The 453345-nt window shown below is 72.0% G+C and carries 416 protein-coding genes, 4 tRNA genes and 2 pseudogenes (2 of these 422 only partly in view); 143 read left to right on the top strand and 279 right to left on the bottom strand.

Annotation, left to right across the window (positions count from 1 at the left end):
- From ACYVNR_RS08550 to ACYVNR_RS08540, 3 genes are all read left to right on the top strand, one after another.
- Nucleotides 1-959 carry the end of a DUF6541 family protein gene (locus ACYVNR_RS08550; protein WP_461047752.1) on the top strand. Its footprint begins 970 nt before the window's first position, so the window shows 959 of its 1929 coding nt (coding positions 971-1929); its start codon lies beyond the left edge, outside the window; it ends in the stop codon at nt 957-959.
- 291 nt (nt 960-1250) lie between these two features.
- Complete coding sequence (locus tag ACYVNR_RS08545) at nt 1251-2414, top strand: pyridoxal phosphate-dependent aminotransferase (RefSeq protein ID WP_461047751.1); 1164 nt, start codon at nt 1251-1253, stop codon at nt 2412-2414.
- Between the two features lie 120 nt (nt 2415-2534).
- Nucleotides 2535-3170 carry a murein hydrolase activator EnvC family protein gene (locus ACYVNR_RS08540; RefSeq protein WP_461047750.1) on the top strand — a complete coding sequence of 212 codons (636 nt, stop codon included), beginning with the start codon at nt 2535-2537 and terminating at the stop codon, nt 3168-3170.
- A 104-nt stretch (nt 3171-3274) separates the two neighbouring features.
- On the opposite strand, the gene ACYVNR_RS08535 is transcribed toward ACYVNR_RS08540, so the two are convergent.
- The 9 genes from ACYVNR_RS08535 to rplS form a co-directional block, all read right to left on the bottom strand.
- A complete protein-coding gene (locus ACYVNR_RS08535) occupies nt 3275-4216 on the bottom strand; it encodes a tyrosine recombinase XerC (protein ID WP_461048297.1) in 942 nt (313 codons plus the stop codon).
- Between the two features lie 249 nt (nt 4217-4465).
- Nucleotides 4466-5569 carry a DNA-processing protein DprA gene (gene dprA, locus ACYVNR_RS08530; protein ID WP_461047749.1) on the bottom strand — a complete coding sequence of 368 codons (1104 nt, stop codon included), beginning with the start codon at nt 5567-5569 and terminating at the stop codon, nt 4466-4468.
- Between the two features lie 26 nt (nt 5570-5595).
- Complete coding sequence (locus ACYVNR_RS08525; protein WP_461047748.1) at nt 5596-7158, bottom strand: YifB family Mg chelatase-like AAA ATPase; 1563 nt, start codon at nt 7156-7158, stop codon at nt 5596-5598.
- Nucleotides 7158-7523 carry a YraN family protein gene (locus ACYVNR_RS08520; RefSeq protein WP_458800785.1) on the bottom strand — a complete coding sequence of 122 codons (366 nt, stop codon included), beginning with the start codon at nt 7521-7523 and terminating at the stop codon, nt 7158-7160. The genes ACYVNR_RS08525 and ACYVNR_RS08520 overlap by 1 nt, the downstream gene beginning before the upstream one ends.
- A 113-nt stretch (nt 7524-7636) precedes the next feature.
- Nucleotides 7637-7957, bottom strand: coding sequence for a DUF2469 domain-containing protein (locus tag ACYVNR_RS08515; RefSeq protein ID WP_045191677.1), 321 nt, complete (start codon nt 7955-7957; stop codon nt 7637-7639).
- Complete coding sequence (locus tag ACYVNR_RS08510; protein ID WP_045191676.1) at nt 7954-8724, bottom strand: ribonuclease HII; 771 nt, start codon at nt 8722-8724, stop codon at nt 7954-7956. The genes ACYVNR_RS08515 and ACYVNR_RS08510 overlap by 4 nt, the downstream gene beginning before the upstream one ends.
- 17 nt (nt 8725-8741) lie before the next feature.
- A complete protein-coding gene (gene lepB, locus ACYVNR_RS08505) occupies nt 8742-9653 on the bottom strand; it encodes a signal peptidase I (protein WP_045191675.1) in 912 nt (303 codons plus the stop codon).
- Complete coding sequence (gene lepB / locus ACYVNR_RS08500) at nt 9653-10414, bottom strand: signal peptidase I (protein ID WP_461047747.1); 762 nt, start codon at nt 10412-10414, stop codon at nt 9653-9655. Before lepB (ACYVNR_RS08500) ends, lepB (ACYVNR_RS08505) begins: the two co-directional genes overlap by 1 nt.
- A 42-nt stretch (nt 10415-10456) precedes the next feature.
- Nucleotides 10457-10831, bottom strand: a complete 375-nt coding sequence (rplS, locus tag ACYVNR_RS08495) for a 50S ribosomal protein L19 (RefSeq protein WP_045191672.1) — start codon at nt 10829-10831, stop codon at nt 10457-10459.
- Nucleotides 10832-11061: 230 nt separating this feature from the next.
- On the opposite strand from rplS, the gene ACYVNR_RS08490 reads away from it, so the two are divergent.
- A complete protein-coding gene (locus tag ACYVNR_RS08490; protein WP_461047746.1) occupies nt 11062-11820 on the top strand; it encodes an ABC transporter permease in 759 nt (252 codons plus the stop codon).
- Between the two features lie 19 nt (nt 11821-11839).
- On the opposite strand, the gene trmD is transcribed toward ACYVNR_RS08490, so the two are convergent.
- The 11 genes from trmD to ffh form a co-directional block, all read right to left on the bottom strand.
- The gene (trmD, locus tag ACYVNR_RS08485; RefSeq protein WP_461047745.1) at nt 11840-13009 is read right to left on the bottom strand and encodes a tRNA (guanosine(37)-N1)-methyltransferase TrmD; all 1170 of its coding nucleotides are present in this window, start codon (nt 13007-13009) and stop codon (nt 11840-11842) included.
- Between the two features lie 50 nt (nt 13010-13059).
- Nucleotides 13060-13590, bottom strand: a complete 531-nt coding sequence (gene rimM, locus ACYVNR_RS08480; protein WP_458800798.1) for a ribosome maturation factor RimM — start codon at nt 13588-13590, stop codon at nt 13060-13062.
- A gap of 152 nt (nt 13591-13742) precedes the next feature.
- The gene (locus ACYVNR_RS08475; protein ID WP_045191668.1) at nt 13743-13985 is read right to left on the bottom strand and encodes an RNA-binding protein; all 243 of its coding nucleotides are present in this window, start codon (nt 13983-13985) and stop codon (nt 13743-13745) included.
- A 2-nt stretch (nt 13986-13987) separates the two neighbouring features.
- Entirely contained in the window at nt 13988-14455 is a 468-nt protein-coding gene (gene rpsP / locus ACYVNR_RS08470; RefSeq protein WP_458800801.1) for a 30S ribosomal protein S16, read from the bottom strand.
- A 172-nt stretch (nt 14456-14627) separates the two neighbouring features.
- Nucleotides 14628-15557 carry a GNAT family N-acetyltransferase gene (locus tag ACYVNR_RS08465; protein ID WP_461047744.1) on the bottom strand — a complete coding sequence of 310 codons (930 nt, stop codon included), beginning with the start codon at nt 15555-15557 and terminating at the stop codon, nt 14628-14630.
- Nucleotides 15547-16635, bottom strand: a complete 1089-nt coding sequence (locus ACYVNR_RS08460) for an amidohydrolase family protein (protein ID WP_461047743.1) — start codon at nt 16633-16635, stop codon at nt 15547-15549. Before ACYVNR_RS08460 ends, ACYVNR_RS08465 begins: the two co-directional genes overlap by 11 nt.
- 10 nt (nt 16636-16645) lie before the next feature.
- Nucleotides 16646-17503 carry an alpha/beta fold hydrolase gene (locus tag ACYVNR_RS08455; RefSeq protein ID WP_461047742.1) on the bottom strand — a complete coding sequence of 286 codons (858 nt, stop codon included), beginning with the start codon at nt 17501-17503 and terminating at the stop codon, nt 16646-16648.
- A 94-nt stretch (nt 17504-17597) separates the two neighbouring features.
- Nucleotides 17598-18572, bottom strand: a complete 975-nt coding sequence (locus ACYVNR_RS08450; protein WP_461047741.1) for a S1C family serine protease — start codon at nt 18570-18572, stop codon at nt 17598-17600.
- A 158-nt stretch (nt 18573-18730) separates the two neighbouring features.
- Entirely contained in the window at nt 18731-20236 is a 1506-nt protein-coding gene (wsfD, locus tag ACYVNR_RS08445) for a glycan biosynthesis hexose transferase WsfD (protein WP_461047740.1), read from the bottom strand.
- A gap of 81 nt (nt 20237-20317) precedes the next feature.
- Nucleotides 20318-22000, bottom strand: coding sequence for an FkbM family methyltransferase (locus ACYVNR_RS08440; protein WP_461047739.1), 1683 nt, complete (start codon nt 21998-22000; stop codon nt 20318-20320).
- 30 nt (nt 22001-22030) lie between these two features.
- Complete coding sequence (ffh, locus tag ACYVNR_RS08435) at nt 22031-23656, bottom strand: signal recognition particle protein (RefSeq protein WP_461047738.1); 1626 nt, start codon at nt 23654-23656, stop codon at nt 22031-22033.
- Between the two features lie 106 nt (nt 23657-23762).
- Between ffh and ACYVNR_RS08430 the strand changes: the two genes are divergently transcribed.
- Nucleotides 23763-24164, top strand: coding sequence for an NUDIX hydrolase (locus ACYVNR_RS08430; RefSeq protein WP_045191663.1), 402 nt, complete (start codon nt 23763-23765; stop codon nt 24162-24164).
- An 82-nt stretch (nt 24165-24246) separates the two neighbouring features.
- Here the strand turns inward: ACYVNR_RS08430 and ACYVNR_RS08425 are convergent, their stop codons facing one another.
- The 6 genes from ACYVNR_RS08425 to smc form a co-directional block, all read right to left on the bottom strand.
- Nucleotides 24247-26610, bottom strand: a complete 2364-nt coding sequence (locus ACYVNR_RS08425; protein WP_045191662.1) for a [protein-PII] uridylyltransferase — start codon at nt 26608-26610, stop codon at nt 24247-24249.
- A gap of 98 nt (nt 26611-26708) precedes the next feature.
- Entirely contained in the window at nt 26709-27047 is a 339-nt protein-coding gene (locus ACYVNR_RS08420) for a P-II family nitrogen regulator (protein WP_030146673.1), read from the bottom strand.
- The gene (locus ACYVNR_RS08415; protein ID WP_045191661.1) at nt 27044-28456 is read right to left on the bottom strand and encodes an ammonium transporter; all 1413 of its coding nucleotides are present in this window, start codon (nt 28454-28456) and stop codon (nt 27044-27046) included. The genes ACYVNR_RS08420 and ACYVNR_RS08415 overlap by 4 nt, the downstream gene beginning before the upstream one ends.
- Before the next feature lie 198 nt (nt 28457-28654).
- Entirely contained in the window at nt 28655-29878 is a 1224-nt protein-coding gene (ftsY, locus tag ACYVNR_RS08410) for a signal recognition particle-docking protein FtsY (protein WP_461047737.1), read from the bottom strand.
- A 156-nt stretch (nt 29879-30034) separates the two neighbouring features.
- A complete protein-coding gene (locus ACYVNR_RS08405; protein WP_458798272.1) occupies nt 30035-30220 on the bottom strand; it encodes a hypothetical protein in 186 nt (61 codons plus the stop codon).
- 138 nt (nt 30221-30358) lie between these two features.
- A complete protein-coding gene (smc, locus tag ACYVNR_RS08400; protein WP_461047736.1) occupies nt 30359-33937 on the bottom strand; it encodes a chromosome segregation protein SMC in 3579 nt (1192 codons plus the stop codon).
- A 118-nt stretch (nt 33938-34055) separates the two neighbouring features.
- Between smc and ACYVNR_RS08395 the strand changes: the two genes are divergently transcribed.
- Nucleotides 34056-34703 carry an MSMEG_1061 family FMN-dependent PPOX-type flavoprotein gene (locus tag ACYVNR_RS08395; protein ID WP_461047735.1) on the top strand — a complete coding sequence of 216 codons (648 nt, stop codon included), beginning with the start codon at nt 34056-34058 and terminating at the stop codon, nt 34701-34703.
- Between the two features lie 18 nt (nt 34704-34721).
- Here ACYVNR_RS08395 and ACYVNR_RS08390 read toward each other — a convergent pair whose 3' ends face one another.
- Together ACYVNR_RS08390 and ACYVNR_RS08385 are read right to left on the bottom strand one after the other, a co-directional pair.
- Entirely contained in the window at nt 34722-35024 is a 303-nt protein-coding gene (locus ACYVNR_RS08390; RefSeq protein ID WP_045191656.1) for a chorismate mutase, read from the bottom strand.
- 19 nt (nt 35025-35043) lie between these two features.
- Nucleotides 35044-35310, bottom strand: a complete 267-nt coding sequence (locus ACYVNR_RS08385; protein WP_045191769.1) for an acylphosphatase — start codon at nt 35308-35310, stop codon at nt 35044-35046.
- Between the two features lie 124 nt (nt 35311-35434).
- On the opposite strand from ACYVNR_RS08385, the gene ACYVNR_RS08380 reads away from it, so the two are divergent.
- On the top strand, nt 35435-37507 hold the full coding sequence (locus ACYVNR_RS08380) for an acyltransferase family protein (RefSeq protein WP_461047734.1): 2073 nt from the start codon (nt 35435-35437) through the stop codon (nt 37505-37507).
- 36 nt (nt 37508-37543) lie between these two features.
- On the opposite strand, the gene ACYVNR_RS08375 is transcribed toward ACYVNR_RS08380, so the two are convergent.
- The 5 genes from ACYVNR_RS08375 to ACYVNR_RS08355 form a co-directional block, all read right to left on the bottom strand.
- Nucleotides 37544-39253 (bottom strand): DUF5671 domain-containing protein, encoded by a 1710-nt coding sequence (locus ACYVNR_RS08375; RefSeq protein WP_461047733.1) that lies wholly within the window; start codon nt 39251-39253, stop codon nt 37544-37546.
- Between the two features lies 1 nt (nt 39254).
- Entirely contained in the window at nt 39255-39710 is a 456-nt protein-coding gene (locus ACYVNR_RS08370) for a hypothetical protein (protein WP_461047732.1), read from the bottom strand.
- 67 nt (nt 39711-39777) lie between these two features.
- Nucleotides 39778-40665, bottom strand: coding sequence for an MOSC domain-containing protein (locus ACYVNR_RS08365; RefSeq protein ID WP_461047731.1), 888 nt, complete (start codon nt 40663-40665; stop codon nt 39778-39780).
- Complete coding sequence (locus ACYVNR_RS08360) at nt 40643-42568, bottom strand: M3 family metallopeptidase (RefSeq protein ID WP_045191652.1); 1926 nt, start codon at nt 42566-42568, stop codon at nt 40643-40645. Before ACYVNR_RS08360 ends, ACYVNR_RS08365 begins: the two co-directional genes overlap by 23 nt.
- 42 nt (nt 42569-42610) lie before the next feature.
- Complete coding sequence (locus ACYVNR_RS08355) at nt 42611-43912, bottom strand: hydroxyacid-oxoacid transhydrogenase (RefSeq protein ID WP_461047730.1); 1302 nt, start codon at nt 43910-43912, stop codon at nt 42611-42613.
- Nucleotides 43913-43936: 24 nt separating this feature from the next.
- On the opposite strand from ACYVNR_RS08355, the gene ACYVNR_RS08350 reads away from it, so the two are divergent.
- Genes ACYVNR_RS08350 through ACYVNR_RS08340 form a run of 3 tightly spaced genes read left to right on the top strand, consistent with a single transcriptional unit; the run spans nt 43937 to nt 47372 of the window.
- Nucleotides 43937-45208 (top strand): NAD(P)/FAD-dependent oxidoreductase, encoded by a 1272-nt coding sequence (locus ACYVNR_RS08350; RefSeq protein ID WP_461047729.1) that lies wholly within the window; start codon nt 43937-43939, stop codon nt 45206-45208.
- A gap of 60 nt (nt 45209-45268) precedes the next feature.
- On the top strand, nt 45269-47029 hold the full coding sequence (locus ACYVNR_RS08345) for a sodium:solute symporter family protein (RefSeq protein ID WP_461047728.1): 1761 nt from the start codon (nt 45269-45271) through the stop codon (nt 47027-47029).
- A 13-nt stretch (nt 47030-47042) separates the two neighbouring features.
- Nucleotides 47043-47372 (top strand): hypothetical protein, encoded by a 330-nt coding sequence (locus tag ACYVNR_RS08340; RefSeq protein WP_461047727.1) that lies wholly within the window; start codon nt 47043-47045, stop codon nt 47370-47372.
- A 53-nt stretch (nt 47373-47425) separates the two neighbouring features.
- Here the strand turns inward: ACYVNR_RS08340 and mutM are convergent, their stop codons facing one another.
- The 8 genes from mutM to ACYVNR_RS08300 form a co-directional block, all read right to left on the bottom strand.
- A complete protein-coding gene (mutM, locus tag ACYVNR_RS08335) occupies nt 47426-48286 on the bottom strand; it encodes a bifunctional DNA-formamidopyrimidine glycosylase/DNA-(apurinic or apyrimidinic site) lyase (protein WP_461047726.1) in 861 nt (286 codons plus the stop codon).
- Between the two features lie 7 nt (nt 48287-48293).
- Entirely contained in the window at nt 48294-49103 is an 810-nt protein-coding gene (gene rnc / locus ACYVNR_RS08330) for a ribonuclease III (RefSeq protein WP_461047725.1), read from the bottom strand.
- 49 nt (nt 49104-49152) lie between these two features.
- Nucleotides 49153-49347, bottom strand: coding sequence for a 50S ribosomal protein L32 (gene rpmF, locus ACYVNR_RS08325; RefSeq protein WP_045191645.1), 195 nt, complete (start codon nt 49345-49347; stop codon nt 49153-49155).
- Between the two features lies 1 nt (nt 49348).
- Nucleotides 49349-49924, bottom strand: a complete 576-nt coding sequence (locus ACYVNR_RS08320; RefSeq protein ID WP_461047724.1) for a YceD family protein — start codon at nt 49922-49924, stop codon at nt 49349-49351.
- Between the two features lie 89 nt (nt 49925-50013).
- Nucleotides 50014-50502: a pantetheine-phosphate adenylyltransferase gene (gene coaD, locus ACYVNR_RS08315; protein WP_461047723.1), complete on the bottom strand. Its 489-nt coding sequence runs from the start codon at nt 50500-50502 to the stop codon at nt 50014-50016.
- Between the two features lie 37 nt (nt 50503-50539).
- Nucleotides 50540-51121 (bottom strand): 16S rRNA (guanine(966)-N(2))-methyltransferase RsmD, encoded by a 582-nt coding sequence (gene rsmD / locus ACYVNR_RS08310; protein WP_461047722.1) that lies wholly within the window; start codon nt 51119-51121, stop codon nt 50540-50542.
- A gap of 1 nt (nt 51122) precedes the next feature.
- On the bottom strand, nt 51123-53369 hold the full coding sequence (locus tag ACYVNR_RS08305; protein ID WP_461047721.1) for an ATP-dependent DNA helicase RecG: 2247 nt from the start codon (nt 53367-53369) through the stop codon (nt 51123-51125).
- Between the two features lie 4 nt (nt 53370-53373).
- A complete protein-coding gene (locus tag ACYVNR_RS08300; RefSeq protein WP_461047720.1) occupies nt 53374-55143 on the bottom strand; it encodes a DAK2 domain-containing protein in 1770 nt (589 codons plus the stop codon).
- An 84-nt stretch (nt 55144-55227) separates the two neighbouring features.
- Here ACYVNR_RS08300 and ACYVNR_RS08295 point away from each other — a divergent pair, with 84 nt between their 5' ends.
- Together ACYVNR_RS08295 and rpmB are read left to right on the top strand one after the other, a co-directional pair.
- Nucleotides 55228-56013 (top strand): fructosamine kinase family protein, encoded by a 786-nt coding sequence (locus ACYVNR_RS08295; RefSeq protein WP_461047719.1) that lies wholly within the window; start codon nt 55228-55230, stop codon nt 56011-56013.
- Nucleotides 56014-56168: 155 nt separating this feature from the next.
- On the top strand, nt 56169-56357 hold the full coding sequence (gene rpmB / locus ACYVNR_RS08290; protein ID WP_020142801.1) for a 50S ribosomal protein L28: 189 nt from the start codon (nt 56169-56171) through the stop codon (nt 56355-56357).
- 181 nt (nt 56358-56538) lie between these two features.
- On the opposite strand, the gene thiL is transcribed toward rpmB, so the two are convergent.
- Nucleotides 56539-57507, bottom strand: a complete 969-nt coding sequence (gene thiL / locus ACYVNR_RS08285) for a thiamine-phosphate kinase (RefSeq protein WP_461048296.1) — start codon at nt 57505-57507, stop codon at nt 56539-56541.
- Nucleotides 57508-57722: 215 nt separating this feature from the next.
- On the opposite strand from thiL, the gene ACYVNR_RS08280 reads away from it, so the two are divergent.
- Nucleotides 57723-57956 (top strand): Lrp/AsnC family transcriptional regulator, encoded by a 234-nt coding sequence (locus ACYVNR_RS08280; protein WP_030146698.1) that lies wholly within the window; start codon nt 57723-57725, stop codon nt 57954-57956.
- Between the two features lie 58 nt (nt 57957-58014).
- Nucleotides 58015-58410 (top strand): DUF3515 family protein, encoded by a 396-nt coding sequence (locus ACYVNR_RS08275; RefSeq protein WP_461047718.1) that lies wholly within the window; start codon nt 58015-58017, stop codon nt 58408-58410.
- Nucleotides 58411-58550: 140 nt separating this feature from the next.
- On the opposite strand, the gene ACYVNR_RS08270 is transcribed toward ACYVNR_RS08275, so the two are convergent.
- Complete coding sequence (locus ACYVNR_RS08270) at nt 58551-59687, bottom strand: D-alanine--D-alanine ligase family protein (RefSeq protein ID WP_461047717.1); 1137 nt, start codon at nt 59685-59687, stop codon at nt 58551-58553.
- Nucleotides 59688-59736: 49 nt separating this feature from the next.
- Here ACYVNR_RS08270 and ACYVNR_RS08265 point away from each other — a divergent pair, with 49 nt between their 5' ends.
- Nucleotides 59737-60822: a trans-sulfuration enzyme family protein gene (locus tag ACYVNR_RS08265; RefSeq protein ID WP_461047716.1), complete on the top strand. Its 1086-nt coding sequence runs from the start codon at nt 59737-59739 to the stop codon at nt 60820-60822.
- A 94-nt stretch (nt 60823-60916) separates the two neighbouring features.
- Complete coding sequence (locus ACYVNR_RS08260) at nt 60917-61204, top strand: VOC family protein (RefSeq protein ID WP_461047715.1); 288 nt, start codon at nt 60917-60919, stop codon at nt 61202-61204.
- A 41-nt stretch (nt 61205-61245) separates the two neighbouring features.
- Here the strand turns inward: ACYVNR_RS08260 and ACYVNR_RS08255 are convergent, their stop codons facing one another.
- Nucleotides 61246-62244 (bottom strand): NAD(P)H-dependent glycerol-3-phosphate dehydrogenase, encoded by a 999-nt coding sequence (locus ACYVNR_RS08255; protein WP_461047714.1) that lies wholly within the window; start codon nt 62242-62244, stop codon nt 61246-61248.
- Nucleotides 62241-63047 (bottom strand): lysophospholipid acyltransferase family protein, encoded by an 807-nt coding sequence (locus ACYVNR_RS08250; RefSeq protein ID WP_461047713.1) that lies wholly within the window; start codon nt 63045-63047, stop codon nt 62241-62243. The genes ACYVNR_RS08255 and ACYVNR_RS08250 overlap by 4 nt, the downstream gene beginning before the upstream one ends.
- Nucleotides 63048-63161: 114 nt before the next feature.
- Between ACYVNR_RS08250 and cofC the strand changes: the two genes are divergently transcribed.
- Nucleotides 63162-64052: a 2-phospho-L-lactate guanylyltransferase gene (gene cofC / locus ACYVNR_RS08245; RefSeq protein ID WP_461047712.1), complete on the top strand. Its 891-nt coding sequence runs from the start codon at nt 63162-63164 to the stop codon at nt 64050-64052.
- A 7-nt stretch (nt 64053-64059) separates the two neighbouring features.
- Here cofC and ACYVNR_RS08240 read toward each other — a convergent pair whose 3' ends face one another.
- From ACYVNR_RS08240 to leuC, 5 genes are all read right to left on the bottom strand, one after another.
- A complete protein-coding gene (locus ACYVNR_RS08240) occupies nt 64060-64464 on the bottom strand; it encodes a DUF4082 domain-containing protein (RefSeq protein ID WP_461047711.1) in 405 nt (134 codons plus the stop codon).
- A gap of 70 nt (nt 64465-64534) precedes the next feature.
- Nucleotides 64535-64849 carry a N,N-dimethylformamidase beta subunit family domain-containing protein gene (locus tag ACYVNR_RS08235; protein WP_461047710.1) on the bottom strand — a complete coding sequence of 105 codons (315 nt, stop codon included), beginning with the start codon at nt 64847-64849 and terminating at the stop codon, nt 64535-64537.
- Between the two features lie 212 nt (nt 64850-65061).
- Nucleotides 65062-65850, bottom strand: coding sequence for an HU family DNA-binding protein (locus ACYVNR_RS08230; RefSeq protein ID WP_461047709.1), 789 nt, complete (start codon nt 65848-65850; stop codon nt 65062-65064).
- Between the two features lie 287 nt (nt 65851-66137).
- Complete coding sequence (gene leuD / locus ACYVNR_RS08225; protein WP_045191630.1) at nt 66138-66731, bottom strand: 3-isopropylmalate dehydratase small subunit; 594 nt, start codon at nt 66729-66731, stop codon at nt 66138-66140.
- A 3-nt stretch (nt 66732-66734) separates the two neighbouring features.
- Nucleotides 66735-68177 carry a 3-isopropylmalate dehydratase large subunit gene (leuC, locus tag ACYVNR_RS08220; RefSeq protein ID WP_461047708.1) on the bottom strand — a complete coding sequence of 481 codons (1443 nt, stop codon included), beginning with the start codon at nt 68175-68177 and terminating at the stop codon, nt 66735-66737.
- Nucleotides 68178-68331: 154 nt separating this feature from the next.
- On the opposite strand from leuC, the gene ACYVNR_RS08215 reads away from it, so the two are divergent.
- From ACYVNR_RS08215 to fgd, 3 genes are all read left to right on the top strand, one after another.
- Entirely contained in the window at nt 68332-69084 is a 753-nt protein-coding gene (locus ACYVNR_RS08215) for an IclR family transcriptional regulator (RefSeq protein WP_045191628.1), read from the top strand.
- A 222-nt stretch (nt 69085-69306) separates the two neighbouring features.
- Nucleotides 69307-70308 (top strand): L,D-transpeptidase family protein, encoded by a 1002-nt coding sequence (locus tag ACYVNR_RS08210; RefSeq protein WP_082080980.1) that lies wholly within the window; start codon nt 69307-69309, stop codon nt 70306-70308.
- Between the two features lie 102 nt (nt 70309-70410).
- Entirely contained in the window at nt 70411-71418 is a 1008-nt protein-coding gene (fgd, locus tag ACYVNR_RS08205) for a glucose-6-phosphate dehydrogenase (coenzyme-F420) (protein ID WP_045191627.1), read from the top strand.
- Between the two features lie 4 nt (nt 71419-71422).
- Here fgd and ACYVNR_RS08200 read toward each other — a convergent pair whose 3' ends face one another.
- Entirely contained in the window at nt 71423-71929 is a 507-nt protein-coding gene (locus ACYVNR_RS08200) for a DUF4188 domain-containing protein (RefSeq protein WP_045191626.1), read from the bottom strand.
- 72 nt (nt 71930-72001) lie between these two features.
- On the opposite strand from ACYVNR_RS08200, the gene ACYVNR_RS08195 reads away from it, so the two are divergent.
- Nucleotides 72002-72631 (top strand): MerR family transcriptional regulator, encoded by a 630-nt coding sequence (locus ACYVNR_RS08195; protein WP_045191625.1) that lies wholly within the window; start codon nt 72002-72004, stop codon nt 72629-72631.
- 71 nt (nt 72632-72702) lie between these two features.
- On the opposite strand, the gene ACYVNR_RS08190 is transcribed toward ACYVNR_RS08195, so the two are convergent.
- The 9 genes and pseudogenes from ACYVNR_RS08190 to ACYVNR_RS08150 all read right to left on the bottom strand — a co-directional run bounded on the left by ACYVNR_RS08190 (nt 72703) and on the right by ACYVNR_RS08150 (nt 80000).
- Nucleotides 72703-72775: transfer RNA gene (locus tag ACYVNR_RS08190), tRNA-Glu, on the bottom strand.
- Nucleotides 72776-72866: 91 nt separating this feature from the next.
- Nucleotides 72867-72938 (bottom strand) — tRNA-Gln (locus ACYVNR_RS08185).
- 57 nt (nt 72939-72995) lie between these two features.
- Nucleotides 72996-73748: an HAD family hydrolase gene (locus ACYVNR_RS08180; RefSeq protein WP_461047707.1), complete on the bottom strand. Its 753-nt coding sequence runs from the start codon at nt 73746-73748 to the stop codon at nt 72996-72998.
- A complete protein-coding gene (locus ACYVNR_RS08175; protein WP_461047706.1) occupies nt 73745-74422 on the bottom strand; it encodes a GNAT family N-acetyltransferase in 678 nt (225 codons plus the stop codon). The genes ACYVNR_RS08180 and ACYVNR_RS08175 overlap by 4 nt, the downstream gene beginning before the upstream one ends.
- A gap of 2 nt (nt 74423-74424) precedes the next feature.
- The gene (gene gltX / locus ACYVNR_RS08170) at nt 74425-75864 is read right to left on the bottom strand and encodes a glutamate--tRNA ligase (protein WP_461048295.1); all 1440 of its coding nucleotides are present in this window, start codon (nt 75862-75864) and stop codon (nt 74425-74427) included.
- A gap of 235 nt (nt 75865-76099) precedes the next feature.
- Complete coding sequence (locus ACYVNR_RS08165; protein ID WP_461047705.1) at nt 76100-76879, bottom strand: fumarylacetoacetate hydrolase family protein; 780 nt, start codon at nt 76877-76879, stop codon at nt 76100-76102.
- 66 nt (nt 76880-76945) lie between these two features.
- Complete coding sequence (locus tag ACYVNR_RS08160) at nt 76946-77245, bottom strand: hypothetical protein (protein WP_461048307.1); 300 nt, start codon at nt 77243-77245, stop codon at nt 76946-76948.
- 21 nt (nt 77246-77266) lie between these two features.
- Nucleotides 77267-77533: pseudogene (locus ACYVNR_RS08155) on the bottom strand (phospholipase D-like domain-containing protein); the annotation flags it as partial.
- A 991-nt stretch (nt 77534-78524) separates the two neighbouring features.
- On the bottom strand, nt 78525-80000 hold the full coding sequence (locus ACYVNR_RS08150) for a SagB/ThcOx family dehydrogenase (RefSeq protein ID WP_461047704.1): 1476 nt from the start codon (nt 79998-80000) through the stop codon (nt 78525-78527).
- Between the two features lie 67 nt (nt 80001-80067).
- Between ACYVNR_RS08150 and ACYVNR_RS08145 the strand changes: the two genes are divergently transcribed.
- Nucleotides 80068-80952 carry a 3-methyladenine DNA glycosylase gene (locus ACYVNR_RS08145; protein ID WP_461047703.1) on the top strand — a complete coding sequence of 295 codons (885 nt, stop codon included), beginning with the start codon at nt 80068-80070 and terminating at the stop codon, nt 80950-80952.
- Between the two features lie 237 nt (nt 80953-81189).
- Here ACYVNR_RS08145 and ACYVNR_RS08140 read toward each other — a convergent pair whose 3' ends face one another.
- Nucleotides 81190-81741 carry a TetR family transcriptional regulator gene (locus tag ACYVNR_RS08140; protein ID WP_461047702.1) on the bottom strand — a complete coding sequence of 184 codons (552 nt, stop codon included), beginning with the start codon at nt 81739-81741 and terminating at the stop codon, nt 81190-81192.
- A gap of 123 nt (nt 81742-81864) precedes the next feature.
- Here ACYVNR_RS08140 and bioB point away from each other — a divergent pair, with 123 nt between their 5' ends.
- The 4 genes and pseudogenes from bioB to bioD all read left to right on the top strand — a co-directional run bounded on the left by bioB (nt 81865) and on the right by bioD (nt 86278).
- Nucleotides 81865-82932, top strand: a complete 1068-nt coding sequence (gene bioB / locus ACYVNR_RS08135) for a biotin synthase BioB (protein WP_461047701.1) — start codon at nt 81865-81867, stop codon at nt 82930-82932.
- Nucleotides 82925-84262, top strand: a pseudogene (gene bioA, locus ACYVNR_RS08130) (adenosylmethionine--8-amino-7-oxononanoate transaminase); the annotation flags it as partial. The gene bioB and the pseudogene bioA, both read left to right, overlap by 8 nt.
- Nucleotides 84262-85563, top strand: a complete 1302-nt coding sequence (locus tag ACYVNR_RS08125; RefSeq protein WP_461047700.1) for an 8-amino-7-oxononanoate synthase — start codon at nt 84262-84264, stop codon at nt 85561-85563. The pseudogene bioA and the gene ACYVNR_RS08125, both read left to right, overlap by 1 nt.
- Entirely contained in the window at nt 85556-86278 is a 723-nt protein-coding gene (gene bioD, locus ACYVNR_RS08120; protein WP_045191616.1) for a dethiobiotin synthase, read from the top strand. The genes ACYVNR_RS08125 and bioD overlap by 8 nt, the downstream gene beginning before the upstream one ends.
- Here bioD and cimA read toward each other — a convergent pair.
- The 11 genes from cimA to ACYVNR_RS08065 form a co-directional block, all read right to left on the bottom strand.
- Nucleotides 86257-87837 carry a citramalate synthase gene (gene cimA, locus ACYVNR_RS08115; protein WP_045191759.1) on the bottom strand — a complete coding sequence of 527 codons (1581 nt, stop codon included), beginning with the start codon at nt 87835-87837 and terminating at the stop codon, nt 86257-86259. The two genes, bioD and cimA, sit on opposite strands and share 22 nt — an antisense overlap.
- A gap of 322 nt (nt 87838-88159) precedes the next feature.
- A complete protein-coding gene (locus ACYVNR_RS08110) occupies nt 88160-88900 on the bottom strand; it encodes a gamma-glutamyl-gamma-aminobutyrate hydrolase family protein (RefSeq protein WP_461047699.1) in 741 nt (246 codons plus the stop codon).
- A 10-nt stretch (nt 88901-88910) separates the two neighbouring features.
- The gene (locus tag ACYVNR_RS08105; RefSeq protein ID WP_045191614.1) at nt 88911-89678 is read right to left on the bottom strand and encodes a 3-oxoacyl-ACP reductase; all 768 of its coding nucleotides are present in this window, start codon (nt 89676-89678) and stop codon (nt 88911-88913) included.
- A 49-nt stretch (nt 89679-89727) separates the two neighbouring features.
- Complete coding sequence (locus ACYVNR_RS08100; RefSeq protein ID WP_461047698.1) at nt 89728-91101, bottom strand: aldehyde dehydrogenase family protein; 1374 nt, start codon at nt 91099-91101, stop codon at nt 89728-89730.
- Complete coding sequence (locus tag ACYVNR_RS08095) at nt 91098-92465, bottom strand: glutamine synthetase family protein (protein ID WP_461047697.1); 1368 nt, start codon at nt 92463-92465, stop codon at nt 91098-91100. Before ACYVNR_RS08095 ends, ACYVNR_RS08100 begins: the two co-directional genes overlap by 4 nt.
- 67 nt (nt 92466-92532) lie before the next feature.
- Nucleotides 92533-93276, bottom strand: a complete 744-nt coding sequence (locus tag ACYVNR_RS08090; RefSeq protein WP_045191611.1) for a FadR/GntR family transcriptional regulator — start codon at nt 93274-93276, stop codon at nt 92533-92535.
- A 1-nt stretch (nt 93277) separates the two neighbouring features.
- Nucleotides 93278-94792, bottom strand: coding sequence for an amino acid permease (locus ACYVNR_RS08085; RefSeq protein ID WP_045191610.1), 1515 nt, complete (start codon nt 94790-94792; stop codon nt 93278-93280).
- 138 nt (nt 94793-94930) lie between these two features.
- Nucleotides 94931-95761 (bottom strand): HAD hydrolase family protein, encoded by an 831-nt coding sequence (locus ACYVNR_RS08080; RefSeq protein ID WP_461047696.1) that lies wholly within the window; start codon nt 95759-95761, stop codon nt 94931-94933.
- Between the two features lie 4 nt (nt 95762-95765).
- Complete coding sequence (locus tag ACYVNR_RS08075; protein WP_045191608.1) at nt 95766-96863, bottom strand: branched-chain amino acid aminotransferase; 1098 nt, start codon at nt 96861-96863, stop codon at nt 95766-95768.
- Between the two features lie 287 nt (nt 96864-97150).
- Complete coding sequence (locus ACYVNR_RS08070) at nt 97151-98215, bottom strand: 3-isopropylmalate dehydrogenase (protein WP_045191607.1); 1065 nt, start codon at nt 98213-98215, stop codon at nt 97151-97153.
- A 118-nt stretch (nt 98216-98333) separates the two neighbouring features.
- Nucleotides 98334-98414 carry a 3-isopropylmalate dehydrogenase gene (locus ACYVNR_RS08065; protein WP_081633825.1) on the bottom strand — a complete coding sequence of 27 codons (81 nt, stop codon included), beginning with the start codon at nt 98412-98414 and terminating at the stop codon, nt 98334-98336.
- A 334-nt stretch (nt 98415-98748) separates the two neighbouring features.
- Here ACYVNR_RS08065 and ACYVNR_RS08060 point away from each other — a divergent pair, with 334 nt between their 5' ends.
- Nucleotides 98749-100068: an AI-2E family transporter gene (locus ACYVNR_RS08060; RefSeq protein WP_461047695.1), complete on the top strand. Its 1320-nt coding sequence runs from the start codon at nt 98749-98751 to the stop codon at nt 100066-100068.
- 13 nt (nt 100069-100081) lie between these two features.
- Here the strand turns inward: ACYVNR_RS08060 and ACYVNR_RS08055 are convergent, their stop codons facing one another.
- The 3 genes from ACYVNR_RS08055 to serA form a co-directional block, all read right to left on the bottom strand.
- Nucleotides 100082-100882: an ABC transporter permease subunit gene (locus tag ACYVNR_RS08055; protein ID WP_045191606.1), complete on the bottom strand. Its 801-nt coding sequence runs from the start codon at nt 100880-100882 to the stop codon at nt 100082-100084.
- Nucleotides 100872-101783: an ABC transporter ATP-binding protein gene (locus ACYVNR_RS08050; protein ID WP_461047694.1), complete on the bottom strand. Its 912-nt coding sequence runs from the start codon at nt 101781-101783 to the stop codon at nt 100872-100874. The genes ACYVNR_RS08055 and ACYVNR_RS08050 overlap by 11 nt, the downstream gene beginning before the upstream one ends.
- A gap of 87 nt (nt 101784-101870) precedes the next feature.
- Nucleotides 101871-103454, bottom strand: coding sequence for a phosphoglycerate dehydrogenase (gene serA / locus ACYVNR_RS08045; RefSeq protein ID WP_461047693.1), 1584 nt, complete (start codon nt 103452-103454; stop codon nt 101871-101873).
- A 258-nt stretch (nt 103455-103712) separates the two neighbouring features.
- On the opposite strand from serA, the gene ACYVNR_RS08040 reads away from it, so the two are divergent.
- Nucleotides 103713-104477 carry an SDR family oxidoreductase gene (locus tag ACYVNR_RS08040; protein WP_461047692.1) on the top strand — a complete coding sequence of 255 codons (765 nt, stop codon included), beginning with the start codon at nt 103713-103715 and terminating at the stop codon, nt 104475-104477.
- 81 nt (nt 104478-104558) lie between these two features.
- On the opposite strand, the gene ilvC is transcribed toward ACYVNR_RS08040, so the two are convergent.
- The 3 genes from ilvC to ACYVNR_RS08025 are packed head-to-tail and all read right to left on the bottom strand — an operon-like array spanning nt 104559 to nt 108021.
- Nucleotides 104559-105587 (bottom strand): ketol-acid reductoisomerase, encoded by a 1029-nt coding sequence (ilvC, locus tag ACYVNR_RS08035; protein ID WP_045191602.1) that lies wholly within the window; start codon nt 105585-105587, stop codon nt 104559-104561.
- A gap of 56 nt (nt 105588-105643) precedes the next feature.
- Nucleotides 105644-106156, bottom strand: coding sequence for an acetolactate synthase small subunit (gene ilvN / locus ACYVNR_RS08030; RefSeq protein ID WP_458798321.1), 513 nt, complete (start codon nt 106154-106156; stop codon nt 105644-105646).
- Between the two features lie 2 nt (nt 106157-106158).
- Nucleotides 106159-108021, bottom strand: a complete 1863-nt coding sequence (locus ACYVNR_RS08025) for an acetolactate synthase large subunit (protein WP_458798322.1) — start codon at nt 108019-108021, stop codon at nt 106159-106161.
- A gap of 345 nt (nt 108022-108366) precedes the next feature.
- Here ACYVNR_RS08025 and ACYVNR_RS08020 point away from each other — a divergent pair, with 345 nt between their 5' ends.
- Genes ACYVNR_RS08020 through ACYVNR_RS08010 form a run of 3 tightly spaced genes read left to right on the top strand, consistent with a single transcriptional unit; the run spans nt 108367 to nt 110468 of the window.
- The gene (locus tag ACYVNR_RS08020; RefSeq protein WP_461047691.1) at nt 108367-109041 is read left to right on the top strand and encodes a GNAT family N-acetyltransferase; all 675 of its coding nucleotides are present in this window, start codon (nt 108367-108369) and stop codon (nt 109039-109041) included.
- Complete coding sequence (locus tag ACYVNR_RS08015) at nt 109038-110015, top strand: GNAT family N-acetyltransferase (protein ID WP_461047690.1); 978 nt, start codon at nt 109038-109040, stop codon at nt 110013-110015. Before ACYVNR_RS08020 ends, ACYVNR_RS08015 begins: the two co-directional genes overlap by 4 nt.
- 12 nt (nt 110016-110027) lie before the next feature.
- Complete coding sequence (locus tag ACYVNR_RS08010; RefSeq protein ID WP_461047689.1) at nt 110028-110468, top strand: SRPBCC family protein; 441 nt, start codon at nt 110028-110030, stop codon at nt 110466-110468.
- Here ACYVNR_RS08010 and ACYVNR_RS08005 read toward each other — a convergent pair.
- Nucleotides 110465-111289, bottom strand: coding sequence for a phytanoyl-CoA dioxygenase family protein (locus ACYVNR_RS08005; protein ID WP_461047687.1), 825 nt, complete (start codon nt 111287-111289; stop codon nt 110465-110467). The two genes, ACYVNR_RS08010 and ACYVNR_RS08005, sit on opposite strands and share 4 nt — an antisense overlap.
- A gap of 126 nt (nt 111290-111415) precedes the next feature.
- On the opposite strand from ACYVNR_RS08005, the gene ACYVNR_RS08000 reads away from it, so the two are divergent.
- Nucleotides 111416-112324, top strand: coding sequence for a helix-turn-helix transcriptional regulator (locus ACYVNR_RS08000; RefSeq protein WP_461047685.1), 909 nt, complete (start codon nt 111416-111418; stop codon nt 112322-112324).
- An 85-nt stretch (nt 112325-112409) separates the two neighbouring features.
- Here the strand turns inward: ACYVNR_RS08000 and ilvD are convergent, their stop codons facing one another.
- The 4 genes from ilvD to ACYVNR_RS07980 form a co-directional block, all read right to left on the bottom strand.
- Nucleotides 112410-114110 carry a dihydroxy-acid dehydratase gene (gene ilvD, locus ACYVNR_RS07995; protein ID WP_461047683.1) on the bottom strand — a complete coding sequence of 567 codons (1701 nt, stop codon included), beginning with the start codon at nt 114108-114110 and terminating at the stop codon, nt 112410-112412.
- Nucleotides 114111-114180: 70 nt separating this feature from the next.
- Nucleotides 114181-114714 (bottom strand): SixA phosphatase family protein, encoded by a 534-nt coding sequence (locus tag ACYVNR_RS07990; RefSeq protein ID WP_045191594.1) that lies wholly within the window; start codon nt 114712-114714, stop codon nt 114181-114183.
- A 96-nt stretch (nt 114715-114810) separates the two neighbouring features.
- Entirely contained in the window at nt 114811-116874 is a 2064-nt protein-coding gene (locus tag ACYVNR_RS07985; protein ID WP_045191593.1) for a YhgE/Pip domain-containing protein, read from the bottom strand.
- Nucleotides 116871-117596 (bottom strand): hypothetical protein, encoded by a 726-nt coding sequence (locus ACYVNR_RS07980; RefSeq protein WP_461047680.1) that lies wholly within the window; start codon nt 117594-117596, stop codon nt 116871-116873. Before ACYVNR_RS07980 ends, ACYVNR_RS07985 begins: the two co-directional genes overlap by 4 nt.
- Before the next feature lie 92 nt (nt 117597-117688).
- Here ACYVNR_RS07980 and ACYVNR_RS07975 point away from each other — a divergent pair, with 92 nt between their 5' ends.
- From ACYVNR_RS07975 to lepB (ACYVNR_RS07960), 4 genes are all read left to right on the top strand, one after another.
- On the top strand, nt 117689-118318 hold the full coding sequence (locus tag ACYVNR_RS07975) for a TetR/AcrR family transcriptional regulator (RefSeq protein ID WP_461047679.1): 630 nt from the start codon (nt 117689-117691) through the stop codon (nt 118316-118318).
- A gap of 357 nt (nt 118319-118675) precedes the next feature.
- Complete coding sequence (locus ACYVNR_RS07970) at nt 118676-120250, top strand: multicopper oxidase family protein (RefSeq protein ID WP_461047677.1); 1575 nt, start codon at nt 118676-118678, stop codon at nt 120248-120250.
- A gap of 11 nt (nt 120251-120261) precedes the next feature.
- A complete protein-coding gene (locus tag ACYVNR_RS07965) occupies nt 120262-120879 on the top strand; it encodes a hypothetical protein (RefSeq protein ID WP_461047675.1) in 618 nt (205 codons plus the stop codon).
- A complete protein-coding gene (lepB, locus tag ACYVNR_RS07960; RefSeq protein WP_461047674.1) occupies nt 120876-121538 on the top strand; it encodes a signal peptidase I in 663 nt (220 codons plus the stop codon). The genes ACYVNR_RS07965 and lepB (ACYVNR_RS07960) overlap by 4 nt, the downstream gene beginning before the upstream one ends.
- A gap of 54 nt (nt 121539-121592) precedes the next feature.
- Here lepB (ACYVNR_RS07960) and ACYVNR_RS07955 read toward each other — a convergent pair whose 3' ends face one another.
- A complete protein-coding gene (locus ACYVNR_RS07955; protein WP_461047673.1) occupies nt 121593-122705 on the bottom strand; it encodes an AfsR/SARP family transcriptional regulator in 1113 nt (370 codons plus the stop codon).
- Nucleotides 122706-122909: 204 nt separating this feature from the next.
- Here ACYVNR_RS07955 and ACYVNR_RS07950 point away from each other — a divergent pair, with 204 nt between their 5' ends.
- Complete coding sequence (locus tag ACYVNR_RS07950) at nt 122910-123563, top strand: response regulator (RefSeq protein ID WP_045188537.1); 654 nt, start codon at nt 122910-122912, stop codon at nt 123561-123563.
- 3 nt (nt 123564-123566) lie between these two features.
- Nucleotides 123567-125015 (top strand): sensor histidine kinase, encoded by a 1449-nt coding sequence (locus ACYVNR_RS07945; protein WP_458798333.1) that lies wholly within the window; start codon nt 123567-123569, stop codon nt 125013-125015.
- Between the two features lie 12 nt (nt 125016-125027).
- Here ACYVNR_RS07945 and ACYVNR_RS07940 read toward each other — a convergent pair whose 3' ends face one another.
- The 3 genes from ACYVNR_RS07940 to ACYVNR_RS07930 all read right to left on the bottom strand — a co-directional run bounded on the left by ACYVNR_RS07940 (nt 125028) and on the right by ACYVNR_RS07930 (nt 127445).
- Entirely contained in the window at nt 125028-125324 is a 297-nt protein-coding gene (locus tag ACYVNR_RS07940) for a MoaD/ThiS family protein (RefSeq protein ID WP_045188536.1), read from the bottom strand.
- 17 nt (nt 125325-125341) lie between these two features.
- Complete coding sequence (locus tag ACYVNR_RS07935) at nt 125342-126424, bottom strand: WD40/YVTN/BNR-like repeat-containing protein (RefSeq protein ID WP_461047672.1); 1083 nt, start codon at nt 126422-126424, stop codon at nt 125342-125344.
- Between the two features lie 67 nt (nt 126425-126491).
- The gene (locus ACYVNR_RS07930) at nt 126492-127445 is read right to left on the bottom strand and encodes a 2-hydroxyacid dehydrogenase (protein ID WP_461047671.1); all 954 of its coding nucleotides are present in this window, start codon (nt 127443-127445) and stop codon (nt 126492-126494) included.
- 112 nt (nt 127446-127557) lie between these two features.
- Between ACYVNR_RS07930 and ACYVNR_RS07925 the strand changes: the two genes are divergently transcribed.
- The 3 genes from ACYVNR_RS07925 to ACYVNR_RS07915 all read left to right on the top strand — a co-directional run bounded on the left by ACYVNR_RS07925 (nt 127558) and on the right by ACYVNR_RS07915 (nt 130300).
- Nucleotides 127558-128217 (top strand): MOSC domain-containing protein, encoded by a 660-nt coding sequence (locus ACYVNR_RS07925; RefSeq protein ID WP_461047670.1) that lies wholly within the window; start codon nt 127558-127560, stop codon nt 128215-128217.
- A 39-nt stretch (nt 128218-128256) separates the two neighbouring features.
- Entirely contained in the window at nt 128257-129489 is a 1233-nt protein-coding gene (locus ACYVNR_RS07920) for a PQQ-dependent sugar dehydrogenase (protein ID WP_461047669.1), read from the top strand.
- A gap of 106 nt (nt 129490-129595) precedes the next feature.
- The gene (locus ACYVNR_RS07915) at nt 129596-130300 is read left to right on the top strand and encodes a DUF937 domain-containing protein (protein WP_461047668.1); all 705 of its coding nucleotides are present in this window, start codon (nt 129596-129598) and stop codon (nt 130298-130300) included.
- 62 nt (nt 130301-130362) lie between these two features.
- Here the strand turns inward: ACYVNR_RS07915 and gatB are convergent, their stop codons facing one another.
- From gatB to gatC, 3 genes are all read right to left on the bottom strand, one after another.
- Entirely contained in the window at nt 130363-131910 is a 1548-nt protein-coding gene (gene gatB / locus ACYVNR_RS07910; protein WP_461047667.1) for an Asp-tRNA(Asn)/Glu-tRNA(Gln) amidotransferase subunit GatB, read from the bottom strand.
- A 1-nt stretch (nt 131911) separates the two neighbouring features.
- Nucleotides 131912-133441, bottom strand: a complete 1530-nt coding sequence (gene gatA, locus ACYVNR_RS07905) for an Asp-tRNA(Asn)/Glu-tRNA(Gln) amidotransferase subunit GatA (protein ID WP_461048294.1) — start codon at nt 133439-133441, stop codon at nt 131912-131914.
- A 127-nt stretch (nt 133442-133568) separates the two neighbouring features.
- Nucleotides 133569-133865, bottom strand: a complete 297-nt coding sequence (gene gatC / locus ACYVNR_RS07900; protein WP_045188526.1) for an Asp-tRNA(Asn)/Glu-tRNA(Gln) amidotransferase subunit GatC — start codon at nt 133863-133865, stop codon at nt 133569-133571.
- Between the two features lie 155 nt (nt 133866-134020).
- On the opposite strand from gatC, the gene ACYVNR_RS07895 reads away from it, so the two are divergent.
- Nucleotides 134021-134629 carry a hypothetical protein gene (locus tag ACYVNR_RS07895; protein WP_461047666.1) on the top strand — a complete coding sequence of 203 codons (609 nt, stop codon included), beginning with the start codon at nt 134021-134023 and terminating at the stop codon, nt 134627-134629.
- Between the two features lie 58 nt (nt 134630-134687).
- Here the strand turns inward: ACYVNR_RS07895 and ACYVNR_RS07890 are convergent, their stop codons facing one another.
- The 6 genes from ACYVNR_RS07890 to ligA form a co-directional block, all read right to left on the bottom strand.
- Complete coding sequence (locus ACYVNR_RS07890) at nt 134688-135707, bottom strand: branched-chain amino acid ABC transporter permease (protein WP_458798341.1); 1020 nt, start codon at nt 135705-135707, stop codon at nt 134688-134690.
- Nucleotides 135704-136573, bottom strand: a complete 870-nt coding sequence (locus tag ACYVNR_RS07885; protein WP_458798342.1) for a branched-chain amino acid ABC transporter permease — start codon at nt 136571-136573, stop codon at nt 135704-135706. The genes ACYVNR_RS07890 and ACYVNR_RS07885 overlap by 4 nt, the downstream gene beginning before the upstream one ends.
- Before the next feature lie 100 nt (nt 136574-136673).
- Entirely contained in the window at nt 136674-137921 is a 1248-nt protein-coding gene (locus tag ACYVNR_RS07880) for an ABC transporter substrate-binding protein (protein WP_045188521.1), read from the bottom strand.
- A gap of 104 nt (nt 137922-138025) precedes the next feature.
- On the bottom strand, nt 138026-138793 hold the full coding sequence (locus ACYVNR_RS07875) for an ABC transporter ATP-binding protein (RefSeq protein ID WP_461047665.1): 768 nt from the start codon (nt 138791-138793) through the stop codon (nt 138026-138028).
- A complete protein-coding gene (locus tag ACYVNR_RS07870; protein WP_461047664.1) occupies nt 138786-139550 on the bottom strand; it encodes an ABC transporter ATP-binding protein in 765 nt (254 codons plus the stop codon). Before ACYVNR_RS07870 ends, ACYVNR_RS07875 begins: the two co-directional genes overlap by 8 nt.
- Nucleotides 139551-139832: 282 nt before the next feature.
- Nucleotides 139833-141980, bottom strand: a complete 2148-nt coding sequence (gene ligA / locus ACYVNR_RS07865; RefSeq protein WP_461047663.1) for an NAD-dependent DNA ligase LigA — start codon at nt 141978-141980, stop codon at nt 139833-139835.
- A gap of 137 nt (nt 141981-142117) precedes the next feature.
- On the opposite strand from ligA, the gene ACYVNR_RS07860 reads away from it, so the two are divergent.
- Together ACYVNR_RS07860 and ACYVNR_RS07855 are read left to right on the top strand one after the other, a co-directional pair.
- A complete protein-coding gene (locus tag ACYVNR_RS07860) occupies nt 142118-143629 on the top strand; it encodes a long-chain-fatty-acid--CoA ligase (RefSeq protein ID WP_461047662.1) in 1512 nt (503 codons plus the stop codon).
- Between the two features lie 293 nt (nt 143630-143922).
- Entirely contained in the window at nt 143923-145122 is a 1200-nt protein-coding gene (locus ACYVNR_RS07855; RefSeq protein WP_461047661.1) for a L,D-transpeptidase, read from the top strand.
- A gap of 76 nt (nt 145123-145198) precedes the next feature.
- Here ACYVNR_RS07855 and ACYVNR_RS07850 read toward each other — a convergent pair whose 3' ends face one another.
- Nucleotides 145199-146179, bottom strand: coding sequence for a uroporphyrinogen decarboxylase/cobalamine-independent methonine synthase family protein (locus ACYVNR_RS07850; protein ID WP_461047660.1), 981 nt, complete (start codon nt 146177-146179; stop codon nt 145199-145201).
- Nucleotides 146180-146294: 115 nt separating this feature from the next.
- Between ACYVNR_RS07850 and ACYVNR_RS07845 the strand changes: the two genes are divergently transcribed.
- Nucleotides 146295-147188 (top strand): GNAT family N-acetyltransferase, encoded by an 894-nt coding sequence (locus tag ACYVNR_RS07845; RefSeq protein ID WP_461047659.1) that lies wholly within the window; start codon nt 146295-146297, stop codon nt 147186-147188.
- A gap of 57 nt (nt 147189-147245) precedes the next feature.
- Here ACYVNR_RS07845 and mnmA read toward each other — a convergent pair whose 3' ends face one another.
- Together mnmA and ACYVNR_RS07835 are read right to left on the bottom strand one after the other, a co-directional pair.
- The gene (gene mnmA, locus ACYVNR_RS07840) at nt 147246-148352 is read right to left on the bottom strand and encodes a tRNA 2-thiouridine(34) synthase MnmA (RefSeq protein WP_461047658.1); all 1107 of its coding nucleotides are present in this window, start codon (nt 148350-148352) and stop codon (nt 147246-147248) included.
- A 7-nt stretch (nt 148353-148359) separates the two neighbouring features.
- Nucleotides 148360-149550 carry a cysteine desulfurase family protein gene (locus ACYVNR_RS07835; RefSeq protein ID WP_082080723.1) on the bottom strand — a complete coding sequence of 397 codons (1191 nt, stop codon included), beginning with the start codon at nt 149548-149550 and terminating at the stop codon, nt 148360-148362.
- A gap of 144 nt (nt 149551-149694) precedes the next feature.
- On the opposite strand from ACYVNR_RS07835, the gene ACYVNR_RS07830 reads away from it, so the two are divergent.
- Both ACYVNR_RS07830 and ACYVNR_RS07825 read left to right on the top strand, forming a co-directional pair.
- The gene (locus ACYVNR_RS07830; protein ID WP_461047657.1) at nt 149695-151200 is read left to right on the top strand and encodes a S8 family peptidase; all 1506 of its coding nucleotides are present in this window, start codon (nt 149695-149697) and stop codon (nt 151198-151200) included.
- A 93-nt stretch (nt 151201-151293) separates the two neighbouring features.
- Nucleotides 151294-151773: a hypothetical protein gene (locus ACYVNR_RS07825; protein ID WP_461047656.1), complete on the top strand. Its 480-nt coding sequence runs from the start codon at nt 151294-151296 to the stop codon at nt 151771-151773.
- 110 nt (nt 151774-151883) lie between these two features.
- Here ACYVNR_RS07825 and ACYVNR_RS07820 read toward each other — a convergent pair whose 3' ends face one another.
- The 5 genes from ACYVNR_RS07820 to ACYVNR_RS07800 all read right to left on the bottom strand — a co-directional run bounded on the left by ACYVNR_RS07820 (nt 151884) and on the right by ACYVNR_RS07800 (nt 155489).
- Nucleotides 151884-152840, bottom strand: coding sequence for an electron transfer flavoprotein subunit alpha/FixB family protein (locus ACYVNR_RS07820; protein ID WP_045188501.1), 957 nt, complete (start codon nt 152838-152840; stop codon nt 151884-151886).
- 47 nt (nt 152841-152887) lie between these two features.
- Nucleotides 152888-153679, bottom strand: coding sequence for an electron transfer flavoprotein subunit beta/FixA family protein (locus tag ACYVNR_RS07815; protein ID WP_045188499.1), 792 nt, complete (start codon nt 153677-153679; stop codon nt 152888-152890).
- A gap of 186 nt (nt 153680-153865) precedes the next feature.
- Nucleotides 153866-154201 (bottom strand): hypothetical protein, encoded by a 336-nt coding sequence (locus ACYVNR_RS07810; protein ID WP_461047653.1) that lies wholly within the window; start codon nt 154199-154201, stop codon nt 153866-153868.
- The gene (locus ACYVNR_RS07805) at nt 154198-154977 is read right to left on the bottom strand and encodes an enoyl-CoA hydratase/isomerase family protein (protein WP_461047651.1); all 780 of its coding nucleotides are present in this window, start codon (nt 154975-154977) and stop codon (nt 154198-154200) included. Before ACYVNR_RS07805 ends, ACYVNR_RS07810 begins: the two co-directional genes overlap by 4 nt.
- Nucleotides 154977-155489, bottom strand: a complete 513-nt coding sequence (locus tag ACYVNR_RS07800) for a type III secretion system chaperone family protein (RefSeq protein ID WP_045188494.1) — start codon at nt 155487-155489, stop codon at nt 154977-154979. The genes ACYVNR_RS07805 and ACYVNR_RS07800 overlap by 1 nt, the downstream gene beginning before the upstream one ends.
- Before the next feature lie 133 nt (nt 155490-155622).
- Here ACYVNR_RS07800 and glgX point away from each other — a divergent pair, with 133 nt between their 5' ends.
- Complete coding sequence (gene glgX, locus ACYVNR_RS07795; protein WP_461047649.1) at nt 155623-157767, top strand: glycogen debranching protein GlgX; 2145 nt, start codon at nt 155623-155625, stop codon at nt 157765-157767.
- An 85-nt stretch (nt 157768-157852) separates the two neighbouring features.
- Here glgX and glgP read toward each other — a convergent pair whose 3' ends face one another.
- Entirely contained in the window at nt 157853-160441 is a 2589-nt protein-coding gene (gene glgP / locus ACYVNR_RS07790) for an alpha-glucan family phosphorylase (RefSeq protein WP_045188490.1), read from the bottom strand.
- A gap of 323 nt (nt 160442-160764) precedes the next feature.
- Here glgP and ACYVNR_RS07785 point away from each other — a divergent pair, with 323 nt between their 5' ends.
- Genes ACYVNR_RS07785 through ACYVNR_RS07760 form a run of 6 tightly spaced genes read left to right on the top strand, consistent with a single transcriptional unit; the run spans nt 160765 to nt 170370 of the window.
- Nucleotides 160765-162783, top strand: coding sequence for an alpha-1,4-glucan--maltose-1-phosphate maltosyltransferase (locus tag ACYVNR_RS07785; RefSeq protein WP_461048293.1), 2019 nt, complete (start codon nt 160765-160767; stop codon nt 162781-162783).
- A 4-nt stretch (nt 162784-162787) separates the two neighbouring features.
- Entirely contained in the window at nt 162788-164494 is a 1707-nt protein-coding gene (gene treS, locus ACYVNR_RS07780; protein ID WP_045188488.1) for a maltose alpha-D-glucosyltransferase, read from the top strand.
- Entirely contained in the window at nt 164494-165921 is a 1428-nt protein-coding gene (locus tag ACYVNR_RS07775; protein WP_461047646.1) for a maltokinase N-terminal cap-like domain-containing protein, read from the top strand. The genes treS and ACYVNR_RS07775 overlap by 1 nt, the downstream gene beginning before the upstream one ends.
- Nucleotides 165918-168215: a 1,4-alpha-glucan branching protein GlgB gene (gene glgB / locus ACYVNR_RS07770; RefSeq protein WP_461047644.1), complete on the top strand. Its 2298-nt coding sequence runs from the start codon at nt 165918-165920 to the stop codon at nt 168213-168215. The genes ACYVNR_RS07775 and glgB overlap by 4 nt, the downstream gene beginning before the upstream one ends.
- The gene (gene pgm / locus ACYVNR_RS07765; RefSeq protein ID WP_045188483.1) at nt 168212-169858 is read left to right on the top strand and encodes a phosphoglucomutase (alpha-D-glucose-1,6-bisphosphate-dependent); all 1647 of its coding nucleotides are present in this window, start codon (nt 168212-168214) and stop codon (nt 169856-169858) included. The genes glgB and pgm overlap by 4 nt, the downstream gene beginning before the upstream one ends.
- Complete coding sequence (locus tag ACYVNR_RS07760; protein WP_045188481.1) at nt 169855-170370, top strand: hypothetical protein; 516 nt, start codon at nt 169855-169857, stop codon at nt 170368-170370. The genes pgm and ACYVNR_RS07760 overlap by 4 nt, the downstream gene beginning before the upstream one ends.
- A gap of 109 nt (nt 170371-170479) precedes the next feature.
- On the opposite strand, the gene ACYVNR_RS07755 is transcribed toward ACYVNR_RS07760, so the two are convergent.
- From ACYVNR_RS07755 to ACYVNR_RS07725, 7 genes are all read right to left on the bottom strand, one after another.
- Nucleotides 170480-171430, bottom strand: coding sequence for a tetratricopeptide repeat protein (locus ACYVNR_RS07755; protein WP_045188479.1), 951 nt, complete (start codon nt 171428-171430; stop codon nt 170480-170482).
- Between the two features lie 14 nt (nt 171431-171444).
- Complete coding sequence (locus tag ACYVNR_RS07750) at nt 171445-172431, bottom strand: hypothetical protein (protein WP_045188477.1); 987 nt, start codon at nt 172429-172431, stop codon at nt 171445-171447.
- A gap of 239 nt (nt 172432-172670) precedes the next feature.
- On the bottom strand, nt 172671-173195 hold the full coding sequence (locus ACYVNR_RS07745; RefSeq protein ID WP_461047640.1) for a GNAT family N-acetyltransferase: 525 nt from the start codon (nt 173193-173195) through the stop codon (nt 172671-172673).
- Complete coding sequence (locus ACYVNR_RS07740) at nt 173188-173502, bottom strand: thiamine-binding protein (protein ID WP_461047638.1); 315 nt, start codon at nt 173500-173502, stop codon at nt 173188-173190. The genes ACYVNR_RS07745 and ACYVNR_RS07740 overlap by 8 nt, the downstream gene beginning before the upstream one ends.
- A 100-nt stretch (nt 173503-173602) precedes the next feature.
- Nucleotides 173603-174610 carry a GNAT family N-acetyltransferase gene (locus ACYVNR_RS07735; protein WP_461047636.1) on the bottom strand — a complete coding sequence of 336 codons (1008 nt, stop codon included), beginning with the start codon at nt 174608-174610 and terminating at the stop codon, nt 173603-173605.
- A 153-nt stretch (nt 174611-174763) separates the two neighbouring features.
- Nucleotides 174764-175729, bottom strand: coding sequence for a methylmalonyl Co-A mutase-associated GTPase MeaB (gene meaB, locus ACYVNR_RS07730; RefSeq protein WP_045188467.1), 966 nt, complete (start codon nt 175727-175729; stop codon nt 174764-174766).
- A 21-nt stretch (nt 175730-175750) separates the two neighbouring features.
- Entirely contained in the window at nt 175751-176956 is a 1206-nt protein-coding gene (locus ACYVNR_RS07725) for an acetyl-CoA C-acetyltransferase (protein WP_045188465.1), read from the bottom strand.
- A 136-nt stretch (nt 176957-177092) separates the two neighbouring features.
- On the opposite strand from ACYVNR_RS07725, the gene mce reads away from it, so the two are divergent.
- Nucleotides 177093-177533 (top strand): methylmalonyl-CoA epimerase, encoded by a 441-nt coding sequence (gene mce / locus ACYVNR_RS07720; protein ID WP_045188463.1) that lies wholly within the window; start codon nt 177093-177095, stop codon nt 177531-177533.
- Between the two features lie 10 nt (nt 177534-177543).
- On the opposite strand, the gene ACYVNR_RS07715 is transcribed toward mce, so the two are convergent.
- Nucleotides 177544-178383 carry a polysaccharide deacetylase family protein gene (locus ACYVNR_RS07715; protein ID WP_461047633.1) on the bottom strand — a complete coding sequence of 280 codons (840 nt, stop codon included), beginning with the start codon at nt 178381-178383 and terminating at the stop codon, nt 177544-177546.
- Between the two features lie 185 nt (nt 178384-178568).
- On the opposite strand from ACYVNR_RS07715, the gene ccrA reads away from it, so the two are divergent.
- A complete protein-coding gene (gene ccrA / locus ACYVNR_RS07710; protein ID WP_461047631.1) occupies nt 178569-179909 on the top strand; it encodes a crotonyl-CoA carboxylase/reductase in 1341 nt (446 codons plus the stop codon).
- Nucleotides 179910-180001: 92 nt separating this feature from the next.
- Here the strand turns inward: ccrA and ACYVNR_RS07705 are convergent, their stop codons facing one another.
- On the bottom strand, nt 180002-180433 hold the full coding sequence (locus ACYVNR_RS07705) for an SRPBCC family protein (RefSeq protein ID WP_461047629.1): 432 nt from the start codon (nt 180431-180433) through the stop codon (nt 180002-180004).
- Between the two features lie 137 nt (nt 180434-180570).
- On the opposite strand from ACYVNR_RS07705, the gene ACYVNR_RS07700 reads away from it, so the two are divergent.
- From ACYVNR_RS07700 to ACYVNR_RS07690, 3 genes are read left to right on the top strand one after another with little or no spacing between them, the layout of a single operon-like run.
- Complete coding sequence (locus ACYVNR_RS07700) at nt 180571-181938, top strand: AI-2E family transporter (RefSeq protein WP_461047627.1); 1368 nt, start codon at nt 180571-180573, stop codon at nt 181936-181938.
- 58 nt (nt 181939-181996) lie between these two features.
- Nucleotides 181997-182656, top strand: coding sequence for an SAM-dependent methyltransferase (locus tag ACYVNR_RS07695; RefSeq protein ID WP_461047625.1), 660 nt, complete (start codon nt 181997-181999; stop codon nt 182654-182656).
- Nucleotides 182657-182709: 53 nt separating this feature from the next.
- Nucleotides 182710-183210, top strand: coding sequence for a DinB family protein (locus ACYVNR_RS07690; protein WP_461047623.1), 501 nt, complete (start codon nt 182710-182712; stop codon nt 183208-183210).
- A 6-nt stretch (nt 183211-183216) separates the two neighbouring features.
- Here the strand turns inward: ACYVNR_RS07690 and ACYVNR_RS07685 are convergent, their stop codons facing one another.
- Nucleotides 183217-183525, bottom strand: a complete 309-nt coding sequence (locus tag ACYVNR_RS07685; protein WP_461047621.1) for a hypothetical protein — start codon at nt 183523-183525, stop codon at nt 183217-183219.
- A 16-nt stretch (nt 183526-183541) separates the two neighbouring features.
- Nucleotides 183542-185320, bottom strand: coding sequence for a 3-hydroxyacyl-CoA dehydrogenase family protein (locus ACYVNR_RS07680; protein WP_458798371.1), 1779 nt, complete (start codon nt 185318-185320; stop codon nt 183542-183544).
- 106 nt (nt 185321-185426) lie between these two features.
- On the opposite strand from ACYVNR_RS07680, the gene nucS reads away from it, so the two are divergent.
- On the top strand, nt 185427-186122 hold the full coding sequence (gene nucS / locus ACYVNR_RS07675) for an endonuclease NucS (protein WP_461047619.1): 696 nt from the start codon (nt 185427-185429) through the stop codon (nt 186120-186122).
- A 36-nt stretch (nt 186123-186158) separates the two neighbouring features.
- On the opposite strand, the gene ACYVNR_RS07670 is transcribed toward nucS, so the two are convergent.
- From ACYVNR_RS07670 to murA, 5 genes are all read right to left on the bottom strand, one after another.
- Entirely contained in the window at nt 186159-186854 is a 696-nt protein-coding gene (locus tag ACYVNR_RS07670; protein WP_461047617.1) for a DNA alkylation repair protein, read from the bottom strand.
- Complete coding sequence (locus tag ACYVNR_RS07665; RefSeq protein WP_458798373.1) at nt 186854-187201, bottom strand: hypothetical protein; 348 nt, start codon at nt 187199-187201, stop codon at nt 186854-186856. The genes ACYVNR_RS07670 and ACYVNR_RS07665 overlap by 1 nt, the downstream gene beginning before the upstream one ends.
- 18 nt (nt 187202-187219) lie before the next feature.
- Nucleotides 187220-189238, bottom strand: a complete 2019-nt coding sequence (locus tag ACYVNR_RS07660; RefSeq protein ID WP_461048292.1) for a protein meaA — start codon at nt 189236-189238, stop codon at nt 187220-187222.
- Nucleotides 189239-189341: 103 nt separating this feature from the next.
- Complete coding sequence (locus tag ACYVNR_RS07655) at nt 189342-189701, bottom strand: STAS domain-containing protein (RefSeq protein ID WP_045188441.1); 360 nt, start codon at nt 189699-189701, stop codon at nt 189342-189344.
- A 219-nt stretch (nt 189702-189920) separates the two neighbouring features.
- On the bottom strand, nt 189921-191204 hold the full coding sequence (murA, locus tag ACYVNR_RS07650) for a UDP-N-acetylglucosamine 1-carboxyvinyltransferase (protein ID WP_045188438.1): 1284 nt from the start codon (nt 191202-191204) through the stop codon (nt 189921-189923).
- A gap of 65 nt (nt 191205-191269) precedes the next feature.
- Between murA and ACYVNR_RS07645 the strand changes: the two genes are divergently transcribed.
- The gene (locus ACYVNR_RS07645; RefSeq protein ID WP_045188435.1) at nt 191270-191914 is read left to right on the top strand and encodes a cob(I)yrinic acid a,c-diamide adenosyltransferase; all 645 of its coding nucleotides are present in this window, start codon (nt 191270-191272) and stop codon (nt 191912-191914) included.
- A 139-nt stretch (nt 191915-192053) separates the two neighbouring features.
- Here ACYVNR_RS07645 and ACYVNR_RS07640 read toward each other — a convergent pair whose 3' ends face one another.
- Nucleotides 192054-192491 carry a DUF2550 domain-containing protein gene (locus ACYVNR_RS07640; RefSeq protein WP_461047614.1) on the bottom strand — a complete coding sequence of 146 codons (438 nt, stop codon included), beginning with the start codon at nt 192489-192491 and terminating at the stop codon, nt 192054-192056.
- Nucleotides 192492-192500: 9 nt separating this feature from the next.
- Nucleotides 192501-192776 (bottom strand): F0F1 ATP synthase subunit epsilon, encoded by a 276-nt coding sequence (locus ACYVNR_RS07635; RefSeq protein WP_045188430.1) that lies wholly within the window; start codon nt 192774-192776, stop codon nt 192501-192503.
- A gap of 118 nt (nt 192777-192894) precedes the next feature.
- Here ACYVNR_RS07635 and ACYVNR_RS07630 point away from each other — a divergent pair, with 118 nt between their 5' ends.
- Nucleotides 192895-193332: a DUF6918 family protein gene (locus ACYVNR_RS07630; RefSeq protein ID WP_045188428.1), complete on the top strand. Its 438-nt coding sequence runs from the start codon at nt 192895-192897 to the stop codon at nt 193330-193332.
- A 110-nt stretch (nt 193333-193442) separates the two neighbouring features.
- Here ACYVNR_RS07630 and ACYVNR_RS07625 read toward each other — a convergent pair whose 3' ends face one another.
- From ACYVNR_RS07625 to ACYVNR_RS07555, 15 genes are all read right to left on the bottom strand, one after another.
- Entirely contained in the window at nt 193443-194840 is a 1398-nt protein-coding gene (locus ACYVNR_RS07625; RefSeq protein ID WP_461047611.1) for an NAD(P)/FAD-dependent oxidoreductase, read from the bottom strand.
- A 128-nt stretch (nt 194841-194968) separates the two neighbouring features.
- Nucleotides 194969-196429 (bottom strand): F0F1 ATP synthase subunit beta, encoded by a 1461-nt coding sequence (gene atpD / locus ACYVNR_RS07620; RefSeq protein WP_045188425.1) that lies wholly within the window; start codon nt 196427-196429, stop codon nt 194969-194971.
- A gap of 27 nt (nt 196430-196456) precedes the next feature.
- The gene (locus tag ACYVNR_RS07615) at nt 196457-197395 is read right to left on the bottom strand and encodes a F0F1 ATP synthase subunit gamma (RefSeq protein WP_458798375.1); all 939 of its coding nucleotides are present in this window, start codon (nt 197393-197395) and stop codon (nt 196457-196459) included.
- Nucleotides 197396-197499: 104 nt separating this feature from the next.
- A complete protein-coding gene (gene atpA / locus ACYVNR_RS07610; protein ID WP_461047609.1) occupies nt 197500-199131 on the bottom strand; it encodes a F0F1 ATP synthase subunit alpha in 1632 nt (543 codons plus the stop codon).
- A gap of 91 nt (nt 199132-199222) precedes the next feature.
- The gene (locus ACYVNR_RS07605) at nt 199223-200035 is read right to left on the bottom strand and encodes a F0F1 ATP synthase subunit delta (RefSeq protein WP_458798377.1); all 813 of its coding nucleotides are present in this window, start codon (nt 200033-200035) and stop codon (nt 199223-199225) included.
- Nucleotides 200035-200637 carry a F0F1 ATP synthase subunit B gene (locus tag ACYVNR_RS07600; RefSeq protein WP_045188417.1) on the bottom strand — a complete coding sequence of 201 codons (603 nt, stop codon included), beginning with the start codon at nt 200635-200637 and terminating at the stop codon, nt 200035-200037. Before ACYVNR_RS07600 ends, ACYVNR_RS07605 begins: the two co-directional genes overlap by 1 nt.
- A 54-nt stretch (nt 200638-200691) precedes the next feature.
- Complete coding sequence (gene atpE, locus ACYVNR_RS07595; protein ID WP_020142944.1) at nt 200692-200901, bottom strand: ATP synthase F0 subunit C; 210 nt, start codon at nt 200899-200901, stop codon at nt 200692-200694.
- 102 nt (nt 200902-201003) lie between these two features.
- On the bottom strand, nt 201004-201783 hold the full coding sequence (gene atpB, locus ACYVNR_RS07590) for a F0F1 ATP synthase subunit A (protein ID WP_045188412.1): 780 nt from the start codon (nt 201781-201783) through the stop codon (nt 201004-201006).
- 148 nt (nt 201784-201931) lie between these two features.
- Entirely contained in the window at nt 201932-202219 is a 288-nt protein-coding gene (locus ACYVNR_RS07585) for a hypothetical protein (RefSeq protein ID WP_461047606.1), read from the bottom strand.
- 14 nt (nt 202220-202233) lie between these two features.
- Nucleotides 202234-202707 (bottom strand): hypothetical protein, encoded by a 474-nt coding sequence (locus ACYVNR_RS07580; RefSeq protein WP_458798379.1) that lies wholly within the window; start codon nt 202705-202707, stop codon nt 202234-202236.
- A 145-nt stretch (nt 202708-202852) separates the two neighbouring features.
- Nucleotides 202853-203950: a glycosyltransferase family 4 protein gene (locus ACYVNR_RS07575; protein WP_045188408.1), complete on the bottom strand. Its 1098-nt coding sequence runs from the start codon at nt 203948-203950 to the stop codon at nt 202853-202855.
- A gap of 45 nt (nt 203951-203995) precedes the next feature.
- Nucleotides 203996-205273 (bottom strand): serine hydroxymethyltransferase, encoded by a 1278-nt coding sequence (locus tag ACYVNR_RS07570; RefSeq protein ID WP_458798380.1) that lies wholly within the window; start codon nt 205271-205273, stop codon nt 203996-203998.
- Nucleotides 205274-205321: 48 nt separating this feature from the next.
- Nucleotides 205322-206194: an L-threonylcarbamoyladenylate synthase gene (locus tag ACYVNR_RS07565; protein WP_461047603.1), complete on the bottom strand. Its 873-nt coding sequence runs from the start codon at nt 206192-206194 to the stop codon at nt 205322-205324.
- A 102-nt stretch (nt 206195-206296) separates the two neighbouring features.
- A complete protein-coding gene (locus ACYVNR_RS07560; RefSeq protein WP_461047601.1) occupies nt 206297-207322 on the bottom strand; it encodes a TAXI family TRAP transporter solute-binding subunit in 1026 nt (341 codons plus the stop codon).
- Nucleotides 207319-209481 (bottom strand): TRAP transporter permease, encoded by a 2163-nt coding sequence (locus ACYVNR_RS07555; protein WP_461047599.1) that lies wholly within the window; start codon nt 209479-209481, stop codon nt 207319-207321. Before ACYVNR_RS07555 ends, ACYVNR_RS07560 begins: the two co-directional genes overlap by 4 nt.
- A 92-nt stretch (nt 209482-209573) precedes the next feature.
- On the opposite strand from ACYVNR_RS07555, the gene ACYVNR_RS07550 reads away from it, so the two are divergent.
- From ACYVNR_RS07550 to ACYVNR_RS07540, 3 genes are read left to right on the top strand one after another with little or no spacing between them, the layout of a single operon-like run.
- The gene (locus tag ACYVNR_RS07550) at nt 209574-210233 is read left to right on the top strand and encodes a response regulator transcription factor (protein WP_461047597.1); all 660 of its coding nucleotides are present in this window, start codon (nt 209574-209576) and stop codon (nt 210231-210233) included.
- Between the two features lie 2 nt (nt 210234-210235).
- Nucleotides 210236-211648, top strand: a complete 1413-nt coding sequence (locus ACYVNR_RS07545) for a HAMP domain-containing sensor histidine kinase (protein ID WP_461047595.1) — start codon at nt 210236-210238, stop codon at nt 211646-211648.
- On the top strand, nt 211645-212616 hold the full coding sequence (locus ACYVNR_RS07540) for a TAXI family TRAP transporter solute-binding subunit (protein WP_461047593.1): 972 nt from the start codon (nt 211645-211647) through the stop codon (nt 212614-212616). Before ACYVNR_RS07545 ends, ACYVNR_RS07540 begins: the two co-directional genes overlap by 4 nt.
- 13 nt (nt 212617-212629) lie before the next feature.
- Here ACYVNR_RS07540 and prmC read toward each other — a convergent pair whose 3' ends face one another.
- The 13 genes from prmC to ACYVNR_RS07475 form a co-directional block, all read right to left on the bottom strand.
- Nucleotides 212630-213496, bottom strand: a complete 867-nt coding sequence (prmC, locus tag ACYVNR_RS07535) for a peptide chain release factor N(5)-glutamine methyltransferase (RefSeq protein ID WP_461047591.1) — start codon at nt 213494-213496, stop codon at nt 212630-212632.
- Nucleotides 213493-214584, bottom strand: coding sequence for a peptide chain release factor 1 (gene prfA, locus ACYVNR_RS07530; protein WP_461047589.1), 1092 nt, complete (start codon nt 214582-214584; stop codon nt 213493-213495). Before prfA ends, prmC begins: the two co-directional genes overlap by 4 nt.
- Nucleotides 214585-214695: 111 nt before the next feature.
- Nucleotides 214696-214911, bottom strand: coding sequence for a 50S ribosomal protein L31 (gene rpmE / locus ACYVNR_RS07525; protein ID WP_045188565.1), 216 nt, complete (start codon nt 214909-214911; stop codon nt 214696-214698).
- Nucleotides 214912-215062: 151 nt separating this feature from the next.
- Nucleotides 215063-217156, bottom strand: coding sequence for a HAMP domain-containing sensor histidine kinase (locus tag ACYVNR_RS07520; protein WP_461047587.1), 2094 nt, complete (start codon nt 217154-217156; stop codon nt 215063-215065).
- Entirely contained in the window at nt 217153-218601 is a 1449-nt protein-coding gene (locus ACYVNR_RS07515; RefSeq protein WP_461047585.1) for a glycosyltransferase family 2 protein, read from the bottom strand. Before ACYVNR_RS07515 ends, ACYVNR_RS07520 begins: the two co-directional genes overlap by 4 nt.
- Nucleotides 218598-219656, bottom strand: coding sequence for a HEAT repeat domain-containing protein (locus ACYVNR_RS07510; protein WP_461047583.1), 1059 nt, complete (start codon nt 219654-219656; stop codon nt 218598-218600). Before ACYVNR_RS07510 ends, ACYVNR_RS07515 begins: the two co-directional genes overlap by 4 nt.
- A 49-nt stretch (nt 219657-219705) precedes the next feature.
- Nucleotides 219706-220107 (bottom strand): response regulator transcription factor, encoded by a 402-nt coding sequence (locus ACYVNR_RS07505; protein WP_045188385.1) that lies wholly within the window; start codon nt 220105-220107, stop codon nt 219706-219708.
- 147 nt (nt 220108-220254) lie between these two features.
- The gene (rho, locus tag ACYVNR_RS07500; protein WP_461048291.1) at nt 220255-222318 is read right to left on the bottom strand and encodes a transcription termination factor Rho; all 2064 of its coding nucleotides are present in this window, start codon (nt 222316-222318) and stop codon (nt 220255-220257) included.
- 280 nt (nt 222319-222598) lie between these two features.
- Nucleotides 222599-223600, bottom strand: a complete 1002-nt coding sequence (locus ACYVNR_RS07495; protein ID WP_461047581.1) for a homoserine kinase — start codon at nt 223598-223600, stop codon at nt 222599-222601.
- A 4-nt stretch (nt 223601-223604) separates the two neighbouring features.
- Nucleotides 223605-224699 (bottom strand): threonine synthase, encoded by a 1095-nt coding sequence (thrC, locus tag ACYVNR_RS07490; protein ID WP_461047579.1) that lies wholly within the window; start codon nt 224697-224699, stop codon nt 223605-223607.
- Nucleotides 224699-226015 carry a homoserine dehydrogenase gene (locus ACYVNR_RS07485; protein ID WP_461047577.1) on the bottom strand — a complete coding sequence of 439 codons (1317 nt, stop codon included), beginning with the start codon at nt 226013-226015 and terminating at the stop codon, nt 224699-224701. The genes thrC and ACYVNR_RS07485 overlap by 1 nt, the downstream gene beginning before the upstream one ends.
- Nucleotides 226016-226099: 84 nt before the next feature.
- Complete coding sequence (gene lysA, locus ACYVNR_RS07480; protein ID WP_045188376.1) at nt 226100-227518, bottom strand: diaminopimelate decarboxylase; 1419 nt, start codon at nt 227516-227518, stop codon at nt 226100-226102.
- A 2-nt stretch (nt 227519-227520) separates the two neighbouring features.
- Complete coding sequence (locus ACYVNR_RS07475; protein WP_045188374.1) at nt 227521-228312, bottom strand: DALR anticodon-binding domain-containing protein; 792 nt, start codon at nt 228310-228312, stop codon at nt 227521-227523.
- Nucleotides 228313-228448: 136 nt separating this feature from the next.
- Here ACYVNR_RS07475 and ACYVNR_RS07470 point away from each other — a divergent pair.
- Both ACYVNR_RS07470 and ACYVNR_RS07465 read left to right on the top strand, forming a co-directional pair.
- A tRNA-Arg gene (locus ACYVNR_RS07470) sits at nt 228449-228523 on the top strand.
- Nucleotides 228524-228684: 161 nt separating this feature from the next.
- A complete protein-coding gene (locus tag ACYVNR_RS07465) occupies nt 228685-229302 on the top strand; it encodes a hypothetical protein (RefSeq protein WP_045188373.1) in 618 nt (205 codons plus the stop codon).
- On the opposite strand, the gene ACYVNR_RS07460 is transcribed toward ACYVNR_RS07465, so the two are convergent.
- The 4 genes from ACYVNR_RS07460 to ACYVNR_RS07445 form a co-directional block, all read right to left on the bottom strand.
- Nucleotides 229226-230677 carry a sensor histidine kinase gene (locus ACYVNR_RS07460; RefSeq protein ID WP_461047573.1) on the bottom strand — a complete coding sequence of 484 codons (1452 nt, stop codon included), beginning with the start codon at nt 230675-230677 and terminating at the stop codon, nt 229226-229228. The genes ACYVNR_RS07465 and ACYVNR_RS07460 overlap by 77 nt on opposite strands.
- 1 nt (nt 230678) lies before the next feature.
- On the bottom strand, nt 230679-231386 hold the full coding sequence (locus tag ACYVNR_RS07455; protein WP_461047571.1) for a response regulator: 708 nt from the start codon (nt 231384-231386) through the stop codon (nt 230679-230681).
- A gap of 278 nt (nt 231387-231664) precedes the next feature.
- Nucleotides 231665-232702 (bottom strand): hemolysin family protein, encoded by a 1038-nt coding sequence (locus tag ACYVNR_RS07450; RefSeq protein WP_458798397.1) that lies wholly within the window; start codon nt 232700-232702, stop codon nt 231665-231667.
- Nucleotides 232699-234141: a hemolysin family protein gene (locus ACYVNR_RS07445; protein WP_461047569.1), complete on the bottom strand. Its 1443-nt coding sequence runs from the start codon at nt 234139-234141 to the stop codon at nt 232699-232701. The genes ACYVNR_RS07450 and ACYVNR_RS07445 overlap by 4 nt, the downstream gene beginning before the upstream one ends.
- Nucleotides 234142-234385: 244 nt before the next feature.
- Here ACYVNR_RS07445 and ACYVNR_RS07440 point away from each other — a divergent pair, with 244 nt between their 5' ends.
- The 5 genes from ACYVNR_RS07440 (at nt 234386) to ACYVNR_RS07420 (ending at nt 241613) form a co-directional block, all read left to right on the top strand.
- Nucleotides 234386-235474: an ABC transporter ATP-binding protein gene (locus ACYVNR_RS07440; protein WP_461047567.1), complete on the top strand. Its 1089-nt coding sequence runs from the start codon at nt 234386-234388 to the stop codon at nt 235472-235474.
- Nucleotides 235471-236271, top strand: a complete 801-nt coding sequence (locus ACYVNR_RS07435; protein ID WP_461047566.1) for an ABC transporter permease subunit — start codon at nt 235471-235473, stop codon at nt 236269-236271. The genes ACYVNR_RS07440 and ACYVNR_RS07435 overlap by 4 nt, the downstream gene beginning before the upstream one ends.
- Nucleotides 236272-236463: 192 nt before the next feature.
- Nucleotides 236464-240414: a multifunctional oxoglutarate decarboxylase/oxoglutarate dehydrogenase thiamine pyrophosphate-binding subunit/dihydrolipoyllysine-residue succinyltransferase subunit gene (locus ACYVNR_RS07430; RefSeq protein ID WP_461047564.1), complete on the top strand. Its 3951-nt coding sequence runs from the start codon at nt 236464-236466 to the stop codon at nt 240412-240414.
- A gap of 163 nt (nt 240415-240577) precedes the next feature.
- Nucleotides 240578-240754 carry a DUF6104 family protein gene (locus ACYVNR_RS07425; RefSeq protein WP_458798401.1) on the top strand — a complete coding sequence of 59 codons (177 nt, stop codon included), beginning with the start codon at nt 240578-240580 and terminating at the stop codon, nt 240752-240754.
- Nucleotides 240755-240758: 4 nt separating this feature from the next.
- Entirely contained in the window at nt 240759-241613 is an 855-nt protein-coding gene (locus ACYVNR_RS07420; RefSeq protein ID WP_045188357.1) for a GDSL-type esterase/lipase family protein, read from the top strand.
- On the opposite strand, the gene ACYVNR_RS07415 is transcribed toward ACYVNR_RS07420, so the two are convergent.
- A complete protein-coding gene (locus ACYVNR_RS07415) occupies nt 241606-242031 on the bottom strand; it encodes a hypothetical protein (protein WP_458798403.1) in 426 nt (141 codons plus the stop codon). The two genes, ACYVNR_RS07420 and ACYVNR_RS07415, sit on opposite strands and share 8 nt — an antisense overlap.
- A 355-nt stretch (nt 242032-242386) precedes the next feature.
- Between ACYVNR_RS07415 and ACYVNR_RS07410 the strand changes: the two genes are divergently transcribed.
- Nucleotides 242387-242635, top strand: a complete 249-nt coding sequence (locus ACYVNR_RS07410; protein ID WP_045188353.1) for a WhiB family transcriptional regulator — start codon at nt 242387-242389, stop codon at nt 242633-242635.
- A gap of 96 nt (nt 242636-242731) precedes the next feature.
- Here ACYVNR_RS07410 and ACYVNR_RS07405 read toward each other — a convergent pair whose 3' ends face one another.
- Complete coding sequence (locus tag ACYVNR_RS07405) at nt 242732-244219, bottom strand: sensor histidine kinase (protein WP_045188350.1); 1488 nt, start codon at nt 244217-244219, stop codon at nt 242732-242734.
- Nucleotides 244220-244415: 196 nt separating this feature from the next.
- Nucleotides 244416-249632: an NAD-glutamate dehydrogenase gene (locus tag ACYVNR_RS07400; RefSeq protein ID WP_045188348.1), complete on the bottom strand. Its 5217-nt coding sequence runs from the start codon at nt 249630-249632 to the stop codon at nt 244416-244418.
- Nucleotides 249633-249788: 156 nt separating this feature from the next.
- On the opposite strand from ACYVNR_RS07400, the gene ACYVNR_RS07395 reads away from it, so the two are divergent.
- The 3 genes from ACYVNR_RS07395 to ACYVNR_RS07385 all read left to right on the top strand — a co-directional run bounded on the left by ACYVNR_RS07395 (nt 249789) and on the right by ACYVNR_RS07385 (nt 251167).
- Complete coding sequence (locus ACYVNR_RS07395) at nt 249789-250112, top strand: hypothetical protein (protein ID WP_045188346.1); 324 nt, start codon at nt 249789-249791, stop codon at nt 250110-250112.
- Nucleotides 250109-250600, top strand: coding sequence for a hypothetical protein (locus ACYVNR_RS07390; protein ID WP_045188344.1), 492 nt, complete (start codon nt 250109-250111; stop codon nt 250598-250600). Before ACYVNR_RS07395 ends, ACYVNR_RS07390 begins: the two co-directional genes overlap by 4 nt.
- 69 nt (nt 250601-250669) lie before the next feature.
- Nucleotides 250670-251167, top strand: a complete 498-nt coding sequence (locus ACYVNR_RS07385) for a DUF2505 domain-containing protein (RefSeq protein WP_045188341.1) — start codon at nt 250670-250672, stop codon at nt 251165-251167.
- 94 nt (nt 251168-251261) lie between these two features.
- Here the strand turns inward: ACYVNR_RS07385 and pruA are convergent, their stop codons facing one another.
- The 8 genes from pruA to ACYVNR_RS07345 form a co-directional block, all read right to left on the bottom strand.
- Nucleotides 251262-252890, bottom strand: coding sequence for an L-glutamate gamma-semialdehyde dehydrogenase (pruA, locus tag ACYVNR_RS07380; RefSeq protein WP_461047560.1), 1629 nt, complete (start codon nt 252888-252890; stop codon nt 251262-251264).
- Between the two features lie 111 nt (nt 252891-253001).
- Nucleotides 253002-253403, bottom strand: coding sequence for a DUF4870 domain-containing protein (locus tag ACYVNR_RS07375; protein WP_045188337.1), 402 nt, complete (start codon nt 253401-253403; stop codon nt 253002-253004).
- A 123-nt stretch (nt 253404-253526) separates the two neighbouring features.
- Nucleotides 253527-254240, bottom strand: coding sequence for an SGNH/GDSL hydrolase family protein (locus ACYVNR_RS07370; protein ID WP_045188335.1), 714 nt, complete (start codon nt 254238-254240; stop codon nt 253527-253529).
- A 59-nt stretch (nt 254241-254299) separates the two neighbouring features.
- Nucleotides 254300-255289, bottom strand: coding sequence for an alpha/beta hydrolase (locus tag ACYVNR_RS07365; RefSeq protein WP_461047557.1), 990 nt, complete (start codon nt 255287-255289; stop codon nt 254300-254302).
- 65 nt (nt 255290-255354) lie between these two features.
- Complete coding sequence (locus ACYVNR_RS07360; RefSeq protein ID WP_045188334.1) at nt 255355-255966, bottom strand: TetR/AcrR family transcriptional regulator; 612 nt, start codon at nt 255964-255966, stop codon at nt 255355-255357.
- A gap of 49 nt (nt 255967-256015) precedes the next feature.
- Entirely contained in the window at nt 256016-256528 is a 513-nt protein-coding gene (locus tag ACYVNR_RS07355) for an NUDIX hydrolase (protein WP_461047554.1), read from the bottom strand.
- Between the two features lie 9 nt (nt 256529-256537).
- Nucleotides 256538-256978 (bottom strand): DUF6912 family protein, encoded by a 441-nt coding sequence (locus ACYVNR_RS07350; RefSeq protein WP_458798410.1) that lies wholly within the window; start codon nt 256976-256978, stop codon nt 256538-256540.
- Nucleotides 256978-258399, bottom strand: coding sequence for a WS/DGAT/MGAT family O-acyltransferase (locus ACYVNR_RS07345; protein ID WP_045188330.1), 1422 nt, complete (start codon nt 258397-258399; stop codon nt 256978-256980). Before ACYVNR_RS07345 ends, ACYVNR_RS07350 begins: the two co-directional genes overlap by 1 nt.
- Nucleotides 258400-258439: 40 nt before the next feature.
- Here ACYVNR_RS07345 and ACYVNR_RS07340 point away from each other — a divergent pair, with 40 nt between their 5' ends.
- Both ACYVNR_RS07340 and ACYVNR_RS07335 read left to right on the top strand, forming a co-directional pair.
- On the top strand, nt 258440-258826 hold the full coding sequence (locus tag ACYVNR_RS07340; RefSeq protein ID WP_045188328.1) for a cupredoxin domain-containing protein: 387 nt from the start codon (nt 258440-258442) through the stop codon (nt 258824-258826).
- Nucleotides 258827-258854: 28 nt separating this feature from the next.
- Entirely contained in the window at nt 258855-260246 is a 1392-nt protein-coding gene (locus ACYVNR_RS07335; RefSeq protein WP_461047551.1) for a hypothetical protein, read from the top strand.
- 31 nt (nt 260247-260277) lie between these two features.
- Here ACYVNR_RS07335 and ACYVNR_RS07330 read toward each other — a convergent pair whose 3' ends face one another.
- Both ACYVNR_RS07330 and ACYVNR_RS07325 read right to left on the bottom strand, forming a co-directional pair.
- Nucleotides 260278-261771, bottom strand: coding sequence for an AAA family ATPase (locus ACYVNR_RS07330; RefSeq protein WP_461047549.1), 1494 nt, complete (start codon nt 261769-261771; stop codon nt 260278-260280).
- The gene (locus ACYVNR_RS07325; protein ID WP_458798414.1) at nt 261768-262430 is read right to left on the bottom strand and encodes a CpaB family protein; all 663 of its coding nucleotides are present in this window, start codon (nt 262428-262430) and stop codon (nt 261768-261770) included. The genes ACYVNR_RS07330 and ACYVNR_RS07325 overlap by 4 nt, the downstream gene beginning before the upstream one ends.
- A gap of 198 nt (nt 262431-262628) precedes the next feature.
- Here ACYVNR_RS07325 and ACYVNR_RS07320 point away from each other — a divergent pair, with 198 nt between their 5' ends.
- The gene (locus ACYVNR_RS07320; protein WP_045188324.1) at nt 262629-262856 is read left to right on the top strand and encodes a helix-turn-helix domain-containing protein; all 228 of its coding nucleotides are present in this window, start codon (nt 262629-262631) and stop codon (nt 262854-262856) included.
- 52 nt (nt 262857-262908) lie between these two features.
- Here the strand turns inward: ACYVNR_RS07320 and ACYVNR_RS07315 are convergent, their stop codons facing one another.
- Nucleotides 262909-263457 (bottom strand): hypothetical protein, encoded by a 549-nt coding sequence (locus ACYVNR_RS07315; protein WP_461047547.1) that lies wholly within the window; start codon nt 263455-263457, stop codon nt 262909-262911.
- A gap of 99 nt (nt 263458-263556) precedes the next feature.
- Between ACYVNR_RS07315 and ACYVNR_RS07310 the strand changes: the two genes are divergently transcribed.
- Together ACYVNR_RS07310 and ACYVNR_RS07305 are read left to right on the top strand one after the other, a co-directional pair.
- Nucleotides 263557-264546: a LysM peptidoglycan-binding domain-containing protein gene (locus ACYVNR_RS07310; protein WP_461047545.1), complete on the top strand. Its 990-nt coding sequence runs from the start codon at nt 263557-263559 to the stop codon at nt 264544-264546.
- A complete protein-coding gene (locus ACYVNR_RS07305) occupies nt 264543-265115 on the top strand; it encodes an Rv3235 family protein (RefSeq protein ID WP_461047544.1) in 573 nt (190 codons plus the stop codon). The genes ACYVNR_RS07310 and ACYVNR_RS07305 overlap by 4 nt, the downstream gene beginning before the upstream one ends.
- 123 nt (nt 265116-265238) lie before the next feature.
- Here the strand turns inward: ACYVNR_RS07305 and secA are convergent, their stop codons facing one another.
- The 9 genes from secA to ACYVNR_RS07260 form a co-directional block, all read right to left on the bottom strand.
- Nucleotides 265239-268061 carry a preprotein translocase subunit SecA gene (gene secA, locus ACYVNR_RS07300; RefSeq protein ID WP_461047542.1) on the bottom strand — a complete coding sequence of 941 codons (2823 nt, stop codon included), beginning with the start codon at nt 268059-268061 and terminating at the stop codon, nt 265239-265241.
- Between the two features lie 166 nt (nt 268062-268227).
- Complete coding sequence (locus ACYVNR_RS07295) at nt 268228-269439, bottom strand: winged helix-turn-helix domain-containing protein (RefSeq protein ID WP_461047540.1); 1212 nt, start codon at nt 269437-269439, stop codon at nt 268228-268230.
- A gap of 15 nt (nt 269440-269454) precedes the next feature.
- A complete protein-coding gene (locus ACYVNR_RS07290) occupies nt 269455-270141 on the bottom strand; it encodes a response regulator (protein ID WP_045188317.1) in 687 nt (228 codons plus the stop codon).
- Nucleotides 270142-270288: 147 nt separating this feature from the next.
- On the bottom strand, nt 270289-270933 hold the full coding sequence (gene hpf / locus ACYVNR_RS07285; RefSeq protein ID WP_045188315.1) for a ribosome hibernation-promoting factor, HPF/YfiA family: 645 nt from the start codon (nt 270931-270933) through the stop codon (nt 270289-270291).
- Nucleotides 270934-271216: 283 nt separating this feature from the next.
- Nucleotides 271217-272158, bottom strand: a complete 942-nt coding sequence (locus tag ACYVNR_RS07280) for a ComF family protein (protein WP_461047538.1) — start codon at nt 272156-272158, stop codon at nt 271217-271219.
- A 156-nt stretch (nt 272159-272314) separates the two neighbouring features.
- Entirely contained in the window at nt 272315-274105 is a 1791-nt protein-coding gene (locus ACYVNR_RS07275) for a GerMN domain-containing protein (RefSeq protein ID WP_461047536.1), read from the bottom strand.
- A complete protein-coding gene (mtrB, locus tag ACYVNR_RS07270; protein ID WP_458798418.1) occupies nt 274102-275814 on the bottom strand; it encodes an MtrAB system histidine kinase MtrB in 1713 nt (570 codons plus the stop codon). The genes ACYVNR_RS07275 and mtrB overlap by 4 nt, the downstream gene beginning before the upstream one ends.
- A 1-nt stretch (nt 275815) precedes the next feature.
- Entirely contained in the window at nt 275816-276493 is a 678-nt protein-coding gene (mtrA, locus tag ACYVNR_RS07265; RefSeq protein WP_045188310.1) for an MtrAB system response regulator MtrA, read from the bottom strand.
- A 151-nt stretch (nt 276494-276644) separates the two neighbouring features.
- Nucleotides 276645-277184, bottom strand: coding sequence for a hypothetical protein (locus tag ACYVNR_RS07260; protein ID WP_461047533.1), 540 nt, complete (start codon nt 277182-277184; stop codon nt 276645-276647).
- A 146-nt stretch (nt 277185-277330) separates the two neighbouring features.
- Here ACYVNR_RS07260 and ACYVNR_RS07255 point away from each other — a divergent pair, with 146 nt between their 5' ends.
- Nucleotides 277331-278848, top strand: coding sequence for a hypothetical protein (locus ACYVNR_RS07255; protein ID WP_461047531.1), 1518 nt, complete (start codon nt 277331-277333; stop codon nt 278846-278848).
- 103 nt (nt 278849-278951) lie between these two features.
- On the opposite strand, the gene ahcY is transcribed toward ACYVNR_RS07255, so the two are convergent.
- The 7 genes from ahcY to ACYVNR_RS07220 form a co-directional block, all read right to left on the bottom strand.
- The gene (gene ahcY, locus ACYVNR_RS07250) at nt 278952-280388 is read right to left on the bottom strand and encodes an adenosylhomocysteinase (protein ID WP_461047530.1); all 1437 of its coding nucleotides are present in this window, start codon (nt 280386-280388) and stop codon (nt 278952-278954) included.
- 227 nt (nt 280389-280615) lie between these two features.
- On the bottom strand, nt 280616-281560 hold the full coding sequence (locus ACYVNR_RS07245; protein ID WP_461047528.1) for a DUF808 domain-containing protein: 945 nt from the start codon (nt 281558-281560) through the stop codon (nt 280616-280618).
- Nucleotides 281561-281602: 42 nt separating this feature from the next.
- Nucleotides 281603-283006, bottom strand: coding sequence for a mycothione reductase (locus ACYVNR_RS07240; protein WP_461047526.1), 1404 nt, complete (start codon nt 283004-283006; stop codon nt 281603-281605).
- A 46-nt stretch (nt 283007-283052) separates the two neighbouring features.
- The gene (locus ACYVNR_RS07235) at nt 283053-284192 is read right to left on the bottom strand and encodes an SIS domain-containing protein (protein ID WP_458798424.1); all 1140 of its coding nucleotides are present in this window, start codon (nt 284190-284192) and stop codon (nt 283053-283055) included.
- Between the two features lie 14 nt (nt 284193-284206).
- On the bottom strand, nt 284207-284413 hold the full coding sequence (locus tag ACYVNR_RS07230; protein WP_458798425.1) for a Trm112 family protein: 207 nt from the start codon (nt 284411-284413) through the stop codon (nt 284207-284209).
- Complete coding sequence (locus tag ACYVNR_RS07225) at nt 284410-285939, bottom strand: phosphomannomutase/phosphoglucomutase (protein WP_458798426.1); 1530 nt, start codon at nt 285937-285939, stop codon at nt 284410-284412. The genes ACYVNR_RS07230 and ACYVNR_RS07225 overlap by 4 nt, the downstream gene beginning before the upstream one ends.
- Before the next feature lie 8 nt (nt 285940-285947).
- Entirely contained in the window at nt 285948-286340 is a 393-nt protein-coding gene (locus tag ACYVNR_RS07220; RefSeq protein WP_045193302.1) for a DUF3499 domain-containing protein, read from the bottom strand.
- 295 nt (nt 286341-286635) lie between these two features.
- Here ACYVNR_RS07220 and ACYVNR_RS07215 point away from each other — a divergent pair, with 295 nt between their 5' ends.
- Nucleotides 286636-286971 carry a metallopeptidase family protein gene (locus ACYVNR_RS07215; RefSeq protein ID WP_045193300.1) on the top strand — a complete coding sequence of 112 codons (336 nt, stop codon included), beginning with the start codon at nt 286636-286638 and terminating at the stop codon, nt 286969-286971.
- A gap of 52 nt (nt 286972-287023) precedes the next feature.
- On the opposite strand, the gene ACYVNR_RS07210 is transcribed toward ACYVNR_RS07215, so the two are convergent.
- The 3 genes from ACYVNR_RS07210 to ACYVNR_RS07200 all read right to left on the bottom strand — a co-directional run bounded on the left by ACYVNR_RS07210 (nt 287024) and on the right by ACYVNR_RS07200 (nt 292075).
- Nucleotides 287024-288496: a DUF5719 family protein gene (locus ACYVNR_RS07210; protein ID WP_461047522.1), complete on the bottom strand. Its 1473-nt coding sequence runs from the start codon at nt 288494-288496 to the stop codon at nt 287024-287026.
- On the bottom strand, nt 288493-291687 hold the full coding sequence (locus tag ACYVNR_RS07205; protein WP_461047520.1) for a glycosyltransferase family 2 protein: 3195 nt from the start codon (nt 291685-291687) through the stop codon (nt 288493-288495). The genes ACYVNR_RS07210 and ACYVNR_RS07205 overlap by 4 nt, the downstream gene beginning before the upstream one ends.
- A gap of 121 nt (nt 291688-291808) precedes the next feature.
- Entirely contained in the window at nt 291809-292075 is a 267-nt protein-coding gene (locus ACYVNR_RS07200; RefSeq protein WP_020143018.1) for a WhiB family transcriptional regulator, read from the bottom strand.
- Between the two features lie 244 nt (nt 292076-292319).
- Here ACYVNR_RS07200 and cofD point away from each other — a divergent pair, with 244 nt between their 5' ends.
- Both cofD and ACYVNR_RS07190 read left to right on the top strand, forming a co-directional pair.
- Nucleotides 292320-293345: a 2-phospho-L-lactate transferase gene (gene cofD, locus ACYVNR_RS07195; protein WP_461047518.1), complete on the top strand. Its 1026-nt coding sequence runs from the start codon at nt 292320-292322 to the stop codon at nt 293343-293345.
- On the top strand, nt 293342-294400 hold the full coding sequence (locus tag ACYVNR_RS07190; RefSeq protein WP_458798430.1) for a coenzyme F420-0:L-glutamate ligase: 1059 nt from the start codon (nt 293342-293344) through the stop codon (nt 294398-294400). Before cofD ends, ACYVNR_RS07190 begins: the two co-directional genes overlap by 4 nt.
- A 23-nt stretch (nt 294401-294423) precedes the next feature.
- Here ACYVNR_RS07190 and ACYVNR_RS07185 read toward each other — a convergent pair whose 3' ends face one another.
- On the bottom strand, nt 294424-295395 hold the full coding sequence (locus tag ACYVNR_RS07185; RefSeq protein WP_461047515.1) for a zinc-binding dehydrogenase: 972 nt from the start codon (nt 295393-295395) through the stop codon (nt 294424-294426).
- 51 nt (nt 295396-295446) lie between these two features.
- Here ACYVNR_RS07185 and ACYVNR_RS07180 point away from each other — a divergent pair, with 51 nt between their 5' ends.
- Genes ACYVNR_RS07180 through ACYVNR_RS07170 form a run of 3 tightly spaced genes read left to right on the top strand, consistent with a single transcriptional unit; the run spans nt 295447 to nt 297625 of the window.
- On the top strand, nt 295447-296196 hold the full coding sequence (locus ACYVNR_RS07180; RefSeq protein WP_461047513.1) for a biotin transporter BioY: 750 nt from the start codon (nt 295447-295449) through the stop codon (nt 296194-296196).
- Between the two features lie 44 nt (nt 296197-296240).
- Nucleotides 296241-296951, top strand: a complete 711-nt coding sequence (locus ACYVNR_RS07175) for an energy-coupling factor ABC transporter ATP-binding protein (RefSeq protein ID WP_458798433.1) — start codon at nt 296241-296243, stop codon at nt 296949-296951.
- Entirely contained in the window at nt 296948-297625 is a 678-nt protein-coding gene (locus ACYVNR_RS07170) for an energy-coupling factor transporter transmembrane component T family protein (protein WP_458798434.1), read from the top strand. The genes ACYVNR_RS07175 and ACYVNR_RS07170 overlap by 4 nt, the downstream gene beginning before the upstream one ends.
- Before the next feature lie 125 nt (nt 297626-297750).
- Here ACYVNR_RS07170 and ACYVNR_RS07165 read toward each other — a convergent pair whose 3' ends face one another.
- The 3 genes from ACYVNR_RS07165 to ACYVNR_RS07155 all read right to left on the bottom strand — a co-directional run bounded on the left by ACYVNR_RS07165 (nt 297751) and on the right by ACYVNR_RS07155 (nt 301717).
- Nucleotides 297751-298935 carry an NAD(P)-dependent malic enzyme gene (locus ACYVNR_RS07165; RefSeq protein WP_458798435.1) on the bottom strand — a complete coding sequence of 395 codons (1185 nt, stop codon included), beginning with the start codon at nt 298933-298935 and terminating at the stop codon, nt 297751-297753.
- 173 nt (nt 298936-299108) lie between these two features.
- Entirely contained in the window at nt 299109-300404 is a 1296-nt protein-coding gene (locus ACYVNR_RS07160; RefSeq protein ID WP_458798436.1) for an HD-GYP domain-containing protein, read from the bottom strand.
- Nucleotides 300401-301717, bottom strand: a complete 1317-nt coding sequence (locus tag ACYVNR_RS07155) for an HD-GYP domain-containing protein (RefSeq protein ID WP_461047510.1) — start codon at nt 301715-301717, stop codon at nt 300401-300403. Before ACYVNR_RS07155 ends, ACYVNR_RS07160 begins: the two co-directional genes overlap by 4 nt.
- A 457-nt stretch (nt 301718-302174) precedes the next feature.
- On the opposite strand from ACYVNR_RS07155, the gene ACYVNR_RS07150 reads away from it, so the two are divergent.
- A complete protein-coding gene (locus ACYVNR_RS07150) occupies nt 302175-302249 on the top strand; it encodes a 50S ribosomal protein bL37 (protein ID WP_369791897.1) in 75 nt (24 codons plus the stop codon).
- Between the two features lie 78 nt (nt 302250-302327).
- On the opposite strand, the gene rsrA is transcribed toward ACYVNR_RS07150, so the two are convergent.
- The 4 genes from rsrA to ACYVNR_RS07130 form a co-directional block, all read right to left on the bottom strand.
- A complete protein-coding gene (gene rsrA / locus ACYVNR_RS07145) occupies nt 302328-302615 on the bottom strand; it encodes a mycothiol system anti-sigma-R factor (protein ID WP_045191324.1) in 288 nt (95 codons plus the stop codon).
- Nucleotides 302612-303364, bottom strand: coding sequence for a sigma-70 family RNA polymerase sigma factor (locus tag ACYVNR_RS07140; protein WP_082080949.1), 753 nt, complete (start codon nt 303362-303364; stop codon nt 302612-302614). Before ACYVNR_RS07140 ends, rsrA begins: the two co-directional genes overlap by 4 nt.
- 128 nt (nt 303365-303492) lie before the next feature.
- Complete coding sequence (locus tag ACYVNR_RS07135; RefSeq protein WP_461047508.1) at nt 303493-304134, bottom strand: alpha/beta hydrolase family protein; 642 nt, start codon at nt 304132-304134, stop codon at nt 303493-303495.
- Nucleotides 304131-304976 carry an SOS response-associated peptidase gene (locus ACYVNR_RS07130; RefSeq protein ID WP_458798824.1) on the bottom strand — a complete coding sequence of 282 codons (846 nt, stop codon included), beginning with the start codon at nt 304974-304976 and terminating at the stop codon, nt 304131-304133. The genes ACYVNR_RS07135 and ACYVNR_RS07130 overlap by 4 nt, the downstream gene beginning before the upstream one ends.
- A gap of 149 nt (nt 304977-305125) precedes the next feature.
- On the opposite strand from ACYVNR_RS07130, the gene ACYVNR_RS07125 reads away from it, so the two are divergent.
- The 5 genes from ACYVNR_RS07125 to ACYVNR_RS07105 all read left to right on the top strand — a co-directional run bounded on the left by ACYVNR_RS07125 (nt 305126) and on the right by ACYVNR_RS07105 (nt 309612).
- A complete protein-coding gene (locus tag ACYVNR_RS07125; protein ID WP_458798439.1) occupies nt 305126-305656 on the top strand; it encodes a DoxX family membrane protein in 531 nt (176 codons plus the stop codon).
- Nucleotide 305657: 1 nt separating this feature from the next.
- Complete coding sequence (gene aroA, locus ACYVNR_RS07120) at nt 305658-307058, top strand: 3-phosphoshikimate 1-carboxyvinyltransferase (protein ID WP_461047506.1); 1401 nt, start codon at nt 305658-305660, stop codon at nt 307056-307058.
- Nucleotides 307055-308098, top strand: coding sequence for a ribosome small subunit-dependent GTPase A (rsgA, locus tag ACYVNR_RS07115; RefSeq protein ID WP_458798441.1), 1044 nt, complete (start codon nt 307055-307057; stop codon nt 308096-308098). Before aroA ends, rsgA begins: the two co-directional genes overlap by 4 nt.
- 112 nt (nt 308099-308210) lie before the next feature.
- On the top strand, nt 308211-309002 hold the full coding sequence (gene hisN, locus ACYVNR_RS07110) for a histidinol-phosphatase (RefSeq protein WP_458798442.1): 792 nt from the start codon (nt 308211-308213) through the stop codon (nt 309000-309002).
- A gap of 43 nt (nt 309003-309045) precedes the next feature.
- Nucleotides 309046-309612 (top strand): GNAT family N-acetyltransferase, encoded by a 567-nt coding sequence (locus tag ACYVNR_RS07105; protein ID WP_461047503.1) that lies wholly within the window; start codon nt 309046-309048, stop codon nt 309610-309612.
- A gap of 82 nt (nt 309613-309694) precedes the next feature.
- Here ACYVNR_RS07105 and ACYVNR_RS07100 read toward each other — a convergent pair whose 3' ends face one another.
- Together ACYVNR_RS07100 and ACYVNR_RS07095 are read right to left on the bottom strand one after the other, a co-directional pair.
- Nucleotides 309695-311083 (bottom strand): M16 family metallopeptidase, encoded by a 1389-nt coding sequence (locus tag ACYVNR_RS07100; RefSeq protein ID WP_461047502.1) that lies wholly within the window; start codon nt 311081-311083, stop codon nt 309695-309697.
- The gene (locus tag ACYVNR_RS07095; protein WP_461047500.1) at nt 311080-312471 is read right to left on the bottom strand and encodes a M16 family metallopeptidase; all 1392 of its coding nucleotides are present in this window, start codon (nt 312469-312471) and stop codon (nt 311080-311082) included. Before ACYVNR_RS07095 ends, ACYVNR_RS07100 begins: the two co-directional genes overlap by 4 nt.
- A 124-nt stretch (nt 312472-312595) precedes the next feature.
- Here ACYVNR_RS07095 and ACYVNR_RS07090 point away from each other — a divergent pair, with 124 nt between their 5' ends.
- Nucleotides 312596-313045 carry a hypothetical protein gene (locus ACYVNR_RS07090; protein WP_461047498.1) on the top strand — a complete coding sequence of 150 codons (450 nt, stop codon included), beginning with the start codon at nt 312596-312598 and terminating at the stop codon, nt 313043-313045.
- Nucleotides 313046-313179: 134 nt separating this feature from the next.
- Nucleotides 313180-314883, top strand: a complete 1704-nt coding sequence (locus ACYVNR_RS07085; protein ID WP_461047496.1) for an aminotransferase class V-fold PLP-dependent enzyme — start codon at nt 313180-313182, stop codon at nt 314881-314883.
- Nucleotides 314884-314967: 84 nt separating this feature from the next.
- On the opposite strand, the gene ACYVNR_RS07080 is transcribed toward ACYVNR_RS07085, so the two are convergent.
- The gene (locus ACYVNR_RS07080; RefSeq protein WP_461047494.1) at nt 314968-315876 is read right to left on the bottom strand and encodes an alpha/beta fold hydrolase; all 909 of its coding nucleotides are present in this window, start codon (nt 315874-315876) and stop codon (nt 314968-314970) included.
- A gap of 69 nt (nt 315877-315945) precedes the next feature.
- Complete coding sequence (locus tag ACYVNR_RS07075) at nt 315946-316569, bottom strand: Crp/Fnr family transcriptional regulator (RefSeq protein WP_461047492.1); 624 nt, start codon at nt 316567-316569, stop codon at nt 315946-315948.
- 210 nt (nt 316570-316779) lie between these two features.
- Here ACYVNR_RS07075 and ACYVNR_RS07070 point away from each other — a divergent pair, with 210 nt between their 5' ends.
- Nucleotides 316780-316977 carry a hypothetical protein gene (locus ACYVNR_RS07070; RefSeq protein WP_461047490.1) on the top strand — a complete coding sequence of 66 codons (198 nt, stop codon included), beginning with the start codon at nt 316780-316782 and terminating at the stop codon, nt 316975-316977.
- Between the two features lie 3 nt (nt 316978-316980).
- On the opposite strand, the gene ACYVNR_RS07065 is transcribed toward ACYVNR_RS07070, so the two are convergent.
- The 6 genes from ACYVNR_RS07065 to ACYVNR_RS07040 form a co-directional block, all read right to left on the bottom strand.
- Nucleotides 316981-318615, bottom strand: coding sequence for a peptide ligase PGM1-related protein (locus tag ACYVNR_RS07065; protein WP_461047488.1), 1635 nt, complete (start codon nt 318613-318615; stop codon nt 316981-316983).
- Nucleotides 318615-319784 (bottom strand): response regulator, encoded by a 1170-nt coding sequence (locus tag ACYVNR_RS07060; RefSeq protein ID WP_461047487.1) that lies wholly within the window; start codon nt 319782-319784, stop codon nt 318615-318617. Before ACYVNR_RS07060 ends, ACYVNR_RS07065 begins: the two co-directional genes overlap by 1 nt.
- Nucleotides 319781-320176: a response regulator gene (locus ACYVNR_RS07055; RefSeq protein WP_461047485.1), complete on the bottom strand. Its 396-nt coding sequence runs from the start codon at nt 320174-320176 to the stop codon at nt 319781-319783. Before ACYVNR_RS07055 ends, ACYVNR_RS07060 begins: the two co-directional genes overlap by 4 nt.
- A complete protein-coding gene (locus ACYVNR_RS07050) occupies nt 320173-322869 on the bottom strand; it encodes a GAF domain-containing protein (protein WP_461047483.1) in 2697 nt (898 codons plus the stop codon). Before ACYVNR_RS07050 ends, ACYVNR_RS07055 begins: the two co-directional genes overlap by 4 nt.
- 204 nt (nt 322870-323073) lie before the next feature.
- Nucleotides 323074-323147 (bottom strand) — tRNA-Met (locus ACYVNR_RS07045).
- A gap of 144 nt (nt 323148-323291) precedes the next feature.
- Nucleotides 323292-326294: a UPF0182 family membrane protein gene (locus ACYVNR_RS07040; protein ID WP_461047481.1), complete on the bottom strand. Its 3003-nt coding sequence runs from the start codon at nt 326292-326294 to the stop codon at nt 323292-323294.
- Nucleotides 326295-326415: 121 nt separating this feature from the next.
- Here ACYVNR_RS07040 and ACYVNR_RS07035 point away from each other — a divergent pair, with 121 nt between their 5' ends.
- Complete coding sequence (locus ACYVNR_RS07035) at nt 326416-326616, top strand: hypothetical protein (RefSeq protein ID WP_461047479.1); 201 nt, start codon at nt 326416-326418, stop codon at nt 326614-326616.
- A complete protein-coding gene (locus tag ACYVNR_RS07030) occupies nt 326613-327143 on the top strand; it encodes a PPA1309 family protein (RefSeq protein WP_461047477.1) in 531 nt (176 codons plus the stop codon). Before ACYVNR_RS07035 ends, ACYVNR_RS07030 begins: the two co-directional genes overlap by 4 nt.
- A gap of 54 nt (nt 327144-327197) precedes the next feature.
- Here the strand turns inward: ACYVNR_RS07030 and ACYVNR_RS07025 are convergent, their stop codons facing one another.
- Nucleotides 327198-328337, bottom strand: coding sequence for a YlbL family protein (locus tag ACYVNR_RS07025; RefSeq protein WP_461047475.1), 1140 nt, complete (start codon nt 328335-328337; stop codon nt 327198-327200).
- Nucleotides 328334-328810, bottom strand: a complete 477-nt coding sequence (locus ACYVNR_RS07020; RefSeq protein WP_045193055.1) for a molybdenum cofactor biosynthesis protein MoaE — start codon at nt 328808-328810, stop codon at nt 328334-328336. Before ACYVNR_RS07020 ends, ACYVNR_RS07025 begins: the two co-directional genes overlap by 4 nt.
- A gap of 152 nt (nt 328811-328962) precedes the next feature.
- Between ACYVNR_RS07020 and ACYVNR_RS07015 the strand changes: the two genes are divergently transcribed.
- Nucleotides 328963-330735 carry a zinc-dependent metalloprotease gene (locus ACYVNR_RS07015; protein WP_461047473.1) on the top strand — a complete coding sequence of 591 codons (1773 nt, stop codon included), beginning with the start codon at nt 328963-328965 and terminating at the stop codon, nt 330733-330735.
- Nucleotides 330732-331310 (top strand): NUDIX hydrolase, encoded by a 579-nt coding sequence (locus tag ACYVNR_RS07010; protein ID WP_461047472.1) that lies wholly within the window; start codon nt 330732-330734, stop codon nt 331308-331310. Before ACYVNR_RS07015 ends, ACYVNR_RS07010 begins: the two co-directional genes overlap by 4 nt.
- Nucleotides 331311-331679: 369 nt before the next feature.
- On the opposite strand, the gene ACYVNR_RS07005 is transcribed toward ACYVNR_RS07010, so the two are convergent.
- Nucleotides 331680-332231 (bottom strand): YgjP-like metallopeptidase domain-containing protein, encoded by a 552-nt coding sequence (locus ACYVNR_RS07005; protein ID WP_461047470.1) that lies wholly within the window; start codon nt 332229-332231, stop codon nt 331680-331682.
- A 189-nt stretch (nt 332232-332420) separates the two neighbouring features.
- Between ACYVNR_RS07005 and ACYVNR_RS07000 the strand changes: the two genes are divergently transcribed.
- The 3 genes from ACYVNR_RS07000 (at nt 332421) to ACYVNR_RS06990 (ending at nt 335275) form a co-directional block, all read left to right on the top strand.
- Complete coding sequence (locus ACYVNR_RS07000; RefSeq protein WP_020143053.1) at nt 332421-332582, top strand: DUF5679 domain-containing protein; 162 nt, start codon at nt 332421-332423, stop codon at nt 332580-332582.
- Nucleotides 332583-332768: 186 nt separating this feature from the next.
- Nucleotides 332769-333740, top strand: a complete 972-nt coding sequence (locus tag ACYVNR_RS06995) for a hypothetical protein (RefSeq protein ID WP_461047468.1) — start codon at nt 332769-332771, stop codon at nt 333738-333740.
- 203 nt (nt 333741-333943) lie between these two features.
- Nucleotides 333944-335275, top strand: a complete 1332-nt coding sequence (locus tag ACYVNR_RS06990; RefSeq protein ID WP_461047466.1) for an ABC1 kinase family protein — start codon at nt 333944-333946, stop codon at nt 335273-335275.
- 7 nt (nt 335276-335282) lie between these two features.
- Here ACYVNR_RS06990 and ACYVNR_RS06985 read toward each other — a convergent pair whose 3' ends face one another.
- The 6 genes from ACYVNR_RS06985 to ppk2 form a co-directional block, all read right to left on the bottom strand.
- Complete coding sequence (locus tag ACYVNR_RS06985) at nt 335283-335477, bottom strand: hypothetical protein (RefSeq protein WP_458798456.1); 195 nt, start codon at nt 335475-335477, stop codon at nt 335283-335285.
- A gap of 215 nt (nt 335478-335692) precedes the next feature.
- Nucleotides 335693-335827 carry a hypothetical protein gene (locus tag ACYVNR_RS06980; protein WP_458798457.1) on the bottom strand — a complete coding sequence of 45 codons (135 nt, stop codon included), beginning with the start codon at nt 335825-335827 and terminating at the stop codon, nt 335693-335695.
- Nucleotides 335828-335901: 74 nt separating this feature from the next.
- Nucleotides 335902-336189 (bottom strand): WhiB family transcriptional regulator, encoded by a 288-nt coding sequence (locus ACYVNR_RS06975; RefSeq protein WP_458798458.1) that lies wholly within the window; start codon nt 336187-336189, stop codon nt 335902-335904.
- A gap of 312 nt (nt 336190-336501) precedes the next feature.
- A complete protein-coding gene (locus tag ACYVNR_RS06970) occupies nt 336502-336762 on the bottom strand; it encodes a hypothetical protein (protein ID WP_458798459.1) in 261 nt (86 codons plus the stop codon).
- 144 nt (nt 336763-336906) lie between these two features.
- Nucleotides 336907-339045 (bottom strand): ATP-dependent DNA helicase UvrD2, encoded by a 2139-nt coding sequence (locus ACYVNR_RS06965; RefSeq protein ID WP_461048290.1) that lies wholly within the window; start codon nt 339043-339045, stop codon nt 336907-336909.
- Nucleotides 339042-339881, bottom strand: a complete 840-nt coding sequence (gene ppk2, locus ACYVNR_RS06960; protein WP_045193244.1) for a polyphosphate kinase 2 — start codon at nt 339879-339881, stop codon at nt 339042-339044. Before ppk2 ends, ACYVNR_RS06965 begins: the two co-directional genes overlap by 4 nt.
- 112 nt (nt 339882-339993) lie before the next feature.
- On the opposite strand from ppk2, the gene ACYVNR_RS06955 reads away from it, so the two are divergent.
- Nucleotides 339994-340263 carry a mycoredoxin gene (locus ACYVNR_RS06955; protein WP_045193243.1) on the top strand — a complete coding sequence of 90 codons (270 nt, stop codon included), beginning with the start codon at nt 339994-339996 and terminating at the stop codon, nt 340261-340263.
- A 9-nt stretch (nt 340264-340272) separates the two neighbouring features.
- Here the strand turns inward: ACYVNR_RS06955 and nudC are convergent, their stop codons facing one another.
- Nucleotides 340273-341253 carry an NAD(+) diphosphatase gene (gene nudC / locus ACYVNR_RS06950; protein ID WP_458798461.1) on the bottom strand — a complete coding sequence of 327 codons (981 nt, stop codon included), beginning with the start codon at nt 341251-341253 and terminating at the stop codon, nt 340273-340275.
- A 97-nt stretch (nt 341254-341350) separates the two neighbouring features.
- Here nudC and ACYVNR_RS06945 point away from each other — a divergent pair, with 97 nt between their 5' ends.
- Nucleotides 341351-342874 carry a phosphotransferase gene (locus ACYVNR_RS06945; RefSeq protein ID WP_461047462.1) on the top strand — a complete coding sequence of 508 codons (1524 nt, stop codon included), beginning with the start codon at nt 341351-341353 and terminating at the stop codon, nt 342872-342874.
- Nucleotides 342875-342963: 89 nt separating this feature from the next.
- Here the strand turns inward: ACYVNR_RS06945 and ACYVNR_RS06940 are convergent, their stop codons facing one another.
- The 4 genes from ACYVNR_RS06940 to ACYVNR_RS06925 form a co-directional block, all read right to left on the bottom strand.
- A complete protein-coding gene (locus ACYVNR_RS06940) occupies nt 342964-346404 on the bottom strand; it encodes an ATP-dependent helicase (RefSeq protein WP_461047460.1) in 3441 nt (1146 codons plus the stop codon).
- Nucleotides 346401-349661, bottom strand: coding sequence for an ATP-dependent helicase (locus tag ACYVNR_RS06935; protein ID WP_461047458.1), 3261 nt, complete (start codon nt 349659-349661; stop codon nt 346401-346403). Before ACYVNR_RS06935 ends, ACYVNR_RS06940 begins: the two co-directional genes overlap by 4 nt.
- Nucleotides 349662-349856: 195 nt before the next feature.
- Complete coding sequence (gene katG / locus ACYVNR_RS06930; RefSeq protein WP_461047456.1) at nt 349857-352133, bottom strand: catalase/peroxidase HPI; 2277 nt, start codon at nt 352131-352133, stop codon at nt 349857-349859.
- 30 nt (nt 352134-352163) lie between these two features.
- Nucleotides 352164-352592, bottom strand: a complete 429-nt coding sequence (locus ACYVNR_RS06925; RefSeq protein ID WP_461047455.1) for a Fur family transcriptional regulator — start codon at nt 352590-352592, stop codon at nt 352164-352166.
- A gap of 164 nt (nt 352593-352756) precedes the next feature.
- Between ACYVNR_RS06925 and ACYVNR_RS06920 the strand changes: the two genes are divergently transcribed.
- Entirely contained in the window at nt 352757-354061 is a 1305-nt protein-coding gene (locus ACYVNR_RS06920; RefSeq protein WP_461047453.1) for an FUSC family protein, read from the top strand.
- A 17-nt stretch (nt 354062-354078) separates the two neighbouring features.
- Here the strand turns inward: ACYVNR_RS06920 and ACYVNR_RS06915 are convergent, their stop codons facing one another.
- Both ACYVNR_RS06915 and moeB read right to left on the bottom strand, forming a co-directional pair.
- Entirely contained in the window at nt 354079-354810 is a 732-nt protein-coding gene (locus tag ACYVNR_RS06915) for an MGMT family protein (protein ID WP_458798468.1), read from the bottom strand.
- 43 nt (nt 354811-354853) lie between these two features.
- A complete protein-coding gene (gene moeB, locus ACYVNR_RS06910) occupies nt 354854-356032 on the bottom strand; it encodes a molybdopterin-synthase adenylyltransferase MoeB (protein ID WP_461047451.1) in 1179 nt (392 codons plus the stop codon).
- 102 nt (nt 356033-356134) lie between these two features.
- On the opposite strand from moeB, the gene ACYVNR_RS06905 reads away from it, so the two are divergent.
- The 4 genes from ACYVNR_RS06905 to ACYVNR_RS06890 all read left to right on the top strand — a co-directional run bounded on the left by ACYVNR_RS06905 (nt 356135) and on the right by ACYVNR_RS06890 (nt 357993).
- Entirely contained in the window at nt 356135-356812 is a 678-nt protein-coding gene (locus ACYVNR_RS06905; protein WP_458798470.1) for a TetR/AcrR family transcriptional regulator, read from the top strand.
- A 56-nt stretch (nt 356813-356868) separates the two neighbouring features.
- The gene (locus tag ACYVNR_RS06900; protein WP_045193239.1) at nt 356869-357090 is read left to right on the top strand and encodes a DUF3107 domain-containing protein; all 222 of its coding nucleotides are present in this window, start codon (nt 356869-356871) and stop codon (nt 357088-357090) included.
- Between the two features lie 238 nt (nt 357091-357328).
- Complete coding sequence (locus tag ACYVNR_RS06895) at nt 357329-357601, top strand: GlsB/YeaQ/YmgE family stress response membrane protein (protein WP_458798471.1); 273 nt, start codon at nt 357329-357331, stop codon at nt 357599-357601.
- A 128-nt stretch (nt 357602-357729) separates the two neighbouring features.
- Nucleotides 357730-357993, top strand: a complete 264-nt coding sequence (locus ACYVNR_RS06890; protein WP_461047448.1) for a GlsB/YeaQ/YmgE family stress response membrane protein — start codon at nt 357730-357732, stop codon at nt 357991-357993.
- Between the two features lie 92 nt (nt 357994-358085).
- On the opposite strand, the gene ACYVNR_RS06885 is transcribed toward ACYVNR_RS06890, so the two are convergent.
- Nucleotides 358086-358778, bottom strand: a complete 693-nt coding sequence (locus tag ACYVNR_RS06885) for a ferritin-like fold-containing protein (protein ID WP_045191792.1) — start codon at nt 358776-358778, stop codon at nt 358086-358088.
- A gap of 240 nt (nt 358779-359018) precedes the next feature.
- On the opposite strand from ACYVNR_RS06885, the gene ACYVNR_RS06880 reads away from it, so the two are divergent.
- The 4 genes from ACYVNR_RS06880 to ACYVNR_RS06865 all read left to right on the top strand — a co-directional run bounded on the left by ACYVNR_RS06880 (nt 359019) and on the right by ACYVNR_RS06865 (nt 363816).
- Nucleotides 359019-360830 carry a DEAD/DEAH box helicase gene (locus ACYVNR_RS06880; protein WP_045191793.1) on the top strand — a complete coding sequence of 604 codons (1812 nt, stop codon included), beginning with the start codon at nt 359019-359021 and terminating at the stop codon, nt 360828-360830.
- Between the two features lie 255 nt (nt 360831-361085).
- Complete coding sequence (locus ACYVNR_RS06875; RefSeq protein WP_461047446.1) at nt 361086-361346, top strand: hypothetical protein; 261 nt, start codon at nt 361086-361088, stop codon at nt 361344-361346.
- 76 nt (nt 361347-361422) lie between these two features.
- Entirely contained in the window at nt 361423-363243 is a 1821-nt protein-coding gene (gene glmS / locus ACYVNR_RS06870; protein WP_461047444.1) for a glutamine--fructose-6-phosphate transaminase (isomerizing), read from the top strand.
- A gap of 24 nt (nt 363244-363267) precedes the next feature.
- Entirely contained in the window at nt 363268-363816 is a 549-nt protein-coding gene (locus ACYVNR_RS06865; RefSeq protein ID WP_045191796.1) for a pyridoxamine 5'-phosphate oxidase family protein, read from the top strand.
- Nucleotides 363817-363979: 163 nt separating this feature from the next.
- Here the strand turns inward: ACYVNR_RS06865 and ACYVNR_RS06860 are convergent, their stop codons facing one another.
- From ACYVNR_RS06860 to ACYVNR_RS06820, 9 genes are all read right to left on the bottom strand, one after another.
- Nucleotides 363980-365026 (bottom strand): NAD(P)-dependent alcohol dehydrogenase, encoded by a 1047-nt coding sequence (locus tag ACYVNR_RS06860; protein ID WP_045191798.1) that lies wholly within the window; start codon nt 365024-365026, stop codon nt 363980-363982.
- Between the two features lie 83 nt (nt 365027-365109).
- Nucleotides 365110-365982 carry a ParA family protein gene (locus ACYVNR_RS06855; RefSeq protein ID WP_461047442.1) on the bottom strand — a complete coding sequence of 291 codons (873 nt, stop codon included), beginning with the start codon at nt 365980-365982 and terminating at the stop codon, nt 365110-365112.
- Between the two features lie 26 nt (nt 365983-366008).
- A complete protein-coding gene (locus ACYVNR_RS06850) occupies nt 366009-366689 on the bottom strand; it encodes a maleylpyruvate isomerase N-terminal domain-containing protein (protein ID WP_461047440.1) in 681 nt (226 codons plus the stop codon).
- The gene (locus ACYVNR_RS06845; protein ID WP_461047438.1) at nt 366682-367566 is read right to left on the bottom strand and encodes a RecB family exonuclease; all 885 of its coding nucleotides are present in this window, start codon (nt 367564-367566) and stop codon (nt 366682-366684) included. The genes ACYVNR_RS06850 and ACYVNR_RS06845 overlap by 8 nt, the downstream gene beginning before the upstream one ends.
- An 89-nt stretch (nt 367567-367655) precedes the next feature.
- Nucleotides 367656-368270: a MarC family protein gene (locus tag ACYVNR_RS06840; protein WP_461047436.1), complete on the bottom strand. Its 615-nt coding sequence runs from the start codon at nt 368268-368270 to the stop codon at nt 367656-367658.
- Nucleotides 368267-369145, bottom strand: a complete 879-nt coding sequence (locus tag ACYVNR_RS06835; protein WP_458798483.1) for a PHP domain-containing protein — start codon at nt 369143-369145, stop codon at nt 368267-368269. Before ACYVNR_RS06835 ends, ACYVNR_RS06840 begins: the two co-directional genes overlap by 4 nt.
- A 62-nt stretch (nt 369146-369207) precedes the next feature.
- Nucleotides 369208-370260: a hypothetical protein gene (locus ACYVNR_RS06830; RefSeq protein WP_461047434.1), complete on the bottom strand. Its 1053-nt coding sequence runs from the start codon at nt 370258-370260 to the stop codon at nt 369208-369210.
- A gap of 204 nt (nt 370261-370464) precedes the next feature.
- Nucleotides 370465-371007, bottom strand: coding sequence for a MaoC family dehydratase (locus ACYVNR_RS06825; protein WP_461047432.1), 543 nt, complete (start codon nt 371005-371007; stop codon nt 370465-370467).
- Nucleotides 371008-371102: 95 nt separating this feature from the next.
- The gene (locus ACYVNR_RS06820; protein WP_461047430.1) at nt 371103-372683 is read right to left on the bottom strand and encodes a threonine/serine exporter family protein; all 1581 of its coding nucleotides are present in this window, start codon (nt 372681-372683) and stop codon (nt 371103-371105) included.
- A 153-nt stretch (nt 372684-372836) separates the two neighbouring features.
- Between ACYVNR_RS06820 and ACYVNR_RS06815 the strand changes: the two genes are divergently transcribed.
- On the top strand, nt 372837-374384 hold the full coding sequence (locus ACYVNR_RS06815) for an aminopeptidase P family protein (RefSeq protein WP_461047428.1): 1548 nt from the start codon (nt 372837-372839) through the stop codon (nt 374382-374384).
- On the opposite strand, the gene ACYVNR_RS06810 is transcribed toward ACYVNR_RS06815, so the two are convergent.
- The 5 genes from ACYVNR_RS06810 to ACYVNR_RS06790 all read right to left on the bottom strand — a co-directional run bounded on the left by ACYVNR_RS06810 (nt 374381) and on the right by ACYVNR_RS06790 (nt 381963).
- Entirely contained in the window at nt 374381-375127 is a 747-nt protein-coding gene (locus tag ACYVNR_RS06810; protein WP_461047426.1) for a hypothetical protein, read from the bottom strand. The genes ACYVNR_RS06815 and ACYVNR_RS06810 overlap by 4 nt on opposite strands.
- A 548-nt stretch (nt 375128-375675) precedes the next feature.
- Nucleotides 375676-376311, bottom strand: a complete 636-nt coding sequence (locus tag ACYVNR_RS06805; protein WP_458798489.1) for a YflT domain-containing protein — start codon at nt 376309-376311, stop codon at nt 375676-375678.
- A gap of 41 nt (nt 376312-376352) precedes the next feature.
- Nucleotides 376353-377552: an acyl-CoA dehydrogenase family protein gene (locus ACYVNR_RS06800; protein ID WP_461047424.1), complete on the bottom strand. Its 1200-nt coding sequence runs from the start codon at nt 377550-377552 to the stop codon at nt 376353-376355.
- Between the two features lie 144 nt (nt 377553-377696).
- On the bottom strand, nt 377697-378572 hold the full coding sequence (locus ACYVNR_RS06795) for a caspase family protein (RefSeq protein WP_045191808.1): 876 nt from the start codon (nt 378570-378572) through the stop codon (nt 377697-377699).
- Between the two features lie 61 nt (nt 378573-378633).
- Nucleotides 378634-381963 carry a DUF7379 domain-containing protein gene (locus ACYVNR_RS06790; protein WP_461047421.1) on the bottom strand — a complete coding sequence of 1110 codons (3330 nt, stop codon included), beginning with the start codon at nt 381961-381963 and terminating at the stop codon, nt 378634-378636.
- A 236-nt stretch (nt 381964-382199) separates the two neighbouring features.
- On the opposite strand from ACYVNR_RS06790, the gene ACYVNR_RS06785 reads away from it, so the two are divergent.
- Nucleotides 382200-383108 carry a serine protein kinase RIO gene (locus ACYVNR_RS06785; protein WP_461047419.1) on the top strand — a complete coding sequence of 303 codons (909 nt, stop codon included), beginning with the start codon at nt 382200-382202 and terminating at the stop codon, nt 383106-383108.
- 106 nt (nt 383109-383214) lie between these two features.
- Here ACYVNR_RS06785 and ACYVNR_RS06780 read toward each other — a convergent pair whose 3' ends face one another.
- The 3 genes from ACYVNR_RS06780 to ACYVNR_RS06770 form a co-directional block, all read right to left on the bottom strand.
- Complete coding sequence (locus ACYVNR_RS06780) at nt 383215-383871, bottom strand: nitroreductase family protein (RefSeq protein WP_458798493.1); 657 nt, start codon at nt 383869-383871, stop codon at nt 383215-383217.
- 94 nt (nt 383872-383965) lie between these two features.
- Entirely contained in the window at nt 383966-385375 is a 1410-nt protein-coding gene (proS, locus tag ACYVNR_RS06775) for a proline--tRNA ligase (protein ID WP_461047417.1), read from the bottom strand.
- A 60-nt stretch (nt 385376-385435) separates the two neighbouring features.
- Nucleotides 385436-386332 (bottom strand): extensin family protein, encoded by an 897-nt coding sequence (locus tag ACYVNR_RS06770; protein ID WP_461047415.1) that lies wholly within the window; start codon nt 386330-386332, stop codon nt 385436-385438.
- 94 nt (nt 386333-386426) lie between these two features.
- Between ACYVNR_RS06770 and ACYVNR_RS06765 the strand changes: the two genes are divergently transcribed.
- On the top strand, nt 386427-387221 hold the full coding sequence (locus ACYVNR_RS06765) for an alpha/beta hydrolase (protein ID WP_045191811.1): 795 nt from the start codon (nt 386427-386429) through the stop codon (nt 387219-387221).
- A 111-nt stretch (nt 387222-387332) separates the two neighbouring features.
- Here ACYVNR_RS06765 and ACYVNR_RS06760 read toward each other — a convergent pair whose 3' ends face one another.
- Both ACYVNR_RS06760 and ACYVNR_RS06755 read right to left on the bottom strand, forming a co-directional pair.
- On the bottom strand, nt 387333-388232 hold the full coding sequence (locus tag ACYVNR_RS06760; RefSeq protein ID WP_461047413.1) for an HpcH/HpaI aldolase/citrate lyase family protein: 900 nt from the start codon (nt 388230-388232) through the stop codon (nt 387333-387335).
- A 4-nt stretch (nt 388233-388236) separates the two neighbouring features.
- Nucleotides 388237-389310 (bottom strand): HpcH/HpaI aldolase/citrate lyase family protein, encoded by a 1074-nt coding sequence (locus ACYVNR_RS06755; protein WP_045191812.1) that lies wholly within the window; start codon nt 389308-389310, stop codon nt 388237-388239.
- Nucleotides 389311-389399: 89 nt separating this feature from the next.
- On the opposite strand from ACYVNR_RS06755, the gene ACYVNR_RS06750 reads away from it, so the two are divergent.
- The 4 genes from ACYVNR_RS06750 to ACYVNR_RS06735 all read left to right on the top strand — a co-directional run bounded on the left by ACYVNR_RS06750 (nt 389400) and on the right by ACYVNR_RS06735 (nt 393242).
- A complete protein-coding gene (locus ACYVNR_RS06750) occupies nt 389400-390113 on the top strand; it encodes a hypothetical protein (protein WP_458798499.1) in 714 nt (237 codons plus the stop codon).
- A gap of 17 nt (nt 390114-390130) precedes the next feature.
- Nucleotides 390131-391438 carry a magnesium transporter MgtE N-terminal domain-containing protein gene (locus ACYVNR_RS06745; protein ID WP_045191813.1) on the top strand — a complete coding sequence of 436 codons (1308 nt, stop codon included), beginning with the start codon at nt 390131-390133 and terminating at the stop codon, nt 391436-391438.
- Complete coding sequence (locus ACYVNR_RS06740; protein ID WP_045191814.1) at nt 391435-391992, top strand: DUF1003 domain-containing protein; 558 nt, start codon at nt 391435-391437, stop codon at nt 391990-391992. Before ACYVNR_RS06745 ends, ACYVNR_RS06740 begins: the two co-directional genes overlap by 4 nt.
- Nucleotides 391993-392099: 107 nt before the next feature.
- Entirely contained in the window at nt 392100-393242 is a 1143-nt protein-coding gene (locus ACYVNR_RS06735; RefSeq protein WP_461047410.1) for an Mrp/NBP35 family ATP-binding protein, read from the top strand.
- Nucleotides 393243-393460: 218 nt separating this feature from the next.
- Here the strand turns inward: ACYVNR_RS06735 and ACYVNR_RS06730 are convergent, their stop codons facing one another.
- From ACYVNR_RS06730 to ACYVNR_RS06710, 5 genes are all read right to left on the bottom strand, one after another.
- Nucleotides 393461-393814: a twin-arginine translocase TatA/TatE family subunit gene (locus tag ACYVNR_RS06730; RefSeq protein ID WP_045191816.1), complete on the bottom strand. Its 354-nt coding sequence runs from the start codon at nt 393812-393814 to the stop codon at nt 393461-393463.
- Nucleotides 393815-393884: 70 nt separating this feature from the next.
- Nucleotides 393885-395597: a S1C family serine protease gene (locus ACYVNR_RS06725; RefSeq protein ID WP_461047407.1), complete on the bottom strand. Its 1713-nt coding sequence runs from the start codon at nt 395595-395597 to the stop codon at nt 393885-393887.
- A complete protein-coding gene (locus ACYVNR_RS06720) occupies nt 395594-396271 on the bottom strand; it encodes an anti-sigma factor (RefSeq protein WP_458798501.1) in 678 nt (225 codons plus the stop codon). Before ACYVNR_RS06720 ends, ACYVNR_RS06725 begins: the two co-directional genes overlap by 4 nt.
- Nucleotides 396272-396289: 18 nt before the next feature.
- A complete protein-coding gene (sigE, locus tag ACYVNR_RS06715) occupies nt 396290-396937 on the bottom strand; it encodes an RNA polymerase sigma factor SigE (RefSeq protein ID WP_458798502.1) in 648 nt (215 codons plus the stop codon).
- Nucleotides 396938-397102: 165 nt separating this feature from the next.
- On the bottom strand, nt 397103-397561 hold the full coding sequence (locus ACYVNR_RS06710; RefSeq protein WP_045191820.1) for a hypothetical protein: 459 nt from the start codon (nt 397559-397561) through the stop codon (nt 397103-397105).
- A 72-nt stretch (nt 397562-397633) separates the two neighbouring features.
- Here ACYVNR_RS06710 and ACYVNR_RS06705 point away from each other — a divergent pair, with 72 nt between their 5' ends.
- On the top strand, nt 397634-398257 hold the full coding sequence (locus tag ACYVNR_RS06705) for an O-methyltransferase (protein ID WP_045192006.1): 624 nt from the start codon (nt 397634-397636) through the stop codon (nt 398255-398257).
- Between the two features lie 131 nt (nt 398258-398388).
- Here the strand turns inward: ACYVNR_RS06705 and ACYVNR_RS06700 are convergent, their stop codons facing one another.
- On the bottom strand, nt 398389-398562 hold the full coding sequence (locus ACYVNR_RS06700; RefSeq protein ID WP_076262632.1) for a DUF3117 domain-containing protein: 174 nt from the start codon (nt 398560-398562) through the stop codon (nt 398389-398391).
- Nucleotides 398563-398714: 152 nt separating this feature from the next.
- Here ACYVNR_RS06700 and ACYVNR_RS06695 point away from each other — a divergent pair, with 152 nt between their 5' ends.
- Nucleotides 398715-399548, top strand: coding sequence for an enoyl-CoA hydratase/isomerase family protein (locus ACYVNR_RS06695; protein WP_461047404.1), 834 nt, complete (start codon nt 398715-398717; stop codon nt 399546-399548).
- A gap of 29 nt (nt 399549-399577) precedes the next feature.
- Here ACYVNR_RS06695 and ACYVNR_RS06690 read toward each other — a convergent pair whose 3' ends face one another.
- The 5 genes from ACYVNR_RS06690 to dapE all read right to left on the bottom strand — a co-directional run bounded on the left by ACYVNR_RS06690 (nt 399578) and on the right by dapE (nt 404381).
- Nucleotides 399578-400552, bottom strand: coding sequence for a hypothetical protein (locus ACYVNR_RS06690; protein WP_461047402.1), 975 nt, complete (start codon nt 400550-400552; stop codon nt 399578-399580).
- Between the two features lie 184 nt (nt 400553-400736).
- Entirely contained in the window at nt 400737-401954 is a 1218-nt protein-coding gene (locus ACYVNR_RS06685) for a hypothetical protein (protein WP_461047400.1), read from the bottom strand.
- Nucleotides 401951-402481: a cell division protein DivIVA gene (locus tag ACYVNR_RS06680; RefSeq protein ID WP_461047398.1), complete on the bottom strand. Its 531-nt coding sequence runs from the start codon at nt 402479-402481 to the stop codon at nt 401951-401953. The genes ACYVNR_RS06685 and ACYVNR_RS06680 overlap by 4 nt, the downstream gene beginning before the upstream one ends.
- A complete protein-coding gene (locus tag ACYVNR_RS06675) occupies nt 402478-403251 on the bottom strand; it encodes an LOG family protein (protein WP_045191823.1) in 774 nt (257 codons plus the stop codon). Before ACYVNR_RS06675 ends, ACYVNR_RS06680 begins: the two co-directional genes overlap by 4 nt.
- 23 nt (nt 403252-403274) lie before the next feature.
- Nucleotides 403275-404381: a succinyl-diaminopimelate desuccinylase gene (gene dapE, locus ACYVNR_RS06670; protein WP_045191824.1), complete on the bottom strand. Its 1107-nt coding sequence runs from the start codon at nt 404379-404381 to the stop codon at nt 403275-403277.
- A gap of 98 nt (nt 404382-404479) precedes the next feature.
- Here dapE and dapD point away from each other — a divergent pair, with 98 nt between their 5' ends.
- On the top strand, nt 404480-405412 hold the full coding sequence (dapD, locus tag ACYVNR_RS06665; protein WP_045191826.1) for a 2,3,4,5-tetrahydropyridine-2,6-dicarboxylate N-succinyltransferase: 933 nt from the start codon (nt 404480-404482) through the stop codon (nt 405410-405412).
- A gap of 58 nt (nt 405413-405470) precedes the next feature.
- Nucleotides 405471-406361, top strand: a complete 891-nt coding sequence (locus ACYVNR_RS06660; protein ID WP_461047395.1) for a hypothetical protein — start codon at nt 405471-405473, stop codon at nt 406359-406361.
- Between the two features lie 34 nt (nt 406362-406395).
- Here ACYVNR_RS06660 and ACYVNR_RS06655 read toward each other — a convergent pair whose 3' ends face one another.
- The 4 genes from ACYVNR_RS06655 to fdxA all read right to left on the bottom strand — a co-directional run bounded on the left by ACYVNR_RS06655 (nt 406396) and on the right by fdxA (nt 409698).
- Nucleotides 406396-406746: a hypothetical protein gene (locus tag ACYVNR_RS06655; RefSeq protein ID WP_045191827.1), complete on the bottom strand. Its 351-nt coding sequence runs from the start codon at nt 406744-406746 to the stop codon at nt 406396-406398.
- Nucleotides 406747-406816: 70 nt separating this feature from the next.
- Entirely contained in the window at nt 406817-408097 is a 1281-nt protein-coding gene (locus tag ACYVNR_RS06650; RefSeq protein ID WP_461047392.1) for a citrate synthase, read from the bottom strand.
- A gap of 144 nt (nt 408098-408241) precedes the next feature.
- The gene (dapC, locus tag ACYVNR_RS06645; protein ID WP_461047390.1) at nt 408242-409375 is read right to left on the bottom strand and encodes a succinyldiaminopimelate transaminase; all 1134 of its coding nucleotides are present in this window, start codon (nt 409373-409375) and stop codon (nt 408242-408244) included.
- A complete protein-coding gene (gene fdxA / locus ACYVNR_RS06640) occupies nt 409372-409698 on the bottom strand; it encodes a ferredoxin (protein WP_020143133.1) in 327 nt (108 codons plus the stop codon). Before fdxA ends, dapC begins: the two co-directional genes overlap by 4 nt.
- A gap of 62 nt (nt 409699-409760) precedes the next feature.
- Between fdxA and ACYVNR_RS06635 the strand changes: the two genes are divergently transcribed.
- A complete protein-coding gene (locus tag ACYVNR_RS06635; RefSeq protein WP_461047388.1) occupies nt 409761-410906 on the top strand; it encodes a GNAT family N-acetyltransferase in 1146 nt (381 codons plus the stop codon).
- 25 nt (nt 410907-410931) lie between these two features.
- On the opposite strand, the gene ACYVNR_RS06630 is transcribed toward ACYVNR_RS06635, so the two are convergent.
- The 5 genes from ACYVNR_RS06630 to ACYVNR_RS06610 form a co-directional block, all read right to left on the bottom strand.
- Nucleotides 410932-412668, bottom strand: a complete 1737-nt coding sequence (locus tag ACYVNR_RS06630) for a VanW family protein (protein ID WP_461047386.1) — start codon at nt 412666-412668, stop codon at nt 410932-410934.
- 229 nt (nt 412669-412897) lie between these two features.
- Nucleotides 412898-413863: an N-acetyl-1-D-myo-inositol-2-amino-2-deoxy-alpha-D-glucopyranoside deacetylase gene (gene mshB / locus ACYVNR_RS06625; protein ID WP_461047384.1), complete on the bottom strand. Its 966-nt coding sequence runs from the start codon at nt 413861-413863 to the stop codon at nt 412898-412900.
- Between the two features lie 40 nt (nt 413864-413903).
- Nucleotides 413904-415679, bottom strand: coding sequence for an ABC transporter substrate-binding protein (locus ACYVNR_RS06620; RefSeq protein WP_461047382.1), 1776 nt, complete (start codon nt 415677-415679; stop codon nt 413904-413906).
- A 16-nt stretch (nt 415680-415695) separates the two neighbouring features.
- Nucleotides 415696-417594, bottom strand: a complete 1899-nt coding sequence (gene typA, locus ACYVNR_RS06615) for a translational GTPase TypA (protein ID WP_045191833.1) — start codon at nt 417592-417594, stop codon at nt 415696-415698.
- 74 nt (nt 417595-417668) lie between these two features.
- Nucleotides 417669-418118, bottom strand: a complete 450-nt coding sequence (locus tag ACYVNR_RS06610; protein WP_045192012.1) for a (deoxy)nucleoside triphosphate pyrophosphohydrolase — start codon at nt 418116-418118, stop codon at nt 417669-417671.
- 91 nt (nt 418119-418209) lie between these two features.
- Here ACYVNR_RS06610 and ACYVNR_RS06605 point away from each other — a divergent pair, with 91 nt between their 5' ends.
- The 4 genes from ACYVNR_RS06605 to ACYVNR_RS06590 all read left to right on the top strand — a co-directional run bounded on the left by ACYVNR_RS06605 (nt 418210) and on the right by ACYVNR_RS06590 (nt 422212).
- The gene (locus ACYVNR_RS06605; RefSeq protein ID WP_461047380.1) at nt 418210-419088 is read left to right on the top strand and encodes an aminoglycoside phosphotransferase family protein; all 879 of its coding nucleotides are present in this window, start codon (nt 418210-418212) and stop codon (nt 419086-419088) included.
- A gap of 70 nt (nt 419089-419158) precedes the next feature.
- Nucleotides 419159-419464: a 4a-hydroxytetrahydrobiopterin dehydratase gene (locus ACYVNR_RS06600; RefSeq protein WP_045191834.1), complete on the top strand. Its 306-nt coding sequence runs from the start codon at nt 419159-419161 to the stop codon at nt 419462-419464.
- 130 nt (nt 419465-419594) lie between these two features.
- Nucleotides 419595-421202, top strand: a complete 1608-nt coding sequence (locus ACYVNR_RS06595; protein WP_461047377.1) for a hemolysin family protein — start codon at nt 419595-419597, stop codon at nt 421200-421202.
- Nucleotides 421199-422212, top strand: coding sequence for a hemolysin family protein (locus ACYVNR_RS06590; RefSeq protein WP_461047375.1), 1014 nt, complete (start codon nt 421199-421201; stop codon nt 422210-422212). Before ACYVNR_RS06595 ends, ACYVNR_RS06590 begins: the two co-directional genes overlap by 4 nt.
- Before the next feature lie 87 nt (nt 422213-422299).
- On the opposite strand, the gene ACYVNR_RS06585 is transcribed toward ACYVNR_RS06590, so the two are convergent.
- From ACYVNR_RS06585 to ACYVNR_RS06565, 5 genes are all read right to left on the bottom strand, one after another.
- A complete protein-coding gene (locus tag ACYVNR_RS06585) occupies nt 422300-423502 on the bottom strand; it encodes an ABC transporter ATP-binding protein (RefSeq protein ID WP_461047373.1) in 1203 nt (400 codons plus the stop codon).
- Entirely contained in the window at nt 423502-424554 is a 1053-nt protein-coding gene (locus tag ACYVNR_RS06580; protein ID WP_045191837.1) for an ABC transporter ATP-binding protein, read from the bottom strand. Before ACYVNR_RS06580 ends, ACYVNR_RS06585 begins: the two co-directional genes overlap by 1 nt.
- A gap of 28 nt (nt 424555-424582) precedes the next feature.
- Nucleotides 424583-425599 (bottom strand): ABC transporter permease, encoded by a 1017-nt coding sequence (locus ACYVNR_RS06575; RefSeq protein WP_461047371.1) that lies wholly within the window; start codon nt 425597-425599, stop codon nt 424583-424585.
- Between the two features lie 117 nt (nt 425600-425716).
- Nucleotides 425717-427480, bottom strand: a complete 1764-nt coding sequence (locus tag ACYVNR_RS06570) for an ABC transporter substrate-binding protein (RefSeq protein ID WP_461047369.1) — start codon at nt 427478-427480, stop codon at nt 425717-425719.
- 103 nt (nt 427481-427583) lie between these two features.
- Complete coding sequence (locus tag ACYVNR_RS06565; RefSeq protein ID WP_461047367.1) at nt 427584-428606, bottom strand: ABC transporter permease; 1023 nt, start codon at nt 428604-428606, stop codon at nt 427584-427586.
- Nucleotides 428607-428869: 263 nt separating this feature from the next.
- Between ACYVNR_RS06565 and ACYVNR_RS06560 the strand changes: the two genes are divergently transcribed.
- A complete protein-coding gene (locus ACYVNR_RS06560) occupies nt 428870-429589 on the top strand; it encodes a DsbA family oxidoreductase (protein ID WP_461047366.1) in 720 nt (239 codons plus the stop codon).
- Between the two features lie 165 nt (nt 429590-429754).
- Here the strand turns inward: ACYVNR_RS06560 and ACYVNR_RS06555 are convergent, their stop codons facing one another.
- From ACYVNR_RS06555 to ACYVNR_RS06540, 4 genes are read right to left on the bottom strand one after another with little or no spacing between them, the layout of a single operon-like run.
- Nucleotides 429755-430573, bottom strand: a complete 819-nt coding sequence (locus tag ACYVNR_RS06555) for an ABC transporter permease (RefSeq protein WP_045191842.1) — start codon at nt 430571-430573, stop codon at nt 429755-429757.
- A 40-nt stretch (nt 430574-430613) separates the two neighbouring features.
- Nucleotides 430614-431426 (bottom strand): ABC transporter permease, encoded by an 813-nt coding sequence (locus ACYVNR_RS06550; protein WP_461047363.1) that lies wholly within the window; start codon nt 431424-431426, stop codon nt 430614-430616.
- A gap of 27 nt (nt 431427-431453) precedes the next feature.
- On the bottom strand, nt 431454-432671 hold the full coding sequence (locus tag ACYVNR_RS06545; protein ID WP_461047361.1) for an ABC transporter substrate-binding protein: 1218 nt from the start codon (nt 432669-432671) through the stop codon (nt 431454-431456).
- An 11-nt stretch (nt 432672-432682) separates the two neighbouring features.
- Nucleotides 432683-433798: an ABC transporter ATP-binding protein gene (locus ACYVNR_RS06540; RefSeq protein ID WP_461047359.1), complete on the bottom strand. Its 1116-nt coding sequence runs from the start codon at nt 433796-433798 to the stop codon at nt 432683-432685.
- 119 nt (nt 433799-433917) lie between these two features.
- Here ACYVNR_RS06540 and ACYVNR_RS06535 point away from each other — a divergent pair, with 119 nt between their 5' ends.
- From ACYVNR_RS06535 to ACYVNR_RS06525, 3 genes are all read left to right on the top strand, one after another.
- Complete coding sequence (locus tag ACYVNR_RS06535) at nt 433918-434670, top strand: FadR/GntR family transcriptional regulator (RefSeq protein WP_461047357.1); 753 nt, start codon at nt 433918-433920, stop codon at nt 434668-434670.
- A gap of 5 nt (nt 434671-434675) precedes the next feature.
- Entirely contained in the window at nt 434676-435407 is a 732-nt protein-coding gene (locus ACYVNR_RS06530; protein ID WP_461047355.1) for a cache domain-containing protein, read from the top strand.
- Nucleotides 435408-435612: 205 nt separating this feature from the next.
- Nucleotides 435613-436485 carry an alpha/beta fold hydrolase gene (locus ACYVNR_RS06525; protein ID WP_045191846.1) on the top strand — a complete coding sequence of 291 codons (873 nt, stop codon included), beginning with the start codon at nt 435613-435615 and terminating at the stop codon, nt 436483-436485.
- 20 nt (nt 436486-436505) lie between these two features.
- On the opposite strand, the gene ACYVNR_RS06520 is transcribed toward ACYVNR_RS06525, so the two are convergent.
- Nucleotides 436506-437678 (bottom strand): ROK family protein, encoded by a 1173-nt coding sequence (locus ACYVNR_RS06520; RefSeq protein ID WP_461047352.1) that lies wholly within the window; start codon nt 437676-437678, stop codon nt 436506-436508.
- A gap of 88 nt (nt 437679-437766) precedes the next feature.
- On the opposite strand from ACYVNR_RS06520, the gene ACYVNR_RS06515 reads away from it, so the two are divergent.
- Nucleotides 437767-439059 carry a DUF1479 domain-containing protein gene (locus ACYVNR_RS06515; RefSeq protein ID WP_461047350.1) on the top strand — a complete coding sequence of 431 codons (1293 nt, stop codon included), beginning with the start codon at nt 437767-437769 and terminating at the stop codon, nt 439057-439059.
- Between the two features lie 57 nt (nt 439060-439116).
- Here the strand turns inward: ACYVNR_RS06515 and ACYVNR_RS06510 are convergent, their stop codons facing one another.
- The 5 genes from ACYVNR_RS06510 to ACYVNR_RS06490 form a co-directional block, all read right to left on the bottom strand.
- The gene (locus ACYVNR_RS06510) at nt 439117-439476 is read right to left on the bottom strand and encodes an ArsC/Spx/MgsR family protein (protein ID WP_461047348.1); all 360 of its coding nucleotides are present in this window, start codon (nt 439474-439476) and stop codon (nt 439117-439119) included.
- A gap of 9 nt (nt 439477-439485) precedes the next feature.
- The gene (locus ACYVNR_RS06505; protein WP_461047346.1) at nt 439486-440295 is read right to left on the bottom strand and encodes a DinB family protein; all 810 of its coding nucleotides are present in this window, start codon (nt 440293-440295) and stop codon (nt 439486-439488) included.
- A 78-nt stretch (nt 440296-440373) separates the two neighbouring features.
- Nucleotides 440374-441459, bottom strand: coding sequence for a redox-regulated ATPase YchF (ychF, locus tag ACYVNR_RS06500; RefSeq protein WP_461047344.1), 1086 nt, complete (start codon nt 441457-441459; stop codon nt 440374-440376).
- A 64-nt stretch (nt 441460-441523) separates the two neighbouring features.
- The gene (locus ACYVNR_RS06495) at nt 441524-442063 is read right to left on the bottom strand and encodes a histidine phosphatase family protein (RefSeq protein ID WP_461047342.1); all 540 of its coding nucleotides are present in this window, start codon (nt 442061-442063) and stop codon (nt 441524-441526) included.
- A gap of 13 nt (nt 442064-442076) precedes the next feature.
- On the bottom strand, nt 442077-442916 hold the full coding sequence (locus ACYVNR_RS06490; protein WP_045191854.1) for a thioesterase family protein: 840 nt from the start codon (nt 442914-442916) through the stop codon (nt 442077-442079).
- An 85-nt stretch (nt 442917-443001) separates the two neighbouring features.
- On the opposite strand from ACYVNR_RS06490, the gene ACYVNR_RS06485 reads away from it, so the two are divergent.
- Nucleotides 443002-444192 (top strand): DNA recombination protein RmuC, encoded by a 1191-nt coding sequence (locus ACYVNR_RS06485; RefSeq protein ID WP_461047340.1) that lies wholly within the window; start codon nt 443002-443004, stop codon nt 444190-444192.
- Between the two features lie 87 nt (nt 444193-444279).
- Nucleotides 444280-445983, top strand: coding sequence for a substrate-binding domain-containing protein (locus tag ACYVNR_RS06480; protein ID WP_461047338.1), 1704 nt, complete (start codon nt 444280-444282; stop codon nt 445981-445983).
- Nucleotides 445984-446038: 55 nt separating this feature from the next.
- Here the strand turns inward: ACYVNR_RS06480 and ACYVNR_RS06475 are convergent, their stop codons facing one another.
- A complete protein-coding gene (locus ACYVNR_RS06475; RefSeq protein WP_458798535.1) occupies nt 446039-447073 on the bottom strand; it encodes a 4-hydroxy-3-methylbut-2-enyl diphosphate reductase in 1035 nt (344 codons plus the stop codon).
- A 150-nt stretch (nt 447074-447223) separates the two neighbouring features.
- Here ACYVNR_RS06475 and xseA point away from each other — a divergent pair, with 150 nt between their 5' ends.
- A complete protein-coding gene (gene xseA, locus ACYVNR_RS06470) occupies nt 447224-448771 on the top strand; it encodes an exodeoxyribonuclease VII large subunit (protein WP_461048289.1) in 1548 nt (515 codons plus the stop codon).
- Nucleotides 448772-448781: 10 nt separating this feature from the next.
- Entirely contained in the window at nt 448782-449129 is a 348-nt protein-coding gene (locus ACYVNR_RS06465; RefSeq protein ID WP_082081025.1) for an exodeoxyribonuclease VII small subunit, read from the top strand.
- A 12-nt stretch (nt 449130-449141) separates the two neighbouring features.
- Here ACYVNR_RS06465 and ACYVNR_RS06460 read toward each other — a convergent pair whose 3' ends face one another.
- The gene (locus ACYVNR_RS06460; protein ID WP_461047335.1) at nt 449142-449681 is read right to left on the bottom strand and encodes a DUF4245 domain-containing protein; all 540 of its coding nucleotides are present in this window, start codon (nt 449679-449681) and stop codon (nt 449142-449144) included.
- 345 nt (nt 449682-450026) lie between these two features.
- Between ACYVNR_RS06460 and glpX the strand changes: the two genes are divergently transcribed.
- From glpX to ACYVNR_RS06445, 3 genes are all read left to right on the top strand, one after another.
- On the top strand, nt 450027-451019 hold the full coding sequence (gene glpX / locus ACYVNR_RS06455) for a class II fructose-bisphosphatase (protein WP_045191858.1): 993 nt from the start codon (nt 450027-450029) through the stop codon (nt 451017-451019).
- 8 nt (nt 451020-451027) lie between these two features.
- Nucleotides 451028-451963 (top strand): carbohydrate kinase family protein, encoded by a 936-nt coding sequence (locus tag ACYVNR_RS06450; protein WP_461047333.1) that lies wholly within the window; start codon nt 451028-451030, stop codon nt 451961-451963.
- Between the two features lie 241 nt (nt 451964-452204).
- Nucleotides 452205-453345 carry the 5' portion of a substrate-binding and VWA domain-containing protein gene (locus tag ACYVNR_RS06445; protein WP_461047331.1) on the top strand. Its footprint extends 584 nt past the window's final position, so only the first 1141 of its 1725 coding nucleotides appear in the window; it begins with the start codon at nt 452205-452207; its stop codon lies off the right edge, out of view.

The following is a 453345-nucleotide window of genomic DNA, read 5'->3' as shown; positions in this document are numbered from 1 at the left end:
TCGGCGTCGCGGGGCTGGTCGCCGCGCCGGTGGTGTCGGCGCGGCTCGCCTCGACCCAGTCCTACGAGTGGAACGACCGCGTCTCCGTCTGGACCGCCCTCGTCGAGGTCGTCGGCGGACGGCTGCAGATCTCCAGCGTGCTCTGGGGCCTTGTCGTCCTCGTCGCGCTCGGCATCGGCTGGATCGCCGTGCGGGCCCGTGCGGCGGTCCCCGTCGTCGCGATGTGGCTGGCGTGCGTGGCCCTCTACGTCATGGCCGCGTCGTCGAGCGCCTCCTGGACGGCGCTCGTCACGGGCTACTGGTACAACGACAAGGTGCGCCTGGCCGCGCTGGCAGCGGTCCCGGGTGTCGTGCTGGTCGCAGCCGCGGCGCCGGCCCTGCGCGAGGTGCTGCGCCGTGCACCGCGCGTCGGGGCCCGACTCGAGGCCCGGCCCGTCGCCACGGCGCTCGTGGCCCTGCTCGTCCTGCCGGTGCTCACGCTCGGTCTCAACGCGGCCACCCGCCACCGCATGCTCAACGGCTTCTTCCAGCCCGGCTCACCCGACCGCGTCATCCTCGGCTACGACGGACAGGACTCGCTGCGTCGCCTCAACGCGCTCATCCCCGCGGGGCAGGGTGTCGTCGGACGGCCCGAGAACGGCACGCCGCTCATGTGGGCCCTCTTCGGCACCAACACCCTCTACCGCTCGATCCCCATCCCGACGACGGGCGACGAGATCCTCATCGGCACCGGCTTCGACAACCTCTCCGGACGCCCCGAGGTGTGCGAGGCCCTGGCGCGCCACGACATCCGCTGGGCGATCGGCTCGAAGCACGTCTACTGGCTCGACCGTCCCGAGCGCAGCTCCGGCCTCGACGACCTCGACGCCAACGACGGCGTCGAGAAGGTGCGGACCGACGGCGACTACACCCTCTACCGCATCACCGCGTGCGGTCTGGGCGACCGCGCGCCGGCCTGAGCGCGGGCAGCCGAGCCCGCCGGACGGCATACGCAAGCAGGGCCCAGTGGGGGCGGGGACGAGCTCGCCTACCCAATTGCGGACAAGCTGTAACACTTCGGCGGCGCCCACGATGGTGGGGGTGCAGCCCCCACCGAGACCCCTGACCGGGTGGGTGCTGCTGGTTCGCGGCACGGCCCCCTCCACAGCACCCCGCGAACCCACGAGAGCCCCCGCCCCTTCCGGGCGGGGGCTCTCGTGTCGCGCCACCACCCGCCGACGCGCTCCCCCGCACGTGGCTACTCTCGGGCCATGGCCTCGCCGCTCATCCAACGCATGCAGCCCTTCGGGACGACGATCTTCGCCGAGATGTCGGCGCTCGCGGCGCAGACGGGCAGCATCAACCTCGGGCAGGGCTTCCCCGACACCGACGGGCCGGCCGAGATGCTCGCGGCCGCGAAGGCCGCGATCGACGGTGGGCGCAACCAGTACCCGCCCGGCCCCGGCGTCCCCGAGCTGCTCGCCGCGATCGCCGCCCACCAGCAGCGCTTCTACGGCCTCGCGCTCGACCCGACGTCGCAGGTGCTCGTGACCGCCGGAGCCACCGAGGCGATCGCCGCGGTCGTGCTGGCGCTGTGCGAGCCGGGCGACGAGGTGGTCACCTTCGAGCCCTACTACGACTCGTATGCCGCGACGATCGCCCTGGCCGGCGCCACCCGCCGTACGTCCGTGCTCCGGTTCCCCGACTTCTCCGTCGACGAGGCGTCGCTGCGGGCAGCCTTCTCGTCGCGCACGCGGCTCGTGCTGCTCAACACGCCGCACAACCCGACCGGCAAGGTCTTCACGCGCGACGAGCTCGAGCTCGTCGCGGCGCTGGCGCGACAGCACGACGCCTGGGTGGTCACCGACGAGGTCTACGAGCACCTCGTCTTCGACGACGCGGAGCACGTGCCGGTCGCCACGCTGCCCGGCATGTTCGACCGCACCATCACCGTCTCCTCGGCGGGCAAGACCTTCTCGGCGACCGGCTGGAAGGTCGGCTGGCTCTCGGGCCCGGCCGAAGCCGTCGCTGCTGCACGCACCGTCAAGCAGTTCCTCACCTACGTCGCGTCCGGGCCGTTCCAGCCTGCCGTGGCGTTGGCCCTCGGACTCGGCGACACCGTGTATGCCGGCCTGCGCGACTCGCTCCAGGCCAAGCGCGACCTGCTGTGCTCGGCGCTGGAGGCATCCGGACTCGAGGTCTCCCGCCCGGCCGGCACCTACTTCGTCATCGCGGACGCCGCGCCCCTGGGCGCCGTCGACGGGCTCGAGTTCGCGCGGCGCCTGCCCGAGATCGCCGGCGTGGTCGGTGTCCCGGTGTCGGTCTTCCACGACGACCAGGACGCGGCTCGCACGCTCATCAGGTTCGCCTTCTGCAAGAAGGACGACGTGCTGCTCGAGGCGAGTCGCCGGCTGGCCGCTGCCGGGAGGTCCTGAGCGGACGCCTGGCAGCTGCTCGGGCACCGATGTCCACAGCCCCTCGCCGAATGGGGGGCTCGTCCACAACGGTGGGGTGCCACGGCAGCGGTGACGCCTGCGGACCGCAGCATGGGTTTCATGACGATCGGCTCGCTCCTGCTCACGGCGGTGGTCGCTGCGGCCTCGGTGACGGCCACCACGACCGTCACCGCTTCCAGCACGGCTGAGGTGACGGCGGCGACGCCTCGAGCGGCGGCAGCGACCACGGTCATCACGGCGAGGGCAACAGCGGTGCCGGCCCTGGTGGTCGGGCAGCTCGCGCGTTCGGCTGCGACCGCTGCGTCGCCGACCGCTCCCCTGGCTGCCTCGCGCTGGGCCTGGCCGCTCGAGCCGACGCCGTCGGTGGAGCGCCGGTTCGACCCGCCCGACCAGCCGTGGTTGCCGGGCCATCGAGGAGTCGACGTGGCAGCGGTGTCGGGGCAGTCGGTCCACGCGCCTGCCGCCGGCACCGTGACCTTCGCCGGGTCGCTCGCGGGTCGCGGCGTGCTCGTCGTCGCGCATGACGGAGGACTGCGGAGCACGTTCGAGCCGGTGGACGGCGCCGTCGCCGTCGGCGCGCGCGTGGCACGCGGCCAGGTCGTCGGCGTCCTCACCTCGACGCCGGGCCACTGCGCACCTGACGTGTGCCTGCACTGGGGCGTCCGCCGTGGCGAGACCTACCTCGACCCGCTCGCCTTCGTGGGGCGGGCGCGGGTCGTCCTCCTGCCGCTCTGACACCTCCCGCGACGGCGCGGCGCGCGCGTCCGCCTACTCGCGGACGACCGTCGGTCCGCGTGCCGGCACCGTCGCACCGACCACCAGGCCGCCGGCGCGACGGCTCAGGCGCGCGGGTGGGCCTGCTCGTAGCTGCGCCGCAGCCGGTCGACCGAGACGTGGGTGTAGATCTGGGTCGTGGCGAGGCTCGCGTGGCCGAGAATCTCCTGGACCATGCGCAGGTCGGCCCCGCCCTCGAGGAGGTGGGTCGCGGCGCTGTGGCGCAGGCCGTGAGGCCCGAGATCGGGCGCGTCGGGCAGGTGCGATAGCAGCTCGTGCACCGCGGCACGCACCTGACGAGCGTCGACGCGACGACCCCGCCGACCCAGGAAGAGCGCCGGGCCAGAATGCTCGCCGACCAGCTTCGAGCGGACCGCGAGCCACGCCTCGATCGCACGGCCGGCCGGCGCGCCGAAGGGGACGATGCGCTCCTTCGCGCCCTTGCCCATCACGCGCACGACACCCTGCGACAGGTCGAGGTCGTCGATGTCGAGCGCTGCGAGCTCGCCGACCCGGATGCCGCTGGCGTAGAGCAGCTCGAGCACGGCACGGTCACGCACGTGAATGGGGTCGTCGTCGTCGGCTCGGGTCGCGGCGAGGTCGAGCAGCTCGGTGGCCTCGGTCTGCCGGAGCACGCCGGGCAGCGAGGCGCGCCGCTTCGGAGCGACGAGCCGCAGGGACGGGTCGCTCGGGATGCGGCCGGTGTGCTCCGCCCACCTGAGGAAGGTGCGAGCCGAGGCCGCGCGCCGGGCGATGGTGGCCCGGGCTGCTCCCGCGTCGGCCTGCACTCCCAGCCAGGAACGCAGGTCGCCGATGCGCAGGTCCGCGACCTCGTCGATGCCCCGCTCGGCCGCGAAGGTGAGCAGGTGGCGCACGTCGCCGAGGTAGGCGCGGCGCGTGTGGACGGAGCGACCGCGTTCGGCGCCGAGGTGTCGCGAGTAGGCGTGCAACAGCTCCGAATGGCGCTCGAGCACGTCAGGCCCGGCGCCGGTCTCGCTGTCCGCCACATCCGTCACTCCCGCACCATGACAAAAGCCAGCGCCCAAGGCAAGCGACGAGATCCCGACAGGCCCATGCCACCCGCGGCAGCCCCCTCCCGGCGGGCCCTCTCGATCTCTGCGAACGCCTCGTCGAGAAGGCGATCCGTCCGGATCCGCCGATCGGACGGATCGCTTTCTCGATCATGGAGTCCGTCGATCGAGAGAACACTCCGTCCCCACCTGGGGCCGGAGTGTTCTTTCGATCGAGGGTGGGCGTCAGCCGGCTCGGGGTGTGCGTTGCGGGCGCTTGCGCCAGGTGCCCGCTGACTCGGTGACCAGCCCGAGCTGCTCGAGGCGGCCGAGTGCCGCACGCACCGTGAGGGTCGCATGGGCGGCCGACCGCACGATGTCGTCGAGCGGGACGGCCGAGCGGAACGGCACCGCCTCGAGCACCGCCGCGTCGACCGGTGGGAGGTCGTCGCCGGGGCGGACCGGGCCGCGGCCCGGCTCGACCGCATCGTCACCCAGGTCACCGACGAGGTCGATCACCTCGTCGACCGACGTGACGAGGACCGCCCGGCCGTTGCGCAGCTCCTCGTGGCAGCCCGCCGACATCATCGAGGTGACCGGGCCCGGGACGGCCCCCACGGGCCGGCAGGCCGCGACGGCGTGGGTGACCGTGTTGCGCGACCCGGACCGGAGGTCGGCCTCGACGACGATGGTGCCGCGGGTCAGCCCGGCGATCAGCCGGTTGCGGGCCAGGAACCTCGACTTCATCGGAGCCGAGCCGGGGGCCACCTCCGCGATGACGAGGCCGTCGGCGGCGATCCGCGAGATGAGAGCGGCGTGGCCGGAAGGGTAGGGCCGTTCAACCCCGCCGGCGAGCACCGCGACAGTTGCGCCGTCGACGGCGAGCGCCCCGCGGTGGGCGGCTCCGTCGATGCCGAAGGCTGCGCCGCTGACGACGGTCCAGCCCCGGCGGGCGAGCCCCGCGGACAGCTCGGTGGCGAGCTGCTCGCCGTACGTCGTGGCCGTGCGCGACCCCACGACCGCCACGGACCGCTCGACCGTCTCGGCGAGGTCGAGCCGGCCCCGGACCCACAGGCACCACGGCGGCACCGGGATCGTGTCGAGACGCTCGGGCCACTCCGGGTCACCCGGCACCACGAGACGCGCCCCCACCTTCGCGGCGATGTCGAGGTCTCGCTCGGTGTCGAGCACCGCGAGCCTCGCGCGGAATCTCGCGAGCGTGCCCACGCCTGAGCGCACCTGCTCGAACGCCTCGACGGCGCCGTGCTCGGTGACGAGCTTGTGGACCTCGCCGTCGGCGGGCTCGACGACCCGCGACAGCGCCGCACGGGCGCGCCGGTCAGGCTCCATGCACACCTCGCTCGCTCGACGCGCCCTCATGCTGCGGCCTCCGAACGGTGTCGCAGCGACAGCGCGACGTCGACCTCTTCGCGGCCGGGGCGCTGCCGGCCCATGAGGTCGCCGATCGTCCAGGCGCACCGGAGGGTGCGGTCGTAGCCGCGCAGGCTGAGCGCTCCGGTGTCGAGCAGCCGGTCGAGCGTCACCGTGGCCGCTGCGGGGAGGAGCCACGGTCGCGACCGGAGCTCGGAGCCGGGAACGTCGGCGTTGACACCGCGGCTGCGCTCGAGCACGGTGCGCCATCGCTCACCCTGCGCGGCGCGAGCCGCGGCGACCCGCGCGGCGACCACCGCGGACGGCTCGCCCGGCGTGCCACCTGCCATCGAGAGCCCCGGTGGCTGGACGTGCACCTGCAGGTCGACGCGGTCGAGGAGGGGTCCGCTGAGCTTGCCGAAGTACGCGCGCCGCATCAGCGGGGTGCAGGTGCAGTCGAGTCCCTTGCCCCACGCCTTGCCGCAGGGGCACGGGTTGGCGGCGAGCACGAGCTGGAACCGCGCCGGGAAGACGACCGAGTCGTGGGCTCTCGCGATCGACACGAGGCCTCGCTCGAGCGGCGTGCGCAGCGACTGGAGCACGCTCTTGTCGAACTCGGGCGTCTCGTCGAGGAAGAGGACTCCCCGGTGCGCCTGCGTGATGGCTCCCGGTCGGATGCGGCCGCTGCCGCCGCCGATGACGGCGGCCTGGGAGGCGCCGTGGTGCGGTGCCACGAAGGGCGGGTGGGTGATGAGGCGGGCATCGTGGCCGGAACCGAGAGCCCCGAGCACGGAGTGGATCGCGGTGACCTCCATCGACTCACTCTCGTCGAGCGACGGCAGCAGCCCGGGCAGCCGCTCGGCCAGCATCGTCTTGCCGGCCCCCGGTGGACCGGCGAGGAGCAGGTGGTGGCCGCCGGCAGCGGCGATCTCGAGGGCCAGCTTGGCCTCGGCCTGGCCGACGACCTCGATGAGGTCGCGCACCGGCTCAGGCTCCGGCGCCGCGACCGAAGGCACCGGGACCTCTTGCACCGCAACACCCTTCGCGAGGCAGCCGTAGCGCCGCACCAGCTCGGTGACCTCGGCCACGGGATGCACCCGCACGCCTGACACGAGCCGCGCCTCGCCCGCGTTGGCGACCGGGACGACGACGTGCCGCACGCCGGCGAGCGCGGCAGCATGGACGAGCGGCAGCACGCCGGGGACCGGGCGGACCGTGCCGTCGAGCCCCACCTCCCCGATGTGGACGACGTCGCGCACCACCCGGGCGGGCAGCAGGTCCATCGCGGCCGCCACGGCCACGAAGATGCCGAGGTCGAAGCCGGTGCCGACCTTGCGCTCCCCCGCCGGCGACAGGTTGACGGTGACGCGGCGCTGGCTCACGGCCATCTTCTCGATCAGCGCAGCGGCCGCCTTGATGCGGTCGGAGGACTGCTTGACCGCCGAGTCGCCGAGGCCGCTGATCGCGAAGCCGGGCAGGCCGGTGGTGACGTGCGCCTCGACGTCGACGACGAACCCGGTGACGCCCCGCAGCCCGACGGATCGGGTGCGCCCCAGACCCACGCCCATCAGCACACCCCGCGCAGGTGCTGCAGCTGCGCCGCACCCGCGGGCGGCCGCAGGATCGAGATGACGTCGATGCGCAGGTCGAGCCCGCGCACGGTCTCGGCGTGCTCGTCGCGCCAGAGACCGGCAAGGCGGCGCAGCCGTCGTTGCTTGCGCCAGGTCACGGCCTCGAACGGCGCGCCGAACGCCTCGGTCGTGCGCGTCTTCACCTCACACACGACGAGGTCGCGGCCCTCGCGGGCGACGACGTCGATCTCGCCCCGGACGCACCGCCAGTTGCGGTCGAGGACGGTCAGGCCGTGGGCGAGCAGGTAGCGGCAGGCGAGGCGTTCGCCGTAGTCGCCGAGGGCGCGGGTGGAGAGGTCCATACCGGCCACCCTCCCGGCACCCCGTCGGGCACGACAGGGGTCAGCGAGAGGCTGTGGACGGCATACGTGGTCGGCGAGGGGGTGTGGACGAAGTCGCGCCGATCAGCGCAGGTTCAGGTGAAGTCGCCGTTCTCGGGCAGCTTGATGTCCGGCTTGGGCAGCTCCTCGACGTTGACGTCCTTGAACGTCACGACGCGCACGTTCTTGACGAAACGCGCCGGCCGGTAGATGTCCCAGACCCAGGCGTCGGCCATCGTGACGTCGAAGAAGACCTCGCCGCCGTCGCTGCGCACCTTCACGTCGACGGAGTTCGCGAGGTAGAACCGGCGCTCGGTCTCGACGACGTGGGTGAAGAGGCCGACGACGTCGCGGTACTCCTTGTAGAGCTGGAGCTCCATCTCGGTCTCGTACTTCTCGAGATCTTCCGAACTCACCTGATCGCCGTCCCTGTCTGCTCTGCCGTGATGGCCACCGGAGCGAACGTCTCCGTGACCTCATTCAACACCTCGACCGGCGTCTCGGCGTAGACGCCGGGCAGGCGCCACGACCGCCGGTGCAGATCGCAGGGCCCGAGACGCGCGAGGGCCTCGAGGTGCTCGGGGGCGGAGTAGCCCTTGTTGAGCCCCCAGCCGTATGCCGCGTGCTGCTCGCCCAGCGCGACCATGAGGGTGTCGCGCTCCACCTTCGCGAGCACGCTCGCGGCCGCGACCGACGAGCACTTCATGTCGGCCTTGACCATCGTGGTGACGGGTGGCGTGGCCGGGCCGGCGTCGTCGGCGAAGGCGAGCAGGCCGACCTCGGTGGGCGCCGTGAGCCAGTCGTGGTTGCCGTCGAGGATGACGAGGTCGGGAACGACGCCGAGCCCGTCGAGGGCGCGCAGCCCGGCGAGCCGGAGTGCGGCCATGATGCCGATCTCGTCGATCTCGTCGTTGCTCGCGTGCCCGACGCCGTGGGCCACCGCCCAGCGCCGGATGCGCGGCACCAGACCGTGCCGCGCCTTCTCGGTGAGCAGCTTCGAGTCCTTGACGCCCACGGGGGCCGACCGCACCGTCTCGTCGATGACGACGACGCCGACGCTGACGGGACCGGCCAGCGCGCCGCGGCCCACCTCGTCCATGCCGGCGAGGAGCCGGTGGCCGGAACGCTGCAGGGCGCGCTCGACCCGCAGGGACGGCTTCTTGGAGGGTGCGGGGGGTGCCATGGTGCTGTTCGCGTCCGTCAGCCGGCCGCGACCTTCGTCGCCGACGCGGTCGGCTTGCCGCTCGGCTTCGGCTTGACCGTCGCCTTGGTGGTGGGCTTGTTCAGGGGGGCGTTGCCCACGGCCTTGGGGGCCGGCACCGAGGCGAAGGTGCGCTCGGGAACACCGAGCCACGTGACGTGGTCGATGGGCCACACGACGAACAGCGCCCGCCCGACGAGCTTGTCCATCGGCACGGAGCCCTGGGCACCGGTGCCGTCGTCGTGCCAGCGGCTGTCGGACGAGTCGGAGCGGTGGTCGCCCATGACCCAGATGCGCCCGGCCGGCACGGTGATGTCGAACTTCTTGCCCTCGCTGGGGAAGTCGCCCGGCTTGATGTAGGGCTCGGTGATCTCGACGCCGTTGACCTTGAGCTTGCCGGTGTCGCCGTCGGCCTGCACACGGTCGCCCGGCAGGCCGATGACGCGCTTGATGAGGTGGTTCTCCGCGTCCTCCGGCAGCAGGCCGACGAAGACGAGGGCGTCGTGGAACGGGCCGCCGACGTCGCTGCGCTGCTCGCCTAGGCTGCCGAGCCACGGGGTCGGGGCGCCCGGGTCCTCGAACACGACCACGTCGCCACGCTTGAGGTCGAAGGGGCCGGGCGTCAGCTTGCTGACGATGACACGGTCGTCCTTGACGAGGGTGTTCTCCATCGACCCGGACGGGATGTAGAACGCCTGGAAGAGCCACGTCTTGACGACGAAGGAGAGCGCCATCGCGAGGACGACGACGATGAGCAGCTCCTTGACCCCGGCCAGGACGGTGCCGAGGAAGCCGCGGGGCTCGTCGTCGTCGTAGTCCTCATCGGGGTCGTCGACGTCGTCCCTCTCGTCGATGCCGTCGACAGGTCGCCCGCGCGTGGGGTCCTCGGGGCGTCCGGTGTACTGCGACATCACTCACCATTTCGTGGGACGGAGGCAATTTGTCCTTGGTCGACCGACCCGAGCCGATCGAGCGGCCAGTATCGCACCCAAACCTTGCCGATGATGTCGGTGCCGGGCACCATGCCGCCACCCGGCTCACCGAGGTGCGCGCGCGAGTCGGCGGAGGCCCCGCGGTTGTCGCCCATCATCCAGAAACGGTCGGGCGGGACGGTGACGTCGAAGGGGATGGCACTCGGTCGCGCACCGGGCGCGAGGTACGGCTCGGTGACGGCGACGCCGTTGATCTCGAGGCGGCCGTCGGGCGCACAGCAGCGCACGTGGTCGCCCGGCAGGCCGATGACCCGCTTGACGTAGTCGGTCGGCTGTCCCTTGCCGGCCAGGCTCTCGACGGCCTCGACGAGCCGTTGGAGCACGCCGCGCTGGGGCACCCGCAGGTTGAACGCCTCGGACGCGTCGAAGACGACGATGTCGCCCCGCTGGAGCTGGTCGGAGGGCGTCGTGCGGGACACGAGGAGGCGGTCGCCGACGAGCAGGGTGTCCTGCATCGACTCGCTCGGGATGCCGAAGGGCGTCACGAAGAACGCCCGGAGGACCACGACGGCGAGCAGCAGGACCGCGGGGCCAAGCAGCCAGCGGTGCCGTCGGGCTGCGGCATACGCCCCGGCATACGCCCCGGCACGGTCCCTTCCGGGACGCGACGAAGGCGCGGCGGATCCCGTGCCGGGGATCGCCTCGGAGCTCGTGTCCGGGACGGCCCGCTCGGGGTCCACCGCGCCTCGCGTGGTCAGACGGACGTCTGCGTCAGCAGGTCGTCAGCTCTTCGCGCCGGCCTTGGCCGGGATGCTGTCGCGCTTCTCGCGGATCTTGGCAGCCTTGCCGCGCAGACCACGCAGGTAGTAGAGCTTCGCGCGACGCACGTCACCGCGGGTCACGACCTCGATCTTGTCGATGACCGGGGTGTGGAGCGGGAAGGTGCGCTCGACGCCGACGCCGAAGGAGATCTTGCGGACCGTGAAGGTCTCGCCGATGCCGCCGCCGTGGCGACGGATGACGATGCCCTGGAACACCTGGACACGCGAGCGCGTGCCCTCGATGACCTTGACGTGGACCTTGAGGGTGTCGCCGGCGCGGAACTCGGGAACGTCCGAGCGCAGCGATGCGGCGTTGATCTCGTCAAACGTGTGCATGATGCTTCGCTTTCTCAGGTGCCACAGGCCACCTCGTCACAATGTGGGTGTTGCGTCCGTCGGGCCGCGTGGCCACCCGGGTGGTGCTGGTGGCCGACTCCCCCTGTGGCAGGGGCCGTCGTGTGCCGGACGCAAGGAGCAAGTCTGCCAGAGCACGCCGCATACCTGAAATCGAGCCGGCGACCCGCTCACGCCCGACGTCCCGCTCCCTCAGCACCTAGCGTGGGCCCGTGGACGTCTCCCCCGGCTGGCCCGTGGTCATCTGCCTCGTCATCCTCCTGGCGGTGACCGTCGTGGCCGACCGGCTCGGTCGGATCGACCTGGACCGCCAGGCCGTGCTGGCCGGTGGTCGCGCCGTCGTGCAGCTGACCCTCGTCGCGCTCGTCATCACCGCCGTCGTGGGGTCGCTGTGGCTCTCCTTCCTCGCCGTGGCCGTCATGTTCGCCATGGCTGTGGTCACGACGACGCGGCGCGTCGGGGCTCCCGGCGCCTGGCCGTGGGCCGCGGCCGCCATGGCGTGCGGGGTCGTGCCCGTCGTCGGCATCGTCCTCGCGACGGGCGCGGTGCCCCTCGCGGGCATCGCCCTCATCCCCGTCGCAGGGATCGTCATCGGCAACACGATGACGGTGCACACGCTGGTCGGCCGGCGCACGTTCGCGGCCCTGCGGGACGAGCGGGGCCAGTACGAGGCGGCACTCTCGCTCGGCCTCACGTCGGGACAGGCCATCGACGAGGTCATCGCACGTCGGGTCCCCGAGGGCATCCTGCCGAGCCTGGACCAGGTGCGCACGTCAGGGGTGGTGACGCTGCCGGGCGCGTTCATCGGCGTCATGCTCGGCGGCGGGAGCGCGGTCCAGGCGGCCACCGCGCAGGTGCTCGTGCTCTTCGCGATCATGGCGACGCAAGCGGTCACGGCGGGCGTCCAGGCGGCCCTCATCCGGCGTCGGCTGCTGCTGCCCGACGACCTGCGCGAGGGCCTCGCGGCCTGAGCGGCACGCGCGTCCGACCTCAGCGGCGCCGCTTGACCAGGGTGACGGCGCCGGGGATCGGCGCGGCAGCGTCGGTGACGCGGTAGCCGGCCTTCTTGTAGAAGCGCAGGTTGTCGGTGCTCTTCGCGCCCGTGTGGAGCGAGAACGTGCGTGTGCCGTCGGGCGCGGTGGACTCGGCGTGCTCGAGGAGGCGTCGGCCGAGCCCACGTCCCTGGAGGTCGGGCACGACGCAGAGACGGCCGATGTGCCAGTCGTCGCCGTGCTGCGAGGTCCGCACGGCGCCGACGAGGCGGCCCGCCCGGCGCGCGACCCACGTACGCGTCGTGTCGAGGCTGGCGCGGACGTCGTCGACGCTCTCGTGCAGGGCGGGGATGTCGAGGGTGTCGTTGGCGATCGCCTCCTGCACCCAGCAGGCGCGCATCAGCACGGCCAGCTCGGGCACGTCGCCGGGTGTGGCGGCAGCGATCTCGATGTCGCCGTCCCCGTGCGAGGCGTGCAGCAGGTCGGGGCGGCGCGCTGCCGTGCGGGCCAGGCGCTGCTCGTGCCGCCAGGCCGCGATGGCGCCGTGGTTGCCCGACAGCAGCACCTCGGGCACCTCACGCCCGTTCCACGTGCGCGGCTTCGTGTAGATGGGGTACTCGAGCAGCCCGTCCTCGTGGGACTCCTCGACGAGGGACTCGGCGTTGCCGATGACACCCGGGACGAGGCGGCCGACGGCCTCGACGATGGCGAGCACCGCGACCTCTCCGCCGTTGAGCACGTAGTCGCCGAGGCTGACGACCGAGACCTCGAGGCCGAGGTCCTCGCGGGCGTGCTCGTAGACGCGCTCGTCGATGCCTTCGTAGCGGCCGCAGGCGAAGACGAGCCACGGTTCCTGCGCCAGCTCCCGGGCGAGAGCCTGCGTGAAGGGCTGCCCCCCGGGCCCGGGGACGACGAGCCGCGGCTTCGCCTTCGGATCTCCCTGTGCGACGACGTCGTCGAGAGCCTCGGCCCACGGCTGCGCCTTCATGACCATGCCGGCTCCCCCGCCGTACGGGGTGTCGTCGACGGTGCGGTGCCTGTCGTGGGTGTGGTCGCGCAGGTCGTGCACGCGCACGTCGAGCAGGCCGTCCTGACGGGCCTTGCCGATGAGCGACAGGTCCAGCGCGGCGAGGTAGTCGGGAAAGATCGAGACGACGTCGATGCGCATCGCGGGCCGCGAAGCCGCTCGGGGCTCAGTCGTGCCGGGTGACGAGCCGGTCACTCGGCACCTTCGCGGTAGAGGTCGAAGAGGCCGGGCGGGGCGTCGACGACGACGTGGTCGTCGGCCACCGTCGGCACGATGCGCTTCACGAACGGGACGTAGGCCGTCACGCCGTCGGTGAGGGTGACGACGAGGCGGTCCTGGGCCGCGCCGAGCTCGAGGCCGCTGACCGTGCCGACCTGCTCGCCCGACGGGTCACGCACCTCCAGTCCGACGAGGTCCTCCTCGTAGTAGCCCTCGTCGTCGTCGGCCTTGGTCGCCGACTCCGGCATCACGAGCCTCGTGCCCCGCAGCCCCTCGGCGCCGGTGCGGTCGGGGATCTCCTCGAAGGTGAGCAGCCAGATGCCGCGGTGCACACGGGTCGACGCGACGGTCAGGGCCGTCGGCACTCCCGAGCCCGGCTCGGCCTCGGTCGCGACGACGGTGCCCGGTGCGAAACGCGACTCGGGGTCGTCGGTGTGCAGCTGCACGGTGACCTCGCCCCGGAGTCCGTGCGGCTTGCCGATGCGGGCGAGGACGACGTTCATGGCCCGAATCCTCTCAGGTTTGGCGGCGGCCCGGGCGCGCGCCCGCGGAGTGCGGCGGAGCAGGCGCGACGGCATACGTGGTCGGTGGGAAACGGCAGTGGGGCACCCCGGTCACCCGGGATGCCCCACTGCGCTGGCGTTCTGGCGGTGGCTCAGCGCACGCGGTCGGTGTCGACGATGTCGACCCTGACGTTGCTGTTGCCCGCGAGGGCGCCCACGACGGTGCGCAGCGCGCTCGCCGTGCGGCCGGAGCGGCCGATGACGCGGCCGAGGTCGTCGGGGTGCACCCGGACCTCGAGCAGCTCACCGCGACGCAGCTCCTTGCGGCGCACGACGACGTCCTCGTCGTGGTCGACGATGCCCTTGACGAGGTGCTCGAGCGCCTCCTCGAGCATGCTCAGGACTCGCTCTTCTCGGCGTCGGTCGCCTCGGCGGCAGGCGCCTCGGCGGTCTCGGCAGCCTTCTCGTCGGCCTTCTCGTCAGCCTTGGGCTCGGCCTTCTTGGCAGCCTTCTTCTTCGGGGTGGTCGCACCCTCGGAGCCCGCGTCGGACTTGCCACCGGCGGCGGCGACGGCAGCCTCGTAGAGGTCCTTCTTCGAGGTCTTGGCCTCCTTGGTCTCGACCTTGCCCTCGTCGACGAGCTTGATCAGGGCGGCGACGGCCTCGGTGGGCTGGGCGCCCTGGCTCAGCCAGTAGTGCGCGCGCTCGATGTCGATGTCGATGAGCGACGGCTGCTCGGTGGGGTGGTACTTGCCGATCTCCTCGATGGCCCGGCCATCGCGCTTGGTGCGCGAGTCCATGACGACGACGCGGTAGAACGGTGCACGGATCTTGCCCATGCGCTTCAGACGGATCTTGACGGCCACTGTGGCGGTCTCCTCAACCAGTAGTGAGCGCGGCGAGACCGGCTGGGATCAGCCGGGGTGCCGACGCTCGGTGTGTAGGCGTCCGGTCCAGCCGAGAGGGGGCCGGACGGGTACAGCCCTCCATTCTGCCAGACGTGGAGGGGTGGTCCGGACACGGCCACGGGCGTCCCGCTCAGGCGTACGCGGCCCGCACGGCCAGCGCGTGCCGCACGACCTCGCTCCGCGGCAGGTCGAACGCCGCGTCGAGGTGCGGCACGGCGGAGGGGTCGAAACCGGCCCTCGCGAGGCCCATCCGCAGCTCCGGCGCGCTCGCGCGCACCTCGACGACCCCGCCGATCGGCGAGGAGCGGAGCAGCTCGAAGAGCGCGGCCGGGCGCTCGACCACGGCCGAGGAGAAGAGCGGGATGCCGAGCTCGGCGGCCACGGCAGCGCCGACGCTCGTGCCGCGCGACCCGGCGTCGTAGCCCGGTGCGCCGGTGACGACGCACGCGATGCGCCGGTGGCCCTGGGCGCGGTAGGGCACGGCCGGCCAGTCCGTGGAGAGCATCGTGAAGCGCTCGTGGTCGCGCCAGTCGCGGCGGCCGTCGGGGCCCGGCAGGTGCAGGAAGTCCCGCGAGAAGCCCTCGTGGACGAAGCCGAGCGACCGCACGAGCCCCGCCGAGCGGTGGTTGGCCGGCTGGATGTTGGCCTCGATGCGGTGCAGGCCCATGCCGTGCGGCTCGTCGTCGAATGCGAGCTCGACGGTCAGGCGCAGGCCCTCGGCGAAGAGGCCGCGGCCGGCATACGGGTCGTAGGAGTCGTAGCCGATGGTCGCGCTGCGGAACGACCCGCCGACCACGTTGGCGATGTTGATGCGCCCGACGAGCCCGTGCGAGCCCTCGGGGTCGAGGGCGTGGACCATGAACGTGCGGTAGGTCCGCGACTGGTTCTCGAGGACGACGGGCAGGTTGTGCGGGTTGGGGATCGCGAAGTCGGCGAGGCGGCGCTCCGACCGCGTCACGGCGTCCGCGTATGCCGTCGCGTCGGCCGGTGTGGGCGGGCGCACCTCGACCCGCTCCCCCATCGCGGTGAAGGGCTCCGGGGCGTCGTGGTCAGCGGACAACGCGACCTCGCAGGACGACACCGAGGGGGTCGGCGACGGTGGTGACGTCGGCGCGCGGGTCGGACGCGTAGACGACGAGGTCGGCGTCCTCCCCCTCGGCGAGGCCCGGGCGCCCGAGCCAGTCGCGGGCACCCCACGTCGCCGCGGAGACGACCTCGACGTTGCTGAGACCGGCCTTCGTCAGCTCGAGCATCTCCCGGGCGACGAGCCCGTGCGGCAGGCTGCCCCCGGCGTCGGTGCCGACGTAGATGGGGACGCGGGCCTCGTGGGCCGCCCCTACGGTCGCGTAGCGCCGCTCGTGGAGGTCGAGCATGTGGCGGTGGTAGTCGGGGAACTTCTCCTGGGCCGGGGCGGCGAGGTCGGGGAACTGGGCGATGTTGACGAGGGTCGGCACGATGGCGATGCCCTGGGCCGCGAAGGTGTCGATGGAGTCCTCGCGCAGGCCGGTCGCGTGCTCGATGCAGTCGATGCCCGCCGCGGCGAGGTCGCGGAGGGACTCCTCGCCGAAGCAGTGCGCGGTGACGCGCACACCCTCCTCGTGCGCGGCGGCGATGGCGTCCGCGACCGCCTGCCGCGACCAGCTGGGCGCCAGGTCGCCCACGTCGCGGTCGATCCAGTCGCCGACGAGCTTGACCCAGCCGTCGCCGCGGTGCGCCTCGAGCCGGACGTGTCGGACGAGCTCGTCCTCCTCGACCTCGTGGGCGTAGTTGCGGATGTAGCGGCGGGTGCGCGCGATGTGCCGGCCCGCGCGGATGATCTTCGGCAGGTCGTCGCGCTCGTCGACCCAGCGGGTGTCACCCGGTTGCCCCGCGTCGCGGATGAGCAGCGTGCCGTGGTCACGGTCGGTGACCGCCTGCCGTTCCGCCTCGTCGCGCGGCACCTCACCGTGCGGTCCGAGACCGACGTGGCAGTGCGCGTCGACGAGGCCCGGCAGCACCCAGCCCTCGAGCGTCTGCTCGTCGGACCGGTCGGTCGGCGGTGTGAACGTCACCCGCCCGCCCACGACCCACAGCTCGTCGACCACGTCGTCGGGCCCGACCAGCACGCGGCCACGGACGCGGAGCACCGGTGCACTCATGGCCCCGACCCTAGCCGGAGGCGCCCGCGAGGTCGGTGAGGACGTCGGCCCAGTGCGCCATGAGCGTCGCGTGGTGTCCGGCTCCCTCGTGCACCACGAGCCGCGAGGTCGGCAGGTGGGCGTGCAGCCACCGGGCGTGCTCGAGTCCGACGACGCGGTCGTGGTCGCCGTACCAGAGCGTGACCGGGGCCCGGACGGCTGCGGGCTCGAGGTCCCAGCCGGCGCTGAACGCGAGGGCATCGCGCGAGGCGCCGCGGTAGGACGGTGTGCCGGGTCGCCCGGTGGCCGTCCACGGCTCAAGCACCTCGGGCGAGACGAACGCGCCGACCCTGAGTCGGGGTCGGTGCGCGGAGGTCGGGCTCCCGGGCGGTTCGGCTCGGGTGGCGGCCGCGTCCTGCAGCCCCACCGCGAGCTCCGCGTCGCCGGCGAGCGCCGCCTGCACGGCGGGCTCGGCGGCCGCGTCGGGATCGAGCTCGAGCACCGGGCCGATGCCGGCGACGACTCCGACGCCGGTCACCCGGTCGGCGTGCCTCGCTGCCGTCGCCAGCGCGTACGGCCCTCCCCCGGAGACGCCGAGCACGGCATACCGCCTGACACCGAGGTCGCCCATGAAGTGCGAGGCGTCGTCGGCGACGGTGCCGAGGGTCGTCGGCGCGTCGGTGGACCCGCCGTAGCCCGGGCGTGAGAAGGCGACGAGCCGCACCCCCGCCCGCCGGGCCGCGCCGTCACCGAGCGCGGCCTGCAGGCGCCCGCCAGGGGTGCCGTGGAAGAAGAGGACCGGGCAGCCGCCGGGGTCGCCGCCCTGCCACACGTCGAGCCGGCGGCCGCCGGGCAGCCGCACCCGCGACCGGCCGTCGGTGGTGACCACGCCCCGAGCGTATGCCGTCGTGCGCGTCCGGACAGCGCCTCAGTGCGCACCGCCGCGCCGCATCGATGTCGTGTCGCGGGTGGTCGCCGCTGCTTCAGCCGCGCAGCAGGCGGGGAACGGCCACGACATCCACGAGGGCAGCTCCCCTGAGCACGGTGATCTCCATCGAGCGGTCGATCGCCTCGTCGAGCAGGATGCGCTGCAGCGACTGCGCGTCGAAGAGGGGCCGGCCGTCCGCGGCCACGACGACGTCGCCTCGCATGAGACCGGCCCGGTCCGCGGGGCTGCCGGGCACGACCTGGGCGATCCGCAGCGCCGTGCGCCGACCCAGCCGCGCGGCGAGCTCGTCGGACACGGGGACGGGGGCCGTGACGAGACCGAGGTAGGCACGTCGCACGTGGCCGTCCTCGACGAGGGTCTCGATGATCCTCCGGGTCGTGGCGTTGATCGGCACCGCGAGGCCGAGCCCGACGCCGGCGACAGCCGTGTTGACCCCGACGACACGGGCGCGTGAGTCGGCCAGGGCACCTCCGGAGTTGCCGGGGTTGAGCGCCGCGTCCGTCTGGATGACGTCCTCGACGAGGCGCGACGCCGCGCCCGACCTCGTCGGCAGCGACCGCCCGAGGGCGCTGACGACCCCGGCCGTCACGCTGCCCTCCAGCCCGAGGGGGCTGCCGATGGCGACGACGACGTGCCCGACCGCCAGCCGGTCCGCGTCCCCGTACTCCGGCGGGGGCGGGAGCGGGCTCTCGGCGCGGACGACGGCGAGGTCCGACAGGTGGTCCGCACCGACGACGTGGACACGCACCGAGGTGCCGTCGCCGAAGTGCGCGGTGCCGCGGTCGACGCCGTCGACGACGTGGGCGTTGGTCACGAGCAGACCGTCCTCGGTGAGCACGACGGCCGAGCCGCCGCCCTCGACGGTGCCGCCGCGCACGGGCCTGCGGACGCGCAGGCTGGCGACGACCGGGGCCAGTCGCCGCGTCACGGTGCTCACAGCGTGCGAGTAGGCGTCGAGCACCTCGTCGTCGCTCGGCTCGGGAGCGGGCGGCATCTCGAACGGAGGCATAACTACTCCTGGAAGACGTTCGCCGCTGGGTCACGTATGTTCGCAGATGAAGTGAACCGCTGAGGTAGGCGGCCTCGGCGACGGTCCGCTGTGGGCGGACAGTCCGCAGCTGCGGGTCCCCTGAGGCGCGTCATTGTCGCGTCCGGTCCCTCACCGTGTCATCCCCGGTGCGAGCGCGCTCGAAGACCGAACACTCCTAGGGCGACAAGCGGAATGGTCATCCATGTGTCCACAACCGCGGGAAACACGTGCTTACCCAACTCCGCGTAGCCGTCGCCCAGTATCGCTGTCGCCGTGTGAAAGATCGCGAATGCCACGGTGGTCACCAGGAGCATGCCGAGTGCACGCCACTCGAGATCGTGCCAACGCCGTCGCGTCAACAGTGCCCCCACAGCCAAGATCGTGAATTCCCATGCGGGCCACAGCACCACGGCGAGAGGAGTCATAGCGGAGCCAATCGTCGGGATCACACAGATACGGCAAACCACCTCCGGCCGTGCTGTGTCGCCTCGTGTGGTGTTGGGCAAGGGGTGCCGCGCCTTCACGACGAACTCGATCGCCGCCCGGCTGACGGAACCGAGGCGGTCCGGATGCCCGGCGTAGAAGCGCGCGATGTCGGCAAACGAGATGTGCTCGACGAACGTGCGATAGCTCGGGTCAGTCGCGGTCTCCGACCTCACCTCGAAGTAGGTCCTGCCCGCATAGCGGGCCAACTCCTGTGGCAGTCCGAGTTCCTCGAGGTCAGCGGGGACATTGGTGCTGTCCTTGAGGATGGTGTAGAAGACGTCGGTGTAAAGCAGTTGCTCGTTGTAGAGCCTCGGCTGGAGGCTCAGGACCGTCCCGGCGCCCGCCAGCACGCACAGGGCCGCAACACCCGGAAGAAGCCGGTCGAGGCACGTCCCCTTCCAGCGCCCCAGCGGGCAGCGGACCGCGAGCAGCACCCCCGCCAGCACGGTCCCGAGCGGGATCTCCTGAGCCTTCGAGCCGATCAGGTTCAGAAACACCATCGCAGATCCGACAACGAGGCCTTTGCGCACGACGCGGCGGCGCCAGAGCGCCAGCATCGTCGCAAATGTCGCCAAGAGGGCCACGTACTCCATCGGTTCGCTGAACGGAGAGATGAAGTACGGCACGAATGTCGCGTCCGCCCCCAGCAGGCCGACTGCGCCGGCCGTCAGAACTCGTGCCCATCGCGGTCCGGGAAGGACAAGTACAAGCGCTCCGACAACCAAACCATAGAGGACGAGGTATATGAAGCCGGTGAACCGCATGTCCAACGCGTAGGACCGTCCTGTCATCTCGGTCAACTGCTGAGCGCCAGCGAGCACCAGGAGTGCCGAACTCGGGTAGCGCTCGGTCACGCGGAAGTCCCCGCAGGCCGTGGGGTTGGGCGGGATGTGCTGGTACTTGATGGTCACAAACCGCTCCGCGGAGGTGCGCGCCTCGTAGAAGCGGGGGTCCCCCGCCTGGATCTGGCACAGCAGTCGGAGACCATCGCCGGTATCCGCCGTCCCGATGACGGTGGGGAAGAACAGGTGCACGGTTACGACAGCTGCCGCGAAGAGTCCCACGACAAGGGCGGACCAGCGATCGGTCGCAGTACGCAGACCGGAGGCAGATCCGGCGAGGAAGTTTCCCTTGGGTGGGTGGCCAGCGCCGACCATAACTGCAATATAGGGGCGGGGTCCGATGCGGGGCCCGGTTCGGGGCCCGATGCGGGGCACCGGCCCCGAGAGCGGCCACCGCTAGGGCGTCAAGGGCCCGCACGTCGCGAGTTCGGCCCGCCAAGCTCGAACGCGAGCCAGCAAATCTTCGTCGAGCTCGGCCGGCGCCAACAAGTACATGAAGTACGTGAAAGTCGGGTCGCCGGCTATCTCAGCCGGTTCCGGGGGCGGGACCTGGTCGGTCAGGTGGAACCATCGGTAACCCCAGTCACGGGCCATCTGAGCAAGCGGCTCCTCGACCCCGCAGTTGGCGAGAACCTCCACCAGAATCCATGGCCGATGGGCCCGTACCAAGGTTTCAGCACCACGTAGGACGGCCGGTTCGGTCGTCTCGGTGTCGATCTTTAGCACGGACGGGAACCGACCCGTGCGCCCGGCATACCCGTCCAGCCGCTCGGTGATGACGTCGATCCGGTGGCTGGACTGACGAAACCCCTCGGCAAGTGAACTCGAGGAGTCGGTGGAGTCGGACAGGAAGAATGTCGCCGTGCCATCTGTGTCGGAGGCCGCGATCTGCTCGGTGACAAAGTTCAGGCCGTTGTCGCGGGCGGAGCGCCGCGCCCACCACGCAAGCTCCGGCGTGGGTTCGAAAGCGACGACGTCCCTAGTTCCCGTGGCCGCGGCCAACGTGGCGAAGAGGCCGGTGTTGGCTCCGACGTCCCACGCGTCCCCGCGCGGGGCGACGTCACACAGCGCCAACCACCAGGCGAGGGTCTCGGGCTCATATCCTGCCAGCCCGTCGCGCTCAAGCCGCAGGGGGATGAAGAAGGAGTAAGGGACGTTGAAGTGCAGGCGTCGCGGCGCATTCGGCCTACGCGTCGGCGCGTCTGGTACTCGGGTCAGGTCGGGCAGTGCTAAATCGAACTGACGACGCCGACCCGCGGGCTCGGGCCTCGCCGTAACCGGCGCCTCACCTCCGGCCGCAGTCGAACGATCGAGCCCGGGATCGTGCGGCGGACGGAGCCTGCGGCGACGACGGTCGAGGAGCGCTCGGAGGAGGTCCACCGGTAGAGCAGGGAGACCGCGGCGGGGTTCACGCACCGCGCGCGAGATCGCCCGGCCGAACTGTAGTGCTGTGGATTCTCGGACCCGGCGCAAGTCGGCCTCGGTGCGCGCCAGCCGTGCCTCCAGAGCCTCTGCCCGCGACCTGGCATTCTTGCCCGCCCGGCGCTCATCCTTCAGCGCGGCGGACAGCCGAAGTAGCTCTGCGTGGTCCGGGTCTGGGCGCTGCATCTCGGACAAGGGCGACGCGGCGAGTCTGGTCGCGTTGATCGCGCGCAAGGTCTGGCCTTCGCCGCCTTCGCCGCCTGTCTCTACCGACAGGGCTGCCTCCAACGCGCCGCTGGACGACGGATTCAGGCGCGCCACGTGCACGACCCGTTGCCGGGCGCTTGCCAAGGCATCGCCTAGAGCGGCGGGGTCCCGTATTCCGGAGTGGGTCACGAGGACGGTTCGAGCGCCCGGAGGTCGACCACTCAGAAGGGTCTGCACGCTCGGTGGTATGCCGTCGCTGGCGTCGACCTCGAGCAGTAGAACCGCTAGGACATCCTTGCCGAAGTCTGCGGCCGACGCCGCATCCACCTCAACGACGCTCACCCCATCGGGTACGAGCGGCGGATCGAGCAGGGCGTCCGGGCTCGAGTCGACCCATACGATCGAGCTCGCGGTTGACAGCTCGGCACCGAGGAACTCAGTCAGTCTCACGCAAGCACCTTTCCAAGTTGGTTGTCCCGCCTAACCCCTGCCGAGGAACTTCTCGAAGCCCTTGGGCAGGTTCGACGGGTCGAACCCGGCCATCGGGTCGGCGTCGGCGCCCTGCCCGTTGGAGCCGGGAGCACCGAAGGCGCTCGCCGCGGACGCGGCGCGGCCGGCGGCAGCCTTCTCGGCAGCGGCCCGCTCCTCGGCGGCGCGCTTGGCGGGGTTGCCGCTCTTGCTCTTCTTGCGCTGCGGCTGCTGCTTGCCGCGCTTGCCCGAGCCCGGGATGCCGGGCATGCCCGGCAGGCCACCGCCGCCACCGCGGGCCATCGACTTCATCATCTTCTGGGCCTGCCCGAAGCGCTCGAGCAGCTGGTTGACGTCGGTGACGGTCACGCCGGAGCCCTTGGCGATGCGGGCGCGGCGCGAGCCGTTGATCTGCTTGGGGTGGGTGCGCTCGAAGGGCGTCATCGAGCGGACCATCGCCTCGACGCGGTCGAACTCGCGGTCGTCGAAGGCGTCGAGCTGGTCACGCATCCCCTGCATGCCCGGCATCATCTTGAGCATCGACTTGAGCGAGCCCATCTTCTTGATGGCGTTCATCTGCTGGAGGAAGTCCTCGAAGGTGAAGTCCTCCTCGGCGAGGAACTTGCGCGCCATCTCGTCGGCCTGGCGCTTGTCGAACGCCTTCTCGGCCTGCTCGATGAGGGTGAGCACGTCACCCATGTCGAGGATGCGGCTGGCCATGCGGTCGGGGTGGAACACCTCGAAGTCGGTGACCTTCTCACCGACCGACGCGAACATGATCGGCTCGCCGGTGATCTCGGCGACCGAGAGGGCGGCACCACCGCGGGCGTCACCGTCGAGCTTGGAGAGCACGACACCGGTGAAGGCGACGCCGTCGTGGAACGCCTGGGCCGTCTCGACGGCGGCCTGGCCGATCATCGCGTCGATGACGAAGAGGACCTCGTCGGGCTGGATGGCCGTGCGGATGTCGGACGCCTGCTGCATGAGGTTGGCGTCGACGGCGAGGCGTCCGGCGGTGTCGACGATGACGACGTCGTACTGCTTGGCGCGGGCCTGCTCGATGCCCATCCGCGAGACCGACACCGGGTCGCCGAACGAGCGGGTGCCCTCGCCCGACTCGAGCACGGCGTCGTGGCCGCCCATGTTCCCGCGCTCGGGCGCGAAGACGGGGATGCCGGCGCGCTCGCCGACGACCTCGAGCTGCGTGACGGCGTTGGGGCGCTGCAGGTCGGCCGCGACGAGGAGGGGCGTGTGGCCCTGGTCCTTGAGCCACTTGCCGAGCTTGCCGGCGAAGGTCGTCTTTCCGGAGCCCTGGAGGCCGGCGAGCATGATGACGGTCGGCGGCTGCTTCGCGAAGCGGATCGTGCGCGTCTGCCCGCCGAGGATCCCGACGAGCTCCTCCTGGACGATCTTGACGACCTGCTGGGCGGGGTTGAGCGCCTGGCTGACCTCGGCGCCGAGCGCGCGCTCGCGCACGCTGGCGGTGAACCGCTTGACGACGGGCAGCGCCACGTCGGCGTCGAGCAGGGCGAGGCGGATGTCGCGGATCGTCGCGTTGACGTCGGACTCCGAGAGCCGGCCCTTGCCGCGAAGGTTCTTGAACGTCGCGGTCAGCCGGTCAGACAGGGATGCAAACACCCGGCAAGGTTATCCGCTCCGGCGCACAGGTCCGACCCGACGCCCACCGGGCACCCGAGGGGGTGTGCCGCCCACCGCGGCCGCGACGCCACGTTACGTTGGGCAGGTGGCTGACCTCATCGACAAGATCGCGTGGATCCACGTGGAGCAGCGCCGCCTGCTCGTGGCCCGGAACGCCGGCCGCGAACGGTTCTACCTTCCCGGCGGCAAGCGCGAGCCCGGCGAGAGCGACCTCCAGACGCTGGTCCGCGAGCTCGAGGAGGAGCTCACGGTGCTCGTCGACCCTGGCACGGCGGCCTACGTCGGCACGTTCGAGGCGCTCGCCGACGCTCGCACCGACGGCCTCGTCGTGCGGCTGACCTGCTACACGGCATCGCACACCGGGCCGTTCGCCCCGTCACGCGAGATCGACGAGATCACCTGGGTCACCTCGGCCCACGGCGACCAAGTGTCGGCCGTGGACCGGCTCGTCCTTGTCCACCTGCGCGACGCGGACCTCATCGACTGACCCCGCACCCTCCCCCGGTTCGATGTATCTCGCGGTCATGGGTGACCGCGAGATACATCGACCGGGCGGCTGGTGGGGCCGGTCAGGCGCCGTCGCAGGTGTCGATGATCATCGCGACCGCCTGCGCGGCCCGGGCCGGGGCGAGCTGCCCGCCACCGAACTCGGTGACGTAGAAGGTGTCGAGCGTCTGGCCGGCATACGTCGCGATGTGCGCCGACCGCACCGACAGGGAGGCCCTGGCGAGCGTGATGCCGATGTCCTGCAGCAGGCCCGTCCGGTCGGTGGCTCGCACCTCGATGACGGTGGCGGTGTCGGACGCGCTGCTGATCACCATCGCCCGTGTCGAGTCGACCGACCCCGACCCGGGGCTGCGGACCCCGGCAGACCGGCGCCGCTGCAGCTTGCCGAGCGGCGAGCGGTCACCGCTCGCGACGCGGGTCAGGTCGCGTGAGATGACGGTCGGCAGCGGCGTCTCGCCACCCGGCGAGTCGACCCACCACTCGTTGACGGCGAGACCGTCGACGGTTCGGACGATGGCCGAGCGCACGACGAAGCCGTGCGCGGCGAGCAGGCCCGCGGTGTCGGCGAACAGGCCGGCGCGGTCGCGGTCGATGATGTCGATGCGGTGGGCCCCGCCGAGCGAGGTCACCGTCACGTAGGGCTCTCCCGACGCGACCCGGTCGAGCGCGTCGTCGGAGAGCTGCAAGGTCTCGATCGGTTCCACGACGAGGGGTCCCTCCGTCTCTGCCTGGGCGGTGAGCGCCGTCCGGCAGGCCTCGTAGAGACGCTGGACGAGCCCGGCCCGCCAGTCGCTCCAGGCCTTCGGGCCGGCTGCTGACGCGTCCGCCTCGGTGAGGGCGCGAAGGAGGTCGAGCGTCGTCGCCGACCCGTCGACGGCGGCCGAGAGGGCGGCGATGGTCGCCGGGTCCTCGGGGTCGCGGCGGGTGGCCAGCTCGACGAGGGTCAGGTGCTCGCGCACGAGCCGGACCACGGTGCGGCGGTCGGCCTCGGCGACGCCGATGCGCTGCAGCACATCGTCGGCCAGGTCGGCACCGGTGGCGGAGTGGTCCTGCGCGCCGGGCACCTTGCCGATGTCGTGGAGCACCGCGGCGAGCATGAGCAGGTCGGGCCTCGAGACGTCGCGCACCATGCCGCTCGCGGCGACGACGGTCTCGATGAGGTGGCGGTCGACCGTGTGCCGGTGGACGGCGTTGCGCTGAGGGCGGCTGCGCACCGCCTTCCACTCGGGGATCCACCGCTCGACGACGCCCGCGAGGTCGAGCCCCTCCCAGACGGTGACGAGGCCGGGGCCGGCGGCGAGGAGGTCGGCGAAGAGGTTGCGCGCGACCTCGGGCCACGGCTCGGGCATCGGGGGCGCCTGTGCCGCCAGGTTCTTCAGCGTGGTCGGCGACAGCGGTATGCCGCCCCGGGCCGCGACGACGGCGGCGCGCAGCGGGATGATCGGGTCCGACGCGAGGTCGGCCGACGGCCCGAGCACCGCCTCGCCGTCGTGCCGGTAGAGGCCGTAGCCGAGCGGGGCCAGCTGCGGGCGCCGGGGACCGACCCGCAGCGTCCTGGCGCGCTGGGACTGCATGGCCCGGCGGAGGGTGCCGTCGACGGCATACGCAATGGTGCGGGCGGACGTCGAGAGATCGGTGAGCAGGTCGTCGGCGTCGGTGTAGCCGAGCAGGGCGGCACACGCGTCCTGGTCGTCGCGGGTCAGCCGGTCGCGGCCGCGGCCCGTGACGACGTGGATCGCGTCGCGCACGTCGAGGATGCGTTCGTACGCCTCGTCGACCTCGCCGTGCGGACGATCGGTCAGCCACGCCGCGGTCAGCGCGCGGAGCACCGACATGTCGCGCAGGCCGCCGTGCGCCTCCTTGAGGTCGGGCTCGATGAGGTGGGCGAGGTCGCCCTGGCGCGCGTGCCGCTGGATGACCGACTCCTGCATCTCACCGAGCCGGGTGCGGGCGTTGGCCCGCCAGTCGTGCGCGACGGTGGAGCGGGCGGCGTTCACGACGTCGGCGTCACCCGCGACGTGCGTGAGGTCGAGCAGACCGACCGCGGCGGAGAGGTCGTCGGAGGCGACGGCGCGGCAGTCGGCCACGGTGCGGACGCTGTGGTCCAGCCGGACCCCGGCGTCCCAGATCGGGTACCAGAGCTTGTCGGCGAAGGCACCGACCTCCTTGCCCGACAGGCCCCGCGGGTGGTGCACGAGGACGAGGTCGTAGTCGCTGAGCGGCCCCCCGTCGCCGCGCGCGAGCGAGCCGACGGCAGCGAGGGCCACGCCCTCGTGCCGTCGGCCGGCGCACGCCTCGCGCCACAGCTCCTGGAGCCAGCCGAAGCCGAACTCGGCGAGCGCCCGGCGCCGGGTCTGGCCGGCGCCGGGCGTCGCGAAGGTGCGGGTGCCGGCGAGGTCCAGACGTCGGGTGGTCACATCCGTCATGTCAGGTCTCGCCGTCCCCTCGAGTTGCGTGTGTACGTGTCGTGCTGGTCGTGCAGGTGGTGCGCGGTGGTGCAGGTGGTGCGCGGTGGCCCGACGCCTCAGAGGGCGTCGACACCACGCTCGCCGGTGCGGACGCGCACCACCTCGTCGACCGGGACGGCCCAGATCTTGCCGTCGCCGATGCGGCCGGTCTGGGCCGCCTTGAGGATGACTTCCAGGACGTCGGACGAGTCGACGTCGTCGACCAGGACCTCGAGGCGCACCTTCGGCACGAAGTCGACGGTGTACTCGGCGCCGCGGTAGACCTCGCTGTGGCCGCGCTGGCGGCCGTAGCCGCTGGCCTCGCTGATGGTCATGCCGGCCACCCCGAAGGCCTCGAGGGCCTCCTTCACCTCGTCGAGCTGGTGGGGCTTGATGATGGCGGTGATGAGCTTCATGCGTTGGCTCCTTCGACCTGCGAAGCGGTGCTGATGGCGGGACGGGTGGTGCGGCCCCCGGAGGCGGGGAAGCCACCGATCTCGTACCCGGACTCGGCGTGGACGGCCTGGTCGATGCCCTCGGACTCGGCGTCGTCGGAGATCCTCCAGCCGAGCGTGGCCTTCAGGGCCACCGCGATGACGTAGGTCAGCACGAACGAGAGGACGAGCGAGATGACGGCGATGAGGACCTGCAGCACGGTCTGCTGCCAGCCGCCGCCGTAGAAGAGGCCGGTCTTCGTGGCGAGCAGGCCGGCACCGACGGTGCCCCAGAGGCCGGCGACGAGGTGGACGCCGACGACGTCGAGCGAGTCGTCGTAGCCGAACTTGTACTTGAGGCCGACGGCCAGGGCCGAGAGGCCACCGGCGACCACACCGAGGATGATCGAGCCGACGGGCGACAGGGCGCCACAGGCCGGGGTGATGGCGACGAGACCGGCGACGACACCGGACGCCGCGCCCAGCGAGGTCGCGTGGCCGTCACGGATCTTCTCCACGACGAGCCAGCCGATGGCCGCGGCGCAGGTGGCGACGGTCGTGTTGAGCCACACGGACGAGGCGACGCCGTCGGCCGCGAGCTCCGAGCCGGCGTTGAAGCCGAACCAGCCGAACCACAGCAGGCCGGCACCGATCATGACGAGCGGCAGGTTGTGCGGACGCATCGCGACCTTGCCGAAGCCGAGGCGCTTGCCGACGACGAGCGCGAGGGCCAGACCCGCCGCACCGGCGTTGATGTGCACGACCGTGCCACCGGCGAAGTCGATCGGCAGGACGCTCGCGAGACCGTCGGTGACGCCGAAGAGCTTGGCCGACAGGCCACCCTCGGCACCCGAGAGCAGGCCACCGCCCCACACCATGTGGGCGATCGGGAAGTAGACGACGGTGACCCAGATGACTGCGAAGGTGATCCAGGTGCCGAACTTGACGCGGTCGGCGATGGCGCCGCTGATGAGGGCGACGGTGATGACCGCGAACGTGAGCTGGAAGCCCGCGTAGATGTACTCGGGGATGAAGACTCCGACTCCGAACGGGTCGATGAGCCTCGCGCCGTCCTCACCGGCCAGCTGGCTGAGCCCGAAGAGGTGGAACGGGTTCGCGAAGATGCCCGCGATGTCGCTGCCGCCGTCCTGCAGGTTGCCGAACGACATCGAGTAGCCCCACAGCACGTAGACGATGCCGACGACGGCCATGGCGCCGAAGCTCATCATCATCATGTTGAGGACGGACTTGCTCCGGGTCATGCCGCCGTAGAAGAGGGCGAGTCCGGGCGTCATCAGGAGGACCATCGAGGACGCGATGAGCATGAATGCGGTCGCGGCCTCGTTGATCACTGGTGGTTCTGCCGCGAAGGGCATCAGTGCTGTTGTCATGCGAGGAGTCTGGAGACGGGCCGTTTCACGGGCGCGCTCCGTTTGTTACAGCCGTGTCAACAACACCCGAGCGGTGTTAGCGGATGGTTTCCCGCCACACGGGCGTCCACATCGTGGATGGCATGACCGACCAGCGGACATGCCAAGAGCACGTATGCCGCCGGGTCGGCCTACGTGCTCTGGCTGGGCGTGCTCCCGCTACATGACGATGGCGTCGACGAAGGCCTCAGGGTCGAAGGGGGCGAGGTCGTCGGGGCCCTCCCCCAGGCCGACCAGCTTGACCGGCACGCCGAGCTGGCGCTGGACCGCGATGACGATGCCGCCCTTCGCGGTGCCGTCGAGCTTGGTGAGCACGATGCCCGTGACGTCGACGGCCTCGGAGAAGACCTTGGCCTGCTGCAGGCCGTTCTGGCCGGTCGTCGCGTCGAGGACGAGCAGCACCTCGTCGATCTCGCTCTGTTTCTCGATGACGCGCTTGACCTTGCCGAGCTCGTCCATCAGGCCGACCTTGTTGTGGAGGCGACCGGCCGTGTCGATGATGACGACGTCGACCTCCTCCTCGATGCCGGCCTTGACGGCGTCGAAGGCGACGGCGGCGGGGTCGGCGCCGTCCTTGTCGGACCGGACGGTGGGCACGCCCACCCGGGCGCCCCAGGTCTCGAGCTGGTCGGCGGCCGCGGCCCGGAAGGTGTCGGCCGCGCCGAGGATCACCTCGCGGTCCTCCGCCACGAGCACGCGCGCGAGCTTGCCCACCGTCGTCGTCTTGCCGGTGCCGTTGACACCGACGACGAGGATCACGGCCGGCCGGTCGCCGACCCGGCTGCTGGCGATGCGGCGGTCCATGTCGGGCTGGACGAGGGCGAGGAGCTCGTCGCGCAGCCAGCCGCGGACCGTGGCCTCCTCGGTGGTGCCGTCGACCTTGACCTTGGTGCGCAGGGAGTCGACGAGCTGGGTCGTGGCCTCGACCCCGAGGTCCGAGCCGATGAGGGTGTCCTCGACCTCTTCCCACGTCTCCTCGTCGAGGCGGCCGCGCGAGAGCAGGGCGAGCAGTCCCTGCCCGATCGAGGAGTTGGAGCGGGCGAGGCGAGCCCGGAGCCGCTGCAACCGGCCGCGCGCGGACTCGGGCCGCTCGACGGCCGGCTCGGGCGGCGCCGGGGGCGCGGTCGGCGCCTCCGCAGCCACCGTCTCGGGAGCCGGGGCCGGGGCGCCTGCCCCCGCAGGTGGCGCGACGGTGTCGGTCGAGTCGGTGGGTGGTCTGCGGTCGAGGTCCTCGGCAGGCAGGCCCGGCGCAGCGGGTGGCGCCTCCCGCTCGACGGTGCGGCCGGCGCGACCCCGCACGAGGTTGACGCCGTAGGCGACCGCTCCCGCGAGGATGACGACGCCGATGATGACGAAGATCAAGACTGTGTCCACGTCAGCCATCCAACCATCAGGGACGAGCGGGCTGCTCCGGCGAGCGCGGGCGCGCGGCCTGTCGGACGCGCCCCGCCGGACGGAGGCTGTGCGTCACCGCTGACCGGACGCCGACCGCGGCGAGCCGAGCGAGCGGGCGCGGGGCCCTCCCTCGAGGGTCCGTCGCTACGGCATACGGGCGTCGGTGCGGCGGACCACGCCGCCTGCGCGCCGGCGGGCGTCCTCGGCGATGGCCTCTCCCTTGGCGGTGAGGACGTCGCGACCGCCCCGATGGGCCGGCACCGCGACGACGCCGACGACGGCCACGGCCAGCACGGTGACGACGAGCATCGAGATGACCAAGAAGACCATGTGACAAGAGTGACGCATGAGGCCTGTGTGATGCAAATAGCACAGTGTGACGATTTGGCAACCCGAAACGCGCTGGGTCGGGGCGCGCGCGATGGCCGACCCGCCCCGTTGCGGTCGGCCCTGCCGTATGCCGCCGGGTCAGGCCGGCCGGTCGGCCACGTCGCGCAGGCGCTGCGAGACGACCGTCGTGACGCCGTCGCCGCGCATGCTGACGCCGTAGAGGGCGTCGGCGATCTCCATCGTCTTCTTCTGGTGCGTGATGACGATGAGCTGGGAGCTGTCGCGCAGCTCCTCGAAGAGCGTGATGAGGCGGCCCAGGTTGGCGTCGTCGAGGGCGGCCTCGACCTCGTCCATGATGTAGAAGGGCGAGGGGCGCGCCTTGAAGATCGACACGAGCAGGGCCACCGCGACGAGCGAGCGCTCTCCACCCGAGAGCAGCGAGAGCCGCTTGATCTTCTTGCCCGGCGGGCGGGCCTCGACCTCGAGACCGGTGGTCAGCATGTTCGACGGGTCGGTGAGGACGAGACGCCCCTCACCGCCGGGGAAGAGCCGCTGGAAGACGCGCTCGAACTGCACCGCGGTGTCCTCGAACGCCTCGGCGAAGACGCGCTCGACGCGCTCGTCGACCTCCTTGACGATGTCGAGCAGGTCGCGCTTGGAGTTCTTGAGGTCCTCGAGCTGCTCGGTGAGGAACTTGTGTCGCTCCTCGAGGGCCGAGAACTCCTCCAGCGCAAGGGGGTTGATCCGGCCCAGGGCATTGAGCTTGCGCTCGGCCTGCCGCAGCCGCTTCTCCTGCGCATCGCGCACGAACGGGACGGGGTCGGGCTGCGGCGCGTCGGGGTCGGCATCGGGATCGGGCACGATCGGCACGAGCTGGTGCGGCCCGAACTCCTCGACGAGGTCGGACGGTGCGATGCCGAGCTCCTCGACCGCCTTGGTCTGCAGCTGCTCGATGCGCAGGCGCTGCTGCGTGCGGGCGACCTCGTCGCGGTGCACGGTGTCGGTCAGCTCGCGCAGCTCGGCCTGCAGCACGCCGATGTCGCGGCGGACCACGGCGAGCTCGGCGTCGCGCTCGGTGCGCTCGGCCTCGCCTGCGGCGCGGGCGCGGCCGGCCTCGTCGGCCGACTCGGCGAGGAGCCCGTGGGCCCACTCGGCGGCGCTGCGCACGGCTCCGGCGACGGCCGCCTCGCGCTGGCGCCGGGCGCGCTTCTCGGCGAGGCGCTCCCGGGCCTGCTCCTCGTGCAGGGCGCCGCGCTCGAGCGCGTCGGCGCGGTCCTTGAGCGCGCGAGCACGCTCCTCGCGGGTGCGCAGCGCGAGCCGCAGCTCGGTCTCGGCGGCCCGGGACTCGCGCGCGACGGCCTCGAGCCGGTCGCGCTCGGCGGTGGACGGCTCGTCGACGAAGTCGCCCTCGCCGCTTGCCGCCTCGAGGCGCTCGGTCAGCTCTGCGTGCTCGGCCTGGTCGGCCTCGAGCGCCGCGGTCGCGTCGGCGATGGCCTTCTCGGTGCGCTCGACCTCGGCTCGCGCTGCCCGCAGGGTCTGCCCCAGCGAGCCGAGCTTCTCGGCGATGGCCGCCATGCGGGCGTCGCTCTCGTTGAGCCGCTCCAGCGCGGCCTCCACGGCATCGGCCAGCTCGGCACGGGTCGACTCGGCGCCGGCGACCCGGAACCGGGCCTCCTCGCCCTCGCGCGTGGCGCGGGCCATGGCGTCCTTGGCCTCGTCGAGCGCGGCCTGCAGCTCGATGAGGCTCGGCGCGGCGTTACTGCCACCGCGCACGGCCCCGGGGGCATAGACGTCGCCGACGCGGGTGACAGCGGTGACGCCGCCGTGGGTGCGCACGACCTCGCGGGCGGTGGCGCCGTCGGGCACGAGGGCGACGCGCTCGAGCACCTGGTCGAGGGCGGGACGAACGGAGGCGGGGCACTCGACGACGTCGCGAGCCCACCGGGAGCCGCCGGGGAGCGTCGGCCAGCCGGAGTGGTCGACTGCACCGGCCGACTCGGCGACGAGCAGGCTCGCCCGGCCGTGGTCGCCCTCGCGCAGCGACTCGAGCGCAGCGGCGGCCGCGTCGAGGGAGCCGACGGCGAGCGCCTCGGCGGCCGAGCCGAGGGCAGCGGCGACGGCGTTCTCGAGGCCGGCCTCGACGGTGACGAGCGAGGCGACGGAGCCGAGGATCTCGTGGCCGTCGTCGGCAGCGGCGAGCAGGGCGGCCGCGCCGTCCTTGCGGCTGAGGCTGAGGCCCAGGGCCTCGACCCGCGCGGCAGCGGTGGTGCGGGCCCGCTCGGCGGTGGCCTCGGCCTCCTTCCAGCGGGCCAGCTCGGCCTCGGCCGCATCGAGGCGCGCGGCGGCCTGCTCGTAGGCGGTGTCGAGACCCTCCTCGCCCTCCTCGTCCCGGGCGACACCGGCCTCGAGGCGCGAGAACTCGCGCTCGGCCTCGGCGGCCCGGGCCTGGGCCGCCTCGATGGTGCTGCGCAGGCGACCGACCTCGGCCTCGCGGGCCTCGATGCGGGACGCCTTGGCGCCCACCTGACCGCCCAGCTTGGCGAGTCCCTCGCGGCGGTCGGCCGCGGCCCGGGCCTCACGCTGCAGTCGCGTGGTCTCCTCGGCGTAGCCGCGCTCGGCGTCCGCCCGACTGGCGACGGCGTCCTCGAGTGCGGCCTGGGCCTCGGCGATCTCCTCGAGCAGGAACGCCTCCTGCTCGCGCACCTCGGCGGCCTGGGCTCGCAGCTGCTCCGGGTCGCGGCTCTGGCCGGACTCCTCGGGCTCGTCGTCCTCGCTGAGCAGGCGTACGCGTTCGGCCGCGAGCGAGCGCGTCGAGGCCATCCGCTCCACCAGGCGCCCGAGGGCGACGTACTCGTCCTGCGCCCGGGTGAGCGCGGGACGGGCCGCCTCGGCGGCCTCCTCGAGCGAGCCGAGGCGCGTGGCGAGCTCTGCGATCGACTCCTCGACCTCGGCACGCCGCTCGATGAGGGCGGACTCGTCGGCGACCTCCTGCTCGAGGGTCGAGGTGAGCTGGACGAGGTCGTCGGCGAGCAGGCGCAGGCGGGCGTCGCGGGCGTCGGTCTGGATGACGGCGGCCTTGCGGGCCGTCTCGGCCTGGCGGCCGAGCGGACCGAGCTGGCGCCGGATCTCACCCGTGAGGTCGTGCACGCGGGTGAGGTTGGCCTCCATCGTCTCGAGCTTGCGGAGGGCGCGCTCCTTGCGCTTGCGGTGCTTGAGCACACCGGCGGCCTCCTCGATGAAGCCGCGGCGCTCCTCGGGGGTGGCCCGCAGCACCGTGTCGAGCTGGCCCTGGCCGACGATGACGTGCATCTCGCGGCCGATGCCGCTGTCGGAGAGCAGCTCCTGCACGTCGAGCAGGCGGCAGGGGGTGCCGTTGATGGCGTACTCGGACCCGCCGTTGCGGAACATCGTGCGGGCGATCGTCACCTCGGTGTAGTCGATCGGCAGCGCACCGTCGGTGTTGTCGATGGTGAGCGCGACCTCGGCGCGGCCGAGCGGGGCCCGGCCCGACGTGCCGGCGAAGATGACGTCCTCCATCTTGCCGCCGCGCAGCGACTTGGCGCCCTGCTCCCCCATCACCCACGCGAGCGCGTCGACGACGTTGCTCTTGCCGGAGCCGTTCGGGCCGACGATGCACGTGATGCCGGGCTCGAGGCGCAGGTGGGTCGCCGATGCGAAGGACTTGAAGCCCTTCAGGGTGAGGCTCTTGACGTACACGAACGTGGGGTTCCTTCGGTGTCCTGCGGCGACGATCCCGGTCAGCGTACTAGCCGGGACGCCCGACCCCCGGGAGGCGAGCGGCGTGAGGAGGGGTCGGGCGGCATACCGTGGGCGGGTGAACGAGCACCAGGCCCCTGCCGACCCGCACACCGTGACCACGGCCGAGCGGCTGCTCGAGCTCTACCCGACTCCCCCTGCGCCGAACTCGCTCGCCAAGGAGTCCCCGGTGCTCACGCCCAGCCACGCCCGGATCATCGCGGCCTCGCCGTTCGTCGTCGTCTCGACGGTGGGCGACGGTGGCCTGGACCAGTCGCCACGCGGCGACCAGCCCGGGTTCGTCGTCGTGCGCGACGAGCACACCATCGTCATCCCCGACCGACGCGGCAACAACCGGCTCGACACCCTGCGCAACGTCGTCGTCGACCCTCGCGTGGGACTGCTGTTCCTCGTCCCGGGGCTGGGCGAGGAGCTGCGCGTCCGCGGCACCGCTGTGATCTCGACCGACCCCGTCGAGCTGGCCCGCCACGAGGTGAGGGGCCGACTCCCGGCGTCGGTCCTCGTCGTCACCGTGGAGCGCGTCTACTTCCAGTGCGCCCGGGCGGTCAAGCGAAGCCGTTTGTGGGACAGCGACTCCCGCGTCGACCCGAAGACGTTGCCCACGGCGGGCGACATGACCCGCGAGGCGGGCGGCTTCGCCTCCGACGAGGAGGCGGCGGCGTACGACAGAGCCCTCGACGCGCGGCAGGACGCGACGCTCTACTAGGTCGGCCCGCGCCCGGGATCACTCGTCGCCGTTGGCGATGCGCTCGTGGTGGTGGATGACCTCGGCGATGATGAAGTTCAGGAACGACTCGGCGAAGACCGGGTCGAGCCCGGCGTCCTTGGCGAGGGCCCGGAGCCGAGCGATCTGCCGCTCCTCGCGGGCCGGGTCGGCCGCGGGCAGGTGGTGCTCCGCCTTGAGCTGGCCGACCTGCTGCGTGCACTTGAAGCGCTCGGCGAGCAGGTGGACGAGCGCAGCGTCGATGTTGTCGATGCTGCTGCGCAGCCGGGCGAGCTCGGCTGGGACCTCTGGCACGTCGCTCACGCCGGCCAGCCTAGGCGGGTCAACGCTCGACGAACCCGGAGGTTCCGTCCCTCGGAACGCCCTGCTGCACGACGACGGAGTCGACCCGGCCCGGGCGGCGTGTCGTCGAGGGGTCCTCGCGCAGCAGCGCCTCCAGTCGCTCGACCGCGGCGACGCTGCCCTGTGCGACCACCTCCACCCGCCCGTCGGCGGTGTTGCGGGCGTGACCGACGAGCCCGAGCTCGAGCGCGCGGGCGCGGGTCCACCATCGGAAGCCCACCCCCTGGACGCTCCCCCGCACGAACATCGTCACCCGCACCGTCTCGCTGCCCACGCAGACACGGTATGCCGCCTGCAGCGCGCTCGTGGACGTGCCGCGTGGCGCCGCACCGTCAGCCCCGTGCGTCACTATGCTCACGGCAGGCACGAAGGTGAGTCAGCTCACCGGGGCCCACGGAAGGAGCGACGTGACGGCGTCGGCGATTTCTCGGGCGGCTGGCACGAGTCAGACCGCCGACACGGCCAAGGGGGCGACCCCTTCCTCCGGGCGTGCCCGTCCCGCTCGTATCGAGGGCCTCGACGGCCTCCGCGCGCTCGCGATCGCAGGGGTGCTCGTCTACCACCTCAACGCCTCGTGGCTGCCGGGCGGCTTCCTCGGCGTCGACGTCTTCTTCGTCGTGTCGGGCTTCCTCATCACCACGCTCCTCGTGCGCGAGCACCACCGCACCGGCCGCATAGCGCTGGGGCAGTTCTGGGTGCGTCGCGCCCGGCGGCTGCTGCCGGCCCTGCTCCTCTGCGTCCTGACGAGCGTGCTCATCGCTCGGCTCGTCAGCCAGGACCTCCTCGTCGACGTCGGGCGGCAGATGGTCGGGGCGCTCACCTTCTCGACGAACTGGCTGGAGGTCACCGCAGGCACCAGCTACTTCGACCAGACCGCCCCGCAGCTGTTCATGAACTTCTGGTCCCTCGCCGTCGAGGAGCAGTTCTACCTCGCCTGGCCGCTGCTGACGCTGGGCCTGCTGGCGGTGTCGAGCCGCATCCGGGTGGGCGTGGCCCTCACCATCGGCGCGGCCTCGACCGTGCTCATGGCGTTGCTCTTCACGCCGGGCACCGACGCGACCCGCGTCTACTACGGCACCGACACGCACGTCATGGGCCTCATGGCCGGGGCCGCGCTCGCCTTCGCGTGGGCGAGCCCGCAGCTGGCGATGTGGGTGGCACCGTCGCGCTGGGGCCGCCCGGGCCGGTATGCCGTCCCGCTGGCCGGCGTCGTGCTGCTCGCGGAGATGGCCCTGCTCGACGAGCAGTCGTCGCTCGCCTTCCGCGGTGGCATCGCCGTCGCGACGGTGGCCACGGCCGTGGTCATGATGGGCGTCCTCGAGCGTCGGCCCGAAGGGGTCACCGCGCTCCAGCGGGTGGTGCGCCACCCGGTGGCGGGCTGGGTCGGGGCGCGGTCCTACTCCATCTACCTCTGGCACTGGCCGGTCATCCTCCTCGTCGCGCTCGACAACCCCTCGGCGCCCGGCACGATGTCGCACCTGCTGACGCGCGTCTGGTGCGTGCTCGTCACCCTGGCCCTCGCCGACCTCACCTACCGCTTCGTCGAGGCGCCCTTCCGAACGCTCGGCTTCCGCGGCGTCGCCTCCAGCCTGCGCGCGAGCGCGACCTCGCTGACGCGGCGCGGCAAGCAGGTCGTCGCCGGCGTCGCGGCAGGCGTGGCCGTGGTCACCGCCGTCGTCGTCATCACCGCTCCCGACATGAGCGAGACGGCACGGATGCTCGCGGCCAACGAGGCAGCCGCCGAGTCGGACGCCCAGTCGGACGCCCAGTCGGATGCCCGCTCGGGCACGCCGTCAGGTGCTCCCACCGGCTCCGACGGCGCGAAGGGTGTCGCTGCGAACCCGTCGGGCGCCGCCTCGGCCCCGGCACCGACGACGACCGGGTCGGCAGGTGCGGCGGGCGCCGTCACGGCGTCGTTCACGATGCCCACCGGACCCGAGATCGACGCGTACGGCGACTCCATCATGGTCGGCAGCCTGCAGGCGCTGCGCTACTACTTCCCGGGCATCCGCATCGACGCGAAGTCCAACCGCCGCTGGTCCGACGGCCTCACCGAGGTCACGGCCCGGGGGGACGGCAACCGTCGGGCCGTCATCCTCGCCTTCGGCACCAACGCCGGCGTCGACGCCGACGCCGTGAACAAGGTGCTCGACGCGCTGGGGCCCCGTCGGATGGTCGTCCTCGTCAACGTCATGGGGCCCTTCGCCCGCATCGACTCCGACAACGCCACTCTCGAGCTCGTCGCCCGCGGCCGCCCCAACGTCGTCGTCGCCGACTGGGCCGACGCGATCCGGGCGCATCCGGAGCAGGTCCAGTCCGACCGGGTGCACCCCACCATCAAGGGAGCCCACCTGTTCTCGAAGACGGTGCGGCAGGCGCTGGCCGACCTCTCGCAGCGCAGCACGGGCAAGAAGGTCGTGCTCCAGGAGCTCCCGATCCCCTGACGCGCACGAGCACCCGTCCGCCGGTGCCGTTGCGCGTCAGGGCAGCGAGACCGGGATTGTGTGCAGGTCACCGCGCTCGTCCGCGACGACGACCACGGCGGCATCCGGCAGGTCGTGCAGCGCCGCGTCCAGGGCCTCGACGGACCACGGCGCCGCCGCCATGTCGGTGCGCGCCATGAGGGTCGCAGTGCCGCCCGTGCGCTCGCGCAGGGCTCGCACCACGTCGGGATCGGCCGGCCCCACGAGCACGACCCGCCGAGGACCGTGCCGGCGCTCGGCGCGCACCACGCGGTCGTCGCGGTAGACCGTCCAGTGGTAGGCCGCCAGCAGCCCTGCCGTCACGAGCAGGGCGATCGGGTAGCGCACCGCCTGGAGGGTCTGCGGGCCGAGGGTGCCGGCGAACCCGTCCTGCAGGGCGCCGGCGACGCCGGCGAGCAGCGCACCGACCGCCACCACGCCGGCGACGCCGAAGAGCAGCAGGACGTAGACGCGACGGCTGCTCGACCGCCGCTCCCCCACCGGGTCGGTCACCACCGCGCGCTGCACACGGTGCCAGAACACCCACCAGACCGGGCCGCCCACCGCGAGAAGGGTGGCGGCCGCGATGACGGTGTCGAGCGGCCTGCCGCCGCCCACGAGCGGCACGTCGGCGCCGGCGAGGCCCTCGATGCCGGCGACGACCATCACCACGAGCCCGACGGAGGCGGCGAGGAGCCCCACTCCGGCGAGCAGGTAGTCATAGGCACGGCGCACCTCGGTGCGTCCCGTCTGGCCGCTGACGCGTACGACGCCGCGGTGGTGGACCCAGACCAGCCCGCCGACGACGACGGCCCCGAGCCCGACGGGCAGCGCAGCGAGCTCACCCGGCGCCGACGCCGCGTCCGCTCCCCGGACCAGCCACACGACGATCCGGTCGAGAGCCACGCTCGCGCCGACGACTGCCGTGAGCAGGCCGCCCGCGACACCGACGAGCAGCACGTAGGCGTGCCACAGGGTCAGCCGCTGGAGGCCACGCACCCGCAGCACCCAGCACACGAGCCACACGGGCAGGCCTGCCACCAGCGTCGCGGCACCGGCCTGCAGCAGCGACGGCTGCCCGGGGTCGGCCACCTCGGAGATCTGGAGGGCCCGGGCGAGGAGGCCGCCGAGGAGCATGACCGCCCCGGCCGCCGAGACCGCGAGCCCGATGGTCGCGCCGAGGAACCCGGCCCGTGTGAGCACACCCGCCCCGACGAGGCGGCGTTCGACCCACTGGTGGGTGAGCCACACGGTGCCCCAGACGAGGATCTCCGCGAAGTGCGAGCCGCTGTCGAACGGGACGTCCAACGCCCACGCGACCGTGGACTGCAGCGCCGTCACCGTCAGCACGAGGGGCACGACCGAGGCAGCGGTCAGGTACAGGGCGAGCCCCCGCGACGTGGCCTCGGCGTCGTCACCTCTGACGCGGCTCCTCGTCCACGCGGCCAGCACCACGAACAGCGGCACACCGACGACGGCGAACGCCGTCTGCTGCGCCAACAGGTCGTCGAGGAAGTCCGTCTCCGTCCTGACGTCGACGACGCGGGAGAGCAGCCCCGCGACGCCGTCCCCCGCCACCATGAGCAGCCCGAAGAGCACCATGTAGGTGAAGAAGCGGCGGATCGACGAGCCTTCCGTGATGCGGGGTGCGTCGTGGGACAGCGCCCGTCGACCGCCCAGCACAGCGACGACGAGGACGATGATCGCGATGGCGAGCGGGACGAGCATGTCAGCCTCCTGAGGTGCAGTTGACGAGCGGCCACGGCATGCCGGTGAGACGCCAGACACCGCCCACGGTGCGAAGCTCGAAGAGCCGACGGCCGCCGTCAGGCGACCCGAAGGGGTAGAGCGCGCCTCCCCCGAACGAGAGGTCGACCTCCACGGTCGCCGTGGAGCCGGCGGTGCTGGCGCTGACGAGGTCGGCCCGGACGTCGACGTCGCCACCGCCGAAGCCGAGGTTCTCCGGCACGAGGTCCGACGGCGCGCACTCTCCGTCCGGGTCGATCCAGCGCCCCGCCTCCGCGAGGCGACCGTCCACGACGGCCCGCAGGTACGTCTGCTCAGCGGCGACCGGTCCACCGGCGGTCACGGACGAGGCCTCCCGACGCGACGCGACGACTCCCGAGGTCGTCGCCAGGGCCACGATCAGGACGACGGCACCACCAAGGACTCGGTCAGTCCTCATACCTCCAGTCTCAGGGGGTGCGGGGCGGCGCGCCGGCCGTTGGGGTGTGAGTTGCGACTCCCCCTCATCAGCCCGGGACGACCTCGTCGCCGACGCTGATCGTCGCGTCGCGCGCCAGCGGCAGCACGGGCGCGAGTCGGATGCCGAACCACGTCGCGCCCTCCCACCTGCGGTGCCGGGCGAGGGTCCGGATCGGCTCCTTGGAGGTGCGCAGGTCAGCGCGGTCGATCGTCGTCATGACGCACCGGTCGCACACCATCGTCGCCCGGAACGGCACGTCACCGATGCGCACCGAGCGCCAGCCGTCCTCGGCGAACGGCTCGCCGCCCGCGACGACGACGTTGGGCCGCCACCGGTCCTGACCGAGCGCCGCGGCCGGCTCCTCGCCACGTTCCAGCGCGGTCTCGAGCAGCCAGTCGTTGAGACGCGCCAGGGACGGCTCGGTGGTCACGTGCAGCGGCGCCGCGTCCGAGAGCGAGTTGCGGTCGCCGACCTGGCCGCCCATGTCGGGCCGGACCGGCCGGTGAGTCCCGTCGTCCTGCCAGACGAGGCGCAGCGGCCGGCCGACGCGCTCGGACAGCCACGCGTCCGCCTCGGCGCCGGCCGGGCGTGCCCGGTCCTGCCCCGTGAAGGACACCGCCACCGGCGTGGCGTCACGGGGCGGCTCGACGTCGAGCGTCGCAGCGCCCGCAGCGTCCCCGGTGCGCCCGGCGCCCGGGTCCAGCAGCCGTATGCCGCCGCCGTCCCTCGGCTCCGCGCGCAGCCCGAGCAGGGCGTGCTCCTCCCGGGCCGTCACCTTCGTCCCGGCCGGGTCGACGACGGCCCAGCGCCGGTCTCCGCGCAGCCCGACCTCCTCCACGCGCGCCTCGGCGACGTCGACGCCGGCCAGCGACTTGACGGGGTAGGTCGTCAGGGCCGCGACGGTCAGGCGGTCACTCGGCGAGCCAGGCGGCATACGCGTCGAAGGTGTAGGGCCGGCCGAGGAAGTCCTCGACGAGGTCGGCGGCGTCACGCCGGCCGCCCTGCGCGAGCACCTTGTCGCGGTAGGCGCCGGCGACCTCGGGGTCGAAGAGGTCACCCCGGTCGAAGGCCGAGAACATGTCCTTGGCGATGACGAGCGACCACATGTACGTGTAGTACGCGGAGCTGTAGCCGTCGAGGTGCCCGAAGTGGCACTGCATGTGCGTGCCCGGCAGGTACGGGAAGACGGAGTAGCGGGCCATCAGCTCGCGCAGCCGCGCCGTGAGGTCGTCGGTCTGGTGGACGTGGAAGTCGTAGGACAGGGCGGCGTAGAACATCTGGGTGCGCGCGTCGTAGCCCTTGCCGAAGTCGTCGGCCCGGCGCATCGCCGCGACGAGGTCGGCGGGGATGGTCTCGCCCTCGGCGTTGCGCGCGAAGGTCGCGAGCACGTCGGCGTCCCAGGCCCACTCCTCGAGCATCTGGCTCGGGGCCTCGACGAAGTCCCACTCCGTGGCCACCCCGGAGAAGCGCACCCAGTCCGTGCGCCCCGCCAGCACGTGGTGGACGAGGTGGCCGAACTCGTGGAAGAGGGTGACGACCTCGTCGTGCTCCATCAGGCCGCGATTGAAGTTGCAGACGAGCACGCCCTCGGCCAGCTGGGTTCCGTTGACGCCGCGAGCGAGGTCGAACTGCGCCGCGTGCTTGTACTTGCCGTCGCGAGGGTGCAGGTCGAGGTGGATGCGCCCGATGCGCTCGCCCCGGAAGGAGACGTCGTAGGTCGCGACCTCCTCGTGCCAGGTGCGGGCGTCCTCGCGGGACACGGGGGTCCAGTCGAGGCCGAAGAGGCGACCGGTGACGTCGAGCAGGCCCTGGCGCACGGCCTCGAAGGAGAAGTACGTGCGCACCCGCTGCGCGTCGACGGCCAACTGCTCCTTGCGCACGAGCTCGGCGTAGTAGGCGGTGTCGGCGCCGTCGATGTCGGTGGCCCCGGGCCGGTCCTGCCGCAGGCGCTCGAGGAGCACGGCCTTGTCGCGCTCGGCGCTGGCCGTCGACAGCTCGGTGATGCGGTCGATGAACTCGCCGATCGCCTTGCCGTTGCCGATCATCTTGACCTCGGCGTCGTAGTCGGCCCACGACTCGTAGCCGAGCAGCCCGGCGTGCTCGCGACGCACCGCGAAGAGGTCCTGGAGCACGCGGTCGTTGTCGGGCCACGCGATCGTCAGGAACTCGGTGACGAGCTCGCGGCGTGCGTCGGCGTCGTGCGCGAAGGTGCGGAACGGCACGACGTCGGGGTAGTCGGTGGTGACGGTGACGAGGCCGTCCTCGCCCGCCGGGTGCGCCTCGACCCAGTCGGCCGGCATGCCGGCGAGGCGGTCGGGCGTCACGGTGATGCTGCGGACGTTCTCGCGGATGTTCTTGCTGAACTCCTGGCTCAGCAGGATGGCGCGCTCGCTCAGCTCGCGCAGGCGGTCACGCGTCGCCTCGTCGCGATCGACGCCCGAGCGGCGGAAGTCGCGCAGGGTGCGCTCGAGCACCCGCGAGGCGTCGGCGTCGAGGCCGCTGCCGTCGAGCCCGGCGAAGACCGCATACAGCTCGGTGTCGAGGCCGAGGTCGGTGTCGAGCTTCTGCACCTGCTGCGCCACGGACTCGGCACGGTCGCGCACCTGCTTGTCGGGGTGCACCTCGGAGAAGAGCGAACCCACCGAGCCGGCGTTGGAGAGGGCCGTCTGTGCGTCGTTCCAGACCCGGAGCACCTCGAGCGGCTCCTTCGGCGGCGCGGTGCGCAGCCCGTCCACCAGGGATCGGGCCAGCGCGAGCTGTTGCTCGCCGCGGGCGCCGACCCAGTCCAGCCAGTCGGACTCGAGGGGCAGTGGCAGGTGCGTGGGCTCGGTCGTCACAGACGGCACTGTATGCCGCCGTCACCTGCTCGCGCCGGAAGCTCAGTCCCAGAGCTGCAGCGACCTGCCGATGATGCCGCCGAGCGCGTCCGCGTCGACGTCGCGAGGGGCGGTCGCGAGCAGGCGCTGCTGACGCAGGGCCCCCTCGACGAGGTCCGGGACGTCCGCCTCGCGGTAGCCCACGGCCGACAGCCCGTTGGGCATGCCGATGTCGCGCATGAGGGCGGCCAGCACGGCCGGCAGCACGTCACGGGACTCCGTCATACGACGACTCGTCGTCGCGCCGTCCGGGTCGAGCAGCCGCGCCGCAGCGAGGTGCCGCTCGGGGTCGGCCTCGAACGTCCAGCGGAACGCCTCCGGCGCGGTGAGCGCGACGGCCATGCCGTGGGGCACCATCGGCTCGTCGGCCGGGTAGCCGTCAGGGCGGAAGTCGCGCACGCGACCGGCCACGGGGTACGCGTTGGCGTGCGGCACGTGCACGCCGGCGTTGCCGAAGCCGAGCCCGGCGAACGTCGCTGCGAGCGCCATGTCGCCACGGGCAGCCTCGTCGGATCCGTCCCGCACCGCCCGACGGAACGCCTTGGCCAGCAGCGACATCGAGCGTTCGGCCCAGAGGTCCGAGATGGGGTTGCTGCCGCAGTAGGGCACCCGATCCGCCGGCTGCTTGCGCTCGTAGCTGGTGTAGGGCCTCGCCGTCCAGCTCTCGAGGGCGTGGCAGAGGATGTCCATCCCCGCGCTGGCGGTGACTCCAGCCGGTTGGCTCGCCGTGAGCCGCGGGTCGACGACTGCGAGCACGGGGCGCAGCCGCACGTGGCTGATGCCCGTCTTCACCTTGAGGTCGAGCACGTCGAGGACGCAGATCGTGGTGCTCTCGGCGCCGGTCCCGGTCGTGGTCGGCACGGCGACCAGCGGTGCGAGGGGGCGGCGCGGCGCCCGACCGGCCCCGACCGGCACGTTGACGTAGTCCATGAGGTCGCCACCGTTGGTCAGCAGCAGGTCGACGGCCTTGGCCGTGTCGATCGACGACCCGCCGCCGACGGCGACGAACCCGTCGAACGGTCCGTCGGCCCGGGCCCGCTCGATCGCGGACGCCAGGCTGGCGTCGGTCGGCTCGACGTGCGCGGAGTCGTGCACCACCGCCTCGAGGCCGCTCGCGCGGATGCCGTCGGCGACGCGGTCGGGCCAGCCCGTGGCGAGCACCCCGGCATCGGTGACGACGAGCACGCGGGTGGCCCCCAGCAGGCCCAGGTCGTGACCGATCTCGTCGGCGGCGCCCGGGCCGAACTTCAGCTGCGGGGCGCCGTACGTGAAGACGGTCTCGGGCTGCAGGGGCGACCAGGTCATGCGTGCCACCCTAGGCTGGAGCCCATGGCAGCCGGTCCCGTCCTCGTCGTCGGCGCGGGCCAGGCCGGCATCTCGCTCGTCATCGCGCTGCGCGAGCTGGGCGACTCATCCCCCGTCGTGCTCGTCGGGGACGAGGCGGAGACTCCCTACGAGCGGCCCCCGCTGTCGAAGGGCTACCTGCGCGGCGAGCACGACCGTGCCTCGCTGCACTTCCGCGACCCGGCCTGGTTCGCCGAGCAGGGCATCGACCTCGTGACGGGAGATGCGGTCGCCACCATCGAGCGGGACGCCTCCGGAGGTCGCGCCGTCACGGCCTCCGGCCGACGCCTGGACTTCACCCGGCTGGCGCTGACGACCGGAGCCACGAACCGCCGCCTGCCCGTCGAGGGGGCCGACCTGGCCGGGGTGCACTCGGTGCGCACGCTCGCCGACGCCGACCGCCTCGCGCCCGAGCTGCGCGGCGCCGAGCGCATCGTCGTCGTGGGCGGCGGCTTCATCGGCCTCGAGGTCGCAGCCGGCGCACGCGCCCGCGGCGCAACCGTCACCGTCGTCGAGGCCACCGACCGGCTGCTCGGCCGCGCCGCGACGACGGTCCTCTCGGACTTCGTGCGGGGGGCCCATGAGCGGCGCGGCACGCGAATCCTCCTCGACGCCAACGTGACCCGACTGACCGGACCAGACGGCGTCGACCGTGTCGCCGGCGTGGAGCTGGCCGACGGCTCGACGATCCCGGCCGACGTCGTCGTGGTCGGCATCGGCGCCCTGCCGCGCACCGACCTGGCCGAACAGCTCGGCCTGGACGTCGGGCCGCTCGGCATCGTCGTCGACGAGAACGCACGCACCTCCGACGGGGTCACCGTGGCCGCCGGCGACTGTGCCGTGGGCCCGAACCCTTACGGCAGAGGAATCCTCGGGCCGACGCGGCTCGAGAGCGTGCCCCACGCGACGGACCAGGCGCGCGCCGCCGCTGCGACGCTGGCAGGCCACCCGGCGGCATACGCCACCGTGCCGTGGTTCTGGAGCGACCAGGCGGACCTGCGGCTGCAGATGGCCGGGCTGCCCCACGGCGCCGACCACGTCGTCGTGCGCGGCGACGTTGTGGCAGAACGATTCTCGGTGCTCAGCTATCGCAACGGGCTGCTGCTCGCGGTCGAGTCGGTCGGCAGCAGCGCCGACTACCTCGCCGTGAAGCGGGCGCTCGAGAAGGGTATGACCATCGAGGCAGCCGCGGCTGCGGATCTCGCTGTGCCGCTCAAACGGCTGATCACGCCTGCGCAGGACACCCCACCGTCGTGACACGCGAGGGCCGACGGCCTGCGATAGCGTGAAATGTCGCCCAACGAAGGGACTGATCGCATGCAAGCTCTGGCAGGTGTGCCCGCCGCGGACACCCTCATCAGCGCGAACGCCGTCGACTACCTGATCATCGCGCTCTACTTCGTCTTCGTCCTGGGCATCGGGGTGATGGCCAGGCGGGCGGTGTCCGACTCGATCGACTTCTTCCTCTCCGGGCGCTCGCTCCCGGCCTGGGTCACCGGTCTCGCGTTCATCTCGGCGAACCTCGGCGCGGTCGAGATCATGGGCATGTCGGCCAACGGCGCCGAGCTCGGCATCTCCACCGTGCACTACTTCTGGGTCGGCGCCATCCCCGCCATGCTCTTCCTCGGTGTGGTGATGATGCCCTTCTACTACGGCTCGAAGGTGCGCTCGGTCCCCGAGTTCATGTTCCGGCGCTTCGGCACCGGTGCCCACCTCGTCAACGCGCTGAGCTTCGCGCTCGCGCAGCTGCTCATCGCGGGCGTCAACCTCTACCTGCTCGGCTCGATCGTGCACGCGCTGCTCGGCTGGCCGCTCTGGGTGGCGCTGCTCGTCGCCGCCGCGATCGTCCTGTCGTACATCACGCTCGGCGGGCTCTCGGCCGCGATCTACAACGAGGTGCTGCAGTTCTTCGTCATCGTCGCCGCGCTGCTGCCCCTCACCCTCATCGGCCTCCACCGCGTCGGTGGCTACCAGGGCCTCAAGGACAAGATCACCGAGTTCGCCTCCAGTCCCGCTGCGGCGGCGGCCAAGGTCCCCTCGGCCGACCAGCAGCTGCACTCCTGGCCCGGCGAGGCACTCTCGGGCTTCACCTCGCCGTTCTGGTCGGTCGTCGGCATCGTCTTCGGCCTCGGCTTCGTGCTCTCCTTCGGCTACTGGACGACGAACTTCGTCGAGGTGCAGCGCGCCATGGCCTCGAACTCCATCTCTGCGGCCCGCAAGACGCCAATCATCGGCTCGTTCCCGAAGATGTTCGTGCCCTTCATCGTCATCCTCCCCGGCATGATCGCGGCCGTGCTCGTCAAGGAGATCGGCGAGCTCAAGGCCGGCGGCACACCACCGGGAGGGGCGTCCGGCGAGGGCGTCAAGTACAACGACTCGCTGCTGCTGCTGATGCGCGACGTGCTGCCGAACGGCCTGCTCGGCGTGGCGATCGCCGGCCTCCTCGCGGCGTTCATGGCCGGCATGGCCGCAAACATCTCGGCCTTCAACACCGTCTTCAGCTACGACCTGTGGCAGCGCTACATCCGCAAGGACCACAGCGACGACTACTACCTGCGCATCGGCCGTCTGGCGACCGTCGGCGCCACGGTCATCGCGATCTTCACCGCCATCGTGGCGAGCTCGTTCAGCAACGTCATGGACTACCTCCAGACGCTCTTCGGCTTCTTCAACGCGCCGCTCTTCGCCACGTTCATCCTCGGCATGTTCTGGAAGCGCATGACGCCGACCGCCGGGTGGGTGGGCCTCTCGGCGGGCACGCTCTCCGCGGTGGTCGTCGCGTTCCTCAGCAAGGACGCGTTCGGCAGCGTCAGCCGCGGCGTCATCCCGCTCGAGGGCCAGGGGGCCGCGTTCGTGGCGGCCTCCGCGGCCTTCGTCGTCGACATCGTGCTGAGTGTGATCGTGTCCCTGGTGACCCAGCCCAAGCCGGTGTCGGAGCTGCGCGGCCTCGTCTACTCCGAGACGCCCAAGAAGGACCTCGTCGACCCGATGGAGCACCGTCTGCCGTGGTTCCGGCGCACGCTGCCCCTGGCCGGCATCTCGCTGGTCCTCGTCACCATCCTCAACTTCTTGTTCTGACAGGAGCAGCGACATGAGCCAGCACGAGATCGACGCGCCTGCCCCCGACGCCGCACGGAGCGGGCGGCACACCGCCGGAGCCTTCGACATCCGCAACTTCATCGGCGCCCTGCTCGGCCTCTACGGGGTGATCCTCACCCTGATGGGCCTGCTCGGCGACAAGGCCCTGGACAAGACGGGTGGCGTCAACGCCAACCTGTATGCCGGCCTCGCCCTGCTCGTCGTCAGCGCCGCGTTCGTCGTGTGGGCGCGCCTCAAGCCCATCGTCGTCCCCGACGACGTCGAGCCGGCGCAGGACGACCCCACGCGGCCCGCACCCAAGCGCCGTGCCGGCGGCCGCTGAGCCCACCGACTGCCAGCCGAGACCCGTCCGGAGCCGGTCCGCCGCACCTGCGGTCAGGACGGGCTTCGACGTCTCGGGCGTGGCTGGCAGAGGGGGCAGGAGAACGACGAGCGGTTCATGAACTGCTCGCGCCGCATGATCGTGCCGCACCGGTCGCAGGGCGTGCCTGCCCGGCCGTACGCGTGCAGCGACCGGTCGAAGTAGCCGCTCGCCCCGTTGACGTTGACGTAGAGCGAGTCGAAGCTCGTGCCGCCCTGGCCGAGCGCCTCGGACATGACCTCGCGGGCGTGGTCGAGCACGCGCGAGAGGGTCGGCTTCGTGAGTGCGGAGCAGAGGCGCTCGCCGTGCACCTTCGCCCGCCACAGCGCCTCGTCGGCGTAGATGTTGCCGATGCCGGAGACGAGGGACTGGTCGAGCAGCGCCCGCTTGACGGCGCTGTCGCGCTGCTTCATGCGACGCACGACGGCGGCCTGGTCGTAGGCGGCCTCGAAGGGGTCGGGCGCGATGTGCGCCACCGACTCGGGGATGCCGTCGGGCCGCAGCGGCGAGAGGGCGAGCCCGCCGAAGGTGCGCTGGTCGACGAAGCGCAGCTGCGGCCCGTCGTCGGCGAAGTCGAACCGGGCGTGGCAGTGCTTCTCGAGCGGGGCCTCGGCCGGCTCGACGAGCATCTGGCCGCTCATGCCGAGGTGCACGATGAGCGCGTCCTCGCCGTCGAGGGCGAGCCAGAGGTACTTGCCGCGGCGCGAGGCCGCCGTGACCGTGACGTCGTGGAGGCGAGCAGCGAGGTCGTCGGGCCCGGCGTCGTGGCGCCGCGCCACGCGGACCCCGGTGATGCGGGCACGCGTGACGTGGCGTCCGACGACGTGGTCCTCGAGGCCGCGCCGGACGACCTCGACCTCGGGGAGCTCGGGCACGCGCGGCTCAGGACGCGGTCGGGCGCGTGGCCTGCGACGCTGTCGGGGCGGCTGTCGGCGCGGCTGTCGGCCCGGCTGTCGGCGCGGAAGCCTGAGCGCCGCCGTCGAGGGCGGTGCGCCGGCCGTCGAGCGTGTGCCAGGCCTGCTTGGCGGCCTTCTGCTCGGCCTCCTTCTTCGAGCGGCCGCGGCCCTCACCGAGGACCTCCTCGCCGACGACGACGCGGGCGTGGAACTCCTTCTCGTGGTCGGGTCCCTGCTCGCCGACGCGGTACTCGGGCGACCCGAGCGCGGCGCCGGCCGCCATCTCCTGCAGGCTCGTCTTCCAGTCGAGGCCGGCCCCGAGGGTCGCGGCCTCCTCGATGAGCGGGTCGAAGTGGTGGTGCACGAAGCGGGCCGCGTCGTCGATGTCGGTCGAGAGGAAGACCGTGCCGATGAGGGCCTCGAGGGTGTCGGCGAGGATCGAGGCCTTGTCGCGGCCGCCGGTCGCCTCCTCACCCTTGCCGAGCATGACGTACTCGCCGAGGCGGAAGGTGCGCGCGACGTCCGCGAGGGCGCGCATGTTGACGACCGCCGCCCGCAGCTTGGCCAGCTGGCCCTCGGCGAGGTCGGGGTGCTCGCGGTAGAGGGTCTCGGTGACGACGACGCCGAGCACCGAGTCGCCGAGGAACTCGAGGCGCTCGTTGTTCGGCAGACCGCCGTTCTCGTACGCGTACGAGCGGTGCGTCAGGGCACGCAGCAGCAGCGGCTCGTCGATGTCCTGTCCGACCACCTCTCGGAGGTGGGCGATCAGAGCATCGACGGGCCGCTGCGGCACCATCGGAACATCCCCAGACCCAAGGCCGTTCACGGGGCTGCTCACGGGGTGCTCAGGCCTGGTGCTCGGTGCGCTCGGCGACGGCGTAGTGACGGCCCTTGTAGGTGCCACACGAGGGGCACGCGATGTGCGGCTGGGCAGCCGCACCGCACTGGGGGCACGTGGTCAGCGTGGTCGGCGTTGCCTTCCAGTTCGCGCGACGCGAACGGGTGTTGGAGCGCGACATCTTCCGCTTCGGGACAGCCACGTCAGTTCCTCTTCTCTTGCGGGTCGTCCGCCAGCAGTCCGCTGAGGGACGACCACCTCGGGTCGATCACTTCATGATGATGGTCCGGGTCCTCCGCGAGGTGCATCCCACACTCGGAACACAACCCCGGGCAGTCCTGCCGGCACACCGGTTGGAACGGCAGCGTCGGCACGACAGCGTCCCGGAGCACGGGCTCGAGGTCGATGAGGTCACCGACCAGCTCGTGCACCTCGTCCTCGTCCGAGTCGGCTCCCACCTCGTGGTGGTGCGCCGCCCGGTCGGCGTAGGCGAACAGCTCCTGGAAGGTCCCGTCGACATCGAGCTCGACAGGATCCAGGCACCGCACGCAGGCGCCGGTCGCCGTGGCGTCGACCGAACCCGTGACGAGGACTCCTTCGACGACGGACTCCAGCCGCACCTCGACCCGGACCGGCTCGCCGGCCTTGATCGAGATGACGTCGGTGCCGAGGTCTTCGGGCAACGTCACCGTGCGCGAGAGCTCCTGCATCGTTCCCGGTCGCCTGTTGAGCTCCCTGGTGTCGAGCACCAGAGGAGAACGAGGATCGGGACGAGTCATGGCTCCTGCGCACAGTAGAGGGTTCGGCCCGCGCCAAGACGGACGTGGACCGACCTCCAAGGCTACTAGAGGGGCGGCGTGCACCCAAATCAGCCCAGACGCTCCCGCAGGGCGACCAGCACGGGGTCGGGCACCATGCCCGTCACGTCGCCGCCGTAGCGCACGACCTCCTTGATGAGCGAGCTGGAGACGTGCTGGAGCGTCGGGTCGGCGGCGATGAAGAGGGTCTCGACACCCGTCAGGTGGTGGTTCATGTGGGCCATCGGCAGCTCGTAGGCGAAGTCGGTGCCGCCACGGAGGCCCTTGACCATGCTGGCGGCGCCCACCTCGCGACACACGTCGACGACGAGGGTGCCTGCCCACGCCCCCACCCGCACGTTGGGCAGGTGGCCGAGGGACTGCTCGATGAGGCCAGTGCGCTCCTCGACGCTGAAGGTACCCAGCTTGCTCGGGTTGTGCAGGATCGCGACGACGACCTCGTCGAAGAGCCGGCTCGCTCGCGTCACCACGTCGACGTGGCCGTTGGTGATGGGGTCGTAGGACCCGGGGCAGACACAGCGGCGCGCTTCGCTCGTCACGCGCCCAACCTACCGTCGCCGTACGCCGTGGGTGGGGTCACGCCACGACATCGGCCGGCGGCGGCTCGGCGAACCACACGGCCGTCTCGCCGTAGCGCTTCTCGCCGGAGAGCTCGAGACCCTCGGGCCAGCTGGGCTGCGGCGACCGCGACGACCGCTCGACGACGACGAAGGCGTCGGGCGCCAGCCACCCCCGATCGACGAGGGCCTCGAGCACGGCTGCGAGGGCCTCCTCCGTCACGTCGTAGGGCGGGTCGAGCAGGACGAGATCCATGCGCACGCCGCTCGGCGGGCCGGCGGCGAGGGCGCGCTCGACGGTGTCGGCGAGCAGCCGCACCCCGTCGTGGCCGACGACGCCGATGTTGGCGCGAATGACCTTGGCGGCCGCCTTGTGCGACTCGACGAGCAGCACCAGACGCGCCCCACGGCTCGCAGCCTCGAGCCCGAGCGCACCCGAGCCGGCGTAGAGGTCGAGCACGTTGGTGCCCTCGAGCAGCCCCCGGTGCTCGAGGCGGCTGAAGAGCGCCTCGCGCACGCGGTCGGAGGTGGGCCGGGTCGAGGAGCCGGGAGGAGTCTGGAGGCGCCGGCCACCGGCCGCGCCGCTGATGATGCGCGTCACGTCAGCCCCGCTCGAGCCATGCGGCCTGCTCCTCGTCGAGGCGCACGGCGACGGCAGCCGCGAGCGCCGGGTGGGCCCGCAGGCCGGGATCGTCGGCGACGAGGGCGAAGGCGTCCTCGCGGGCGTCGGCGATGATCTGCTCGTCCTCCAGCCGGCCGAGGCGCAGGTGGCGCACCGAGCTGCCGCGGCCACTCTGCCGGGCACCGAGCACGTCGCCCTCGCGGCGCAGCAGCAGGTCGGCACGGGCGAGCTCGAAGCCGTCGGTGGTCGCGGCCACCTGGTCGAGGCGTTCGACGGCGCGCTCCCCCGGGTCGCGGGTCATCAGCAGGCACAGCCCGGGGACGGCGCCTCGGCCGACGCGACCACGCAGCTGGTGCAGCTGGGAGATGCCGAACCGGTCGGCGTCGACGACGACCATGACCGACGCGTTGGGCACGTCGACACCGACCTCGATGACGGTCGTCGCGACGAGCACGTCGATCTCGCCCGCCCCGAAGGCGCGCATCGTCGCGTCCTTCTCGTCGGGGTCGAGCCGCCCGTGCAGCACCCCGAGCCGCACGCCCGCGAGCGCCGGGGTGGCCTGCAGGGTGCTGAGCATCGCGTAGACGCCGGTGAGCTCGCGCTCGGGCGCTCCGCCCTCGTCGTCGCCGCTCTCGTCGGTGTCCCAGTCGTCCCAGCCGGCGTCCTCGTCGGAGGTGTCGGTGCCACCCGTCGTGCCGGCCTCGTCGTCGACGTCGCCGATGCGCGGGCAGACGACGTACGCCTGGTGTCCCTGCGCGACCTCCTCGGCCACTCGCTGCCACGTGCGGTCGACCCAGCCCGGCTTGTCGGCGTCGACGACGTGCGTCGTGATCGGCGACCTGCCCTTCGGCAGCTCGCGCAGCGTCGAGGTCTCCATGTCGCCGAAGACGGTCATCGCGACGGTGCGCGGGATCGGGGTCGCCGTCATGACGAGCACGTGCGGGGGTCGCAGGCCCTTCTCGCGCAGGGCGTCGCGCTGCTCGACGCCGAAGCGGTGCTGCTCGTCGACGACGACCAGCGCGAGGTCGGCGAACTGGACGTGCTTCTGGATGAGCGCGTGGGTGCCGACGACGATGCCGGCCTCGCCGGACGCGGCGGCCAACAGGGCCTTGCGGCGGGCTGCAGCGCCCTGGCTGCCCGTGAGCAGGGCGACGGTCGTGCCGTGCTCCGCACCGCCGAGCATCCCGCCGAGGGCGAGCTCGCCCAGCATCGACGTGATGGACCGGTGGTGCTGGGCGGCGAGCACCTCGGTGGGCGCGAGCAGGGCAGCCTGGCCGCCCGCGTCGATCGCCGCCAGCATCGCCCGCAGCGCCACGATCGTCTTGCCCGACCCGACCTCGCCCTGCAGCAGGCGGTGCATCGGCCGCTCGGACGCCAGCTCGGACGCCAGCACCTCGCCGACCTCGCGCTGGCCGGCGGTCAGCTCGAACGGCAGCCGGTCGTCGAAGGCGGCGAGCAGGCCGCCGGGCCGCGGCAGGCGGGGCGTGGCCAGCTCGGTCTCCGCCGCCTTGCGCCGCTGGGCGAGGATGGTCTGGAGCACGAACGCCTCGTCGTACTTGAGGCGGTCGAGGCCACGCGAAGGCTTGTCGTCGAGCGAGGGCCGGTGGACGAGCTCGAGCGCGACGGCGCGGTCCAGCAGGCCGCGCGCCACGCGTACGCCCTCGGGAACGGGCTCGCGCACGCGGTCGACGGAGTCGAGTGCCTGGGCGACGAGGCGGCGCAGCTTGAGGGAGTTGAGCTTGCCGGTCGTGGAGTAGACGGGCACGCGGTGTGTGGCGTACCACTCGACGGTCGCCTCGCCCTGCTCGTCGTCGTCGAAGAGCTCGTACTCCGGGTGGGTCAGCTGCAGCCGCCTGCCGTACGCCCCGATCTGCCCCACGAAGAGCCCGCGCACACCGGGCAGCAGCTTCTTGTCGTGTCCGTAGGCGCTGAAGAAGGTCACGTCGAGCTCGTTGCCGTGGTCGTCACCGATGACGACGGTCAGCATCTTGCCCCGGCGGTTGCGCATGGGCCGCGTCGTGGCCTTGCGCACCTCGGCGACGACGAGGACGTCCTCGCCGACGTGCAGGGACGAGAGGTCGGTGAGCTGGCCGGGGCGCACGTAGCGGCGGGGCACGAACTCGAACAGGTCGCCGACGCTCTGCAGGCCCTTGGTCCTGGCGAGCTGGGCGGCGTCGGGCTTGGAGAGCAGCTTGGTGAGCGGGGAGTCCTCGGTGAGCGCGGGCACGGCGTCACTCCACCCCGAGCAGCACGGAGTAGACCGCCTGCCCGCCGTCGATGAGCGAAACCTCGATGCCGTGGTGCGCCGTCCGGGCCTCGGCGGTGACCGCCTCGAGCAGGCCGTCCGGCGCGTCGGCGCCGGCCACGACGGTGACGAGCTCGCCGCCGCTGGCTAGCAGCCGGTGCACGACCTCGCGGGCCACGACGAGCTCGTCGGCGCCCACGATGACGACGTCGCCGTCGACGACCCCGAGCACGTCGCCCGCCTCGCACGGGCCGCCGCTCGTGAGGGCGGCACGGTTGGCGAGGGTGACGGCCCCGTGCCGGGTCGCCGACGCGGCGGCCTGCATCGCGAGAACGTTGGCGCCGGCGGCGGCGGACGGCTCGAAGACCGCGAGGGCGGCGATGCCCTGGACGGCGGTGCGGACGTGCACGAGGTGGGCCTCGATGCCCTCGTCGGCGACCGCCCGCACGGCGGCTGCGGCCGCCAGCAGCGTGTCGCCGTCGTTCGGCAGCACGACGACCCCGGAGGCCCCGCGCTCGTGCTGCTCGCGGATGGCATCGATGAGTCCGCCGGTCGAGGCCCGGCGGCCGGGACCCGAGCGCACGACGACGGCCCCTGCCTCTTCGAAGAGCGCCTCGAGCCCGTCGCCCGCCGCGCAGGCCACGATGGCTGTTCCGACGCGCGGTCGAACCCCGGACGGCTCGGTGCGACTCTGGCGGCCGGCATGGGCTGCGAGCGCGTGGTCGCCGGTCAGGCTCGTGATGCGCACACGGTGCGGGCGACCGGCCTCGATGCCGGCCTCGACCGCGGCGCCCGCGTCGTCGACGTGGGCGTGCACGTTCCATTCCCCGTCGCCGCCCACGACGAGAACGGAGTCGCCGAGCTCGACGAGCCGGGTCCGCAGGACGTCGACGGCGGCGTCGTCGGAGTCGCGCAGGAGGTACATGACCTCGAAGGCGGGGACGGCCTCGCTGTCGTCGTGCGCGGGCGGCCGGGCGGCACTCAGGGCGGCACTCGGCGCGTCGGGCCGCAGCCTCGACCGGCGCTCCGCACCGTCGTGGTCGGTGTGGGCGCGCTGGCCGGCGCAGACCCGCTCGAGGCACTCGAGCAGCACGACGAGCCCGGCTCCGCCGGCGTCGACGACACCCGCGCGGGCCAGCACCTCGAGCTGCTCGGGCGTGTGGTCGAGGGCCTCTTGCGCGGCTTCGAGGGCCGCCTTCGCGACGGCGTGGACACCGACGGCGTGGACACCGACGGCCTCGCCACCGAGCCCCACTCCGCCTCCGTCGGGTGCCGGCCCCGAGACCGTCGACGTGGCCGCCTCGGCCATGGCACCGGCCACCGTCAGGATGGTGCCCTCCTTGGGGTCGGTGACGGCCTGCCGGGCGCGCGCCTCGGCGTGCCGCAGACCCTCGGCGAGCGACGCGGCGTCGATCTCGGGCGACCCGGCGCAACCCTCGGCCAGCCCTCGCGCGAGCTGGCTGAGGATGACCCCGGAGTTGCCCCGGGCCGTCCACAGCAGGTGCTTGGCGAACACGGCGAGCAGCTCGTCGGCCGCCGACACCTCGGCGGTGGCGAGCGTGCGCTCAACGGCTCCGTCGAAGGTGAGGTAGAGGTTCGTGCCGGTGTCGCCGTCGGGCACCGGGAACACGTTGAGGGCGTCGATCTCGGCACGCCGGGCGGCGAAGAGGGAGCGGGTCAGGACGGCCCACCGACGGACGGCCACGAGGTCGAGCACGGTGAGCGGGCCGTCAGGCGGCGGCGCGTCGCCGGGCATCGGACCTCCTGCTCGTGCTGCGAATCGGCTCGTCGATGCTCGGCAGGCTAGCGCCTCCCCCGGACGGTCGCATGCACGGCTACGTTGGGCGCTGTGTCGAGCGCCTCCCACGCCCACCACCGCAAGTCGTGGCCCGCTGCCCCGCCCGGCTTCTACGAGGTCGAGGCGGCCGGGCTGCGCTGGCTGGCGGAGGCCGAGCCCCTCGGCGGCGCGCGGGTGGTCCACGTCCGCGACGTCGCCGCCGACCACATCGACCTCGCCCGGCTGCACCCGGCCGGTCCGAGCGCCGAGGTCGCCGAGGCGCTCGGGCGCGGCCTGGCCGTGACCCACGCGACGGGCGCGCCGGCCTTCGGGTCGCCACCTCGCGGGTGGAGCGGCGACGCCTGGATCGGCCGCCAGGTGCAGTCGAACGAGCCGACGCCCACGTGGGGCCTGTTCTACGCGGAGCAGCGGGTGCGTCCGTACGTCCGGCGCGCTGTGGACCGGGGCCACCTCGACCCGCCCGGGGCGCGCGTGGTCGACCGGGTCTGCGACCGGCTGGCGGCCGGCGACTACGACGACGACCGCCCCCCGGCCCGGATCCACGGCGACCTGTGGTCGGGCAACGTCGTGTTCACCGCCGAGGCGGCCGTCCTCATCGACCCGGCCGCGCACGGCGGGCACGGCCTGACCGACCTGGCCATGCTTGCGCTCTTCGGCTGCCCCGGGCTCGACCGCATCGGGTCCGCCTACGAGGAGGTCGCCGGCCTCGATCCCGGCTGGCGCGAGCTGATCGAGCTGCACCAGCTCCACCCGCTGGCGACGCACGCGTCGTCGCACGGCTCCGCGTATGCCGCCCAGCTCGTCGACACGGCACGGCTCTTCGCGTGAGGCGGGTCGGCCGTTTTGTCGTCCGAGCGAGTCGTCGGCTACTCTTTACCGGTTCCCCCCGTGCACTTCGGGGTGACGCGCGCCCTCGCGTGCGTCGGCCCCTCACCGGTGGTGGAGCTCAGCACTTCGTCAACATCGAATTTCAGGAGATACCCGTGGCTGCCAACTGCGACGTCTGCGGCAAGGGACCGAGCTTCGGTCACAACATCTCGCACTCGCACCGCCGCACCAAGCGCCGCTGGAACCCCAACATCCAGCGCGTTCGGACGCTGGTGGACGGTGTGACGCCGAAGCGACTCAACGTCTGCACCTCCTGCCTCAAGGCGGGCAAGGTCGTTCGCTGAACGTCCCTCACCAAACGCTGAAGGCCGGTCCCCCCGGGGGCCGGCCTTTTTCGTGCCCTCTCCCGCCACCGGGCGCCGCTGGGTCGAGCTGATGGTCGAGGTGATGGTCGAGGTGATTCCTCACGACCCGGCGCGACGGCATACCTCGACGGGTGTGACCGAGCGGGGTGGCGCAGGTGGCTCAGGCGTCGCGGAAGTGGTCCCAGCCGGTGTGACCCACCGTGCGGCCGTCGACGAGGATTCCGGCGCGCTCCCCCTCGCGGGGCGCCCTGACACCGCCGATGGCGCGCCACCCGTCGGGCAGTGCACCGGTGGGGAACGTGGCGAGGAGCGAGTGCTCCTCGCCGCCCGCGAGCACGCAGTCGAGCGCGGCCTCGGCACCGAGGGCGGCGGTGAGGGCTGCGACGTCGGGTGCGAGCGCCGCGCCGGAGACCTCGATGACGACGCCGCTGGCTCGCGCGATGCGGCCACCGTCGCGCAGGAGGCCGTCGCTGACGTCGAGCATCGAGCTCGCGCCCGCGGCGGCGGCTCGGGGACCCGCCTCGAGGGGCGGCTGGGGCCGGCGCTGGTGGGCCACCGCCTCGGGCAGGCGGTCGGCGGCGTCGGCGCGCAGCAGCCGGAGGCCGGCGTCGGCGAGCCCCAGGGAGCCGCAGACGGCGAGCACGTCGCCGCCACGAGCCCCGGACCGCAGCACCGGCTCTCCGTCGAGCCGTCCGAGGGCCGTGACCGAGACCATGACGACGCCGGCCGGGGCCGACGACAGGTCGCCCCCGAGCACGGCGACGCCGGCCTCCGCGCACGCGTCGGCGAGACCCGAGACGTGGTCGAGCACCCACTCGAGCGACAGCTCGGGGTCGGCGACGAGCGTCACGAGCACGCCGGTGGGGTGGCCGCCCATCGCGGCGATGTCGGCGAGGTTCTGGGCGATGACCTTGTGGCCGACGTCGGCGCCCGACGACCACGCGTCGAGCCAGTCGCGGCCCAGCACGACGGTGTCGGTGGTGGCGATCGTGCGCTCGGACGTGCGCAGCACGGCGGCGTCGTCGCCCGGCGCGACGAGCAGCTCGTCGGTTGCTCGGAAGGTCGGCAGGATCCGCCCCAGCAGCTCGTCCTCGTCGAGGGAGCGCAGCGGCGTACCGCCCGTCATCATCGGCCCGCGCTCTGACCGCTGCCCGTTCGGCACGGATCACACAACCTTTCGGTGGGACGGCCGTTCGAGGGCCCGGTTTCCATGGGACGCGAGGCCCCATGGCAAGGTAGCGTCAGGGCACGGTCGCAGTCACACTGAGGCCTGCCGTTCAGCTCGGCCGTGCCGGCGTCATGCCGTTGCGGCCGTCCAACGATCGACACACAGTGAGGTGACACGTGGTCCAGGCGTACATCCTGATTCAGACCGAGGTCGGCAAGGCCGCGAGCGTGGCGGAGCAGATCGCCGGCATCTCGGGCGTGACCCTCGCCGAGGACGTCACCGGCCCCTACGACGTCATCGCCCGCGTCGAGGCGTCCAACGTCGACGACCTCGGGCGGCTCGTCATCGCCAAGCTCCAGGACGTCCCCGGCATCACGCGCACGCTCACCTGCACGGTCGTGCACGTCTGAGGCCGGTCCTCTGACCAGACGTCTGTCCACGACGGCGGCGCTCATCGGCGCCGCCGTCGTGCTGTCCGCCTGCAACCGGGCGCCCGAGGTCGCCCTCGCTGCGCAGGCGTCCGCGCCGGTGTGCGCGTCGGCGAGGTGGCCCTCCGACATCAGCGGCCACGGGCGGGTGGCGACGCAGCCCGACGACGGCTCGGTCGCTGCCTGGGGCGACCCTGCGATCATCGCCCGCTGCGGGCTCGACCCGCTCTCTCCCACGACCGAGGACTGCGTGACCGTCGACGGCGTCGACTGGGTGGTGCGACCGCTCAGCGACGGGTCGGCGGCCACGACCTACGGGCGCGACCCGGCGATCGAGGTGCTCGCGCCGGGGACGTACGGCGCGGTGCCGCTCCTGCTGCCCGCCTTCACGGCCGTCGCCAGGTCCCTCCCCGAGACCGGCCGCCACTGCACCTGACGGCGTATTCCGTCGGAAAGTGGGCACTCGACGCCGACCTGCCCCCCTCCCCGTCGAGTGCTCAGTTCCTGACGTCTCCTGACGTCGGAAGTGGGCACTCGACTGGACCTGCCGGTCGAGTGCTCAGTTTTAGAGGGGTCTCAGCGCAGACCGGTGCGCCGCTCCAGCGCGAGCGACAGGAGCTCGTCGATGAGGTCGGGGTAGTCGAGGCCCGAGGCCGCCCACATCCGCGGGTACATCGACGTCGGCGTGAAGCCGGGCATCGTGTTGATCTCGTTGATGATGACGCGGCCGTCGTCGGTGTAGAAGCAGTCGACGCGTGCCAGGCCCTCGCAGCCGAGCGCCTCGAAGGCCTCGGCCGCCAGCCGCTGCACCTCCTTGGCGACCTCCTCCGGCACGTCGGCCGGGCAGCTGAGGTCGACGTCGGCCTCGGCGAGGTACTTGGCTTCGAAGTCGTAGAAGGCATGGTTGTCGTGGACCTGGATCTCGCCGACGTCCGACGTGCGGGGCCCCGAGGTGCCGTGCCCCTCGAGGACCGCGCACTCGATCTCGCGGCCCTTGATACCGGCTTCGACGATGACCTTGGGGTCGTGCTCGCGGGCCACCTCGATGGCCGCCTCGAGGGCCGCGGGATCGTCGACGCGGGTGATGCCCATCGACGAGCCGGCCCGGGCGGGCTTGACGAAGAGCGGGTAGGCCAGGCCGGCGCAGGCGTCCATGGCGGCCGCCTTGTCGGAGCGCCAGGCACGGTCGGTGACGACGGCATACGGCCCGACCGGGAGGCCGTGACCCGCGAAGACCACCTTCATGTAGTGCTTGTCCATGCCGGCGGCGGACGCGAAGACGCCCGAACCGACGTAGCGCACGTCGGAGAGGTCGAGGAAGCCCTGGAGCGTGCCGTCCTCGCCGAACGGGCCGTGCAGCAGCGGGAAGACGACGTCGACCTGACCGAGCTCGCGCGGCGGCTGGCCCGACTCGAGCACCGTGAGCGACGTCTCGCGTGTCGACAGCGGCAGCACGACGTGGGCAGGGCTCGCCTCGACCTCGGGCGTGCGGCCGGCGGTCAGCTCGAAGCGGGCCGGGTCGTCGGCGGCCAGGACCCACTGGCCGTCGCGCGAGATGCCGATCGGCACGACGTCGTACTTGCTGCGGTCGATGGCGCGCAGCACGCCGGCTGCGGTCGCGCAGGAGACGGCGTGCTCGGAGGAGCGACCTCCGAAGACGATGGCGACGCGGGGGCGGCTCGGCTGCTCGGGCTGGGGCTGGTCCGTGGTCATCAGACGAGACTCTATCCCGACGCCCGGGGGCCGCTCGTACGCTGAACGGGTGGCCAGCCAAGCGGATCCGCAGCACCTGCACGTCGAGACCTTCGTCGTCGCCTCGGGGCGGCCCGAGCGCTCCCCCGGCTCGTCGGCGAACGTGCCGGTCGAGCTGACGTCGACGTATGCCGCCGACGGTGAGGTCAACTACGCCCGCTCCGGCAACCCGACGTGGAACGCCTTCGAAGTGGCCCTCGGCGGTCTCGAGGGGGGCCACGCGCTCGTGCACGCGTCGGGCATGGGCGCCATCTCCGCCGCCCTCTCGCTGCTGCCTGCCGGTGGCACCGTCGTGGCCCCCGACACCACCTACAACGGCACCGGCGACCTGCTCGTCGCGCACGAGAAGGCCGGTGGGTCCGTCGTCCGCGTGCACGCCACCGACACCGCCGGTTTCCTCGCCGCGCTCGAGTCGGCCGACCTGCTGTGGCTCGAGTCGCCCACCAACCCGCTCATGGACGTCACCGAGCTCGACGTCGTGCTCGGTCGGGCGCGAGAGCTCGGCGTGACGAGCGTCGTCGACAACACCCTCTCGACCCCGCTGCTGTGCCGGCCCCTCTCGCTCGGCGCCGACGTCGTCGTGCACTCGGTGACGAAGTACCTCTCGGGACACAGCGACGTCGTGCTCGGGGCGACCGTCGTCGCCGACACGGAGCGGGGCCGTGCCATCGGCGAGCGCCTCTTCCGGCACCGCACGCTGCACGGCGCGATCGCCGGCCCGATGGAGGTCTTCCTCGCCCTCCGCGGCCTGCGCACCCTCTCGGTCCGGTTCGAGCGGGCGAGCGCCAGCGCGGCCGAGCTCGCCCGACGCCTCGCCGACCACCCGGGCGTCGAGCGCGTGCGCTACCCCGGGGTCGGGGCGATCCTGTCGGTCGACGTCGCGGGCGACGCCGACGCCGCCGAGCGCGTGTGCAGCGCGACGCGGCTGTGGCTGCACTCGACGAGCCTCGGCGGCGTCGAGTCGCAGGTCGAGCGACGCCGCCGCCACCCCTCGGAGTCCGAGCAGGTGCCGGCCAACCTGCTGCGCCTCTCGGTCGGCATCGAACACGTCGACGACCTGTGGGCCGACCTCGACCAGGCGCTGCGCGCCGTCTGACGCCCTCGCGCCCTGCGAGGATGGAGGGCATGGAACGTGTGCTGGGCATCGGCGGCTGGTTCGTGCGGGCGAAGGACCCGGCGGCCCTGGGCGAGTGGTACCGCGACTGCATCGGGCTCGACCTGGACCAGCACGGGCTCTGGCAGCAGCAGGCCGGCCCGACCGTCTTCGCCGCCTCGAGTCCGACACCGACTACTTCGGCTCGCGCGGGCAGCAGACCATGCTCAACTTCCGGGTGCGCGACCTCGACGCGATGCTCGCCCAGCTGCGGGCGCGGGGCGCCGCCGTCGAGGAAGAGACCCAGGACATGGACGGGGTGGGCCGCTTCGGCTGGGTCACCGACCCCGAGGGCAACCGCATCGAGCTCTGGCAACCGAGCTGAGGGTCGCCGAGCCGACGACGGTGGAGGCCGACACAGGATCGTCAGTGCTTCTCGGCCTTGAGGTCGCGGGACATGAGGCGCGGCCCGACCTCGCTCGCCGAGTGGCCGTCACGGATCACCGCGACCACCTGCTCGCAGATGGGCATGACGACGTCGTGCTGCTCGGCGAGCGTGAGGATCGACTGGCAGGACTTGACGCCCTCGGTCGTCGTGCGCAGCTCGGCGGTGGCCTCGTCGACGGTCATGCCGCGCCCGAGCCGCACGCCGAAGGAGTGGTTGCGTGACAGCGGTGACATACACGTGGCGATGAGGTCGCCGACGCCGGCGAGTCCCATGAAGGTCTGCGGGTGCGCGCCCAGCGCGAGACCCAGGCGGGTCGTCTCGGCCAGGCCTCGCGTGATGATCGTCGCCTTGGTGTTGTCGCCGAAGCCCATCCCCTCGGCCATGCCCGACGCGAGGGCGACGACGTTCTTCGTGGCGCCGCACACCTCGGCGCCGATGACGTCGGTGTCGGTGTAGGGCCGGAAGTACGGCGTGACGCAGGCGCTCGCCACCCGCTCTGCGGTCTCCATGTCGGTGCAGGCCACGACGCCGGCGGCGGGCTGGCGGCGGGCGATCTCGGGCGCGAGGTTGGGGCCTGACACGACCACGACCCGGCGCGCCTCGACGTCGGCCGCCTCCGCGATGACCTCGCTCATGCGCAGCGTCGTGCCGAGCTCGACTCCCTTCATGAGCGAGACCACGGGCGCGCCGGACGGGATGGACGCGCCCCAGTCCGACAGGTTCGCGCGCAGGGTCTGCGAGGGGACGGCCAGCACGACGACGTCGCCCCGCTCGAGCGCCTCGCCCGGGTCGGTGGTGGCGCGCACGGTCTTCGGCAGCGCGAGCTCGGGCAGGTAGGCCTCGTTGCGCCCGCGGTTGATGGCGTCGGCCACCTCGGCGCGCCGGGCCCACATCGTCACCTCGCAGCCCGCATCCGCGAGGATCGCCCCGAAGGCGGTGCCCCAGTTGCCGCTGCCCATGACGGCGACGCGCGTCACTGCGCAACCCCGTCGCCGTGGTGGCGCCCGTGCTTCTTGTGCCGCCCGATCTCGTGGTGCTTCATGGGGTCGCCGATCTCGGGCACCCCGTGCTGGCGCGGGTCGAAACGCTCCGTCGGCCGCTTCTCGCCACGGATCTCCTCGAGCAGCTCGGTGATGCGGTCCATGAGCCGGTCGGTCGCCTCGCGCAGCACCTTGGTGTCGATGGGCCGGTCGTAGAGGTCCGACAGGTCGACGGGGGGTCCGGCATACATGTGCATGGTCTTCCGGGGGAAGAGCGACGGGCGGTGGCTGTAGGGCGAAAGGATCTCCTGGGCGCCCCACTGCGCCACGGGGATCAGCGGGCAGCGCGTCTCGAGGGCGACCCGGGCAGCGCCGGTCTTGCCCCGCATCGGCCACAGGTCGGGGTCGCGGGTGATGGTGCCCTCGGGGAAGATGCCGAGCGGCTTGCCCGCCCGCACGCCCTCGACGGCGGCCCGGTAGGCGCCCGCGGCGGCGGCGGAGTTGCGGTAGACGGGAATCTGGCCGCTCTTCTTCAGCAGCCACCCCACGACGGGGATGGTGAAGAGGCTGTCCTTGCCGAGGAAGTACGCCTCGCGCCCGCTGTCGAACATGAAGTGGGCGAAGACGAGCGGGTCGGCGTACGAGATGTGGTTGGGCGAGACGACGAACCCTCCCTCGGCGGGTAGGTTCTCGAGCCCCTTCCAGTCGCGCTTCGTGAGGCCCATGAGGAGTGGCCGGAGCAGGAGCGCCGCGAGCCGGTAGGCCCAGGGCAGCCGCCGCTTGCGTGGGCCGGCAGTCACGATGTCACGTCCTCCTCGTCGTGCGCACGCCGGTCGACGTGGCAGGGCTTCATCTTGTCCACCTCGCGGCGCGGTGTCGAGCAGCGCGACGGCGAGTGGGACGATATCGCCAGCATGACGACCTCCCCGAACGCGCTCCCCGAGTCCGGACCGTCCCGGCGACGGCCGGTGGCCTCAGGCGACTGGGTCGTCGTCGTGCCCGTCAAGGACACCCGCCACGGGAAGTCCCGCCTGGCCCGCGCCGTGGGTTCCGACCGGGCAGCGCTCAGCGGCGCCATCGCCCACGACACCCTCACCGCCGTCGTCGAGGCGGTCGGTCCCCGCTGCGTGGTGCTCGTGACCGGCGATGAGGCCCTGTCCCTCGCGTGGGCCGCGCGGGGCGTCTCCGTCGTCGGCGACCCCGGCAGCGGCCTCAACGACGCGGTCTCCGCGGGTATGCGGCACGCCGGGTCGGGCGCGCGGGTGGCGGCCCTCCTCGGCGACCTCCCGGCCCTCGACGCGCGGTCGCTGCGGACGGCGCTCGAGCGGGCGTCCACGGTGGGCGAGTCCTTCGTGCCCGACGGCGACGGCACCGGCACGGTGCTGCGCTGCGGTCGTGGCTTCACGCCGCGGTTCGGGCCCGACAGCGCGTCCCGTCATGCCGCCGACGGTGCCGTGCGCCTCGACCTGGCGCTCCCCCGCCTGCGCACCGACGTCGACGACGCACGCAGCCTGGCCCGCGCGCGCCGCCTGGGGCTGGGGCCGGCGACACGGTCGGTCCTCGAGGACCGGGCGTCTGGTTGGATCAGGAGCATGCAGGCCACCGTCCACCGCTTCGACCCCGACACGCACACCGGCAGCGTCCTGCGTGACGACGGCGTGGAGCTGTCGTTCGAGGCGCCCGCCTTCGAGTCGAGCGGGCTGCGGCTGCTGCGCACCGGCCAGCGGCTCACCGTCGACGTCGTCGACGACGCCGTCGTCTCGCTGCGCATCGTCGGCGTCGGAGCCGGGCAGCCCATCCGCTGAGGCGGCCTCACTCGAACATGACGTCCACGTAGTAGTTGGAAGCGTTGCTGCTCTGGGTCGGCATGTCCGGCTGGCTGCCGTAGAGGTAGAGGCCGTTCCGCGCGCTCGTCGTGCTGGCCGGGGCCGTGACCGGACCACGGGTGAACGACGACGTGAAGAACGAGGTCGTGACGGAGTACCTGCCCCGCGGTGCGTGGTAGGAGACGACGTATGCCGTGCCAGCACTGACGGGCACGGGCTCGGCCAGGGTGACGCTCTGCCAGCCCGACGCCGACTCGTTGACGGCGACCCCCGCACCGATCCGCTCGCCGTTGGCGTTCCACACGCTGACCTCAGGGCCCCCGGTGTTGAGCGACCCCTTGTAGAGCTTCACCCCGACCACCTTGCCGTCGCGGCTGGGACGGAACCGCATCCACGTCGGAGAACTGTCTGGCGTCGGGTGTCTCCTCATAGCAGGTCATGGTGCGTCCGGGGTCCCGCTCTCATCGACGCTCTCCTCCCGGCGGTGCCGCCAGAAGATCTCGTTGCCGCTGAAAGGCGAGGTTCACACCGCCGTCGCGGGCGGGCTCGACGTTGCCCCGCTGCGCCTTCGTCCAGTACTCGTCGTGCCCCACGGTGACGAAGGCGGAGTGCCGCTCGAGCACGTCGGGCCGCAGGGCCGCGGCCGGCGGTGCGAGCACGAGGACCATGGTGCGCAGGGGCGAGCCGGTCGTCCCGGACCCAGCGCCGGTGCCGGTCTGCAGGGGCGCGGGCGGGGTCGTCTGTCCGCAGGCACAGAGGAGCAACAGCGCCCCCACCGTCCCGAGCCTTCGTGTCGCCCCATGGCCCCTCGAGCCTCCTTCACCTCCAGTACACGCCCTTGGGCGGGCCGCGCCCGGGCACTCGGGCAGGGTGTGCCCAAGGTCACCCGGGCGCGAACGCGAGAGGGCCCGACCGGTGTCCGGTCGGGCCCTCTCGCGCTGCCTCGTGCTGGCGCGTGGCCGTCAGGGCGTGTCGACGGCCACGGCGGTCAGCGTGAGGCGGTCTTGCGCGCCGTGGTCTTGCGGGCGGTCGCGGCCTTGGTCGTCGTCTTCTTCGCGGCGGTCCTGGCGGGAGCGGCCTTGGTCGCGGTCTTCGTGGCCGCGGCCTTGGTGGTGGCCTTGGTGGTGGCCTTCGTGGCGGTGGCCTTGGTCGCGGTGGCGCGCTTCGCCGGGGCGGCCTTGGTGGCAGCGGCCTTCGTCGTGGTCTTCTTGGCGGCCGCCTTGGCCGGCGCGGCCTTGGTGGTCGTCTTGCGAGCCGTCGTCGTCTTCGCCGTGGTGGCCCTGGATGCCGTGGCGGCCTTGGTCGCGGTGGCGCGCTTCGCCGGGGCGGCCTTGGTGGCAGCGGCCTTCGTCGTGGTCTTCTTGGCGGCCGCCTTGGCGGGGGCGGCCTTGGTGGCAGCCTTCTTCGTGGTCGTCTTCTTGGCGGCCGTCCGGCCGGTCGCGGCCGCAGCGGAGGACCCGGCCGAGGCGCGCGTGGCGGCCGACTCGGTCTTGGAGAGCTTCTTGGCGCCGGACACGACCTCCTTGAAGTTCGTGCCCGACCGGAACTTCGGAACGCGGGTCTTCTTGATCTTCACCGTCGCCCCCGTCTTGGGGTTGCGGCCGGTGCGCGCGGCGCGGTCGGCCCGCTCGAAGGTGCCGAAGCCGGTGATGCCGACCTTGCCGCCCTTGGCCACCTCGCGGATGACGACGTCGAGGAAGGCCTCCAGCGCATCGGAGGCGACCTTCTTGCTGCCGAGCTTCGTCTCGAGCGCGTCGATCAGTTCTGCCTTGTTCACGTCTTCCCCTCCAGAGGACTGTCGGTGTCAGGCGACCCGACGATGTGCGTCCGGAACCGGTCCGGCTACCTCCTGACGTTAGGACGACTCGGCAGGCCGCGTCCATCACCAAATGGTGGGTTTTTCGTTGTGTCGCAAGGAGTTTGACGCCTTTTTCGGCTCTCGGCGGGGCCGCCGACGCATTTTCGCTCCTCGACCCCCTGGGGACATGAGAAAGCGGATCCCGCTGTGTTGCAACGGAATCCGCATCCTCTACTGCCCTCGGCGGCAGCCCCGCAGGGGGCGACTCAGACCGGGGTGGTCACCGGCTTGTGGCCGGGCCGTCGTGACTCGAAATCGGTGACGAGATCCTCGTGTCGGAGGGTCAGCCCGATGTCGTCGAGCCCCTCGAGGAGCCGCCAACGCGTGTAGTCGTCGATCTCGAAGGGTGCGACGATCTCACCGGCGCTCACGGTGCGCCCGACCAGGTCGACGGTGATCTCGGCGCCGGGGTTGTTCTCGAGATGCTTCCAGATGAGCTCGACGTCGTCCTGCGCGACGATCGCCGTGAGCAGACCCTGCTTGCCGCTGTTGCCGCGGAAGATGTCGGCGAAGCGCGAGCTGATGACGACCCGGAAGCCGTAGTTCATCAGCGCCCAGACGGCGTGCTCGCGGCTCGAACCCGTGCCGAAGTCGGGGCCGGCCACGAGCACCGAGCCACCGGCGTACACCGGGTTGTTGAGGACGAACGACTCGTCCTTGCGCCAGGCGGCGAAGAGGCCGTCCTCGAAGCCGGTGCGCGTGACGCGCTTGAGGTACTCGGCCGGGATGATCTGGTCGGTGTCGACGTTGCTGCGGCGCAGCGGCACGCCGATGCCCGTGTGGGTCTCGAACTTCTCCATGGCTCAGGCCTCTCCGGTCGTCGCGGATGCCAGCGGGGCACGGCCCCCCGCGGTCTGCAGGTCGGCGGGGCTCGAGAGCGTGCCCAGCACGGCGGTGGCCGCCGCGACCAAAGGGCTCACGAGGTGGGTGCGGCCGCCCTTGCCCTGCCGGCCCTCGAAGTTGCGGTTGGAGGTGGACGCGCTGCGCTCGCCCGGGGCCAGGGTGTCGGGGTTCATGCCGAGGCACATCGAGCACCCGGGGAGGCGCCACTCGGCGCCGGCGTCGGTGAAGACCTTGTCGAGGCCCTCGGACTCGGCCTGCAGGCGCACCTTGGCGGAGCCTGGCACGACGAGCATGCGGACGCCGTCGGCGACCCGGTGGCCCTGGACGACGGCCGCGGCGGCGCGGAGGTCCTCGATGCGACCGTTGGTGCACGAGCCGACGAAGACCGTGTCGACCTTGATGTCGCGCAGCGGTGTGCCGGGCTCGAGACCCATGTAGGTGAGCGCGTTGGCCGCGGCGACGCGGTCGCTCTCGTCGGCGAACGACTCGGGGTCGGGAACCGACTCGGACAGGGGCAGGCCCTGACCGGGGTTGGTGCCCCACGTGACGAACGGCGTGAGCCGCGCCGCGTCGAGCTCGACCTCGGCGTCGAAGACGGCGTCGTCGTCACTGCGCAGCGCCGTCCAGTCGGCGACCGCGGCGTCCCAGTCGGCGCCCGTCGGAGCGTGCGGACGGCCCTTCAGGTAGTCGAAGGTCGTCTGGTCGGGGGCGATCATGCCGGCACGCGCGCCGGCCTCGATCGACATGTTGCACACCGTCATCCGGGCCTCCATCGACAGGGCCTCGATGGCCTCGCCGCGATACTCGATGACGTAGCCCTGGCCGCCGCCCGTGCCGATCTTCGCGATGACGGCGAGCACGACGTCCTTGGCGGTGACGCCCTCGGGCAGGGCGCCCCGCACGTTGACGGCGAGGGTCTTGAACGGCTTGAGCGGCAGCGTCTGCGTGGCGAGCACGTGCTCGACCTCGGAGGTGCCGATGCCGAAGGCGAGCGCCCCGAACGCGCCGTGGGTGGAGGTGTGGCTGTCGCCGCAGACGACGGTCATCCCCGGCTGGGTCAGCCCGAGCTGGGGGCCGACGACGTGCACGATGCCCTGGTCGGCGTCGCCCATCGGGTAGAGCCGCACGCCGAACTCGTCGCAGTTGCGGCGGAGGGTCTCGACCTGGACCTTCGAGACGGGGTCGGTGATCGGGCCCGGCGTCGTCGGGACGTTGTGGTCCTCGGTGGCGAGCGTCAGGTCGGGCCGGCGCACCGGGCGACCGGCCAGCCGGAGGCCGTCGAAGGCCTGCGGGCTGGTGACCTCGTGGAGGAGGTGGAGGTCGATGTAGAGGAGGTCGGGCTCCCCCTCGGCGCGACGGACGACGTGTGCGTCCCAGACCTTCTCGGCCAGTGTGCCTGCCATGACTGCCTCTGACTTCCCTCCGCGACGACGACTTGCTGGTGCCGAGCGCGTGCGCCATCGAGGACCTGGTCGCGACATCGCTCTTCGGCAAGACTGATCCTTTTCTGGGTCCAACGGATTGACGTCTCAGTGCCTGAGACGTCAATATCAGTGCATGGACAACTCTTCAGGGGTCGGTGTTCTCGACAAGGCCGCCACGGTGCTCGGCGCCCTCGAGGCGGGCCCTGCCACCCTCGCCCAGCTCGTCGGAGCCACCGGACTCGCGCGTCCCACGGCCCACCGTCTGGCCGTGGCGCTCGAGCACCACCGTCTCGTCTCGCGCGACATGCAGGGGCGCTTCGTGCTCGGCCCGCGACTGGGCGAGCTCGCCTCGGCGGCCGGCGAGGACCGCCTGCTCGCCGCGGCCGGGCCCGTGCTCGGCGCGCTGCGCGACCACACCAACGAGAGCGCGCAGCTCTTCCGCCGCCAGGGCGACCAGCGAATCTGCGTCGCGGCCGCCGAGCGACCCGTGGGCCTGCGCGACTCGATTCCCGTCGGCGCGACCCTCTCGATGCTCGCCGGCTCCGCCGCGCAGGTGCTGCTCGCGTGGGAGGAGCCCGACCGGCTCCACCGCGGGCTGCAGGGCGCGGCCTTCACGGCCACCGCGCTCTCGGGCGTCCGCCGCCGCGGGTGGGCCCAGAGCGTCGCCGAGCGTGAGGCCGGCGTCGCCTCGGTGTCGGCCCCCGTACGCGGCCCCTCGGGTCGCGTGGTCGCGGCCGTGTCGATCTCGGGGCCCATCGAGCGCCTGTCGCGCCAGCCCGGTCGCCTGCACGCCGCGACGGTGGTCGCCGGCGCCAACAAGCTCACCGAGGTGCTGCGCCGCCACCACGCGATGCAGCAGCAGCAACAGCAGCAGCAGAACGCCTGACCCCCTGGTCCGGGTGCGGCCCGGGTCCGCGCCTGCACCGTTCCACCACGCCGCCCGGCGCATCGGCAGCCGGTGGAGGCGGGCATTGCGCAACAGATCGGTCACGATCCGTATCACAGCCTCCTGTCGGACAACCTTTCGGGGGGTGCTCGCGTCACCCTCTGTGCAGTGCAACGACGCACGGCACGTCGCATGACGAACCATGCTGAACAAGGGGTCACGATGCAGGCAGCCAGCTCACCAGTCCGTTCCAGAGGCGGACTGCGCCACGTCCTCGCGCTGACGGGCGCCCTCGCGCTCCTCGCCGGGTCGGCCGCGTGCACACCGGGCGCGACGCCCGACGCGGCTGCGACCCACGTCGGCCAGACCGTCAGCCCGACGACCGAGACCCCGTCCCAGACACCGTCCGAGACCCCCTCAGAGACCCCCTCAGAGACCCCATCGGAGACACCGTCGCAGTCGCCGAGCCCCACCCCGTCGGCCGTCCCCACCACCGGGGCCCCCACACCGGCGTCCAAGCCGACGCCGAAGCCCACACCGAAGCCCACACCGAAGCCGGAGCCCGCCCCGGTCGTGATGCTGCGTGTCGGCGACACCGGTCCGAAGGTGCGCTCGCTCCAGGCGCGACTGCGCCAGATCGGCTGGTTCGCGGGCGACGTCAACGACCGCTACGGCTCGAAGACGACGGAGGCCGTCCGCGGCTTCCAGGCCAAGCGTGGGTTCGACCCGACGGGCGAGCTCGACGAGCGCACCTGGGACAAGCTCGTCTCGATGAGCCGACGCCCGACGGCCGACGAGCTGGCGAACGTGAAGCCCACGCCGGCGGAGCCCAAGCCCGGCAGCATCTCCTGGGACGTCGACGAGCGCTGCATGACCGGCCGTGTCATGTGCGTCAGCAAGTCGACGCGACGCCTGACGTGGGTCGTCGACGGGGTGCCGCAGTACGGGTTCGACGTGCGTTTCGGCAGCGACGAGCTGCCCACCCGCGAAGGCGTCTTCTCCGTCTACAAGAAGAAGGTCGACGTCATCTCGAACCTCTACCACACGCCGATGCCCTACTCGATGTTCTTCTCCGGGGGCCAGGCGGTGCACTACTCGTCGAACTTCGCACGCCTCGGCTACTCCGGTGCCTCGCACGGCTGCGTCAACGTGCGCAACAAGCCGCGGCTGGTCCAGCTGTACAACGAGGTGCGCATCGGCGACAAGGTCGTCGTCCACTGGTGACGGCGCTGGTGACGGCACCGGTGCCGGCACTGGTCGCCGGTGCCTGAGCAGGCCGCCGTAGGCTGGCGAGGTCCACTCCCCCAGGGCCCCAGAGGAGTCAGCGTGCTCAAGGTCGGTTGGAAGGCGTCAGCGGAGCAGTTCGGTCCCCGTGACCTCGTCACGTATGCCGCACGGGCCGAGGAGGTCGGCCTCGACTCGGTCTTCATCTCCGACCACTTCCAGCCGTGGCGTCACCAGGACGGTCACGCGCCGTTCGCGATGTCGTGGCTGGCTGCCGCGGGTGAGCGCACCGAGCGCATCCAGCTCGGCACGTCGGTGATGACCCCGACGTTCCGCTACAACCCGGCCGTCGTCGCCCAGGCGTTCGGCACGCTGGGCGCGCTCAACCCCGGCCGCATCGTGCTCGGCATCGGCACCGGCGAGGCGCTCAACGAGGTGGCGGTCGGCGCTGCCGGCTCGCCGTGGCCCGAGTTCAAGGAGCGCTTCGCCCGGCTGCGCGAGGCCGTGACCCTCATGCGCCGGCTCTGGACCGAGGAGCGCGTCGAGTTCGAGGGCGAGTACTACCGCACGCACGCCGCCACCGTCTACGACCGCCCCGAGCAGCCGATCCCCGTCTACGTCGCCGCGGGCGGCCCGCTCGTCGCCCGGTATGCCGGCCGGTCGGGTGACGGGTTCATCTGCACTTCCGGCAAGGGCCGCGAGCTCTACGAGGACAAGCTGCTCCCCGCCGTCGACGAGGGCCTCGCGAAGTCGGGGCGCACCCGCGACGACATCGACAAGATGATCGAGATCAAGCTCTCCTACGACCGCGATGCCGACCAGGCACTGCACAACGTGCGGTTCTGGGCGCCGCTGTCGCTCAGCGCCGAGCAGAAGCACGGCGTCGACGACCCGGTCGAGATGGAGCGTCTCGCCGACGAGCTCTCGGACGAGGAGATCGCCAAGCGCTGGATCGTCACGAGCGACCCGCAGGAGGCCGTCGACGCCGTGCGGCAGTACGTCGACTGGGGTTTCGACCACGTCGTCTTCCACGCGCCGGGCCACGACCAGGGCCGCTTCCTCGAGCAGTTCTCGGCCGACGTGCTGCCGGGGCTGCGCGAGCTCGGCTGAGCGGTCAGCTCGCAGCCGCGCGGCGCGTCAGCCGGGCGTGGCTGCGGCGTGCCCGCTGGTCGGTCGTGCCGAAGGCCTTGCCCAGGCCTGTGGGCGGCATCGCGACGTAGAGGCTCTCGTGCGCCCCGGCAGGGACGGCATACGTCTCGTGCCAGATGCCGACCGCGCCCGTGGCCGTGCGGCTGCGCCGGTAGAAGGCGGTCCAGGCGGGGCGGTGCAGTCGCTCGGGGTCGTTGGCGTAGGCGTAGATCGACTCTGCGTCGCGCCAGTACTGCACGACCGTGGGACCGCCGGAGCCGATGAGGGTGCGCGCCTCGAGGAAGCCGAGGTCGGGCCCGTCTCCGCGCGCCGCCGCGGCCTTGGCCCGGTAGAGCTCGGCGATCATGCCGGGCATGGCTCCGAGGACCGGCAGCCACAGGTCCGGACGCCAGGGCTGGTTGACCCGCATGCCGATGAGGAAGACGGCCAGGTCGCCGTCGTGGGTGTGGGTGGAGTGCGCGAAGCCGGTCATGACACGCCTTTCGGATAGTGGGACTATCCAAGTTTGGAGAGTCATACTATCCAATGTCAAGGAGGTTGTTCAGTGCGCATCTCAGAACTGTCCGAACGCAGCGGGGTCACCATCCCCACCCTCAAGTACTACCTGCGCGAAGGCCTGCTGCACCCAGGGGAGCTGCAGGGCGCCACCCGGGCGACCTACGACGACTCCCACCTCGAGCGCCTGCGCCTCGTGCGCACGCTCGTCGACGTGGGCCGACTCTCCATCGAACGCGTGCGCGAGGTGGTGCGCGCCATCGACGCCCCGCCGGCAGGCCGGCACGAGCTGCTGGGCGCCGCCCACGAGGCGCTGCGCCCGCACCCTGCGAGCGGCGCGCCGGCGCCGGAGGCACTGGAGCGGCTGGCGGCCCTCGACCTACCCGAGTGCGCGCACTCCCCCGCCAGCCTGCAGCTCGCCGAGGCGCTGACCGCGGCAGCGGCCGCGGGCTGGAGCGTCGAGCCCGAGACGCTCGCTCGGTGGCTGGAGGCGATGCGTGCGGTGGCGGAGACCGACGTCGTCGCGGAGCTCGGCGAGGTGTCGCCCGGCGAGGCACTGCGCTACGCCATCGTCGGCAACGTGCTGACCGACCCCGTGCTGCTGGCGCTGCGTCGCGTGGCGCAGGAGGCCGTGAGCGCCGAGCGCTTCGGCACCGGCCCGACCCGCTCGCCCGGGTGACGGGCCCCGCAACGCAGAAGACCCCGGTCCGTGTGGACCGGGGTCTTCCTCTTGCTCTCTCGAGCATCACGTAGCCCCGACGGGATTCGAACCCGCGCTACCGCCTTGAGAGGGCGGCGTGCTAGGCCGCTACACAACGGGGCCGTGAGCGGTGCCGAGCGGACTCGGCACGAGAAGAAACCTTACCGCGTGGTTTGGATTTCTCCGAATCGGCTCTCCCGGGGGAGAACCAGAGCTGGGGTACCAGGACTCGAACCTAGAATGACGGAACCAGAAACCGTAGTGTTGCCAATTACACCATACCCCAAGGGGTTTCGCTCCGTGCCTGCCTTTCGGCCGGTACGGGGTGAACCGAATGGGAATACTACCGGTCCGTGAGCGGTGGCCCAAATCGGCGGTCGATCGCTGCTGCGAGCTCGTCCAGACGACGCACGGACGTCACCTCCTCGGTGGTGCCGCGACCGGCCCAGTCGAGCCAGACGGCGCGCAGCCCGGCCGCCTCGGCACCCAGGACGTCCCACTCGAGGCTGTCGCCCACGCACACGACGCGAGCCGGCTCGACACCCACGAGACGGCACGCCTCGACGTAGACGCGGGGGTCGGGCTTGCCGAAGCCCAGGGTGTCGGTCGTGACGACCACGTCGAACCGCTCCACGAGGTCGAGGGCCTCGAGCTTGACCCGGGTCGGGGACAGCGCGGAGTTGGTGAGCAGCGCCACGGGCAGGCCGACGCGGTCGACAGCGTCGAGGAGCGCGGGCACGTCGGGGAAGAGGCGCTGGGCGCTGCGGAAGGCCGGGGCGTACGCGTCCTCGAACGAGCGGTGAGCGTCGGACGGGACGTCGAGGCCGAACGCCGTCGCCACCTCGGCCAGACGGCCGGCTCTCATGTCGTCGAACGCCACGTCGCCGGAGGCGTAGCGCGGGAACCACCGCTCGGGGTCGTCGTAGTAGCGCTGGGCCATCGCCCGGTGGTCGTCGGCACGGTGCGGCCAGATCGCGGCCGCCGCCTCGGTGCCCGCGACGACCATCGCCTCCCTGGTGTCGACGATCGTGTCGTCGACGTCGAGCAGGACCGCCTCGACGCCTTCGAGGACGGCCCCGAGACGGGTCCGGCTCACGAGGGCTCCTCCGTCAGTCCGAACAGCGGGAGCGCGGGCGTCACGCCGTCGACGACGACGTCGTGGGACAGACCGGAGGCCGTCCACGCCGCGGCCTCCAGGCGGACGTGCTGCAGGGTCTCCCCCGAATGCTCGAGCACCGACCGGTGCGTGTCGCGGTAGCCGAGCGCCCGCGAGACACCGAGCGAACCGCCGTTTCCGACGACGGCGGAGCTGATGGCCGCGACGGCGCCCAGGTGCCCGAAGGCGAGCGCCAGCACCGCTGCCCGCATCTGCTTGCCGAGCCCCCTGCCGCGCGCGGGCGCGACCAGCCAGCTGGCCGAGTCCACCGTGCGCTCGGACGTCCAGTCGGGACCCTCGAGCCACTGCGCCCCGACCACCTCCCCACCTGAGCGGGCGACGAACGGCAGCGCCCAGTCGTCCGGCGACCACATGCCGAGCGCGCGCCAGTAGCCCTGGGCGAGGACGGCACGGCGGTTCGCGGGCTCGTCGAGACCGGCATACCTCGTCGCGTGCGGGTTGAGCTCGAGGTCGGCCGGCATGACCCGGGCCAGCACGGGCAGGTCGGCCTCGGTCATGACCCGGAGGTCGAGGTCGGCCGTGCGCAGCCGTATGCCGTGCAGGGCCCAGACGCCCGCGATGCCGTTGTCGTCCACGTCGGGTCCCGGCTGCACCCTCAGAGCGAGTCGCGCAGCGACCGCAGACGGCTGAGCGTCGACGTCTTGCCGAGGATCTCCATGGACTCGAAGAGCGGCGGCGAGATGCGCTGACCCGACACGGCCGTGCGCAGGGGGCCGAAGGCGAAGCGCGGCTTGATGCCGAGACCGTCGACGATCGCGGTGCGCAGCGACTCCTCGATGGTCGCGGCGTTCCAGGCGCTGCCGGTGCCGAGGACGCCGGGACCGTGGTCGTCGATGTCGCCGAGCACGCGCAGGGCCGCGTCGAGCACGTCGCCCGCGTCGTCCTTGAGCTGCGCGCGAGCGTCGTCGTGGATCTCGAGCTGGTCGTCGCCCACGAAGAACGGGCCGACCAGAGCCGGCGCCTCGGTGAGGAGGGCCATGCGGGTCTGGATCAGCTCGGCGACGGCTTTGAGTCGCGCGAGCTCGCCGAGCGACTGCGTCTCGCCGAGGATGCCGGCATCGACGAGGTAGGGCAGCAGCCGGCTGGCGAACTCGCCGGTCTCGAGCTGGCGGATGTAGACGCCGTTGAGCCACTCGAGCTTCTTGAGGTCGAAGATCGGGCCGATCGGGTTGACCTTCGCCCAGTCGAACGTGCGGCTGAACTCCTCGAACGTGAAGACCTCGACGTCCTTGCCCTCGGCGTCCTGCTGCGGCGGGTAGGCAAGCAGGGCAAGGAAGTTCACGAGCGCCTCGGGGAGGTAGCCCTGCTCGCGGAACCATGTCAGGCGGGCAGCCGGGTTCTTGCGCTTGGAGATCTTGGACTTGTCGGTGTTGCGCAGCAGCGGCATGTGCGCGAACTTCGGCGGCTCGAGCCCGAGCCAGCGGTAGAGCAGGATGTGCTTCGGCGTCGAGCTGATCCACTCCTCGCCGCGCACGACGTGGGTGATGCCCATCTCGTGGTCGTCGACGACGACGGCCATGTGGTACGTGGGGAACCCGTCGGCCTTGAGGATGACCTGGTCGTCGGGCCGCGGCGCCGACACCTTGCCGCGGATGACGTCGTCGAAGACGAGTGGCACGTCGTCGGGCACGAGCATGCGCACGACGGGGGTCTCGGTGAAGCCGGGCAGCGCGGCACGCTCCTCGCGGGTCTTGCCGACGCAGAGGCGGTCGTAGCCGGTGGGCTGCTTCGTCTTCTGCTGGATCTCGCGCATCTGGTCGAGGCGCTCCTTGGAGCACCAGCAGTGGTAGGCGTGCCCGTCCGCGATGAGCCGGTCGACGTACGGGCGGTACGTGTCGAGTCGCTCGCTCTGGCGGTACGGCGCGAAGGGGCCGCCGATGTCGGGGCCCTCGTCCCAGTGCAGCTCGAGCCAGGCGAGGGTGTCGTAGAGCTGCGCCTCGGAGTCCTCGCGGAAGCGGGCCCGGTCGGTGTCCTCGACCCGCAGCACGAACTGGCCACCCTGCTGGCGCGTGTACGCGAGGTTGAAGAGCGACATGTACGCCGTGCCGACGTGGGGGTCGCCGGTCGGGCTCGGCGCCACGCGGGTGCGCACCGGGCCGCTGCCGTCGGAGGTGCTGCGGCGGGACTGCTCTCCCCCGCGCACCTCGACCTGCGCGTCACCCGAGGCGGTCCCGGGGAGTGGAGTGGACGGCATACCTGCTGTGTTGTCGCTCATGGTGCGAACAGCCTAGTGGCCGTCGCGAGCGCAGCCGTGCCGGTGCGCCCCGCGGTCAGCGCCTCACGAAGGTGTTGGTCAGCGAGCCGATGCCGCCGATCTCGACCGTCACCTGCTGGCCGGCCTCGACGAGGCCCACACCGGCCGGGGTCCCGGTCAGGATGACGTCACCCGGCAGCAGCGTGAAGGCCGCGGAGGCGTACTCGATGATCGTGGCGATGCCGTGGATCATGTCGGCAGTCGTGCCGTCCTGCTTCACCTCGCCGTCGAGCGTCGTGCGGATCGAGAGGTCGGCCGCGTCGAGCTCGGTCTCGACCCACGGACCGAGCGGGCAGCTCGTGTCGAAGCCCTTGGCACGCGCCCACTGGCCGTCGGTGCGCTGCCAGTCGCGCGCCGTGACGTCGTTGGCGATGGTGTAGCCGTAGATGCACTCCGCGGCGTTCTCGGCCTTGACACCCTTGGTGATCGTCTTGATGACGACAGCGAGCTCGCCCTCGTAGGAGACCTCGTCGCTGCCCGCAGGCAGGACCACGGGGTCGAAGGGACCCACGACCGCGGTGTTCGGCTTGAAGAACATCATCGGCTCGGCCGGGGCCTCGCCGCCCATCTCCTTGGCGTGGTCGGCGTAGTTCTTGCCGATGGCCACGACCTTGGAGCGCGGGATCACGGGGGCGAGCAGCCGCACGTCGGCGAGCATGACCGGGCCCTGCCCGCTCGGCTGCAGCCCGACATAGAGGGGGTCACCGGCGAGCGGGGTGATCACCTCGCTGCCGGGGTCGCCCTGGACGATGCCGTATGCCGGGTCGTCCCCGGTCGTGTACCTCGCGATGCGCACGGGACCCACCCTAGCCACAGGGCGGTCCGGGCCCGGCCCGTCGTCCGTGGGCGCACGGCGCGCGGGTCAGAAGGTGCGCCGCAGCCGCAGGCCGAGCGGTCGTCCGTCGGGGTCGTAGACGAGCCGGTAGAGCGGGTCGGCCCACACCCGGGTGAGCCGGCTCTGCTCGGGGTCGTCGAGCGGGCGCAGCCGACCGGGCGGGCGGTCGTCCGCCGTCGCGTGCCCCGCGCCCTTGCGCCAGGACGCCAGCGCGTCGGCGCTCGCGGCGTACGCGTCGAAGTGGTCCTCGAGGGACAGCTCGCCGTCGGTGTCGAGGTGCTCACGGGCGAGCGCCTGCCGCAGCCCGCGGGCGAAGCCCTGGTGCACGACGGCGGCCGACAGCTCGGAGTCGTGCGTCCACGAGCGCCGGTTGAAGTTGTCGGACCCCACCGTGACCCACTCGTCGTCCACGACGCAGACCTTCGCGTGGACGTAGACCGGGGTGCCGGCCCGGTTCTCGATGCCGTAGACGCCGACCCGACCGGGAGCCGCGGCGTGCAGCTCGTCGAGCAGCCTGGCCCGGCTGACGAGGTTCGGCGCTCGGCTCACCGCGCCGTCCTGGTCGGGCTGGTGCGGGAGCACGGCGACCAGGCGCAGGTCGGGGGCGCGCCGCATCGTGGCGACGAGGAGCGCACACCTCGGCGGACCACAGGTACTGGTCCTCGATGTAGATGAGGCGCCGGGCGTTGGCGAACGCCTTGGTGTAGCCCCGGGCGACGCTCCTCTCCCCCAGGGGCGCGAACGGGTAGCCGCCGAGCCGCCGACCGTAGGTGCGCAACAGCTGCACCGGGTGGTCGCCCGTCGGGGCGGGGTCGGGCAGCTGCGGGGGCAGGGCGCGGCGACGCGGACGGTCACCACGCACGGCGTCGAGGGCCTTGCGGATCGGCGAGCGGGTCAGGGCCTGCGGGTCCTCCCACCGTTCGCGGAAGACCGTCTCGACGTCGCCGACCACCGGCCCCGTCAGCTCCAGCTGCACGTCGTGCCAGGGGGGTCGGGCCCCGTAGACCGCCGCCATCGGCTGCGGCTGCGGGTCGCCCGCGTGCTCGGCGTCGTCGCGCCGGCTGTGGCACAGGTCGATGCCGCCGAGGAAGGCGATGTCGAGCCCGGGCCGGCCCGGGTGGCGCAGCACGACGAACTTCTGGTGGTGCGAGCCGCCGGTGCGCACCCGCATGTCGAGGTAGCACTCGCCGCCGGCCGCGTCGATGTCCTCGCCCAGGTGGCGGTTCTCGTCTGCCGAGAAGGCGAGCCGGTCCCAGTGGGAGCGCCAGACGAGCCCGCGCACGTCCACCCCGCGGCGGGCGGCGTCGGCGAAGAGACGGGCGACCTCGCTGCCGGGGTCTCCGGTCAGCCGCTCGTCGGGGTCGCCGCGCCAGTCGACGAAGAGGAGCAGGTCGCCCGCGCGCATCGCCGACACCCGTTCGGTGAGCGCCGCGAAGTACGTCGTGCCGTGCACGAGCGGCGTCACCGAGTTGCCCTCGCTCCAGGCGCGTCCGTCGGCATGGCGGGCGTCGAGGCGCGTCCAGGGGTTGCCGCGCTCCGCGGCGGAGAGGTACCAGTCGTCGGCGACCACGGACCGAGCGTATGCCGGAGCGTCGCGCCGGACGGGTCAGCGGGGCCAGACGATCGTGACGTCCGCGGGCGAGCCGGGTGCGCCGCTGCGTCGCGTGCGGTACTCCGGCACCCCGACGCACGTCCACAGCAGGCCGGCAACGTCCTCGCCGAGCAGGCCCTGGAGGTCGGAGTCGCGGAAGGTCATCCCCGACGCGGCCGCACCCAACGCGTACGCCATGAGGTGCAGCCGACCCTCCACGAGCCCGGCGAGCAGCTGGACGTCGCGGTAGTCGTGGTCGTCGAGGTCGGCGAGACGCGTGCCGCTCATGGCGACGAACGCGGCGTCGTGGGCCAGGCCCTGCTCCAGGGCGGCGCCGAAGAGCTCGTCGCGCAGCTGCTGCTCCCCGAGCGGGCGCACCGGGGCATCGACGTCCGGCCACCGGGCCACCCCGGTCGGCACGCCCTCGACCCCGCTCAGCCCCACCCAGTGCGGGACCTCGATGCCACGCAGGGACGCGTTCATCGCGTCGTGGAGCACGTCGCGCGAGAGGGTGCGGTCGGCGTGCAGTCGCCGGATCGAGCCCTTGCTCGCGACGACGGCGTCGACTGGCGGTCCCGGGTCGCGGCTCGTCAGGGCGACCGGCGCCCCTCGCCCGAGCTCGGCACCGAGCCCGTCGCGCTCCCCCGCCCGCTGGGCCGCCGTCACGAGCGGGAACTCGAGACCGTCGGCGTCGTGGTGCCCTCCGAGCGCGTCGCCGGTGGGGTGGATGCCCGGCGTGCCGGGGCCCAGGGCGACGAGCGCGACCGGGAACTCCCGGGTGCCGTCCGCACCGACGAGCGCGGCGACCTCGCGGTCGGCGAAGGTGGTGAACAGGTGAGCGGGCACGCCGGCGCCGTCGGCCAGCGCGAGCAGCTGGGCGAGCATCGTGCCGGCATCCCAGTAGACGTGCCGGAAGCCGCGCTCGCGGTAGCGCCACCCGGTGCGCCAGGGGATGCCGGTGACGACGACCGTGGGGGCGTCGCCGGTCGGCGGCGGTCCGACGGTCACGAGGACGTGTGCCTCGGGGTCGTACCAGTACGTCCCCGGGGCGACGTCGTCGGCGAGGACGTCGCGGTCGACTCCTCGCGGCACCGCCACGTAGAGCTCCAGCGGGAAGCGCGCACCGGCGGATCCGGCAGCGCGGAAGAGGACGACTCCGCCGTCGGGCCTCGTCGTTCGACGGGTCACCCCGGCGGACAGGAACAGCAGGCGGGCCAGCCCGGCGAGATCGAGGCGGCTCGTCGGCACGTCCGCGCTGCCGGCGAGCACCGCGGTGGCGGGCGCGGTGGCGGCAGGCAGCTCCTGCGGGAGCAGCGTGCGCTGAAGGTCCTCGTCGTAGACCTTGTACCAGGCCGGCCGTCGCGAGAGGTCGTTCGGCACGAGGTCCTGCACGAGGCGGTCGTCGTCGGGCACCTCGGTCCACTCCCGCTCGTGCGAGTAGGAGGTCAGCCGGTGCAGCAGGTGGGTGGGCCGTTCGGCGTCCGGAGCCATGGGCACATCCTGCTATGGCTCGTCACCTCGCGCGGGGTTGTCGCGCCTCATCGCCTACCCTCGTGGGGTGCAGGTGCTGGGTCAGCAGGAGTGGCGAGAGCGCACCGCGGCCCACGAGGCGAGGGTCGCGGCGGCGACCGCGCGCCATCTGGAGCGCCGTCGTGACCAGCGCAAGCACCCCGTCGAGGACTTCCTCTTCACGTACTACTCGTTCAAGCCGGCCCAGCTCCGACGGTGGCACCCCGGCGCGGGCGTCGCCCTCGCCGCGGGCGCGGAGGCGCCGCACCGCGACTGGCGGTTCTACGTCGCGGACGGCGACACGGTGCAGGTGGACGTCGACGCTTTCGTGGCGGCTCGCGGCGACACCGTGCGCTTCGTCCGCGAGCTGCTGCTGCGGACGGCCGCAAGGCCGGGACGCTTCGGCTGCTTCGGGCTGCACGAGTGGGCCATGGTCTACCGGACGGACCCGACGGACGTGCGTCACTCGGGGTGGCCGCTCCGGCTCGGCACCGAGGGCACCGACGCCGTCGTCGAGAGCCACCAGGTCGCCTGCTCGCACTTCGACGCGTACCGCTTCTTCACCCCGGACGCCGCGCCGCGCAACGCGCTCCGTCCGACCCGCGAGAGCCAGGCGGACCTCGAGCAGCCGGGATGCCTGCACGCCGGCATGGACCTCTACAAGTGGGCCCACAAGCTCGTCCCCGCCGTCTCGAGCGACCTCGTCATGGACTGCTTCGAGCTGGCCCGCGACATCCGCTCGCTCGACATGCGCGCGGCGCCCTACGACCTGCGCGGGCTCGGCTACGAACCGGTGCGCATCGAGACGCCCGAGGGCAAGGCGCAGTACGCGGCGGAGCAGCGAGCCTTCTCGGTGCGGGGGCAGGCCCTGCGCTCGCGCCTCGTCGAGGCGATCGACGGCGCCCTGCCGCGAGAGCGTGCGGCTCTGACCTGACGCGCGGCGGGCGTCGGGAACCGAGCACTCGACGGGGGCGAACGTCGGAAACCGGGCGCTCGCTCGGTGAGGGTGGGCGGAGGGCTCACGAGTTTTTCGATTCGGCACGTATCACCGCCGGGATGCGCCACTCTGATGGGTGTCGGCGAAGGTCCACGGCACGCGCGCCGGCGATATCCACCCCTCGGGGGTGATGCTGGGCGGGGCCTGGGCCGTCCAGCACTTTCGCGCATCGCGTCAGGCCGAGCGCAGGCCGCGCAGGATGACGGCGAGCCCCACCTCGAAGGCCTTCGCCTCCGAGGTGCTGTCGGGCGTCGGCAGCTCCGGGTCGACCTGCGACGCGAGGGCCCGATTCTGTTGCGCCGCCACCGAACCGAGGATGTGGTGGACCACGAGCGCGGCCACGTCGTCACGTTCCGACGCCGTCGCGCCGGCGTCCTGGACGAGCCGCGCGAGGTCGCGCAGCGCGCGCGTCGCACCCGGCTCCACGGCATACGCCAGCCCCACGACGTCGGCAGCGTCGGGCACCTGCACCAGCGCCTCCCGGAGGGCGACGGCCAGACCGGTCAGGGCCTCGGCGGCGGGCCGGTCGCCCGGCGTGGGGATCTCGGCGAGGAGCACGTCGGCCACCTCGACGAGCAGCTCCTGCTTGTTGGCGACGTGCCAGTACAGGGCGCCCGGCGCGACGCCCAGCTCGCGGGCCAGCCGCCGCATCGTGAGGTCGCCGAGGCCGTAGCGGCGCAGCAGGTCGACGGCCGCACCGACCACCTGCTCGCGGCTGAGCGCCATCCGGTCCCCCGTCCTCGGCAGGCGGGCCAGGCACGGACCCGCGTTGACAGCCGAGCCTAGCGACTCGGCATACTGAACACCGTTCAAGTTGAACACCGTTCAACGCCGTGCGCAAGGAGCCCCATGACCCGCCGTTACGACGACCTCGCCGACGCCGTGCTGGCCGGCACCCCTGCCACCGCCGACGACGCCCTCGACGTCCTGCGCGCGAGCGACGACGAGCTCGTCTCCCTCGTGGCTGCAGCGGCACGCCTGCGCCGCAAGCACTTCGGCAACACGGTGAAGGTGAACTACCTCGTCAACCTCAAGTCCGGGCTCTGCCCAGAGGACTGCCACTACTGCTCGCAGCGTCTCGGCTCACAGGCCGACATCCTCAAGTACACGTGGCTGAAGCCCGACGAGGCCATCGAGCAGGCGGCTGCCGGACTGCGGGGCGGAGCGACGCGCATCTGCATGGTCTCGAGCGGCCGCGGCCCCACCGACCGCGACGTCGACCGGGTGGCCGGCATGGTCGGTGCCCTGAAGCAGGAGCACCCGGACGTGGAGGTCTGCGCGTGCCTCGGCCTGCTCAAGGACGGCCAGGCCGAGCGCCTGCGCGCGGCCGGGGTCGACGCGTACAACCACAACATCAACACCGCCGAGTCGCACCACGACGACATCGTCACGAGCCACACGTACGCCGACCGCGTGGACACCGTCACGAAGGCCAAGGACGCCGGACTCTCGCCGTGCTCCGGCCTCATCGCGGGGCTCGGCGAGAGCGACGAGCAGCTCGTCGAGGCGCTCTTCGCGCTGCGCGACCTCGGCTCGGACTCGATCCCGGTCAACTTCCTCATGCCGTTCGACGGCACACCCCTCGAGGGCACGTGGGAGCTGACGCCCGGACGGTGCCTGCGCATCCTCGCGATGGCGCGGTTCGTCTGCCCCGACAAGGAGATCCGCGTCGCCGGTGGCCGCGAGATGCATCTGCGCTCGCTCCAGGGCCTCGCGCTCCACGTCGCGAACTCGATCTTCCTGGGCGACTACCTCACCTCCGAGGGACAGGCCGCCGAGGCCGACCTCGAGCTCATCCGCGACCACGGGTTCGTCGTCCTGGGCGCGGGCCCCACGGACGCGGCGCCCGCCGAGGCGACCCACGATCCCGCCAAGCGCCGGCGCGGCGCCGGCACGGACGTCCCCGCCAATGCCTGAGCCCGTCGGCTCCCCTCTCGCGGCACGCGACCGCGGGCTCGTCTGGCACCCCTATGCCCCGCTCGACGGCCCCGAGCCGTATGCCGTGGAGCGGGCCTCCGGCGTGCACCTGACCCTCACCGCCCCGGACGGCGAGACGTTCGAGGCCGTCGATGCCATGGCGTCGTGGTGGTGCGCGGTCCACGGCTATCGTCACCCGGCCCTCGACGCCGCCGCCCACGAGCAGCTCGACCGCTTCAGCCACGTCATGTTCGGTGGCCTGACCCACGAACCGGCCGTCACCCTCGCCGAGCGGTTGACCGCGGTGGCCCCCGGCCCGATGGCGCACGTCTTCTACGCCGACTCCGGCTCGGTGTCGGTCGAGGTCGCCCTCAAGCTGGCGCTGCAGTACCAGGCGGCACAGGGCCGCCCGGGCCGGCAGCGGTTCCTCACCGTGCGCGGCGGCTACCACGGCGACACCTTCGCCGCCATGAGCGTGTGCGACCCGGTCGACGGCATGCACTCCGCCTTCCCCGGCGCCCTGGCCCGCCAGCTCTTCGCCCCCAGACCACCGGCCGCACGTCTGGTCGTGACCGCCGACGGCGAGGAGCGCTGGGCGACGGATGACCTCGCTCTCGAGGCGTGGGTCGCCGAGGTCCGGGCGCTGGCCACGGCGCACTCCGACGAGCTGGCCGCGATCATCGTCGAACCGGTGCTCCAGGGCGCCGGAGGGATGCACGTCTACCACCCCGACTGCCTGCGCGAGCTGCGACGCGTGGCCGACGAGCACGGGCTCCTCCTCGTCGTCGACGAGATCGCGACCGGCTTCGGCCGCACGGGCCGGCTGTTCGCGTCCGAGTGGGCCGGCATCTCGCCTGACGTCATCTGCGTCGGTAAAGCCCTGACTGGCGGATACCTCACCCTCGCAGCGGTGCTCACGACCCGAGCGGTGGGCGACGCGATCACCCGCTCGGCGTTCAGGGCCCTGCTGCACGGGCCCACCTTCATGGCCAACCCGCTGGCCTGCGCCGTCGCCAACGCGTCCTTGTCGCTCGTGGAGCAGGGCTGGAAGGACGACGTCCCCCGGGTCGGCCGCCTGCTCCAGGAGCACCTCCTGCCCGCAGCGGACCTCCCGGCGGTGGCGGACGTGCGCACGCTCGGCGCCGTCGGCGTCGTCCAGCTCGGGTCCGCGGTCGACGTGACGGCCGTGACCCGGGCCGCGCTGCGCCGCGGGGTGTGGCTGCGGCCCTTCCGCGACCTCGTCTACACGATGCCGCCGTACGTCTGCAGCGACGACGACGTGCGCACCATCGGCGACGCCATCGTGGGTGCGGTCTGGGAGGTGCACGGGTGAGCGGGCTCTGGGACTCGTGGCTGCGCGAGCGGGCGGCCCTGCGCGCCGAGCGCGGCACCGAACGGTTCGACCCGGTGCTCCGTCTCGGCGGACGAGGTGCCGCGACGCGCGACGCCCTCGACCTCGCCTCCAACGACTACCTCGGCCTGTCGCGTGACGACAGGGTCGTGGCCGCCGCCCACGACGCGCTGGACCGCTACGGGGCGTCGGCGACGGCGAGCCGCCTCGTCACCGGAACGCTGCCCGTGCACCGCGACCTGGAGGCGGCGCTGTGCCGTCTCACGGGGCATCCGAGCGCCCTCGCCTTCTCGACCGGGTATGCCGCCAACCTCGGCGTGCTGACGGCGCTGAGCGGGCGCGGGTCGGAGATCCTGCTCGACGCGCACGCCCACGCCTCCCTGCACGACGCCGCCCGGATGTCGCGCGTCGCCCACGCGACCTTCGCCCACAACGACCCCTCCGACCTCGACCGCGAGTTCGGGGCGCGACCGGGTCGACGAGTCGTCGTCGCCGTCGAGTCGATCTACTCGGTGCTCGGCGACGCCGCCCCGCTGCCCGCACTCCTCGAGGTGTGCCGGCGCCACGACGCCCTGCTCGTCGTCGACGAGGCGCACGGCATCGGGGTCGCCGGCGAGGGACGGGGCCTCGTGCACGAGCTCGGCCTGGTCGGGGCGGACGACCTCGTCGTCACCCTCACCCTCTCGAAGGCCCTCGGTTCGCAGGGCGGCGCCGTGCTCGGCTCGACGACGGTGCGCAACCACCTGGTCAACACCGCGCGGCCCTTCATCTTCGACACCGGCCTGGCACCCGCGGCGGCTGCTGCAGCCGCGGCGGCCGCCGACGTCGTCCTGGACGACCCCTCCCTCGCGGCGACCGTGCGCGCGAACGCCCGGGTCATCGCGACCGTCTGTGGCATCGCCCAAGCCGCCGGCGCCGTGCAGTCGCTGCCGATGCCGTCGCCGGACGCCGCGGTCGCGGCCTGCCTCGACCTGCGCGCGCAGGGCGTGCTCGTCGGCTGCTTCCGGCCACCGAGCGTGCCGGACGGCGTGTCCCGGCTGCGGGTCACCGCGCGGGCCGACCTCACCGGTGACGACCTGCTCCAGGCAGCCCGGCTCGTCGCACGCGCCGCACGTGCCCACGCGGAGCGGGGCGACGACGAGGCCGTGGAGGGGCCACGGGCGGGGGACGCTCCCTCCCCCGTCCGTGGCCTCCCCACGGTCGCTGCGGTCGAGGGCGCGCAGGATCCCGCGTCGTCCTCGCCCCTCACCCAGATCCCACCCCACGACACCGATGGCTGAGCCGCGGCTGCCGGGGGTCGTCGTCGTCACGGGCACCGACACGGACGTGGGCAAGACGGTCGTCACTGCCGCGCTCGTCGCGACCCTGGTCGCGGCGGGACTGGCTGTCGCGGCCTACAAGCCGACGCAGACCGGCGTGGCGCCCGGCGAGACCGGCGACATGGGCGAGGTCGAGCGGCTCACGGGCGCCCTCACCGCGGAGGGCACCAGGCTGATCGCCCCCATGGCCCCTCGTCCCGCGGCTCAGCTGGAGGGACGCACGCTGCCGTCGCTCACCCACCACCTCGAAGCCATCGACCACCTCTCCGCCCGGCACGACGTGGTGGTCGTCGAGGGAGCCGGTGGTCTCCTGGTCGAGCTGACCGCTGAGGGCCAGACCTTGGCCGACCTCGCCGCCGCGCTCCCCGACAGCGGCACGGTGCTCGTGGCCCGAAGTGCGCTGGGCACCCTCAACCACACCATGCTCACGCGAGAAGCACTGTCTCACAGAGGCATCCGACTGCTCGGGGTCGTCATCGGCTCATGGCCGACCGACCCAGACGTCATCGAGACGACGAACCGCGACTACTTCGCAGCCCTTCCCGAGGGACTCCTCGGGACGGTGCCGCAGGGTGCTCCCGCGCTGTCGCCGGAAGCCTTCCGCACCGAGGCGCCCCTCTGGCTGCCCGGCGTCGCGGTGGCGACGGGTGCGTCTCAGCGGCGCGGCACGCCCTGACGCAGGAGGCCGTGCACGATGCCGTCGGTGAGGGCCCGCCACGACGCCGCCAGGATCGAGCCCGCGACCCCGATGGTGTCCCACGACGTCTCGCCGTCGGAGGTCTCGATGAGGACACGCGTCACGGCGTCGGTGCCGTGCGACGCGTCGAGGATGCGCACCTTGAAGTCGATGAGCTCGATCTTCTCGATCTCGGGGTAGGCGCGGCTCAGGGCCTCACGCAGCGCGTGGTCGAGCGCGTTGACCGGGCCGTTGCCCTCGCCCGTGGCGATGAGCCGCGAGCCGTCGGCGCGCAGCTTGACGGTCGCCTCGGACGTCGCGTCGCCCTCACCCGACGAGTCGGTGATGACGCGCCACGACTCGACCTCGAAGTAGTCGGTGCAACCGGGCTCGAGCGCCTCGCGGAGCATCAGCTCGACCGTCGCGTCGGCGGCGTCGAAGGTCCATCCCCGCAGCTCGAGGTCCTTGACCTCGGCGAGCACCTTCGCCACGACGTCGGGCCGGTCGGACAGGTCGAGGCCGGCCTCGCGTGCCTTGAGCTCGATGCTCGCCCGTCCGGCCATGTCGGAGACCAGGGTGCGCATGCCGTTGCCGACGAGAGCCGGATCCATGTGCTGGTAGAGGTCGGGGTCGACCTTGAGCGCGCTCGCGTGCAGGCCGGCCTTGTGGGCGAAGGCGCTCGCGCCGACGTAGGGCTGGCGGCTGTAGGCGGGGACGTTCGTGACCTCGCTGATGGCGTGGGCGATGTGCATGGCCCGTCGGAACGAGTCGACCTCCATCGCGTCGAGCCCGAGCTTGAACTGCAGGTTGGCGGCGACGGTCACGAGGTCGGCGTTGCCGGTGCGCTCGCCGTAGCCGTTGACCGTGCCCTGCACGTGCGTGGCGCCGGCGCGGACGGCGGCCACGGAGTTGGCGGCCGCGCAGCCGGTGTCGTTGTGGCAGTGCGCCCCGATGCGTGCACCGGTGGCGGCGATGACGTCGGCGACGACCTCCTCGACCTGGTGCGGGAGCATGCCGCCGTTGGTGTCGCAGAGCACGACGACCTCGGCCCCGGCCTCGTGCGCAGTGCGGACGACCGAGAGCGCGTAGTCACGGTCGAGGTGCCAGCCGTCGAAGAAGTGCTCGCAGTCGAGGAAGACCCGGCGGCCCTTCCCGACGAGGTGGGACACGGTGTCGCGCACCATCTCGAGGTTCTCCTCGAGCGTGGTCCTCAGGGCGCGCTCGACGTGACCCGTGTGCGACTTCGCGACGAGGCACACGACCGACGCGCCCGAGTCGACGAGAGCCTGCACGAGGGGGTCCTCCGCGGCGGCCCCGCCGGCCTTCCGGGTGGCCCCGAAGGCGGCGAGGGTCGCGCGGCGGAGATGGAGCTCCTGTCGGGCCCGATCGAAGAACTCGGTGTCCTTCGGGTTCGCACCCGGCCAGCCGCCCTCGATGAAGTCCACCCCGAGGTCGTCGAGCAGTCCGGCGATGGCCAGCTTGTCCGACACCGAGAGGTTGAGACCTTCCTGCTGGGCGCCGTCGCGCAGGGTGGTGTCGTAAACGTGCAGGGCATCCATGACCTTCATTGTCCTTGATCCAGGGGGCGGGTCCATGTGGCCGCTCGGTCCTCGGTCCCATTCATCTGTGCCGCTCGGCCCGGTGTGGCTCTGCAGCGGTCTCCGTGGCTCGTGGCCGGGAAACAAAAAGACCCCCCGGGGACGGGAGGTCTGCGCGACGAGAGGTGTTCTCGTCGCGCTAGCTGATAATGAGCGTGCTCGTGGCAAGCCGGGAAGCGGTCACGGGATCAGGGTGGCAGGGCGGCTCGTCGTGCGAAACCACGGGTCCGCCATGTGGGACCGGGCGTCCGCCGCCGAGCCGAAGCCCGCCACCACGCGAACCTCAGCTGCGGCCAGTTCCCCGCCCGGCGGCATACGCCCTCGCTGCGGCGACGAGCGCGTGGAAGAGGCGGGGGTCGTCACCGACCTCCGGGTGCCACTGCACGGCCACGCGGAACGCCGCCTCGGGGTCCTCCATCGCCTCGAGAGTGCCGTCGTCGGCCCACGCCGACGGCTCGTAGCCGGGGTGGGTCAGCACCGACTGGTGGTGGTAGCTCGGCACCTCGGCACCGTCGCCGATGATGCCGGCCAGCCGGGTGCCGGGAACGGTCCTCACGTGGTGGCTGCCGTAGGTCGCCGGCGCGGGCGAGTGCCGGTCGTGCCCCACCCGGTCGGGCAGGTGCTGCTCGAGCACTCCCCCGGTCGCCACCGCCATCACCTGCATGCCGCGGCAGATGCCGAGCAACGGCACGTCGAGTGCGGCCGTCGCGTGGGCGAGGGCGAGCTCGGTCGTGTCGCGGTCGGGCCGTGACGCCTGCACCGACGCGTGGCGCTCGTCGGCGTAGAGCTCGGGGGCCACGTCGACCCCACCGGCGAGGATCACCCCGTCGAGACGGGCGAGCAGCTCGCGGGCGACACCGTCGTCGGCGTCGGGTCGCGGCGGCACCACGACCGCGATGCCGCCGGCGTCCTCGACGTGCCCGACGTAGCGGTAGGGCACGAGGGCCCCCGGCACGTCGACCCAGCGACCCCACGACGCCCGCTCGACGTAGGCGGTGATGCCGATGACCGGACGTGCGTCCACGACGACCTCCTCAAAGCGGGGTGACGTACGCGCCGGAGATGCCGCCGTCGACGAGGAACGTCGAGGCCGTGATGAAGCTCGACTCGTCGGAGGCGAGGAAGAGCACCGCGTTGGCCATCTCCTCCGGCTCGCCGAATCGACCCATGGGCACGTGGACGAGTCGCCGGGCCGCGCGCTCCTCGTCCTTGGCGAAGAGCTCCTGGAGCAGCGGGGTGTTGACCGGCCCCGGGCACAGCGCGTTGACGCGCACGCCCTCGCGCGCGAACTGCACGCCGAGCTCACGGCTCATCGACAGCACGCCACCCTTGCTGGCGCTGTAGGAGATCTGCGACGTGGCCGCGCCCATGACGGCGACGAACGAGGCCGTGTTGATGATCGAGCCCGATCTCTGCTCGAGCATGTAGGGCAGGGCGGCCTTGCAGCACAGGTAGACCGACGTGAGGTTGACCTCCTGGACCTTGCGCCACGCGTCGAGGTCGGTGTCGAGGATCGAGTCGTCCTCGGGCGGGCTGATGCCGGCGTTGTTGAAGGCGATGTCGACCGAGCCGTAGGTCTCCTTGGCGGTGCGGAACAGCGCGTCGACATCGTCCTTGCTCACGACGTCGACGCGCACGAACCTGCCGCCGACCTCGTCGGCGACGCGTGGCCCGTTCACCTCGTCGAGGTCGCCGATGACCACCTTGGCGCCCTCCTCGGCGAACCGCCGCACCGTGGCCAGACCGATGCCGGAGCACCCGCCCGTGATGACCGCGACCTTGCCGTCGAGCCTGCCTGCCATGAGTCCTCTTTCCTTGCCGTCCAATGGTTTTCAGGTGTATGCGGATCGGTCAGTCCGTCGAGATGAAGACGTTCTTGACGTCGGTGAACGCCTCGAGGGCGTCCGGCCCCAGCTCGCGGCCGATGCCGCTCTGCTTGAAGCCTCCGAACGGCGTCGAGTAGCGCACGCTGCTGTGCGAGTTCACCGACAGGTTGCCGGCCTCGACGCCGCGCGCGACGCGCAGACCGCGCCCGAGGTCGCGGGTCCAGATGGAGCCCGAGAGGCCGTATGCCGTGTCGTTGGCCTTGGCGACCGCGTCGGCCTCGTCGTCGAACGGGAGCACGGCGACGACCGGACCGAAGACTTCCTCCTGCCACACGGGGTCGCTCGTCGACCGAGGCAGCACCACGGTCGGCGCGTACCAGTAGCCGGCCCCCTCCGGGGCGCTCCCGCGGAAGGCCACGTCGACGCCGTCGGCGGCACCCTCGACGTAGGCGCTGACCCGGTCGTGCTGGTCGGCGCTGATGAGCGGGCCCATCTCGGCGGCTTCGTCGCGCGGGTCGGTCACGACGACGCCGCGCACCGCGGTCTCGAAGTGCTCCATGAAGCGGTCGAAGGCGCTGCGCTCGACGAGGATGCGGCTGCGGGCGCAGCAGTCCTGCCCGGCGTTGTCGAAGACGGCATACGGGGCGCGGGCGGCAGCGAGCTCGAGGTCGGAGTCGGCGAAGACGATGTTGGCGCTCTTGCCGCCCAGCTCGAGGGTGACCCGTTTGACCTGGTCGGCGGCCCCGCGCATGATCCGCTGGCCCACCGCCGTCGAACCGGTGAAGCAGACCTTGCGCACGACCGGATGCGTGACGAACCGCTCGCCGACGACCGACCCCTTGCCCGGCACGACCGTGAAGACCCCCTCGGGGATGCCTGCCTCGAGGGCCAGCTCGCCGAGCCGCATCGCGGTGAGCGGGGTGAGCTCGGCCGGCTTGAGCACCACCGTGTTGCCGGCGGCGAGCGCCGGCGCGAAACCCCAGCCCGCGATGGGCATCGGGAAGTTCCACGGCACGATGATGCCGACGACACCGAGCGGCTCACGGAAGGTGACGTCGATGCCGCCGGCCACCGGGATCTGGCGGCCGAAGTTCCGCTCGGGTGCGGCCGAGTAGTAGGCGAGCACGTCGCGCACGTTGCCGGCCTCCCACCGCGCGTTGCCGATCGTGTGCCCGGCGTTCTCGACCTCGAGCCGAGCGAGCTCCTCCTGGTGCTCGCCGACGAGGTCGGAGAAGCGGCGCAGCAGCAGCCCACGGTCGGCCGGCGCGACGGCCCGCCAGCCCTCGCTCGCCGCCGAGGCCCGGGCGATCGCCGCATCCGCCTCCTCCACGGTGGCGAGCTCGACGCTGCGGACGACCTGCTCGGTGGCCGGGTTGATGACGTCGTGCGTGGTGGTCACAGTCGCTCGAATCCTCTCCTGCGCTCCCAGTCGGTGACCGCGGCGTTGAAGGCCGTGATCTCGACGTCGGCTGCGTTGACGTAGTGGTCGACGACCTCGTCGCCGAAGGCCGCCCGCGCGACCGCCGATCCGGCGAGCAGGTCGCGCGCCTCCTGCAGCGTCGAGGGCACGTGGGGCTTGTCGGACGTGTAGGCGTTGCCCTCGAGGGCGGGCTCGAGCTCGAGCTCCTGCTCGATGCCGTGCAGACCCCCGGCGAGCATGGCCGCCACGGCGAGGTACGGGTTGAGGTCGCCGCCACCGACCCGGTTCTCCACGCGCAGGGCCGGGCCGTGGCCGACGACGCGAAGGGCGCACGTGCGGTTGTCACGGCCCCAGGCGACGGCCGTCGGCGCGAAGCTGGCCGAGGCAAAACGCTTGTAGGAGTTGATGTTCGGCGCGTAGAAGTAGGTCAGCTCGCGCTGGGTGGCGAGGATGCCTGCGAGGAAGTGCTCGAACATCTCACTGTGCCCGTGCTCGCGCTCGTCGTCGGCGAAGACGGTCGCACCGTCGAGCCCGCGCAGCGACAGGTGGATGTGGCACGAGCTGCCCTCGCGCTGGTCGAACTTGGCCATGAAGGTGATCGACTGCCCGTGGTGGGCGGCGATCTCCTTGGCCGCGTTGCGGTAGACGACGTGGTTGTCGCAGGTGCGCACCGCCGTATCGAAGAGGAACCCGATCTCGTGCTGGCCGTAGTTGCACTCGCCCTTCGCGCTCTCGACGACGGCCCCGGCGGCATACATCTCGTTGCGGATCTCGCGCAGCAACGGCTCGACGCGGTCACCGCCGAGGATCGAGTAGTCGACGTTGTAGCGGTTGGCCGGGGTGAGACCCGTGTAGCCGGCGTCCCAGGCCTGCTCGTAGGACTCCTGGAACACGATGAACTCGAGCTCGGTGCCGCAGTGGGCCGCCATCCCCATGGCTGCAGCGCGCTCGACCTGGGCCTTGAGCACCGACCGCGGCGACTGCACCACCGGGCCGCTGCCGTCGAGCCAGGTGAGGTCGCACTGCACCGTCGCGGAGTGCGGTGTGCCCGGGGTGCGGCGGAGGGTGTCGAGGTCGAGGTCGAAGAACATGTCGCCGTAGCCGCGCTCCCACGAGGAGATGGCGTAGCCGTCGACGGTGTTCATGTCGACGTCGACGGCGAGCAGGTAGTTGCAGCCCTCGGTGCCGTCCTCGAGCACGTGGTCGAGGAAGTAGTGCCCGTGCAGGCGCTTGCCCTGCAACCGGCCCTGCATGTCGGTGAAGGCCACGACGACCGTGTCGATCGTGCCGTCCTCGATCTCCGACCGGAGCTCGTCGAGGGTGAACCTCGGTGGTGCGCCCATGCTGTCGCCTCTCCTGCTGTCCGAAGTGTGCGTGAAACCGCTGCCGTTCCGTACCCGTTCGCCGCTGCTACCCGATGAGGCCTCGCAGGAGTGCCGAGGTCGCGTCGCAGTGCTCCTCCATGACGGCGCGGGCCCGGTCCGAGTCGCCCGTGAGGATGGCGTGGACGATGCGGTCGTGCTGGTCGTTGGAGTGCTCGATGTTGCGTCGCAGCACCGGGATCGCCATGAGCATCTCGTGGATCGCCGACTGCGATCGCGTCACGGCGTCGACGAGGAGCGGCGAGCCCGACAGTGTGGCGATCGCGAGATGGAGCCGGGAGTCGGCGACCCGGTGGGCTGCGGGATCCTCCGCCTCGGCGACCGCCCGGAGGCTGTCGGTGAGCCACGCCCGCTGGTCGGCCGCGAGCGTGCGCGTCGCGGCCAGCCACGCGGCCCCGGGCTCGACCACGCGACGGAAGTCGAGCGCGTCTGCCATGGCGGCGGAGCTGCGCACGAACGACCGCGCGGTCGAGGGAGGCGGCTCGGCGGCATACGTCACCCGAGTGCCGCCCCCTCGCCCGCGTCGCGTCGTCACCAGGCCGGACTCGCGGAGGGCGGCGATTGCCTCGCGCAGCGTGTTGCGTCCGATCCCGAGCCGCTCGGCGAGCTCGCGCTCGGGCGGCAGCTGCTCACCGTCCGCGAGCACGCCGAGACGGATCGCACGCGCCAGCTGCTCGACGGCGTGCTCGAACGCGTTGCCGGACGCCGGCCGCAGCACCGCCTCCGGCCACGCCGCGAGCCCGGCTGACGACTCTCCCCCGACCGGCTCCATGTCAGCCGAAGATCTCCGCCGCCGGCTTGGTGTCGTGGCCACCGGGGACGTCGCGCATGAAGTGCTTGCGCCCGCCGACGAACCACGTCACCGTCGAGAACACGAGCACCGCGACGACGGCCACCGGCGCGTAGTTGAACGTGCTCACCGTGATCGGGCTCGCGGGCGGCAGCATGAAGAGCACGACGATGAACGCCACCCACGCCACCGAGATCCAGCCGATCGGCGCGCTCCACCGGCCGAGGTTCCATCGGCCCGGGGTGAAGTCCGGGTTGGTGCGCCGGAGGAAGACGGGCACGACGTACGCGATGTAGAGGCCGATGACGGCGATCGACGTGACCGCGAGGTAGGCGGTGGTCGAGACGAGCGCCGGTGACGCGAGGACGACGGAGCACACGACGCACAGCCAGATCGAGTTGGTCGGAGTGCCCGTGCGCGGGTTGACCTGTGCCCACAGCCCCGACCCCGGCAGCGCGTTGTCGCGGGAGAACGCGTACGACATGCGCGAGTTGGCGGTCACCGAGGCCATCCCGCAGAAGAACTGGGCGACGGCGCAGATGAAGAGCAGGAAGATGCCGAGCGAGCGACCCGCCGCGTCGATGAAGATCTGGGCCGGGGGCAGGCCGATGTCGGTCGTGAGCGCGCCCTCGTAGTCCTGGATGGCGGCGGTGACCGCGACGAGCAGCACCCAGCCGGCGAGGATCGAGACCCAGACGCTGCGCACGATGCCCTTGGGCGCCTCGACCGACGCGTTCTTCGTCTCCTCGGCGACGTGGGCCGACGCGTCGAAGCCGGTGTAGGTGTACTGCGCCATGAGCAGGCCGATGAGGAAGGCGTAGAAGGGCGCTCCCCAGCCGGTGCGGTTCTCGAAGTGGGTGAAGGTCCACGAGAGGTCCTGGTGCTTGTCGGGCACGATGACGAGCACGCCGACGATGATGGCGACGCCGGCGAGGTGCCACCACGCACTGACGTTCGACAGGAGCTTGACCAGGTTGACGCCGAACGTGTTGAGCAGGCCGTGCAGCACGATGATGACGAGGAACGCGACGAAGGTGGAGCCGGCCGTCACCTGCAGGTCGAAGACGAGGCTCAGCAGCGCCATCCACGTGACGGCGGCGCCGTAGTCGATGGCCGCGGTGACCGCGACCTCGCCGAGGAAGTTGAACCACCCGACGTACCAGGCCCAGACGCGCTTGTTGCGACGGGCGAGCCGGCCGGCCCAGAAGTAGAGGCCACCCGCGGTCGGGTAGACCGAGCAGACCTCCGCCATGGCGAGGGCCACGCAGAGGACGAAGGCACCGACGAGGGGCCAGCCGATGGAGATGGCGATCGGGCCGCCGGCGTTCATGGCGATGAGGTAGCTGGTGATGCAGCCCGCGAGGATGGAGATGATCGAGAAGGAGACGGCGAAGTTGGAGAACCCCGACATGCCGCGGTGGAGCTCCTGCTTGTAGCCGAGCGCAGCCAGGGCCGCCTCGTCGTCGTGCTCGTACTCCTTGGAGGTGTCGACAGCCATGCGCACTACCTCTCAAAACATCATGCGGCGGACCTTTGTCGCCGCTGCGAATGATGCATCGCATCCAATACCCGCGCAGGGAAGGCCGTCAATGGTTCCCCACAGAACCTTTACGACGGATTCCGAAGGTCGAGACCGTCAGCCGGGTCGGCCGATGGCCCGCTCCAGCGTCACGGCCACACCGTCGTCGTCGTTGCCGGGGCAGGTGCGGTCGGCGGCCTCGAGCAGGGTCGGGTGCGCGTTGGCCACGGCCCAGCCGACCCCTGCCCATCTGATCATCGGCAGGTCGTTGGGCATGTCGCCGAACGCCCAGACGTCGGCGGCGTCGATGCCGAGCCGGGTCGCCCAGCGCTCCAGCGCGACCGCCTTGGTGACCCCGGGGGCGTTGATCTCGGCGAGCCCGGACGCGCCGGAGAAATGCAGGTGGCCGCGGTCGCCCACGACCTCCTCGACGGTGGAGAGGAACTCCTCGAGGGGCACCTCGTCGTTGACGGCCAGGAGCTTGCCGACCGGCTCGGCCGCGATCCCCGCGAGCGGACCGCGCGCTGCGCCCGCGGCCCCGGTGTCGTCGTGCGGGTCGGGGTAGCCCGGTGCGAGGTAGGGGCCGCTCGCCCGCTCGGCGAGGAAGGCGACCGACGGCAGCGCCGCCCTGAGATCGGCCACGATCGACTCCACCGCACCGGCCTCGAAGCAGTGCGTCTCGAGCAGGCGCCGGCCGGTCACCTCGTAGACGAACGCCCCGTTGCCGCAGATCGCGACGCCGCGCGGGCCGACGACGTGCTCGAGGTCGTGCAGCCACCGCGGCGGCCGCGCGGTGACGAGCACCGTCTCGATGCCGGCCTCGTCGGCGGCCGCCCACACCGCGCGGGTGCGCTCCGACACCGAGCCGTCGGAGCGCAGCAGGGTGCCGTCGAGGTCGGTCGCGACGAGGCGCGGCCGCGACGGTGCCGGGCCCCCCGCCGCGCCCACCGGGTCAGACGAGACGGGTGAGCCAGCCGTGGGCGTCCTCGGCACGGCCGTACTGGATGTCGAGGAGCTTGTTGCGGATCGCCTCGGCGTAGCGGTCCTCGTGGCCGTCGCGGCGGTGGTCGACCGACCCGCCGTCCCAGCGCAGCTCGCCCACCGGGGTGACGACGGCGGCGGTGCCGCACGCGAAGATCTCGACGATGTCGCCGCTGGCCGCGCCCTCCTTCCACTCCTCGATGGGGATGCGACGCTCCTCGGGCTCGAGGTCGAGCTCCTTGGCGATCTCGAGGATGGAGCTGCGGGTGACGCCCTCGAGGATCGTGCCGGTGAGCTCCGGGGTGATGATGCGCCCGTCCTTCGTCACGAGGAACAGGTTCATGCCGCCGAGCTCCTCGATGTACGTGTGCGTCGAGGAGTCGAGGAAGACGGCCTGGTCGCAGCCGTGGTCGATGCCCTCGAGCTGGCCGGCGAGGGAGCTCGCGTAGTTGCCACCGCACTTGGCCGCGCCCGTGCCGCCCTCGCCGGCGCGGGCGTAGTCGGTCGAGATCCACAGGGTGACCGGCTTGAGGCCGCCCGAGAAGTACGCGCCGGCCGGCGAGGCGATGACGGAGTACGTGACCTGCTGGGCCGGTCGCACCCCGAGGAACGCCTCGGAGGCGAACATGAAGGGGCGCAGGTAGAGGCTCTTCTCACCCGCGTCACCCGCGGGCACCCAGTCCTGGTCGACGGAGACGAGCTGCCGCAGTGACTCGATGAAGTCGGCCTCGGGGAGCACGGGGAGAGCGAGGCGGCGGGCCGAGCGCGCGAACCGGGCGGCGTTGGCCTCGGGACGGAACGTCCAGATCGAGCCGTCGGCGTGGCGGTAGGCCTTCATGCCCTCGAAGATCTCCTGGGCGTAGTGGAGCACCGCCGCCGCAGGGTCGAGCTGGAAGGGGCCGTAGGGCCTGACCTGCGCGTCACCCCAGCCGCCGTCGGCGGTCCAGGTCGCGACGACCATGTGGTCGGTGAAGGTCTTGCCGAAGCCGGGGTTCTCGAGGATCTCGGCGATGCGCTCGGACGAGGTGGCGTCGTCGCGGCGCGTCACCTCGAAGGACAGCTGGGTCATGACATACCTCCATGGAGCGAAATCAGCAGTGATCCGACGTCAGGCTATCGCCCACATCGTGAGATGACACAGCCGCCCCGGACGCCGCACCGGACGGCGTCCGGGCGTGTCCTCCGCGGGTTTCGGTCGCGTACGCAGGGCACGCCGCGCGTGCGGGCCGGCCGCCCGCGTACGGGGCAGTCGGCCGCGTACGGGGCAGTCACCGCGTACGCGGCATGGACCCGCGTACGCGGCATGGACCCGCGTGCGAGCAGCGGGTCAGCCGGGCGTATGCCGGGTCGTGCGCGTCAGAGACGACCGACCACGGCGTCGCCGACCGCGGCGGTGCTGCGTACGACATCCCCACGGTCCGCGAGGTCCGCGGCCACGGCGGCGTCGACGCGCGCGGCCTCGGCGTCGAGCCCGAGGTGGGCGAGCAGCATGCCGACCGAGAGGATCGCGGCGGTGGGGTCGGCCTTGGACTGGCCGGCGATGTCGGGGGCCGAGCCGTGCACCGGCTCGAACATGCTCGGGGTCGTGCGGGCCGGGTTGATGTTGCCCGATGCGGCGAGTCCGATGCCGCCGGCGATCGCAGCGGCGATGTCGGTGAGGATGTCGCCGAAGAGGTTGTCGGTGACGATGACGTCGAAGCGGCCGGGGTCGGTGGCCATGAAGATCGTCGCGGCGTCGACGTGCTGGTATGCCGTCTCGACCTCGGGGAACTCGACACCGACCTCCTCGACCGTGCGGCGCCACAGGTGGCCGGCATGGGTGAGGACGTTGTGCTTGTGCACGAGGGTCAGGTGCTTGCGCGGCCGGGCCTGGGCGCGCGCGAAGGCGTCGCGGACGACGCGCTCGACGCCGAAGCGGGTGTTGACGCTGACCTCGGTCGCGATCTCTGCGGGAGTGCCGACTCGCAGGGCCCCGCCGTTGCCGACGTAGGGACCCTCGGTGCCCTCGCGCACGACGACGAAGTCGATGCCGTCCGGGGCGACGCGGGCGACGTCGAGCGGGCTGGCCACTCCGGGGAAGAGCTTGGCCGGGCGCAGGTTGACGTAGTGGTCGAGGGCGAACCGCAGCGGGAGCAGCACGCCTCGCTCGAGCACACCGCTCGGGACCGTCGGGTCGCCGATGGCGCCGAGGAGGATCGCGTCGTGCCCGCGCAGCTCCTCGAGCACCGAGTCGGGCAGCGTCTCGCCGGTGGCGTGCCATCGGCGGGCGCCGAGGTCGTAGTCCGTCGTCGCGAACTTCGGACCACCCGAGCCGGTGACGGCGTCGAGCACCTTCAGGCCCTCGGCGACGACCTCGGGACCGATGCCGTCACCGCCGATCACGGCGATCGAGTAGGCGTCCTTGACCTGCATCTCTCCCATGCCGTCAGCGTAGAACCCGTCTTGTGATGTGGAACGTGCGTCTCATTCTCTGGTCGCACGGCGAAGGCCCCCGCCCAACTGGGGCGGGGGCCTTCGACGTCCGGCGCGAGACCGGAGATCAGTCCTCGGTGTGGCCCTGGTCGCGCAGGTCCATGGACTCCTGCAGTGCCTGACGGGCTGCCTTGGCGTCTTCGCTCATGGTGATCACGTCTTTCGAGTTGCCTTGCTGTTGGTGGTCTCAGGTGGCTCCAGCCCGGGTGGGCGAACCAAGTCAGCACGAGGGTGCGCGGGATCTCCGCGGCGAGGTGCTGACTACCTGGACTCGCCGCGGCGGGGAATAAGTACGACCTGCCGCGTCATGCAATTCACGGTACGCCGGGCTACCCACGGGTAAAGGGGGTTTCCACAAGATGAGACGCGGTGTCCACCATTCGTGCGGACGGCTGGGCGCCGCGTGTCGCGGGTCACGCCGACGTCGGCATGCAGGCCGCGACCTCCCCCGCTTGCCGCGCGAGGGACCGTAGGCTCGCCGCGTGAGCGCCCACCAGCCCGACTCGCACGCCGCCGCCCCGAACGAGCCGCACGTTCACCACGCCGTTGCGCACGACGCACACGACCGGCACGACGCGCACGACCGGCACGGCCGCCACGCGGTCCCGGGGGTGCCGTTCGACGACGAGGCACGATGGATCGCCGTGACCCCGGGCAATGCGCGGCGCGTCACGATCATCGTCCTCAGCGCGGTGGTCCTGCTGTCGATCGCGACCTGGGCCTTCCACGCGCTCGCGAGCTTCCTCTTCCTGCTCCTGCTCGCGTGGCTCGTCTCCATCGCCATGGAGCCGGTCGTGCTCTGGCTCGCGTCCCGGGGCATGAAGCGCGGGCTGGCGACCGGGCTCACGATGCTCGGCGTGCTGCTGCTCTTCGCCGCGCTCGCCGAGCTCTTCGGGCAGGTCTTCGTCTCGCAGGTGTCGGAGCTCGGCACCCAGCTGCCGGGCGCCGTGACCTCGGCCATCAACTGGGTCAACTCGACGTTCGGCACGACGTTCGACCTCGACCAGGTGCGCCAGGCCCTCAACCTCACGCCCGACAAGCTCGGGGAGCTCGCGGGCCGCTACGGCGGCGGCATCGTCGGCATCTTCGGCTCGCTGTTCACCTTCCTCTTCGACAGCCTGACGATCCTCGTCTTCGCCTACTACCTCTCCGCCGACAGTCCGCGGCTGCGCCAGACCATCGGCTCGTGGCTGCCCCAGCGCTACCAGCGCGTCTTCATCACGGTGTGGACCATCTCGGTCGAGAAGACCGGCGGCTACGTGGTCTCGAAGCTGGTCCTGGCCGCGCTCTCCGCCGTCTTCCACGCCTCGTTCTTCTGGGTCATCGACGTGCCGTTCTGGCTGCCCCTCGGCGTCTTCGCCGGCATCGTCGGACAGTTCATCCCGACGATCGGCACCTACATCGGCGTCGCGCTCCCCGCCCTCTTCGCCGTGCTCGACAAGCCCATCAACGCCGTGTGGATCGCGGTCTTCGCCACCATCTACCAGCAGCTCGAGAACTACGTCTTCACACCGCGCATCAGCCGCCGGACGATGGACGTCCACCCCGCCGTGGCGCTGGGCTCGGTGATCGCGGGGGCTGCCCTCTTCGGTGCCATCGGCGCCCTCATCGGCATCCCGATCGCCGCGGTGGCCCTCGCGATCATCGACACCTTCAGCAGACGACACGACCTCGTCCCCGAGCTCGCCGAGCTCGACACGTCGGACGACGAGCCGGATGACGACGAACCCGGCGACGAACCCAGCGACGAACCCGACGGTGCCGGACCCGGCGGTCACGACCCGGGGCGCAGGTCCGCCTGAAGGAAAGCAGCGCTCACGAGGCCACGTCACGCCGGTCGAACGCCACCGCCGCGACGACGACGAGCACGACGACCGTCGCGACGGCCACCCCGACCGAGACCCACGAGACGCCCTGCCGCAGGGGGTCGTGGGCGGCGTACTGGTAGAAGGGCGACAGCTTCTGCAGCGGCCGCAGCCAGTCGACGAGACCGCCGAGCCCGTTGACGACGTAGCCGACGACCGCGAGGAGCACCGGGACCGCGCGGCTCAGGGCGAGCCGGCCGGTCCCGGCGCCCACCGCGAGCGCCAGGGCGCCGAAGACGAGACCCAGCAGGGCGAGGTGGAGCATCGCCGCGGCGACGTGCCCCACCGGCAGGTCGAGGTCCACGAGAGCCCCCTCGGCGACGAGCGCCACCCCGAGCAGCGCGCAGAGCCCGACGGTGCCGACCACCATGGCGATCGCCTTGTCGACGACGATCCGCGTCCGCGGGGTGGGAGTGCCGAGGAGCAGGTCGAGGGTGCCCCGGTCCTCCTCGCCGGCCACGGCGGACGAGCCGGCGGCGACGGCATACAGGAGCACGAGCAGCGGACCCATGAACGAGAGCAGCTCGATCTGGATGTAGCCGACGGGCGTCGACATGTCGGCACCTGACATCGCGAAGAGGTTGCGGAGCGCCTCGGGCATCTGGTCGAGGAAGTCCTGCATCGAGGGCTGGCGCCGGATGCTCGGCCAGAGGGCGACGTACATCGCCACGACGAGCAGGACCCCCGCGCACCACGCAGGGTACGAACGCCGTTGGTCGTACAGGGTCTTGCGGAGCACGTCATGCAGCATCCGGACCTCCTGCGGCCGCGTAGTACGCGAGGAAGGTCTCCTCCAGCTCGGCCTCGGTGCACGTGAGGTCGACGACCGGGTGACGGGCGACCAGCTTGAGCAGCGGGTCGAGGGCGGACTGCGGTGCGTCGCAGCGCAGCACGCCGTCCTCGAGGCGGACGTCACGCACCCCGGGCAGCGCCTCGAACTGCTCGACTCGGACGGGGCCCTCGAGCTGGGCCTCGACGTGGTGCAGGGACTTGGCACGCAGCGCGTCCAGCTCCTCCACTGCCACGACCCGACCTGCGCTCAGCACGGCGATCCGGGTCGCGACGCGCTGCACCTCGCTGAGCACGTGGGAGCTGAGCAGCACCGTGCCTCCCCGCGCCGAGTGTTCCGCGAGCAGGGCATGGAACTCCCGCTGGACCAAGGGGTCCAGGCCGCTGGACGGCTCGTCGAGGACGAGCAGCTCGGGTTGGCCCATGAGGGCGAGCACCAGGGCCAGCTTCTGGCGGTTGCCCCGTGACAGCTCACGAGTGGGTCGGCGCAGGTCGAGGTCGAGCCGCTCCGCGAGCTTCGTCGCGACGGAGGGCCTTCCGAGCCCCCGCAGGTTCCCGAGGTAGTCGACGTGGTCCCGTCCGCTCAGGCGGGGGTAGAGGGCCACGTCCCCGGGCACGTAGCCGACCCTGCGGTGCACCTCGTCGCGGCGTCGCCACGCATCGAGCCCGAGGACCTCGACTCGTCCGGTGCTGCAGCGGGTCAGGCCCATGAGCAGTCGGAGGGTGGTCGTCTTGCCCGCGCCGTTCGGTCCGAGGTAGCCGAAGACCTCGCCCTCGAGCACGTCGAGGTCGACGCCGCGCAGCGCCTCCGTGTCACCGAAGCGCTTGGTGACACCCTCACAGCCAACGACCGGCGGCCCCATGTCTCGACCGTCCCAGTCGGGCCGCTCGCACGGCAGGGCCGAAAGACCTCACCCGCAAGACCTCACCTCGGTGCGGGCGGAGGCACGTCAGTCCTGCAGGTCGACGACCGAGAACGTCTTGGCCTCCACCACGTCGGACAGCTCGGCCGCCAGCGATGGGGGCACGGCGCTGTCGACGTTGAGGACACCGATCGCGCGGTCGTGCTGGCGCGAGACCTGCATGCCACCGATGTTGATGTCGGCGTCGCCGAGGATGCGACCGATGTTGCCGATGACGCCGGGGCGGTCGGAGTACTCGAAGACGAGCATGTGCTCGGTGAGCGGCACTTCGAGGTCGTAGCCGTTGACGCCGACGAGCTTCTCCACCATCTTCGGGCCGGTGAGAGTGCCGGAGACCGAGACGACGGTGCCGTCGGCAAGCGTGCCGCGCAGGGTCGTGACGTTGCGGAAGTCCCCCGAGTCGGGGTCGGTCACGAGGCGCACCACGCATCCCCGCTGCTCGGCGAACACCGGGGCGTTGACATAGGTCACGGGGTCCTCGACGACGTCGGTGAACAGGCCCTTGAGCGCGACCAGCTTCCACACGTTGACGTCGTGCTCGGTGATCTCGCCGCGCACGTCGACGTCGAGCTGGGTCGGGACGCTGCCCGCGACCGCGGTGAACATCCGCCCGAGCTTCTCGACGAGCGGGATGCCGGGGCGCACCTCCTCGGCGATGAAGCCGCTGCTCACGTTGACGGCGTCCGGCACGAGCTCGCCGCCGAGCGCCAGGCGCACCGACCGCGCGACCGCGATGCCGGCCTTCTCCTGGGCCTCCTCGGTCGAGGCCCCCAGGTGGGGCGTGACGACGACCGACTCGTGCTCGAACAGCGGCGACTCGGTGGTCGGCTCGGTGGCGAAGACGTCGATGCCGGCACCCGCGACGCGCCCCTCGGCGATGGCACGGGCGAGGGCGGCCTCGTCGACGATGCCGCCGCGGGCGGCGTTGACGATGCGCACCGTCGGCTTGACCTTCGCCAGCGCCTCCTCGCCGATGAGGCCCAGGGTCTCGGGCGTCTTGGGCAGGTGGATCGTGATGAAGTCGGACTGGGCCAGCAGCTCGTCGAGGCCGACGAGGTGGGCCCCGAGCTGCCCGGCCTTCGCCGGTGATGCGTAGGGGTCGTAGGCCACGATCCTCATGCCGAAACCCTTGAGCCGCTCGGCCACGAGGGCCCCGATGCGGCCGAGGCCGACGACGCCGACGGTCTTGTCGAGCAGCTCGACGCCGGAGTACTTGCTGCGCTTCCAGGCGCCGGCCTTGAGCGACTGGTTCGCCGGGGCGATGTTGCGGGCGGTGGCGAGGAGCAGGCCCACCGCCAGCTCGGCGGCCGAGGTGATGTTCGAGGTCGGCGCGTTGACGACCATGACGCCGGCCCGCGTCGCCGCCGGCACGTCCACGTTGTCGAGGCCGACCCCCGCGCGTGCGATGACCTTGAGCCGCCTGGCAGAAGCGATGGCCTCGGCGTCCATCCTCGTCGCCGAGCGGATCAGGACGGCGTCGACGTCGACGAGGGCAGGGAGCAGCGCGTCGCGGTCGGCCCCGTCGACGGAACGCACCTCGAAGTCGGGGCCCAGGGCCTCGATGGTCGCCGGCGACAGCTCTTCTGCGATGAGGACAACGGGCTTGCTCACAGGAGGTTCCCTTTCCGAGGCGGAGCGGCGGGGGTGCCGTGGAGGGCAAGGGCCGGGTCCGTCGCCGTCGCGGGCCGTCGCGGGCCGTTTACGGCACCGCGGCGTGCCGTCGGCGAGTCTAGGGGCTGGCGTGTCGCAAATCACGGACCGTAACCACAATGTGAACGACGCCGTGGCCACCGTCGCACGTCTTGGCCACTGGACGCCCGGTCCCGTATGCCGGGACGCCGGCCACGCGCGCGGGCTACCGTGGGTGCCGTGCGAGTCGTCGTGACGGGTGGAGCGGGAGACCTCGGAGCCCGTGTCGTGGAGCAGGTCCGCCAGCGGGGCCACGAGGCCGTGCCCGTGAGCCGCCGCACCGGCGTCGACCTCAGCAGCGGGGCGGGGCTCGACGCGGCGCTCCGGGGAGCCGACGTCGTCGTGCACTGCGCCGACGACACCTCGGCGGGTGATGCCGTGACGGTCTACGGAACCCGGCGCCTCGCGGATGCCGCTGCGGAGGGCGGACTGCACCTCGTGCACATTTCGATCGTCGGCATCGACGAGGTCCCGATGCGCTACTACCAGCGCAAGCTCCGGGCCGAGCAGTCCATCGCTGCCGCCGGAGGACCCGACACCGTGCTGCGTGCGACCCAGTTCCACTCTCTCACAGCGTTCTTCGCGCGGGTGCTGACGTTCGGGCCCGTCGCGCTCACCTTCGGGGACCTGGCCTTCCAGCCGGTCGACACCGACCACGTGGCCACGCGCCTGACCGACCTGGCCCTCGGCGCCCGCCCTCCGGCATACGCGCGTGCGGCCGACCTGGCGGGTCCCGACGTCCTCACGGTCGGGGAGCTCGCAACGCTCGTGCGCGCCCACCGCGGCGCGTCGGCGCCCCGAGTCGTCCACCTGCCCGCGGTGGGACCGGTGCTGAAGGCGATGGCGCGCGGCGGCAACCTGCCGGCGGCATCGGCCGCTCGGACGGGTGGGCGCACCTTCGCGGCCTGGCTCGCCGAGCAGCCTGCGAGGCTCACCGGGCGCTGAGCGCCCTCCGCGCCCCCACGCACGGCGACGGCCGGCCACCCCACGAACGGGTGACCGGCCGCCGAGCCGTGCGGGTGAGGGTCAGCGCGCGGCCGAGCCCTCCGTGTAGTCCGAGTCGGTCTGCTTGACCCACGCCATCAGCTTGCGCAGCTCGCGACCGGTGGCCTCGATGGGGTGCTGGGCGCCCTTCTCGCGCAGGGCCTTGAACTCCGGGGCGCCGGCGTCCTGGTCGTCGATGAAGCGCTTGGCGAACGCGCCGTTCTGGATGTCGCCCAGGACGGCCTTCATGTTCTCCTTGACGTGCGGGTCGATGACGCGCGGCCCCGACACGTAGTCGCCGTACTCGGCAGTGTCGGACACCGACCAGCGCTGCTTCGCGATGCCGCCCTCGATCATGAGGTCGACGATGAGCTTGAGCTCGTGCAGGCACTCGAAGTAGGCGACCTCGGGCTGGTAGCCGGCCTCGACGAGGGTCTCGAAGCCGTACATGACGAGCTGGCTCGCGCCGCCGCAGAGCACCGCCTGCTCGCCGAACAGGTCGGTCTCGGTCTCCTCGGTGAACGTCGTCTTGATGCCGCCGGCGCGCAGGCCGCCGATCGCCTTGCCGTAGGCCTTGGCGAGGTCCCACGCGGTGCCGGACGCATCCTGCTCGACGGCGAGGAGCACGGGCACCCCACGGCCGTCGGCGAACTCGCGGCGCACGATGTGACCGGGCCCCTTGGGGGCCACCATGAGCACGTCGGCGTCGGCCTCGGGCTTGATGTAGCCGAAGCGGATGTTGAAGCCGTGCCCGAAGAGCAGGGCGGCGCCGTCCTTGAGGTTCGGCTGGATGTCGTTCGCGTACACGGTCCGCTGCACCTGGTCGGGCGTGAGGATGACGACGAGGTCGGCCTCCTTGACGGCGTCGGCGACCGAGGACACGGCGAGTCCCTCGGCCTCGGCCTTCGCCCTGCTCTTGCTGCCCTCGGCGAGGCCGACGCGCACGTCGACCCCGGAGTCGCGAAGGTTGAGCGCGTGGGCGTGGCCCTGGCTGCCGTAGCCGATGACGGCGACCTTCTTGCCCTGGATGATCGACAGGTCGGCGTCGTCGTCGTAGAACATCTCGGCCATGGTGGCCTTCTCCTTCTGCTGGGTGTGCGGTGCGGTGTGCTGGTGGGTCTGGGGGGTCAGGCGCTGCGCAGGCTGCGGTCGGTGATCGAGCGCGAGCCGCGTCCGACGGCGACCATGCCCGACTGGACGAGCTCCTTGATGCCGAACGGCTCGAGGACGTCGAGCAGGGCGCGGAGCTTGTCGGAGTTGCCGGTCGCCTCGACGACGACGGCGTCGGTGGTCACGTCCACGACCTTGGCCTTGAACAGCTGGATCGTGTCGATGACCTGGCTGCGGGTCGCCGCGTCGGCGCGGACCTTGACGAGGACGATCTCGCGCTGGACCGACGCATGCGGGTCGAGCTCGACGACCTTGAGCACCTCGATCAGCTTGTTGAGCTGCTTCGTCACCTGCTCGAGGGCGGCTCCCTCGACCTCGACGACGACCGTGATGCGCGAGATCTCGGGCAGCTCGGTGGGGCCGACCGCGAGCGAGTTGATGTTGAAGCCCCGGCGCGAGAAGAGCGCCGCCACGCGGGTCAGGACGCCCGGCTTGTCCTCGACGAGCACCGACAGGGTGTGCTTGCTCATGCTCAGTCCTCCCGCTCCCAGACCGGCGCCTCGTGGCGGGCGGCCTGGATCATGTCGTTGCTGACGCCCGCCGGGACCATGGGCCACACCATGGCGTCGCGGTGGACGATGAAGTCGATGACGACCGGTCGGTCGTTGGTCTCGAGCGCCTGCTTGATGACGGCGTCGACCTCCTCGGGCGTCTCGGCGCGCAGGCCGAGGCAGCCGTAGGCGTCCGCGAGCTTGACGAAGTCGGGCACCCGCTGCTCGGTCGGCTGCAGGTTGGTGTTGGAGTAGCGCTCGTTGTAAAAGAGCGTCTGCCACTGCCGCACCATGCCGAGCGAGCTGTTGTTGATGATCGCGACCTTGATCGGGATGTTGTTGACGACGCAGGTGGCGAGCTCCTGGTTGGTCATCTGGAAGCAGCCGTCGCCGTCGATGGCCCAGACGGTGCGCTCGGGCTCGGCGACCTTGGCGCCCATGGCCGCCGGCACCGAGAAGCCCATGGTGCCGAGGCCTCCCGAGTTGATCCACGCGTTGGGGCGCTCGTACTGCACGAACTGCGCGGCCCACATCTGGTGCTGCCCGACACCCGCGACATAGGTCGCCTCGGGCCCGGAGAGCGCACCGATGCGCTCGATCACGTACTGCGGCGAGAGGGTGCCGTCCTCGCTCTCGGTCCACCCGAGCGGGAAGGTCGCCTTCCACTCGGCGACGCGCTCGCGCCAGGCCGTGTAGTCCCACGAGCCGCTCTCGGCGGTGGCGCGGTCGAGGGTGACCTGCTCGATGAGGTCCTTGATGACCTCGCCGGCGTCGCCCACGATGGGCACGTCGGCGACGCGGTTCTTCGAGATCTCGGCGGGGTCGATGTCGGCATGGATCACCTTGGCGTCAGGGGCGAAGGTCGACAGCTGACCGGTCACCCGGTCGTCGAAGCGCGCGCCCAGCGCGATGATCAGGTCGGACTTCTGCAGACCGGTCACGGCGGCGACGGTGCCGTGCATGCCGGGCATGCCGAGGTTGAGCGGGTTGCTGTCGGGCACCGTGCCACGCGCCATGAGCGTCGTGACGACCGGGATCTGCGTCAGCTCGACGAGCCGGCGCAGCGCCTCGCTGGCGCCCGAGCGCACGACGCCGCCACCGACGTAGAGGACCGGCCGCTTGGCGGCCGCCATGAGACGGGACGCCTCGCGGATCTGCTTGCCGTGCGGGCGCAGCACGGGCCGGTAGCCGGGCAGGTCGATCTGCGGGGGCCAGCTGAATGTCGTGCGGGACTGGAGCGCGTCCTTGCTGATGTCGACGAGCACGGGGCCCGGACGGCCGGTGCTCGCGACGTGGAAGGCCTCCGCGATCGCCTGCGGGATCTTCGCGGGGTCGGTGACGAGATAGTTGTGCTTGGTGATCGGCATCGTGATGCCGCGGATGTCGGCCTCCTGGAACGCGTCGGTGCCGATGGCGGCGCTCGCGACCTGACCGGTGATCGCGACGACCGGGACGGAGTCCATGTGGGCGTCGGCGAGCGGCGTCACGAGGTTGGTCGCACCGGGACCGGACGTCGCCATGCAGACACCGACCTTGCCGGTGGCCGCCGCATAGCCCTCGGCCGCGTGACCGGCGCCCTGCTCGTGGCGCACGAGGATGTGCCGGACCTTCTTCGAGTCGAGCATCGGGTCGTAAGCCGGGAGGATCGCACCGCCCGGGATGCCGAAGACCGTGTCGCAGCCGATGGCCTCGAGGGAGAGTACGAGCGCCTGTGCCCCGGTGACCTCGAGAGCCTGGACGGCCGCCGGTGCCGGCTCGACCGGCTTGCCGTCGGCGGCGGGTCGGGGACGGGCCAGGGAGGCCACGTCAGCGGGCGAGGGCGCCTGCTTGGTCGTGTCGCTCACGATCTCTTCCTTGTCTCGAGCACTCGTCGTCCTGCGGATGTCCTGCTGTCTCGGGCTGACTCCAGCCACAAAAAAACCCTTCGGTCCCGTGGGGGGACGGAAGGGGGCGCGCTGACCGGTGGGGCTGGTCGGCGCGCTAGGGAAGTACGAGGAGTCGGGCCACGTGACAACCGTCCTACGCGGCCCCAGTGGTGTCAATCGACGGTCACCCGCGTCTCAGGATGTGGCATCGTGATCTCACCCACTGTCAGTCGCGCACGCGCCGACTCTTCGTTGCACCACCGCGCGCCGCCACGACCGAAAGTCGGTTGTCGCGCCAGGACCCGCGTCGCGACACTGGCCCGCATGACCAGCACCGTCGACGACCACTTCCCCGCCCTCGCCGTACGCGTCGTCGCCGGAGCGATCGAGCTGCGCGGGATCGGCGACGACGACCTCGCGGCCCTGGCCGACCTCGCCGCACGTGGCATCCACCCGGCCGACCGGATGCCCTTCTACCACCCCTGGACGGACGCTGAGCCCGAGGTGCTGCGCACCCGGTTCGTCCAGTACCACTGGCGCTGCCGGGCCGACTTCTCCCCCGAGCGGTGGGAGCTCAACCTCGGCGTCTGGCACGAGGGGACGCTCGTGGGCACGCAGGGCATCTCGGCCCGTGACTACGTCGTGACCCGCACGGCCGAGACCGGGTCGTGGCTCGGCCTCGAGCACCAGGGCAAAGGCATCGGCACCGCGATGCGCCAGGCGATCTGCGCCTTCGCCTTCGACCACCTCGGGGCGGAGGAGATCACCTCCGGCGCCTTCACCGACAACCCCGCGTCGCTCGCGGTCAGCCGCAAGGTCGGCTACCGCCCCGATGGGCTCACGCGGCTCCAGCGCCGCGACGGCGAGCTCGCCGTGAACCAACGGCTCGTCCTGCGCCCCGACGACCTCGTCCGTGGCGACCATCCCATCACCGTCGAGGGCGTGCCGGCCCTGCGCCGCCTCCTCGGCCTCGACGCGCCCGACAAGGAGACGGCATGACCACCCCTGCGCCCACCGCCACGAGCAACGCCCCCGTCCCGCTCGTGCTGCCCAGCGGATCGGACGGGCTGACCGTGCGGCCGCTCGGGCAGGACGACGCCGCCGCGGTCGCCACCCTGATGGGGGCCTGCGAGCAGCACGACGTCGGAGAGGTCCTCATCGAGGAGGCCGACATCGTCGGCGACTGGCAGCGCCCCGCCTTCGACCTCGCCACCCAGACCGTCGGCGTGCTCGACGGCGACCGCCTCGTCGCGTACGCAGAGGTCTACAAGGCGCGCTGGGCGCACGGTGCCGTCGACCCGGCATACCGCGGCCGTGGCATCGGGACCGCGCTTTCGCGCTGGACCCGGGCCGTCGGCGCACGCGAGGGCGGCACCGTCGTCGGGCAGCCCGCGCCCGGGGACTCCGCAGGCGAGCGGCTCTTCGCCGCCCTCGGCTACCGCAACCTCTGGACGTCGTGGGTGCTCGAGATGCCCGCCGGGCAGACGATCGAGGCGCAGCCGACACCCGAGGCGTACGCGATCCGCGAGCCGCGCGACCAGGGCGACCTCGAGGCCGCATGGACGGTGAACGAGGACGCCTTCCTCGAGTGGTCCGACCGCGAGCGCTCGAGCTTCGAGGAGTGGGCCGCCACGGTCGTCAACCGTCCGGGCTACGAGCCGTGGCAGCTGCGCCTCATCGTCGATCCGGCCGGCGAAGTCGTCGGCATGGCGTTCGTCATCGTGTCCAACGGCTGCGCGTACGTCGACAAGCTCGCCGTCCGCCGCGACCAGCGCGGCCGCGGCCTCGCGCGGGCCCTGCTCGTCGACGCCTTCGAGGTCGGGCGCGCGCACGGCGGTGACCGGTCCGAGCTGTCGACCGACTCACGCACCGGGGCGCTCGGGCTCTACGAGAAGGTCGGCATGCAGGTGACCTCCGTGTGGCGGCACTGGGCGGCCGACGTCGTCGCCGGGTCCGACCCGGCCCAGGTCTGAGGAGGGGTGGCGGTGGAGCAGCACATCACGTTCGACGTCGCCGCGCCGGCAAGCCGCGTGTGGGAGATCCTGAGCGACCCCGAGCGCTGGCCCGAGTGGACGTCATCGGTGCGTAGCGTCAGGCTCGACGGCGGGGCCCTGCAGATCGGGGCGAAGGCCACCATCGACCAGCCACGCATCCCGACGGTGCCGTGGACGGTCACGTCGCTGTCGCCCGGACGGTCGTTCACGTGGGAGTCCGGTGGGCGCGCCGCGCACACCGTGGCACACCACGTCGTCGAACCGCTGGGCGCCGACGGGTGCCGGGTGACGCTGTCGGTGACCCAGTCGGGCGTCGTGGGGTCGGTCGTCGGACGGCTCTACCGGGGTCTGACCGACCGCTACCTCGCGATGGAGGCGGCCGGGCTCACGGGGCGGGCCGAGTCCGGCTGGCAGCCGCCACCGGCCGGCTAGCCGACGTCACCCACCACAGGGTTGGTCGGTGAAGCCGCGGTGTCTCCCGGCGCGAGGCCGGGGAGCCACGACGTGAGGTCGTTCTCCTGCGCGCCGTTCGCGGGCTCGAGCACCGGGAGGCCATCGGCGAACCAGATCACCGTCATCACCTCGCGCATCTCGCTCGAGGTGTTGCCGAGCGCCTTGTGCACCGTCCAGCCGGAGTGGAACGACGCGTCGCCGGCCCGCATGGCCACGGGCTCGTCGACGGCGAGGCCCCGCCGCGGCACGAGCCGGTCGAAGTGGTGCTCGGACGCGTCGGAGATGCCGATGTCGCTGAGCGGACCGTCGACGTGGCTCCCCCGCGCGAACGCCAGCCCGCCGTGCACCGGTGTGATGTCGACGAGCGGCATCCACATCGTCAGGCACCTCGACCCGTCGAGCGGCCAGTACATCGCGTCCTGGTGCCACGGCGTGCGGCCGCCGCCGGGCTCCTTGAAGAGGGCCTGGTCGTGGTAGAGCCGCACCCGCGGCACGCCGAGCAGCCGCGCCGCGACGTCGGCGAAGCGCGGCGCCAGGACGAACCTGGCCACGTCGGGGTCGTGGCGCCAGAGGTTCATCACCTGAAGGAACGCCATCCCGTAGCTGTCGCGCTCGGCGAGCGGACGCGACTCGGTGCTGAGTCGCTCCACCGCCGAGGCGATCGGCCGCCGGTACGCCGCGGCCTCCTCGGCGCTCGCCACTCCCGAGAGCCGGACGAAGCCGTCCGCGCGGAAGGCGGCCACGTGGTCCTGGGTCACGGGGTATGCCGTGGCGAGCGCGGGAAGTGTGTCGATGGTCATCGGGACGGCCGCCTTCGTGGATCGTGAACGACCGGAGGGGTCGTCGGTTCTGCCACTTCACCAGACCCGCGGAGAGGCCACCCCGGACGTCGTGGTTTCAGGGGTACGTTCTGGTTTGATGACGTGATGGACAGCAACCGTGCGCCGGTCGGCGCCACGCCGACGGCGCGGCCTGCCGCTCCCCTGCCGCCCGGGCGTCTCGGCCGCGTGCTGGTGGCGGCGCGCATCGTCGCGGGCCGGGGCCTCGCGCCCGGCACGACTCGGCGACACCCGACCTGGGGGCTCACCTTCCTCACCGCCGGTGCCGGCCGCTACCGCGATGCGCACCACGACGAGCCCCTGGCCGCAGGCTCGCTCGTCGTCGTCCATCCCGGGCACCCGCACTGGTACGGCGCCGACCGTGGCGGCTGGGACGAGCACTTCGTCGTCTTCGAGGGACCCGTGTTCGACCTGGCCGCGAGCCGCGGCGCCCTCTCCCCCGGGCAGCCGCTCGTGCACGGTCTGCCGGTGCGCCGGTGGGCGGCACGGTTCGCGGCCTTCGACCGGCCGCGGCCACGCACGCCCGACGGCACCGACGCCGAGGCGGTCGCGCTGCTCGCGGCCCTGCTCGAGGCACGCGACACGTCGACCCGTGCCTCCGACCGCGGCACGCGCGGGGCGTCCCCATCGGGTGCCGGCTGGCTCGCACGCTCGACCGATCGGCTCGAGGGGGACCTGACCGAGCCGCTCGACCTGCGTGCCGTGGCGGCCGAGGTCGGGATGCCGTACGAGACGTGGCGTCGCCGGTTCCGGGCCGAGACCGGCACGAGTCCGTGGGCGCACCGGTCGGCCCGCCGGCTCGACGCCGCGACCGACCTGCTCGTGCACACCGGGCTCGGGGTCCGGGACATCGCCGCGGCAACCGGTTTCAGTGACGAGCGGCACCTCATCCGGCGCTTCCGAGAGGCGATGGGACAGACACCCCGCGCCTACCGGGACGCCGACAAGGCCGCTTCCGCGGACCGACGGACCGCTAGCAACGCTCCCGCGCTGTAGCGCCCGCGCTCACCGTTCGCCGGAGACGGCGGTCGTGGCGGTCCGTCGGTTCGCCGCGGCGCTCGGGCACACGGCATACGCCCGCTCAGCCGCAGACGGCCCCGCCGCTCGCGCTGCCGACGAGCTTGCGGTACTTCGCGAGCACGCCGCGGGTGTACTTCGGCTCCGGGTGGGTGACGCCCTCGGCACGACGGCGCGCCATCTCGTCGTCGTCGACGAGCAGGTCGAGCGAGCCGCTCGCCACGTCGAGGCGGATCGTGTCGCCGTCGCGCACGAAGGCGATCGGCCCCTCGTCGACGGCCTCGGGAGCCACGTGCCCGACGCAGAGGCCGGTGGTGCCACCCGAGAAGCGGCCGTCGGTGAGGAGCAGGACGTCCTTGCCGAGCCCGGCGCCCTTGATGGCACCCGTGACGGCGAGCATCTCGCGCATGCCGGGCCCGCCCTTCGGTCCCTCGTAGCGGATGACGACGACGTCGTTCTTCTTCAGCGAACCGTCCTCGACGGCGTCCATCGCGGCGCGCTCGCCGTCGAAGACGCGTGCGGTGCCCTCGAAGACCGACTCGTCGAAGCCGGCCGACTTCACGACCGCACCCTCGGGCGCGAGCGAACCGGTGAGGATCGTCAGGCCACCCGTCTTGTGGATCGGGGTCGCCATCTCGCGGATGACACGGCCGTCGATGTGGGGCGGGTTGAGCTCCTCGAGGTTCTCGGCCATGGTCTTGCCGGTCACCGTGAGGCAGTCGCCGTCGAGCAGGCCGGCCTCGAGCAGCGTCTTCATGACGACGGGGATGCCGCCGATGTGGTCGATGTCCTTCATGACGAAGCTGCCGAAGGGCTTGACGTCGGCCAGGTGCGGCACCTTGGCGCCGATGCGACGGAAGTCCTCGATCGTGAGGTCCACCTCGGCCTCGTGGGCGATGGCGAGCAGGTGGAGCACGGCGTTCGTCGAGCCGCCGAACGCCATGACGACGGCGATGGCGTTCTCGAAGGCCGGCTTGGTCATGATGTCGCGCGCGGTGATGCCGCGGCGCAGCAGCTCGACGACGGCCTCGCCCGACTTGCGGGCGTACATGTCGCGGCGGCGGTCGGTGGCGGGCGGCGCGGCCGAGCCCGGGATCGACATGCCGATCGCCTCGGCCACGGCGGCCATGGTGTTGGCCGTGTAGAAGCCGCCGCACGCGCCCTCACCCGGGCAGATGGCGCGCTCGATCGCGTCGACGTCCTCGCGCGACATGAGGCCGGCGTTGCACGCCCCGACGGCCTCGAAGGCGTCGATGATCGTGACCTCCTTCTCGGTGCCGTCGCTCAGCTTGGCGACGCCGGGGAGGATCGTGCCGGCATACAGGAAGACCGATGCGAGGTCGAGGCGCGCGGCCGCCATGAGCATGCCGGGCAGGGACTTGTCGCAACCGGCGAGCAGGACTGAGCCGTCGAGCCGCTCGGCGTTCATGACGGTCTCGACCGAGTCGGCGATGATCTCGCGCGACACGAGGCTGAAGTGCATGCCCTCGTGGCCCATGGAGATGCCGTCGGACACCGAGATGGTGCCGAACTCGAGGGGATAGCCCCCACCGGCGTGCACGCCGTCCTTGACGGCCTTGGCCAGCCGGTCGAGCGACAGGTTGCACGGGGTGATCTCGTTCCACGAGCTCGCGACACCGATCTGTGGCTTGGCGAAGTCGTCGTCGCCGAGGCCTACCGCCCTGAGCATCCCCCGTGCCGCGGTCTTCTCGAGACCGTCGGTGACGTCGCGGCTGCGGGGCTTGATGTCAGGCGTCTGCGTCATGCCAGCAGCATAGGACCGTGTCCGCTGGGTGGACACCGCATCTCACAGCCTGATCGTCGGCGGCGAACGCTCAGTCGTCGTGCCCACGGCTGACGTGGAAGCGCGTCAGGGCGCACGAGCCGAAGTCGATGTCGGCCCACTCGCCGGCATACCGGAGGACCGCCATGCCGCTCGTCACGAAACCCTCGCCGAGGGCGTCGTGGGCCTCGCGCGACCCCTCCCCGTCGGTGAGCAGGCTGGTCAGCTGCGCCATCGTCGGGTTGTGCCCGACGACCAGCACCGTCGTCGTCTCGCCGGCGTCCTCGCGCACCGTCTCGAGGGTCTGCTCGGAGCCGCCGAGGTAGACGCTGCGGCGGTACTCGACGAACTCGGTGTGGGCGCCGCCGTGGCAGGCCTCCTCCCACGTCTGCCGGGTGCGCTGCGCGGTGGAGCAGATGACGAGGTCGGGCACGAGCCCCTGCTCGTGCAGCCACCGGCCAGCGGCCTTGGCGTCGCGGCGACCCCGCGCCGCGAGCTCGCGGTCGTGGTCGGCCTTGCCGAGCCCCTCCTCGGCCTTGGCGTGGCGCATGAGGATGAGGGTCTTCTCTCTCGAGGCGCTGCTCATACGTCTAGAGCATGCTCCGCGTCGGCCCGCTTGTCAGCCCGGAGGGCGGGGGGCCGGCCGCAGCGGTCCTGCTGCGACCAGGCTGCCGCGGAGGCGTCAGAGCGCGAGCTCCGGCTTGATCCGCTTGGGCGTCCACACCCGCGACCGCCGCGCCGCGACGGTCGACACCAGCAGGGCCCCGACGAGGTATGCCGTGAGCACGCCCACCGCGCCGAGCACCGGCGCCAGGTCGGCGCCGTAGAGCAGCCGGCGCAGGCCGTCGACGGCGTAGCTCATCGGCACGACGTGGTGGACCGCCTGCAGGGGGGCGGGCAGCGTCTGCCACGGGAACGTGCCGCCGGCGCTGACGAGCTGGACGACCATGAACACGAGGCCGAGGAACTTGCCCACCGCCCCGAACCTCGACGCGAGCGCGTGCAGGATCGCCACGAACGTCATCGAGGTGAAGCAGAGGAAGAGGAACGCGAGGACCGGGTGCGCGATCCGGATGTCGACCCCGCGGCCCACGACTAGCACCAGGGCAGCAGCCTGGACGATCCCCACCACCGCCGGCGCCAGCCAGCCCCCGAGCGCAGTGCGGAACGAGCGCTGGCTCGTGGCGAGTGCGCGCTGGGACAGGGGACGCACGAAGAGGAAGAGCACGTAGGCGCCGATCCAGAGAGCGAGGCTCATGAAGAGCGGCGCCAGCCCTGCCCCGTACGACCCCGCCGACGACAGGGAGTCGGTGGCCACCCCGACCGGGTTGCCGATGGTCTGCGCCATCGCCTTGCGCTGCGCCTCGGACGGGTCGGGCACGGCGTCGCGGCCCTTGACCAGGCCGGCGTGCAGGTCTGTCGTGCCCTTGGCCAGCGAGTCGAGGCCGGACGCCAGCGACCCTGCCCCCCGCGCGAGCGCGTCCGCGCCGGTGGCGGCGGACGTCGCGCCGGACACGAGCCGGTCGGCCCCGGCGTCGAGCCGGTCGAGCCCGGTCGCCAGGGCAGCCGCCCCGTCCCGCACCTTGACCGCGCCCGTGTGGGCCTGCGCGATGCCGTCCGCGAGCGCCGGCGTGGCGTTCGCGAGCGCCCGAGCCCCGGTGGCCACCTGGTCGGCCCCCTTCGACAGGCGCGTCAGGTCGCCCGAGGCCGACTGGATGGTGGCGTCTGCGTTGTCCACGTAGCCGTCGACGAGGTCGAGCCGTGACTCGACGACGGCCAGCTGCGCGTCGGTCAGTCCCTGCGCCCTCAGGGTGGCGACCAGACCGGCGCGGTCGGCGGCGACGCGGCTCTTGAGCTGGGTGGAGGCGGCGGCCGCCTTCGCCCCGTAGCCGGCGATAGTGCGGTTGCCGGCCGCGACCTGCTCGGCACCGTCGGCGAGACGGTCGGTCTGTGCGGGGAGGTCTGCGGTCCTGGACTGCAGGGTGCCGAGGCCGGAGGCGAGGCGTGCTGAGCCGGTCTGCAGCTCGTGGGCGCCCGAGGCCGCGCGGCCGATGCCGGCGTCGAGGGTGCGGGCACCGGTCGCGAGCTCGTCGAGCCCTGTCGCGAGAGAGCCCGCGCCGGAAGCCAGCTGGTGGGCCCCGTCGTCAGCCTTGGACGCACCGGCGCGGAGCTTCTCCGATCCGTCCACGGCCTTCGCGAGCTCGTCGTGCACGTCGCTGAAGCCCAGCAGCAGCCGGCTCGCGGCAGTCTGGCTCACCTCGCCGGCGACGCTGGCGGTCACCTGCTTGATGACCTGGCCGCCGATCATCGAGGTCATGTAGTTGTTGGCGTCGTTCGTCTCGAGCAGCAGGGTCGCCTGACGTGGCGTGAACTCCGCCGTCGAGGCGAGGTCCGCGGAGAAGGTCTTCGGGAGGATGACGGCGAACGCGTACGTGCCGTCGTCCACGCCGTTCATCGCCTCGTCGCGCGACACCCGGTGCCAGTCGAAGCTCTTCGACTCGACGAGGTGGTCGGCCACCTCGCCGCCGACCTGGAGCTTCTCCCCCGTGCTGAGGGTGGTGCCGGCATCGTCGCTGACGACGGCGGCAGGCACCTGCGGGAAGGCGCCGTAGGGGTCGTGGTTCGCGTAGAGGTACAGGCCGCCGTAGAGGGTCGGGACGAGGACGAGGGCCGCGAGGGCAAGACGTGCGAGGCGCGAGGCGGTGAGGCGGCGCAGCTCAGCGAGCGCGAGGCGGACGGGGTTCATGCGGGCACTCCGTCGGTGGTGGGGTCGGTGGTGGGGTCAGTCGTGGGTTCGACGACGGGTTCGACGACGGGGTCGGTGGCGGGTTCGGTGGCGGGCTCGATGGCCGCGGGAGGGAGCCCGGTCGACCGGGACAGTGCCGAGGCGGTCGCCGGTGCGCAGAGCGCGACAACGGTGAGACCACGGTCGGCGACCGACCGGGCCGCCTCGAACCACTCGCGCGGCTCGCCACCGTGCCGGTCGGGACCGGTGAGCACGATGACGCGAACCTGCGGGTGCCACGAGCCGAGCTCGAGCAGCAGGCGGGTGCGCAGGCCCGTCGGCAGGCTCTCCCAACGCCGCGATGCCAGGTCGCTGACACCACGGTCGCCGAGGAAGGCTGCGACGTCCCTGCGCGACGACGGCCGCTCGGCGAGGGCCAGCTCCTCCGCGACGACGGCGCGGAGGGAGAAGGAGTCCTCCGGCGCGGTCACGTCGGGCACGTCGACGAGTCGCGTGCGCAGCTGCAGCTGCGCCCGGTCGGTGGAGCCACCGATCGACACGGAGCCGGTGAGCAGGTCGACTCGTCCGCCGATCGCGAGGGCCAGCGCGACCTGGCCGACGCCGGGGTCGATGCCGACGACCGTGACCGCTCCCGCGGGGGCCGAGAACCCGATCCCCGACACGAACGGCTCGTGCGTGCCTCGGACCGACACGTCGTGTGCGACCACCTGGCGCTCGTTCACCTGACCATCCTCCGACGGGACCATCCCGCCTTTCGATACAAGTATGCATCCAATACATGTCCGTATTCAATTCGAGGGCGTATCGTGGTCCCATGCCAACCCTGAGGTCCCGCGAACCAGCCGCTCCCCCGATCACCGCCCGCCGCCAGGCGACACGTGACCGGGTGCTCGGGGCGGCGAGCGAGGTCTTCGCGGAACGCGGCTTCCACGGCGCGAGCGTCGAGGACATCTGCGAGCGGGCCGGCTTCACCCGAGGGGCCTTCTACTCCAACTTCTCCTCCAAGGACGACCTCGTGCTCGAGCTGTCCCGCCGGCACTCCGAGGCTCTCGTCGGGCGCATCCGCGCAGCCAGCAAGCAGGAGCATGCAACGGCTGACGAGGTGCTGAAGTCTGTCTTCGCAGCCCTCGCCGACGACACCCGCAGCAAGGAGCAGTGGCTGGTCCTCACCACGGAGTTCACCCTCCACGCGATCCGCGAACCGGTGGCCCGCCGCGCCTGGGCCGCGCAGCAGCGACGGGTGCGCGACGAGCTGGTGGCCGTCGTCGACGAGGCGGTGGCCCGGCAGGGGCTGACGCTGCCCATGCCCACCGATGTCTTCGTCCGGGCCGCGATCGCGCTCGCGCAGGGCTCCATGACGCAGCGCCTCGTCGAGCCCCGTTCGCTCACCGTGGGAGAGCTCGAGCGGACCGTGCTACCCGTGCTGCTCGGCGTCGACACCTGAGCGGGGACGCACCCCCGCGCCGCGACGCCCCAGTGGCGGGCGCCCACTCGGGACGCCCGCCTCTCCTGGGGGATCAGGTCACAGTGTCGCTTCTCACCACCGAGGTGGAGATCCCGCCGAGGACGGTCGGCGACGCACGGGGTCGGCGCCGAGCCGCTTGAAGGAAGTCTCCTCACCCTGACCGGGTGCAGTCCCACTGTCGGGGGTGATCCTTGCGAAAACCTTGGACTCGGGCGCCTTGCCCCAAACACCCCCAGATGTCCGAATTGCCCTGCCTCACAGCCGGATTCATCCAAGGTATCAACAAGGTCGCTGGGTTCCTCTTGAGTCGGAAAGGACATGATCAAGGGAGGAACCATGTCTTTGTCTCGCCGAGACCTCATGAAGCTGGGCGTCGTCGGGGGCGCCGCCCTGGCGCTGCCTCTGGAGCGCACGGTGAGTGCCAAGTCCAGCCCTCAGGGCCGACTCGCCAGCAGCCGGCTGCCCCGGCCGTTCACGATGCAGTTCCGGACGCCGCCGGTGCTGCGGCCCTACCGCACGGACGCCACCACCGACTTCTACAAGGTCTACATGAAGCCGCTCCAGGCCGAGGTGGTCCCGGGCCTGCAGACGCCGCTGTGGGGCTACAACGGACTCGTTCCCGGACCGACCGTCAAGGTCGCGCAGGGCCGGCGCACCGTGATGCGCCAGGTCAACAACCTGCCGGGCAAGCACCCGGTGCTGAGCTACACGCCATGGACGTCGGTGCACCTGCACGGCTCTCCGTCGCTGCCGCAGTACGACGGCTACGCGAGCGACATCACCAACCCGGGCCAGTACAAGGACTACGTCTACCCCAACACCCAGACCGCTCGCACCATGTGGTACCACGACCACGGGCTGCACCACACGGCCGAGAACGTGCTCATGGGCCTCGCGGCCCAGTACCAGCTGGTCGACCCGCTGGAGCGGGCCCTGCCGATCCCCAAGGGCGAGTTCGACGTGCCGTTGCTGGTCAGTGACGCGATGTTCGCCAGCGACGGCTCGCTCTACTTCGACAACCACAGCGAGTCGGGGATGTTCGGCGACGTCGTCCTGGTCAACGGCGTGCCGTGGCCCGTGATGAAGGTCAAGCGGCGCAAGTACCGCTTCCGCATCCTCAACGCGTCCATCTCGCGCTCGTACCAGTGGTCGCTCGACTCCGGGGATCCCATGACGGTCATCGCGACCGACGCTGGACTGATGCCGCGGCCGCAGACGGTGCAGCGCTTCCGCCACGGCGCGGCCGAGCGCTACGAGGTCGTCATCGACTTCGGCAGGATGCCGGTGGGCCGTCGCGTCGTGCTGCGCAACACCAGCCCGAAGAACAACATCGACTATGCCAACACCAACAAGGTGATGGCCTTCGACGTCGTCGCCGACGACTTCGACCGCGCCAACAACACCGTTCCCGACGCCCTGAACCCGACCAACCCCGCCATGCTGCTCACGGCCGCCGACGCGGTGCGCACGCGCCGCCTGGACCTCAAGCGCAAGCACGGCATGTGGACCATCAACGGCCACACCTGGGACGACGTCGTGAAGAGCAAGTTCTCCCTCGTCGAGGCCAACCCGCGCGAGGGTGACGTCGAGATCTGGGAGATCCGCAACTCCTCGGGCGGCTGGTTCCACCCGGTCCACATCCACCTCATCGACTTCCGCATCCTCGACCGCAACGGCCAGCCGCCGATGCCGCACGAGCTCGGCCCGAAGGACGTCGTCTACGTGGGTGAGAACGAGACGGTGCGGGTCGTGGCTCGCTTCGAGGGCCGCGGCAAGTACATGATCCACTGCCACAACCTCGTCCACGAGGACCACGACATGATGAGCCAGTTCGAGGTGCTGGCCGACCATGACGTGAGCGACCCGCTGAGCGACCCCTGCAAGTCGCTCCCCGAGATCGACGACGTCTGAGGGGCGGCGCCATGTCGACCACGGCACTGCCATCGGGCTCATCGCTCGCCACCGACACGGCTGCGGACGCCGTGTCCACGGGGCCGGCACTCGCTGCACAGGCGCGGGCCGCGGGGGCGCTCAGCTGCATCGCTGCGCTCGTGCACCTCGCTGTGGCGCCCGAGCACTTCGCCGAGTGGGCGCCGGCCGGCGTCTTCCTCATCGTCGTCGCGGCAGGTCAGCTGTGGCTGGCGCAGGCCCTCTGGCGGGGGCTCAGCGCACGGCTCGTCCCGGCCGCGGTGCTCTTTACGGCGGGCCTCGTCGGGCTCTACGTCGCGTCGCGGACCATCGGCCTGCCGGTCCACCCGGACACCGCGGGCCAGGGGCTCGGGCTGGGCGGGAGCCACCACGGCGGGTCGCAGGTGCCCGGCGGGCACGGCAACGGCATGCCCATCGTGCCGGGCTCCGGCGCAGAGGCGGCCGTCGAGACCGTCGGGACGCTCGACCTCGTGTGCGTCGTCGCCGAGCTGGGGGCCCTGGCCCTGCTCGTCGGGATGCTGCCGGTCCGCCAGCGTCGGTCGGTCGGCAACCTCCTCCTCGCCGTGGGTCTCTGCGGTTGGGTCGTCTGGGGCCTGGTGCGCTTCACGTGAGCCGACAGGCGCCGGACCGGGCAGGAACGGCACCCGAGCGCAGCTCCCCTGCCCTCGGGTCCGCCTCCGTCCCCGGAGCGCTCGCACCACCTCCGGCGCGGCGCGCGAAGTTCCGGCGTCGGGTGCTGGCGTTCGTGGGAGTCGTGGCTGTCCCGGCCGCCACGCTCACGTGGGTGGTGCAGCCCGTCCGGGTCACCTCCGACTCGATGAGCCCGACCCTGACGCCCGGCCAGCACGTGCTCCTGCTCAAGCAGCCCTGGGCAGGGACGGTCGCGCGCGGCGACGTCGTGGTACTCGACGGCGACCGGTGGTCGGAGCGCGCCGCGGCAGCCGCGGCGAGCGGCGGTGTCGTCGGGCTGTCCCCCGACCGTGTCGACGCCGCGGTCCGCACCGTCCGGGACACGTCCTTGGTCAAGCGGGTCGTCGGGGTCGGTGGCGACACCGTCGAGCTCGACGACGGTGCTCTCGTCGTCAACGGCACACGCGTCGTGGAGCCGTTCGTCGACCTCGAGTCGGTCGACGGCGTGTGGTTCGGACCGGTGACGGTGCCCTCCGACGCGGTGTTCGTGCTCGGTGACGCCCGGGCGACCTCCGTCGACTCTCGCGACCTGGGCGCGGTCGCACTCGACGCCGTGGAGGGTCGCGTCGTCGGCCCGTAGCGGCCCGCAGGCGGTCCTCCGGCGGGCGCGCCCCGTCAACCGGGCGGCCGGTGGTCAACCGGTGGCCGCGGCGACGGGGACACCGTGGGACCCGTGGGACGGCACCGCCGCGCGCTGACGGGCATCGGCCGCGCGGACCAGGGCCAACAGCCGGCTGCAGTCCTCCTTCAGGGAGGCCGGGACCACCGGTCCGGCGCTGCGCGCCCCGCCCGCACCGCCCGTACCGTCCGCGCCGTGCTCACCACCTCCCGGGGACGCCGACCCGGAGGCCGAGTCGTCGAGGACGTGGTGCAGGCGCACCACCGCGGCGACGAGGTCACGCAACCGGTCGTCCTGCTCCGAGGTCGCCGCCAGCAACCGCCGGAACACCGCCCGCAACCGCGGACCCGGGTCACACCCCAGCTCGGCCGCGAACACCGTGCGACACGTCTCGTACTCCCGCACCGCGTCCGTGTGCTCACCCCGACGCTCCAACGTCTCCAGCAGCACCAGCCACGCCGACTCCAGCAACCGGTCCCGCTCGATCGCCGCCCGCGCCCACACCTGCGCGTGCCCCAGGTCACCGGCCTCCAACGCCGCCCGCGCCCCGTCCGCCAACGCCCGCAGCACCCGCGCCTCGTGCGCCTGGACCGCCTCCTGCAACCACGGCAGGTCCGCCTCGTCCGGCAGCAACGGCCGCGCCACCAACGCCAACGCCTGCGCGTACACGCCCACCGCCGCCGCCCCCGACAGCTCCTGCGCCCGCGCCACCAACCGCGCGAACTCGATCACGTCCACCGTCAACCCCTGCGCCCGCGCCGCGACGTCCCACCGGTACCCGCCCGGCACCGTCACGATCGGCGCCACCCGCGCACCCGCACCCCCAGCGCCATCAGCACCCCCAGCGCCCTCGACGCTCTCGACGCCCGGGGCCCCGGCCAGCCGCTTGCGCAGCAGGCTCACGTACGCCTCCAACGTGCCCAACGCCCCCGCCGGAGGCGTGTCCCCCCACAGGTACTCGATGATCCGACCCTTCGAGACCGGGTCGCCGCCCTCGAGCAGGAGCGCCAGCAACACGTGCCGCGCCTTCGCACCCCCCAGGTCCCGCGGACCCAACGCTCCCGGCCCGTGCCCCACCACGAGCCCGCCACACAACCGCACCACCGGTACGCCGACGACATCCTTCATCTCTGATCCCCCCATAGCTGATCCCCGGGCAGCTCCCCTGCCTGCCATGGTGCGTCGCGACGGGCTCGGGCGGATCTCCCATGCACGGGTGGGACGACCCCCAGTATTTGGGACCGTTTTCCGTCGCGGGCGCACGAGTGCCGTGATACTGAAGGCCAGGGGGAGTGCCGGGGGGGCGCGGGGCCCCCGCGAGGGGGTTTCTCGATGACGTCTGATGTCCTGCGGGTCCTGGTGGTGGACGACCACCGGACCCTGGCCGACGCGCTGTGCCTCGCGATCTCCGCGGAGCCCCGCATGGAGTGTGTCGGCACGGCCCACGGGGCCCGTGAGGCGACGGCCCTTGTGGCCACCGCGTCTCCCGACGTCGTCGTCATGGACGTCAGGCTCGACGACGGCGACGGCGTCGACGTGACGAGGACCATCACGTCCGACCGGCCCGAGACGCGTGTCGTGGTGCTGACCGCGCACGTCGACGAGTCCCTGCTGACCAGGGCAGCGGAGGCAGGCGCCTGCGCGGTGCTGCCCAAAGGGGGTCCGCTGACCGAGCTGATGGAGTCCCTGCGCACCGCGCCGCGCGACGGCTTCGCGGTGCACCCGGTGCTGCTGCGCACGCTCATCGGCGCATCCGCCGCCCCGCGGGCCACGCCCGACCTGCTGACCGCTCGCGAGCGGGAGGTGCTCACCCTGCTGGCCGAGGGACGCGACCCCACGACCATCGCGCGAACACTCGGCATCTCGGTGCTGACGTGCCGCGGCTACATCAAGAGCCTCCTCGTGAAGCTCGACGCCCACAGCCAGCTCGAAGCCGTGATGATCGCCTTGCGCCGCAGGCTCATCCAGCTCCCGAACGAGGACTGAGCCATGCCAGTGAAGACACCGCCGACGACGACCTCCGACACCACTGCCGTGGTGCCGCCGAGACCCGCCGGCACGTCACCCGCACAGCTCGACGTCCCACAACCGGGACGCTCGAAGGTCGTGCGCGACTCGGTCGTCCGGTTCCTGCTGTGGAGCCTCGCAGTCCTGGGCCTCGTCGCGGCCGGCACCTTGCTGCTGTCGACCCCCCTGGCCGAGCGACTGTCCGTCCGCGAGGCGACCACGAGGAGCGTCGCGTACGCCAAGTCCGTCGTGGCGCCCCTCGTCGACGACAAGGTGCTCACCGGGGACACCGTCGCCACGCGCGACCTCGTCCGGCTCATGCGCACCCGCATGGCCGACGGGTCGATCGCGCACATGAAGATCTGGACGGCGAGCGGGCGGGTGCTGTGGAGCGACGAGCCGGAGGTGACCGGCAGGACGTTCGAGCTGGAAGAGGACGTGGCCACCCTGTTCGGCACCAACGACGCCACGGGTGAGGTCTCGCCGCTCGACAAGCCCGAGAACGTCTCGGAGCAGTCTGCCCAGGAGCTGATCGAGGTGTACGTGGGCTTCAGGGCCGACAACGGGACGCCCCTCGTCTTCGAGGCGTACTGGCCGACGGAACGCATCCGCCAGGACGTCAGCGACATCCGCTGGCAGTTCACGCTGCTCGGACTCGGGGCGCTGCTGCTGCTGGCCCTCGCCCTGCTCCCCCTCGCCCTGTCGCTGGCCAGGCGTGTCGACCGTGGCCTCGCCGAGCGGGAGGCGATCATGGCGCAGGCGCTCTCTGCGTCGGACCTCGAGAGGCGACGGTTGTCCCAGGACCTCCACGACGGGATCGTCCAGGACATCGTCGCCCTCGGCTACGCCCTGCCGACCGTGGCGGCGGCACTGCCGCGTGAGGCCACCGCGGCGCGCGCCCTACTCGAGCAGGTCCACACCGACGTCGCCCGCGGCGTCTCGGGCGTGCGCGAGCTGCTGACCGACGTCTACCCGGCCGACCTCGAGCACGGTGGGCTGGAGCCCGCCATCCAGGACCTCGCCGAGCGACAGCGGCGGCACGGCACGGACGTCGTCGTGGCGGTCGACTCCCGGCTCGGCGAGCCGCTGGGCGTCGCACAGCTGACCTACCGCATCGTGCGGGAGGCCCTGAGGAACGTGGCCAAGCACGCACGTGCGACCGAGGTGGAGGTGACGGCTGAGGTCGTGCACGAGGCCGCGGTCGTCGAGGTCCGCGACGACGGGGTCGGACTGGGCGCAGGGACGGAGATGTCGTCCGGCGGCACGGGCGGGCCCGACGGGCTGCCCGGCGGCGAGGGGCACCTCGGCCTACGGCTGCTGCGAGACACTCTCCGCACCTTCGGTGGCGACGTGACGATCAGCGAACGATCGGGGGGTGGCACCGTGCTGCGCGCGACCTTCCCGCTGGCGCTGCGGGTCTCGTCGCGCTGACCGTCGCGGCGCTCAGCCGCCGGACACGGCGTTGATGATGTGGACCCTGGCGCCGGCAGGAACCTGCGCGGCGACGCCGTCGCCCCGCGTGGCGTCCTCACCGTTGACGAAGACCTTGACGTGCCGGCGGATCTGACCCCGCTCGTCACGCACCTTGCCGTCGAGGATGCGGTGCTCGGAGAAGGCGCGGTCAAGCAGCTCGGCGACGGTCTGGCCGTCACCGGGCGACTCGACCTCGATCTCGGCGACGCCCCCCACGAGGTCGCGGAGCATGCCCGGCAGGATGACGCGGACGGGAGCAGACGGCATACGGGAACCCCTGTGCCTCAGTCGAGCTGGGCCGCGCGGACCACGAGGACGTCGGGCAGCTGCGTGGCGATGCGCTGGAAGGTCTCACCCTCGTCGGCCGACGCGAACACGTCGCCGTTGCGGGTGCCGAGGTAGACGCCGACCGGGTCGGCGGAGTCGAGGGACGCGGCGTCGCGGAGCACGCACGTGAAGCTCTCGGACGGCAGGCCCTGCGCCTGCATGCGCCAGTGGGCGCCGCCGTCGTCGGAGCGCTGCACCTGCAGCTGGGCGCCGGGCGGGATGCGCTCGCCGTCGTCGGCGACGGGGATGTTCCACACGACGCCGGGTCGCCTCGGGTGGGCCAGGATGGTGAACCCGAAGTCGGTCGGCAGCCCGTCGGCGATGGACTGCCAAGAAGCCCCGTTGTCGTCGGAGCGGTAGACGCCCTTGTGGTTCTGGGCGTAGAGCGCGCCGTCGGCCGCACCGCGCGCCACCTTGTGCACGCACTGGCCGTACTCGGGGTACTCGTCGTCGGGCATGAAGTACGCCCGGATGCCCGGGTTCGACGGCGCCCACGTCTCGCCGGAGTCATTCGAGCGGTAGACACCGCCCGCGCTCATCGCGACGAGGAGGTTCTCGGGGTGGCCGGCCTCGGGAACGATCGTGTGCACCGCTCCCCCACCGAAGCCGGGCTCCCACTTCGGGCGGTGCGGGTGGTCCCACAGGCCCCGGACCAGCTCGTAGTGCTCGCCCCGGTCGGTGCTGCGGAACAGGGCGTGCGGCTCGACGCCGGCCCAGACGACGTCGGCGTCGTTCGGGTCGGGGGTCAGCTGCCACACCCGCTCGAGCGCGGTGTCGGTGTCGCTCGGGAAGGCGAGGGCGCGCTCGGCGCTCTCGGTCCAGGTGCGACCGCCGTCGGTCGAGGCCTGGACGGTCGGCCCCCAGTGCCACGACTTCACCCCGGCGAGCACCGTCGAGCGCCCATCCCGCGTGTCGACGGCGACGGATGCGACCTCGCTCATGAGGAAGTGCGGACCCTCGAGGGCCCACTCGGTGCGGTCGCTGCTGCGGGCGACCCACAGGCCCTTGCGGGTGCCGATGGCGACGATGGTCTCGGTCATGTTGACAGTGTCCACTAAGGGTCTGACAGCGACAAGGGCTCGTCGCCCCGACGGTGTCGGAGCGGGCTCACCCCCTTGCGGTACTGCCCGTCGCGACCGCGTTCACGAGGGGACCGCCTGCCAGCATCGCCTCGACCTGACGGCGCACGAGGGCCTTGGCCCGGGGGCGCATGGCCTGCGTCGCCCCGCCGATGTGCGGCGTGATGAGCACGCCGGGAGTCGTCCAGAGAGCGTGGTCGGCGGGCAGCGGCTCGGGGTCGGTCACGTCGAGCGCCGCCCTCAGTCGCCCCGACGCGCACTCGGCCAGGAGCGCGTCCGTGTCGACGACGGGCCCGCGGGCCACGTTGACGAGGACCGCGCCGTCCGGCATACGCCCGAGCATGTCGGCGTCGAATAGCCCGCGCGTCGCCTCGCTCAGGGGCACGATGACGACCACCACCTCGTGGTGCGGCAGCAGGTCGGGCAGCTCGTCGATGCCGTGCACGTGCGGGACGAGGTCGTCGCCGTCACGCGCGCGGGAGGCGACGGCGGTCAGTGCCACCTCGAAGGGCGCGAAACGGCGCGCCACCGCGCGCCCGATCTGGCCGTAGCCGACGACGAGCACGCGGCTGTCGGCCAGGGCGGACCGCAGGATGAGGGGCTCCCAGGTCGAGCCGGCCTGCGACACGACGAACTTCGGGATCTCACGGACGGACGCGAGCGTCAGGGCCAGGGCGAGCTCGGCCGTCGACGCGTCGTGCACGCCCGCGGCGTTGCACAGCGTGACCCCCTCCGGCACCTCGGGGAGGAACTGCTCGTAGCCGGCGCTCTGCAGCTGCACGACCTCGAGCGCGTCGAGGCCGACGGCGACGTCCGCGAGACGCAGCCTCGTCATGTACGGCATGACCGCGAGCCGGATCTCCGCACCTCGTGGGTGCGGCTCGGACATGTCCCAGACGACCGTGTCGACGCCGTCGAGGTCGGCTAGCGCCTCGGCGTACTCGATCTCGGGCACGGACACGACGAGCGGGGCTGCAGCCATGCGGCCACGCTAGATGACACGATCGCGGCCGACCCCACCCGTCCACGCGACCGGCCGCGAGCACCGCCGGCGGGACGGACCGCGCCAGACCGCGCCGACTAGGCTCGCGCGGGTGAACGCGCCCCACGTCCTGTCTCTCAACTCGGGTCGTCGCACGCGTCCGCCGGGTGGCGGCGCCCCCACCGCGATCGACAAGCAGCCGGTCGACTCCTTCGACGTGCGCGACCCGGGGCCCAAGCACGGCGGTCTCGGCAGCGGGGTGGTGGGCGACGAGATCGGCAAGCCGCAGCACCACGGCGGGGCGCTCCAAGCCGTCTACGCGTACGCCCGCGAGGACCTCGACCACTGGGAGCGTGAGCTCGGGCGCCCCATCGCCCCAGGCGGTTTCGGCGAGAACGTGACCACGGTCGGGGTCGACGCCACGCACGCGATCGTCGGCGAGCTGTGGCGGATCGACGACGTGGTGCTGCGGGTGGAGGTGCCTCGCATCCCCTGCGCCACCTTCGCCGCCCACATGGGGGTGCCCCGCTGGGTGCGCCGCTTCGCGGACGAGGGCCGCACCGGTGCCTACCTGTCGGTGGTGACGCCCGGGACCGTGCGCGCGGGTGCCGCCATCACGGTCGAGCGACCGGACCACGACGTCGACCTGCTGCTGCTGTTCCGGGGACTCATGGGAGACCTCGGCGCGGCCCGCCGGGTCCTCGACGCGGGAGTCGCCCACGCCGAGGTGAACGAGGAGCTCGCCGCGATCCTCGCGCGACGCGGAGGCTGACCATCGTGGCCATCGGCCGCCATTGGGACACAATGAGGTATGCCGCATCGTTCCCGTTGGATCAGCCGTGCCCTCGCGGGGGGTTTCGTCGTGGCGCTCGGCGCCACGGCGTGCACGAGCTCGACCCCGGAAGCGCCGTCCACGAGCGCCGGCTCGTCGACGGCCGGCACCAGTTCCACGTCGGCCACGAGCACGGCGGTCGGCACCAGCACGGCCGTCCCGCCGAGCACGCCGAGCTCGACCGCCTCGACCACCACCCCGTCGAAGACCATCACGACCCGGGCGACGCCCCCGCCCAGCCAGCCGGCCGGACCCGTCACCCTGCTCGGCGGCCTCGACATCGCCTGGTCGGTGGCCGTCCTGCCCGACGGCAGCGCCCTCGTCAGTGAGCGCAACACCGGGCGGGTGCACCACGTGCCCAAGCCCGGCACCGGGGGCAGGTCCACCGTCGTCGGACGGCTCCCCATCTTCCGCACCGAGGGCGAGGGCGGCCTCCTCGGCCTCGCGGTGGCCGCCGACTTCGCGAGCGACCCGCTGGTGTACGCGTACTACACGACCAACAGCGACAACCGCATCGCGGCGGTGGAGTGGCGAGACGGCCGACTGGGCGAGCCGGAGGTCATCTTCTCCGGCATCCCGAGCGGGCGCCGCCACAACGGCGGGCGCATCGCCTTCGGTCCCGACGGCTACCTCTACGTCGGCACGGGCGAGGCCGGCGACACGGGGCTCTCGCAGAACCTCGACTCGCTCGGCGGCAAGATCCTGCGCATCACCAAGGAGGGAGAGCCTGCTCCGGGCAACCCCTTCGGCGGATCTCCGGTCTGGTCCTACGGCCACCGCAACGTCCAGGGCCTCGCCTGGGACAGCCGGAAACGCCTGTGGGCCAGCGAGTTCGGGCAGAACACCTGGGACGAGCTGAACCTCATCGAGGCCGGCAAGAACTACGGCTGGCCGGAGGTCGAGGGGCGCGAGGGCAACTCCGACTTCGTCGACCCCGTCGCGCAGTGGCCGACCGACGAGATGTCGCCGAGCGGCATCGCCGTCGGCCCTGACGGGGCGGTCTACATGGCTGCCCTGCGTGGCGAGTCCGTCTGGCGCGTGCCGGTCAACGCCGACGGCACGGCCGGCAAGGCGACCCGGCACCTGAACCGCACCTACGGCCGCATCCGCGACATCCACTTCGTCGGCAACCGCGTGTGGATCACGACGAGCAACAACAACCGCGCCGACCGCCTCGTCTCGCTGCCGCTCTCCGCCGTGGGCGCCCGCTGACGTCCCGCGAGATACGGACGCCCCCGGGCTGCCGGTGACCGTCCCGCATGGCTAGCCTGACGGGCAGGGCCCGCAGCGGCGCGGGCCGCGACGAGGAGGGCCACCCATGGGTTCGTACGACGAGATCCTCGACCAGGTTCCGGTCGACCAGCTGGCCGGCCAGCTGGGAGTCGGGAGCGACGAGGTGCGCAGGGCCGCCGAGAGCGCCCTGCCTGCACTGCTCGGCGGGCTGCACGCCAACGCCTCCGACCCGGCGGCAGCCGACTCGCTGATGGCTGCGCTCTCCGACCACCAGGACCCGGTCACGGGTCTCGACGACGTCGACGAGCAGGACGGGCGTGCCATCGTCGGCAACATCTTCGGCGACAACACCGACCAGGTCGTCAGCCAGCTCGGCGGCCTCGGGGGGACCTCGGGGGGCATCGTCCAGAAGCTGCTGCCGATCCTCGCCCCGATCGTGCTGTCGTGGCTGGCCGGGAAGGTCGGGCAGGGTGGTGGGCTCGGTGGTGGGCTCGGTGGTGGGCTCGGTGGCGGTGCGCCCTCGGCCCCGAGCGGGGGCGGCGCCACGGATGACGGGCCGCTCTTCCCCGGCGGCGCGGGAGCGGGCAGCGGGCCGGTGCAGGCGCCGGGCAGCGCGACGCCGACGGGCAGCGCCTCGACGGGCGACTCCTCATCCGGGTCGAACCCGCTGCAGGACATCCTCGGCCAGGTGCTCGGCGGCGGTTCAGGCGGTGGGGCCGGGGCGTCGGGCGGAGCCGGCGACATCCTCGGTGGTCTGCTGGGCGGCCTCCTCGGAGGCGGCAAGCGCTAGCTGGGCCCCACCCACCCCTTCAACCGTCGAGGGGCCGAAGTCTGCGGCCCCCGACACGTCGGTTACTGGAGCTTGGCGAGGATGAGCTCGCGGGCCTTGCCGGCGTCGGCCTGGCCCTTCATCTCCTTCATCACCTGGCCGATGAGCGCACCGGCGGCCTGCACCTTGCCGTCGCGGATCTTCGCCGCGACGTCGGGGTTGGCCTCGATGACCTTGTCGACGGCGGCCTCGAGGGCGCCGTCGTCCTGGACGAGCTCGAGCCCGCGCGCGTCGGCCACGGCAGTCGGGGTGCCCTCACCGGCGAGCACGCCGTCGAGCACCTGGCGCGCCATCGAGTCGTTGAGGCGCCCGGACACGACGAGCCCGTCGAGCTCGGCGATGTGCGCCGGCGTGAGGCCGAGCCCGGCGGCATACGTGACGATGTCCTGGGCCTCGGCGTTGGCGCGACGCGAGGGCTCACCGAGCCACCACTTCTTCGCGGCACCGGCACTCGCACCCGCGGCCACCGTCTGCTCGATGAGCTCGACGGCACCGGCGTTCACGACGTCGCGCATCTCGAGATCGCTGTAGCCCCAGTCGGACTGGAGACGCTTGCGACGGGCGGCCGGGTTCTCGGGGAGCGTGCCGCGCAGCGCCTCGACCAGCTCGCGGGTCGGGGCGACCGGAACGAGGTCGGGCTCGGGGAAGTAGCGGTAGTCCTCGGCGTCGGACTTGACGCGGCCCGACGTCGTGATGCCGGTGTCCTCGTGCCAGTGACGCGTCTCCTGGAGGATCGAGCCGCCGCCGTCGAGGATCGCGGCGTGGCGCGAGATCTCGTAGCGGACGGCCCGCTCGACCGAGCGGAGCGAGTTGACGTTCTTCGTCTCGGTGCGGGTGCCGAGCGGCACCGCGAGCTGCTCGGGCGACGTCGGGTCGCCGGCCTTGGCGCGCAGCGACACGTTGGCGTCGCAGCGCATCGAGCCCTGCTCCATCTTCACGTCGCTGACGTCGAGCGCGCGCAGCAGGTCGCGCAGCGCCGAGACGTACGCCTTCGCGACCTCGGGTGCCCGCTCCCCCGCGCCGGTCATCGGCTTGGTGACGATCTCGATGAGCGGGATGCCCGCGCGGTTGTAGTCGACGAGCGAGTGGTCGGCGCCGTGGATGCGGCCGGTCGCACCGCCGATGTGGAGCGACTTGCCGGTGTCCTCCTCCATGTGGGCACGCTCGATCTCGACGCGGTAGACGGTGCCGTCCTCGAGCTCGACGTCGAGGTGCCCGTTGTAGGCGATCGGCTCGTCGTACTGCGACGTCTGGAAGTTCTTCGGCATGTCCGGGTAGAAGTAGTTCTTCCGGGCGAAGCGGCACCACTCGGCGATCTCGCAGTTGAGCGCGAGGCCGATGCGGATGGCCGACTCGACGGCCTTCTCGTTGACGACGGGCAGCGCGCCGGGCAGGCCGAGGCAGACCGGGCAGACCTGCGAGTTGGGCTCGGCGCCGAACTCGGTGGGGCAGCCGCAGAACATCTTCGTCGCGGTGTGCAGCTCGACGTGCACCTCGAGACCCATGACGGGGTCGAACTTCGCCATGGCCTCGTCGTAGTCCATGACGGCGTCGGCGGTGGCCGTGCTCATGTCAGGCTCCCTTCACAGCAGCGGCGTCGCCCAGCGCGGGCGCGCGGTCGAGGATCGGACCGCCCCAGCGGTCGACGAGGGCGGCCTCGAGGGCGGCGCCCACCGAGTAGAGCCGCTCGTCCTTCGTCGCGGGGGCAAGGATCTGGATGCCGGCCGGCAGGCCGTCCTCGTCGGCGAGGCCGGACGGGATCGACATGCCCGGCACCCCGGCGAGGTTGGCCGGGATGGTGGCGATGTCGTTGAGGTACATGGCCATCGGGTCCTCGAGCTTGTCGCCGAGCTTGAAGGCCGTCGTCGGCGCGGTCGGGCTGACGAGCACGTCGACCCGTCCGTACGCGTTGTCGAAGTCCTGCGCGATGAGCGCGCGCACCTTCTGCGCCGAGCCGTAGTAGGCGTCGTAGTAGCCGGAGCTGAGGGCGTACGTGCCGAGGATGATCCGGCGCTTGACCTCGGGGCCGAAGCCGGCGTCGCGGGTTGCGGCCATGACCTGCTCGGCGCTCGGGTCGTCGACGCCCTCGGGGAGCACCCGCAGGCCGTAGCGCATCGCGTCGAACTTCGCGAGGTTGCTCGAGGCCTCGCTCGGCAGGATGAGGTAGTAGGCCGCGAGGGCGTACTCGAAGTTGGGGCAGCTGACCTCGACGACCTCGGCCCCGAGCTCCTGGAGGAGGGCCACGGACTCGTCGAAGCGGGCGCGGACGCCGGGCTGGTAGCCCTCGCCGCCGAGCTCCTTGACGACGCCGATGCGCATGCCCTTGACGTCGGCGGCGCGGGCGGCCTCGACGACGGGCGGCACGGGTGCGTCGATCGAGGTCGAGTCCATGGGGTCGTGCCCGCCCATGACGGCGTGCAGCAGTGCGGTGTCGAGCACCGTGCGCCCGCACGGGCCGGCCTGGTCGAGCGAGCTGGCGAGGGCGACGAGACCATAGCGGGAGACGCCGCCGTAGGTCGGCTTGGTGCCGACGGTCGCGGTCACCGCGGCGGGCTGGCGGATCGAGCCGCCGGTGTCGGTGCCGGTGGCGAGCGGCGCCTGGAACGAGGCGAGCACCGAGCTCGAGCCACCGCCCGACCCGCCGGGGATGCGCTCGAGGTCCCACGGGTTGCGCGAGGGGCCGTACGCGGAGTGCTCGGTCGAGCTGCCCATGGCGAACTCGTCCATGTTCGTCTTGCCGAGCATCGGCAGGCCGGCCTCGCGCAGCTTCGTGACGACGGTCGCGTCGTAGGGCGGGATCCACCCCTCGAGCATCTTGCTGCCGCACGTGGTCGGCACGCCCTTCGTCGTCATGACGTCCTTGACGGCGATGGGCACGCCCGCCAGCGCGCCGAGGCTCTCGCCGGCCCTGCGGCGCTCGTCGACCTCCCGGGCCTGCGCGATGGCACCCTCAGTGTCGACGTGGAGGTAGGAGTGCACCTGGCCGTCGACCGCGGCGATGCGTTCGAGGTGCGCCTGCGTCACCTCGACCGAGGAGACGGTGCCGGCGGCGAGGGCGTCGGCGAGTGCCGAGGCAGTGGCCCGGGTGAGGTCGGTTGGCAGGTCGGTCACGTCAGTGCCTTCGTGTTCGGTTCTGCTGCAGGGGGTTTCGTGGTGCCCACGAGAGGGCGTATGCCGCGGGGCTCGGCCCGGCGGCATACGCGGGCGTCGCGGGGCGGCTGGTGAGGGGTCAGTCCTCGTCGAGGATGCGCGGCACGGAGAAGCGCTGCTGCTCGGCCTCGGGGGCGCCGGCGAGTGCGGCCTCGGCACCGAGGGTCGGGCGCACGACGTCGGGGCGGGTGACGTTGGTCAGCGGCATGGGGTGCGACATCGGGGCCACACCGTCGGTCGGGGCCTGCTGCACCTTGGCCACCGACTCGAGGATGACTCCGAGCTCACCCACCATGCGGTCGAGCTCGGCGTCGGAGAGCTCGATGCGGGCGAGGCCGGCCAGGTGGGCTACGTCGTCGCGGGACAGGGAGGACATGCGGGCCAGTCTATGGGTCACGCACACCGGCCTCGAACCGGTGTCCGGACGCCTCCCGAGCACGAAATCGCGGCCCGGGCCGTGTCCTGCAGGGGGTCTGGCTCGTTGAGCCGCGAGAGCCTCGAGAGCCACGAACAGCCAAGGAGAACCCCTCGATGACGAGCACGGCCAGCAGCACCTCCTCGAGCCCGGCGGACCCCACGCCCGGCGCTGACCCGAGCGCCGCCACCACCGCGCGCGAGCACCACCCCGGCGACGCCACCGTGACCGAGCAGCCGGTGACGCCCCGGTTCACCGACCGAGCAGCCGCCCGGGCGGCGCAGGAGGCGCAGGCGTCGCAGGCGTCGCCGACGACGGGGTCCGCCAGCACCGCGTCGACCGTCGCCGCCGACCCTGCCAGGGTGCGCCGCTCCCCCGACCTCAGAGCGGGCGCCCGCCGTGCCGCCACCCTCACGAAGACGGGCGTCAACCGGCTGCGCACGCTGCTCGGCGAGATCGTGTGGGTCGTCTGCCTGCTGGCCGCCGCCGCCCTGCTGGTCGGGGCGGCTCTCGTCGTGCTCGAGGCCAACACGGGCAACGCCCTGGTTGCTGGCGTCCTCAAGGCTGCCGACTGGGCCGACCTCGGCGTCTTCAGCCGGACCGCGGGCATCAAGCAGTTCACGGGCGAGAACGCCCTGGTCAAGAACACCTTCGTCAACTGGGGCCTCGGCGCCGTCGCCTGGCTCGTCGTCGGCCGCGTGGCGCGCCGTTTCCTGACCCCCTGAGCACATGGTCGGAGGTGCTCTCCGGGTGAACCACCGGGAGAGCACCTCGAACCTGACGTCAGTCTCGGGCGCGCTTGCGGCGGTCGAGGACGTACCTGCGCAGCACGTTGCGACCGGTGCCCCAGATGCCGTGGCGGAAGAGCAGCACGATGAGCACGAAGATCGAGCCCGTGATGAGGCCGATCCCCTCGAAGCCGGAGCTGGCGAGGAAGTCCTCGAGCGTCACGACGACGCCGGCACCGACGAGTCCGCCCCAGAGGGTGCCGATGCCGCCGAGCACGGTGACGAGCACGACCTTGCCCGACGTCGTCCACATCAGCTCCTGCAGCGACGCGAACTGGTGGCTGATCGCGAAGACCCCACCGGCCAGCCCCGCGAGACCGGCTGAGATGACGAACGCCTTGATCTTGAACCGCTCCACGTCGTAGCCGAGCGCGCGGGCGCGGGCCGGGTTGTCGCGTACGGCCGTGAGCACGCGGCCGAACGGCGAGTTGACGACCCTCCAGGCGATGAAGATGCCGACGAGGATCATCGCGGCACCGACGTAGTAGAAGTAGAACGAGTCCTCCTCCACCAGCTCGATGCCGAAGAAGCTGCGCGGGATGCCCTGCAGGCCGTTCTCGCCGCCGGTGAGGTCGCGGGCCTGGTTGGCGATGAAGTAGAGCATCTGCGCGAACGCCAGCGTCACCATCGCGAAGTAGATGCCCGTGCGGCGCACCGAGAGGTAGCCGATGGGCCACGCGATGAGCATCGCGAACACGGCGCCGCCGAGGACCGCGACCGGGAACGGGACGCCCCAGTGCGTGGCGATGAGACCGGTGCAGTAGGCCGACCCGCCCCAGAACGCCGCGTGCCCGAAGCTCAGCAGCCCGGTGAACCCGAGCAGCAGGTCGACGCTGATCGCGAAGAGCCCCCAGCAGAGGATGTCCATCGCGACGGGTGGGTAGATCCAGTACGGCAGCAGCACGAGGACCGCGAGGCCACCGAGCAGCATGAGGTAGCGCAGCGGGTTGCGACGCGACAGGATCGAGGGCTGGGCCAGGTCGACGTCGACCTTGGCGGTCATCTGCTCGCTCATGCGACCTCCTCCCGTCCGAAGAGCCCGGAGGGCCGGACGAGGACCACGAGCGCCATCAGCACGAAGATGACGATCTGGGCGTACGTGGGGGCGTAGGCGATGCCGTAGGCCTCGACGAGTCCGACGAGGAACCCTGCGACCACCGCACCGAGGATGCTGCCGAGGCCGCCGATGACGACGACCGCGAACAGGATGATGATGAAGTTGCTGCCCATCTCGGCCGTGATGGCCCGGGTGGGCGCGGCCAGCACGCCGGCGAGCCCGGCGAGCGCGATGCCGAAGCCGAAGACCGGGGTGACCCAGCGGCCCACGTTGATGCCGAGCGCGCGGGTGCGCTCGGGCGCCTCCGTCGACGCCCGCACGATCATGCCGATGCGCGTCTTCGTCAGCAGCAGCCCGACGGCCACGCAGACGACGACGGAGAAGAGGCACGCGAAGATCGCGTAGACCGAGAGGTTGACGCTGCCGACGCTGACCTGCCCACCCAGCCCGGCCGGCACCTCGTAGGGCAGGCCCGAGACGCCGTACTTCTGCTTGACCGCCTCGACGAGGATCAGGGTCAGGCCGAAGGTGAGCAGGAAGTTGTAGAGCGGGTCGAGGGCGAGGAGCCAGCGCACGAGCAGCCGCTCCATCAGCACCCCGAACCCGAACATGAGGATCGGCACGACGACGAGCGCGACCCAGAAGCCGACGTGCAGCTCGGCGAGCAGCACCGCGGAGATGACGGCGCCGAGCATGTAGCAGGCGCCGTGGGAGAAGTTGACGACCCCGAGGACGCCGAAGATGACGGCCAGGCCCAGCGCGGACAGCGCGTAGAAGCCGCCGGCGGCCAGACCCTGGAGGGTGTACTGGAGGAATGCGCTCATGTCTCTCGCTCGCTCGCGGTCGATCGGGCTGGGACGGACCCTGCCGTATGCCGTCCGGTGCGGCCTCGTGGGACGCGGCCGGACGGCATACGGCCTCGGGTCAGCCCATCTTGCAGGCGGGGTTCGCCTCGCCGTACGCCTCGGCGGCGGGGATCGTCTTGACGATGTCCTCGTAGTCCCACTCCTCGGGTGCGGAGCTCTTGACCTTGGCGAGGTAGACGTCGTGCGTGACGGCGTGGTCGGCCTTGCGGACCTCACCGTTGCGGAGGAACACGTCGTTGATCTTCTTGCCCTCGAGCTTGCCCACGACGGCGTCGGCGTCGTCGGTGCCGGCCTCCTGGACGGCCTCGAGGTAGTTCATCGCGGCCGAGTAGTTGGCAGCGTGGGCGAACGACGGACGGGTGTTCGTCTTCTCCTTGAAGCGGTCCGCCCACTTCTTGTTCTGGTCGTCGAAGTTCCAGTACCACGCGTCGGTGAACTGGGTGCCGGCGAACTGGTCGACACCGAGCGAGTGGATGTCGGTGATGAACATCAGGCCGACGGCGAGCTGCGCCTTGCCCTTGAGCGAGCTCTGGTTGAACTGCTTGACGAAGTTGATGAGGTCGCCACCGGCGTGCATCGAGCCGATGACCTTGGGGCTGCCCTCACCGGCCTTGGTGATGAACGTGGCGAAGTTGTCGCTCGGGAACGGCGACGCGATCGACTGGCCCACCGATCCGCCGGCGGCCGTGACCTCCTTCGTGAAGGACTTGTTCATGTCCTGGCCGAAGGCGTAGTCGGGGTAGACGATGTTCCAGCTCGTCCCGCCCTCCTTGGTGATGGTGCCGGCGGTGCCGCGGGCGAGCATCGCGGTGTTGTAGGCCCAGTGGAACGTGTACTTGTTGCAGCTCTCGCCGGTGAGCTTGGTCGTGCCGGCGCCGATGTTGATGTAGAGCTTCTTCTTGTTGGCGGCCTGGGTCGCGACGGCGAGCGCGGCCGCCGAGTTCGGCACGTCGAGGATGATGTCGGCCTTCTGGCGGTCGTACATCTCCTGCGCCTTGGAGTTGGCGACGTCGGCCTTGTTCTGGTGGTCGGCCGTGACGATCTCGATGGTCTTGGCGACGGCCTTGTCGCCGTACTTCGCCTTGTAGTCGGCGATGGCGAGCTCGATGGCCGTCTTCGAGTTGGGGCCGGAGAGGTCCTTGTAGACGCCCGACTGGTCGTTGAGCAGGCCGATGACGATCTTGTCGTCGGTGAGCTTGCCCGAGCCGCCCGACTGCGGGCCGCCGGCGCCGCTGCCGCACGCGGCGAGCGCGAGGGAGGCGGTCGCCGCGATGGCGACGGTGCCCTGGACTGTCCTGCTACGCATGTCCCCTCCTGGGGTGTGACGAGATGTGAGGTGGTGCGGTGACGTGGTGCGGTGAGGTGCTGGTGGTCCGGCCGGTGCGACCCGCGGACGGGCCGACCGGGCGGCTACATCCCGAGATAGGTGAGCAGCTCGCTCTCGCGAGCCCGGAAGTCGTCGTTGCCGAGGTGCTCGACGACCTTCCCCTGCGCCAGCAGGTAGTGCCGGTCGGCGACCGTCGAGGCGAACTTGACGTTCTGCTCGACGAGGAGCACGCCGACCCCCTGGCCCTTGATCTCGCGGATGATCTCGCCGATGCGCTGGACGATGACGGGGGCCAGGCCCTCGCTCGGCTCGTCGAGCAGCAGCAGGCGCGAACCCATCCGCAGGACCCTGGCCATGGCGAGCATCTGCTGCTCGCCACCCGACAGCTTCGTGCCGGGGAAGTCGCGTCGTTCGTGGAGCACCGGGAAGAACTCGTAGACGCGCTCGAGCGGCCACGCGTCGGCGTGGACGACGGGCGGCAGCAGGAGGTTCTCGGCGACGGTGAGGCTGGCGTAGATGCCGCGGTCGTCGGGCACCCAGCCGATGCCGGCACGCGCGCGGGCGTCGGCCGACCTCCGCGTGAGGTCGGTGCCGTCGAGGCTGATCGTGCCCTCGATCTGGCGGTGCAGGCCCATGACCGACCGCAGGAGGGTCGTCTTGCCGGCACCGTTGCGACCGACGAGAGTGACGACCTCGCCGGGGGCGACGTCGATCGCCACGTCGGTGAGCACACGCGCCTCGCCGTACCAGGCGGACAGCCCGGTGACCTCCAGCATGCGGGAGGAGCCTTGCGCTGCAGGGGTCTCGGCAGCCGCGCCGGTGCGCTCGGTGGTGGTGGTCTCGTCACTCATGGGTGGCTCCGAGGTAGGCCGTGATGACGCGCTCGTCGGCGCGCACCTGCTCGTAGGGACCCTCGGCGAGGATCTGTCCGGACTGGAGCACGGTCACCTGGTCGGCGAGCGAGCCGACGACGTGCATGTTGTGGTCGACGAAGACGACGGTGCGCCCGGCCGACAGCTGCTTGACGAGGGCGATGGTTCGGTCGACGTCCTCGATGCCCATGCCGGCCGTCGGCTCGTCGAGGAGGAGCAGCTTCGGGTCGAGGGCCATCGCGATGGCGAGCTCGAGCGCGCGCTTCTGCCCGTACGCGAGCGACGAGGCCGGCGCGCCCGCGCGGTCGGCGAGACCGACCTGCTCGAGCAGGTCCATGGCCCGGTCCTTGAACGTCGCCATGCGGGTGACCGAGCGCCACCACTGCTTGCCCATGCCGGTGGGGCTGGCGAGGGCGAGCTCGAGGTGCTCACGCAGGGTCATCGCCTCGAACAGGCTCGTGATCTGGAACGAGCGGGCGATGCCGAGAGGGGCGATCTGCTCCGGCGCCCGGCCGGTGATGTCCTGCCCGTCGAAGGTGACGGTTCCGGAGGTCGGGGTGAGGAAGCCGGTCAGCAGGTTGAACAGCGTGGTCTTGCCCGCACCGTTGGGGCCGACGAGGGCGTGAACAGTGCCCTGCGCCACCGTGAGGTCGACGTCCGAGACGGCCCGGAAGCCCCGGAACTCCTTCGTCAGGGCCCTGGTCTCGAGCAACGGGGTACCCGTCAAGATCTGCACCTCCTCGTGCGTCGCGCTCGCTGCGAGCCGACCGGTCGGTCGGCGGCATCTTCCGGTGGTCAGGCTCCGTGGCACGGAACCGGAAACTTCGGGCAAGCCTAGGAGGACCACCTCCCAAAGTGACGGTGGGTACCCACACACCTGCGCTGGATCTGTGGTGCGGGCACACATGAGAGCGCGCGCACCCCTCGCGGGTCGCCGAGCCACCGACGCGCCCGGCCCCACACAGCCGGCCGTGCCGCCGGGGCCGTCCCGGCCCCCGCACGGCGGGGACGGCTCCGATCAGTCGGGCGAGCCGGTCTCGAGGAGCCGGCGAAAGCCGTCCTCGTCGAGGATGGTGAGCCCCAGCTCCTCGGCCTTGGCCGCCTTGGAACCGGCGTTCGCGCCGATGACGACGAAGTCGGTCTTCTTCGACACGGAGCCGGAGGCCTTGCCGCCGCGGCTGATGATCGCCTCCTTGGTCTCGTCGCGCGAGAAGCCCTCCAGCGACCCGGTGACGACGACCGTGCGCCCCTCGAGGGTGCGCTCGACGGAGGTGTCGACCTCGTCGGCCATCCGCACGCCGGCGTCGGCCCACTTGCGCACGATCTCGCGGTGCCAGTCGACCTGGAACCAGGCGGTGACGGCCTCGGCGATGACACCGCCGACGCCCTCGGCCTGGGCGAGCTCGTCCGTCGAGGCGGCCCGGATCGCGTCCAGGGACCCGAAGTGGGTCGCGAGCGCGCGGGCCGCGGTGGGGCCGACGTGCCGGATCGACAGGGCGACGAGCACCCGCCAGAGCGGCTGCGACTTCGCCTTCTCGAGCTCGGCCAGCAGCTTCTCGCCGCCGGCGGACAGGACCCGCCCGTCGACGACGCGGTCGTCGGGATCACTCTTCTTCGCGGCGCGCGTGTAGAGCGGGACCTGCGCGAGCTTCTCGCGCGTGATGCCGTACTCGCCCGCGTGGGGGCTGTCATCGGCCGGCGTGAAGAGGTCGCCCTCGTCGGTGATGATGCCGGAGTCGAGCAGGGCGCTGGACCCCTCCCAGCCGAGGGCCTCGATGTCGAGCCCGCTGCGGGAGGCGAGGGCGAAGACCCGCTCGCGCAGCTGGCTCGGGCACGAGCGGGTGTTGGGGCAGCGGATGTCCTTGTCGCCCTCCTTCTCCGGGGCGAGGGTCGTGCCACAGGCGGGGCACTCGGTCGGCATGACGAACGCCCGCTCGCTGCCGTCGCGCAGGTCGACGACCGGCCCCACGATCTCGGGGATGACATCGCCCGCCTTGCGCAGCACCACGGTGTCGCCGATGAGCACGCCCTTGCGCTCGACCTCGTACGCGTTGTGCAGGGTCGCCTGCTCCACCGTGGACCCCGCCACGACGACGGGCTGCATGACGCCGTAGGGCGTGACCCGGCCGGTGCGGCCGACGTTGACGCGGATGTCGAGGAGCTTGGTGTTGACCTCCTCGGGTGGGTACTTGAACGCGATGGCCCAGCGCGGCGCCCGCGACGTCGCGCCGAGCTGCCGCTGCAGGGGCACCTCGTCGACCTTGACGACGATGCCGTCGATCTCGTGCGCCCGGTCGTGCCGGTGCTCACCGTGGTAGGTGACGAACTTCTCGACGGCAGCGATGTCGTCGAGCACGCGTACCTCGTCGGAGGTGGGCAGCCCCCAGCCGCGGAGGCGGTCGTACGCCTCGCTCTGCCGCTCGATGTCGAAGCCGCGACGGGCGCCGATGCCGTGCACGAGCATGCGCAGGCGGCGGCTGGCGGTGACCTTGGGGTCCTTCTGCCGCAGGGATCCCGCTGCCGCGTTGCGCGGGTTGGCGAACGGCGCCTTGCCCGCCTCGACGAGCCCGGCGTTGAGGTCGGCGAACGCCGCCGTGGGGAAGAACACCTCGCCGCGGATCTCGACGAGCTCGGGCACGTCGTCGCCCGAGAGCCGCTCGGGGATGCCGTCGATGGTGCGGACGTTGTTGGTGACGTCCTCACCGGTGCGCCCGTCGCCGCGCGTGAGCGCGCGGACCAGTCGGCCCTTCTCGTAGAGCAGGTTGATCGCGAGGCCGTCGATCTTCAGCTCGGTGAGGAAGTGCGCCCCCGCCCCGACCTCGCGCTCGACCCGCTCGGCCCAGGTCTGCAGCTCCTGGAAGGAGAACGCGTTGTCGAGGCTCAGCATGCGCTCGACGTGGTCGACCGTCTCGAAGCCTGTCGCGAAGGCCGCTCCACCGACGTTCTGCGTCGGGCTCTCCGGCGTGCGCAGCGAGGGGTGTGACTCCTCGATCTCGTTGAGGCGCCGGATGATCTGGTCGTACTCCCCATCGCTGATCGTCGGCGAATCCTTGACGTGATAGGCGAACTGGGCCGCAGCGGCCTGCTCGGCGAGGTCGGCCCACTCCTGGTGGACCTCGGTCGGGACGTCGTCGGTGACGGGCGTTGGGCCGCTGGTCTCGCTCACGCGACCATCCTGCCAGCCACCCCCGACGACACCGGGCCGTGAGCCTCGGCACGTCGCGCGCCAGGTCTGTTCACCGGGCGACCCAGCAGTAACAATGAACCCGAGCCCAGCGCCCCACCCCCTGCGAAGGAGCAGAGATGACCAACCTCGCCGCCAACCTCGTCGCCACGGCAGGGCGCGTTCCCGACAAGGTCGGGATCAAGCTCGACCAGGCCGAGGTCAGCTGGTCGGCCCTGCACCGGGCCGCAGCGGCCGTCGCGGGACAGCTGCGCGCGGCGGGGCTCGAGCCCGGCGACCGTGTCTCGCTCATCCTGCCGAACGTGCCCGCCTACCCGGTCACCTTCTACGGCACGCTGCTGGCCGGCGGGGTCGTGGTGCCGATGAACCCACTGCTCAAGTCCGGCGAGATCCAGTACTTCTACGAGGACAGCGGCGCCCGGTTCAGCTTCGTCTGGCCCGACTTCGCCGAGGAGGCCGGCAAGGCCGCCGCCGAGACCGGCACGCGCCTCGTCGTGTGCGGTCCGATGGGCCCGGCCGACGGCCAGTTCGACACGTCCGAGACGGCGGCCGCCCCCGTGACCGAGCCGGTCGACCGCGCCGACGACGACACCGCGGTGATCCTCTACACGAGCGGGACCACCGGCAAGCCGAAGGGCGCCGAGCTCACTCACTTCAACCTGCACCGCAACGCCGAGCGCTCGGCGACCGACATCATGCAGATCACCGAGGACGACGTGATCATGGGCTGCCTGCCCCTCTTCCACGTCTTCGGCCTGACGTGCGGCCTCAACACGTCGGTGCAGCGCGGCGCGACCCTGACGCTCATCCCCCGCTTCGACCCCGCCAAGGCCATCGAGGTGCTCGGGCGCGACCACGTGACGATCTTCCAAGGCGTCCCGACCATGTACGCCGCGATCCTCAACCACCCGAACGCCGACCAGGCCGACACGAGCAGCCTGCGCACCTGCGCCTCCGGCGGCTCGGCCATGCCCGAAGCGGTCATGAAGGCCTTCGAGGCGAAGTTCGGCTGCCAGATCCTCGAGGGCTACGGCCTGTCCGAGACGTCTCCCGTCGCCTCGTTCAACATGCCCGACAAGCCGACGAAGCCGGGCACGATCGGCCGCGCGATCCCGGGGTGCGAGATGAAGCTCGTCGACCTCGAGGGCAACGACACCCCGCCCGGCGAGATCGGCGAGATCGCGATCCGCGGCGAGAACATCATGAAGGGCTACTGGAACCGCCCCGAGGCCACGAAGGAGGCCATCCCCGACGGCTGGTTCCGCTCCGGCGACCTCGCCACAGTCGACGACGAGGGCTACTTCACGATCGTCGACCGCAAGAAGGACATGATCATCCGCGGCGGGCTCAACGTGTACCCCCGCGAGGTCGAGGAGGTGCTCTACACGCACCCCGACGTCCTCGAGGCGGCCGTGGTCGGGGTGCCTGACGACCTCATGGGCGAGGAGGTCGGCGCGGCCGTCGTCTTCCGGCCGGGTTCGAGCGCGACGCTCGACGACGTCCAGGCCTACGTCAAGGAGCGGCTCGCGGCGTACAAGTACCCCCGCCGCCTGTGGACGCTCGACGAGCTGCCCAAGGGGCCGACCGGCAAGATCCTGCGCCGTGAGGTGCGCCCGGCCGACGCCTCCTGAGGCCGTGGGCGCGTCTGGGAGGCACTCGAGAAAGCCCCGAGAAGGCCCCGGGAAGTGCCCGGGAACAGCCCCGAACGGCATACCGGCGGGTAGGCTCGGGTGCCCGCGGACGGCCTGCGACACGCGCAGTTTGGACTCGCCGTACGTTTTGGAGTATCAGGTCGCCATCGGTGACACTGGAGCAGGGTCTATCGACGCGCCGCACCCCGTCCCGCCGTGGGACGCCCGGCGTCGCGTCCGTGAAGGGTTTATTGAGCGTGAAGTCGAGCATCCGTACCGCCACAGTCTCGGGGATGGCCATCCTGGCCATGCTGGGCGTGACCGCCTGCAACGCCTCCGCCACGGCCGACAACGGCAAGCCGGCGAGCTCGTCGGCGTCCGCCGGGCCCGACAGCTCCGAGACGTCCACCCCGACGCCCACCACCGACCCGGTCGCCTACACGACGACCCCGGCGGCCGACGCCGACGACGTCGCCGTGGACACGCGGGTGACCGCCTCCGCCGAGAAGGGCACCCTCAAGACGGCCTCGCTGTCCTACGTGAGCAAGAAGGGCAACAAGGTCACCGTCGACGGCACGCTCAAGGACGGCACGTGGACGGCCGGCGACCTGCTCGAGCCCGGCGTCAAGTACACCCTGGCCCTCGAGGCCGAGGACTCCGACGGCCGCACCGACGAGACGACCCGCTCGTTCCGCACCGCGAACCTCACGCTCGACGACCAGGTCTACACCTCGGTCTCCCCCCGCGACGGCGGCACGGTCGGCATCGGCATGCCGGTCGTCATGCGCTTCGACCTGCCGGTCAAGGACAAGGCGAACTTCGAGAAGCACATGGTCGTCACGTCGACGCCTGCGCAGGCCGGCTCCTGGTACTGGCTGTCGTCGAAGGAGGCCCACTGGCGCCCCAAGACGTACTGGAAGCCCGGCACCAAGGTCCACGTCGAGGCGAAGCTCAACGGCGTCTCCGCCGGCGGCGGTCGCTGGGGCGAGCAGTCGCGGACGTCCGACTTCACGATCGGCCGCTCCGTCATCGCCAAGGTGAACCTGCAGACGCACCAGATGGACGTCATGATCAACGGCAAGCTCGCCCGTCGCATCCCCGTCACTGGCGGTCAGCCCGGCTTCATCACCCGCTCCGGCGTCAAGGTGATCATGGACAAGGTCACCAACATCACGATGCGCGCCGAGACCATCGGCCTCAAGAAGGGCGACACCGGCTACTACGAGGACACCCCGGTCAAGTACGCCATGCGCGTCACGAACTCGGGTGAGTTCCTCCACACGGCCCCCTGGTCGGTCAAGGACCAGGGTCACCGCAACGTCAGCCACGGCTGCACCGGCATGAGCGACGCCAACGGCCAGTGGCTCTACGGCCAGACCCGCATCGGTGACGTCGTCGAGACGGTCGGCACCAACCGCCCGATGACCATGGGCAACGGCTACGCCGACTGGAACCTCAGCTGGTCCAAGTGGACGGCGGGCTCGGCGCTCTGAGCCCGCTCCCCCGGCACGGCGAAGGCCGGTCACCCTCGGGGTGACCGGCCTTCGCCGTGCGTGGGCGGCCCGCTGGTCAGACGACGCTGCGCTCGTCCAGCTCGCGCGCGGTCTCGACGGCTGCACGCTGGATGGTGCGGGCCAGCTCGGGGGTGGCAGCGGCCAGGCCGCACGCCGGCGTCACGACGACGTCGGCCAGCGAGGCGGACGGCATACCGATGCGGCGCCAGGCGTCGACGAAGCGCTCGGCGACCGCCTGGGGCCGGGTCAGGCTGCCGTCCGTCGGGATCGCTCCCGCGTGCAGCCGTATGCCGTCCTCGACCGCGACGGCGACGCCCTCCCACCCGCGCGGCCGCAGGAGCGAGGTGTCGACCGACAGGGCCGACGGGCCGGTCGAGCGCAGCAGCGCCAGGGGCGGGTCGGCGGCGCAGCAGTGCAGCACGGTCTCGCCGTCGTGCGCGGCGAGCACGGTCCTGATCCCGGCTGCAGCGACCTGCGGGTCGAGGCTCGGCAGGCGGCCGAAGCCCGAGGAGGTCGGCAGGCGGCCGGCGAGCACGGTGGGCAGCGACGGCTCGTCGACCTGCAGCACGATCTCGGCGCCCGGGACGAGCCGCCGGACGGCGCCGACGTGGAGGCGGACGCCCTCCGCGAGCGACTCGACGAGGTCGCGGCTCGCGCCCTCGTCGACGACCATCCGCTCGCCGCGGCCGAGCCACACGTTCGCGGCGAGCGTCCACGGCCCCACGACCTGGAGCTTGAGTCGACCCGCGTGCCCGTCGAAGGCCTCGGCGAGCTGGTCGAGGTCCTCCCGCAGGAACGCGGCGGTTCGGGCCGCATCGCGCCCGGGGCGGTCGACGAGCCGCCAGCCGACCGGCTGCAGGTCGACCGGCATCTCGACGAGCAGGCCGGCCGTGCGCCCAACCATGTCGGCGCCGGGCCCGCGGGCGGGCAGCTCGGGCAGGTACGGCAGGTGACCGTCGAGGATCTCGCCCACCTGTGCGAGGGCGTCGCGCACGGACGTGCCGGGCCAGGATCCGATACCGGTTGCCAGGGTCACCGCGCCAGCCTATGGGCAGCACGCTGCGGCCCGACGCAGGGGCGGGACCGCGGCCGGCGGGCGGTGTGCGGGAACCGGGGCGACGGACGACCTCGGGCACCCCTAGGCTGGCGCGATGCCGGCCGCACGTCGTGACTTCTCGGGGCCCGACGACCTGCGGGCGATGCAGGCCATGGCGTCGCGGCTGTGGTCCCCCACCAGCAGGTTCCACCCCGGCCAGCTCGCGTGGAGCCGCTACCACCGCCCCGTCGACCCCAACCGGCTGGACGAGGGCGAGGCGATCGCCGTCTGGAGCGACGGCGGCCAGGTCGTGGGCTTCGGCTGGGCCGAGGCACCGGACTGGCTGGAGCTGCAGGTGGCCCCCGACCGCCCGGACGTCGCCGAGGAGCTCGTCGACTGGTTCGAGGAGGTCAGCGACGCCGAGACGCAGTCGGCCCTCGTGATGGAGCACGACGTGGCCGGACCGGCCCTCGCCGCAGCAGGTTTCGAGCCGCAACCCGACGCGTGGTGGTTCACCCACCACACCGTCGCGGTGGGCGACCTCGCCGCGGCGCCCCGCGTGGACGGCTACCGGTTCCGGCACGTCGAGCCGCACGAGGCTCGCGAGCGTGCCGCCGTGCACGCCGCAGCGTGGTCGGACTTCGGGCCGTCGAAGGTCGACGAGACCGCCTATCGGCAGCTCATGGCGGCGTGGCCCTACCGGCACGACCTCGACTGGGTGGCCGTCGACGCGAACGGCCGGATGGTGGCCTCGGTCGTCGTCTGGCTCGACGAGGCCACCGGGGTCGGTCTCGTGGAGCCGGTCGGGTGCGTGCCCGAGCACCGTGGCCGGGGCCTGGCCGGCGCCGTCACCCTCGCCGCGCTGAACCACCTCGGCGCGCTCGGCGGCTCGTCGGCACAGGTCAGCCCGCGGGGCGACGACGACTACCCCGGCCCGCAGCGCCTCTACCGGTCGCTCGGCTTCCGTCCGACCGCGCGCACCCTCACCTGGACGCGCACGCTCGACTGACGACGGCCGGCCGGTCCGACCGAGGGTCGCGACGGCCTGCCCTGCCGCGCTGCGGGCTCAGGCGACGGACGTGCGCTCGAGGCGTGCGGCGGCGATCGTCGAGGAGCCCACCACACGCGTGCCGTCGTAGAGGACGACCGACTGCCCGGGCGCCACCCCGCGGATGCGCTCGTCGAGCCGCACCTCGACGTTCTCGCCATCAGCCCACGCGCGGGCTGGGTACTCGGCACCGTGCGCGCGCACCTGCGCACCCACCTCCACGACTCCCTCCGGCGCCGGGCCGCACCAGCGGGCGTGGTCGCCGGTGAGGGCGTTGACCCCGAGCAGTTCGGCGGTGCCCACGACCACCTGGTTGGTGTCAGGGCGCACCTCCACGACGTAGCGCGGCTGCCCGTCGGCGGCCGGTCGTGAGAGCCCGAGTCCGCGGCGCTGACCGACGGTGTAGGCGAACGCACCGTCGTGGCTGCCGACGACGGCACCGTCGGTGTCGACGATGTCGCCCGGCGCCTGCCCCAGCTCGCGCCCGAGCCAGCCCCGGGTGTCGCCGTCGGCGATGAAGCAGATGTCGTGGCTGTCGGGCTTGTTCGCGACGTAGAAGCCGCGCTCGGCCGCCTCCTGCCGGATCTGCGGCTTGGTGGTGTCACCGAGCGGGAAGAAGGAGCGGGCGAGCTGCTCGGCGTCGAGCACGCCGAGGACGTAGCTCTGGTCCTTCGCCGCGTCGACGGCCCGGTGCAGCTCGCGCCGCACGCCGCCGTCGACGTCCGGCACCTCGACCACCTGGGCGTAGTGACCGGTGGCGACGGCGTCGAAACCCAGCGCGACCGCCTTGTCGAGCAGGGCCGCGAACTTGATCTTCTCGTTGCACCGCAGGCAGGGGTTGGGCGTGCGGCCGGCGGCGTACTCGGCGCGGAAGTCGTCGACGACGTCGCGCTTGAACCGGGCCGCCATGTCCCACACGTAGAAGGGGATGCCCAGCACGTCGGCCACCCGCCTGGCGTCGCCGGCGTCCTCGATGGTGCAGCACCCGCGCGCCGACTCGCGCAGGGTGGCGGCGCTCTGCGACAGGGCGAGGTGCACGCCGACGACCTCGTGGCCCGCGTCGATCATGCGGGCGGCGGCGACGGCCGAGTCGACGCCGCCGCTCATCGCTGCGACGACCCTCACGACGCCCTCACGATGCGGTCGCCTCCCGCGCGCGGCGGGCCCGCTCGATGGCGGCCGGCAGCGCGTCGATGAAGGCGTCGACGTCGGCCTGGGTCGACGTGTGGCCCAGTGTCACGCGCAGCGCCCCACGGGCGTCCGCCTCGGGCACCCCCATGGCGAGCAGCACGTGGCTCGGCTGCGGCACGCCCGCCTGGCAGGCCGAGCCCGTCGAGCACGAGACGCCCGCCGCGTCGAGCAGGTAGAGGAGGGAGTCGCCGTCGCAGCCCGGCACGAGCAGGTGCGCGTTGCCGGGGAGGCGCGTCGTGCCGTCACCCGCGGCCCAGGCGCCGGTGACCCGGATGTCGGGCGAGAGGGCCATCGCCCGCTGGACGAGGTCGTCGCGCAGGGCCACGAGCCTGGCCGACTCGGAGTCGACGGCGGCCGTCGCCTCGACGAGCGCCGTGGCGAAGCCGACGACCGCCGGGGTGTCGAGCGTGCCCGAGCGGACCTGCCGCTCCTGCCCGCCGCCGTGGCTGAGCGGCACGAGCTTCACGTCACGCCGGACGACGAGCGCTCCCACGCCGATGGGGCCGCCGAGCTTGTGCGCGGTCACCGACATGAGGTCGGCCCCGCTGGCGGCGAAGTCGACGGGCAGATGACCGGCTGCCTGGACGGCGTCGGTGTGGAACGGGACGCCGTGCTCGTGCGCGACCTCGGCGATGGCGCGCACGTCCTGGACCGTGCCGACCTCGTTGTTGGCCCACATCACCGACACGAGCGCCACGGAGGCTGGGTCCGCCTCGATGGCCGCGCGCACCGTCGAGGGCTCGACGACGCCTTCGGGCGTGCACTCGAGCCAGGTGACCTTGGCGCCCTCGTGGGCGACGAGGAAGTCGACGCAGTCGAGCACGGCGTGGTGCTCCGTGACACCGACGAGCAGGCGCACCCGGGCCGGGTCGCGGTCGCGGCGGGCCCAGTAGGTGCCCTTGATGGCGAGGTTGTCGGACTCGGTGCCGCCGGACGTGAAGACGACCTCCGAGGGGCGCGCGCCGAGGCAGCGGGCGATCTTCTCGCGCGACTCCTCGACGGCACGCCGGGCCGCCCGGCCCGTGCGGTGCAGCGACGACGCGTTGCCCACGATCCCGAGCTGCCGGGTCATCGCCGAGATCGCGGCGGGCAGCATCGGCGTGGTCGCCGCATGGTCGAGGTACGCAGTCACCCACCGATTCTAGGACGGTCCCGAGCGTGCCCCGTCCGGCCGTCGCGGCCGCTACCCGGGCGTAACCTCGGTCGACCGCGCCTCGTTGGCCCTGCACATCGCCGTCTTCCACTGCAGCAGGACGGCCCTGCAGAGAGGTAACTCATGCGCTCCACCCCATCCCGTCGTCTCCGTCTGGGAGCGGCCACCCTGACCGCCGCCGCCGCGCTGACGTCGGCCTCCGTCGCGGCCGCGTCGCCCGCCCCGCAGGCCGGGCCCGCCACCGCCGTCGGAGGCCTCCTCGGCTCGGCCTCGGCGAAGGCACCCCTCTCGCCGTGGCTGTCGGCCAACTGGTCGAAGCTGTCGGCCGCCACCCCCACGACCGTCATGGTCCACGCCGCCGACGTGGCCACCGCGCGCAAGGCCGCCACGGCGTCCGGGCTCGTCGTGCGCGAGACCTTCGACAAGATCGGCGTCGTCGTCGCCGCCGGCCTGCCCTTGCAGATCGACGCGGTGCGCTCGCAGTCCGGGGTCACCTATGTCGAGGGCAACGAGCCGATCGACATGTTCCTCTCGACCTCCAACACGGCCACGCGCGGCTCCGAGGCCCGTGCGACCCTGACCGGCGCCAACGGCAAGGCCCTCGACGGTTCCGGCGTCAGCGTCGCCGTCATCGACTCGGGCGTCGACCCGACCCACCCGTTCCTCCAGAACGCGAACGGCACGTCGGCCGTCGTCAAGAACCTCAAGATGGTCTGCGACCCGCTCGAGGTGCTCCCCTGCCAGCCCGTCGACGCCGGCAGCCTCGACACCGACCTGCTCGCCGCGGGCGGCCACGGCATGCACGTCTCGGGCATCGTCGCGGGCCGCGACGTGACGCTCTCCGACGGCACGAGGATGCACGGCGCCGCCCCCGGCGCCAGCATCGTCAGCCTCGGCACCGGCGCCGTCCTGCTCATCGTCGGAGCCGACTCGGCCCTCAACTGGGTGCTCGAGAACCACGCCGCCCCGTGCGGCGCCGGCGTGCCGGCCAGCACCTGCCCGCCGATCAAGGTCACGAGCAACTCCTACGGCCCCTCGGGCGGCGGCGAGTTCGACCCGAACTCCGCCACGGTCAAGCTCCAGCGCGCGCTCGTCAAGGAGGGCGTCGTCACGGTCTGGGCCAACGGCAACGACGGTGGCGACGGCTCAGCCAACCTCTCCAACCCGCCCGGCCAGGACCCCACCGGCGGCATCATCTCGGTCGCGTCCTACTTCGACCAGAACACCGGAACCCGCAACGGCACCGTGAGCGACTTCAGCTCGCGCGGCAAGCAGGGCCAGTTCGGCAGCTACCCCGACATCTCGGCCCCCGGTGAGGACATCACGTCGTCCTGCCGCGTCTACCTGCCGATCTGCTCGACCGGTGGCGACCCCCGCGAGGGCGGCGACTACAACACGATCAGCGGCACCTCGATGGCCACCCCGCACATCTCCGGCATCGTCGCGCAGCTCTTCCAGGCCAACCCGAACGCGACCCCGGCTCAGGTCGAGGCGGCGATCAAGTCGACGGCCTACAAGTACTCCGACGGCTCGGCGTACGTGGCCGACCCCACCGGCAACGGCACGACGTCCTTCGACAAGGGCCACGGCCTCGTCGACGTCGTGGCCGCCGCCGCAGCCGTCCGCTGACCGCTCGGGTCGCACACGCGACGGGCACGCGTCCGACCCGCGTCCGAACCGAGAGACGTCACCCCTGGGGCCGATCGACCTAGGATCGGCCCCATGGGTGACGCGCACCTGCAAAGTGGTGGCACCGGGGGCAGCCGTCTGCGTGCCCCGGCCGCCCACCGCGCCGTCTCGGCGCTGGCCTGCCCCGTCCTCGGCTTCTTCGTCGCGCGCCTCGTCCTGCGCCTCCTGCCCGGCATCCCCGCACCCGTCGCGTATGCCGTGTGCCTGGCTGTCGCGGTCGCCCTCGGCTGGCGAGCGTGGTCGGCCCGGATCGACCTCGGCACGACGAGCCTGCGGGTGCACAACACGCTCGCGTCGACCACGGTCCGGCGCATCGACGTCCGCCGTGTGTCATCCGGCGGCCGCCTCGAGTGGAGCCGCGACGACGGGCGGCCCGTGCGGCTGCCGTCGGAGGCCCTGCGGGGCGCCTGGTGGACGCTCGGCACCGGGAGGGCGGCATACGCCCTCAACAGCGAGCGCCTCGAGAGCTGGGCTCGCCTCGCCCGTGTCGACGTCGACCCCGAGGCCGCCTGAGCACGGCCGCGGCCAGGCCCCCTCGACTGGTTGGTGACCCCTTGACAGCACCGTGCCCACCCGACCGGTCGGTCGAGTGGGCACGGTGCTGCGGAAGAGTGAGGAAGGGTTCAGTCCTTGGAGGCCTTGATGGCCTCGGTGGCCTGGGGCAGCACGGTGAAGAGGTCGCCCACGACGCCGAAGTCGACGAGCTCGAAGATCGGGGCCTCGTTGTCCTTGTTGACGGCCACGATCGTCTTCGAGGTCTGCATGCCGGCCCGGTGCTGGATGGCACCGGAGATGCCGCACGCGACGTAGAGCTGCGGGCTGACCTGCTTGCCGGTCTGGCCGACCTGGCTCGTGTGCGGGTACCACCCGGCGTCGACGGCCGCACGGCTCGCACCGACCGCGGCACCGAGGCTGTCGGCGAAGTCCTCGACCTTGGAGAAGTCACCACCGGTGCCGCGGCCACCGGAGACGACGATGGCCGCCTCGGTGAGCTCGGGACGCCCGGTGGCCTGCTTCGGCTTGGACTCGGTGATGCGCGCGCCCTTGGCGGCATCGGACGGGGTGAAGTCGACGACCTCGTCGGCGGCCGCACCGGCCGCCTCCTCCGGCGTCGCCGAGTTCGGCTTCACCGCGATGATCGGCGTGCCCTTCGTGACCGTCGCCGCAACCGTGTAGGAGCCGGCGAAGACCGACTGCGTCGTGGCCACGCCACCGTCGGCAGCCTGCACGTCGACGGCGTCGGTGATCAGGCCCGACTCCGTCTTGACGGCGAGGCGGGCGGCGACCTCCTTGCCCTCCGGCGACGCCGGCACCAGCACGGCGGCCGGGGACTTCTCCGCGACGAGCTGCGCGAGCAGCTCGGCCTGCGGGACGACGAGGTGCTCGAGCACCTCGGGCGACTCGACGCGGTAGACCTTCTCGGCGCCGAAGCGGGCGAGGGACTCCTTCGCGGCGTCGAAGCCGGCGCCGACGAAGACCGCGGAGGGCTCACCGAGACGGCGGGCGATCGTCAGCAGCTCGGCTGTGGTCTTGCGGACCTTGCCCTCGACGTGGTCGACGAGCACGAGTACTTCAGCCATGGTGTGGATCTCCTTTGCTGGCTGGGAAGTTCGGGAGGAGAGAGCGGTCAGACGAACTTGCGCTCGGACAGGAACGCGGCGAGCTTGCTGCCGCCGTCACCCTCGTCGTTGACGATCTCGCCCTGCGTGCGCGGCGGGCGGGCGTCGAACGACGACACCTTCGTCCACGCGGCGTCGAGGCCGACCTGCGACGCGTCGACACCGAGGTCGGACAGCGCCCACGTCTCGACCGGCTTCTTCTTCGCGGCCATGATCCCCTTGAAGGAGGGGTAGCGCGGCTCGTTGATCTGGTCGGTCACCGACACGAGGGCCGGCAGCGTGGCCGTGATCGTCTGCGTCGAGGCGTCGCCGTCGCGGCGGATGGTGGCAGTGCCCCCGGCGCCACCGTCGACGGTCAGCTCGGAGGCGAAGGTGACGGCCGGCAGGCCGAGGCGCTCGGCGAGCATCGTCGGGACGACACCCATGGTGCCGTCGGTGCTGGCCATGCCGGTGATGACGAGGTCGACGTCACCGAGCTTCTTGATCGCCTCGGCGAGCACGAGCGAGGTCGCGACGGCGTCGGAGCCGTGGATCGCGGCGTCGTTGACGTGGACACCCTTGTCGGCGCCCATCTGCAGGGCCTTCTTGATGGCGTCGGCGGCCTGGTCGGGGCCGACGGTGAGCACCGTCACCTCGCCCTCGCCGGCCTCGACGATCTTCAGGGCCTCCTCGACGGCGTACTCGTCGAGCTCGGACAGCAGGCCGTCGACGTTCTCGCGGTCGGTCGTGTTGTCAGATGCGTTGAACGTGCGCTCGGCCTGGGCGTCCGGCACGTACTTGACACAGACGACGATGTTCATGGGTGAACGTCCTCTTCCGTTTGCGGATGGTGGTGCTCATGGAGCTGCCGGAGGTCGCTCCGGCACTGCCAGCCATCCTCTCACCGAGCGCTCGCTCACCGAGCACGCCCGAGGCGTGACGCTCACCACCAGTGGCCTGCGCCACGCCTGACGGAGGGGCAACGCCGGGGCGCCGCCAGGGCGCCGTCAGGGCGCGCCGTCGGTCGGGGCGGTCTCGATGACGTGGAAGGCCGGCTCCTCGTAGGGGTGGGCGGCGCGCAGGGCCGCCACGACGGCGCCGCGCAGCGACCGCTCGAGCACGACCTCGACCCGATCCTCGGGGAGCCGCTCGAGGTCGCCCACCGTGCCGATCGCCGGCCGGGCGCCCGCGACGGGACGGAAGCGGCCCGTACCGCGGGTCACGAACGCGCACTCGCGGTAGTCGCCGAGCGCGCCCGCACCGGCGGCGTGCACCGCCGCCAGGACGTCCTCGGTCGACTCGACGGGCGAGTAGAACACGAGGACGTCCAGCGGTGGTGTCATCGACCCTCGAACTGCGCCTTGCCGGGGCCGTGCTCGACGAAGGAGCTCATCCCGATCTCGCGGTCCTTCGTCGCGAAGAGCGAGGCGAAGAGCATCCGCTCGATCTCGAGACCGCTCTCGAGGTCGACCTCGAGACCGCGGTCGATGGCCTCCTTGGCGGCGCGGACGGCATACGACGCGGCACCGACGAACGAGCCGGCCCACTCACGGGCGGCGGTGTAGACGTCGGCGGCCGGCACGACCTTGTCGGCGAGGCCGATCGCCAGGGCCTCCTGCGCGTCGACGAAGCGGCCGCTGAAGATGATCTCCTTGGCGCGCGAGGCGCCGACGAGGCGCGAGAGGCGCTGCGTGCCGCCGGCCCCCGGGATGATGCCCAGCAGGATCTCGGGCTGACCCAGCTTCGCGTCGTCGGCCACGAGGCGGAAGTCGCACGCGAGGGCGAGCTCGCAACCGCCGCCGAGGGCGTAGCCGGTGATCGCGGCGATGACCGGTTTCGGGATGCGGGCGACCGACGTGATGGAGCTCATGAGGGGCCCGGAGCGCTCGACCATGTCGGTGTACGACATGGTCTGCATCTCCTTGATGTCGGCCCCTGCCGCGAAGACGCGCTCACCGCCGTAGACGATGACGGCCTTGACGTCGGTGCGTGCTGTCGCCTCGGCAGCGGCCTCCCGGATCTCCTCCTGCACCTGGACGTTGAGGGCGTTCATCTTCGGCCGGTCGAGGCGGATCGTGCCGACGCCGTCCTCGACCTCGAGCCGGACGAACTCGCCCATCAGGCGGTCGGGCCGGCGGGCACGTCGTCGACGGGCAGCCAGGACTGGAAGAAGAAGCCGACGCTCTGGAGGATGTGGTTCACCGACAGCGGCACGAGGATCTCGAGGTCGGCGTTGGGGGTGATGACGTGCTCGGCCGAGACGACGAGGCTCTCCTGCACGAGCGAGAGCTTGACGATGTTGAGCTGCATCGTGAGGTCGTTGCAGCGGGCGATGCGCTCGTTGCGGTCGGGCGAGACGGGCTCGGCGAGCTGCCACTGACCGAAGAAGCGGACCAGGGCGAGGTCGCCCTCGGCCACGCGGGCGAAAAGGGTCGTGCTGGCACCCTCGTCGTCGACGATGGCGAACTCGAGGTCGCCGTCACCGTCGATGGACGCCTCGATGCCGAGGCCCTTCAGCACCTCGAGGATGCGGTCGCGCACGGGGGTGGCGCTGGCGGGGGCCTGGCCGCCGTCGGGCCCGGCGTCGGGAGCGCTCGGCATGAAGTTGGGCAGCGAAGTCGGATCGGTCATGCGCCAACCGTAACGAGAGCGCGCGTCGAGGTCGATCCGGCCCGGACCCCGGCCCGGACCCCGGCCGGCCCTCCACGGTCCGCCGGGGGCGTCGGGTCCGCCACCCCTCCCCCGGCCCCCTACGCTCGGATGCATGTGCCCGCCCCCGCCCGCGACGCCCGACCTCCCACCGGAGCTCGGCGCCCGGCTCATCGACGGCGGCGCGCAGTTCTCCGTCTACGCCGGCCACGCCCGCTCCGTGGAGGTGTGCCTCTTCGACGAGCTCCCCGACGGGTCGCGGGCCGAGCGCCGCGTCCTGCTTCGGCACCGTGCCCACGGGACGTGGTTCGACACGGTGCCCGGGATCGTCGCCGGGCAGCGCTACGCCTTCCGCGTCGACGGCGAGTGGGACCCCGACCGGTCGCTGCTGCACAACCCGGCCAAGCTGCTGCTCGACCCGTACGCCCGCGCGGTCGAGGGCGAGGTCAGGCTCGACCCCGCCGTCTACGGGCACCGCGTCGGCCCTGACCTGCGGGGCGACCTCTGGGTGCGCGACGACCGCGACTCGGCGACCCACATGCCGCGCTGCGTCATCGTCGAGGACGAGTTCGACTGGGGCACCGACGATTTCCCGCGCAGGTCACTGACCGAGTCGCTCATCTACGAGGTGCACGTCAAGAACGCCACGAGGCTGCACCCCGGCGTTCCCGAGGAGATCCGGGGCACGTATGCCGGCCTCGCCCACCCGGCGTTCGTCGAGCACCTGCTGGGGCTGGGTGTCACCGCGGTCGAGCTGCTGCCCGTGCACACGTTCACCCACGAGCCCGACCTCGTGCTGCGCGGCCTGACCAACCACTGGGGCTACAACACCCTCGGGTTCTTCGCGCCGCACCCCCCCTACGCCGCGGCGACCGACCCCCAAGGCGTGCTCGACGAGTTCAAGGGCATGGTCAAGGCGCTGCACGCAGCCGGCATCGAGGTGCTGCTCGACGTCGTCTACAACCACACGGCCGAGAACTCCCGCGACGGCATGATGCTGTCGTGGCGCGGCCTCGACCAGCGCGCCTACTACCGGGTCGACGCGCGCGGCCGCGACATCGACGTCACCGGCTGCGGCAACACCCTCGACCTCACCCACCCGGTCGTGGCCCGCATGGTGCTCGACTCCCTGCGCTACTGGGTGCAGGAGTGCCACGTCGACGGGTTCCGCTTCGACCTCGCCGTCGCGCTCGGTCGCGGCAAGGACGACGGCTACGACCGCGACCACCCCTTCCTCGTCGCCCTGCGCACCGACCCGGTGCTGTCGCGCGCGAAGCTCGTCGCCGAGCCGTGGGACCTCGGCATCCACGGCTGGCGCACCGGACAGTTCCCGCCGCCCTTCTCGGAGTGGAACGACCGCTACCGCGACACGGCTCGCACGTTCTGGCTGCGCGACCTCGCCGCCTCGGCCGCGGGCGGCATGGGTCACGGCGTGCGTGAGCTCGCCACCCGCCTGGCCGGCTCGCAGGACCTCTTCGACAGCCACGACCGCGGCACCATCGCGTCGGTCAACTTCATCACGGCGCACGACGGCTTCACCCTCGCGGACCTCACGGCCTACGACACGAAGCACAACGGCGCCAACGGTCACGGCGGCACCGACGGCTCGAACGACAACCGGTCGTGGAACCACGGCGTCGAGGGTCGCACCGACGACCCCGACATCGTGACGGCGCGCAGGCGGTCGATGCGCAACCTCCTCGGCACGCTGCTGCTCTCGACCGGCGTCCCGATGCTCAACGCCGGCGACGAGCTCGGCCGCAGCCAGCGTGGCAACAACAACCCGTACTCCCAGGACAACGAGATCAGCTGGATGCGGTGGGACCTCGAGCCGTGGCAGGACGACCTGCTCGAGACGACCCGTCACCTCGTGCGGCTGCGACGCGACCACCCGGTGCTGCGTCAGCGGGAGTTCTTCTCCGGCAGGCAGATCCACGAGGGCGGGTCGACCGACCTGGCCTGGTTCGCCGCCGACGGCGAGCTCATGGGGCACCGCTGGGACGGCCCGGCCGTCGACGTGCTCCAGGCCCTCTACAACGGTGCGTGGTTCTCGCAGCAGTCGGTGCTCGTCGTGGTCAACGGGTCGGCGCGCAAGACCGAGGCCACGCTGCCCCACGCTCCCGGCGTGACGGCATACCAGCTGCTCTGGGACAGCGCCGACGAGCGTCCGACCGCACCTGGCGAGCCGGTCCAGTCGCGCAGCGTCGTCACGATGGACGCCGCCTCGATGCGCGTCTGGTGCTCCGTCCCGCCCCACTGACCGCAGACAGCGACGGCGCCTGACGGCATACGCGAGGAGCCCGGGCCCACACGGGACCCGGGCTCCTCGACGTGCGTCGGACGCGTCAGGCGTTGCGCGCGAGCCCGAGCTCGGCCGGGCCGGCGAGGCCCGCGTGCTTCGGCACGACGCGCACGCTGTAGCCGAACGACCCGGTGCGGCGCAGCGGCTGCGACCCGGCGAACTGGTGACGGCCGTCCTCGTAGGACTCGACGAGCTGGAGCGGGGCGACCTCCATGCCCCACAGCTCGTCGACGTCGTTGACGTGGCCGTGGACGAGCTGGACGTCGACGTCGTCGGGCGTCAGACCGTCGAGCGCGACGTAGGCGCGCAGGTCGAGGACGTCGCCGATCTGCGGCGAGTCCGACAGGCCCGAGGGCTCGACGTGCTCGACCTTGACCTTCGGCCAGGAGGCGCGGATCTTCGCCTTGAACGCTGCGAGCTCCTTGGCTCCGGCGAAGTCCGAGGCGATCACCGAGCGGCCCGCGCCCGCGGCCGGGCTGTAGAGCTGTCCGGTGTAGTCCTGCACCATGCGGCTCGCGAGCACCTTCGGCCCGAGGGTCTTGAGGGTGTGGGTCATCATCGCGATCCAGCCCTGCGGCAGGCCGGCGGCGTCGCGGTCGTAGAACTTCGCGGCGACGTCGTTCTCGATGAGGTCGTAGAGCGCGGCGGCCTCGATGTCGTCACGGCGCTCGGGGTCCTCGACACCGTCGGCCGTCGGGATGGCCCAGCCGTTGCGGCCGTCGAACCACTCGTCCCACCAGCCGTCGAGGATGGAGAGGTTGAGGCCGCCGTTGAGGGCCGCCTTCATGCCGGAGGTGCCGCAGGCCTCGAACGGGCGCAGCGGGTTGTTGAGCCAGACGTCGCAGCCCGGGTAGAGGTGCTGGGCCATCGCGATGTCGTAGTTCGGCAGGAACACGATGCGGTGGCGCACCTCGGGGTCGTCCGCGAAGCGGACCATCTCCTGGATGAGGCGCTTGCCCGTCTCGTCGGCCGGGTGCGACTTGCCGGCGATGACGAGCTGGACGGGCCGCTCGGGGTGCAGCAGCAGCGCCTTGAGGCGGGCCGGGTCACGCAGCATGAGCGTGAGCCGCTTGTAGGTGGGCACGCGACGGGCGAAGCCGATCGTCAGCACGTCGGGGTCGAGCACGTCGTCGACCCAGCCGAGCTCGGCGTCCGTGGCACCGCGCTTCTGCCACGACGAGCGCACGCGGCGGCGGGCGTCGGCGACGAGCTTCTCGCGCATCTCGCGCTTGGTCGACCAGACGGCGTCGGCGGGCACCTCGTCGATGCGGCCCCACGCGTCGGTGCCGGCGATGTCGGCGGTGCCGAGGTGCTTGCGGGCGACGTCGTAGACGGCACGGTCGACCCACGTCGGGGCGTGGACCCCGTTGGTGATGCTGCTGATCGGCACCTCGACGTCGTCGAAGCCCGGCCACAGCCCGTCGAACATGCCGCGGCTGACGACGCCGTGCAGCTGGGAGACGCCGTTGGCGCGCTGTGCGAGGCGCAGGCCCATGACGGCCATGTTGAAGATGCCGGGCTGGCCGCCCTCGTAGTCCTCGGCGCCCAGGGCGAGGAGCCGCTCGACGGGCACGCCTTCGATGGCGTTGGCGCCGCCGAAGAAGAGGTTGATCTTCGCCGCGTCGAAGCGGTCGATGCCGGCCGGGACCGGCGTGTGCGTCGTGAACACCGTGGCAGCGCGCACGGCCTCGAGGGCCTCGTCGAAGGTGAGCCCGTGGTCACGCACCAGCTCGGTGATGCGCTCGATGCCGAGGAAGCCGGCGTGGCCCTCGTTGGTGTGGTAGACCTCCGGCGTCGGGGCGCCAGAGAGTCGCGACCAGAGGCGCAGGGCGCGCACGCCGCCGATGCCGAGCAGCAGCTCCTGCTCGAGGCGGGTGTCGCCGCCGCCGCCGTAGAGCGACTCGGTGACCTTGCGGGTCTGCTCGTCGTTGCCCGGGACGTCGGAGTCCAGCAGCAGCAAGGGAACTCGCCCGACCTGCGCCTTCCAGACGTGCGCGTTGAGCACGCGCCCCGCGGGCAGGTCGATCGTGACGACGGCCGGTGTGCCGTCCTCCTCGCGCAGCAGCGAGAGGGGCAGCCCGTCGGGGTCGAGCACCGGGTAGGTCTCGACCTGCCACCCGTCGCGGTTGAGCGACTGCTTGAAGTAGCCGGTCTTGTAGAAGAGGCCGACGCCGACGATCGGCACGCCGAGGTCGGAGGCCGACTTCAGGTGGTCGCCCGCGAGGATGCCCAGGCCGCCGGAGTACTGCGGCAGCACCGCGGTGATGCCGAACTCGGGGCTGAAGTACGCGATGGCGGCGGGCGCGGCCTTGCCGGCGGCCTCCTGCTCGCGGCTCCACGACTGGTACCAGCGCTCGTCGGTGAGGTAGTGGTGGAGGTCCTCGTTGGCCGCCACGACCCTGCTGACGAACTCGTCGTCGGCGGCGAGCGCGGCCAGCTCGTCGGCCGAGAGCCGCGAGAGGAGCTTGACGGGGTCCTCACCGGCGTCGGACCACTTGCGGGGACTGATGCTCTCGAACAGGTCGCGGGTCGGCGGGTGCCACGACCAGCGCAGGTTGCTCGCGAGGACGCCGAGACCTTCGATGCGGCTCGGCAGGACGGTGCGGACGCTGAAGCGACGGATGGCCTTCACAAGGGGACAGCATAGGGGTCGCCATGTCGTGTTCTTGCAACACTTGCAGCCGAGTTTCACCGGTTGGAACGTCGCGTGCCACGTCATGGGCGTAGCGCCCCAACTTCGATACGGTCGATCACGTGACTGGCTCAGCGAAGAAGTCCCGTTCCAGCAAGCCAACCCCCGTGCGCAGCACCGCCGCCGCACCAGCGGCACCCGAACCGTCCCCACGCCTCGATGCCAACCCCAGCGCCGACGAGGCGTTCGTCGACGACACCGAGGCCGGCGCCGTCCACCTCGCCCCCGAGCACCCGGTCAGCGCCGCCCCGACCGTCGAGGGCATGCCTGGCGGCGCCCTGCCGATCGGCCGCATCCCGGTGAGCGACGTGCGTCCGCTCGTCGACGGCGGCACGCGCCCCGCCAAGTCGGTCGCGGGCGAGGAGTTCACGGTGCGGGCCAAGGTCTTCCGCGAGGGCCACGACGCCGTCAACGCGACAGCCGTGCTGACCGACCCCGACGGCGGCGAGCACTTCTTCGCGATGCACAGCGACAACCCGGGGCTCTCCGAGTGGTCGACGACCGTCGTCGCCGACCGAGAGGGCTGGTGGACCTACCGCGTGGAGGGCTGGTCCGACCCGTACGCGACGTGGGTCCACGACGCCGGCATCAAGATCGCCGCGGGCGTGGACGAGGACCTCATGTGCGCCGAGGGTGTACGCGTGCTCGAGCGTTTCGCCGCCGCCGTCCGTGGTCTCGGCGTCGACGCGGCCGAGATCGACAAGGCCGTCGTCGCGCTCGGGGACACCCGAGCGCCGGCAGCGCACCGGTTCGGCGCCGCGACCTCGCCCGAGATCACCGGCCTGCACGCGCTCGTGCCGCTGCGCGAGTTCGTCTCGCCCTCCCCCGCCTACTCGCTCCTCGTCGAGCGCGAGCGCGCCCTCTACGGCGCCTGGTACGAGATCTTCCCGAGGTCCGAGGGCGCCCACCGCGACGAGAAGACCGGTGAGTGGGTCTCCGGCACGTTCCGCTCGGCGGCCAAGCGCCTGCCCGCGATCGCCGACATGGGCTTCGACGTGGTCTACCTGACCCCGATCCACCCCATCGGCACGACGGCGCGCAAGGGGCGCAACAACACGCTGACCGCCGAGCCGGGCGACCCCGGGTCCCCGTACGCCATCGGCTCGCCCGACGGCGGCCACGACGCCATCCACCCCGACCTCGGCACGTTCGACGACTTCGACGCGTTCGTCGCCGAGGCGCAGCGACTCGGCATGGAGGTGGCGCTCGACATCGCGCTGCAGGCCTCCCCCGACCACCCGTGGGTGCAGACGCACCCGCACCTGTTCACGACGCGGGCCGACGGCACCATCGCCTACGCCGAGAACCCGCCCAAGAAGTACCAGGACATCTACCCCCTCAACTTCGACAACGACCCGGCCGACGCCTACGCCGAGGTGCGTCGCGTCATCCAGGTGTGGCTCGACCACGGCATCCGCATCTTCCGCGTCGACAACCCGCACACCAAGCCGGTCGCCTTCTGGCAGTGGCTGATCGCCGACGTCGCCAAGGACCACCCCGACACCATCTGGCTCTCCGAGGCCTTCACCAAGCCGGCGATGATGCACCAGCTGGCCAAGGCCGGCTTCCAGCAGAGCTACACCTACTACGCGTGGCGCAACGCGCGGTGGGAGCTCGAGGAGTACGGCCGCGAGCTGGCCGGCGAGTCGAGCGGGGCGGCCTACATGCGCCCGTCGTTCTGGCCGACGACGCACGACATCCTCACGCCCTACATGCAGTACGGCGGCCCGACGGCCTGGAAGCTGCGGGCGGCCGTCGCGGCGACGATGGTGCCGACCTACGGCATCTACGCCGGCTACGAGCTGATGGAGCACGTGGCCCGTCCGGGCGCCGAGGAGCAGATCGACAACGAGAAGTACGAGTACAAGGACCGCCAGTGGTACCTCTACGAGCCCGGCGGCCCGCTCGAGAGCCGTTCGTTGGCGTGGTACCTCAAGCGGCTCAACGACATTCGCGGCTGGCACCCCGCCCTGCGGTGGCTGCGCAACCTGCGCTTCCACGCCGCCGACGACGAGAACGTGCTCGTCTTCAGCAAGTCGCGCGTCGTCGACCACGCCACGGGCGAGCGCGACACCGTGCTCGTCGTCGCGAACCTCGACCCCCACGCGACCCGTGAGACGTGGGTGCACCTCGACATGGATGCGCTGGGTATGGCCTCGTGGTCGACCTTCGACGCGCACGACCACATCACCAACCAGACGTGGGAGTGGCGTCAGGACAACTTCGTCCGCCTTGGTCCCGACTCCGAGCCCGTCCACATCATCCACGTGAGGAGCCATTGACCACATGCAGGGACTCAACCTCTCCCAGCCGGGGCTCAAGCACGACCCCCAGTGGTTCAAGAAGGCGGTCTTCTACGAGGTGCTCGTGCGGGCCTTCGCCGACAGCAAGGGCGTCGGGGCGGGTGACTTCACGGGACTGATCCAGCGGCTCGACTACCTGCAGTGGCTCGGGGTCGACTGCCTGTGGCTGCCGCCGTTCTACGCCTCCCCGCTGCGCGACGGCGGCTACGACATCTCCGACTACAAGGCCGTGCTGCCCGAGTTCGGCACGCTGCCCGAGTTCACCGAGCTCGTCTCGCAGGCGCACGCGCGCGGCATCCGCATCGTGACCGACCTCGTCATGAACCACACGAGCGACCAGCACCCGTGGTTCCAGGCCAGCCGCGCCGAGCCCGACGGTCCCTACGGCGACTTCTACGTCTGGTCCGACACGGACGACGGCTACGACGACGCGCGCATCATCTTCGTCGACACCGAGGTCTCGAACTGGACCTTCGACCCGGTGCGCCGACAGTTCTTCTGGCACCGCTTCTTCAGCCACCAGCCCGACCTCAACTTCGAGAACGAGGCCGTGCAGGAGGCGATGTTCGACATCGTGCGCTTCTGGATGGACCTCGGCATCGACGGCTTCCGCCTCGACGCCGTGCCGTACCTCTTCGAGGAGGAGGGCACCAACTGCGAGAACCTCCCCCGCACGCACGAGTTCCTGGCGCGGCTACGGGCCATGGTCGACAAGGAGTACCCCGGGCGGATCCTGCTCGCGGAGGCCAACCAGCCGCCGGCAGAGGTCGTCGACTACTTCGGCTCGGAGGAGTCGCCGGAGTGCCAGATGTGCTTCCACTTCCCCGTCATGCCGCGGCTCTACTACTCGCTGCGCGAGGAGAAGGCGAAGCCGATCATCGACGTCCTCGCCGACACCCCCGCCATCCCGGGCGGCACGCAGTGGGGCACGTTCCTGCGCAACCACGACGAGCTGACGCTCGAGATGGTGACGCCCGAGGAGCGTGCCGCGATGTACGGCTGGTACGCCCCCGACCCGCGGATGCGCGCCAACGTCGGCATCCGCCGCCGCCTCGCTCCCCTGCTCGACAACAGCCGCCCGGAGATCGAGCTCATCCACGCGCTCGTGCTCTCGCTGCCTGGCTCGCCCTGCCTCTACTACGGCGACGAGATCGGCATGGGCGACAACATCTGGCTCAACGACCGCGACGCCGTGCGCACGCCGATGCAGTGGACCCCCGACCGCAACGCCGGCTTCTCCAACGTCGACCCCGGCAAGCTCTACCTGCCGGTCATCAGCAGCCTCGTCTACCACTACAACAACGTCAACGTCGAGGCGCAGATGGCCTCCTCGGCCTCGCTGCTGCACTGGGTCCGGGGCATGCTGCAGGTGCGCGGCCGCCACCCGGTCTTCGGGCTCGGCGCCTTCGACGTGGTCGATGCCGACAACGACGCGATCCTCGCCTTCACCCGGGTGCTCACCGGCGACGCCGACCACGCCGACGAGGCGGTGCTGTGCGTCAACAACCTGTCGAGCCGCCCGCAGGCCGCCACCATCCAGCTGCCCGAGCACCTGTCGGGACGCCAGCTCATCGACCTGTTCGGCGGTCAGGGTTTCCCGTGGGTCGCCAACGACGGCCGCGTCACGCTGACGCTGGGCTCACGCGACTTCTTCTGGTTGCAGCTGCGCGGCGGAGAGGACAACGGCTGATGGCCATCGTGCACAAGGGCGCGACGATCGTGCCCACCAAGACCGAGATCGTCACCGAGTGGATGCCGCGCCAGCGGTGGTACCACGGCAAGGGCCACGTGCCGCAGCTGCGTCGCGTCGGGGGCTTCCGCTTCGAGGATCCCGAGGGCGAGGTCGGGTGCGAGACGTTGCTGCTCGCCGACGAGGCCGTGACACCGGCCGTGGTCTACCAGGTGCCGCTCACCTACCGGAACGCGCCGCTCGAGGGCGCGGAGCACGCGCTGCTCGGCACGATGGAGCACAGCGTCCTCGGCACGCGCTGGGTCTACGACGGGCCGCACGACCCCGTCTACGTCTCGCAGCTCATGGCGACGATCCTCGGGTCCGGGGTCGCCGACGAGGCCCAGGCCTCGGTCGGCAGCAACGCCCTCGCCGAGGGCTCGAGCACCGGCCAGGTCGACGGTTCGGTCTCCTCGTCGTCGGTGCTCAGCGGCGAGCAGTCCAACACCTCGATCATCTGCCGCATGGCGGCCCCCGACGGCGGGCCGGCCGAGCCGCTCATCGTCAAGGTCTTCCGCACCGTGCAGGACGGCGACAACCCCGACGTCGTCGTGCAGTCGGCGCTCACCCGCGAGGGCTCCGACCGCGTGCCCATGGCGGTCGGACACCTGGCAGGAGCGTGGGACTCTCCTGCGGACGGCTCCGCGCAGCAGGGGCACCTCGCCTTCGCGCAGGAGTTCATCCCCGGCGTCGAGGACGCCTGGCGCGTGGCGCTCGTCGCAGCCGCCTCGGGAGCCGACTTCACCGCGCGCGCCCGTGACCTCGGTGTCGTCACGGCGCAGATCCACACGGCCCTCGCCCACGCTCTCGGCACCTCCGAGGTCACTCCCGAGTCGCGGGACGCGCTCGTCACCTCGATGCGACACCGGTATGCCGCCGCGGCCGCCCTCGTGCCCGAGCTCTCCTCCCATTCGGCCGCGGTCGACCGCATCGCGCAGTCGGTGCGTGACGTGCGCTGGCCCCCGCTCCAGCGGATCCACGGCGACTACCACCTCGGCCAGGTGCTCGACGTCCCCGAACGTGGCTGGGTGGCACTCGACTTCGAGGGAGAGCCGCTGCGCCCCCTGGCCGAACGGACGCAGCCCGACCTCACGGCGCGCGACGTCGCCGGCATGCTCCGCTCGTTCGACTACGCGGCCGGCTCTGTGGCGCTGGCGGAGTCACCGGTCGACGCGTCGGCCTGGGCCACCGCCTGCCGACGGGCGTTCCTCGACGGATACGCCTCCGTCGCGGGCGAGCCCGACGCCGACGCGGTCGCCCTCACCCGTGCGCTCGAGCTCGACAAGGCGCTGTACGAGGTCGTCTACGAAGCCCGCAACCGCCCGTCCTGGCTGCCGATCCCGCTCGGCGCGGTCGAGCGGCTCATCACCCCGGAAGGCACGCCATGAGCAGCCACACGTCCCACGGACCCTCGCTCGACGAGGCCGCCATCACGGCCTTCGTCCACGGCCGCAACGGCCAGCCCCACGACCTGCTGGGTCACCATGTCGGTCCCGGCGGGCTGACCATCACGGCGTTCCGGCCCTTCGCCACGCGCGTGGCGGCTCGCCTCGACTCGGGCGACCGGGTCGAGCTGCAGCACGTGCGCGACGGCATCTGGTCGATGACCTCGCCCGACTTCGGCTCGACGCACGACTACCGCCTGCTCGTCGAGTACGGCGACGGCGTCGAGCACGAGCAGGACGACCCCTACCGCTTCGCGCCCACGCTGGGCGAGATCGACCGCCACCTCATCAACGAGGGACGCCACGAGCAGCTGTGGACCGTCCTCGGGGCCCACGTGCGCCACTACCCGGGTCCGCTGGGCGACGTCTGGGGCGTGTCGTTCGCCGTCTGGGCTCCGCGGGCCAAGGCGGTGCACGTCATCGGTGACTTCAACGACTGGGACCGGCGCTCGCACCCGATGCGGGCGCTCGGCGAGAGCGGCATCTGGGAGCTCTTCCTGCCGGGCGCGAGCGAGGGGATGAACTACCAGTTCGCCGTGCGCGGCCCCGACGAGCTCGTGCGGCTCAAGAGCGACCCCATGGCGCGGATGACCGAGGTCGCCCCGAAGCAGGCGGCCATCGTCACCGAGAGCCACTACCACTGGGGCGACGACGCCTGGATGGAGCACCGCCGCACCTCGAACGCCCACCAGGGGCCCATGAGCATCTACGAGGTGCACCTCGGCTCCTGGCGCCAGGACCTCGGCTACCGCGGCCTCGCCGAGCACCTCGTCAACTACGTGCGCGACCTCGGCTTCACCCACGTCGAGTTCCTGCCCGTCATGGAGCACCCGTACGTCCCCTCGTGGGGCTATCACGTCACGGGCTACTACGCGCCGAGCTCCCGGTGGGGCCGGCCCGACGACTTCCGCTACCTCGTCGACGAGCTGCACAAGGCCGGCATCGGCGTGCTGCTCGACTGGGTGCCCGGCCACTTCGCCACCGACGAGTGGGCGCTGGCGCGCTTCGACGGCCTCCCGCTCTACGAGCACCCCGACCCGCGGCTGGGGTGGCACCCCGAGTGGGGCTCCAACATCTTCGACTACGGCCGACCCGAGGTGCGCAACTTCCTCGTCGCCAACGCCATCTACTGGCTCGAGGAGTTCCACATCGACGGCCTGCGCGTCGACGGCGTCGCCTCGATGCTCTACCTCGACTACGCCCGCGACGCCGGCGCCTGGGTGCCCAACAAGAACGGCGGGCGCGAGAACCTCGAGGCCGTCGAGCTGCTCAAGGAGACGAACGCGACCGCGTACAAGCGCGTCGGTGGCATCGTCACCATCGCCGAGGAGTCGACGACGTGGCCCGGCGTCACGAAGCCGACGAACCACGGCGGGCTCGGCTTCGGCTTCAAGTGGAACATGGGCTGGATGAACGACTCGCTGAAGTACCTCGGCGAGGAGCCCATCTACCGCAAGTACCACCACGGCAAGCTCACGTTCTCGCTGATGTACGCCTTCGACGAGAACTTCGTGCTGCCGATCAGCCACGACGAGGTCGTCCACGGCAAGGGCTCGCTGCTGCGCAAGTCGCGCGGCCCGCGCGAGGAGCAGGTGGCGACGCTGCGCGCGTTCCTCGCCTACCTCTGGTGCCACCCGGGCAAGCAGCTGCTCTTCATGGGCTGCGAGTTCGGCCAGGAGTCCGAGTGGTCCGAGGGCCGCAGTCTGGACTGGTGGTTGCTCGAGCAGCCCCTGCACTACCGCGTGCACAACCTCGTGAAGGACCTCAACGGCATCTATCGAGGCAACCGGGCCCTCTGGGAGCTGGACGCCGACCCGAGCGGCTTCGAGTGGCTCGAGGCCGACGACGCCGACCACAACACCTTCTCGTGGCTTCGCTTCGGCCGGGGTGACCGGGCGACCGACGCCCCCGTCGTCGCCTGCGTCATGAACTTCAGCGGCGAGACGCAGCAGTCCTACCGCATCGGGCTGCCCCGTGGCGGCCGCTGGACGGTCGTGCTCGACACGGCCGGCTACCACCCCGACGCCCCCAGCAGCGCCGGCATCGTCGTCGAGGCCCGAGCGGAGCCGTGGCACCAGCAGCCGTATGCCGCGGACCTGACGGTCCCCCGGCTGTCCACCGTCTGGCTCGTCCCGGTCGACGGGCCCACCTCGGCTGCGTCGGCCACCATCACCGGGACGGTCGGCTCCGACCCGACCACCGCCCAGCCCACGACGACGAACGGAGACCCCTCATGACCCACCCGCGCGCCGGCAAGCCGGCACAGGCCGAGGACCTCGTCGACGTCGACGCCCTCATCGGCGCGTACTACGACCGGCACCCCGACGTCGACGACCCCGACCAGCAGGTCGCCTTCGGCACGTCGGGGCACCGCGGGTCGAGCCTGCGCACGGCGTTCAACGAGGACCACATCCTCGCGACGACGCAGGCCATCGTCGACTACCGCGTGTCGCAGGGTTTCGACGGACCGCTATTCATCGGGCGCGACACCCACGGCCTCTCCGAGCCGGCCTGGCGCTCGGCGCTCGAGGTGCTCGTCGCCAACGGAGTCCAAGTGCTCGTCGACGACCGGGACGGCTTCACCCCGACTCCGGCCGTCTCCCACGCGATCCTCCGCGCCAACCACGGCAAGCCTTCAGGCGCAAGCGGTCTCGCCGACGGCATCGTCGTCACGCCGTCCCACAACCCGCCTGCCGACGGCGGGTTCAAGTACAACCCGCCGCACGGTGGCCCGGCCGACACCGACGCCACCTCCGTCATCGCGGCCCGGGCCAACGATCTCGTGCGTGGCGGCCTCAAGGACGTCAAGCGGGTCGCGTTCGAGAAGGCCCGGGGCGAAGCCGGCGCCTACGACTTCATGGGCACCTACGTCGACGACCTGCCCAACGTCGTCGACCTCGCGAAGATCCGCGAGGCCGGCGTCCGCATCGGCGCAGACCCGCTCGGCGGGGCCTCCGTCGCCTACTGGGGCGAGATCGGCGAGCGCCACGGCCTCGACCTCACCGTCGTCAACCCGCGGGTCGACCCGCAGTGGGCCTTCATGACGCTCGACTGGGACGGCAAGATCCGGATGGACTGCTCCTCCCCCTCGGCCATGGCCTCGCTCATCGGCAACAAGGACGCCTACGACCTCTCCACCGGCAACGACGCCGATGCCGACCGGCACGGCATCGTCACGCCCGACGCCGGCCTCATGAACCCCAACCACTACCTCGCCGTGGCGATCCAGTACCTCTACGGCGGCGCCCGGCCCGGCTGGGGCGCCGGCACGGCCATCGGCAAGACGCTCGTGTCGAGCTCGATGATCGACCGCGTCGCCTCCGACCTCGGGCGCCCCCTGCTTGAGGTCCCGGTCGGCTTCAAGTGGTTCGTGCCCGGGCTGCTCGACGGCACGGTCGGCTTCGGCGGCGAGGAGTCCGCGGGCGCGAGCTTCCTCCGGTTCGACGGCACCGTGTGGTCCACCGACAAGGACGGCATCCTCTTGGCGCTGCTCGCCTCCGAGATCCTCGCAGCCACCGGGCGCACCCCGAGCCAGCACTACGCCGAGCTGACCGCCCGGCACGGCGACCCGGCATACGCCCGCATCGACGCAGCGGCGTCGCGTGAGGAGAAGGCCAAGCTCGGCGCCCTCTCCCCCGACGACGTGAGCGCCGAAACCCTTGCGGGAGAGTCGATCACGGGCAAGCTGACCGCAGCCCCCGGCAACGGCGCGAAGATCGGCGGCCTCAAGGTGACCACCGACAGCGCCTGGTTCGCAGCTCGGCCCTCGGGCACCGAGGACGTCTACAAGATCTACGCCGAGTCGTTCCAGGGCGCCGAGCACCTCGCCCGCGTCCAGGCGGAGGCGAAGGACGTCGTGTCGGCGGCACTCGGCGGATGACGGCTTCCGTCCCCGAGCCGGCCGGCACCCCCGGCCGGCTCGTGCTCGTCACGGGCGCCGACGCGTCGAGCCTGGGCCGGCTGGGTCGCGCCATCGGCGAACGGCTGGGCAGCTCGGTCGTCGTCGACGGCCAGGTGCTCGACGCCATGCTCGTCGAGGCCGCTCAGGGCGACTCCGGCGGCGAGCTCACGGCCGTCGGGCTGATTCGGCGCCAGCTGCTGCGCTGGTCGGCCGGCCTCGCGCTGGCGGAGACCTACCTCATCGAGGGCTACGACGTCGTCGTCGTCGACCGGGTCGAGGGTGACCGCTTGGAGGACTACCTCGACCTGGCGGCGCCGGCCCCGGTGCACCTCGTGGTCGTCGGCACCGGCATCGACCCGTCGACGCCGGGATGGGGGCTGTGGGTGACGACGCCGCCCGACACCGACGACGCGGAGTCGCTCGCGGGCACCGCCGCCGAGGTGGTCGAGCGCCTCGCCGAGTCGGTGGTCGACACCGCCACCACCGACTGACGACCGGGCGACCACCCGTCACCTCTCGATCGAGAGAATGCTCCGTCACCCTTCGACGGACGCAAGGAGCGGTCCGCCCCGAGGGACGGACCGCTCCTGCGCGAACACGTCAGAAGAGGGCGCTCATGAGCGACTTGCGGGCCCTGGCCACGCGCTCGTCGGCCGAGCCCACGACCTCGAAGAGCTCCACGAGGTGCTCGCGAGCCTTGTTGCGGTCGGCGTCAGCCGTGACTCGCACCGTGTCGATGAGGCGCACGAAGGCGTCCTCGACGTGACCTCCGAGCAGGTCGAGGTCGGCGACGAGGATCTGGGCGTCGACGTCGGTCGGGGCAGCTGCCGCTGCGGCACGAGCGGCCTGGAGGTCGACGTCCTGCGTGCGCTGCATGAGGCCGACCTGCGCGAGCCCGACCTTCGCGTCGACGTCGGCGGGACTCTGCAGGAGCGCCTCGCGGTAGGCGTCGGCGGCTCCCTCGAGGTCGCCCGCCTCGATGGCGTCGAAAGCCTTCTGGTGTAGCGGCGGCAGCGGCGGCTCCTCGTCGACGTCGCCGGCGCCGTCCGACGGCTGCGCACCGTCGACCGCGACCGTGCCGGTCACCCCGTGCTGCGCGGCGAGAGCAAGCACCTGGTCGATCACGGCGGTGACCTGGTCGTCGGGCTGCACGCCCTCGAAGAGCGGCACGGGCTGACCCTGCACGAACGCGAAGGAGACCGGGACCGCCTGCACCTGGAAGGCCTGCAGGATGGTCGGGTTCGCGTCGACGTCGACCGTCACGAGCTGGAAGCGCCCGGCGTAGCGGCGGGCGATGGCGCCGAACGTCGCGACGAAGTCGGCCGACTCCTGCAGCCGCGGCGACCACAGCACCATGACGACCGGGTGGGTCGCTGAGGCTGCGAGCACATCGCGGATCGAGGCGTCAGTGCCCTCGACGACGAGGGAGGCAGCGTCCGCGGAGGTGGAGCCCGCGCCTGATGCGGGGCCACCCTGCGGGGCCGGACGCTTCAGCGAGGACAGGTCGACGGCACCGCGAAGTGCTGCTGCGGTGAATGGCTGGTGACTCATAGATCAATCCTGCCTCACCGACCCGAGCCGGCGACGAGCTGGTCCGAGGCGGCGACGATGCGGGCCTGTCCAGTCGCGGGGATGACGATGGCGACGACCTCGTTGGAGGTGAGGTCGGCCTCGGTGGTGATCTGCTTGATGCCGGTCAGGAGCGTGAGGTCCTTGGCCGGGGTGAGCTTGACCGGCGTGCGCATCGCGATGGTGTCGTGGCGCACGAGGTGGCCGAAGACGATCGCGCCGTTGCCGTCCTTGAGACGCAGGCCGCCGATGACGCCCTTCGGCTCGTGGTCCTGGGTGAAGGCACCCTGGTTCTTCAGGGCCTGCGACTGTGCGTTCGCGGACTGGCGCAGCTGCTCCGAGAGCGGGTCGGCGGCCAGCACCTTGGCCGCGGTCGGCTTGGGGAACTTCACCGAGGCGGCGAACGCTGCCAGGACGTCGTCGGGCGAGGCGACGAGGCCCTTGCCCTCGGCGACCGCGGCCGAACCGTCGCTCGTCGGGTCGAGCGCGTCGAGCTTCGCGTCGGGCAGCATCGGCGTCACGGCTGCGGCCTTGAACGCGCCACCGTCGTCGCCGACGAGGAGCACGAGCACGGCCGCGCCGGTCTTCTTGAGAGTCGTCTGGGCGAGGATCTGGCGCGGCTTGTCACCCTCGCGGGAGATCCCGAGCACCTTGACGCCCGTCGTGGCGAGCTCTGCCTCGGCCTTCTCCGCCGCCGTTCGACCAGGGAGCGTCTTTGCGTACGCGTTCGCCGACTCGAGAGCGACACCTGCGAAGGCCTTGTCGCGGGCTGCGGCTCCGCCGGCCGACGCGTCGAGCGACGCGGATGCGGCGGCCGCCACTGCCGAGGACGCGGTGGTCGCGGCAGCGTCTGGCGCGACCACGGGGGTCGCCGACACGCCGGTGCCGTCGGTGCCGTCGTCGGCGTTGCCGGTGCACGCCGAGAGCAGCGCGGTGGACGCGAGCACGGCGGCCATGGCACGTCGGATCGCAGGGCGGGGCATGGGTGAGCCTTTCGATGGTGCAGAGGGGATGCGGCCGAGGAGCCTCGACCGCGCCCCACGATACGGCGCAGGGCACCCGCAGCCCCAATCCGCCGAAAGGCGCGTCACCGGACAATGACGGACAATCCGGGCGCGATTCGTGCGGGGTGACGCAAATTACCGGCCGGTTGGCCCTGTCGCCGTTCGTCCCCAGATGACCGCTGTGCCCCCGCCGCCGGCCGCGACCGACGGGATCGGACTCAGCCGGGCCGCATCGTGGGACTCGCCCGCCTCACCAGCCGCATCTCGGGGGCGCCGGTGGCCGGGTGCTGGTCGCGGCCGCCCTCGTCGACGAAGCCGCGCCGGGTGTAGAAGGCCCTCGCCCGGGCGTTGTCCTCGAGCACCCAGAGGGTCGCGTCACGGTCGTCGAGGAGCTCGTCGAGGAGCCGGTCCGCGACGCCGGTGCCCCGCGCGGCGGCGGCCAGGTTCACGGCATACAGCTCCCACTCGGTGGGTGCGTCGTCGTCGCGGCTCGGCCCGGCACTGCCGAAGCCCGCGAGCCGCCCCCTCTCGTCCACGACCACGAGGGTGCGCGCCGGGGCGTCAGGGGGCTGTTCGGCGACAGCACGCCAGCGATCCGCGGACCGCTCGTCGCTGAGACCGGCGAGGTAGTCGTCGGGCATGATCCCCGAGTACGCGTCGCGCCAGACGGCGATGTGCACTCGCCCCAGCTCGTCGCAGTCATCGAGCGCGAGCGGCCTCAGCTGCCAACGGTGCTCACTCATCTCGCTGACGGTCGAGAGCATCCTCGAGCCGCTCGAGCTTGCCGTCGAGCTCGCCCGTGAAGCCGGGCCGGATGTCCGCCTTGAGCACGAGACCGACACGCGGTGAGCTCTGCGCCAGCACGTCGCAGCACTGCTTCACGACAGCCATGCACTCGTCCCACTCCCCTTCGATCGTCGTGAACATGGCGTCCGTGCGGTGCGGCAGCCCTGAGTCACGGACGATGCGGATGGCACGGGCGACGGCCTCGGACACCGATCCGGTGTCGTCGGCCGCGACGGTGGGGGCGACGGAGAAGGCGATCAGCATGGCCTCACCGTATGCCGCCCGCTCCGTCGCGCCGGAGTCACCCCGGAGCCACCCCACCCGTCACCCGACCGTCGTCACCCCTGCGTCGCCCTGCCGGGAGTCAGAACGCCTTCTTCACCGACAGCGCCTCTTCGATGATCTCGAAGCCGAGGTCCTTGTTGATCTGGACCATCCACGGGTTCTGCTCGTCGTTCATCGTCTGGACCGACCGACGGTCCGGCGCGATGCGCGCCAGCTCGTCGAGGTTGGCGACCTTGACGGCCATGCCGAGGCGGTGACCACGGAACTCGGGCAGCACCAACGTTCCCCACTGGAACACCACGTCGGGATCGCCCGCCGGAACCGACAGGTCGGTGTAGGCGGCCACGACGCCCGTGGCCCGGTGCACGGCGACGGCCGTCACCATCCGGCGTCCCATGTCGCGCTGGTGCTCGAGCATCGTCTGGTAGTCGTCGACCGTCATCGACTCCGGCTCGAACTCGACGTCACCCGTGGGCGCGTCGAGGATGAGCCGGTTGGAGGCGTCGCACACGCCCTGGCGCAGGTGCTCCGGCACCCCGTCGACGTGGACGCTCAGCTCGAACTGATCACCCATGGCCTCCGCCGAGCGCCGACGGTGCTCGGCGAGCACGTCCGCCAGGACGGGCAGCGGAAGGGAGCGCACGATCTCGACGCTCGACACGGCATACCCACGCCTGAGGGCGAACTCGCGGTCGGCGTGCGACTCGCGGTCGCCGACGGGCACGTAGACCTCGGTCAGGAGCATGTCGCGGCCGGCGGCACGTGCCCGCTCCTCCGTCCACTCGAGCAGGGCCGAGCCGATGCCGCGGCCCCGGTGCTCCGGGTCGACCGCGAGGTCGTTCCAGCACTTGTCGAGGTTGTCGCGCTCGGGGAAGAAGACGCGCGTCCAGCCGACGGGTGAGCCGTCGACGACGGCGACGGCCCCCTCCTCGCGCTCCCCCGGGAACGAGAAGCGCACCATCTTGAGGAACTCGTCCTCGGAGCGCTGGATCGGCTGCACGCGGGAGACCGCCTCGCTGCGGGTCGCGACGCCGAAGAGCCCTTTGAGCATGACGTCGTCGTCACGGTCGAGCGGGATGATGTCCATGTCTCGACGGTGACACCGGGGCTCCCCCGCCGACAACGGGTTTTCGTGTGCCGCCGCCCTCGTCCTCCTGCCCCCCGCAGTGACGCGTCCCCAAGGCACACACGAACTCCGCGGGATGCCTGGCGGTCGAGCAGGGTCGTGTCCGACGCGCGGTCAGGAGCCGAGCTGCTCCACCAGACGGTCCGCGGCGGCATACGGGTCGGTGGTGCCAGCAAGCACCTCGCGGGCCAGCGCCAGCACGCTGTCGCGACCGCCGAGGTCACCGAGCCGCGAGCGGAGCGTCGCGAGCGCGATGGTCTCGATCTCGTCGGCGGCGCGCCGCTCCCGACGCCGCGCGAGCTCGCCGTTCTCCTCGACGTGGGCGCGGTGCTTGTCGAGCGCCTCCATCACCTCGTCGATGCCGACACCTTGTGCCGCAACGGTTTTCACGACCGGTGGCCGCCACAGGCCCGGCTCGGTGCGGTCGCCGAGCGAGATCATGTGCCGCAGGTCGCGCACGGTCGCGTCGGCACCGTCCCGGTCGGCCTTGTTGACGACGAAGACGTCGCCGATCTCGAGGATGCCGGCCTTGGCGGCCTGGATGCCGTCGCCCATGCCGGGCGCGAGCAGCACGATCGAGGTGTCGGCGAGCCCGGCGATCTCGACCTCGGACTGGCCGACGCCGACCGTCTCGACGAGCACGACGTCGCACCCCGCTGCGTCGAGCACCCGGATGGCCTGCGGCGTGGTCCAGGAGAGACCTCCGAGGTGGCCTCGGGAGGCCATCGACCGGATGTAGACCTCGGGGTCGAGGACGTGGTCCTGCATGCGGATGCGGTCGCCGAGCAGCGCCCCGCCCGAGAAGGGCGACGACGGGTCGACCGCGAGCACCCCGACCCGCAGACGACGCTCGCGGAACGCCCCGACGAGCGCCGTGGTCGTCGTCGACTTGCCCACGCCGGGCGAGCCCGTGAGACCGATGACCCACGCCGAACCCGCATGTGGCGCAAGGGCGGCCATCACCTCACGCAGCGCCGGGTGGCCGTCCTCGACGAGGGAGATGAGACGCGCCACGGCGCGCGGCGAACCCGCCCTGGCCGACTCGACCAGGGCGGGGACGTCGACGGGTCGGCGCGCCACGCGGCTACGGATGGGCGGTTGTCAGGCGGACGCGGGAACGCGGACGATGAGCGCGTCGCCCTGGCCGCCACCGCCGCAGAGGGCGGCTGCACCGACGCCACCACCACGACGCCCCAGCTCGAGCGCGAGGTGCAGGGCGATGCGGGCACCGGACATGCCGATCGGGTGGCCCAGCGCGATCGCGCCGCCGTTGACGTTGACCTTGTCCACGTCGATCCCGAGCTCCTTGGCGGAGGCCAGACCGACCGCCGCGAAGGCCTCGTTGATCTCGACGAGGTCGAGGTCGGCGGGCGTGATGCCCTCCTTCTCGCAGGCGCGGGCGATGGCGCGGGCGGGCTGCTGCTGCAGGGTCGAGTCGGGACCGGCGACGACACCGTGGGCACCGATCTCGGCGATCCACGAGAGGCCGAGCTCCTCCGCCTTCGCCTTGCTCATGACGACGACCGCGGCGGCGCCGTCGGAGATCTGCGAGGCCGAGCCGGCCGTGATGGTGCCGTCCTTGCTGAACGCCGGGCGCAGGCCGGCGAGCGAGGCAGCGGTCGTGTCGGCGCGGATGCCCTCGTCGTTCTTGAACTCGACCGGGTCACCCTTGCGCTGCGGGATCGAGACGGGGACGACCTCGTCGTCGAAGAGGCCGTCCTTCCAGGCCTTGGCGGCGAGCTGGTGCGAGCGGGCCGAGAACTCGTCCTGCTCCTCGCGCGTGAAGGCCTGCGACCCGGTGTTGGCCTGCTCGGTGAGCAGCCCCATCGCCTGGTCGGTGAACGCGTCCCACAGACCGTCGTAGGCCATGTGGTCGCGCATCGTCACGTCGCCGTACTTGTAGCCCTCGCGCGACTTCGTCATGAGGTGCGGCGCGTTGGTCATCGACTCCTGGCCGCCGGCGACGACGACGTCGAACTCGCCGGCGCGGATGAGCTGGTCGGCCATGGCGATGGCGTTGATGCCGGAGAGGCAGACCTTGTTGATGGTGAGGGCCGGGACGGTCATCGGGATGCCGGCGGCGTGCGCGGCCTGGCGGGCCGGGATCTGGCCGGCGCCGGCCTGCAGCACCTGGCCCATGATGACGTACTCGACCTGCTCGGGGGCCACGCCCGCCTTCTCGAGGGCGCCCTTGATGGCGATGCCACCGAGGTCCGATCCGGAGAAGTCCTTGAGCGAGCCGAGCAGCCGACCCATGGGGGTGCGGGCGCCCGCGACGATCACGGAGGTGGGACGGTCAGCAGTCATGGGTGAAGCCTCTTCCGACGTCATTGGGGATGTCCGCGTCAACTCTAGTCGCGCTCCCCGAGGGCCCCGGACGAGCATGACCAAGCGCACACGGCATACGGCGGCCGTATGCCGTGGGGCGTCCTACGTTGGGACCATGAGCGCGACTCCCGACCCCCTGTTCACCCACATCGACCACGTCGGCATCGCCGTGCCCGACCTCGACGCGGCCATCGCGTTCTACGAGGGCACCTACGGCATGCGGATGCTCCATGAGGAGACGAACGAGGAGCAGGGCGTGCGCGAGGCGATGATGGCGGTCGGCGACTCCGGGTCGTGCATCCAGCTGCTCGCACCGCTCTCGCCCGAGTCGACGATCGCGAAGTTCCTCGACCGCAGCGGTCCCGGCATGCAGCAGCTCGCCTACCGCGTCACCGACATCGAGGCCGTGTGCGAGACCCTGCGGGAGCGCGGGATGCGCCTGCTCTACGACACCCCCAAGCGCGGCACGAGCAACAGCCGGGTCAACTTCATCCACCCGAAGGACGCCGGCGGCGTGCTCGTCGAGCTCGTCGAGCCGGCGGCGGACGGTCACTGACCCGAGACGGTCAGTGCGGCGTGCCGTACGCGACGAGGTCCTGGACCGGCACGCCGAGCAGCCCCCTGCGGCGCAGGCTCTCGAGCAGGGAGGGCAGCGCCGCCAGGGTGCCTGAGCGGTCGATGTCCTGGGGGTTGGCCCCGACGACGCGGCCGCCGTCGTGCGCGAGCAGCACGTCACCGGCCCGAAGCCCCTCCCCGACCTCGGTGCCGGCCGCGAACGGGCCGTCGTGCAGCGCCGACTCCAGACAGGCCGTCCAGAAGACCGACCGCAGCCCCAGGCCGCTCGTGCACCGGGCGACCGTCCGCGACGTCCAGCCGCGGGGCGGGCGCACCAGCTCGCCGCCGGCGCGGTCGTGGGCCATCACGGCGGCGCGGCCGCGCGTGAGCTGGTCGGCCACCGCAGCCGCCTCGATGCGGTCGAGCCAGAGGTGGTCGTGGGTGTGGTTCGAGAGGCGGTGCCCCTCGGCGACGATCCTGCGCGCCAGGTCGGGGTGGGCCTCGACGTTGCTGCCCACGGCGAAGAACGTGGCCCGGCACCCGTACGCGCGGAGCACGTCGAGCACGCCGGGCGTCCACCTCGGGTCGGGACCGTCGTCGAAGGTGAGGGCCACCCACGGCCGCGACGTGCGCACGCGGGTGATGCCGTGCGGGTCGACGTCGCGGCGCAGGGCCGGGCTGTCCGTCTCGTGCCCGGGGCCGCCGGGGTGCAGCGCCTCGTCGACGCGGGGCCAGGCGAGCAGGGCGCAGAGGCCGGCGACACCGGTCAGGACCGACCGCCGGGAGACGGCCGAGAAGGCGTCGGCCCGGGGCCCCTCGTGGGAGCGTCCGGGGTGCTGGGCCTGTGACACGGCGACAGTGTGGCCGAGCGCGGGCGGCCGCGGGCCGGAACACGCGAAGACGCGAAGATCGGCTCGTGACTCAGGTCACCTGTGGTGGGAGTCTCAGAAGTACTCACCAGTACTCGAGGCGTCGCTACGTTCGCTGCAGCAGGCACAGCCAGCCCACCAATGACGCTGCGACGTAAGGACCTTCAATGCAGGCCATCCGCGACGCCATCCTCTCCGGCGACCGCACCCAGGAGACCTACGCGAACCTCGAGATCCCCGGGACCTACCGGGGCGCCACGGTCCACAAGGACGAGGTAGGGATGTTCGAGGGGATCGCCACGCGCGACAAGGACCCCCGCAAGTCGCTGCACATCGACGAGGTGCCGGTGCCGGAGCTCGCGCCCGGCGAGGCCCTCGTGGCCGTGATGGCGAGCGCCATCAACTACAACACCGTCTGGACCTCGATCTTCGAGCCCGTGTCGACGTTCGGTTTCCTCGAGCGCTACGGCCGCATGTCGGAGTTCGCCAAGCGCCACGACCTCCCGTACCACGTCGTCGGCTCCGACCTCGCCGGCGTCATCCTGCGCACGGGCCCCGGCGTCACGAAGTGGAAGCCGGGCACCGAGGTCGTCGCCCACTGCCTGTCGGTCGAGCTCGAGGACGCCGAGGGCCACGACGACACGATGATGGACCCGCAGCAGCGCATCTGGGGCTTCGAGACGAACTTCGGTGGCCTCGCCGAGCTGGCCGTCGTCAAGGCGAACCAGCTCATGCCGAAGCCCGCGCACCTCTCGTGGGAGGAGGCCGCCTCCCCCGGACTGGTGAACTCGACGGCCTACCGCCAGCTCATCAGCAAGAACGGCGCGGCGATGAAGCTCGGCGACCGCGTGCTCATCTGGGGCGCCTCGGGTGGTCTCGGCTCGTACGCCACCCAGATGGCCCTCGCCGGCGGCGCCACCCCGATCTGCGTCGTCTCCTCGCCCGAGAAGGCCGAGATCTGCCGCGCCATGGGTGCCGAGCTGATCATCGACCGCAACGCCGAGGGCTACCGGTTCTGGAACGACGAGGGTACCGAGCAGAACCCGCGCGAGTGGCAGCGACTGGGCAAGAAGATCCGCGAGCTCACCGGCGGCTACGACGTCGACATCGTCTTCGAGCACCCGGGCCGCGAGACGTTCGGTGCGAGCGTCTACGTCGCGCGCAAGGGCGGCACCATCGTCACCTGTGCGTCGACGTCGGGCTACATGCACGAGTACGACAACCGCTACCTCTGGATGAACCTCAAGCGGATCGTCAGCTCTCACTTCGCCAACTACCGCGAGGCGTGGGAGGCCAACGAGCTCATCAACCGTGGTCTCATCCACCCGACGCTCTCCAAGACCTACACGCTCGACGAGGTCGGCCAGGCCGCGCTCGACGTGCACCGGAACGCCCACCAGGGCAAGGTCGGCGTGCTGACGCTCGCCCCCCAGCCCGGCCTCGGCGTCACCGACCCCGAGAAGCGCGCCGGCTTCGAGAAGGCCATCAACCGCTTCGCCGACCAGTAGCCCCACCCGTCACACGGACCGAGGGCCGGCCCACCGTCGCGGTGGGCCGGCCCTCGTCGTCGTCCAGGGCATGCGCGCACGGGCGCTGCTCGTCAGCGTGACTCGAGGACCCGTGTCAGCTGCTCCTCGGTGTCGTTCGCGAGCTTCTCGAAGACGAGCATCATCGCCGGTGACGCGAGGTTGGCGAGCCCGTGCATGTCGAGGTCGGCGTGGTAGGTGATCTCGCTCCCCTCACCCGACGGCACCACGGTGATCGTGTCGGTGGACGTCGCGCTGTCGTTGCGGCCCACCAGCAAGACCCGTGAGTCGGTGAGCTCGGTCAGCTCGTACTCGAGCTCGGTGGTCACTCCGGCGATCTTCGAGACGTTGTGCCAGCGAGCCCCCACTGCGACGGGCCCGTCCCCGACCCGGGTGCACGACTCGGTGCCAGGGTCCCACTCCTCGGCGTTGGCGAAGTCCTTCAGGTAGTCGATGACGGCGGCGGGTTCGCGGCGGACGGTGAAGCTCCGGGTGACGCTGGGCATGGTTTCTCCTCGTCAGGGTCGGGTGCACAAGGGCACACGCAGCGCGCGCCCTCCCGCCTCGTACCCGGACGGCGACGCCGGGCCGTGGTCGATGCGGCCCCCGTCCCCGAGGCGACGACTCACGTAGGCTCGCGCACGTGAGCATCTGGGGACGCTGGTCGCGCTACCGGCGCGCTCAGCGTGCCCGGATGGACACCTTCCTCGCGCGCGACCTCGGCCTCGACGAGCGCCCCCCTGGCCCGGACGAGCCCACGCGCGACGGCGCGGGCAGGGACGTCCCCGAGCCCCCGGCGTCACCCGGCGACGTGGAGCCCGGATCGCCGAGCCGCACCCAGCACGACGCGTACGCCCCGGGTGCCGCACCAGGCGAGGAGGGCACCGACGACCCCCAGGGGAACGACGACGCGTACGCCCCGCCCGGACGACCCAAGGGCCCACGGCGCGACTTCGGCCCGACCGGCACCCCCTTCAACCGCCAGTCGCCGTTCTACGTCGGCTTCGTCGGTGCCGTCGGCGTGCTCACCGCGTATGCCGTCGTGCAGGCGGTCGGGCGCCTCGGCACCGTCATCACCCTGCTCGTCATCTCGCTCTTCCTGACCCTGTCGCTCAACCCTCTCGTCGAGGCGCTGACCCGTCGCCGGGTCTCGCGCGGGTGGGCGGTCACCATCGTCTTCCTCGGCGTGCTCGCGGTCTTCACGCTCGTGGGCTGGGTCGTCATCCCGCCCGTGGCCGAGCAGGGCTCCGAGCTGGCCACGAACGCGCCACGCCTCTTCGACAACCTGCTCGCGAACCCGTGGGTACAGGAGGTCGACCACCGCTACCAGCTGATCCAGCGCATCCAGGAGGAGGTCAACCGTCGCGTCGCCGACGGCAACCTGTGGGCCGGCGTCTTCGGCGGCGTGCTCGACGCCGGCAAGCTCATCGCGGCGGGCGTCTTCAGCGTGCTGACGGTCCTGGTCCTCACCCTCTACTTCCTCGCGTCGCTCCCGGCGGTCAAGCAGGCGGCCTACGCCCTGGTGCCGGCCAGCCGGCGCCCGCGCACCGTCTCCCTCTCCGAGGAGGTCATGCGACGCGTCGGGTCGTACGCGATCGGGCAGGTCGTCGTGGCCGCCATCAACGCCTTCTTCGCGTGGATCATGATGAGCCTCATCGACCTGAAGTTCGCCGCCGTGCTGGCCGTCGCCGTCGGCTTCCTGGGGCTCGTGCCCATGGTCGGCGCCACCCTGGGCGCCTCGGTCGTCGCGATCACGGCCTTCTTCGACGAGCCGAAGAAGGCGCTCATCGTCATCATCTACTTCGTCGTCTACCAGCAGATCGAGAACTACGCCGTCATGCCGCGCATCATGCAGCGCACGGTGGCCGTCCCGGGCGCAGTCACCGTCGTCGCTGCGCTGGCCGGCGGCACGCTGCTCGGTATCCTCGGCGCCCTGCTCGCGATCCCCTTCGCCGCCGGAGCGCTGCTGCTCTACGAGGAGGTGCTCGTCCCCAGGCAACGACGCCACTAGGCCCGGAGCACCCGGTGCGCACGCGCGTCGCCCCCGCGGCGGCTCGTACGCTGGCGGCATGGACGCGAGCGCCCGGGCCAGCGACTACTGGACGACCGACGCGGCCACCCGCCTCGGGTACGCGAACGGCGTCAGCGTCGACCCGGAGAAGCCTGCCGACGTCGAGCTGGTCGGTGACTTCCTCGCCCGGTTCCCCGAGTGGTGCGAGCGCGCCGAGGCGGGCGCCGACTACCTCGAGCTCGGATGCGGTGTGGGCGGCGGCCTCCTCGCGCAGCTCCAGCTCTTCCCGCGGCTGCGGGCGACCGCGGTCGAGATCTGCGCCGACCTCGTCGAGGAGGCACGCGCCCGCGCAGAACGGCTCGGGCTCACCGACCGCGTCGAGTTCGTCGTCGCCGACGCAGCGGCCCTCGACCGGCCGGCCAGCGCGGACCTCTGCTTCTGGAGCCAGTTCTTCTTCCCTGCCCCGTCACGGCCGGGGGCACGTGCGGCAGCGCACCGGGCCGTGCGCCCGGGCGGGCTCCTGGCGGCTCCGCTCGTCGCCGCTCCCGCTCGCGACGACGCGAGCCACGTCGCCGCCTTCCGAGCGAGGCTGGCCTCGTGGGACATCCCGCTGCGCACGCCCGCAGAGCTGGCGGCCGAGCTGCGCGACGCCGGCTTCGCCGACCCGCGCATCGTGCGTTCCCCGCTGGGCAGGTCGTTGGTGGTCCGGCGCCCCTGAGCCAGCGAGACCACGACGGTCCAGACTCGTCCGCCGCGTGGCAGGCTCGGCCCATGACCTTCCCGCAGACCTTCGCCCAGGACGTCATCGCCCAGCCGTCCAAGGCCCAGATCGAGTCCTTTGTCGACGAGCACCGCGCGGCGCTGCGGCAGAGCCTCGAGGGCCTGGGCGAGGCGGAGGCGAGGCGTTCCCTCGTGCCGTCGGCCACGACCCTGCTCGGGCTGGTGAAGCACGCGACCTACGTCGAGAAGGTGTGGTTCGACCAGGCCGTCACGGGCCGCAGCCGCGCCGAGATCGGCATCCCGGAGGACTCGAGCGAGTCGTTCCTGCTCACCGACGCCGACACGGTGGAGTCGGTGACACGGGCCCACGCCGAGACGTGCGAGGTCTCGCGCCGTGCGACGGCGCCCCTGGGACTCGACGACGTGCTGACGGGCCACCGCCTCGGTGCGCTGCCGTTGCGCTGGGTCTACCTCCACGTGCTGCGCGAGCTCGCCCAGCACTGCGGGCACGCCGACATCCTGCGCGAGCAGGTGCTCGCCGAGCGCCGCTGAAACCGTTCAGCGGTAGGCGTTGCCCGGCGGCCTGGCGTCGCGCTTCTGCCAGCACCCGGTGTGCCAGTGCCTCCGGTCGCCGAGACCACCGACGCCCTCGGCCGGCCACACGACGACGTGCGGAACGCCGGGCGGGACGTCCTGCTGGCAACCGGGGCACAGGTACGCCCGGGTGGCGGACGCCCCGCTCACGGCGCGCACGGTCCAGCGCGTGCCGGCATACGCCTCCTCGCGTGTCGACCCGCCCTGGATGCGCGTCACGTCGAGGGGGACGTGCTCGCGCGCGTGCTTGCTGGGTCGACGGCGCGAGGGCATGCCACCAGCGTAGGTGTCAGGCGTACGTGCGGAACCCGCGCCCCGTCTTGCGCCCGAGGTAGCCGGCGGTGACGAGGTGCTCGAGGAGCGGCGCCGGGGCGTAGCCGCGCTCGCGGAACTCGAGGTAGAGCTCGCGCTCGATGGCGAGCGACACGTCGAGGCCGACGACGTCGAGCAGCTCGAACGGGCCCATCGGCAGGCCGCAGCCGGTCTTCATCGCGGTGTCGATGTCGTCGGCCGTCGAGTAGTTGGCCTCGAGCATCTTCACGGCGTCGTTGAGGTAGGGGAAGAGCAGCGCGTTGACGATGAAGCCGGCGCGGTCGCCGCACGTCACGGCGTGCTTCCCGATGCTCGCGCAGAGCGCCTGGACGGTGGCGACCACGTCGGGTGCGGTCGAGACCGTGTGCACGACCTCGACGAGCTTCATCACCTGGGCCGGGTTGAAGAAGTGCATCCCGATGACGTCCTGGGGGCGCTTCGTCGCGGCGGCGCACTCGACGACGGGCAGCGAGCTCGTCGTCGTCGCGAGGATCGCACCGGGCCGGCAGATCTCGTCGAGGTTCTCGAAGAGGGCGCGCTTGACGGTCAGGTCCTCGACGACGGCCTCGACGACGAGGTCGACCCGGGCGAGGTCGTCGAGACGCGTCGTGCCGGTCACGCGGGCGAGGGCGGCGTCGCGCTCCTCCTCGGTGGCCTTGCCCCGCTGCACGGCCTTCTCGAGGCTCTTGGCGAGGGCTGCCCGCACGGCCTCGACCTTGGCCTCGCTGCGTGCGACGAACGTGACGTCGAGGCCCGCCTTCGCGAAGACCTCGACCATGCCGGTGGCCATGGTGCCGGAGCCGACGACGCCGACGGTGCTGATCGTGCGAGCGGCACCCGCACCCGAGGCGGTCCCCTTCGGGGTCAGCGCGTCGTCGACGACCTGCGAGCTGCCCGGCTCGGCGTACGTGTAGAAGCCACGACCGCTCTTGCGGCCCTTGAGGCCGGCGCTGACCATCTGCTTGATGATCGGGCTCGGCGCGTGCAGGCGGTCACGCCCCTGCTTGTACATCGTGTCGAGGATCTCGTAGGCGGTGTCGAGACCGATGAGGTCCATCAGCGCGAGCGGGCCCATCGGGTAGCCGCAGCCGAGCTTCATCGCGGCGTCGATGTCCTCGCGCGTGGCGTAGCGGCTCTCGTACATCGACACGGCATGGTTGAGGTAGCCGAAGAGCAGGGCGTTGGCGATGAAGCCCGCCTTGTCGCCGACGATGACCGGCTTCTTGCCGAGCCGCTCTGCGAGCGCCTTGACGTCCTCGAAGATCTCGTCGCTCGTGATGACGGTCTTGATGACCTCGACGAACTGCAGCACCGGCGCCGGGTTGAAGAAGTGCATGCCGACGACCCGCTTGGGGTTGATCGTGGCCACGGCGATCTCGGTGACGGGCAGCGAGCTCGTGTTGGTCGCGAGGATCGCGTCGTCGCTGACGATCGTGTCGAGCCGGCCGAAGATCTCCTTCTTGAGGTCGAGGTGCTCGGGCACGGCCTCGACGACGAGCTGGCACTCCTTGAGGTCGGCCATGTCGCTCGTGAACTGCACGCGGTCGTGCAGCGCGGCCTGGTCGTCGGCGCTGAGCTTGCCGCGGGAGACGGCACGGTCGGTCGAGTGCTGGAGCACCCCCCGGCCCTTCTCGACCGCCTCGTCGGTGACCTCGACCGCGACGACGTCGATGCCGTTGCGTGCGAAGACCTCGACGATGCCGGCACCCATGGTGCCGAGTCCGATGACGCCAACCTTGGTGAACTCACGAGCCATGCGCCAGAGTCTCGCAGAGGGCGTGTGCCGCCCACACCCGTCCTCGGGGTGACGCTCCCCACGCCGGGTGCGCGCGAGCGCCTGCGCCCTGCCCTAGGGTGGTCCGGTGCGTCTCGTCATTGCCCGCTGCAGCGTCGACTACGACGGCCGGCTCACGGCCCACCTCCCGCTCGCGACCCGGCTGCTCCTCGTCAAGTCCGACGGCTCGGTGCTCGTGCACAGCGACGGCGGCTCGTACAAGCCGCTCAACTGGATGTCGCCGCCGTGCACGATGGCCGAGGTCGAGCCCGACGAGACGCAGGCCGGCGACGGCGTCGTGGCCGTGTGGCGCGCCCAGCACGCCAAGAGCGAGGACCGCCTCACCGTCCTCATCCACGAGGTGCTGCACGACTCGGAGCACGAGCTCGGCGTCGACCCGGGCCTGGTCAAGGACGGCGTCGAGGCGCACCTGCAGAAGCTGCTCGCCGAGCACATCCACACCCTCGGCCACGGCTGGTCGCTCGTGCGCCGCGAGTACATGACCGCCATCGGGCCGGTCGACATCCTCGCGAAGGACTCCTCGGGCGTCAGCGTGGCGGTCGAGATCAAGCGTCGCGGCGAGATCGACGGCGTCGAGCAGCTGACCCGCTACCTCGAGCTGATGAACCGCGATCCGCACCTGGCCCCTGTCACCGGCGTCTTCGCCGCGCAGCAGATCAAGCCGCAGGCACGCACCCTCGCCGAGGACCGCGGCATCCGGTGCGTCGTGCTCGACTACGACGCCCTCAAGGGCATCGACGACGCGGAGTCCCGCCTCTTCTGAGACCGGCCCCGTATGCCGTCCGGCCGGTCCGCGTCGTCAGCGCCCGACCCAGCGGGCCCGGAGCTCGGGCGGCAGCTTCTCGACGGCCAGGCGAACCGCCGACCTCGGCATCGTGTCGACGTGCGACTCGAGGAAGGCGACGAGTCGGTCGTGGTCGCGCTCGCCCGCGTGCTTGAGGAAGATGCCGACCGGCTTGTGCACCAACGGATCCCGGTCGTCGTGCAACGCCGAGGCGATCTCGTAGCCCGCCTCCACGTCGGTCACGTCGAGGAAGCCGAGGGGTGCCGTCATCGCGGTGCGACGGCGCAGCGGATCGGGTGACGCCGCGAGGTCGCGCAGGATCTGCTTGTCCTTGCCGACGAGCCACTGGCCGATGACACGCGGCGCGGCACGGTCGACCATGTCCCACGACGTGATGGCGTGGTGGTGCCCGAGGTAGGTGCGAGCCAGCGTGCCGCGCTCGTGCGCCCCGGTGCGCTTGCGCTGGGCCTTGAAGTCGAGCACGCAGAACGCTGCGAGCCGCGGCTCGTAGGCCGGGTGCGCCAGCAGCCGCTGCACCTCCGCGAGGGGCATTCCGGTGTGCGTCCTCGCCACGGCGAAGAGCGTGCCCATGCGGACGCCCAAGGCCGCCTCGCCGTCGGTGAGGCGGGCCTGCACCTTCGCGAGGTCCGCCTCGGTGGCTGCCTGCCCGAGCTCTGCGACGACCGCGGCAGCGGTCGACGCACGCGGCATCAGGCGAGTCCCTCGATGGGCTGGCGGGTCGTCCCGTCGGCGTCGACGAGCAGCATCACGGGCTCGGTGTCCGCGCCACCCCGCACGACGACGATGCACTCGCCGCGGTGGCGGTCGACGAGCTCGCCGAACCCCTCGGAACCGTCGTGGAGGTCACCGTGCCCGAGGTGCGAGGGCACGCCCAGGTCGTCCGCCAGGGTCTCGACGGGGCCCGTGTCGGGGACGTCGTCGGCGGCATACACCGCCTGGACCTTCTCGAGGTGGATCGCCGAGGCGAGCCAGGCGACGTCGGACAGCCCCGGAGGGTTGACCACGACGATCCGTGCGGCGCACTGCAGGTCGCTCATGCTCCGACGCTACGCCAGTCAGGCCGGCGCGGTCTCGAGCGGCGCGAGGCCGCGTGCGGCCCGGATGACCCCGACCATCTCGCCCATGATGTCGTTGAGCCCGAAGTCCTTCGGGGTGAAGACCATCGCCACCCCGGCCGCCTTGAGGGCCGCGGCGTCGGACTCGGGGATGATGCCGCCGACGATGACCGGCACGTCGGCCGCACCTGCCGCCGCGAGCCTTCGCAGCACCTCGGGCACGAGCTCCATGTGCGAGCCGCTGAGGATCGACAGGCCCACGAGGTGGACGTCCTCGGCCACGGCGGCGGCGACGATCTGCTCGGGCGTCAGGCGGATGCCCTGGTAGACGACCTCGAAGCCGGCGTCGCGCGCCCGCACGGCCACCTGCTCGGCGCCGTTGCTGTGCCCGTCGAGCCCGGGCTTGCCCACGAGGATGCGCAGCTTCTCGCCGAGGTCCTCGCCCGTGCGGGCCACGAGGTCCCGGACCCGCGCCAGGGCGTCACCGGGCTCGCTGGAGCCGACGCCGACAGAGCCGGAGACACCTGTCGGAGCGCGGTACTCACCGAACTGCTCGCGCAGCGCGGCGGCCCACTCCCCCGTCGTCACCTCGGCCCGAGCACACTCGAGCGAGGCGGCCATGAGGTTGGTCCCGGAGGCCGCGTCGGCCCGCAGCCGATCGAGCGCCGCGACTGCCCGGTCGCGGCGGGCCGGGTCGGCGTCACGCGACTCGCGCCACACGCGTACGGCCTCGGCGGCCTCGCGCTCGACGCCCGCGTCGACGGTCTGGATGGCCGTGTCGAGGTCGGCGGTGAGCGGGTTCGGCTCGGTGGTCTCGAACTTGTTGAGGCCCACGATGATCGAGTCGCCTGCCTCGATGCGGCGCCGGCGCTCCGCGTGCGACGCGACGAGGGCGGACTTCATGTAGCCCGACTCGACGGCGGCGACGGCGCCGCCCATCTCCTCGATGCGCGCCATCTCGGCCTTGGCGCCGGCGACGAGCTCGGCGACCTTGGCCTGGACGACGACCGAGCCGGTGAAGAGGTCGTCGTACTCGAGCAGGTCGGACTCGTAGGCGAGCACCTGCTGCATGCGCAGGCTCCACTGCTGGTCCCACGGGCGCGGCAGGCCGAGCGCCTCGTTCCACGCCGGCAGCTGGATGGCCCGGGCCCGGGCGTCCTTGGAGAGCGTCACGGCAAGCATCTCGAGGACGATGCGCTGCACGTTGTTCTCGGGTTGTGCCTCGGTGAGGCCGAGGCTGTTGACCTGCACGCCGTAGCGGAAGCGACGCGCCTTGGCGTCGGTCACGCCGTAGCGCTCACGGGTCAGCTCGTCCCAGAGCTCGACGAAGGCGCGCATCTTGCACATCTCCTCGACGAAGCGCACGCCGGCGTTGACGAAGAAGGAGATCCGCGCGACGACGCTCGGGAACTCGTCGGCGGGCACCTGGCCGGAGTCGCGCACGGCATCGAGCACCGCGACCGCGGTGGACATGGCGTACGCGATCTCCTGGACGGGCGTCGCCCCGGCCTCCTGCAGGTGGTAGCTGCAGATGTTGATGGGGTTCCACTTCGGGATCTCGCGCACCGTGTAGGCGACCATGTCGGTGATGAGCCGCAGCGACGGCGCGGGCGGGAACACGTAGGTGCCCCGCGAGAGGTACTCCTTGATGATGTCGTTCTGCGTCGTGCCGGCGAGCGCGTGCACCCAGGCGGCGGGGTCGTCACCGGCCGCCTCGGCCTGCCGCTCGGCGGCGACCTGGTAGAGGGCGAGCAGCCACATCGCCGTGGCGTTGATCGTCATCGACGTGTTCATCTCGCGCAGCGGGATCGCCTCGAAGAGCGCCTCCATGTCGCCGATGTGGCTGATCGGCACGCCGACCTTGCCGACCTCGCCGCGCGAGAGCACGTGGTCGGGGTCGTAGCCGGTCTGGGTCGGCAGGTCGAATGCGACGGACAGGCCGGTCTGGCCCTTGGCGAGGTTGCGGCGGTAGAGCGCGTTGCTCGCAGCGGCGCTCGAGTGGCCGGCATACGTGCGCATGACCCACGGACGGTCGGGCGTCACCCGGGCGGTCGGGTGCGGTGTGCTCTCCGTCGAAGACATGGCTCGACGGTAGCGGCGGGGTGCGGCGGTGGGGAGGCGCTCAGGCGGTGAGAGGCGCCACAGTAGCGGCCGGGTGGCGCGGCGCGAGGATCCGCTCCAGACGACAGCCACGCAGCAGACGCGTCGTGCGGTCGCTCGCGTCGACGAGGAGCAGGCGCCGCTCCGCGCGCGTGGCGCGGCGGTGCAGGTGGACGATGACCCCGAGACCCGTCGCGTCACCGATCTCGGCATCGCCCAGGTGGAGACGGAGCTCCCCCGGCCCGAGGACGATCACGGCGTGGATGGCGTCGCGGATGTCGGGAACGGTGTGGACATCGAGTCGACCCTCGATGATCACGTCATGGCCGTCGGGTGCATCAAGCACTCTGACCGGTCCCCTGCGGTGGGTGTTCAGCGTCATGTAGACCCCTCTCAACGCTGTGCCGTCACCCATGATGACGCGCCAGCCTCCCGAAACGTTGCCCCTAGGAGTCAAGAAGTGGTCAAGAAAATACGTACGTCGAGACACAGTTCCAGGACGCCCCGGAACGGCTTCCGGCGGGTCCGGACAAAGCGGGCAGCCACAGCCCCGCAGTCGCGGGCGACCGGCCTCGGGCGGCCTCGGGCGGCCTCGGGCGGCCTACTCGAAGGGCGCGTCGTCGGGCTCGCGGGTGACGTCGGCGCCGAGGGCCCGAAGCGCCTCCTCGAACCGGGGATAGCCGCGGTCGATGTGGTGCACGCCGCTGACGAGCGTGTCGCCCTCGGCGACGAGCCCCGCCAGGACGAGGGCCGCACCGGAACGGATGTCGCTGCTCTCGACGGGCGCGCCCGAGAGGATCGGCACCCCGTGGATCATGACGTGGTGCCCGTCGACCTGGGCGTCCGCGCCGAGGCGGGCGAGCTCCTGGACGGTGCGGAAGCGGGCCTCGAAGAGGTTCTCGGTGATCATCGCCGAGCCCTCGGCGACCGCGTTGCAGGTGAGCGCGAAGGGCTGCAGGTCGGTCGGGAATCCCGGGTAGGGCAGCGTCGCGACGTCGAAGGCCCGCACGGTGCGCCCCTTCGCCGAGACGCGGAACCCGCGGTCGGTCGTCTCGACGTGGCACCCGGCCCGCTCCAGGGCGCCGAGCGGCGCCCGCAGGTGGTCGGCGACCCCTCCGACGACCTCGATGTCGCCGCGGGTCGTGGCGGCTGCGAAGGCCCACGTGCCGGCCGCGATGCGGTCGGGCACGACGGCGTGCTCGCACGGCGACAGGGACTCGACACCGGAGACGGTGATGCGCGACGTGCCCGCACCCTCGACGCGGGCACCCATGGCGTTCAGCATCTCGGCGATGTCGACGATCTCGGGCTCCTTGGCCACGTTGTCGATCGTCGTCGTGCCGCGGGCCAGGACCGAGGCGGTGAGGATGTTCTCGGTGGCGCCGACGCTCGGGAAGTCGAGCCGGATCTCGGCGCCGTGCAGACCGTGCGGGGCGGTTGCGACGAGGTAGCCGTGGGTGACGTGCACCTCCGCACCCAGGGCCTCCAGACCGGCCGCGTGCAGGTCGAGGCCGCGCGAGCCGATCGCGTCGCCGCCCGGCACCGCGACGTCGGCCTCACCGACGCGGGCCACGAGCGGGCCGAGCACCGAGATCGAGGCACGCAGGGCACGCACGAGCTCGTAGTCGGCGCGGTGGCCGATGCGCTCCGGCACGTCGAGCACCACGGTGCCCGCAGCCGCGTCGTAGTCGACGCCCACCCCGAGCCGTCGCAGCAGCTCGGCCATGATCGTCACGTCGGCGATGGCCGGCACGTTCGTGAGGGTGGTGCGGCCGACCGCGAGCAGGGCCACCGCCATGAGCTTCAGGGCACTGTTCTTGGCCCCCACGACGGCGACCTCGCCGACGAGGTTCGCGCCGCCGACGACCCGGAATCGCTCTCTCACCCACCGAACCCTATCGGCCACCGACCGCCGCCGAGCCCGGCTCCGGCGGGTGAGAGAGTGTGCCCATGGTCAACCTGACGCGGATCTACACGCGCACCGGCGACGACGGCACGACGAGCCTCGGCGACTTCTCGCGGGTCAGCAAGAACGACGCCCGGCTCCACGCGTACGCCGACTCCAACGAGGCCAACGCGGCCATCGGCATCGCGGTCGCGTGCGGGGACCTCCCCGACGAGGTGACGGCGACGCTTCAGCGCGTGCAGAACGAGCTCTTCGACGTCGGGGCCGACCTGTCGACGCCCCTCCGGCACACGTACGACTACCCGCCGCTGCGGGTCGAGCAGCCGTGGATCGACGACCTCGAGGCCGACTGCGACCACTACCTCGAGTCGGTCGAGAAGCTGCGGTCGTTCATCCTGCCCGGCGGCACCGCAGGGTCCGCGCACCTGCACCTCGCGACGACGATCGTGCGTCGCGCCGAGCGCTCGGCCTGGGCGGCCGTCGACCAGCACGGCACCGAGCCGGCGCCCGAGGGCACCGATGTACGCGGTGTCGGCGGCGTCAACGTGCTGACGGCCAAGTACCTCAACCGGCTCTCGGACCTGCTCTTCATCCTCGCGCGGGTCGCCAACAAGCCGATCGGCGGCGACATCCTCTGGCAGCCGGGTGGCGGCCGGGTCGAGAAGCCCGAGCGCCACCGCAAGCACTGACTCCACCCGAAAGAGGCGGGTCGCCGCTGAGCAGCGCCGGTTTCGCTCAGCGACGTCGCAGGACTGCGGCGCTGCTGAGCGGCGCCCTGCCTCGTGAGCCGGAACGGGGCACGTCCCGCGCCCCTGCTGCCCGGCGAGGTCAGGCGACGTTGACGTTGTAGCCGGGGGGCGCGGCCTCCTGCCACGACCGCAGCGCGGTGTAGGCCGGGCCCTGCAGGGCCAGCTCGAAGGCCTTGTCACCGTCGGTGCAGGGGACGCGGCTCGCGTCGGGCAGCAGCGGGATCGAGTCGCGCCCGACGAGCAGCTCGGGGGCGTCGAGGATGAGCCGCTGGCGCAGCCACCGGTGCTTCGGGCGCACGGAGACGCCCCCGAGCGCGTGCCACTCGAGGGCGTTGTCACCGAACCGGATCAGACCCAGGCGCCAACGGTCGGTCTGCGTGCAGCGCAGACCGCAGAGCGTCAGGGGCAGGCCCTTGGCGATGTAGCGGCGGCGCAGGTACGTCGTCGCGAGGACGACCACCGCGACCACCAGGAGCGTGCCGATCACGATCTCGGTCGAGACGAGAACGGACGGCACGCGGTGGCCTCAGTTCGCCTGGAGCGACGACGCGTCGACGTGCTCGGCCACGATCGTGACCACGTCGGAGTCGACCGACAGGAAGCCGCCGTCGACGGTCACCGTGCGACGGTCGCCCTCGAGCGACTCGATGGCGACCTCGCCCTCGACGAGGACGCCGAGGAGCGGCGTGTGGCCGGGCAGGATGCCCAGCTCGCCCGAGATGGACCGGGCGCGTACGAACTTGGCCTCGCCCTCCCAGACCTTCCGGTCGGCGGCAACCATCTCAACCTTGAGCGAACTCACGTTTCCTCCGGATCGTGGGGGTGTGCTCTGCAGTTTAGTGCCTCTGGAAGGATGCTCCGTACGCGAGGTGGCACGGGCCGCCCGCGCCGATTCCCCACCTCCACAGGAGTCATTACCGATGAGCACTGCCGTGTCCGATGCCCTGCTCGAGCCGACCCGCCGCCCGGTGGCCGTCGCGACCCTCACCGACGTCATCGACGCCGAGGTCGCCGACAAGTCCGGCCTCGGGGGCGCCGCCGTCAAGGCCGGCTACGCCGCCGCGAAGAAGCTGGGCGGCAACTTCGTCTCGAGCGCCACCGACCGACTGCTCCCCCAGTTCGCCACGGCGCTCGACCCGTTCTGGGCGACCAAGGGAGAGCAGTCGTTCGGCGCGCACCTCGCCGCGCAGCCCGACGCCGCGGCCGACGCCCTGCTGGCCGTCACCGACACGAAGGCCGCGAGCACCTCGCACGGGGCGGCCGCGAAGGTCTACGGCTCGCTGCGCGGAAAGGCCAAGGAGCACGTCGTGGCCGCCCTCCCGCGCCTCGGTGCGGCCGTGGAGCGCCTCGTCCCCTGAGCGGCCTCCTGAGCCGTCCCCCGGGCGTGCGCTGACGCCGACCACGTATGCCGCTGGGCCGGCTCCCGAGGGTGGGAGCCGGCCCAGCGGCGTCTCGTGACAGAGGCCGGTCAGTCGGCCTGGGCCTCGTGCGGTCGGTCCTTCTCGAGCCGAGGCAGCTCGGGGCTGTAGTCGGAACCGAGGTCGGCGATCGCCTGCCTCGCGAAGACCTGCTGCTCGGTCACGACCCGCTCGGAGCGGCCGCGCCCGATGAAGGTGACGACCCAGTGCAGCAGCGTCGTGATGCGGTGCTTGAAGCCGATGATGTAGACGAGGTGCACGGCCAGCCAGAGGATCCAGGCGAAGAAACCGCTGAACTGGGCCTTGCCCACCGAGGCGACGGCCGAGAAGCGCGAGATCGTCGCCATCGAGCCCTTGTCGAAGTACTCGAACGGGCCCTTCGGCGGCTTGCCCTCGAGCCGGCGCTCGATCTGCTCTGCGGCGTAGCGCCCGCCCTGGATCGCGACCTGCGCGACTCCCGGCAGGCCACGCAGGGCCATCATGTCGCCGACGACGAAGACCTCGGGGTGACCGGGCAGCGTGAGGTCGTCGTTCACCTCGACGCGGCCGGCGCGGTCGACGCCGGCTCCGGACTGCTCGGCGAGCCGGCGCCCGAGCGGCGACGCGCTGACGCCGGCCGCCCACACCTTGCAGACCGACTCGATGCGCTCGCGCGAGCCGTCGTCGGTCTCGACCTCGATGCCGGTGGAGTCGACGTCGACAACCTTGGCGCCGAGGCGCACCTCGACTCCCATCTCGGTGAGGCGCTTGACGGCGCGCTCGCCGAGCTTCTCGCCGAACGACCCGAGCACGGCCGGCGCGGCGTCGAGCAGGATGACCCGCGCCTTGGTCGGGTCGATGCGCCGGAAGTCGCGGCGCAGGGTGCGCTTGGCCAGCTCGGAGATCTGACCGGCCATCTCGACGCCGGTCGGGCCCGCGCCGACGACGACGAAGGTCATGAGGCGCTCGACCTCAGCCGGCGTCGAGGCGAGCTCGGCCAGCTCGAACGAGCCGAAGATGCGCCCACGCAGCTCGAGCGCGTCGTCGATCGACTTCATGCCCGGGGCGTGGCGGGAGAACTGGTCGTTGCCGAACCACGACTGGCCCGCACCCGCCGCGACGATGAGCGAGTCGTAGGGCGTGACGGTCTCGCGGCCGACCGCCGTGTGCGTCACGGTCCGCGCCTCGAGGTCGATGTCGGTGACGTCGCCGAGCAGCACCTTGGCGTTCCGCTGCCGGTGCAGCACCTCGCGCGTCGAGGGCGCGATCTCACCCTCGGACAGGATGCCGGTCGCCACCTGGTAGAGCAGCGGCTGGAACAGGTGGTGCGTGGTGCGGGCGATGAGGGTGACGTCGACGTCGGCGCCCTTCAGCTTCTGTGTGCTGAACAGTCCTCCGAAGCCCGAGCCGATGACCACGACGCGGTGGCGCGACGCGGTGGACGGGGTGGGCGAGGTGGGCTGAGTCATGACGGCGGCTCCTTGCTGCTCGACAGGTTCTCGTCAACTCCTACAACGCGACGGCGCCGGCATCCCTTTCGGGACACCGGCGCCGGCGCATGTCTGCTCGATCACACTGGTGGTCGAGTGGTGCGAGCTCAGAGGTTCTTCTGGATCTCCGCCCACTGGCGCTCGACGTCGTCGAGGCCACCGCACATGAAGAAGGCCTGCTCGGCGACGTGGTCGTACTCGCCGTCGGCGATCTTCGTGAAGGCCTCGATGGTGTCGGACAGCGGAACCGTCGAGCCCTCGATGCCGGTGAACTGCTTGGCGACGTAGGTGTTCTGCGACAGGAACCGCTGGATGCGACGAGCGCGGTTGACGAGGATCTTGTCCTCTTCGGAGAGCTCGTCGATGCCGAGGATCGCGATGATGTCCTGGAGCTCCTTGTTGCGCTGCAGGATCGACTTGATGCGCACGGCCGTGTTGTAGTGCTCGGTCGTGATGTAGCGCGGGTCGAGGATGCGCGAGGTCGAGGACAGCGGGTCGACGGCGGGGTAGATACCCATCGACGCGATGTCACGCGAGAGCTCCGTCGTCGCGTCGAGGTGCGCGAACGTCGTGGCCGGGGCCGGGTCGGTGTAGTCGTCGGCCGGCACGTAGATCGCCTGCATCGAGGTGATCGAGTGACCACGCGTCGAGGTAATGCGCTCCTGGAGGGTGCCCATCTCGTCGGCGAGGGTGGGCTGGTAGCCCACGGCGGACGGCATACGGCCGAGGAGGGTCGAGACCTCCGAGCCGGCCTGGGTGAAGCGGAAGATGTTGTCGATGAAGAGGAGCACGTCCTGCTTCTGGACGTCGCGGAAGTACTCCGCCATCGTCAGCGCCGACAGGGCGACACGAAGACGCGTGCCCGGCGGCTCGTCCATCTGGCCGAAGACGAGGGCGGTCTGGCCGAGGACGCCGGCCTCCTCCATCTCGACCATGAGGTCGTTGCCCTCACGGGTGCGCTCGCCGACACCGGCGAACACCGACACACCACCGTGGTCGCGGGCGACGCGGGCGATCATCTCCTGGATGAGCACCGTCTTGCCGACACCGGCGCCACCGAAGAGACCGATCTTGCCACCCTGGACGTACGGGGTGAGCAGGTCGATGACCTTGATGCCCGTCTCGAACATCGTGGTCTTGGACTCGAGCTGGTCGAAGGCCGGGGCCTTGCGGTGGATGCCCCAGCGCTCCTTGACGTCGAGGGTCTCACCCTCCTTGAGGTTCATGCACACGCCGGTGGTGTTGAACACCTTGCCGAGCGTGACGTCACCCACGGGCACGGTGATCGGGCCACCGGTGTCCTGCACGGCCGAGCCACGGACGAGGCCGTCGGTCGGCTGGAGCGAGATGGCGCGGACCATGTTGTCGCCGATGTGCTGGGCGACCTCGAGGTTGAGCTCCCTCGTCTCACCGGCGAGGGTGACCTCCGTCGTGAGCAGGTTGTACTGCTCGGGCATCGCGTCGGAGGGGAACTCGACGTCGACGACCGGGCCGATGATGCGGGAGATGCGGCCGACGCCACCCGCGGCCGGAGCCGTCCAGGCGGTGTCGCTGACAGTTGCAGTCATGGTGGTCTGCTTCCTTACCTGTGGGCGTTACTTCGTGGCGTCGGCGAGGGCGTCTGCGCCGCCCACGATTTCGCTGATCTCTTGGGTGATGCCGGCCTGGCGGGCCTGGTTGGCGAGGCGCTCGTACTTCTTGATGAGCTCGCCGGCGTTGTCGGTCGCGGACTTCATCGCGCGCTGGCGGGCGGCCAGCTCGGAGGCGGCCGAGCTGAGCAGCGCGGTGAAGATGCGGTTGCGCACGTACTTCGGCAGCAGCAGGTCGAGCACCTCGGCGGCACCCGGCTCGAAGGAGTACTCGGGCGGGATCTGCCCCTCCTCGTAGCGGTTCACCGACAGGTCGAGGTCGCTGTCCTCGCCGGCCTCGTCGGCCTCCACGACCTCGAGCGGCAGCAGCCGCAGGACGTGCGGGTCCTGGCGGACCATCGAGCGGAACCGGGTGAAGACGACGTGGATCTCGTCGTTGCCGCCCTCCTCGGTGTCCTTGAGGAAGTCGGCCGTGATGCGGTCGGCGATCTCCTTGGCGTTCTCGAACGTCGGGGCGTCGGAGAAGCCGGTCCACTCGGCGGCGTACTCGCGCTTGCGGAACTTGTAGTAGCTCACGGCCTTGCGACCGACGAGGTAGGGCACGACCTCCTTGCCCTCGGCGGTCAGCCTGGAGATCAGCTCCGCGCTCTCCTTGATCGCCGCGACGGAGTAGGCACCGGCAAGTCCGCGGTCCGCCGTGATGATGACGACGCCGGCCCGCTTCGCGGTCTCCTTCGCCGTCGTCAACGGGTGGTCCTCGTTCGTGTTGGTCGCCACCGCGGACACGGCGCGCGTCAGCGCGGTCGTGTACGGCATCGCCTCGGTGGCCCGCTGGCGGGCCTTGACGACGCGTGCGGCCGCGATCAGCTCCATCGCGTTGGTGATCTTCTTGATGGAGTTGACGGACTTGATGCGCTGGCGGTAGATCCGCATCTGCGCTCCCATGTGCTCCGCCTCTCTTGGTCTCTAAAGTCTGTGGTTGCCGACAGGGTGGGCTCACGCCCGCTTCCGTATGCCGCCCGGCCGGGCCGGGCGGCATACGGAAGGTGTCACTTCTGCTTGACGATCTTCGCCTGGGTGATCTGGTCGTCGGCGATCTCGTCGAACGCCTCGTTGCCGGCCTCGAGGCCGTCACGCCCGGTGCCGCGGAAGGTGAACTTCACCTCGTCGACGACCTTGGTGAGGGCCGCCTCGGTGTCCTCGTCGAGCTTGAGGGTCTCGCGGATCGTCTGGAGGATCTTGCCGTCGCGACGCAGGGTCTCGAGCAGCTCGGTCTCGAACGCGCGGACGTCCTCGACGGCGACGTCGTCGAGCTTGCCGGTGGTGCCGGTCCAGATCGAGACCACCTGCTCCTCGACGGGGTACGGCGAGCTCTGCGGCTGCTTGAGCAGCTCGACGAGGCGCGCACCACGGGCGAGCTGGGCACGCGACGCGGGGTCGAGGTCGGAGGCGAACATCGCGAACGCCTCCATGGCGCGGAACTGCGCGAGGTCGAGCTTGAGTCGACCGGCGACCGACTTCATCGCCTTGATCTGAGCGGCACCGCCGACTCGGGAGACCGAGACACCCACGTCGATGGCGGGACGCACGTTGGCGTTGAAGAGGTCGGCCTGGAGGTAGATCTGGCCGTCGGTGATCGAGATGACGTTGGTCGGGATGTACGCCGAGACGTCACCGGCCTTGGTCTCGATGATCGGCAGACCCGTCATCGAGCCGTGGCCCAGGTCGTCGGACAGCTTCGCGCAGCGCTCGAGCAGACGCGAGTGCAGGTAGAAGACGTCACCCGGGTAGGCCTCGCGGCCCGGCGGACGGCGCAGCAGCAGCGACACGGCGCGGTAGGCCTCGGCCTGCTTGGACAGGTCGTCGAAGACGATGAGGACGTGCTTGCCCTGGTACATCCAGTGCTGGCCGATGGCCGATCCGGTGTAGGGCGCGAGGTACTTGAAGCCCGCCGAGTCGGACGCCGGGGCGGCGACGATCGTCGTGTACTCGAGCGCGCCGGCCTCCTCGAGGGTGCCGCGGACCGACGCGATGGTCGAGCCCTTCTGGCCGATGGCGACGTAGATGCAGCGGACCTGCGCGTCGGGGTCGCCCGACTCCCAGTTGCGCTTCTGGTTGATGATCGTGTCGATCGCGACCGTGGTCTTGCCGGTCTGGCGGTCGCCGATGATGAGCTGGCGCTGGCCGCGGCCGATCGGCGTCATGGCGTCGATCGACTTGATGCCGGTCTGCAGCGGCTCGTGCACCGACTTGCGCTGGACCACCGTGGGGGCCTGCAGCTCGAGGGCGCGGCGCGCCTCCGACGCGATCTCGCCGAGACCGTCGATGGGGTTGCCGAGCGGGTCGATGACGCGACCGAGGAAGTCGTCGCCGACCGGGACGGAGAGGACCTCGCCCGTGCGCTTGACGACCTGGCCCTCCTCGATGCCGGCGAAGTCACCGAGCACGACGACGCCGATCTCGTGGACGTCGAGGTTCAGGGCGAGGCCGAGCGTGCCGTCCTCGAACTGGAGCAGCTCGTTGGTCATGGCCGAGGGCAGTCCCTCGACGTGAGCGATGCCGTCACCGGCGTCGGTGACGCGGCCGACCTCTTCGCGGGAGGCCGCGCCGGGCTCGTAGGACTGGACGAACGAGTCCAGTGCGTCCCGGATCTCCTCCGGACGGATCGAAAGCTCCGTCATGTCAGATCTTCTCCTCGGTTTCGACCCGCGGAACGGGCCGGTGGTTGTTCACAGCTTGTGGTGGGCGCTGTGTCGGGCGCTGTGGTGGCGCTCAGGCGCCCATGGCCCGGCGGGCCGCGTCGAGCTTGCGGATGACGGTGCCGTCGATGACCTCGTCACCGATCTCGACCTTGACCCCGCCCACGACCCGGGGGTCGACGACGGTGTTGACGTGGACCGTGCCGCCGTAGATGGAGGCCAGGCCCGCGGCGAGGCGGGCGCGGTCGTCGTCGGTGAGCGGGACGGCCGAGGTGACGACGGCCGTCTGCTGCTCGCGGCGCCTCGAGGCCGTCTCGAGGTAGGACTCGACGACCCGGTCGAACCGGCGCCCGCGGGCGGCGACGACGGCCTGGCGAGCCAGCACGAGCGTCTCGGGCGCCACCTTGTCGCGAAGCAGCGAGGACACGAGGTCGGCACGCTTGTCGGCCGGCGCCTGGGAGTCGGTCAGGGCCGCCCGCAGCGCGGGGTCGGCCGCGACGATGCGCTCGAAGCGGAACAGCTCGTCCTCGACGCGGTCGGCGCGGTCGCCTGCCTCGGCCGAGGCGATGACGGACTCGACGGCATACGCCTCGAGGGTGTCGGAGAGGTCACGCTCGGAGCTCCAGCGCTGGCTGACGACTCCCTTGAGCACGACCAGCGCCTCGGCACTGACCTTGCCGGAGAGGAGCCGCTCGGCGAGCTGCGCCTTCTCGGAGCCCTCGCGCGAAGGGTCGGCGACCGCGCGACGCAGGGTCGCGTTGCCGTCGAGCAGGTCGACGACGGCGAACAGCTCCTCGGCCAACCGCGACCGGTCGGCACCGGCCGCGAGCGCACCGGTGAAGGCGTCGCGGCTGGTCGCCGCTGCTGCGCGTGAGGGTCCCTGCATCAGGCGTCTCCGCCCTGGCTGCCGGCGGGGCCGCCGACCTTCTCGCGCACGACCTCGCCCGACTCGAGCTCGGCGAGGAAGCGCTCGACGATGCCCTTCTGGCGGGTCTCGTCGTGCAGCGACTCACCGACGATGCGGCTCGCGAGGTCGGTCGAGATGCGGCCGACGTCGTTGCGGAGCGAGACCACGGCCTGCTGGCGCTCGGCCTCGATCTGCTTGTGCGCCGTGTCGGTGATCCGCGCCGCCTCGGAGGCTGCGTGCTCGCGCATCTCGGCGATGATCTGCGCACCCTGGGCCTTCGCGTCCTCACGGATGCGGGCGGCCTCGGAGCGGGCCTCGACGAGCTGTGCCTGGTACTGCTCGAGCGCGGCCTGGGCCTGGGCCTGGGCCTCCTCGGCCTTGTTCATGCCGCCCTCGATGGCCGCGGTGCGCTCGGCGTAGATCTGCTCGAGGCGCGGAACGACCTTCGTCTTGACGACGTAGTAGAGGATGGCGAAGCACGCGAGGCCGAAGAAGAACTCCAGCGGGTGCGGGATGATCGGTGCCGCGGTGGCCCAGAAGCCGCCCTCGCCGCCCTCGGCGGTCACGGTCACTGCTTGCATGAGGTGCTCCTCGTGAGAATCGAACGATGTCTCGGGATGCCCCGGGAAGGGGCGTCAGCCCTTGAAGACGAAGGCGAGCGCGATACCGAAGATGGCGAGCGCCTCGGTGATGGCCATGCCGAGGAAGGCGATCGGCTGGAGCATGCCGCGGGCCTCGGGCTGACGGGCGACGCCGTTGATGTAGGCGGCGAAGATCAGACCGACACCGATACCGGGGCCGATGGCGGAGAGGCCGTAACCGAGGATGGCGATGTTGCCAGTCATGTTTGTTCCATTCCTTCTTGTGTTGTCCGGCTGGCGGTTGTCAGCCGGGCTGGGCGAAGCTCGGGTCGTGCAGGTGGTGCAGTCGGTGAAATCGGTGGGCGCTCAGTGCTCGTCGGCGACCGCGCCGGCGATGTAGAGAGCGGCGAGCAGGGTGAAGACGTAGGCCTGCAGGAACTCGACCAGCAGCTCGAAGAGCGTCATGACGAAGGCGAAGACCCACGTGACGCCGCCGGCGGCGATGAGGATGCCGCCCGAGGTGAGCATGTACCAGCCGCCGGTGATGAACAGCACCATGAGGATGTGACCGGCGAACATGTTGCCGAAGAGTCGCAGTGCCAGGGTGACGGGGCGGGTGAAGAGGTCGGTGATCAGCTCGAGGATGAAGATCGGGATGATCATGCCCTTGGGCAGACCGGCCGGGACGAGCGACTTCCAGTAGCCGAGGAAGCCGTGCTTCTTCATGCCGACGACGTGGAAGACGACCCAGACGATGAGGGCCAGGGCGATCGGGAAGCCGATGCGGCTCATCGTCGGGTAGCTCATCGGCGGGATGACGCCGAAGAAGTTGTTGACGAGGATCAGCACGAACATCGAGAAGAGCAGCGGCACGAACTTCATGAACTCGTGGCTGCCGATGAGGTCCTTGGCGACGCCGTTGCGCACCAGGCCGTAGACGGCCTCGGTGCCCATCTGCCCGCGGCTCGGGACGAGGGCCTTCTTCTTCGTGGTGGCGAGCAGCCACCAGATGATGAGGCCGGTCGCGAAGACCATCAGGAAGATGGGACGCGTGATCGCCCACGCACCGTCACCGATGAGGGGCTGCCAGAACTCCTCGACACCGGGGGCGGTGTAGTCCGTCGGGGCGGCGGCCACGATGCTCACGGGTTACTCCTTCGTAGGTTCTGGGCACTTCGGGTGACGCTCTGCGTCAGCGGTGCTGGATCAACGCCTGGCTTCGTGCTGCCGGCGGGATCCCAGGTCGGCGTGCTGGCTCGGTGCGCGCTGTGCGACAGCACGGGGGCCGCTGGGCTCAATGGGTACCGTATCGGAACCAGATCAGGTAGAGCGACAGGGCCATCCCACCCACGATCCCGGCTCCGACGAGCCACGACGTGCCGAGCCAGTGGTCGGCCAGGGCACCCAGGCCGCCGTAGACCAGCGGTCCTGACAGCAGGTAGGCGACGGCACGCCACGCCGAGTCCTGCTCGCGGCTGTTGAACGCACGCAGCTCCTCGGCCTTCTCGGCCGCCGTGGGCTCGGACGGCTCGGATGGCTCGGACGACTTGGTGGGCTCGTCGGGCGGTGTGGGGGTGGTCATGGTGACCTTCCGTGTCACGGCTCATCACGCGGCTCCCGGCTCTGCGGCTGGTCGAGCGAGGCCTCGCCGTCGGGGTCGTAGGCGAAGATGCGCAGCCGCTTGTAGGCGCGCATCTCGAAGAACAGCCAGACGACGGCGCAGACCGTGACGGACAGTCCGATGGCGTAGCCGGACGCCCAGGTGACGTCGCGCAGCGCGAACATGATGACGCCGAGGACGACCACCTTGAAGGTGTACGTCGCCATCACGATCATCATCGTCGTCGTGGGCGGGAGGTCGGCCGTGCGCTTCATGACGAGCAGCGTGAGGCTGAAGAAGAAGATCACGAGTGCGGCGCCCAGCGCGGCCGACCAGGCGGCCTTGGGGCTCGAGAAGAGTCCGACGACGACGCACACGAGGCCGGCGGCGGCGGTCGGCAGCAAGGACCCCCGGAGGAGCTGCGCGAACGCATCGGACTGTGATGCGCTCGGGGCCGGTGTGGCGCTCAAGAAAACCTGCCTGGGTGCGTCGTGAGGCGTAGTGCGGGCGGGACCTGGGCTTGATCCGGGTGAGGCTCGGATCGACTGCGCGTGAAGCGATTTCAGCGCCTCGGAGAGCCTCTCTCAGACTCCCCTCAGGTGCTTGTGAATGCTATCACAAGCGCTCGGAGGGCCTCCACCGCGGAAGCCAGACGGTGAGCACGACCCCCAGCGCGGCCGCCGCACCCACGACCGCGAGCGGACGCGGTCCGTCCCAGATCACGAAGGAGACGGAGCCGAGCGCCACGATGGCCGCCCACAGGTAGAGGATGAGCACGGCCCGGCGGTGGCCGTGCCCGATGCGCAGCATCCGGTGGTGCAGGTGCAGGGCGTCGGGGTGCCAGGGCCGCTTGCCGGCGCGGGTGCGCCGCACGACGGCGAGCAACATGTCGAGCAGCGGCAGCAACAGCACCGCGAGCGGCACGAGGATCGGCAGGAACGCCGCGGACACCTCGTTGGTGCTGACCTCGCCGGGGTCGACGTTGCCCGTCAGGGTGATGGTCGCGGCCGACAGGAGCAGCCCGAGCGTCAGCGCACCGGAGTCCCCCATGAAGAGCCGGGCCGGGTGGAAGTTGTGCGGCAGGAAGCCGGCGCAGCACCCGACCAGGGCCGCGGAGATGAGGGTCGCCGTGGAGAAGACGTTGGCCGGCTGGAAGGCCTTGGACACCGAGTAGCTGTAGACGAAGAAGGCCAGGGCCGCGATGCCGACGACCCCCGCCGCGAGTCCGTCGAGGCCGTCGATGAAGTTGACCGCGTTGGTCGAGGCGATGACGACTACGACGGTCACGAGCACGAGCACCGGGGTGGGCAGGATCGTCGTGCCGAAGATCGGCAGCGAGAGCAGCTGCACACCCGTGTAGGCCATCAGCCCGGCGGCGAGCATCTGCCCCGCGAGCTTGGTCAGCCAGTCGAGCTCACGGATGTCGTCGAAGGCCCCGAGGAGGCAGACGATGCCGCCGGCGACGAGGACGCCCCACAGCTGGCGCGTCGAGAAGAGCCCGCCGAGGTACGGCAGCGCGCGGGCGACGAGGACCGCCGCGACGAAGCCCACGTAGATGCCCACTCCCCCGAGTCGGGGGATCGGCGTCTTGTGGACGTCGCGCTCACGGACGGCCGTGAAGGCCCCCGTCGCCACCGCGACGCTGCGGATGAAGGGTGTGGCGAGGTACGTGACCGCGGCGGCCACGATGAGGACGAGGACGTACTCGTGCACCTACCGACCTTCGTTCGTGCCCCGACGCGTGCGGGCGGACCCCACTCAGCGAGGGTATGCCGGGAAGCGCGTCACGAGGTCGGTGACCTCTGCGCGCACCTGCTTGCTCACGGCGTGCTCGGGGTCGGCGTCGCCCTTGGTCACGGCCGTGTGGATGAGGGAGGCGATGGTCTTCATCTCCTCGATGCCCATCCCCTGGGTCGTCACCGACGGGGTGCCCACGCGGATGCCCGAGGCGATGTTCGGCTTCTGCGGGTCGAAGGGGATCGCGTTCTTGTTGAGCACGATGCCCGCCGCGTCGGCGCGCTCCTCGGCCTCCTTGCCGGTGACGCCCACGCCCTGCAGGTCGAGCAGCGAGAGGTGCGTGTCGGTGCCGCCGGTGGTCGGGCGGATGCCGACCTCCTTGAGGCTCTCGGCGAGCTGCTGGCTGTTGGCGATGACGTCCTTGGCGTACTGGGCGTACTCGGGGCTCGCGGCCTCCTTGAAGTTGACCGCCTTCGCCGCGATGGTGTGCATCTGCGGGCCGCCCTGCATCATCGGGAAGACGGCCTTGTCGAGGGCGGCCTGGTGCTCGGCCTTGCAGACGAGCGCGCCGGAACGCGGGCCGCGCAGCACCTTGTGCGTGGTGAAGGTGACGACGTCGGCGTAGGGCACCGGCGACGGGATCGCCTTGCCGGCGACGAGACCGATGAAGTGGGCGGCGTCGACCCAGAGGATCGCGCCGACCTCGTCGGCGATGGCGCGGAAGCGCTCGAAGTCGATGAGCCGCGGGATCGCCGAGCCGCCGGCGCAGATCACCTTGGGTCGGTGCTCCTTGGCGAGCGCCTCGACCTGGTCGTAGTCGATGTCCTCGGACTGCTTGTCGACGCCGTAGTGGACGGCGTTGAACCACTTGCCGGAGAAGGACACCTTGGTGCCGTGCGTGAGGTGGCCGCCCATCGGCAGCGCCATCGCGAGGATGGTGTCGCCCGGGGCCATGAAGGCGCCGTAGACGGCCTGGTTGGCGCTGGCGCCCGAGTGCGGCTGGACGTTCGCGTGGTCGGCGCCGAAGAGCTCCTTGGCGCGGTCGATGGCGATCTGCTCGGCCTTGTCGACCTCGGAGCAGCCGCCGTAGTACCGGCGACCGGGGTAGCCCTCGGCGTACTTGTTCGACAGGGTCGACCCGAGGGCCGTCAGCACGGCCGGCGAGCTGATGTTCTCGCTGGCGATGAGCTGCAGTCCCCCGCGGATGCGGTCGAGCTCGGACAGGAGCACCCCCGCGATGTCGGGGTCGAAGGACTGGAGGGCGCCGAAGTCGGAGCCGTAGAACGTGTCGTCAGCCATGGGGGATCTCCGGGTGGGTCGGGAGTGGGGCGTGAGCGCTAGCCAACTCTATGCCGTCGGGGGACGCTCGCCCGAGGGGCTCTCGGGCGGCGGCAGCTCGCCCTCGACGACGACCGCCGACGAGAAGCCGGTGGGCTCGTCGGAGGACACCGCCTCGGGCGCGGCTCCGGAGCCGTAGGGGTTGGTCTCGGGCTCGTAGTCGAGCCCGGCGTCGTCGGGCCCGTCGGCGCCGTCTGCCCCATCCGCCCCGTCGGCCCCTTCGGCCCCTTCGGCCCGGTCGGGTTCGGCCTCCGGCTCCAGCGCGGCGTCGATGTCGGCCTGCGAGAGGGCGCCGTGGCGCAGGGTCACGGGCGTCTCTCCCGTGCAGTCGACGATGGTCGACGGCTGTCCCTCGCCGGCCGGGCCGCCGTCGAGGTAGACCGCGACGGACTCGCCGAGCATCGCCACCGCCTCGTCGACGGTGCGAGCCGCGGGGTCGCCGGTCGTGTTGGCGCTCGTGACCGCCATCGGGCCGATGTCGCCGAGCAGCTCGAGGGCGAGCTCGTTGTCGGGCACGCGCAGCGCGACGGTGCCGTTGGTGTCGCCGAGGTCCCAGTGCAGCGACGTCTGGGCCTTGAGCACCAGCGTCAGCGGCCCCGGCCAGAAGCGCTCCATGAGGCGCTGGGCGTAGTCGGGCACCTGGGTGGCGAGCCCCTGGGCGGTGCGGGCCGTCGGGATGAGCACCGGCGGCGGCATGTCGCGGCCGCGGCCCTTGGCGGCGAGCACCGACGCGACGGCGTCGGCGTCGAAGGCGTCACACCCGATGCCGTAGACGGTGTCGGTCGGCAGGACGACGATCTCACCGCGTCGGACGGCGGCCCCGGCGGCCGGGATGCCCTCGGCGCGCTGCTCGGGATCGGTGCAGTCGTAGCGCTCGCTCACGGTGGCGAGCCTACTTGTCGCAGCTCGCCCGGCCCGGCCCGGCCCGCCGTACGCCGCTCGCGCTCCCTGCGCGGGACGGGCGGCGTACGGTGCGGGCGGGGCTCACAGGGCGTCGAAGGCCTGCTTGCTGCCGGGGGCGAGCGGGATCGGGTCGGTCTGCGGGCCGGTCTCGGCCGTCAGCTCCTTGGCGGCGGGGTGCACCTTGGCCAGCTCGGCGCTGCTCCCCCAGATCAGCTTCGTCAGGGCGCACGCGTTCGCGGCGGCGAAGTCGTCACGCACGAGCAGCACGTTGGGCACGACGATGGTCTTGACGTCGCCGGGCAGGCCGTAGGTGGCGGCCGGGACAGTGCCTTCGGCGTACACCGGGTTGACCTCCTTCATCTTGGGAAGGTTGGCGGTGATGTCGAGCAGCTCGACGGTGTCCTTCTGCGAGGTGAACAGGTCGGTGAGGGCGGGCGTCGGCAGGCCGCCGGACCAGACGAAGCCGTCGATCGAGCCGTCCTTCATCGCGTCGACGGTCTTGCCGAGCTCGAGGCGCTGCGCCGCGACGTCCGAGTTGATGTCGAGGCCGGCCGTCTTGAGCAACCGTGTCGCGATGACCTCGGTGCCCGACTTCGGTGAGCCCGTCGAGATCCGCTTGCCCTTCATGTCCGCGACGGTCTTGATGCCGGAGGCCTTGCGAACGACGACCTGCGTGTAGTTCGAGTGGATGCGGCCGAGGGCCTGCACCTTCTGGGGCTGCTTGAAGGCACCCTTGCCGGCGACCGCGTCGGCTGCCGTGTCGGCGAGCGAGAAGGCGATGTCGTACTGCCCCGCGGCGAGCTGCTGGATGTTCTGCACCGACGCACCGGTCTCGGCGGCCGTCGCCTTGAGCTTCGTCTTCGCCGACATGAGGCTCGCGATGCCGCCACCGAGCACGTAGTAGACGCCGGTGCTGTTGCCCGTGGCGATCGTGACCTGGCCCGCCGACGCCTCGCAGCCGCCGGCACCGGTGGCGCCGCCCGCGGCGCTGCCCTGTGGTTGCTTGCCGCCGCACGCACCGAGGGCGAGCGCCGCGACGGCAGCTGCGGCGACGAGCGGGACGGCTCGGCGACGGGTCCGGGCGGGCGTGGTGCGGGTGTGGGTCATGACAGCTCCTTCGCTGGCTGGGGTGCGGAGTTCGGCGAGAGTGGGGTCGGGGGTCCGTCGCGCCGGGAGCGCGACAGGTTGAGCAGCACCGCGGCCGCGAGGCAGGCGGCGCCGATGAGGATGGTGACGGGCTGCAGGAAGAGGAGCAGGCCGGCTGCCGGCACGCAGAGCAGGCGCTCGACCCCGTTCGCGGGGCGCAGCAGCCAGCCTCCGGTGACGGCGGCCAGGGCGGCGACCGCGAGCATCGAGACGGCGGTCGTCCAGACGATGTCGACCACCGGGCCCTGCAGCAGCAGGTGCGAGCCGTTGTCGGTCATGACGAACGCGAGCGGCGCGAGGAACGCGGGCAGCGTGTACTTCGCCGCCTGCCACATGGTCTTGATGGTGTCGCCGCCCGTGATGGCCGCCGACGCGACGGCGGCCAGGGCCGTCGGCGGCGAGACCTCCGACAGCACGGCGTAGTAGAAGATGAACATCGCCGTCTCCGGCCCGCTCACGCCGAGCGTCTGCAGGGCCGGACCGATGACGACCCAGCTGATGATGAAGCTCGCCGTGACCGGGACGGCCAGCCCGAGCAGGATGATCGCCAGCGCCGAGAGCACCGCCGTGATGACGATGACGAGGGCGGGGTTGTCGGTCACCGCGTTGGCGGCAGCGACAAGCAGGTTGGCGAGGTTCTGGCCGAGCCCGGTCTTGACGATGACCGACGTGATGATGCCGGCCGCCGCGCACACGGCGGCGACGGGGAGTACCGAGCGCACCCCGGCCGCGAGCGCCCGGTAGAGCTGCACGGCATACGTGAGCACGGCCCGACCGCGCGACTGCACCCTCGAGTCCGGGTCGAGCGGGTCCCGGCGGGAGACGAACCGCTCGACGAGGCCGACGGCCGCGGCCAGCGCGGTCGAGTAGATGACGGCCTTGAACGGGGGCACCCCGAGCGCGAGGAAGACGACGATGACGCCGAGCGAGAGCAGGTGGTAGCCGTAGCGGAGCAGCAGCCGCCACGGGTTGCGCCGCGGCACCTCCACGGCGTCCACCCCGAAGCGGCGGGCGTCGATCTCGACGGCGAGCACGATGCCGAGGTAGTAGAGCAGCGTCGGCACGCTGGCCCAGAGCAGCACCTGCAGGTAGCTCGTCTGCAGGTACTCGGCGATGATGAACGCCGCGGCACCCAGCGTCGGCGGCGACAGGATCGCGCCGATGCCGGCCGCCGCCAGCATGCCGCCCGCGTTCTCGCGGGGGTAGCCGGCCTTCCTGAGGATCGGCCACGAGACCGCGCCGAGGCTGACGGCGGTGGCCGTGCCCGACCCGGACACCGTGCCGAGCAGGAAGCCGCTCAGCGTGACCGTGCGGCCCGGAGCGGTGCGCGAGCGGCCGAAGACCGAGAAGCTGAAGTCGATGAAGAACCGCCCGGCGCCCGTCGCGTCGAGCACGGCCCCGTAGATCGTGAACAGCACGATGTAGGAGGCGCAGACGTCGAGCGGCACCCCGTAGAACCCGGACTGGTCGTTGTAGAAGCCGTTGACGATCTGGTCGAAGTCGACCCCGGCGTGCGAGATCGGCCAGCCGACCGGCAGGAACCCGCCGTAGTACGCGTACGCGAAGAAGGCGACGCAGACGATCGGCAGCACGAGCCCCGTCGTGCGGCGGCACCCCTCGAGGACGAGCAGCGTCAACAACGTGCCCATGGCGACGTCGGTCGCGGTCAGCTGGCCCTGACGGTCGAGGAACGCGTTGAAGCCTCCCGCGCTGTCGCCGAGGGTGACGGGGAGCACCGGGTAGAGGCAGACGGCCAGGGTGACGAGGGCCAGCAGCCAGTCGTGGACGCGAGGATCGTCGCTGGGGCCGCGGTCGCCCGGTGCACGCTTGCGGCTGCGGTAGGTGACGAACACCAGCGGCAGGACGAGGCCGAGGAAGAGCATGAGGAAGAACTGGTTGCCCTGCCGCAGCGGCACGAACACCTGCAGCAGCACGAACACCGAGATGGCGAAGCAGTAGAGCGTCACGAGCGAGTCGAGCCGCTCCCCCAGCCGTCGCTGCGGACGCTCCTCGTCGTACTCGGCGATGAGGTCGTCGACGTCGACCGCCGAGGCCTCCGGATCCTGCTTGCTCGCCCGGACGCGATCGGGGCCTGCTGTCACCGCTTCGTTGAGGGACATGCCCGGGAGGCTGCCACCGATGGTGGCCCTCGAGAGGTCCGCGGACCGATTCTTAACACCCTCTTGAGGATTCAGCGGGCTAGCATCGCCGGATGCGTGTCCTCATCGTCGAGGACGACGACTCCGTCGCCTCCGCCCTCGCCGACGCCCTGCGGGCGACCGGCCACGACGTCGACCGCGTCGACTCGGGAGTCGACGCCCTGCTGCGCCACCACGACCGCGAGGTCGTGCTGCTGGACCTGGGTCTGCGCGACGGAGACGGCTTCGAGGTGCTGCGCAAGCTGCGCCAGGTCAGCCGCGCCCCGGTGCTCGTCGTGACGGCCCGATCCGACGAGCGGTCGACGGTGCGAGCCCTGCACCTCGGCGCCGACGACTACCTCGTCAAGCCGATTCGTCTGCGAGAGCTGCTCGCTCGCATCGACGCGGTGACCCGGCGACAGCCCACGGCCAGCCCTCCCGATGATGTCGTGGCCACGCATGGGCTCCTGATCGACCTCGCGGCACGGACCGTGATCGGCGCGGACGACACGCCGATCTCCCTGACGGCCAAGGAGTTCGCTCTCCTCGCTGTTCTGGCGAGGCGTGTCGGCACCGCCGTGAGCCGCCAGCAGATCCTCGACGAGGTCTGGGGCGACGCGTTCGCGGCCGCCTCGCGGTCGTTCGACGTGCACCTGACCCAGGTCCGCGCCAAGCTCCCGGTGCCGGAGCTGATCACGACGATCCGCGGCTTCGGCTACCGCCTCGAGGCCTGACCGTGCGGACCCGGGTGCTGGCCCCGATCCTGGCGTGCGTGCTGCTCGTCGTCGTCGCCATCGCCGTGCCCGCGCTGCAGGCGATCTCGCGCGAGCGCACGCAGGAGCTCGTGCTCAAGAGGTCCACGTCCCTCGCCCGCTTCGCCAGCCTGGCACGCTCGAGCATCGACACCGGTGACACCACCGCCCTCCGGCAGCACGGAGAGACCTACCTCGAGCTCTACGGCGAGCCGGTGCTCGTCATCGACCCCTCCGGCACCGCGATCTTCCAGACGCCTGAGCTCACGCTCGACGATCCGGGAGTGGCGGGGGCGGCCACCGCGGCGCGCCGCAACCAGCCGATCGACACCCTGCCGGTCGTCTTCCCCTGGAGCCGGGCCGACCACCTCATGGCCCAGCCCGTCGTCGGCACCGGCGACCTGACCGGCGGGGCGGTGGTCACCCGTGTCGACGCCACCGCGGCCATCGGCGACGTGCGGGCGCGGTGGGCGCTGGCGCTCGCCGCAGCCGTCGCCGGTCTCGTCGTGCTGACGGTCCTCGGACTGTGGCTGGGCCGCTGGGTGCTGCGCCCGGTGCGCGAGCTCGACCTCGCCTCGCAGGCCCTCGCCGAGGGGCGCCTGCCCGACAGCCTCGGTCGCACCGGCCCGCCCGAGCTGCGGCGGCTCGCGGAGTCCTTCGACCGGATGGCCGCCTCGGTCACCGGCACCATCCGGGAGCGCGGCCGCCTCGTCGAGGACTTCTCGCACCGGCTGCGCAACCCGCTCGCGGCCCTGCGGCTGCGCGTCGACGCCCTCGCGCACGACGAGGTCGACACCACCCGCGGCGCGTCGCTCGCGCAGGTCGACGGTGACCTCGACCGTCTCGAGCGGATGGTCGACACCATGCTCGACCTGGCGGAGGCGGAGCACCGCACCGGCGCCGGCTCGGTGCGTGGGCTGCTCGACCCCGACGAGCGTCCCCTCGAGCTGACCTGCGACCTCTTCGCCGACGAGGTCGTCGCGCGGTGGGTGGCTCAGGCCACCGAGCGAGGGGTCACGCTGCGTCGCAGCGGCCTGGACCACCTCGGACTGCGGTGCTCGGCCATGGACGCCCACGACCTCGTCGACGAGCTCGTCGAGAACGCCCTGCGGTACGCCGGCCGCGACGCCGAGGTGGTGCTGCACCTTCGGATCGAGGACGGCACGGCGGTCGTCGAGGTCAGCGACACGGGCGCGGGCCTGCCCGCGGACGAGCTCGCCCTCGCGCTCGACCGCTTCTGGCGCTCCCCCACCCACCGCGACACGGACGGCACGGGCCTCGGACTCGCCATCGTCGCGCAGCTCGCCCGGGCCAACGGCGGTGCCGTCGAGCTCGCCGCGAACGAGCCCACCGGCCTGCGGGTTCGGCTCGCGCTGCCGGTGGCGGAGTCGACGTGAGCACGCGCCCGACGTCACCGCGGTCTCGCCCCTCCCGTCGCACCGTCGTGCAGGCGGTTCTCGGCGGCGTCGGCGCGGCCGTGCTCCCGGTCGCCGGCTGCACCTCCTCCTCGCAGCCGGGACGCCTCGACATCGCGTGCGGTGAGCCGGGAGGCACCTACATCCAGTTCGGACGGCTGCTCGGCGGAGCCGCCGTCGCCGAGGGTCTCGCCGAGTCGTCGACCGCCCTCGTCACCGCGGGCAGCGTCGACAACCTCGACCGGCTGCGGAGCGGATCCGCGGCCCTGGCCATGTGCCTCGCCGACTCCGCGCGTGAGAGCTCGTGGGCGCCGGCGGCCATCGGGCGGGTCTACCAGAACTACCTGCAGGTCGTCGTCCCGGCGGACAGCCCCGTGACCTCGGTCGAGCAGCTGCGTGACCGGCCGGTCTCGATCGGGGCACCGGCGTCGGGCACGGCGGCGACGACCCGGCGCGTCTTCGGCGCGCTCGGGCTGCTCGACGCGAGCTCGCGTCCGGTGCGCGTCACCGAGCTCGTCCTGGCGGAGGCGGTCGCGCGTCTGCGCAGTGGCGCGCTCAGCGCGCTCGTCTTCAGCAGCGGCATCCCGATCCCCGCCCTGACCGCCGTCGCCGCCGACCTTCCCGTGCGGCTGCTCGACCTCTCCGACGCCTTCGGGAGGCTGACGGCGGCGCAGCGGGAGGTGTTCGTGCGCACGACCGTGCCCGCGGCCACGTACGCCATGGCCGAGGACGTGACGACGGTCGGCGTCGCGAACCTCCTCCTGGCGCGGCCCGACCTGCCCGACGACACGGCCGCTCGCCTCGTCGACCTCGTGCTCGCCCGGGCCCGCGACCTCGTGCCACCGCCGTCGACCGGCATCCAGTACCTCACCCAGCAGACGCTCGTCGACACCTTCCCGATCGCGCTGCACCCCGGCGCCGCACGGCGCTACCGGGAGCTGCACGGCTGATCGACGGCCCCGCTCAGCCGGCCCGACGCGCCGTCGTGACCCGCGGGCGCCCCGACAGGTCGGCGTGGTCGGCCTCGTCGACCCACAGACCGGTCGAGGCGATCCGGCGCGGCAGGCTCTCGCCCTGGGAGTCGGCGTGCTCGATGAGCACGAGGCCGCCGGGACGCAGCAGCCCGGCCGCGACGCGCACGACCGCGAGCGGGATCGCCAGCCCGTCCTCACTGCCGCCGTAGAGCGCCATCTCGGGGTCGTGGTCGCGCACCTCCGGGTCGAGCGGGACCGCCCCGACCGGGATGTACGGCGGGTTGACCGTGACCACGTCGACCGTGCCGGCCCACTCGGGGAAGCACGGGGCCGTGGCGTCGCCGTTGGCGAGGCCGACGTCGAGACCGAGGCGGTCGCGGTTCGCCACGGCCCAGGCGTACGCGTCGGGTGACAGCTCGAGGCCGCGCACCTCGGCCCCGGGGCACTCGTCCTTGAGGGCGAGCGCGATCGCGCCGGAGCCCGAGCAGAGGTCGACGACGCGCGCGCCGTCACCGCCGTCCGCGAGCCGCGAGAGCTCGGCCAGCGCGAGGTCGACGAGCACCTCGGTCTCGGGTCGGGGCACGAAGACGCCGGGGCCGACCGCCAGGGTGAGCCGCCTGAAGTGTGCCCGGCCCGTGAGGTGCTGCAGCGGGACCCGGCCGGCGCGCTCGTCGACGAGGCCGGCATACGTCGGCGGCAACGACCGGCCACCGAGCACCATGAGGCGACGCACCTCGGACCCGTCGGTGCCCAGCACGTGGGCCGCGAGCTCGACCGCGTCGACGTCGGCCGAGGCGACGCCTGCGGCGCGCAGCTGCCCTGCGGCGGCGCGTATGCCGTCGCGCAGGTCGGTCACGCCGACGACCCCGTGCCCTCGGCGAGGGCTGCGAGCTTGGCCGCCTCGTCGGCGTCGAGGGCGGACTGCACCACCGGGTCGAGGTCGCCGTCGAGCACGGCGTCGAGGTTGTAGGACTTGTAGCCGGTGCGGTGGTCGGAGATGCGGTTCTCGGGGAAGTTGTAGGTGCGGATGCGCTCGGAGCGGTCGACGGTGCGCACCTGCGAGCGGCGGGCCGCGGACGCCTCGGCGTCGGCTTCGTCCTGGGCGATCTGGTGCAGGCGGGCCCGGAGCACGCGCATCGCGGCCTCCTTGTTCTGCAGCTGCGACTTCTCGTTCTGGCACGAGACGACGAGGCCGGTGGGCACGTGCGTGATGCGCACGGCCGAGTCGGTCGTGTTGACGCTCTGCCCACCCGGGCCGCTCGACCGGTAGACGTCGATGCGCAGGTCGTTGGGGTCGATCGTCACCTCGACCTCCTCGGCCTCGGGCATGACGAGCACGCCGGCCGCGGAGGTGTGGATGCGGCCCTGGCTCTCGGTGACGGGCACGCGCTGTACGCGGTGGACGCCGCCCTCGTACTTGAGGCGCGCCCAGGGGGCCTCGCCGAGACCGGGCGTGCCCTTGGCCCTGACCGAGACGCGCACGTCCTTGTAGCCGCCGAGGTCGCTCTCGGTGGCGTCCTCGATGGCCGTCTTCCAGCCCCGCTGCTCGGCGTAGCGCAGGTACATCCGCAGCAGGTCGCCGGCGAAGAGGGCCGACTCGTCACCGCCCTCCCCCGCCTTGACCTCGAGGATGACGTCGCGGTCGTCGTCGGGGTCGCGGGGCACGAGCATCCGCCGCAGGTGCTCTTCGGCGTCGGCGAGGCGGGCCTCGAGCGCCGGCACCTCAGCCGCGAACGACGCGTCCTCGGCGCCGAGCTCACGCGCTGCCGCGAGGTCGTCGCCGGCCGCGGTCCACTCACGAGCCGCAGCGACGGTTGGGGCCAGGGCGGCATACCTCTTGTTGAAGGTGCGCACGAGGTCCTGGTCGCTGTGGACGGCCGGGTCGGCGAGCCGGGACTCGAGCTCGGCGTACTCGTCGAGGATCGACTGCACGGAGTCCAGCACTGTGGGGTCCTTCGGTCGGAGCCGGCGTCAGGGGACGTCAGGTCGGGGAGGAGGGGAAAACGAACGCCGGCCCCCGACGACCGAAGTCGTGGGAGCCGGCGTGCGGGAGACCTACTTGGCGGCCTTCTTGCCGTAACGGGCCTCGAACCGGGCCACGCGGCCACCGGTGTCGAGGATCTTCTGCTTCCCCGTGTAGAACGGGTGGCACTGCGAGCACACGTCGGCAGAGATCTTGCCGGACTTCTCGGTGCTGCGGGTGGTGAACGTGTTGCCACAGGTGCAGGTGACCGTGGTCTCCACGTAGTCGGGGTGAAGGTCCTTCTTCAACGTCGTCTCCTCGAGGTAGTCGGCCGGGTCGGTGTCGTCGCTCGCCACCGTGGTGGGTCGCTCGGCCGTGAACCGGTCCAAAGGAAGAGTGTGCCAGAAAGGCGCACCTCCTCCCAAACGCGCCTGGGGAGGCGGGCATTCCCGTCGGGTGCTAGGCCATGACCCCTGCCGGCTGGGCCACCGGGAGCACGACCTGCATCGTCGAGCCCTCGCCCTCGACGGACGCGATGACGAGCTCGCCACCGTGGCCCTCGACGATGGCCCGCACGATCGCGAGGCCGAGGCCGGTGCCGGGGATGGCGGCCGCGGTCGCGTTGCCCGCGCGGAAGAACCGCTCGGACAGGCGGGCGAGGTCGGCCGCCGGGATGCCGATGCCGGTGTCGTGCACCGAGATGATGGTCGAGCCGCCGGAGCGCTCGGCGGTGAGCACCACCTCACCGCCCTCGGGAGTGAACTTCACCGCGTTGGAGCCGAGGTTGATGAGGGCGCGCTCGACCTGGCCCCGGTCGACCTTGACGACGAGGTCGTCGGGCACCACGGGGCAGATCAGCCGCACGCCGGAGGCCGCCGCGACCGGCTCCATCGTCTCGGTGACGGTGCGCAGCAGATCGCGCACGGCGACCTCCTCGGCGATCGCCTGCAGCCCGCTGATCTCGATCTTGTTGAGCACGAGGAGGTCCTCGATGAGACCCCGCAGGCGGGTCGCGTTGCGACCGATGATGTCGAGGGCGACGTGCTGGCCGTCGGAGACCTCGCCGAAGTCGCCGTCGACGAGCAGCTCGAGGTAGCCGCTGATCGAGGTGAGGGGCGTGCGCAGCTCGTGGCTCACGGTCGCCATGAAGTCGGTCTTCTGGCGGTCGAGCTCGGTGAGCCGCTGCACCTGCTCGTCCTGCATCTGCGAGAGGCGCAGCGACACGATGGACTGGGCGGCGATGGCGGCGCACTGCTGCGCGGCCTGGATCTCGTGCCGGTGCCAGCGCCTCGGGGCGTTCACCATGAGCACGGCCATGATGCCGAGGCCGCGCCCGCCCGTGCCGACGGGCAGCATGAGGAGCGAGAGCGCACCTGTGGCCCGGTGGAAGGCGCGGACCCGCTCGTCGGCGTACGCCCCGTGGGCGAGCAGGTCACCGAGGTCGAAGAAGCCGGCGTCGCGTCGCAGCTCGTCGTTGACGGCCCCCACCTGCTGCGCGAGCGAGCGCGGCAGCGGCGGGAGGTCGGGCAGGTCGTCCGTGTGCCACTGGAGGCGGTCCTCGATGGACTGCCCGTCGTCGGCGAGCGTGTAGAGCAGCACGCGGTCGGCCCCCAGCCCCGCGCCGAGCTTCGAGGTGACGCGCTGGAGCGCCTCGCGCACGTCGGCCGCCCCGCGGGCGCCCCGGCCGACGTCGAGGACGAGCTCCTGCATCTCGAGCACGGCCGCCTGCTGGTCGACGAGGCGCGCGTTGGCGCGCGTGAGGTCGTTGAAGTCGCGCGCCAGCATGCGCACCTCGAGCGCCCCCTCCTCCTGGTTGGCCATGGCGATGACGTCCTCCTCGGCCTGGCGGCGCACGACCTCGCGCAGCCTGGCCAGGGGGCGGCCGACTGCGCGGTCCATGCCGAAGCCGGCCGCGACCAGCACGATGAGCACGAGGGCCGCCGCGGCGATGATGACGCCCGACGTGATGCCCGTGGCCTCGCGGGAGTCGACGCGGGCGGCGTTGCGGTGGGCGCGGATGGTGTCGCCGAGGCTGGCGCTGGCCTGGCCGAACCGGGCGTATGCCGTCTCGGCGCGGGTGCGAGCAGCGGGGTCGACCGCCGGCGAGCCCGACGCGCTGCTCGGCGCCCCGGCGAGAGAGGCCTTCGCGGCTGCGAACCACTCGTCGACGGTCGCCCGCTCGGCCCCGAGGAGCGTGGCGTAGCGGGCCCGGTCGGCGGCTGCGAGCTCGGTGCTCTGGGTGCCCCGCTCGACGCGGTCGAGCTCGTCGTCGATGCGCGCCTGCAGCGACAGCGGGTCGACGGGGGCGGGTGCCTCGACGACGGCCTGGCGCCAGGCCCCCTCGGCGCGCGTCATGTCGAGGACCACGGAGCTGTTGGCCTCGGACGCGGGTCCGAGTGCCAGGGTGAGCGCGCGCACGGCGGCGCTCTGCGAGTGGATCGTGGCGACCGAGACGACGGCGCTCAGCGGGACGAGGATGACCAGGATCCCGATGAGCACCCGGATCTGGCTGCCCACCGAACGCCTCGAGACGGCCGGTAGGCCGCCGCTCACGCGGCTTCCTCGTCGAAGCCGGTGCGGGTCATGACGCCCCAGACGTGCTTCTTGCCGCGCAGGCTCGACCACCAGCCCTCGAGACGCCACCACACCGTGAGCTGCCGGTAGCCGATGTTCTCGAGCACCGAGGCGGCGACCGTCTGCCAGATCGCGCGCCAGCGGTCGTGCTTGTGGAAGGCCCACTCGTCGACGACCATCGCCGCCAGGGTGACGAGCACGGCATACCCGTAGGCGAGGACGAGGAAGAGGATCGCGAACGGCACGTTGACGACACCCAGCAGCAGCGCCAGGGGCACGATGAGGATGCCGAAGAGCTCGAGGAGCGGGGCGATGAGCTCGAAGAGCCAGTAGTACGGCAGGGCCACGGATCCGATGCGGCCGTACTTCGGCCGGAACAGCATGCTGCGGTAGGCCCAGAGGGTCTCCCAGAGGCCGCGGTGCCAGCGACGGCGCTGGTTGCGCAGCACCTTGGCCGTGACCGGGACCTCGGTCCAGGAGACCGGCTCGGGCACGAACTCCACCTTGTAGTCGCGGCCCTCGTCGCGCATGCGCTTGTGGATGCGCATGACGAGCTCGAAGTCCTCGCCGATGCTGCCCGGGTCGAGGCCGCCGACCTCGACGACGACGTCGCGGCGGAAGAGCCCGAAGGCGCCGCTGATGAGGATGAGGCCGCCGAGGCGTGACCAGCCGGTGCGGCCCAGGAGGAAGGCCCGGAGGTACTCGACGAGCTGGATCCGCGGGATCCAGGTCTGGGGCATCTCGACGCGCACGATGCGGCCCGAGACGACGCGGCTGCCGTTGACGGGACGGATGGCGCCACCGGTCGCGACCATGCGGGTCGGGTCGTCGGCGAACGGCCGCGTCACGTGGAGCAGGCCGTCGGGCTCGAGGATCGAGTCGCCGTCGATCATCGCGACGAGCGGCTCGCTCGCGGCGTTGATGGCGACGTTGATGGCCTCGGACCGACCGGAGTTCTCCTTGCGGACCACGACGAGGCGCGTGCGTCCGTCGCGAGGCACCCAGATGCCGAGCACCCTGGCCCGGATGGGCACCTCGGCGGGCAGCTCACGAGGCACCTGGACGAGGTCGAACGCCTCCTCGAGGCGCGCGAACGTCTGGTCGCTGCTGCCGTCGTCGACGACGACGACCTCGTGGCGCGGGTAGCGCAGGGTGAGGAACGACTTGACCGCCGTGACGATGCCGGCCTCCTCGTTGTAGGCCGGCACGAGCAGCGAGACGCCCGGGGCCATCCCGGCGCCCTGCCACGTGAGGGCCGTGGCACGCCGCCGCTGCTGGGCTCGGAACTCGAGGTAGGCGAGCCCGATCAGCAGCAGCAACGAGGAGTTGATGAGCACGAAGTAGATGATGATGGGGACGCTCGAGACGTCCATGACCCACACGACGAAGGACCGCAGCCCCTCGGTGAAACCGTCCCAGCTCATGCGTTCGCCTTCTGCAGACTGGCCATGAGCCGGGCGGTGCGCACCGCGGGGTCGTCCTCGTGGCCGGCGAGTGCTGCACCGCCGCCGGGTCCGAGCACGAGCAGGGCGCTCGCGGCGAGCTCGGCGAGACGCGGGTCGGGGTCGTCGAGCAGGGCGGCGAGGGTGGGGACGGCGGTGTCGTCGCCCAGCTCGCCGAGCGCGTGGACACACGCACGGCGGAGCGAGAGGGGTTCGGTGGGCACCGTGTGACGGGACAGCACGGCGGCGTCCTCGTCGCGCCCCAGCCGGCCGATCGCCGTCGCGGCGGTCTCGCGGACGGTGAGGTCGGTGTCGTGGTCGAGCAGGTGCCGCAGCTCGGGCAGCCCGCGGGTGAAGCTCCGCTCGCCGCTGAGGTGGGCCGCGACCATGCGGGTGCGGGCGTTGTCGTCACGCATGCCCTCGCGCAGGACCTCGGAGATGCTGACGCCCATCGACTGGAGCGCCTCGGCCGCCGTGGCCGCGGGCAGACCACGGTCGGGGGCGCCGATCGCCGCCAGCACGGCGCCGGCCGCGCTCGGGTCGCCGATGAGGCCCAGCGCGTAGGCGGCGCTGTTGCGCACCTCGACCGACTCGTCGCTCAGGGCCTCGACCAGCAGCGGGACGGTGTGGTCGGCGCGCGCGAGGCCCAGCAGCTGCGCGGCCCGGGCTCGTCGGACCGACGACCGGTGGGTCAGGTCGGAGACGGCCGCGTCGACGGCGCCGTGCACCTCGAGCACCCGGATGAGCTGGTCGCCGGGGCCGCCGCGGATCTTGGTCAGGAGCTCGACGATGTTGCTGTCGAGCACCGTGCGCGTGACACCTGTGGCCCACGTGAGCTGCTCGGCCGCGGACCCGTCGTCGTCCTCACCAGACGCCACGGTGATGAGCGGCACGCGCAGAGGGGACAGGAGCATCTGGTCGCGCTGGTTGCGGCTGCGACGCCTGGAGCGCACCGTGACCACGGCCAGGACGAGCAGCAGGCAGCCGCCGAGGACGGCGATCGTCGCGCCGAGGAGCAGGGCACCGCCGACGATCACGACATGGCGCCGTTCGACGCGGTCGCCCGCCCACTGGGCATCGGGCGGTTCACCGCGCCCGGGCGAGCATGCCGTTGACGCGGTGCAGGAGCTCGCGCGGGCTGAACGGCTTGATGACGTAGTCGTCGGCGCCGACGGCGAAGCCGGTGTCGACGTCGGAGTCGCGCGATTTGGCACTCAGGAGCAGGACCGGCACGGACGCGTGCTCGCTCTCGCGGATCTTGCGCAGCACGTCGATGCCCGACAGACCCGGCATCATCACGTCGAGCACCGCCAGCTGGGGCGGGTTGGCGGCGAACGCCTCCCAGGCGCTGATGCCGTCCGGGACGGCCTCGACGGCATACCCGGCCTGGGTCAGCTTGAACTCGACGAGGTCGCGGATGTCTGCGTCGTCGTCGGCAACCAGGACGCGGACGGAACTGGCATCGGGATCGCCGGCAGGCGCAGACATGGCACTCCATGGAGACGTTCGGGTATGGATCACCATTTTAGGAACAAATCACCCGAATGGGCCACGAAACGCCGAAGGGGAGCGGTGCTGTCAGGCGCCACTCCCCTCCCGGCGCGACGTCGCGCGGACGTCGCTGCAGGACGCGCGTCAGGACACGTCGTCGAGCTTCGACCCGCTCGTCTGCTGGACCTGCGTCAGGAACTCGTAGTTCGTCCGCGTCTTCTTCAGGCGGTCGATGAGCAGCTCGATCGCCTGCTGCGCGTCGAGGCCACCGAGCACCCGGCGCAGCTTCCACATGATCTTCAGCTCCTCGCTCGCGAGCAGGATCTCCTCGCGGCGCGTGCCGGAGCTGTTGATGTCGACAGCGGGGAAGATGCGGCGGTTGGCCAGGTCGCGGCTGAGGCGCAGCTCCATGTTGCCCGTGCCCTTGAACTCCTCGAAGATCACCTCGTCCATCTTCGAGCCGGTCTCGACGAGCGCGGTCGCGAGGATGGTGAGCGAGCCACCGTTCTCGATGTTGCGCGCCGCGCCGAAGAACTTCTTCGGAGGGTAGAGCGCAGCGGAGTCGACACCACCAGAGAGGATGCGACCGCTCGCCGGCGCCGCCAGGTTGTAGGCGCGACCGAGCTTGGTGATCGAGTCGAGCAGCACGACGACGTCGTGGCCCAGCTCGACGAGACGCTTGGCCCGCTCGATGGCGAGCTCGGCGACCGTCGTGTGGTCCTCCGCCGGGCGGTCGAAGGTCGAGGAGATGACCTCGCCCTTGACGGCCCGCTGCATGTCGGTGACCTCCTCGGGGCGCTCGTCGACGAGGACGACCATGAGGTGGCACTCGGGGTTGTTCGTCGTGATCGCGTTGGCGAGGGTCTGCATGATCATCGTCTTGCCGGCCTTGGCCGGGGCGACGATGAGCCCGCGCTGGCCCTTGCCGATGGGGGCGACGAGGTCGATGATGCGCGTCGTCAGCACGTTCGGCTCGGTCTCGAGGCGCAGGCGCTGCTGCGGGTAGAGCGGCGTCAGCTTGCCGAACTCGACGCGCTTGGCGGCCTCCTCCGGCGTGGTGCCGTTGACCGTGTCGAGGCGCACGAGGGCGTTGAACTTCTGGCGTCCCACGTTGCCCGACGGCTGCTCGCCGTCGCGCAGCGCCTTGACGGCTCCGGTGACGGCGTCGCCCTTGCGCAGGCCGTTCTTCTTGACCATGCCGAGCGGCACGTAGACGTCGTTGGGGCCGGCGAGGTAGCCCGACGTGCGCACGAAGGCGTAGTTGTCGAGCACGTCGAGGATGCCGCCGACGGGCACGAGGACGTCGTCGTCGCCGACCTGCAGCTCGGCGTCGTTCCAGTCCTGGCCACCCTCGCGGCCACGGCCCCGCTTGCGGTCGCGGCTGCGCTGGCGGTTGCGGCTGCGACGGCTGCCACCGGCGTCGTCGTCGAAGTGCGACTGCTGACCGCGGGTGTCGCCCTGGCGGTAGTCCTGCTGCCGGTTGTCGCCCTGCCGGTTGTCGCCCTGCCGGTTGTCGCCCTGCCGGTTGTCGCCCTGTCGCATCTCGTGCTGGCGGTCGCCCTGGTCCTGCTGGCGGTCCTGCTGGCGGTCCTGCTGGCGTGCCTGCTGACGGTCCTGCTGCTGGCCGCGCTCGTTCTGGCGCTCGGCGCGGCTGCCCTGCTGCCGATCCTGCTGGCGATCGGACTGCCGGCTGGAACGGTCTTCGCGGCGCTCGGACTGACGGTCGGACTGGCGCTCGGACTGGCGGTCGGACTGCTGGCCGCGGCCGCGCTGTCGGTTGCCCCGGTCGTCGTGCTCGCCTTCGCCGCTCGTGCCGGCGCTACCGGCGGCCCCGTCGTGGGACGTGCGGGTGTCGGTGCCGGTGTCGGTGCCGGCGGACGAGTCGGCGGGAGCGGCCGCCTGGTCAGCGTCGGTGCGGCGTGCGGCCGGTTCCGCCCGGTGCGCCGTCTCGGCCGTCTCGGTCGTCTCGCTCGTCTTCTCGGCCTGGCCGGACGAGCCGGCCGGGCGGCTCACGCGACGAGACGTGCGGGCCGGCGCAGCGCCGTCGGACGTCTCGGTCTTCGCAGCTGCGGGGGCGGTGGCCGCCGGGGCCGACGAGCCGCCTGCCTGCCGGGCCTTGATGGCCTCGACGAGGTCGCTCTTGCGCATCTTCGTCGTGCCGGTGATGCCCATCGAGGACGCGACGCCCTTGAGCTCGTCCAGCTTCATGGCCGACAGACCGGACACCGGACGGGTGGTTGTTTCTGACACGAAGGATCCTTCCCCCTCGTTTGCGGCCCGGGAGACAGTGCGGGCCGGAGCTGGACCAGGTGACCTGGTCGTCTGAGATCCACTTCGGCGCAGAACGCGCCCAGAGGCAGGTGACTTCGCCTCAGCGTGGGGGTGATGCACCGTCCTGCGAGTGTCGCGGCTGTGGTGCGCGCCAAGAATACCATCCGACCGTTCCGCCGACCGGGCGGTTGCCCGGTGTGTCTTCGCTCGGGCGCTCTCAGCAGGCGCTGACGGTGGCGCCGTGGCTGGGCACGCCCGGGGTCAGCCGCTCCCAGTGCGGCGCGAGCCGGCCCGCCTGCACGCTCGCGGCAGCGTCGCGCGTCGTGAGCACGAGGACGCTGGGGCCTGCGCCCGAGACGACGGCCGCGTGCCCCTGCGAGCGCAGCTGGTCGACGAGCTCCATGGTGTCGGGATAGGACGGGCGGCGCGCCTCCTGGTGCAACCAGTCGCGCGTGGCCGCGTGCAGGTGGGACGGGTCCGCCGTCAGCGCGTGCACGAGCAGCGCCGCTCTGCCCGCTCCCGCGGCAGCTGCAGCGAGCGGCACCGTGGCGGGCAGCACGGCGCGGGCCGTGCGGGTGGCCAGCTGGGTCTCGGGGACGAACACGACGACCTCGACGTCGGGGTGCGGCTCGATGCGCGCCGTGACGGTGCGCTCGCCGTGGTCGTGGCCGCTGTCGTCAGGCATCCAGCTCACGGTGAGGCCGCCGAGGGCGCTCGCCGAGGCGTTGTCGGGGTGCCCCTCGAGCTCGCTCGAGAGGTGCGTCGCCAGCCCGAGGTCGATGGGCACCTCGTCACCGGCAGCCGGCCAGCCGGCATACGGCTCGGCGTCACCCGGCTCAGTGACATCGGGGGTGACCCCGAGCGAGAGTGCCTGCGCGGCAACGACCCCCGCGACGATCGCCGTGGCGGACGACCCGAGTCCCCGGCTGTGCGGCACGCCGTTCACGGCGACGATGCGCAGCCCGGACGGCGGCTCGACTCCCAACGCGTGCCAGGTGTGCTGCATGGTGGCGTGCACCAGGTGGCGCTCGTCGGTGGGCACGTCGGCGGCGCCCTCGCCCGTCACCTCGATGACGAGGCCGGGCTCGTCGGACGTCGTCACGACGTAGTCGTCCCAGAGGCCGAGCGCCAGACCGACGGAGTCGAAGCCCGGGCCGAGGTTGGCGCTGCTCGCCGGCACCCGGACGTGCACGGACCGCCCCGCGGGCACCCGGCTCACGCGCTCAGCCCTCGAGGCCGAGCGCCTGCGCGGCGCTGAAGGCGTCGACGCTGACCCGGGTGGGCACGACGTCGCTGCCGTCGGCGGTGCGCAGCGCCCACTGGGGGTCCTTGAGGCCGTGCCCCGTGACCGTGCACACGATGCGCGCGCCGGACGGCACGAGGCCGGCCGCGTGGCAGGCGAGCAGACCGGCCACCGAGGCGGCCGAGCCGGGCTCGACGAAGACGCCCTCCTCGGACGAGAGGTAGCGGTGGGCCTCGAGGATCTGCTCGTCGGTGACGGCGTCGATGCGGCCTTCGGACTCGTCGCGGGCCGCGACCGCCTGCTCCCACGACGCCGGGTTGCCGATGCGGATGGCCGTGGCGATGGTCTCGGGGTGGTCGACCGGGTGACCCAGCACGATGGGGGCGGCGCCGGCGGCCTGGAAGCCCCACATCGCAGGGAGGTGGGTCGCCGGGCCCGCAGGCGCGTCGGTCACCGGCGACGCGAGGTACTCGCGGTAGCCGCGCCAGTACGCCGTGATGTTGCCGGCGTTGCCGACCGGCAGGCAGTGGATGTCGGGGGCGTCGCCCAGGGCGTCGACGACCTCGAAGCTCGCGGTCTTCTGGCCCTCGATGCGGGCCGGGTTGACCGAGTTGACCAGCTCGACCGGATAGGCCTCGGCGAGCTTGCGCGCGAGCGTCAGGCAGTCGTCGAAGTTGCCGTCGACCTGCAGCAGCGTGGCTCCGTGGGCGATGGCCTGGCTCAGCTTGCCCATCGCGATCTTGCCGTCGGGCACGAGGACCCCGCAGGCCATGCCGGCCTTCGTCGCGTATGCCGCCGCCGACGCCGACGTGTTGCCCGTGCTCGCGCAGATGACGGCCTTCGCGCCCTTTCGGGCAGCGACGCTGATGGCCGTCGTCATGCCGCGGTCCTTGAACGAGCCCGTCGGGTTGAGGCCTTCGTACTTGAGGTGCACCTCGGCGCCGACGCGCTCGGAGAGCTTCTCGGCGTGGATGAGGGGCGTGCCGCCCTCGTGGAGCGTGACGACCGGCCCACCCTCGAGCATCGGGAGCCGGTCGGCGTACTCGCGGATGACTCCGCGCCACTGGTGGGCCATCACGAACCTTCCACGCGCATCACGGAGTTGACGCCACGGACGACGTCGAGCGTGCGCAGGCGCTCGACCGTGGACGAGAGGGCCGCGTCGGTCGCGGTGTGGGTGACGATGATGAGGTTGGCCCGGGCGGACTCGCCCTCGGACGCCGCCACGAGCTGCTGGCGGACGGTCTCGATGGACACGTCGTGGTCGGCGAAGGCTGCGGCGACCTGCGCGAGCACACCGGAGCGGTCCTCGACGTCGAGGCTGATGTGGTACCTCGTCTCGGCGTCGCCCATGGTGAGGACGGGCAGGTCGGCGTAGCTCGACTCCCCCGGCCCCAGACCCCCGCCGACGCGGTGGCGGGCGACGGCGACGAGGTCGCCGAGCACCGCGGAGGCGGTGGGGTCGCCACCGGCGCCCTTGCCGTAGAACATCAGCTCACCGGCGGCGTCGGCCTCGACGAAGACGGCGTTGAAGGCCTCGCGGACCCCCGCGAGCGGGTGCGAGCGCGGGATCATCGCCGGGTGCACGCGTACGCTGACGCCTCGCTCGCCGCGCTCGCAGATGGCGAGCAGCTTGACGACGGCGTCCATCTCGCGGGCCGCGGCGACGTCGGCCGCCGACACCTCGGTGATCCCCTCGCGGTAGACGTCGGTGCCCGAGACCCGGGTGTGGAAGGCGAGCGAGGCCAGGATCGCGGCCTTGGCGGCAGCGTCGAAGCCCTCGACGTCGGCGGTGGGGTCGGCCTCGGCGTAGCCCAGCGCCTGGGCCTGCTCCACGGCGTCGGAGAAGCCGGCGCCTGTGGTGTCCATCTTGTCGAGGACGTAGTTCGTCGTGCCGTTGACGATGCCGAGGACCTTGCGCACCTCGTCGCCCGCCAGCGACTCGCGCAGCGGACGCAGCAGCGGGATCGCGCCGGCGACCGCGGCCTCGTAGTAGAGGTCGACGCCCTTCTCGGCGGCGGCGGTGTAGAGCGCCGGGCCGTCCTCGGCGAGCAGCGCCTTGTTGGCGGTGACGACGGAGGCCCCGTGGTCCATGGCGCGCAGGATGAGCGAGCGGGCGGGCTCGATGCCGCCGATCACCTCGACGACGACGTCGGCCCGCGTCACGAGGTCGTCGGCGTCGGTCGTGAAGAGCGACGGGTCGACCCCGAGGTCCGAGCGGTCGCGCCCGGCCCGCCGCACGGCGATGCCGACGATCTCGAGCGGCGCACCGACGCGGGCGGCCATGTCGTCGGCGTGCTCTGTGAGCAGTCGGGCCACGGCTCCACCGACGACGCCGGCTCCGAGCAGGGCGACGCGCAACGGCCGAGGGTCACTCACAGGACTGTCCACGGTGCGAATCCTGCCGCCTGTCCGGGATCTGGACGGCCATTGTTTCGCGATCCGGACATGCCCGGTGCAGGATCTGCGGTGTCATCAGACGTCGAGCGCGAGCAGGTCGTCGATGGTCTCGCGCCTCACGATGACGCGCGCCACGCCGTCGCGCACCGCGACGACCGGGGGGCGCGGCGTGTGGTTGTACTGGCTCGACAGCGACCGGCAGTAGGCCCCCGTGCCGGGCACGGCCACGAGGTCACCGGCGCTCACGTCGGCCGGCAGGAACTCGTCCTTGACGACGATGTCGCCGCTCTCGCAGTGCTTGCCGACGACCCTCGCGAGAACCGGGTCTGCCGTCGAGGCACGGTTCGCGAGGGTGCACGAGTAGTTGGCGTCGTAGAGGGCGGTGCGCACGTTGTCGCTCATGCCGCCGTCGACCGAGACGTAGACGCGCTGGGCCCCGCCGTCGAGGTCGACCGGCTTGACGGTGCCCACCTCGTAGAGGGTGAAGGTGCTGGGCCCGGCGATGGCGCGGCCCGGCTCGACCGAGATGCGCGGCACGGCGACGCCGTCGGCCCGGCACTCGCGCTCGATGATCTCGGCCATGCCCGCGGCGAGGTTCTTCGGCGGCAGCGGGTCGTGCTCGGTCGTGTAGGCGATGCCGAAGCCGCCGCCGAGGTCGAGCTCGGGCAGCTCGGTGCCGAGCTCGCGGGCGATCTGCGTGTGCAGGCCGACGATGCGACGGGCCGAGACCTCGAAGCCGGACGTGTCGAAGATCTGCGACCCGATGTGGCTGTGCAGTCCGAGCAGCCGCAGCGACTCGGGACGGGCCAGGATGCGCCGAGCCGCCTCGAAGGCGTGCCCGCCCGAGAGCGACAGCCCGAACTTCTGGTCCTCGTGGGCCGTCGCGATGAACTCGTGGGTGTGGGCCTCGACGCCCACGGTGACGCGGATGAGGACCGGGGCGACGACGCCCAGCTCGGTGGCGACCGCGGCCACGCGGTCGATCTCGTCGAACGAGTCGATGACGATGCGGCCAACGCCGTAATCGAGGGCGGTGCGGATCTCTGCGAGGCTCTTGTTGTTGCCGTGCAGGCCGATGCGCTCGCCAGGCACGCCGGCGCGCATCGCGACGGCGAGCTCACCCCCGGTGCAGACGTCGAGGCTCAGCCCCTCGTCGAGGATCCACCGCGCCACCTCGGTGCAGAGGAACGCCTTGCCGGCGTAGAACACGTCGGCGCCGCCGGAGAGGCTGTCGAACACCTCGGCATACGTCTGCTTGAAATCCCTTGCGCGGGAACGGAAGTCGTCTTCGTCGATGACGTATGCCGGCGTGCCGAACTCGCGCGCGAGGTCGGCGACGCTCACTCCCCCGACCGTCAGGGCGCCGTCGGAGCCACGTCCGACGGAGGTCGCCCAGAGCGAGGGCACGAGGGCGTTGACGTCGACGGGGGTCTGGAGCCACGCGGGGCCGCGATAGCCCTCGGCGTGCAGCGCTCCGGCTTCGTGTGCGCGCATTCCTACATCCTCTCGGGGGCCGCGGCCCCCAGTCGTGCGAGTCCATTGCGCAAGACGACGCGGACGGCGTCGGCGAGCAGCAGCCGGGCGGCGTGGACGGACCGCACGGGCTCCCCGACGACCGCCGGCCGGAGGGGGTGGTCCCACCCGTCGGCGAGGTCGGCGAGGTCGGTCACGGCCCGACGCTGCTGCGCCGGGTCGCCGGCATGGGTGTCGAGCCGCTGGGGCAGGTCGGCGAGCGCCACGAGCAGGTGCCGCTCGACCACGTGGGTCAGCCGCTCGACGCGGGCCGACGCGCGGCGCTCGACGCCGGCGGCCTCGGCGTTGCGGATGAGTCGGCAGAGTCGGGCGTGCGCCAGCTGCGCACCGAGGACCGGGTCACCTGGCGGCCTGCTGCCGGGCACCTCCGCGGGAACGGGCAGCACCGCTCCCCCGAGGGCGTACGCGTCCTGGTGCTCCAGGACGTGCTCGACGATGGCCGACCGCGGGGCGTCCTCGAGCGTCACCGCGATGAGGCCGCTCGGCGCGACCTCCACCGCAGCCACCGGCTTCTGCAGGGTGAGCCCCTGCGCGAGCACTCGGGCCAGGTCACGGGCGCCGAGACCCAGGCGCGGCGCCCACCGCTGCGCCACGGGCGTCACCCAGTCGGCCACGACCCCTGCCGCCCGGGTGTCGGTCGGCCGGAAGATCGCGCCGTCGGGCAGGCCGCCTGCGGCGCTCTCGGGCAGCTCCCCGCTCCTCGCCGCCTCCGCGGCGACCTGCTCGAGGAGGGCACGCAGCTGCTCCGGCGTCATGGCGGCGAGTCTACGAGTGGGCGTCGGGCCACCCGGAGCGGCACCCGGGGCCGCGTGACGGGCTCTGCCTCGGGGGTGCATTCAGCGATCGGTCGCCTCGGCTGCTAATCTCACCGGGCGCACGAAAGTGCGCATCGCCCCCGTAGCTCAGGGGATAGAGCACCGCCCTCCGGAGGCGGGAGCGCAGGTTCGAATCCTGCCGGGGGCACCACACCGGAAGAGGCTGGTCTGAAGACGCGAAGCGTCACTCGGATCAGCCTCTTCCCGTTTTGTGCCCCCGACGGATTCGAGGAGGTGCCTTCCGAGGAACGAGGACGGAACCGGAGTCCTGCCGGGGGCACCGAACGATGAGATCCGGTGCCACGATGGGGCGTGCTCATCTCGAAGCCGGTCGCCGAAGCCATCCGCGCGGGCACCGTGACGCAGGCCTTCCGGCGCTGGGACGTGCCACGGGTCAAGGTGGGCGGGCTGCAGCTCACACCGGCCGGGCTGGTGCGGTTCGACGCGGTGAGCCAGGTGCGCGACCCCGCGAAGCTGACCGAGCGCGACGCTCGCAAGGCGGGCGTCAAGAGCCTCGCGGCGCTGCAGAAGGCCCTGACCCCGACCGACCGCAAGCCGTCCGCCCGCGGTGGCCGCGGCGGCGACAAGGTCTACCGCATACGGCTGAGCTGGGCCGGCGAGGACCCACGAATAGCGTTGCGCGAGAAGGTGCCCGACGACCATGAGCTACAGGAGATCGCGACCAGGCTCGCTCGGCTCGATGCGCGACCGAGTGGCGCCTGGACCCGCGACATCCTCGAGTGGATCCGCGACAACCCTCGGGTGGTCTCGAAGGAGCTGGCTGCACTCCGTGGCTGCGAGCTGCTGCCGATGAAGGTCGACATCCGCAAGCTGAAGACACTGGGGCTCACCATCAGCCACGAGGTCGGATACGAGCTCTCGCCGCGCGGCGCGGCCTACCTCGGCTGGGCCGACCGGAACGACCGCTGACGGCGGCGGTGCCGACCCAGGAGTCGGCGAACGCCCTGGGGACCGTGACGGTGAGGAGGGCTCCCCCGCCGTCCGGTGCACTGAGCACGAGGTCCCCGCCGAGGTCGCGCACCGTGTCCCTCAGCAGGTGCAGGCCGACGTGCCCCTGCCCGGAACCCCTGTCGGCCCCCCGCGGTGCGAGGCCCCGCGCATCGCGCGGGCCGACGCCGTCGTCGCGCACGCTGACGACGACCTGGTCGGCGACGACCCGTGCCCGGAGCAGGACCGTTGACGCGTCGGCGTGCTTGAGGACGTTGCGCAGCCCCTCCCGGATCGAGCGGTAGACGACCTGGGCCATGGGGAGGCCGGATGCGGCGACCGCCGGGTCGAGGTCGATCTCGACGGCGAGGCCCGCGGCGCGCGCCTGGTCGGCGAGCCGGTCGACGGCCGGCACCAGGCCGCCCTCGGCGAGGTCGGCCGGGTAGATGTCGGTCATGAGCGAGCGCAGCCCCTCGGCATCGCGCTTGAGACCGCTCGAGAGGTCGCCGACGATGGTGCGGGCCCGGGTCGCCTCCGGCGGCAGGTCGTCGACGAGCGAGCCCATGAGGTAGCCGAAACCCGCGAGGTTCTGCAGCACCCCGTCGTGCAGGTCGTCCGCGATGCGGCGGCGCTCGAGGTCCGACGCCGACAGCGCGTGGCGCAGCATCCTGCTGCGGTCGGCCTCGCCGCGTTCGACCCTCCGGGCCAACGACACGGCGAGCGGGAGCACCATCACGGCGAAGAGCAGCAGCGACCCGAGGCCCAGCAACGCCAGCCGTCCGAGGAGGGCCGACTCGTCCTCGTGCACGGGGTCGGCGGTCCAGTAGGACTCGAAGACGAGGGGAACCCCCTCCGCGTCGTGGAGACCGGCATACACCTCGAGGAGCTCGCCGCTGGCACGCTCGTCGGCGTTCTCGGCCTTGGACAGGTCCGACACGGCCGAGGTGACGTTCTCGGTGCCGAAGAGCTCGGCGACGTCCTCGTCGAGCGGGAAGGTCTTGCCGATGAGCTGCGCCTCGTCGGCCCAGAGCACCCGCCCCTCCGCGGTCCAGATCTTCGCGTGCACGATCGAGCCGTCGCGCATCCGGTTCTGCAGCAGGTAGGCCAGCGTCGACGTGGGACCGGGGTCACCGGCCCGCACTCGCCGGTCCACCAGGGGAGCCACGACGTAACGCGCCAGCCCCGAGCCGCGCACCGTGGCGTCGCGCAGGGCGATCTGCGACGCGAGAGGACGGGCCAGCAGCACCGTGCCGAGTCCGACGAGCGCGAGCGCGGCCAGCGTCCAGAGGAGGAAGCGCCGCAGCGCGGATCGCGTGACGCCACCCGGCAGGGGGTCGGCCGAGCGCACCAGCGCCACGTCAGCCAGCCCCTCGGAGGCTCACCATCCCCAGGCGGCTCGCCGTGACCACGGCCTCGAGCTGTGAGTGGGCACCGAGCTTCGCGAGCACGCTCTTGATGTGCCCACGGCTCGTCAGCACCGAGATGCCGAGACTGCGGGCGATCTCGGTGGCGTCACGACCCTCGGCGAGCAGCCCCAGCACCTCCGCCTCACGGGAGGTCAGGTCGACCGGTGGCAGGCCACGGGCCGGCTGGGAGCCGACGAGACCCCGGAGCAGCTTCGGGTGCACGTGGAAGCCGTCGCGCGACGCGGAGTGGATCGCCTCGATGACGTCCTCCCACGAGCCGTCCTTGGGCAGCAGCGCGCACGCGCCCGCGTCGGCCGCGCGGCTCATCAGGCCCTGGTCGAGGTGGGCGGTGAGCACGATGACCCGCAGGTCGGGCAGCCGCTTCGTCAGCTCCGCCGTGAGGTCGATCCCGTCGTCGTGGCCGAGCCGCACGTCCATGAGCACCGCGTCCGGGTGCTCGCGTTGCAGCAGCTCGAGCGCCGAGGCGGCCGAGTAGGCGACCCCGGCACAGGTGAGCCCGGCCTCTCGCTCGACGGCGAAGGCCATCGCGTCGGCCACCGCCCGGTGGTCGTCGACGACGGCGACCGCCAGCAGCTCCACGTGCTCGCCGGCGAGCTCGTCAGCATGCTCCAGGTGCCCTCCGGGCAGGCCACGACCCATCTGAATCCCCCATACGTCCGCGTGCGGGCCACCCCTCCCGTCCCGCAATTATCACAAGGCGCGGACGGCGACGTAGGCGTTTCACCCCAAATCTTGGGGAGGGCGCCCGCCCGCCGATGGGTGTTGCCGCCGAGCCCGCGACGACCCACCCTTGGACGTGCTCCCCCGCACCGACTCCCCCGCCGGTGACCCGGTCCTCCTGCCCTCCCCGGACCGGTGTCATCACCACGGTGGCCGCGCGCCACCGGCTGACGCCCGCCGAGCCGTCCCGGCGGGCGTCAGCGCTGGGTCGTGTCGGTGACCTCGCCGACGAGCTCCTCGAGGACGTCCTCGAGGAAGACGACGCCGGTCACGGCGGCGTCGCCGTCGATGACCCGGGCCAGGTGCGAGCCGCTCAGCTGCATCGTGGCGAGGACGTCCTCGATGTCGTCGCCGTCGCGGACGGTGGCCAGGCGCCGGATGCGCTTGGGCGGGATGGGCTGCTCGTGACGCTCGTCGTCGGCGTACAGCACGTCCTTGAGGTGGATGTAGCCCGCGATCTCGCCGGCCGCGTCGCGCACGGGGTAGCGCGAGAAGCCCTGCTTCGCGACGAGCCGCTCGATGTCGGCCGGGGTGGCGCCGAGCTGGACCGTCGTCAGCTCGGTGACGCCGACGGCGACGTCGCGGGCCAGCTTGTCGGAGAACTCGAGCGTCTTGGCGACGAGCCCGTGGCGCTCCTCCTCGATGAGCCCCTCCCGGCGTGACTCGCCGACGATGTGGGCGACCTCCTCGACGGTGAAGACCGAGGTGATCTCGTCCTTGGGCTCGACCCGGAAGAGCCGCACGAGGGCCTTGGCGACGGTCTCCATCGCGTGCACGATGGGCCGCAGGGTGCGCGAGATGAGGAAGAGGGGCGGCACGAGCACGAGCGCCGCCCGGTCGGGGCCGGCGATGGCGAGGTTCTTCGGGATCATCTCGCCGACGACGACGTGCAGGTAGCTGACGATGAGCAGCGCGAGCGCGAGGGCGACCCCGCCCGCCCAGGCCTCGGAGAGCCCCCATGCGTGGAAGACGGGCTCGAGCAGGTGGTGCAGCGCCGCCTCGGCGAGCGCACCGAGGCCCACCGAGCAGACGGTGATGCCGAGCTGCGCGGTGGCGAGCATCGAACCGAGCCGTTCGAGGGCGAGCAGGCACGACGCGGCGCGCTTGCTGCCGGCGTCGGCGAGCGGCTCGAGCGTCGAGCGGCGCACCGCCATGGCCGCGAACTCGGCGCCGACGAAGAACGCGTTGCCGAGCAGCAGGAGGAGCGAGACGACGTAGACCCAGGGCCCGTTCACGATCGCTCCCCCTCGCCGGCGGAGGCCGTATGCCGGGTGCCCGCTCGTGCGGCGCCGCCCGGGCCGCTTCCTGCCGGGTCACCGGCGGCGCCGTCGCCCGTGTCGCCGTCGTCGCCGGCGGCGCGCTCGGCGGCCGGCAGCGAGTCGGGGTCGGGCACGAAACGGAGCCGGTCGACCCTCCGCCCCTCCATCCCGACGACGTTGATGCGCCACCCGGGCAGCTCGACGACGTCACCGACGACGGGCACCCGGCCGAGCACGTGCATGACGTAGCCGCCCATCGTCTCGTAGGTGTGCCCGTCGGGGACGTCGGCGTCGAAGGCGTCGCGCACCTCGTCGGGACGCCACAGACCCGGGACGGTCCACGACCCGTCCACGAGCTCACGGCCGCCCTGCCGGCTGCGGTCGTGCTCGTCGGACACCTCGCCGACGATCTCCTCGACGACGTCCTCGAGCGTGACGATGCCGGACGTGCCGCCGTACTCGTCGACGACGACGGCCATCTGGAAGCCCCCCTCGCGCAGCTGGCGCAGTAGCGGGTCGAGCCGGATGGTCTCGGGCACGACGAGCCGCTCGGACATCAGCGCCGAGACGGGCACGTCCCGGCGCCGCTCGTGCGGCACCGCCATCGCCTTCTTGACGTGGACCACGCCGTCGATGTCGTCCCAGTCGTCGCCCAGCACGGGGAAGCGCGAGTGGCCGGTGCGCCGCGAGAGGCGCAGCACGTCGTCGGCGGACTCTTCGCGGTGGATGCCGGTGCAGCGCACCCGGGGGGTCATGACGTCGTCGGCGGTGCGCTCCCCGAAGCCGAGCGAGCGCGTCAGCATGCGCGCCGTGGTGACGTCGAGGGTGCCGGCCTCGGCGGAGCGCTGCACGAGGCTCGCGAGCTCCTGGGGCGTGCGGGCGCCGGAGAGCTCCTCCTGCGGCTCGATGCCGAGCGAGCGGAGGAAGGCGTTCGCCGACCCGTTGAGCACGACGATGAGCGGCTTCGCGATGACGGCGAACACGCGTACGGGCAGGGCGACGACCTTCGCCGTGGACAACGGCGCCGAGATGCCGAGGAACTGCGGCAGCAGCTCGCCGAAGACCATCGAGAAGACGGTCGCGAGGACGAGGGCGATCGTGCTCGAGACCGCCTCCACCGCGCCGTCGCCCAGACCGGACGCCTCGAGCGGTCCCGACACGAGCACGCCGATCGAGGGCTGTGCGAGGTAGCCGACGACGAGGGTCGTGATGGTGATGCCGACCTGCGCCGCGGACAGCTGGGTCGAGAGCTGCTTCAGCGACTGGAGCACGACGCGGGCCCGTGAGTCGCCCTCGTCGATGGCGCGCTGGACCGTCGGCCGGTCGAGCGCGACGAGCGAGAACTCGGCGGCCACGAAGACCGCCGTCCCCGCCGTCAGCAGCACGGCCCCCAGGACGAGCAGCCACTCGGTCACCGTCGCGCCACCCGTCGGGCCGGGACGGCGGGCACCTGGGCTCGGATGGACGTCATGGTGCGCCAACTATAGGGAGGCAGGCAGGTGGCGAGGCCACCAGCGCCCGGGCCGTGCGGGCGGGCTGCCGTCGACGGGACCCCGCCGGCCCCCGCCGGCTCTGTCCGGTCCGTCTGTGGCCGCCGTGTGCCGTGTGGTTGAGTTGGGCGCATCAGGGGTCTCGGCGGGGCGAGCGAAAGAGGGCACGGTGGAGGGCGCACGAGCTGAGCGGGGCGGTCGCATCGAGGTGCGCGGGCTGACCAAGCGGTTCGGCTCGTTCACCGCCGTCGACCACCTCGACTTCGACGTCGAGCCGGGCCGGGTCACCGGGTTCCTGGGCCCCAACGGCAGCGGCAAGACGACGACGCTGCGCATGCTGCTCGGCCTCGTCCGCGCCACGGCCGGCACGGCCACCATCGACGGCCACCGCTACCGCGACATCCCCAACCCGCTCACGGTGGTCGGGTCCGCGCTCGAGGCCACGAACTTCCACCCCGGGCGCACGGGGCGCAACCACCTGCGCGTGCAGGCGGCGGTCGCGGGCGTGCCCGACCGGCGCGTCGACGAGCTGCTCGAGCTCGTCGGCATCCCCGCCGCCGCCCGCAAGCGCGCCGGCGGCTACTCGATGGGTATGCGTCAGCGGCTCGGTCTCGCCGCTGCCCTGCTCGGCGACCCCCGCGTCATCATCCTCGACGAGCCGGCGAACGGCCTCGACCCAGAGGGCATCCGGTGGCTGCGCGGCTTCCTGCGCCACCTCGCCGACGAGGGGCGCACGCTGCTCATCTCCAGCCACATGCTCTCGGAGGTCGAGCAGACCGTGGACGACGTCGTCATCATCGCCAACGGCAAGCGGGTCGCCCAGGGCACCGTCGCCGAGCTGCGGGGCAACCCGACGGCATACGTGCGCACGTCCGACCCCGACCGGCTGGCCGAGGGGCTCCGACGTCGTGGGCTCACCGTGACCACGGCCGGCCGTGGCCTGCGCGTCACGACCGACGACCTCGCGAGCGTCGGCGACGTCGCCCACGCGAGCGACGTCGCGATCCACGAGCTGCGGTCGGAGCAGACCCACCTCGAGGAGCTCTTCTTCAACCTCACCGAGAGCGAGGAGTTCCGCAACCGCAACCTCCTCGCGGAGTCGGGTGGGGCCGCGGACGAGGTGGCGTCCGGGCCGCCGAGCGACCTGCCACCGCCCAGCGGCCCACCCGTCGACCCGGCGCTGCTCGCCGAACCGGTCCCCGACGCGCGTGAGCGCGAGGCCGGGGTCGACGGCCGACGCGACGGCGGCGCGCGATGACCGCCGTACGCGCCGAGCTGCGCAAGTTCTTCACGACCCGCCTGTGGTGGGGCATGGCGATCGCCGTGCTCGTGAGCGGTGCCGCGTTCGCCGTCCTCTTCGCCTTCTTCTTCACGAGCGACGCCGTCCAGGGCCCGCAGGGGGCGGTCGCGCCGCGCACCGACGCGGCCATCGCCAAGGCCGTGTTCACGGGTGGGCTGCAGGTCGGCTACCTGCTGACGCTGGCCGTCGGGGTGCTGACCATCGGGTCCGAGTACCGCCACCAGACGATCACCGCGACCTTCCTCGCCATCCCTCGCCGCGGGCGGGTCATGGCGGCGAAGGTGGCGGCGCTGCTCGTCATCGGCGCCTTCTACGGGGTGCTCTCGCTGGCCGGTGCCGTCGGCGCCGGGTCGCTCGTGCTCACGTCCAAGGGCGTGTCCCCCTACGCCGACACGTCCATCTGGCGCACCCTCGCGCTGTGCCTGCTCGTCCTGGGCCTCTGGGCCATGATCGGGCTGGGCGCCGGCATCCTCATCCCGAACCAGGTCGCGGCCCTGCTCATCTCGGTCGCCGTCGCCTGGATCGTCGAGCCGGTGCTGAGCCTCGTGCTCGCCCTCACCGAGTGGGGCAAGAGCATCTCGCCGTACCTGCCGAGCCGGGCGACGAGCGCGATGGTCGAGGCGACGAGCGGCGGCTTCGACGGGCAGCCGGTCGAGCAGCTCTCGTGGTGGGCGGGTGCTCTCGTCCTCATCGCGTATGCCGTCGTCATGGCCGGTCTCGGCACGTGGCGCACACTGCGCTCCGACATCAGCTGAGGCCTCTTCCGCACGCGTGCTGCCGTGCCGCACAGGGGCGCTCGGCGGCCGCCGGTGTCAACGTGACGAAGCCCTCGTCGACGGCCCGGCTCGACATCCGAGCCGCCGTCCGGTATCGGAGCGTTCAGGGCTAGGCTTGACCCCTGTATACGCAACGTCGCTCCCAAGCCAAACGAAAGAGGCGCATTCGCCGTGTCCGATCAGTCCACGTCCGGTGACCCGATTGCAGCGTTCGGGCCGAACGAATGGCTCGTCGACGAGCTCTACCAGCAGTACCTGACCGACAAGTCGTCGGTCGACAAGGCCTGGTGGGGGTTCTTCGAGGACTACCGGCCGGGTGAGGCCGACTCGGGCCGGCCCAAGGGCACGGCAACGAGCGCGGCCCCGAGCCGCACGGCGACCGCGACGAAGGCCGAGCCGGCCGCCGCGCCCAGCAACGGGGCGAGCAACGGCTCCCCGGCGCCCGCGCCGGCCAAGGCCGCCCCTGCGCCCGCCGAGGCGAAGACCGCAGCACAGCCCAAGGCTGCCGCGCAGCCTCCGGCCACCGCGGCTGCGCAGCCTGCTCCCGCTGCCACCGAGGCGAAGACCGAGGCGAAGACCGAGGCGAAGACCGAGCCCAAGTCCGAGCCCAAGTCCGAGCCCAAGTCCGACCCGAAGGCAGAGCCGTCGGCCGAGGCGCCGAAGCCGCGCGACATCCCCGCCGTCAAGGGCACCGGTCCCGTCAACGAGGACGTCGTGACGCCGCTGCGCGGCGCCCCGTCGCGGGTCGTGTCGAACATGGAGGTCTCGCTGTCGGTGCCGACCGCGACGAGCGTGCGCGCCGTCCCGGCCAAGCTGCTCATCGACAACCGTGTCGTCATCAACAACCACCTCGCCCGCTCTCGCGGCGGCAAGGTCAGCTTCACCCACCTCATCGGCTACGCCATGGTCAAGGCTCTGGCGATCATGCCGGAGATGAACAACGGCTTCACCGAGGTGAACGGCAAGCCGGCGCTCGTGCAGCCCGCCCACGTCAACTTCGGTCTCGCCATCGACCTGCAGAAGCCCGACGGCAGCCGCACCCTCGTCGTCCCGTCGGTCAAGTCGGCCGAGGAGATGGACTTCGTCCACTTCTGGACCGCCTACGAGGACATGGTCCGCAAGGCGCGCAACAACAAGCTGACCGTCGAGGACTTCCAGGGCACGACGATCTCGCTGACCAACCCCGGCGGCATCGGCACCGTGCACTCGGTGCCGCGCCTCATGGCCGGCCAGGGCGCCATCATCGGCGTCGGTGCGCTCGACTACCCCGCCGAGTGGCAGGGCGCGAGCACCGAGACGCTGAACCGCAACGCCGTGAGCAAGATCCTCACGCTCACCTCGACGTACGACCACCGCATCATCCAGGGCGCGCAGAGCGGTGACTTCCTGCGCATCATCCACCAGCTGCTCCTCGGCGAGAACCGGTTCTACGACGAGATCTTCGAGTCGCTGCGCATCCCCTACGAGCCGGTCCGGTGGATCCAGGACATCGACTCCTCGCACGACGACGACATCAACAAGGTCGCGCGCGTGCAGGAGCTCATCCACGCGTACCGCGTCCGCGGCCACCTCATGGCCGACACCGACCCGCTCGAGTACAAGCAGCGTCGCCACCACGACCTCGACGTCACGACGCACGGCCTGACCCTCTGGGACCTCGACCGCACGTTCGCCACCGGCGGCTTCGGCGGCTTCCCGTTCCTCAAGCTGCGCAAGGTCCTCGGCATCCTGCGTGACTCCTACTGCCGCACCGTCGGCATCGAGTACATGCACATCCAGGACCCCGACCAGCGCAAGTGGATCCAGGACAAGGTCGAGCGGCCCTACGAGAAGGCCAACCGGGACGAGCAGATGCGCATCATGCGCCGGCTCAACGCCGCCGAGGCGTTCGAGACGTTCCTGCAGACCAAGTTCGTCGGCCAGAAGCGCTTCTCGCTCGAGGGCGGCGAGTCGGTCATCGCGCTGCTCGACCGCATCCTCTGCCGGGCCGCCAGCGAGAACCTCGACGAGGTCTGCATCGGCATGCCGCACCGTGGCCGCCTCAACGTGCTCGCCAACATCGCGGGCAAGTCCTACGGCCAGATCTTCCGCGAGTTCGAGGGCACCCAGGACCCGAAGTCCGTGCAGGGCTCCGGCGACGTGAAGTACCACCTCGGCACCGAGGGCGAGTTCGTCTCCGAGGACGGCAGCAAGACCAAGGTCTACCTCGCCGCCAACCCGTCGCACCTCGAGGCGGTCAACCCGGTGCTCGAGGGCATCGTGCGCGCCAAGCAGGACCGCCTCAACCTCGCCGGTGAGTCGTTCACCGTGCTGCCCGTGCTGCTGCACGGCGACGCGGCGTTCGCCGGCCAGGGTGTCGTGGCCGAGACGCTCAACCTCTCGCAGCTGCGCGGCTACCGCACGGGCGGCACGATCCACGTCGTCATCAACAACCAGGTCGGCTTCACCACCTCGCCGAGCAGCTCGCGCTCCTCGGTGTACTCGACCGACGTGGCCCGGATGATCCAGGCGCCGATCTTCCACGTGAACGGTGACGACCCCGAGGCCTGCGTGCGCGTCGCCGAGCTCGCCTACGAGTTCCGCCAGGAGTTCAACAAGGATGTCGTCATCGACCTCGTCTGCTACCGCCGACGCGGGCACAACGAGGGCGACGACCCGTCGATGACCCAGCCGCTGATGTACAACCTCATCGAGGCGAAGCGTTCGGTGCGCAAGCTCTACACCGAGTCGCTCATCGGCCGTGGCGACATCAGCGTCGAGGACGCCGAGGCCGCGCTGCGCGACTACCAGCAGCAGCTCGAGCGCGTCTTCGTCGAGACCCGCGAGGCGAAGAAGGCCCAGGCGGCCGGCACCCCGGCGCCCGCCGACCGTCGCGACTCCGACGCCCCCGACAACGCCGGCCTGGAGCGGCCGATGGCGCAGGTGCTCGACGACGAGGCGCCGGCGCGGTCGGCCACCGAGACGGGCGTCCCGGCCAGCGAGATCGTCCACATCGGCGAGACGTTCGCCAACCCGCCGCAGGGCTTCACCATCCACCCGAAGCTCAAGCAGCTCATGGACAAGCGCGCCGCGATGGTCCACGACGGCGGCATCGACTGGCCGATGGCCGAGCTGCTCGCCTTCGGCACGCTGCTCAAGGAGGGCACCCCGGTGCGCCTCGCCGGGCAGGACAGCCGCCGCGGCACGTTCGTCCAGCGCCACGCCGTCCTCATCGACAAGGACACCGCGGAGGAGTGGACGCCGCTGCTCTACCTCGGCGAGGGCCAGGCCCGGTTCTGGGTCTACGACTCGCTGCTGTCCGAGTACGCCGCGATGGGCTTCGAGTACGGCTACTCCGTCGAGCGGCCCGATGCGCTCGTGCTCTGGGAGGCCCAGTTCGGCGACTTCGCCAACGGCGCCCAGACCATCGTCGACGAGTTCATCTCCAGCTCCGAGCAGAAGTGGGGTCAGCGCAGCTCGGTCGTGCTGCTCCTCCCCCACGGCTACGAGGGCCAGGGTCCCGACCACAGCTCCGCGCGCATCGAGCGCTACCTGCAGCTGTGCGCCGAGAACAACATGACGGTGGCCTACCCGTCGACCGCGGCGAGCTACTTCCACCTCCTGCGCCGTCAGGCCTACGCCCGCCCGCGCACGCCCCTCGTCGTCTTCACCCCGAAGTCGATGCTGCGCAGCAAGGCGGCGGCCAGCCCGGTCGAGGCGTTCACGACGGGCGGCTTCCAGCCGGTGCTCGCCGACCACGAGGGCGTCACCAAGGACGTCACCCGCGTGCTGCTCGCGAGCGGCAAGATCGTGCACGAGCTCGACGCCGAGCGTGAGAAGCGCGGCGACACCGCGACCGCCATCGTGCGCGTCGAGCAGCTCTACCCGATCCCCGAGCAGGAGATCGTCGACGCCGTCGCGAAGTACCCCGGCGCCGAGCTGGTCTGGGTGCAGGACGAACCCCGCAACCAGGGCGCCTGGCCGCTCATGGCGCAGTGGCTGCACGAGGACCTGTGCGGCATGGGTGAGACCCGTCCGTGGCGCGTCGTGGCGCGCAAGGCGGCCGCGTCGCCGGCCACCGGCTCGTCGAAGAAGCACGCCATCGAGCAGGCCGAGCTCATGGAGCGCGCGTTCGGGCGCTGACCCGGGCAGCCCTCGGGCCGGTGCACGAGACGGAGGGACCCCGCCACCACGGCGGGGTCCCTCCGTCCTTCTCGCCGCCGTGTGCCGTCCGCCTGGGCGCGTGTGCGACCGCTCACCGGCCCGCCTCCGCCGGGCCCCCGGCCAGTCGCGATAACCTCCACACGTGTACTTCACCGACAGGGGCATCGAGGAGCTGGCGGCCCGGCGCGGCGAGGAGGAGGTCACCGTCGAGTGGCTGGCCGAGCAGCTGCGCACGTTCGTCGACCTCAACCCCGAGTTCGAGGTGCCCATCGAGCGACTCGCCACCTGGCTTGCTCGGCTGGACGACGACGAGGACTGAGCACGTGAGAGACCGCAACACCGGGCCGCACGCCACCCGGTCCCCCGAGGCCCCGCGCGAGCCCTATGGCGTGGGACCGGCCTACCCGTCGTCCCACACCCAGTTCACCGACGACGCCCCCGGTCGGTATGCCGCCGCGCCGGCCCCCGACGACGCCGCACCGCCCGACCCTGCCGCACCCGCCCCCGCCCCGCCGTCCCCGGCGGCGCCGCCCGTCGCGGACGACCCGTACTACACGCCGAGCGCCGAGTTCACGGTCGCCGAGGGCCTGCGCGACGTCGGGATGGTCTTCGTCGGCGCCTCGATGACGGCCGGCTACGGCGACCCCAAGGGCCTGGGCTGGGTCGGTCGCGTCGTGGCTCGCACACAGCACCCCGACCTCGACCTGACGGCATACAACCTCGGCGTGCGGGGCAACACCTCGGGCGACGTGGTGACGCGCTGGGGGGCGGAGTGCCACCCGCGCTGGAAGGGCCGCAGCGAGCGCCGCCTCGTGCTGTCGGTCGGCACCAACGACGTGCTCTCGGGCATGACCATGGCCCGGTCGCGGCTCAACCTCGCCAACGTGCTCGACGAGGCCACCAACGCCGGCATCGGCGTCTTCGTGGTGGGGCTGACGCCGACGCTCGACGACGACCTCAACCGCCGCATCGAGGCCCTGGCCGAGGCCCAGGCCGACGTCTGTGCGCGGCGCGGCATCACCTACGTCGACTGCTTCCGGCCGCTCGCCACGCACGACCAGTGGATGGCCGACCTGGCGGCGAGTCCCGACCGCGCACACCCCGGGCAGGCCGGCTACGGCCTCATCGCCTGGCTCGTCCTGCACAACGGCTGGAACGACTGGCTCTCGATCAGCTGACGACGTCGGTCTCCGCGTCCGCCCCGTCCACCTCGTCGTGCCGACCCGGGCTCGACAGCGCGGCCACGATGCTCGCCACGGCGACCGCGGCGACGGCCAGCGCGACCGCGTCGCGCTCGGACTCGTGCAGCGACCACGCGACCGGCAGCAGCAGCGCGTTCCACAGCACCGTCGGGGTGCGTGCCCACTGCGACGCCCTTGCCCACGCCCTGGCGAGGGCCAGCAGCGCGATCCCGAAGACCAGGATGAGTGCTCCCGACGTGGCCGCCCGCGTCAGGTCGTCTGTGGCGCCCGTCACCATCTCGTAGACGTAGAAGGCGGCGAAGCCGAGGACGACGAGGGCCTCGACAAGCGTGAGCAGGGCTGCTGCGCGGTGGGATCGGCCCACCTCACGGCTCGGAGTGGTCGGTTGGGTCACCCCGGCAGCCTAACGACCCGGGGCACGCACGGCCCTCCCCGCTCCCCTGCGCACCCCATCGGGCCGCTCGAGGTCTGGAACTGGGAGCCGTCTGCCGATAGACTCCATCCTTGGTGTGACCAGCGCCCACGGCGTTGAAAACGGACACGGTTGCCGGTCACACTGGTTCATGGTCCACGACGCGTACGGAACAACTTCGTGCGCGTTTCCGTTGGTCAGGGGGTCATCCCCCGATGACCACCCCCCGACACCATGACCAGGCTCCGACAACGACGCTGGCGCCCGAGCACATGCACCGCGACCGACAACCCGGACGCAAGGTGCCGAACACGACACATGAAGGAGCACGATCCACATGGATTGGCGCGACCGCGCTGCCTGCCTGGATGCCGACCCCGAGCTGTTCTTCCCCATCGGGAACACCGGGCCGGCCATCCTGCAGATCGAGGAGGCGAAGGCCGTGTGCCGGACCTGTCCGGTCATCGACACGTGCCTCAAGTGGGCCCTTGAGTCCGGCCAGGACGCCGGTGTCTGGGGAGGCCTCTCCGAGGACGAGCGCCGCGCCCTGAAGCGCCGCAACGCACGGGCCCGCCGAGCCGGCTGAGCCCGCACGAACCCCTCGTGCGCAAGCCCGGTGACCGACGCGGTCGCCGGGCTTTTGGCTGCCCGGCCGCCCACCGTGCGGCGGGACCGGCGACGCTCAGCTGATCGGGCGCAGGCTCGCGGTGAACCGGGCCCGGGTGCCGTGCGGTGTCACGGGCTCCCACGTGATGCGGCCCTGGAGGTCGCCCACGAGCGACTGGACGATCTGCGTGCCCAGGCCGGACCCCGGCCGCCGTTCGGGGTCGATGCCCTTGCCGTCGTCCTCGACGGAGACCGCGAGCCTCGGCTGACCACGCTCGTCGGGCTGCCGCTCGATCGTGATGCGCACCTCGCCCCCCGCATCGCCGAGCCCGTGCTCGATGGAGTTCTGCACGAGCTCGCTCATGATCATCGCCAGCGAGGTGGCGTCCTCGGCCCGCAGCCGGCCGAACGACCCCTGCGTCACGGTGTGCACCGGCGCCCCGTTGGCCGAGACCTCGACGACCGCGTTGAGGCCGCGCTGCGCGATGCTGTCGAAGTCGACCGTCTCGTCGAAACCCTGGCTGAGCTGGTCATGGACCATGGCGATGGTGCCGACCCGTCGCTCGGCCTCGGCCAGCGCGACCTTCGCCTCGCCATCGGGCAGGCGCCGCGCCTGGAGGCGCAGCAGCGCGGCCACGGACTGCAGGTTGTTCTTGACCCGGTGGTGGATCTCGCGGATCGTCGCGTCCTTGGTCATCAGCTCGCGCTCACGTCGGCGCAGCTCACCGACATCACGCATGAGCACGATCGCGCCGAACCGTTGGCCCGCCTCGGTGAGCGGGATGGCCCGCATCGACACGGTGGTGCCACCGGCGACGACCTCGGTGCGCCACGGCTGGCGGCCCGTGACGACGAGGGGCAGTCCCTCGTCGACCGGATAGGACTCGCGCACATTGTCGGTGACGATCTGGGCAAGGCTCGCCCCTACCACCTCGCCGAGGTGCCCGAGCCGGTGCAATGCCGAGACGGCGTTGGGACTCGCGTAGGTGACGACGCCGTCGACATCGAGGCGGATGACGCCGTCGCCGACGCGCGGGGCGCCGCGCCGCAGGCCGGTCGGGGCGCCGCTGTGCGGGAACTCGCCACCGGTCACCATGCGGCACAGGGCGTCGGCGGTGGCGAGGTAGGTCAGCTCGAGCCGGCTGGGGGTACGCGTCGTCCAGAGGTTCGTGTGCCGCGTCAGCACGGCCACGACGTGGCCGCCACGGACGACGGGGATGTACTCCTCGCGGACGGCCTGGTCGGGGCCCGGGTCGTGCGGCACGACGACCTGGCGCACCCGCAGGATGCGCTGCTCGGCGGCCGCCTCGTCGAGGAGGTCGCGGGTGCGCCCCGGGTCGGCGACCCTGCCGACCTGGTCCTCGACGAAGACGAGCTGGCCCGTGGTCGGCCGCACGTGCGCGACGGCCTCCCACCGGTCGCTCACCGAGCGGACCCAGAGCACGAGGTCGGCGAAGGAGAGGTCGGCGACGAGCTGCCAGTCACCGACGAGCAGCTGGAGCCACTCGACGTCGTGGTCGGGCAGGTCGGTCCGCCCGCGCAGGAGCTCGCTCAGGGTTGCCACGGCACGAGCCTAGTGAGCCGGGTGCAGTTGCCCGTCGACGGTGTCGGGATCGGGAGCGGGGCATGGCGATGCTCGCGGCGTGGAGCGTCGTCGGGAGTATGCCCTGACGCCACTCCCAGCGCTCGGCTCCCGCCGCCGATGCCGCTCGCACCACCACGCCCCGCTCCCTCAGACCCGCCGGAGCAGCGGGCTCGAGTCAGGTGCGGGCTCCCGCGGCCACCTTCTTCGCTGCGGCCTTCGTGGTGGAGGGCGCCGCCTTCTTGGTCGAGGATGCAGCCTTCTTGGCGGCGGCCTTCGAGGCCGGCTTCTTGGTCGCTACCTTCTTGGTCGCTACCTTCTTGGTCGCTGCCTTCTTGACGACGGACTTCGACGCCGACTTCGCCACGGCCGTCTTCGTGGCCGCCGCCTTCTTGGCCCCCGTCTTCTTGGCGGAGGCGCTCTTGGTCGGTGCGGCGCCGTTCGGGGACGGAGCAGCGACCGGGGCGGGTTGGCCCGACGAGGCGGGCTTGGTCACGGTGCGGAGCGTGCGCAGTGCGACGGACAGCGCGGCGATGCCGGCGTGGCTCATCCGCTCGATGCCGCCGAGGGCCGCACGGGCACGGCCGAGCGCGTCGGCGTTGAGCTCGGACCACTCGGCGAGCCGGGCTGGTGCGTCGTTCTTGGGGTTGCTGACCTCCAGCACCGAGCGGGTGAGGCTCTCGAGCACGGCGTAGAGGTCGTCGCGCAGGGCCCCGCGGGCCATGGCGTCCCACCGGTCGTCGCGCGGGAGCTTGGTGACGCGGGTCAGCATGGCGTCGATGGAGAACGTCTCGGACGTGAGGAAGTACGTCGGGACGACGTCGGCGAGCTTCTCGCCCGTCTCCTCGGCGATCTCGATGCAGTCGAGCAGGGAGTACCCGTCGAGCAGGCAGGCGGCCGAGACCGCCAGCTCCTCGGGCACGCCCTTGCCCTCGAGCTCGCGCGCCCGGCGCTGGAGGCGCGTGCGCTCGCTGCCCTGGAGCAGCTCGGCGATGCGGCCGCTGAAGGCCTGGATGCCGGGGCGGAACCGGGCCACCTCGGCAGCGATGTCGAGCTCTGCCGGCCGTGAGGAGAGGAACCAGCGCACCGAGCGGTCGATGAGACGGCGGAACTCGAGGTAGAGCGCCGTCTGCGCGCCGGTGCTCACGACGTTGTCGGTGGCCTCGACGCGTCGTACGAAGCCGGCCAGGTCGAAGATCTCGCGACAGACGACGTACGCGCGAGCGACCTGCTCGGGGGTGGCCCCGGTCTCCTCGCCGGCCCGGTAGGCGAACGTGATGCCACCACGGTTGACCATGGAGTTGGCGACAGCGTTCGTGATGATCTCGCGGCGCAGCGGGTGGGCCGCGATCTGCGCGGCGTACTTCGCGCGCAACGGCTTCGGGAAGTACTCGGCCAGCGTCGTCTCGAACCACGGGTCGTCGGGCAGGGTCGTGGAGATGAGCTGGTTCTTGAGGTAGAGCTTGGCGTAGGCGACGAGCACGGAGAACTCCGGCGACGCGAGCCCGAGGCCGTCCTTCTGGCGGCGCGCGATCTCGGCGTCGCTCGGCAGGAACTCGAGCGAGCGGTCGAGGTCGCCCTTCTCCTCGAGGAACTGGATCAGGCGTTCGTGCACGCCGAGCATGGCGTGCTGCTGCGCCCGGGCGTTGCCGAGCAGCACGTTCTGCTCGTAGTTGTCGCGCAGCACCTGCTCGGCGACCTCGTCGGTCATCGAGGCCAGCAGGGTGTTGCGGCGCTTCATGGTCAGCTCGCCCGAGCGGGTCAGCTCGGTGAGGAGGATCTTGATGTTGACCTCGTGGTCGGACGTGTCGACGCCGGCGCTGTTGTCGATGGCGTCGGTGTTGACCCGCACGCCGGCGAGCGCCGCCTCGATGCGGCCGAGCTGGCTCGCGCCGAGGTTGCCGCCCTCGCCGACGACCTTGCACCGCAGGTCGGCGCCGTTGACGCGGATCGCGTCGTTGGCGCGGTCGCCGATCTCGGAGTTCGTCTCGGCCGTCGCCTTCACGTAGGTGCCGATGCCGCCGTTCCACAGCAGGTCGACCGGCGCGAGCAGGATCGCCTTCATCAGGTCGGCGGGCGTCATGGACTTCGTGTTGGGGCGCAGCCCGAGCGCCGCGACCATCTGCGGCGACACCGGGACCGACTTGGCCGAACGGGCGAAGACACCGCCGCCCTTGCTGATCAGCTTCTCGTCGTAGTCGGCCCACGACGACCCGGGCAGGTCGAACATGCGGCGGCGCTCGGCGTACGAGGTGGCGGCGTCGGGGTCGGGGTCGACGAAGATGTGGCGGTGGTCGAAGGCCGCGACGAGCCGGATGTGCTCGGACAGCAGCATGCCGTTGCCGAAGACGTCGCCGCTCATGTCGCCGACGCCCACGCAGGTGAAGTCCTCGGACTGGGTGTCGACGCCGAGCTCGCGGAAGTGGCGCTTGACGGACTCCCAGGCGCCGCGCGCGGTGATGCCCATGGCCTTGTGGTCGTAGCCGGCCGAGCCGCCCGAGGCGAACGCGTCGTCGAGCCAGAAGCCGTAGTCGGACGAGATGCCGTTCGCGATGTCGGAGAACTTCGCGGTGCCCTTGTCGGCCGCGACGACGAGGTAGGTGTCGTCCTCGTCGTGCCGGACGACACGCTCGGGTGGGACGGCGGCGCCAGCGACGAGGTTGTCGGTGATGTCGAGCAGGCCCGAGATGAACAGCTTGTAGGACGCGATGCCCTCGTCCATCCACGCGGCGCGGTCGACCGCCGGGTCGGGCAGCTGCTTGGCGTAGAAGCCGCCCTTGCTGCCGGTCGGCACGATGACGGCGTTCTTGACCATCTGCGCCTTGACGAGGCCGAGGATCTCGGTGCGGAAGTCCTCGCGGCGGTCGGACCACCGCAGGCCACCGCGGGCGACCTTGCCGAAGCGCAGGTGCACGCCCTCGACGCGCGGGCTGTAGACCCAGATCTCGAACATCGGGCGGGGTGCCGGCAGGTCGGGCACCTTCTTGGGGTTGAGCTTGAGCGAGACGTACGGCTTGGCGTGACCGTGCTCGTCGGGCTGATAGAAGTTGGTGCGCAGGCTCGCCTGGATGACGCCGAGCAGCGCCCGGACGATGCGGTCGTGGTCGAGGCTGGCGACGTCGTCGAGGGCCTCGCGGACCTTCGTCACGACGTGCTTCTCGCGCGCGGCGCGCTTGTCGCGGCCGGCGTCGGTGGCGGGGAACGCGTCGGGGTGGAACCGTGCCTCGAAGAGCTCGACGAGGCTGCGGGCGATGCCGGTGTTGGCGACGAGCGCCGACTCGACGTAGTCCTGCGAGAAGGTCGAACCGGTCTGGCGGAGGTACTTCGCGACGGTGCGCAGGATGACGACCTGCCGCCACGTCAGCCCGGCCGCGAGGACGAGGGCGTTGAAGCCGTCGGACTCGGCGCGACCGTCCCACACCGCCCGGAACGCCTCCTCGAAGCGCTCGCGGACGTCGTCGGCGAGAGCGGCGTCGCCCGCACCCCACGTGCGGGCGTCGGCGCACAGGCCGAAGTCGAAGATGTGCAGGGTGCGGCCGTCGGAGCCCGGGATCTCGTAGGGGCGCTCGTCGGTGACCTCCACGCCGAGGTGGGTGAAGAGCGGGAGCACCTGGGTCAGCGACAGGTCGGCGCGGCGGTAGAGCTTGAACCGCCGCTCGCGCGGGTCGTCGGACGCCGGGTCGTCGTAGAGGTGCAGCCCGGTGGTGCGATCGCCGTCGCCCAGCGCGTCGATGCGGTCGAGGTCCTCGACGGCGGTCTCGACGTCGAAGTCCTCCTTGTACGCCTCGGGCAGCGCCTTGGCGTAGGCCGCCATGGTGCGGGCCGCGCCCTCGAGCCCGCGGGCCTGTCCGAGCGCCTCCGAGAGGTCCTCGTCCCACGTGCGGGTGGCGTCGATGACGCGACGCTCGAGCGCCGCCTCGTCGACGTCGGGGATGTCGGTGCCTGCCGGCATACGCACGACGAAGTGCAGGCGGGCGAGAGTGGACTCGCTGACCCGCGTGGTGTTGTCGATGTTCTCGCCACCGAACGCCTGGAGCAGGATCGCCTCGATGCGCAGGCGGACCGTCGTGTTGTAGCGGTCGCGCGGGAGGTAGACGAGGCACGAGACGAAACGGCCGAACTCGTCGCGGCGCAGGAAGAGCTTGGTCTTGCGGCGCTCCTGCAGGTGCAGGACGCTCGTCGCGATGTCGGCGAGCTGCTGGGCGCTCGTCTGGAAGAGCTCGTCGCGCGGGTAGGTCTCGAGGATCTGGAGGATGTCCTTGCCCGAGTGGCTGTCGGCGCTGAGGCCCGTGAGGCGCAGCACCTCCTGGGCCCGCACGTCGATGAGCGGGATGTCGTGGATCGTGTCGTTGTAGGCCGCCGAGGCGTAGAGCCCGAGGAAACGCTGCTCGCCGACGCACTCGCCGCGGGCGTCGAACTTCTTGATCGAGATGTAGTCGAGGTAGACGTCGCGGTGCACGGTGGCCCGCGAGTTGGCCTTGGTGATGATGAGGATGCTGGAGTCGCGGGCGGCTCGGCTCGCAGCCGGCGTGAGCACGAGTCCCTTTGCAGCGGAGGGCCGGTCGTAGCGGAGCAGACCGAGGCCGGTGCCCGGGACCTGGCGCGAGACGTCGTGGCCGTCCTCGTGGGAGAGGGAGTACTCGCGGTAGCCGAGGAAGGTGAAGTTGTTGTGGGCGAGCCACTCGAGGAAGCGGCTGGCCTCCCGCGCGTGGTGCGGGTCGGTGCCGGGGGGCGTGGCGGAGCGCAGCTCGCTCGCGATGGTCAGCGCGTGCGCGCGCATCTTCGGCCAGTCCTCGACGGAGTCGCGCACGTTGTCGAGGACGTGGCGCAGTCGCGCCTCGACGTCGGGCAGCGCGTCGGCGGGCAGGCGGTCGATCTCGAGGTGCATCCACGACTCGCGGACCAGGCCGAGACCCGACGACTCCACCGTGGTGGACCCGTCGGTGACGACCGACTTGAGCTCACCCGTGATGGTGCGCGACACGGTCATCTGCGGGTGCACGATGAGGTGCACGCCCCGGTCGAAGCCACCCAGGGCCGCCACGACCGAGTCGACGAGGAAGGGCATGTCGTCGACGACGACCTGCACGACCGTGTGACCCGTCGACCAGCCCTCGTCGTCGGAGCTGGGGTTGAACGCACGGACGTTGAAGGTGCCCACGGGGCGGTCCTGCGCGAACGCGCGGTGCTCCGAGGCGATGGTGGCGAGCTCGCGCGCCGGACGGGCCAGGAGGTCCTCGGTGGCCACGAGGCGGTAGTAGGCGAGGAGGAACTCCTCGAACTCGGCCTGCGCGGTGCCGGCGGCCCGGCCCCGGCCCCGCTTGTTGGGAGGCGCCACTGCCGCGGCCGCGGCCTTGATGACGTCGATTCGAGACTGTTCGAGTGACGCTGACATGCGGTTGTCGGATTCCTCACCGTGCGGCCCGTGTCGCGGCACGTCGCTGTGCCGCGCATCTCACGATGTGAGCCTATCCCCGTCGAGGTCTCCGCCCGAACCACCCCCGGTGGAGAACTCGCGGGGACCACCGGGGTCAGTCCCTAGAGTGGTGCCATGAGCGAGGGGAACCGCGGTCGGCAGGGTCGCAGCGGCGCGGACCCCGCGACACTGCGGGCGCTCACGACCTCCCGCGCTGCCACCCGGTCGATGTCCGACGAGCTGCTCACCCACGTCCCCGACCTCGGTGACCTGCCCACGCAACGAGCGCTCGACACCTGGGTCGAGCAGGCCGCCGACACGCTGCGCGCCCTGTCCGAGGCGCTCGAGGAGCGCCTGCTGGACCTCGGTTCCGCAGCGTCCTCCGCGTCCTCCGCGTCCTCGGCGTCCTCCGTGGTCGCCGACCCATCGGGCCGGGCGCCGCAGAGAGGCGCGGGATGAGCCTCTCCCCTGGCGACCCCGGTTCGGCCTCGGCGCTGGGCGGTGCCCTGCGCACCCAGGCGGGCCGGCTCGCAGACCTCGTGGTCGAGCTCGACTCCGCGGCGGCGCGCGTCACGCGGGCAGGCGCACCCGACCCGTCCGGTCACGAGCGCGACCTCGTCACGAGGGCCGCGACCGAGCTCGACCGCGTCGGTGGGCTGCTCCAGTCGTGGACGACCACAGCGGTCGAGTCGGCGGCGGGGCTCCGCTCGCTCGAGCCTGCCCTCGCCCGCAGCGACCTCGTCGTCGACGGGCAGCTCGTCGTCGAGCGGAGCGGTCCCAGCCGCGTCGAGCCGGCCCACCGGCTCGCCGAGCGCGAGCGCCTCCAGGAGCTGCTCAACCGGGTCACGGCCGTCCGCTCGCGCGAGCTGGCGCGGCTGCGGCGTGAGCTCGAAGCGTCGCACCGGTCGCTCGTGGCGCTCTCCGACCGGGCGAGGTCGGGCGGCTGAGGGCCCCGGCACCAGGCGCCCGCGAGCCGACGCCGGGGCGTCGCGTGCGCGTGCAATAGCGTGTGCGCCATGAGGATCACCGAGACGATCACGTATGCAGCACCCCCCGAGTCCGTCTACGCGATGGTCACCGACCAGGCCTTCCAGGAGCGCAAGTGCATCGAGGCCGGGGCGCAGCGGCACGAGGCCGCGGTCAGCGCAGTCGGTGACGGCGCCCGCGTCGTCACCAAGCGCGACCTGCCGGCCGACGACCTGCCCGACTTCGCGAAGTCGATCGTCGGGCCCACCCTCTCGGTGACCGAGACCTACGAGTGGGCCGCGGCTTCGGGCGACGGCGGTCGCGACGGCACCCTCACGGTCGAGGTCGCGGGCGCGCCCGTCGCGATGCGCTCGAAGATCCGGCTCGCCCCCTCGGGTGGCGGCAGCGTGATCACCATCGACGGCGACCTCAAGGCGTCCATCCCGCTCTTCGGCGGCAAGGTGGAGAAGGCCGCCGCGCCGGCTGTCATCGAGGCGATCCACAGCGAGCAGCGCACCGGCGCCGACTGGCTCTCCGAGCGCGGCTGACGGCCCCGCCGCTCACCGCGCGACACGTCGGGCCCGCCCCCTGCTGGGGACGGGCCCGACGGCATACCTGCTCGGACGACGGAGGCGTGCCTGCTCAGCCCATGTGCGGGTAGGTGTGGTTCGTCGGCGGGACGAACGTCTCCTTGATCGAGCGGACGCTCGTCCAACGCAGCAGGTTCTGGGCCGCGCCGGCCTTGTCGTTGGTGCCGGACGCCCGGCCGCCGCCGAAGGGCTGCTGGCCGACGACGGCGCCGGTGGGCTTGTCGTTGACGTAGAAGTTGCCGGCGGCGAAGCGGAGCCGCTTCGTGGCGTCGGCGATGGCGCGGCGGTCCTGGGCGATGATCGAGCCGGTGAGTCCGTACGGCGCGAAGCGCTCCATCTGGTCGAGCACCTTGTCGTACTGCGCGTCGGGGAAGACGTGGACCGACAGGATCGGGCCGAAGTACTCCGTGCGGAACGACTCGTCTGCGGAGTCCTTGATCTCGAGCACCGTCGGGCGCACGAAGTAGCCGACCGAGTCGTCGTACGTGCCCCCGGCGACGACGTCGATGCCGTCGGTGGCGTGCGCCCGGTCGATGGCGTCCTTGTGCTTGGCGAACGCGCGGTCGTCGATGACGGCACCCATGAAGTTGGACAGGTCGGTGACGTCGCCCTGGGTGAGGCCGTTCGTGATGTCGACGAGGTCGCCCTTGATCTGCTTCCACACCGAGGCAGGCACGTACGCACGCGAGGCCGCCGAGCACTTCTGGCCCTGGAACTCGAACGCGCCGCGGATCATCGCGGTGCGCAGCACGGCGGGGTCGGCGCTCGGGTGGGCGAGGATGAAGTCCTTGCCACCGGTCTCGCCGACGAGGCGCGGGTAGGTGCGGTAGCGGTCGAGGTTGGTGCCCACCTCGTGCCACAGGTGCTTGAAGGTGGGCGTCGAGCCGGTGAAGTGGATGCCGGCGAGGTCCTCGTCGGCGAGCGCTGCCTTGCTCACGTCGATGCCGTCGCCCGTGACCATGTTGATCACGCCGGGCGGCATCCCTGCCTCCTCCAGCAGCTCCATCGTCAGCGACGCGGCGAGCTGCTGGGTGGGGCTCGGCTTCCAGACGACGGTGTTGCCCATGAGCGCGGGTGCGGTGGGGAGGTTGCCCGCGATGGCGGTGAAGTTGAACGGCGTGATGGCGTAGACGAAGCCCTCGAGCGAGCGGTAGTCGGAGCGGTTCCAGATGCCCTTGGCGTTGAGCGGGGGCTGCTGCTCGAGGATCTGGCGGGCGAAGTGGACGTTGATGCGCCAGAAGTCGATGAGCTCGCAGGCGCTGTCGATCTCGGCCTGGTAGGCGGTCTTGCTCTGACCGAGCATCGTCGCGGCGTTGAGGCGCGCACGCCACGGCCCGGAGAGCAGCTCGGCCGCCTTGAGCAGGATCGCCGCGCGGTCGTCGAACGAGAGCTCGCGCCACATCGGCGCGGCGGCCTTGGCGGCGTCGACGGCGGCCTGGCCCTCCTGCACGGTCGCGTTGCGCAGCGTGCCGAGGACCTTCGCGTGGGCGTGCGGCTGGCGCACCGAGACCTCCGCGCCGGTTCCCGTGACGCGCTCACCGTTGATGGTGTGCGGCAGGTCGCGCGGGGTGGCTCCCAGCTCGACGAGCGCGACCTCGAGCGCGGCTCGCTCGGGCGAGCCCGGGGCGTAGTCGAGCACCGGCTCGTTGGCCGGTGCGGGCACGTGGGTCACGGCGTCCATCAAGTTCTCCTGCGGGGTCGGCGCGGTGGTCGTCGCCCGGGACGGGCGATGGGGTGACCTCGCCTCGTGGGCGGGGCCACCCCATCGTTCCATGCCTGCAGGGTCGGGCCGTCAGCGCAGGATCGTGATGCTCCACGGGTAGCGGAAGGACTCGCCGCGGTTGGCGGCCATGGCGGCGCGGATGTGGAACCACAGCGCCGCGACGACCGCGACGATCCAGACGATGATCGCCAGCGGGATGAGGATCACGGTGAAGAACATGACCCAGCCGACGATGATCGCCGCCCAGACCGCCAGGTTGAAGTTGAAGGAGCCCGCGGCAGCCTGACGGACGAACGCGCTGCGGTCCTTGTAGATGGCCCAGATGAGGAGCGGGCCGACGAAGCTGAGCCAGCCGACGGAGACGACGGCGGCGACGATGGCGGCGAGGTGCCCGAGGATCGCCCACGTGCGCTCGTCGCTGGTGGGCGTCGTCAGGTCCCGGCCGGACGGGTTGGGGATCGGTTGTGTCATGGGTCCATCGTGCCCGTCACCGGCGTGGAGCGCTGCCGGGGACGGCCCTGATCGGACCCTGAGCCGCCCCTGACCCGTGAGGGTCGAGACCGACCATTGGGCCTCAGGATCTGGCGCCGACCCTCAAGCGCTCGCGCCGACGCCGTCCTCGACGACGAGCGAGCAGACCGCGCTGTCGGAGGCGGCGATGCCCAGGGTCGACAGGAGGGTGAGCGTCATCTGGTGGTGGCCCCGGGCGCCCGGGTGGAACGCGTCGTCGAGCCAGCCCGCCGGGGCGACGTCGTCACCGGCCGCGGCGGCGGCGTCGTGCCACGCGGCCGCGTGGTCGACCACGAGGACACCCAGGTCGCGCGCCACCTCACGGACCGCCTCGGCGTAGAGCGAGATGAGACGAGGGTTGCGGCCGCCCTCCTCGAGCACGGGCGGCGGGGTCTGCAGCACGACGGTCGCACCCACGTCGCGCGAGCGCTGGACAATCTGGTCGATGCGGAAGCGGAAACCGCGGACGCCGTCCTCGCCGGCGAGGATGTCGTTGGTCCCGAACATGACGAACACCACGTCGGGTGCGAAACGTCCCGCGCGCCAGTGGAACTCGGGCAGCAGGTCCTCGGTGGTGGCGCCGGACACGCCGCTGTTGACGACGGTGTCTCCGCGCCGACCGAGCTCGCCGCGCACGCGCTCGGCGAAGTGCTCCACGTAGCAGCGGTAGCCGTGCGTGTGCGTGACTCCCTGGGTGATGCTGTCGCCCAGGAAGGCCCACGTCACGGGCGGTCCGGAGAGGATCTCGCGGAGTCGGTCGGCATCGCGGCGGGCGTACTCGTCGGCGGTGAAGTCCATTCGCGCAACGTAACAAGCGGGCACACCATCGCGACTCCCCCGGACCAGCACGTGGACGCTCAGGCAGCTCCCGCGACCGAAGCCCCGGCCGGCGTGGCCAGACCGTGCGGGAAGGGAGCCGGTCGCTCGTCGCCGTGCAGCGTGGCCTCGACGGGCAGCCGGTCGACGAAACGGGACACCGCTCCCCCGACGGCGGCGTCGGCCAGGACGCGGCGGTGGCCGAGGCCGGCGGTCGAGAGCAGCTGGGCGCCCGGCCACGACCGCACGAGGCGTGCCGACGGTTCGTGCGGCGCCTCGCGGTCGAGCAGGTCGTGCACCACCAGCAGCTCGGGTCGTTCCCGCACGCCGAGGCCGGTCGCGATGCGGACGAGGTCGAGGTCGTCGACGGCGTAGCCCGTGCGACGGCGCGCTCGCTCGGCGAGCAGGCGGGTCGCCCTCGGCCCGAGGCCCAGCTCGCGCCCGATGCGGTCGAGCAGGTCGGGTATGCCGCTCGGCGGAGCCACGAGGACGAGGCGCTCGGAGGCGAGCCATCCGTCGCGGATGGCGAGCAGGGTTGCGAGGGCTCCCATCGAGTGCGCCACGACCGCCCGCGCCGGGCCGAACCGCGCGGCCACTGCATCCAGGGCCCGGCCGAGCTCTACCGCGTCGCTGGAGCGCGGCCCGTGTGCACCCGCATCCGAACGGCCGTGGCTGAGGCCGTCGAACGCGACGACCTGCAACCCCCGGTCGAGCAACGGCGCGACGAGCGGCACCATGTGCTCGAGGCTGCCGCCCCAGCCGTGCACGAGGTAGACGACCGGTCCGTCGCCCCACGACCAGCCACGGACGGCCCGGCCCCGCAGGTGCACCTCGAAGGGCGCACCGAGCAGCTCGCGCACGGTGGCCGGCGGACCGTCCGCCGCATCTCGCGCGGTGGCCTGGGGCAGCCGGAACCACAGGCGCTCCGCCGTGCGGGCGGCCAGCGCGGGTGACGTGCGGGCGAGGAGGCTCGCGCTGCGACGTAGAATAGTCCGAACGATCGTGCTTTTCTTGGCTGACGTGTGTGCCATGGTGATCACCTGTCTTCGGGGTGGTAGGGGTGTGAGCCGGTCAGTGGACCGCCCGGCCCGGCCGGTCAGGCCGGGCGGGCCTCGCCGGCGCCCGGCCGGCAGCTGTCGAGGAGCCGTTCGAAGGCTCGACGGGCCCGCCCCTCGGCGGAGCTGTCGCGCATGAGACGGCGGGCGTGGTGGTGGGCGAGCACGATCCCCTCGAGCTCGTAGGCGAACTGCTCCGGGTCGACGTCGTCACGGAAGTGCCCCTCGGCCACGGCCGTGCCGACGATCATCGTCACCGACTCGGCCTTGTCGCGTTCGGCGCGCACGAGCTCGTCTCGCACGGCACCCTCCTGGTCGTCGAACTCACTTGCGGCGTCGACGAACACGCAGCCTCCCCCGAAAGCGGTGGACTGCCACGTGAGCCAGCGGTCGAAGTACTCGCGCAGCCGGGGCTCCCCTCGCGGCGTCGCCAGGGTCGGCCTCATGACGACGTCGACGAACTTCTCGCGGGCATGCCGCAGCACCTCGACCTGCAGCGACTCCTTGGACGCGAAGTGCGCGTAGAGACCGCTCTTGCTCAGCTTGGTGGCAGCGGCCAGGGTGCCGATGGTGAGACCACCCAGGCCGACCAGCGAGGCGAGCTCGGTCGCTTCGTCGAGGACGGCGGCCTTGGTGCTCTCTCCCTTGCCCATGACCCAATAAAAGCACGACCGTTCGGTTGTGACAAGCCCCGTGCGCGCGTCAACGGCGGGCCGACCAGTCGCGGAGCACCGCGGTCCACACGGCAACGCTGTCGGGCACGAGGCTGTCGGGCTCGTCCGTGATGCGCCGCAGCAGGTCGTCCACCGGCACCCACTCCCCCCACGAGACCTCCTCGGGCTGCCAGCGGATCGGCCCGTCCCACGACGTGACGAAGCGGAACGCCCGGTAGCGGGTGTGGTCGTCGGCGTAGTCCACCGGTGCGAGCTCCACGAGAGGCTCGCCTGACACCCCGAGCTCCTCCTCGACCTCGCGCACCGCGCCGTCGCGAGGGCCCTCCCCCGCAAGCACGACTCCCCCGGCCGCGAAGTCCAGCAGCCCCGGGTAGACGTCCTTCGTCTCCGTGCGCCGGTGCAGGTAGACCCGCCCGAGCCGGTCGCGCACCACCACCGACGACGCGGCGTGGCGCAGGTTCCGCGCCCGCATCACCGAACGCGGGGCCGACCCGACCACCTGACCGGCTTCGTCGTAGAGGGCGACTACTTCGTCGGCCACGGCGCCCCCTCAGCCGAAGAACGCGCGTACGTCGTCGAGCTCGGTGACGTCGTACCAGAGCAGTTCGTCGGCCTCCTCGTCGACCCCCGCCGTCACCTCGTCGTCGACGTGGAAGGAGGCGACCCGCGACAGCGGCACCGGGGCCGTCAGCACCACGCGGGACACCGGCCGGCCGTCACCCGGCGCCACCCAACCGGGATCGGCGTCGGCGGAGGCGACGACCCGCCGGTCGCGTGGCGTCGCCCGCAGCCCGCCCGCGGCCTCGACGGCGTCGCTGAAGGCGGCGTACTCGAGGTCCTCGACGTCGAGACCCGGCGCGCTCTGCTCGAGACCGGCCGTGACGGCATACGCGACCCTGGGGTTGCCCGGGCCGGCCGCGAGCGAGCCGCCCGCCGACAGCTCCTCGAGGCCCTCCCGGCCCAGTGGGACGTAGACGCGCACGACGGGCATCAGCCCTCCCTCCCGCTCGTCAGCTCGGCGAGCGACTCGACGATGGCCTGCCCGAGCACGTCGACGTCGGGCATCGCCTCGCGGTCGGCGTTGAGGCCGAAGTAGACCCCGCCGTTGTACGACGTGATGCCGATCGACAGCGCCTGCCCCTTGGCGAGCGGCGTCACCGGGTAGGTCGAGAGCATCTCGGCGTCGCCGGCGTACAAGGGCTCCTGGGGGCCGGGGACGTTGGTGATCATGACGTTGTAGAGGCGCCGCGACATCGCCGAGCCGAGCCGGGCGCCGAGCGCGTGCAACGTCGGCGGCGCGAAGCCGGCGAGGTTGGCCAGCGACGTGGCCCCCACGGCCTGGCCGCCCTCCATCTGCTGGCGCATGGCGAACGCGATCTGGTGCAGCCGCATGGAGGCGCCCGGCTCGCCGACGGGCAGGTTGACGACGCACGCCATGACCTGGTTGGCGTACATGCCCGCCGGGTCGTCGCCGTAGATGCTCACCGGCACCATGGCGCGCACGACCGTGTGCGGGCTGACCGGCTCGCCCCGGCCCAGCAGCCACGCCCGGAAGCCGCCGGCGATCGTCGCGAGCACGACGTCGTTGATCGTCACGTCCTCGGCGTAGGCACCGCGCGCGAGGCGCTTGCGCACCAGGCGGTAGTCGTCGAGGTCGGTGGCGACCATGACCCACCGACGGGCCGACCCGATCTCGGCGTTGAGGGGAGAGTCCGGCGCCGGGCGGGCCGCGGTGCGGGCGACGGTGGAGAGCACCTGGCCCGCCGACTCGACCGCCCGCAGACCGACGTTGAGGGCGTCGTTGAGACCGCCGCGCACGAGGTCGACGACCTGCGTCGGGCGCCGCACGGCGTCGACGACCGCCCCGGTGACGAGCTCGACGGACGACGGGCCTCGCTGCGGCTCCCACGGCGGCGGGTCGTCGTCGAGGTCCTCCCCCTTCACGGCGTCGACGATCACGTGCGCGATGTCGAGGGCGTTGACGCCGTCGATGAGGGCGTGGTGCGTCTTCGTGACGATGGCGAACCGCCCGTCGTGCAGGCCCTCGACGAGGTAGACCTCCCAGAGCGGGCGCGTGCGGTCGAGCTTGCGCGGCTGCACGCGGGCGACGAAGTCCTGCAGCTGCCGGTCGCTGCCCGGACGGGGCAGGCCCGCGCGACGGACGTGGTAGCCCATGTCGAAGGCCTCGTCGTCGACCCACACCGGGTTGGCGATGCGCCCCGGCACGTCGCGCACCTTCTGGCGGAACCGCGGGATCGCGCCGATGCGACTCTCGATGATGCGCACCAGCTGGTCGTAGTCGAAGCCCTCGCGTGGCGGCTGGAAGACCATGACCGAGCCGACGTGCATCGACGTGGTGGACTCCTCGAGGTAGAGGAACGACGCGTCGAGCGAGGTCAGCCGGTCAGACATGGTCACACTCTGCCAGAACGCCTTACGTAGGATCGTGGCCATGCCAGCGTTTCGCGCCCTGCCGTATGCCGTCTGCGTGCTCGCCCTCGCGGGCGTCACCGCCTGCTCGTCCAGCAGCGCGACCGACGGCACCGCGGCGGCCACCGGCGTGAGCTCCACGGGCTCGGTCAAGCGACTCCAGGTCTCCGTCACGGGCACCACCGTCACGCCCGCTCCCGCCCAGGTCGAGCTGCCGGTCGGGTCGACGCTCGAGCTCGTCGTGACGTCCGACCACGACGACGAGCTGCACGCCCACGGCTTCGACGCCGAGACCGAGATCAAGGCCGGCGTGCCGGCGACGCTGCGCCTCACCGCCACGGAGCCCGGCTCCTACGAGGTCGAGACCCACGAGCCGGCCCTCACGCTGCTCACGGTCGCCGTCCGCTGACGGCGCCGCACCCGGAACGCCGACCGTCATGGCCCCTCCCGTAGCCCTCACCGCCGGCGCCGCGCCGGCCCTCGTCCCCTCGATCCCGCAGGCCGCGTGGCCCGCCGTCGCACCGGCGCACGGGGTCGGCAGCCGCGGCGACCTGCCCCTGCCCTTCGCGGCGCTCGTCATCGCTGCCCTCGCCGCGCTGGTCATCTCCTTCGTCGCCATCAGCACCCTGTGGCGCGAGCCGCGTCTGCGCGCCAGCGACGGCATCCTGCTGCCCGCCCCCGTCGCGGCCGTGCTCGACTCGCGGTGGCTGCGGCTCGCGGCGCGGCTGCTCGCGGCGCTGCTGACCGTCTGGACGCTCGTGGCGCTCGTCCTCGGTCCGGACTCGGCGCGCAACCCCGTTCCCCACGTCGTCTACGTGTGGCTGTGGGTCGGTCTCGCGTTCGCCTCGATGCTCCTCGGCCCGGTGTGGCGGGTCATCAACCCGCTCCGGGCCCCGCACGCCGTGCTGCTGCGGCTGGCCAGGGTCTCGCCCGACCTCGCGGCCCTGCCCTACCGGTGGGGACTCTGGCCCGCAGCGGTCGGACTCGGCGCCTTCACCTGGGTCGAGCTCGTCGCCGAGGACAACACGTCGATCGGCTTCCTCCGGGTGCTTGTCGCTGCCTTCATCGCCCTCTCGATGCTCGGCGCCGCCGTCTTCGGCCGAGCCTGGTTCGAGCAGGGCGACCCCTTCGAGGCCTGGTCGCGACTGCTCGGCCTGCTCTCACCCCTCGGTCGTCGCACCGACGGGCGCTGGGTGCTGCGCACTCCGCTCCACGGCGTGAACGGGCTGCGGGGCCGGCGGGGGCTCGTGCCCACGGTGGCCGTGATGCTCGGCGGGACGGCATACGACGGCTTCTCGGCGAACCTGTCGTGGGCCACGTTCGTGCAGACGTCCTCGGTGCCCTCGTCACTGCTCAGGACGGCGACGCTGCTCGCCTTCTTCGCCCTCGTGGCCGGGACGATCTGGCTCGCCTCGGTGGTGTCAGTGGCACTTGCCGGCGAGCCCCTGCGGCGCTCGTTCTCCTTCGTCAGCGACATCGCGCCGTCGCTCATCCCGATCGCCGGCGGCTACGTCGTCGCCCACTACTGGTCGCTGTGGGTCTACCAAGGGCAGTACGCCTGGGTGCTGCTCACCGACCCGCTCGGCACCGGCGCCGACGTGCTCGGAACCGCCGACCTCACGCCGGACGACACGCTCATCCAGCCGACGCTCGTCGCGACGATCCAGGCGGTCAGCATCGTCGTAGGCCACCTGCTGGGCGTCCTCGCCGCCCACGAGCGCGCGATCACCGTGCTCGAGCGGCGGGCCGCCGTGATCGGGCAGGTGCCGCTCATGGTCGTCATGATCTTCTACACGGTCGGTGGGCTGACGATCCTCTTCGCACCCTGAGGCCGCACGGCGACTCTCTCGATCGGCCCTGTCAGGCCTCGACCGCTGCCGCCGCGCGCCCCGACAGCCGCCTCCGGCGAGCCCGCCGGTCCTTGTGGTGCCGACGGTCCCCGTCAGGAAGGGTCCACGGGAGCACCGCGCTCGCGAGGTCGGCGACGGCACGGCGCACCGGCGAGTCGGGCGCGTGCTCGACGACCGACCGGCCGGCGAGCAACGCCGCGTCGAGGGTGGCGGGGTCGTCGGGCACGAACCGCACCGAGTCGAGCCCGGCGAAGCGCAGCAGCGAGTCGGCGATGCGCGACTCGGGCCGCGACCCGACCGCCCCGGCCCGAACGCGGTTGACGACCGGCACCGGATCGCCCGAGGGCACGGTGCCGAGCTCTTGGAGACCGCGGACGAACCGCTGCAACGCCACGGGGTCCGCCCCGCCGACGGCCACGACGAGATCGGACGCGGCCAGCGACGTCAGTGTCGCCTCGTTGCGCCGGGGCGCGGACGTGTCGTAGCTCAGCTCCTCGTCGTCCTCGAGGCAGAAGCCGCAGTCGACGACCACGACACCGACGAGCGACCGGCTGAGGTCGAGCACGCGCTCGAGCGCGGCCGCCCGCACCTCGGGCCAGCGCTCTGCCTTCGGCAGGCCGGTGAGGACGCGCAGCCCGGGCACGACCTCGGGCGCCACCCGAGCCAGCATCGGCAGGTCGAGCAGGCCCTGGTCGGCCGCTCGGCACGCGGCTGCGATGCCGGGCGCCTCGTCGAGCAGGCCCAGCGACTGCGCGACGCACCCCCCGTAGGTGTCGGCGTCGACGAGCAGCACCTCGACGCCACGGCTGGCGACCTCTGCGGCGAGCGTCGTCGCGAGAACCGTGCGGCCGGGTGCCCCGGTCGGGCCCCAGACCGCGACGACGGGAGCCCTCTCCGGACCGCGGGGTGCGCCGTGGCCCTGCCGCCGGCTGTGGCCGTGCGGATCGCTCGCCCCTGCGGACGACCTGTCCCCCTCGGGGAGTGCGCCGGAGGGAAGCCAACCGGTCGCGCCGTCAGCGTCTCCGGGCCGGTCGCCCTCTGACGGGGCGGCCCCGACCGCAGCCTGGTGCGCCGCGTCGACGCCGCTCGCACCAGATGCGCCGTCAGGCGTCGGCTCGGCCACCCCACCGGCGAGGGCGGCTTCGAGGTCGTCGAGGGTGGGGTCCTCCTCGAGGCACGCGGCCCAGCGGTCGGGCCCGGCGTCGACGGGCAGGGTGGTGCTGACGGTGAGCTGACGCAGCCGCCGCTCGGACTGCTCGTCGTCGGGCGGGTAGACGCCGATGACGCGGATCCGGTGGGAGCGCAGCCGGTCCACGACCGACAGGTCCAGACCGCGCAGGTCGGACGACACCACGGCGGTGTCGCCGAGCCCCGCCTCCGCCACCGACAGCAGCTCTGGCACGTCGGCGCACCGTCGGCTGACGACGACGCCCCGGACGCCTTCGAGCGTCGTCGCGACCGCGGACTCCCAGCGGTGGCCCAGGGCGGTCAGGACCTCGGTCATGCCCCGCCGCCGGACACCGCACCGACCGAGGGCACGAGCGTCAGCTTGGCCTCCGCGTCGACCGCCTCGACGAGGGGCTGGACCTTGTCCGCTGGCACGTAGATCTGGACGGACGTCATCGACCCGGCCCCGAAGCCCCCGCTGCTCGTGAGCACGTTCGCGACAGCCGCAGAGCGCAGCACGCGCTGGGTCGAGACCGCGGCCCGCTCGCCGGTGGTCGCAGCCTTGGGGGTGACGAACACGTCGACCCGGCTGCCCCGCGTGAGGCCAGAGGTCGACATCGCGTCTGCCCGCACGGTCACCCGCTGGACGTCCACCTCGTCGGCCGCGCCGACGGCAGACGCGGGGACCAGCTCACCCGCCCGGACGTCGCGGAGCAGGAACGAGCCGGTGGGCGCCGGGGCGTCGGCACCGAGGTAGGCGTTCATGCCGTCGGCCAGGCGCACGTCGGCCCGCACGAACGACGTGGCCTCCACCGCGTCACCCGCGACGAGGTTGGTGGCGGCGACCCAGACGGGCACGCGGTCGTCGGCGCTCGCCACGGCCTTGGCGCCGAGCGTGGCGGCCACGATGACGAGGAGGACGCCCACGACGAGGCGGCTGTCTCGCCACGAGGGTCGTTGGAGTCTCTTGGCGCTCGGCCTGGCCAGCTCGGTCATGTGGGCCCCCTGTGGTCCGCTGTCGATGGCGACGCCGCCCGAGCACGAAGGCCGTCCGACGCCGGGAACATCTTGCATCAGGTGGCGGCACACCGCGCGCCCGGAGCCACAGCTGTGGACGGCGTGCCACGACGTGGTCGCCACGCAACTACGATGAGGGCGAGATCGTCGCGTGCCGGTGCCTGAGGAGGATTCAACGTGGCCCAGCGGTTCCTGCAGCTCGCCGAGGTGTCGGAGATCCTCAACATCTCCTCGGCCCAGGCGTACGCCCTCGTGCGATCGGGCGAGCTGCCGGCGATCAAGATCGGCGGGCGCGGCCAGTGGCGCGTCGAGGCGACCGAGCTCGAGAGCTACATCCAGCGCATGTACGCCGAGACCAAGTCGTTCGTGCAGGCCCACCCCTTCGGCGGCGGCGCCGAGGAGTGAGCCGGCGCCCCCCGTGGGGCTGATCGCTGTGGCTGGTGGGCCGACCCGCCGCTCAGCTGATCCGGCGCACCGACCCCAGTGACCAGAAGGGCACGATCAGCCGACCGGTGACGTTGGCCGAGCGTCGCGCCTCGTCGGCAGCGTGCTCGGCCAGCTCGAGGTGGTCGGCACCGACGACGTCGATCGTGCCGGTCACGAGGCGCCCGTCGACGTCGGCGAGCTCGACGACAGCCCGGTCGCGGCTCGCGGCCCGGAGCGCGGCGCCGAGGCCGAAGCGCTTCGCGACCACCGACGGCGTGCGGGCGCCCGGGCCGATGCCCGTGATCCCCCGGACGGCCGCGAGGGCCACCAGGCAGGGGCGCCCCGGCGCCGTCTCGACCAGCGCCCAGTCGGGCCCCACGTCGACGAGGCGACCCGTGACCACCCGCCCGGGCAGGTGCAGACCGACGCGGTTCGCGTCGACGTTGGCCAGCAGGCGCGTGTGGACGTCGAGCAGCGCCCGCTCTCGTCGCACGCGGTCGGCGACCTCCGAGTCGAGCTCGCGGCTCTCGTCGAGGGCGAGCTGAGCCGCGAGGTCGTCGAACAGCCGGTCCCAGCGCATGGCCACACCCTTCCCTGCCGCGTGGCCACGAGCCACCCGGCACGATCTTGACCAACACCATACTTGACCAAACACAAGCAAACTGCATTGAATGGACGCATGCACAGGGGAACGCAGCGCGGGCAGGGCGCCACCACCGACAACCCCCAGGAGTCGCGGGGCCGCCCCGTCCGAGCGCCGGGGCGCTTCGCTCGCCTCCCGTCCGGCCTCTGGTCACGGCCGTTCCTCCGGGGCGTCGCCGCTGCCGCCGTCGGTCTCGGCGTGGCGCTCGCGGCCCTCCGGATGCTGGCGGCCGTCGCCATCCGTGGCACGGGCGCACCCGCCGGGGCCGCGCGACCCGACGACGTGCTCATCCTGCTCCTGGCCTGGGTGGGTGTCGCCCTCGCCGCCTGGCTGGCCCTGGGCTCGCTGCTCGGCCTGTTTGCAGCGCTTCCCGGCGCGGCCGGGCGCGTGGCGGCAGACCTCGCGCGGCGCATCACGCCGGTGGCGGCTCGCAAGGCGCTGACGCTGGTGCTCGGGGCCTCCGTCGGCTCCGTCGCCCTCCCCCCGGCGCAGGTGTCCAGCGCCGGCTCCGCACCCACGCACTCCGCCACGGCACGCGACGTGACCTCGGGGGCTCCCGTCGGGTCCTCAGCCCCGGAACCGGGATTCGCGCCCAGCGGGTCCGCCGCCGCCGTCCCGGAGCTCGTCCCCGCCGTCGTCCCCACACCGGGCGCGCGCCCGGTGCCCGGCGGCGACACCGAAGGTCCCGGCTACGTCCCCTCCGCGCCGCCACGAGTGCTCCCGGCCGACCGCTCGCGGCTGCTGGCGCCCTCGCCCCGGGCGACCGCCGGCACCCATGACGTCGTGACCGTCCGCCGCGGCGACACCCTGTGGGCCGTCGCCGCACGGCACCTCGGACCCGACGCCTCCGACGCGCAGGTCGCTCGCGAGTGGCCCCGGTGGTATGCCGCCAACCGCGACGTCATCGGCGACGACCCCGACCTGCTCGTCCCGGGCCAGCAGCTGCGACCGCCTTCCCACCTGACCAGCGCGCCCACCGCCCACCACGCGGCGCCCGTCCCTGCCGAGCGAGGAGCACACCGATGAGCAGCGTCTCGAGCACCCCTGAGCACTCCCCCACCACGTTCCGCGAGATGGGCGCCCCCGCCGGCGTCCGCGGGACGGAGGGCTTCGTCGTGCGCCGCATCCCGCAGACCGCGCCGCGGGTCATCAGCGCCGACGAGGCCTGGCACGGCGAGCAGCCCTACGCGCAGGACGCCCTCGCCCTCGACTTCTTCGGCGCACGCGACGACGAGGACTTCGGGCGCCAGCCGACACGCAGCAGCCTGCTCCCCGACCCGGCAGGAGTCGTGGGGCGGCTCGCCCAGGCCGTCGTCGAGGTGGTCTCCGGTCAGCGGCCGGCGCCCCAGCTGATCCGGCACACCGCGCCCACCGTCTACTCCGTGATCGCGCGACAGGCGATGGTGGCGGCGCGACGGCGCACCCCCGGCCCACGACGGGCGGCTGTGGTGCGGCGGGTCCGGGTCTGCGAGCCGGCCGACGGCATCGTCGAGGCCTGTGCCGTCGTGGTGTCGCACGGCAGGGTCCGGGCTCTCGCACTGCGCCTGGAGGGCCTCGACGGTCGTTGGCTGCTGACCGCGCTCACCATCGGGTGAGGTCACGGCGCCACTCATCGAGAAAGCGATCCGTCCGGCCGGACGGATCGCTTTCTCGAGTGTTGGGTGGGGTGCCCGTGCGGGCGTGTGCGGTGCCGCGCACGCGCGTCACGGCATAGGGGGTCAGCGGCGCTTGCGCTTGACCTTCTTGCCCCGGCGGTCGGCCTTGCGCTCGACGGTCTGCTGACCGCCCGTCTCGACGGCGCGGCCGTCCTCGCCCGGTGCGGTGTAGCGCAGTGTGCCGGAGCGCTGCCCGTCCGTGTCGAGGTCGACACCCGAGACCTTGACGCCGGCCCCGAAGGCGCGGCTCCCGTTCGTGCCCACCGGCTCGTCCGCCGACGCGGCACCCGTGGTGTCGTCGGGCACCGGCGCCGCCGCGAGGCCACTCACGAGGTCGCCCACCGCCATGGGAGCCGCGCCCACCGGCGCTGCGGGCGCCTCGGGCACCTGGACCTCGACGGAGAACAGGTGCGAGACCGACTCCTCCTTGATGGCCTCCATCATCGCCTCGAAGAGCTGGAAGCCCTCGCGCTGGTACTCGATGAGGGGGTCACGCTGGGCCATTGCGCGCAGCCCGATTCCCTCCTGCAGGTAGTCCATCTCGTAGAGGTGCTCGCGCCACTTGCGGTCGAGCACCGAGAGCACGACGCGGCGCTCGACCTCACGCATCGTCTCGGAGCCGAGCGTCTCCTCACGCTGGTCGTACGCGTGGTGCGCATCGGACATCAGCTGCTCGCGGAGCAGCTCGGCGGTCACGGCCTGCCGGCCGCCCGCCATGTCCTCGACCTCCTCGATGGTCAGCGACACCGGGAAGACCTGGCGCATCGCGTCCCACAGCTTCTCGAGGTCCCAGTCGGCGGCGAAGCCCTCGGCCGTGGCCGCGTCGACGTAGGAGTTCACGACGTCGTTGACGAAGAGTCGCAGCTGCTCGTGGAGGTCCTCCCCCATGAGCACCGCCCGACGCTCGTCGTAGATGACCTGGCGCTGGCGGTTCATGACGTCGTCGTACTTGAGGACGTTCTTGCGGATCTCGTAGTTCTGGGCCTCGACCGCGCCCTGGGCCTTCTGGATCGAGTTGGTGACCATCTTGCTCTCGATCGGCACGTCGTCCTCCATGCCGGCGGTCTGCATGAAGCGGTCGACGAGACCGGCGTTGAACAGGCGCATGAGGTCGTCGTTGAGCGAGAGGTAGAAGCGCGACTCGCCCGGGTCACCCTGACGGCCGGAGCGACCACGCAGCTGGTTGTCGATGCGGCGCGACTCGTGCCGCTCGGTGCCCAGGACATAGAGACCACCGAGCTCGGTGACCTCCTCGTGCTCGGCCGCCACGTCGCGCTCGGCCTTGGCGAGCGCCTCGTCCCAGGCGGCTTCGTACTCCTCCGGCGTCTCGTGCGGGTCGAGGCCGCGCCGCTTCAGCTCCGCAACGGCCCGGAACTCCGAGTTGCCACCGAGCATGATGTCGGTGCCTCGGCCGGCCATGTTCGTCGCGACGGTGACGGCGCCCTTGCGGCCGGCGTCGGCGACGATGGCGGCCTCGCGCTCGTGCTGCTTGGCGTTGAGGACCTCGTGCTTGATGCCGCGCTTCTTCAGCTGCTGCGAGAGGTACTCGCTCTTCTCGACGGACACGGTGCCCACGAGCACCGGCTGGCCCACGGCGTGCTTCTCGGCGATGTCGTCGACCACGGCGTCGTACTTGGCGACCTCGGTGCGGTAGACGAGGTCCGGCTGGTCCTTGCGGATCATCGGGCGGTTCGTCGGGATCGGGATGACGCCGAGCTTGTAGATCGAGTTGAGCTCGGCGGCCTCGGTCTGGGCCGTGCCCGTCATGCCGGAGAGCCTCTCGTACATGCGGAAGTAGTTCTGGAGGGTGATCGTGGCGAGCGTCTGGTTCTCGTTCTTGATCTCGACGCCCTCCTTCGCCTCGATCGCCTGGTGCATGCCCTCGTTGTAGCGGCGACCGGGGAGCATGCGTCCCGTGTGCTCGTCGACGATGAGGATCTCGCCGTTCATGACGACGTAGTCCTTGTCCTTCTTGAACAGCTCCTTGGCCTTGATGGAGTTGTTCAGGTAGCCGATGAGCGGCGTGTTGACCGTGTCGTAGAGGTTGTCGATGCCGAGGAGGTCCTCGACGCGGGCGATGCCCGACTCGAGCACGCCGACGGTGCGCTTCTTCTCGTCGACCTCGTAGTCGCCGCGGCCGTCCTCGCCGCGGTTGAGGCGCTGGGCGATGCGGGCGAACTCGACGTACCACTTGGTCGCGAGGTCGGCCGGGCCCGAGATGATGAGCGGCGTGCGGGCCTCGTCGATGAGGATCGAGTCGACCTCGTCGACGATGCAGAAGTTGTGGCCGCGCTGCACGAGCTCGGACGGGTCCCACGCCATGTTGTCGCGGAGGTAGTCGAAGCCGAACTCGTTGTTCGTGCCGTAGGTGATGTCCTTGGCGTACTCGGCCCGGCGCTGCTCGGGCGTCATCGACGCGAGGATGCAGCCGGTCTCCATGCCGAGCGCGCGGTGCACACGGCCCATCAGCTCGGACTGGTACTCGGCGAGGAAGTCGTTGACGGTGATGACGTGCACGCCCTTGCCGGACAGGGCGTTGAGGTAGCTCGGCAGGGTCGCGACGAGGGTCTTGCCCTCACCGGTCTTCATCTCCGCCACGTTGCCCATGTGCAGGGCTGCGCCGCCCATGATCTGCACGTCGAAGTGACGCTTGCCCAGGGTGCGCTTGCTCGCCTCACGGACGGCTGCGAACGCCTCCGGCAGGAGCATGTCGAGGGTCTCGCCGTTGTCGAGGCGCTCGCGGAAACCCTTGGTCTCGTCGCGCAGCTCCTCGTCGGTGAGCTTCTCGAAGTCGGCCTCGAGGGCGTTGACCTGCTTGGCGATGCCCTGGAGCTTCTTCAGGGTCCGGCCTTCGCCGGCGCGAAGCAGCTTCTCGATGACGGCCATCTGGTGATCTCACTCCCGACTGAACGTGTGGACTCGCCCGGTGGGCGGGCTCCATCGCCCGTGATGGGTCACGGGACCCGCCTAGGCTAGCCGCCTTCCCGACGGAACGACCAACGCACCGGCCGGCGCCGGGGTTCCGGATCGGCAACGGTGGGTGGGGCGACGTTCAGGCCGCCGCGACGTCGATGCGCGCGAGGCCAAGCCAGGCAGCCATCGACTCGAGGTTGGCCACGAGCGCGGGTCGTGCCTCGGCCGGCGCGCCGGGCTCCCAGGACACCCGGTGGCAGCGCAGCACGCCGGCCGCGCGGTCGGCCTTGAGGTCGCAGCGCGCCACGAGCGCGTCGCCGAAGAGGAACGGCAGCACGTAGTAGCCGTGCACGCGCTTGTGGGCCGGCGTGTAGATCTCGATGCGGTAGTGGAAGTCCCACAGGGCGTGGATGCGCTCGCGTTGCCAGACCAGCGAGTCGAACGGGCTCAGGAGCGCCTCGGCGTGGGCTCGCCGGGGCAGCCTCGCGTCGGCGTGCAGCCACGCGGGCTTCCATCCGGGCACCGTCACCGGCACGAGCTCGCCGTCGGTCACCAGCCTCGCGATCGCCGGCCGGGCGTCCTCGCGGCGGATACGGAAGTAGTCGGCCAGGCACAGCTCGGTGCCGACCCCGTGCGCCCGGGCGGCGATGCGCACGAGCTCGACGTAACGCTCGGGGTCGGCCTCCGCGCCGGGGCGGTGGGTCCAGGCCGGCCGCAGGGCGGGCGGGGCGGTGGCCGACAGGGCTGCGTAGCGGCGCTCGAACTGGCTCGTGCGTCCGGCGGAGCTGATGCGACCGGCCCAGAAGAGGTACTCGAGGGCCTGCTTGACCTCGGACCAGTTCCACCCCCAGTGGGCGGTGCTGCGGGGCTGGTCGTGCTCGAGGGCGACCTCGACCTCGCGTGCCGTCATCGGCCCGCGGGCCTCGACCTCGGCCTGGACGACGTCGACGAAGTCGGGCCGTTCCTCGAGGATGCGGCGCATGCCGCCCCAGGCCTTCTCGGCGGCGGCGCGCATGCGGAAGTCGAGCAGCGGCCACGTCGAGGGCGGCACGAGGCTCGCCTCGTGAGCCCAGTACTCGACGAGGCGGCGCGGCGCGCGGTCCCGCGCCCGGTCGAGCAGACCGGTGTCATAGGGCCCGAGCCGGGCGAAGAGCGGGAGGTACTGGCTGCGGGTCAGCACGTTGACGCTGTCGATCTGGATGACGCCGACCCGGTCGACCACCCGCTGGACGTGCCGCATCGTCGCCGTGAAGGGCGCCGGTCGTGGGTCGAGCAGCCCCTGGGCGGCGATCGCGACGCGGCGTGCCTGGGCGCGCGACATCGCGCGCCCGCCTGTGGTCGCCACTGTCATGCGGTCACCCGGCGCTCACTCCTCGGGGTCGATGAGGCGCTGGCGGACGGCATACATGGCCGCCTCCATGCGCGAGTGCATCTGGAGCTTGTCGAGGATGTTGCGGATGTGGTTGCGCACCGTGTTCTCGGAGATGAACAGCTCGGTGGCGATCTCGCGGTTCAGCCTGCCGCGCGCGACGAGCCTGAGGATCTCCAGCTCGCGCTCGGTCAGCCGCGGCAGCTCGAGCCCGGGGGTGGGCGCGGGCACGGTCTCGCGCTGGCTGATCTGCGCGAACTCGAGGAGCAGCTTGGAGGCCATCAGCGGCGACAGGAGCGACTGGCCGTGGAAGACACCGCGTATGCCGGCCGCGACCTCCTCGGGAGGGACGTCCTTGAGCAGGTAGCCGTTGGCGCCGGCCCGGACCGCCTCGAAGAGGTTGGCCTCGTCGTCCGAGCTGGTGAGCATGAGGATGCGGGCCGACGGGACCCGCTGCTTGATGACGCGGCAGGCGTCGATGCCACCGCGCTTGGGCATGCCGACGTCCATGACGATGACGTCGGGCAGCTTCTCCTCCGCCTGGTCGACCGCCTCGACCCCGTCAGCGGCCTCGCCGACGATCTCGATGCCGTCCTCGGTGGCGAGGACGGTCTGCAGCCCCCGACGGTAGAGCGCGTGGTCGTCGACGATGAGGACGCGGATGACGTCTGGCGGGGGGTTCACGCGCCCAGTTTGTCAAAGACTGCCGACACCGTGCCCGGTGAGGCGCACGACGAGGATCCGTGTCGGCGCGAACGCGGTCGGAAGAGGCGTCGAGGCACCCTCCGCAGCGGAGGGCGCCTCGACGTGGGGTGTCTGCGGACGACGGTGTCAGCCCGTCGCTGCGACGTCGACGTCGGTCTCGAGGTGCAGCACGCCGTAGCTCCATCCGCGCCGCCGGTAGACCACGCTCGGGCGGTCGGTGTCGGCGTCGTGGAAGAGGAAGAAGTCGTGACCCACGAGCTCCATCTGGTTCACGGCGTCCTCGAGCGACATCGGGGCCGCGGTGTGGATCTTCTCGCGCACCTCGATCGGTGAGTTGCCCAGGGCTCCGAAGCGCTCGAGGTCGTCGACACCGCCTTCTCCGGCTGCGGTGTCGGCCTCGACCGGACGCGTGCCGTTGGCGGACGCGTCGATGCGGGCGGTCGCCTGTGCGACCGACTCGGGGATCCGTCGTCCGCGGCTGACCCGCCGCTTGTCGTGCACCCGCCTCAGGCGTTCCATGAGCTTGTCCACAGCCGCGTCGAGAGCGGCGTACTTGTCGTCGAGACAAGCCTCCGCCCTGATCACGGGTCCCTTTGCGTGGCAGGTGATCTCGACCTTCTCGGACCCGCGGGCAACTCGCTCGTGGGTGACGACGACGTCGACACGGTGCACCTTGGGGGCGAGCGCCTGGACCTTGGCCAGTCGCTCGTCGAGCTGCTCACGGAATCGGTCGGGAATCTGGACGTGGCGTCCAGTGACGACGATCTCCACAGTTCCTCCTTGATCGCGCACGTCTTCTTCGTGCGGCGGCAGTGAGAGTGGTCCGGGCCTCTGGTCACCTAGGACAGGCCCGCGGTCAACGCGGCACCACCTCTTCCGGTCGATCACGTCCCGCGGAGTCGACCGGAAGGCCGCTCGCAGTGGGACGGGGGTCCATGACCCGACACTACTTGGGCCTCGCGTCCACTGGGAAGGCATCCGACGCAACCTGCTGGAACATCACATTCCGCTCGCTCGGCGGGCGCTCGAGAGCCCCGCCAGCGGCACCCGGGAGTCAGCCGCGGGTGCGCTGGGTGGCGGCGATCGTGGCGCCCACGACAGGTCCGGCGCCGACCGCTCTCAGGGCCCGTGCGGCCTCCGCGAGGGTGGCCCCGGTCGTCACGACGTCGTCGACGAGGAGACACCTTCGGCCACGAACGACGTTGTGCCACAGGGGTTTCACCGTCAGCGCACCCTTCAGGTTGCCCCGCCGAGCGGCCGTGCCGAGTCCCGACTGGTCCTCGACGCGACGCACGTGCCCGAGCGCGGGGGTCACCCGGATGACCAGGGCCGGGCCGGCGCGTTCGGCGCAGGGGACCCCGGTCGGGCGGGCACGTCCGACGATCCCGGCCGCCGCCTGACAGAGGCCCACCATCGGCGTGTCGCCGCGCTGCCGTTCGGCGTGCCGCGACGACGGCGCCGGCACGACGAGCACCTCGCCGTCATCCCAGCCCAGTCCGTCGAGCGCACCCACGATCGACGCCGCCAGCAGCGGCACGAGGACTCTGACGAGGTCGCGTCGGCCCCCGTCCTTCCACGCCGAGACGACGGCTCGGAGCGGGTCGGCGTAGATGCCCCACGCATGCACCGGGGGCATCCCGGCCGGCGCGCGGTGCGGCACCACCCACGGGGCGCCTCCGCCCCGTCCTGGCCGGTCGTCATCCGGCGCGGGCGGTCCCACCTCGGCCGGCCGTCCGCCGTGGGCGCGCAGCCGCTCGTCCGCAGCCGGACGCGTACGGACCCGTGGTGGCCCCGCACCGGCCGCGGGCTCGACGAAGGCTAGCGCCGCCAGGGCTCGGGAGCACCGCGCGCACCACTCGTCGCCGGGGCGGAGGCAGCCGCCGCACTCGCGCGGGAGCACCAGGTCGAGCAGCTCGCTCGCTCTCAGCGTGCGGGCCCGCCGCTCGACGAGCTCGCGGGTCCGGCGCGTCCAGCCCACCGACCTGCCGGCACCCATCCGGTCCCCCTCCGCTCGCCACGTCTCTCGCGACCAGCCAAGCGGATCGGTCGGTGGGCATCGACCCCGCCACCGGCCCTTGGGGACAAGGGCTCGACCGACAGAGGGGATGTGGAGGAGGATCCCGGCGCGGTGGATGCGGCCACGGTGGCCGCCTCAGCCGCCGGGCACCAGGACGTCGCTCCCCCGCTCGATGGGCGGCCAGTTCGACCCTGCCCGGGCCAGCACCCGGTTGTCGCTCGTGACGATGAGGATGCCGCGAGGCCCGCCGACCGACGTGATGGTCACGGCACCGGGCACCGCGTTGAGGCGCCCCGCCTCGCGCCGCGCGCCGTCCACGCCGGACCCGATCGTGGCGAGCCACGGTCGCATCGGGTCGTTCGGCGCCACCTGCCCGAGCAGCGCGTAGCTCGTCGGGTCGAGCCAGGTGACGTCCTGGATGCGGGTCAGGGACTGGGCCTGGCGCAGCGGCGCGGTCACGGACTTGGGTTCGCCGTTCGACGCCCTGACGACGCCGCTCAGGCCCACCTGCTCGTCGATGCCGTTGCGGTCGGTCGTGATGACCAGCAGCCGCGTCCCGTCTGCCGACATGGACAGCCGCTTGACCCTGCGGTCCTTGAGCCACGGCGTGGCAACGGCCCTGGGCGCAGCCTTCGGGTCGCTCGACACGGCGTCGAGCGCGAAGATGCGGTAGGCGCCCGACTCGTCCACCCCGGCGACCCAGAGGTAGCCCCCCGCGTCGTAGACCGGGCGGACCAAGGACGTCGCGAAGGGCGGCACCGCCCTGGTGGGGTCGGTCGCCCGCCAGATCGACAGGTCGTTCCGGTTGCCCGACACCGCGGCGACCTGCTTGCCGTCGGCCGACAGGGCCAGGTCGCGCCACGTGTCGGGGATGCGCCCGACGTCGATGTCCTTCGGTTTGAGGTCCGGACGCTTGACGGCCGGGGTGTCGGGCACGCGCGGGTCGATGCGTCGGATGGTGTCGCCGCGCCGCAGCAGCGCGGTGTCGAGCGCCGGCGTGGACACGACGTCGTAGCCGAGGTCGGCCGCCGACCCCACGGACGTGACGCCGCCGGGGAGCTCGAGCGGCGTGTTGTCGACGGAGAGGGACACCGACCCCACCGACGCGACCTGGCTGAGGGTCTTGGTCAGCTGGGCCCACATCGCGGCGCGACCGGCTGGGTCGGCCGAGAGGGCCTGGCTGCTCAGGTTCACCTGGGCGCGGCTGTTCGAGACCGGGACCGCGTTGACGGCGAGGGTCGTGCCGCGGGGCACCCCGGTCGTGACGGCCCCCAGCAGGTGCGTCGGCACGTCGCTCAGCTGGGCTCGCGCCAGGGTCGTCGCGAGACGAGACCCGTTGGGGAACCAGCGAGAGTCGGGCACGAGGTCGCGCCCCGTCGGGCTGACGTAGTAGATGAACCGGTTGGCGAACACGCGGTTGAACTGGTCGTTGTCGAGCCACAGGCCGAACCCGCGGGTGGGCAGCTCGATCCGCCACTCGCCACCGACCCTCGCCATGCCGAGCAGGAGCCGCGCACGCACGCCCGGCGGCTGCTCGACGTAGCGCCCGTCGGGGCTCACCCTGGCCAGCACGTCGGCGGTGACCTCGACGGAGTCCTCGTCGACCCGCCGGAACGAGAGGTCCCCGTCGTAGACGACGACGTCGGCGCTGGACCAGCGCCACAGGTCGACCGACTGGGGGGCGAGGAAGCTCTTGCCGGTGGCGTGCGTCTCGTCGGCATCCTCACCTGCCCGGAGGAAGCCCCGCACCACGGCTTCCTGGCTGGCACCGTCGGCCGGGCCGACCGCGACGACACGCACCGGCTCGTTGACGGCGTCGCCGAGCACCCGGCCCTCGACCACGGGGCCCGTGGTCGGCAGGCCGCCGCACCCCGCGAGGAGGGTGGCGACCGCCACGAGCAGGGCGACGAGCGCGCGCCGTCTCACGGGGAGCGCTCCACCGTGATGCGCCGCAGCCGCAGCGTGTCGTCGTCGGCGCCGCCGGCGGAGGCAGCCGCCTTGGCCGCACGAGCGGCCTCGGCCGCGAGCGGGCTCAGCGGCAGGGGCGAGCTCGTGATCGTCGCCTCGGCCTTGCGCGGGAGGGTCAGCCGGAAGCAGGAGCCCTCGCCCCGTGCACCCCACGCCTCGAGACGGCCAGCGTGCAGACGGGCGTCCTCCAGGGCGATGGCGAGACCGAGACCGGTGCCACCCGTCGTGCGCGCGCGTGCGGGGTCGGCGCGCCAGAACCGGGTGAAGACCAGCGCCGCCTCGCCGGGGCGCAGGCCGACGCCGTGGTCGCGGACGGTGACCGCGACGGCGGAGTCGTTGTAGCCGATGGTCACCTCGACCGGCTTGCCCTCGCCGTGCTCGATGGCGTTGGAGACGAGGTTGCGCAGGATGCGCTCGATGCGGCGCGAGTCCATGTCGGCCACGACCGGCGCCGCCGGCGTGTTGACGACGAGCCGGGTGCCCTTGCGGGCGGCGAGGGTGCGGTGGGCGTCGACGGCCCGCTCGACGCAGGCCCGCAGGTCGCCCGCCTCCACCTCCAGCACGGCGGCGCCGGCATCGAAGCGGGAGATCTCGAGCAGGTCGCTCAGCAGCGACTCGAACCGGTCGAGCTCACCGCGCAGCAGCTCGGCCGAGCGCGCCACGGTGGGCTCGAAGTCGCCCCGGGAGTCGTGGATGAGGTCACCGGCCATCCGAATGGTCGTGAGCGGCGTACGCAGCTCGTGGGAGACGTCGGAGACGAAGCGCTGCTGCACGCGCGAGAGGTTCTCGAGCTGCGCGATCTGCTGCTGGATCGAGGCGGCCATGCCGTTGAACGAGTTGCCGAGACGCGCGAGGTCGTCCTCCCCCTTCGCCCGCATGCGCTCGTTGAGGTTGCCCTCGGCGAACCGCTCGGCGACGGCGGCCGCGCGCCGGACCGGGTCGGCCACGAGGCGGGTGACGACGAAGGCGATGGCACCGATGAGGACGATGAGCGCGAAGCCGCCCACGAGGAAGGTGTTGCCGATCGACCGAATGATCTCGCGCTCGCGGTCCATCGGGTAGATGAAGTACAGCCCGTAGTTGCCGGCGACGGGCAGCACGACCGTCTGTCCGACGATGACGGCCGAGATGCTGTCGTTGCCCTCGTCGATGGTCGCGACCTGTAGGTGCTGGCGGTCGGTCTGGGTCGCCACCTGGCGGCGCAGCTCGTCGGGGATGTAGCGCAGGCCGACGCTGCCGCTCTCGATGGAGCGGACGGTGAACGGTGAGGTGTTGTCGTCGGAGCGCGTCAGCACGACGTAGCGGGTCTCGTTGCCGGCGTCGCGACGGTACGAGTTGACCAGCGTGGTGGCGAACTGCGTCAGCTTCGCCTCGGTGTCGGTCTGGTCGGTGGAGTCGAACTTGTCCTGCGCGTCCTGCGCGTCACGCAGGCTGTCCTCGGCCGCGATGCGCTGCCTGCTGTCGACGAGGTTCTGCGCGATGGATCCGTAGAGGTAGGTGCCCACCGCAGTGAGGACGAGGATGCCCAGCAGCATCGTCACGACGACGACGCGGAAGCCGAGGGACGCCCGCCACAGGTGCAGCACGCGCTGCCACCAGCCACGCAGCGTCGATCCGGCCCGCGAGGCCAGGCCCCCGAGTCCGCTGGTGGCCGCGCGCTCACTCATCTCAGGAGGGACCGGCCTTGTACCCCACGCCACGGACGGTCACCACGATCTCGGGCCGCTCGGGGTCGTGCTCGATCTTCGAGCGCAGCCGCTGGACGTGGACGTTGACGAGGCGCGTGTCGCCGGCGTGGCGGTAGCCCCACACCTGCTCGAGCAGCACCTCGCGGGTGAAGACCTGCCAGGGCTTGCGGGCGAGGGCGACGAGCAGGTCGAACTCGAGGGGCGTCAGCGACAGCGCCTGGCCGTCGCGCTTGACCGAGTGGCCGGCGACGTCGATCTCGAGGTCGCCGATGGCGAGCTTCTCGGGGGCCGGCTCGTCGCCACGGCGCAGCCGGGCGCGCACCCGCGCGATGAGCTCCTGCGGCTTGAACGGCTTGACCACGTAGTCGTCGGCTCCGGACTCCAGACCGACGACGACGTCGACGGTGTCGGTGCGAGCCGTGAGCATGACGATCGGCACGCCGCTCTCGGCACGGATGCGTCGGCACACCTCCATGCCGTCGAGCCCCGGCAGCATGACGTCGAGGAGCACGAGGTCGGGCCGCGAGTCGCGGAACGCGCCGACGGCCTCGGAACCGTCGGCCACGTGCGTGACCTCGAGCCCCTCGTTGCGCAGCACGATCCCCAGCATCTCGGCGAGCGCGAGGTCGTCGTCGACGACCAGAACCCGACCCTTCACGACACACTCCTTCCCGGGTCCGCGGACCACGGCCCCGTATGTCCTGAGCAAATCATCACACACGCAGGTCAGCGGGCCGGTGCACGCCGGAGCCGGGCGCGCGCGCCGGCCTGCACGCACGCCCGCGGGCGTACCCGGTCGGGGCTCGGGTTCAGCCCTGCGTGATGTACCACTTCCCGGCGATCTTGACCGCCTTGAAGCTGGCGACGACGTCAGCCGCCAGCGCCGGCTCGGTCGTGACGCTCTCGAACGTTGCGGTGTTGCCGCCGACGGTGGCGCCGTTGATCTGCAGCCCCTGGAAGGCCGCGCCCAGCTCCTTGATCTGGTCGAGCATCGGCGTGATCGACTTGCCGCACGCGGCCGCCGCGCCGGGGATGCTCGTGATCGCCTTGCCGCTCGCCGCCATGAGCGAGCACACGGAGTTGCCGTCGCCGGCGACCATGGAGCCGAGCCACGACGTCATCGCAGCCTCGGGGGTCGACTGGTCGATCGGGACGCGGGTCGCAGAGGCGGTCGCGGTGCCGGAGTCGTCAGCGGTGCCCGTCGACATGGAGTCGGTGGGGGTGGTCACGCTCGACGACGAGCCGGCCGGAGCGGACGGGGTGGCCGCTCCCTGGTCGGCCGACTTCGAGCAGCCGACGAGCGTGACGGACAGCGCCAGTGCGAGCGCACCGGGGAGGAGCTTGTTCATGGAGGGTTCCTGAGATCCAGGTGGTCGGTGAGTCCGGCAATCCTCCCACGGGCGAGCGCGGTCGGCCCGCCGTGGAGGCCGCCGCAAGAGCCCGCCAATCCACCCAAAACACCCCGGACACGCGTACGAACGGGGATGATCGGGCGGTGACGAGCGACATGAGGGAACTCGCCGCGTCGACCGCCGCGTCGACCGTCGCGTCGACCGACGGCGAGGTCGACGCGAACCCGGCCCAGCCCACCGACGGCGGGGCCGCGGGCACGGCTGCCGCCCGCCGGTCGGTGCTGCCGCTGCTGCTGCGGCAGGTGCTGCCGGGACTCGTCGTGCTCTTCACCGTCCTTCGCGTGGTCCGGCCCGTCGACGACCCCGACACGTTCTGGCACATCGCGGCCGGCGACCGGCTGCGCGAGACGTGGTCGTTCAGCGGCCCCGACCCGTGGAGCACGATGTCGACGCAGCCCTGGCGGCTGCACGAATGGCTCCCCGAGCTGCTCATGAGCCTCGTGCAACAGGCCTTCGGTCTCGCCGGGGTCTCGTGGCTGCTCCCGGCAGGCGCCGCGGCGGTCGTCCTGTGCTTCTGGGTCGTCGTCCGCCGCCAGGCCCCGCTGCTCGTCGCGGCCATCGTGCTCGTCGTCGCCACGGTGGCGCTGAGCGGGAGCCTGTCGCTGCGTCCGCACCTGGTCTCGTTCGCCCTCGCCGCGGTGACCACCGGCGCGTGGCTCGCGACGCGCCGCGACCTGCGGCCCCGCTGGTGGCTCGTCCCGCTCACCTGGGTCTGGGCGTGCAGCCACGGCATGTGGTTCGTCGGTGTCGCGATCGGCGTCGTCGCCCTCGTCGGCTTCCTCCTCGACGGGACGGTCCGCGGCCGCGCCTGGCTGCGCCTCCTCCTCGTGCCTCTGGGCTCGCTCGCCGCCGCCGCCCTGACGCCCGTCGGCCCCGAGCTGCTCGTGGCGCCGTTCTCGGTGCGGGAGTACGCGAAGTTCGTCACCGAGTGGCGCGCCCCCGCGCTGACCGACGTCGCCTTCGTGGCCCTGCTCGTCCTGGCGGCCCTGACCCTTCTCATCTGGTCCAGGGAGCGTCGACGCACCCCGTGGACCGAGATCCTGCTCGTCGGCCTGGCCATCGGCTTCTCCCTGCTCTACGTCCGCACGATCGCCGTGGGAGCCGCGATCATCGCGCCGATGGCCGCCATGGCGCTCGCGCGGGTCGTGCGGCTTCCTCGAGAGCCCCTCGCCAGGCGCGAGGTGGTGCTGACCCTGGGCCTCACGACGGCCGCGCTCGCCGTCGCCGGCCTGCTGGCGCCCGCCCGGGGGGCCCAGCCCGACTGGGGCCCCAACGACCTCGACCGGCAGATCGCGGCCCTGCCCGCGGGCACCGTGCTCTGCAACGACTACGGCAGCGGTGGCTGGCTCATCTGGAAGCACCCCAACGTGCGCCCCGCCATCGACGGCCGCACGGAGATCTACGCCGTCCCGCACGTCGAGTCGTACATGACCTTCCAGAGCGCCGCGACCGGCTGGGACGACTACCTCGACGAGACCGGCTGCCGGTGGGCCCTCGTGCCCGAGGACCTGCCCGTCGCCGAGGCGCTCGTGCGCCAGGCCTCCTGGACCGTGGCCGCGCGCGGCTCGACCTACCTGCTGCTCGAGGCGCCCTCGAGCTGACAGCCGCACGGCACTCGTCGCCGAGAGCACGTATGCCGCCCACCTCGCGAGGTGGGCGGCATACGTCATCGGTCGGCTGGGCCCGTGGGCCCGGGGCGGACCGTCAGTAGCGGTAGTGCTCCGGCTTGTACGGGCCGGCGACGTCGACGCCGAGGTACTCGGCCTGGCCCTTCGTCAGCTCGGTGAGCTGGACGCCGAGGGCGTCGAGGTGCAGGCGGGCGACCTTCTCGTCGAGGTGCTTCGGCAGCGTGTAGACCTGCTTGTCGTACTCGCCGGTCTTCGTGAAGAGCTCGATCTGGGCGATCGTCTGGTTCGAGAACGAGTTGCTCATGACGAAGCTCGGGTGGCCGGTGGCGTTGCCGAGGTTCATCAGGCGGCCCTCGGACAGCACGATGATCGAGCTGCCGCCCTCGAAGGTCCACTCGTGGACCTGTGGCTTGATCTGCGTCTTCGTGACGCCGGGCACGCGGGCGAGGCCGGCCATGTCGATCTCGTTGTCGAAGTGGCCGATGTTGGCCACGATCGCCTTGTTCTTCATCTTCGTCATGTGGTCGGCCGTGATGACGTCGTAGCAGCCGGTCGTCGTGATGAAGATGTCGGCGGAGTCGACGACGTCCTCCATGCGGGCGACCTGGAAGCCCTCCATCGCGGCCTGCAGCGCGCAAATGGGGTCGATCTCGGTGACGATGACGCGGGCGCCCTGGCCGCGCAGCGACTCGGCGCAGCCCTTGCCCACGTCGCCGTAGCCGGCGACGACGGCGACCTTGCCGCCGATGAGCACGTCGGTGGCGCGGTTGAGGCCGTCGATGAGCGAGTGGCGGCAGCCGTAGGTGTTGTCGAACTTGCTCTTGGTCACCGCGTCGTTGACGTTGATGGCCGGGAAGAGCAGGTCGCCGGACTCGGCCAGCTGGTAGAGGCGGTGGACACCGGTGGTGGTCTCCTCGGTGACGCCCTTGATGCCGGCGGCGACCTTCGTCCACTTCTGCGGGTCGGAGGCCATCGTCTGGCGCACGAGCTCCTTGAAGACGCCGAACTCCTCGGAGTCCTCCTCGGTGGTGGCGGGCACCTGGCCGGCCTTCTCCCACTCGAGACCCTTGTGGACGAGCATCGTGGCGTCGCCGCCGTCGTCGAGGATCATGTTCGGGCCCTCGCCGCCGGGCCAGGTGAGGATCTGGTCGGTGCACCACCAGTACTCGGGGAGCGTCTCGCCCTTCCAGGCGAAGACGGGGACGCCCTGCAGGTCGTCGGCCGAGCCGTTGGGGCCGACGACGACGGCCGCAGCGGCCTCGTCCTGCGTCGAGTAGATGTTGCAGGAGGCCCAGCGGACCTCGGCGCCGAGCGCGGTGAGCGTCTCGATGAGGACCGCGGTCTGGACGGTCATGTGGAGGGAACCGGCGATGCGCGCGCCCTTGAGGGGCTGGGCGGCGGCGTACTCCTCACGGATGGCCATGAGGCCGGGCATCTCGTGCTCGGCGAGACGGAGCTGGTGTCGGCCGGCCTCGGCGAGGCCCAGGTCGGCAACCTTGTAGTCGAAGGACATGAGTGATCGCTTCCTTTGATGGTCGGTGTGCAGACCCGGCGCGCCCCTCTGGGCTCATCTGGCGGGTCATCACCCACGCCGGCAGTCCCCGAGTCTAGCGGCGACGCCGCGTCGGCTCGAATGCCGTGTCGAGCGTTCGCGGCCACCACCCGCGACACCGCGCCTGCTCCGCCTCGGCGGAGTCGTGGCGGAGTCGTGGCGGTGTCGCCGGCTCGAGCGCCGGCGCCTCAGTGGGCCGAGACGGTCTCGTCGGCCTTCTTGCGGCGCGGCAGCACGTGCAGCAGCGCGACGACGACCGCGCCCACGACGAGGCCGATCAGCGCGGAGGCCAGCGTGTTGACCAGCCAGGCGAGGATGCCGCCGACACCGGCGACCCCGGCGACGCCCTCCTCGAGGTGGTGCACGAAGTCGTAGAGCGGGTGCCAGCCGAGCTCGTCGACGCCGACGAGGAGGATGTGCCCGCCGACCCAGAGCATGGCCGCGATGCCGACGGTCGACAGGATCGAGAGCAGCCTCGGCATGCCCTTGACGAGCCCGCGGCCGATGCGCTGCGACGCGCCGGACTCGCGCTCGGCGAGCTTGAGCCCGACGTCGTCCATCTTGACGATGAGGCCCACGACGCCGTAGACGAGCGCGGTGATGAGCAGCGCCACGATGACGAGGATGATGAGGCGCGAGACGAACGGCTCGGTCTCGACCTCGTTGAGCGCGATGACCATGATCTCGGCCGACAGGATGAAGTCGGTGCGGATCGCTCCCGCGACGACCGAACCCTCGTCGACCTCGCCCTCGGCGGCGTCCTGCTCCTCGTGGTGCCCCGAGAGCAGCTCCCAGACCTTCTCGGCCCCCTCGTAGGCGAGGTAGGCGCCGCCGACCATGAGGACCGGCGTCAGCAGCCAGGGCAGGAACTGGCTGAGCAGCATGATGACCGGCAGGATGATGAGCAGCTTGTTGCGCAGCGAGCCGGCCGCGATCTTCTTGATGATCGGCAGCTCGCGCTCGGGCGCCAGCCCCTGGACGTAGCGCGGGGTGACCGCGGTGTCGTCGACGACGACGCCCGTGGCCTTGACGCTGGCCTTCGCGGCGGCGGCCCCCACGTCGTCGACCGACGCCGCCGCGAGCTTCACGAGTGCCGCGATGTCGTCGAGAAGGGCTACGAGTCCGCCTGCCATGGCGTCATCCTAGGGGCGTCTGGGAAACGGCTGGGAACGCGCTCAGGCGCTCGGCTCGAGCCGCAGGCCGAGCAGGGCGTTCTCGACGACCTCGGCCAGCGCCGGGTGGATCCAGTACTGGCCGCGGGCCAGCTCGGCCACGGGGGTGTCGAGCGCGAGCGCCTGCACGAGCGGCTGGATGAGCGAGGTGGCCTGTGGTCCCATCAGGTGGGCGCCGAGGAGACGGCCGGTGGTCGGGTCCGCGACGACCTTGCACACGCTGGACCGGTCCTCCATCGCCCAGCCGTATGCCGTGTCGCCGTACGCCTGCACGTACGTGACGTGGGGGCGGCCCTGCTCGACGCACTCCTGCTCGGTGAGGCCGACCGTGGCGATCTGGGGGTGGCTGAAGATGCCGGAGGGCACGTGGTCGTGCGGCAGCCGCCTCAGGTCGTCGGGGTGGACGAGGTTGTGCGCGATCGCCCGGGCCTCGGCGTTGGCGACGTGCTTCAGCTGGAAGGGCGAGCTGACGTCGCCGAGCGCCCACACCCCGGGCGCGCCCGTGCGGCCGTACGCGTCGACCTCGAGGCGTCCGTCGTCGAGCACGGTGAGCCCGCCGGCCTCGGCGCCGAGGGCCTCCGTGTTGGGGCGGCGTCCGGTGGCGACGAGCACTAGGTCGGCGTCGACGACCGCGGTGCTGTCGAGGTGCAGCCGCACGCCCGCTGCCCCGTCGCCGCGTTCGAGTGCGGTGACGTTGCTGCTGGTGCGCACGTCCCACTGCTCTCGGGCGAGGTCGGTGAAGCGCTGCGAGATGTCGGTGTCGAGGTGCCGCAGCAGCTGCGAGCCACGCGCCACGATGGTCACGTGCACGCCGAACGAGGCGAAGACGTGCGCCATCTCGACGGCGATGAACCCGCCGCCGATGATCGCCAGCCGCCTCGGCAGGTCGCCGATGCGCATGATCGTGTCGGAGGTGTGGACCTCGACGCCCAGCTCGAGGCACGACCGGGTGACGACGTCGGGCAGCACGGGGTGGGCCCCTGCGGCGACGACGACCTGGTCGGCGGTGACCGTCTCGCGGCCGCCGTCGTGCAGCTCGACCGCGAGGGTGCGGTCGCCGGTGAAGGTCGCGTGCCCGAGGAACGCCGTCGTGTTCGGCCCCTCCTGCCGGTAGCGGCGGCCACCGTCGGAGATGGGGTCGATGCGCCCGAAGACCCGGTCGCGCACGTCGGCCAAGCGCACTCCCTCGAAGGTCGCGTCCACGCCGTAGCGGCCGGCCTCGCGCACCGTGGTCGCGACGTCGGCGGCGTAGACGAACATCTTCGTCGGGATGCAGCCGACGTTGAGGCAGGTGCCGCCGAAGGTGCCGCCCTCGATGACGGCCACCCGCTTGCCGTCGAAGTCGGGCGTCACGAGCGAGTTGCCGGAGCCGCTGCCGATGATGGCCAGGTCGAAGTGCTGGGTCACCGGGGCAGGATACGTTCCGCACACATCCCGGGCTGCGCGCGGTCGGTCAGGTGCCTCGGGCACCGCGCAACAGGCGTACGTGCGGGGACGTGGCTGGGTCGAACCCGAAGCCGAGCGCGAGGTAGGTGGCGGCGAAGTCGGTGAGCGCCACGTGGTGCGCGAGCCGCAGCAGCGGGTCGGGTGCGTCGGCGTCGAGCAGCGACACGCGTACGCCGGCGTCCTCGGCCACGGACACCACGGTGTCAGCGAGGCGCGGGCCCTCGCCGCCGGACGTGTCGCGCAGCATGATGAGCCGCAGCGGCGGCCGGGTCGGACCGTCGAGGAACGGGTCGGCGAAGATGTCGTCCGTGCCGCCGCCCCCGGACTGCCCGGGCGCGAGCGGGCCGTCGAAGCAGGCGACGATCTGGCTCGCCGCGTCGGGCAGGCAGCCGTGGGCGACCGGGACGCGGCCGGTGCGGCCGAACATGGACGCGGCCCGGCGGGCCGTGACGTCGCCGAACGGGCCCTCACCCAGCACGATGGGGGTCGACTCGGCGAGCTCGGTCGCCAGGACCTTGGCGGGGTTGACGAAGGACTCGGACCCGGGGCGCGCGTCGGTCGCGACGCGGTCGAGCACGTCAGCGAGCTCGGTGAGGGTCTCGGGCGTGCAGGAGGCGATGCCCATGGCGTCGGCCGCGAGCAGCGCCGGCGTGGCCTGGGCCCACATCGACGTGCGCGACGAGGAGCCGACGACGGGGATCGGCACGTGGACGCCGTGGGCGCGGGCGGTGACGTCGGCGAGCGGCGACTCGTCGGCGCCCACGGTGACGAGGAAGGCCCCGCGACGTGCGGCCTCGGCGGCGAGGGCGAGCGTGCCGGCGGCTCGGCCGGACTGCGACACGGCGATGACGACGTCGAGCGCGCCGACCCAGCCGGGCAGCGACCCCGACGAGCAGCTCTGGACGGGCAGCGCGGCAGCCCCGTGAGAGACGGCCTCGAAGAGGTCGGCGACGGCGACCGATCCACCGGCAGCCGCCACCACGACGCCCCGCGGCTCGATGTCACGCAGCCGGTCGAGGCCGGCCTCACCGGCCGCGGCCATGGTGCGGCGCACCTGGGCGCCGGACCCGGCGAGCGCGCGCAGCGACTCGCTGCGGTCGAGGGCGCTCAGCGCACCGTCGTCGTCGAGGCGGGCTTCGTCGAACACGGCGCCCACGGAACTCAGCCGTCGGTGCGGCGGGCGAGGTCGACGAGCAGGACCGGGACGCCACCCTCGACGGGGTAGGCGAGGTGGCAGGTGTCGCAGCGCAGCTCGACGAGCTCGGCGCCGCCGGGTGCGGCCGCCACGTCGGCGACCTCGCCCTTGCACTGCGGGCAGCGGATGATCCCGCGCAGCCACGGCTCGATGGTCTGGTGGCTCTGGGTCACGAAGCGTCTCCTGCGTCCTGAGTGGTGGAGCTGGTGGTGGAGCTGGTGGTGGAGCCGGTGGTGGACCCGCTCCGGTCGTCTGTGGCGGCGGTGGCGTCCGAGCGGATCAGGGCGAGCAGCTCGTCGCGCACGTCCTGCATCGTCTCACGGTCGGCAGCCTCGACGTTGAGGCGCAGCAGCGGCTCGGTGTTGGAGGCGCGCACGTTGAACCACCAGGTCGGTGACTGGCCCTCGGGGCTGGTCACCGTCAGGCCGTCGAGCTCGTCGGTGCCGGCGCCACGCACCTTGGCCCAGGCGCGCACCTGCTCGACGACGGCGGCCTGGTCGGTGACGGTCGAGTTGATCTCGCCCGACGCGACGTAGCGCTCGTAGGCGGCGCAGAGCTCGGACAGCGGGCGCTCCTGCTCGCCAAGGGCCGACAGCACGTGCAGCGCGGCGAGCATGCCGGTGTCGGCGAACCAGAAGTCGCGGAAGTAGTAGTGGGCGGAGTGCTCGCCGCCGAAGACGGCTCCGGCGCGGGCCATCTCGGCCTTGATGAAGGAGTGGCCGACCCGAGTGCGCACCGGGGTGGCGTCGGCCTCGAGGACGACCTCACGCACTGCGGCGCTCGAGATGACGTTGTGCACGATCGCGACGTCGGTGTCGCCGCCCTCACGGGCGCGGGCGATCTCGCGCACGGCCACGAGCCCCGTGACCGCGCTCGGTGACACGGGCTCGCCGTCGGCGTCGACGACGAAGCAGCGGTCGGCGTCGCCGTCGAAGGCGAGGCCGATGTCGGCACCGTGCTCGCGCACCGCGGCCTGCAGGTCGACGAGGTTGGCCGGGTCGAGCGGGTTGGCCTCGTGGTTGGGGAACGTGCCGTCGAGCTCGAAGTAGAGCGGGACGACCTCGAGCGGCAGCGCGGGCAGCCCGGCGCCCGTGCCGAGGACCGCGGGCACGGTGTGGCCGCCCATGCCGTTGCCGGCGTCGACGACGACCTTGAGGGGGCGGGAGCCGGAGAGGTCGACGAGCCCACGGAGGAAGGCGGCGTAGTCGCCGAGCAGGTCGCGGGTCGTCACCGTGCCGGGTCCGCCGACGGGCTGGGCGAGGCCCGAGCCGCCGTCGAGCATCCACTGGGCGAGGTCGCGGATCTCGGCCAGGCCGGAGTCCTGCCCGACCGGGCGGGCGGCCGAGCGGCAGAGCTTGATGCCGTTGTACTGCGCCGGGTTGTGGCTCGCCGTGAACATCGCACCGGGCAGGTCGAGGGCACCGCTCGCGTAGTAGAGGCCGTCGGTGGAGCACAGGCCGATCATCGTGACGTCGACGCCGCGCGAGGTCACCCCGGCGGCGAAGGCCGCGGAGAGCTCGGGCGAGCTCGGGCGCATGTCGTGGCCGATGACGATGCCGGCGGACCCGTCGGGAACGGCCACCACCTCGGCGAAGGCGGCTCCCAGCGCCTGCGCGACCGCCGGGGAGAGCTGGTCGGGCACGGTTCCGCGTACGTCGTAGGCCTTGACGAAGTCTGCGAGGCGAGGCACGCCGAACACCCTAGTGCTCAGGAGTCCTTGAGGATGCGCAGGTGTCCACGACGGCCCGACTCGACGGCGCCGGAACCGGCCTCCGCGTCGGCCTGGCCGCGGGAGGCGGTGCGGGGGTCGCTGCCGCGTGGGGCGCGGGGGCGGCCGGCCTCGCGCACGGCATCGGCCAGGGCGAGCAGGTCGTCGGCGGCCAGCGCGGGCTCGGGGAACTCCCCACCGACGCGGACGACCTCCCAGCCCCGCGGCGCGGTCATGCGCTCGGCGTGCTCGAGGCACAGGTCGTACGTGTGCGGCTCGGCGTACGTCGCGAGCGGACCGACGACGACGGCCCGGTCGGCATAGGCGTAGGTCAGGGTCGCGACGGCCGGGCGAGCGCATCCCGTCTTCGAGCAACCACGTGTCAGACCCACGATCCGGGACTCTAGCCCGCGCCCGCGCCGAGGACGAAACACCACGCCGTCCGCCGCCTCGTGAGGTCTCCGCGGCCCGGGCCGCCGGCACTCCAGCACCGACGGCGTCGGCCGCCGGAACGCCGTCGTCGAGGGCGGTCGGCGGTCCGGCGGTTCGGTGCGACCGCGCTCCCGGGTCGCGATCTAGAGTGGAGGTGTGGACACCGTCTCGCCCCGCACGCCAGCGCGACGCCGGCGACGTGACCGTCACGGGCGGGGCCGCCGGGGCCCGCTGGCCTGGCCGCCGGTTCCCGCCATGACCTCGCGCCGCGACGAGTTCGACGACTTCGTGCTCGATGCCGCGGCCCGCCTCGAGGCCACGTGCGGCCGCGCCTTCCCCGCCGTGGAGTTCGCGGTCGAGGACGTCCCGCGGGGTCCCGCGCCCTGGGACCACCGGGAGGTGCCGCTGGGGCGGCTCTACCCCGCGACCAACGCCCGCCCGGCCCGCATCGTCGTCTACCGCCGCCCGGTCGAGACCCGGGTGACCGACCGGCGCGACGTCGCAGCGCTCGTCGCCGACATCGTCACCGAGCAGGTCGCGGGGCTCCTCGGGGTCTCCCCCGAGGAGCTCGACCCCGGCTTCGGCGAGTGAGCCGACCGGCCCGGTCGACCTGTCTCCTTTCAGACCGTACGGAGACCGCGCGTCAGTTGCGCACCTGGCGCACCGGCACCGAGAGCGCCCTCACGGGGGCATCGACCAGCGGGGCCACCGAGTAGAACGGCACCCCTCCGTCCTGACCCGTCACGGACAGGGCGGCCCGCACGGTCCCCTCGACCGGCGTCACCCAGACGCCCGAGGCGGGGCCGACATCGACGACGGTCGTCGAGTCGGGGGCCACGGTCACCGTGGAGACCTTCGACGCGCCCGCACCCGACCGCCGGACGGTGACCGTGCTCTGGGCCGGACCAGCCGTGAGCAGAAGACGTTTCGTGGCGGTTGGCAGCCCCGGCAGGAGCACGCCCGCGACGCCGCGGATGGCGGGCGTGGCGGGGGCCCAGGCGAAGTCGCCCATCTGGTCGCCGGTGGTCGCGCGGCGCTCGGACCACGCGGCCCCGACCAGCGGCTGGTCGGACCGGATGCCGATGGCCGAGGCCGACGACACCGCGACCGGCACGTCGAGCGTCGACCCTGCCGGCACCCGGACCGCGCGCAGCGCGGCGGGCTGCTCGACGCCCTTCGCACCGAGCAGACGCACCTGGGCGAGGGCTTCCGTGTCGCCGGGGTTCGCGAGGCGCAGCAGCACCTGGGGGGCGGCCTCGATGCCCGGGACGACGAGGTCGGTGCCGGGCGAGGCAGCCCGCGTGGCGTCGTCGATGCCGCGTCCGGTGGCGCCGGAGATCCACTGGTCGTCGAGGACGGCCGACACGACGCCTCCCGTGGCCACGACATGGACGACCGGGCCGGCCTCGGCGGGCGCGATCGCGTCGAGCGAGATGACCTGTCGGGACAGCGGTGGGATCGGGATGCTGCGATCGGCGGAGCCCTCGACGCGGCCCGAGCGACCCAGGACGTCGAGCGACACGGAGACGGCGTTGGCGCCCGGGTTGCTCACGATGACGCGCTCGGTGCGGGACGCGCCCGCCCCGCCACCCACCAGCCAGACGTCGGACGACGGCAGCTGGCACGGGGTCAGGGCCAGGCCTCGGTCGTCGTCGCCCGTGTGCCTCCATACCTGGGTGGCGACGAGGCCCGGCGCGAGGGCGCCGCTGGCCGCTGCGACCACCAGGTCCGGCGTCGAGACGTCAGCAGTGGCAGGGCTGCCCGCCGACGAGGACTGCGCGAGGCCGGTCGCCGACGTGCCGAGCGACAGCCGGACCGACCCGCTGGCGCCCGCAGCCGCTCCCGCGACGACGCCGACCTCCGGGGCCGCCGCGGCCACGGAGACGGTGCCCGCGACGTCGCGCAGGCCGACGGCGCCGAGACGTTGCTGGCCCGGGCACACCAGGGCGGCCTCGTCGACGAGCACGCTCGACGACTCCGGCAGGCCGGCACGTTCGTCGGCGGAGGCGAGCTGCACCGAAGCCCCCGAGGCCCCGACGCGCGTCGCGCCGACGGCGAGCGCGGCGGCGACGAGGGCGACCGATGCGACCCGGACGATGCCGGACGTGTTGTTCACGAGCGCCTCCTCGAGCGGCGGTTGCCGAAGGGCACGGCGAGGAAGACGACGAGGCCCACGAGCAGGGCCTGGCCCAGGCGCCACCAGGGCTGTGCGGCGGCGAGGTCGACGACGAGGTCGCCCGACGTCGGCGGCACGGCATACGTCGGCTGGGTCGCGCCCGGGACGGGGTCGAGGCGGCGACCGTCGAAGGTGACGACGGCCTGACCCGACCACTCGGTCGGCTCGGCCATCACGAGCAGCCGTCGGCCCGAGCCTGCCGGCAGCGTGGTCTCGACCGCGCCGTGCGGTCCGGTCGTGGGGACGACCTGGAGCAGGGCTCCGTCGGCGTCGACGAGCCGTGCCCGGGACGGGGCCGGCGCGACCGAGGCGCCGTTCGGACCGGGCAGCGGCTGCACCTTCCAGAGGATGCCCCGTTCGCTCGCGCCCAGCCGGCTGAGCCCTGCGGAGGAGTCGAGACGTCGGGTCAGGGGGGAGTCGCCGGTCGCCCCGACCTGCACGAAGCCGATGCCCAGACGGGCCAGCGCGGCGGAGTCGAGCGAGTTGGCACCTCGACCGCCCACGATGTTCGCGACCGCCTCGACGAGAGGGGCGTCGTCGGCGTCGGGAGCCCGGTCGAGGTCGCGCAGCACCTCGCCCGGCTCCTGCCCGGCCAGCACGAAGTCGACGACCTCGTCGGACGGGCGCAGGACGAGCAGTCGGTTGCCGAGCGGGCCGCTGCCCTGCTCGACGGCGACGGCAGGCAGGGTCGCCTGGCCGACGGACAGGGTGCGTCCGAGACCGTCGTACGCCTGGAGGCCGGCGGTCGTGAGGAGCGGGAGCATCGCGAGGGTGGCGGCGCCGACCGCCGCCGCGAAGCCCCAGCGGCGGCCGGGCCGTCGCAGTGAGGCGAGGACGGGCCGGCTGCCGGCCAGCAGGCCGACGAGGAGCCCGGCCAGCCAGAGCTGGACGCCGAGCCCCGCCCACAGGTGGGCGGGCCGTGACTCGCCGACGCCGGTCTCGGCCGAGCCGAGCACGACGACCTGCGAGGCGAGAGCCCCCGCCAGCCCCAGCAGCGCCACGAGCGAGCCGGCGGCGAGCCCGACCGACTCGGCGCGGCTGCGGCCACGGACGGCGAACCCGAGGAGTGCCAGGAACACGAGCGGTGCCCCGAGCCAGACCGCGACGCCGACACCGCCCGGCTGGCCGAGCACGACGGCGAGGACGCCCCAGGGGCCGCGGTCGTCGGACGTCGACAGGAGGCCGGGGCCGGAGAGCAGCAGTCGCCAGTCCTCGACGAAGCGCGCGGACCAGGGGCCGAGCAGGGCGGCCGGGACGACGAGGAGGACGAGAGCGCGCGCCCGGCGCAGGCCCGGCCCGAGGACCAGCAGCACGAACGCGGCGAAGGCGGAGAGCCCGAGCAGCGGCGGGGCGAAGGCGCCCAGCACCGCCGTCGCGAGCGCCGTGGCGAAGGTGGCGGTGAAGGTGCCGTCGCGGCGCCCCGCGAGGCAGTAGCCGGCCAGCACGAAGGGCAGGAGCACGTGCACCACGGCGACGCTGACGCGGCCCTGCGCGATGCCGCCCGCGGCGACGCCGGCGGTGCCCCAGGCGACGGCGCCGAGCGCGCGGGCCACGCGGGCCTGCGTGACGACGCGTGCGGCGAGGTAGGCGGACCACGCCGCGACGACGGGGGCGAGGAAGAGCAGCCAGGCGATGGTGACCCCGGCGCTCGATCGGCTCTCGGCCACGCCGGGCACCCGCTCGGCGAGCCAGGTCAGCAGCGAGAGGACGGCGAGGTGCGGCCCCGAGTCGGCCCCGGTGCCGAGTCCGGCGCCGTGCCAGGCGTCACGGAACGCGTGCCAGAGCCCTGAGGAGCCGGAGGTGACGGGACGCAGCTCTCCGCCGGCGACTCCCGTGTGGGTCGGCGAGAGGGCGCCGGTGCGGATCGCGTCACGCCAGGCCACGACGGTGGCGACGAGCACGGCGGCGACGGCGAGGAACCCGGGGTGGCTGACGATGCGCCTGGGCAGCGATGCCGGCAGGTGGTCGAGCGACTCGGACTCGTCGGCGACGGGCCCGGTCTCGGTGGTGGTCGCCGCCTCGCGACGCACCCGCGCACGCTCGGGAGTGATGGCGTCCTGGATGTGGTCGACGGTGGTGCGGGCCGCGACACCCGGCGGCACGAACAGCGTGCCGAGGTGGTCACGGCGCAGGCGCTTGGTACGCCGACCGCGCCAGCGGGCGGCGAGCGTGGCGAAGGGGTGGAACAGGGCCGAGACGTCGGTCAGCTCGCGCCAGGCCTGCCGCGGCCGTTTGGCCACGAGCAGGGTCAGCGAGGCGACCACGGCCGAGAGCGCCATCCAGAGCGCGAGGAACGGTGCCGCGAACGGCGAGCAGCGAGCGAGGGTGACCTGCCGGGACGCACGTCGGGCACGACGTTCGAGCTCCCTGGGGCGGGCGCCGCCCGGGCGCTCACCGTCGAGGCCGGCCGAGGCGTCGCGGACCACGGCCGCGGGCACCACGACAACTCGGTGGCCGGCGAGCTGGGCCCGCCAGCCGAAGTCGAGGTCGGCGCCGTGCTCGACGAAGGCGGGGTCGAACCCGCCGAGGTCGTCGTAGGCGGAGCGCCGGACGAGCATGCCACTCGTGCTGACGGCGAGCACGTCGGCACGGTGGTCGTACTGTCCCTGGTCGGCCTCGCCGCGGGCGGGCGACGCCAGTCGTCGGCCGGTGCGCGTGATCTGGATGCCCATCTCGACGAGACGGCGCGGGTCCTCCCAGCTGACGATCTTGGGGCCGGCGACGCCGACGGACTTCGAGCTCAGGCCGGCCTGAAGCAGCTGCGCGAGGGCGTTGCGCCGCGGGACGGTGTCGTCGTGCAGCACCCAGACCCAGCTCGTCGACGCGTCGTCTCCGACGGGGAGCCGGGACATGCCGCGCTCGATGGCGCGGCCGACGGGCACGCGGGACTCGAGTGGGAGCACCTCGACGGAGCCGATCCTCTCGCGCACGCCCGGGTGCGCCGTCGCGATGGCGACCGAGGTGTCGGTGCTCGCGACGTCGACGACGACGAGCCGCGCTGGCGGCAGCGTCTGGGCGGCCAGGCCGTCGAGACACTGCGCCAGCCACGCAGCTCCGTTGTGCACGATGACGATCGCGTCGACCGTCGCACTCGGTCGCTGCCCGGTGGAGGGAGGGGCAGGCAACGACATCGGCGACACACTCCCCGCTCCGGCGGGGGTGTTTCGGTCTTCGGTGAGCTCGTCGGGCACAGCAGCTACCTTCACCCGGACACCAGCGTGAAGGGCTGGGTGCCGGGTTCGTACCTCACGGTCAGACCGCGCGCTTCTTCAGCTTGCGGCGCTCCCGCTCGGAAAGCCCACCCCAGATGCCGAACCGCTCGTCATTGGAAAGGGCGTACTCGAGGCACTCGGACCGCACCTCGCAACCGACGCAGACCTTCTTGGCCTCGCGCGTGGAGCCGCCCTTCTCCGGGAAGAACGCCTCCGGGTCGGTCTGGGCGCAGAGCGAGCGCTCCTGCCAGGAGAGCTCACCCTCCTGCTCGCCCGTGTCCGACCAAACCACCATCAGCTCGTGCATGACCCCTCCTCGACCCTGACTCCTCTTGTGTCAGCACATGCTGTACCCGCCTGAACCCGTTTTCTGTAGGAATCGGACGAACTGCCCCGATCTTCACAGCGTCTGCGGAACCAACGAATACAACAATGAAATTACATGCGTGTCATACCCCCCACGTCAAGCGAGTTGGTGATATTCGCTGTCGGAAATGTCGGCATGCACCCCGCGCGACGGCACGCACGGCTCCTGCTGAGAGGATCGGTGCATGCGCATCACCGCCCTGGCCGGAGGAGTGGGCGGCGCCCGGTTCCTCCGCGGCCTGCTCCACCACGTCCGTGCCTCCCGCCCCGACGGGCACTCCCCCGATGCGGCCGAACCGGTCGAGCTGACGGTCATCGGCAACACCGGTGACGACATCACCCTCTTCGGCCTGCGGGTCTGCCCCGACATCGACACGCTGCTCTACACGCTCGGCGGCGGCATCCACGAGGGTCAGGGCTGGGGTCGTGCCGACGAGACGCACAGCCTCGCGGGCGAGCTGGCCGCGCTGGGGGCCGAGCCGCAGTGGTTCACCCTGGGAGACAAGGACTTCGCCACGCACGTCTACCGCTCGCAGCTGCTCGGCCAGGGTATGCCGCTGAGCGCGGTCACAGAGCGGCTCTCGGCACGCTGGGGGCTGGGCGAGCTCGGGGTGACCCTGCTGCCGATGACCGACACCCCCGTCGAGACCCACGTGGTCGTGTCGGCGGAGGGCGACGACGGCAGCGGTGACGGCGGGCAGCGCGCGATCCACTTCCAGGAGTGGTGGGTGAGGCACCGCGCCGAGCTGCCGGCCGAGCGCTTCGTCGTCGCCGGCCTCGACCGGGCGACGCCGGCCCCCGGCGTGCTCGAGGCCATCCGCGAGGCGGACGTCGTCGTCCTGCCGCCGAGCAACCCCGTCGTCTCCATCGGCATCATCCTCGGCGTGCCCGGGGTGCGTGACGCCCTGCGCGGCACCCGGGCGCCTGTCGTGGGCGTCTCGCCGCTCGTCGACGGACGCCCGGTGCGCGGTCACGCCGACGTGTGCCTGCGCACCATCGGCGTCGACGAGAGCAGCGCCGGCGTGGCCGGGCTCTACTCCGACTTCCTCGACGGCTGGCTCGTCGACGAGGAGGACCCGATGCCCGATCGGCGCGGCCTGGAGGTCGTGCGCCGCCCGCTGCTCATGAGCTCCGTCGAGGCCGCCGCGGACATGGCGGGCGCCGCCCTCGACCTCGGGCTGCGGCTGCGCGCCGAGCGAGCCCCCGCGTGAGCGGGACCATCACGATCACCCCGCTCACCGGCATACCCGAGGTGGGCGAGGGCGACGACCTCGCGGACGTCATCCAGCTGGGCCTCGACCACGCGGGCGTCTCGCTCGCCGACGGCGACGTGCTCGTCGTCTCGAGCAAGATCGCGAGCAAGGCCCTGGGTCTCGTGACGCACGACCCCGACAAGGACCGCGTCGTGCGCGCCGAGACCGAGTACGTCGTCGCGGAGCGTGCGGTCGGCGACCGGGTCACCCGCATCGTGCGGGCCAAGGCGGGCCCGATCATGGCGGCCGCCGGCGTCGACGGATCCAACACGGGCGCTCGGGGTGGCTGGCTGCTGCTCCCCCACGACCCCGACGCCGTCTGCGAGCACCTGCACGACCGCCTGCTCGAGCGCCACGGCGTACGCGTCGGCGTCGTCCTCAGCGACACCGCCGGCCGGCCGTGGCGGGTGGGTCAGGTCGACTTCGCGCTGGGGGCGCACGGCCTGTCCGTGCTCGACGACCTCCGGGGCGGCGCGGACGCAGACGGCAAGCCGCTCGAGGTCACCACGCGAGCGGTGGCAGACGAGATCGCAGCCGCCGCCGACCTCGCCAAGGGCAAGGTCGCGGCTGTGCCGGCCGCGCTGCTCCGCGGCCTGCCGGACGTCCTCGTCGCCGAGCCGCTCGAGTCTCACCCGCGCGGCCGCGACCTGGTGCGCACGGGCCCGGGCGACTGGTTCGGCTACGGCCGGGTCGAGGCGGTGCGCGCCGCACTCGGGGTCGAGCCGGGCAGCGCCGACGCCTCCGCCGTCGGCATCGCTCCGGCCGGCGACGACACGAGGCTCGACGCCGTCGGGCGGGCGGTCCGGGTGGCGCTGCACGGCGTCCCCTCGGCCACGGCCGACGTGGGTCCGCGCACGGTCACGCTGGGCGCCGACACGGCATACGACCTCGGGAGGCTCGTGTCGCGGCTGTGCACGGCCCTGTGGTGCGAATGGCTCGAAGGCTCGCCCGCCACCCCCTCGGCCGACGGGCTGTCGGTGGACGTGCACGTGTCGGGGGCCCACCCCGGCTGAGCCACCGCTGAGACCCGGCAGCGTCAGCCGACGGTGAAGACGACCTTGCCGAAGACGTCGCCCTCGACCATCCGCGCGAACCCGTCGCGGGCGTCGGCGAGTGGCATGACCGAGTCGACGGCGGGCTCGATGCCGCGCTGCTCGACGAGGCGGGCGAGCTGCGCGAGCTCCTCTCGGGTGCCCATCGTGGACCCGACGACGCGCAGCTGCTTGAAGAAGATCTTCGTCAGCTCCGCCTTGGCCGGGGCGTCGCCCGACGTCGCGCCGGAGATCACGACCGTGCCACCGGGACGCAGGCTGTTGATCGAGTGGCTCCACGTCGCCGCGCCGACGGTCTCCATGACGGCGTCGACGCGCTCGGGCAGCCGTTCGCCGGAGGCAAAGACCCGGTCGGCACCGATCGCGAGGGCGCGCTCCCCGCGGGCCTCGTCGCGCGAGGTCGCCCACATGCGGTAGCCGGCGGCCGCACCGAGCTGCACGAGCGCAGTGGCGACGCCACCGCCGGCGCCCTGCACGAGCACGGTGCCACCCGGCTGCACACCGGAGTTGGTGAAGAGCATCCGGTAGGCCGTGAGCCACGCCGTCGAGAGGCAGGCCGCGGTCTCCCACGACATCGACCCGGGCTTGGGCACGACGTTGCCCGCCGGGACGAGCACCTTCTCGGCGAGGGTGCCGTCGTGCAGCTCCGACAGGAGCGTGCGGCGCGGGTCGAGTGTCTCGTCACCACGCCACCCCTCCGAGGGCACCACGGCGTGGACGATGACCTCGTTGCCGTCGGGGTCGACGCCGGCGCCGTCACAGCCGAGCACCATCGGCAACCGGTCGGGGGCGAGGCCGACGCCCTTGAGCGACCACACGTCGTGGTGGTTGAGGGCTGCCGCGCGCAGGTCGACGACGACCCATCCCGGCAGGGCCTCGGGGTCGGGCCGCTCGCCGACGACGAGGCCGGAGAGAGGGTCGGACGCGGACTGACTGGCGGCGTAGGCAGCGAGCATTCCAGCACCTTAGTGACCGAGGCACCCGCCGGGCCCCGGTAGGGTCCTGCCGTGACCGACGACACCCGACTGACCGCATCGACCGCCGACGCACCCGCGGGCGTCTCACCGGCCCCGTCGCCAGTCCCGTCGCCAGTCCCGTCGGCAGGCCCGTCGCCAGTCCCGTCGGCTGCCTCGCCGGCGGAGGCCGTCACGGCTCCGGCCCGCGCGGTCGACGCCCAGTCCGTGGCGCTGGTCGCGGTGTTCACGGCCCTGCTCGTCGCCGCGGCCGTCGTGCCCGGCATCCCCGTCGGTGGCTTCGGCGTGCCGCTCACCCTGCAGACCCTCGCGGTCGTGCTCACCGGCCTCGTGCTCGGTCCCGTCCGGGGCGCCGTGGCCGTGGCCCTCTACCTGCTGCTCGGGTTCGTCGGCCTGCCCGTCTTCAGCCGCGGCCAGTCCGGGCTGCAGGTGCTGAACGGCCCCACGGCCGGCTACCTCGTCTCGTTCGTCGTGGCCGCGCTCGTCGTGGGGCTCGCGGCCCGGGTCGTGGTGCGCCGCACGCGCCGAGCGCTCTGGGTGCCGCTGCTCGTCGCCGCCTCCTTCGTCACGAGCCTCGCCGTCGTCCACGTCCTCGGCGTCGTCGGGCTCATGGTCAACCTCCGGCTGCCGCTCTCGGCCGCAGTGAGCGCAGACCTGCCGTTCCTGCCCGGAGACCTCGTCAAGGACGTCGTCGCGGTGCTGGCCGCCGTGGCGGTGCACCGTGCCTTCCCCGACGTGCTCGTGCGCCCGCACCGCCGTGCGGCCGCGACGGCTCGTCCTTGAGCACTCCCCGACCGGTGCCGTGACCGGTGGGTGAGGACACGGCGGTGACCGCGGTGCGACTGGCCGCCGCCACGGTCGAGGTGCCGCTCGACGACTCCCCCGGCCGGCTCACTCGCACCATCCTCGGCCCGGTCGACCTGTCCCTCGACCAGCGCCGGGTCAGCGTCATCGGTGCCAACGGGTCGGGCAAGTCGACCTTGCTGCGCCTGCTCAACGGGCTCGTCGCGCCGACGACCGGAACCGTCACGGTCGACGGCCTCGACACGGTGCGGCATGGGGCCCGGGTGCGCCGCCGCGTCGCCTTCGCCTTCACCGACCCGCTCTCCCAGCTCGTCATGCCGACGGGACGCGAGGACGTCGAGCTGTCGCTGCGTCGCCGCCACCGGTCGCGCAGCGAGCGCCGCCGGGCGGCGCAGGAGGTGCTGGAGCGGTTCGGTGTGGACCACCTCGGCGACCGGAGCGTCTACGACCTGTCGGGCGGCGAGCGCCAGCTGATGGCCCTCGCCGTCGTCCTGGCCACCGACCCCGCACTGCTGGTGCTGGACGAGCCCACGACCCTGCTCGACCGTCGCAACACGCGCCGGCTGCGCGAGCTGCTCGACGCCCTGCCGCAGACCGTGGTCGTCGCCACCCACGACCTCGACCTGGCGCTGGCCGCCGAGCGGACCCTCGTCGTCGACGCAGGTCGGGTCGTCTTCGACGGCGCCCCGGTCGAGGCGGTGGCCCGCTACACCGCGCTGGTCGACGAGTCGTGACCGCGCACGGGCTCTTCACCGCACACGTGCCCGGGACGTCGTTCGTGCACCGGATGCCTCTGTGGGCCAAGATCACCGGCGTCCTCCTCGTCGGGGCGACGCCGTGGCTGGCCCAGTCGGTGTGGCCGCTCGCCTGCCTGTCGGTGGTGCTCGCCGCCGTCATCGCCGGCGCCCGCCTCCCCGTCCGCCTGCTCGCACGGTCACTGCAGGGCCTGCTCCCGCTCCTCGTCGTCCTGCTCGCCTTCCAGTGGTGGTCGACCGACCTGGCGTATGCCGTCCGCGTCGTCCTCGGCATCGCCAACGCGTTCGTCGCGGCCGGCATCCTCACGGCCTCCACGCCGGTCACGGACCTGCTCGACGGCGCAGCGAGAGCGGCCCGCCCGCTGCGCCGCCTGGTCGATCCCGAGGTGGTCGCCCTGACCCTCGGCATCGTGGTCCGGTCGGTTCCATGGGTGGCCGGCTCGTTCTCCGACGTGCGCCAGTCCGCTCGGGCGCGCGGCCTCGACCGCAACCCGCGCGCACTCGTGGTCCCGACGGTGGTGCACGTCGTCGCCTTCGCCCGCTCGACGGGCGAGGCGCTCGCGGCGCGAGGCCTGGTCGACCCGCCTGACGACGGGCATGACGCGCTGGACGCGCAGGACGCGGACGACGGCGCGGCCGAGCGCGACGGGTAGTCGCGGCCGGGTCGGAGCAGGACGCGTACGGCCCGAACGCTGTGGACACGCTGCGGTCGTACCGCCCCCGGCGCGGCACCGCCGGCCACTGACGGGCAGTGACCGGCGGCACCGGCTGGCTTGGGTCAGGCCCTCGGGGGGCGTCCGCCACCGGGGGCGAGCGCCGACACGGCAGCCGCGACCGCAGGCGCGACGCGCTCGTCGAACACGCTGGGCACCACGTGGTCCGCCGTCGGGCTCTCCACGAGACCGGCGATGGCGCGGGCCGCGGCCAGCTTCATGTCCTCGGTGATCCGCCCGGCACCGGAGTCGAGCGCCCCACGGAAGATGCCGGGGAAGGCCAGCACGTTGTTGATCTGGTTGGGGAAGTCCGAGCGCCCCGTCGCGACCACCTCGGCGAAGCGCGCGGCGACGACCGGGTGCACCTCGGGGTCCGGGTTCGCGAGCGCGAAGATGACGGCACGTGGCGCCATCCGGAGCAGGTCGCGCTCGGCGACCGTGCCTCCCGAGACCCCGATGAGCACGTCGGCGCCCGACAGGGCCTCCCCGATGTCGCCGGTGACGCCGCGCGGGTTGGTGAGCCGACGCAGCTCCTCCTTGTGCGGCGCGAGGTCGTCGCGGTCGGGGCCGAGGACCCCGCGCGAGTCGACGACGACGACGTCACGCACCCCCGCGGCGAGCAGGATCTTGCTGACGGCCACGCCGGCCGCGCCCGCTCCGGACACCACCACCGTCACCTCGGCGAGGGGCTTGTCGACGACCTGGACCGCGTTGATCAGCGCTGCCAGTGCCACGATCGCGGTGCCGTGCTGGTCGTCGTGGAAGACGGGGATGTCCAGCTGCTCCTGCAGCCGCCTCTCGATCTCGAAGCACCTCGGTGCCGAGATGTCCTCGAGGTTGATGCCGCCGTAGGTCGGTGCGATGCGGGCGACGGCGTCGACGATCTCGTCCACGCTGCCGGTCTGCATGCACACGGGAACCGCATCGACGTCGGCGAAGTGCTTGAAGAGGACGGCCTTGCCCTCCATCACCGGCATCGCGGCGAGCGGGCCGATGTCACCGAGGCCGAGCACGGCCGTGCCGTCGCTGACCACCGCGACGGTGTTGCGCCGCGACGTGTAGGCCGAGGCAAGGGTCGGGTCGGCCGCGATGGCCAGGGAAACCTGGGCGACCCCCGGTGTGTAGAGCAGGGAGAGGTCGGTTGCGTCGCGCAGCTGCGACGTGGCGTGTACCCCGAGCTTGCCGCCCTCGTGGACGCGGAAGACCGGGTCGCTCGGGTCGAAGAGCTGGCTGGTGGGCAACGCACTCATGCTGGAACACCTCGTTCGCATGGAGAAGAAAAGGGCAGACGCCCTCACTGGTGGAACAGTGCCGGGGATCTGGCCTGCAAGCTTCGTTCTCGCGACGGGGGTTGCCCGAAGCCATCATTCTGGCACGTCGACTGCCGGCGGCCCAGTGTGCGGCGCGCGGTGTGACAGCAGTCTCAGCCGGTCTGGCTGCTGCTGCCGATCGTCTTGAGCAGGGCGTCGACGACGCGCGGGTCGTACTCGTAGCCCAGCCCGAGATAGATCCGCTCGACGGCTGCGTCACGGGCGCGTGCTGTCCGTGACCCTGCCGTGAGGTCCTCGTAGGCGTTGACGACCTTGACGATGCGGCTCGTCATCGGGATCTCCTCGCCGAGCTCGCGCACCTGCCGGTAGGGAGTCGTCTGGTGCTCGAGGATGAGAGCCACGCTCTCGAACACCTGGGTCTCACGGACGATGGCGACGGTGTCGGCCTCGATGCGTCGCTGGTCGGCGGGCGCTGCGAGAACCGTCGCGCCACCCGGGATCGGTTCGACGAGGGCGACCTGACCGATGTCGTGAAGCAGGGCGGCGTACTCGAGGTCGAGCAGCTCGCGCTCGGACAGGCCCAGCTCACGGCCGACACGGACGCTGAGGGCGGCCACCCGCTCGGAATGCCCCGACGGCGTGTAGCCCGCGGCATCGGTGAGGCGTGACAGGGTGCGGATGCTCTGCAGGTAGGTGGCCCGGATGCTGACGTAGCGCCGGAACGCGAAGAGCGTGAGCACCAGCGGGATGAGGAAGAGCGGCAGTGCCGCGATGCCCATGGGAGGCGCGGCCAGGGCGATGAGCACCCCCGTGACGGCGACGGCCATCGACATCGCGAACGACGAGCGCACCTCCTCCACGAAGGTCCGCCTGAGGTTGGCGCGGGCGGAGGTGGCCCGGAGCACCGAGGTGAAGAGCGTGTCGGCCACGAGGGCCGCGACGCACGTCAGGAGCATCAGCGCGGCCCGCTGCCAGGGGTCCAGGTGGTCGGCGGGAGCCGGACTGCCTGGCTCCTGCCCCAAGGCCACGTCGCGGTAGAGCACCGCCACGACGACCACCGACACGAACCGTCCCGTCGTCTCGACGATGCTCGTCTCGCGGCCGGCCAGGACGCGTACGGCCGTGCCGAGCGCCATGGCGACCGCCGTGGCGGCGATGACCAGGACGGAGCCGTACGTCACGTGCGAGCCGGAGGGGATCTCGGTGGTGAGGGCGAGACCGAAGGCGGCAGCCATGGCGATGGGTGCCGACCCGCGGAAGCCGGGAGCCGAGAGGTGGAACCACTCGCCGACCACGATCGTGACCGCGAAGGCGCACACGACACCGAAGGCGGCCTGGTCGTCGAGGCCCGGGAGGTCACCGGTCCGCAGCACGCCCATGACGGCGGCGACCAGGCCCACGAGGCCCAGCACCAGGGCGACGGGCTCGCGGCGCGCGGCCCCTCTCATGCGACCGAGCCGCTCGTGAGGGGGTGCGGCCAGACATGCTTCTCCAGTGCCGTGACCGTGGCGGCCACGACCTCGGGGTCGTAGCGTCCCGGATCCGACCGCAGTGCACGGGCCACGTCGCTGATCGAGGCGTGACCGGGCTCGTCCGGGTCGCCGACGAGGGCCTCCACCGCCGACGTCACTGCGACGATGCGGGCCGCGATGGGGATCGCCGAGCCCGCCAGGCCGTCCGGGCGCCCCGATCCGTCGAAGCGCTCGCTCTGGTGGCGGATGCCGGACCGCGCGTCCTCGAGGAAGTCGATGCCCTCGATCATGCGCGCTCCCATGACGCAGTGCCGTTCGATGGCGCGGCGCTCGACGGGCGTCAGGGACTCGGGCGGCCGGCGCAGCAGTCGGGTGGGAACGCCCAGGTGGCCGATCTCGTGGAGGGTCGCGGCGTAGCGGACCGTCCCGATCTGGCCCGGGCCGAGGCCGAGCTCCTCGGCCACCCACTCCGCCAGTCGGGCGGCGCGCCGGCTGCGGGCGACCGCCGCCGGCTCCTTGGTGCCGAGGGCCGTGACGAGGGTGTCGACGGTGCGCTCGTGCGACCGCACCTCCTCGCCGTACTGGATGAAGGCCCAGCGCGCCGCGAGGAGGGGCGCCATGACGAGCAGGGCGCTGAAGGCGCGCAGGTCGACGGGGTACCAGAGCACGACGAAGAGGAACCCGATGATGCCGTAGCCGACGTACGCGAGGCCGGAGCTCGCGAGCACGCTACGCAGCACGACACCGACGGGCGCGCCCTGGTCGAAGTGGAAGACACCGGCGAGCAGCACGGCGTTGACGAGGCAGCCCACGACGTCGGCGGCGATGAGGGGAAGACCCACCTGGAGGGCGAGGTCGACCGCACCGTCGAGACCGACGGGGTCAGTCCTGCCTCCCACGAGCCGGTAGACGACCGCGATCGACGTGCCGATGAGGCTGCTCATGGACATGTTGAAGAAGGTCGCCGACCACCGACGCTGGTTGCGGTCGATCGACAGGGAGACGAACCCGACGAGCCAGGCGCCGAACACGCCGGAGATGACCGCCGAGGCGAGCAGGATGATCGAGGTGAAGGAGAAGCCGAACTTCGAGCTCACCGCCGGCTCGCGCAGCTGGAAGCTGATGACCCCCATGAAGCACAGCAGGAGCAGGGGACCCAGCTCGTTCGGCGGGTCGTACACCCAGGCAAGCGCTCCCACCGCGACCGCCAGCGCGAGGACGACCGTAAGGTACGTGCGCAGGCCGCGCGACGTCTTGCGCCGCTCCCGGTCGGCCGTGGTCTGGGTCACTGGTTCACGCTAGCGCGACGGCGCCGCAGCGGTTCACACCGCCACGGCGCCGTCCACCAGGGTTCAGGTCGATCAGCCCGGCCACGACCACACGTTGGCGAAGGCGGTGAGGGCGCGCGAGGCGAAGTCGTTGGTGGCGAGTGCTGACAGCAGGGCAGCGAACATGTTGGGGGGCTCCTTGACTCAATATGTGTTCCGGATGCGTGCGCCATGGAGGGGCGTTGCTGCGGCAGCACAGAACAACTGAGGTTTCCCTCGGGTAGCAGCGTCCCAGAATCGGCAGGCGCACATAAGGGATCCGATCGCCGTCGACCGGATCCATACCAAGATTTTACCGTTGAAGGGGCAAGGAGGTGGGCGAATCGTCCCCGAATTGGGCCGCCTGCGACCGTTGTGGAAGAATCAGTGCTTCGTGCCCGCACGGGGACGAGACCGCAGCACCCAAGGAGAGCCGACGATGAGCAAGCGCGCCCGCAAGCGCCGCTCCCGCAAGGGCAACGCCGCCAACCACGGCCGCAAGCCCAACGCCTGAGCCGCAGACGTCAAAGGCCCGCACCCGATCACATCGGGGCGGGCCTTCGTCGACTCGTCGTCTCAGCGTGCGGCGGGGTCAGCCCCGGTCGACCTGGATCACCGTCATCGAGATGCGCGACATGATCGTCATGCGCAGCGCCTCGGGTGCCTGCTCGCACTCGCACGAGCGCTTGATCAGCGACTTGAGCGTCGTGTCGAGGTCGTACTCCTTGAGGCACGGACCGCACTCATCGAGGTGCGCCTGGATCTTGGCGCACTCCTCCGGACCCAGCTCGCCGTCGAGGTACTCGTAGACGCGGAGCAGCGCCTCGGAGCAGTCCGTGCGCGCCTCGTTGCCGGGCGCGCCCGCCGTGTGCTCGTTCATGACCGGCTTCCTTCCGTGCCGTCGCCCGTGGCCCCGGCGGTGCCGCCAGAGCCGGCCGTGACGAAACCGCGGTCGGCGGCATACGCCGAGAGGAGCTCGCGCAGCTGGCGCCTCCCCCGGTGCAGGCGGCTCATCACGGTGCCGATGGGCGTGTCCATGATCTCGGCGATCTCCTTGTAGGAGTAGCCCTCGACGTCGGCGAAGTAGACGGCGAGCCGGAACTCCTCGGGGATCGACTGGAGGGCGCGCTTGACGTCGCTGTCGGGCAGGTGGTCGAGCGCCTCCGCCTCTGCCGAGCGCAGTCCGGAGGACGTGTGCGACTCGGCTCGTGCCAGCTGGTAGTCCTCGATCTCGGCCGCGTCGGACTCGAGGGGCTGGCGCTGCTTCTTGCGGTAGCTGTTGATGTAGGTGTTGGTGAGGATGCGGTACATCCACGCCTTGAGGTTCGTGCCCGGCTTGTACTGGTGGAAGGCGGCGTACGCCTTCGCGAACGTCTCCTGGACCAGGTCCTCGGCGTCGCTGGGGTTGCGCGTCGTGCGCAGCGCGGCGCTGTAGAGCTGGTCGAGCAGGGGCATCGCCTCGCGCTCGAAGCGGGCCCGGCGGTCGGTCTCGCTCTCGGCGGCGACGTCGACGCTCGCGTCGGCCGCCTGCTGGGCGGCCGCCTCGTCGACGGGGGCTACCGTCGACGCCGCTCCCGGCTCGGCGAGCCGCAGGGCGGCACTGGGGTCGGTGTTCTTGTCCTTTGCCATCGCGGTCCAGCCTAGACCGGTGGGCTGGGAGTTCCGGCCGCGCTCGACGGGCCGGCCGTGCCAGGGCAGCGCGGGGGCTTCCTCGGGTGCGCGGGTGGGGCTCGTGACCATGCCTGCTGCAACGACCCCTAGCCGGGCAGCATTCCCGCGATGGAGGTCAGGGCCTGGGTCAGGGCGCTGCGCGAGCCCTTCGGGAAGCTGTGCGCGCCCGGGACCTCGACGAGCGTCGTGCCCCCGGGGATGTGGGGACGGAGCTCGTCGGGGGTGCCGAATGTGTCGTTGGTGCCCTGCACGACCCAGGAGGGGTCGGGCGCGAGGGCCAGCTCCTGGGCGCGCAGCTTGTGGGGCTGCCCGGGCAGGTGCAGGGGAAAGCTGAGCAGCAGGCCGGCGTCGGCCTCGAGCGGGCCCGCCGTGCGGCAGGCGACCCGGGCCCCGGCACTGCGGCCGCCGACGACGAGCGGCCTCGGCAGCCTGCCTCGGCCGTTGATGAGCGCCTCGACGATGGGGACCCAGGCCTCGTCGAGGGTTGGAGGCCGTCCGGCCACCCTCCGTCCGGCTACGAGCCAGGGCTGCTCCACGAGGGCAACGGCCCAGCCGGCGCCGAGGAGCACCTCGCGGGCGATGGCGAGGTCGATGGCACCGAGCCCTCCCCCGGCGCCGTGGCCCAGCACCACCGTGCCGCGCGCTCGGGTGGGTCGCTGCACGTGCGCCCGCCCGGGACCGCCGGGGGTCTCGATCACGCGGACCGTCGCCCTCGTCGGGCCGCTCACGCGCCGATCACCTCGCCGGTCATGGGGTCCACCACGCCCTCCAGCTCGGATGCCGGGACGGGCTCGACCAGGGTGGGACCGTTGTTGCCGGTGGACCCGACGGCACGACTCACCGGGTGGGCCTCGAAACGGCCCGGGTCGGCGAAGTCGAGCACGCCCTGGACGTAGCCGGGGTCCTTCTCGTCGGGGTCGAGCCACTGCTCCCACTGCCCGCGCTCGAGGACGAGGGGCTGCCGGTCGTGGATGCGGTCCATGCCGGGGTCGGCCGCGGTCGTGATGATCGTGAACGACGTGAGCCAGGCACCGGGGTCGCCGTCGGGTAGGTCCTTGTCGCGCCAGAACTCGTAGAGCCCGGCGAAGGCCACCGGGTCGCCGTCGGCGCGATGGATGAAGAACGGCTGCTTGCGCGGCTTGCCCTTGGCGTCGACGACCGTCGGTGAGACCTGCCACTCGTACCACCCCTCGGCGGGCACGATGCACCGCCGGGACAGGGCTGCCTTGGCGAAGGCGCCCTTGCCGAGCACCGACTCGGCCCGCGCGTTGGTCATGCGCAGCCCCATCTTGACGTCCTTGGACCAGGCCGGCACGAGACCCCACGTGAGCAGGCGCAGCTGGCGGGTCGGCTCGGCGCCCTCGTCGGGACCGTCGCTGCCCCGGGGACGCCGCGTCAGCACGACGGGCGCCTGCTTCGAGGGGGCCATGTTCCAGTCGGGCTCGCCGGCCGGTGGGTTCTGCGGGTTCTTGAGCACGCTGCGCGTGGGCTCGGCCGTGTGGTCCTCGTCGACGTCGAACGCCTCGATGAGCTCGTCGGGCCGCGCGCTCGCGGCATACCTCCCGCACATGCGGCACAGCGTATGCCGCTGGGCCGACGAGGGCTCGGCACCGGTGGGCGCGGCCACCGGGGCCGTGGGTATGTCGATACCGTAGGTGTCCACAGGTCCACGATGGTCGCGACGCTGGAACGCGCCGCCGGCCAGAGGAGGAGTTCCGCATGATCGTCCGCCGTCTCGCCCGCCCGCTGCTCGCATCCGTCTTCGTCGCCGCCGGCGTCGACGCCCTGCGCCACCCCGCGGCACGCACCGACCAGGCGGCCCACCTGCTGCAGAAGGTGCCCGGCCAGGTGCCGGGGGCCGAGGTCGCCGCGAAGGACCCCGACCTCTTCGTGCGGGTCAACGGCGCCGCGCTGCTCGGTGGCGGCCTGCTCCTGGCGACCGGACGCATGCCGCGCCTCGCGTCGACCGTGCTCGCTGCCTCCGTCGTGCCGACGACGGCCATCGAGCACGCGTTCTGGGACGAGACCGACCCGACGCGCAAGGCGCAGAGCCGCAGCCTCTTCCTCAAGAACGTCGGCCTGCTCGGCGGCCTGCTCCTCGCCGCCGTCGACACCGAGGGCAAGCCTGGCCTGGCCTGGCGCGCCCAGCACGCCACGAAGACCACGCGCCGCGAGGCGCGGCACGCCAAGCAGACCGCCAAGCGCGAGGCCCGCCTCCTCGCCCATCGAGCACAGGACGTCGTGAGCTGAGTTGAGTCCCGCTGATCCATCGCCCCAGTCCCCCTCCCCGACCGGTGTCGCCGCAGGCGACACCCTGACGGCCGAGCCGGACTGGGCGGCGCCGCTGGCCCCCGGACCGCTCGACGCGACGGTCGCACTGCCGGGCAGCAAGTCCCTGACGAACCGCTACCTCGTGCTGGCCGCGCTGGCCGGCGACCGCTCGCGCCTGCGGGCGCCGCTGCGCTCGCGCGACACGCTGCTCATGGCCGACGCGCTGCGGTCGCTGGGGGTGCGCATCGACGACGTGGCCCCCGAGGGTGAGTCGGCAGCCGGCACGGCCGGGGCCGTGCCCGACTGGCTCGTCACGCCGCCCGAGACCCTCACCGGGGGTGTCACCGTCGACTGCGGCCTCGCCGGCACGGTCATGCGCTTCCTGCCCGCAGTGGCTGCGCTCGCCGACGGGCCGGTGCGGCTCGACGGCGACCCCCAGGCGCGGGTGCGACCGATGGGCCCGGTCATCGACGCGCTGCGCGCCCTCGGCGCCGAGGTCGACGACGAGGGCGGCTGCCTGCCCCTGACGGTGCACGGGCGGGGCCGCCTGCGCGGCGGGTCGGTCACCATGGACGCGTCGGCGTCGTCGCAGTTCATCTCGGCACTGCTGCTCGCGGGCGCTCGCTACGACGAGGGCGTCACGGTGCACCACGACGGCAAGCCGGTGCCCAGCGAACCGCACATCCTCATGACCGTCGAGACCTTGCGCGACGCGGGGGCCATCGTCGACGACAGCGAGCCGAACACGTGGCGGGTGGAGCCGTCCGAGATCAACGCGCTCGACGTCTCCGTCGAGCCCGACCTCTCCAACGCCGGCCCGTTCGTCGCGGCCGCCCTCGTCGCCGGTGGCACGGTGCGGGTTCCCGGGTGGCCACAGCACACGACCCAGGCCGGCGACCTGCTGCGCGAGATCCTCGACACGATGGGCGCCGACGTCCGGCTCGACCGCTCCGGGCTCACGGTGGTGGGCAGCGGCGAGCTCGTCGGCATCGACATCGACCTGCACGACGCCGCGGAGCTGACGCCGACCGTGGCCGCCCTGGCCGCCCTGGCGTCCACGCCCACGTGGATCCGCGGTGTCGCCCACATCCGCGGGCACGAGACCGACCGCCTCGCGGCACTGACGACCGAGCTCAGCGGCCTGGGCTCGCACGTGACCGAGACCGACGACGGCCTTCGCATCGCCCCCGCCACCCTGCACGGCGGCCGGTTCCGCAGCTACCACGACCACCGGATGGCCACTGCGGGCGCCATCATCGGCCTGCGCGTCCCGGGCGTCGAGGTCGAGGACATCGGCACCACCCGCAAGACGCTGCCCGACTTCGTGGGCCTGTGGCGCGGGATGCTCGACGGCTCAGCGCCCGTGGTGCTGTCCCGATGAGCTGGCGGGACCTCGACGAGGGAGACGTCCGGGTCCGCCCGAGCCGCAAGGGATCGAGGCCCCGCACCAAGGAGCGTCCCGCTCATGCCGACGCCGTCGTCGCGATGGTCATCGGCGTCGACCGTGGCCGTTACACCTGTCTCGTGCCGAAGGGCGCGCTCGGCAAGAAGGAGCCCGAGCGGGTCGTCACGGCGATGAAGGCGCGGGAGATCGGTCGGACCCGCGTCGTCGTCGGCGACGACGTCGCACTGGTCGGCGACCTCGCCGGTGGCCCCGACGCCCTCGCCCGCATCGTCCGCATCGAGGAGCGCCGCTCCGTGCTGCGGCGCACGGCCGACGACACCGACCCCTACGAGCGCATCATCGTCGCCAACGCCGACCAGCTCGTCATCGTCACGGCCCTTGCCGATCCCGAGCCGCGCCCGCGCATGGTCGACCGGTGCCTCGTCGCGGCCTACGACGCCGACCTGGAGCCGCTGCTCGCCCTGACCAAGGCCGACCTCGTCGACCCGGCGCCGTTCCTCGCCAACTACGCCCCGCTCGAGGTCGAGCACGTCGTCACCTCTCGCACCGCCGACGGCTTCACCGGCCTCGAGGACCTGCGGGAACGCCTGTCGGGCAAGGTGTCGGTGCTCGTCGGGCACTCGGGCGTCGGCAAGAGCACGCTCGTCAACGGCCTCGTCCCGGGCGCCCTGCGTGCGACCGGGGTCGTCAACGACACGACCGGCCGCGGCCGACACACGTCGACGAACGCCGTCGCTCTGCGGCTGCACGGCGCCGACGGTGCCGACGACGGCTGGGTCATCGACACGCCCGGCATCCGCTCGTTCGGCCTGGCCCACATCGACGTCGACCGCATCATCGACCACTTCCCCGACCTCGCCGCCGGCACCGACGAGTGCCCCCGCGGCTGCACGCACGACGAGGAGGAGTGCGCCCTCGACGCCTGGGTCGCCGACGGCCACGCCGGCGCCGCCGGCCCGTCGCGGCTGGCCTCGCTGCGGCGTCTGCTGTCGAGCCGGTCGGGCGAGGAGCACTGAGCCGCAGCGGCATACGGCTCCTCGGTCGGCGTGCATGACGATCTGGAGAAGGCGCGCCCGTATGCCGGGTGCTCCCCGCCCGCTCGCCGGGCGTTGCCGCTAGGTTGACCCGGTGACCTCCTACGACGACGACCTCCGTCTGGCCCACGTCCTCGCGGATGCCGTCGAGCGGGTGACCATCGCGCGCTTCCGGGCCGCCGACCTCGTCGTCGAGAGCAAGCCCGACCTCACTCCCGTGACCGACGCCGACCGCGCCGCCGAGGAGCTCGTGCGGACGCAGCTCAAGCGCACGAGGCCCCGCGACGCCGTCGAGGGCGAGGAGTTCGAGACCACCGGTCACGGACCACGCCGCTGGATCATCGACCCCATCGACGGCACGAAGAACTTCGTGCGCGGCGTGCCCGTCTGGGCCACGCTGATCGGCCTGGTCGTCGACAACAAGCCGGTGCTCGGGCTCGTGTCGGCACCTGCCCTGCAGCGGCGCTGGTGGGCGGCGACCGGGTCCGGGGCGTGGACCGGGCGGTCCCTGTCGTCGGCGCGGCGGATGTCGGTGTCGCAGGTCGGCCGGCTCGGCGACGCGTCGCTGTCGTACTCGTCGCTCGCCGGGTGGCGGGTGCGCGGGCGCCGCGACGACTTCCTCGACCTCATGGACGACTGCTGGCGCACCCGCGCCTACGGCGACTTCTGGTCCTACATGCTCGTCGCCGAAGGGGCCGCCGACATCGCGGCGGAGCCCGAGCTGGCGGTGCACGACATGGCAGCCCTCGTCGCCATCGTCGAGGAGGCCGGCGGCCGGTTCACCGGACTCGACGGTCGTGACGGCTGCTGGAGCGGCAACGCCCTGGCGACGAACGGGCTGCTGCACGACGAGGTGCTGAGCCGCATCGGGATGCCCTCCGAATGAGCGGCTCGGCAGCGAGCTCCACTGTGCGACAGGGGTTGTCGACGTGAACGGCACCGACACAGCAGGCCCCGCCACGTCGGTGCGCCCGGCCACCGCAGGCGACGTGCCCACCCTCGCCGCCGTCGCCGCGGCCACGTTCGTGCTCGCGTGCCCGCCCTCGATGTCACCGGAGCGCGTGGACGCCTTCGTCTCGGAGGTGCTCTCGGCCGAGCGCTTCACGGCCTACCTGGCCGCCCCCGACCGCCACCTGCTGCTGGCCCAGCGCGACGGCTCCGCCCTCGGCTACGCCATGCTCGTCGTCGGCGAGCCGGCAGACGAGGACGTGCGGCATGCCATCCGCCTGCGCCCCACGGTCGAGCTGTCGAAGATCTACGTCCTGCCCGAGGCCCACGGCACCGGGGCGGCAGCCCTGCTCATGCAGCGCGCCCTCGAGTGGGCCCGCGCCGCGGGGGCCGCTGGGGTATGGCTCGGCGTCAACCAGCAGAACGAGCGGGCCCAGCGCTTCTACGCCAAGAGCGGCTTCGAGCGCGTCGGCACCAAGCGCTTCCTCGTGGGTGGGATCCATGAGGACGACTACGTCATGGAACGCACCCTGACGCCCCTCCCCTGACCGAACGCTGCGTTCGGTGGCGAACGCCGTGTTCTACCAGCGCTTTCGCCACCGAACGCGGCGTTCGGCGAGGGTTCAGAGGTCAGGCGTCCTGGACGACGGTGACGTCGCCGAGGCCGAGCCGCTGCAGGGCCTCGAGGTGCTGCGAGGCGTCACCGACCATGACGATCGTCCATCCCGCGCCGGGTGCACCGGCGGCGATGCCGGCCCGGTCGGCGAACCGGGCGTAGGCCGCGTCGACACGGGCCCGGTCGACCGTGACGAGGTCGCGCAGGTTCGCTGTCGTGAACTCGGTGGTGCGGCCGTCGAGCGCCATGCCGACGGCCTCGTCGGCGATCGTGTCGGCGGTGGCGTAGCGGCCGGGAGCCGTCTTCGCGATGAAGTCGACGCCGGAGCGGACCTCCTTGTCGCTGAAGCCGTCCCGTCCGCTCTCGAGGATCTCGACGAGCAGCCGCAGCGACTCCGCCGTCGAGTCGGCACGCACCGACCCCGACGTGAGGAACACTCCCCCGCGCCGGCGTGGACGGAAGCTCGACCGGATGCCGTAGGTGTAGCCCTTCTCCTCGCGCAGCACGGCGTCGACGCGTGCGTTCGGCGAGCCACCGAGCACGAAACCGAGGACCGGGTACGGCGCCCAGCCTCCTTCGACGGACCGGTCGGGCCCCGGCGCGCCGATGACGAACTCCGTCTGCACCGAGCCGGGCCGCGAGACCAGCACGATGCGTCCGCGGTCGGGGGCCAGCGAGGCTGCGTGGTCGAGGTGCCGCGGTCGGTCCACGGGCCCCTTCCGCCAGCCACCGAGGGCTGACTCGACGAGCGCCGGGACGTCGAGACCCTCCAGGTCGCCGGCGACGACCGCGGTCACGCCCGAGGCGACGACGTGGCTCTCGTGGAACGCTGCGACGTCGTCGCGCGTGATCGCCTGGACGGTCTCGCGGGAGCCGCCCGTGGGCCGCGACGACCGGTCGTCGGCGGCGTAGAAGGTGCGGACGAACTCGAGCCCGGCGCGGTGGGCCGCCACGGAGCGCTCCTGCTCGATCTCCGCCAGGCGGGTGCGCACCTGCCTCGCGACCTCGGCCTGCGGGAACACCGGCTCGGTGAGGATCTGGCGCAGCAGGTCGAGCGCCGGCTCGAGGTTGCCCTTGACGACGTCGAGGTCGATGGAGAGGCCGGCATCGGCCATGCCGGCACCGAAGCTGACGCCCTTGCGCTCGAGCAGCCGCGCGAACTCCTCGGCCGTGTGGTTCGCGGTGCCCTCGTCGAGCGTGCGGGCCATGATCGAGGCCACGCCCTCCCGTTCGCGCGGCTCGTCACGCAGCGACACGGGCAGTCCGAGTCGCACCGACAGCACGTACTGCCCGGGCACGTCGTAGGTGATGAGCCGCAGACCGTTCGGGAGGTCGTGCTCCTGCCCCTCCGGGAAGCTCCACGGCTCGGGCGGGGCCACCACGGGGCGGGCGACGGCGGTCATGCGGCCTCCTCCGAGTCCTTGCCAGAGTTGTTGCCAGAGTTGTTGCCAGAGTTCTTGCCGGAGTCCTTGCTGGAGTCGCTGTCGTCGCTCGAGTCGTCCGGCTCCTCGGCGGGCACGCCGGGGTCGGCGAGGTAGCGCACCACGGCGCGCGACTGCGGGTCGAGCCACGCGGCAGCGGCGTCGCGGGCCTGCTCGCCCGTCACAGCGCGGATCCGCTCGACGAACGTGTTGACGTATGCCGGGTCGCCCGACAGCAGCGCGTGGTGGCTGATGTGGTCGGCGCGCTCCTCGATGCTCGCGAGGGCGCTCAGCCACGAGCGCTCGGTGTCGGCGATGACCGACTCCAGCTCGGCGGCATCCGGCCCCTCGGCGATGAACCGATCGATCTCCTCGCAGACCGCGGCCTCGACCTGCTCGACGTCGGCGCCCACGGAGACGTCGACGGTGATCGTGCCGAGGCCGACCCCGTCGACGAGACCCATGGTCCAGCCGCCGACGGCCACGGCCGTCTCGTCGGTGCGCACCAGGCGGCGCACGAGCCGCGAGCTGGCCAGCCCACCGAGCACGTCGACGGCGACCTGGCAGGCGAGGTAGTCGGGCGTGGTGTCGACGGGCAGCCGGAAACAGACGTAGATGCGGTCGTTGGGCACGTCCCCGACGCGGTCGAGGCGGACGGGCTCGGAGAGCGGCGGCAGCTGCTCGAGCCGCTCACGCGTCTGCAGCTCGATGGGCGGCAGGGGTCCGAAGTACTTCTCGGCCGCGGCGAAGCCCTCGTCCGGGGTCACGTCGCCGACGAGGGTGAGCACCGTGTTGTTGGGACCGTAGTGCGCCCGGTAGAAGGCGTGGACGTCTTCGAGGGTCGCCGCGTCGAGGTCCTCCATGGAGCCGATCGTCGGGTGGTGGTAAGGGTGCCCCTCGGGGAAGACCGTCGCGTAGATGTCGATGAGCGCCTTGCCGTAGGGCACGTTGTCGTAGCGCTGGCGCTTCTCCTCCTTGACGACGTCCCGCTGGTTGTCGAGGTTCTCCTGCGTGACGGCGTCGAGCAGGTGGCCGTGGCGGTCGGCCTCGAGCCACAGCGCGAGCTCCATCGCGCCCGTCGGCACCGTCTCGAAGTAGTTCGTCCGGTCGAACCAAGTCGTCGCGTTGAGCCGCGCGCCCTCGTCCATGAGCGCCGAGAAGTGCTCGCCCGAGGCGACGTTGCGGCTGCCCTGGAACATGAGGTGCTCGAAGAGGTGGGCGAAGCCGGTGCGGCCCGGGCTCTCGTGGCGGCTGCCGACGCCCACCCAGAGGTTCACCGCGACGTTGGGCACCGTGTGGTCCTCACTGACGATGACGCGCAGGCCGTTGGCGAGCGTGCGCTCGACGAGGGGATACGAGATCGCTGTCACGGGCTCGACCCTATGCGACGAAACGGTGACGAACGGCAGGTGCGCCACTGCTGGGGCCACCGGCAGTGCAGAATGCTCTCCGCCGCATCCGGCACAGAACCTTCACAGGAAGCACCGTCATCACATGAGCGAGCACACTCCCGCCGAGCAGGCGACCCCCGGGACGACGTCGGGAGCCGTCGTCCCGCCGGCACCCCAGTCCGGCACCGGCACGCACGAGACCGCCACCCCCGCGGCCGAGCCCTCCAAGCGGGCCGCCCTGGTCAAGCGGTTCGGCGGTGCGTTCCTCGCGATCATCGCCTTCTTCGCCTTCCGCGCCTTCACGGCGGATGACGGCACGCACGGCATCAAGTCCGGTGAGTGCGTCGCCGCAGTCGGCACCGACGACTTTAAGAAGGTCGACTGCACGGACTCGACGTCCTTGGGCACGGTGACCTTCATCCAGACCGACACGGCGACCGACGAGTCCTCGGCGATGACCCTGTGCGAGAAGCACGGCGCCCAGGGGGCGTTCACCAGCGCCGCCAGCGAGGGCGGCACCGGCACCGTCGTCTGCGTCGCCGACCCGAAGTAGGCGCGCGACCGTTTACCTCGTGACCAGCGCCCCTGCCGACCGCCGTCGGCAGGGGCGCTGTCATGTCCAGCACACTTGGCCAATCAATGGTTATGGTTCGCGCCGATAGCATCACTTCGCGCTATGGTTGGTTCATGGCTGCATCCAGCGACCACGACGACCTGCTGGCCGCGATCCGGGAGAGCGTGATCGGCGACGACCACGTCATGGTCGGCCCCTACGGGCCGCGCCGGGTCACGTACGCCGACTACACGGCATCCGGCCGGGCACTCTCGTTCATCGAGGACTTCATCCGCGACGAGGTGCTCCCGCGCTACGCGAACACCCACACCGAGAGCTCCGGCACCGGCCTGCAGACCACGCGGCTGCGCGAGGACGCCCGGCGCACCATCCGCGACGCCGTCGGCGGCGACGAGGACACCGTCGTCGTCTTCGCCGGCTCCGGTTGCACCGGGGCGATCGACAAGCTCGTCGGCATCCTCGGCCTCCGAGTGCCCTCGAACTTCGAGGACCGCTGGCACGCGAGCGCGCTCGTTCCCGCAGACGAACGGCCCGTCATCTTCATCGGTCCCTACGAGCACCACTCGAACGAGGTCATGTGGCGCGAGTGCGTCGCCGACGTCGTCGTTATCCCGCAGGACCTCGACGGGCACGTCGACCTCGACGTCCTGCGCGAGCGCCTGACGGCATACGCGCACCGGCCCCTGCTCATCGGCTCCTTCTCCGCCGCGAGCAACGTCACCGGCATCGTCACCGACACCGACGCGATCTCGACGCTGCTCCACGAGCACGGCGCCCTCGCCTTCTGGGACTTCGCCGCGGCAGCGCCCTACGTCGACATCGAGATGTACGGCCGCGGCGGGCGCGGCGTGGCCCACGCGGCGGCATACAAGGACGCCGTCTTCCTCAGCCCCCACAAGTTCATCGGCGGGCCCAGCACCCCGGGCGTGCTCGTCGTCCGCCGTGAGCTGATGACCAACCGGGTGCCCGACGTGCCCGGCGGCGGCACCGTCAGCTACGTCAACCCCGCCGACCACGACTACGTCACCGACCCTGCCCACCGTGAGGAGGGCGGCACGCCCGCCATCATCGAGGCCATCCGGGCCGGGCTCGTCTTCAAGCTCAAGCAGGCGGTCGGCGTCGAGACGATCCGGGCCCGCGAGGACCGGTTCCTCCGGCGAGCCGTGGAGGCGTGGCAAGCGGAGCCGTCCATCGAGATCCTGGGCAACCTTGCGGCAGAGCGGCTCTCGATCGTGTCGTTCGTCGTCCACGCCGCTGCTGGGCGCTACCTGCACCACAACTTCGTCGTGGCGGTGCTCAACGACCTCTTCGGCATTCAGGCCCGCGGCGGCTGCTCCTGCGCCGGCCCCTACGGCCACTACCTGCTCGGCATCGACCTCGAGAGGTCCCACGAGTTCGAGCGCGAGATCGGCCGGGGCTGCGAGGGCATCAAGCCCGGCTGGGTGCGCGTCAACTTCAACTACTTCATCTCCGACGTCGTCGCCGACTACGTCATCGAAGCCGTGCGCCTCGTCGCGCGCGAGGGCTGGCGCCTGCTCGACGACTATGACTTCGAGCCCGCCACGGGGCTCTGGAGGCACCGCAACGGCCCCGTCGAGCCGCCCCTGCGACTCGACCGGATCGGCTTCGAGCACGGGCGCCTCACCTACCCCGCCCAGCTCGAGCGTGCGGGCGAGGAGGCGCTCGCGGGCTACCTCGATGAGGCCCGGGCGATCCTGGCGGCGGCCGAGCCGAAGCGCTGCGACGAGGCGCACGTCAACGTCGACTTCGACCACCTGCGGTGGTTCGAGCTGCCCGTCACCAGCCTGTCGCGCTGAACGCCTGCGTGTGGACGTCCGCGCTCGAGACGTCGATGCAGCAGGACGTGGCGCACCCGCCCGGGCACCCTGCTCTCCGGCCGGTCACCCGCCGGGCAGAGCACGTCGGTGGTCGACGAGATCCTCGAGGACCTCACCGACCCGCGCCACGAGCGAGACGTGGCCGACCCCCTCGAGCAGGTGAGACCGCGCCCCGGGCACGTGCGCGACGAGCCACTCGCCGTGGGCTGCGGGCACCATGAGGTCCTCACGGCCCTGCCACACCGCCACAGGCACGCTGAGCGACGCCACGTCGAAGCCCCAGTCGTCGCAGAACGCGAGGTCGTCCTCGACCCACCCCTGCGGGCCGACCCTGACCGCCTCGCGCCCGGAGGCGGCGACGTAGTCCGCGAGCGGGCCCTCCAGCGCCCGGAGGTCCGACGCGCTGAGCAGACCACCGAGCGCCTCCACGACCTGCTCCCCGGTGACGTGCCGGAACGACCGCGCCATCTCCTCGACGGCGGGCACGAGCGCCTCGCGTCCCCGGAAGGCCAGTGAGAACTCCTCGACGTTGTCGTCGCCCATCCCGGCCAGGAAGTCGAGGTCCGGCTGACGCGAGGGGGCGGCGCCGGCGATGGTCGCCGCCCCGAGGCAGCGGTCCGCGAGCAGCGCGGCGCACGCCAGCGCGTGCGGCCCGCCTCCCGACCACCCGATCGTCACGAACTCGTCGAGTTCCAGGGCGTCGAGCACCACGGCACTGTCCGCGGCGGCATCGGCGACCGTGCGCCCAGGTCGTGGCGTGCTCGCGCCGTAGCCGGGGCGGCTGTAGGTCACCCAGCGCAGCCCCGACCTGTGCGCGGCCTCCATCGCAGCCGGCCACGGCACCGCGCCGCCCGGGGTGCCTGAGTGGTAGAGCAGCGGTAGCCCGTCACCACCTGCGTCGAGCACGTCGAGGGAACGTCCGTCGGGCGTCGTGACCGTGCGGGTGCCGGCGTCGGCGTGGGGGTGGGCCATCCGCCCACGCTAGGGGGTCGGCGGACCGGGGACGAGCAGCGCTCCCCCGATGTCGTGCGTGCGAGAGACTCAGGGCCGTCCCGACGCCCCCTGCGCGGCTGCGCGACCGAGGGCCTGGGTGTCACGGACCCGGATCCGGCCCCGGTCCAGCTCGACGACGCCTCCGGCCTCCAACCGCCGGAGCACGCGGTTCGCCGTGGGCCTGGTGACGCCTGCGAGCTCGGCGAGCACCGTCTGGTTCACCGGCACAGTGAGGGCCCGGCCCACCTGCGCCGGAACGGAATAGGAGCCACAGAGCGACAGGAGCGCCCGCACCACCCGGTGGTCCGCCGGCTCGTGCAGGCTCTCCATCAGGGCATCGGTCAACCGGGTCACCCGCGCCGCGAGCAGCCTGAGGAGCAGACGGCTGACCTCCGGATGAGCCGCGCAGAGCAGCTCGAAGTCTCGGAAGCCCAGGCTGAGGGTGACGGCCGGCTCCAGGGCCTCGATGGTCGCGGTGCGTCGGTGCTCGCGCCTGATCATGGCGATCTCGCCGAAAGTCTGCCCCGGCCCCATGACGGCATACGCATGGACGTCGCCGTCCCGCGAGGCACGGCGGGCCACGATACGGCCCTCCACGACGAAGTGGAGGGCGTCGGCGACGTCCCCCTCGGCGCAGATGACCTCGCCGGCCTCGTAAGCGTGCCGGGTCATCCGGTCGAGCACAGCCTGCCGCTGTACCGGAGGAAGGTCGGCCAGCAACCCGATCGTCGGGCTCATCGCCCGGAGCCGCGAGCAGTCCCGCGCGGGCACTCCTTGTGTCGCCGCGCGCACAGACATCGGGGCCCGCCGGCGGGATCGTGCTGCCTTAAGGGAAGAACAGATCGTTCAGAGACGAATCCTGAACAGGCGAAAGGCGATCCGATGACCACCTCGATGACCCAGAGACGGCCGCACCCCGACCTCGCGCACCACCACCCACGAGTCGCGCGGACCCGGTACGGCGGGTGGACGTGGGAGTGCACCTGCGGTGGCGCATCAGTGCGTGGTGCAGCGGTGCGGCTCACGTGGCACCAGGCGTTCGTCGGGGCACTCATCCACTCCGCCTCCATCGCCCCCTGAGGATCAATCGAGACCCTCGCCGAGGCGCCCCGGTTGCTGCACCGGGAGCGGCACCGGAAGGGGCACGAGTGACGCGCGTGCCTCGGCGAGCAACGCCGACTCCGCCCGGTCGAACACATCCTGGGCGGAGTCTGGCGTGTCACCGATGGCCGTCATGCCGACCCGGCCGCACTCGGTGATCGAGCTGATCATGTGGAAGACGACGCCGGACTGCCTCGCCTGGTCGAAGTGCAGGCCGGTCCGGGCGATGAGGTCGAAGAGGTCCTCCACCCGGAGACCCTTGAGGGCGGGGTCTTCGAGGTGGTCGGTCGCGACGAGGTGGCGCACCTGCCCACCCGGGGTCCGGAAGAGTCCCTCCTCGTGGTGGTAGAGGCCGTCGGTGAGGAACTGCAGCGTGAGAAACGGGTGGGTCGTGCCTCCTCGGCGCAGGTTCACCTCGATCGCGTGCGCCGCCCATCGGGTGCCGTGGCGCACGACGACGAAGTCGAGGGCGAAGCGACCGATGACGCCCTTGTCCGCGAGCACCCGACAGACCTTCTCCGCCTCGCGCGTGATGAGGGTCGCGTATGCCGGGTCGGCCGGGAAGCGCGCCCCGAGGTACATCTGCCCGGTCGGACCGCCGAGGACCTGGTCGTGGGTCGAGAGGATCTCCAGCTCACCCAGCGGTGTCACGCGCATCTGGACGCTGGGGCTTCGCACCTCGTCGCCGACGACGCGTTCCTCGAGGATGCCACCCCGCTCACCCAACCGGTCCAGGTAGGTGGCCGGCGACACGCTGTCGTCCTCGAGCTGCATCCCTGCGACGCGCTCCGCGACCATCCTCCGCAAGACGGCGCCTGCCGCGTCGGCTTCATCCTGAGTGGGGAGACCGCGCAGGTCGACGGTGGCGTTTCCCGACCCCGAGGCCCCCTCGTTCAGCTTGACCATGGCCCACTCGGCCGTCGGCCGGGCGCGGTGCAGCGCCAGGGCGGCTTCGACCAGGTCATCCGTCGTGTGCAGGTCCTCGGCGCCGAACGGGTACTCGACCCCGGACTCCGCGAAGACCCGGCGACAGCCCGACTTCGTGCCCAGCGGGAAGAGGCGCGGGTCGGGGGAATACATGGGGATGCCGAGCAGCAGGGCGAGGTCACGCTCCTGCGTCGTGCTGTTGTAGGGGATGAGGTGGCTTCGCGCGGTGTCCGGGACGAGCGAGGCGATGTGCGCCACCAGCCGCGGCCGGGCGAGCAGCTTGTCGGTCAGGGGTGCGGGCGAGGAGTCGCCGACCGAGACGAGCGACAGCCGGGCCCGCGCGTGGCTGGGGATCACGCCGGGCAGGAGGGAGAGGTAGTACTCGATGATCGCCTCGCTGACCGGCATCGAGGTGATGTAGACCATGCGCAGCCGGGGCTGCCGCAGCAGCAGGAGCAGGAAGAGGAAGCGCTCCTCCATGGCCTGGTTGAGCGCCCCTGACCAGTGGCCGATCCGGTCGAGGCTCATGGACGGCATGACGACCACCGACTCGTTGGGGTCGTCGCGCCGTATCCGCGACCAGATTCCTGGCAGGCGGCTCTGGAGGTCGCCGAAGAGCCTGTCGCGATCGTCGTCGGAGAGGCTCATGAGGTCTTCGGCCGCGTAGCCGTTCGGGGTTCGGTCGTGCATCACGGAGCCTCCTGGATGGTCGGAGTGTCGTCGGTCAGGCCCAGCACCTCGTGGACCTCCAGCGGCCGGGCGATGCCCCGCAGCTCGAGCGGTCCGAGGGAGCGTGTGACGAAGCGCCCGTCCAGTCCCGCGCGCACGCGCGGGCTGACGAGCACCTGGCGCGCGGACGCCGCTGCGCACAGCCGGGCCGCCACGTTGGTGACGGTGCCGATCGCGGCGTAGTCCCACCGCCCCTCGAACCCCACCCGTCCCAGGGTGGCGTAGCCCTGCGCGATCCCCACGCCGAAGCCGAGGTCGTAGCCACGCCTGCGCCAGGCTGCCGCGAGCTCGTCGACCCGGTCGCGCATGGCGAGCGCCATCCGGACGGCTCGCTCGGGCGCGTCCGGGCACGGTGGCGGGTCGTTGAAGAACACCATGAGACCGTCACCCGCGAAGTGCTCCAGAGTCCCCTCGAAGGCGAACACGAGCTCACCCAGCACCGCGTGGTACTCACGGAGCACCGACGTCGTCTCCTCGGGTTCGGCCGTCTCGGCGAAGGCGGTGAACCCGCGCAGGTCGGTGAAGACCGTGGTGATGTCGCGCCGGTGGCTCTCGAGGAACGACTCGTCGCCCGACTCGACGATGAGCCCCGCGATCTGCGGGGAGAGGAAACGCCGCAACCTACTGAGGCGTTCGAGGTCCTCCACCTGCGCCGCGACCCGGGACTCGAGCTCGGAGTTCCACCGCTCGAGCGCCGCAGCCTGTTCGACGACGGTGGCGTGCAGGCGCCGGACCCTGGCCAGCGACCTCACACGCGCGACGAGCTCGGACTGGTCGAAGGGCTTGGTGATGAAGTCGTCGGCACCGACCTCGAGGGCGCGCAGCCGCTCCTGCGTGCCGCTCGCGGTCAGCATGACGACCGGCAGGAGCGCGGTGCGGGGGTTCTCCTTGATCGCCGCGCACGTCTCGTAGCCGTCGAGCCCGGGCATCAGCACGTCGAGGAGCACGACGTCGACGTCCGCCTGCGCCAGTGCCTGCAGGGCCGCCTCTCCCGACTCCTCCGACCTGACCAGGAAGCCGCGCGGCTCGAGCACGGCATGCAGCAGCTTCCGGTTCTGCTCGAGGTCGTCGACGACGAGCACGCGGACGTCGGTGAGCGGCGGCGTCGGCGAGCCGCTCGTGGCTGTCATTCTCGGCTGCCGTCGGGGTCGCGGGGAAGGTGCCGCCGCACCTGGGCTGCGAACTCACGAACGCTGATCGGCTTCTCGAGGTAGCCCGAGAACCCTGACACGAGAGCACGTTCGCGGTCATGGCGCATCGCCAGGGCGGTGAGCGCCACGACCGGGATGTGCGCGGTCGGCCCGTGCTCACGGATCAGGTCCAGCGCCGCGAAGCCGTCGATGCCCGGGAGCTGGAGGTCCATGAGGATGACGTCGGGCAGGGTGGCCCGGGCCAGCTCCACCCCCTCCTCGCCCGTCGTGGCGACGACGACGGCGAACCCGGCGTACTCCAGCACGTCACGGGCGAGCTTGAGGTTGCGTTCGTTGTCCTCCACGAGCAGGACAACCGGTGGACGGGTCATGACGGCTCGTCTCCTGCGCCACGGTCGCGGTGGGCCGAGGCCACGGATGCGAGACGGCGCGCAAGCCGTGGCAGGTCGAGCCCGGACTTCTCCGCCACGAAGGCGATCCGACCCTCGAGTCGCGACCGGTCCTGTGGCGTCAGGGACTTCGCGGTCAGCACGACGATCGGCGGCCCCTCCGAGTCTCGTTCCGGACGAAGCTCGTCGATGACGGCGAAGCCGTCTACCTGCGGCATGAGGAGATCCATGACGACGACAGAGGGTGACACGGTGCGCACGACGTCAGCCGCCTGCTGGCCACCCGTGCACGTGTGGACGGTCCAGCCCAATGGCTCCAGGGTGCTGCGGACGAGCTTGAGCGCGAGCGGATCGTCGTCCACGACGACGACGCTCAGCCCGTTCTGCTCGTCCGGCACACCCCCGGGTGACACCGGCAGCAGCCTTGTGACGGCAGCGAGGAGGTGCTCGCCCCTCACCGGCTTGACGAGGTACTCGGTCGCGCCGAGCGCGAAGCCGCGCCCGCGCTCCGGTTCGACGCTGACGATGACGACCGGCACGTCGGATGTTGCCGGGTCCGACTTGAGCTCGGTGAGCACGTCCCACCCGTTCATGCCGGGCAGGTGGATGTCGAGGACGACGGCAACCGGGTCCTCGCTCCGGACGAGCTCGAGCCCCAGCTCCCCCGTCTGAACGGCCACGGCCCGAAGGCCGGCGGCGCGCAGGTGCAGCCCGACCAGCTCTGCCGAGCGCGGGTCGTCCTCGATGACGACCACGGTGGGACCGGTGGCGGTGCCCTCGTCCTCGCCCCAGAGGTCGCGCACGGGCTCATCGGTGCGGTCCGGCTGCGGCACGACGATGCCGAAGGTGCTGCCGCGGCCCGGGGCACTCGTCACCCACAGGCGGCCACCGTGCAGCTCGATGATGCGGCGGCTGAGCGTGAGGCCGAGACCCGTGCCCTCGACGGACCGCGCGGTGCGCTCGCCCTGCTGGAACGAGTCGAAGATCCGCTCCTGGTCGCTCGGGTCGATCCCGATCCCGGTGTCGGTGACGGTGACGTGCAGCTCGTCGCCGTCCCGCCAGGCACGCACCTGCACGTCTCCCCCATCGGGTGTGAACTTGACCGCGTTGCTCAGCAGGTTGAGCAGCACCTGCTTGAGGCGGAGCTCGTCGGCGGTCACGGGGCCGAGCGGTGGCGCGTCCAGCTCGAGGCGGATGGCGTGCACGGCGGCCCTTTCACGCACGAGCGAGAGCACCTGGACCAGCACGTCGTCCATCGGGAAGGTCGTGACGTCGAGCTCCATCCGACCTGCCTCGATCTTCGACAGGTCGAGGATGTCGGCGAGAAGGGCAAGCAGGTGGCGTCCGGCCGAGTGGATGTCCTGGAGGTAGTCCTCCTGGCGTTCGTTGAGCTCGCCGAACATCCGCTCCAGCAGCACCTCGGAGAAGCCGATGACAGCGTTGAGCGGCGTGCGTAGCTCGTGGGACATGCTCGCGAGGAACTCGGACTTGTGCCTGCTGGCGTCGGCCAGCTCGACGCTCTGCTGCTCGAGCTGCTGATAGAGGCGGGCGTTCGTCAACGCGACGGCCGACTGGCTGGCGAACGCCTCGAGCAGCTCGCAGGTCTCGTCGCTGAACGGGCCGGTCGTCTTGCGGCACACGACGAGCGCACCGACGACGCGGTCCGGGCGCATGAGCGGGATCGCGACCAGCGAGCGCCACCCCGCGGTCTGCAGGACGTCGAGGTGCGGGTCGAGGGGTCTCGGTTCGGCGTCGAGGTCAGCGATCTGGAGGACGGTCCGCTCTCGGGCGGCGCGGCCCACCCACGTGTGGTCGATGTGGATCTCGGCCTCGCGGAGGGCCTCGACGACGTCCGGGCTGGTGCCGTAGACAGTGCGCACCCCGAAGAGGCCGGTCGTCTCGTCGAACTCCATGAGCGAGCCGCCGTCGGTACCGGAGAGCCCGACGGCGTGGGACACGATGGTCCTCAGCACCTCGTCGGGCACGAGGGTCGAGCTGATGGCCTGACCCACCTCGGCCAGGGCTTCGAGCTGCTGCACCTTGCGGGCGAGCTCCGCGGAACGGCTCTCCAGTGCCGCGACGAGTTCCACGTGCCGGACGGCGAGCGCCGCCTGGCCGGCGAACGTGGTGAGCAGCGTCTTGGCGCCGTCGTCGAAGGGAGCCACCTCGTTGCGCCAGACGTTGAGCGAACCCACCACCTGGTCCCCCACGATCATCGGCGCCCCCATGATGGACCGGTAGCCGCCCAGCCGCTGGTAATCGGTGCGGCCGTACTCCGGGTCGGCCAGGACGTCGTCGATCTGCTGGACCGCTCGGTCGAGCGTGACCCGCCCGACGAGCGTCCCGCGGTCGCGGGCGATGGGGTGCTGCGCCGCGAAGTCGAGGTACTCGGGGCTGAGCCCGCTCGAACGTCCGAGCACGTAGGTGTCGCCCTGGACGAGAAAGATCTGCGCCACGTCGGCATCCAGCAGCCGGCGTGCGCTCTCGACGATCGCACCGAACACGTCGTCGCGGCTCGCGGTCCCGGAGGCCCCCCGGGTGAGCACGTCGAGGATGTCACTGGTCGCGCGCAGCTGTTGCTCGACCTGGGCCAGGCGTCCCCGATCGGTTCCGTGCGGGCTGCGGACGTCGTCGGAGCCGGCCTTGTCGTCGCCGGATCGCCTGAACTCTGCCATCGAGTCCCCCATCACACCGTGCACCGGGCTGCAGTCGTGGGTCGTCCCGTAGCAGTCTGCTCCTGCGCGGTGCGCATGGGGAGGGATCCCCGAGATCCGCACCTTTTGTGCCGGTCCATCCTCTGCCAGGACGATGCGGACGGGGAAGACACGAAAGGCCCCCACGCTGTGGGGGCCTTTCGTCACCGCGCGTTGCGCTGTTAGTAGCGGGGGCAGGATTTGAACCTGCGACCTCCGGGTTATGAGCCCGGCGAGCTACCGAGCTGCTCCACCCCGCGTCGGCAAGAGCAACGTTACGCGAAACCTCCCGCAGGACCAAATCGAGGTGACGACGCGCCCTCTGCACGCGACCCGACAAGCGAAACGGGCTGCGGCAGCACGCGATTCGCGTGCTGCCGCAGCCCGTTGGCGACGGATCGGCGTCAGGGGCCGGCCGTCGGGGTCGACTTCGGCGACGCGTCGACCGCGCGCTTCAGGGCGTCCTTGAGCTTCGTCTGGGCCTGGCCGTACGCCGCGAAGTCGCCACGCTTCAGCGCTGCCTCACCCTCGGCGTACGCCGCCTCGGCGTCCTGCAGCGCCTTCGACAGGGCCGCCGCGTTCGGCGCGCCCGTGGCCGGTGGCGCGGTCGGGGTGCCCGTCTGCGTCGGCGTCGGGGTGGGTGTCGGCGGCGTCGGGGTCGTCCCGTTGTCACCGGCCTGCGCACCCGAGGAGCCACCGAACAGGTCGTTGAGGGCCGCATCCAGGGATCCGGCCCAGGCGATCTTGTCGCCGAAGGCGACCGCCACCGCGGAGAGACGCGGGTAGGTGCCGGACCCGCTGGACTGGGCACGCACGTAGATCGGCTGCACGTAGAGCAGTCCCCCACCGACCGGCAGGGTCAGCTGGTTGCCGAAGATGACGCTCGCGCCGGTCGACGACGTCGTCGAGATGAACTGCGCCAGCGTGAGCTGCCGGCCGAGCGAGGCGTCGTTCGAGGTCACCGTGGACGTGCGCATGTCGTTGTAGACCTGGCCGGGACCCGTGGACCCGCCGTTGGTCTCGAGCAGCCGCATCTTGCCGTAGTTCGGCGACTTCTTGCCCGTCTCGGACCCGGCGTCACCGTCGACGGCGAGGAACCCCGACAGGACGTTGCGGTCTCCCGTGGGGATGAAGGTCGACGTGAGCGAGAAGGCAGGCGCCTGCTGGCCCGGCATGGCCAGCGACAGGTAGTACGGCGGCTGGAGCAGGTCCTGCCCGGACTGCGTCGGGTCGTCGGGCACCCGCCAGAAGTTCTGGCCTCCGTAGAACGAGGCGGCGTCGCGGTCGTGGTACTTCTCCAGCAGGGTGCGCTGGACCTTGAAGAGGTCCTCCGGGTAGCGCAGGTGCGACATGAGCGAGCCCTTGATCGTGCTCAGCGGCTGGACCGTGCCCGGGAAGATCGACATCCACGCCTTGAGCACGGGGTCCTTCTCGTCCCACTGGTAGAGGGTCACGGTGCCGTCGTACGCATCGACCGTCGCCTTGACCGAGTTGCGCACGTAGTTGACCTGTCCGGCCTGCACGGCACGCACCGAGTTGCGCGTGCTCGTCACGGCGTCCTCGGTGGCGGTGTCGAGGGTCGTCGTCTCGGAGTACGGGTAGTTCGACGAGGTCGTGTAGCCGTCGAGCACCCACAGCACCCGGCCGTCGACGACCGCGGGGTACGCGTTGCCGTCGAGCGTGAGCCACGGCGCGACGCGCTGGACACGGTCCCGAGGGGTGCGGTGGTCGAGGATGCGCGACCCGTCGCTCACCTGGTCGGAGAGGAGGAAGTTGATCTCGCGGTACTTCACGGCATACGCGAGGCGCTTGGCGGCGTCGAGCGGGACGCCACCGGTGCCCTTGTAGGTGTAGCTGATCTGGCCCGTGCCCTGCGGGTCCGGGTAGTCGAACTCCTTGTTGGCGCCGACGATGGAGTACTCCGGCGAGCTCTCGCCGAAGTAGATGCGCGGCTCGTACTTGCCGAGCGCGCCCTCGCTGCCGATCTGCGACTCGAAGAAGCTGGGCCGCCCGTCGGTGGTGCGCGTGTTGCCCTTGGCCGCGACGACGCCGTAGCCGTGCGTGTAGACGGTGTGGTCGTTGAGCCAGTTGCGCTGCCCGTCGGGCACGCCGCTGAGGTCGAGCTCGCGCGCCGCGATGACGGTGTCCTGCGACTTGCCGTCGATCTGGTAGCGGTCGACGTCGAGCACGTCGGCGAACTGGTAGTAGCCCTTGCTCGCCTCGAGCTGCTTGAAGGTGGGGCTCACCACGTTGGGGTCGATGAGGCGGATGCCCGGGACCGTCGCCGCGTCGTTGCGCAGCGCGTTCTGGGTGGCGACGCTCTTCGTGTCATAGGGCTTGACGTCGATCTGGTCGAAGCCGTAGGCCACCCGGGTCGCGTCGATGTTGCGCTGGATGTAGGGCACCTCGAGCGACTTCTCGGAGGGGCGCACCTTGAGGGACTGCACGAGCGCCGGGTAGATGCCACCGACCGCGACGACGATGACGGCCAGGACCGCGACGCCCACGAGTGGCAGGCGCCACGAGCGCGTCCAGATCGTCGTGAGGAACATGATCGCGCACATCACCGCGGCGACCGCGAGGATGCCCTTGGTCGGGATGATCGCGTGCGACTCGGTGTACTGGATGCCGGTGATCTTCGTCGACTGGGCCGTTGCCAGGTTGTAGCGGTCGACCCAGAAGGCGACGGCCCGGACGAGCACGAGGGCCGCCGCGATGGCCGACAGGTGCACGCGCGCGGCGTGCGTCGAGCGCATCTTGTTGCCGGCGACGATGCCGCCGTAGAGGTAGTGCGTGAACGCGGCGGTGATGAAGCCGATGACGAGGATCATCGTCAGGAAGGCGACGACGAAGTTGACCCACGGCAGGTCGAAGACGAAGAAGCTGACGTCGAGGCCGAACTCGGGGTCGCTCGTGCCGAACGGGTTGCTGTTGCGCCACAGCAGGAACGTGTCCCACTGCGTCGCCGCCGAGAGGCCGGCGAAGAGCCCAACGGCGAGCGGCGCGGCGACGGTGGCCGTGCGACGCATCGGCTCGACGAGCTGGCGGTAGTGCTCCATCGCCTGCGTCTCGGGCGACGGCGCGTAGATCGGCCGGCTGCGGAAGGCGATGTGGATGCTCGACCACACCATCGCCGCCGTGAGGAGGCCACCGACCACCCCGAGGAGCAGCTTGGTGACGAGCTGGGTGGTGAAGACGCCGGAGAAGCTGACCGACTGGTACCACAGCACCTCGGTCCAGAACTGTGCCGCGATGGCGATGACCACCAGCAGGGCGGCGGCCACCACGAGGGCGGTGACGAGCGGGCGCCGGGTCGGCGGCAGCGTGGCCGCCTCCGCACGCCGGGGCGCGCCGGAGTCGTCGTCGTTGAAGTTGCCCGGCGGGGGGCCGAAGTTGCTGTCGCTCACGTGGCGTGCCTTGGGTGCGAGGGCGGGCAGGTGGTCGGGCGGACCCGGTGGCGGCCACCTCGGGCCGCCTGCGGCAACCATAACCCGCGCTCGCCGCGAGCCCGCGGGGCGATACCGCACCGTGACCCGCGCCCGCGTACTCATCCACCCCTACGCGCGTACGCGTCCACCGACCACGCGCGTACGCGTCCACCAACCACGCGCGTACGCGTCCACCAACCACGCGCGTACGCGTCCACCGACCACGCGCGTACGCGTGCACCACCTGCGCACGTACGTGCCGACCGGCCACCCCGCGCCATACGGCAGCATGGGGGCGTGAACGCGCAGCCCGTCATCGACCCCCTCGCCATCGCCGCCCTCGACACCGAGCGCCACGTCGCGGCCAGCGGCTGGGACCAGCCGGCCCGGCTCTTCGCGCTCGTGCGCACCGCCGACCTGCTCGAGCGCGAGCCCCAGCTGCGCGACCAGATGGGCCCGGCCGACCTCGCCGAAGGGGCCCTCACCGCGGTCGAGCAGGAGGGCCTGCCGACGACGAGCTCGCTCGAGACGCTGCTCGGCCGGCTCGCGTGGCCCGACGAGGTCGACGGCTGCGCCTTCGCCATCGAGCGCATGGTCGTGCCGCCGGAGGCCGAGCGCGACCTGCCCACGCGCGGCGACGACGCGGTCGACCACCTGGCTGCGCACCCGGACCGCAAGGACGTGCGCCTCGTCGTGGCTGTCCTGCGCGACGGCTCGTCGATCTGCCTGCTGCGCCAGCGCGACCACGACTCCGACGACGCCGTGGCGACGGGCAAGGACATCGCGCCCGGACTCGTCGAGGCGCTCAAGGCCACCTTCGAGGACTAGCCCGAGGCCGGGCCCGCGAGAGCCTCCGATGGTGCGGCGCCCCTCGGGCACGTCTCAGCAGCGCGGCAGCGAGCCCGTCTGTCCCTTGGCCACGGCCTCGACCGCCGCGCGGGCGTCGTCGAACGTGCCGACCTTGAAGACGTCGAGCCCGTCGGGCACGTGCCCGACCACCTCGTCGCAGTTGTCGGCCGGGGCGAGGAAGGACTCGGCTCCGTCGGCGCGGGCACCGGCGAGCTTCTGGTGGATGCCACCGATCGGCCCGACCTTGCCCTCGTCGTCGATGGTGCCGGTGCCGGCGATCTGACGCCCACCCGCCAGCGGGCCCGGCGTCAGCTTGTCGTAGATGCCGAGCGAGAACATCAGGCCGGCGGACGGACCACCGATCGCGCCCGCGTCGATCTTCACCGTGGCCGGGAAGTCGTGGTCGAGGCCGAGCAGCACGCCGAGCGCGGTGCGGCCCTGCTGACCCTCGATCGTCGGGACCTCGAGCTGCTGCTCCTTGCCGGCGCGGGTGATCGTGAGCGACACGGTGTCGCCCGGCCGCGACTTCTGCAGGGCGTCGCGGACGGCCTGCGTCGTCGTGATCGCCTCGCCGTCGATCTCGGTGATGCGGTCGCCGACCTTGAGCAGGTCCTTGGCCTTCGAGGCGTCGGTGAGGCCGGCGACGGCGATGTGGGTCGGCACGTCCTTGCCGATGGCGCGCAGTGCCACGGCGGTCGCCTCCTCCTGCGACCCCTCCATCTGGATCGCGTTCTCCTCGGCGACCTGCTCCTTGGTGACCTGGGGGTCGAAGATGTCGTCGACCGGGAAGACGTCGCGCGCCGGGTCGACCCACGCCTGCAGCACGTCCCAGGCGTCGACGGGGTAGCCGGGGCCACCCTCGACGCGGACCGTCGTGAAGCGCAGCGCGCCGTCGGTGGGGTAGGTCGGCAGGCCGGTGATCGAGATGATCGGGGTCTTCTTGCCGTCGCCGGACGCGCCGAGGGTGTCCTGCGTGGGACCCGGGCTCATGACGGCATACGGCAGGTGGACCACGGAACCGACGACGGCGATCACGAGGAAGAGGAAGAAGGCCGCGAGCACGGCCTTGTTGCCGCGGGTGAGGGTGCCCCGGCCCTCGCCCTCGAGGAGCTCGGCCCGAGTGGGCAGCGCGGCGTCGCTCGCCTGCTCGGGCACGCGCTTGATCGTCTTCACGGCAGGCCCACCCACTCGTCGGCGCCGTCGGCGAACTGCTGGTGCTTCCAGATCGGGATGGTCGCCTTGAACTCGTCGATGAGCTGGCGGCACACCTCGAAGGCCTCGCCGCGGTGCTCGGCGCTCACCCCGACGACGACCGCGATGTCGCCGACCTCGAGGTGACCCACCCGGTGCACGACAGCGATCCGCACGACCCGGCCGTCGGCCGCGATCCGCTCGGCGAGCGCCCGTGCCGTGTCGGCCGCCTGCGGGTGGGCGGAGTAGTCGAGGTGAGTCACTGCCCTGTCGCCCCGGGCTGCCCCACCCTCGTCCGCGGCGGCCTCCGACGGAGCGGGGGCGGCAGGGGCGTCGTGGTCGCGCACGGTCCCGACGAAGAGGCAGGTCCCGCCCGCGCGCGGGGAGGAGACGCTCGCGAGCACCTCGTCGACCGACAGAGGCGTCTCACGGATCTCGGCAAGGGTGACCGTCACGCGGGCAATCGTATGCCGCTGAGGGGACCGTCGCGCCCGGCGAGCCCGTCGGGCGACACCCCACCGGGGAACCAACGGGGTCGATCCGTGGTTGTCTTGGATGAGCGGCCGCGTGGCCGGCGACACACCATTTCGAGTGGGGATGAGCAGGCATGGCCGACGACCGCGGACGCGGTGACGACAACCGCAGCGACCGGGACGACGAGCACCCGGACACCCCGGAGCCCCGGGACGAGCAGCAGCCTCAGGAGCCCGAGCGCGCTCCGGGCGACTCCCCCTTCGGCCTGCCGTTGAACCGGCCCGCATCCGGCGGCGCCGGTTCTGGGTCGGTCGGTCCCGGCGGCATGCTCCCCGACCTCGGCGGGATGGACGCCTCCGACCTCGGGGCGATGCTCGAGAAGGTGCTCGGCGAGGCTGCCGAGAACCCCGAGCTCGCCGAGGCGATGCGCTCGATGGGCGTGGACCCGAGCGACCCTGCGACGCAGGCCGCCATGCGGGCCCAGCTCGGCACGTTCATGGCCGCCCAGCAGTCCCCGACCGGTTCGCGTGACCTCGCCACCGAGGTCGCCCGCCGGCACGTGCTCGCCGTCGAGGGCAACGACGTGCACGACGACGCGGCCTCGCGAGCCGTGCACGACGCCGTCGCGGTCGCGACGCTCTGGCTGGACGAGCAGACCACCCTTGACTCCCCGTCGTGGCGGGCCACCGGCCTCAGCCGCGCGGAATGGGTCGACGCGACGATGCCGCGCTGGTTCGAGCTGATCGAGCCGGTGTCCGACGGAGTCACGGCCGCGACGTCCGACGCCATGCGCAAGCAGGTGGGCGAGCTGGGGCCCGAGGCCTTCGGCGAGGCGCTGCCCGAAGGCCTGCCCCCCGGCTTCGACCCGCAGCAGATGGTCGAGCAGTGGGCGCCGATGCTCGGCAACCTCAGCCGCCAGATGTTCTCCGCCCAGCTGGGCCAGGCGGTCGGGACCCTCGCCACCGAGGTGGTCAGCGGCACCGAGGTCGGCCTGCCCCTCACCGAGCCGGGCCTCGTCGCCCTACTGCCCGGCAACGTGACACAGCTGGCCGAGTCGCTCGAGCTCGACGTCGCCCAGGTGCGTCTCTACCTCGCCGTGCGCGAAGCGGCCCGCGTGCGCCTCTTCTCCCAGGTGCCGTGGCTCGGGCCCCAGCTGCTCTCGGCCGTGTCCGACTATGCCCGCAACATCACCATCGACACCGAGGCCATCGAGTCCGCGCTGTCGACGATCGACCCGTCCGACCCGGAGGCCCTGCGCTCGGCCCTGCAGGGCAACCTCTTCCGGCCCCAGCCCACCGCGGCCCAGCGCACGGCCCTCGGCCGCCTCGAGACGCTGCTCGCCCTGGCCGAGGGGTGGGTCGACCACGTCACCGACCGCGCGACGGCGGCACACCTCCCGCAGTCGGCGGCGCTGGCTGAGACCATCCGGCGCCGCCGGGTCGGCGGCGCAGCCCAGAAGACCTTCGCCGGCCTCGTCGGCCTCGAGCTGCGGCCGCGTCGCCTCCGTGACGCCGCGAACCTCTGGGCCGCGCTCGAGAGCGCCGGCGGCCAGAGCTTGCGGGACGGCCGCTGGGACCACCCCGACCTCGCGCCCACCTCGGCCGACCTCGACGACCCCATCGGGTTCGTCGAGCGGGCCACCGGCGGTGGGGCAGGCGGCCGGTCCACCGATGCCGACCTGGGCGATGGCCTGGGCGATGGACTGGGCGATGGACTGGGCGACGACCTCGGCGCGGGTTTCGGTGACGACCTCGACTCGGTGCTCAAGGGGATCCTCGACGAGGCCGACCGCGAGCGCGGTGGCGGGAAGCCGACGACGCCCGAGGGCGACGGGCCGGGCGAGCCCGGGCGCCCCGGCGACATCGGCAACCGCGACGAGCCCGGCGACCCCGGCGAGACCAGGTGACGGCGGCGACGGGTCCTGCCTGGCAGGCGCTGCACGACGACGCCGTCGCGCGCCTCGAGGCGTGGGTGGCCCCCGACGCCGAGCAGGAGCGGCTACGCATCACCTACCTCGAGCACCTCCGCGCCCACCCCGACGCGGTGAGCAAGGCCGGTCCCCCGGCCCACCTCACGGGGAGTGTGATCGTGCTCGACGAGACCGGGCAGTCGGCGCTGCTGACCCTGCACCGGCGTGCCCGGCAGTGGTTCCAGTTCGGCGGGCACTTCGAGGCCGGCGACGAGTCCGTCTGGGCGGCGGCGACCCGCGAGGCCCGCGAGGAGTCCGGCATCCCTGACGTGACGGCCCTGCCCGGGATCGTGCAGCTCGACCGGCACGTGCTGGACGGCGACTTCGGCACCTGCCGGGAGCACCTGGACATCAGGTTCGCCGCCGTCGCGCCCCGCTCCGCCTCGACGGCCGTCAGCACCGAGTCGGTCGACGTGCGCTGGTGGCCGGTCGACGCCCTCCCTGAAGGCACCCGCGACGAGCTCGAGCCGCTGGTCTCGGCTGCGGTCCGCGCCATCGGTGCCCGCGCCTGAGCGGGACAGAACGCCCATATCGGCCATGGGGGCGCACCGCCGAGTGTGATCTGCGTCATGCTCCGCTCCCACGACACGCCGTGCACGCCCTCGCAGACCGGTTTCCGAGCCAGCGTTGTCGTGCCCTGACCGGTGTGGCGCAGGCACGGGGTGCGCAGCGGCGCCGCGGACCACGGACGCACGGTCAGTGACGGCACAGGGGCTCGCAGTCCGTGCCGCGCGGGCAACGGAACAGCGCGCCGGGACGCTCGGCGGACGGACGCCAGGACCCCCGCTGCGGCCGCCCGAGCCGGCCGGGCGGCATACGGCCGGGCGACCGGGCGACCGGGCGACGAGGCGACGAGGCGACGAGGCGACGAGGCGCCGGGGTCAGTCGTCGCTGAGGTCGAGCCCTGCGGCGGCCGACACGCCCTGGAGGTAGCCACGCGCGCGCTCGAGCCGTGGGTAGCCACGCAGCAGCTCCCAGAACTCAGGGCCGTGCCCGGGCTGCAGCAGGTGTGCGAGCTCGTGCAGCAGCACGTAGTCGACGACCCACCCCGGCATGCCACGGAGCTTGTCGGACAAGCGGATCGAGCCCTCGGCAGGGGTGCACGAACCCCAGCGGGAGTTCTGGTTGCCCACCCACCGCACGCTCGACGGCACCGCCCGGCCGCCGAGGTGGTCACGGGAGAGCGTGAGCGCCCGCTGCTGGAGGTCGCCGTCGCTGCGCTGCCGGCGCTGCTCGGACGCCGCGACGCGAGCGACCATGGTGCGCACCCACTCGCCCTCCTCGGCCTGGCTCATGCGAGCCGGGACGAGCACGACGAGCCGCCCCTCCTGCCGGTAGGCGGACACCGTGCGGCGGCGCTTGGCGCTGCGGCGGACCTCGACGGTGACACCGTCGACCACGGTGTGCACCACCTCGCGCCGCGTCGTCGCCATGAGGGCAGGTTAAGCCAGCCGACCGACAACGGGGCGCAGCACGACACCGACACGTCCGGCAGCGCACGGCATACCCCATTTCGGGAGGCCACGCCAAGCGGGGATGAGCATGATTTCGTGCTCAGCGTGCTCTAGGGTTGAACGAGTCGAGGCGCCCGTCGGATGGGCGCCAGCAACAAGGAGACACCAATGGCTGACGAGACCTACAAGGGCGAGTTCTACTGCGTGAAGTGCAAGGAGAAGCGCGAGGCCGAGGGCAAGGTTGTCGTGTCCGACAACGGCCGTCGCATGGCCAAGGGCCAGTGCCCCGTCTGTGGCACGAACCTCAACCGCATCCTGGGCAAGGCCTGACAAGGTCACGCCGGCGTCGATGACGCCGCAGATCGAGGGGGGCGGGACCACACGGTCCCGCCCCCCTCGTGCGTCCCCGGGTGGCCGCAGCGACCTGTGGACGACCGCGGCGGCCGCGCGCGTGCTGCTGCGAACCTGACGACCGAGGGTGGTGCCGCAGCCGGCGCCACCGGGTCAGGAGGTCCGATGTCTGCTGCCGTGCCGCCACATCCCCGAGTGCCCGTGTGGCTCCGGCCCCTCACGCGACGTCAGGGTGAGGTGCAGTTCGGGGTGCTGCCCGACGGGCCAGTCGTCGAGGGCATCACGAGTGCCGAGGCCGCCCTGCTGGCACGCCTGGACGGCGCGCTGCCCCTTGCCGCCACCGACCGCATGGCGGCGGAGGCCGGCGTCCCGGTGGACCGGTGGCGGGCCCTGCTCGGGCTGGCTCACGACCTCGGCGTCCTCGTCGACCGTGCAGGCGACCGCGAGCCCTCGAACACGAAGCGGCCGGCTCGCGTGGTCGTCGACGGCTCCGGGCACCTCGCCGCCGAGATCGTGGCCGCCCTGGTGTCGAGCAACGTCGGGGTCGTGCACGGACGGGCCGCCCTCGACCGGGCGACGGCCTCCCCCGACCGACCCCGCCCCGACCTCGTGGTGCTCATCGGCTCTCCCCTCGTCGACCCCCGTCGTGGCGACCTCTGGCTGAGGCACGGCGTGCCGCACCTCCCGGTCGCGCCGGCCGGGCCCCGCACGACCATCGGCCCGCTCGTTCTGGCCTCACGCGACGCCCCGTGCCTGTGGTGCCTCGAACATCACCGCGCCGACCGCGACGACGCGTGGCCCACGGTGATCACGCAGGCGACACCACCGCGGCAGGTCGCGCTGGCGGGACCTCCCGAGGGCGTGCACGAGGCCCTGCCACCCGGCCTGGCGCAGATCGTCGTCGGCACGGTCACGCTCCTCGTCACGGGCGTGCTCGAGGGGCACCCACCGCCGCCGGGCGTCTCCGTCGAGGTGAGCCTGCCCTGGCCGCGCATGGACCACCGCCGCTGGCCCACCCACCCACTGTGCACGGCACACCCCGCCTCTGCACGAACGGCCGGTGCCTCGCCGAGGCTGCCGGAAGCGTCACGAGGTCTGCTCCGGCCGTCCGACGAGGCCCTGCGCCCCGGCGCCTGAGACACCCTGCATCGGTCTCGACTCGACGGCTGAACCGCTTGACGGGACGTCCCGGATCGAACGCCTGGACGCGTGCCATCACGCATCACGGCGTGCACGACATAGAGTCGGGGGCGGGAGCGAGCCCAGACGTGGCGCGCCCCGTTCGTCGTCGCCCTCGTGCCGCGAGGTCGACGTCGTCGATTCACCCGAGGAGGTGTGCCGTGACCGACCTGCCGCGCAAGGCCGTCGTGCGATCGGCCAAGCTCGCCTCCGTCCCCCTCGGCTTCGCCGGCCGCACGGCCCTCGGTCTCGGCAAGCGCCTCGGCGGCCGGCCCGCCGAGATCGTCGCGGCCGAGCTGCAGGCGCGCACGGCCCAGCAGCTCTTCCAGGTGCTCGGTGAGCTCAAGGGCGGCGCGATGAAGTTCGGGCAGGCGCTGTCGATCTTCGAGGCCGCGCTGCCCGAGGACCTCGCGGTCCACTACCGGGCCACCCTGACCAAGCTGCAGGACAGCGCGCCGCCGATGCCCACGACGTCGGTGCACGGTGTCATGCGCGCCGCGTTCGGCACCCGCTGGCGCAACCGCTTCGAGTCCTTCGACGACCACCCCGTCGCCTCGGCCTCGATCGGGCAGGTGCACCGCGCCGTCTGGAAGGACGGGCGCGACGTCGCCGTCAAGATCCAGTACCCCGGCGCCGGGGCCGCCCTCATGAGCGACATCCGGCAGATCAGCCGGGTGGCCAAGGTGGCCGCCGGCTGGGTGCCCGGCATCGAGCTCGGCCCCATCCTCGACGAGCTGCGTGACCGCATGGCCGAGGAGCTCGACTACCGCCTCGAGGCCGAGTCGCAGGCGGCCTTCGCCGCGGCCTTCGACGGCGACCCCGACTTCCACGTGCCCCACGTCGTCGACGGTCGCGAGCACGTCATCGTCTCGGAGTGGGTCGACGGCCTGCCGCTGTCGCGCATCATCGCCGATGGCACGCAGGAGCAGCGCGACACTGCCTCGCAGCTCTACCTGCGCTTCCTGCTCGCCGGGCCGGCGCGCGCGGGCCTGCTCCACGCCGACCCGCACCCGGGCAACTTCCGCATCACGCCGGACGGCCGGCTCGGCATCATCGACTTCGGCGCCGTCAACCGGCTGCCCGACGGCATGCCGCCCGAGATCGGACCGCTGCTGACCACCGGGCTCGAGGGCAGCGCCGAGGACGTGCTCGACGGGTTGCGCGAGATCGGCTTCGTCAGGAGCAACATCGACCTCGACCCGCAGCGGCTGCTCGACTACCTCGAGCCGTTCATGGCGCCGTTCCGCACCGACACGTTCACGTTCAGCCGTGAATGGCTGCGGGGGGTGTTCGCGCACATCAACGACCCGCGCCAGCCCAACTATGCCGTGGCCTACAAGCTCAACCTGCCGCCGGACTACCTGCTCATCCACCGGGTCTGGGGCGGGAGCATCGGCGTGCTCAGCCAGCTCGGCGGCACGGTGCACGGTCGCTCGCTGGTCGACGAGCTGCTTCCGGGAGCCGACCTGCCGCCCGTGGGCGAGGCGGGCTGACCGCTCGTCACCACCAGTCGGGGTCGAGCTTGCTCTCGATCGAGCGGAGGTTGTCGCGGCTGCAGCGCTCGCACGTCCATGTGGTGCGCCGGCCGTCGGTGCCGCGGCTCCAGGTGAGACGAGCCGCGGCCTGCTCGTCGGTGGGTGGGGTCGTGCCGCAGCCGGAGCAGACGAGCACCGGGACGATCTCTGAGGTGTCCATGGGGGTCCTCCCTTCCCTCCCTGTCAGTATCCGCCGGGGCGGGCGGCTCTCGTGGCGCCACGCGGGAATCCGGCGTGACCTTCAGGGGCAGCGACCCGACGCCTCGGGCGCGCGAGAAAGGCCCCGGGCATGAGGAACCGCGGGTGACGTGCGCGTCACCCGCGGCTCGCTCACTCGATTCAGTTGTCCTGCAACGCGCCCGACGGCGCGGTCGTTCACTTCTCGTTGTGGCGTCGCTTGGCGCGGATCTCCAGAGCGATCAGCCGGGCGCTGCGACGGATGCCGCTGCGCTCCAGACGCCGACTGTGCTCGTTGATCCGCTCGCGAGCCAGCATTTCGAGCTGGTTCATGACGATCTCCTGGTCTGTGAAAAAGGTTGGTGTTCAAGGTTTTCGACAACTGCGTCATGCGTCTTCACGCAAGCTCACGCAGCCACGGGGTGCTTGCGCGGACGGCCGCGGGGCCTCTTGCGAGCCACGACGGCGCCCTGGACGAGCAGCTGCCCGCCCCAGACGCCCCACGGCTCCTGGCGCTCGAGGGCGCCGGCGAGGCACTGCATCCGTGCGGGGCAGAGCCCGCAGAGGGTCTTGGCGAACTCGACGTCCTCCGGTCGCTCGGCGAACCAGAGCTCCGCGTCGTAGTCGCGGCACGGAATCGTCTCGCCGACCTGCTCGGCCTCGGTCCTCATGTCGATCAGTTCGCTCAGCTGCATCGTTCTCACCTCCGTCTCCGGGGCCCCCTCGGCCGGGCGCCCCTGCTCACTCGTCTCTGTCCTGCTCTCGGTACGGACCCGAAGGTCGGCACCGACGATGCGCGACTCGGTCCTGCTGCTCGGCATCCGAGGAGTCATCTCTTGTGTCCCTGATCTGTCCGGCGCCCGGTGGGGCGCTCTGCTGCGGTGTCGGTTACTGCGGGGTGGGGCGGCAATCGTTCCGGTGGCCACGGGAGCTTCCGGGGAAACACGAAGGCCGCGGACCCGGTGATGTCGGGTTCGCGGCCTGGAGGTGAGGCTTCAAGGTCTGTGTCAGACCGGGGGCCTCCCAGAGCGGGAGCGAACGACATCGGTGGTCTTGTAGGCGGGGGCGGACGTGCGGCCGAGGACCGAGACGTCTCCCGTGATCGGGGCGCGGAAATCGGCAACGCGGCCGCCCATGACGGCGGCGACGGACACAGTGGTCCCCTGGCCCTCGAACGTGGAGTCCGCAAGACGGATCTGGCCGGCTGCGCGCGGACGCACGGAAAGGACGCAGGTTGCTGCGTTCATCGTCATCGTGGTGATGTCCATCTGGCCGACCCTCCTATCTGCTTCTCGCGGTCCCCAGCCGGCTACCTGAGCCGTTGGGCTTGACGTCCTAAAGGGTACGCGTGCGCGTTGCGGGCGAACAACTGATTTAACGAAGTTTTCGAGACTATTTTTCGCTGGACACCCTCAGCCAGCGGATTCCTTTGCGGCAGAACGGCTTTCGAGCAACTCTTGCGGATCTGCCCCGCCCAGGATCGCCAGCACGTCGCTGCCGTACTGCTCCAGCTTGCGCGCCCCCACTCCGCTGATGGTCGAGAGGCCCGCCTCGTCGGAGGGTGCCTCCTCGGCGATCACCGTGAGGGTCGCGTCCGTGAAGACGACGTACGCCGGCACGCTGGCCTCGCGAGCCACCGCGAGCCGCCACGTGCGCAGGCGCTCGAACGTCGCCTCGTCGTAGGTGGGCGGGCAGTCGTCGCAACGGCCCACCTTCCGCTGCGCGGCCGAGACGAGCTCGGTGCCACAGCCACGGCAGTGCGCGATGCGCGCCACCTTGGGCGCGGACCGCTTGGAGGCGCCGGACCGGGCCTCGCTGCGGGCGCCCTGCCCGAGGATGCCTGCGGCCGGCGCGAGGAACCGCGAGACGCGACGGGTGGCGCGCGCACCCGGCGTGCGGGCTCCGGACCACGAGAGGAAGAGCTGCTTGCGCGCACGGGTGAGACCGACGTAGAGCAGGCGCCGCTCCTCCTCGATGGCATCCGGCCCTTCCGCCATCGAGATCGGCATCAGGCCGTCGGACGCGCCCACGAGGAAGACGGTGTCCCACTCGAGACCCTTCGCCGCGTGGAGGCTGGCCAGGGTGACCCCTTGCACGGCCGGCGCGTGCTGCTCGGCAGCGCGCCTGTCGAGCTCGGCGACGAGCTCGGGCAGCCGCGCGTCGGGAGCGGCCGCAGCCATGTCGTCGGCGAGGGTGGCGAGCGCGCTCAGCGACTCCCAGCGCTCGCGGGTGGCGCCACCGCCCGACGGCGGCTCGTGCGACCAGCCCGCGCCGGTGATGACGTCGCGGGTGATCTCGCCGAGGGACTTCTCGCCGTCGTCGCTGCGGGCTGCGCCGCGCAGCAGCAGGATGGCGTCGCGCACCTCCTTGCGGGCGAAGAACCGCTCGCCGCCGCGCACGAGGTAGGGCACGCCCGCGTCGGTGAGCGCCGACTCGAACGCCTCGGACTGCGCGTTGGTGCGGAAGAGCACGGCGATCTCTGCGGCCGGGTGACCGGACGCCACCAGGGACCGGATGCGCTCTGCCACCCCGGCCGCCTCGGCCGGGTCGTCGGGGTAGGAGGTCAGCTGCGGCTCGGGCCCGGGCTCACCCTGGGCGAGCAGCCGCACCGCACCTTCACGCGCCGCCTGCGTGCCGGACGCGACGATGGTGTTGGCCAGACCCACGATCTGCGGGGTGGAGCGGTAGTTGCGCACCAGGCGCACGACGTGCGCCTTGGGGAAGCGCTTGGAGAACCCGACGAGGTGCTTGGGGCTGGCGCCCGTGAAGGAGTAGATCGTCTGGGCCGGGTCACCGACGACGCACAGGTCGCTCCTCTCGCCGAGCCACTGGTCGAGCAGTCGCTGCTGGAGGTCGTTGACGTCCTGGTACTCGTCGACGACGAACTGGCGGTACTGGCTGCGCACCGTGCGTGCGATGTCCTCGCGCTCGTCGAGGATGCCGACCGTGAGCAGCAGCACGTCCTCGAAGTCGATGACCCCACGGCGCTGCTTGACGTCCTCGTAGGCCTCGAAGAGTCGCGCCATGGCCGTGAGGTCGAGGCCGGGTGGCTCACGCCGCTGCTCGCGGGCACGGGCGGCGTAGGACTGGGGGGTCAGCAGGTTGACCTTCGCCCACTCGACCTCGGCGGCGAGGTCGCGGATGGTCGTGCGGTCGAACTGCATGCGAAGCCGGCTGGCCGCCTCGGCGACGGCCGGCGCCTTGTGGCTCATCACCTCGGGCGCCGCGCCCCCGATGGCCTGGGGCCAGAAGAAGTGCAGCTGGCGCAGGGCGGCCGCGTGGAACGTGCGCGCCTGCACGCCCTGGACGCCGAGCCCGCGCAGGCGGGTGCGCATCTCGCCGGCGGCGCGCGCGGTGAAGGTCAGCGCGAGCACTCGCTGCGGCTGCTGCGCGCCCGAGTGGACGGCATACGCGATGCGGTGCGTGATGGCGCGGGTCTTGCCCGTGCCCGCACCGGCGAGGATGCAGAGCGGCCCGGGTGGGGCGAGGGCGACCTCGCGCTGCTCGGGGTCGAGCCCCTCGAGGATCTGGTCGGCGGAGGCGGAGGTCAGGAGCGATCACCCTTCGCGATGGCGAGCACCCGAGCGGCGTGGTCGGGCACGTAGTTCTGGGAGTCCTGGGGCGGCCGCTCGTAGCCGCGCGGCGCGGGTCGCTTCGGGACCGCCGGGACGTCGGGGGTCATCGCGACGTGCGGGATGGAGCCCAGGAGGTGGTGCATGACGTTGATGCGCGAGCGCCGCTTGTCCTCGGACTCGACGACGTGCCACGGCGCCCACTCGGTGCTCGTGGCCGCCATCATGTGGTCCTTCGCCTCGGAGTAGTCCTCCCAGCGCGTGATGGACTCGAGGTCCATCGGCGAGAGCTTCCACTGGCGCATCGGGTCCTTCGCGCGCGAGCGGAAGCGCCGCTCCTGCTCGACGTCGGACACGCTGAACCAGTACTTGCGCAGGATGATGCCGTCGTCGACGAGCATCCGCTCGAACACCGGCGCCTGCTCGAGGAACCGGGCGTACTCCTCGTCGGTGCAGAAGCCCATGACCCGCTCGACGCCGGCCCGGTTGTACCAGGACCGGTCGAACAGGACGATCTCGCCGGCGGCGGGCAGGTGGGCGATGTAGCGCTGGAAGTACCACTGCGTCTTCTCGCGGTCGGTGGGCGCCGGCAGGGCCGCGATGCGCGCGACGCGGGGACTGAGGTACTCGGTGATGCGCTTGATCGCCGAGCCCTTGCCGGCCGCGTCGCGGCCCTCGAAGACGACGACGACACGCTGGCCGGTCGACCGGACCCACTCCTGGAACTCGACGAGCCCGGCCTGCAGGCGACGGACCTCGGCCTCGTAGACGTTCAGGTCCATCTTGCGGGGTCGCTTTGCACCTTGCCTGGCCATGGGGTCATCCTTGCATCGAGGGACGACGTCCGCGGGACCCGTCCCCAACCCGCTCGGGGCCCGGAGCCCCGGCGCCCCACCAGCACGACGCACGCACGACGAATGGGAACCGATGCCCGAGCTCACCCCGGTCACGCCCGACGAGGGCACGATCACGATGTTCACCACGACGTGGTGCGGCTACTGCACGCGGCTCAAGGGCCAGCTGTCGCGCGAGGGCGTCCCGTTCACCGAGATCGACCTCGAGGCCAACCCCCAGCACGTCGACTTCGTCGAGCGCGTCAACGCGGGCAACCGCACCGTGCCGACGGTCGTGTTCCCCGACGGCACGGCAGCGACGAACCCCTCGCTGGCCGAGGTCAAGCAGCGCCTCGCCGGCTAGTACGGCACGTCACCAGCTCGGGGCGCGGCCCGCGACCACGGACTCCACCGTCGCGCCGAGCCAGCGCTCGATGATGCGCTTCGCGATCGAGATGCCGCTCGGCGTGCGGATGGCATCGCTGCGCAGCAGGTCGCGGTACTCCTCGCGGGTGACCCAGCGTGCCTCGGCCATCTCGACGGGGTCGATCGTCAGCTCGGTCTCACGCGTCGTCGCCGCGAAGCCGATCATGACCGACGACGGGAACGGCCAGGGCTGGTTGCCGAGGTAGCGGGCCGAGTCGATCGCGATGCCGACCTCCTCCGAGACCTCCCGGGCGACGGCCATCTCGAACGACTCCCCCGGCTCGACGAAGCCCGCCAGCACGGAGAAGCGCCCCTCCGGCCAGTGCGCCCCCCGGCCCAGCAGCAGGCGGTCGTCGGCGTCGACGACGGACATGATGACCGCGGGGTCGGTGCGCGGGTAGTGCTCGGTGCCGTCGCGCTCGCACCGTCGCACCCAGCCTGCCTCGACCGGTTCGGTCGGCGCTCCGCACCGGGGGCAGAAGCGATGGGTGGCGTGCCAGTGCGCGAGCGCCAGCGCGGTGGTGAAGACCCCCGCGTCACGCCCTCCGAGGGCCTCCCCCGCCTGGCGCAGCGTGAGCCATTCGCGCGTCTGCGGGTCGCCGGCCTCGTCTGACACGTGGCCCGCCGGCTCCTCCGGTGCCACCACGCCGACGTATGCCGTGCCGTCGGCGTCGCGCCCGAGGTGGAGTGCGAGGCGGGTGCGGTCCTCGGGCTCGGGCGCCCGGAGGACGAGACCCAGTGAGCCGTCGCCGGCGGTGCCGTCGGGAGCCACGACGCGCATGCGGTCGCCCCGTACCTCGGCCACACGCGTACCGGGGTCGGCGAGCAGCTCGGCGATGACACCGGGTCGCCGGCGTTCGTCGGCCGCCCGGTCCAGGGAGCTGCGGGAGAGTGCCAGGTCGGCCAGGGTCTCGTCGGTCAGGGCCACACGGCCCACCCTAGGACGGCCGGCGTCCCACGCGGCGGCGACCCGGCCCGGGCGCCGCCTCCCACGCTCAGGGGGCGCTTCGACTTACCGTGGACGCGTGACCCGTAGCCCGCTCTTCCTCGCCGCCCTGGCGAGCTCAGCCGTCCCGGGCCTCGACCCGGTGTCGGTGGAGGGCGTGCCGTCACGGCCCGGCGACCTCTTCGAGATCGCGTACGTGCAGGACTCCCAGGACCGCCGATGGGTCGTCAAGTGTCCGGCCACCCCCGCGGCCGGGGCCATGCTCGACGACATCGCACCGCTCTCGGGCCTGCTGGGGCGTCGTCTCGACGTCGCGATGCCCATGGTGCGCGGCTTCGCCCAGGTGCCCGAGGGCCGCGCCGCGGTCTACCTGCGGGTGCCGGGCCGGCCGCTGGACTTCGCAGGACTGCGACCGGGGAACCTGGCCGCGGAGGTCGGCCGCACGCTGGCCCACATCCACAACGTCGAGCACCTGCTCTTCGAGGAGGCCGGGAGGCCGACCTACGACGCCGAGGCCCACCGCCGACGCCGGCTGTCCGAGCTCGACCGCGCCGCGGCCACGGGGCACGTGCCGACGGCGCTGCTGACGCGCTGGGAGCACGCCCTCGAGGACGTCTCGCTGTGGCGGTTCGCGCCGAGCGCGGTGCACGGCACGCTCTCCGGCGAGAACGTGCTCGCGTCCTTCGAGGACGAGGACGACTCGTCCACGGGGCGGGTGCGCGGCGTGCTCGCCTGGGAGGAGAGCCGCATCGGCGATCCTGCCGACGACTTCGCCGAGCTCGCGAGGGTGACGCCGCCCGAGACCCTCGACGCCGTGCTCGAGGCCTACTCGCAGTCGCGGGTCGAACGGCCCGACGTCCACCTCGTGCGCCGCGCCCGGCTCGCAGCCGAGATGGCGCCCCTGCGCACCCTGCTCCACGCGCTCGCCTCCGGCCGCCTCGACGTCGTCGAGCGCACGGCCGACGAGCTGCGCGCGCTCGATGCCCGGGTCGAGGCCGACGACCGCCGCCACGCGCGGGAGGACGCCGAGCGCAGCGAGCGCACCCGGGCTTCCCGTGAGCGCGCCGAGGCCGTGCTCGACCCGGACGACCCGGAGCGGCCCGAGCCCGCGTGGGACGCGACCCAGCCGCACACGCCGTTCCCGATGCTCGGCCAGACCCAGGCGATCTCGACGACCGACCTGCTCGACCGTCCCGACCGTCCCGAGCTCAAAGCCTCCGGCGGCGCCGCCGCCTCGGATGGCCCGACTGCCTGGGCCGGCTCGGACCGCCTGGATGGCTCGGATGGCTCCTATGGCTCGAATCGCTCGGCTGGTGCAGAGCCCCCCGAGCCGGCCTGGGACGCCACCCAGCCGCACACCCCCTTCCCGACGCCCGGCGAGACCCAGGCGATCGCGACGGCCGACCTGCTCGACGACGAGACCGACATCGCCGTCGAGGAGTCGCAGCCCGTGCCCCTCGTCGCAGCGCACGCGGGCGCCTCGCCGTTCGAGATCGACGAGGTCGAGGCGCTGCCCGACGGGGTGAGTGACCTGCACGAGGGCGCATCGGACTTCGTGCCCGTGAACCACCCGGGGCACCCGGGCGACGCCCGCCGCGCCTGAGCCTCCCCCGTCACGGCTCTGGGCTTCCGCCGTGTCCTGCGCCGGGCCCCGCCGTGTCCCCGCTGTGTCCTCGCTGCTGCCCGGACGTCTCAGGCGGGAAGGGTGCGCAGCAGGTCGACGAGGTCGGACTCGCTCGGGATCTCCGGTCGCACGGTGATTCCCTCGGCCGCGTAGTAGAAGGCCGCGTCGACGTCACCCGGGTCGACGCCGCGCAGCCTGGCGAACGCGACGGCGTACGCGGCGAGCTGGATCGCGCGCACGCGGGCGTCGCGGCCAGTGGGACGTGCACCGGTCTTCCAGTCGACGACCGTCCAGCCGCCGTCGTCGCGGGCGAAGACGGCGTCGATGCGGCCACGCACGGCGATGCCGTCGATGAGGGTCTCGATCGACAGCTCGATCTCGTCGGGCACGCGGTCGGCCCACTCGCTGGCGAGGAAGTGCTCCTTCATGACATCGAGGTCGGTGTCGTCGGACGCGCCTTCGTCGGCGCTGCCTGGGAGGTCGAGCAGGTCGACCATGGCGGCCCTCGAGTAGTGCTCCTCGATCCAGGCGTGGAAGGCCGTGCCCTGGCGCGCGGCCACGGCTGGGGCGCTCGGCATCGGGCGACGCAGGTTCATCGCGAAGGCCTCGACGTCGCGGGCCAACGACACGACGGCCGACGCCGACAGGTGGCGGGGCACGTCGACGACGGGCTCACCGCGCGAACGGCGCGCGGACTGCTCGGCCAGCAGCAGCCGCAGGTCGTCGAGGCGAGGGTCTCCGACGGGTGGTGCATCGCCCGACCGCACCGCCTCGGCGAGCCGGTCGACGACACCGTCGAGGGCCGCACGGCGGTGGGCCATCGGGTCGTGCGGCCACATCGCCGAGACGGGGTCGACGAGGTAGGGGTTCGTCGGCGCGACGGCACGCCCCTTGGAGTCCTCGACAGGGTCTGGCGCCGGGTGCCACACCTGCTGCGTGACGGCGTCGCCCAGGGCGTCGCGGATCTCGAGGAGGAAGCGGCTGGGCACCGAGAGGGTCTTCTTCGTCGCTCCCCAGACGTGGGTGGTGAGCAGCACGTCGTTGCGGGCGCGCGTCACGGCGACGTAGGCGAGGCGGCGCTCCTCCGCGACGGCGTGGCGCCCGCCCGCGAGCGCGAACTCCTCGATGGCGGCGCCGAGCTGCTTGCGGTCGGGGACGCTGCGCCAGTCGAGGTGCGGGAGCCCGTCGCGGTCGCCGCGCAGGTCGTAGGGCAGCGAGTCGAGCCCGACGAGCCAGCCCTTGTCCTTGGGGGTGCCCGAGCAGGCGTACTCGGGGGGGTCGGAGTCGGCGACGAGCGACACCGAGGTCGACGCGTGGTCGGGAAACGCCCCCTCGACGAGGGCGGGGATCGCGACGACGTCCCACTCGAGGCCCTTCGAGGCGTGGACGGTGAGCACCTGGACGGCGTCGGCGTCGGACTCGACGTGCCCGGCGTCGAGCCCGCGCTCCTGCTCACGGGCGGCCTCCAGCCACGCGAGGAAGCCGCTCAGCGTCGGGCGGTCGGCGCTCGTCGCGTAGCGAGCCGCGACGTCGGCGAAGGCGTCGAGGTGCACCCGTGCCGTCGAGGCGGTGTGCTCATGCCTGGCCAGCACCTCGATGTCGAGGCCGAGGGCGACCTCCGCCTCGGCGACGAGGTCGACGAGGGGCAGCGCCGTCAGACGACGCAGCCGGCGCACGACGTCGGCCAGGGCGTGCAGGCGGCGCAACGCCTCCGGCCCGATGCGGGCGCCGTCACGGGCGACCCAGCCGGGCCGTGGGAGCTCGTCGAGCGCCTCGACGAGCGTGGCCGTGTCGGCGCTGTCGGTGGCGAGGTCGCTCCCCCGCCGGTCGTCGTCGGACCGCTCGTTGTCAGCCGGCGGCTCTTCGGACGCGCCGCTGCTCGCGTCGGCGCGACCGACAGCCGTTGAGTCAGCAGGCGCTCCGTCGTCAGGCTGCTCCCCGGCAGCGCTGGGGGCCACGGGCCGGCCGTGCAGGTCGCGGGCCCACGCCCAGAGGCCGGCGAGGTCGGCGGCCCCGAGACGCACGACGGGTCCGGTGAGCAGGCGCATGAGCTGGTCGCCGCGAGTCGGGTCCTGCACCACCCACAGCGCCGCGACGAGGTCGCTCACCTCGGGCGTCACGAGCAGGCCCCCGAGGCCTACCACCTCGACGGGCAGGTCGGCGGCCCGTAGCGCGTCGATGACGAGCGGGAAGGACGAGCGGCGCCGGCACAGCACCGCGGCGGACCGTCCCGTGCGCCGCCCGCTCGGCGAACGCCAGCGCTCGGCCACCCAGGCCGCCACGTGCGCGGCCTCCACCTCGGCCGACTCGAGCCGGTCGATCGTGACGGTGCCCGGGCCGGCGCCCGGTCGCGCGGCCAACGGCTGCACGTGCGCCGTGGCCAAGGGCGCGGCCGTGATGTTGGCGGCCGCGAGGATGAGCTCGTCGTTGCGCCAGCTCGTCGACAGCGGCAGCACGTCGGCCGGCCCGTGCGTACCGGCGAACTCGGCGGGGAACCGCAGCAGCGTGGTCGCGCTCGCGCCGCGCCATCCGTAGATCGACTGGTTGGGATCACCGACGGCCGTCAGCGCGACGGCGGGATCGTGGAAGAGGCTGCGGAGCAGCGTCAGCTGGGCCTCGGAGGTGTCCTGGAACTCGTCGAGCAGTACCGCCGTGAAACGCTCGCGCTCGATCTGGCCCACCTGCGGCATGGTCGAGGCGAGCCGGGCAGCGAGGGCGATCTGGTCGGCGAAGTCGAGCGACTCGCGTGAGCGCTTGAGCTCGAGGAACGCCTCGACGACCGGCAGCACGAGCCGGCGCTCGCGCAGCACGGTGAGCACCTCCTTGGCGGGTGTCAGGCTGCCCTTGCCGTCGCCGTCGGGCAGCGCGTCGAGACGGGCGAGCACCTCGTCCAGGTGCGCCGTCACCTCGGACGGCGTGCGGACGTGCTCGGCCATCTCGCCCGCGAGCGACATGACGGCGTCGATGATGTTGCCCTCGGACCGGGTCATGCCGTCCATGGGGCCGTCCCACCGTGACACGGACTCGGCCGCGAGCTGCCAGGCACCGGCCTCCGTGAGCACACGGAACTCCGGCTCGATGCCGACGCGGAGAGCGTGCTCGCGCACGAGGCGGCCGGCGTACGAGTGGTACGTGGAGACGGTCGGGGTGCCGCCGAGCACCTCGGCGCCCGTGCCGTCGTCGGCGGGCGGGGCCCACAGGCCGGCGCGCTCGAGACCGCGCAGTCGTTTGCCGATGCGGGCGGAGAGCTCGGCCGCGGCCTTGCGCGTGAAGGTGAGGCCGAGCACCTGGTCCGGGGTGACGAGGTCGTTGGCGACGAGCCACACGACGCGGGCGGCCATCGTCTCGGTCTTGCCGGAGCCGGCGCCGGCGACGACGAGGAGCGGCCCGGGACCCGCCTCGATGACGGCCGTCTGCTCCGGTGTAGGCGGCGGTAGCTCGAGGGCGACCGCGATGTCGCGCGCGGAGTGGCGCACGGCAGTGGCGGGACGGTCGAGGGTCTCGGTCACAGCGCCTCACCTTCGGGCTGGACGGGACAGGACGAGCGCACCGGACAGGTGCGGCACGTGCCCTGCGAGGCCGTGAACGTCGCGGCGCCCATCCCGTCGGCCGTGGCCTCGATGAGGGCGCGTGCCCAGGAAGGGTCGGTCACGCCGGCCAGCGCCTCCTGGGTCAGCACCGCGGGCTTGAGGCCGGAGAGCCCTCCCTTGCCGATGAAGACGAGTGCCGCCCCGGCGCTGTGGTCGCCGAGCTCGGTGAAGCCACCCTCCTCGACCGCCACCTGGTAGGCGCCGAGCTGGCCGTGCTCGGCGAGGTCGGCCCGGGTCGGCTTGCTCGTGCCGGTCTTGAGGTCGACGATGCGCAGGCCACCGTCGCGGTCACGCTCGATGCGGTCGACGCGGCCGGCCACCACGGCGCGACCCACCTGGACGCGGAACGGGGTCTCGACGCCGACCCGCTCGCGCTCTCGCTCGGCCTCGTCGCGGTAGGCGACGAAACGGGCCACCATGTCGTGGGCCTCGCCGCGGGTGCGGTCGGTGACCCAGCCCGGTGGCAGGCCGAGCCGGCCCCACCGGGCGTCGACCTCGGCGTCGAGCTGCTCACGCGACGCGTCGGGCTGCTCGGCGACGATGTCGTGGACGAACGTGCCGACCGACGCCGCCCCGAGCTGCACCCCTTCGCCTCCCACGGCCGTGAGGAACCACCGCAGGCCGCACTCGTTGAAGTAGGTCACCTTGGACGGGGAGACGGGCACCGGCTCGTCGGCGGAGCGCACCGGTCCGTCGCTCGTGACGTCGCGCAGTGCCCACCACGACGACGGGTCGGCGCCCCGCACCCCCTCGCGCGCGGCCACGGCGAGCAGGGCCATGGCACGCTCGGCCACCGCGGTGTCGGGGCTCGTGACCTCGCGCCGCAGCTCTCCGACGAGGCCTGGAAGCGTCATCGTGCGGGCGACCTCGGTGTGCGGTCGCACCTCGTCGGAGAGGCGGGCGCTGGCGGGTGGGTCGACCAGGTCGAGGTAGACCGACGGCTGCTCGTCCTCGTTGCCCACCGCGGTGACGAGCAGCCGCTCGGTGGCCCGGGTGACGGCGACGAGGAAGAGACGGGTCTCGTCGTAGCGCACCGCCGCCTGTGCGGCACGGAAGCCCACCGGGCGCTGGGCGACGACGTCGACGAGGTCTTCGGAACCGAGCACCGAACCGCGCAGGCGCACGTCGGGCCACACGCCCTCCTGGACACCGGCGACGACGACGATGCGCCACTGGCGCCCGGCGGCGGTCTGCGGCGTGACGAGCGAGACGCGGCCGCCGGACTGCCCACCGACGAGCAGGGTGTCGCCGGGGACGTCCTGGCCCTGGATGTGCTCGAGAAAGGTGTCGGGTCCGGCCGTCGGCAGCCGGTCGACGAAGGCGCCCGCGGCGTCGAACAGGGCGAGCACGGCGTCGAGGTCGCGGTCGGCGCGTTCGCCCGTGGACCCGCCCGCGAGGGCTGCCCGCCGCCAGCCCTCGGCGACGCCGGCACCCTGCCAGATGGCCCACAGGACCGACTCGGCGTCGACTCCGCTGGCCCAGCGACCGTCGTCGCGCAGGCGGGCCGCGGCCGCTCCGGCGGCGAGGGCCGCCGCCACGCGGGCTGCGGGCCGGGCGACACCACCCATCAGTGCCGCCCGCGGGAGGTCGAGCAGCAGCTGCGCGAGCAGCTCGTCGCTGGAACGACCCCCACCCGACGCCAGCTCGTCGTGGCGCAGGTGGCGACGCAGCCGGCGCAGACCCACCGTGTCGGCGCCGCCGATCGGTGAGAGCACGAGGTCGGCCGCGCGCACCGGGTCGATGACGTGCTGCTCTCCGCGGTGCTCCCCCCGCGCGACCTCGAGGCTCTCGGCGAGCAGGTGCAGCAGGGGCCGGACGGCGCTCTCGTCGCGGACCGGGGTCTCGGCACTGCCCGCCTCCACCGGCACACCAGCCTGCCCCAGCAGACGGCGCATCGTGTCGGCGCGGGCCGAGCCGCGCACGACGACGGCCATCTCGGTCCATGGCACGCCCTCCACGAGGTGCGCCCGGCGCAGCAGCGCCGCGACGTGGGCCGTCTCCTGGGCCGCCGACCGCAGGAGGGCGACCTCGACGGTGGACCGCGGCGCGTCAGCCGCGGCCCTGCGGCGCTGCTCGCCGCCGCCGAGAGCCCCGATGCGCCGCGAGACGCGGTCGGCGACCGCGGCGAGGGCGGGACCCAGTCGGTGGCTGCGGTCGAGCACGACGGTCGCCGTGCCGCGGTGACCGCTCGCCCCGGCTCGACCGGCAGGTGTCTCGGGCTCGATGAAGTCGAGCAGCGTCGGCTCGTCACCGACGGCGTACGGGTTGCGGGGGACCTCGCCGAGCTCGCTCCACCCGGTTGCGAGGAACCGGGGGTCGGCCCCACGGAAGGTCTGCACGGCGACATCAGGGTCCCCCAGCAGGACGATGCGGGGCCCGCCGCGCGCCACGACGCGCAGCAGGCGTGCGGCCGCCGAGGTCAGCTCCTGCGCCTCGTCGACCACGACGAGGCCGATGCGCTCGTGGAGGCGGTCGAGGGCCGAGGGGTCGTCGACGAGCAGCTCGGCGGCAGCGGTGAGCACCCACGCCGGGTCGTAGGACCCGTGCCGGCTGAACGAGGTGACCTGGTCGTACTCGCGGAGCACCTGCGCGGCCGCCACCCACTCGGGCCGGGCGTGCTGCACGCCGAGCCGCGCGAGGTCGTCGGGGCCGAGGCCGTGCTCAACGGTGCGCATCAGCAGGTCGCGCAGCTCGTTGCGGAAGCCGCGGGTGCGCAGCGCGTCGCCCAGTCCGGCGGGCCAGCTGGGCCCCGGCACTTCTCCGGACGCGTGCCCGGCGAGCAGGTCGCGGAGGATGACGTCCTGCTCGGGCCCGTTGAGCAGCCGCGGCGGCGGCTGGCCGTGCAGCGCCGCCTCGGCGCGGAGGATGCCGAACCCGAACGCCTGCCAGGTGCGTGCGAGCGACTCGGTGGAGGTGCCGTCGAGGCGGGCCGTGACCTGCTGCCGCAGACCCGCTGCCGCGCTGCGGCTCGACGTGAGCATGAGGCAGGCGTCCGCCCGCAGGCCGTGCCGGCGCACCGCGTCGACGACGAGCTCGACCGCGAGCGTGGACTTGCCCGAACCCGGGCCGCCGAGGACCCGCAGCACCTGAGCCCCTGAGTCGAGAGCCTCCTGCTGCCGCTCGTCGAGCCGCACCGCCGCCGACTCGACGGCGGGAGCTCGACGGAGGATGACCACCCGCAGATTCCACCACGGGGCACCGACAGGGTCACGACGCCCCGCCCGCCCGAGGCCGCGGCGTCCACCACGCACCAGCGCACGGCATACGCCATCGGGTCGGCGTGCCGGCGATCGCGAAGGGCCCGGGTCGGCACGATGCCGACCCGGGCCCTCACCCCGCGGTCACGGGCGCGTCACGAGCGGGTCACGACGTCACTTCAGGTCGAACCGGTCGGCCTCCATGACCTTCGTCCAGGCGGCGACGAAGTCGTGGACGAACTTCTCGCGGGCGTCGTCGCTCGCGTACACCTCGGCCAGGGCCCGCAGCTGCGAGTTCGAGCCGAAGATGAGGTCGACGGCCGTCGCGGTCCACTTGCGCTCACCCGTGGCGACGTCGGTGATGTCGTAGACGTTCTCCTCCGACACCGACGTCTTCCACTGCGTGCCGGAGGCGAGCAGGTTGGTGAAGAAGTCGTTCGTCAGCACGCCGGGGCGGTCGGTGAGCACACCGTGGGCGGTGCCGCCGACGTTGTTGCCGAGCGCCCGGAGGCCGCCGACGAGAACCGTCATCTCCGGAGCCGTGAGGCCGAGCATGTACGCGCGGTCGACGAGCAGCACCTCCGGCTGCAGCTTCACGCCGGGACGCAGGTAGTTGCGGAACCCGTCGGCGCGGGGCTCGAGCACGGCGAACGACTCGGCGTCGGTCTGCTCCTGCGTCGCGTCGGTGCGGCCTGCGTGGAACGGCACGGTCACCTCGACCCCGGCGTCCCTGGCCGCCTTCTCGACGGCCGCGGAGCCAGCGAGCACGATGAGGTCGGCGAGCGAGACCTGCGCGCCGCCCGCCTCGTTGAACTCCTTCTGGATGCCCTCGAGCTTCTCGAGGACCTCGGCCAGCTGCTCGGGCTGGTTGACGGCCCAGCCGCGCTGCGGCTCCAGACGGATCCGCGCGCCGTTGGCGCCACCGCGCTTGTCGGTGGAGCGGAAGGTCGCGGCCGACGCCCACGCGGTGGAGACGAGCTGCGAGACGGACAGTCCGGAGCCCAGGACCTTCTCCTTGAGGGCTGCCACGTCGGCGTCGCCGACCGGCTCGCCCTCGGCGGACGGGACCGGGTCCTGCCAGAGCTGCGGCTCCGGGACCCAGGGCCCGAGGTAGCGCGAGACCGGGCCCATGTCGCGGTGGAGCAGCTTGTACCAGGCCTTGGCGAACGCCAGCGCGAACTCGTCGGGGTTCTCGAGGAACCGGCGCGAGATCTTCTCGTACTCGGGGTCGAAGCGAAGCGCGAGGTCGCTCGTCAGCATCGTCGGCTTGCGCTTCGGTGAGTCGGGCGTCGGGCCGGGGATGACCGCCTCGGCGTCCTTGGCGACCCACTGGTGGGCGCCGGCGGGGCTCTTCTCGAGCTCCCACTCGTACTTGAACAGGAACTCGAAGTAGTCGTTGCTCCACTGCACCGGGGTGCGGGTCCACGTCACCTCGAGGCCGGACGTGATGGCGTCGGCACCCTTGCCGGAGGCGTACTCGCTCTTCCAGCCGAGTCCCTGCTGCTCGAGGGGGGCGCCCTCGGGCTCCGGGCCGACGAGGTCGGGGTCGCCCGCGCCGTGGGTCTTTCCGAAGGTGTGGCCACCGGCGATGAGGGCGACGGTCTCCTCGTCGTTCATCGCCATGCGGGCGAAGGTGTCGCGGATGTCGCGGGCGGAGGCGACCGGGTCGGGGTTGCCGTTGGGACCCTCGGGGTTGACGTAGATGAGGCCCATCTGGACCGCACCGAGCATCTCGTCGAGCTGCCGCTCACCGGAGTAGCGCTCGTCGCCGAGCCAGCTGTCCTCGGGACCCCAGAAGATCTCCTCGGGCTCCCAGACGTCCTCGCGGCCGAAGCCGAAGCCGAAGGTCTGGAAACCCATGTCCTCGAGGGCGACGTTGCCGGCGAGCACCAGCAGGTCGGCCCACGAGATCTTCTGGCCGTACTTCTGCTTGACCGGCCAGAGCAGGCGGCGGGCCTTGTCGAGGTTGCCGTTGTCGGGCCAGCTGTTGAGCGGAGCGAAGCGCTGGCCGCCGTCGCCGGCGCCACCCCGCCCGTCGTAGATGCGGTAGGTGCCGGCGGCGTGCCAGCTGAGTCGGATCATGAGGCCGCCGTAGTGCCCGAAGTCGGCCGGCCACCAGTCCTGCGAGTCGTGCAGCACGTCGACGACGTCCTGCTTGAGCGCGTCGAGGTCGAGCTTGGCGAACTCGGTGGCATAGTCGAAGTCCGACCCGAGCGGGTTGCTCTTGGACGAATGGGTGCGCAGCACCGACAGGTCGAGGGAGTTGGGCCACCAGTCCTTGATGCCGTGCGGCCGGCCGCCGGTCTTGGGCGTCGGGGAGTCGAGGGCGGGGTTCTCGCTCTCGCTGCCCTGGGCCGTGGCGGAGTCGTGCATGACCGGGCAGCCGCCTCCAGCCTTGCGGTCCACCCCCTGCGGGCTCTCGGGCGTGACGTCGTTGGGGCTGTCGGTCATGAGTGGGTCCTTCCGGGCATCGTTGTCACTTCAGGCAATACGGGTGGTCAGGCAGTCGGGGCAGGTGCCCCAGTAGGTCACCTCGGCTTGGTCGATGACGAAGCCGTGGTCGTCGGAGGCCGTGAGGCAGGGGGCCGGGCCGATGGCGCAGTCGACGTCGGCGATGGTGCCGCACGAGCGGCACACGAGGTGGTGGTGGTTGTCGCCGACCCGGACCTCGTAGCGCGCGACCGAGCCGGCCGGCTGGATGCGCCGCAGCAGCCCGGCGTCGGTGAGGGCGCGGAGCACGTCGTAGACCGCTTGGTGCGAGATTTCGCCGGCGGCCTCGCGGACCCGGCGGATCACGGAGTCGGTGTCGGCGTGCGGGTGCTCGTCCAGCACCTCGAGGACCGCGACGCGCTGCCGCGTGACGCGCAGCCCCGACTCGCGCAGCAGCGCTTCGACGTCGGTGAGGGGCATGTCCGGAGTCTTTCGGGTTTACTTGAACAAATCAAGTCTTGTGGCCCAACTCGCTGCGACATCCGCGGGGTGTCCCGGTGCTCCCTCTCGTACGATGCGCAGGGGGCGGACGGGCGGCCGCACCGCCAGGACGCGAGACCACTTCGCACACGCGGGGGCAGCGTATGTCACCAGGCACCGGCAGCCGGGAGTCGCCGTGGGGCCGCCTCGCCGACTGGGCGTGGCCGGGCCATCCGGCGACGTGGCGCGACGTCCCTGCCCGGGTGCGCCCCACCCTCGGCACCGTGCTGCGCCTCACCGCGGCCGCCGTGGCCGCCTACGTGCTCTCGCAGCTGATCACCCCCGGCAACCCCGACCTGACCGGGCCCCTCACGGCCCTGCTCGTCGTGCAGGCCTCGGCGTTCTCGACGATCAAGATGAGTGCCGTCCGGGTCGGCGCGGTGCTCTCCGGCATCCTCGTCGCCACCCTGCTCTCGACGTGGATCGGCCTGACGTGGTGGAGCCTCGGCGCCGCGATCGCGGCATCCCTGCTGCTGGCCAAGGTGCTGCGCCTCGGCGAGCAGGCGCTCGAGACGCCGATCAGCGCCATGCTCATCCTCGGGGTGAGCAACCACGACGTCGCGTCAGAGACGAGGATCGTCAACACCCTGGTCGGTGCCGCCGTCGGGGTGGCCTTCAACGTCGTCTACCCACCCGCCATGCCGATCGGGCAGGCGAGGCAGGCGCTGCTGCGGGTGGTCGAGGCCGCCGCCTCCGCACTCGACCACGCCGCAGAGCAGCTCGAGCAGGGCCCGGTGACCCGTGACGAGGTCGCGGCGTGGGTCGACCGGGTCCGCTCGGCGAACCGCGAGGTCGCCCGCGCCACCGGGACGATCGGCCACCTCAAGGAGAGTCGACGCTTCAACCCGCGGGCCCTCGGCACCGTGGACGTCGAGCCGGTCCTCGCCTCGGCCCTCGACACCTTCGAGCAGTGTCTCCTCGCCATCCGCGCCCTCTTCACCGTGCTGCTGGCAGAGCTGCCACCCGCGGGCGCCCCGGAGGACCCCTACGGCGCCGAGCTGCGCTCGGCGTTCGCCGTGGTCCTGCACGACAGCGCCGACTGCCTTCGCGCCTTCGGTGGCTTCGTCATCGCCGAGTCCGAGGGCCGCGACCAGGACACGGACACGGCGCTCGCCGAGAGCCTCGACATCCTCCGTGAGACCCAGGCGATCCTCACCGAGCTCATCCTCGTGCGGGCCAGGGAGGACACCTCGTGGCTGCTGCGCGGCTCCATCCTGGCCGCCGTCGAGCAGGTGCTGTCCCGGCTCGACCTCGAGGACCGGGCCCGCGTCCACCAGCAGTGGAAGGAGGACCAGCAGCGTCGGCCGCTGGCGCAGCTCCCGCGGATCGTCGACGTCGCACTCCCTCATCCGGACCGTCCCTACCCCCGCGGGCTGCGGCCGGTGCGCGGTCGCCGCAACCCGCGCTGACACGCCACCATCGCCGACTAGCGCTCGGCCGCGACGACCTCGACCTCGAACCCCTCGCCGCTCTCGAGGTAGGCGGCGTAGTGCTGGGGACCACCGGCGTACGGGTGCGTGTCGGCGAACATGAGGGTCCAGCCTCCGTCGCCGCACTCCTCGACCAAGGCGTCGACCTCGGCGCGCGAACCACCATGGAAGGCAAGGTGGTTCAGGCCGGCACGCGTGCGCTCGTGGCGACCCGCCACGACGTCGGGGCCGGCCTCGAGCACGACGTAGAGCGAGCCGAGCTCCCACGCCTGGCCGTGGCCCCAGTCGTCGCCGAGGTGGTAGCCGAGGCGGCCCAGCAGCCACCCCCACTCGCGCCCGGCGGCGGCGATGTCGTCGACCCAGATCTCGACGTGGTGGAGGCCGCCGCGGGTGCCCGACGAGCCCGGGCCACCGGGCGCTCCGCCGAAGTCCCACCGGGCCCGGTCCATGTCGGCACGCCCACCGTCGACGAGACCACGCACCATCGGGGTGCCCTCGGCTCGCCAGTGCTCGACCGCCTCGTCCTCGAGCCCCTGTGGCGGACGGCCGTCGGAGCGGATGACGCGCCACCACGACACGTCGGAGCCGTAGCGGCTCATGACCGTGCCGACGGTCCGGGGGCCCATGCCGCCGAGGCGTTTCGCGATGTCGCCGTAGGCGAGCACCCGCCCCTCCGGGATCGTCGCGACGAGGTCGAGCACCCGCTCGGCGTGGTCCTCCAGCGGCACGGGCGTCCTCTCGCGGTCGGTGGTTCAGGCGTACGCGGGTGGCTCAGTACTCCGGTTGGCTCGGGTCGATCTCCCGCAGGTACGCGAGTATGCCGCCCTCGACGTTCGCGACGTCGGTGAGCCCCGCCCTCAGGGCCAGGCGAGTCGCCTCCGCGGAGCGGCCGCCGACCTTGCAGTGGATGAGCACCCTTCTGTCCGAGGGCAGCTCGTCGAACGCCTCACCGGACCGGAAGCGGTCGAGGTGGATCGCGACGGCACCGGGGATGCTCGCGATCGCCCGCTCCTCGTCGCCGCGCACGTCGACCAGGAGCGGCGGGTCGACGGCCTCGAGCTCGGCGGCCATCTCGCGGACCGTGACCGTCGGCAGGTCGCCCTCGTCGGGGGCTGCCGCGCCCGGCACGCCGCAGAACTCGACGTAGTCGACGAGCTCGGTCACGGTGGGTCGGTCACCGCAGACGGGGCAATCGGGGTCGGCGCGGACGGTCAGGGTGTCCCACGTCTGGCGCAGGGCGTCATGCACCATGAGCCGCCCGACGAGCGGCTCGCCGATGCCGAGCAGCAGCTTGATCGCCTCGGTCGACTGGACCGACCCGATGGCAGCGCACAGGACGCCGAGCACACCGCCCTCGGCGCAGCTCGGCACCGATCCCGGCGGCGGCGGGTCGGGGAAGACGCAGCGGTAGCAGGGTCCGTGGCCGGCCCACCAGACCGACACCTGGCCGTCGAAACGCAGGATCGAGCCCCACACGTGCGGCTTGCCGAGCATGGCGCAGGCGTCGTTGACGAGGTAGCGCGTCGGGAAGTTGTCGGTGCCGTCGACGACGAGGTCGTAGGCGCCGATGATCTCCAACGCGTTCGACGAGTCGAGGGCGACGTCGTGACGCACGACGGTGACGTGCGGGTTGACGCGGTGGACCGCGGCCTCGGCCGACTCGGTCTTGGGCCGGCCGATGTCGGCGTCGGAGTGGATCACCTGCCGGTGGAGGTTCGTGAGGTCGACGACGTCGGCGTCGGCGACGCCGATCGTGCCCACGCCCGCGGCCGCGAGGTAGAGCAGCGCCGGTGACCCCAGTCCCCCGGCGCCGACGACGAGCACGCGCGCCGCCGACAGCCGTTCCTGCCCGTCGCGCCCCACGTCGGGGAGCAGGACGTGCCGCGCATACCTTGTCGTCTCCGCCCTGGACAGCGGCCGACCCGTCTTGACCAGCGGATCCGTCGACATGCCCTCACCGTACTGCTCGGTATGGTGAGACGGACACGGTCGTCCGACTCGGCGGCCGGCGAGCAGGCACCAGCGACACGCGCAGACGCGAAGAGGACCCGCATGGCAGACGAGATGACCCCGCCGGGCCGCGGCCAGCGGCTGCCCCGATCCGAGCGCCGGGCCCAGCTGCTCGACGCCGCCCTCGGAGTGTTCGTCGAGAACGGCTACCACGCGGCCGCGATGGACGACATCGCCGCGCGCGCCGGGGTCTCCAAGCCCGTTCTCTACCAGCACTTCCCGGGCAAGCTCGAGCTCTACCTCGCCCTCATCGACCAGCACACCGGCGAGCTCGAGCAGCTCGTCCGCGACGCCCTGACGCTGCCCGACAACAAAGCCCGCATCAACACGATGACGCGGGCCTACTTCGACTTCGTCGGCCAGGAGGGCGCCGCGTTCCGGCTCATCTTCGAGTCCGACCTCGCCAACGAGCCCGAGGTCCGCCGGCGCCTCGACCAGATCGACCTCACGTGCGCCCAGGCGATGGCCGAGATCATCCGCAGCGAGACGTCGATGGACCAGGAGGAGGCCGTCCTCGTCGGCGTCGCCTTCGTGGGCCTCGCCCAGACCTCGGCGCGCCACTGGCTGACGCACGAGGCGACGCTCTCCAAGGAGACGGCGGTGCGCATCACCGCAGCCCTCATCCGCCGCGGTTTCGGCGCGTTCCCCGCTGTCGGCAAGGCGGAGGGCGACAGGCCGAGCGACGCGGCCCGGGAATCCGTCGGCACGACTGCTGGTTAAGGTGACGACGGGACGCGGTCGACCGCGTCCACACGAACTGAGAAAGCAGGTTTGACGTGGAGGTCCGCATCGGCGTGCAGAACGTGGCGCGCGAGATCACCTTCGAGACGACGCAGTCGAGCGAGGAGATCTTCTCCGCCGTCAAGGCGGCCCTGGGATCCGACGTGCTCGAGCTGACCGACGACAAGGGCGGGCGCATCATCGTCCCGTCCGCCTCGATCGGCTACGTCACGACCGGGGCAGAGCGCAAGGCGGGCGTGGGCTTCGGCGCACACTGAGCGCCGCCGGGGCGAGCAGCACTCTCCCCCAACGCATCCGGCGTCCCACCGGACGCCGCAGAGGGCCGTCGACCATCAGGTCGGCGGCCCTCTGCGTCCCGTCCCGTATGCCGTGTCGTCAGATCACGGCCACGCGTGGGACAACGGCGCGCCGGGGGTAAGGGGTTGGATGAGAGCGTGCCGGGCCCACCGGTCGCCGCCGCCCGCCGCCCGGGCAACCAAGGAGGAACGCGAAGTCATGATCGGAACCATCCTGATGGCCCTCGTCGCGGGAGCGATCGTGGGCCCGCTGGCTCGGTTGGTGCTGCCCGGAAGGCAGAACATGGGCGTCCTGCTCACCGTCGTCCTGGGAGCCCTCGGCTCCCTCATCGGCGCCTTCATCTACTACAAGGCGACCGGGGTCAACGACACCAAGGGGATCGACTGGATCTCCGGCCTGATCGGTGTCGTCGTCGCGGCCGCGCTCATCGTCGGCTACGGGATGGTCACGGGCAACCGCCAGACGCGCTGAAGCGCAAATGTGACACGCCACATCCACCACTCCAGTCCCAAGCAGTGAGACATTGAGTTCGTTGCACGAACCGTCCGCACTCGCGGACCAGACGGTCACCACGCAGTGACCAGAAGGAGCTGTGAAACATGCTCAGCACCATCATCGGCGCAATCATCGTCGGCGCCATCATCGGAGCGCTCGGTCGACTCATCCTGCCCGGCAAGCAGAACATCTCGATCGTCGTGACGATCCTCATCGGCATCGTCGCCAACGTCATCGTCACCCTCGTGGTCCGCCAGATCGGCTACGCCAACAACGGCGGCATCGCCTGGATCCCGCTCATCCTGGGCGCCATCGTCGCCGCGATCCTGATCATCGTCTACGGCCGCATGACCAGCAAGTCCGTCTGACACGCACCAGCACGACGAAGGGGCCCGACCACAGTGGTCGGGCCCCTTCGTCGTGCACCGGCACCCGGAGGTGACCGGGACGGCATACGCCCTCAGGCCGACAGGCCCAGGCGCTCCATGCGCCGCGAGTGCTCGTCGGTGAGTCGGGCGAACATGCGCCCCAGCTCGGCGAGGTCGGCCCCGGCGCGACCGGGTGCCCCGACGAGGATGCTCGCCAGCGCGTCGCGCTCGACGCCGACCCGCTGGGCCTGGGTGAGCGCCTCGCCGACGAGCCGACGCCCCCAGAGCGCGAGCCTCCCGGCGAGCCTGGGGTCGGCCGTGATCGCCTCGCGGACCACCTTCACCGCGAACTCAGCCTGCCCGGTGTCCTCGAGGACGCTGACGACCAGCGATCGGGTGTCCTCGTCGACGTAGCGCGAGATCTCGCGGTAGAAGTCCTGGGCGATGCCCTCGCCGACGTACGCCTTGACGAGCCCTTCCAGCCAGTCCGAGGCGCTCGTGCGCTCGTGGAAGGCATCGACCGCCGGCACGAACGGCTCCATCGCCGCCTCCGGCTCGACGCCGAGCGACTGGAGGCGCTCGGTGAGCACGGAGTAGTTCTTCAGCTCGTGGGCGGCCAGGGTGGCGACCGCCGACTTGTGGCGCAGCGTGGGCGCGAGCTCGGCATCCTTGGCCAGCTGGCTGAAGGCCCGCAGCTCGCCGTAGGCCAGCGCCCCCAGGAGGTCGGTGACCGCGGCGAGGTAGCCGGGCTCGTCCGTGCTTTCGGGCGTCGCGTCGTCGCTCATGGGCCCAATCTAGTGATTGGTTTCCGGCCTTTTGCCCGGGTGCCGGTAGAGTGAGCGGGACAACTCGGTGCCCGGTCGGCCCGATGGTTTGCCCAGATGGTGCTCGCGGACTCCCCGCGCACCGGTGGAGCCCGCCCAGCTGCGAGAGCCACCCACCGTCCCTGACAGTCTCCGATCGGCCCGTCACGCGCCACTGAGCTCCCGCATCGGCGGGGTGCTCGTGCCGATCGAGAGATGCCCATGACCCAGCCCCACGAGACCGCCGCCGACGCGGAGGTCACCACGGACGCGCCCGAGACGCTCGCGGACGCCTCCCCCGAGACCGCGGCCGAGGTGCTCGCCGAGGCACCGGCCGAGCCGGCCGCGCCCGCCCCGTCCTTCGCCGACTTCGACGTCCACCCCGACATCGTGTCCGCCCTCGCCGAGGCCGGCATCACGACCCCGTTCCCCATCCAGGCGATGACCCTGCCCGTGGCCCTCTCCGGCCACGACATCATCGGCCAGGCCAAGACCGGCACGGGCAAGACCCTCGGCTTCGGCGTGCCGATCCTGAACCGCGTCGTCGCCCCCGGCGACGAGGGCTTCGAGTCCCTCACGCGCCCCGGCAAGCCCCAGGCCCTCGCCGTCGCGCCGACCCGCGAGCTGGCCGTGCAGGTGGCCGGTGACCTCGAGCGCGCCGGCCGCAAGCGCGGCATCCGCGTGCTCACCGTCTACGGCGGCCGCGCGTACGAGCCGCAGATCGAGGCGCTCAGGGCGGGGGTCGAGGTCGTCGTCGGCACGCCCGGACGCCTGATCGACCTGTCCAAGCAGGGCCACCTCGACCTGTCGCAGGCCCGCACCGTCGTGCTCGACGAGGCCGACGAGATGCTCGACCTCGGCTTCCTGCCCGACGTCGAGACCCTCATGTCGCTGACGCCCGCGACGCGCCAGACCATGCTCTTCTCGGCCACGATGCCGGGCGCCATCGTCGCGCTGGCCCGTCGCTACATGTCGCAGCCGACGCACATCCGCGCGATGGGCGACGAGAACGAGAACGCCCACACCGTCAAGGCGGTCGAGCAGTTCGTCTACCGCGCGCACGCCATGGACAAGGTGGAGATGCTCTCGCGCATGCTCCAGGCGAAGGACCGTGGCCTCACCATCATCTTCAGCCGCACCAAGCGGACGGCCGCCAAGGTGTCCGACGAGCTCGTCGAGCGCGGCTTCGCGGCCGCCGCGATCCACGGCGACCTCGGCCAGGGCGCCCGCGAGCAGGCGCTGCGCGCGTTCCGCAACGGCAAGGTCGACATCCTCGTCGCCACCGACGTCGCGGCCCGCGGCATCGACGTCGAGAACGTCACGCACGTCATCAACTACCAGTGCCCCGAGGACGAGAAGACCTACCTGCACCGCATCGGCCGCACGGCCCGCGCCGGCAACACCGGCGTCGCGGTGACCTTCGTCGACTGGGACGACCTGCACCGCTGGGCGCTCATCAATAAGACGCTCGACCTCGGCATCCCCGAGCCGCAGGAGACGTACTCGAGCTCCGACCACCTCTACTCCGACCTCGACATCCCGACCGACGCCAAGGGCTACCTGCGCCGGTCCGAGCAGAAGCTCGCCGGCCTCGAGGCCGAGGAGATCGAGGATCTCGGCGAGACCGGCAAGCGCCACGGCCGCGGTGGCGGTCGTTCCGGCGAGCGCGGCGACCGGGGCGACCGGGGCGACCGAGGTGGTGACCGGGGTGGGCGCCGCGGGGAGCGTGACTCCCGCTCCGAGGGCGGCCGCGAGGCCCGTGAGGGCGGCGACGCGGAGAGCGGCGAGAGCCGCCCGCGTCGCAGCCGCAACCGCCGCCGTACGCGTGGGGCGGGCGCTGCTGCCGCAGGTGCCGCCGGCGCCACGGGAGCGGACGGCAGCGAGGCGCCGGCCTCCTCCGGCGGTCCGGCCGAGTCTGCGCCCGACGACGGCCAGTCCCGCCCGCCGCGCCGGCGCCGGCGCCGCGGCGGCTCCGGTCGCTCCAGCAGCGGCGAGGCAGCCGCGGCAGCCTCCGCCGACTCCGGCACCGACTGACCGGGGCTCGACCCCCACTCCTGACGAAGGGCTGCGCCCACCACCCTGGGGCGCAGCCCTTCGCGTTGCCCTGCCCCGGCTGGCCGGGACGAGTCCCGGCACGTCGGAAAGTGTGCACTCGACGCATGCTGAGACCAGTCGAGTGCCCAGTTCGCGACGATCGATCCCGACGATCGCCGCCTCCTGGAGCCCTCTGCTTGCCCGAATCCGGGCAGATTCTTGGCATTGGCGCGAGCGATGCCGCATCATCGAGGGGTGCCCGACCCTGAACTCGTCGCCCACGTGGCCGACTCGACCGGCCTGTCGGAGGGTGAGGCGGCCCGTGTCGTCGGCGACGTCCTCGCCCACTACCGCGAGCCTGTCGAGGAGTACGTCCGGCGACGGCACACCCGGCTGCAGCTGCACGGCGCCCGCAACCCGGAGATCTACCGCACCATCGCGGCGGAGCTCGCCGACCGGGTCGTCGCCGCTCCCGAGCTGAGCGAGCGGCAGCTGCGTCGCATCATCTACGGCTGACACAGCCTGCTGCCGGCGTGGCCCCGAAGGGCACGGCACGGCTTACGCCCCCAGAACCGAAGACCAGGAGGTCACCATGTGCGGCATCGTCGGATACGTCGGGCGCCAGCCGGCCGCCCCGATCCTCATCGAGGGCCTGACCCGGCTCGAGTACCGCGGCTACGACTCCGCCGGCATCAGCGTGGCCGGGCCGAGCGGTCAGACCGTCGTGCGCCGCGTCGGGCGCGTGCGCGAGCTCGAGGCCGCGCTGCCGAAGCGACTCGCCGGGACCGTCGGCATCGGCCACACGCGCTGGGCCACCCACGGCCCGGCGACCGAGGCCAACGCCCACCCGCACTCCAGCGCCGACGGTCGCGTGACCGTCGTGCACAACGGGATCATCGACAACGCCGCCGCCCTGCGTGACCGGCTGACGCGCGAGGGCGTGCCCTTCACCTCTGACACCGACACCGAGGTGCTCGCGCACCTCGTCGCCCGGTCCTCCGCCGCCGAGCTCGAGGATCGCGTGCTCGAGGCGCTGGAGCAGGTGGTCGGCACGTATGCCGTCGCCGTCCTCGACTCGGAGGTGCCCGACCGGGTGGTCGTGGCCCGCAACGGCTCGCCCCTCATCCTCGGGGTCGGCGAGCGGGAGATGTTCGTCGCCTCCGACGTCGCCGCCCTGGTGCGGCACACCTCCTCCGTCGTCCACCTCGACGACGGCGAGCTGGCCGTCGTGACGGCGCGCGGCTACCGCACCTTCACGCGCGAGACGCCCGACACCGGGCGCGAGCCGACGACGATCGAGGTCAGCGACGAGGAGGTCGAGCTCGGTGGCCACGGCCACTTCATGGCCAAGGAGATGGCCGAGCAGCCCGAGACCGTCGCCCGCATGCTCCGCGGCCGCCTCGACACGCGGTTCGGCACGGCCCGCCTCGACGGCCTCAACCTCTCCCCCCGCGAGCTGCGCGCTTTCCGGCGCGTCAAGATCCTCGGCTGCGGCTCGGCCTACTACGTCGGCGAGCTCGGCGCCCTGATGATCGAGGAGCTGGCCCGCATCCCGGCGCACGCCGAGGCGGCGAGCGAGTTCCGCTACCGCAACCCGATCATCGAGCCCGACACCCTCTACGTGGCCGTCAGCCAGTCCGGTGAGACGGCCGACACCGCGTTCGCGGTGCGCGAGGTCAAGCGCAAGGGCGGCCAGGTCGTCGGGCTCGTCAACGTCGTCGGCTCGACGATCGCCCGCGAGTGCGACGGGGGCATCTACCTGCACGCCGGCCCCGAGATCTCGGTCGCCTCGACCAAGGCGCTCACGCACATGGGTGTCGGGTTCGCCCTGCTGGCCCTGCTGCTCGGCCGCGTTCGGGACCTGTCCGTGGCCGACGGTCAGCGCATCATCGCCGGCCTCGAGAGGCTGCCGGCCGACATCGCCCAGGTGCTCGACCAGGGCGAGGCCATCGCCGAGGTCGCGCGCGACCTCTCGGGCGCCGAGAGCCTCTTCTTCATCGGCCGGGTGCGTGGGTTCCCCGTGGCGCGCGAGGGCGCGCAGAAGTTCAAGGAGATCTCCTACCGGCACGCCGAGGCCTACCAGACGAGCGAGCTGAAGCACGGCCCCCTGGCCCTCATCGAGCCGTCCCGGCCGACCGTCGCGGTCATCCCGTCCGACGAGCTGACGTCACGCAACCTCGCCGCGGCCGAGCAGGTCATGGCCCGCGGTGGCCGCGTCGTCGCGGTGACGCACCCCGACGTCGACCTCGGCGAGGTGGGCGCGCGCCGCATCGACGTGCCGCGCAACGAGCCGGAGCTCGACCCGATCCTGCTCATGATCCCCATGCAGCTGCTGGCGTACCACGCTGCGGTCGCCCTCGGGCTCGACATCGACAAGCCTCGTAACCTTGCGAAGTCGGTCACCGTCGAGTGACGGCCCGAGGGTGAGGAGCCTGCGATGAAGCTGCACGAGCACATCGACGGTCGGCTGCGCGCGTTCATCGAGGCGCAGCACGTGTTCTTCGTGGCGACGGCCCCGCTCGCCGCGGACGGGCACGTCAACGTCTCGCCGAAAGGCATGGGCGACACGTTCGCGGTGCTCGACGAGCACACCGTCGCCTACCTCGACCTCACCGGCAGCGGCGCCGAGACGATCGCCCACCTGCGTGAGAACGGGCGCATCACCCTGATGTTCTGCGCCTTCGAGGGGCCACCCAACATCGTCAGGCTCCACGGCCGCGGGCGTCACGTCGGGTTGGCCGATCCCGAGTTCGCCTCGTACCGAGGGCTTTTCGGGGACCACTCGGGCACACGTGGCGTCGTGGTCGTGGACGTCGAACGGGTCTCGGACTCGTGCGGGTATGCGGTCCCGCTCATGAGCCACGACGGCGACCGCGACCTGCTCACGCGGTGGGCCGACAACCGCGGTGAGGACGGGCTGACGGCCTACCGGGAGGCGAAGAACGCCGTCTCGATCGACGGCCTCCCCGCGCTCGACCCGCCCTGACCCCGCCTCACCCACCCTGCAACACACCCGGTAGCGGTCAACCGCGCAGGGCTGCAACCACCGCGGCCTGACCGTTGTCGGGTGTGTTGCCAGGGGACGACGACGGCCGGGCCCCCGCGGGACCCGGCCGAACGCATACGCCCTCGGTGGGGCGAACCAGAGATCAGGCGTTGATCGTCGAGGTGTCGATGACGAAGCGGTAGCGCACGTCGCCGGCCACCACGCGCTCGTAGGCCTCGTCGACCTGGTCGGCCGAGATGGTCTCGATCGTCGCCCCGATGCCGTGCTCGGCGCAGAAGGCGAGCATCTCGGCGGTGGCGGGGATGCCACCGATGTTGGAGCCGGCCACGACCCGGCTGCCGCCGACGACGGCGCCGGGCGCGAAGTCGTAGTTGCCCGTGGGCAGCCCGACGTTGGCGATGACACCAAGGGGACGCAGCAGACCGATGTAGGTCTGCATCGGCAGGTCGGCGCTGACCGTGTTGATGATGAGGTCGAAGGTGCCCTTGAGCCCCTTCAGCACACCCTCGTCGCCCGTGGCGTGGTAGCTCGTCGCGCCGAGCGCGAGACCGTCGTCCTTCTTGGCGTCGCTACGGCTCAGCACGCTGACCTCGGCGCCCATGGCGGCGGCGAGCTTCACGGCCATGTGGCCAAGGCCACCGAGACCGATGACGGCGACCTTCTTGCCCGGGCCGGCGCCCCAGCGCTTGAGCGGCGACCAGACGGTGATGCCGGCGCACAGCAGGGGCGCTGCGACGTCGAGCTCGATGCCGTCGGGGATCTTGACGGCGAAGCGCTCCGAGACGACGACCTGCTGGGCGTAGCCGCCCTTGGTCTCCTCGCCGTCGTAGCCGCGGCCGTTGTAGGTCATGACGGCGCCCTTGGTGCAGAACTGCTCCTCGCCGTTCTTGCAGTACTCGCACTCGCCGCACGAGTCGACCATGCAGCCGACGCCGACGCGGTCGCCGACCTTGTGACGGGTCACCCCGTCACCGACGGCGGAGACCACCCCGGCGATCTCGTGGCCAGGGACCATGGGGAAGATCGCGCTCCCCCACTCCTCACGGACCTGGTGGATGTCGCTGTGGCAGATGCCGGCGAACTTGATGTCGATGAGCACGTCGTCGTCACGCAGGTCGCGGTGCTCGACGGTGCGCGCCTCGAAGGCGGCTCCGGCGCTCGGGGCGACCAGTGCAGGCGTGGAAGTCAAGGGGGTCTCCTTCGTGGTGGGTTGGCGACACTCCTAGGTGCAGCACCTCCACGCGGCGGTTCATTCCCGCCGGGACCCGCGTGTCAGAGCCGGGCGAGCAGCGACGCGGCGACGTCGCGGTAGGCCTGGGCGCCCCTGGACGAGCGGGCCGTGCTGAGGATCGAGCGTCCCACGGCCGGGGCCTCGGCGAAGCGCACGGTCTTCGGGATGGGCGGGTCGAGCACCGGCAGGTCGTAGCGCTCCCCCACGTCGGCGAGCACCTCGCGGGCATGGTTGCTGCGGCCGTCGAAGAGCGTCGGCAGGATGCCCCACACCTCGAGGTCGCGGTTGAGGATCTTCTGCACGTCGGCGACGGTGTCGAGCAGCTGCCCGACACCGCGGTGGCTGAGCATCTCGCAGGGCATCGGGATGATGAGGGCGTCCGCGGCGGTGAGCGCGTTGAGGGTGAGCACGCCGAGGCTGGGCGAGCAGTCGAGCAGGACGACGTCGTATGCCGCCTTGGCGTCCTCGAGGGCCGTGCGCAGCACGTACTCGCGTCCCGGGCGCGGCAGCAGCATGGCCTCGGCGCCGGCGAGGTCGATGGCGGACGGCACGAGGTCGACACCCTCGTCGCAGGTGACGACGACGTCACTGAGCTCTGCCGCGCCCGTCAGCACGTCGTGCACGGAGCGCTCGACCGTGTCGGGGTCGACGCCGAGCGAGAACGTCAGGCACGCCTGCGGGTCGAGGTCGACGAGCAGCACGCGCCGTCCCTGCTCGGCGAGAGCGGCGCCGATGCTGGCGACCGACGTGGTCTTGGCGACGCCGCCCTTCTGGTTGGCGAGCGCGATCGTCGTCGCACGGTCCGCGGGCGCCGGGTGCGACCCACGTCGTGAGGTGTCGGCGCTCCTCGAGCCACCGCGGGCAGCTCGGGGCAGGGCTGTGGTCGCGTCGCTCTTGCCGGTCCGGGGCGCCATGCGGCCCAGTGTGTCAGGCCGCCGGGTCAGAACGCCGAGATCGTCCGCGGGGCGCGCTCGGCACGTGACAGAGCCGACACCACGGCGCCCTGGCCGTGCCTGCGGACGGAGATCCGGGTGAGCAGTGCGAGCACCGGGGCGAGCACCTCGTCGGGCAGCCTGGGCGCGTCGAAGCCGAGGCTGGCGGCGACGTCCTCGCCGTGCACGACGACCTCCATCATGCGGCCGGTGAGGAAGTCGTCGCGCCGGAGCGCCCAGCCGGCCCACGGGATGAGGACGGCACGCTCCGCAGGCTGGGCGGCGAGCAGGTCGGGGAGGGTCGCCCGGGCGTCGGTCACCTTGGCCAGCACGGAGTCTCGGCCGGCCGCGGCCTGTGCGTCGCCCCCAGCCCGGATGGACACGTTCACGTCGTCGTCGAGACCGCCCTTGACCCACGCCGACCGGGCGTAGTGCTCGTCGAGGCTGATCGCATCGGACCACGGCTCGGCCCTGAGCAGGTCGACGGCGATCACCGGCTGGCTGGCGAGGTGCGCGACGAGACCACCGACGCTCCACTGCGGCAGCGCGCTGGGGGTGTCCCAGGCGGCGGCGACGTCGTCGCGCGCCACGAGGGCGGCGACGTGGTCGACGGCGGCCAGGAAGGCCCACCGCAGGTCTCGGTGGACCGACCCCTCGGGGTGGGTCTCGGAGGGCGCGGGCTCAGGCATCGGCGCGCTCGTCAGGCGTGGAGTCGTAGCCGGCGGGCTCGAGACCGGCCCAGTCGGACTTCTCGGGACCGACCTGCTGGCCCTCGGGGCAGTGGGCCCGGAAGTCGCACCAGGAGCAGAGGGCCGAGGGCCGAGGCGCGAACCGGGTGGACTCGACCCCGACCTGCTTGAAGTCGGCATCGGCGCGGCGCAGGTCGGAGGCGATCAACTCGGCCTCTGCGACCTTGCGGGCGAGCGACTCGTCGGTGTGCTCGTGCACGGCGACGGTGCCCGAGGGGACGTGGTGCAGCTCGACCCGTCGGCACGGCCGGCGGAACATGCGCGCGGACGCGACGGCATACAGGGCCAGCGGGAGCGACGTGCGGGCGTCGTCGTCGGTGGGGACCTGGCGGCCGGTCTTGTAGTCGACGACGACGAGCTCACCGTCGCGGTCGTCGAGGCGGTCGATGCGTCCGGTGATGGCGACCTCGTCGGTCTTGAGCGACACGCTGCGCTCGATGCCGACGGGCTGGTTGTCGCGGTCGCTGCGGCGCAGGTAGTCGGTGACGGCGTCACGCACCCGCAGCCGCCAGGCCACCGACTGCTCGGGGTCGCGGAAGCCGACGTCGATCCACGACGTGCGCACGAGCTCGGCCACCCCTGCCGGCGTGCGCTGGGAGACGGGGAGGTCCCAGAAGTCGCGGAGCACGTTGTGGGTGGCGATGCCGACGGAGGTGTGCGCGCGCTGCGGCCGTGCCTGCGGTCGCGGGCGGTCGAGGTACTGCATGCGGTAGCGGCGCGGGCAGTCGAGGTAGGCCAGCAGCCGGGACGGCGAGCCGGAGTACAGCGGCGTGGGCATCCCCGCGAAGGTCGTCTGCTCAGCCGCGCCGGTCGTCACGCCGACACCCTACGGCCCGGCACCGACGCGGCGCGGGAGTCGTGCACACGCGTCCCCACCCGCCTGCCTGCGAGTCCCCGGCAGCCGTCTCAGCCCTGGCCGCTGACGAACGCGCGCACCGAGTCGGCCACCATCTGCACGGCGATGGCCGACAGCAGCAGGCCGGCGATGCGGGTGAGCAGCATCGTGCCGCTCTCGCGGAGCAGCCCGCGCACCCGGCCGGCGAAGCGCAGCACGAGGTAGACGGCGAGCATGGCCGCGACGAGGGCGGCTCCCACGGCGATGTACTCCACCGCGGTGTCGGAGCGCTGGACCGCGAGCATCGTCGCGACGATGGCGCCCGGACCCGCGAGCAGCGGGGTGCCGAGCGGCACGAGAGCGACGTTGACGCCGGCGTCGGCGAGCGAGTCGGACTCCTTGCCGGTCAGCAGCTCGAGCGCGACGAGGAGCAGCAGGAGCCCGCCGGCACCCTGCAGGGCGGCGATCGAGATGTGCAGGTAGTCGAGGATGCTGCGGCCGAAGAGCGCGAACATGGCGATGACGAAGACGGCCACGAGAGAGGCGCGCCGGGCCGCCACGTTGCGCTGGACCTTCGTGAGCGACCCGGTGAGCGCGAGGAAGATCGGCACAGCGCCGGGCGGGTCGAGGATGACGATGAGGGTGATGAAGGTGCTGAGGAAGATGGTCGTGTCGAAGTAGCTCACGGCCTCAGCACCTCCGTGACGCCGCTCGAGGCCGCCTCGATGGCGTCGAGGACCTCCGGTGCCGTGGTGTTCTCGGCGAGGCGGTTGCGCTTGCCCTCGCCGTGGTAGTCGCTCGACCCCGTCAGCACCAGGCCCAGCCGGTCGGCGAGCGCCCTCGCCCGTTCGACCTCGGCAGGCCCGTGGTCCCGGTGGTACGCCTCGAGTCCGACGAGCCCGGCGGCAGCCATCCGCTCGATGAGCGCGTCGTCGAGGCCGCTCGACCGGGTGCGCGTGAACGGGTGGGCGACGACGGGCACGCCGCCCGCCGCCCGGACGAGCTCGACCGCCCGCACCGGGTCGGGCGCGTAGTGCCCCACGTAGTACGGCGAGTCGTCGCCGAGCCACTCGCGGAACGCCTCGTCACGGTGCCGGATCGTCCCGTTCGCGATGAGCGCGTCGGCGATGTGGGGCCGCCCCGCGGTGGCGCCGGGGCCGACCTGGGCCAGCACCTCGGCATACGTCAGGGGTATGCCGTCGGCGGCCATGAGCGCGACCATGCGTTCGAGCCGCGTCGACCGGGAGTCGCGGGCCCGCGCGAGCTCGTGTGTGAGGGGCGCGTCACCGGGGTCGGTGAGGTAGCCGAGCAGGTGGATCGAGGTGTAGCGCCAGGCGCACGAGATCTCGATGCCGCGCACGAGGGTGATGCCGTGCCGACGTGCCGCGTCGGCAGCGTCGTCCCAGCCTGCGACCGTGTCGTGGTCGGTGATCGCGAGCACGTCGACGCCGGCGGTCGCCGCGGCGGCCACGAGCTCGTCGGGCGTCTCGGTGCCGTCACTGACGGAGGAGTGCGCGTGCAGGTCGATGACGGGCCCCGCTCCTGCCCCTGTCGACGTCACGCCCCAAGACTAGGGCTGGGTCAGCTCACACCCAGCCCCACTCCCCCGCAACACACCCGGCATCAGTCGTCGCACACCGGTTGCAACCCACCGGGTCTGACCGCTTCCGGGTGTGTTGCGGGGTGGTGGTGCCGTCCCGGTGCGAGGCGCCTGCGGGGGTCGTGCGGTTCGCGTCGTCCGGTGCGAGGTGACGGCCGAGCGGCGCGGAGCCTCGCGCCGAGGATCCCCGGACGGGCCAGCTCGTCCCAGACCACACGCTCGAACGGGTAGCCGAGCCGGCGCACCCGGTCCTCGCGTCTTTTCTCGAGCCACACCACCTCGCCGGGGTCGGCCGCCCCTGCATCGACGTCGTCGCGCGATCTCCCGTACTTGACCCGGCCGTCGAACTCGAGGACGACGCCCTCGACCAGGAAGTCGACCCGGGCGAGGAACTCGCCGCGTGCGTCTTCGATGACGACCTGGCTGTCGTGCGCCAGACCGAGGTCGTCGAGGATGAGGCGCGTCCGGGACTCGCCCACGGACTCGGAACGCCCGTCCATCGCGAGGACCGCGTCCAGTGCTCGGCCACGGCCCTGATGGGGCGAGACCAGCGCCGCCTCGGCCATGAGCGCCTCAGGTGTCACCAGGCCTGCACGCAGTGCGGCATCGCCGGCGACCACGGCGCACTCGCGGCCCATCGTGAGCGCGGTGCGAACGACGGAGTGCGCGACTGACACCGTCGCCACCCCCTCGACCTGCGACGTCTCGACGCCCGCTCCGGGGTGCAGGTGGAGGCCACTGCGAGCCGTGATCTGGCGGACGTCGGAGACGAGGTCGAACCGGCGCCTGTCGTGGCCCCACAGGGGCAGCCGGCGCAGGGCCAGTGCCGCATGGTGGCTGACGGCGTCACCGGGCCGGGTCCGCGCCACTGCAAGCACCGCGAGGCGGTATCTCTCGTCGAGGTCGGCAGCCGACCACGACGCTCCGTCGACATAGGCACCGCGGCGCACCCGGACGAGCTCGCGGCGCGCGACCGCGCGCCGCAGTGCCAGATGGTCCGTGCCGACGGCGAGGGCCTCGGCGGCCGACACGACGCCGTGCTGGAAGCCGAGCAACGCGTGAAGTCGAGGGTTCATGGGCCGACGCTCGGCGGCATACGCACTCGGGGGAAGCGTCCACCGCGCCCCTGTGGAGGGTCGCCGGGAGCCCAGCGGGGCTGTGGACGGCCATCCCTGAGCCCAACACACCCGCTAACAGTCAGCTCGGCGCTGTTGCAGCACCGTCGTGATGACCGTTACCGGGTGTGTTGCGGGGTCGGAGGGGTGGGGCAGCCGCTGGCGTCAGGCGGGCGACGCTGCGTCGGGGCCGGGCCAGTTGCGGTCGGGCACCGGCGTCGGCCGACCGGGCTGCTCGCCGCCACGCGCCTCGAGGTAGCTCTCCTTCGGCACCATGACCTTGCGCCGGAAGATGCAGACGACCGTGCCGTCCTGCTTGTAGCCGATCGTCTCGACGTGCACGACGCCACGGTCGTCCTTGGACGTCGACTCCCACTTGTCGAGCACGCGCGTCTCGCCGTAGAGGGTGTCGCCGTGGAAGGTCGGGGCGACGTGGCGCAGCGACTCGATCTCGAGGTTCGCGATGGCCTTGCCGGAGATGTCGGGCACCGACATGCCGAGCAGGATCGAGTAGACGTAGTTGCCGACGACGACGTTCTGGCCGAACTGCGTGGTCTCCCCGGCGTAGTGCGTGTCGAGGTGCAGCGGGTGGTGGTTCATCGTCAGCAGGCAGAAGAGGTGGTCGTCGTACTCGGTGACCGTCTTCCCGGGCCAGTGCTTGTAGACCGCCCCGACCTCGAACTCCTCATAGCTGCGCCCGAACTGCATCCCAACTCCTCCGACCTACGACACGCGAAAAGCCAACGGCTCCCAGCCTGCCCGAGCACACGGTCCACGACCACGGGCGTATGCCGTGTGCTTGCTCACGGTCGGTCCGTGACCTCCGCGGCCGGCTCGTCGACGACCGCGTCATCCAGCGCCGACGCGGCCTCGAGCTCGACCATGTCGGAGAGGACCGGCGCCGACGAGAGCGTCGCGTCCGGCACCGGGTCCACCGGCAGGGTCGCCCCGGCGGCCGGCCGGGGACGTACGCCCTGCGAGCGGGCGACGAGCAGCCCGGCGAAGTACGTGCCGAGCGACACCCCGGCGGCGAGCCCGAGCCCGAGCCCGAAGGCCTGGAGCAGGGTCGGCACCCCGAGCGCGAAGCCGTTGCCGTCGGGGTTGGTGACGAGCTGCGAGATGCCCTCGTAGGCCATGCGCCCCGGCAGCAGCGGCACGATCGCGGCGGTCGTGACGGCGAGCGCCGAGATGGTGAGGCGCTTGGCGACGAGGCGCGACGCGAAACCGACGACGAGCGCGGCCAGCGCCGACCCCGTCACGGCACCGAGCTGCAGCGCCCGCTCACCGACGGCGAGGATCGCCCAACCGAGCCCACCCGCGATGCCGGCGACGGCGACGGCCCGGCCGCTCGCGTACGACATGACGGCGAAGGCGACCGAGATCACGACGGCACAGACGATCTGCACGCCCACGTCGTCGGTGAGCAGCGTCTGCGAGCTGATCGCGATCGGGTAGTCGAGCCGCTTGCCGAGCGACAGCACGATCGAGATGCCGACCGCGATGCCGAGCGAGAGCACGACGACCTCGAACGCCCGCGCCCCGGCGGTGACGTAGTAGCCCTCGAGCGCGTCCTCCGCCGCCCCCACGACCGACAGGCCGGCGAGGAGGAGCACGATCCCCGACGCCACGACGAGCGACGGCGAGACGCTGCCGAAGAAGGTGACTCCGGCGGACTGCGCGACGACGACGAGGGTCGCGACGGCCGTCGGGATGGCTGCGGCGACGATCTGGGCGAAGAACGCCGCGACACCGGCACCCGTGAGCCAGTTGAGCACCCGGCCCACGATCGTGGCCGTGACGAAGCTGAGCGCGACGATGAAGACGCCCGCCCCGACGAGCGCGGCAGCCCCGGCCGCCAGCGCCCCGCCGGCGACGGCGACGAGCCAGCGCCGGTACGGGTGCGGCGCGGTGATGACCGCGTCGAAGCGCACCCGCGCCTCCTCGACGGGCACGGGGTCCTGCGACAGGTCGACGATGAGCCCGCGCAGCCGCTCGAGGCGCGTGTAGTCCTGCACGCGGAACCGCACGATGCGCAGCACGGTGATCGGGTCGGCGTTCGGGCCGCGGTGGTAGGAGACGGTGACCGAGGTGTAGGTGACGTCGACGTGCACCGAGCTGAGGCCGTACGCCTTCGTCAGCGTGAGCACGGTCGCGGTGACGTCCGCCGCCGCCGCACCGGTCGCGATCATCGCGACGCCCGCCCGCATCGCGAGGTCGATGACGGCCAGGGCCGTGTGGGAGTCGACACCGTCGGGCGTGGTCCAGATCGGGATCTCGTCGGTCGGCGGCCCGCTCGGCCGCATGGCGCGGCGGGTGCTCGCTCGCAGCGACGGCAGCGTGCGGTGGGCGGTGGTCGGCCGGGACGTTCGCTCGGTGGGGGCCACCCCCAGACTGTATGCCGGGGCGTTCCCGAGGCCGGTACCCCCGAGGGGTCTCCGGAGCCTGCGCCGAGGCTGGCGGGCAGGCATCCCGGGGGCGGCGCCCGCCCGGAAACCGGGTTCGGCGGCCCTGTCGCTTCGTGACACGATGGCTCGGTGATGAGTGAAGAGCAGAAGGCCTCTCCGAGCCGCAAGCGCCCCACGACCGACGAGTTCCGGGCGTTCGTCGCAACCAGCTGGGCGCCCCGCAGCACCGGGGTGACCCCTCGGGCCGAGGTCGCCGACCACGCCGCCCGCCGCCGCGAGGCCGTGAGCGCGGCCTTCCCGGGCGAGCGCCTCGTCGTGCCGGCCGGCGGCCTCAAGGTGCGCAGCAACGACACCGACTACGTCTTCCGCCCGCACAGCGCCTTTGCCCACCTCACCGGCCTCGGCAGCGACCGCGAGCCCGACGCCGTGCTCGTCCTCGAGCCCCGGGAGGGCGGAGCCGACGGCGCCGGCGACCAGGCCGGTCACGAGGCCGTCCTCTACTTCCGGCCGCTCGCCGAGCGCGACACCGAGGAGTTCTTCGGCGACTCGCGCTACGGCGAGTTCTGGGTGGGCGCGCGCCCGACCCTGGCCGACATCGAGTCCGAGCTGGGCCTCACCGCCCGCCACATCGACGAGTTCTCCGACGCCGTGGGCAAGGACGCGGGCGAGGTGACGGTCCGGGTCGTGCGTGACGCCGACGCCGAGGTTGCCGCTCGGGTCGACCGGGCCCGCACCGCCGTCGCCGAGGCCCAGGACGCCACCGAGGCCGAGACCCGCGCCGACCGTCAGCGCGAGGCCGACGAGCAGCTCGCCCACTTCCTCTCGACACTGCGCCTCGTCAAGGACGAGTGGGAGGTCGAGCAGATGCGCGACGCCGTCGACGGCACCCACAAGGGCTTCGACGCCGTCATCGCCGACCTACCCGAGGCGGTCCGTCGCGGCCGCGGCGAGCGTTGGGTCGAGGGCATCTTCGGCCTGCACGCGCGCCACCACGGCAACGGCGTCGGCTACGACTCGATCTGCGCCAGCGGCGACCACGCCAACACGCTGCACTGGATCAAGAACACCGGCGACATCAGGGACGGCGACCTGCTCCTGCTCGACGCCGGCGTCGAGGTCGACTCGCTCTTCACCGCCGACATCACCCGCACCCTGCCGGTCAGCGGCACGTTCACCGACGCCCAGCGCAAGATCTACGACGCCGTCTACGCCGCCCAGGAGGCCGGCATCGCGGCCTGCAAGCCGGGCAACAAGTTCAGCGACGTGCACGCCGCCGCGATCCGCGTCATCGCCGAGCACCTGCACGAGTGGGGCCTGCTGCCCGAGGGCGTCGACGTCGAGGGCACCCTCGACGCCGAGCACGGGCAGTACCACCGCCGCTGGATGGTGCACGGCACGAGCCACCACCTCGGCCTCGACGTGCACGACTGCGCGCTCGCCACCCGCGAGGAGTACTCCGACGCCGAGCTCAAGCCGGGCATGGTCCTCACCGTCGAGCCGGGCCTCTACTTCAAGGCCGACGACGAGCTGGTGCCCGACGAGCTGCGCGGCAACGGGGTGCGCATCGAGGACGACATCCTCATCACCGACGACGGCTGCGAGAACCTCTCGGCAGCGATGCCGCGCAGCAGCGCCGACGTCGAGGCCTGGATCGCCCGCATCTGGGCCGAGCGCGGCTAGGGGGTCGTCGGGAGGTCTGCCGGCGGGGTCGGTGGCGTCGGCAGGATGCCCGTGCCGGGACTGCCGCCCACGCCGCCGCCCGTCGTACCCGGCACCTCCGTCGGCTGGTCGGGCGCCGGCCCCGGCAGGGGTGCCGGGCCGACCGACCCGTCGGACGAGACCGAGCCGTCCGGGTCGGGCCCGGGGATCGGTGGGCTCCACCGCTCGACGAGGTCGACGAGCCCACCGGCGTCGGCGGTCTCGAGGTTGGAGCCCAGCACCGCCGGGTCACAGTCCGGGTCGACGTTCACCTGGACGGCCGGCCCGACGGCATACCGGAGCACGAGGGTGAAGCGCCGGTCCGATGCGCCGCCCGAGCCCTGGCAGGTCCGGCCCGTAGGGCGCGTGGGCAGCCCCCGGAGAGCCGCGACCACCTCCGCCGAGCGGGCGGCGTCGAACGTGGTGGGCCGGATCGACCCGTCGGCCGCCTGGCGGCAGACGACCACGGCCGGCGCGCCCTCGGGCGCGAGCAGCCGGTCGTCACCGAGCCGCCCCCATGACCGCGCGCGGCACGACCCCCCGGTCCCGGGCGGCCGGGACGTCGCGCCGAAGATCGCGTCGAGCTCGACGCCGAGCGGGGCGCCGGAGACGAAGTCGCCGTTCGTCGCCGTCGAGCAGGCGTTCGCGTCGCCTTTGGCGGCCACCCAGACGATCGCGTCGCCGTAGGCGGCCCCGACGAGGTATGCCGTCTCGTTGCCGGCCATGGCCGTGCACGCCCGCGGCTGCTGGTTGAAGCGCGGCGCGCCCAGGTCATCGACTCGACGACCGCGGAGCGCTGCGCCTGGGTCGCCACGGCACGCTTCTCCAGCGGGAACGGCGCCGTGAGCGGCGTGGTCGCCCTGACGTCCATGACGGGGTAGCTGCAGACGACGAGCGAGACCGGCGGACGCTGCGGGAGCAGCCGCGCCGGCCCGTAGACCCCTTGCGGCTTCTCCGGAACGGTGGTGCCCAGCGAGTCCTTCAGCGAGGCCGGGCACTCGAGCGCGCCGTCGGCCGCCACGGGCTGGCTCGTCAGCGGCCGAGCGACGGTGGTCGGGCCACCCGTCGGGCCCTCGAACGCCGTGTTGCCGCAACCCGCCAGCGGCAGTGCGACCAGCGGCGCGAGCACAGCGGCCGCCAGGGCGGGGCGCGCGGCATACGGGAAGGGCTTGCGAGCCGGCATGGCGTGCTCCTTCGTCGGGTCCGTCATCCGATAGGACACGCGGTCGCACCCGTTCGTTGCAGCCGGCGGACGGCGAGTGGTGGGGCCGGTTCAGCCGACGGGTGGCGGCGGGTCGTCGGACCGCGCAGGGGCGCCCGGTGCTGCGGACGCGTCACCGGTGGTGCCCGGCGCTGGCGTCCCGGGCGCGGGGGCCACGGGGGCGATGCCGATGCTCGACTGCCCGCCCGGGGAGATGCCCGCCTTGGCGAGGATCTCGCGACCACGCTGGGCGACCTTGTGCTCGGCGAACACCTCGTAGCGGGTGGCCACGACCTGGCTGACCGACGAGAAGTCACGGGCGCCGCGCGTGAAGGCGTAGCCGACGAGCGACCAGATGAGACCGAACACGGCGCCGTAGAGGGCGGTCGACAGCAGCAGCGTGACCGCGCTCGTCGGCCGCGAGAACAGCGACAGGATGAGCCCGACGAAGAGCCCCAGCCAGATGCCCGAGAGCAGCCCGCCGAGGGCCACCCGCCCCCACGTCAGGCGGGCGGTCACGCGCTCCAGCTGCTTGAGGTCGGTGCCGACGATGAGGCAGTTCTCGACCGGGAACTGGTTGTCGGACAGCGTGTCGACCGCCTTCTGGGCGTCCTCGTACTTGTCGAAGACACCGAGCGACATGGGGTACTCCAGGGACAGCGTCGCGAATCCCGGTCGTCCCCCCGGACCCTTCGGTTGCAGGCTCATGCCACCATCCTCGCACCCGCCCGGCCGGCCATCGGGCTTCGTCAAGCCTTGAGCTTGTAGTCCTCCACGAGCCGGCGGCCGATGATCATGCGCTGGATGTCGGCGGTGCCCTCGCCGATGAGCAGCATCGGGGCCTCGCGGTAGAGGCGCTCGATCTCGTACTCCTTCGAGTAGCCGTAGCCGCCGTGGATCCGGAAGGAGTCTTCGACGACCTGCGAGCAGTACTCGGACGCAAGGTACTTCGCCATGCCGGCCTCGAGGTCGTTGCGCTGGCCGGAGTCCTTCTTGCGTGCGGCCTTGACCATCATCTCGTGGGCGGCCTCGACCTTGACGGCCATGTCGGCGAGCCGGAACAGGACGGCCTGGTGGTCGACGATCTTCTTGCCGAACGTCTCGCGCTGCTGGGCGTAGGAGACGCCGAGCTCGAAAGCCCTTCTCGCGACGCCGCACCCGCGGGCGGCGACGTTGACGCGGCCCACCTCGACGCCGTCCATCATCTGGTAGAAGCCCTTGCCCGGCTCGCCGCCGAGGATCTGCGCGTCGGTCGTGCGGTGGCCCTCGAAGACGAGCTCGGTGGTGTCGACGCCCTTGTAGCCCATCTTGTCGATCTTGCCGGGCACGGTGACGCCCTGGGCGGTCTCGCCGAACCCGCTCTCCTTGTCGATGAGGAAGGTCGTCATGTTCTTGTAGACGGAGTCGGCGCCGGTGTCGGTCTTGACGAGGACCGCGACGAGGTTCGCAGACCCGCCGTTCGTGAGCCACATCTTCTGGCCGTTGATCGTCCACCCGCCGTCGTCGCCCTTGACGGCCTTCGTCTTGATGGCCGACACGTCACTGCCGCAGCCCGGCTCGCTCATCGAGAAGGCACCGCGGATCTCCCCGGTCGCCATCTTCGGCAGGTAGCGCTGCTTCTGCTCCTCGGTGCCGTGCTGGAGCACCATGTACGCGACGATGAAGTGCGTGTTGATGATGCCGCTCACGCTCATCCAGCCGCGGGCGATCTCCTCCACGCACAACGCGTACGTCAGCAGGGACTCGCCGAGGCCGCCGTACTCCTCGGGGATCATCAGGCCGAAGATCCCCATCTCCTTCATGCCGTCGACGATGGCCTGCGGGTACTCGTCCTTGTGCTCGAGCTCCGTGGCCACCGGGATGATCTGCTCTTCGACGAACTCGCGCACGAGCTTGACGAGCTCGTGCTGCTCCTCGGTGAGGCCTTCGGTCTGCTGGAGTCGGGACATGCGCGGATCGCCACCTTGCGAGTGCTCGGGCTGGGTGCTCTGGGCTGGGACAGCTTCGACCGAGTATGCCGCCGCGTCGGCTGCGGGGTCAGCGCCCTCGCGTGTGAGTACCGACACCTGTGTCGTGGCTCACCGACCGCCGGGTCACCAGAGCTGTCCGAAGCCGACCTTCTTCGACCGTGCCGGCCCCTCGAGCGTCGAGCGCTGGCTGAAGTCCCCCGCCTTGAGGCCGGCCGTGACCGTGCGCAGCAGCTCGGTGCGCGTCGCCGTGGGGGCGTCCTTCATGGCCTTGAGGAACAGGTAGGTGAACGCACCGTTGGAGCGACCGTCGAACGTCGCGTCGGACGCCGTCTGGTCGGGCTTGCAGGCCGCGAACAGCACCGGCTTGGAGGCGGTCCCGCGGCTGCGGGTCAGCTCGACGAGGGCCTTGCGGTCGACGGTGCGCACGGGGGCGACTGCCCGGATGGCGCGCGTCTGCTCGAGGCCGCGGCGGGTGGGGGCCGGGAGGAAGCGCGGCTTCCGGCCGAGAAGCTGGGCCTGCAGGATCTCCTCGAGGTCCTTCAGGCCGGTGCCGCTGTGGCAGGTGTCGAGGAGCACCTCGAGCAGGACACCGGACGGCACCCGTGCGAACAGGTCGCGCAGCTCGTCGTCGACGATGACGGTGTCGCGGTCCCACTGGTCGCCCTTCTGGCGGATGTCGTAGCAGGCGAAGGCCTCGTCGAGGTCGTCGGGCTCGATGTCTCCGCCGGGCTCGTTGGGCACCTGGGTGCCGTGGCTCGAGAGCGTGAAGACGAGGTGGTCGCCCGACTTGGCGCTGGTGACCAGCTGCGTCAGGGCAGCCATGACGTTCTTCTTCGTCGCGTCGGCGTCCGTCAGGACGGTCGTCGCCCTCGCCGTGAAGCCCAGTGGGCGCAGCGCCTTCGCGATGTCGTTCGCGTCGTTGACGCAGCCGGCGAGCCAGCTGGTCTGCGGCAGCGACGCGAACTCGTTGATCCCCACGCACAGAGCCCTGCGTGCCATGGTCGTTCCCTTCTGATCGGAACCCCTCGGGTGAGTGGGTTCGACTGTGACGTATGTCGTTTCAGACCTTCTCGAGGACGGCGTCGGGTCTCGCGTAGACGGCGTACGCGAGCCAGGTCGGGTCGCCCGCGGCGCGTGCCGCCTCGCGGGCGAGGGCACTGGCCCGCGACATCGGCGCACCACCGAGCAGCTCGTCGTAGAGCGTCTCCACGAAGACCTGCGCCGGCTCCTCCCGCACCGACCAGAGGCACGAGACGAAGGCCGAGGCACCGGCATCGAGGAACGCCTTGGCGAACCCACCGGCGGTGGTGAGCAGCTCGCCCGAGCGACCGGTCTGGCAGGCGTTGAACACGACGAGCGGCCCCGTGACGCCGGGGTCGGTCCAGTCGAGGTTCTGCGAGACGTCCGTGGCGGTCAGGTACTGCTCCTGGACGGTCGAGCCCCGTCTCCGGCCGCGCAGCAGCACCTTCGCCTCGGCGATGTCGTCGGCATCGGCAGCGCCGTGGCCGGAGAAGTGCAGCAGGTCGAACCCGCCACCGCGCAGCAGCCGTTCGACGCCGACCGGTGTCGCCGTGACCGGCTTGGCCCCGAACCGCTCACGCAGGTAGCCGGCCTCGGCCACGCCGACGTCGTTCTTGAACATGGGGTTCGCGTAGACGGGGCAGATCGACCGGGCACGTCCCGGCCGCACGCGCATCCGCTGCGGCGGGAAGCTACCGAGCTGCCACCGCACCATCCCGCCGGAGCCCAGGAACCGTGGCTTCGTGCCTCGCTTGCCGCGTGGCGGCTTGAGGTGCACGAGCTCCCACGGGACGAGCGGCTCGTCGGTGTAGACGATGAGGTCGTGCACGAGGTCGCGGTGCGCCCAGAGGTAGGCCTGCAGGTCCTCGGGGAAGAACTGCTCGAAGAGCAGCGTGCCGGTGTTCTGCAGCTGCGACATCCGTTGGCGCGCAGTGAGATCGGGGTCTTTGATGACCCGCTCGACCTCGGCGATGCGTTGCTGCACGAAGTCGTCCCGTCCGGTGACGGGCGCCGACGTGAACACCCGGGCCGGCTGGCCCGGCACGAGGCGCAGCGCATAGCTGTAGACGTGCTCCCCCGTCGTCAGGCGGCCTTCGACGATGTCGAGGCACGGCAGTCCGGCGAGCTCCGGGGCAGCGACGCCGGGGTGCACGACGGCCCTGACCGTCTGCGGGCCGAGCAGGGTGGCGCCGTCGGCCGTGGCCTCGAGGGACAGCGTCGCCACGATCACGCTCCCCTGCCGGAGCACGATGGTGACGCCCACGGGTCCCGGGTCCAGGGCCCGCACCCGGAACGTCAGCTCGGCCGCCACGCCGTCGACCGACGAGAGCGCGAAGAGCTTCGGTTCCGCCTCCTGCACCTGCGCGTTGTCCTTGGCGTAGACCTGCACGCTCACCGCCTGCGACGCGTCGACCTGGATCGTCTCGTCGACGTGGACCGTGCCCGGGGTCGCCGTCAGGGGCGCCCGCGAGAGACGCACGCGCACGGTGAAGTCCGAGCCCGCGGTCACCACCGACGGCATCTCGGCCGCCAGCTCGGCGCTCGTCTCCTGCCGGGAGGCGGCTGCGGGCGGGGCCGGGGGCGCGGGCGGCGGGGGCGCGGGGGTCGGGGGCGCGGGCGGCGGCGGGGGCGCGGGCGGCGGGACGGCCATGGAAGGTGGCGGCTCGGCCCCGGCCCCCACCGGCTCCGGCTCGTCGGGCACGGCCCCGAGTCCACGGTCGTCCGGCGGCAGCGCCGCCGTCATCCATCCCGGGAGGTGCGACTCGTCGTCGGAGGCGCCGAGCCCCAGCGGCAGCCACTGGGCGATCTGGCCGATCACGTTCAGCTGGGCGAAGTAGTTGACGTGGTGGACGACGTCGTTCGTGCCCAGGGCGCACGTCTCGGTGACGCGGAGCCCGGAGCCACCGACCGTCGACATCGAGTCGGTGTCGACGACGAGGTCGTTGCGCCCCTCGAAGAGCCCGTCGACGAAGCCCTCGGCCAGCCGGACCGCGAGCTCCCGCGGGAACTCCGGCGGGTTGTGGTGGTCGTCGAAGAGCGACACGTGGAAGTCGGAGGTCACCACGTACCAGCTCGGCTCGTCCCCCCGCCGCAACGGTCGCACGGCGTCCAGGGCGGTGACGAAGTCCCCGCCGGGGCGCATCGCCGCGAGTCCGGGCACACCGTCGTCACCGGCGGCACACGACGCCAGGTACTTCACGAGCGTCCCGACGCCGCCCACGACGCCACCGACGATGGCGCGGAAGGGCGCCCCGCCGGGGAAGAGGGAGAGTCCGCTCGCGGTGGCCATGACGAGGTTCGTGTAGAGGTCGACGAGGTCGTGCCAGCGCTCGGGGTCGGCCAGGTGCGTGCCGGCGTTCGTCGCCGCGACGAGCACGACCGCGCCGACGGTGGCCCGCAGCCCCGAGGCGGGCAGCACGGCCTCGACGAACGACCGGGTCACGAGGCCGCCGCGGCTGTGCGTGACCACGTCGATGACGAGCTCTCCGTGGAACGGCTCGAGGAGGGCGACCAGCTCGTGGGCGTTGCGTTCCGGGTCGACGCTGAGGGTGCGGTGGTCGAAGCCGAGCACGGCGTCGTATGCCGTCACGAGCGTGTCGACGAAGCCCTCCGCCCCGGGCGTGACCGCGAGCGCCCCGAACGCACCGGTCGTCGACGAGAACGTGCCGTGCACGAGGAGCAGGATGCGGGCCGGGCGGTCGGTGGGGAGCGACGCGATCTCCTCGATGCCGTCGATGGGGCGCCACTCGTCGGGGCCAGTGACGTGGACCAGCCCGGTGCGCACGCCTGACTCGAGGTGTTCGACGAGGCGGTCGACGGCCGCCGGCACGGCGAAGCGCAGGACGGTGGCCTGCAGCACGCCGTGCACGAGGTCGCCGAGCAGCCCGCGGTCCGCCCGGCCGGGCGACGCGCCGCGAGAGGTGCCTGGCTGCCTCGTCCGCGGCGCCGGCTGGACCGGGAGCGCGAACGACACCGTGCGCGGCCCGGGCTCGAGCGAGCGCTCCTCACGCGCCGGGACGTGCCACGAGTAGACGCCGTCGCGTTCGAGGAGCACCACGGCGTCCTCGCCGGCGGGCACGTCGACGTCGACGTGCACGGTGCCCCGCCGGCTCGGCGGAGGCGGTGCATCCAGGTCGCGGCCGCGTCTCGGCGCCAGGTCGATGCGGTCCACGACGATGAAGTCGCTGTCACCGAGGAGGTCTGCCAGTGCGGCCCGCTCCGCCGCTCGCCGGCCGGGCTGCGGCAGGTCCGGCGGCAGGCCCGGCGGCAGGTCACGGTCCGCGCGGCCGGGCTCCCCGGCCGCGGACACGTCGTAGCCGCGGGGGGCGCGCACGCGCACCGCTCCCCCACCGAAGGACGCGGACGGCATACCTGGGCTCCCTCCCTGACGCTCCTCCTGCTCACACCGTAGAGGTGGACGACGCGTCCGGTGATACAACGCGACAACCTGCCCGCACGGAAATTCGGTTGCGCGGCGGTGGCGGCTCCGCCAGTCTCTACGCGAGCGCTGCGGCACACGGCTGCAGACCCTGGACCCAAGGAGGGTGACATGTCCATCACGGCCTCGGGCACGCCTGCCCACACCACTTCTTCCTTGGAGTTCAATTGTCTTTCAATGCTTTTCACGAAGATGAGTACGAGGTCTTCGATCCCCGCCTGACTGACGGGCGGTTCACCGACCTCGACCTCGAGTCGTTCGCGATCGACACCCAGCCGGACGCACCACCGGAGGGTGAGCGCTGGTCCAGCTGGGACGGCGCGACGCACGGCCCGAAGCCTCGCCCTGACTGGGTCATCACCGACCTCGGCGCGGTCGAGTCCGACCTGGGCGTGCTCAAGACCGGCAAGGAGGCCGACGTCCACCTCGTGCGCCGGTGGGTGCCCGGCTCACCGGACCGGGACGTCCTCATGGCCGGCAAGCGCTACCGGTCGAGCAAGAACCGCCTCTTCCACCGCGACTCGGGCTACCTCGAGGGGCGGCGGGTGCGCAAGTCGCGCGAGACGCGGGCCATCCGGACCCGCACCTCGTTCGGCAAGGAGCTGATCAGTGGCCTCTGGGCCTACGCCGAGTTCGAGACGCTGGTCAGGCTGTGGCACGAGGGGCTGCCGGTGCCCTACCCGGTGCAGATGTCCGACGACGAGATGCTGATGGAGTTCATCGGCTCTCCCGACGGACAGGCCGCGCCCCGCCTCGCGCAGACCCGTCCCGACCCGGAGCTGCTGCCGGTCCTCTTCGAGCAGCTGCGCGAGGCGATGCTCCGGCTCGCCGAGCTCGGCTGGGCGCACGGTGACCTGTCGCCGTACAACGTGCTGCTCGACGGTGAGGGCGACGACGCCCGGCTGGTGCTCATCGACTGGCCGCAGGTCGTCGACGTCATCGGCAACCCGCACGGGCCCGAGTTCCTCGAACGCGACACACGCAACGTGTGTGACTGGTTCACTCGACATGGGTATGCGGTCGACGAGGGCCTGCTCTTCGGTGACCTCATCGCCGCGGCGACGTCCCGCTGGTGACCACCGCGAGGGCACGGACGCGATGGAGACCACCCGTTCGTGGGGTGGTCTCCATCCACGTCCGGCCCTCGGCGAGGTGGCCGGACGGCGCGTCGGCGCCGGGCTGTCAGTCGGCCAGGAAGTCGGCGGTGTGGCCGAACTTACCGGAGTGCACGAAGGCCTCAAGCGGCAGGCGCGAGCGGGGCAGGCGCGCCCGCGTGCGCACCCAGTCGGGCATCTCGGCGTCACCGTCGGGCCCGGCGGGCAGGCCGAGCGCGATGCCCGTGGTCACGGCCCAGTGCGGCGGCACCGCGAAGACCTCGGTGGCCGCCCGGTGGTCGAAGCCGCCGAACTGACGCACCTGCAGGCCCATCGAACGCGCCTGCACGGTGATGTGGGCGACCGCCTGGCCGAGGTCGAACATCGCGTAGTCGCTGTAGGCGATCTCGTGGTCCTCGTCGGTCGCGACCTGGTGCAGGGTCAGGATGATCGCCGAGGCCGAGGGCGCCCAGACCTGGTTCGCCGACGACAGCAGCTCGACCATGGCGGCGTGGGTGTCGTCACCGCGCAGGCCGACGATGAAGCCCCACGGCTGCGAGTTGCCGGCCGATGGTGACCAGCGCGCCGCCTCCAGGATCGCGCGCAAAGCGTCCGGCGAGAGGGTGTGGGAGCGGTCGTAGACGAGCACGCTCTCGCGGTCGCGGAGCAGCGGCGTCAGCGTCTCCGGCTGCGCCGTCGAGCCCGCGGGCGTATGCCGTCCGCTCGGCACCGTCGTGTCACTCACGTCGCTCCTCCTCACGTTTCCGTCAACGATGCCCGACCCTGCTCTCTTCCCAGCCGTCCCTGTGGCCACCACCACTCAATGTCCGGGCGGGCGATCAGTAGGCTCGGCCGACGACGGCGAGCACGCCGTCGGCGTCCTCGGACTCGGGCACCGACCCGTCGGGCATCGTCAGGCAGCGCACGGTCACGGCGGCCTCGGCGAGAGTGGCCTCGCCGGCGGGGCCCAGCGTCGACCACGGGATCGTCGCCCAGCCGGTGCGTGCCGCCTCGCGAGCCTCGTCGAGGGTGCTGACCGCTGTGGTGTTGCCCGTCTGGTGGGCCAGCGCGGCGGCATACAGCGCCTCGTGGTCCTCCTCGAGCGCGGTGGTCACCGTGTCGACGACCCCGCCGAGCGGGACGGCCGACTTGCCGCCGGCGATGCGCCGCACCACGGTGACGGTGCCTTCCGCGAGGTCGCGCGGTCCGACCTCGACGCGCACCGGGATGCCCTTGAGCTCGGCGTCGACGGCGCGACGGCCGAAGGGCGTGTCGACCCGCGCGTCGAGCTCGGCGCGCACGCCGCGGGCGAGCAGGTCGGCCACGACCTGCTCGGCCGCTGCTGCAACGCCCTCGCCGTCCTTGACCACCATGACGAGCGCCTGCACCGGGGCGAGCCGAGGGGGCACCCGCAGGCCGGCGTCGTCGCCGTGGCACATGATGAGGCCGCCGACCATGCGCGTCGACGTGCCCCACGACGTGGTCCAGCAGGTCTCCTGGCGCGACTGCTCGGAGAGGTAGGTGATGTCGAAGGCCTTGGCGAAGTTCTGGCCGAGCTCGTGGCTCGTGCCCATCTGCAAGGCCTTGCCGTCACGCATCATCGCCTCCAGCGCAAGGGTGTTCGTCGCGCCGGCGAAGCGCTCGCGGGCGGTCTTGCGCCCGAGGACCACTGGCATCGCGAGCATCTCGCGCATGAACGCGGCGTAGACGTCGGCATGGATGCGCCTCGCGTAGGCGCGTGCGTCGGCCTCGGTGGCGTGCGCCGTGTGGCCCTCCTGCCACAGGAACTCGCTGGTGCGCAGGAAGATCCGTGGGCGCAGCTCCCAGCGCACGACGTTGGCCCATTGGTTGAGCAGGAGCGGCAGGTCGCGGTAGCTCTGGGTCCACTTCGCCATGTACTCGCCGATGACCGTCTCGGAGGTCGGCCGCACGACGACCTTCTCCTCGAGCTCCTTGCCGCCGGCATGCGTCACGACCGCGAGCTCGGGGCTGAAGCCCTCGACGTGCTCGGCCTCACGCGTGAGGTACGACTCCGGGATGAAGAGCGGGAAGTACGCGTTCTTCGCGCCGGCCTCCTTGATGCGCCGGTCCATGTCGGCCTGCATCCGCTCCCAGATCGCGTAGCCGTACGGTCGGATGACCATGGTGCCGCGCACCGGCCCGTTGTCGGCCAGCTCCGCCTTCGCGATGACGTCCTGGTACCAGCGGGGAAAGTCCTCGGACTGGGGAGTGAGCACGGTCTTGGGCATGGCCCCGATCCTACGGACGAGACCACATCAGGCGCCCGCCCCGCGCGGGCTCGGGCCTGCTCAGGCGCGCCGCATCGTCGCGACCATGAACGCCTGCCACGCCTCACGCGAGTCGGCGAGCTCGCCCGGCCCACCGACCTGCTCGAGGATGCGGGTCGTGGCATCGCGCGTGACGTCGTCGAAGTCGCCGGTCGTCTCGACGTCCGTGCGGCCCCACACGTGGCGGCACATCGCCTGCACCGCCTGCACCTGCGCGTTGGACCGACGGATCAGCCGGGGCTGCTCGGGCCCGAACCGGCCGATGTCGACGTGGATGTGGTTCGAGTGCGCGCCGTCGAACAGGTAGGTCAGCACGTCGGCGAACTCGTGGTGCAGACCTGCCGCCGTGCGCCAGTAGAGGGACAGCCGCCGGCGCAGCTCGGTCGCCGGCGCGTCCCGCCACTGGTCGTAGCGCAGCGAGGTGAGGTCGCGACCACCCGACCGGAGCCGCGCGATGTCGATCGCCTCGCCGGAGCTGTGCCACGACGTCGACGACCCGCGCACCCACGCGCCGTAGGAGCGGATCTCGTCGGGCGCCTGACCGACGTGCTTGCGGTGCAGGGCGAGCCACCGGTCGAGCCTGGCCCCGAAGGGCTCGGTCACGTAGTACGTCGCGGGACGGCCGGTGACCTCGTACGCGTACGCCGCCGTCCCGACGCGGCGACGGGCCTCGAGGGCCCGGAAGTCCACCGGCTGCGGGTCGATCCGCAGCTCCGGCGGGCGGGGCTCGCCGAGGCCGGGGAGCTGCGGGAGGCCCGGGAGGCCGGGACCGCGCGAGACGGCATATGCCCCACCCGCGGCGACAACCCCCAGCGCACCGAGCGTGAGGAGGCGGCGACGGGTCAGCCCCGCCCCGTTCTGCGCGTCGGCGGGCTCGGGCGCGCTCACCTGCCCGCGCTCGGTCGTCTCGGGCGCCATGACTGCTCCAACGCGCGAGGGCGCCCGTCCGATCCCGCACGGCGGATGAGCGGGTCGCCGACCTGTCGGGCCACCCGGGCCCTACGCTCCGTCCATGTCGACCGGACGGGCGCTGCGGCGGCGCGTGGTGATCCGCGCCGCGATCGGCCTCGGTGCCGCAGCGGGTCTGGGTGCGCTGGCCGGGTGCGGCGACGCGCCCGACGGGGTGACGCTGTCCGAGGGCGTGCTCGACACGCGCTTCGACACGGACTCACCCCGGTGGCGTCTGGCGGTGCCCGCGGACGGCCGCCCCCGTGGCCTCGTCGTCGCCCTTCACGGCGCCGGCGGGGACGCCGACAACGCGTTCAGCCTGGGCTACGCCGACGCGGTGGCCTCCACAGGACTCGCCCTGGCATCGGTCGACGGGCGACGCACCTACTGGCACAAGCGAACCGACGGAAGTGACACGGGCGCGATGGTCCGTGACGAGCTGGTGCCACTGGCTCTGGAGCGGTCCGGGCTCGCGCCCACGTCGCGCGTCGGGCTGCTCGGGTGGTCGATGGGCGGCTTCGGGGCGCTGCTCATCGCGAGCGACCTGGGGCCGCGTCGCGTCACGGGCGTCGTCGCCGCGAGCGCCGCGCTCTGGCTCCGCGGCTCGCAGACCCCGGCCCGCGCCTACGACGGCGCGGCCGACTTCGACCGCCACTCCATCTTCAACCGGGTGGACCGGCTCGCCGACGTCCCCGTCCGGCTCGACTGCGGCCTGTCCGACCCGTTCATCGCCGCGAACCGCACCCTCGCCGGTCGCCTGGCGCACGCCGAGACCCACTTCGAGCCAGGCGGGCACGACGACGCGTGGTGGAGCGGGCACGCCGCCGCCGAGATGGCCTGGCTCGCGCGCCGCACCTGACGTCGCGCAGCCCGCCGCCGTCACGTGAGCGCGGCCGGCGCTCAGCAGCGCCGGAGTGCTGCGGCGCTCGTGAGCGCCGCCCCCGCCCCTGAGACGTCCCGGCTCCGCGGGTCAGCCGAGGGCGGCGATCGCCTCGGCGGTGGCGAGCACCTTCCGGGCCGTGTCGACGTGGAGGTTCTCGATGAGCCGGCCGTTGAGGGTTGCCACACCGCGCCCCTGCGCCTGCGCCTCCTCGAACGCCGCGATGACGGCTCGGGCGTCCTCGACCTGGGCCTCGCTCGGGGCGAAGACCTCGTTGGCCGGCTCGACCTGCCCGGGATGGATGAGCGTCTTGCCGTCGAAGCCGAGCTCGCGTCCCTGGCGCGCCTCGGCGAGGAAGCCCTCGGTGTCCTTGACGTCGTTGAAGACCCCGTCGACGATCGCGACGCCGGCGGCCCGCGCCGCGAGCAGGGCGAGCTGCAGGCTCGCCGAGATCGCCGCACGGCCGGGCGCGAAGGTCGCGCCGAGCTCCTTGTAGAGGTCGTTGGTTCCGAGCACGAGGCAGGCGAGCCGCTCTGAGGCGCGGGCGATCTCCTCGGCGTGCAGCACCGCGACCGGCGTCTCGACCATGGCCCAGAGGCGCGTGTGCTCCGGGGCACCCGCCGCCTCCATCGCGGCCACGAGGCCGCTCACCTCGTCGGCGGAGTTCACCTTCGGCACGACGATGGCGTCGGGGCCCGCAGCAGCTGCCGCGGCGAGGTCGGCCTCGTGCCACCGCGAGCCGAGGCCGTTGACGCGGATCGTCAGCTCGCGGCGGCCGTACTCCCCCGAACGTGCTGCGGCGCAGGCGTTCTCGCGCGCTGCCTCCTTTGCGTCAGGCGCTACGGCGTCCTCGAGGTCGAGGATGAGCGCGTCGACCGGCAGCGTCTTGGCCTTCTCGAGCGCCCGCTCGTTGGAGCTCGGCATGTAGAGGACGGAGCGGCGGGGGCGGTACGCGCGGGCACCGTCGGCGTATGCCGTCTGGTCGGGCACGGGGTCAGCCTTCCTGCGTGGCGGGCTCGGCGGCATACAGCTCGGCGAGCGCGGGGTCGGTCTGCGAGAGGCGCTCGGCGAGCTCGACGATGACGAGGCACTGCTTGAGGCTCGCATCGTCCTCCATCTTGCCGTCGAGCATCACGGCGCCGGTGCCGTCGCCCATCGCGGCGACGACGCGTCGGGCGTGCGCGACGTCCTCGGCCGACGGGCTGAAGACCCGCTTGGCGATCTCGATCTGCACGGGGTGCAGCGACCACGTGCCGACGCAGCCGAGCAGGAACGCGTTGCGGAACTGGTCCTCGCACGCGACGACGTCCTGGATGTCGCCGAACGGGCCGTAGTAGGGGTAGATCCCGTGCATCGCGCAGGCGTCGACCATGCGGGCGATCGTGTAGTGCCACAGGTCCTGCTGGGCGGTGGCGCGCTGGCCCTGGACGTCGCCGTCGACGGGGTCGGTGCGCACGAGGTAGCCGGGGTGTCCGCCCCCGACGCGCGTCGTCTTCATGCGACGGTCGGCGGCGAGGTCGGCGGGTCCCAGCGAGAGTCCCTGCATGCGCGGCGAGGCACCGCAGATCTCCTCGACGTTCACCATGCCTCGCGCCGTCTCGAGGATGGCGTGCACGAGGATCGGGCGGGTCAGCCCGGCCTTCGCCTCGAGCTGGGCGAGGAGGCGGTCGACGTAGTGGATGTCCTCCGCGCCCTGCACCTTCGGCACCATGACGACGTCGAGCTTGTCACCGATCTCGGTGACGAGCGTCGTGAGGTCGTCGAGGGCCCACGGGCTGTCGAGGGCGTTGATGCGCGTCCACAGCTGGGTGTTCTCGCCGAAGTCGGTGGCCTTCGCGATGTCGACGAGGCCGGCGCGGGCCGCCTCCTTGCGGTCGGCCTTGACGGCGTCCTCGAGGTTGCCGAGCAGCACGTCGACGGTGCCGACGAGGTCGGGGACCTTGGCGGCCATCTTCGGGTTGCTCGGGTCGAAGAAGTGGATGACCCGGGAGGGGCGGGCAGGCACCTGCGCCAAGGGCGTCGGCGCCCCCACCGCGAGTGGCCGGAAGAAGTCCTTGGCGCTGCGCATGGGCGCCAACGTAGCAACGCGTTGGAGACGCGCGTTATGACGACAGTCACGCACGTTGTCGATGAGGCCGGCATCACTATGGTGGCCGTGTGACCGAGCGCGCGACCGAGCCAGCAACCCCGCCGGCGAACCAGCCCGCCGACCCATCGACGGCCGCGACCACGCAGGCAGAAGGGTCGACGGGGCAACCTGGCGAGCCCCGTCCGGCCAACGCGTCGGCGCTGCTCAACGAGGCGATGACGAAGTCCGGTCTGCTCTGGATCGAGGTGGCCGACGACCGCACCTGGCCGGCCTGGCACGTGTGGGACGACGGCGCCGCGCTCGTCGTCAGCGGGCCCGGGGAGCAGCCCCTCCCGTGGCTGCCCAAGGAGGTGCGGCTCATCCTGCGCAGCAAGGACACCGGCGGCCGCCTGCTCACGGTGCGCGCCCACGTCCACGTCCTCGAGCCCGGCACGCCCGAGTGGCAGCGCGCGACCGAGCTGCTGCGCGCCTCGCGCCTCAACGCCGTCGACGACTCGCTGACCCGCTGGGCCGCCGAGTGCACGGTCACGGCGCTCGTGCCCTTCGACAGCCCGCTCGAGTCGCCGGGAGCGTATGCCGCCCACGACCACCGCGAGGCGCCCGCGCGCACCAGTGCCACGACGACCTCGTGGCGACCGTGGCACTGGGGTGGACGCGGCGAGGAGAAGGCCGAGCGACAGCGGCTGCGTGACGAGAAGAAGGCAGCGCGCCGGGCCGCCAAGGAGCGGGCGAGGCTGCGCAAGAAGCGCCAGCGACGTGGCAGCCGTCGGCGGGGCCACTGACCCCATAGCCTTGCCCCATGAGTGCGAGCACCCGAGTCTTCGTCGCACGCCTGACGGGACTGAGCGTCTTCGACCCGCTCGGCGACCAGGTGGGCCGGGTGCGCGACGTCGTGGTGATGTTCGGCGCCAACCGTCCAGAGCCGCGCGTCATCGGCCTCGTCGTCGAGGTCCCGGGCCGCCGGCGCGTCTTCGTGCCGATGACCCGGGTGACGTCCATCGACGCCGGCGCCGTCATCACGACCGGGCTCGTCAACATGCGCCGGTTCGAGCAGCGCACCAACGAGGTGCTCGTCGCGGCCGAGCTCTTCGACCGCACCGTGCGCGTGACGACCCCCGACGCCGTCGAGGCCGGCTTCGCCGACGCCCTCGTCGAGGACATCGCCATCGAGCAGGGCCCGCGCCGAGACTGGCTCGGCACCCGCGTCTTCGTCCGGCAGGCCCCCATCGGCATCTCCCCCGCGTCCAAGGCCATGTCGCGCCTCACCCGGCGGCGTTCGGGCAAGACGATGCTCGTCGACATCCGCGACGTCGTCGGCCTGCACGAGCAGGCCGGGGCGCAGAGCGCCGAGCGCCTGCTCGAGACCTACGACGACCTCAAGGTCGCCGACCTCGCCGAGGTCATCCACGACCTCAACCCCAAGCGTCGCGCCGAGGTGGCCGCCGCGCTCGACGACGAGCGCCTCGCCGACGTGCTCGAGGAGCTGCCCGAGGACGACCAGGTCGAGATCATCGCCGGCCTCGACACCGAGCGGGCGGCCGACGTGCTCGAGGCCATGGAGCCCGACGACGCGGCGGACCTGCTCGCCGACCTCCCGCCCGAGCAGGCCGAGCAGCTGCTCCAGCTCATGGAGCCCGACGAGGCGGCTCCCCTGCGCCGGCTGCTCGCCTACGACGAGAAGACCGCCGGCGGCATGATGACCACCGAGCCGGTGGTGCTCGGTCCCGAGGCGACGATCGCCGAGGCGCTCGCCACGGTGCGCCGTGAGGAGCTCGCGCCCGCCCTCGCCTCCATGGTCTACGTCTGTCGCCCCCCGCTCGAGGCGCCGACCGGCCGCTACCTCGGGCTCGTCCACATCCAGCGGCTGCTGCGCGAGCCACCGCACGGCGCGGTCGGGTCGATCATCGACAAGGAGATCGAGCCGCTCGCCGCGAGCGCCTCGCTCGAGACGGTCACCCGCACCCTCGCGACCTACAACCTCGTCTCGTTGCCCGTCGTCGACGACGACGGCCGGCTCATCGGCGCCGTGACCGTCGACGACGTGCTCGACCACATCCTCCCCGAGGACTGGCGTGAGGTGCGGCACGAGCTGGAGGTGCGCCCGTGAGCGAACGCGCCGAGCGTCGACCCGGCACGCGCGCCTTGCGCGGCGACAAGCTCGACCAGCCCCAGGAGCAGCGCGCCCGCGTGCTGCCGCGCATGACCTTCTCGCAGGAGGCCTTCGGCGTCCTCTCCGAGCGGTTCGCCCGCTTCATGGGCACGGCCGGCTTCCTCATCGGCATGACGGTCTTCGTCGCGGCGTGGATCATCTGGAACACCCTCGCGCCCGACCGGCTCGTCTTCGACGCGTTCCCCTTCATCTTCCTCACGCTCATGCTGAGCCTGCAGGCGTCGTATGCCGCCCCGCTCATCCTGCTCGCGCAGAACCGCCAGGCCGACCGCGACCGCGTCGCCCTCGAGCAGGACCGCGCCCGCGACGAGCGCAACCTCGCCGACACCGAGTTCCTCACGCGCGAGGTCGCCTCGCTGCGGCTGGCGCTGCGCGAGCAGGCCACCCGAGACTTCGTCCGCAGCGAGCTGCGCAGCCTCCTCGAGGAGCTCGAGGAACGCTCCCTCGTCCGCGGCCCCGACGACCCACCGGCCTCGCGGCACGCCGAGTAGGTCACGGCCACCCGCACCGATTCGCGGTCTGTCACACCCTCGCGGTGTGTCGCGGTAGACAGCGGGCGTGGTCGGGAGGCCCCGCACGGCGGCATACGATGGAGGACATGTCTGTCCCCGCTCTGCCCAGCCGCGACGCCATGCTCACGGCGCTGTCGAAGGTCAACGACCCCGAGATCCGCAAGCCGATCACCGAGCTCGGCATGGTCAAGTCGGTCGAGATCGACGACGCCGGCAAGGTGGACCTCGCGATCTTCCTCACCGTGTCGGGCTGCCCCATGAAGGACACGCTGACCCGCGACACGAGCAACGCGCTCCTGGCCCTCGAGGGCGTCACCTCCGTGGAGGTCGAGCTCGACGTCATGAGCGACGAGCAGCGCGCCGAGCTGCGCGCGCAGCTGCGTGGCGGGGCCCCCGAGAAGGAGATCCCCTTCGCCAAGCCCAAGAGCCTCACGAGGGTGTATGCCGTCGCGTCCGGCAAGGGCGGCGTCGGCAAGTCCTCGGTGACCGTGAACCTCGCTGCCGCGATGGCCGAGCAGGGTCTGCGGGTGGGCGTCGTCGACGCCGACGTCTACGGCTTCTCGGTGCCGCGCATGCTCGGCGTCGAGCAGCGCCCGACGCAGGTCGACGACATGATCCTGCCCCCCATCAGCCACGACGTGAAGGTCATCTCGATCGGCATGTTCGTGCCCGGCAACCAGCCCGTCGTGTGGCGCGGCCCGATGCTGCACCGGGCCCTGCAGCAGTTCCTCGGCGACGTCTTCTGGGGCGACCTCGACGTGCTGCTGCTCGACCTGCCGCCCGGCACCGGCGACATCGCCATCTCGGTCGCGCAGCTCATCCCGACTGCCGAGATCCTCGTCGTGACGACGCCGCAGCAGGCGGCCGCGGAGGTCGCCGAGCGGGCCGGCTCGATCGCGCTGCAGACCCATCAGCGGGTTGCCGGCGTCATCGAGAACATGAGCTGGCTCGAGCTGCCCGACGGCACCCGCCAGGAGATCTTCGGCTCCGGTGGCGGTCAGGCCGTGGCCGACTCGCTGTCCAAGAGCATCGGTGCGCCGGTGCAGCTGCTCGGTCAGATCCCCCTCGACACGCGCCTGCGCGAGGGCGGCGACACCGGCACGCCCGTGGTGCTCGGCGAGCCCGACTCGGCTGCCGGGGTCGCGCTGCGCGGCATCGCCCGTGGGCTCGGCACCCGCGCCCGCGGCCTCGCCGGTCGCAGCCTCGGCCTCACGCCCGCCGGCCGCTGACCCGCGCCCTCCCTTCTCCGATCGAAAGAACAGCTCGTCCTCGGACGAACTGTTCTCTCGATTGATGGAGCAGGGCCCAGCTGCCTCTTCATCGATAAAGCGATCCGCCCCACGGGCGGATCGCCTTTCTCGACGCCATGGGGCGGGACGGGACGACAGTCGCCGCGCTCGGGTCCCGGAGACCTACCGTGAGCCTGGTCGGGCCGCCCGGCGAGCCGTCACGTGGCCTCGTCGTCCCAGGGCGTCGGCACGGTCGGGTCGTGCCACTTCGGGGTGCTGACCGGCTTGTCGACGGCAGGCGTCGGCTCGTCCTCGTCGGGGGGCGAGGCCAGCGCGTCGCGCACGATCTTCCGGGGGTCGTACTGGCGCGGGTCGTAGGCCTTCCAGTCGACGTCGGAGAACTCCGGCCCCATCTCGTCCTTGAGCTGCTGCTTCGCCCGGTCGGCCATCGTGCGCGCCTGGCGGACGAACTTGCCGAACTTGGCGGCGTACTCGGGCAGTCGCTCGGGACCGAGGATGAGGATCGCGAGCAGAGCGAGCAGGATCAGCTCCCACCCGTTGATGTCGAACACAGTCCCTCGCTTCCAGCGCGTCTCGGCGCCGCCATCCTATGTCGGCGGCCAGCCGTCGGCCGCGCGGGGACTACTTGCCCGGATCGGCCTCGAGCTTCATGGTCAGCTCGATCTCTTGACCGCCGCGCTCGACCTTGAGCCTCACCGTGTCGCCGACGGCCCGCGCCCGGATGGAGACGATGAGCTGGTCGGGCGTGCGGATGCGCTTGCCCTCGAAGCCGACGACGACGTCGCCGGCCTTGACGCCGGCCTTGGCGGCGGGGCCGCCGGCCGTCACGGCGCCGGGCGCGTCGGACACCTGGGCGCCGTCGCCGGAGAAGGTGCGGTCGAGCGAGACGCCGATGATCGGGTGGGTGGCCTTGCCCGTCGCGATGAGCTGGTCGGCGGTGCGCCGGGCCTGGTCGCTAGGGATGGCGAAGCCGAGCCCGATGCTGCCGCCGGTGGAGCCGGTGGTGCCCGGGACCCGGGCGATGGCGCTGTTGATGCCGATGACGTCGCCGCTCATGTCGAGCAGGGGGCCACCCGAGTTGCCGGGGTTGATGGCCGTGTCGGTCTGGATCGCGTTGATGAACGAGGACTCGGGACCCTCGCCGGCGCTGACCGGCCGGTTGAGCGCGCTGACGATGCCGGTGGTCACGGTCTGGTCGAGCCCGAGCGGCGCCCCGACGGCGATCACCTGGTCGCCGACGACGACCTTGTCGGAGGGCCCGAGCCGCAGGGGGGTCAGGTCGGTGCGCGCGATCTTCAGCACCGCGAGGTCGTAGCTGGTGTCGCGGCCGACGATCGTGGCCTTCTGCGCGTCGCCGTTGCTGAGCACGACCTCGATGTCGCCGCCCGGGGCCGCCGCGACGACGTGGTTGTTCGTCAGCACGTGCCCCTTCTTGTCGATGACGAAGCCCGACCCGGTGGCCGACCCCTCGCTGCCGCCGTCGACCTTGATCGTGACGACGCTGGGCAGGGCGGCCGCGGCGATGTTGGCGACCGAGCCGGGCGGTCGCGCGGTCGCACCGGGGCCGGGCTCGGGCAGCGTGGACGTGCCGGTGTTGATGCGGTCCTCGGCGAGCTGGCCGGCCACTCCGCCGACGAGTCCCGAGAGCAGGCAGAGCCCTGCCACCGCCGCGACGAGTCGACCGCGTCGCCGGCGGGCCGGGGCGGGAGGATCGTCGGTCAGCAGCACGCCGCCGGCCGAGGGTCCGGCGGAGGGTGACCCGTAGGTCCAGCCCTGGGGGCCACCACTTGCGTATGCCGTCGCGCCGGCGCTCGCGGCCCCGCTCGCTGCCGCTGCGGCATCGTCAGCGGTGGCCGGGCCGGCCGCAGGGGCGGCCACCGGCGTGCTCGGGTCACCGTCGTGCGCCGGAGGTGCGTAGGCGGAACGGTGCGCCTGATCGGCTCTGGCGTCGGCGCGGTCGCTGCCCCAGGACGAGTCGGCCCTGGCCGGGACCCCGGCACCCTCGCCCGGGTGCTCGCCACCGAAGACGTCGAACCAGGCGTCGTCACCGTTGTCGTCGCCGCGACCGCCCGGCATCGAGCCGGTCGAGCCACCCGTGGGGGGCTCCGGCTGAGGGGCGGAGGCGGACGCGGGCGGGCCCGGCTGGGCCGCTGGTCCAGCCGGGATGGCCCGGGTGTCGTGCAGGTCGATGATGCCGGTCGGCTCACGGTCCGGGGCAGGTGCTGCGGCGACGGCGTCCTGCTCGGCGGGTCGCGCGGGTGAAGCGGGCTCGGGCACCCCTGCGGCAGGGGCCGGGGTCGGCTCGCGGTCCGGCGTCGTCGACTCGTCGGTCATGGGCTCGATTGTGCCGAACTGACGTCGGCGCCGCGCAGGAGGGCCCGCGCACCGGACGGCGTGGGCGCACGGTTGACGACGCGGGTGGTCACGACCCAGTAGGCCGAGCGGCTGGCGGCCTCGGTGCTGCGCTGCGCGTCGCGGTTCGTGACGCGCGCTGCCGGCAGCGCGGTGCCACCGAGGTTGGACGAGCCGACGGTGGCACCGAGGTTCGCGACGGGAGGACGCACCACGGCCGCCCGGGTGCCCGGGACGGGCGTGATGGCCAGGCCCCACGCCGCGGCCACGGAGGCGCCGGCGGCGATCGAGGCGACCACCGCGGCGCGCATGGGCGAGCGGTGCAGGGCGGGGGCGGTCGGCCGCACGGTGGGCACGGGCTCGTAGGACGGCGTCGACGGCATACGGAAGCCGAGGGGCGGCATCGGCACGCGCGGCGCGTCGGTCCCCGGCGCGGACTGCGCAGGTGCGGCCGCGGCGAGCCCCATGAGCGAGGTGCGCAGGCTCATCGGCACGCCGGTGTCGGCCCGCAGCGACGCGACGATGCGCCGCTCCTGGTCGGCGGCGGCGCGGCACGACGTGCAGCACACGACATGCTTGTCGTAGAGGTGCAGGAGCGCAGGCGGGAGCGCACGGTCGACGTACGCGCGTACGTGTCCCTTCAGGTGCGGCGTCACGACATCACCCCGGCCCCATCAGCGCGTGCTCGCCGCGACTCGACGACCGGGAAGGCGCAGGCCGGCGCGGCCGGTTCGCGTGCCGGGTTTGGCGGGGCGGGCCGCAGCGGCGACCTCGGGGGCCCGGTGGGCGAGGGCCTCGCGCAGCTGGGCGCGGCCGCGGTGGATGCGCGAGCGCACGGTGCCCAGCTTGACGCCGAGCGTCGCGCTGATCTCCTCGTAGGACAGGCCCTCGATGTCGCACAGGACGACGGCGGCGCGGAACTCCGGGGCGAGCGCGTCGAGGGCCCGCTGCACGTCGTCGTCGAAACGGGCGTCGTGATAGGTCTGCTCCGGGCCCTTCTCGAAGCTCGGGAGGCGGCCCGCGGCGTCGTCCGGGAGGGCGTCGAAGCGGATGCGCTGCTTGCGCCGCATCTTGTCGAGGAAGACGTTCGTGGTGATGCGGTGCAGCCAGCCCTCGAACGTGCCGGGCTGGTAGGAGTGCAGGGAGCGGAAGACGCGCACGAACACGTCGTGCGTCAGGTCCTCGGCGTCGTGGGGGTTGCCCGTCAGGCGGTAGGCCAGGCGGTAGACGCGGGCCGAGTGCTGCTCCACGATCTCCTCCCAGGTGGGAGGCGTCCATGTCGAGTCGGCCTGCTCCCCGGGGGCGGGAGAGGTGGACGTCACGCTGGTGCTCACTGGGGGCAGGGCCTTTCACGGGGACGGTTCATCGACATAACGCCGTCGATGTTCGATTCGTTCCCACTGATCGTCCCGACTCCGGCTGTCGGGGCGCCAGCCGGAACCTGTGGATCGCCTGTGGGTCGTGCTCGGTGTGGCGCGGACCGACGGTCACGGCGACTGCTCGGATCCGTCGTGCGGGACGGCCTCGTGATGGCGCCGGCCGTGGGTGCGACGGTCCTCCTTCATCTCGGCCTCGAAGAGGTGTCGGCGGCCGCCGGCGAGGTCGTCGCGGGCGAGCGCCTCGAGCCGCTTGAACGTCGCGTAGTAGCCGTCGTCGTACTCCTCGACGACCTGGAAGGTCCAGCGGCCCTCGATGACGTTGCGCCCCACGAGCTCGGTGGAGACCTGCTCGGCCAGCTCGGCGTGCCCCGCGTCGCGCAGCAGGTCCACGGCCTCGCCGAGCGCCAGGTCGGCCATCCCGGTCAGGCGGTGGAAGCCGTAGAGGTGCCCGCGTGCGTCCTCGACGACCTCGAGGGCCTCGGAGAGCTTGCCGAGCGCCTCCACGGTCGCGTCGTCGAGGCCCTCGGGGCGCCGGTGCTCTGTGGTCGGCCGGTCCGCTTCGTCCATGACCCGATCCTTACCCGATCGGGCACGAGAGGCAGCCGAAGTCGTCGATCCGGTCACAGTAGGGTGACGGACATGAGCACCCAGAAGGTCGCAGCCTGGTCGCACGCCGAGGAGTTCGTCGCCGCGAGCGAGCACGTCGACGAGGCCCGCCGGCGAGGTGAGGAGCTCGGCGCCGAGTCGGTCGGCAACGGCGTGGGGTCGGTGCTGCAGATGCTCGCGGCCGCCATCGGCGCCAAGGCGGTCATGGAGATCGGCACCGGCGCAGGCGCCTCCGGCCTGTGGCTGCTCGGCGGCATGCCCGCCGACGGCATCCTCACGACCATCGACCTCGACACCGAGCACCAGCGCGCCGCCCGCGAGGCGTTCGCGGCCGCGGGCATCGCCCACCAGCGCACCCGTGTCATCGCCGGGCGTGCTCTCGAGGTGCTCCCCCGCATGACCGACGCCGCCTACGACCTCGTCGTCGTCGACGCCGACAAGCAGGAGTACCCGGACTACCTCACCCAGGCCACGCGCCTGCTGCGCCCCGGTGGCACGCTCGTCATGACGTGGAGCGACAAGGAGTCCGACCCCGCCAACCGCGACACAGAGACCCGCACCCTGCGCGACGTCGGCCGCGCCATCCGCGACCACGACCAGTTCGCCGTGTCCCTGCTGCCCGTCGGCGAGGGCCTGCTCGTCGCCGTGAAGCGATAGATCACGTATGCCGCCCGGCGGGCCGGGCGGCATACGTGATCGGTGGACCGGGCCGGGTGGATGTGGCCGGGGACGCGAAACGGCCCCCGACCTGGCGGTCAGGGGCCGTCGAACCTGGATCGGGCGAGGGGTCAGCTGACGCCGTCACAACCCTGGATCGCGTCACGCAGAGCTGCAGCCTCGTCGGGGGTCATCTCGACGACGAGCCGGCCACCGCCCTCAAGGGGCATCCGCAGCACGATGCCGCGGCCCTCCTTGACGACCTCGAGCGGGCCATCGCCGGTCCTCGGCTTCATTGCTGCCATGGTTCCCCTTCCCTAGGAATCCTCGGTCTTTGGTCCCATTATTCCGTGTCTCGTTTGCGAGACCTAATTGGGGATGTGAGAGTCCGCACGTCAGGGCATTGCGGAGCCCGTCCCGCTTCCCCGCCGGGACGGATTGGGACAGAGTGACGCCCATGACCGAGACCGCCGACGACCGCCGTCCCGCCGAGAGCCCCGACTCCCCCACACCCCTGCTCGTCGAGGTGACCGACGGCGTCGCGTGGCTGCGGCTCAACCGACCCGATGCCATGAACAGCCTCGACAACGCCCTCAAGGACGCCCTCGTGGCGGCGCTGCGCGAGGTCGGCGAGGACCCCGCGGTCCGCTGCGTGGTGCTGACCGGCAGCGGGCGCGCCTTCTGCGTCGGTCAGGACCTCAAGGAGCACGTGCGCAGCCTCGGCGACCCGAGCTCCACGCTCGCCACCACGGTCACCGACCACTACAACCCGATCGTCATCGCCCTGTCGACGATGAACAAGCCGGTCGTCGCGGCGCTCAACGGGGTGGCGGCCGGCGCCGGGCTCAGCTTCGCGCTCGCCTGCGACTTCCGCATCGCCTCCGACCTGGCCGGCCTCAACACCTCGTTCGCGGGGATCGCGCTCTCGTGCGACTCCGGCGCGTCGTGGTCGCTCCCCCGCCTCGTCGGGCCGGCGCGCGCCAAGGAGCTGCTGCTGATGCCGCGCACCGTCCCGGCCGACGAGGCCTTGGCGCTGGGGCTCGTGACGAGGGTCGTGCCGGCCGACGAGCTCGAGACCGCGGCCGGCGATCTTGCCCGGCAACTCGCCGACGGCCCGACCCTGGCCTACGGTTCGATCCGGCGCGCGGTCGCCTACTCCGCGAGCGCCGACCTGGCGGACGCCCTCGCCAACGAGGCCGAGCTGATGGCCCTCACCGGGGCGAGCAACGACCACCGTGCGGCGGTCGATGCCTTCCTCGCCAAGCAGGCCCCGACCTACACCGGCACCTGACGCGGTCTGGAGGCTGGCGTGCGTCCCGCTCAGCACGCTCGCCCGAGAGGGATGGCGCCTCGTTCCGTCGCAACCACCGGCGCTCTCGTGCCGGTGCGCACGGCGTTCGCGTGGGCGCGCTCGATGCGAGCCAGCTGCGCGGCCGGGTCACGGGCGAGCGCGGCCGGAGTGACCCCGATGACCACCACGCGGAGGGCTGACAGGTCCGAGCCGGCCTCGACGGTGGCGTCCCAGTCAAGGCCGTTGGCGTGGAAGGTCCGGGACTGGACCAACACCGCCATCCCGACCTCGTCGAACCACAGGTCGGGCGAGGTCAGCACCTCACCGGAGGGTCCAGCGAGCAGGGGGTTGGCCATGGGTCGAGGGAGAGTGCGCGAGCTCTTCACCAGGGCGAGCAGGTCGGCTTCGGGCACAGACCACGCGCCGGCCGCCACCTCGTCGAGCATGCGGCGCAGCCGAACCGACCCGGCTCGGCCCCGCGCGTCCACCCAGTGCTCGAGGTCGTCGAGCCGTACGAGACGGCGCTGCACCGCCTCGATGAAGATCGCGCGAGCGGTTCGACCGTCTGCAGTCTCGGAGGCGGCATCCACCACCGCGCGCGCCAGGCAGCCGAGGCGAAGGGGGCCTCGCGACACCAGAGGCTCCCCGCCCAAGGTCGTGCTCCGGATGTCGGCCCATGCGATGCGGCGAGACCGACGGGGCGCCGGCACGAGAACCCTGATCGGCGTCGTCACCGGACAGGCCCGGATGCCGTGCAGGGCAGCGGCGCTCGAGCCGGCCAGCCAGGCGTCCTCTCCCGCCAGGAGTTGTGCCGCGACGAGTCGCTGCTGGAGCGTGGGCAGGCCGGTCTGCAGCACGTAGACCCCCGGGAGCACCAGGCGCCAGTCGCGGCCGATGCGCCACCGCAGCGTCTCGCGGCTGACGCCAGCTCCGAGGAGCTGGCGACGGGTCACGACACCCCATTGGGACTCGGCCAGTGCTGTCGCCGCTGCAGTGAGTGCCATGCCTCAGGGTGGCCCCGGGGCCGGGTCCACCACTTGCCCCTGCTCCTGGTTGTGGATCACCCTGCTCGTTCGGAGAGGGGTGTGGACAAAGCGGGCTTCTGGCGCATGGTTCGCGTGATGGTCCGGCGTCCGGGGTGGTCATCACCACACGAGGTGCCCGATCATCAGCCCGTCGTCGAACTGGTTACGGGGGGAAGTCGCCGTTGGGCGACGGCACGTAGCGCCAGAGCACCTCGGTCCACCAGTACTGGCCCGCGACGAAGGCGAGCAGCAGCGGCACGAACCGCCACAGCAGGCGCCGCCACGTGTTGCCGCGCCGGTCGCCCCAGCCGGCGCCGAGCACGACGACGAGCAGCGGGAAGAGCGGCAGGAGGTAACGGAAGATGCTCGTGAAGGGGTCGAGCGAGGCGATGAGGTAGAAGGTGTAGCCCAGCGTCCAGGTGCGCAGGTCGGCGCCGAGGTTGCGGGCCCACGGGCCGGCGACCATGAGCAGCACGACGATCGGACCGCCGACGAGCCACGGCCCCCACGTGGCGTCCTGCAGCCGGTCGATGTAGGGCACGAACAGCTCGACCGTGTCGTAGCTGCGCCAGGCGGCCATCGTGTCGGTGTAGGCCGAGCTCGACCCGGTGCGCCACCACGCGATCGCGGGCCACAACAGCCCGGCGACGCCGCAGCCGACGAGCGAGGCGAGCATGGACGCGTACGTGCCGGTCGAGATCGGCGCCTCGCGCCGCCTGCGCCACCGCATCACCACGACCACGAGGGTCACGAGCCCCAACGGTGCCGCGATCGGCCGGGACAGGCCGGTGAGCAGCGCGACCGCGGTGGCGACGAGCCATCTCTCCCGCGAGAGCGCGTAGAGGTAGCCGACGAGCAGCAGCATCGCGAGCGACTCGGTGTAGGCGAGCTGCAGCGTGACCGACGCCGGGAAGCTCGCCCACAGGGCGACGACGAGGTATGCCGCCGGGTCGCCGATGCGCGGACGCAGCAGCAGACCCATGAGGACCGCGGCGCCGACGCCGCAGACCAGCGCGATGCTGGAGGCGACGGTCGGGAAGTCGAGACCGGTCAGCGTCATGCCGGCCCGCGACAGCATCGGGAAGAGGGGGTAGAAGGCCCACGGGTTCTGGCCGACCCGGCCGGAGTCACCGATCGGCAGCACGTCGGGGTAGCCGGTTGCGGCGATCTTGCCGTACCACTCGCCGTCCCACAGCGCGGTGAACGAGAAGAACGTGACCGGCACCCCGTCGCCGCCCGTCATGCTGCTCGGCACCTGCCGGGGCAGCACCACGAGCAGGATGGTCGTCGACACGACCCGGGCGAGCGCGTACGCGGCGAGCACCCAGCCGATGAAGACGCGTCGTGAGGTCGGGGGGCGCAGCGGGTGGACCACGGTCATGGGGTGCGTTCGTGCCCGCCGGTCGGGGCGGACGTCGCACGCGCGCCGCCCTCGTCGTCGACTCGCGTCCCGGACTCCGCGACCGGGTCCGGGGTCGGGGTCGGGCTGGGGTCGGGGTCGCGGACGGGTTCCGCGGTCCGCTCCTCGCCCGGCTCCGGTGCGGGCTCGGTGATCGGCTCGGCGGCCGCGTCGTCTGCTGGCTCCGCCTCCGGGGACGCCTCGGCAGCCGCACCGTCGTTCTCAGCTCGCACGTGTGCGCCCCGCAGCACGGCGATCTCCTCGTCCTTCTCGCGCAGCTCGCGGCGCAGCCGGTCGACCACGCCGTCGACCTGGCTCATCCGGTAGCCGCGGGCACCGACGTCGAAGACGAGGTCGTCGAAGTCGGTGTCGGCGAGCGGCTCGTCGGGCAGCGGTTCGTGGCTCAGGCTCGAGCTCGCGCGCCCGAGCCCGCCGCCGGCGAGCCCGAGCAGGAGGGCGACGACGAGGCACAGGACGACGATCCCGACGAGGAGGATGAACCACTTCACGTGCGCGGCTCCTCGTAGGTGCGGATCAGCTTGACCGCCTCGTGGGGGTCGTCGGTGACGACGAGCCGGTCGACGTCGTCGGGGGTGATCATGCCGTTGTCGAGGACCGTCGTGCGCAGCCAGTCGAGCAGGCCCTGCCAGTACTCGCTGCCCATGAGCACGACGGGGAACTCGGTGACCTTCTGGGTCTGCGCCAGCGTCAGCGCCTCGAAGAGCTCGTCGAGCGTGCCGAACCCGCCGGGCAGCACGATGAACCCGCGGGAGTACTTGAGGAACATGACCTTGCGGGCGAAGAAGTAGCGGAAGTTGATGCCGAGGTCGACGTACTCGTTGAGGCCGGTCTCGAAGGGCAGCTCGATGCCGAGCCCGACCGAGGTGCCCTTCGCCTCGAACGCGCCGCGGTTCGCCGCCTCCATCGCGCCGGGGCCACCGCCGGTGATGACGGCGTAGCCCTCCTCGACGAGCAGGCGCCCGACCTCGACCCCCATGGCGTATGCCGCGTCGTCAGGTCGCGTGCGGGCGGAACCGAAGACGGCGACCGCCGGGCCGAGCTCGGACAAGGCGCCGAAGCCCTCGACGAACTCCGACTGGATGCGCATGACCCGCCACGGGTCGGCATGCAGCCAGTCGGTGCGCTGGTGGGCCTCGAGCAGGCGCTGGTCGGTGGTGGTGCGGGGCACCTTGTGACGCCGCAGGGTCACCGGTCCGGTCTGGCGGCGGTCCTCTCGCGGCTCCGCGGGCAGGCGGGGGTCGGGTTGTTCGTCGGTCACACCGACAACCCTATGCGGCGCGGCTATGCGAGCCAGCGCAGCAGCGCGGCCTCGGCGTCGGCGTACTGTCCGACGGGGCAGCGCTCGTCGTCCATGTGGGCCAGGTTGGGGTCGCCGGGTCCGTAGTTGACGGCGGGGATGCCGAGCGTCGAGAAGCGGGCGACGTCGGTCCACCCCTCCTTGGCGCTGACCGGCACGCCGAGGGCGTCGATGAAGGCCTTGGCCGCCGGAAGGAGCAGGCCGGGACGGGCGCCGTCGGCGGCGTCGGTGAGCTCGACGTCGAACCCGTCGAAGACCTGGCGCACGTGGGCGAGCGCCTCGTCGGCGTTCTTGTCGGGCGCGTAGCGGTAGTTGACGGTGACGACGCACCGGTCGGGGATGACGTTGCCCGCGATGCCGCCGGAGATGCCCACGGCCTGGAGGGCCTCGTGGTAGTCGAGGCCGTCGACGGTGATGGTCTCGGCCTCGTAGGCGGAGAGGCGCGCCAGGACGGGAGCGGCGTCGTGGATCGCGTTGTGCCCCTTCCACGGGCGGGCGGAGTGCGCGGCGATGCCCTTGGTCGTGATCTCGACGCGGAGCGTGCCCTTGCAGCCCCCTTCGATGGCCCCGTTGGTCGGCTCGAGCAGCACGGCGAAGTCTCCGACCAGCAGCTCGGGAGAGGTCTGGGCGAGCCGGGCCAGGCCGTTGAACTTCCCGTCGATCTCCTCGCACTCGTAGAAGAGGAAGGTGAGGTCGCGGGCCGGCTCGGTGACCTCGGCCGCGATGCGGAGCATGACGGCGACGCCGCCCTTCATGTCGACGGTGCCGCGGCCCCACAGCACGTCGTCGACGCGGCGCGTCGGAAGGTTGGGGACGTCGGTCAGCGGCACCGTGTCGATGTGGCCCGCGAGCACGACGCGCTCCTCGCGCCCGAGGGAGGTGCGGGCGACGACGGTGTTGCCGTCGCGGGTCACCTCGAGGTGCGCGAGCGGACGCAGTGCCGCCTCGATCGCGTCGGCGAGCGCCTCCTCGTCCTGGCTGACCGACTCGATGTCGCAGATCGCCGCGGTGAGGGTCGTGACGTCGGCGCCGAGGTCGAGGACCGGGCCGGTCGCGGAGGTCTGGTCGGCGGGCAGCGGGGTCGACGGCATACGTGAGAGGCTAGCCGCCCCGTGCTGCGGGCGGGCGCCGGAGTCCGCTCCGCGGGTGCGTGTGCCGACCCGCGGCGCTGCCCCATATCCTTGCCGCCATGTCGGAGCGCAGCGCATGGGGTCACGGACTGACGACGATCACGGACGACGGGCAGGTGCTCGACACCTGGTTCCCGCAGCCCGCGCTGGGTGCGGCACCCGGTGACGCGGCGGTGCCGGAGGGGCTCGAGGCCCTGGTCGGCACCGACGAGGCCCGGCGCGTGCGCACCGAGGTGCGGCTCGTCGAGATCGACCTCGACGCCGCCCCCGCCGACGCCCCCGACGCGTACCTTCGCCTGCACCTGCTCTCGCACTGCCTCGTCGCCCCCAACACGATCAACCTCGACGGCGTCTTCGGCGCCCTGCCGAACATCGCCTGGACGAGCGCCGGCGCCTGCGCGGTCGAGGGCTTCGAGCAGACCCGGCTGCGCCTGCGGGCCCGGGGGCAGCACGTCGCGGTCTACGGCGTCGACAAGTTCCCGCGCATGACCGACTTCGTGGTCCCGCAGGGCGTGCGCATCGCCGATGCCGACCGCGTACGCCTGGGCGCCCACCTCTCCCCCGGCACCACGGTCATGCACGAGGGCTTCTGCAACTTCAACGCCGGCACCCTCGGCACGTCGATGGTCGAGGGCCGCATCGTGCAGGGCGTCGTCGTCGGCGACGGGTCCGACATCGGCGCCGGCGCGTCCATCATGGGCACGCTCTCGGGCGGCGGCACGGAACGCGTCAGCATCGGTGAGCGTTGTCTGGTCGGAGCCAACGGCGGCATCGGCATCGCTCTCGGCGACGACTGCGTCGTCGAGGCCGGGCTCTACGTGACGGCGGGGACCAAGGTGACGCTTCCCGACGGGTCCGTGGTCAAGGCCAAGGAGCTGTCGGGATCGAGCAACATCCTGTTCCTCCGCAACAGCGTCAGCGGTGCCGTCGAGGCCCGTGACCGCAAGGGCACGGGCATCACCCTGAACGCCGCGCTGCACGCCAACGACTGAACCGACCCCCGCTCCCCTTCGACCGGTTCAGACCAGAGCCGGACCACCTGAGGACCCCATGCCGACGACCCGACCGGGCCCCACCCTCGCCGAATCCCGCGGCCGCGGGTCATCGCGCGGGCAGACCCCCGCGCGCCGCCGACGCCGCTGGGTGACCCTGCTCGTCGTCGTCGCACTCGTGGGCGGAGCAGGGTGGTTCGCGGCCCGCCTGCTCATCTCCAGCGTCGTCAACCCGCAGTGCACCATCAAGGCCTCCGGCGTGACCGAGACCTTCGACCCCGACCAGACGGCCAACGCCGCGCTCATCTCGGCGCTGTCGGTGAAGCGGGACATGCCCCCGCGAGCAGCGACCATCGCGCTCACGACCGCCTTCCAGGAGTCGAAGATCCGCAACCTGCGCTACGGCGACCGCGACTCGGTCGGCCTCTTCCAGCAGCGGCCGAGCCAGGGCTGGGGCACCGAGAAGCAGATCCTCGACCCCGTCTACGCGACGAACCGGTTCTACGACGCCCTCGAGAAGTACAAGGGCTACGAGACGGCCGACATCACGAAGATCGCCCAGCGCGTTCAGAAGAGCGGCTTCCCCGAGGCCTACCGTGACCACGAGGGCCAGGGCCGCGTGCTCGCCTCGACGCTGACGGGCCACTCCCCCGCCGGACTCACCTGTCGTCTCGACGCCGTCAAGCAGTCGGTCTCCCCCTCCCGGGTGGTCGGCGACCTGTCGCAGCAGATGGGAGTCACCTCCGCGAAGGCCCGCGACGGGAAGGTCACCGTCTCGGCCGGCGACGCGACCATCGCCTGGGCGGTCGCGCACTGGTCGGTCGCCCGCGCCGAGATGTACGGCGTCACGTCCGTGTCGATCGGCGACCGCGCGTGGGACCGTGACCGCGGCGACGAGGGTTGGTCGCAGGGCACGGCCGGGACGACGGTCACCGTCACGCTCGGCTGACGGCATACCGGATCGGGCCGGTGAGGGGCGGACCTCAGCCGGTGACCTTGTCGAGGTGCTGGAGCAGGTCGTGCGCCGCCAGCTCGACGTCCTTGTGCCGCCACTCCGACGCTCGGTAGACGCAGGCGATGAGCGCCGTGCGATGGACCCGACGCAGGTCGCCGTAGACGAACGCGTAGCGCGCCTTCGTCTCGTCGTTCGCGCCCTCGGTGAGCCCGAGGTGCCACGCCGCGTACTCGTCCCAGGAGTGCTTCTCGAGGTACGCGTTCTGCGCCTCGGCCCCCGGCTGGACCTGCCCCCAGTCGCTGTCGAGGACGTACTGCCGGGCGTCGATGAGCTCGCGGCACCGGGCGACGGCCGCGTCGTTGACGAGGTACTTGGCCATCACCCCATCATGCCGATGCCCCCGTCCCTTGCGGGGCGGGGGCATCGGATGGATCCGGTCGAGCCGACGCTCAGGCGGGGTAGCTGCGCTCGGCCTCGCCAGTGTAGATCTGGCGCGGGCGGCCGATCTTCGTCTCGGGGTCGTTCATCATCTCGCGCCACTGGGCGATCCAGCCCGGGAGGCGGCCGATGGCGAAGAGCACCGTGAACATCTTCGACTCGAAGCCCATGGCCTTGTAGATGAGGCCGGTGTAGAAGTCGACGTTCGGGTAGAGCTTGCGCTCGACGAAGTAGTCGTCGGCCAGGGCGATCTCCTCGAGGCCCTTGGCGATCTCGAGCAGCGGGTCGTTCTGGCCGAGCTTCTCGAGGATGTCGTCGGCGGCCTTCTTGATGATCGCGGCGCGCGGGTCGTAGTTCTTGTAGACGCGGTGCCCGAAGCCCATGAGGCGGACACCGTCCTCCTTGTTCTTGACCTTCTCCATGAACTTCTTCGGGTCGTCGCCCGACTCGCGGAGCTTGCCGAGCATCTCGAGGACGGCCTGGTTGGCGCCGCCGTGGAGCGGGCCCGACAGGGCGTGGATGCCGGCCGAGACCGAGTTGAAGAGGTTCGCGTGGGCGGAGCCGACCAGGCGCACCGTCGAGGTGGAGCAGTTCTGCTCGTGGTCGGCGTGCAGGATGAAGAGCAGGTCCAGGGCCTTGGCGACGGTCGGGTCGACCTCGTAGGGCTCCACGGGGTAGCCGAACGTCATGCGCAGGAAGTTCTCGACGAACGACAGCGAGTTGTCGGGGTACATGTACGGCTGGCCGACGCTCTTCTTGTGCGCCATCGCCGCGATCGTCGGCAGCTTCGCGAGGAGGCGGACGGTCGAGATCTCGACCTGCTCCTGGTCGAAGGGGTCGAGGCTGTCCTGGTAGAACGTGCCGAGCGCCGAGACGGCCGAGCTGAGCACGGGCATCGGGTGCGCGTCGCGCGGGAAGCCGTTGAAGAAGGCGCGGAGGTCCTCGTGCAGCATCGTGTGCCGGCGGATCGAGTCCTCGAAGCGCGTCAGCTCCTCGGGGGTCGGCAGCTCGCCGTAGATGAGCAGGTAGGCGACCTCGACGAACGTCGACTTCTCGGCCAGCTCCGCGATGGGGTAGCCGCGGTACCGCAGGATGCCCTGGTCGCCGTCGATGTAGGTGATCGCGCTCTTGCACGATGCGGTGTTGACGAAGCCGACGTCGTAGGTGACGAGGCCGGTCTCCTTCAGCAGGGACCCCACACCGAGCCCGTCGTTGCCCTCCACGGCGTCGACGCCCGGGAACGTGAGTTCCTTGTCTGCGACCTTGAGTGTCGCGTCCACTGCCTTCGTCACTGTTCCTCGCCTCCTGTCACTCCGGCCCAAAGTCGCCGGACGTATCCGCGAGCGACGTTACCCCAGCGTGCTCCGCCCTGAGAAAACAGGTCCATCCACGGACGTGCGCCCGGCGACCCGTGGTGACATGGGTCACGCTCGGTGTCAGAGGCGCTCGCAGGCGGCGGCGATGCGCTCGTCGGTGGCCGTCAGCGCGATGCGCACGTGGCGGGCGCCGGCGGCGCCGTAGAACGACCCGGGCGCTACGAGGATGCCGCGGTCGGCGAACTCGGAAACCATTGTCCAGCAGTCCTCTTCGCGGGTCGCCCACAGGTAGAGCCCTGCCTCGGAGTGGTCGACGCGCAGTCCCGCGCGGGTCACTGCCGCGAGCAGCTGCTCGCGCCTGCGGGCGTATGCCGTCCGCTGCGTCTCGACGTGCGCGTCGTCGCGCAGCGCCACCGCCATCGCGTGCTGCACCGGTGTGGGCATGATCATGCCCGCGTGCTTGCGCACCTCGAGGACGGTGCCGATGATCGCGGGGTCACCGGCGACGAAGGCCGCACGGTAGCCGGCGAGGTTGGACTGCTTCGACAGGGAGTAGACCGCCAGCAGACCCGTGTGGTCGCCGCCGCAGACGTCGGGGTGCAGGATGCTCGGCGTCGAGGTGCCGAACTGGCCCTCGCGCCAGTCGAGCTCGGCGTAGCACTCGTCGCTCGCGACCACGACGCCGTGCTCGCGGGCCCACTCGACGACCTTGCGCAGGTGCTCGACGCCGAGCACCTGGCCGTTGGGATTGCCGGGGCTGTTGAGCCACAGGAGCTTCGGGGTCGTCGCCGCCGTGAGCGGCCCGAGGCTCGTCAACGACTGGGCGACGACAGCAGTGGCGCCGGCGATGCGCGCCCCGATGTCGTAGGTGGGGTAGGCGACGGCCGGGATGCCGACGACGTCTCCGGCGCGCAGGCCGAGGAGGGTCGGCAGCCAGGCGACGAGCTCCTTGCTGCCGATGGTCGGCAGCACGCCGTCGGTGCCGAGCCCCGTGACGCCCCGTCGGCGCGCGAACCACTCGACGACGGCCTCGCGCACATCGGTGGTGCCGATGGTCAGCGGGTAGCCGGGGGCGTCGGCCGCCTCGGCCAGCGCCCGGCGTACGACCTCGGGGGTCGGGTCGACCGGGGTGCCGACGGACAGGTCGACGATGCCCCCCGGATGCGCGACCGCTCGCGCCTTGTAGGGCGCGAGCGAGTCCCAGGGGAAGTCAGGAAGGTCGAGCCCGCGCACGGACCCGCCGGCGAGCGTCACTCGTCGTGCTCCTGCGGGGGCAGGGCCTCGATGAGCGGGTGGTCCTTGTCGATGACGCCGAGCTTCGCCGCGCCTCCGGGGCTGCCGAGGTCGTTGAAGAACTCGACGTTGGCGTTGTAGTAGTCGGCCCACTGCTCGGGAACGTCGTCCTCGTAGTAGATCGCCTCGACGGGGCACACGGGCTCGCAGGCGCCGCAGTCCACGCACTCGTCGGGGTGGATGTAGAGCGACCGCTTGCCCTCGTAGATGCAGTCGACCGGACACTCCTCGATGCAGGCACGGTCCTTCAGGTCGACGCAAGGCTGGGCGATGACGTAGGTCATGGGGAGCGGGACCTCCTGTGGAGCGTTCGGGAGCAGTTGCTGCACCGCCTAGTATGCCGGACATGAACGGCGAGCCCACGCACGGCCCCACCGATGAGACCAACTCCGACACGGGCCCGCGGACAGACTCTCCGACGGACTCTGGGAGGGGCTCTGGGAGGGACTCGGGGACGAGCGTTGCCGCCGGCACCGACACCCCCGGGCACCGCCTCACCGCCGGCCTGACCATCGGCAACCGCGTCGTCGTGCGCTACCGCCTCGAGGAGGGTGAGGGTGCAGCCGCGACCGACTTCGTCGGCGAGCTCGTCGCCCGCAACACCGACTTCCTCGTCGTCGACACGAAGACCGAGCGCGTGAAGCTCATCCGCGCCGACGTGCTCGCCGCCAAGGACGTGCCGCCGCCCGCGAGCCGCGCCGGCAGGCCGCACGAGCGCGTGTCGGCGGACGACCTCGAGAAGCTCATGGCCAAGGGCTGGCAGGCGGTCGACCGCGGCGGCGTCGGCGACTGGGTGCTGCGCGCCTCGGGCGGCTTCACCGGGCGGGCCAACTCGGTGCTCGTCGTGGGCGACCCCAGCCTGCCGGTCGAGCGGGCCATCGACTTCGCCGAGAAGTGGTACGCCGACCGTGAGCGACCCGCGATCTTCCAGGTGCACGGCGAGACCGGCTTCGACGCCACCGAGCAGCCCACCGTCGCAGCGCTGCTCGAGCGCGGCTACGTGGTCGGCGGCGGCCACGACAACTGGCAGCGCGTGCTCGTCATGACCGGGCTCTCCGCCGCGGTCCCCCCGCTGACCGAGCAGTCCGCCCCGGTCACGGCAGACGCGCAGCTGCAGCTCGACTGGCTGACCGCGTACGGCGAGCAGCGCTCGATCGTGCCCGGCGCGACCGAGGCCGTGCTCACCGGCAGCGACGGCCAGCTCTTCCTCTCGGTCCGCGACCCGGACACGAACACGATCATCGGCCTGGCGCGCCTCGCGATCCACCCGGGTTGGGCGGGGATCTTCGGCCTGTGGGTGCACCCCGACCACCGGCGTACGGGCCTCGCCACCACGATCGTGTCGGCGGCCGCCATGGTGGCGCGCGAGAACAACATGCCGGCCATGTACCTCCAGGTCTCGGAGGACAACGCAGCGGGCGTCGCGTTCTGGCGTGACCTCGGCTTCACCGTGCACCACGAGTACACCTACGTGGCCAAGCCGTCGGCCTGACGTCAGCAGGGCCGGTCCCGGCCCGTCACGGAGGCGTGGCGGCCGGGTTGGTGCAGACGACCTCGTCCTCCGGGATGTAGTGCGTGCGGACCGACTCGCTCTTCACGAGCGCCGTCGTGCCGTGGCGGAACCACTGCCGCGTGACCGTCACGTCGAAGCCGGGGTTCGGCTGCTGGGGGTAGCACTTGAGGCTGTCGCTGCGGATCGTCTTGGGCGGCACGACGTTTCGCCGCGGCCCCTTGACCGACTTGATGTCCCACGTCTTCGTGCTCCACACACGTCCGTGGACGTAGCCACCCTCGACCCAGGTCTGCAGGAGCATCCCGAAGGGCGTGTCGTTCTTCCACTTGTTGTCGACGGTCGGCCAGTACACCGTCGCCTCGCGCCCCTCGGGGTAGCGCGGGATGAAGAAGGCGTGCGCGGTGAACTCCTGGATGTCGGCCCCGGCGAAGTAGGCCATGTTGTAGATCACCGTCGAGACCTGGCTGATGCCACCGCCCGTGCCACGCGTCAACCGGCCGTTGATGATGACGGTGCCGTCGGCGTACCCCTTGTCGGTGGTCCGCTCGCCGAGGATCCCGTTGAGGCTGAAGGTGCCGCCCGGCGGCACGTACGTGCCGTTGATGCGCTTCGTCGCCACGACGAGGTTGTTCGTGCGGGTCGTGTCGTTGGTCGGGAACGGGCTCTTGAAGTCGACGACCAGCGTCGTGACACCGGCCTTCTGGGCGTCCTCCGTCGTGAACGGCGGCCGCGCGACGGACGGGCTGACGTCGACGGTGCGGTTGGTGCCGGAGATGGCGGCGACGACCCGCTTGCCGACGGCGTCCGCATCGAGCGCCAGGCCGTCCACCGACGGGACCAGGCGCGGCTTGCCGTTGGCCGCCTCGAAGACCCAGCGCGCGCTGCTCGCGGCCTTGGTCGTGGCCCGCACCTTCGTTGACACCAGCTTCGTCAGGGCGGGCTCGTCGAAGGCCGGCTTGAGCCCGCCGGCGCCGTCGGGCACCACGGACACCATCGAGGCGTACTCCGCCGGTGCGAGCACGGCCCGGGTGGTTCCGCTGACGAGGGTCAGCGGCCGTGACATCGCGGTGCTGCCGAACTGGTCGGCGGCCTGCTGGACGGTCTCGGCGCTGACCTGGGGGTCGGTCTCACGGACCGCCGCGGTCGCCTCCGTCGACTCGGGGAACGCCTTGCGCAGGGCGAGCTTGGTGGCTGCGATGTCCAGGGTGCGCCCGGGCACCGGCAGGTCCACCGCGACCGAGCCGCCGGGGAAGGTCACGCGCCCCTCGACCGGTGCCACGGCCACACCGGGCGCCAGCTTCTCGAGGTAGGCGGTGAGGCGGTCGTCGTCGGCGCTCGTGAGCAGCGGCGCCTCCACCGACCCGGTCAGCTTGTCCCAGACGCGCCGCGGGTCGAGCGTGAAACCGGTGAGCCCGTCGAGGGACCGGCCCGCGTCGACGCTCAGCCCGGCGTCGCGCGGCACCACCTGGACGGGCTCGGCGCGGCCGGGCACGGTCAGCGCGATCGGTGTCGCGAGCAGGGAGCGCGATCCCTTGTCGATGGCCGCCCGGGCGGTCTCGGGCGTCATGCCCCCGACCTGGATGCCGCCCACCGACACCGCCGACGGCACGTGCTGCGACGACCACGTGCACAGCCCGGCGTAGCCGCCGCCCAGCACGACGAGGGCGACGACGAGACGTAGCGCCGTGGACCGTCGCTCGCTGCGATCGTCACGGCTCGGCACGTACGGGTCGTCGGACATCGGCTCTCCGGTCGGTGGATCGGGTGCCACGAAGGTAACGCCCCGGGTCCGACATTTCGGCGAGGCGCGTCCCCGAGTTTTCCCCGTGACGCGATCGTTGCCGCCGATCGGTGGTGACGACGCGTTCTCTCGATTGCGAGCGGTTGCGAGGGTCGGTGACGACGCGTTCTCTCGATCGGAGTCTCGTCCTCCAGGCCTGATCGAGAGAACGCCGCGTCACGTGCCCGCGTTACGACGCGTTCTCTCGATCGGGCTGGGCGAGGAGGTCGGTGCCTCGCCGGCCGGTGGGCTGCCAGGTGAGCGGGTCGACCTGACGGAAGCCCTCGCGGCCCGTCGTGCGCACCGCGATGAAGTTCGAGAGGGCGTGCACGTCCTCGCTCGCCACGATCACCTGGGTGGCGTGCGCCCGCAGGGCGTGGTTCTTCACGGCGCGGGCCGCGTCGTCCCGCACGACGTGGGTCACGGTGTCGTCGTCGACGACCGAGGGCGGGAACGGGTCGTCCGCCGCGGGCACGACGAGCGCCGGCGCAGCCGGCCCTCCGTCGCCTGCCACTCCCCCGAGACCGGGCTCGTGCCACCACGCGGAGGTGTCCAGCAGCGCCGGGTCGGCCGACGCCAGCCACGCGCGGTCCTCACGTGCCCACCCGAGGGGCGTGACGATCTCGTAGGTGCGGGCCGGAAGCTCGGACGCGTCGAGCAGCTGCAGGGCGCGTCGGGTGACGCGGTGGGTCTGGACGTGGTCCGGGTGGCCGTAGCCGCCGTGCTCGTCGTACGTGACGACGACGTCGGGACGCAGCCGTCGCAGCACGTCGGCCACGAGCGCGCCGGCCTCGTCGAGGTCGGCAGCCGCGAAGGCGTCCGTGCGGGCGGCCGCCGGCGACCCGGCCATGCCGGAGTCGCGGTAGCGCGAGAGCCGCCCGTCCGACGGGTCGCACGCTTCGGCGCCCAGGACGTGCATCGACGCGCCGATGCGCGACAGGGCCAGCGTCAGCTCGCCGTGCCGGTAGGGCCCGAGGGCGTCGGACGGGTCCCCCTCGAGGTGCGCGAGGGCCGGCGGGATGACCTCGCCCTCCTCGCCGAGGGTGCACGTCAGCACGTGCACGTCGTCGCCGCGCGCGACGTGGTGGGCCATGGTGACGCCGCACGTCAGGGTCTCGTCATCGGGGTGGGCGTGGACGAAGAGCAGGCGCGGCACGGGTGTCCTCTCGGTCGGTCGGTTCGGCGCGGTCCGCCGGTCAGCGCACCGACACGGTGGCGAGGTCGACGATGCCGCCGACGGCGTGGTCCTCGTAGGACCGGACGCCCGCCCCGTGCAGGTAGAGGGCCTTGGTCGCGGACAGCGCGATGTAGCCGACCTGGCTGCGGATCGTGCTGTCGGCCTGCTCCCACACCTTGGCCCGGGCCTTGGGGTCGGCCGTCACGTCGGCCTTGTCGATGAGCGCGTTCACGGGATCGCTCGAGAAGTAGCCGACGTCCTGGCCGGGGCCGGAGGAGTCGATGTTGATGCGCGAGTCGAACAGGGCCGGAAGCACTCCGCCCGCGGACGGCCAGTCGGGGGTCCACACGCCACGGAAGAGGTCGTAGGAGCCCACCGAGGTGGGCTTCTCGATCTCCTCGTAGTACTCCTCGGGTGCCACGCCCTTGAGCTCGACCTCGAAGCCCGCACGCTCCCAACCGGCGACCAGGGCGGCATACGCCTTGTCGGCCAGCACCGAGCGCGCGTAGACGAGGCGCAGCTTCACGGGCAGCTTGACGCCGGCCTGCTGGAGCATCCGGCGGGCCGCCTCGGGGTCGCCCTCGACGCCGGTGCCGGCCGGCGGCTTCACCGACTCGGGGTAGACCGCCGGCGACAGGACCGACCAGGTCGGCGTGCCGGCACCCTCGCCGCCCGTCGCCGTGACGTAGGTGGCGCGGTTGGTCGAGGCCGCGAGCGCCTTGCGCACGGCCGGGTCTGCCAACGCCTTGCTGCGCATGTTGAGAGCGAGGTAGTCGACGTTGCCCGTGTAGGGGAAGGTGAGCCGGGCCTGGAGGTCGGTGCCGGCCTGGTTGCGCAGCGTCGGGCTCGCCTGCACCCACGAGACGGCGTACGCGTCGTCGGCCTGCTGGTTGAGCAGCCGCTGGATGACAGCCGACTCGCCGAGCCCCGAGGACACCTGGATCTCGTCGGGGTAGGCCTGCCGGATCGGGTCGGTGCGGGGGTCCCAGTGCTCGTTGCGCACGAACGTGCCGCCCTTGCCGACGACCCACGGCGCCTCGAGGCGGTACGGCCCGCTCGACATGACGGCATACGACGCCTTGTCGGTCTTCGTGTCGGCCGACGCCTTGCGCGGGGCGAACTCGGGCAGCGCGACGATGTGCGGGAAGTCCGGCTCGGCGTCGCGCAGCCTGAAGGTGACGGTGCGCCCCTTGCACGAGACGGCGCGGTCGAAGTCGGCCTGGTGGGCGGTGTCCGACGGGCCGGCGTACACGGGCTTCTCGAGGCCCTCGGCGGTGACCCGCGTGGGCATGTCGAGCAGGTAGCTGGCGTAGTTGGTGCCGCCGACGTGGGTGCGCCGGTCGAAGGTGCGGGCCACGCCGTGGCGCACGTCGTCGCAGGTGATCGGCGAGCCGTCCTGCCACTGCAGGCCCTCACGGAGGGTGAAGCTCCACGAGCGCGCGCCGTCGGACGGCGTGCCCGCGTCGGTCGCGAGGTCGCCCTGCACCTCGCGCTGCTGCGTCCCGGTGCCGTATGCCGTGAGGCCCCTGACGAAGGTGCGCTGGGCGAAGAACGCCTCGGGGCCGACGTACATCAGCTGCGGGTCCCACGTCGCGATCGTGCCGGCGACGAGGACCTGCAGGGTGCCGCCGGGCTGCCCGCCCGTCGACGCCGACGAACCGGACGCGGCCGCCGGGCCGGGCGGGACGACGCTCTGCGCCGACGTGTCGCCCGTGCCCGAGCACGCCGTGGCACCGGCTGCCAGGAGGGCAGCGCCGAGCCCGACGGCCAGTGACCTCCTCAGCCCGCGTCCCACGGCGCGCACCGGTCGGTCAGCCCTCGGCCTTCGCCGCCGACCGCGCGCGGGAGGCGGTGCGAGCACGCTCGCCGGCGTCGAGGACGACCTTGCGGATGCGGACGGTCTCGGGCGTCACCTCGACGCACTCGTCCTCGCGGCAGAACTCGAGGCTCTGCTCGAGGCTGAGCTTGCGCGGCGGGACGATCTTCTCGAAGTTGTCGGAGGAGGAGGCGCGCACGTTGGTGAGCTTCTTCTCCTTCGTGATGTTGACGTCCATGTCGTCGGCGCGGGAGTTCTCGCCGACGATCATGCCCTCGTAGACCTCGGTCGTGGGCTCGACGAAGAGGACGCCGCGCTCCTGGAGGTTGACCATGGCGTACGAGGTGACGACACCGGTGCGGTCGGAGACCAGCGAGCCGCTCGTGCGGGTCGTGATGGTGCCGAACCACGGCTCGTAGTCCTCGAACACGTGGTGCGCGATGCCGGTGCCGCGCGTCTCGGTGAGGAACTCGGTGCGGAAGCCGATGAGGCCACGGCTGGGCACGAGGAACTCCATGCGGATCCAGCCGGTGCCGTGGTTGGTCATCTGCTCCATGCGGCCCTTGCGGGCGGCCATGATCTGGGTGATCGCACCGAGGAACTCCTCGGGGGTGTCGATGGTGAGGCGCTCGACGGGCTCGTGGACCTTGCCGTCGACCTCGCGCGTGACGACCTGCGGCTTGCCGACGGTCAGCTCGTAGCCCTCGCGGCGCATCTGCTCGACCAGGATGGCGAGCGCGAGCTCGCCACGGCCCTGGACCTCCCAGGCGTCGGGGCGCTCGGTCGGCAGGATGCGCAGCGACACGTTGCCGATGAGCTCCTTGTCGAGGCGGTCCTTGACCATGCGCGCCGTGACCTTCGAGCCGCGCACCTTGCCGACCATCGGGCTGGTGTTGGTGCCGATGGTCATCGAGATGGCCGGCTCGTCCACCGTGATGAGCGGCAGCGGGATCGGGTTCTCGGCGTCGGCCAGGGTCTCGCCGATGGTGATCTCCGGGATGCCGGCGACGGCGATGATGTCGCCCGGACCGGCCTCCTCGGCGGGCTTGCGCTCGAGGGCCTCGGTCATGAGCAGCTCGGTGATCTTCACGCGCTGCTGCGAGCCGTCGTGGCGGCACCACGTGACCTGCTGGCCCTTGCGGATGGTGCCGTTGTGCACGCGCAGGAGGGCGAGGCGGCCCAGGAAGTTCGACGCGTCGAGGTTGGTGACGTGCGCCTGCAGCGGGGCCTCGTCGTCGTAGGTCGGCGCCGGGATGGTCTCGAGGATCGTCTCGAAGAGGGCCTCGAGGTCCTCGCCGTCCGGCAGGCCGCCGTTCTCGGGACGCTCGGTCGACGCGCGGCCGGCCTTCGCGGAGGCGTAGACGATCGGGAAGTCGATCTGCTCCTCGGTGGCATCGAGGTCGAGGAAGAGCTCGTAGGCCTCGTCGACGACCTCGGCGATGCGCGAGTCGGGGCGGTCGACCTTGTTGATGCAGAGGATGACCGGCATCTTCGCGGCGAGCGCCTTGCGCAGCACGAAGCGGGTCTGCGGGAGCGGGCCCTCGGAGGCGTCGACGAGGAGCACGACGCCGTCGACCATCGACAGGCCTCGCTCGACCTCGCCACCGAAGTCGGCGTGGCCGGGGGTGTCGATGATGTTGATGGTGACGCCGTCGGCGAGACCGCGGTCGGAGGCCGCCTTGCCCGTGTAGTGGATCGCGGTGTTCTTCGCGAGGATCGTGATGCCCTTCTCACGCTCGAGGTCACCGGAGTCCATCGCGCGCTCGTCGACGTGCTGGTGCTCGCCGAACGCGCCGGCCTGCCAGAGCATCTTGTCGACGAGGGTGGTCTTGCCGTGGTCGACGTGGGCGACGATGGCGACGTTGCGGATGTCCGCGCGGGTCTTCATGGGCATGGGGAACAGTCTCTCAGGGTTTCGGGGGTGGTCCTGACCACGGCGTGGGCGGTCACGGTGATGCGCGAGGGGCGTCAGGTGCTGCTGGTGCGGGCGAGCACGGCCTCGAGCTGCTCGACGATGGGCAGATCGGCGGGCAGCCACGCCACGGCGCGCAGGTCGTCGAGCCCCAGCCACCGCAGCTCGTCGTGGTCCTCGATGGGCGCGGGGGTGCCCTCGACGACCTCGGCGAGCCACACCAGCATCTCGTAGCGGTCGCCCAGCGGCCAGGTGCTGCCCGGGAGGGGTCCCGGCAGGTGGGCTCCGAGCCGGACGCGTACGCCGAGCTCCTCGAGCACCTCACGGTGCAGGGCCGCGAGGGGCGACTCGCCGTCGTCGACCTTGCCACCGGGCAGCTCCCAGCCCCCGGCGAGCGCTGCCGGCTCGGTGCGTCGGGCGGAGAGCAGCCGGGTGGGCCGCACGAGGTCGTCGACGATGGCGGCCCCGACGACGAGGCGCACGGGCTGGCGGGCGGTGGTGCTCATGCTGCTCATTGCGACGTCGATGGTGCCACACGGAGCAGCCGCAGCACGCCGCACGCGTCTACCGTCACGTGAGAAGGGTTTACTGGTGCGCATGCGGCCCGCTGTCGAGGACCCTCCCGCGGGGCCACCAGAGGAGCTGCTCGCGCGATGGTCCGCCCGGCCGGACGGCGCCGTGGTGCGCGGGTGGATGGGCCGCGTGTGGCCCGTCGTCGGACCGGCGGGTGAGCGCTGGGTGGTCAAGGTCACCGACGCCCACCACCCGGCGACCTCCGAGGGCCCTGCCCTGCGCGCCTGGGCCGCCGCGCACGCGCGGGCCCGGGCACGGGTCGTGCGGCTCGTCGACGAGCACCGGGGCGCGCTCCTTCTCGAACGGCTCGGTCCCACGCCGCTCAGCGGGCTGCCGGGCATCGACGAGGCCGACGCCGTATTGGCCCGGTGCCTCGCTGACCTGGCACACGTCGCCGCACCGGAGGGCACCCCACTGCTGGCCGACGAGCTCGACCGGATCGCCGCAGCGATCGTCGAGCACCGCTTCGACGCCCCGGAGGTGGGCGCCGGGCAGGTCGAGCAGGCCCTGGACACCCTGGCGGCGACCGGAGCCGACCTGAGGCGCTTGCCGACCGAGAGCCACGAGCTGCTGCACTTCGACCTGCACTACGACAACGTGCTGGCCGGACCGCGCGGGAGCGGGCGACCCTGGGTCGTCATCGACCCGCTTCCCCGCGCCGGGACGCGTGAGGTCGAGGTCGTCGCGGCTCTCCGCAACCGCTTCGCGGACGCGGTGGCGACCGGCGACCCCAGCGCGCACCTGCGCCGTCGCCTCGACCGGCTCGCCGAGGCCGGCGGGCTCGACCGCGCCCTCGCGCAGGCCCTGACGCAGGCCGTGGCAGTCGACAACGTGCTCTGGCTCGCCCGCCGGGACCCCGACCACTTCCTGCTGCCCGCGTACCGCGTCCTCGCGCAGTGGTGATCGGCGCGGCATGACTGGCGCCGGTGAGCTCGGCCCGGCAGACGGCATACGTCAGGGGTTTACTGGGGGCATGACACGACTGCTCACCGACGAGGAGATCGAGCGACAGCTCGGCGACCTGCCCGGCTGGACGCGTGACGGCGACACGATCCGGGCCTCCTACGAGGCTCCGGCGTTCCTCACGGGGATCGCCCTGGTGCAGGAGGTGGGCGCTGCCGCCGAGGCGATGGACCACCACCCCGACATCGACATCCGATGGCGCACCGTCAGCTTCGCGCTCTCGACGCACTCGGAGGGCGGCCTGACGCAGCTCGACATCGAGCTGGCCCACCAGATCAGCCAGGAGGCCGCGCGCCGGGGCGCGACCGCGTCGTAACTTAGGATTGCCTCATGCGATCGCACTCACGCTCCGGCTCGCGCGCCGAGTCACAGGAGGGCCATAGTCCCTGGCCGGACCCCGTCCGGCCGTCCCCGCCCCACCACCTGCTCGTCCGGGTGGTGATCGCATGAGCACCGCCCTCGGCATCGGCCTGGGCATCCTGCTGATCCTCGCCCTCACCGCGGCGACCGGCTACTTCGTGGCGCAGGAGTTCGCCTACGTCGCCGTCGACCGCAACGCCCTCAAGCAGCTCGCCGACGAGGGTGACGCGGCGGCCGAGCGCGCGATGCGCGTCACGTCGCAGCTGTCGTTCACCCTGTCGGCCGCGCAGTTCGGCATCACCGTGACGGCCCTGCTCGTCGGCTACGTGTCCGAGCCGCTCGTCGGCGAGGGGCTCGCCGAGCTGCTCGACCCCGACATGTCGTATGCCGCCCGGCTGAGCCTCTCGGTCACCGCCGTCCTCGTCTTCTCGACCGTCGTGCAGATGGTCTTCGGCGAGCTCGCGCCCAAGAACCTCGCCATCGCGCGCACCGTGCCCCTGGCCCGGGCCCTCAGCCGCTCGACGCTCGTCTACCTCAAGGTGTCGGGCCCCGTCGTCCGCCTCTTCGACCGCGCGTCGACAAGCCTGCTGCGCAAGGTGGGCATCGAGCCCGTCGAGGAGCTCGAGCACGGCGCCACCGCCGAGGACCTCACGCGGATCATCGACGAGTCGCACGCCGGCGGTCTGCTCGACGACGACCTCTCGGAGGTGCTCGAGGGCGGGCTGCGCTTCCGGGAGCTCGATGCCGGCGACGTCATGACCCCTCGCGTACGCGTCACGACCGTACGCGCGGACGCGACGGTGGCGCACCTCGTCGAGCTGCTCGACACCGGCTGGTCCCGCTTCCCGGTCACCGGGCGCGACGGTGACGACATCGTCGGCGTGGCCGGCATCGCCGAGGTGCTCTCGGTCGAGCCGTCGCGACGCGCCACGACCACTGTCGGCTCCGTCGTCTCCGACCCGACCGTCGTGCCGACGAGCGCCCCGCTCCCCCGCGTTCTGGAGCAGATCCGCGCCGACCACCGGCAGCTGGCCGTCGTCGTCGACGAGCACGGCGGCTTCGCCGGCATCGTCACCTTCGAGGACATCGCCGAGGAGGTCGTCGGCGACATCCTCGACGAGGACGACGCTCCGCAGCCGGGCGTCGTCGAGACCGGTCCCGACACGTGGGTGGTGCCCGGGCACCTGCGCCTCGACGAGCTCGAGACCGCCAGCGAGCTGGCGCTGACGAGCAGCGACGAGTACTCCACGCTCAGCGGCCTGATCCTCGAGCACCTCGGACGCACGGCCGTCGTCGGCGACGAGGTCGTCGTCGAGGCGAAGCGCGACGTCGTCGCGGATCACCGCCACGACCTCGTCGAAGCCGTCGACCACGAACCACGCTCTGCCGCAGGCGATCTCGGAGCCACCGGGGCGCGCTTCGACGGCGCGGGCGACCGCGACGGCGCGGGCGACCGCGACCGCGACGACAGACGTGGCGATGCGCGCGACGACGAGCGCGACGACGAGGAGCCCCGGCGCCTGCCGGTCTCCGTGCGCCTCACGGTCGCGGCGGTCGAGCGGCACGTGCCCTCGTCGGTGCGGGTCGAGGTGCTCGACCTCATGTCCGACCTCGAGGCCCTCGACGCCGACCTCGCCGCGGAGGACACCGAGCCGAACGCGCCGGCCGGCGAGCGGTCGGAGGCCGGCCGATGATCACCGCCCTCCTCGTCTCGCTGCTCCTGCTGGTGCTCAACGCCTTCTTCGTCGCGGCAGAGTTCGCCATCGTCGCGAGCAAGCGCCACCGGCTCGAGGACCTCGCCGAACGCGGCAGCGTCGCCGCTCGGGCCGCCGTGCGCGCCAACCGCGAGCTGTCGCTCATGCTCGCCGGAGCCCAGCTCGGCATCACGCTCTGCACGCTCGGCCTCGGCTCGCTCGCCAAGCCCGCCGTCGCCGAGCTGCTGACCCCGGTGTTCACGTTCGCACGCGTCCCCGAGGCGGCGGCCTACGTGGTCTCGGTCGTGCTTGCGGTGGGCATCGTCGTCTTCCTGCACATGGTCGTCGGCGAGATGGCTCCCAAGTCATGGGCCATCGCCCACCCCGAGCGCTCGGCAGTGATGCTGGCACTGCCCTTCCGCGGCTTCGCGTGGGTCGCGCGGCCGGCCCTCAGCCTGCTCAACGCCATGGCCAACGGGTGCCTGCGCCTCGTGGGGGTCACCCCCCAGGACGAGCTCGGCCAGGTGCACGGGCCCAAGGAGCTGCAGCTGCTCATCGCCAGCTCGAAGGAGCACGGCATGCTCGCCGAGCCCGAGCACCGCGTGCTCGCCGGCGCGCTCGACCTCGACACGACCCCGCTCACCGAGGTCCTCGTTCCCATGAGCCAGGCGGTCGGTGTGCCGACGACCGCCAGCTGCGCCGAGGCCGAGGCCGTCTCGCGCGACACGGGCCGATCGCGGCTCGTCGTGCGCGAGGGTGGCACGCCGGTCGGCCTCGCCCACGTGCGCGACATCGTGCGCGCGTCGGCGCACGCCCCCGTCACCACCGTGACGGTGCCCGCCCTGCACGTCGACCAGGGACTGTCGCTGCTCGACACCGTGTCGCTGATGCGGGCCGCGCACGCCCAGCTCGTCATCGTCGACGGGCCTTCGGGGCCGGTCGGCCTCGTCACGATGGAGGACCTCCTCGAACGCGTCCTGGGCACGTTCGAGGACGAGACCGACGCCTGACGCAGAGGCGCTGCCGGCACCCTCAGGTGCCGGCAGCGCCTCTCGGTCGTCTCGGTCCTCTCTGCCGTCTCGGTCCACCGACCTCGGTCAGAGGACCTCGATCTTCGGCGGGCCCGCGAAGTGGCAGGCGACCGTGTGGTCGCTGTCGCCCTGGATGGCCGGCACCTCGGTGGTGCAGCGGGTGCGCTCCGACTCGCTCAGCTCTTCCCTGTAACGCGGGCACCGGGTGTGGAAGACGCAACCGCTCGGCGGGTTGATCGGCGAGGGCAGGTCACCCTTGAGCAGGATGCGCTCGCGCTTGTGCTCGCGGCGGGGGTCCGGGATCGGGACGGCCGACAGAAGCGCCTGGGTGTACGGGTGCAGCGGGTTCTCGTACAGCTCGTCGCGCGTCGCCAGCTCCATGATCTTGCCGAGGTACATGACCGCGACACGGTCGCTGATGTGCCGGATCACCGCGAGGTCGTGGGCGACGAACACGTAGGTCAGCTCGAACTCGTCCTGCAGGTCCTCGAGCAGGTTGACCACCTGGGCCTGGATCGAAACGTCCAGGGCAGACACCGGCTCGTCGCAGACGATGACCTTCGGACGCAGGGCGACCGCGCGGGCGATGCCGATGCGCTGGCGCTGACCGCCCGAGAACTCGTGCGGGAAGCGGTTGTAGTGCTCCGGGTTGAGCCCCACGCGCTCCATGAGCCGCTGCACCTCGGCCTTGATGCCGCCCTCGGGCTTGATGCCCTGGATGTGGAACGGAGCGGCGATGATCGTGCCGACGGTCTGGCGGGGGTTGAGCGAGCCGTAGGGGTCCTGGAAGACCATCTGCAGCTCCTTGCGGAGTCTGCGCAGCTCCTTGCCGTCGGCGTTGGTGACGTCCTTGCCCTGGTAGCGGATCGTCCCGCTCGTGGGTGCCAGCAGCTGGAGCACCGTGCGACCCGCCGTCGACTTGCCGCAGCCGGACTCGCCGACGAGGCCGAGGGTCTCACCCTTGCGCACCGAGAACGAGATACCGTCGACGGCCTTCACCGGGTCGCCGGCACGGCGGATGATGCCGGGGGCGTGCATCGGGAAGTGCTTCTTGAGATCGGTGACCTCAAGGATCACCTCACCCAGCGCCACGTCGTCGGCGGCGGCCTTGCGGCGCTGGCGCGAGAACCGGTGGGCGCCGGAAGCGCCGCTCGCGCGGTCACGGGAGGCGTCGGGCATCGCGCTCTCGGTCGAGGCCGGGGCCTCGGTCCCGGTGGCCGCGGCCTCGGGCCCGTCCGGCGTCGGGCCCGACGTGGGGAGGTCGGTCATCATGCCGTCCTGGTCTCGATCTGGTTTTGGAAGATGGAGCGCCGCTCGGCCTCGGGGATGAGGCACCGCGCCGGGTGCTCGGCAGAGACGTCGAACGTCGGCACGACGGTCGAGCAGCCGAGACGCTCGTCGTCGCGGAAGGTGCACCGGGGGTGGAACGCGCAGCCGGACGGCGGGTTGATGAGCGATGGCGGGTTTCCGGCGATGGGCCGCAGCCGCTCCTGCTTCACGGAGTCGATCCGCGGCATCGACTGGAGCAGGCCCCACGTGTACGGGTGCTCGGCCTCGTAGAAGATCCTGTCCGCGCTGCTGCCCTCGACCGCCTTGCCGCCGTACATCACCATGATCTTGTCCGCGAGCTCGGCGACGACGCCGAGGTCGTGCGTGATGATGATGATGGAGGAGCCGAACTCCTTCTGGAGGTCGACGAGCAGGTTGAGGATCTGCGCCTGCACGGTGACGTCGAGCGCCGTGGTCGGCTCGTCGGCGATGATCAGACGCGGGCTGTTGACCAGCGCCATGGCGATCATGGCGCGCTGGCGCATGCCGCCCGAGAACTCGTGCGGGTACTGGTCGACACGCTTTTGCGGGTTCGGGATGCCTACCCGGTCGAGCATCTCGACCACGTGCGCGCGAGCAGCTGCCTTCGACACGTCGTTGTGGACGCGGTACGCCTCGACGATCTGGTTGCCGACCGTGTAGTAGGGGTGCAGCGCCGAGAGGGGGTCCTGGAAGATCATCGCGATGTCGTGGCCGCGCATGCGGCGCAGGTCTTCGTCGACGATCTTGAGCAGGTCGCGACCATCGAAGACGATCTGGCCCTCCACCTTCGCACGGGACCCGCGGTGCAGACCCATGATCGCCTGGCTGGTCACGGACTTGCCCGACCCGGACTCGCCGACGATGCCGAGCGTCTCACCCGCACGGAGGTCGAAGGTCAGCCCGTCGACCGCCTTGACGAGGCCGTCCTCGGTGGGAAACGTGACCTTGAGGTCGCGCACCGCGAGGAGCGCGCCGGAGCTGTCGGGGTCCGCGGAGGCCCACGTGCTCATATGGTGTCCAATCTCTCGAACTGGTCGATCACGAGTACTTGACGCGCGGGTCGATGACCGCATACAGCACGTCGACCACGATGTTGGCGGTGATGATGAAGGACGCCGCGACGATGACGATGCCCACCGTGGTCGGCAGGTCGTAGGTGGTTGCCGCCTGGACCGCCAGCTTGCCCAATCCGTTGTAGTTGAACACGGTCTCGGTGATGATGGCGCCCGCGAGCAAGCCACCGAGGTCGAGACCCGCCACGGTGGCGATCGGCGTGAGGGCCGCTCTCATCGTGTGCTTGCCGAGGATCCGCCGCTGCGAGAGACCCTTGGCGCGTGCCGTTCGGATGTAGTCCTCACCCATCGACTCCAGCACGAACGCCCGGGTGAGGCGGATGTAGCCGGCGATGTAGATGAGCGCGAGGGTCAACGAGGGCAGGAAGAGGCCGTACAACCACGCTCCGACGCCGCCCTCGCTGATCGGCGTGTAGACCGGTATCGGTGTCAGCTGCCACTTGATCGCCACGAAGATGTAGAGCGACAGCCCGATGAAGAACGTCGGGAAGGAGTAGACGATCAGGGCGCTGCCGACGAGCGCCCGGTCGACGAGGCGCCCCTTGTTCAAGGCGGCTATGACGCCGCCGGATATGCCGAGCACCATCCACATGATGAAGGCCGCCAGAGCCAGCGAGATGGAGACCGGTGCTGCCTCGGCGATGAGCGAGGAGACCGTCGCGCTCTGGAGCGGCGAGTAGCCGAGACACGGCGCCGGGCAGTCGGCAATGGTCTGGGGCGCGGTCTTCTTGAGCTCGAGGTCGTCGGGGAACTCGCGGCCCACGAAGACGCCCTTGACGAACTGCCCGTACTGGACGAGCACAGGCTTGTCGTAGCCCAGTGCCTTGCGGTTCTGCTCGATGAGCTCGGGCGAGCAGTTCTTCCCGCAGGTGAATCGCGCGGGGTCGGACGGAGCCGCGAAGAACAGGAGGTACGTCACCAGGCTCATGACGACGAGCATGATGGCGCCGACGAGGATGCGCCGGACGACGTAAGCAAACATGGTTGATCCACCCTAACGGGGTCGGGTTGTGCCGGGGAGACCCTCTCCGCACGCGTGGTGGGGGCCCGGGCGGCCCCCACCACGCGTCGTTCGGTTGGTACTACCGCTCGACGAGCGTCACTGCTTGGCTCCGATGGACCCCAGGTCCGGGTAGCCGTTGGTGGCGGCGCTCTGCGCGTAGCCGGTGATGCCCGAGCCGTGCAGGTAGTAGAACTTCGTCACGGACAGCGGGATGTACGCCGTGTCCTTGCCGAGCTGCACGTCCGCCTGCTGGTAGATCGAGTTGGCCTCGTCGACGGTCGCGGCGTTGCGAGCCTGGCCGAACAGCTTGTTGACCGTGTCGCTCGCGTAGTTGCCGTAGTCCTGACCGTTCGACTTCGGGTTCGTACCGACCCCGTTGAGGACGGAGTCGAAGAGCGGCGCCGTCACCGTCGCGGCAGAGGGCCAGTCGGCACCCCAGCCGCCCCAGTACACGTCGGACTTCTGGTTCGGGTTCTGGATCACGTCGTAGTACGTGTCGGTCAGCGGGTCGAGCGTCACGGAGAAGCCCGCCTTGTCCCAGCCCTGCTTGAGGGCAGCCGCCGCGTTGTCCGTCGCCGGCGTGCCGCCGCTGTAGGTGTACTTGATCTTGACCGGGACCGGGACGCCGGCCTCGTCGAGGAGCTTCTTGGCCGCGGCGGCGTCACCTGCGTCGGGAGCCGTGAACGCCGGGTTGGGCTGGTAGCCCGGGAGCTCCGGGTTGACGATCGACTTCGCCGGCGTAGCAGCCTTGTCGCCACCGAGGGCGGTGATGTACGCCGTCTTGTCCGTCGCCATCGCGAGCGCCTGGCGAACCTTGGGGTTCTTCATGACGTCCGAGTTGAAGTTCGGCAGCAGGTAGTCGGTGAACGGCGAGTTCGTCAGCGTCGAACGCGACTTGACGGTCGGGTTCGAGTCGACCTGCGAGTACATCGATCCGGGGATCGCGCGGTCGGTCACGGCGAACTTGTCGTCACCCGAGTCGGCGATGAGACGCTGGTTGATGATCTCGTTGGTGAGACCCTCGGTGATGACGATCTTGTCGGGGAGCGCCTTGCGACCGGTCTGGTCCGTCTTCGGGTCGTAGTTCGTGTTGCGCACGAACGTGCCACCCTTGCCCTTCTGCCACGTGCCCTGGAGCATGTAGGGCCCAGTGCTGAAGATGGCGTAGTTGGACTGGTCGCCCTTGTCCTGGTCGGCCCGGTAGGGCGAGAAGGAGCGCAGCGAGGCGATCGCGAGCGGGAAGTCGGCCCACGGCTTGTTGAAGTGGTACGTGATCGTCTTGCCCTCACACGTCACGGCCTTGTCGAAGTCGGCCTGGCCGGCCTTCTTGTAGGGGCCGTTGTAGACCGGCAGACCGTCCTTGTTGGGGACGTCGAGGTAGCCGAGCGCGTAGTTCGGGCCACCCGTGATGACATCGGTCGCGAACCCGCGCGAGAACCCGTACTTGAGGTCCTCACACGTGATGTCCTTGCCGTCCTGCCACTTCACGCCGTCCTTGAGCGTGAACTTCCAGACCTTGCCGCCCTCGCTGGCCTGCCCGGTGTCGGTGGCAAGGTCCGCCACCGGTTTGGTGGCCTCCTCGCCCTGCTTGCCGACTGGGAAGGACACGAGGTCGCGGTAGAACAGTCGGCTCTCGTTCGCAAGATCGCGACCGATGTAGGTGCGCTGCGGGTCGAGGTGCTCGGCGGGCCGCTTCGTGAGCCAGAAGACGGTGCCGCCCTTCGAGCCGGCGGCAGCCGACCCCGTGGACCCGTTGCCCGAGCCACCGGTCGTGCCTCCCCCACCTCCGCACGCGGCGACGCTGAGGACCGAGGTCACAGCGAGGACCGCGAGGGCCGTCGTCCTTCTGCTGATGGTCATTCCCTCTCCTTCGTTGAACGCACCGTGGTTACGGCGCTGTAGCCCCCAGACGATCGCCGAGGGAGTTTCGTCAGCCCGGCCCTGCAGGCGCAGTCCGAGCGGGTCACCGATCCGCCTTCGGGTCGAGTGCGTCCCGCAGCCCGTCGCCCATGAGGTTGAACGAGAGCACGAGGATCGCGATCGCGATGGCGGGGAACAGGAAGAACGTGACGTCGGCGGCCGCGTAGTTGACCGAGTAGGTCAGCAGGTTGCCGAGCGTGGGGGTCGGCGGCTTGATGCCGACACCGAGGAAGCTCAGCGCGGCCTCGGCCGAGATGTACGCGGGCATGACGAGGGTCCCGTACACGAGCAGCGGGGCCCAGAGGTTGGGCAGCAGCTCCTTGAAGTAGATGCGCCGGTTCGACGCCCCCAGGCTGCGCGCTGCCTCGATGAACTCGCGCTCGCGCAGCGAGAGCACCTGACCGCGGATGATGCGCGCGATCGTGGGCCACCCGAACAGGCCCAGCACGAGCACGATGTACGCGCCGTTGCTGGGGTTGCCGGCCGGGACGCCCGCCTTGGTGATGATGTCGATGAACATGCCGGAGAGCGCCAGGAGCATCAGGGTGACCGGGAACGACAGCACCATGTCGATGATCCGGCTGATGAAGAAGTCGGTCTTGCCGCCGAGGAGGCCGGACACGAGGCCCATGACGGTCCCGAGCACCACGGTGATGACCGTGGCGCTCAGCGCGACGGTCATCGAGAACGTCATGCCGAGGGCGATGCGGGAAAGCACGTCGCGACCTGTGCCGGGCTCGACGCCCAGCGGGTGCTGCCAGGAGAGCCCGCCGCCGCCGCCGATGGGGAGCCCGCCGCTGTTCCCGTCGATCAGCTCGGGGTGGAAGGTCTCGGGGTCGAGCACGCCGAGGATGGACAGGATCGGCGCGAGGATCGCGAGGACGATCGCCAGGGCCACCACCGCGAGGACCCCCGTGGTGATCTTGTCGCGGCGCAGTCGGGCCCGCGCCAGCTGCCACGGGGTGCGACCCAGGATCTTCGTCTCTTGGGTGTCACCCTCCTCCGTCGCCAGGGTGTCCTGGGCGGTGCCGGCACCGAACTCGACGTCGCGATGGATCTCCGACACGACCTCACACCTCGCTTCTCGTCTGCTCACCGGAGTCACTTGGACATGACAACTGTTGCGAGCGCATCGGCGACTGCGCCTCGTCTCGGGGACGCTAACGCACACTGAACCGCGGCGGAATACTTCTAGAAGCGAAACGCTGAAGTTGGATCCCGGCCGACTCCGAACCGTTACCGTCTCGCAATGTGGAACGCGCCAGGCCACCACCTCGGGGACGAACGGCCGACGGGAAGCACTGAAGCACCTCGATGGTTGAAGGTTCCATGAAGGTCGAGATCTGGTCTGACATCGCGTGCCCGTGGTGCTACATCGGCAAGCGCCGCTTCGAGAAGGCGCTGGCCGCCTTCCCCCACCGCGACGAGGTCGTCGTGCACTGGCGCAGCTACCAGCTCGACCCCACGCTGCCCGAGCACCACGACGGCACCGAGCTCGACTACCTCGTCGACCGCAAGGGTATGTCCCGCGACCAGGTCCGCCGGATGTTCGACCAGGTGACCGCGATCGCCGCCGACGAGGGTCTCGCCTACGACTTCGACTCCGTCGTGGTCGCCAACAGCTTCGCGGGCCACGAGCTGCTTCACCTGGCCAAGGCCCGGGGGGTCGGCGACGCCGTCAAGGACGCCCTGCTGTCGGCCCACTTCGAGCACGGCGAGGACATCGGTGACCGTGACGTGCTCGTGCGCATCGGGGTCGCGGCCGGCCTCGACGCCGACGAGATCGTGCGTGACCTCGATGGCCACCGGTGGCGCAAGGACGTCGTCGCCGACATCACCGCTGCACAGCAGCTCGGCATCCGCGGCGTGCCCTTCTTCGTGCTCGACGCGAAGTACGGAATCTCCGGCGCCCAGCCCACCGAGCTCTTCGCACAGGCGCTCGAGCAGGCGTGGCGGGAGTCGCACCCCGTCGTCATGCTCCAGCCCGTCACGAGTGGGGTCGCTACCGACGCGACCGACGCCGCAGCCTGCGGCCCCGCCGGCTGCTAAGGCCGTACCGGCCCCCTGGACCCGAACCCTGCCGGAGCCCGAACCTGCCGGGAGCACCAGCCGGACGGCATACGGCCCGCCCCACCTGAGCGACACCTCACGAGGGCGGCCCCACATCGGACCCGTGTGCGGTCGTCCTTCACGTGCGCTGCGCGATCGGCCGAGTCAGAGGCGGCTCTCGGCGGCGTCGGCACCTCCGAGCCGCTGGGCGAGCCAGACCGGCACGATCGACAGGACGATGAGCACGACCGCGACGACGTTCACCACCGGCGCCTGGTTGGGCCGGAAGAGGTTGTTGAAGATCCAGATCGGCAGGGTCTGGCTCTCGGGACCGGCGGTGAACGTCGTGACGACGATCTCGTCGAAGCTGAGCGCGAAGGCGAGCAACGCCCCGGCGAGCAGGCTCGAGCGCAGCAGCGGGAACGTGACGCGGCGGAACGTCGTGAACGGCCGCGCGCCGAGGTCGGCCGACGCCTGCTCGAGCGAACCGCCGAGCCGGCGCAGTCTGGCCGTCACGTTGTTGAAGACGATGACGATGCAGAAGGTCGCGTGGCCGACGATGATCGTGAAGAGGCCGGCACCGATGCCGAACACCGGGCTCAGGACGTTCTGGATCACCGACTGCAGGGCGATGCCGGTCACGATGCCGGGCAGCGCGATCGGAAGCACGACGAGGATCGAGATCGCGTGCTTGCCGAAGAAGTCGTAGCGGCTGAGGGCCAGAGCGAGCAGGGTGCCGAGCACCAGCGCGATCGCGGTCGCGCCGAGCCCGGCCTGCACCGAGGTGAGCAGCGCGTCGCGAGGCCCCTGTGCCTGCAAGGCTGCCCGCCACCACTGCGTCGTGAAGCCGGGCGGCGGCCACCCGAAGGTGCGGTCGCTGTTGAACGAGTTGAGCGCCACGACGACGAGCGGCACGTAGACGAAGGCGAGCACGACGGTCGCGAATGCCGTCAGGGCCAGCTTGGGGCCGCGTCCGAGCCTCACCGGCTCCTCCTCGTCGCAGTCACGGTTCGCACCGGAGACCTCACAGGTTGTCGAGCGCGCCCGTGCGCCGCACGGCGAGCAGGTAGAGGACCATGATTACGACCGAGGCGGTGCCGAGCGCGGCCGCGAAGGGCAGGTCGAGCGTGATGTTCTGCAGCACCGCGGTGCCGAGCACCTGGAGCTTGCCTCCGACGATCTGCACGGCGATGTAGTCGCCGAGCGAGAGCGAGAAGGTGAAGACCGATCCCGCTGCGATGGCCGGCAGCAGCGATGGAACCACGATCCTGCGGAAGGTGGTGCCGGCCCTGCCCCCGAGGTCGGCGCTTGCCTCGAGGTGGCTCTCCGGCAACCGCTCGAAGGCGGCATACACGGGCAGCACCATGTAGGGCAGCCAGAGGTAGGTCAGGGTGAGCACCACGGCCGCGAGGCCGTACCCCGGCGTGGCGCCGAAGGTGCTGTCGACGACCCCGCCGGGCTGCACCATGGTGCGCCACGCGTACGCCTTGACGAGGTAGCTGGCCCACAGGGGCACGAGCACCCCGGCCAGCAGCAGGCCACGGAACCGGCGGGGCGCCACCCGGGCCATGAAGAAGGCGAACGGCACCGCGACGAGGACGCACAGCACGGTGACGAGCACGGCGATGAGCAGCGTGCGCCCGATGATGCCGAGGTAGGTCCCGCTGAGCAGCTCGCGGAAGTTCTCGACCGTGAACGTGCGCACGACGAGGTTGGTGAACGGGTCCGTCGTCCAGAAGGCCGTCGCGAAGATGACCGCGAGCGCACCGAGGTAGGCGACGACGAGCCAGAGCATGGGCGGGCCGAGCAGGACTGCCAGGCCTCTGCGTCGTCTCATCGTCGCCTCCCTCGGTGGTGTGGTTCGTCAGCTGTTGCGGATCTCGGTCCAGGCCTTGGTCCACGCGGCGTAGTCCGTGCACTTGACCTCGGTGCGACCGTCGAGGCACGCGCTGATGGGCGTGTTCCAGTAGCGGATCTTGGAGAAGAAGGCCTCGTCCTCGGCGTGGAAGACCTTGCAGTGGTTGGGGTCCGCGGTCTCGGCACAGGCCTTCTTGTTGGCGGGGGCCTCACCGAAGAACTCGGCGATCTGCGCGTTGACCTTCGGGGAGACGAGGTGGTCGACGAGCAGGTAGGCGCACGTCTTGTTCTTCGACTTGGCCGAGACCATCCAGGTGTCGGACCAGCCCGTCGCGCCCTCCTTGGGCAGGACCGCCTCGACGGGTGCCTTCTCGCCCTGGGCGACGTTGGCGATGACCTGCCACGTCGTGCCGATCGTCGAGGTGCCGGTCTTGAAGGCCTGCACCTCCTTGAGGTAGTCGGACCAGTACTCGCTGATGTTGGCCTTCTGCGCCTTGAGCAGGTCGACCGCGGCTGCGAGCTGCTTGTCGTCGAGCGCGTACGGGTCCTTGATGCCGAGCTCGGGCTTGGTCGTCATGAGGTAGAGCGCCGCGTCGGCGATGTAGATCGGCGAGTCGTACGCGGTGACCTTCCCCTTCTGCGCGCCGACCTGGTCGAAGACGGCGCCCCACGAGTCGGGGGCGGGCTTGACCATGTCGGTGCGGTACATCAGCAGGTTGGCGCCGCGGCCGTGCGGGATGCCGTAGGCGACGCCGTTGACGGAGTTCCAGGGCTTCATCTTCAGGGCGTCGAAGATGTCGGCGTAGTTCTTCACGAGCGAGGTGTTGACCGGCTCGACGTCGCCGGCAGCGATGAGGCGGAGGGTCGCGTCACCGGAGGCCGACACGGCGTCGTACTGGCCGGTGCGCATGAGCTGGACGGCCTCGTCGGACGTGCCGAAGGTCTTGATGTTGACGGAGCACCCTGACGTCTTCTCGAAGTCGGTGACCCAGTCGGCCTTCGGGTCGTTGCTGCCGTCCTCGACGTAGCCGGGCCAGGCGAGGACGTTGACCTGGCCCTCGGGGGTGCCGAGCTTGTCGAGCGGCTTGAGGTCGGGCACCTGCATGCCCCCGGGCGCCGCGCTCCCCCCGGGGCTGCTGCTGGGCGTCGAGCTGCCGCACCCGGCGAGGGCGAGGACGGCTACGGCCGCGACGGTCCCGATGAGGGACTTCCTTGACGTGCGCACGCCGATCTCCTTCATGTGGTTGGGAATTGCTGTGGTGAGGTGCCCTGCCCCTGCAGCTCGGGCGTCGGTGCTCCGGGCACGTCGATGACGTGCTCCGACCGCCACCGGAGAGCGACCCGGTCGCCGCGACGCAGCGCGGCGCCGTCGGCCCGGGCTCCGGTGTTCTGCTCGAGGGCCGTGAGCCGGCCCCCCGCGTCGAGGGCCACGACGTAGCGCGTGACCGGTCCCCCGTAGACGACCTCCTCGAGGGAGCCTGCGGCGCTCAGCTGTCCCTCGGCCGCGCGGGCCCCCTCGGCCGGCACGACCGCGAGCTTCTCGGGACGGATCGCGACCGAACCCTCGCGGCCCATGACCGCGCGAGCCGTCTCCCCCGTCAGCAGGTTCGACGTGCCGACGAAGCCGGCGACGAAGGCCGACGCGGGGCTCTCGTAGACCTCACGCGCGGTGCCCACCTGCTCGATGCGACCTGCGCTGAAGACGGCGATGCGGTCGGAGAGGGTGAGCGCCTCCTCCTGGTCGTGGGTGACGAAGAGGAACGTGATGCCGACGTCGCGCTGGATCCCCTTGAGCTCGACCTGCATCTGCTCGCGCAGCTTGAGGTCCAGCGCGCCGAGCGGCTCGTCGAGCAGCAGCACCGTGGGCCGGTTGACGAGCGCCCGCGCGAGGGCGACGCGCTGGCGCTGGCCGCCCGAGAGCTGCGACGGCCGCCGCGACCCGTGGTCGCCGAGGCGCACCTGCTCGAGGGCCTCGGCGACCCGCGAGCGCCGTTCGGCACGTCCGACCTTCTTGACGAGCAGGCCGTACTCGACGTTCTCGGCCACGCTCATGTGCGGGAAAAGGGCGTAGTCCTGGAAGACGGTGTTGACGTCGCGGTCGTAGGGCTGGCGGGTCGTGACGTCGGCGCCGGCGAGCTCGATGGCGCCGGCCGTCGGCTCCTCGAACCCGGCGATCATCCGCAGCACCGTCGTCTTGCCCGACCCGGACGGCCCGAGCATCGAGAAGAACTCCCCCGCGCGCACGTCCAGGTCGACGTCGTCGACGGCGACGACCGGAGGGCTGCCGGAGAACTCCTTGCGCAGCCTGCTCAGCCGGATGGCCGGCACACCGGGCGCCTGGTCGGCCGCCATGGTGCCTCCTCGGGTCGTCGGGGCGTTCGTCGTCGAACGCGCGTGTACCTCTGGACGGAAAACGTATGGGTCCATATGTTTAAGCGCAAGCGATGTGCCCAAACTGTTGCGGAGGCTCCATGGCGGACCGGTCGATGCCCCTGGGGCCGTATGCCGCCGTGTTCGCCCCGCTGCCGGCGGAGGGCCGCGCCGAGGCCGTACGCCGTCGCCTGGGCGAGGCGATCGCGCTCGGACTGCTGCCCGACGGGAGCATGTTGCCCCCCGAGAGCGACCTCGCCGACCGCTTCGGGGTCGCCACCGTGACGGTGCGCGAAGCCCTCGGCACCCTCCGCGACGACGACCTCATCGTCACCCGGCGCGGGCGTGGGGGCGGGTCCTTCGTCAAGGCGCCACAGGACGGAGGCCGGGCGGCCCTGCTCGCGCGACTGGCCCACGTCGGCCTGGGCGAGCTGCGCGACCTCGCCGACCACTACTGCGCGATCAGCGGGCACTGCGCCGCCCTCGCCGCGGAGCGCGCCGACTCCGAGGACGTGGCCCGTCTCCGGCGCCTCGCATCGGCCCGGGCCGAGCGCGACGAGCCCAGCGGCATACCTCGTCTGGAGGGGACCTTCCACCTCGAGCTGGCGGCCATGGCCCAGTCGGCGCGCCTCACCCGGGAGGAGATGGCGCTCCAGCGCGAGATCGGCCCTGTGCTGTGGCTGGCCGACGTCGAGCTCGGGACCGCAGCCGGCCCGGCCCACCTCGCCATCGTCGAGGCAGTGGCCGCCGGTGATCCTGGGACGGCGCGGCAGCGCGCGGAGGATCATGTCAGGCAGCTCTTCGACGCGGTGAAGGCCCTGCACCGCCTCACCCGATCACGGAGGAACGAGTGACGAGCATGACGACCATCACGACCGACACCGACGTGGCCCGATGGGTCTCGGACTTCGGGACCTGGGTCTTCGGCCAGCTCGACGACCTCGCGGACCTGCTCGTCGGCCCGCTCTCGGCAAGGTCGCCGCGTCGCGCCGACCTCGACATCGAGGACCGCTGCCGCGCGATGCTCGCCGACCCCCAGACCCCCGTCGCGGGCGCCGGGGCCGTCATGGCTCCGGGAACGCTCGCGGACGCCGCGTACTGGCTCGAGTGGTGGACCACCGAGTCGCGCGGGGGCACCACGACCATCTCGAAGCTCGCGGCCGAGACCGACCCCCGTGCCGTCGGCTTCCGTGACTACACCGAGCTGCCATGGTACGCAAAGCCGTTCGAGTCCGGGCAGCGTCACGTCACCGGGCCCTACGTCGACTACCTGTGCACCGACCAGTACACCCTGACCTTCACGCAGCCGTTCCTCGTCGACGGCACGTTCGCCGGGGTGGTCGGCGTCGACGTGCTGGTGGCGTGGTTCGAGGAGCGCCTCCTCGAGGTCATGGACACCGTCGACCGCACGTGCGTCCTCGTCAACGCCACCGGCCGGGTCGTCACCTCGTCCGATCCGACCTGGGTGACCGGCGACCTGCTGCGCGGGCTCCCCGTCGGGGCATGGCTGGCCGGCGAGGCCACGCCGCAGGCGGACTGGACCGCGACGGCGTGTACGGACCTGCCGTTCCTCGTGCTGACCGCCCGCTGACCGCCCGCTGACGCGACGGCTGGTGGGGAGCCACCGGCGTACGGCGGCCGAGCGCGGCGCTCGGTCGCGAGCACCGGGTCGTCGAGCGAGCAGCCGGCGCGCACCCAACGGCCGGCGAAGTCCGTGGCCCCGGTCGATTCGGTCATGCGCGCGCGGTTGCGGCGCTAACCTCGAAGCAGGGGTTACGCGGACGCGAGGGGGTGTCGTGAGCGCGCTACAACCGCAGGTGATCTCACTGCACGGGCACGCCCTGTCGTTCGTCGACAGCGGAGCCGGTGAGACGATCCTCTTTGTCCACGGACTGCTCGGGTCGCACACGAGCTGGGGGCACCTCGTCGACCGCCTCGACGACCGGCACCGCGTCGTGGTGCCCGACCTCTTCGGTCACGGCGCCTCGGCCAACACGAACGGCGACTACTCGCTCGCCACGCACGCCGCCACGCTGCGCGACCTCATCGACCGCCTCGGCATCGACCGGGTGACCCTGGTGGGCCACTCGCTCGGCGGCGGCATCTCCCTCGAGTTCTGCTACCTCTTCCCGGAGCGCGTCGAACGGCTCGTGCTCGTCGGCAGCGGGGGGCTCGGGCGGGAGGTCAACCCCGCCCTGCGGGCCGTGACGCTGCCCGGCGCCGAGTGGGTGCTGCCGGCCCTCGCCTCCGGATGGGTGCGCGGTCGGGTGGAGACGATCGGCCGCACGATGGCGCGCGCAGGCTGGCGGGCCAGCCACGACATGCGCGCCGCCTGGGACGGCTTCGCGCGGCTGAGCGACGCCGAGAGCCGCCGGGCCTTCCTCACGACGACGCGCGCCGTCATGGACACCCGCGGCCAGACGGTGACGGCTCGCGAGTACCTGCCCGACCTCGCGGGGCTGCCCGTGCTCGTCATCTGGGGCACGGACGACATGGTCATCCCGTCCCGGCACGCCGCACGGGCCGAGGAGGCGATCCCCGGGTGCCGCGTCGAGCTCTTCGAGGGCGCCGGTCACTTCCCCCACCTGGACGACCCCGAGCGGTTCGCCGACCTGCTGCGCGACTTCATCGCGACGACCGGGCCCGACATGACGGAGACCGCGAGCTGACGGCGGCCGTCGGCGCGGCGCTAGCGGGCGACCGGGTCGCGAGCGCTGTCGACGATGACGTCGCGCAGCCGCTCGAGGGCGGCGGACCTCGCGCCCGCGAGCTGCGGCCGCGGGCCGACGTTGGCTGCGACCAGGTGCACGGGTCGCGGTAGCCCGGCGGCCTGACGGGACAGCTCGGCGACGAAGGCCGCGTGACGGCCCCACGTCCCGCCCACGACGACCATCTCCGGGTCGGCGAGCGCGACGGCCGCGGACAGCACGCCGCACACGGCCGTGGCGAGCGCGGCCAGAGTCACGCCGTCTGCGGCCCGCACCGCCTCGACCTCGATCGCGGTGGACCCCTCGCGGCGCAGGCCCAACCGGGCGAACACCTCGGTCAGCGGCATGGCCCGGCCGTCGGGCCCGGTCGTGACGACGTGCGCGATCTCGCCGGCAAGGCCTGCGTGGCCGCGCCGCACCGCGCCATCCGTGACGACGGCGCACCCGAGCCCTTCGTCGAGGTAGAGGTAGACGAAGTCGTCCGACGGGCCGGCAGCACCAGCGGCACCGGCTGCACCTGTAGCACTGACCGCCCTGCCAACCTCGCCCGCCTGCTCGGCCCTCGCCGCCCAGTTGACGTCGTTGTCGACGAGAACCGGCCCGTCGACCACCCCGCGGAGCAACGACGCGGGGTCGAGGTCGCCGACGAGAAAGGGCGAGTCGGGCAGGTGGACGAGCCTGCCGGACGCGCGGTCGACGGGGTCTGCGGCGCTGACGGCAGCCGCGCGCACGCGAAGCGTCCCGGCCTCGCGAGCCACCGCGGCCACCGCCTCCACCACCCCTCGGGCGGCGCCGCCGGCGTCGGTGCCGCGGTCGAGGGGCACCTCGGCCGCGGCGGCCACGCGGCCGAGGGCGTCGACCGTCTCCGCGACGACGCCCTGGGGCGTGATGCTGACGACGAGTGCGAGCCCGCAGGCGGGCGAGAGGGAGTAGTAGGTGCCAGCCCTGCCGCGACCGTGGCTGCGCTCCCCCGTGTCGACGACGGCTCCGGCCTGCTCGAGCCGGCGGAATGCCTCGGAGATCGTCGGCTTGGAGATGCCGGTCAGCGCCGCCACCTCGGCCCGGGTCAGTCTCGGGCGACCCATCAGGGCCCGCAGCACGTGCTCGTCGGTGAGCGACCTCAGCAGCTCGAGGCTGGGCTTCGCGGAAGACATGGACACATCCTAGTTAGGACTCTTGCCCAAACATCTGAGGCGCGCTACCGTTTACTTCGTAAGGAGTCCTCACCAAAGGAAGCGCGCCATGACCGCAGCCCCCGCCACCCCGTCCGTCGCCGCCCTGCCGCACTGGGAGACGACGCCTGACGACCTCCCCCGAGCCGTCCGTGAGGTCAAGCAGGCCCTCCGGGCGCGCATCGAGGCGTCCGGCCGTAGCATCGAGGAGGTCTTCGCGGTCGTCGAGCGGCAGATCGCCGAGCGTGTCGCCGAGATCCGCGCCGCGAAGGAGAGTGGCGAGGAGGTCTGGCCCGTCATCGACTACGCCGACATCGCCGACGGCACGGTGGCCCCCGACCGGCTGGCGGCGCTCCGGCGGCGCGGGTGCCTCGTCGTGCGCGGCCACTTCCCGCGCGAGCAGGCGCTCGCCTGGGACGCCGGCATCGTCGCCTACGTCGAGGGCAACGGGTTCTTCGACAGCTACCGCGGCCCGGGCGACGACTTCTTCGGCAGCGTCGGCTCCAAGCCCGAGATCTACCCCATCTACTGGTCCCCCGCGCAGATGGAGGCCCGCCAGAGCGAGCGCATGGCGACCGTGCAGTCCTTCCTCAACAGCCAGTGGAAGCACGAGTCCGAGGGCACGACCTGGTTCGACCCCGACCGCGACTCGCTCTACCCCGACCGCATCCGCCGCCGTCCGCCGGGCGCCGACTCCGACGGCCTCGGCGCCCACTGCGACCCGGGCACGCTCGACCTCTGGATGACCCAGGCCTACCAGCAGGCCTTCCGGCACCTCTTCGACGGCACCGTCGAGGACTACGACCCGTGGGATGCCGCGCACCGCACCGCCGGCCCGCAGTACCCCGGCACCACGATGTGCTCCGCCTTCCGCACCTTCCAGGGCTGGACCGCCCTGTCCGACATGGCGCACGACCAGGGCGTGCTGCACACCGTGCCGATCCCGGAGGCGATGGCCTACCTGATGCTCCGCCCCCTGCTCGCCGACGTCCCCGACGACGAGATGTGCGGCGTCAGCACCAACCAGGTCTTCCCCGCCAGCGAGAAGTGGCACCCGCTGCTGCTCGAGGCGCTGAGCGGCATCCCGGACGTCCGGGCGGGCGACTCGGTGTGGTGGCACTGCGACATGATCCACAGCGTCGCACCGGTCCGCGACCAGCAGGGCTGGGGCAACGTCATGTACGTCCCCGCCGCCCCGTGGTGCGAGCGCAACGAGCGGTATGCCGCCGACGTCCGCGAGGCGTTCCTCAGCGGTTCCAGCCCCAGCGACTTCCCGGAGGAGCACTACGAGCGCAGGTGGCCCGACCGGTTCACGCCCGAGCAGCTCAACGCCACCGGCCGCATGGGGCTCGGTCTCGGCTGACCGGCCCCCGCCCCCGGAGCCCGCGCCTCTCCCCGGCGCGGCCTCCGGGCCGACAGGTCATTCGGCCAGGAAGGCCGCGACGCGCTCCTTCGGCCGTCCGATGATCGCCCGGTCGCCCCGCACCAGGACCGGACGCTGCATGAGCCGCGGGTGCTCGGCCAGCACCGCGACGACCTGCTCGCGCGTCGCGACGTCGGCGTCGGTCAGTCCGAGCTCGGCGAAGTGGGAGTCACGTCGCACGAGGTCGCCCGGCGCGTCCTCCAGCTTGTCGAGCAACGCCCCGAGGGCCGTGGCGTCGAGCGGGTCGCGAAGGTAGTCCACGACCTCGGCCTGCAGGTGGGCCTCCTCGATGCGCTCCACCGCGGCTCGCGAGGTGGAGCACCGGTTGTTGTGCATGATCGTCAGGTCGTCGGTCATGCGCCGACCCTAGTGCGCTGCGCCCGGGTCCGAGGCTGCGGCCAGCACGTCGAGGTCACGAACCGCGTAACGGTGGTGCTCCCACTCCTCCTCGAGGATCGTGTGCAGGCACGACAGGACGGTCTCGTCGACCTCGGGAGCGTGCGGGTTGCGTCGTGGCACGGCGAGCCCGGCAGCCGAGATGCCCCCCAGGTGCTCTCGCACCATCGCCTGGCGTCCGGCCCGGGCCTCGAGGATCTCCGAGTGGGTCGGCGTGCGGTCCGTGAACGCCGACGCGTCGTGGGCCTGCGTCTCACCGTCGTCGTTGGGCAGCCCCAGCGGATGGAAGGGCTGGTCGAGGCCCAGGACGGCCCGACCGAGCCACGTGTCGGTGGCCGTGACCAGGTGCCTCAGGGTCTGCGCCAGCGACCACTCGCCGTCCACAGAGGAGTCGACGGCGCCCGGAGCCATCGCCGTCGCACGCGCGAGCGTGGCCTCCCACGCAGCCTCCACCGCCGCCCAGGCGTCACGCAGGCCGGCGGGACTCGTCGCCGACCGCAGCTCGCGGCCGGGGAAGCGACGGTTCAGCTCCGCGTCGACGAGGGGGACGACGTCCACGCCGTTGACGAGCAGGCGGGCGCCGCCCTCCATCAGCCACGGCGAGTCCACCTCCATGCCCGCGACCTCGCTGCCCCGCACGACGACCCCGCTCAGGTCGCACCCGACGAAACGCGTGCCGCGCAGGTTCCGGTCGCGCACCAGCCGTGCGCCGCGGCCCTCCTGCCCTCCCAGCCCGTCACGTCCGCCCGTGTCTGCGTCCTCGACCCGCCCGTCGTCCATGGGGAGACCATGGCACGGCCCGCCGACACGGCATACGCGGGCGACCCCCCGAACGGCGACCGCAGGAGGAAAAACTGGCTACACGTTGAAGCGGAACTCCACCACGTCGCCGTCGGCCATGACGTAGTCCTTGCCCTCGATGCGCACCTTGCCGGCCGCCTTGGCCGCGTTCATCGAGCCGGCCGACACGAGGTCGTCGAAGCTGACGACCTCGGCCTTGATGAAGCCGCGCTGGAAGTCGGTGTGGATGACGCCGGCCGCCTGCGGGGCGGTCCAGCCCTTGCCGATCGTCCAGGCGCGCGACTCCTTGGGGCCGGCCGTGAGGTAGGTCTGCAGGCCGAGGGTGTGGAAGCCGGTGCGGGCGAGCTGGTCGAGGCCCGACTCGTCGGCGCCGAAGCTCTGGAGCAGCTCGAGCGCTTCCTCGGGCTCCATCTCCATGAGGTCCATCTCGAGCTTGGCGTTGAGGAAGACCGCGTCGGCGGGCGTCGCGAGCTCGCGCAGGGAGGCCTGCAGCTCGGCGTCGGAGAGCTGGTCCTCGTCGAGGTTGAAGACGTAGATGAACGGCTTCGTCGTGAGGAGTCCGAGCTGCTTGGCCTCGCCGAGGTCGATGCCCGCGGCCGCGGCAGCGGCGTACAGGGTGTGGCCCTCCTCGAGGACCTTCTGCGCGGCCTGCGCGAGCTCGAGGGTCGCCTTCTTGTCCTTGTTGATCCGGGCCTCCTTCTCGAGGCGCGGCACCGCCTTCTCGAGGGTCTGGAGGTCGGCGAGGATGAGCTCGGTGTGGATCGTCTCGATGTCGCCGGCCGGGCTGACCTTGCCGTCGACGTGCACCACGTCGCCGTCCTCGAAGGCGCGCACGACCTGGCAGATGGCGTCGGCCTCGCGGATGTTGGCGAGGAACTTGTTGCCCAGGCCCTCGCCCTCGCTCGCGCCACGCACGATGCCGGCGATGTCGACGAAGCTCACGGTCGCGGGCAGGATCTTCTCGGACCCGAAGATCTCGGCGAGCGCACCGAGCCGGGCGTCGGGCAGCGGCACGACACCGACGTTGGGCTCGATCGTCGCGAACGGGTAGTTCGCGGCGAGCACGTTGTTCTTGGTCAGCGCGTTGAAGAGCGTCGACTTGCCGACGTTGGGGAGACCGACGATTCCGATGGTGAGTGCCACGGGGTCAGGAGTCTACCGGCGCTGGGACCCGCTCCGGACCACGCCGCCTGCCGTGCGGCCCGCGTCACTCGAGCGTCCACTCCCAGCCGGGCTGCCAGGCGAACGGGGCACCGACGAGCTGCTCGAGCGGCGTCCCGTCGAGGAGGTGCTGCAGCGCCCACCGGTTGGCCGAGTGGGCGACGAGGAGCACGCGCTGGCCCTCGTGGTGACGCCGCAGGTCGTCGAGGACGGTCGCCGTGGCCTCGACGACGTCGCGGTAGCTCTGCCCGCCACCTGGGAACGGGACGTCGACGTGGTCGAGTCGCACGCGGTCGAGGTCGGCGACGGTCCCGCCGTTGAGCACGCCGTAGTCGCACTCGCGGAGGCGCTCGTCGGCGACGAGCGGCACCCCGCTGCCGGCATACGCGAGGTGGGCGGTCTCGACGGCACGACCGAGGTCGGAGCTCCAGACGGCCGCGAACCCGCCGGCCGGGCGACGCCGCCCCAGCTCTGCAGCAAGGCTGCGGCCCTGGGCGGACAGGCGTCCCGGCAGCCAGCCGGTGGCGATCCCCGCCTCGTTGTCCTCGGTGATCGAGTGGGTCTCGTAGACGAGCTCGACGGCCACGGAGCGGCTCCCCTCAGCGCGGCATCCGCACGCCGCAGAGCTGGCGTGACTGGGCCACGAGGTTGCCGGCGGAGTCCCAGATCAGGGCGTCCTCCTCCATCATCCCGCCGCCGAGCGTCTCGCTCGACAGCGAGACCCGCAGCCACCCGGGCGCGGGACGGCGGCGGATGTGGCCGGTGAACTCGAGGGTCGGGGTCCAGCCGAGCAGGCCGAGGTCGAACGCCACCGGGGGGAGCGCGTCGAGCGCCATCATGAGCATCGTCGTGTCGGGCTCGCGGCCGTCGCGCAGCCGCAGCCAGCCACGCATGACGCCGCGCATCGACGGCTTGCCGAGGGCCCAGCCGGCCGTCGAGGGGTCGAGGCGCAGGTCGAGGCGCTCGAGGAACTTCGCGTTCGCGAGGAAGTCGGGTGGCGCCTGCTCGGCGGAGAGGCACCGGTCGGGCGGCGGCAGGTCCGGTGGGCCGGCCTGGCGCTGCACCTCGAGGTCGGTGAGGTTGCCGAAGGACCCGATGGCCCGCATGCGCTCGACCGGCTGCCCGTCGTCGCCCGCCTGGTGGATCGCCATCTGCCCGGTCGAGAGCGTGCGGCCGCAGCGCATCACCTCGGTGGTGACGGTGAAGGGGCCGGGCCGGGAGGCGGTCATGAAGTAGGCGGAGAGCACCACCGGGTCGACGTGCTCGGTGGTCTCGGTCGGGTCGGCATCGAGGTGCCCGCCGAGGGCACGCAGCGCGGTGGCCATGACGAGGCCGCCGTTGACCGCGTTGCCGATCATCCACTCCTCATGGAAGGTCCCGTGCCACGTCGTCGGGTCGTCGCCGGCCTCGAGCCGGGTCGCGTCGTCGTACTCGCTCACGGGTCAAGGTCTAACAGACGCACCCGACCCCGTATGCCGGGGTGTCGCCTCCGCCACTGTCGGCGCCCTCTGCGACGGTGTGCGCATGGACACCACCGCGCTGCTCGTCGGGCTCCTCCTCGGAGGACTGGTCGGCGCCGTCGTCGCCTGGCTCGCGGCACGGTCGGCCCTGCTCGCCCGGTCCGCTGCGGCCGAGGCCGAGCGTGACGTGCTGCGCGAGCGCGTCGGCGACCTCGAGGCCGCACGCGAGGTAGACGACGCGACGGCGGCCCTCCTCGCCCCGCTGCGCGACACCATCGGGCGGGTGGAGCGCCAGGTCGGCGCGCTCGAGCGTGACCGCTCCCTGCAGTTCGGCCAGCTGGGCGAGCGTCTCACCGAGGTGGGCCGCTCCACCGAGTCGCTCCGTTCCGAGACGGCGACGCTCGCGAGCGCCCTCAACGCCTCGACGGTGCGCGGCGCCTGGGGCGAGGTGCAGCTGCGCCGGGTGCTCGAGCTGTCGGGACTCATCGCGCGCTGCGACTTCGACGAGCAGGTCACCCGCGTGAGCCGCCACGGCGCGACGGTGCGGCCCGATGCCGTGATCAACCTCCCGGGCTCGCGCCACGTCGTCGTGGACTCCAAGGCGCCGATGGCCCACTTCCTCCAGGCGCACGGCGACACCGTGTCCGAGGTCGAGCGGGCCGAGCTGCTCGCGGCCCACGCCACGTCGCTGCGACGCCACGTCGAGAGCCTCGCCGCCAAGGCGTACTGGACGGCCTTCGACAGGTCGCCCGAGGTCGTCGTGTGCTTCGTGCCCGGCGAGGCCATCCTCGCGACCGCGCTCGCCGACGACCCCGGCCTCTACGAGCACGCCCTGGGCCGCAAGGTCGTGCTGGCCTCCCCCGGCACCCTCTTCGCGGTGCTGCGCACCATCGGCGCCATCTGGCAGCAGGACGCGCTCGAGCAGAACGCCCGCGAGCTGCTGGTCATCGGTCAGGACCTCTACGCGCGGCTCGCCACGCTCGGCGGGCACGTGACCACGATGGGCCAGTCGCTCTCGCGCTCGGTCGAGCAGTACAACAAGTTCGTCGGCACCCTGGAGTCGAGGGTGCTCGTCACGGCGCGACGCATGCACGAGCTGCACCTGACGAGCGAACGGCCGCCCGAGCTCCTCCCCCTCGAGGTGGCGCCCCGGTCGCTCAGCGCGGCCGAGCTCACCGACGACCTGGGCCGCGACGCCCGCGACGACGCCTTCCTCGAGCGCGCCGCCGGCGAGCGCGGCGAGCAGTCGGCCTGACCACTCGACGATCGATGTCCGTTTTGTCCGGAAAATGGACACCCGTTGGGCGGCAACGGAAAATACGCGCGTGAGAACAGGTGCAGCGTGACCGGGGCGGGGGGCCCGGGTCCTGAGCGGCCCGGCGGTCCGGGTCGACGCGTCGGACCGTACGAGCAGAGCCTGCGTGAGTCGCGCGAGCGGGTCGAGGCCGCCGTGCGTGAGCGGGCGAGGCGACGTCGGCGCACGCGCGTGGCCGGCAGCGTCGCCGTCGCCGTGGTCGTCGCGGGCCTGGGCTACGGCGCGTACCGCTACCTCGGAGCCTCCGACGTCCCGACCGCGTTGCCCACGACGGCCCCGCGGCCCACGTCGTGCACCGACCCCGTCAAGGTCCGGGTGTCGGCAGCGCCTGCGATCGCCCCGGCCCTCGCTGCCGCGGTCGACGACCTCGCCAAGCAACCCGATGCCCCGTGTGCCGCCTTCACCGTCGACTCCGACGAGCCCTACGCGGTGGCGGGTTCGCTCGTCGGCGCCGGGCGCCCCGACGCCTGGGTCACCGACTCGACGGCCTCGCTGAACCGGGCGAGCAGCGTCTCGGGTGCCGGCCTCGACGCCGGTGAGCCCTTCGCCTCCAGCGCCGTCGTCATCGCCATGAAGGACGCCCAGGCGTCCGCCCTCGGCAACCGCCTGGGCTGGGCCGACCTGCTGGGCGGGTCGGTGCAGATCCGGATCCCCGACCCGCGCCGCTCCGCGGTCGGCCAGGCGGCCGCCTCGGTCGCGGTTCCGCTGGTGCCGCAGGCACGCCTGCGAGCCGTCGCCGCTGCTGCCGGGGCGTCCGGCAGCGCCGTGTCGCTGGAGGAGGTGGCGACGTCGGACGGGCGCGTCGGCGCCGCGGTCACGCTGCCCCAGCTCGTCGCCTGGAACACCGCGCACCCCGACCAGTCCCTGGCCGCCGTGGCCCCGGCCGAGGGAGCCCCCGCCGTGGACTACTCGGTCGTCTCGCTCGCCACGGACGCCGCGAAGAAGCCCCTCGTGGCGGCACTGCAGAAGCACCTGACGTCGGACGGCACCCGAAAGCTGCTGCAGGACAGCGGCTTCCGCACGAAGGCGGGCGATCCGGCCCAGCCCTCACCCCTCTACGGCACGATCTCGGTCGCCGGCGAGGCCGGCGGCGCCCCGCTCGCCACGGCGTCGAGTCTCTGGGCAGCCTCGTCGAAGCGCACCCAGGCGCTGATCGCCGTCGACGTCTCCGGCTCGATGCTCGAACGCGACAAGGAGGGCAAGCGGCTCGACGTCCTCCAGCGCGCGACCGTCCGCGCCGTCGGCGGTGCGAACCCCGACACCACCGCGTCGCTGTGGATCTACTCGCAGCACATCGGCGCACGCGGTGACGACTTCCGCCAGCTCGTCGACTACACCCCGCTCGGCGACGCCGCGCGGGTCGCCGGCTTCGACAAGGCGGTGGCCGGTCTGGACTCCTTCGTCGGCGGTGGCAGCGGCCTCTACGACACGATCGCGTCGACCTACGACCGCGCGAAGAGCACGTGGCGGGCCGGCTACACCAACACGGTGGTCATGGTCGTCGACGGCCCCAACGAGGACGACTTCGGCCTGAGCCTCGAGCTGCTCAAGCAGCGGCTGACCGCCGCGAAGGACCCCGCGCGACCGGTGCGGCTCGTCGTGCTCGGCCTCGGCGACCGCGTCGAGGCTTCGGCGATGCGCCAGGTCGTGGCCATCACCGGGGGCCAGTTCGTCGCCGCCCCGTCGCTGGACCGGTTGCAGCCGGCCCTCGTCAGCGCCCTCGGGGGCTGACCGCCCGCGGTGGCCGCCGGACGGCCCCCGGCCGCCCGCTCGGGGCACCGGGCTCTCAGTGGAGCGAGCCGGCGTCCTCGAAGGCGGCGTCGTGGCGCACCGTGCCCGAGTCCTCACCCTTGCGGGCCTTGAGGTCGCGGCGCAGCTCGTTGGGCAGTGAGAAGAGCAGCGACTCCTCCGCGGCGACCACCGCCTCCACGTCGGCGTAGCCGCGCTCGGCGAGCCAGCTCAGCACGTCGCGCACCAGCACCTCCGGCACGCTCGCGCCGGAGGTGACCCCGACGGTGCCCACACCCTCGAGCCACTCCTCCTGGATCTCGTCGGCGAAGTCGACGAGGTGCCCGTCACGCGCGCCGTGCTCGAGGGCCACCTCGACCAGGCGCACCGAGTTCGAGGAGTTGCGCGACCCGACGACGATCATGAGGTCGGTGTCCTTGGCCATCTGCTTGACCGCGAGCTGGCGGTTCTGGGTGGCGTAGCAGATGTCGTCGGAGGGCGGGCTCTGCAGGGCGGGGAACTTCTCCTTGAGGCGCGCGACCGTCTGCATCGTCTCGTCGACCGACAGCGTGGTCTGCGAGAGCCACACGACCTTCTCGGGGTCGCGGACGGTGACGTTCTCGACGTCGTCGGGACCGTCGACGAGGGTGATGTGCTCGGGCGCCTCACCGGCCGTGCCGACGACCTCCTCGTGGCCCTCGTGGCCGATGAGCAGGATGTCGAAGTCGTCGTCGGCGAACCGCACCGCCTCGCGGTGCACCTTCGTCACGAGGGGGCAGGTGGCGTCGATCGTCTTGAGGCTGCGGGCCTTCGCCTCCTCGTGGACGACCGGCGCGACGCCGTGCGCCGAGAAGATGACGGTCGCGCCCTCGGGCACCTCGTCGGTCTCGTCGACGAAGATGGCGCCGCGCTTCTCGAGCGTGGTGACGACGTGCTTGTTGTGCACGATCTGCTTGCGCACGTAGACGGGCGGGCCGTAGAGCTCGAGGGCCTTCTCGACGGTCACGACGGCCCGGTCGACGCCGGCGCAGTAGCCGCGCGGCGCCGCGAGGAGGACCTTCTTGGCGGACGTCTGGTCGGCGGGCTGGATCATGGCCCCATCGTAGAGGGCTGCTCACAGCCCGCCCCGATCCCCGGTCCCGCCCGGGCGACCGACCGAGCAGGCCGCAGCCCACCGGGAGGAGGTGCCGGAGGGTTGTGACCGGCCCGGTAGGTTGCGGGGCCTAGGGTGACGCGGGTGAGCATGACCAGCCCGCTGCCCGTCAAGGCCGCCGACACCACGGCCGAGCAGCCGTGGCCGGTGCGGGTGCTCAGCCTCAAGATCTCCGACTACGTCGACCGGATGAGCCAGCTCTGGGTCGAGGGGCAGGTCGTGCAGTTCAACCCGCGGGGCGGCACCGCGTTCCTCACGCTGCGGGACCCCGACGTCGACATGTCGCTGTCGGTGTCGGTGCCGATGAACGCCGTCAACGCCATGCCGATCCCCCTGGCGCAGGGCGCCCGGGTCGTGCTCCAGGCCAAGCCGACCTTCTGGACCAAGCGGGGCACGCTGCAGCTCGAGGCCCGCCAGATCCGTCCCGTGGGCATCGGAGACCTGCTCGCGCGCGTCGAGATCCTCAAGCGGACGCTGGCCGCCGAGGGCGTCTTCGACGCCGAGCGCAAGCGACCGATCCCGTTCCTGCCGCGGCGCGTGGGGCTCGTCACCGGCCGCAGCTCGGCCGCGGAGAAGGACGTCGTCGAGAACGCCCGGCGTCGCTGGCCCGGCGTGGTGTTCGAGATCCGCGAGGTGGCGGTGCAGGGCACGTCCGCGGTCACCGAGGTCGTCGCGGCCCTGCGCGAGCTCGACGCCCTGCCCACGGTCGACGTCATCGTCATCGCGCGCGGCGGCGGCGCCCTCGAGGAGCTGCTCCCCTTCTCCAACGAGGCGATGATCCGTGCGGTCGCCGAGGCCCGCACCCCGGTCATCAGCGCCATCGGCCACGACGTCGACCAGCCGCTCCTCGACCTCGTGGCCGACTGGCGCGCGTCCACCCCGACCGACGCCGGCAAGAAGGTCGTGCCCGACGCGGCCCGCGAGCGCAGCACCGTCGACGGGGCCCGCGACCGGCTCCGGCGCGCCCTCGTGCGCCGCGTCGAGTCCGAGAGGTCGGGGCTGCGTGCGCTCGTCTCCCGACCCGTCATGGCCGACCCCGTCGCACTCGTGCGGGCGCGTCGCCAGGAGGTCGCCGCCCTGCGCACGAGGGCCACCGCGCGCATCGAGGCGCGGCTGCACCGGGCGGCCGACCAGACCGAGCACCTGCGCCGGCAGGTCGTCGCCCTCTCCCCGCAGTCGACCCTGGAGCGCGGCTACGCCGTCGTGCAGCACCGCGACGGCCGCATCGTCATGGACCAGGACGACGTGGGCGTCGGTGAGCTGCTGCGTGTGAGGGTCGCCCGGGGCGACTTCGGCGTGCGACCGGTCAGCGACGGCGCCGACGAGACCTCGGAGCGTGGGGCGCCGCGTACGCGATCGGCGGGCGACGGGACGTCGGCCGCCCGGAAGACCGCGCGCGCCACGACCCGGGCGACCACCTCGCGCAGGACGGCCGCGACGCGGAGCGCGACCGAGGCCGTCGTCAAGGAGGGCGTGAAGCAGGCGGCGCGCAAGCCGACCGCCAAGCAGGTCGGCAGGCCGGCGAGGAAGACGACCGGCTCTGCTCCCGCTGGCTCTGCCGAGGCCCTCCCCCTCGACCCCCAGGAGTCTCCCGGCGGCGACGGCGGCGACGGCGGCGACGTCACCCGCAGGTCATAGGGTGGCGCCCATGGCTGACGCGACCTCGACCGACGGCACGTTCCCCGACATCGCCGAGATGCGCTACGAGGACGCCCGCGAGGAGCTCATCGGCATCGTCGCCAAGCTCGAGGCAGGGCAGGCGCCCCTCGAGGACTCCATGCACCTGTGGCGCCGCGGCGAGGCGCTCGCCGCCCACTGCAGCACGTGGCTCGACGGAGCGCAGGCCGAGATCGAGCGGGCGACCCGGCCGGCAGCCGCGCCCTCGACCGGAGGGTCGGCCGGCAGCTCGGCCGGCAGCACCACCGGCACGTCCACCGGGGCCGCCCCTGCACCGCTGCACGCAGACGACGCGGTGTTCGACGACGAGGACGCCTGACGGCGCCTGACCTCAGGTCGTGGGCGACGGCGACGGGCTGACGCCCGGAGCGGGCGGCACCGGCGCCAGCGCCGCGACGAACGCCTTGAGCTCGTCGTCGGACGCCGTGCCGCTCGCCACCAGCGTCAGCCCCTTGGCACCGGTGCCGCGCACGAGGTACGCGACCTGCCCGGCGTCCTGGGCGACGAAGCGCTCGAGGGAACGACCCGACACCTGAACGGTGCCGGCCGGCGTGCCGTCGCCCACCGACCGGCGCACCCAGCCGTCCGTCACCCGGACCGCCTGCTTGAGCGCGATGTCCTTGCCGCTCGGCGTCGTCCACACCGTCGTGAAGGTGGGCACCCCCTCGGTGCCGGGAGCGTACGTCGCGACGGTCGGGACCCAGCCGTCGCCCAGGCCCTTGGGCAGCTGGACCGGCCAGGCCGTCTGCGCCGCGACCTGGCCCGCCTTGGCCGCCGCGTCGACGGCGGGGCGCTGCACCGACGTGATCCGCGGGACGATCGCCACGAGCGCAAGCACGAACAGGCCGATGACGAGCATCGAGCGCAGCATGTTCGGCAGGGTCCCCATCGAGTAGCGGCTCTTCGCCGGAGCCGGAGCCGGAGCCGGAGCCGCACCGGGTGCCGCAGGGGTTCCCGGCGTCGGGTCCGTCCCAGGCGCCGGCGAACCGGGCGCGGCAGGCTCGGCAGTCTCGGTGGGCTCGGTGGGCTCGGTGGGCTCGGTGGGCTCGGGGGGCGTTGAAGGGACCGCGGACGACGGTGCGGACGACGGGGGTGTCGACGGCGTCGACGGGGTGCTCATGTCGTCCATGGTCGCCGACGTGCGGACGCCGTCCAAACCCGGGTGGGGCCACCGCTAGGCTGGCGCCGACTCGTTCTGCGCCGACGGAGGACCTTGATGAAGCACAGCCAGCCGGATCGCAACCTCGCTCTCGAGCTGGTTCGTGTCACCGAGGCAGCCGCCATGGCCGGCGGCCGCTGGGTGGGCCGCGGTGAGAAGAACAAGGCCGACGGCGCCGCGGTCGAGGCCATGCGCGCGATGATCTCGACCGTCAGCATGCGCGGGGTCGTCGTCATCGGCGAGGGCGAGAAGGACAACGCCCCGATGCTCTTCAACGGCGAGCAGGTGGGCGACGGCACGGGCCCTGAGGTCGACGTCGCCGTCGACCCCATCGACGGCACGACGCTCACGGCCAAGGGCATGAACAACGCGGTCGCCGTCATGGCCGTCGCCAACCGGGGTGCGATGTACGACCCGTCCGCCGTGTTCTACATGGACAAGCTCGCGACCGGCCCCGAGGCGGCCGACGTCGTCGACATCCGCCTCCCGGTCGCCGAGAACATCCGGCGCGTGGCCAAGGCCAAGAACGAGACGCCGGCAGACGTCACCGTGGTCATGCTCGACCGGCCCCGCCACGACGGCCTGGCCCAGGAGATCCGCGACACGGGCGCCCGCATCCGCTACATCGTCGACGGGGACGTCGCGGGTGCCGTCATGGCCGCCCGCCCCGGCACCGGTGTCGACCTGCTCCTCGGCATCGGCGGCACGCCCGAGGGCATCATCGCCGCCTGCGCGATCAAGTGCACCGGCGGCGTCATCCAGGGCCGGCTCTGGCCCAAGGACGACGACGAGCGCCAGAAGGCCATCGACGCCGGCCACGACCTCGACCGGGTGCTGGCCACCGACGACCTCGTCACCGGCGAGTGCTTCTTCGTCGCGACCGGCATCACCGACGGCGAGCTGCTGCGCGGCGTGCGCTACGGCGCCAAGTCGGCCCGCACCAACTCCCTCGTCATGCGCTCGCGCAGCGGCACGATCCGCACCATCGACAGCGAGCACCGCTTCGACCGCCCGGGCTGGTTCGGCAGCGCCGACATGATCGAGGACTGAGCACCGCCATGAGCCAGCCCACCCCCGTGCACACGCTCGTCATCGGCGAGGCCCTCGTCGACGCCGTCACCACACCGGGTGGCGCCACCGAGGAGCACGTCGGCGGCAGCCCCGCCAACGTCGCGTTCGGCCTCGCCGCGCTCGACCACCCCGTCGACCTCGCGACGTGGATCGCCACCGACGAGCGCGGACGCCGCATCGAGGACGTATGCCGTGAGCGAGGGGTCGCCCTGACCGCCGGCTCCCAGGGCGCACCCTTCACGTCGGTCGCCTACGCGACCCTCGACGACACGGGCGCCGCGACCTACGTCTTCGACCTCGAGTGGCAGGTGGCCTCGGTCCCCGGCCTCACGGCATACGGCCACGTCCACACCGGCAGCATCGGCGCCGTGCTCGAGCCCGGTGGCAGCCAGGTGCGCGAGATCCTCACGGTCGCCCGCGGGCTCGGAGCCACGGTGTCCTACGACCCCAACGCCCGGCCGGCGCTCATGGGGCTGCCCGAGCAGGCCCGGCGCACCATCGAGGAGTCCATCCGTCTCGCCGACCTCGTGAAGGTCAGCGACGAGGACATCGCCTGGCTGTGCCCGGGAGAGTCCGAGGACGACGTGCTGCGCGGCTGGGCCGGGCTCGGCCCGTCGGTGATCGTCATGACCCGTGGCGGTGAGGGCGCCGTGGTGCGGGTCAGCCGCACCGGCGAGCAGCAGGCCCTGCCGGCGCCCCACGTCGACGTCGTCGACACCGTCGGCGCGGGCGACTCGTTCATGGCCGGACTCGTGTCGGGACTCCTCGACGCCGGACTGCTCGGCGGCCCCGAGTCGCGGGCCCGTCTGCAGCAGGCCGGTCTCGCCGACGTGCTGCCGGCCGTCGAGCGGGCCCTGGCCACCGGTGCGCTCACGGTGGGCCGGGCCGGCGCGCACGCGCCCACCCGCTCCGACCTGACCTGACCTGACCTGACCCGGCCGGCCCGGACCGGACCGGACCGGACCGGAGCCACCTGCGGTCGGCTCTCGACCCCCCCGACCCGGGCCGGGGCAAACCGTCTCGAAGAGCACCAGACCGGACAGATCGGTCATTCGACAAGATGCCCCGGGGTCAGGCACCATTCTGCGCGAGCCGCCGGGTAGTTTTGGCCGGTGGTTCACCCTGACGCCCCGGTGCCGGGGCGTCCTCATGTGAGGAAACCTCGTGTCCAACCCCACCCCTCCACAACGCCCGATGGGGCCGTACGAGAAGAGCCTGGTCGAGAGTCGGGCCAACCGTAAGGCGCTCGAGGCGAAGATCGCAGCAGCACGGCGCAACCGCATCATCGCGGCCGTGCTGGGTGTCGTGCTGCTCGCCGGCGCCGGCCTCGGCGGCTTCGTCTGGTGGCAGGGCCGCGAGTCCACGCCCGTGGCCGCCCTCACGGCGACCCCGGGCAAGAGCTGCCCCGAGCGGACGCCGGTGTCGCTCTGGGTGTCGGAGGCCGCGCAGCCCGCGGTGCTCGCGCTCGCCAAGGAGTACCAGGCCGACCCGCAGTCCCCCTGCGTCGACTACGTCGTGCGCGGCAAGGCACCCATCGAGGCGATGATCGGCCTCGGCCAGGGCCAGCCCGACCGGCCCGACGGGTGGATCCCCGACTCGCCGCGCTGGGTGGAGCGCGTCAACGAGACGGCCAAGCTCAACGCCAAGCCGGCGGGCGCCTTCGCGAAGAGCCCGCTCGTCATCGCGATGGACCCGCAGCAGGCCGGCACGCTCGACGGCCAGCCGAAGTGGCTCGACCTCGTCGCGTCCGACAAGCCGATCCGCATGACCGACCCCCGCTCCACGACCGCCGGCATGCTGACGCTCGCGTCCGCCCTGCCGAAGCTGTCCGCCGAGCAGGGCCGCGTCGTCATCCCCAAGCTGGCGAAGGGCTCGGCTCCCTCGATCGACGACCTGTTCGGCGCCTACAACGCCTCCCCCGACAAGGCGTCGGCGTTCCCGGTGTCGGAGGCCGACCTCATCGACCACAACCGGCTCTTCCCCGACCACAGGATGGTCTCGGTGACCCCGAGCGAGGGCACGCCCGCCTTCGAGTTCTCCCTCGTCAACGTCGCGACCGACCCGGTGCGCGACCAGGCGGTCGAGCTGCTCCGCGCGTACCTCATGACGCCGAAGGCGGCCAAGATCTTCGCCGAGTACGGCATCCGCTCGACGGCGGTCCCGGTGACGATGCCGACCCCCCAGGGCAGCGTCGGCGAGGTGAAGATCGGCGCCACGCCCGACGCGGCCGCCGTGACCGCCGCCACCGACGTCTGGCAGACGGCCACGACCGACTTCTCGCTGCTGTCCGTCTTCGACGTGTCCG

It is taken from the genome of Terrabacter koreensis, assembly GCF_054783315.1.
Note: the sequence above shows the minus strand (reverse complement) of the source record. Positions and strands in the feature narration are given on the sequence as shown.

Excerpts from the sequence above, each read along its gene's own strand:
- ACYVNR_RS08545 (WP_461047751.1), top strand. The coding sequence starts at position 1,251 with ATGGCCTCGCCGCTCATCCAACGCATGCAGCCCTTCGGGACGACGATC.
- ACYVNR_RS08540 (WP_461047750.1), top strand. The coding sequence starts at position 2,535 with ATGACGATCGGCTCGCTCCTGCTCACGGCGGTGGTCGCTGCGGCCTCG.
- dprA (WP_461047749.1), bottom strand. The coding sequence starts at position 5,569 with ATGGAGCCTGACCGGCGCGCCCGTGCGGCGCTGTCGCGGGTCGTCGAG.
- ACYVNR_RS08525 (WP_461047748.1), bottom strand. The coding sequence starts at position 7,158 with ATGGGCGTGGGTCTGGGGCGCACCCGATCCGTCGGGCTGCGGGGCGTC.
- ACYVNR_RS08520 (WP_458800785.1), bottom strand. The coding sequence starts at position 7,523 with ATGGACCTCTCCACCCGCGCCCTCGGCGACTACGGCGAACGCCTCGCC.
- ACYVNR_RS08510 (WP_045191676.1), bottom strand. The coding sequence starts at position 8,724 with ATGGCACCCCCCGCACCCTCCAAGAAGCCGTCCCTGCGGGTCGAGCGC.
- lepB (WP_045191675.1), bottom strand. The coding sequence starts at position 9,653 with ATGTCGCAGTACACCGGACGCCCCGAGGACCCCACGCGCGGGCGACCT.
- rplS (WP_045191672.1), bottom strand. The coding sequence starts at position 10,831 with ATGCACACGTTTGACGAGATCAACGCCGCATCGCTGCGCTCGGACGTT.
- trmD (WP_461047745.1), bottom strand. The coding sequence starts at position 13,009 with ATGCGCATCGACGTCGTCTCGATCTTTCCCGACTACCTCGCCGCGCTG.
- rimM (WP_458800798.1), bottom strand. The coding sequence starts at position 13,590 with ATGAACGTCGTCCTCGCCCGCATCGGCAAGCCGCACGGACTCCGGGGC.
- ACYVNR_RS08475 (WP_045191668.1), bottom strand. The coding sequence starts at position 13,985 with ATGCTCGAGGAGGCGCTCGAGCACCTCGTCAAGGGCATCGTCGACCAC.
- ACYVNR_RS08460 (WP_461047743.1), bottom strand. The coding sequence starts at position 16,635 with ATGAGTGCACCGGTGCTCCGCGTCCGTGGCCGCGTGCTGGTCGGGCCC.
- ACYVNR_RS08450 (WP_461047741.1), bottom strand. The coding sequence starts at position 18,572 with ATGCCTCCGTTCGAGATGCCGCCCGCTCCCGAGCCGAGCGACGACGAG.
- wsfD (WP_461047740.1), bottom strand. The coding sequence starts at position 20,236 with ATGGTCGGCGCTGGCCACCCACCCAAGGGAAACTTCCTCGCCGGATCT.
- ACYVNR_RS08425 (WP_045191662.1), bottom strand. The coding sequence starts at position 26,610 with ATGACGGATGTGACCACCCGACGTCTGGACCTCGCCGGCACCCGCACC.
- ACYVNR_RS08420 (WP_030146673.1), bottom strand. The coding sequence starts at position 27,047 with ATGAAGCTCATCACCGCCATCATCAAGCCCCACCAGCTCGACGAGGTG.
- ACYVNR_RS08415 (WP_045191661.1), bottom strand. The coding sequence starts at position 28,456 with ATGACAACAGCACTGATGCCCTTCGCGGCAGAACCACCAGTGATCAAC.
- ftsY (WP_461047737.1), bottom strand. The coding sequence starts at position 29,878 with ATGGCTGACGTGGACACAGTCTTGATCTTCGTCATCATCGGCGTCGTC.
- ACYVNR_RS08405 (WP_458798272.1), bottom strand. The coding sequence starts at position 30,220 with ATGGTCTTCTTGGTCATCTCGATGCTCGTCGTCACCGTGCTGGCCGTG.
- ACYVNR_RS08385 (WP_045191769.1), bottom strand. The coding sequence starts at position 35,310 with ATGTTCGTGCGGGGGAGCGTCCAGGGGGTGGGCTTCCGATGGTGGACC.
- ACYVNR_RS08375 (WP_461047733.1), bottom strand. The coding sequence starts at position 39,253 with ATGCTCGTCCCGCTCGCCATCGCGATCATCGTCCTCGTCGTCGCTGTG.
- ACYVNR_RS08370 (WP_461047732.1), bottom strand. The coding sequence starts at position 39,710 with ATGAGGACTGACCGAGTCCTTGGTGGTGCCGTCGTCCTGATCGTGGCC.
- ACYVNR_RS08365 (WP_461047731.1), bottom strand. The coding sequence starts at position 40,665 with ATGCCGCCTGGCTCGCCGAGTGACCGCCTGACCGTCGCGGCCCTGACG.
- ACYVNR_RS08355 (WP_461047730.1), bottom strand. The coding sequence starts at position 43,912 with ATGACCTGGTCGCCCCTGCAGCCCGAGACCGTCTTCACGTACGGCGCC.
- ACYVNR_RS08350 (WP_461047729.1), top strand. The coding sequence starts at position 43,937 with ATGGCAGCCGGTCCCGTCCTCGTCGTCGGCGCGGGCCAGGCCGGCATC.
- ACYVNR_RS08345 (WP_461047728.1), top strand. The coding sequence starts at position 45,269 with ATGCAAGCTCTGGCAGGTGTGCCCGCCGCGGACACCCTCATCAGCGCG.
- ACYVNR_RS08340 (WP_461047727.1), top strand. The coding sequence starts at position 47,043 with ATGAGCCAGCACGAGATCGACGCGCCTGCCCCCGACGCCGCACGGAGC.
- rnc (WP_461047725.1), bottom strand. The coding sequence starts at position 49,103 with ATGGTGCCGCAGCGGCCCGTCGATGCTCTGATCGCCCACCTCCGAGAG.
- ACYVNR_RS08320 (WP_461047724.1), bottom strand. The coding sequence starts at position 49,924 with ATGACTCGTCCCGATCCTCGTTCTCCTCTGGTGCTCGACACCAGGGAG.
- ACYVNR_RS08300 (WP_461047720.1), bottom strand. The coding sequence starts at position 55,143 with ATGCCCGGCGACGCGCCGCCGCCTGACGGCCCGCTCACCGTGCTCGAC.
- thiL (WP_461048296.1), bottom strand. The coding sequence starts at position 57,507 with ATGATGACGGGCGGTACGCCGCTGCGCTCCCTCGACGAGGACGAGCTG.
- ACYVNR_RS08270 (WP_461047717.1), bottom strand. The coding sequence starts at position 59,687 with ATGACCACGGACCAGCCCCAGCCCGAGCAGCCGAGCCGCCCCCGCGTC.
- cofC (WP_461047712.1), top strand. The coding sequence starts at position 63,162 with ATGACGACCTCCCCGAACGCGCTCCCCGAGTCCGGACCGTCCCGGCGA.
- ACYVNR_RS08240 (WP_461047711.1), bottom strand. The coding sequence starts at position 64,464 with ATGCGGTTCCGTCCCAGCCGCGACGGCAAGGTGGTCGGGGTGAAGCTC.
- leuD (WP_045191630.1), bottom strand. The coding sequence starts at position 66,731 with ATGGAGAAGTTCGAGACCCACACGGGCATCGGCGTGCCGCTGCGCCGC.
- leuC (WP_461047708.1), bottom strand. The coding sequence starts at position 68,177 with ATGGCAGGCACACTGGCCGAGAAGGTCTGGGACGCACACGTCGTCCGT.
- ACYVNR_RS08215 (WP_045191628.1), top strand. The coding sequence starts at position 68,332 with ATGGACAACTCTTCAGGGGTCGGTGTTCTCGACAAGGCCGCCACGGTG.
- ACYVNR_RS08210 (WP_082080980.1), top strand. The coding sequence starts at position 69,307 with ATGCAGGCAGCCAGCTCACCAGTCCGTTCCAGAGGCGGACTGCGCCAC.
- ACYVNR_RS08200 (WP_045191626.1), bottom strand. The coding sequence starts at position 71,929 with ATGACCGGCTTCGCGCACTCCACCCACACCCACGACGGCGACCTGGCC.
- gltX (WP_461048295.1), bottom strand. The coding sequence starts at position 75,864 with ATGTCGCTCTTCAACCTCGCGTACACGCGCCAGCAGGGTGGCCAGTTC.
- ACYVNR_RS08150 (WP_461047704.1), bottom strand. The coding sequence starts at position 80,000 with ATGGCTCCGGACGCCGAACGGCCCACCCACCTGCTGCACCGGCTGACC.
- ACYVNR_RS08140 (WP_461047702.1), bottom strand. The coding sequence starts at position 81,741 with ATGGCGCTCAGCCGCGAGCAGGTGGTCGGTGCGGCCGTCGACCTGCTG.
- bioB (WP_461047701.1), top strand. The coding sequence starts at position 81,865 with ATGACCCGCCGTTACGACGACCTCGCCGACGCCGTGCTGGCCGGCACC.
- bioD (WP_045191616.1), top strand. The coding sequence starts at position 85,556 with ATGGCTGAGCCGCGGCTGCCGGGGGTCGTCGTCGTCACGGGCACCGAC.
- cimA (WP_045191759.1), bottom strand. The coding sequence starts at position 87,837 with ATGGATGCCCTGCACGTTTACGACACCACCCTGCGCGACGGCGCCCAG.
- ACYVNR_RS08105 (WP_045191614.1), bottom strand. The coding sequence starts at position 89,678 with ATGGCAGGCAGGCTCGACGGCAAGGTCGCGGTCATCACGGGCGGGTGC.
- ACYVNR_RS08095 (WP_461047697.1), bottom strand. The coding sequence starts at position 92,465 with ATGGGCGCACCACCGAGGTTCACCCTCGACGAGCTCCGGTCGGAGATC.
- ACYVNR_RS08090 (WP_045191611.1), bottom strand. The coding sequence starts at position 93,276 with ATGGAGCCGGTCGGGGGAGAGTCGTCAGCCGGGCTCGCGGCGTGGCCG.
- ACYVNR_RS08085 (WP_045191610.1), bottom strand. The coding sequence starts at position 94,792 with ATGGCTGTCGACACCTCCAAGGAGTACGAGCACGACGACGAGGCGGCC.
- ACYVNR_RS08075 (WP_045191608.1), bottom strand. The coding sequence starts at position 96,863 with ATGACCCAGCTGTCCTTCGAGGTGACGCGCCGCGACGACGCCACCTCG.
- ACYVNR_RS08070 (WP_045191607.1), bottom strand. The coding sequence starts at position 98,215 with ATGGGAGAGATGCAGGTCAAGGACGCCTACTCGATCGCCGTGATCGGC.
- ACYVNR_RS08065 (WP_081633825.1), bottom strand. The coding sequence starts at position 98,414 with ATGAGCGAAGACGCCAAGGCAGCCCGTCAGGCACTGCAGGAGTCCATG.
- ACYVNR_RS08055 (WP_045191606.1), bottom strand. The coding sequence starts at position 100,882 with ATGCTGCATGACGTGCTCCGCAAGACCCTGTACGACCAACGGCGTTCG.
- ACYVNR_RS08050 (WP_461047694.1), bottom strand. The coding sequence starts at position 101,783 with ATGGGGCCGCCGGTCGTTGGCTGTGAGGGTGTCACCAAGCGCTTCGGT.
- ilvC (WP_045191602.1), bottom strand. The coding sequence starts at position 105,587 with ATGGCCGAGATGTTCTACGACGACGACGCCGACCTGTCGATCATCCAG.
- ilvN (WP_458798321.1), bottom strand. The coding sequence starts at position 106,156 with ATGAGCAAGCACACCCTGTCGGTGCTCGTCGAGGACAAGCCGGGCGTC.
- ACYVNR_RS08020 (WP_461047691.1), top strand. The coding sequence starts at position 108,367 with ATGACCAGCACCGTCGACGACCACTTCCCCGCCCTCGCCGTACGCGTC.
- ACYVNR_RS08015 (WP_461047690.1), top strand. The coding sequence starts at position 109,038 with ATGACCACCCCTGCGCCCACCGCCACGAGCAACGCCCCCGTCCCGCTC.
- ACYVNR_RS08005 (WP_461047687.1), bottom strand. The coding sequence starts at position 111,289 with ATGACCATCGACACACTTCCCGCGCTCGCCACGGCATACCCCGTGACC.
- ACYVNR_RS08000 (WP_461047685.1), top strand. The coding sequence starts at position 111,416 with ATGGACAGCAACCGTGCGCCGGTCGGCGCCACGCCGACGGCGCGGCCT.
- ilvD (WP_461047683.1), bottom strand. The coding sequence starts at position 114,110 with ATGACGCAGACGCCTGACATCAAGCCCCGCAGCCGCGACGTCACCGAC.
- ACYVNR_RS07990 (WP_045191594.1), bottom strand. The coding sequence starts at position 114,714 with ATGAGCAGCGCCTCGAGAGAGAAGACCCTCATCCTCATGCGCCACGCC.
- ACYVNR_RS07985 (WP_045191593.1), bottom strand. The coding sequence starts at position 116,874 with ATGAACCCCGTCCGCCTCGCGCTCGCTGAGCTGCGCCGCCTCACCGCC.
- ACYVNR_RS07975 (WP_461047679.1), top strand. The coding sequence starts at position 117,689 with ATGCCAACCCTGAGGTCCCGCGAACCAGCCGCTCCCCCGATCACCGCC.
- ACYVNR_RS07970 (WP_461047677.1), top strand. The coding sequence starts at position 118,676 with ATGTCTTTGTCTCGCCGAGACCTCATGAAGCTGGGCGTCGTCGGGGGC.
- ACYVNR_RS07965 (WP_461047675.1), top strand. The coding sequence starts at position 120,262 with ATGTCGACCACGGCACTGCCATCGGGCTCATCGCTCGCCACCGACACG.
- ACYVNR_RS07955 (WP_461047673.1), bottom strand. The coding sequence starts at position 122,705 with ATGAAGGATGTCGTCGGCGTACCGGTGGTGCGGTTGTGTGGCGGGCTC.
- ACYVNR_RS07950 (WP_045188537.1), top strand. The coding sequence starts at position 122,910 with ATGACGTCTGATGTCCTGCGGGTCCTGGTGGTGGACGACCACCGGACC.
- ACYVNR_RS07945 (WP_458798333.1), top strand. The coding sequence starts at position 123,567 with ATGCCAGTGAAGACACCGCCGACGACGACCTCCGACACCACTGCCGTG.
- ACYVNR_RS07940 (WP_045188536.1), bottom strand. The coding sequence starts at position 125,324 with ATGCCGTCTGCTCCCGTCCGCGTCATCCTGCCGGGCATGCTCCGCGAC.
- ACYVNR_RS07935 (WP_461047672.1), bottom strand. The coding sequence starts at position 126,424 with ATGACCGAGACCATCGTCGCCATCGGCACCCGCAAGGGCCTGTGGGTC.
- ACYVNR_RS07930 (WP_461047671.1), bottom strand. The coding sequence starts at position 127,445 with ATGGCTGCAGCCCCGCTCGTCGTGTCCGTGCCCGAGATCGAGTACGCC.
- ACYVNR_RS07920 (WP_461047669.1), top strand. The coding sequence starts at position 128,257 with ATGCCGCATCGTTCCCGTTGGATCAGCCGTGCCCTCGCGGGGGGTTTC.
- ACYVNR_RS07915 (WP_461047668.1), top strand. The coding sequence starts at position 129,596 with ATGGGTTCGTACGACGAGATCCTCGACCAGGTTCCGGTCGACCAGCTG.
- gatB (WP_461047667.1), bottom strand. The coding sequence starts at position 131,910 with ATGAGCACGGCCACCGCCGACGCCGTCATGGACTACGACGAGGCCATG.
- gatC (WP_045188526.1), bottom strand. The coding sequence starts at position 133,865 with ATGTCCTCCCTGTCCCGCGACGACGTAGCCCACCTGGCCGGCCTCGCC.
- ACYVNR_RS07895 (WP_461047666.1), top strand. The coding sequence starts at position 134,021 with ATGACGAGCACGGCCAGCAGCACCTCCTCGAGCCCGGCGGACCCCACG.
- ACYVNR_RS07890 (WP_458798341.1), bottom strand. The coding sequence starts at position 135,707 with ATGAGCGAGCAGATGACCGCCAAGGTCGACGTCGACCTGGCCCAGCCC.
- ACYVNR_RS07885 (WP_458798342.1), bottom strand. The coding sequence starts at position 136,573 with ATGAGCGCATTCCTCCAGTACACCCTCCAGGGTCTGGCCGCCGGCGGC.
- ACYVNR_RS07880 (WP_045188521.1), bottom strand. The coding sequence starts at position 137,921 with ATGCGTAGCAGGACAGTCCAGGGCACCGTCGCCATCGCGGCGACCGCC.
- ACYVNR_RS07875 (WP_461047665.1), bottom strand. The coding sequence starts at position 138,793 with ATGAGTGACGAGACCACCACCACCGAGCGCACCGGCGCGGCTGCCGAG.
- ACYVNR_RS07860 (WP_461047662.1), top strand. The coding sequence starts at position 142,118 with ATGACCAACCTCGCCGCCAACCTCGTCGCCACGGCAGGGCGCGTTCCC.
- ACYVNR_RS07855 (WP_461047661.1), top strand. The coding sequence starts at position 143,923 with ATGGCCATCCTGGCCATGCTGGGCGTGACCGCCTGCAACGCCTCCGCC.
- ACYVNR_RS07845 (WP_461047659.1), top strand. The coding sequence starts at position 146,295 with ATGCCGGCCGCACGTCGTGACTTCTCGGGGCCCGACGACCTGCGGGCG.
- ACYVNR_RS07830 (WP_461047657.1), top strand. The coding sequence starts at position 149,695 with ATGCGCTCCACCCCATCCCGTCGTCTCCGTCTGGGAGCGGCCACCCTG.
- ACYVNR_RS07825 (WP_461047656.1), top strand. The coding sequence starts at position 151,294 with ATGGGTGACGCGCACCTGCAAAGTGGTGGCACCGGGGGCAGCCGTCTG.
- ACYVNR_RS07820 (WP_045188501.1), bottom strand. The coding sequence starts at position 152,840 with ATGGCTGAAGTACTCGTGCTCGTCGACCACGTCGAGGGCAAGGTCCGC.
- ACYVNR_RS07815 (WP_045188499.1), bottom strand. The coding sequence starts at position 153,679 with ATGAACATCGTCGTCTGTGTCAAGTACGTGCCGGACGCCCAGGCCGAG.
- ACYVNR_RS07810 (WP_461047653.1), bottom strand. The coding sequence starts at position 154,201 with ATGACACCACCGCTGGACGTCCTCGTGTTCTACTCGCCCGTCGAGTCG.
- ACYVNR_RS07805 (WP_461047651.1), bottom strand. The coding sequence starts at position 154,977 with ATGGGCGAGTTCGTCCGGCTCGAGGTCGAGGACGGCGTCGGCACGATC.
- ACYVNR_RS07800 (WP_045188494.1), bottom strand. The coding sequence starts at position 155,489 with ATGACCGATCCGACTTCGCTGCCCAACTTCATGCCGAGCGCTCCCGAC.
- glgX (WP_461047649.1), top strand. The coding sequence starts at position 155,623 with ATGTGCCCGCCCCCGCCCGCGACGCCCGACCTCCCACCGGAGCTCGGC.
- ACYVNR_RS07785 (WP_461048293.1), top strand. The coding sequence starts at position 160,765 with ATGCCTGGCGGCGCCCTGCCGATCGGCCGCATCCCGGTGAGCGACGTG.
- treS (WP_045188488.1), top strand. The coding sequence starts at position 162,788 with ATGCAGGGACTCAACCTCTCCCAGCCGGGGCTCAAGCACGACCCCCAG.
- ACYVNR_RS07775 (WP_461047646.1), top strand. The coding sequence starts at position 164,494 with ATGGCCATCGTGCACAAGGGCGCGACGATCGTGCCCACCAAGACCGAG.
- glgB (WP_461047644.1), top strand. The coding sequence starts at position 165,918 with ATGAGCAGCCACACGTCCCACGGACCCTCGCTCGACGAGGCCGCCATC.
- pgm (WP_045188483.1), top strand. The coding sequence starts at position 168,212 with ATGACCCACCCGCGCGCCGGCAAGCCGGCACAGGCCGAGGACCTCGTC.
- ACYVNR_RS07760 (WP_045188481.1), top strand. The coding sequence starts at position 169,855 with ATGACGGCTTCCGTCCCCGAGCCGGCCGGCACCCCCGGCCGGCTCGTG.
- ACYVNR_RS07755 (WP_045188479.1), bottom strand. The coding sequence starts at position 171,430 with ATGAGTCACCAGCCATTCACCGCAGCAGCACTTCGCGGTGCCGTCGAC.
- ACYVNR_RS07750 (WP_045188477.1), bottom strand. The coding sequence starts at position 172,431 with ATGCCCCGCCCTGCGATCCGACGTGCCATGGCCGCCGTGCTCGCGTCC.
- ACYVNR_RS07745 (WP_461047640.1), bottom strand. The coding sequence starts at position 173,195 with ATGAGTGAGCACCGTTGGCAGCTGAGGCCGCTCGCGCTCGATGACTGC.
- ACYVNR_RS07740 (WP_461047638.1), bottom strand. The coding sequence starts at position 173,502 with ATGCTGATCGCCTTCTCCGTCGCCCCCACCGTCGCGGCCGACGACACC.
- ACYVNR_RS07735 (WP_461047636.1), bottom strand. The coding sequence starts at position 174,610 with ATGGACATCATCCCGCTCGACCGTGACGACGACGTCATGCTCAAAGGG.
- ACYVNR_RS07725 (WP_045188465.1), bottom strand. The coding sequence starts at position 176,956 with ATGACTGCTGACCGTCCCACCTCCGTGATCGTCGCGGGCGCCCGCACC.
- mce (WP_045188463.1), top strand. The coding sequence starts at position 177,093 with ATGAGCGCGACTCCCGACCCCCTGTTCACCCACATCGACCACGTCGGC.
- ccrA (WP_461047631.1), top strand. The coding sequence starts at position 178,569 with ATGCAGGCCATCCGCGACGCCATCCTCTCCGGCGACCGCACCCAGGAG.
- ACYVNR_RS07705 (WP_461047629.1), bottom strand. The coding sequence starts at position 180,433 with ATGCCCAGCGTCACCCGGAGCTTCACCGTCCGCCGCGAACCCGCCGCC.
- ACYVNR_RS07695 (WP_461047625.1), top strand. The coding sequence starts at position 181,997 with ATGGACGCGAGCGCCCGGGCCAGCGACTACTGGACGACCGACGCGGCC.
- ACYVNR_RS07690 (WP_461047623.1), top strand. The coding sequence starts at position 182,710 with ATGACCTTCCCGCAGACCTTCGCCCAGGACGTCATCGCCCAGCCGTCC.
- ACYVNR_RS07685 (WP_461047621.1), bottom strand. The coding sequence starts at position 183,525 with ATGCCCTCGCGCCGTCGACCCAGCAAGCACGCGCGCGAGCACGTCCCC.
- ACYVNR_RS07680 (WP_458798371.1), bottom strand. The coding sequence starts at position 185,320 with ATGGCTCGTGAGTTCACCAAGGTTGGCGTCATCGGACTCGGCACCATG.
- ACYVNR_RS07670 (WP_461047617.1), bottom strand. The coding sequence starts at position 186,854 with ATGCCGCGTGCGTCGACCGCTGCCGCGGTCGTCGCAGAGCTCGGGCAG.
- ACYVNR_RS07665 (WP_458798373.1), bottom strand. The coding sequence starts at position 187,201 with ATGAGCGACCTGCAGTGCGCCGCACGGATCGTCGTGGTCAACCCTCCG.
- ACYVNR_RS07660 (WP_461048292.1), bottom strand. The coding sequence starts at position 189,238 with ATGCGCACGTATGCCGGCCACTCGAGCGCCGCTGCGAGCAACGCGCTC.
- ACYVNR_RS07655 (WP_045188441.1), bottom strand. The coding sequence starts at position 189,701 with ATGACGCTGAACACCCACCGCAGGGGACCGGTCAGAGTGCTTGATGCA.
- ACYVNR_RS07645 (WP_045188435.1), top strand. The coding sequence starts at position 191,270 with ATGGTCAACCTGACGCGGATCTACACGCGCACCGGCGACGACGGCACG.
- ACYVNR_RS07630 (WP_045188428.1), top strand. The coding sequence starts at position 192,895 with ATGAGCACTGCCGTGTCCGATGCCCTGCTCGAGCCGACCCGCCGCCCG.
- ACYVNR_RS07625 (WP_461047611.1), bottom strand. The coding sequence starts at position 194,840 with ATGACTCAGCCCACCTCGCCCACCCCGTCCACCGCGTCGCGCCACCGC.
- atpD (WP_045188425.1), bottom strand. The coding sequence starts at position 196,429 with ATGACTGCAACTGTCAGCGACACCGCCTGGACGGCTCCGGCCGCGGGT.
- ACYVNR_RS07615 (WP_458798375.1), bottom strand. The coding sequence starts at position 197,395 with ATGGGAGCGCAGATGCGGATCTACCGCCAGCGCATCAAGTCCGTCAAC.
- atpA (WP_461047609.1), bottom strand. The coding sequence starts at position 199,131 with ATGACGGAGCTTTCGATCCGTCCGGAGGAGATCCGGGACGCACTGGAC.
- ACYVNR_RS07605 (WP_458798377.1), bottom strand. The coding sequence starts at position 200,035 with ATGCAGGGACCCTCACGCGCAGCAGCGGCGACCAGCCGCGACGCCTTC.
- ACYVNR_RS07600 (WP_045188417.1), bottom strand. The coding sequence starts at position 200,637 with ATGCAAGCAGTGACCGTGACCGCCGAGGGCGGCGAGGGCGGCTTCTGG.
- atpE (WP_020142944.1), bottom strand. The coding sequence starts at position 200,901 with ATGACTGGCAACATCGCCATCCTCGGTTACGGCCTCTCCGCCATCGGC.
- ACYVNR_RS07585 (WP_461047606.1), bottom strand. The coding sequence starts at position 202,219 with ATGACCACCCCCACACCGCCCGACGAGCCCACCAAGTCGTCCGAGCCA.
- ACYVNR_RS07570 (WP_458798380.1), bottom strand. The coding sequence starts at position 205,273 with ATGGCTGACGACACGTTCTACGGCTCCGACTTCGGCGCCCTCCAGTCC.
- ACYVNR_RS07560 (WP_461047601.1), bottom strand. The coding sequence starts at position 207,322 with ATGACCCACACCCGCACCACGCCCGCCCGGACCCGTCGCCGAGCCGTC.
- ACYVNR_RS07555 (WP_461047599.1), bottom strand. The coding sequence starts at position 209,481 with ATGTCCCTCAACGAAGCGGTGACAGCAGGCCCCGATCGCGTCCGGGCG.
- ACYVNR_RS07550 (WP_461047597.1), top strand. The coding sequence starts at position 209,574 with ATGCGTGTCCTCATCGTCGAGGACGACGACTCCGTCGCCTCCGCCCTC.
- ACYVNR_RS07515 (WP_461047585.1), bottom strand. The coding sequence starts at position 218,601 with ATGAGCTGGGACGGTTTCACCGAGGGGCTGCGGTCCTTCGTCGTGTGG.
- ACYVNR_RS07505 (WP_045188385.1), bottom strand. The coding sequence starts at position 220,107 with ATGTCTGCGCCTGCCGGCGATCCCGATGCCAGTTCCGTCCGCGTCCTG.
- rho (WP_461048291.1), bottom strand. The coding sequence starts at position 222,318 with ATGAAGCTGGACGAGCTCAAGGGCGTCGCGTCCTCGATGGGCATCACC.
- thrC (WP_461047579.1), bottom strand. The coding sequence starts at position 224,699 with ATGGCCCACCAGTGGCGCGGAGTCATCCGCGAGTACGCCGACCGGCTC.
- lysA (WP_045188376.1), bottom strand. The coding sequence starts at position 227,518 with ATGCGCGCACACGAAGCCGGAGCGCTGCACGCCGAGGGCTATCGCGGC.
- ACYVNR_RS07475 (WP_045188374.1), bottom strand. The coding sequence starts at position 228,312 with ATGACGCCGGAGCAGCTGCGTGCCCTCCTCGAGCAGGTCGCCGCGGAG.
- ACYVNR_RS07455 (WP_461047571.1), bottom strand. The coding sequence starts at position 231,386 with ATGGGTCGTGGCCTGCCCGGAGGGCACCTGGAGCATGCTGACGAGCTC.
- ACYVNR_RS07435 (WP_461047566.1), top strand. The coding sequence starts at position 235,471 with ATGACCGCCGTACGCGCCGAGCTGCGCAAGTTCTTCACGACCCGCCTG.
- ACYVNR_RS07410 (WP_045188353.1), top strand. The coding sequence starts at position 242,387 with ATGGATTGGCGCGACCGCGCTGCCTGCCTGGATGCCGACCCCGAGCTG.
- ACYVNR_RS07400 (WP_045188348.1), bottom strand. The coding sequence starts at position 249,632 with ATGTCAGCGTCACTCGAACAGTCTCGAATCGACGTCATCAAGGCCGCG.
- ACYVNR_RS07395 (WP_045188346.1), top strand. The coding sequence starts at position 249,789 with ATGAGCGAGGGGAACCGCGGTCGGCAGGGTCGCAGCGGCGCGGACCCC.
- ACYVNR_RS07390 (WP_045188344.1), top strand. The coding sequence starts at position 250,109 with ATGAGCCTCTCCCCTGGCGACCCCGGTTCGGCCTCGGCGCTGGGCGGT.
- ACYVNR_RS07385 (WP_045188341.1), top strand. The coding sequence starts at position 250,670 with ATGAGGATCACCGAGACGATCACGTATGCAGCACCCCCCGAGTCCGTC.
- pruA (WP_461047560.1), bottom strand. The coding sequence starts at position 252,890 with ATGGACGCCGTGACCCACGTGCCCGCACCGGCCAACGAGCCGGTGCTC.
- ACYVNR_RS07375 (WP_045188337.1), bottom strand. The coding sequence starts at position 253,403 with ATGACACAACCGATCCCCAACCCGTCCGGCCGGGACCTGACGACGCCC.
- ACYVNR_RS07370 (WP_045188335.1), bottom strand. The coding sequence starts at position 254,240 with ATGGACTTCACCGCCGACGAGTACGCCCGCCGCGATGCCGACCGACTC.
- ACYVNR_RS07365 (WP_461047557.1), bottom strand. The coding sequence starts at position 255,289 with ATGGCACACACGTCAGCCAAGAAAAGCACGATCGTTCGGACTATTCTA.
- ACYVNR_RS07360 (WP_045188334.1), bottom strand. The coding sequence starts at position 255,966 with ATGGGCAAGGGAGAGAGCACCAAGGCCGCCGTCCTCGACGAAGCGACC.
- ACYVNR_RS07350 (WP_458798410.1), bottom strand. The coding sequence starts at position 256,978 with ATGCCCGTCGTGCGCGTCTACGTCCCACTGGGCCGGGAGGGCCTCGAG.
- ACYVNR_RS07345 (WP_045188330.1), bottom strand. The coding sequence starts at position 258,399 with ATGTCTGACCGGCTGACCTCGCTCGACGCGTCGTTCCTCTACCTCGAG.
- ACYVNR_RS07340 (WP_045188328.1), top strand. The coding sequence starts at position 258,440 with ATGCCAGCGTTTCGCGCCCTGCCGTATGCCGTCTGCGTGCTCGCCCTC.
- ACYVNR_RS07335 (WP_461047551.1), top strand. The coding sequence starts at position 258,855 with ATGGCCCCTCCCGTAGCCCTCACCGCCGGCGCCGCGCCGGCCCTCGTC.
- ACYVNR_RS07330 (WP_461047549.1), bottom strand. The coding sequence starts at position 261,771 with ATGACCGAGGTCCTGACCGCCCTGGGCCACCGCTGGGAGTCCGCGGTC.
- ACYVNR_RS07325 (WP_458798414.1), bottom strand. The coding sequence starts at position 262,430 with ATGACCGAGCTGGCCAGGCCGAGCGCCAAGAGACTCCAACGACCCTCG.
- ACYVNR_RS07315 (WP_461047547.1), bottom strand. The coding sequence starts at position 263,457 with ATGCGCTGGGACCGGCTGTTCGACGACCTCGCGGCTCAGCTCGCCCTC.
- ACYVNR_RS07310 (WP_461047545.1), top strand. The coding sequence starts at position 263,557 with ATGCACAGGGGAACGCAGCGCGGGCAGGGCGCCACCACCGACAACCCC.
- ACYVNR_RS07305 (WP_461047544.1), top strand. The coding sequence starts at position 264,543 with ATGAGCAGCGTCTCGAGCACCCCTGAGCACTCCCCCACCACGTTCCGC.
- secA (WP_461047542.1), bottom strand. The coding sequence starts at position 268,061 with ATGGCCGTCATCGAGAAGCTGCTTCGCGCCGGCGAAGGCCGGACCCTG.
- ACYVNR_RS07295 (WP_461047540.1), bottom strand. The coding sequence starts at position 269,439 with ATGACAGTGGCGACCACAGGCGGGCGCGCGATGTCGCGCGCCCAGGCA.
- ACYVNR_RS07280 (WP_461047538.1), bottom strand. The coding sequence starts at position 272,158 with ATGGGTGCCGGCAGGTCGGTGGGCTGGACGCGCCGGACCCGCGAGCTC.
- mtrB (WP_458798418.1), bottom strand. The coding sequence starts at position 275,814 with ATGAGTGAGCGCGCGGCCACCAGCGGACTCGGGGGCCTGGCCTCGCGG.
- ACYVNR_RS07260 (WP_461047533.1), bottom strand. The coding sequence starts at position 277,184 with ATGAACAAGCTCCTCCCCGGTGCGCTCGCACTGGCGCTGTCCGTCACG.
- ahcY (WP_461047530.1), bottom strand. The coding sequence starts at position 280,388 with ATGTCCTTCGACTACAAGGTTGCCGACCTGGGCCTCGCCGAGGCCGGC.
- ACYVNR_RS07245 (WP_461047528.1), bottom strand. The coding sequence starts at position 281,560 with ATGGCAGGCGGACTCGTAGCCCTTCTCGACGACATCGCGGCACTCGTG.
- ACYVNR_RS07215 (WP_045193300.1), top strand. The coding sequence starts at position 286,636 with ATGACCTCGCGCCGCGACGAGTTCGACGACTTCGTGCTCGATGCCGCG.
- ACYVNR_RS07205 (WP_461047520.1), bottom strand. The coding sequence starts at position 291,687 with ATGTCGTTGCCTGCCCCTCCCTCCACCGGGCAGCGACCGAGTGCGACG.
- ACYVNR_RS07200 (WP_020143018.1), bottom strand. The coding sequence starts at position 292,075 with ATGCACGAGCTGATGGTGGTTTGGTCGGACACGGGCGAGCAGGAGGGT.
- cofD (WP_461047518.1), top strand. The coding sequence starts at position 292,320 with ATGCGCATCACCGCCCTGGCCGGAGGAGTGGGCGGCGCCCGGTTCCTC.
- ACYVNR_RS07185 (WP_461047515.1), bottom strand. The coding sequence starts at position 295,395 with ATGCTCGCTGCCTACGCCGCCAGTCAGTCCGCGTCCGACCCTCTCTCC.
- ACYVNR_RS07165 (WP_458798435.1), bottom strand. The coding sequence starts at position 298,935 with ATGAGTGCGTTGCCCACCAGCCAGCTCTTCGACCCGAGCGACCCGGTC.
- ACYVNR_RS07160 (WP_458798436.1), bottom strand. The coding sequence starts at position 300,404 with ATGAGAGGGGCCGCGCGCCGCGAGCCCGTCGCCCTGGTGCTGGGCCTC.
- rsrA (WP_045191324.1), bottom strand. The coding sequence starts at position 302,615 with ATGAACGAGCACACGGCGGGCGCGCCCGGCAACGAGGCGCGCACGGAC.
- ACYVNR_RS07140 (WP_082080949.1), bottom strand. The coding sequence starts at position 303,364 with ATGGCAAAGGACAAGAACACCGACCCCAGTGCCGCCCTGCGGCTCGCC.
- ACYVNR_RS07130 (WP_458798824.1), bottom strand. The coding sequence starts at position 304,976 with ATGTGCGGGAGGTATGCCGCGAGCGCGCGGCCCGACGAGCTCATCGAG.
- ACYVNR_RS07125 (WP_458798439.1), top strand. The coding sequence starts at position 305,126 with ATGATCGTCCGCCGTCTCGCCCGCCCGCTGCTCGCATCCGTCTTCGTC.
- rsgA (WP_458798441.1), top strand. The coding sequence starts at position 307,055 with ATGAGCTGGCGGGACCTCGACGAGGGAGACGTCCGGGTCCGCCCGAGC.
- ACYVNR_RS07100 (WP_461047502.1), bottom strand. The coding sequence starts at position 311,083 with ATGACCGCCGTCGCCCGCCCCGTGGTGGCCCCGCCCGAGCCGTGGAGC.
- ACYVNR_RS07090 (WP_461047498.1), top strand. The coding sequence starts at position 312,596 with ATGAGCGAGCACACTCCCGCCGAGCAGGCGACCCCCGGGACGACGTCG.
- ACYVNR_RS07085 (WP_461047496.1), top strand. The coding sequence starts at position 313,180 with ATGGCTGCATCCAGCGACCACGACGACCTGCTGGCCGCGATCCGGGAG.
- ACYVNR_RS07080 (WP_461047494.1), bottom strand. The coding sequence starts at position 315,876 with ATGGCCCACCCCCACGCCGACGCCGGCACCCGCACGGTCACGACGCCC.
- ACYVNR_RS07075 (WP_461047492.1), bottom strand. The coding sequence starts at position 316,569 with ATGACCCGGCACGCTTACGAGGCCGGCGAGGTCATCTGCGCCGAGGGG.
- ACYVNR_RS07070 (WP_461047490.1), top strand. The coding sequence starts at position 316,780 with ATGACCACCTCGATGACCCAGAGACGGCCGCACCCCGACCTCGCGCAC.
- ACYVNR_RS07065 (WP_461047488.1), bottom strand. The coding sequence starts at position 318,615 with ATGCACGACCGAACCCCGAACGGCTACGCGGCCGAAGACCTCATGAGC.
- ACYVNR_RS07060 (WP_461047487.1), bottom strand. The coding sequence starts at position 319,784 with ATGACAGCCACGAGCGGCTCGCCGACGCCGCCGCTCACCGACGTCCGC.
- ACYVNR_RS07055 (WP_461047485.1), bottom strand. The coding sequence starts at position 320,176 with ATGACCCGTCCACCGGTTGTCCTGCTCGTGGAGGACAACGAACGCAAC.
- ACYVNR_RS07050 (WP_461047483.1), bottom strand. The coding sequence starts at position 322,869 with ATGGCAGAGTTCAGGCGATCCGGCGACGACAAGGCCGGCTCCGACGAC.
- ACYVNR_RS07015 (WP_461047473.1), top strand. The coding sequence starts at position 328,963 with ATGGCCGACGACCGCGGACGCGGTGACGACAACCGCAGCGACCGGGAC.
- ACYVNR_RS07005 (WP_461047470.1), bottom strand. The coding sequence starts at position 332,231 with ATGGCGACGACGCGGCGCGAGGTGGTGCACACCGTGGTCGACGGTGTC.
- ACYVNR_RS07000 (WP_020143053.1), top strand. The coding sequence starts at position 332,421 with ATGGCTGACGAGACCTACAAGGGCGAGTTCTACTGCGTGAAGTGCAAG.
- ACYVNR_RS06995 (WP_461047468.1), top strand. The coding sequence starts at position 332,769 with ATGTCTGCTGCCGTGCCGCCACATCCCCGAGTGCCCGTGTGGCTCCGG.
- ACYVNR_RS06985 (WP_458798456.1), bottom strand. The coding sequence starts at position 335,477 with ATGGACACCTCAGAGATCGTCCCGGTGCTCGTCTGCTCCGGCTGCGGC.
- ACYVNR_RS06980 (WP_458798457.1), bottom strand. The coding sequence starts at position 335,827 with ATGAACCAGCTCGAAATGCTGGCTCGCGAGCGGATCAACGAGCACAGT.
- ACYVNR_RS06975 (WP_458798458.1), bottom strand. The coding sequence starts at position 336,189 with ATGCAGCTGAGCGAACTGATCGACATGAGGACCGAGGCCGAGCAGGTC.
- ACYVNR_RS06970 (WP_458798459.1), bottom strand. The coding sequence starts at position 336,762 with ATGGACATCACCACGATGACGATGAACGCAGCAACCTGCGTCCTTTCC.
- ppk2 (WP_045193244.1), bottom strand. The coding sequence starts at position 339,881 with ATGGCCAGGCAAGGTGCAAAGCGACCCCGCAAGATGGACCTGAACGTC.
- ACYVNR_RS06955 (WP_045193243.1), top strand. The coding sequence starts at position 339,994 with ATGCCCGAGCTCACCCCGGTCACGCCCGACGAGGGCACGATCACGATG.
- katG (WP_461047456.1), bottom strand. The coding sequence starts at position 352,133 with ATGACCGACAGCCCCAACGACGTCACGCCCGAGAGCCCGCAGGGGGTG.
- ACYVNR_RS06925 (WP_461047455.1), bottom strand. The coding sequence starts at position 352,592 with ATGCCCCTCACCGACGTCGAAGCGCTGCTGCGCGAGTCGGGGCTGCGC.
- ACYVNR_RS06920 (WP_461047453.1), top strand. The coding sequence starts at position 352,757 with ATGTCACCAGGCACCGGCAGCCGGGAGTCGCCGTGGGGCCGCCTCGCC.
- moeB (WP_461047451.1), bottom strand. The coding sequence starts at position 356,032 with ATGTCGACGGATCCGCTGGTCAAGACGGGTCGGCCGCTGTCCAGGGCG.
- ACYVNR_RS06905 (WP_458798470.1), top strand. The coding sequence starts at position 356,135 with ATGGCAGACGAGATGACCCCGCCGGGCCGCGGCCAGCGGCTGCCCCGA.
- ACYVNR_RS06895 (WP_458798471.1), top strand. The coding sequence starts at position 357,329 with ATGATCGGAACCATCCTGATGGCCCTCGTCGCGGGAGCGATCGTGGGC.
- ACYVNR_RS06890 (WP_461047448.1), top strand. The coding sequence starts at position 357,730 with ATGCTCAGCACCATCATCGGCGCAATCATCGTCGGCGCCATCATCGGA.
- ACYVNR_RS06885 (WP_045191792.1), bottom strand. The coding sequence starts at position 358,778 with ATGAGCGACGACGCGACGCCCGAAAGCACGGACGAGCCCGGCTACCTC.
- ACYVNR_RS06880 (WP_045191793.1), top strand. The coding sequence starts at position 359,019 with ATGACCCAGCCCCACGAGACCGCCGCCGACGCGGAGGTCACCACGGAC.
- glmS (WP_461047444.1), top strand. The coding sequence starts at position 361,423 with ATGTGCGGCATCGTCGGATACGTCGGGCGCCAGCCGGCCGCCCCGATC.
- ACYVNR_RS06865 (WP_045191796.1), top strand. The coding sequence starts at position 363,268 with ATGAAGCTGCACGAGCACATCGACGGTCGGCTGCGCGCGTTCATCGAG.
- ACYVNR_RS06855 (WP_461047442.1), bottom strand. The coding sequence starts at position 365,982 with ATGGCGCCCCGGACCGGCAAGAGCGACGCGACCACAGCCCTGCCCCGA.
- ACYVNR_RS06850 (WP_461047440.1), bottom strand. The coding sequence starts at position 366,689 with ATGCCTGAGCCCGCGCCCTCCGAGACCCACCCCGAGGGGTCGGTCCAC.
- ACYVNR_RS06830 (WP_461047434.1), bottom strand. The coding sequence starts at position 370,260 with ATGAACCCTCGACTTCACGCGTTGCTCGGCTTCCAGCACGGCGTCGTG.
- ACYVNR_RS06825 (WP_461047432.1), bottom strand. The coding sequence starts at position 371,007 with ATGCAGTTCGGGCGCAGCTATGAGGAGTTCGAGGTCGGGGCGGTCTAC.
- ACYVNR_RS06815 (WP_461047428.1), top strand. The coding sequence starts at position 372,837 with ATGAGTGAAGAGCAGAAGGCCTCTCCGAGCCGCAAGCGCCCCACGACC.
- ACYVNR_RS06810 (WP_461047426.1), bottom strand. The coding sequence starts at position 375,127 with ATGGCCGGCAACGAGACGGCATACCTCGTCGGGGCCGCCTACGGCGAC.
- ACYVNR_RS06805 (WP_458798489.1), bottom strand. The coding sequence starts at position 376,311 with ATGAGCCTGCAACCGAAGGGTCCGGGGGGACGACCGGGATTCGCGACG.
- ACYVNR_RS06800 (WP_461047424.1), bottom strand. The coding sequence starts at position 377,552 with ATGTCCCGACTCCAGCAGACCGAAGGCCTCACCGAGGAGCAGCACGAG.
- ACYVNR_RS06795 (WP_045191808.1), bottom strand. The coding sequence starts at position 378,572 with ATGGCACGCAGGGCTCTGTGCGTGGGGATCAACGAGTTCGCGTCGCTG.
- ACYVNR_RS06790 (WP_461047421.1), bottom strand. The coding sequence starts at position 381,963 with ATGCCGTCCGCGTCCTTCGGTGGGGGAGCGGTGCGCGTGCGCGCCCCC.
- proS (WP_461047417.1), bottom strand. The coding sequence starts at position 385,375 with ATGCCCAAGACCGTGCTCACTCCCCAGTCCGAGGACTTTCCCCGCTGG.
- ACYVNR_RS06770 (WP_461047415.1), bottom strand. The coding sequence starts at position 386,332 with ATGGCGCCCGAGACGACCGAGCGCGGGCAGGTGAGCGCGCCCGAGCCC.
- ACYVNR_RS06765 (WP_045191811.1), top strand. The coding sequence starts at position 386,427 with ATGTCGACCGGACGGGCGCTGCGGCGGCGCGTGGTGATCCGCGCCGCG.
- ACYVNR_RS06755 (WP_045191812.1), bottom strand. The coding sequence starts at position 389,310 with ATGCGCAGCGCCAAGGACTTCTTCCGGCCACTCGCGGTGGGGGCGCCG.
- ACYVNR_RS06745 (WP_045191813.1), top strand. The coding sequence starts at position 390,131 with ATGAGTGCGAGCACCCGAGTCTTCGTCGCACGCCTGACGGGACTGAGC.
- ACYVNR_RS06735 (WP_461047410.1), top strand. The coding sequence starts at position 392,100 with ATGTCTGTCCCCGCTCTGCCCAGCCGCGACGCCATGCTCACGGCGCTG.
- ACYVNR_RS06725 (WP_461047407.1), bottom strand. The coding sequence starts at position 395,597 with ATGACCGACGAGTCGACGACGCCGGACCGCGAGCCGACCCCGGCCCCT.
- ACYVNR_RS06710 (WP_045191820.1), bottom strand. The coding sequence starts at position 397,561 with ATGGACGAAGCGGACCGGCCGACCACAGAGCACCGGCGCCCCGAGGGC.
- ACYVNR_RS06705 (WP_045192006.1), top strand. The coding sequence starts at position 397,634 with ATGAGCACCCAGAAGGTCGCAGCCTGGTCGCACGCCGAGGAGTTCGTC.
- ACYVNR_RS06700 (WP_076262632.1), bottom strand. The coding sequence starts at position 398,562 with ATGGCAGCAATGAAGCCGAGGACCGGCGATGGCCCGCTCGAGGTCGTC.
- ACYVNR_RS06695 (WP_461047404.1), top strand. The coding sequence starts at position 398,715 with ATGACCGAGACCGCCGACGACCGCCGTCCCGCCGAGAGCCCCGACTCC.
- ACYVNR_RS06690 (WP_461047402.1), bottom strand. The coding sequence starts at position 400,552 with ATGGCACTCACTGCAGCGGCGACAGCACTGGCCGAGTCCCAATGGGGT.
- ACYVNR_RS06685 (WP_461047400.1), bottom strand. The coding sequence starts at position 401,954 with ATGACCGTGGTCCACCCGCTGCGCCCCCCGACCTCACGACGCGTCTTC.
- dapE (WP_045191824.1), bottom strand. The coding sequence starts at position 404,381 with ATGCCGTCGACCCCGCTGCCCGCCGACCAGACCTCCGCGACCGGCCCG.
- dapD (WP_045191826.1), top strand. The coding sequence starts at position 404,480 with ATGTCGGAGCGCAGCGCATGGGGTCACGGACTGACGACGATCACGGAC.
- ACYVNR_RS06660 (WP_461047395.1), top strand. The coding sequence starts at position 405,471 with ATGCCGACGACCCGACCGGGCCCCACCCTCGCCGAATCCCGCGGCCGC.
- ACYVNR_RS06655 (WP_045191827.1), bottom strand. The coding sequence starts at position 406,746 with ATGGCCAAGTACCTCGTCAACGACGCGGCCGTCGCCCGGTGCCGCGAG.
- fdxA (WP_020143133.1), bottom strand. The coding sequence starts at position 409,698 with ATGACCTACGTCATCGCCCAGCCTTGCGTCGACCTGAAGGACCGTGCC.
- ACYVNR_RS06635 (WP_461047388.1), top strand. The coding sequence starts at position 409,761 with ATGAACGGCGAGCCCACGCACGGCCCCACCGATGAGACCAACTCCGAC.
- ACYVNR_RS06630 (WP_461047386.1), bottom strand. The coding sequence starts at position 412,668 with ATGTCCGACGACCCGTACGTGCCGAGCCGTGACGATCGCAGCGAGCGA.
- typA (WP_045191833.1), bottom strand. The coding sequence starts at position 417,594 with ATGCCCATGAAGACCCGCGCGGACATCCGCAACGTCGCCATCGTCGCC.
- ACYVNR_RS06610 (WP_045192012.1), bottom strand. The coding sequence starts at position 418,118 with ATGAGCACCACCGCCCGCCAGCCCGTGCGCCTCGTCGTCGGGGCCGCC.
- ACYVNR_RS06605 (WP_461047380.1), top strand. The coding sequence starts at position 418,210 with ATGCGGCCCGCTGTCGAGGACCCTCCCGCGGGGCCACCAGAGGAGCTG.
- ACYVNR_RS06600 (WP_045191834.1), top strand. The coding sequence starts at position 419,159 with ATGACACGACTGCTCACCGACGAGGAGATCGAGCGACAGCTCGGCGAC.
- ACYVNR_RS06595 (WP_461047377.1), top strand. The coding sequence starts at position 419,595 with ATGAGCACCGCCCTCGGCATCGGCCTGGGCATCCTGCTGATCCTCGCC.
- ACYVNR_RS06590 (WP_461047375.1), top strand. The coding sequence starts at position 421,199 with ATGATCACCGCCCTCCTCGTCTCGCTGCTCCTGCTGGTGCTCAACGCC.
- ACYVNR_RS06585 (WP_461047373.1), bottom strand. The coding sequence starts at position 423,502 with ATGACCGACCTCCCCACGTCGGGCCCGACGCCGGACGGGCCCGAGGCC.
- ACYVNR_RS06580 (WP_045191837.1), bottom strand. The coding sequence starts at position 424,554 with ATGAGCACGTGGGCCTCCGCGGACCCCGACAGCTCCGGCGCGCTCCTC.
- ACYVNR_RS06575 (WP_461047371.1), bottom strand. The coding sequence starts at position 425,599 with ATGTTTGCTTACGTCGTCCGGCGCATCCTCGTCGGCGCCATCATGCTC.
- ACYVNR_RS06570 (WP_461047369.1), bottom strand. The coding sequence starts at position 427,480 with ATGACCATCAGCAGAAGGACGACGGCCCTCGCGGTCCTCGCTGTGACC.
- ACYVNR_RS06560 (WP_461047366.1), top strand. The coding sequence starts at position 428,870 with ATGAAGGTCGAGATCTGGTCTGACATCGCGTGCCCGTGGTGCTACATC.
- ACYVNR_RS06550 (WP_461047363.1), bottom strand. The coding sequence starts at position 431,426 with ATGAGACGACGCAGAGGCCTGGCAGTCCTGCTCGGCCCGCCCATGCTC.
- ACYVNR_RS06540 (WP_461047359.1), bottom strand. The coding sequence starts at position 433,798 with ATGGCGGCCGACCAGGCGCCCGGTGTGCCGGCCATCCGGCTGAGCAGG.
- ACYVNR_RS06535 (WP_461047357.1), top strand. The coding sequence starts at position 433,918 with ATGGCGGACCGGTCGATGCCCCTGGGGCCGTATGCCGCCGTGTTCGCC.
- ACYVNR_RS06530 (WP_461047355.1), top strand. The coding sequence starts at position 434,676 with ATGACGACCATCACGACCGACACCGACGTGGCCCGATGGGTCTCGGAC.
- ACYVNR_RS06520 (WP_461047352.1), bottom strand. The coding sequence starts at position 437,678 with ATGTCTTCCGCGAAGCCCAGCCTCGAGCTGCTGAGGTCGCTCACCGAC.
- ACYVNR_RS06515 (WP_461047350.1), top strand. The coding sequence starts at position 437,767 with ATGACCGCAGCCCCCGCCACCCCGTCCGTCGCCGCCCTGCCGCACTGG.
- ACYVNR_RS06510 (WP_461047348.1), bottom strand. The coding sequence starts at position 439,476 with ATGACCGACGACCTGACGATCATGCACAACAACCGGTGCTCCACCTCG.
- ACYVNR_RS06505 (WP_461047346.1), bottom strand. The coding sequence starts at position 440,295 with ATGGACGACGGGCGGGTCGAGGACGCAGACACGGGCGGACGTGACGGG.
- ACYVNR_RS06485 (WP_461047340.1), top strand. The coding sequence starts at position 443,002 with ATGGACACCACCGCGCTGCTCGTCGGGCTCCTCCTCGGAGGACTGGTC.
- ACYVNR_RS06475 (WP_458798535.1), bottom strand. The coding sequence starts at position 447,073 with ATGATCCAGCCCGCCGACCAGACGTCCGCCAAGAAGGTCCTCCTCGCG.
- xseA (WP_461048289.1), top strand. The coding sequence starts at position 447,224 with ATGACCAGCCCGCTGCCCGTCAAGGCCGCCGACACCACGGCCGAGCAG.
- ACYVNR_RS06465 (WP_082081025.1), top strand. The coding sequence starts at position 448,782 with ATGGCTGACGCGACCTCGACCGACGGCACGTTCCCCGACATCGCCGAG.
- ACYVNR_RS06460 (WP_461047335.1), bottom strand. The coding sequence starts at position 449,681 with ATGCTGCGCTCGATGCTCGTCATCGGCCTGTTCGTGCTTGCGCTCGTG.
- glpX (WP_045191858.1), top strand. The coding sequence starts at position 450,027 with ATGAAGCACAGCCAGCCGGATCGCAACCTCGCTCTCGAGCTGGTTCGT.
- ACYVNR_RS06450 (WP_461047333.1), top strand. The coding sequence starts at position 451,028 with ATGAGCCAGCCCACCCCCGTGCACACGCTCGTCATCGGCGAGGCCCTC.